The sequence below is a fragment of the Gracilibacillus sp. D59 genome (genome assembly GCF_052246695.1).
In the GTDB taxonomy this organism is placed as follows: domain Bacteria; phylum Bacillota; class Bacilli; order Bacillales; family Amphibacillaceae; genus Gracilibacillus.
The window spans coordinates 346,027-700,578 of sequence record NZ_JBQQCK010000002.1 but is presented as its reverse complement, the minus strand read 5'-3'; the positions used below and the strand labels follow the sequence as shown (position 1 = coordinate 700,578).

The 354,552-nt window shown below is 37.3% G+C and carries 286 protein-coding genes, 3 pseudogenes, 6 riboswitches and 2 other annotated features (1 of these 297 only partly in view); of the genes and pseudogenes, 88 read left to right on the top strand and 201 right to left on the bottom strand.

The window, feature by feature from the left end; all coding sequences use genetic code 11:
- Positions 1-231: 231 nt before the first annotated feature.
- Together ACTWP4_RS06340 and ACTWP4_RS06335 are read right to left on the bottom strand one after the other, a co-directional pair.
- A complete protein-coding gene (locus ACTWP4_RS06340) occupies positions 232-726 on the bottom strand; it encodes a YwgA family protein (RefSeq protein WP_443127915.1) in 495 nt (164 codons plus the stop codon).
- A gap of 19 nt (positions 727-745) precedes the next feature.
- Positions 746-2,050 (bottom strand): HD domain-containing protein, encoded by a 1,305-nt coding sequence (locus tag ACTWP4_RS06335; RefSeq protein ID WP_443127914.1) that lies wholly within the window; start codon positions 2,048-2,050, stop codon positions 746-748.
- A 76-nt stretch (positions 2,051-2,126) separates the two neighbouring features.
- On the opposite strand from ACTWP4_RS06335, the gene ACTWP4_RS06330 reads away from it, so the two are divergent.
- Positions 2,127-2,948 (top strand): lipoate--protein ligase family protein, encoded by an 822-nt coding sequence (locus ACTWP4_RS06330; RefSeq protein ID WP_443127913.1) that lies wholly within the window; start codon positions 2,127-2,129, stop codon positions 2,946-2,948.
- Here ACTWP4_RS06330 and menC read toward each other — a convergent pair.
- From menC to pta, 3 genes are all read right to left on the bottom strand, one after another.
- A complete protein-coding gene (menC, locus tag ACTWP4_RS06325) occupies positions 2,941-4,029 on the bottom strand; it encodes an o-succinylbenzoate synthase (RefSeq protein WP_443127912.1) in 1,089 nt (362 codons plus the stop codon). The two genes, ACTWP4_RS06330 and menC, sit on opposite strands and share 8 nt — an antisense overlap.
- A gap of 114 nt (positions 4,030-4,143) precedes the next feature.
- Complete coding sequence (locus ACTWP4_RS06320; RefSeq protein ID WP_443127911.1) at positions 4,144-5,112, bottom strand: nuclease-related domain-containing protein; 969 nt, start codon at positions 5,110-5,112, stop codon at positions 4,144-4,146.
- Positions 5,113-5,160: 48 nt separating this feature from the next.
- A complete protein-coding gene (pta, locus tag ACTWP4_RS06315; protein WP_443127910.1) occupies positions 5,161-6,141 on the bottom strand; it encodes a phosphate acetyltransferase in 981 nt (326 codons plus the stop codon).
- Between the two features lie 208 nt (positions 6,142-6,349).
- On the opposite strand from pta, the gene hemQ reads away from it, so the two are divergent.
- The 3 genes from hemQ (at position 6,350) to ACTWP4_RS06300 (ending at position 8,049) form a co-directional block, all read left to right on the top strand.
- Positions 6,350-7,096, top strand: coding sequence for a hydrogen peroxide-dependent heme synthase (gene hemQ / locus ACTWP4_RS06310; RefSeq protein WP_443127909.1), 747 nt, complete (start codon positions 6,350-6,352; stop codon positions 7,094-7,096).
- Between the two features lie 123 nt (positions 7,097-7,219).
- A complete protein-coding gene (gene gerQ, locus ACTWP4_RS06305) occupies positions 7,220-7,744 on the top strand; it encodes a spore coat protein GerQ (RefSeq protein WP_443127908.1) in 525 nt (174 codons plus the stop codon).
- Positions 7,745-7,800: 56 nt separating this feature from the next.
- Positions 7,801-8,049 carry a hypothetical protein gene (locus ACTWP4_RS06300; protein WP_443127907.1) on the top strand — a complete coding sequence of 83 codons (249 nt, stop codon included), beginning with the start codon at positions 7,801-7,803 and terminating at the stop codon, positions 8,047-8,049.
- A 63-nt stretch (positions 8,050-8,112) separates the two neighbouring features.
- Here the strand turns inward: ACTWP4_RS06300 and ACTWP4_RS06295 are convergent, their stop codons facing one another.
- The 3 genes from ACTWP4_RS06295 to ACTWP4_RS06285 are packed head-to-tail and all read right to left on the bottom strand — an operon-like array spanning position 8,113 to position 10,140.
- Positions 8,113-8,481 carry a DUF423 domain-containing protein gene (locus tag ACTWP4_RS06295; protein WP_443127906.1) on the bottom strand — a complete coding sequence of 123 codons (369 nt, stop codon included), beginning with the start codon at positions 8,479-8,481 and terminating at the stop codon, positions 8,113-8,115.
- A gap of 18 nt (positions 8,482-8,499) precedes the next feature.
- Complete coding sequence (locus tag ACTWP4_RS06290; RefSeq protein WP_443127905.1) at positions 8,500-8,778, bottom strand: YwdI family protein; 279 nt, start codon at positions 8,776-8,778, stop codon at positions 8,500-8,502.
- Between the two features lie 24 nt (positions 8,779-8,802).
- Positions 8,803-10,140: a sodium-dependent transporter gene (locus ACTWP4_RS06285; protein ID WP_443127904.1), complete on the bottom strand. Its 1,338-nt coding sequence runs from the start codon at positions 10,138-10,140 to the stop codon at positions 8,803-8,805.
- A 114-nt stretch (positions 10,141-10,254) separates the two neighbouring features.
- Between ACTWP4_RS06285 and ACTWP4_RS06280 the strand changes: the two genes are divergently transcribed.
- Positions 10,255-11,109: a fructosamine kinase family protein gene (locus ACTWP4_RS06280; protein WP_443127903.1), complete on the top strand. Its 855-nt coding sequence runs from the start codon at positions 10,255-10,257 to the stop codon at positions 11,107-11,109.
- A gap of 383 nt (positions 11,110-11,492) precedes the next feature.
- Here the strand turns inward: ACTWP4_RS06280 and ACTWP4_RS06275 are convergent, their stop codons facing one another.
- Both ACTWP4_RS06275 and ACTWP4_RS06270 read right to left on the bottom strand, forming a co-directional pair.
- A complete protein-coding gene (locus ACTWP4_RS06275) occupies positions 11,493-12,536 on the bottom strand; it encodes an acyltransferase family protein (protein WP_443127902.1) in 1,044 nt (347 codons plus the stop codon).
- Between the two features lie 125 nt (positions 12,537-12,661).
- Positions 12,662-13,894, bottom strand: coding sequence for an aminopeptidase (locus tag ACTWP4_RS06270; protein ID WP_443127901.1), 1,233 nt, complete (start codon positions 13,892-13,894; stop codon positions 12,662-12,664).
- Positions 13,895-14,013: 119 nt separating this feature from the next.
- On the opposite strand from ACTWP4_RS06270, the gene ACTWP4_RS06265 reads away from it, so the two are divergent.
- On the top strand, positions 14,014-17,067 hold the full coding sequence (locus tag ACTWP4_RS06265) for an efflux RND transporter permease subunit (protein WP_443127939.1): 3,054 nt from the start codon (positions 14,014-14,016) through the stop codon (positions 17,065-17,067).
- A gap of 57 nt (positions 17,068-17,124) precedes the next feature.
- Here ACTWP4_RS06265 and ACTWP4_RS06260 read toward each other — a convergent pair whose 3' ends face one another.
- The 4 genes from ACTWP4_RS06260 to ACTWP4_RS06245 form a co-directional block, all read right to left on the bottom strand.
- Positions 17,125-18,519 carry an L-cystine transporter gene (locus tag ACTWP4_RS06260; protein ID WP_443127900.1) on the bottom strand — a complete coding sequence of 465 codons (1,395 nt, stop codon included), beginning with the start codon at positions 18,517-18,519 and terminating at the stop codon, positions 17,125-17,127.
- A gap of 701 nt (positions 18,520-19,220) precedes the next feature.
- Entirely contained in the window at positions 19,221-19,670 is a 450-nt protein-coding gene (locus ACTWP4_RS06255) for an OsmC family protein (protein ID WP_443127899.1), read from the bottom strand.
- Positions 19,671-19,730: 60 nt separating this feature from the next.
- The gene (locus tag ACTWP4_RS06250) at positions 19,731-20,504 is read right to left on the bottom strand and encodes a TerC family protein (RefSeq protein ID WP_443127898.1); all 774 of its coding nucleotides are present in this window, start codon (positions 20,502-20,504) and stop codon (positions 19,731-19,733) included.
- 283 nt (positions 20,505-20,787) lie between these two features.
- The gene (locus tag ACTWP4_RS06245; RefSeq protein ID WP_443127897.1) at positions 20,788-22,506 is read right to left on the bottom strand and encodes a phospho-sugar mutase; all 1,719 of its coding nucleotides are present in this window, start codon (positions 22,504-22,506) and stop codon (positions 20,788-20,790) included.
- A 234-nt stretch (positions 22,507-22,740) separates the two neighbouring features.
- On the opposite strand from ACTWP4_RS06245, the gene ACTWP4_RS06240 reads away from it, so the two are divergent.
- Positions 22,741-23,823: an AI-2E family transporter gene (locus ACTWP4_RS06240; protein WP_443127896.1), complete on the top strand. Its 1,083-nt coding sequence runs from the start codon at positions 22,741-22,743 to the stop codon at positions 23,821-23,823.
- 112 nt (positions 23,824-23,935) lie between these two features.
- Here the strand turns inward: ACTWP4_RS06240 and ACTWP4_RS06235 are convergent, their stop codons facing one another.
- The 4 genes from ACTWP4_RS06235 to ACTWP4_RS06220 form a co-directional block, all read right to left on the bottom strand.
- Positions 23,936-24,454: a GNAT family N-acetyltransferase gene (locus ACTWP4_RS06235; RefSeq protein WP_443127895.1), complete on the bottom strand. Its 519-nt coding sequence runs from the start codon at positions 24,452-24,454 to the stop codon at positions 23,936-23,938.
- A 267-nt stretch (positions 24,455-24,721) separates the two neighbouring features.
- The gene (gene dctP, locus ACTWP4_RS06230; RefSeq protein ID WP_443127894.1) at positions 24,722-25,846 is read right to left on the bottom strand and encodes a TRAP transporter substrate-binding protein DctP; all 1,125 of its coding nucleotides are present in this window, start codon (positions 25,844-25,846) and stop codon (positions 24,722-24,724) included.
- Positions 25,847-25,911: 65 nt separating this feature from the next.
- Positions 25,912-27,183, bottom strand: coding sequence for a TRAP transporter large permease (locus ACTWP4_RS06225; protein WP_443127893.1), 1,272 nt, complete (start codon positions 27,181-27,183; stop codon positions 25,912-25,914).
- A 28-nt stretch (positions 27,184-27,211) separates the two neighbouring features.
- On the bottom strand, positions 27,212-27,781 hold the full coding sequence (locus ACTWP4_RS06220; protein ID WP_443127892.1) for a TRAP transporter small permease: 570 nt from the start codon (positions 27,779-27,781) through the stop codon (positions 27,212-27,214).
- Positions 27,782-28,091: 310 nt separating this feature from the next.
- Here ACTWP4_RS06220 and ACTWP4_RS06215 point away from each other — a divergent pair, with 310 nt between their 5' ends.
- Positions 28,092-28,274 carry an SE1832 family protein gene (locus ACTWP4_RS06215; RefSeq protein WP_443127891.1) on the top strand — a complete coding sequence of 61 codons (183 nt, stop codon included), beginning with the start codon at positions 28,092-28,094 and terminating at the stop codon, positions 28,272-28,274.
- A 3-nt stretch (positions 28,275-28,277) separates the two neighbouring features.
- On the opposite strand, the gene ACTWP4_RS06210 is transcribed toward ACTWP4_RS06215, so the two are convergent.
- Positions 28,278-30,134 carry a cation:proton antiporter gene (locus ACTWP4_RS06210; protein ID WP_443127890.1) on the bottom strand — a complete coding sequence of 619 codons (1,857 nt, stop codon included), beginning with the start codon at positions 30,132-30,134 and terminating at the stop codon, positions 28,278-28,280.
- Between the two features lie 276 nt (positions 30,135-30,410).
- On the opposite strand from ACTWP4_RS06210, the gene recQ reads away from it, so the two are divergent.
- A complete protein-coding gene (recQ, locus tag ACTWP4_RS06205) occupies positions 30,411-32,183 on the top strand; it encodes a DNA helicase RecQ (RefSeq protein WP_443127889.1) in 1,773 nt (590 codons plus the stop codon).
- 91 nt (positions 32,184-32,274) lie between these two features.
- Here the strand turns inward: recQ and ACTWP4_RS06200 are convergent, their stop codons facing one another.
- The 4 genes from ACTWP4_RS06200 to ACTWP4_RS06185 form a co-directional block, all read right to left on the bottom strand.
- Entirely contained in the window at positions 32,275-33,513 is a 1,239-nt protein-coding gene (locus ACTWP4_RS06200; RefSeq protein ID WP_443127888.1) for an aminopeptidase, read from the bottom strand.
- Positions 33,513-35,396, bottom strand: a complete 1,884-nt coding sequence (locus ACTWP4_RS06195; protein ID WP_443127887.1) for an ABC-F family ATP-binding cassette domain-containing protein — start codon at positions 35,394-35,396, stop codon at positions 33,513-33,515. Before ACTWP4_RS06195 ends, ACTWP4_RS06200 begins: the two co-directional genes overlap by 1 nt.
- Positions 35,397-35,776: 380 nt before the next feature.
- Positions 35,777-37,219 (bottom strand): cardiolipin synthase, encoded by a 1,443-nt coding sequence (gene cls, locus ACTWP4_RS06190; RefSeq protein WP_443127886.1) that lies wholly within the window; start codon positions 37,217-37,219, stop codon positions 35,777-35,779.
- A gap of 79 nt (positions 37,220-37,298) precedes the next feature.
- Positions 37,299-37,754 (bottom strand): Hsp20/alpha crystallin family protein, encoded by a 456-nt coding sequence (locus tag ACTWP4_RS06185; RefSeq protein WP_443127885.1) that lies wholly within the window; start codon positions 37,752-37,754, stop codon positions 37,299-37,301.
- 211 nt (positions 37,755-37,965) lie between these two features.
- Positions 37,966-38,077, top strand: a riboswitch (SAM riboswitch).
- A 76-nt stretch (positions 38,078-38,153) separates the two neighbouring features.
- Here ACTWP4_RS06185 and ACTWP4_RS06180 point away from each other — a divergent pair.
- The 3 genes from ACTWP4_RS06180 (at position 38,154) to ACTWP4_RS06170 (ending at position 42,151) form a co-directional block, all read left to right on the top strand.
- Positions 38,154-39,824, top strand: coding sequence for an aminotransferase class V-fold PLP-dependent enzyme (locus ACTWP4_RS06180; RefSeq protein ID WP_443127884.1), 1,671 nt, complete (start codon positions 38,154-38,156; stop codon positions 39,822-39,824).
- Positions 39,825-40,651: 827 nt separating this feature from the next.
- A complete protein-coding gene (locus ACTWP4_RS06175) occupies positions 40,652-41,533 on the top strand; it encodes an SGNH/GDSL hydrolase family protein (RefSeq protein ID WP_443127883.1) in 882 nt (293 codons plus the stop codon).
- A gap of 12 nt (positions 41,534-41,545) precedes the next feature.
- Positions 41,546-42,151: a YpmS family protein gene (locus ACTWP4_RS06170; protein WP_443127882.1), complete on the top strand. Its 606-nt coding sequence runs from the start codon at positions 41,546-41,548 to the stop codon at positions 42,149-42,151.
- A 32-nt stretch (positions 42,152-42,183) separates the two neighbouring features.
- On the opposite strand, the gene ACTWP4_RS06165 is transcribed toward ACTWP4_RS06170, so the two are convergent.
- The 8 genes from ACTWP4_RS06165 to ACTWP4_RS06130 form a co-directional block, all read right to left on the bottom strand.
- A complete protein-coding gene (locus ACTWP4_RS06165; RefSeq protein WP_443127881.1) occupies positions 42,184-42,825 on the bottom strand; it encodes a response regulator in 642 nt (213 codons plus the stop codon).
- Positions 42,826-43,860: a sensor histidine kinase gene (locus ACTWP4_RS06160; RefSeq protein WP_443127880.1), complete on the bottom strand. Its 1,035-nt coding sequence runs from the start codon at positions 43,858-43,860 to the stop codon at positions 42,826-42,828.
- A complete protein-coding gene (gene liaF / locus ACTWP4_RS06155; RefSeq protein ID WP_443127879.1) occupies positions 43,857-44,576 on the bottom strand; it encodes a cell wall-active antibiotics response protein LiaF in 720 nt (239 codons plus the stop codon). Before liaF ends, ACTWP4_RS06160 begins: the two co-directional genes overlap by 4 nt.
- Positions 44,577-44,727: 151 nt before the next feature.
- Positions 44,728-45,357 carry a PspA/IM30 family protein gene (locus ACTWP4_RS06150; protein ID WP_443127878.1) on the bottom strand — a complete coding sequence of 210 codons (630 nt, stop codon included), beginning with the start codon at positions 45,355-45,357 and terminating at the stop codon, positions 44,728-44,730.
- A 24-nt stretch (positions 45,358-45,381) separates the two neighbouring features.
- Positions 45,382-45,690, bottom strand: a complete 309-nt coding sequence (locus ACTWP4_RS06145) for a lmo0954 family membrane protein (RefSeq protein ID WP_443127877.1) — start codon at positions 45,688-45,690, stop codon at positions 45,382-45,384.
- Between the two features lie 594 nt (positions 45,691-46,284).
- Positions 46,285-46,878 carry a DUF3889 domain-containing protein gene (locus tag ACTWP4_RS06140; RefSeq protein WP_443127876.1) on the bottom strand — a complete coding sequence of 198 codons (594 nt, stop codon included), beginning with the start codon at positions 46,876-46,878 and terminating at the stop codon, positions 46,285-46,287.
- Between the two features lie 168 nt (positions 46,879-47,046).
- Positions 47,047-47,616 (bottom strand): hypothetical protein, encoded by a 570-nt coding sequence (locus tag ACTWP4_RS06135; RefSeq protein WP_443127875.1) that lies wholly within the window; start codon positions 47,614-47,616, stop codon positions 47,047-47,049.
- A 280-nt stretch (positions 47,617-47,896) separates the two neighbouring features.
- Positions 47,897-50,062 (bottom strand): DNA topoisomerase III, encoded by a 2,166-nt coding sequence (locus ACTWP4_RS06130; protein ID WP_443127874.1) that lies wholly within the window; start codon positions 50,060-50,062, stop codon positions 47,897-47,899.
- 458 nt (positions 50,063-50,520) lie between these two features.
- On the opposite strand from ACTWP4_RS06130, the gene ACTWP4_RS06125 reads away from it, so the two are divergent.
- A complete protein-coding gene (locus ACTWP4_RS06125; RefSeq protein WP_443127873.1) occupies positions 50,521-50,721 on the top strand; it encodes a helix-turn-helix domain-containing protein in 201 nt (66 codons plus the stop codon).
- A 338-nt stretch (positions 50,722-51,059) separates the two neighbouring features.
- On the opposite strand, the gene ACTWP4_RS06120 is transcribed toward ACTWP4_RS06125, so the two are convergent.
- Positions 51,060-51,281: a DUF7660 family protein gene (locus ACTWP4_RS06120; protein WP_443127872.1), complete on the bottom strand. Its 222-nt coding sequence runs from the start codon at positions 51,279-51,281 to the stop codon at positions 51,060-51,062.
- 27 nt (positions 51,282-51,308) lie between these two features.
- Positions 51,309-53,027, bottom strand: coding sequence for an RHS repeat-associated core domain-containing protein (locus tag ACTWP4_RS06115; RefSeq protein WP_443127871.1), 1,719 nt, complete (start codon positions 53,025-53,027; stop codon positions 51,309-51,311).
- Between the two features lie 176 nt (positions 53,028-53,203).
- Between ACTWP4_RS06115 and ACTWP4_RS06110 the strand changes: the two genes are divergently transcribed.
- The gene (locus ACTWP4_RS06110) at positions 53,204-53,404 is read left to right on the top strand and encodes a helix-turn-helix domain-containing protein (RefSeq protein WP_443127870.1); all 201 of its coding nucleotides are present in this window, start codon (positions 53,204-53,206) and stop codon (positions 53,402-53,404) included.
- A gap of 307 nt (positions 53,405-53,711) precedes the next feature.
- Here the strand turns inward: ACTWP4_RS06110 and comJ are convergent, their stop codons facing one another.
- From comJ to ACTWP4_RS06085, 5 genes are all read right to left on the bottom strand, one after another.
- Entirely contained in the window at positions 53,712-54,182 is a 471-nt protein-coding gene (comJ, locus tag ACTWP4_RS06105; protein ID WP_443127869.1) for a competence protein ComJ, read from the bottom strand.
- A 15-nt stretch (positions 54,183-54,197) separates the two neighbouring features.
- Complete coding sequence (locus ACTWP4_RS06100) at positions 54,198-62,612, bottom strand: RHS repeat-associated core domain-containing protein (RefSeq protein WP_443127868.1); 8,415 nt, start codon at positions 62,610-62,612, stop codon at positions 54,198-54,200.
- 121 nt (positions 62,613-62,733) lie between these two features.
- Positions 62,734-62,823: riboswitch (cyclic di-GMP riboswitch) on the bottom strand.
- Between the two features lie 601 nt (positions 62,824-63,424).
- A complete protein-coding gene (locus tag ACTWP4_RS06095) occupies positions 63,425-64,576 on the bottom strand; it encodes a Ger(x)C family spore germination protein (RefSeq protein WP_443127867.1) in 1,152 nt (383 codons plus the stop codon).
- The gene (locus tag ACTWP4_RS06090) at positions 64,573-66,117 is read right to left on the bottom strand and encodes a spore germination protein (protein ID WP_443127866.1); all 1,545 of its coding nucleotides are present in this window, start codon (positions 66,115-66,117) and stop codon (positions 64,573-64,575) included. The genes ACTWP4_RS06095 and ACTWP4_RS06090 overlap by 4 nt, the downstream gene beginning before the upstream one ends.
- Before the next feature lie 6 nt (positions 66,118-66,123).
- Complete coding sequence (locus ACTWP4_RS06085) at positions 66,124-67,209, bottom strand: GerAB/ArcD/ProY family transporter (protein ID WP_443127865.1); 1,086 nt, start codon at positions 67,207-67,209, stop codon at positions 66,124-66,126.
- Between the two features lie 202 nt (positions 67,210-67,411).
- On the opposite strand from ACTWP4_RS06085, the gene ACTWP4_RS06080 reads away from it, so the two are divergent.
- Both ACTWP4_RS06080 and ACTWP4_RS06075 read left to right on the top strand, forming a co-directional pair.
- Positions 67,412-68,515, top strand: a complete 1,104-nt coding sequence (locus ACTWP4_RS06080) for a YibE/F family protein (RefSeq protein ID WP_443127938.1) — start codon at positions 67,412-67,414, stop codon at positions 68,513-68,515.
- Positions 68,512-69,282: a YibE/F family protein gene (locus tag ACTWP4_RS06075; RefSeq protein WP_443127864.1), complete on the top strand. Its 771-nt coding sequence runs from the start codon at positions 68,512-68,514 to the stop codon at positions 69,280-69,282. Before ACTWP4_RS06080 ends, ACTWP4_RS06075 begins: the two co-directional genes overlap by 4 nt.
- Before the next feature lie 124 nt (positions 69,283-69,406).
- Here ACTWP4_RS06075 and ACTWP4_RS06070 read toward each other — a convergent pair whose 3' ends face one another.
- The gene (locus tag ACTWP4_RS06070; RefSeq protein WP_443127863.1) at positions 69,407-69,928 is read right to left on the bottom strand and encodes a hypothetical protein; all 522 of its coding nucleotides are present in this window, start codon (positions 69,926-69,928) and stop codon (positions 69,407-69,409) included.
- Positions 69,929-70,071: 143 nt separating this feature from the next.
- A complete protein-coding gene (locus ACTWP4_RS06065) occupies positions 70,072-70,590 on the bottom strand; it encodes a redoxin domain-containing protein (RefSeq protein ID WP_443127862.1) in 519 nt (172 codons plus the stop codon).
- A 178-nt stretch (positions 70,591-70,768) separates the two neighbouring features.
- On the opposite strand from ACTWP4_RS06065, the gene ACTWP4_RS06060 reads away from it, so the two are divergent.
- A complete protein-coding gene (locus tag ACTWP4_RS06060) occupies positions 70,769-71,434 on the top strand; it encodes a YczE/YyaS/YitT family protein (protein ID WP_443127861.1) in 666 nt (221 codons plus the stop codon).
- A gap of 173 nt (positions 71,435-71,607) precedes the next feature.
- On the opposite strand, the gene ACTWP4_RS06055 is transcribed toward ACTWP4_RS06060, so the two are convergent.
- The 3 genes from ACTWP4_RS06055 to ACTWP4_RS06045 all read right to left on the bottom strand — a co-directional run bounded on the left by ACTWP4_RS06055 (position 71,608) and on the right by ACTWP4_RS06045 (position 76,230).
- Positions 71,608-73,845 (bottom strand): alpha-galactosidase, encoded by a 2,238-nt coding sequence (locus ACTWP4_RS06055; protein WP_443127860.1) that lies wholly within the window; start codon positions 73,843-73,845, stop codon positions 71,608-71,610.
- An 87-nt stretch (positions 73,846-73,932) separates the two neighbouring features.
- A complete protein-coding gene (locus tag ACTWP4_RS06050) occupies positions 73,933-75,231 on the bottom strand; it encodes an alpha-glucosidase/alpha-galactosidase (RefSeq protein ID WP_443127859.1) in 1,299 nt (432 codons plus the stop codon).
- A gap of 114 nt (positions 75,232-75,345) precedes the next feature.
- Positions 75,346-76,230 carry an AraC family transcriptional regulator gene (locus ACTWP4_RS06045; protein ID WP_443127858.1) on the bottom strand — a complete coding sequence of 295 codons (885 nt, stop codon included), beginning with the start codon at positions 76,228-76,230 and terminating at the stop codon, positions 75,346-75,348.
- Between the two features lie 121 nt (positions 76,231-76,351).
- Here ACTWP4_RS06045 and ACTWP4_RS06040 point away from each other — a divergent pair, with 121 nt between their 5' ends.
- The gene (locus ACTWP4_RS06040; protein ID WP_443127857.1) at positions 76,352-77,971 is read left to right on the top strand and encodes an ABC-F family ATP-binding cassette domain-containing protein; all 1,620 of its coding nucleotides are present in this window, start codon (positions 76,352-76,354) and stop codon (positions 77,969-77,971) included.
- 627 nt (positions 77,972-78,598) lie between these two features.
- Positions 78,599-79,204, top strand: coding sequence for a YesL family protein (locus tag ACTWP4_RS06035; RefSeq protein ID WP_443127856.1), 606 nt, complete (start codon positions 78,599-78,601; stop codon positions 79,202-79,204).
- Between the two features lie 41 nt (positions 79,205-79,245).
- On the opposite strand, the gene ACTWP4_RS06030 is transcribed toward ACTWP4_RS06035, so the two are convergent.
- From ACTWP4_RS06030 to ACTWP4_RS06020, 3 genes are all read right to left on the bottom strand, one after another.
- A complete protein-coding gene (locus tag ACTWP4_RS06030; RefSeq protein WP_443127855.1) occupies positions 79,246-80,160 on the bottom strand; it encodes a carbohydrate ABC transporter permease in 915 nt (304 codons plus the stop codon).
- A 34-nt stretch (positions 80,161-80,194) separates the two neighbouring features.
- Positions 80,195-81,145, bottom strand: a complete 951-nt coding sequence (locus ACTWP4_RS06025) for an ABC transporter permease (protein ID WP_443127854.1) — start codon at positions 81,143-81,145, stop codon at positions 80,195-80,197.
- A 64-nt stretch (positions 81,146-81,209) separates the two neighbouring features.
- On the bottom strand, positions 81,210-82,823 hold the full coding sequence (locus tag ACTWP4_RS06020; RefSeq protein WP_443127853.1) for an extracellular solute-binding protein: 1,614 nt from the start codon (positions 82,821-82,823) through the stop codon (positions 81,210-81,212).
- A 1,387-nt stretch (positions 82,824-84,210) separates the two neighbouring features.
- Between ACTWP4_RS06020 and ACTWP4_RS06015 the strand changes: the two genes are divergently transcribed.
- From ACTWP4_RS06015 to ACTWP4_RS06005, 3 genes are all read left to right on the top strand, one after another.
- On the top strand, positions 84,211-84,504 hold the full coding sequence (locus ACTWP4_RS06015; protein ID WP_443127852.1) for a hypothetical protein: 294 nt from the start codon (positions 84,211-84,213) through the stop codon (positions 84,502-84,504).
- A 109-nt stretch (positions 84,505-84,613) separates the two neighbouring features.
- Positions 84,614-84,946: a hypothetical protein gene (locus ACTWP4_RS06010; RefSeq protein ID WP_443127851.1), complete on the top strand. Its 333-nt coding sequence runs from the start codon at positions 84,614-84,616 to the stop codon at positions 84,944-84,946.
- Between the two features lie 54 nt (positions 84,947-85,000).
- Positions 85,001-86,410, top strand: a complete 1,410-nt coding sequence (locus ACTWP4_RS06005; RefSeq protein ID WP_443127850.1) for a hypothetical protein — start codon at positions 85,001-85,003, stop codon at positions 86,408-86,410.
- Between the two features lie 33 nt (positions 86,411-86,443).
- Here the strand turns inward: ACTWP4_RS06005 and ACTWP4_RS06000 are convergent, their stop codons facing one another.
- From ACTWP4_RS06000 to ACTWP4_RS05940, 13 genes are all read right to left on the bottom strand, one after another.
- The gene (locus tag ACTWP4_RS06000) at positions 86,444-86,659 is read right to left on the bottom strand and encodes a hypothetical protein (protein WP_443127849.1); all 216 of its coding nucleotides are present in this window, start codon (positions 86,657-86,659) and stop codon (positions 86,444-86,446) included.
- A 96-nt stretch (positions 86,660-86,755) separates the two neighbouring features.
- The gene (gene trpA, locus ACTWP4_RS05995) at positions 86,756-87,544 is read right to left on the bottom strand and encodes a tryptophan synthase subunit alpha (protein WP_443127848.1); all 789 of its coding nucleotides are present in this window, start codon (positions 87,542-87,544) and stop codon (positions 86,756-86,758) included.
- On the bottom strand, positions 87,537-88,742 hold the full coding sequence (gene trpB, locus ACTWP4_RS05990; protein ID WP_443127847.1) for a tryptophan synthase subunit beta: 1,206 nt from the start codon (positions 88,740-88,742) through the stop codon (positions 87,537-87,539). Before trpB ends, trpA begins: the two co-directional genes overlap by 8 nt.
- 1 nt (position 88,743) lies before the next feature.
- Positions 88,744-89,355, bottom strand: coding sequence for a phosphoribosylanthranilate isomerase (locus tag ACTWP4_RS05985; RefSeq protein ID WP_443127846.1), 612 nt, complete (start codon positions 89,353-89,355; stop codon positions 88,744-88,746).
- A gap of 2 nt (positions 89,356-89,357) precedes the next feature.
- Positions 89,358-90,137: an indole-3-glycerol phosphate synthase TrpC gene (trpC, locus tag ACTWP4_RS05980; protein ID WP_443127845.1), complete on the bottom strand. Its 780-nt coding sequence runs from the start codon at positions 90,135-90,137 to the stop codon at positions 89,358-89,360.
- A 1-nt stretch (position 90,138) separates the two neighbouring features.
- The gene (trpD, locus tag ACTWP4_RS05975) at positions 90,139-91,164 is read right to left on the bottom strand and encodes an anthranilate phosphoribosyltransferase (RefSeq protein ID WP_443127844.1); all 1,026 of its coding nucleotides are present in this window, start codon (positions 91,162-91,164) and stop codon (positions 90,139-90,141) included.
- Positions 91,161-91,748: an anthranilate synthase component II gene (locus ACTWP4_RS05970; protein WP_443127843.1), complete on the bottom strand. Its 588-nt coding sequence runs from the start codon at positions 91,746-91,748 to the stop codon at positions 91,161-91,163. The genes trpD and ACTWP4_RS05970 overlap by 4 nt, the downstream gene beginning before the upstream one ends.
- Entirely contained in the window at positions 91,745-93,124 is a 1,380-nt protein-coding gene (trpE, locus tag ACTWP4_RS05965; protein ID WP_443127842.1) for an anthranilate synthase component I, read from the bottom strand. Before trpE ends, ACTWP4_RS05970 begins: the two co-directional genes overlap by 4 nt.
- Positions 93,125-93,200: 76 nt before the next feature.
- Positions 93,201-93,424 (bottom strand) — a binding site (T-box leader).
- A 194-nt stretch (positions 93,425-93,618) separates the two neighbouring features.
- Positions 93,619-93,865, bottom strand: a binding site (T-box leader).
- 85 nt (positions 93,866-93,950) lie between these two features.
- Entirely contained in the window at positions 93,951-94,499 is a 549-nt protein-coding gene (locus ACTWP4_RS05960; protein WP_443127841.1) for a 3-dehydroquinate synthase II, read from the bottom strand.
- A gap of 278 nt (positions 94,500-94,777) precedes the next feature.
- Positions 94,778-96,070, bottom strand: a complete 1,293-nt coding sequence (locus ACTWP4_RS05955; protein WP_443127840.1) for a Gfo/Idh/MocA family protein — start codon at positions 96,068-96,070, stop codon at positions 94,778-94,780.
- 694 nt (positions 96,071-96,764) lie between these two features.
- Complete coding sequence (locus tag ACTWP4_RS05950; RefSeq protein ID WP_443127839.1) at positions 96,765-97,559, bottom strand: LysM peptidoglycan-binding domain-containing protein; 795 nt, start codon at positions 97,557-97,559, stop codon at positions 96,765-96,767.
- A 203-nt stretch (positions 97,560-97,762) separates the two neighbouring features.
- Entirely contained in the window at positions 97,763-99,307 is a 1,545-nt protein-coding gene (locus tag ACTWP4_RS05945; RefSeq protein ID WP_443127838.1) for a bifunctional metallophosphatase/5'-nucleotidase, read from the bottom strand.
- A gap of 657 nt (positions 99,308-99,964) precedes the next feature.
- Positions 99,965-100,531, bottom strand: a complete 567-nt coding sequence (locus ACTWP4_RS05940) for a nitroreductase family protein (protein WP_443127837.1) — start codon at positions 100,529-100,531, stop codon at positions 99,965-99,967.
- A gap of 172 nt (positions 100,532-100,703) precedes the next feature.
- Positions 100,704-100,809: riboswitch (SAM riboswitch) on the top strand.
- Positions 100,810-100,882: 73 nt separating this feature from the next.
- On the opposite strand from ACTWP4_RS05940, the gene ACTWP4_RS05935 reads away from it, so the two are divergent.
- Positions 100,883-102,721: a bifunctional homocysteine S-methyltransferase/methylenetetrahydrofolate reductase gene (locus ACTWP4_RS05935; protein ID WP_443127836.1), complete on the top strand. Its 1,839-nt coding sequence runs from the start codon at positions 100,883-100,885 to the stop codon at positions 102,719-102,721.
- 23 nt (positions 102,722-102,744) lie between these two features.
- Complete coding sequence (gene metE / locus ACTWP4_RS05930) at positions 102,745-105,018, top strand: 5-methyltetrahydropteroyltriglutamate--homocysteine S-methyltransferase (protein ID WP_443127835.1); 2,274 nt, start codon at positions 102,745-102,747, stop codon at positions 105,016-105,018.
- A gap of 69 nt (positions 105,019-105,087) precedes the next feature.
- Here metE and ACTWP4_RS05925 read toward each other — a convergent pair whose 3' ends face one another.
- Positions 105,088-109,878: a 5'-nucleotidase C-terminal domain-containing protein gene (locus ACTWP4_RS05925; RefSeq protein ID WP_443127834.1), complete on the bottom strand. Its 4,791-nt coding sequence runs from the start codon at positions 109,876-109,878 to the stop codon at positions 105,088-105,090.
- A 219-nt stretch (positions 109,879-110,097) separates the two neighbouring features.
- On the opposite strand from ACTWP4_RS05925, the gene ACTWP4_RS05920 reads away from it, so the two are divergent.
- The 7 genes and pseudogenes from ACTWP4_RS05920 to ACTWP4_RS05890 form a co-directional block, all read left to right on the top strand.
- A complete protein-coding gene (locus ACTWP4_RS05920) occupies positions 110,098-111,270 on the top strand; it encodes a galactokinase (RefSeq protein WP_443127833.1) in 1,173 nt (390 codons plus the stop codon).
- A gap of 321 nt (positions 111,271-111,591) precedes the next feature.
- Complete coding sequence (galE, locus tag ACTWP4_RS05915; protein WP_443127832.1) at positions 111,592-112,584, top strand: UDP-glucose 4-epimerase GalE; 993 nt, start codon at positions 111,592-111,594, stop codon at positions 112,582-112,584.
- A 2-nt stretch (positions 112,585-112,586) separates the two neighbouring features.
- A complete protein-coding gene (gene galT / locus ACTWP4_RS05910; RefSeq protein WP_443127831.1) occupies positions 112,587-114,080 on the top strand; it encodes a UDP-glucose--hexose-1-phosphate uridylyltransferase in 1,494 nt (497 codons plus the stop codon).
- A 17-nt stretch (positions 114,081-114,097) separates the two neighbouring features.
- Positions 114,098-115,144: an aldose epimerase family protein gene (locus ACTWP4_RS05905; RefSeq protein ID WP_443127830.1), complete on the top strand. Its 1,047-nt coding sequence runs from the start codon at positions 114,098-114,100 to the stop codon at positions 115,142-115,144.
- A gap of 178 nt (positions 115,145-115,322) precedes the next feature.
- Positions 115,323-116,765: pseudogene (locus ACTWP4_RS05900) on the top strand (vitamin B12-dependent ribonucleotide reductase); the annotation flags it as partial.
- Positions 116,766-116,972: 207 nt separating this feature from the next.
- Positions 116,973-117,905 carry a restriction endonuclease gene (locus tag ACTWP4_RS05895; protein WP_443127829.1) on the top strand — a complete coding sequence of 311 codons (933 nt, stop codon included), beginning with the start codon at positions 116,973-116,975 and terminating at the stop codon, positions 117,903-117,905.
- Positions 117,906-117,966: 61 nt separating this feature from the next.
- Positions 117,967-119,085, top strand: a pseudogene (locus ACTWP4_RS05890) (ribonucleoside-diphosphate reductase); the annotation flags it as partial.
- Between the two features lie 137 nt (positions 119,086-119,222).
- Here the strand turns inward: ACTWP4_RS05890 and ACTWP4_RS05885 are convergent.
- From ACTWP4_RS05885 to ACTWP4_RS05865, 5 genes are all read right to left on the bottom strand, one after another.
- Positions 119,223-122,345 carry a glycoside hydrolase family 2 TIM barrel-domain containing protein gene (locus tag ACTWP4_RS05885; RefSeq protein ID WP_443127828.1) on the bottom strand — a complete coding sequence of 1,041 codons (3,123 nt, stop codon included), beginning with the start codon at positions 122,343-122,345 and terminating at the stop codon, positions 119,223-119,225.
- Between the two features lie 20 nt (positions 122,346-122,365).
- Complete coding sequence (locus ACTWP4_RS05880; protein ID WP_443127827.1) at positions 122,366-122,989, bottom strand: bifunctional 4-hydroxy-2-oxoglutarate aldolase/2-dehydro-3-deoxy-phosphogluconate aldolase; 624 nt, start codon at positions 122,987-122,989, stop codon at positions 122,366-122,368.
- A 21-nt stretch (positions 122,990-123,010) separates the two neighbouring features.
- Positions 123,011-123,964: a sugar kinase gene (locus tag ACTWP4_RS05875; protein WP_443127826.1), complete on the bottom strand. Its 954-nt coding sequence runs from the start codon at positions 123,962-123,964 to the stop codon at positions 123,011-123,013.
- Positions 123,965-123,975: 11 nt separating this feature from the next.
- The gene (gene dgoD / locus ACTWP4_RS05870; RefSeq protein WP_443127825.1) at positions 123,976-125,124 is read right to left on the bottom strand and encodes a galactonate dehydratase; all 1,149 of its coding nucleotides are present in this window, start codon (positions 125,122-125,124) and stop codon (positions 123,976-123,978) included.
- Between the two features lie 113 nt (positions 125,125-125,237).
- Entirely contained in the window at positions 125,238-126,011 is a 774-nt protein-coding gene (locus tag ACTWP4_RS05865; RefSeq protein ID WP_443127824.1) for an IclR family transcriptional regulator, read from the bottom strand.
- Positions 126,012-126,232: 221 nt separating this feature from the next.
- Here ACTWP4_RS05865 and ACTWP4_RS05860 point away from each other — a divergent pair, with 221 nt between their 5' ends.
- The 3 genes from ACTWP4_RS05860 to ACTWP4_RS05850 all read left to right on the top strand — a co-directional run bounded on the left by ACTWP4_RS05860 (position 126,233) and on the right by ACTWP4_RS05850 (position 132,756).
- Positions 126,233-127,720 carry a methyl-accepting chemotaxis protein gene (locus tag ACTWP4_RS05860; RefSeq protein WP_443127823.1) on the top strand — a complete coding sequence of 496 codons (1,488 nt, stop codon included), beginning with the start codon at positions 126,233-126,235 and terminating at the stop codon, positions 127,718-127,720.
- A gap of 1,277 nt (positions 127,721-128,997) precedes the next feature.
- The gene (locus tag ACTWP4_RS05855; protein ID WP_443127822.1) at positions 128,998-129,849 is read left to right on the top strand and encodes an AraC family transcriptional regulator; all 852 of its coding nucleotides are present in this window, start codon (positions 128,998-129,000) and stop codon (positions 129,847-129,849) included.
- A 774-nt stretch (positions 129,850-130,623) separates the two neighbouring features.
- The gene (locus ACTWP4_RS05850; protein ID WP_443127821.1) at positions 130,624-132,756 is read left to right on the top strand and encodes a glycosyl hydrolase 53 family protein; all 2,133 of its coding nucleotides are present in this window, start codon (positions 130,624-130,626) and stop codon (positions 132,754-132,756) included.
- A 163-nt stretch (positions 132,757-132,919) separates the two neighbouring features.
- On the opposite strand, the gene ACTWP4_RS05845 is transcribed toward ACTWP4_RS05850, so the two are convergent.
- The 5 genes from ACTWP4_RS05845 to ACTWP4_RS05825 form a co-directional block, all read right to left on the bottom strand.
- Entirely contained in the window at positions 132,920-134,971 is a 2,052-nt protein-coding gene (locus ACTWP4_RS05845) for a beta-galactosidase (RefSeq protein WP_443127820.1), read from the bottom strand.
- Between the two features lie 4 nt (positions 134,972-134,975).
- Positions 134,976-136,055 (bottom strand): glycoside hydrolase family 53 protein, encoded by a 1,080-nt coding sequence (locus ACTWP4_RS05840; protein ID WP_443127819.1) that lies wholly within the window; start codon positions 136,053-136,055, stop codon positions 134,976-134,978.
- A gap of 25 nt (positions 136,056-136,080) precedes the next feature.
- Positions 136,081-136,923: a sugar ABC transporter permease gene (locus ACTWP4_RS05835; protein WP_443127818.1), complete on the bottom strand. Its 843-nt coding sequence runs from the start codon at positions 136,921-136,923 to the stop codon at positions 136,081-136,083.
- Complete coding sequence (locus ACTWP4_RS05830) at positions 136,923-138,245, bottom strand: ABC transporter permease subunit (RefSeq protein ID WP_443127817.1); 1,323 nt, start codon at positions 138,243-138,245, stop codon at positions 136,923-136,925. Before ACTWP4_RS05830 ends, ACTWP4_RS05835 begins: the two co-directional genes overlap by 1 nt.
- Before the next feature lie 113 nt (positions 138,246-138,358).
- Complete coding sequence (locus ACTWP4_RS05825) at positions 138,359-139,642, bottom strand: sugar ABC transporter substrate-binding protein (RefSeq protein WP_443127816.1); 1,284 nt, start codon at positions 139,640-139,642, stop codon at positions 138,359-138,361.
- Positions 139,643-140,051: 409 nt separating this feature from the next.
- Between ACTWP4_RS05825 and ACTWP4_RS05820 the strand changes: the two are divergent.
- Positions 140,052-140,312 (top strand): annotated as a pseudogene (locus ACTWP4_RS05820) (transposase); the annotation flags it as partial.
- Positions 140,313-140,441: 129 nt separating this feature from the next.
- On the opposite strand, the gene ACTWP4_RS05815 reads toward ACTWP4_RS05820, so the two are convergent.
- Positions 140,442-140,942 (bottom strand): PTS sugar transporter subunit IIA, encoded by a 501-nt coding sequence (locus ACTWP4_RS05815; RefSeq protein ID WP_443127815.1) that lies wholly within the window; start codon positions 140,940-140,942, stop codon positions 140,442-140,444.
- 108 nt (positions 140,943-141,050) lie between these two features.
- Between ACTWP4_RS05815 and ACTWP4_RS05810 the strand changes: the two genes are divergently transcribed.
- Positions 141,051-142,601: a PTS transporter subunit EIIC gene (locus tag ACTWP4_RS05810; RefSeq protein WP_443127814.1), complete on the top strand. Its 1,551-nt coding sequence runs from the start codon at positions 141,051-141,053 to the stop codon at positions 142,599-142,601.
- Positions 142,602-142,603: 2 nt separating this feature from the next.
- On the top strand, positions 142,604-143,296 hold the full coding sequence (locus ACTWP4_RS05805) for an N-acetylmannosamine-6-phosphate 2-epimerase (RefSeq protein WP_443127813.1): 693 nt from the start codon (positions 142,604-142,606) through the stop codon (positions 143,294-143,296).
- A gap of 29 nt (positions 143,297-143,325) precedes the next feature.
- Here ACTWP4_RS05805 and ACTWP4_RS05800 read toward each other — a convergent pair whose 3' ends face one another.
- The 7 genes from ACTWP4_RS05800 to ACTWP4_RS05770 all read right to left on the bottom strand — a co-directional run bounded on the left by ACTWP4_RS05800 (position 143,326) and on the right by ACTWP4_RS05770 (position 151,340).
- Positions 143,326-144,132, bottom strand: coding sequence for a MurR/RpiR family transcriptional regulator (locus ACTWP4_RS05800; protein WP_443127812.1), 807 nt, complete (start codon positions 144,130-144,132; stop codon positions 143,326-143,328).
- Between the two features lie 109 nt (positions 144,133-144,241).
- Positions 144,242-145,324 (bottom strand): DNA alkylation repair protein, encoded by a 1,083-nt coding sequence (locus tag ACTWP4_RS05795; RefSeq protein WP_443127811.1) that lies wholly within the window; start codon positions 145,322-145,324, stop codon positions 144,242-144,244.
- Positions 145,325-145,447: 123 nt separating this feature from the next.
- The gene (locus ACTWP4_RS05790; RefSeq protein WP_443127810.1) at positions 145,448-146,287 is read right to left on the bottom strand and encodes an AraC family transcriptional regulator; all 840 of its coding nucleotides are present in this window, start codon (positions 146,285-146,287) and stop codon (positions 145,448-145,450) included.
- Between the two features lie 130 nt (positions 146,288-146,417).
- On the bottom strand, positions 146,418-147,608 hold the full coding sequence (locus ACTWP4_RS05785) for an ROK family transcriptional regulator (RefSeq protein ID WP_443127809.1): 1,191 nt from the start codon (positions 147,606-147,608) through the stop codon (positions 146,418-146,420).
- A 44-nt stretch (positions 147,609-147,652) separates the two neighbouring features.
- Positions 147,653-149,221 carry an FMN-binding glutamate synthase family protein gene (locus ACTWP4_RS05780; protein WP_443127808.1) on the bottom strand — a complete coding sequence of 523 codons (1,569 nt, stop codon included), beginning with the start codon at positions 149,219-149,221 and terminating at the stop codon, positions 147,653-147,655.
- Positions 149,222-149,484: 263 nt separating this feature from the next.
- Positions 149,485-150,468, bottom strand: coding sequence for an aldo/keto reductase (locus tag ACTWP4_RS05775; protein WP_443127807.1), 984 nt, complete (start codon positions 150,466-150,468; stop codon positions 149,485-149,487).
- A gap of 23 nt (positions 150,469-150,491) precedes the next feature.
- A complete protein-coding gene (locus tag ACTWP4_RS05770) occupies positions 150,492-151,340 on the bottom strand; it encodes an NAD-dependent epimerase/dehydratase family protein (RefSeq protein ID WP_443127806.1) in 849 nt (282 codons plus the stop codon).
- Between the two features lie 230 nt (positions 151,341-151,570).
- On the opposite strand from ACTWP4_RS05770, the gene ACTWP4_RS05765 reads away from it, so the two are divergent.
- From ACTWP4_RS05765 to ACTWP4_RS05745, 5 genes are all read left to right on the top strand, one after another.
- Positions 151,571-153,100 carry a response regulator transcription factor gene (locus ACTWP4_RS05765; protein WP_443127805.1) on the top strand — a complete coding sequence of 510 codons (1,530 nt, stop codon included), beginning with the start codon at positions 151,571-151,573 and terminating at the stop codon, positions 153,098-153,100.
- A 10-nt stretch (positions 153,101-153,110) separates the two neighbouring features.
- The gene (locus ACTWP4_RS05760) at positions 153,111-154,874 is read left to right on the top strand and encodes a sensor histidine kinase (RefSeq protein ID WP_443127804.1); all 1,764 of its coding nucleotides are present in this window, start codon (positions 153,111-153,113) and stop codon (positions 154,872-154,874) included.
- Between the two features lie 198 nt (positions 154,875-155,072).
- Complete coding sequence (locus ACTWP4_RS05755; RefSeq protein WP_443127803.1) at positions 155,073-156,374, top strand: ABC transporter substrate-binding protein; 1,302 nt, start codon at positions 155,073-155,075, stop codon at positions 156,372-156,374.
- A 179-nt stretch (positions 156,375-156,553) separates the two neighbouring features.
- A complete protein-coding gene (locus tag ACTWP4_RS05750; protein WP_443127802.1) occupies positions 156,554-157,462 on the top strand; it encodes a carbohydrate ABC transporter permease in 909 nt (302 codons plus the stop codon).
- A complete protein-coding gene (locus tag ACTWP4_RS05745) occupies positions 157,459-158,286 on the top strand; it encodes a carbohydrate ABC transporter permease (RefSeq protein ID WP_443127801.1) in 828 nt (275 codons plus the stop codon). The genes ACTWP4_RS05750 and ACTWP4_RS05745 overlap by 4 nt, the downstream gene beginning before the upstream one ends.
- Before the next feature lie 83 nt (positions 158,287-158,369).
- Here the strand turns inward: ACTWP4_RS05745 and ade are convergent, their stop codons facing one another.
- Entirely contained in the window at positions 158,370-160,130 is a 1,761-nt protein-coding gene (ade, locus tag ACTWP4_RS05740) for an adenine deaminase (protein ID WP_443127800.1), read from the bottom strand.
- A gap of 38 nt (positions 160,131-160,168) precedes the next feature.
- Positions 160,169-160,270, bottom strand: a riboswitch (purine riboswitch).
- Between the two features lie 89 nt (positions 160,271-160,359).
- On the opposite strand from ade, the gene ACTWP4_RS05735 reads away from it, so the two are divergent.
- Positions 160,360-160,983 carry a YesL family protein gene (locus ACTWP4_RS05735; RefSeq protein ID WP_443127799.1) on the top strand — a complete coding sequence of 208 codons (624 nt, stop codon included), beginning with the start codon at positions 160,360-160,362 and terminating at the stop codon, positions 160,981-160,983.
- Between the two features lie 616 nt (positions 160,984-161,599).
- Here the strand turns inward: ACTWP4_RS05735 and ACTWP4_RS05730 are convergent.
- The 12 genes from ACTWP4_RS05730 to ACTWP4_RS05675 form a co-directional block, all read right to left on the bottom strand.
- Positions 161,600-162,028, bottom strand: coding sequence for a CBS domain-containing protein (locus tag ACTWP4_RS05730; protein ID WP_443127798.1), 429 nt, complete (start codon positions 162,026-162,028; stop codon positions 161,600-161,602).
- An 813-nt stretch (positions 162,029-162,841) separates the two neighbouring features.
- Positions 162,842-163,708, bottom strand: coding sequence for a carbohydrate ABC transporter permease (locus tag ACTWP4_RS05725; protein ID WP_443127797.1), 867 nt, complete (start codon positions 163,706-163,708; stop codon positions 162,842-162,844).
- Between the two features lie 18 nt (positions 163,709-163,726).
- Positions 163,727-164,605, bottom strand: a complete 879-nt coding sequence (locus tag ACTWP4_RS05720) for a carbohydrate ABC transporter permease (protein WP_443127796.1) — start codon at positions 164,603-164,605, stop codon at positions 163,727-163,729.
- 127 nt (positions 164,606-164,732) lie between these two features.
- Positions 164,733-166,067, bottom strand: coding sequence for an extracellular solute-binding protein (locus ACTWP4_RS05715; protein WP_443127795.1), 1,335 nt, complete (start codon positions 166,065-166,067; stop codon positions 164,733-164,735).
- A 105-nt stretch (positions 166,068-166,172) separates the two neighbouring features.
- Complete coding sequence (locus tag ACTWP4_RS05710; protein WP_443127794.1) at positions 166,173-166,952, bottom strand: response regulator transcription factor; 780 nt, start codon at positions 166,950-166,952, stop codon at positions 166,173-166,175.
- Positions 166,953-166,965: 13 nt separating this feature from the next.
- Positions 166,966-168,696, bottom strand: a complete 1,731-nt coding sequence (locus tag ACTWP4_RS05705; RefSeq protein WP_443127793.1) for a cache domain-containing sensor histidine kinase — start codon at positions 168,694-168,696, stop codon at positions 166,966-166,968.
- Positions 168,697-169,083: 387 nt separating this feature from the next.
- Positions 169,084-170,634 (bottom strand): arylsulfatase, encoded by a 1,551-nt coding sequence (locus ACTWP4_RS05700; protein WP_443127792.1) that lies wholly within the window; start codon positions 170,632-170,634, stop codon positions 169,084-169,086.
- A 283-nt stretch (positions 170,635-170,917) separates the two neighbouring features.
- Positions 170,918-171,844 carry an ArsR/SmtB family transcription factor gene (locus tag ACTWP4_RS05695; protein WP_443127791.1) on the bottom strand — a complete coding sequence of 309 codons (927 nt, stop codon included), beginning with the start codon at positions 171,842-171,844 and terminating at the stop codon, positions 170,918-170,920.
- Positions 171,845-172,079: 235 nt separating this feature from the next.
- Positions 172,080-172,850 (bottom strand): DeoR/GlpR family DNA-binding transcription regulator, encoded by a 771-nt coding sequence (locus ACTWP4_RS05690; RefSeq protein WP_443127790.1) that lies wholly within the window; start codon positions 172,848-172,850, stop codon positions 172,080-172,082.
- A gap of 76 nt (positions 172,851-172,926) precedes the next feature.
- Positions 172,927-173,241, bottom strand: coding sequence for an L-rhamnose mutarotase (locus ACTWP4_RS05685; RefSeq protein ID WP_443127789.1), 315 nt, complete (start codon positions 173,239-173,241; stop codon positions 172,927-172,929).
- Between the two features lie 109 nt (positions 173,242-173,350).
- The gene (locus ACTWP4_RS05680) at positions 173,351-174,214 is read right to left on the bottom strand and encodes an HAD family hydrolase (RefSeq protein WP_443127788.1); all 864 of its coding nucleotides are present in this window, start codon (positions 174,212-174,214) and stop codon (positions 173,351-173,353) included.
- A 92-nt stretch (positions 174,215-174,306) separates the two neighbouring features.
- Positions 174,307-175,284 carry a ring-cleaving dioxygenase gene (locus ACTWP4_RS05675; protein ID WP_443127787.1) on the bottom strand — a complete coding sequence of 326 codons (978 nt, stop codon included), beginning with the start codon at positions 175,282-175,284 and terminating at the stop codon, positions 174,307-174,309.
- A gap of 122 nt (positions 175,285-175,406) precedes the next feature.
- Positions 175,407-175,522: riboswitch (TPP riboswitch) on the top strand.
- Between the two features lie 89 nt (positions 175,523-175,611).
- On the opposite strand from ACTWP4_RS05675, the gene thiW reads away from it, so the two are divergent.
- Entirely contained in the window at positions 175,612-176,112 is a 501-nt protein-coding gene (gene thiW / locus ACTWP4_RS05670) for an energy coupling factor transporter S component ThiW (RefSeq protein WP_443127786.1), read from the top strand.
- 240 nt (positions 176,113-176,352) lie between these two features.
- On the opposite strand, the gene ACTWP4_RS05665 is transcribed toward thiW, so the two are convergent.
- The 5 genes from ACTWP4_RS05665 to ACTWP4_RS05645 all read right to left on the bottom strand — a co-directional run bounded on the left by ACTWP4_RS05665 (position 176,353) and on the right by ACTWP4_RS05645 (position 183,950).
- Positions 176,353-176,592, bottom strand: a complete 240-nt coding sequence (locus tag ACTWP4_RS05665) for an indolepyruvate ferredoxin oxidoreductase subunit alpha (protein ID WP_443127785.1) — start codon at positions 176,590-176,592, stop codon at positions 176,353-176,355.
- 183 nt (positions 176,593-176,775) lie between these two features.
- Entirely contained in the window at positions 176,776-177,615 is an 840-nt protein-coding gene (locus ACTWP4_RS05660) for an aldo/keto reductase (RefSeq protein ID WP_443127784.1), read from the bottom strand.
- 232 nt (positions 177,616-177,847) lie between these two features.
- Entirely contained in the window at positions 177,848-180,217 is a 2,370-nt protein-coding gene (helD, locus tag ACTWP4_RS05655; RefSeq protein WP_443127783.1) for an RNA polymerase recycling motor HelD, read from the bottom strand.
- Positions 180,218-180,424: 207 nt separating this feature from the next.
- Complete coding sequence (locus ACTWP4_RS05650; RefSeq protein ID WP_443127782.1) at positions 180,425-182,236, bottom strand: ABC transporter ATP-binding protein; 1,812 nt, start codon at positions 182,234-182,236, stop codon at positions 180,425-180,427.
- Positions 182,229-183,950, bottom strand: a complete 1,722-nt coding sequence (locus ACTWP4_RS05645) for an ABC transporter ATP-binding protein (protein ID WP_443127781.1) — start codon at positions 183,948-183,950, stop codon at positions 182,229-182,231. Before ACTWP4_RS05645 ends, ACTWP4_RS05650 begins: the two co-directional genes overlap by 8 nt.
- A gap of 286 nt (positions 183,951-184,236) precedes the next feature.
- Here ACTWP4_RS05645 and phnD point away from each other — a divergent pair, with 286 nt between their 5' ends.
- The 4 genes from phnD (at position 184,237) to phnE (ACTWP4_RS05625) (ending at position 187,663) form a co-directional block, all read left to right on the top strand.
- Positions 184,237-185,226 (top strand): phosphate/phosphite/phosphonate ABC transporter substrate-binding protein, encoded by a 990-nt coding sequence (gene phnD, locus ACTWP4_RS05640; protein ID WP_443127780.1) that lies wholly within the window; start codon positions 184,237-184,239, stop codon positions 185,224-185,226.
- A gap of 64 nt (positions 185,227-185,290) precedes the next feature.
- Positions 185,291-186,067 carry a phosphonate ABC transporter ATP-binding protein gene (gene phnC / locus ACTWP4_RS05635; RefSeq protein WP_443127779.1) on the top strand — a complete coding sequence of 259 codons (777 nt, stop codon included), beginning with the start codon at positions 185,291-185,293 and terminating at the stop codon, positions 186,065-186,067.
- Positions 186,060-186,860, top strand: coding sequence for a phosphonate ABC transporter, permease protein PhnE (phnE, locus tag ACTWP4_RS05630; protein WP_443127778.1), 801 nt, complete (start codon positions 186,060-186,062; stop codon positions 186,858-186,860). The genes phnC and phnE (ACTWP4_RS05630) overlap by 8 nt, the downstream gene beginning before the upstream one ends.
- Positions 186,860-187,663, top strand: coding sequence for a phosphonate ABC transporter, permease protein PhnE (gene phnE / locus ACTWP4_RS05625; protein ID WP_443127777.1), 804 nt, complete (start codon positions 186,860-186,862; stop codon positions 187,661-187,663). The genes phnE (ACTWP4_RS05630) and phnE (ACTWP4_RS05625) overlap by 1 nt, the downstream gene beginning before the upstream one ends.
- A gap of 72 nt (positions 187,664-187,735) precedes the next feature.
- Here the strand turns inward: phnE (ACTWP4_RS05625) and ACTWP4_RS05620 are convergent, their stop codons facing one another.
- Entirely contained in the window at positions 187,736-188,638 is a 903-nt protein-coding gene (locus ACTWP4_RS05620; protein WP_443127776.1) for a DUF1002 domain-containing protein, read from the bottom strand.
- An 807-nt stretch (positions 188,639-189,445) separates the two neighbouring features.
- Complete coding sequence (locus tag ACTWP4_RS05615) at positions 189,446-189,823, bottom strand: RidA family protein (protein ID WP_443127775.1); 378 nt, start codon at positions 189,821-189,823, stop codon at positions 189,446-189,448.
- A 103-nt stretch (positions 189,824-189,926) separates the two neighbouring features.
- Between ACTWP4_RS05615 and ACTWP4_RS05610 the strand changes: the two genes are divergently transcribed.
- Entirely contained in the window at positions 189,927-190,328 is a 402-nt protein-coding gene (locus ACTWP4_RS05610; RefSeq protein WP_443127774.1) for a secondary thiamine-phosphate synthase enzyme YjbQ, read from the top strand.
- A 113-nt stretch (positions 190,329-190,441) separates the two neighbouring features.
- Positions 190,442-191,800 carry a magnesium transporter gene (gene mgtE / locus ACTWP4_RS05605; RefSeq protein WP_443127773.1) on the top strand — a complete coding sequence of 453 codons (1,359 nt, stop codon included), beginning with the start codon at positions 190,442-190,444 and terminating at the stop codon, positions 191,798-191,800.
- 91 nt (positions 191,801-191,891) lie between these two features.
- Here the strand turns inward: mgtE and uxaC are convergent, their stop codons facing one another.
- Both uxaC and ACTWP4_RS05595 read right to left on the bottom strand, forming a co-directional pair.
- Positions 191,892-193,292 (bottom strand): glucuronate isomerase, encoded by a 1,401-nt coding sequence (gene uxaC / locus ACTWP4_RS05600; RefSeq protein WP_443127772.1) that lies wholly within the window; start codon positions 193,290-193,292, stop codon positions 191,892-191,894.
- Between the two features lie 547 nt (positions 193,293-193,839).
- Complete coding sequence (locus ACTWP4_RS05595; RefSeq protein ID WP_443127771.1) at positions 193,840-195,330, bottom strand: tagaturonate epimerase family protein; 1,491 nt, start codon at positions 195,328-195,330, stop codon at positions 193,840-193,842.
- A gap of 141 nt (positions 195,331-195,471) precedes the next feature.
- Between ACTWP4_RS05595 and ACTWP4_RS05590 the strand changes: the two genes are divergently transcribed.
- Positions 195,472-196,461 (top strand): LacI family DNA-binding transcriptional regulator, encoded by a 990-nt coding sequence (locus tag ACTWP4_RS05590; protein ID WP_443127770.1) that lies wholly within the window; start codon positions 195,472-195,474, stop codon positions 196,459-196,461.
- 286 nt (positions 196,462-196,747) lie between these two features.
- Here ACTWP4_RS05590 and ACTWP4_RS05585 read toward each other — a convergent pair whose 3' ends face one another.
- From ACTWP4_RS05585 to ACTWP4_RS05510, 16 genes are all read right to left on the bottom strand, one after another.
- On the bottom strand, positions 196,748-197,392 hold the full coding sequence (locus tag ACTWP4_RS05585; protein WP_443127769.1) for an FMN-dependent NADH-azoreductase: 645 nt from the start codon (positions 197,390-197,392) through the stop codon (positions 196,748-196,750).
- Positions 197,393-197,599: 207 nt separating this feature from the next.
- Complete coding sequence (gene larC / locus ACTWP4_RS05580; protein WP_443127768.1) at positions 197,600-198,064, bottom strand: nickel insertion protein; 465 nt, start codon at positions 198,062-198,064, stop codon at positions 197,600-197,602.
- A gap of 438 nt (positions 198,065-198,502) precedes the next feature.
- Complete coding sequence (locus ACTWP4_RS05575; protein ID WP_443127767.1) at positions 198,503-199,252, bottom strand: amino acid ABC transporter ATP-binding protein; 750 nt, start codon at positions 199,250-199,252, stop codon at positions 198,503-198,505.
- A gap of 12 nt (positions 199,253-199,264) precedes the next feature.
- Positions 199,265-199,969: an amino acid ABC transporter permease gene (locus tag ACTWP4_RS05570; protein WP_443127937.1), complete on the bottom strand. Its 705-nt coding sequence runs from the start codon at positions 199,967-199,969 to the stop codon at positions 199,265-199,267.
- The gene (locus ACTWP4_RS05565) at positions 199,953-200,819 is read right to left on the bottom strand and encodes an amino acid ABC transporter substrate-binding protein (RefSeq protein WP_443127766.1); all 867 of its coding nucleotides are present in this window, start codon (positions 200,817-200,819) and stop codon (positions 199,953-199,955) included. The genes ACTWP4_RS05570 and ACTWP4_RS05565 overlap by 17 nt, the downstream gene beginning before the upstream one ends.
- A 237-nt stretch (positions 200,820-201,056) precedes the next feature.
- Positions 201,057-201,839: a 2-dehydro-3-deoxy-D-gluconate 5-dehydrogenase KduD gene (gene kduD / locus ACTWP4_RS05560; RefSeq protein ID WP_443127765.1), complete on the bottom strand. Its 783-nt coding sequence runs from the start codon at positions 201,837-201,839 to the stop codon at positions 201,057-201,059.
- A gap of 12 nt (positions 201,840-201,851) precedes the next feature.
- Complete coding sequence (gene kduI / locus ACTWP4_RS05555) at positions 201,852-202,682, bottom strand: 5-dehydro-4-deoxy-D-glucuronate isomerase (RefSeq protein WP_443127764.1); 831 nt, start codon at positions 202,680-202,682, stop codon at positions 201,852-201,854.
- 80 nt (positions 202,683-202,762) lie between these two features.
- Positions 202,763-203,443: a rhamnogalacturonan acetylesterase gene (locus tag ACTWP4_RS05550; RefSeq protein WP_443127763.1), complete on the bottom strand. Its 681-nt coding sequence runs from the start codon at positions 203,441-203,443 to the stop codon at positions 202,763-202,765.
- Between the two features lie 37 nt (positions 203,444-203,480).
- Entirely contained in the window at positions 203,481-205,049 is a 1,569-nt protein-coding gene (locus ACTWP4_RS05545) for a glycoside hydrolase family 43 protein (RefSeq protein WP_443127762.1), read from the bottom strand.
- Positions 205,049-206,533 carry a glycoside hydrolase family 28 protein gene (locus tag ACTWP4_RS05540; protein ID WP_443127761.1) on the bottom strand — a complete coding sequence of 495 codons (1,485 nt, stop codon included), beginning with the start codon at positions 206,531-206,533 and terminating at the stop codon, positions 205,049-205,051. The genes ACTWP4_RS05545 and ACTWP4_RS05540 overlap by 1 nt, the downstream gene beginning before the upstream one ends.
- 11 nt (positions 206,534-206,544) lie before the next feature.
- Complete coding sequence (locus ACTWP4_RS05535) at positions 206,545-206,856, bottom strand: cupin domain-containing protein (RefSeq protein ID WP_443127760.1); 312 nt, start codon at positions 206,854-206,856, stop codon at positions 206,545-206,547.
- The gene (locus tag ACTWP4_RS05530) at positions 206,856-208,055 is read right to left on the bottom strand and encodes an MFS transporter (protein WP_443127759.1); all 1,200 of its coding nucleotides are present in this window, start codon (positions 208,053-208,055) and stop codon (positions 206,856-206,858) included. The genes ACTWP4_RS05535 and ACTWP4_RS05530 overlap by 1 nt, the downstream gene beginning before the upstream one ends.
- A gap of 23 nt (positions 208,056-208,078) precedes the next feature.
- On the bottom strand, positions 208,079-209,203 hold the full coding sequence (locus tag ACTWP4_RS05525) for a hypothetical protein (RefSeq protein ID WP_443127758.1): 1,125 nt from the start codon (positions 209,201-209,203) through the stop codon (positions 208,079-208,081).
- Between the two features lie 24 nt (positions 209,204-209,227).
- Entirely contained in the window at positions 209,228-210,106 is an 879-nt protein-coding gene (locus ACTWP4_RS05520) for a carbohydrate ABC transporter permease (protein ID WP_443127757.1), read from the bottom strand.
- A 26-nt stretch (positions 210,107-210,132) separates the two neighbouring features.
- Positions 210,133-211,044: an ABC transporter permease gene (locus tag ACTWP4_RS05515; RefSeq protein WP_443127936.1), complete on the bottom strand. Its 912-nt coding sequence runs from the start codon at positions 211,042-211,044 to the stop codon at positions 210,133-210,135.
- 298 nt (positions 211,045-211,342) lie between these two features.
- Positions 211,343-212,881 (bottom strand): extracellular solute-binding protein, encoded by a 1,539-nt coding sequence (locus ACTWP4_RS05510; RefSeq protein WP_443127756.1) that lies wholly within the window; start codon positions 212,879-212,881, stop codon positions 211,343-211,345.
- A 368-nt stretch (positions 212,882-213,249) separates the two neighbouring features.
- Between ACTWP4_RS05510 and ACTWP4_RS05505 the strand changes: the two genes are divergently transcribed.
- Together ACTWP4_RS05505 and ACTWP4_RS05500 are read left to right on the top strand one after the other, a co-directional pair.
- Entirely contained in the window at positions 213,250-213,909 is a 660-nt protein-coding gene (locus tag ACTWP4_RS05505; protein ID WP_443127755.1) for a YesL family protein, read from the top strand.
- Between the two features lie 44 nt (positions 213,910-213,953).
- Positions 213,954-216,257, top strand: a complete 2,304-nt coding sequence (locus ACTWP4_RS05500) for an AraC family transcriptional regulator (protein WP_443127754.1) — start codon at positions 213,954-213,956, stop codon at positions 216,255-216,257.
- Positions 216,258-216,698: 441 nt separating this feature from the next.
- On the opposite strand, the gene larC (ACTWP4_RS05495) is transcribed toward ACTWP4_RS05500, so the two are convergent.
- The 31 genes from larC (ACTWP4_RS05495) to ACTWP4_RS05345 all read right to left on the bottom strand — a co-directional run bounded on the left by larC (ACTWP4_RS05495) (position 216,699) and on the right by ACTWP4_RS05345 (position 254,758).
- Positions 216,699-217,469 (bottom strand): nickel pincer cofactor biosynthesis protein LarC, encoded by a 771-nt coding sequence (gene larC, locus ACTWP4_RS05495; RefSeq protein WP_443127753.1) that lies wholly within the window; start codon positions 217,467-217,469, stop codon positions 216,699-216,701.
- 698 nt (positions 217,470-218,167) lie between these two features.
- Entirely contained in the window at positions 218,168-219,502 is a 1,335-nt protein-coding gene (locus tag ACTWP4_RS05490; protein ID WP_443127752.1) for an ABC transporter substrate-binding protein, read from the bottom strand.
- Between the two features lie 269 nt (positions 219,503-219,771).
- Positions 219,772-220,392 (bottom strand): YesL family protein, encoded by a 621-nt coding sequence (locus ACTWP4_RS05485; RefSeq protein WP_443127751.1) that lies wholly within the window; start codon positions 220,390-220,392, stop codon positions 219,772-219,774.
- A gap of 19 nt (positions 220,393-220,411) precedes the next feature.
- Positions 220,412-221,254 carry a carbohydrate ABC transporter permease gene (locus tag ACTWP4_RS05480; protein WP_443127750.1) on the bottom strand — a complete coding sequence of 281 codons (843 nt, stop codon included), beginning with the start codon at positions 221,252-221,254 and terminating at the stop codon, positions 220,412-220,414.
- The gene (locus ACTWP4_RS05475) at positions 221,254-222,135 is read right to left on the bottom strand and encodes a carbohydrate ABC transporter permease (RefSeq protein ID WP_443127935.1); all 882 of its coding nucleotides are present in this window, start codon (positions 222,133-222,135) and stop codon (positions 221,254-221,256) included. The genes ACTWP4_RS05480 and ACTWP4_RS05475 overlap by 1 nt, the downstream gene beginning before the upstream one ends.
- A gap of 397 nt (positions 222,136-222,532) precedes the next feature.
- Positions 222,533-222,889, bottom strand: coding sequence for a hypothetical protein (locus tag ACTWP4_RS05470; protein WP_443127749.1), 357 nt, complete (start codon positions 222,887-222,889; stop codon positions 222,533-222,535).
- Between the two features lie 539 nt (positions 222,890-223,428).
- Entirely contained in the window at positions 223,429-224,907 is a 1,479-nt protein-coding gene (locus tag ACTWP4_RS05465; RefSeq protein ID WP_443127748.1) for an alpha-N-arabinofuranosidase, read from the bottom strand.
- Positions 224,908-224,919: 12 nt separating this feature from the next.
- Positions 224,920-226,248 carry a glycoside hydrolase family 27 protein gene (locus ACTWP4_RS05460; RefSeq protein ID WP_443127747.1) on the bottom strand — a complete coding sequence of 443 codons (1,329 nt, stop codon included), beginning with the start codon at positions 226,246-226,248 and terminating at the stop codon, positions 224,920-224,922.
- 81 nt (positions 226,249-226,329) lie between these two features.
- Positions 226,330-227,853 (bottom strand): arabinosylfuranosidase ArfA, encoded by a 1,524-nt coding sequence (gene arfA / locus ACTWP4_RS05455; RefSeq protein ID WP_443127746.1) that lies wholly within the window; start codon positions 227,851-227,853, stop codon positions 226,330-226,332.
- 329 nt (positions 227,854-228,182) lie between these two features.
- Positions 228,183-229,307 carry a substrate-binding domain-containing protein gene (locus ACTWP4_RS05450; protein ID WP_443127745.1) on the bottom strand — a complete coding sequence of 375 codons (1,125 nt, stop codon included), beginning with the start codon at positions 229,305-229,307 and terminating at the stop codon, positions 228,183-228,185.
- 272 nt (positions 229,308-229,579) lie between these two features.
- Positions 229,580-230,695, bottom strand: coding sequence for a GntR family transcriptional regulator (locus tag ACTWP4_RS05445; protein ID WP_443127744.1), 1,116 nt, complete (start codon positions 230,693-230,695; stop codon positions 229,580-229,582).
- Positions 230,696-231,003: 308 nt separating this feature from the next.
- Complete coding sequence (araA, locus tag ACTWP4_RS05440) at positions 231,004-232,488, bottom strand: L-arabinose isomerase (protein ID WP_443127743.1); 1,485 nt, start codon at positions 232,486-232,488, stop codon at positions 231,004-231,006.
- 126 nt (positions 232,489-232,614) lie between these two features.
- Positions 232,615-233,310, bottom strand: coding sequence for an L-ribulose-5-phosphate 4-epimerase (gene araD / locus ACTWP4_RS05435; protein ID WP_443127742.1), 696 nt, complete (start codon positions 233,308-233,310; stop codon positions 232,615-232,617).
- Between the two features lie 544 nt (positions 233,311-233,854).
- Entirely contained in the window at positions 233,855-234,601 is a 747-nt protein-coding gene (locus tag ACTWP4_RS05430) for a hypothetical protein (protein WP_443127741.1), read from the bottom strand.
- Between the two features lie 317 nt (positions 234,602-234,918).
- Positions 234,919-235,818: a formyltetrahydrofolate deformylase gene (gene purU, locus ACTWP4_RS05425; RefSeq protein WP_443127740.1), complete on the bottom strand. Its 900-nt coding sequence runs from the start codon at positions 235,816-235,818 to the stop codon at positions 234,919-234,921.
- A gap of 67 nt (positions 235,819-235,885) precedes the next feature.
- Positions 235,886-237,058 (bottom strand): acetylornithine transaminase, encoded by a 1,173-nt coding sequence (locus ACTWP4_RS05420; RefSeq protein WP_443127739.1) that lies wholly within the window; start codon positions 237,056-237,058, stop codon positions 235,886-235,888.
- Positions 237,051-237,854, bottom strand: coding sequence for an acetylglutamate kinase (argB, locus tag ACTWP4_RS05415; RefSeq protein WP_443127738.1), 804 nt, complete (start codon positions 237,852-237,854; stop codon positions 237,051-237,053). Before argB ends, ACTWP4_RS05420 begins: the two co-directional genes overlap by 8 nt.
- Before the next feature lie 12 nt (positions 237,855-237,866).
- Positions 237,867-239,090: a bifunctional ornithine acetyltransferase/N-acetylglutamate synthase gene (gene argJ / locus ACTWP4_RS05410; RefSeq protein ID WP_443127737.1), complete on the bottom strand. Its 1,224-nt coding sequence runs from the start codon at positions 239,088-239,090 to the stop codon at positions 237,867-237,869.
- A 16-nt stretch (positions 239,091-239,106) separates the two neighbouring features.
- Complete coding sequence (gene argC / locus ACTWP4_RS05405; protein ID WP_443127736.1) at positions 239,107-240,144, bottom strand: N-acetyl-gamma-glutamyl-phosphate reductase; 1,038 nt, start codon at positions 240,142-240,144, stop codon at positions 239,107-239,109.
- 297 nt (positions 240,145-240,441) lie between these two features.
- Positions 240,442-242,037: a xylulokinase gene (locus ACTWP4_RS05400; protein ID WP_443127735.1), complete on the bottom strand. Its 1,596-nt coding sequence runs from the start codon at positions 242,035-242,037 to the stop codon at positions 240,442-240,444.
- Between the two features lie 388 nt (positions 242,038-242,425).
- Positions 242,426-243,343 carry a fumarylacetoacetate hydrolase family protein gene (locus ACTWP4_RS05395; RefSeq protein ID WP_443127734.1) on the bottom strand — a complete coding sequence of 306 codons (918 nt, stop codon included), beginning with the start codon at positions 243,341-243,343 and terminating at the stop codon, positions 242,426-242,428.
- 652 nt (positions 243,344-243,995) lie between these two features.
- The gene (locus ACTWP4_RS05390) at positions 243,996-244,718 is read right to left on the bottom strand and encodes an amino acid ABC transporter ATP-binding protein (protein WP_443127733.1); all 723 of its coding nucleotides are present in this window, start codon (positions 244,716-244,718) and stop codon (positions 243,996-243,998) included.
- A complete protein-coding gene (locus ACTWP4_RS05385; protein WP_443127732.1) occupies positions 244,715-245,371 on the bottom strand; it encodes an amino acid ABC transporter permease in 657 nt (218 codons plus the stop codon). The genes ACTWP4_RS05390 and ACTWP4_RS05385 overlap by 4 nt, the downstream gene beginning before the upstream one ends.
- A 153-nt stretch (positions 245,372-245,524) precedes the next feature.
- Positions 245,525-246,337 (bottom strand): basic amino acid ABC transporter substrate-binding protein, encoded by an 813-nt coding sequence (locus ACTWP4_RS05380; protein ID WP_443127731.1) that lies wholly within the window; start codon positions 246,335-246,337, stop codon positions 245,525-245,527.
- Positions 246,338-246,483: 146 nt separating this feature from the next.
- Positions 246,484-247,389 (bottom strand): AEC family transporter, encoded by a 906-nt coding sequence (locus tag ACTWP4_RS05375; RefSeq protein WP_443127730.1) that lies wholly within the window; start codon positions 247,387-247,389, stop codon positions 246,484-246,486.
- Between the two features lie 21 nt (positions 247,390-247,410).
- Positions 247,411-248,562, bottom strand: a complete 1,152-nt coding sequence (locus tag ACTWP4_RS05370) for an MFS transporter (RefSeq protein ID WP_443127729.1) — start codon at positions 248,560-248,562, stop codon at positions 247,411-247,413.
- 559 nt (positions 248,563-249,121) lie between these two features.
- Positions 249,122-250,279: an IS256 family transposase gene (locus ACTWP4_RS05365; protein ID WP_443127728.1), complete on the bottom strand. Its 1,158-nt coding sequence runs from the start codon at positions 250,277-250,279 to the stop codon at positions 249,122-249,124.
- A gap of 383 nt (positions 250,280-250,662) precedes the next feature.
- Positions 250,663-251,427 (bottom strand): CAP domain-containing protein, encoded by a 765-nt coding sequence (locus ACTWP4_RS05360; protein ID WP_443127727.1) that lies wholly within the window; start codon positions 251,425-251,427, stop codon positions 250,663-250,665.
- Between the two features lie 64 nt (positions 251,428-251,491).
- The gene (locus tag ACTWP4_RS05355; protein ID WP_443127726.1) at positions 251,492-252,475 is read right to left on the bottom strand and encodes a Gfo/Idh/MocA family protein; all 984 of its coding nucleotides are present in this window, start codon (positions 252,473-252,475) and stop codon (positions 251,492-251,494) included.
- A gap of 124 nt (positions 252,476-252,599) precedes the next feature.
- Positions 252,600-253,934, bottom strand: coding sequence for an MATE family efflux transporter (locus ACTWP4_RS05350; protein ID WP_443127725.1), 1,335 nt, complete (start codon positions 253,932-253,934; stop codon positions 252,600-252,602).
- An 11-nt stretch (positions 253,935-253,945) separates the two neighbouring features.
- Positions 253,946-254,758: a glycosyltransferase family 2 protein gene (locus tag ACTWP4_RS05345; RefSeq protein ID WP_443127724.1), complete on the bottom strand. Its 813-nt coding sequence runs from the start codon at positions 254,756-254,758 to the stop codon at positions 253,946-253,948.
- Positions 254,759-255,078: 320 nt separating this feature from the next.
- On the opposite strand from ACTWP4_RS05345, the gene fbpA reads away from it, so the two are divergent.
- Positions 255,079-255,303 (top strand): Fur-regulated basic protein FbpA, encoded by a 225-nt coding sequence (fbpA, locus tag ACTWP4_RS05340; RefSeq protein WP_443127723.1) that lies wholly within the window; start codon positions 255,079-255,081, stop codon positions 255,301-255,303.
- 52 nt (positions 255,304-255,355) lie between these two features.
- Here the strand turns inward: fbpA and ACTWP4_RS05335 are convergent, their stop codons facing one another.
- Entirely contained in the window at positions 255,356-255,682 is a 327-nt protein-coding gene (locus ACTWP4_RS05335) for a MerR family transcriptional regulator (RefSeq protein ID WP_443127722.1), read from the bottom strand.
- Positions 255,683-255,860: 178 nt separating this feature from the next.
- On the opposite strand from ACTWP4_RS05335, the gene ACTWP4_RS05330 reads away from it, so the two are divergent.
- Positions 255,861-256,148 (top strand): HesB/YadR/YfhF family protein, encoded by a 288-nt coding sequence (locus ACTWP4_RS05330; RefSeq protein WP_443127721.1) that lies wholly within the window; start codon positions 255,861-255,863, stop codon positions 256,146-256,148.
- 349 nt (positions 256,149-256,497) lie between these two features.
- Here the strand turns inward: ACTWP4_RS05330 and ACTWP4_RS05325 are convergent, their stop codons facing one another.
- The 3 genes from ACTWP4_RS05325 to ACTWP4_RS05315 form a co-directional block, all read right to left on the bottom strand.
- The gene (locus tag ACTWP4_RS05325; RefSeq protein ID WP_443127720.1) at positions 256,498-257,658 is read right to left on the bottom strand and encodes a family 43 glycosylhydrolase; all 1,161 of its coding nucleotides are present in this window, start codon (positions 257,656-257,658) and stop codon (positions 256,498-256,500) included.
- A 134-nt stretch (positions 257,659-257,792) separates the two neighbouring features.
- Positions 257,793-258,962: an aminotransferase gene (locus ACTWP4_RS05320; RefSeq protein ID WP_443127719.1), complete on the bottom strand. Its 1,170-nt coding sequence runs from the start codon at positions 258,960-258,962 to the stop codon at positions 257,793-257,795.
- Positions 258,959-259,456: an Lrp/AsnC family transcriptional regulator gene (locus ACTWP4_RS05315; RefSeq protein WP_443127718.1), complete on the bottom strand. Its 498-nt coding sequence runs from the start codon at positions 259,454-259,456 to the stop codon at positions 258,959-258,961. The genes ACTWP4_RS05320 and ACTWP4_RS05315 overlap by 4 nt, the downstream gene beginning before the upstream one ends.
- A gap of 142 nt (positions 259,457-259,598) precedes the next feature.
- Here ACTWP4_RS05315 and ACTWP4_RS05310 point away from each other — a divergent pair, with 142 nt between their 5' ends.
- From ACTWP4_RS05310 to ACTWP4_RS05300, 3 genes are all read left to right on the top strand, one after another.
- Positions 259,599-260,312, top strand: a complete 714-nt coding sequence (locus ACTWP4_RS05310) for a class I SAM-dependent methyltransferase (protein ID WP_443127717.1) — start codon at positions 259,599-259,601, stop codon at positions 260,310-260,312.
- Positions 260,293-261,126, top strand: a complete 834-nt coding sequence (locus ACTWP4_RS05305) for a DUF2268 domain-containing protein (protein WP_443127716.1) — start codon at positions 260,293-260,295, stop codon at positions 261,124-261,126. The genes ACTWP4_RS05310 and ACTWP4_RS05305 overlap by 20 nt, the downstream gene beginning before the upstream one ends.
- A 102-nt stretch (positions 261,127-261,228) precedes the next feature.
- The gene (locus ACTWP4_RS05300) at positions 261,229-261,477 is read left to right on the top strand and encodes a hypothetical protein (RefSeq protein ID WP_443127715.1); all 249 of its coding nucleotides are present in this window, start codon (positions 261,229-261,231) and stop codon (positions 261,475-261,477) included.
- A 161-nt stretch (positions 261,478-261,638) separates the two neighbouring features.
- Here the strand turns inward: ACTWP4_RS05300 and treR are convergent, their stop codons facing one another.
- The 4 genes from treR to ACTWP4_RS05280 all read right to left on the bottom strand — a co-directional run bounded on the left by treR (position 261,639) and on the right by ACTWP4_RS05280 (position 266,368).
- Positions 261,639-262,352: a trehalose operon repressor gene (gene treR / locus ACTWP4_RS05295; protein ID WP_443127714.1), complete on the bottom strand. Its 714-nt coding sequence runs from the start codon at positions 262,350-262,352 to the stop codon at positions 261,639-261,641.
- 16 nt (positions 262,353-262,368) lie between these two features.
- The gene (treC, locus tag ACTWP4_RS05290; protein ID WP_443127713.1) at positions 262,369-264,051 is read right to left on the bottom strand and encodes an alpha,alpha-phosphotrehalase; all 1,683 of its coding nucleotides are present in this window, start codon (positions 264,049-264,051) and stop codon (positions 262,369-262,371) included.
- A 333-nt stretch (positions 264,052-264,384) separates the two neighbouring features.
- Positions 264,385-265,827 carry a PTS system trehalose-specific EIIBC component gene (gene treP / locus ACTWP4_RS05285; RefSeq protein ID WP_443127712.1) on the bottom strand — a complete coding sequence of 481 codons (1,443 nt, stop codon included), beginning with the start codon at positions 265,825-265,827 and terminating at the stop codon, positions 264,385-264,387.
- 193 nt (positions 265,828-266,020) lie between these two features.
- Positions 266,021-266,368 (bottom strand): hypothetical protein, encoded by a 348-nt coding sequence (locus ACTWP4_RS05280; RefSeq protein WP_443127711.1) that lies wholly within the window; start codon positions 266,366-266,368, stop codon positions 266,021-266,023.
- A gap of 141 nt (positions 266,369-266,509) precedes the next feature.
- Between ACTWP4_RS05280 and ACTWP4_RS05275 the strand changes: the two genes are divergently transcribed.
- The 11 genes from ACTWP4_RS05275 (at position 266,510) to cysC (ending at position 280,785) form a co-directional block, all read left to right on the top strand.
- Positions 266,510-267,790, top strand: coding sequence for an MFS transporter (locus ACTWP4_RS05275; RefSeq protein WP_443127934.1), 1,281 nt, complete (start codon positions 266,510-266,512; stop codon positions 267,788-267,790).
- A gap of 157 nt (positions 267,791-267,947) precedes the next feature.
- Complete coding sequence (gene gdhA / locus ACTWP4_RS05270; RefSeq protein WP_443127710.1) at positions 267,948-269,309, top strand: NADP-specific glutamate dehydrogenase; 1,362 nt, start codon at positions 267,948-267,950, stop codon at positions 269,307-269,309.
- 429 nt (positions 269,310-269,738) lie between these two features.
- Complete coding sequence (locus tag ACTWP4_RS05265) at positions 269,739-270,935, top strand: lysophospholipid acyltransferase family protein (protein ID WP_443127709.1); 1,197 nt, start codon at positions 269,739-269,741, stop codon at positions 270,933-270,935.
- Positions 270,932-272,290 (top strand): S-layer homology domain-containing protein, encoded by a 1,359-nt coding sequence (locus ACTWP4_RS05260; RefSeq protein WP_443127708.1) that lies wholly within the window; start codon positions 270,932-270,934, stop codon positions 272,288-272,290. Before ACTWP4_RS05265 ends, ACTWP4_RS05260 begins: the two co-directional genes overlap by 4 nt.
- A gap of 220 nt (positions 272,291-272,510) precedes the next feature.
- Entirely contained in the window at positions 272,511-273,125 is a 615-nt protein-coding gene (locus ACTWP4_RS05255; RefSeq protein ID WP_443127707.1) for a PH domain-containing protein, read from the top strand.
- Between the two features lie 317 nt (positions 273,126-273,442).
- Positions 273,443-274,387 (top strand): aldo/keto reductase family protein, encoded by a 945-nt coding sequence (locus tag ACTWP4_RS05250; RefSeq protein WP_443127706.1) that lies wholly within the window; start codon positions 273,443-273,445, stop codon positions 274,385-274,387.
- Between the two features lie 119 nt (positions 274,388-274,506).
- Positions 274,507-274,620, top strand: a riboswitch (SAM riboswitch).
- Positions 274,621-274,691: 71 nt separating this feature from the next.
- Complete coding sequence (locus tag ACTWP4_RS05245) at positions 274,692-275,420, top strand: phosphoadenylyl-sulfate reductase (RefSeq protein WP_443127705.1); 729 nt, start codon at positions 274,692-274,694, stop codon at positions 275,418-275,420.
- A gap of 60 nt (positions 275,421-275,480) precedes the next feature.
- Complete coding sequence (locus tag ACTWP4_RS05240; protein ID WP_443127704.1) at positions 275,481-277,274, top strand: assimilatory sulfite reductase (NADPH) flavoprotein subunit; 1,794 nt, start codon at positions 275,481-275,483, stop codon at positions 277,272-277,274.
- Between the two features lie 12 nt (positions 277,275-277,286).
- Positions 277,287-278,999, top strand: a complete 1,713-nt coding sequence (gene cysI / locus ACTWP4_RS05235; protein ID WP_443127703.1) for an assimilatory sulfite reductase (NADPH) hemoprotein subunit — start codon at positions 277,287-277,289, stop codon at positions 278,997-278,999.
- On the top strand, positions 278,999-280,186 hold the full coding sequence (gene sat, locus ACTWP4_RS05230; RefSeq protein ID WP_443127702.1) for a sulfate adenylyltransferase: 1,188 nt from the start codon (positions 278,999-279,001) through the stop codon (positions 280,184-280,186). The genes cysI and sat overlap by 1 nt, the downstream gene beginning before the upstream one ends.
- On the top strand, positions 280,183-280,785 hold the full coding sequence (gene cysC, locus ACTWP4_RS05225) for an adenylyl-sulfate kinase (RefSeq protein ID WP_443127701.1): 603 nt from the start codon (positions 280,183-280,185) through the stop codon (positions 280,783-280,785). The genes sat and cysC overlap by 4 nt, the downstream gene beginning before the upstream one ends.
- A 130-nt stretch (positions 280,786-280,915) precedes the next feature.
- Here the strand turns inward: cysC and ACTWP4_RS05220 are convergent, their stop codons facing one another.
- From ACTWP4_RS05220 to ACTWP4_RS05080, 29 genes are all read right to left on the bottom strand, one after another.
- Positions 280,916-281,611 carry a copper homeostasis protein CutC gene (locus ACTWP4_RS05220; RefSeq protein WP_443127700.1) on the bottom strand — a complete coding sequence of 232 codons (696 nt, stop codon included), beginning with the start codon at positions 281,609-281,611 and terminating at the stop codon, positions 280,916-280,918.
- A 1-nt stretch (position 281,612) separates the two neighbouring features.
- The gene (locus tag ACTWP4_RS05215) at positions 281,613-282,983 is read right to left on the bottom strand and encodes a leucyl aminopeptidase family protein (RefSeq protein ID WP_443127699.1); all 1,371 of its coding nucleotides are present in this window, start codon (positions 282,981-282,983) and stop codon (positions 281,613-281,615) included.
- 2 nt (positions 282,984-282,985) lie between these two features.
- Entirely contained in the window at positions 282,986-284,980 is a 1,995-nt protein-coding gene (locus ACTWP4_RS05210) for an alpha-amylase family protein (RefSeq protein WP_443127698.1), read from the bottom strand.
- Between the two features lie 37 nt (positions 284,981-285,017).
- Positions 285,018-286,010 (bottom strand): asparaginase, encoded by a 993-nt coding sequence (locus tag ACTWP4_RS05205; RefSeq protein WP_443127697.1) that lies wholly within the window; start codon positions 286,008-286,010, stop codon positions 285,018-285,020.
- A 286-nt stretch (positions 286,011-286,296) separates the two neighbouring features.
- Entirely contained in the window at positions 286,297-288,840 is a 2,544-nt protein-coding gene (locus tag ACTWP4_RS05200; protein ID WP_443127696.1) for a beta-mannosidase, read from the bottom strand.
- Between the two features lie 20 nt (positions 288,841-288,860).
- Positions 288,861-289,925: a Gfo/Idh/MocA family protein gene (locus ACTWP4_RS05195; protein WP_443127695.1), complete on the bottom strand. Its 1,065-nt coding sequence runs from the start codon at positions 289,923-289,925 to the stop codon at positions 288,861-288,863.
- Between the two features lie 12 nt (positions 289,926-289,937).
- A complete protein-coding gene (locus ACTWP4_RS05190) occupies positions 289,938-290,804 on the bottom strand; it encodes a sugar phosphate isomerase/epimerase family protein (RefSeq protein WP_443127694.1) in 867 nt (288 codons plus the stop codon).
- Positions 290,805-290,819: 15 nt separating this feature from the next.
- On the bottom strand, positions 290,820-291,806 hold the full coding sequence (locus tag ACTWP4_RS05185) for a Gfo/Idh/MocA family protein (protein ID WP_443127693.1): 987 nt from the start codon (positions 291,804-291,806) through the stop codon (positions 290,820-290,822).
- A 1-nt stretch (position 291,807) separates the two neighbouring features.
- Complete coding sequence (locus ACTWP4_RS05180) at positions 291,808-292,692, bottom strand: hypothetical protein (RefSeq protein WP_443127692.1); 885 nt, start codon at positions 292,690-292,692, stop codon at positions 291,808-291,810.
- Positions 292,693-292,698: 6 nt separating this feature from the next.
- Positions 292,699-295,845: an alpha-mannosidase gene (locus ACTWP4_RS05175; RefSeq protein WP_443127691.1), complete on the bottom strand. Its 3,147-nt coding sequence runs from the start codon at positions 295,843-295,845 to the stop codon at positions 292,699-292,701.
- Positions 295,846-295,857: 12 nt separating this feature from the next.
- Positions 295,858-298,083, bottom strand: a complete 2,226-nt coding sequence (locus ACTWP4_RS05170; RefSeq protein WP_443127933.1) for a glycoside hydrolase family 3 N-terminal domain-containing protein — start codon at positions 298,081-298,083, stop codon at positions 295,858-295,860.
- A 73-nt stretch (positions 298,084-298,156) separates the two neighbouring features.
- A complete protein-coding gene (locus tag ACTWP4_RS05165; protein ID WP_443127690.1) occupies positions 298,157-299,518 on the bottom strand; it encodes an alpha-L-fucosidase in 1,362 nt (453 codons plus the stop codon).
- 32 nt (positions 299,519-299,550) lie between these two features.
- Positions 299,551-300,873 carry a glycoside hydrolase family 125 protein gene (locus ACTWP4_RS05160; protein WP_443127689.1) on the bottom strand — a complete coding sequence of 441 codons (1,323 nt, stop codon included), beginning with the start codon at positions 300,871-300,873 and terminating at the stop codon, positions 299,551-299,553.
- Between the two features lie 6 nt (positions 300,874-300,879).
- Entirely contained in the window at positions 300,880-303,621 is a 2,742-nt protein-coding gene (locus ACTWP4_RS05155) for an alpha-mannosidase (RefSeq protein ID WP_443127688.1), read from the bottom strand.
- A 15-nt stretch (positions 303,622-303,636) separates the two neighbouring features.
- Positions 303,637-303,921, bottom strand: coding sequence for a glycosyl hydrolase-related protein (locus ACTWP4_RS05150; protein WP_443127687.1), 285 nt, complete (start codon positions 303,919-303,921; stop codon positions 303,637-303,639).
- Positions 303,922-304,152: 231 nt separating this feature from the next.
- On the bottom strand, positions 304,153-305,769 hold the full coding sequence (locus ACTWP4_RS05145; RefSeq protein WP_443127686.1) for an extracellular solute-binding protein: 1,617 nt from the start codon (positions 305,767-305,769) through the stop codon (positions 304,153-304,155).
- A 248-nt stretch (positions 305,770-306,017) separates the two neighbouring features.
- Complete coding sequence (locus tag ACTWP4_RS05140; RefSeq protein ID WP_443127685.1) at positions 306,018-306,923, bottom strand: carbohydrate ABC transporter permease; 906 nt, start codon at positions 306,921-306,923, stop codon at positions 306,018-306,020.
- A 16-nt stretch (positions 306,924-306,939) separates the two neighbouring features.
- The gene (locus tag ACTWP4_RS05135; RefSeq protein ID WP_443127684.1) at positions 306,940-307,899 is read right to left on the bottom strand and encodes an ABC transporter permease; all 960 of its coding nucleotides are present in this window, start codon (positions 307,897-307,899) and stop codon (positions 306,940-306,942) included.
- Positions 307,900-308,411: 512 nt separating this feature from the next.
- Positions 308,412-309,416 carry a Gfo/Idh/MocA family protein gene (locus ACTWP4_RS05130; RefSeq protein WP_443127683.1) on the bottom strand — a complete coding sequence of 335 codons (1,005 nt, stop codon included), beginning with the start codon at positions 309,414-309,416 and terminating at the stop codon, positions 308,412-308,414.
- Positions 309,417-309,459: 43 nt separating this feature from the next.
- Positions 309,460-311,712, bottom strand: a complete 2,253-nt coding sequence (locus tag ACTWP4_RS05125) for a helix-turn-helix domain-containing protein (RefSeq protein WP_443127682.1) — start codon at positions 311,710-311,712, stop codon at positions 309,460-309,462.
- Between the two features lie 40 nt (positions 311,713-311,752).
- Entirely contained in the window at positions 311,753-312,400 is a 648-nt protein-coding gene (locus tag ACTWP4_RS05120; RefSeq protein ID WP_443127681.1) for a YesL family protein, read from the bottom strand.
- 190 nt (positions 312,401-312,590) lie between these two features.
- Positions 312,591-313,733, bottom strand: a complete 1,143-nt coding sequence (locus ACTWP4_RS05115) for a DUF2264 domain-containing protein (protein WP_443127680.1) — start codon at positions 313,731-313,733, stop codon at positions 312,591-312,593.
- A gap of 3 nt (positions 313,734-313,736) precedes the next feature.
- Positions 313,737-314,366: a YesL family protein gene (locus ACTWP4_RS05110; protein ID WP_443127679.1), complete on the bottom strand. Its 630-nt coding sequence runs from the start codon at positions 314,364-314,366 to the stop codon at positions 313,737-313,739.
- Positions 314,367-314,468: 102 nt separating this feature from the next.
- Positions 314,469-315,863 (bottom strand): extracellular solute-binding protein, encoded by a 1,395-nt coding sequence (locus ACTWP4_RS05105; RefSeq protein WP_443127678.1) that lies wholly within the window; start codon positions 315,861-315,863, stop codon positions 314,469-314,471.
- A gap of 57 nt (positions 315,864-315,920) precedes the next feature.
- Positions 315,921-316,763, bottom strand: coding sequence for a carbohydrate ABC transporter permease (locus ACTWP4_RS05100; protein ID WP_443127677.1), 843 nt, complete (start codon positions 316,761-316,763; stop codon positions 315,921-315,923).
- Positions 316,764-316,786: 23 nt separating this feature from the next.
- Positions 316,787-317,722, bottom strand: a complete 936-nt coding sequence (locus ACTWP4_RS05095; protein WP_443127676.1) for a carbohydrate ABC transporter permease — start codon at positions 317,720-317,722, stop codon at positions 316,787-316,789.
- A gap of 179 nt (positions 317,723-317,901) precedes the next feature.
- Positions 317,902-318,813, bottom strand: a complete 912-nt coding sequence (locus ACTWP4_RS05090) for an AraC family transcriptional regulator (protein ID WP_443127675.1) — start codon at positions 318,811-318,813, stop codon at positions 317,902-317,904.
- The gene (locus ACTWP4_RS05085) at positions 318,806-319,582 is read right to left on the bottom strand and encodes a sugar phosphate isomerase/epimerase family protein (RefSeq protein ID WP_443127674.1); all 777 of its coding nucleotides are present in this window, start codon (positions 319,580-319,582) and stop codon (positions 318,806-318,808) included. Before ACTWP4_RS05085 ends, ACTWP4_RS05090 begins: the two co-directional genes overlap by 8 nt.
- A gap of 35 nt (positions 319,583-319,617) precedes the next feature.
- Positions 319,618-320,460 (bottom strand): sugar phosphate isomerase/epimerase family protein, encoded by an 843-nt coding sequence (locus tag ACTWP4_RS05080; RefSeq protein WP_443127673.1) that lies wholly within the window; start codon positions 320,458-320,460, stop codon positions 319,618-319,620.
- A 328-nt stretch (positions 320,461-320,788) separates the two neighbouring features.
- On the opposite strand from ACTWP4_RS05080, the gene ACTWP4_RS05075 reads away from it, so the two are divergent.
- Positions 320,789-321,547, top strand: a complete 759-nt coding sequence (locus tag ACTWP4_RS05075; protein ID WP_443127672.1) for an NAD-dependent epimerase/dehydratase family protein — start codon at positions 320,789-320,791, stop codon at positions 321,545-321,547.
- A gap of 22 nt (positions 321,548-321,569) precedes the next feature.
- Here the strand turns inward: ACTWP4_RS05075 and ACTWP4_RS05070 are convergent, their stop codons facing one another.
- The 3 genes from ACTWP4_RS05070 to ACTWP4_RS05060 are packed head-to-tail and all read right to left on the bottom strand — an operon-like array spanning position 321,570 to position 322,644.
- On the bottom strand, positions 321,570-321,908 hold the full coding sequence (locus ACTWP4_RS05070) for a hypothetical protein (RefSeq protein ID WP_443127932.1): 339 nt from the start codon (positions 321,906-321,908) through the stop codon (positions 321,570-321,572).
- Between the two features lie 6 nt (positions 321,909-321,914).
- On the bottom strand, positions 321,915-322,142 hold the full coding sequence (locus ACTWP4_RS05065; protein ID WP_443127671.1) for a hypothetical protein: 228 nt from the start codon (positions 322,140-322,142) through the stop codon (positions 321,915-321,917).
- A 28-nt stretch (positions 322,143-322,170) separates the two neighbouring features.
- Positions 322,171-322,644, bottom strand: a complete 474-nt coding sequence (locus ACTWP4_RS05060; protein WP_443127670.1) for a hypothetical protein — start codon at positions 322,642-322,644, stop codon at positions 322,171-322,173.
- Between the two features lie 484 nt (positions 322,645-323,128).
- Between ACTWP4_RS05060 and ACTWP4_RS05055 the strand changes: the two genes are divergently transcribed.
- The 4 genes from ACTWP4_RS05055 to ACTWP4_RS05040 all read left to right on the top strand — a co-directional run bounded on the left by ACTWP4_RS05055 (position 323,129) and on the right by ACTWP4_RS05040 (position 324,338).
- On the top strand, positions 323,129-323,455 hold the full coding sequence (locus tag ACTWP4_RS05055; RefSeq protein WP_443127669.1) for an ArsR/SmtB family transcription factor: 327 nt from the start codon (positions 323,129-323,131) through the stop codon (positions 323,453-323,455).
- 88 nt (positions 323,456-323,543) lie between these two features.
- Positions 323,544-324,059: an SRPBCC domain-containing protein gene (locus ACTWP4_RS05050; protein WP_443127668.1), complete on the top strand. Its 516-nt coding sequence runs from the start codon at positions 323,544-323,546 to the stop codon at positions 324,057-324,059.
- Positions 324,060-324,111: 52 nt separating this feature from the next.
- Positions 324,112-324,240 (top strand): hypothetical protein, encoded by a 129-nt coding sequence (locus ACTWP4_RS05045; RefSeq protein ID WP_443127667.1) that lies wholly within the window; start codon positions 324,112-324,114, stop codon positions 324,238-324,240.
- A complete protein-coding gene (locus ACTWP4_RS05040) occupies positions 324,180-324,338 on the top strand; it encodes a VOC family protein (protein WP_443127931.1) in 159 nt (52 codons plus the stop codon). The genes ACTWP4_RS05045 and ACTWP4_RS05040 overlap by 61 nt, the downstream gene beginning before the upstream one ends.
- 101 nt (positions 324,339-324,439) lie before the next feature.
- On the opposite strand, the gene ACTWP4_RS05035 is transcribed toward ACTWP4_RS05040, so the two are convergent.
- From ACTWP4_RS05035 to ACTWP4_RS05015, 5 genes are read right to left on the bottom strand one after another with little or no spacing between them, the layout of a single operon-like run.
- Positions 324,440-326,227: an L-fucose isomerase gene (locus ACTWP4_RS05035; RefSeq protein WP_443127666.1), complete on the bottom strand. Its 1,788-nt coding sequence runs from the start codon at positions 326,225-326,227 to the stop codon at positions 324,440-324,442.
- A 15-nt stretch (positions 326,228-326,242) separates the two neighbouring features.
- Positions 326,243-327,724, bottom strand: coding sequence for a rhamnulokinase (locus tag ACTWP4_RS05030; protein WP_443127665.1), 1,482 nt, complete (start codon positions 327,722-327,724; stop codon positions 326,243-326,245).
- A 26-nt stretch (positions 327,725-327,750) separates the two neighbouring features.
- On the bottom strand, positions 327,751-328,404 hold the full coding sequence (locus ACTWP4_RS05025; protein WP_443127664.1) for a class II aldolase/adducin family protein: 654 nt from the start codon (positions 328,402-328,404) through the stop codon (positions 327,751-327,753).
- A 24-nt stretch (positions 328,405-328,428) separates the two neighbouring features.
- Positions 328,429-328,860 (bottom strand): RbsD/FucU family protein, encoded by a 432-nt coding sequence (locus ACTWP4_RS05020; RefSeq protein ID WP_443127663.1) that lies wholly within the window; start codon positions 328,858-328,860, stop codon positions 328,429-328,431.
- 15 nt (positions 328,861-328,875) lie between these two features.
- Entirely contained in the window at positions 328,876-329,907 is a 1,032-nt protein-coding gene (locus ACTWP4_RS05015; protein ID WP_443127662.1) for a LacI family DNA-binding transcriptional regulator, read from the bottom strand.
- Positions 329,908-330,546: 639 nt separating this feature from the next.
- Here ACTWP4_RS05015 and ACTWP4_RS05010 point away from each other — a divergent pair.
- From ACTWP4_RS05010 to ACTWP4_RS04990, 5 genes are all read left to right on the top strand, one after another.
- Positions 330,547-332,046 (top strand): sugar ABC transporter ATP-binding protein, encoded by a 1,500-nt coding sequence (locus ACTWP4_RS05010; protein WP_443127661.1) that lies wholly within the window; start codon positions 330,547-330,549, stop codon positions 332,044-332,046.
- Between the two features lie 14 nt (positions 332,047-332,060).
- Entirely contained in the window at positions 332,061-333,053 is a 993-nt protein-coding gene (locus ACTWP4_RS05005; RefSeq protein ID WP_443127660.1) for an ABC transporter permease, read from the top strand.
- Positions 333,054-333,217: 164 nt separating this feature from the next.
- Positions 333,218-334,255, top strand: a complete 1,038-nt coding sequence (locus ACTWP4_RS05000) for a substrate-binding domain-containing protein (RefSeq protein WP_443127659.1) — start codon at positions 333,218-333,220, stop codon at positions 334,253-334,255.
- Positions 334,256-334,413: 158 nt separating this feature from the next.
- The gene (locus ACTWP4_RS04995; RefSeq protein WP_443127658.1) at positions 334,414-334,932 is read left to right on the top strand and encodes an RNA polymerase sigma factor; all 519 of its coding nucleotides are present in this window, start codon (positions 334,414-334,416) and stop codon (positions 334,930-334,932) included.
- A 2-nt stretch (positions 334,933-334,934) separates the two neighbouring features.
- A complete protein-coding gene (locus tag ACTWP4_RS04990) occupies positions 334,935-336,065 on the top strand; it encodes a DUF4179 domain-containing protein (RefSeq protein ID WP_443127657.1) in 1,131 nt (376 codons plus the stop codon).
- 143 nt (positions 336,066-336,208) lie between these two features.
- Here the strand turns inward: ACTWP4_RS04990 and ACTWP4_RS04985 are convergent, their stop codons facing one another.
- Genes ACTWP4_RS04985 through ACTWP4_RS04975 form a run of 3 tightly spaced genes read right to left on the bottom strand, consistent with a single transcriptional unit; the run spans position 336,209 to position 339,802 of the window.
- Complete coding sequence (locus ACTWP4_RS04985) at positions 336,209-338,086, bottom strand: PTS fructose transporter subunit IIABC (RefSeq protein ID WP_443127656.1); 1,878 nt, start codon at positions 338,084-338,086, stop codon at positions 336,209-336,211.
- A 46-nt stretch (positions 338,087-338,132) separates the two neighbouring features.
- Entirely contained in the window at positions 338,133-339,050 is a 918-nt protein-coding gene (gene pfkB, locus ACTWP4_RS04980; RefSeq protein ID WP_443127655.1) for a 1-phosphofructokinase, read from the bottom strand.
- Positions 339,047-339,802, bottom strand: coding sequence for a DeoR/GlpR family DNA-binding transcription regulator (locus tag ACTWP4_RS04975; RefSeq protein WP_443127654.1), 756 nt, complete (start codon positions 339,800-339,802; stop codon positions 339,047-339,049). The genes pfkB and ACTWP4_RS04975 overlap by 4 nt, the downstream gene beginning before the upstream one ends.
- 212 nt (positions 339,803-340,014) lie before the next feature.
- On the opposite strand from ACTWP4_RS04975, the gene ACTWP4_RS04970 reads away from it, so the two are divergent.
- Complete coding sequence (locus tag ACTWP4_RS04970; RefSeq protein ID WP_443127653.1) at positions 340,015-341,367, top strand: hypothetical protein; 1,353 nt, start codon at positions 340,015-340,017, stop codon at positions 341,365-341,367.
- A 60-nt stretch (positions 341,368-341,427) separates the two neighbouring features.
- On the opposite strand, the gene ACTWP4_RS04965 is transcribed toward ACTWP4_RS04970, so the two are convergent.
- On the bottom strand, positions 341,428-342,786 hold the full coding sequence (locus tag ACTWP4_RS04965) for an ABC transporter substrate-binding protein (RefSeq protein WP_443127652.1): 1,359 nt from the start codon (positions 342,784-342,786) through the stop codon (positions 341,428-341,430).
- A 95-nt stretch (positions 342,787-342,881) separates the two neighbouring features.
- A complete protein-coding gene (locus ACTWP4_RS04960; protein ID WP_443127651.1) occupies positions 342,882-344,042 on the bottom strand; it encodes a mandelate racemase/muconate lactonizing enzyme family protein in 1,161 nt (386 codons plus the stop codon).
- A gap of 132 nt (positions 344,043-344,174) precedes the next feature.
- Between ACTWP4_RS04960 and ACTWP4_RS04955 the strand changes: the two genes are divergently transcribed.
- From ACTWP4_RS04955 to ACTWP4_RS04935, 5 genes are all read left to right on the top strand, one after another.
- Complete coding sequence (locus ACTWP4_RS04955; protein ID WP_443127650.1) at positions 344,175-344,849, top strand: FadR/GntR family transcriptional regulator; 675 nt, start codon at positions 344,175-344,177, stop codon at positions 344,847-344,849.
- A 15-nt stretch (positions 344,850-344,864) separates the two neighbouring features.
- Entirely contained in the window at positions 344,865-345,764 is a 900-nt protein-coding gene (locus ACTWP4_RS04950; protein ID WP_443127649.1) for a hypothetical protein, read from the top strand.
- A 262-nt stretch (positions 345,765-346,026) separates the two neighbouring features.
- The gene (gene gucD / locus ACTWP4_RS04945) at positions 346,027-347,475 is read left to right on the top strand and encodes an alpha-ketoglutaric semialdehyde dehydrogenase GucD (RefSeq protein WP_443127648.1); all 1,449 of its coding nucleotides are present in this window, start codon (positions 346,027-346,029) and stop codon (positions 347,473-347,475) included.
- Between the two features lie 455 nt (positions 347,476-347,930).
- Entirely contained in the window at positions 347,931-348,287 is a 357-nt protein-coding gene (locus ACTWP4_RS04940) for a hypothetical protein (RefSeq protein ID WP_443127647.1), read from the top strand.
- A 57-nt stretch (positions 348,288-348,344) separates the two neighbouring features.
- Positions 348,345-348,908, top strand: coding sequence for a D-glycero-alpha-D-manno-heptose-1,7-bisphosphate 7-phosphatase (locus ACTWP4_RS04935; RefSeq protein WP_443127646.1), 564 nt, complete (start codon positions 348,345-348,347; stop codon positions 348,906-348,908).
- A 150-nt stretch (positions 348,909-349,058) separates the two neighbouring features.
- Here ACTWP4_RS04935 and ACTWP4_RS04930 read toward each other — a convergent pair whose 3' ends face one another.
- Positions 349,059-350,060 carry an ABC transporter substrate-binding protein gene (locus ACTWP4_RS04930; protein ID WP_443127645.1) on the bottom strand — a complete coding sequence of 334 codons (1,002 nt, stop codon included), beginning with the start codon at positions 350,058-350,060 and terminating at the stop codon, positions 349,059-349,061.
- A gap of 181 nt (positions 350,061-350,241) precedes the next feature.
- Here ACTWP4_RS04930 and ACTWP4_RS04925 point away from each other — a divergent pair, with 181 nt between their 5' ends.
- From ACTWP4_RS04925 to ACTWP4_RS04915, 3 genes are read left to right on the top strand one after another with little or no spacing between them, the layout of a single operon-like run.
- A complete protein-coding gene (locus ACTWP4_RS04925; protein ID WP_443127644.1) occupies positions 350,242-351,276 on the top strand; it encodes a FecCD family ABC transporter permease in 1,035 nt (344 codons plus the stop codon).
- Positions 351,276-352,271, top strand: coding sequence for a FecCD family ABC transporter permease (locus ACTWP4_RS04920; protein ID WP_443127643.1), 996 nt, complete (start codon positions 351,276-351,278; stop codon positions 352,269-352,271). The genes ACTWP4_RS04925 and ACTWP4_RS04920 overlap by 1 nt, the downstream gene beginning before the upstream one ends.
- A 55-nt stretch (positions 352,272-352,326) precedes the next feature.
- Positions 352,327-352,800, top strand: a complete 474-nt coding sequence (locus ACTWP4_RS04915; RefSeq protein ID WP_443127642.1) for a DinB family protein — start codon at positions 352,327-352,329, stop codon at positions 352,798-352,800.
- A gap of 72 nt (positions 352,801-352,872) precedes the next feature.
- Here ACTWP4_RS04915 and queF read toward each other — a convergent pair whose 3' ends face one another.
- The 3 genes from queF to ACTWP4_RS04900 form a co-directional block, all read right to left on the bottom strand.
- Positions 352,873-353,280 (bottom strand): preQ(1) synthase, encoded by a 408-nt coding sequence (gene queF / locus ACTWP4_RS04910; RefSeq protein WP_443127641.1) that lies wholly within the window; start codon positions 353,278-353,280, stop codon positions 352,873-352,875.
- Positions 353,281-353,424: 144 nt separating this feature from the next.
- Positions 353,425-354,288: an SDR family oxidoreductase gene (locus ACTWP4_RS04905; protein WP_443127930.1), complete on the bottom strand. Its 864-nt coding sequence runs from the start codon at positions 354,286-354,288 to the stop codon at positions 353,425-353,427.
- Positions 354,281-354,552, bottom strand: partial view of a hypothetical protein gene (locus tag ACTWP4_RS04900; protein ID WP_443127640.1) — the 3' end only. It continues 292 nt past the right edge of the window; 272 of the gene's 564 nt are visible here — the last part of the coding sequence; the start codon falls outside the window, past its right edge; the stop codon is at positions 354,281-354,283. Before ACTWP4_RS04900 ends, ACTWP4_RS04905 begins: the two co-directional genes overlap by 8 nt.

Here is a 354,552-nt window from a genome sequence, read left to right as displayed (position 1 = left end):
GCTATTGGACTTCAGATTCTTTTGCACCCTTATCCACATACGTTGCCTCTTATATGATTTCTGTTCGTCAGACCAGAGGTTTGCCTTGAGCTTCCTTCCGATTCCACGTCACCGTGGACACCGTTGCTTTTGGCTATGTGCTTACCGCTACTAGGTCGCACTCAGGACTTTCACCCGTTAGAGTTCGCCCATGCCGGGCGAACAAAAAAAATAACCCATCGTCGTAATGGGTTATTTTTGCAATCGATCGATAAATCCCCAGGCTTCCTGGATATCTTCTGATGTGTAATTTGATTTTTTCTTTACTTCTTGCACCTTTTGTTCGATCTCTGGCCTTGGTAAATGATCGAAATACAACATGGTTGCAACGAGCTCCAAAAAGCGTGAGCTCTGCTCTTTCATTTCCTGTACAAATGACTCCATTAACGGCAGTTCTGTTTTAGAATGCTTGAGGAAATCTTCCCCCTGATCTGTCACCTGATAACGATATTGATAATAATTGCTCTTCTTCTCTTTTACTTCTGAGACAAAACCGAGATTGGTAATTTCCTCGATTCTCAAACTTAACTCTTCAGAATACGGCCCGTAAAAATAGAACGTATACTTTTCTTCAAAAGGTAGTCCAAGTTTTTTCATGATGTAAATGATTTTTTGCAACTTTTTGCGCCCGACAATTCCTTCCGATGCTGCGATCACTTTAACAAGCTTTGCATGATTATCTAGCAATGAAAACACCCCAGTTTCTTTAACTTTCTTGTTTGTTCAGTATTTTTTTTATTTTTTCCTTCTCCGGTCTATCCTCTGGCAACTTTTCAATTAAATCTTTTGGATAATATAACTTATGATCGGTCCGTTTCTTACCTGAGATTGCCTCTACAATGTCAGACTGACGAGATAATTCACGTAATTCCTTATTCGGCATTAATAAATGAATCGGTAATCTCTCTTCTTCTTCTCCTGGCCGGTAAAAATCATACGGCAAGTCGGAAGAGGAATCAACTACTAAATAGTAATCCGGATCAAGGTCAATATCGCGAAACAATTGATACAACTCCATCCATTCATTCATTTGCAAGTTCGGATTAAATTCTACATATTTAAACAAGCGACGATTCATAAAACGATAAGCCAAATCACTTAAAATCGCATCATCTTCCTCTGCCCACATTTGGAAATAATACAAGACTACTGCTTCATCTAACTTAATGTAATCCTCCAGCGACACTTGTTCCTCAAAGAAGGAAACAAACGGAGTCGGTTTTACCTTAAACGTATAGCCCCCGTCATATAATTCTTTAACACGGTGCAGAATTTTCGTCAAAATTACTTCGGCACTGCGGGTCACCGGGTGGAAATAGACTTGCCAATACATTTGGTAACGACTCATAATATAATCTTCTACTGCATGCATACCTGATTCCTTAATGACGACTTGGTCTTCTACCGGTCGCATTACACGCAAAATCCGCTCCATATCAAAGTGGCCATAGCTTACCCCAGTAAAATAGGCATCACGCTGCAAGTAATCCATCCTATCCGCATCGATCTGACTCGAAATCAGACTGACTACTAATTTATCGTGATACGTCTTATTAATAACATCGGCAACTTTTTGTGGAAATTCAACACTGACATTTGATAATACTTGATTGACTTCGGTATTTCCTAAAATAATTGATCGGGTGAAATCCTCGTGGTCTAATTTAAACACTTTTTCGAACGAATGCGAAAATGGTCCATGCCCTAAATCATGAAGTAACGCCGCGCACAAACATAGCAATCTTTCTTCACGATTCCAATTGGGCCTGTCCTCAAAATTAATGAGTATTCGGCGGACGATTTCATAAACTCCTAATGAATGGTTAAAACGACTATGTTCTGCTCCGTGAAAGGTTAGAAAAGATGTGCCTAATTGCTTGATTCTTCTCAGTCTCTGGAATTCTTTGGTTCCGATCAAATCCCATATCACCCGATCCCTGACATGTACGTAACGATGGACTGGATCCTTAAATACTTTCTCCTCATGTAACTGATCATCTTTATAAGCCATGGCAAATACCTTCCTCTTTTTTCTTAGTATTAGTATAATATAGTTTTAGGTGAACGAAAAGGTTTGGAGGATAATAATGAAAGATTGGAAGCAATTTTTTAATGATAAAAAAATAAGAGTGATTGATCATAGTGATCCAGAGACACTCGGGACAGCAATGGCATCATTCGCGGTCGATGATACGCTGTGTGAATCGATAGGACGAAGCAGTGACGAGGCTGCGTGTCGATTCTGGGTCCATGACAACACGGTTGTTCTAGGCATTATCGATAGTCGCTTGCCAGCCGTGGACGAAGCAGTCGTTTTTTTACAAGAAAAAGGGTTTGATGTTGTCGTTCGGAATTCTGGTGGTCTGGCGGTGGTGCTCGATCGTGATGTCTTAAATTTTTCGTTTGTGGTGCCGGATTTGCCGGAGATGGGGATTCATTCTGGGTATGAGCTGATGACGGCGTTTGTAAAGGATATGTACGCAGATCTTACGGATGGGATTGAGGCGTTTGAAGTGGTTGGTTCGTATTGTCCTGGTGAATATGATTTGAGTATTGGTGGCAAGAAGTTTGCTGGTATTTCACAGCGCCGGGTGAAAAAAGGGATTGCGGTGCAGATTTATATTTGTGTGCGTGACAGTGGTGCGGCTCGTGCTGAGTTAGTTCGTGATTTCTATCGTGCGGGGCATTCAATTGATGATGAGCGGTTTGAATATCCGGTTGTGGAGCCTGATACGATGAGGTCATTGGCAGAGTTGATTGGCGTAGAGTTAACGGTGGAGGATAGTATAAATCGTGTATTGCGTTTGTTAGGTGATGTGGAATATGCGGACTTAGCAGGTAATGAGTTAGCAGTATTTGAAAAAAGGATGACGCAAATGATTGAGAGGAATCAAAAAGCGCTTAAGTAAGCACCTTTTGATTCGTTTTCTTGAGATTGAGATCGTAGCCGATGCCTGTTTTTTCGGGTAGCGTGATATAACCATTGTTGACTTCTACTTCAGGCATGATTATATCTTCGTACCAATAGCGATTGGATGCGCCTGGATCTGCTGGGAAGGTAAAGTTTGGTAGTGTTGCTAATGCCAATGATTGCGCACGACCTACTCCTGCTTCTAGCATGCCGCCACACCAAACGGGAATATCGTGATTTTGGCAATAGTCATGGATTTTAATTGCGTTGGTGAACCCGCCGACTTTTGCTAATTTAATACTGATTATTTTACAGCTTTTTAGTGCAACCGCGGTTCTGACATCTGCTAAGGTATGAATGCTTTCATCCAAGCAGATCGGTGTTTCGACCTGTTGCTGTAATTTGGCGTGATCTATGAAATCATCTGAGGCCAGCGGTTGTTCGATCATCATGAGGTTGTATTGATCCATTTTTTTAAGATGTTCGATGTCTTGGAGCGTATAGGCAGAATTGGCATCGACCATCATTGGCGTAGTTGGAAATTGTGCGCGCACCTTTTCTAAAATGTTTAGATCGTTTTCCCGTTTGATTTTTAGTTTGATTCGTTGATAGCCTTGATCAAGTGCTTGTTTGATTTTTTCGATGAGCTGCTCATCAGTCGATTGTAATCCGATCGCGGCTCCTACTGGAATTTGACTGGTTGTACCTCCGATTGCTTTATAAAGCGGTTGTTGCGTTCGCTTCGCATAAAGATCCCACACTGCTCCTTCGATAGCTGTTTTTGCCATATGATTTCTGCTGATTTTGTTGAGCGCGAGTTCGCTCGGATGATTGATCTGTTGGGCTTTGACGAGCGGCCAGAGATGATTTTCGATCATATGTTGCACCGTATCTGTTGTTTCCTCTGTGTACCACGGTGCATCAAATGCTACTGATTCCCCATAGCCTGTGAATCCATCCTTATCATGAAGTTCGGTGATAAGTATGTCCTTTTCTGTAATCGTTGTGCTACTATTCGCAAACGGATACTTTAAGGGCATTTTCAACCGGTGCATGACTATTTTTTCAAATGTGATCATTTTCCGTGGCTCCTTTATTTGAATTGGATTTTATTGGACACTTTCTTGTATTTATTGGACACTTTTCATGGTTTATTGGACACTTTTGAGCATTTACTGGACACTTTTTGATGTTTATTGGACACTTTTAATAAAAGGGATTAATTCTGGATGTTTATAAATAGCATTTTTATTTGCTCCTTCTTTAATGAAACCTGCACGAACTATGAGCTTCCGAGCGGCATCAGGAGATTTCATACACAAAAATTGAGATGCTAACTGTTTCGTCACTCTATTATTCGATAATAATGCGATTTGATATAACAACTTATGATGTGCATCGGTACATCTCGTTCCACAAAAAGCACATTGCCATCGCATTCGCTCTCTTTTCATTGGCCGCTTGTTACAAAAGGGGCATGGTAATCCTTTGTGTAAATCATCCCACAAAATGGCGTGTTTTTCTAGTATCGAAACCCCACGCTCACGATGATTATCCAGTAAAAATTGTTCGATTTTTTGATTAGCTTCTTCGGAAATGGTGGGAGGGTGCTTGTTTGCTAAATCTTCTAAAATGGATGGCACTCTTTGTGATGTTAGTACGCGTTGATATTCAGGGTAATCATGTAAGCGGAGGATGGCGTTAGGATTGACAAAGACAGCGAAGCGATAAGTAGGTAATTGGGCGATGTTATGGGCGGTGAAAAAGGATCGTAAATTAGCATATTGGCGATCGACTTGCAAAATCGGATCGTCAAAGCCCTCCTTGATGTTGTTTATTATACGTGTTAACTGATGGGATTTCGGGTCAAAATATATCTCACCTGTGTGACTTTTCACTTCAAAAATAACACGGATTCCTAATCCGAGAACAAGCCAATCGAGTTGGAAAGAGCTGTGGTGTTCGAGTCGTAACCTTTTGATACATGTAAGTGATGGCACCTGTGCTTGATCGAGGTAGTACGCGAGGTAGTCTTCTCCTGCTTGTCCAGCTTCTTGCCGCCGGAAATGATTGAAAATGTTGGGGTACTCGTGATGTTGTTCTGGGAGGAGTTCTAGGAGTGCCCGATATTGTTGCGATAAAATGGGTGTGTCGGGGATCATATCTATTCTCCTTTCTCCTCCTAATATAGCAAAAAGCACAGTAGAAATCTACTGTGCATCTAAGGCTTGTGCTGCGGTGATTAATGCTAATTTATAAGCATCTTCACTGCTGCATCCACGTGATAGGTCATTTACCGGCTGGTTGAGTCCTTGAAGAATTGGACCAACTGCATCAAAGCCACCTAAGCGTTGCGCAATCTTGTAGCCAATGTTACCTGCCTCAAGGCCAGGGAATACAAAGACATTGGCGTCCCCTTTTAAGACAGAACCTGGTGCTTTTTTCTCTGCTACGGATGGAACGAAGGCAGCATCAAATTGGAACTCTCCATCTAATGTTAGGTCTGGCGCTTTATCTCTGGCGATATTTACTGCTTCGGCAACTTTCTCTGTCTCTTCTGATTTTGCTGAGCCTTTTGTTGAGAAGCTAAGCATGGCAACTCGAGGGTCAATATCAAAAAGTTTTGCGGTTTCGGCACTGCCAACTGCGATCTCCGCTAAATCTTGGCTGTCTGGAGAAATGTTGATGGCACAGTCTGCAAACACATATTTCTCATCATCACGCACCATAATAAAGACGCCGGAGGTTTTCTTGATACCTTCTTTTGTCTTAATTATTTGTAATGCCGGACGTACTGTGTCTGCTGTCGAATGTGCAGCCCCACTTACTAAACCGTCTGCTTTGCCCATGTAAACAAGCATCGTACCAAAGTAATTCTCATTCAATAACATTTTGCGTGCGTCTTCTTCCGATGCTTTGCCTTTACGACGATCGACAAATGAGGCAACAATCTCTTCAAAAGCCGGGTAGGTGCTTGGATCTAGCACTTCTACCCCAGCAATATCTACGCTTAATTCATTAGCCTTCTGTTCCACTTTTACTTGAGATCCAACTAATACAGGTTCTACTAATCCATCTTTTTTTAATTGACTTGCCGCTGTTAAAATCCGTTCATCTAATCCTTCAGGAAACACGATTTTTCTAGTATTTCCTTGTAATCTACTTTTTATATCCGCAAATAAATCGCTCATTATTTTAACCCTCCAACTTATTATCTGTATTATATGATACGCCTTTTTGTGTCATAATGAAAGTGTGAACTTATATGAATGCGTTTCATTCTAAAATTGTTCATTTTTTTGGAAAATATTAGTGTTTATCAGTAGCGTTTCAATAAGTATTTTTCCCCAAATATGTTATATTAAAACGAAGGAATGATTTCTAAAGGAGTGAACCAAGATGCCAGAAGCAGTAGAAACAATGGATGGTTGGTATTGTCTACATGATTTACGTAAAATAGATTGGACTAAATGGAAAAAGGCAACAGAAGAAGAACGCAGACAAGCAATAGATGAATTACAGACAATGCTACGTGAATGGGAAGATGTCTCTGAAGCACGAGATGGCAGTCATGCTTTTTACTCATTAATGGGACAAAAGGCAGATATTATTTTAATGATCCTCCGCCCAACAATGCAGGAGTTAGAAGAAATCGAATTGCGTTTTAATAAATCAAAATTTGCTGAATTCACAACACCTAGCTATTCTTATGTATCGGTTGTGGAACTATCCAAATATATGTCGAAGCCAGAGGACAATCCAGAAGAAAATCCTGGAGTTCGCGCACGCTTGAAGCCGAAGTTGCCGCAATGGGACCACATTTGCTTCTATCCAATGGACAAGCGTCGTGAAGGTAATGATAACTGGTATATGCTTCCGATGGATGAACGTCGTCAATTAATGTATGAGCATAGTTTGACCGGTAGAAAATATGCTGGTGAGATCAAACAAATCATTACCGGTTCTATGGGCTTTGATGACTGGGAGTGGAGTGTTACATTGTTCGCAAAAGACGTGTTGCAAATTAAAAAAATCGTCTATGAAATGCGCTTCGATGTTGTCAGTGCTCGTTATGGCGAGTTCGGACCATTCTATGTTGGTAACATATTAAAAACAGATGAGATTCCAGCTTATTTAGCTGTCTAAAACACATGGGATTATCCCGTGTGTTTTTTTATGCATGTTTACTAAACAAAACGCATATAGATGGCTAATAGGAATGCGGAAAAAGCACGAGCAAATTTCCGATTATAGAAAGGAGTCTTATCGATGAGTCAAAATAAGAATCAGAGCCAACAGCAGCCTGTGAATATGCAACCATATACTCCACAAGGCTACTACGGTATGCAAAGTGGCTATGGAGGATATCAATATCCTGGATATGTACAAATGCCCCGCATGGATCAACTGGGGCAAATGGGACAATTGGGGCAGATGGCACAGTCAGGAGGACAAATCGGGGCAAATGGCCAGCAACAACAACCCCCCGTTTCAGATACACCTGGAATGCTTCCGGTAGAAGAATCGTACATCGAAAATATTTTACGATTAAACAAAGGAAAAAAAGCCACTGTATACATGACATTCGAAAACAATGAGCGCTGGAATGCGAAGGTATTTAAAGGAATTATTGAAGCAGCAGGTCGCGATCACATTATTTTAAGTGATCCGGAGACAGGTAAACGTTACGTACTACTGATGGTTTACTTAGATTATATTACGTTTGATGAAGAAATTGCTTATGATTATCCATATAATCAAGGGGCAGGCATGTCAAACTATTCGCCACGATAATCAACTTAGACACAAGTAAATGCTTGTGTCTTAAGTTTTTCATGGAGGTATATAAATTGAACACAAAAGCTACAATCGATGAAATAACGGTCGCATGTTTTAGCATCACACTAGTATTCACTATTCTGGCATGGCACAACGGATCGATTTTTTTAGGAATGCTTGCATTAATTAGTTTAAGTGTCAATCTATTTATCGAAGCATGGAAAGAGTGGAAAAAGGGGCATCCTGTTTTCTTTTCACAATTTTTATTTCGAGGCATCGGCATCATTGCCATTATCACGATCACTTTTTTCTACATGTAAATGCCTTTTAAAACCATTGCTTGGCGAGATAAAAAAATGACCCTGTTAAAGGGCCATGATCTATTATATATACTTCATTACAGCGTAACCTAACAACACCCAGCCGATTAAAAACGCTAGACCACCGATTGGTGTAATCATCGCAAATGTTTTGATCTGTGTTGTCGAATAGATGTAAAGACTTCCCGAGAATAAAATAATTCCTGCGAAGAAAAACCAGCCAGCTGATACAATACTTCCCGCAGTAATTTTTTGCATTAATAAACCTGTTGCAAGTAAGGCGACAGTATGGAACATTTGATATTGTACCGCTTTTTCCCATGTGGCAAGCATTTTCTCGGATAATTTCCCCTCTAAGCCGTGTGCACCGAAAGCTCCCAATGCAACGGCAAGAAAACCATTCAGAATACCTAGTAATAAAAAGATTTTCATCTGTTTCTCCACTCCCTATTAAAAGTCAAGTAGTGAATCCCCATTAGCACCATCAGCTTCTACCTTTTTCTCCTGTTTCACTGGAGATTTTGGCACTGGCTGCCCAACCATTTTTCGCCATTCCAATTCATCAATTGAACTGGTAGATGGTGCCGGTGCACTGCTATCCTGGTCTAATAATAAATCTGTTAAAGATTGAACAGCTTTCGCATGCTCTCTTACTTTGCTTTCATTTTGCATGGCTTGTTCACATTCCGCTATAATTTTTCGCAAAATTTGCTGATTAGTTATCGCCATTATCGCTCATCCCCTCTCACGCTATTATACAATTCCTAGCGAATTTAAGAAAATGATAACGATTATAATCGGGGCGATATACTTTACTACTATATACCATAATTGACCGATCGGATTTCGGCTTAAATCAGATGCCTCCAGTGCTTCTTGCTTCGTAAAATACCATCCCACGAATAATGCCATCGTTAATCCACCAATTGGCAAGAAAACATTAGACGAAAGAAAGTCCATTGAATCTAAAATATTTCGATTACCTATTAAAGTTATATTACTCCATTTCCCCATTCCTAAGGAAACCGTAACACCAGATGCAAAAATGACGATACCGACGAGAAATGATGCTAATTTTCTCGACATGTTTGCTGCACGCATTAGGTAAGCAACCGGTACTTCCAGCAATGAAATCGAAGAAGAAATCGCGGCTAAGCTTAATGCTGTAAAGAAAATCAATCCAATGATACCACCAAAGTCCATTTGATAAAAGATTTCCGGTAATGTAATGAAAACAAGTGGTGGTCCAGAGCTTGGATCAATGCCAAAGGCGAAAACAGCCGGAAAAATCACAATACCAGAAATAATCGCAAACAAGGTATCCATCACACCAATTCCCACTGTCGCGCTTGGCAGCTTGTGTTGCCTCGTTAAATAACTTCCGTACGTCATCATCGTACCAACACCTAAGCTGAGCGAGAAGAAAGCTTGTCCTAAGGCCGCAATGTATACAGAAGGATCTTCTAATATCGACCAATCTGGTTGAAAGAGGAAGGCAAGACCATCAGCAGCGCCTGGCAACGTTACACTGTAAATCGCCAATGCAATCATCATTAATGCTAAAATCGGCATTAATATTTTATTGGCAAGCTCGATCCCTTTTTTCACACCTACTAACACAATCAACATGGTAATTCCCATAAAAATAGCATGCCAAAATAATGGTGCATAATCTTGTGAAATAAATGCCTCAAAGGAGCCGCCATAGCCTATCTCCGGCATTTCTGTCATCGCTCCTGTCACATATCCCCACCAGTAATACAGTGCCCAGCCAGCGACAACACTATAAAAGCTTAGGATTAGAAAGGCACTCGCAACACCTAAATAACCGACCATATACCATGGTTGTTTCGGTGCCAGTTTTTTATAAGACCCAACAATATCACTTTGGGCTTTTCTCCCGATGCTCACTTCTACTAATAATAATGGAATACCAATAACTAACACACTCAAAATATATAAAATTAAAAATGCGCCTCCACCATTTTCACCAGCGACATAGGAAAATCGCCATATATTTCCCAATCCAACAGCAGAGCCCATTGCTGCTAACATGAATCCAAATCTTGATGCCCAGTTTTCTCGTTGCATATATTTTTCACCTCTACTATATATAAATAAATTCTTTCCTATTGTACACGATAGAACCTCGCTTTTCTACCTTGATTTTATGATGATATACTAGATTTACAAGGAGGAAATATTATGCACACAAAGTTACGATTAATTGGGGATGACTCACCTATTCAGCTTGTTGAACCGATAGCTGGTGGTGATATTAATCAGGCTTATTATGTCCAAACAGCAAAAAAGAATTATTTTATCAAAACCAACCAATCCGTTCCTTCCGAATTCTTTAAAATAGAAGCGGATGGATTGGAACGAATTCGTGCTACCAATACGATCGCAGTACCACAAGTGTATCATTATGACATCGCTAACGGGAATGAGGAAATTGCACTGATTATGGAATGGGTGGACGGTAGCAAAAAGGCATCCACTGGTCGTATTTTAGGAGAGAATTTAGCTGCCTTACATCTAGCTGATGCTGGTTCTTCTTATGGGTTAGATCAAACCACTTTTGTCGGTGAATTGACCCAGGAAAATGTATGGTATGACAATTGGGTGGACTATTATCGAGAGAAGCGCCTTCGCCCACAAATGGAGCTTGCGATTAAGAAAGGAAGAATGAACGGTAAGAGACGCGAACGAACGGAATCTTTATTAGCCCATCTCGATCAATACATACCGAAAGTTCCTCGTGTGTCATTATTACATGGTGATTTATGGGGAGGTAATTGGCTGGCCGGAGAAAATGGTGAACCTTATTTGATTGATCCTTCTGTCGTTTACGGTGATCATTTATTTGAGATTGCGTTTACCGAGCTATTTGGTGGTTTTCCTGCTGATTTTTATCAGAGTTATCAGGCGGCATATCCATTGGAGGATTATTATCAGGATGTAAAGCCAATTTATCAGTTATTTTATTTGCTGGTCCATTTGAATATTTTTGGTGAGGGATACGGCGGAAGCGTCGACCGAATCATTACTCGCTATTGAAAAACAGCACCATCTCTGCTTATCTGAATCTTAATAGATAAAACTGCAGAAGTAATGAAAATTTCCAGACTCGATGTCAGAGTGGTCATTTTGAAAGGAATAATAGGCATACACCCGCTCCGGCTTGCCCACTATAGAGCAAACTCGCAGAGCGCCCGCCTAGAAACGTAGCGACTGGAGCTAATCAACTGAGATAAAGGAATCACTGAGAAAAGCGAGTCAATGATGACTTGCCCCCAAGGGTATAAGGGCGACTAATCCTCTGGTTTCACCAAATAGCAAGTCTTCTTTATCGTAGGGCGATTCGTGAAGTCACCTAGTTTTTGGTCGCTTGCGTAGACATCCGCGAAGATTTTCTTGTCTTATAAAAAAGAAAAGCCATCTTATGATGACTTTTCTTGGTATTGGTATACTTTATCTGGTGATTGCCGTTTGTTTTTCCGTTCTTTCCACCATTGGTTAATGTAGTCTGTTTTCCCTTCGACGATTGGTTGGGTGAAGGTTATGACCCACTTAGATGCTAAGAACCATACAATAGCGGCTGCAATGACTGCAAGACCTAATGTATCAAGGTTATGATCGACTGCCAGCAAGTTTGCTTGACGACCATATTGGATAATAACACCATGTAGTAAATAGACATACATCGTATTTTTACCTAGTGATGTAAAGGAATAGTGTTTATTCGGGATTAAAAGTAACACCGAAAACACCATTAACGTTGCAACAATATATAACATGGCCCGAATCAGACCACCGTTAGCCGTTGCCTCCAGCATCTGGTAAGAATGTGAACCAAATAACCATTGTGCCGGAATCGTTGGTGTCACATAACTCACGACAAACACCGCAATCAAAATCCCTATTGCTACTGCCTTTTTATTGACTGTCTGCCATTTGAATAATTGTTGCTTTGATAGCCAATAACCGATTAAGAAAAACGGAAAAAAGACAAGTGTTCTCGACAAGCTAAATGAAGGTCCGATAAATGGTAAATAGCCAATCAAAACACCTATTGCAAAGGCTAGTGGTATTCCATAAACAGGTTTCAGCTTTTTAAATCCAATCAATAATATGTGCCAGCTGAATAGGCTTAATAAGAACCATAATCCCCACTGCGGATCATACAGTGTTATATCCCAACTAGTTTTACCTATCCCTAAAAAATAGATAGAATAAAAGAGCTGGAATAAAAAGTACGGGAGTAAGATTCGTTTGGCTAATTTCAATAGGTATCCTTTATCACTTGCTCCCTTTGCAAAAAAACCACTTACTAAAATAAACACCGGCATGTGAAAGATATACATCCATTGATATAATACATCGACTATTTCAATATGATTTTTTAATGGCTGTATTAAGTGGCCGAATACGACGAAAAAAATAAACAGGAGCTTGGCATTGTCAAAATAAGCTTCACGTTGCATATTTTCATTCTCCCTTTAGATACTTTTATTCCATAATACCCTTTATAAGAAAGAACAAAAAGTAAATCTGGAGATTGTTATGAAGTTGTAAAGCTCACGTTAAGTTTCGTTAAATTTTTGAAATTTTAAAAGGAAATTGCCCATGTACCATTACGGAAAATCGCTTCTTTTTTCCCATCTTTGGTAATACCATCTATATCGATATCCGCCGAACCGATCATAAAGTCTTCATGAACTATACTGTCATTTACACCGTTTTGATCCATTTCTTTCTCGTTCATATCAGATCCGCCTTGAATATTAGTCGGATATGCTTTTCCTAAGGCAATGTGACAAGATGCATTTTCATCAAACAGTGTATTAAAGAAAATAATTCCTGCTTGGGAAACTGGAGATTCATGCGGTACTAAGGCAACTTCACCTAAACGTGATGCACCGTCCTTGTCTGCCTCTAGCAGTTGTTTAAGCGCCTCTTCCCCTTTTTTACATGTGTAATCGACTACTTTACCGTCCTTAAACGTCAATGTGAAGTTCTCAATTAACTGCCCTTGAAAGCTCAGTGGTTTTGTACTTGTAACATGACCATTGACTCCATATTTATGTGGCATCGAAAACACTTCTTCTGTCGGCATATTCGGGTTAAACGTAACGCCATCTGTTGCTTTCGCTGCTCCTCCATGCCAAATATGCCCTTCTGGTAATTCAATCGTTAAATCAGTTCCTGCTGCTTGGAAATGGAGTTTTGCATAATTTTTTTCGTTTAAGTATTCACGAGCGTTTCGTAATAATTGATTATGCTTCTCCCATGCTTCGATCGGATCATCTTGATCAGCACGTGCAATCCGGAAGATTTCCTGCCAGAGATTTTCTTTCGCTTCTTCTGCATCTAAGTCTGGATATATTTTTTGAGCCCATTCTGTCGTTGGATAGCCAACAATGGACCAACGAGCTCGATCGTTCATCATGTAGTCACGATATTCTTTTAGAGCAGTAGAACTTGCTTTTGTTACTGCAGCCATTCTCTTTCCATCAATACCTTGCAAGAGATCAGGGTTTTCACCATAGATATTTAATACAGCATAGCCTTCTTTTACCATACTCACCATGGCATCCTTACGCCATTGCGGGAAGGTTTCCAAAACTTCCATTGGGGCATGCTTCATTTTTAAATAAGTTAATTCATCATCTTTCCATTCAACATGGACATTTTTTGCTCCGATCTCATATGCTTGTTTAACAACGATTCGGACAAATTCAATCGCTTCAATCGGGGCCTGGACCAATAATCCTTGACCTTCTTGTAAATTGACACCTGTATGTAATGCTAATTTTGCATATTTTCTTAATAATTCCTCCATGTTTCATCCTCCTCAAAAATATGTCCTAACTAATATGCTACCTGAACGTTTTAAAAATGCAAATGCAAACCTTTATTGTTTTCATATTTTTGATTGTATACAATAATAATTATAGTGAGGTGAAGCGATTGGAAACATTAATAAAATATCGAAAAATAGTTTGGATTTTCGTTTTATTATTTATCATTACAGGCGTTTTTACATATTTACAAATACCAAAGCGTGATATACCAGAAATCGAACAAAATATCGCATCTATTTCAACTGTTTACCCTGGCGCAAATCCGGAAACAGTCGAACAGGTTATTACAAATCCTATTGAAGAAGAACTACTTGATGTAGATGGTATTAATCAAGTGACATCTGCTTCTACAAATGGGTTTTCCACCTTAACGGTTACATTAGATGATAGCGCAAACATTGATTCCGTCTATTCTACGATACGACAAGCCGTACAGAATGCTCAAAAAAACTTTCCAGATGCGGCCATGTCGCCGGATGTAACAACAGATATTGCCACCTCAAGTGTTGCTACCTATCATTTACTGAGTGAAAATCGTGACCATTTATTTTCTGCTCGTCAACAAATAGAGGATTGGAAATCTACCTTAAGCGAAATAAGCGGCGTTGCTTCTGTTTCCGTTAAAGGATTACCAGAACAGAAAGTTGTTATTTCATTGGATCAAACATTGTTATCCGAGAATCAGGTTCAACCTAATCAAGTAATGGACGCTATTCAAAATGAGTTAAGCCCAAGTGCATTGGGCACCGAGCAAAATGAAGATCAGAATATATTATTAAATATAGACACTATAAATGACATATCGCAACTAGAGGACATTTACATAACAGAAGAGACACAATTAACTGATCTTGCTACCATTTCGGTAGAAAACGAAAAAGTAGAAGATTTAATTACACATCATGAACAGCCCGCATTATCGGTAACGATTTTTGCAGAAAGTGCTGTTAATATTACAAGTCTACAAGCACAAATTGATAAAGAAATTACAAAATTAAAAGAAGATTTACCTACAAATATATCTGTAGAACGATTTTACTCACAGAGCACTGTCATTGATGAGGTGTATACGAGTTTATTAATCTCATTTGCGATATCTTTACTTGCTGTCATTGTCATTATGGTTCTAGGTCTACCATTATCTTCAGCTTTTTTAGTAGCACTCGCTATTCCGATCTCGATAATTATCGGCTTCATTCCTTTACCATATACAGGAGTGGACTTAAACCAAATTTCGATCATCGGTATTATAGTTGCGATAGGCATATTAGTCGATGATGCGATCGTTGTAAATGATAATATTATGCGGCGTTATCAATTAGGAGAAACACCACTGGAAGGCGCAAAAAAAGGGGTTAAAGAAGTCGGCCTGTCGATTGTGACATCTACGTTATTAATCGTATTCAGCTTCTTCCCTCTGACCTTTTTATCCGGTAGTAATGGAGAATTTATTCGAGCTTTACCGATCGCCTTAATGGGGACAATTATTGCATCTACAATAATAGCCCTGACAGTTATTCCAACCATTCAATATACTAGACAATTAAAGGTTTACCGCACCAAAAAAAGACATGCTGGAATATTAACGAACTTTTTCCGTTGGTTAGAAGATCAATATGCCGAAAACGTTTTACCAACAACAATCAAAAAACCGTGGCTTACTGTAATCAGCGGGATGATCGCTTGTGTTTTATTATTATTATTAGTTATAAAAGTACCGTTTGAATTCTTCCCTACTGCAGACCGTCAAGAAGTAACGCTATCCTTAACGCTAGAAGAAGGTACACCTCTAGAAAAAACAGATAAAACATTGGCAGAGATTGAAAACTATATACATGATAATGCTGAACATATCACGGAAACGGTTCGCTACACGGGAGGTGGGCTACCTAACATCTTCAATTCTAGTTTGACTAGATCTGGTGAAAATACTGGTCAAATCGTTGTTCGTGTTGATCGCAACCAAACATCTGCTAGTGATTTTATTGAAAATTATCAAGGAGAATTACGTGAGAAGTTTCCTGATGGCGAGATTTTCTTAGAAACAATTGTATCGGGTCCACCACCATCTCCAACCATTCAGTTGAAAATACAAGGGACTGATTTGGATATATTACTAGAAAAATCAACTGCATTAAAAGATAAATTAAACGCACTCGAATCTGTTGAAATTGCAACAGTGAATGCAGGAACAAGCCAATCAGTAAAGACATATGAGATTGATCGTGATTTTTTGGCTGAAAATAGGATTCCGATTAATCAAGTAAAACATACACTTCAATTTGCAAATACTGGTATACCACTGACGAAAATTAACGCAGAAGATAACAGATTAAATATGAAATTAGTGTTGGATGAAGGAGTAGAAAATACGTTAGACTTAAGCGCCCTGAATGCCGTCGTTCCTACAGAAGAAGGAGTGCCGAAGATATATTCCTATGATGAGTTTATTTCTACTCACAAAGAAAAACAAATGGCTGCGATCACGCATGAAAACGGTGAGAGAACCATTACGATTGCTGCGTATGATTCTGGTCAAGGTGATTTTGCTGCCGAAACTTCAGAAGTAATTGAAGCAATGCGTACAGAACTTGGCGAATTAGGTGACAATTATGTTTTGAAACGGGATGGAGAAGAAAGTGCTGAGTCAGCATTCTTTGTTGAGGTCGCTAAGCTGTTTGTGATTGTGTTATTTCTTATTTATATAACACTTGCGGTTCAGTTTAATTCGTTAATGACACCTGTTCTAATTACAAGTACTGTGTTATTAGCCGTGACAGGTGCGATTGTTGGCTTATTTGTTAGTGGTCAACCTCTTAGCTTTTTAGCAGTACTCGGAATTGTTTCCTTATCTGGTATAGTCGTGCGAAACTCGATATTAATTATTGAATTTATCGAACAAAATAAAGAACGCTATAACGGTAATACAATTGACGCCATCATTGCAGCAGGTCATGCAAGGTTACGACCGGTTATTTTAACAACTTTGACATCCATTGCTGCGTTAACACCGATCATTTTTATGGGTGATGTATTGTTTAAACCATTAGCAGTATCAATTGTGTCTGGGATTATTTTTTCAACAGTACTAACATTATTATTACTCCCTGCCTTTTATTTAACAATGGAACGACTGCGGATCAAAAAATAACAGATTTAAACCTCAAAAAACCCCTTTTGTATCGTTACAAAAGGGGTTTTACATATGTTATACCGCAAGGTCTTTATTAATTGCTTCTTTATCATTATATTTTTTGATATTTAGTTTTTTCATTATTTTAGAGGTTAATGTTCCAGATAAAATGGAGTCATTAACGTTTAATGCTGTACGTCCCATATCGATTAGTGGTTCTACTGTGATAAGTAAACCTGCTAATGCAACTGGCAGATTCATAGATGATAGCACGATTAATGCAGCAAATGTTGCACCACCACCAACACCAGCAACACCGAAGGAACTAATACCAATGATTAAAATTAATGGTATTAAGAAACCTGGTGATAATGGATCGATCCCTTGTGTCGGAGCGATCATTACCGCTAACATCGCTGGATAAATCCCTGCACAACCGTTTTGCCCAATGGTTGCACCAAATGATGCTGCCATATTGGCTGTACCGCTATGCACACCTAGACTTTCTTTTTGTACCTGAATCGTTAATGGAATAGTACCTGCACTCGACCTTGAAGTAAACGCAAAGCTTAGTACTGGTAATACTTTACGTGTATAGGTTAGTGGATTTAATCCAAAGAAAGCTAGAATAATCATGTGAATAATAAACATGGTAATCAACGCGACATAAGATGCACCTACAAATTTACCAAGTTCAATAATACCTGCTACATTTGTCTGTGCTACAGTGTTTGCCATTAAACCTAAAATACCAAATGGTGCTAGACGTAATATGATGGTTACGATTCGCATGACGATCGTGTAAAGCGTATTAACGATATCCACAAATTTTTCTGCCTGTTCCGGTTGTTTTCTTCTTACTCCCAATACGGCAATTCCGACTAAAATGGAGAAAATAACAACAGCAATAACAGATGTTGCACGCTCTCCTGTCATATCTAAGAAAATATTAGACGGAATAAATTCTAGTATTTTTTGTGGTGTGGTCATACCTTCTAAGGAGCCTAATCTCTCTTCAAGCGCTAAACCACGCTCTTCTTCTGCTTGCCCCATTTCGATTTGGTCAGCACTTAAGTTAAAGATTGAGGAACTTGTTACCCCAACTACTGCTGCTACCATAGCGGTAGATACAAGAATCCCAATAATCCATGCTGACATTTTTCCAAGTTCAGATGATTTTTCTAAATTAATGATTGATTGAATGATAGAAACCATTACTAAAGGAATAACAATCATCATTAACAGACGGACATATCCTCGCCCAACAATGTTATACCAATCTGTTGTCGCACTTACGACTTCTGAATCTGCGGAATAGACAATTTGTAAAAAGGCACCTAACAGAATACCCAAGCCTAAACCTGCGAAAACTCGTTTACTGAACGATACATATTTTTGCTGCATACCAATTAAGATACCAATAAATAATAGCATAATCGCAATATTGATAATAATGAAAACAGTATCCATCTTTTCTTCCTCCTTTTTGATTAATCCGATATAAATACTTTGAAATATTACATCTTATTACTTCTTATGTCAAATATATGATTTCAGTGTCATAAATATTTTCATTTACCGATATTAATTAGCTCACACCCCAGATCAAACCCCGCTCATTATAATGTATAGTAGATTAATGAATATTTAAAATTGCTTCCTTCTATCTTAGTTTTTGATGAGTGCAAGCATACGCTACGGCAAGATACCTCGCTTTCAACGGGCACGGCCTCAGTCTCCTCAGAAAACAAAGGGCGTTTTCTTGCGGGGTCTTCGGACACGTGCTGGTCCCGTAGGAGTCTCCGTATCTTGCCTCCGCTCTGCGTAGTGTGCTGATTTTTGAAAGAGGTAATACACGGGAATTAGTTTCCGAGTACTCCCACTTTAAAAAGATAGAATAATGTTATTAGTGGAGGCAGAATACGGAGACTCCTATGGGAACAGCACGAGCTGAAGATCCACTTGGTAAAGCGGTCTTCTTTATCAAGTTAGCTGAAGCCGTGCCCATGGAAAGCGCAGTATTCTGCCGGAGCGGTGCCATGGCACTCCCTTCAAGAAAGACTGGGAGAAAGCAAGTCCATGAAAAGTTATTGCGCAGTTTATGGGTTATGCGCATGAATTATATAAATTTTGCTCTTACTAAAAAAACTTGTACCCGCTTGGGGTACAAGTTATTTAGCGACCGATATATCTTCTTCTAACACTAGTTCGACGTTTCCTTTAATTGCACGAGAGATCATACAGGATGACTCTGCTTGTTTTACGATATCTTCCAGCCGTTGTAAATGTTGTGCGGTTGCTTCTTTTTTTAATATTACAACAGGGCGGTGCGTAATTCGTTTATAGGTAAAGATGCCATTCGTGACATCCACGTCTCCTAAAGAGCTTAATTCTATGTGTTCAAGAGGTAGATTCACTCGTTCAATCATAGCTGCCATCGTAATTAAATAACAGGTAGCAGCAGCACCTAACAACATCTCGTCTGGATTTGTACCAATCCCTGGACCATCCATTTCTGGAGGGATCGAAATTTGAGTGTTTAAATTGCCTGCTTGAATATGTCCTACCTCATTTCTACCACCAGGCCATGAAGCATTTAACGTAAATTGATGTAATGCCATTTTATTCATCCTCCCTTTCCCCATTATAGTCATGGTTGTTCAGATGATAAAATGATCTGTTTACGCTTCAGCTTCTTTTTTGTTAGAAAGAAACCAGCCAGCTACTGCAATTGCCACAAGCACAAGATAGAACGTTAATTTCCAGGCTAACGAGTGTGCAAAATCATGAGGCAGTAAGTGCACATCCTCATGGGCTAATACACTTACTACCAATTTAATACCAACCCATCCGACAATAATAAATGCTGCCACTTCTAATCCTGGACGTTCTTTCAGTAATTTAACAAATACATTTGCCGCAAATCGCATAATGATTAGTCCGATCATCCCGCCTGCAAGTACTACAAGGAATTGACCTGTATCAAGACTTCCGATCGTACCTAGACCTGTTGCAGGTAAGGCAACAGCTAATGCAACAGCTGCTAAAATAGAATCTACTGCAAATGCTAAGTCTGCGAATTCGACTTTTAATACAGTCATCCAGAAGCCAGTGCCTCCTTTTTCCTGCATCTCTTCTGCCTGCTCTTCTGCTCCTGTTTCTCCTCTATTCTTCTTACTAAATGTGTCATATAAGTGCTTGATCGAGATAAACAATAAATAAGCTGCCCCTATTGCCTGTACTTGCCATACATCAACAAGGAACGAGATAACAAATAATGAACCAAATCTTAATACAAAAGCACCAGCTAACCCGTAAAAGAGTGCTTTTTTACGTTGGTCATCCGGCAAATGCTTTACCATAATGGCTAGAACAAGCGCATTATCCGCAGCTAAAATCCCTTCCAGACCAATTAAAACTAATAAAACCCAACCGTACTCTAACAGTAATTCCAACCTACTCCATCTCCTTTAGTAAATATATATAATCTCCATCAGCTGATAAAGATCACATAAAAAAACGAGACCTTTACCACTGATGGTAAAGGTCTCGCTAACAACGTCGAGTTGCCAATAATGCCGGAGATTACTCTCGAAATGACGACATTTATTGTAACAGCTACTCCCCTTTATGTATGATCTTACTATAAGTCTTTTTTTGCTTTCTGTCAAACTTTACATATCAAAAAGAACCTATACCATCGGAGTGATAGCATTAGGTTCTTCTAATTTCACTTCATTATGCGTGAATAATCTTATTTATTCTTTCCTCTACTTCTGCTTGGATGTTTTGTAAAAGGGATTTACTTTGGTGTGCATCACCTGATTTAACACCAAAATAGCTTTTAATTTTTGGTTCTGTACCAGACGGACGGAAACATACCCAAGCATCATTTTCTAATAAAAATTTCATGACGTTTTCTTTTGGTAAAGTTATGTCCTCTTGTATTGCTTCTACTGGTAACTGCCGCTTGCTGCTCTGATAATCTTCGACAGCAATCACTTTTAATCCACCTAATTGTGCAAAGGGATTTTTACGGATATCTTCCATAATCGCTGCAATTTGTTCTGCACCGTCTTTCCCTTTTAGTGTTAATGATTTCATTCCTTCTAAGTAATAGCCATGACGTGCGTATAATGTATCTAATGCTTCTAACAATGTCTTACCTTTCGCCTTCCAATAGTTTGCCATTTCACTTGCTGCTACTGCTGCTTGTACCGCATCTTTATCACGGACAAAATCCCCGATTAAATAGCCATAACTTTCTTCATAACCAAAAAGGAATTGTCTTTCATCAGATTCAAATTGTTTGATTTTTTCCCCGATAAATTTGAACCCAGTTAACGTATCAATCGTATCGACACCATAATAAGAAGCGATCGCTCGTCCCATTTCCGTTGTCACAATCGTTTTAATTACTTGACCTTCTCTAAGATCCTTTTCATTTAAATGCGATAACGTGTAGTCTAGTAACAGGGATCCAAGCTGATTACCTGTTAACACCTGATAAGATCCGTTGCCATCTTTAACAGCAACACCTAAACGGTCTGCATCCGGGTCTGTACCAATTAATATATCTGCATCGATTTCTTTTCCTTGTTCGATTGCCATTTGAAATGCCTGATGCTCTTCAGGATTTGGCGACTTTACTGTTGAGAATTCTGGGTCCGGTTTTGCTTGTTCTTTCACCACATGTACATTCTCATAGCCAATTTGAGCTAACCCTTTTAAAACGAGATCGTGTGCTGTCCCGTGCAAAGGTGTAAAGACAATATTCACGGTATTTTCTTCTGCCTGCTTTTGAATGGTTTTCAGCTCTTGAAGGTAGGCATTGTCCACTGCTTCTCCAACCCACTCTAAAAGGCCTGCACTTTCGACTTCTTCCTTACTTTTTACGGTAACATTTAACTCATCTTCTACTTTATTTACCTCTTCAATAATTGCTGCAGCTTCTTTCAGCGGTACTTGCCCACCATCTTCATTATAGACTTTAAAGCCATTATATTCTGGAGGGTTATGACTAGCCGTAATCATGATACCGGAAGCCGTTTGTAAATGTCGAACCGCAAATGATAGCAATGGTGTTGGGCGCAGTGATTCAAACACATACGCTTTAATATCATGTGCACCTAAAACCTTTGCCGCCTCCACAGCAAATTCTTGTGACATATAACGAGAGTCATAAGCTATGACGACCCCTCTGTTACGAGCATTATCTATATTTTGAGTTATGTAATTTGCCAATCCTTCCACTGCTTTACGAACAGTATAGATGTTCATTCGGTTGGTTCCAGGCCCTAACATTCCGCGCATTCCACCTGTACCAAAGGTCAAATTTTTATAAAAGGAATCTTCTAACTCCTTCTCATTTTTCGATAGTTCATTTAATTGTTGTAGTAAACCTTCATCAAGCGCATTAAACGATGTCCATTTTTTTAATGTATCTTGCCATGACATGCGATTTCCCCCTTAATCCAACATTCTATAATCCTATATTAGCATAGTCTTTCTGTCGTTTCTATTGTTATCCCACGCTACTTATAAGGAGGATACTAAATAACAATTACAGGGAAGTCCGTAAATAGAATAGAAGGAAGCAGATTTACTTTCAACTTACCCCCAAATACCATTTTTTCCATTTTATATGATAGAATAGAATTGACGAATAAGATAGAAAAGGTTGTGGCATTTTTGTTTGAAAAAAAGAGCATACGAACACTCGTTACATGTATACTAATTTTCACTTTAATCTATCTCATCTCTTTAACAAAGTTTATATTTGAACCTGTTGGTGCTTATCTAACTGCAATTGCGGTTCCTATTATTGGAGCTGGGATTATTTTTTATATTACAAATCCCATTGTTAACTGGTTAGAAAATAGGAAAGTACCTCGAATTGCGGGTACGTTTATCGTATTCCTCATCATCTTGTTATTGATTACTATCATTATTAACTTCATCGCTCCTGTTGTACAAAGACAATTTACAAACTTTGTAGATAGTATTCCGAAAATGGTTAATAATGCTGAGAAATTATTTGAGATGTGGCAGGAGAATCAAAACATTATTCCACCACAATTTGAAAATACGATTCAAAATGTAACAGATAACTTCAGTCAATATGCGGAAAAAATTACATCTAGCATTATTGGGGTAATCGGACAAATTTTTAGCTTTGTTTTCGCCTTTTTCTTAATTCCGTTTTTCCTTTTCTTTATGTTAAAAGACGGATACAAATTTGTGCCTTTTGTATCAAAATTTCTAAGCCATAGCAAGGGAAGAAGCTTCAGAACATTAACAGCAAACATTAATCATACGTTATCTTCGTTTATTCAAGGGCAATTTATCGTCAGTGTTTGTGTCGGGGTTATGCTTTATATCGGCTATTTAATCATTGACCTTGACTATTCCTTGTCCTTGGCATTGTTTGGGTTATTAATGAATTTCATCCCGTTCTTAGGTCCATTTTTGTCAGCAATTCCTGCTATTATAGTTGGCTTCTTTCAAGAGCCAATGTTGGCAGTTTGGGCAACTATTGTTATGATAATAGCGCAGCAGATTGAAAGTAACCTTATCTCTCCGAACGTGATGGGAAGAGCATTATCTATCCATCCATTAACAGTGATTACCTTAATTTTAGCAGCTGGGGGTATTGCAGGATTTATAGGGTTATTGTTCATCATTCCTGCTTATGCAGTTGTTAAAACGATTATTGCGCATTTCTATCATGAGTGGAAGAAAAAACAACCTGAAGAGGATCCGGAATTGTTTTAAAATGTAGGATAAAATAATAGTATAAGATACCATGGCTTTTCGCCACTTATGTTGGCGAAAGCCTTAGTTACCTTATAAAAAAGAACATAAGACAATTTCAATGCTTTTACTACTACTGTAAATGCTTGACCATGATATAGTTATTTTGTTCTTCATCCCCTATATAGATTGAGTACGAACCTCTCTTTTCAAATCCCATCTTTTCATGAAAATCAATTGCATTCTTGTTTTTACGCCAAATTCCTAACCAAATATCACTTTTGCCTCTCTCTCTTGCAATATCAATACCTGTTTGCAATAATAATTTCCCTAGTCCTCTCTCATGAAAGGTATTCTTTACGTAAATACGTTCAATTTCTAAAGCGTTATCACCAATTTGGTAAGTTTGGGCGTCTCCTTCATTTACTTTTAAATAACCTGTAAGTGCATTGTCTACATATTGGAATAAAAATGTTGAGGATGGATTAGTTAATTCTTTCCTAAGTTGTTCTGGATTGAAGGCTTGTTCTAAATATTCATTAATATTTTCGGGTGTGTTTAAATGACTGTAAGTTTCATTATACGTTTCTGTACCAATGTCCTGTAACAATTGTAAATCTTCAAGTGTACATTCCCTAATACTTGTCTTCACTTAATCCTCTCCCTTACAGTTTTTCAAACTAAACTTTGCATATGAAGCAAAATTTAGTTGCAGATAGTTCAAGTATATTGTGTAATTCTTAATCAGTCAATGAAAGCGAATTCAAATATTAGACATTTTTAGTTAAATAATGGCTTAGTTAGTTCATACAATGGTAAAATATACTTGATTTAAACCTTACATGAAAGGAATCGGAGATATATAAAGTCAAAAAAAAAGCCTTAGCATTTCGCTAAGGCTTTTCCTAGATGAATTGAATTATTCACCTTCTACTGCTGCAATTTCTTCTTTAAGTTTATCATAGATTGCAGGATCGATTCCTTCTACCTCATCACGGTAGTATTGGTGTACTGGTTCTGCAGCCTTTCTAAACTCAGCAATTTGATCTTCAGTTAGTTCAATAATCTCAGTTGGATGTTCTGTATCAGCTTTAATCGCTTCTAAACCTGCTTCATTTTGAGCCTTTTGTTCTTTAAATACCCAATCTTGCATTTCTGCTATTGTCTCATCTACTACTTTTTTTACATTTTCATCAAGACCGTTATACCACTCAGTATTAGCTGTAGTCATTGCTACATAGTTATTATGGTGAGAAATTGTTACAGTGTCTTGTACTTCGTGGAAACTTGCTGACTCAATAAAGAAAAGTGGATTTTCCTGAGCGTCAACTGTTTCACGATCTAATGCTGTGTATAACTCACCCCAGCTTAAAGATTGCACTGTTGCACCATATGCGTCATATGTTTCACGCATTAAAGGTGATTCTTGTACACGCATATTAAGCCCTTCCCAATCTGATGGAGATTCGATACCAACATTACTAGTCCATGCCATTTCACCTTCAGTCCAGAATGCAAGTGGTGAAATGCTATGCTCTTCATATTTTGCTCGTAAATCTTTGTTTAATGCTTCACTAGTTGTTAAAATTTCCTGAACTTTTTCTTGGTCAGATGGGAAGAAATAATGAAGTGAGAAAATTTGACCATCTGGTACTTGACCACCTGTGAAACCAGGTGACATAACTGCTAGCTGAACGCCACCTTGTTGTAATAATTGTGCTTGGTCAACTTCACTACCAAGTGCACCATATTCTAATGGCTCTACTGTGATAGCTCCACCAGTTTTTTCACTAATACGCTTAGCAAACTCTGCTGCATATTCGTATTGAACTTCGCCTTTAAGTTCTTCTGTTACGAATTGCCACTTAGCCTCTTCAAACTCTCCTTCTGCACTTTCGCTTCCTTCACCTTCAGAACCTGTATCTTCACCCGTGTTGCCTTCATCCGTTCCTTCTTCACTGTTTCCACCACATGCCACTAGCAAAAAGCTAAGTGTTAAAATGGAAAGCAGCATAATGAAATACTTTTTGTTTAAAATGACCATTACCCCCTAGAAAATTTGTATTATTTTATATCAAGTGGCTAAATATTTTAGCGCACTTTAATAACTTAAATTAATATCAATGATATTTGCGGGAAAATAATTAATAAAACTCCTATGATCAATAACATGATAATAAACGGTGGTGTACTCCTAATTACTTCCAGGTATGGTTTCTTAAACACCGCACTGGCCGTAAAGATATCGACCCCAAATGGCGGTGTTGCTGAACCTAGTGCCGCCTGGAACGTTATAATGATTCCTAGATGAATTAAATCCACACCTGCTGCTTCTGCTGCTGGAGCAAAGATCGGTGTCAAAATTAGAATAACTACAATAGGATCTACGAACATACATCCAACAAAGAAAAAGATACTGACAATAACTAACACATATACTGCACTTGGATCTGTTCCTAACACTGTTTCAGTTATTTGTTGTGGTATACGGGCATAACCCAATACCCATGTGAATAATTGTCCACCAGCTACTAATATAAATACAGCAGATGTAACTAAACCAGTCGAAAGAGCAATACCTGGTAGCTTTTTCCATGGGATAGTTTTAAAAATTAACACTTCTAAAATAATGGCATATAATACCGAAATACCAGACGCTTCAACGGGTGTAAAGTAACCTAAATAAATACCACCGATGATTATCACTGGGAAGCCTAATGGTAATAAAGATTTTCTGAAGAATTTAAATCTATCTGGCCAGGATACTCTTTCTGCTAATGGAATATTTTTAACCTTTGCATAGATTACACTATAAATAGCAAACGCTAAAAATACTATAACCCCTGGAATGATACCGGCAATAAACAGATCCCCGACAGATACACCGGAGCCGGCTGCTAGTGCATAGATAATCATACCGATACTCGGAGGGACAAGTAATGCAACATCACTGGAGTTGATAATCAGTGCTATTGCATTTGAATCTTTATATCCAATTTTCAATAATCTTTCTCGCATAGGACGACCGATCGCAACCACCGTCGCCTGTGTTGAACCGGAAATCGCCCCGAACATCGTACATGCCGCTGCTGTTGTAACAGCGTATCCACCGCGAATATGCCCAACAAAAGCTCCAATAAAATCTAGCAATCGTTGTGACGTTTTTCCGGATGTCATAATATCTGCTGCAAATATAAATAACGGAACACATAATAACACCGGTGATTCAATACCTGTCAAAAGCTGTTTCATTAATAAATCCATACTTAAGTTTGGGTTAAAAACTAACATAACAACGACTGGTGCTAAAATCAACGGTATCATCATTGGAAAATTTAACAGCAATAATATAATCATTATCGATAATAATGTCGTTAACATAGGCTTTTCCTCTCTACTCTTTTATCGTTTATACAGATATGTCTTCCAACTTTACATCTTTTTTCTCTTGATCATTGTAATCTACTGCATCGATACCTAAATAAACTTTATCTTTTGCTTTAGCTGTAAAGTTAACGTATGTATTACGTAAGAATTGGATTCCTGCTGTTAAGAAACCGATTGGAATAAATACGGCCATAAGATACCTAGGGACTTCTAACGAGGTTGTAATCGCTCCCGTACTATATTCAAACATTACTAAATTGTAAGAATAATACGCCATTAAGAACATTACGATTGCAGTAATAAAGTTAATAATTATCATCATTACTTTACGTACTTTAAATGGTGCAAAGTCATAGAATGCGGACATACTGATATGGCGTCCTTTTCTAGCTGCATAAGCTATACCCATGAATGTTGCAATAACTATAGCAAATTTACTAACTTCATAAGCAAAGTAAAATGCCCCTGAGTTAAAGACTTCACGTGCTATAACATTGCCAACTATCATGATGGAAATTAATATAATGGCAAAGCTAAGGATAAATTCCTCCAACTTCATCACAATTTTGTCTATCCAGTGAAATACTTTCAACGTTTTCCTTCCTCCTCTATATAAAGGCCACCGAATTTATACTACATTTAATGGTACAAAATTGTGGCAGTATTCACAAATTTACTATACCCCGATTGAGATCAATTAAACCACAAATTTTTGTGTATCAAAAAAATGTTCGCCATTCATGGATATATAATGTCATTTGCTCTTAAATGATGCATTATCCTCGAAAAATGGTACAACGCTTTCATTTTATTGGAAATTATTGCCTGTTTTTGCGTGTTACTTGCCTATTCCGTCTAACTGATTTAGGCTTAACAAAGAAGTTTTGATTGGAGTGGAGAGTATGAACAAAAAAGAAATAGAAGCTGAAATAGAAGATTTGAAAGCTGATTATTCAAGATTGTCTGCTGACCTTGAGAAGTTAGTATATGTCGGTGCGAACACGGAATATAATGAAAAGGAATTAGAGCGTTTGGCTGCCAAAATTGCCTCTCTTCGTCAACAGTTGCAACAGAAAAAGAGCTAGCAACTACTCGTTGCTAGCTTTACCATTTCGTTTTCCCTCTATTTTTTCTTGGATTTTATTAAACTCTTTACTTGGCGGTGTCAAGCTGACAATTGTATCACCCGCTGTTGCTGTTGTATCTAGGTCTTCTATAAAGAATTCAATTTGTTTTGATTGCTTTAACACGAATAACAGTACTGTTTCCTTATCGCGATCCTTCATATAGTCTTCATACAAATAGCGCTCTGTTAACGAAGTTTTTCGTAAAACATATCCACTCTTTAGTTTGTATTTCAACTCTTCAATTCCTTCAGTCGGTGTAAACACTTCACTTCCTCCAATCGTGTGATCAAGATCAACTAAATGATCCCCGCTATGACTTTGATTGGGTAAGCGGAACACATTCTTTCGACCAAACTCAGGCAAGAAAGTAGAGCATACTAATACATTATAGGAGTCATATTCGCTAGCAGTTAACAAATAGTCATATGGCGTAAAATCCATCATATATTCTGTCTGCTCAGATAAAATTTCACAGTGGTTATGCTTTATCCCTGCTTTTCTGGCTCCATAGAGGCGATCCCATGATGAATCAACAACAATTGCCGGAATATCTAATTCCTGCATAACCTTTGCAAGAGCATTAGTAAAACGGTTGGATCCAACAATCAGCACACCAGGATTTCCTTCTGAAGACAGGTTTAATTTTTTCGCTAACCAGCCAATCGAAAAACCATGAACAACAACCGTAGAGAATACTAAAGCAAAAGTTAATGATGTGACAAGAGAGGCACCTTCAAAGCCTTCATCTGCCAGGATTGTTGCAAAATAACTGGCAACTGTTAAGGCAACAATACCTCTTGGTGCGATCCAGCCAACCAACGTTTTCTCTTGAAACGACAGCCCCGAGTTAATAGTCGATAAGAAAATAGACAATGGACGAACGACAAATAACATTAATAATACATAACCAATAATTTCAGGTTGAAAAACATCCATTAATGTATCCATTGTAAGTGACGCAGTTAATAGGATAAAAACGGTTGAAACTAAAAGAATTGAAATATTTTCTTTAAAATGACGCATATCTTTGATGGACGAAATACCGAGATTTGCTAACGTCATCCCCATTGCTGTTACCGCTAATAAACCTGTTTCATGTTTCACTTCATCCGCTATGATAAAACAGGCAGTAACCGCTGCAAAAACGGCAGGGGATTTTAAAAACTCTGGAATATGCCCTGATTCAAACATCCAACCGGTCATTTTACCAAACACAACGCCAAGCACCACGGCAAATAATGATGCTAATAAGAAATACAATAAAGCTGTTGCATCTCTTCCATCCGCTAATAAGAATAATATGAATTCAAACGCAAAAACAGCTATTAAGGCACCAAATGGGTCGACTATAATCCCTTCCCATTTCAAGATCTTAGCTGGTGTTGGCTTTAATTTGGATTGCCTTAATAAGGGTAAAATAACCGTTGGGCCTGTTACAATGAAAATACCACCAATGACAAATGCAACAGCCCAGGATAATCCTGCAACATAATGTGCGGTTAATGAACCAAGGATCCATGCAAGAAAGGCTCCCCATGTAACAATACGAAAGACCGGTTTCCCTAACCCTTTTACTTCTTTAAAGTTCAGATTTAAACTTCCTTCAAAAAGAATGATTGCTACAGCTATCGAAATAAAAGGATGATACAAATCACCAAAAGCTTTCTCCGGGTTCATCAGTCCTAATATGGGCCCTGCCAGCAACCCTGCAATGGACATAACAACGATTGCTGGTAATTGAAATTTCCAAGCAATCCATTGCGATCCAACACCAAGCACTGCAATAAGCATAAGTATTAATAATAACGAGTCCATCATCATCCCCCCGTACGTTTCATCTTTTTATCTATTTGTCTTTCATTCATTTCATCACAAGCTAGCATTATTTTAAAGGTTAATAGATGGGATGTAAATATTTTTATTTAAAACTTCCTTCTTTACACGATAAAGTGAAACTTCCATTAGTGCGGGTTTTACGATTCGTATCGTAATAAACGCAGTAAATGTGACGGTGATTAAGCCAAGTTTTGCTAATATGTATCATGGTGAAAAAATGTTATGCTAACAATGAGTTTATTAAAAGGATGATCATTTATGAGTACATTGGATTTATTAAAAAAATATTTTGGTTATGATAACTTTCGACCTGGGCAAGAAAAAATTGTAGGCCAAATTCTCAATCAGAACAACACATTAGCAATCATGCCCACTGGTGGAGGGAAATCGATCTGTTATCAAATCCCGGGTCTTGCGCAAGATGGGATAACAATCGTGATCTCTCCACTTATCTCCTTAATGAAAGATCAGGTAGATGCGCTTCAATCTCTAGGTGTTGCTGCTACCTACATAAACAGTTCCCTAACAACAGAAGAGCAATTTAACAGATTAGCTGATATTCGGAACGGGGTATACAGGTTTGTCTATGTTGCACCGGAACGTTTTGATTCCAATACTTTTTTTGATGCGATTAATTCAATAAATATTGCTTTGATTGCTTTTGATGAGGCCCACTGCATTTCTCAATGGGGACACGATTTCCGTCCCAGTTATCGGACCGTTGTTCAAGCCGTCAATCAATTACGGAATCGCCCCGTTCTGATCGGGTTAACAGCAACGGCAACTGCTGAGGTAATACGTGATTTACAACAACTACTCAATGTTAAGGACGATGCTGTTGTTAACACCGGTTTTGCCCGTAACAATCTAACCTTCCAAGTTGTGAAAGGACATGATCGTCAAAATTATATAACAGATTATTTACGAGCCCATCCTGATGACACCGGTATTATTTATGCTATTACAAGAAAACAGGTTGATCAATTATATTTTTTGTTACAGGAAAAAGGATTCTCCGTCAGAAAATACCATGCAGGGATGTCAGAAGATGCCCGAAAAGAGGCACAGAACGATTTTATTTATGATAATGCGCGCGTGATGGTAGCTACCAATGCATTTGGCATGGGAATTGATAAGTCCAATGTTCGTTACGTTCTCCACTATGCCTTACCGAAGAACTTGGAGAGCTATTACCAAGAGGCTGGTCGCGCTGGACGAGATGGTGAACCAAGTCAATGTGTGATTCTTTTTTCTGGTCAGGATATTACCTTACAAAAATATTTAATTGATCAGTCAGAAATGATGGATGAGGAGAAAAAGAAAGGCGAATACGATAAATTACAGGCGATGATCAATTATTGCCATACAGACCAATGTCTACAGCAATATATCCTTCGTTATTTTAACGATACAATTTCTTCTACTGATGCTTGCGGTAACTGTTCTAATTGTGACAGTGAATTGGAGAAAGTTGACCGCACCAAAGAAGCTCAAATGGTACTCTCCTGTGTCAAACGGGTAGGTGAGCGATTCGGAGCCAGTTTAGTAGCGAAAGTTTTAAAGGGGTCAAATGACAAAAAAGTAAAACAATTCCGCTTTGACCGCTTATCTACATATGGACTAATGAAAGATATGACTGAAAAAGAGCTCGTTTCCTTTATTCAATTTTTAGTCGCGGAGGACTTTTTATTATCTGAAGGTGGACGCTTTCCTGTCCTGCGCCTAAGCAAGCGGGCGGTATCTGTTTTAACAGGAGAAGAAAAAGTATATGTGCAAGCAGCCAAAGTAGAAACAAAAGAAGTTGTCGAATATGACATGGAAATGTTTGAACAATTAAGGAAATTGCGTAAATCATTAGCAGATGAGCAAGGTGTTCCGCCTTATGTTATTTTTTCTGATAAAAGCTTGCGTGAGATGTCGGTTGCCAAGCCGAAGTCCAAATATGAGATGTTGCAGATTCATGGTGTTGGCGAGCGCAAGTTCGAACAATACGGCGAAGTTTTCATGGACTGTTTTTTGGAAGAAGCTTAGATTAAGAATAAGTTTTCTGGACACTTTTAACACTTTTCTGGACACTTGCAGTAAAAAGAACTCCCGTTGCCTAACGGGAGTTCTTCATTTTTTATTCAAAATCGATTGCCCATGCTCCTTGGCGGAATACCGGTTCTTTTTCTCCGTCCTCGGTTTCGCCGTCGATATCTAAGTCTGCTGAACCGATCATAAAGTCGACATGAGTCAGGCTGTCATTGACACCATGCTTGTCCAACTCTTCTTCATTCATGTCAGATCCACCTTCAAGATTGGTCGGGTACGCTTTCCCTAATGCGATATGACAGGACGCATTTTCATCAAATAAAGTGTTATAGAAAATTAAGCCTGATTGTGAAATTGGGGATGCGTGTGGAACTAATGCTAACTCTCCCAGTCTTGTCGCCCCTTCATCTGTATCAAGTAAATGTTTTAACGTGTCATACCCTTGTTCTGCTTCAAAATCGACTACTTTTCCGTCTTTAAACGTTATACTAAAACCATCAATCATATTACCGCCATACACAAGTGGCTTCGTTGCAGTTACTTTTCCATCTACTTTATATTTGTGAGGCAATGTAAATACTTCTTCTGTCGGCATATTCGGATTAAAGTTGTTACCATTAGGTAATTTCGCAGAACCACCTTTCCAAATGTGCCCTTCAGGTAATTCGAAGCGGATATCTGTTCCTTCCGATTTAAAAAGTAAAGCTTTATAAGATTTATCATTTAAGTATTCACGTGCTTGCTTTAAAGTATTGTTGTGCTCTTCCCAAGCAGCCACGGGATCTTCTTGATCAACACGGACAATTTTAAATATTTCTTCCCATAAGCTCTCGATTGCATCTGCTTTGGATTTATCTGGGAAGATTTTTTGTGCCCAGTCACCTGTTGGAATCGAAATGATTGACCATGGTATCCGGTCATTCATTGTATATTGACGAAATTCCTTCATCGCTTCCCCACTTGCTTTGTTAGCTTTTGCAACTTTACCCGGATCAATATCTTTTAGTAAATCCGGATTAGTGGAGCGGATTGATAGTAACGCAGCGCCATCCTTAGCAAAATCTAAATGCTTAGCTATTTGCCATTCCGGTATATCTGTCAATACGTCCTCAGATGCATAGTTGAATTTTAAATAAGTCAGTTCATCGTCAGTCCAATTCACATGGACATTTTTGGCACCCATTTCATATGCTTTACGGACTACAATTCTCGCAAAATCTGCTCCTTCTATTGAGGAATTGACCACTAATGCTTGTCCTTCTTGTAAGTTAACACCTGTCTTTAATGCAAGTTCTGCATATTTTTCTTGTAGTTGTTTGTCAGCCATTATGACTCCTCCTTCAGCTCTTCCATTAATAGAGATAGTTCTTCCCATCGTTCCATTTTTTCCTCTAGCAAGGTTTCGACTTCATTTTGCTTATTATAAAGTGGTTGAATTTTACCTATATCACTGCCTGCTTCGGCAATTTCTGTTGCAATTTGCTCAAGCTCTGCTTCTAGCTCTGTAATTTCATCTTCAATCGTATCCCATTCTTTTTGCTCATGATAGGATAGTTTTTTCTTTTTGCGTTTCGGTTTTTGCTTCGGTGTTGCCTTAATTTGATTCGCTTCTGATTCTCTTTGCTGTTCGCGGAATTCGGAATAATTTCCGTAAAAAAAGGTTAAGGTTTCACTTCCGGTAAAGGCAATAATCTGTTCGACAGTTTTGTCCAGAAAGTAGCGATCATGAGATACCGTAATGACAACTCCCGGAAATTGATCTAAATAATCTTCAAGTACTGCGAGAGTTTCGGTATCAAGATCGTTAGTTGGCTCGTCCAGAAATAATACATTCGGCTCTCGCATTAGTACGGTTAACAAATATAGCCTTCTCCGTTCGCCACCCGATAACTTTCTGACGTATGTCCACTGTTGTGATCTTGGAAATAAAAATCGTTCCAGCATTTGTTCAGCTGTAATTACACTACCATCTATTGTGTGGACCACCTCTGCTACATCACGGACAAGGTCAATTACTTTGATCGCATCATCAAGTGGTGGATGATCTTGTGTGTAATACCCTACTTTCACGGTTTCACCGACATCGATAGTACCTGCATCTGGTTCGACGCGACCAGCTAAAATATTAAGTAATGTTGTTTTCCCACTTCCATTGGCGCCTACAATACCAAGTCTGTCACCAGGCTTGATTAGAAAGTCAAAATCCTTAAATAAGGTGATACCATCATATGCTTTACTTAAGTCTTTTATTTCCATGACTTTTTTACCGAGGCGAGTGGAACCAACTTGAAACTCTAGATCCTGTTTAGTCGTATCAAAAGTTTTCTCCTTCATTTGCTCGACACGATCGATACGTGCTTTTTGTTTTGTTGTTCTTGCTTTTACTCCTGCTTTAAGCCAGGCAATTTCTTTTTTGAGAATATTTTTATGCTTTTGTTCTGCCTGGAGTTCCTGTTCTTCTCTTAATGCTTGTTGTTCTAAAAAGGTTTGATAATTGCCTTCATATGTATATAAGTTGCCCTTATCCAACTCAAAAATACGGTTGGTAATACGATTGAGAAAATAGCGATCGTGGGTAACGAGCAAAATTGCACCTTGATAAGTTGGCAAGTATTCTTCGAGCCATTCGATTGTATCGTTATCAAGATGGTTGGTTGGCTCATCGAGTATAAGTAAATCTGCCGGCTGGATTAATGCTTTAGCAATTGCTACGCGTTTGCGCTGTCCGCCAGAAAGATTCTCTGTTTTTTTGTCAAACGATGGAACACCCAATTTCGTTAAGATTGTTTTGGCTAAGGTCATGGCATCCCATGCTTCTAGCTGATCCATTTTTTCTTGCATTTTTAATAATTGATTTTGCATTGCTTCGTTCTCAGGATCTTGTTCCAAAGCTAATACAGCTGATTCGTATTGTCTTAAGGTGACCATCACCTTTGCATCACCATAATATATCTGGTTCAACACCGTGTCCCCATCTGTTAGCTGTGGGTCCTGATCTAAGTATTCTATCCGGTAATCATTCGGATGATCAATGGTGCCAGCTTCTGCTTGGTCGATCCCTGCTAATACTTTTAATAAGGTGGATTTTCCCGTACCGTTGACACCAATTAAACCGATACGATCGGTGTCTGTAATCGATAACGAAATCCCGTCAAACAATACTTTTTCACCATATGTTTTGACAAGATCCTCTACTTTAATCATGCGCATTGTATCTATCCTTTCTAGTGCCCCTCAACTTTCAGCTAAGTCGTAGAAGATAACAACTACGAAGTAATGAAAATTTATCTAGGTGCTAACATTTATTGACCGGACATTTAGTGCGTTATTTGAATGAAAATCACCTGTTTTTCCATGTTAGCGGACATTGAATCCCTTATTTGGTTCATTTCAGTCTCCATTAGCACTATTTCCGATGAATAGCGGAATAGATGTCCGCGACCACCCTAAAAATGGCACTTTTGTCACAAATAGCGGAACAAATGTCCGCGCTCAGCCCAGATTTACTTGGAAGCCCACGTTACTTCGCAGTTTATATTTTTTTACTATTTTTTTCTTTAAAAGGCTGTCTCCCTAGTTCAACTGAATTACTACAAAATCGGTGAAATCAATCTTGAAATTGACTCTTTGAAACGAATCCATACTGAACGTTGTTGGTATAACGAATATGTAAGTGTTGTTACATGTTCCATATCTTTTTCGAATTCATCAACCAGCATTTCTGCCAATGTTTCATTATATAAAAAGGCATTTATTTCAAAGTTCAAGCGAAAACTGCGGACATCAATATTTGCTGTTCCTATTGACGCTATTTTACTATCTACTACTATCATTTTAGCATGTAGGAAACCTTTTTGATAAATATAAACGGTTGCCCCCGCTTTTAACATTTCACCGATATACGAATAAGTTGCCCAATAGACAAAAGGATGGTCTGGCTTATTCGGAATCATAATACGGACATCTACTCCTGATAGACAGGCAATCTTCAATGCATCTAACAGACTTTCATCCGGAATAAAATAAGGTGTTTGAATAAAGATATAATCTTTTGCTGACATGATCATTTTAATGTAGCCATTTTTTATCTGTTCCCATTCAGAATCCGGACCGCTTGAAACAATTTGCATACCGATATTCCCAGCGGGAACAGGTGTATAATAACGCTCATCATATTCAATATCATGGCGGGACGCCTGGTTCCAATCCAGGATAAATCGAGTTTGCAAATGTTCTACAGCACTACCCGAGATGCGCAGATGGGTATCACGCCAATAACCGAATCGCTTGTCTTCCCCCAGATATTCATCTCCAATATTAAAACCACCGATATAGCCGATTTCCCCATCAATAATCACAAGCTTGCGGTGGTTACGGTGGTTAATTTTAAAATTGACCTTCGGAATTAACGGTGGGAAAAATCCTTCGACTTCTGCCCCGGCATGACGCATTTTTCGAACCATCTTCCTGCTTAACGTCCGGGATCCTAAATCGTCATATAAAAAACGAACTTCAACCCCTTCTTTTGCCTTTTTAATCAAAGCGTCCGCTAAACGTGTACCGAGGTGATCAGACCTTACTATATAATACAATAGGTGAATATGATCTGTAGCATTTTCGATATCTTCTAACAAAGAGTTGAATTTTCGATTTCCATCCGTAAATACGTTGACATCATTATCCTGTGAAAAGATCGCATCATTATTTCGTAAATGCAAATAGAATAGATCCTTATATTGATACATCCTAGGATCTTTGACAAAGAAGTCGCCATTTTCAATATCACGCAATTGATGCTGTACTGCCGTTTTGACACCTAATTTGCTTTTAGTATCCCAAGTGAAAATTGTTTTGTTACTTAGTTTTCTACCAAAGATAAGATATAAAATAAATCCAAAAATCGGAATGAATGTCAATACCATAATCCATGCCCATGTAGAAGTGGGATTTTTACGCTCTAAAAAGATAATGGTTAAAGATAAAAGAATATTAAAAATTAAGATAAAACTTATGATAAGTTGCGTAAATTCCATACGAACCCCTCCCTTCTGACTACCTCTATACTCTTAATATAGCATAATTATGACTAAGCTAATAGCAATCGCTATCAGCTTAGTCGATCGTGATTGAGTCATTATCTTGTTCGGTTTTAGGACCTCTAATTTCTAACACACCATTTTGGAAGCTTGCTTTTGCTGTTCGTTTATCAACAGCATATGGCAATGTTATCGTTCGCTGATTACGATGCTGCCTTCTTTCCTTATGATAGTAATGATACGAATCATCATACTGTTCGGTTTCCTCCTGGTGATTGACCATTACTGTAATTTGATTCCCTACTATTCGCAGTTGTATTTGTTCTTTTTTAATACCTGGTAAATCAACACGGACGATCCAGTCCTTCTCTGTTTCTGCAACATCAGCAGGGATTTGTTTTGGTACTTTTGCTTGTTCAAAAAAGCTATCAATCGTTTCCATGACATTTCGTGTTGGTTTTTCATAAAGAAAGGCATCTAATTTTTTCACCAAATCCTCTCCCCATTCTGGCATTCCGCCTTTTTGTGGCATTTGAATCACTCCTTTCAATGACTTCCATCAACAAGGAATTTCTTTATCCTGTATCTACAGTGGTAGAAACGGGATTAAAATCCTCCAATTCATTTTATGCATTTAGGCTATAAATGATCCTGAAGTTAATTTTTATTAATATTCTGATTTTTTATTGACGGTTTCCAGAATATAACTTATAATAAGGACTATTCAATTGAATATGTAATAACTCTTATTTAGAGAGGCAGAGGGAATAGGCCCTATGAAGCCCGGCAACCATCAGTTTGAACATCAAATTGAAATGGTGCTAAATCCTACAGGTTTTACCTGAAAGATAAGAGGAGGACAGCTAATATTTTCAACCTCTTCTTACTTTCGTAAAGAAGAGGTTTTTCTAATTTTTAAGGAGGGTACATAATGACAAATTCGTTCCAATTTCCAGGTAGTGAAACAAATCTATTACACGGTGGACAACAAGTAGACCCTGCAACAAATGCTCGTGCCGTTCCGATCTATCAAACAACTTCTTACGTATTTAATGATACCGAGCACGCACAAAACTTATTTGCTTTAGCAGAAATGGGTAATATTTATTCTCGTATTATGAATCCAACTGTTGACGCATTTGAACAACGCATTGCCTTATTAGAAGATGGAGTAGTTGCTGTCGGTACTGCATCTGGTGCATCTGCTATCACATTAGCTATTTTAAACCTCGCCAATGCCGGTGATGAAATTATTGCCGACAGTAACTTATATGGTGGTACTTTCAATTTATTTAATAAAACATTGCCGAAATATGGTATTGATGTGAAATTTGTAGATGGAACAGATCCAGAAAATTTCAGAGCTGCCATTACCCCAAAAACGAAAGCGGTTTTTGGTGAAGTGATTACAAATCCTAGTCTAAATGTGTTTGATATTGAAGCTGTTGCTGATATCGCTCACGAACAAGGTGTACCATTAATTATTGATAATACCTTCGCAACTCCATATGTATGTAAACCGATTAGCTGGGGTGCTGACATCGTTGTGCACTCCGCAACGAAATGGATTGGTGGTCATGGTACCTCGATTGGGGGAATTGTCGTAGATAGTGGTAGATTTAATTGGAATAGCGAACGATTCCCTGGATTTACTGAGCCAGATGAGACTTATCATGGTATACGATTTGGAATTGATATTGGACCACCTGCATTCGCTATTAAATTACGTGTGCAACTACTACGTGATATCGGTCCATCATTAAGTCCGCAAAATGCATTTTATTTCTTACAAGGACTAGAGACGTTGCATTTACGCATTGAACGTCATGGTGAAAACACAAAAGCCGTTGCTAATTACCTAGAAAACCATCCACAAGTAGAATGGGTTTCTTATCCAGGACTTGAACATCATCCTTCTCACCAATTAGCAAAAAAATATTTGTGTAACCATTTTGGCTTTATTATCGTCTTTGGTATAAAGGGTGGAAAAGAATCTGGTCGTCAGGTGATAGATAATGTTCATTTATGGTCCCATGTGGCTAATGTGGGAGATGCAAAATCATTAATTATTCACCCTGCATCTACTACACACCAGCAGTTGAATGAAGAAGAATTAAAAGCTTCCGGTGTTAAAGAGGAATTGATTCGTTTGTCTGTCGGGATCGAAACTGCAGATGATATTATTGCAGACCTTGATCAAGCGATCGCGAAAGCAACTAACAGTGAACCAACTGTCAAACCCGATAGTGAAAAAGCAATTGCATGGGCACTTTCGTCTCCTCTTGCTCGTGAAAATGGAGAAATTCGTCCAAAAACAATTGCAGTAGCAGGTGATATCGAAGGTTCAGAAGCACTAAGTAAACTGAAAAAATTAGGTTATCAAATAACTCCAGCAGCTGCTGCAGAAGGTGAGATTGATATTTTATTCGTCACTGACAGTAAGGAAGCAGCAAATGCTTATACTGATAAAGCAAAAATTGTCTGGTTTGCCAAAGAGCAAACAGACCCTACAACTAAAGAAAAGGCGGAAGCAAATGGACAAATTGTTGTGGAACATAAATGTCCGTTCCAGGAAGCAGATCGCTTACGCCGTGGAGAATAACATTTCTCCCTGACTATCGTTATTTATCTCCCCAAGATAAATATATATACATAAGACCGCAGACCTTGTTATTGGTTTGCGGTCTTATTACTGTGTTTACAGCACATTTTCCTATTTACCATAATTTCTTTGTTGTGATACAATACATATCATTATACAAAACAAGCATTTTCATCCATAGAATTGCATAACCTTTAACACATGTTAATAAGAAAAAAATAAGGATAACCCACCCGGTCCTTATACGCACTAGATACAAACTGCGAAGTAATGAATATTTAAAATTGCTTCCTTCTATCTTAGTTTTTGATGAGTGCAAGCATACGCTACGGCAAGATACCTCGCTTTCCACGGGCACGGCCTCAGTCTCCTCAGAAACAAAGGGCGTTTTCTTGCGGGGTCTTCGGACACGTGCTGGTCCCGTAGGAGTCTCCGTATCTTGCCTCCGCTCTGCGTAGTGTGCTGATTTTTGAAAGAGGTAATACACGGGAATTAGTTTCCGAGTACTCCCACTTTAAAAAGATAGAATTATGTTATTAGTGGAGGCAGAATACGGAGACTCCTATGGGAACAGCACGAGCTGAAGATCCACTTGGTAAAGCGGTCTTCTTTACCAAGTTAGCTGAAGCCGTGCCCATGGAAAGCGCAGTATTCTGCCGGAGCGTTGCCATGGCACTCCCTTCAAGAAAGATTGGGAGAAAGCAAGTCCATGAAAAGTTATTGCGCAGTTTATGTTTTATGTGTTGTACCTTAAATATTCTATTGTGTTATCAAATTCAAAAGACGGGTATAATCAAGTAAGAGACTTTTTATTGTAGGTGTTGGTGATGAGCAAAAAGGTGTTCATTTTTATTATAGTATTTGTCCTCGTTGCTGGAATCGCTATTTTTCTATTGTTTTTCCAATCAGATAATAAAGAAAAAACAACTGATTCTACCTCTCAACCTAGCGAAGAAGTAACTGAAGAGACAGAAGAAGAAACAAATGAAGAAAACGAACAAGAATCCATTACACAAAGCGTGCGAAACGCTGTAAAGGAAGCACTCAACTTTTTTCAAAAGGATACACACATTGTCGCAATTGGTGATTCCTTAACCCAGGGAGTTGGCGATGAAACAGGCAATGGCGGCTATATTGGGATTTTAGATAAACGGTTGGACGAAAAAAACATAAACGTGACATTTGATAACTTTGGTAAACGTGGAAATCGCACAGATCACTTATTAAAGAGGTTAAAGAAAAATCCTGAGATTAATGAATCCTTAAAAAAAGCAGATCTGGTACTCATTACAATTGGCGCAAATGATATTATGCAAATTATGAAGGATAATTTTATGAATCTGAGAGAAGAACCTTTTATCGAAGGACGTGGGCCTTACGGTGAGCGGTTATCACAAATAATGGATCACATTATTGGTGTTCAACCAGAAGCAGAGATTTATCTGTTAGGCTTTTTCAACCCTTTTGAGAAGTATTTTGGTGATATTGAGGCATTAAATCAGATTTTGACTCGTTGGAATAATGAAAGCTTACAAGTTACGAATCAGTATGAACAGGTTCATTATATTCCGATGCAGGACATCTATCAGTATGAAACAGAGAAGGTCTTTTCTGATGATAATTTTCACCCAAATCACAAGGGGTACCAATTAATGGCAGAACGTGTTATTACTTATTTAGAGAATGGTTTACAAGAAGTTCAAAATTAAAGGATGACAATAATGGAAGAGAAAAAAATAACGAATTGGAAAAAACTATTTGTTACATTAGCTACAATTAATATTCTTCTTATTGTCGGGATTGTACTATTCCTATTTTGGCCAGTACCCGGTGCAGAACCACCAGAAAAGGTATTTCTTGAGGATAAATCGGGGGCGGAATTTACGATCCGCTCAAGTAAAGATAACTTGAATGAGCTAGTCAATGCTTATATTGAAAAATTACCGAAACTAGGTAATATTCAATATTCACTCCGGTTAGATGATGAAGTCCACTTGATGGGGACTGTTGAAGCTTTTTCAACAGAAGTACCGGTGAACATATCATTTGAGCCGATCGTACAAGAAAATGGTGATATCATTCTTCAGTCAACCGGGATGTCCTTAGGATTACTACGACTACCACAGGATCGTATTTTGCAATATGTTAGCAGTCGTGTGGAAACGCCTGAATGGATTACAATCAATCCAAAAGAAGAACATATTTATATCGCCTTAACTCAAATGGAATTAAAAAGTAATTTCCATATTAGAGCACAGCAAATTGATTTACTAAATGATAATATTTCTTTCCGTATTAAAGTGCCAAATGACACTTTAGGGTTATAAATGGCTGGGCTAGGCATACAAGTCTGGCCATTTTATTGTTCATTTTCGATTAATCCGTTTTGGTAAGCATAGACAGCAGCTTGGGTGCGGTCTTGCACTTCGAGCTTGCTTAAAATATTGCTGACATGGACTTTCGTGGTTTTTAATGCAATAAAAAGTTCATCTGCAATTTCCTGGTTGGTTTTTCCTTGAGCAATTAATAATAGGATTTCCATCTCCCGATTTGTTAAACTGTCATGTAAGTTCTTCGAATTTCGTCCACTGAATTTTGCCATCATTTTAGCTGTCACTTCTTTTTCCAGAACTGATTCACCTGCATAGGTGTCGCGAATTGCTTTGGCAATCACATATGCCTTCGAAGTTTTTAATAAATAGCTTGTTGCGCCAGCTTCTAATGCAGGGTAGACTTTATCATCGTCAATAAAACTAGTAACAATTAAAATCTTCGCTTCTGGCCATTTATTGATGATCTGGCGTGTTGCTTCGATACCATCCATCCCATCCATGACTAAGTCCATTAAAATTACATCTGGTTTATGTTCCAGAGCTAGTTCCACTGCTTTTTGTCCATTATCCGCTTCTGCAATAACATCGATATCTTCCTGCGTTGTCAAATAAGCACTCACACCGATTCGCACCATCTCATGGTCATCAACAAATAAGACTCGTATCATTTATTTCTCACCTTCTTCACTGATTAAAGGAACGCGCACTTCTACTTTTGTTCCTTCATTTGATAGACTTACCATGTTGAGGCGAGCACCCACTTCAGCCGCCCGTTCATACATATTAGTAAGCCCATAGGAACTGTCTTTTTTCTCTTGCACATTAAATCCGATACCATCGTCGACAATTCTTAGAATTAAAAAATCATCCCGTTCCATTAATAACACATCGATTGCAGAAGCTTTAGCATGTCTTAACGCATTGGAGATCGCTTCTTGTAAGATTCGGAACAGCTGATCTTCAATTCCCTTATTCACTTTAATTTCTTCTAAACGCCAGGATATATCCATGGGTACTTTGGCGTGAAGCTCTTCGAGTAATTGCTCCATTCCTTCATTTAATGATTTATCGTTTAATAAGACCGGGCGTAAATGTAACAGCAATGCACGCATTTCCAATTGTGCCTGTTGAATCATTGCTTCGATTTGGTACAGTTGTTTGGTTGTTGTTTCTTTTTGCTCTTTATTTGATGCAATCACAGCAGAAACAAGCATAGAAGCGGCAAAAAGCTCCTGACTGACAGAGTCATGTAACTCTCTTGCTAAACGATTACGCTCTTCTGAAATAACCTGATTAATCGTCTCTTCCTGCGCACTTGCTCTTTCATCGATTAATTTCTGGGTCCGCTTCGTTTGATCCTGAATGTATTGCTGTACTTCTTTTAATCGGCTAAGCACATGATTCATTTCTTCATAAGATACAGGATCCGAAAAAGATTGATTTTTAAGTAGTCTAGTTAAACTGTTTTCTAAAAACTGAATACGACGCTGCCAGATCACGGCTATAATAATACCAATTATCGAACCAAACAGAATCGTAACAGTCGGTAACATCACGACAAATGGAATCTCTAAAACTTTCGTCTTCCAAAGTAATTGCCAATTTTCGATTGGAAACGCCAAATAGTAAAACACACTCAAAATGATGAGAAGGAACAATGCAAACATAGACGCGGTTGCGATCATTCTAGTATATAATTTCATCCTCTTCTCACCTCAAGCTTTCCGGCAATCATTTGAGAAAAGATTTTTACCCTTTGAGATGAGCCGTGATATCCTTTTGTCTGCAGTTGGACATGTCGGTTGAAAGCATTTTTCTCCTCATGATCAAACGCTTCGATATCTCCAAATACAACAGTATGATCAATTGTAACCTCAACATCATATGGTACGATAATAACAATTTTTCCGGCAAAATGGCGAATAACCATGACTGACTCTTCTTTTGGCAGCATTGTATCGTTCAAATCGACTACTACATCACCGACAGCTGATTGAATATTCAAGTCCTGCCAAGAGAAGCCATTTTGAGTTGTATGATATTTGCCAAACCATTTATTTTGAATGACACGGTCCTCATACAATGTTTCTTCTGTCATATCAATGTAATTAGACTGTGGCTGTTTCTCCTTTTGCTTCTGTTGGTACCAATGCCAAATGAAATAAAGAATAATAACAAAAATAAAGAATCGAATCACAAATGTATTGATGACAGCAATAAAAACAATGAATGCACCACCCCAGAAAAGCGTTTTACCCGTAGTACTTTGAAAAGAACGTTTCCCGAAGTAGATCCCTACTGCCCCTAATGCAATAAGAAAAAGGAGGCCAGCATCCATAAAAATAAATTCTATGAGCAAAAATACACAACCGATTATCAGTAGAATTTTCAATAGATCATTGTTTGTTTTTTTTGACATGTCAACAGGCCTCCTTTTTGTGAATTTTTATACCGTTTAGAAATACTTGGCTTCTTGCCACGTTGATTGTCAACTATGCTGAAATTTTACCCTTTTCAAACATGTAATAAAAGGTGCAGGGTTTTCTGCACCTTTATAGGATAGCATGTTTTTAGTTAGTTGTTGTAGCCTTTTTTTCTAATTCTTGAAAGCGTGCGTCTAATGTATGCAAGCGGTAATCTGTTTGGACGCGTTGTTCAATTCTTTCAATATAGCTTTCAAGTTCCGCAAATTTAGAAGCGCTTTTGGAAACTAATTCTGTTTCCAGCACTTTGTTCATACCTTGTTTCGTACGGGCAATGTTTTCTCTGCTTCGTAATTCCAAACGTTTCACATAAAGATCTTTTAATTTTTGTTTCATTTGAACATATTTTGTCTCAAGCATTTCAAGATCTTTGATTGACTTATCGGACATTTCATTTAAATGAGAAACGCGTGCCTCGAATTGTTCTAATTCTGTTTTAGCTTCAGTAGCTAATTCTGTTTCTTGCATCTCTTCTGCTAATTGGACTTGACGTTTACGTTTTTCGACCATCATTTTTGCATGGTTTAATTCTTTGGCAATATCTTGTTTTATTTCATATTGTTTCTCAACCAATCGCTTGATTTTCTTTACTTCCTGCTCACACTCACGAATGTACTGATTAACGTGTGCGATTGGATTTTTCTCCTCTTTTCGATCCATTGCCTCGTGTAAATCTGCCATCACCGAATCTTTAATACGTGTAAATAAATTTGACATGTTATATTTCCTCCTTAGTTTTATTTAAAGCTTGTCCCACTCTAAGTAATCCCGACGTTCTTTTTCTTCCTGATATTTTTTATAGCTGTAATACAATACGACTAAAGCTACCACACCAATTAGTGCCGGTATGTTCGAAAGTGACATTGAAACACCAATTAAGATCACAATCCCCCAACCGACTTTCTTCCCAGTAGTATCCGCTAAAATGAATTTCTTCACACCGTAATAAGCAACTACCACACTGATTAATAGCATAATCATCGGGCCTAGGTTTGCTAGTAATATGATTGAGGCGATCACTGCTAAACTGATAAGTAAGAATGTTTTCAACTGCGTTCCCTCCTTCCATGTCTTAATGATAGCTTGTCCTATCGATTTGAGTAATGGGCTGCGGATATATTTTAGACTAAGACTAGAGGCTTATTTTGTGTAGGACTAGGTGGTAGTTATATGTATCACCTTAAGAAAAACTGAGCAAAGCCCGTCCACCCTTAACTATAAGCTAAGTACTAAGTAGGTCTGTGGCGATTGCTATTAATAGCCATTATGAAATATGTCGACCGTTTGACCACCACTACCCTTTCCGTGGGGTTTGCCCTTCAGCTAACTTTTTCGTGCAAAAATCGCTCAAAAAGTGGATCTTCAGGGCAAACAAGCCCCACAGGAGTTGAAGTGGGCGCCTTCGCTTAATGCATGTGCTACAACATTTGTCAGACCTTGCAACTTGATTTATTATCCCTCGTGAAAGTGCATAAATAAACTTATATGGTTAAAATACCAATATGTTTTTCTGATACTCTTTGTAGAAAAAGGTATAATTATTTTAGTTTATTTTACAAATCTTTGTTCTTCCTTTTTGGATTTGTCGTTTATCTTAGTTTATTCACGTTTGCCTTACTAAAAAAGGAAGGTGTGGCTTGAGTGTTAAAGTTCTTTGATATCAAATGAAATAACGCGTTCTGTTGTTGGATTATATACTACTGTTCCTCTAACCTTTATCCGTTCCTGAGTGTTTTGTAAGGAATATTCGTATACTTCTCTAACTCGATTTTGTGCCGGTTGTGTTTTTTCCACAAAATTATAATCTGTCACATTATAGTTCGGATAAGCAGTCTGTGTTACTTCTAATAAATACTTGCCCCATTTAACTTGCTCCAATTCCGGAGATGGTTGGAATTGAATAGAAAGCAAACCTACAGATGGGTTTGCACCTAATGCTTCAAATGCTCTGCGGTGCAAATTCAACCTTGTCGCCGGTGAATTGGGTACTGTATCAACAACCGTAACAATAACTTCTCTAGCATTTTGCGGATTTCTCACCTTAATGGTTTGGCCACACTGATATCGAGAATTGGTGCTAACAGCTACTGTCATGTATTGATTATAAGACCATGGAATATTACATTGTGTTACATTCCCGCCTTCTGTCCAGGTCGCCTGCCCACTGATAAGATTTTGACGGATATCGTCTCCATACATTTGATAATACGGATAGCCGTAATGGTAATATGGGTACATCTTCATTTCCTCCTAATTGTTTACTCAAAGTATTCTATGAATAGATAGGCAAATGTTGTGACAATTGGAATAGAGATAGTAAAAATATCTATTGAAAAGCTTTTCAATCCATAAAAAAAGAGCCTTGTTAAAGACTCTTGGAAAAAACAGGTATAAAAATAATTGCTGTTAGCTGTAAATCCTCTTCCATAATGGTACTTTCACTTCATAACCACCATGCTGTTGTAGGTAGATAGGTAAATCACCGTGATAAATTAACTCTAACATATTCCACTCTTTTAAATCCTGTGGTTTCACCAGACATGCCGGTTTCTCATCGACATAAATCCCTGCCTCCTTTAAAACAGTAACGACAAATTCCGAACAAAAATAAGCGTGCTCCCGTTGCCATTCCAAATTAAAAAGGACACCGAATAAACCTAACAGATTATAGCGATATTGATCTGTTTCAGCTTCCATTTTTTCGATCCGCTGCTTCAATACATAATATGTATCATCAGTTATCGTTAATTGATAGATTGCACATTGAGAATGGCTAAACAAAGGAGTGCGCAAATTTTCTCTAACAAATCCGCCAATCCAAGGATTATATGGATGCTTTCTCCCGAAACTGTAGACTTCTGTTAAAGATGTATCAAAAGCAATCGAAGCATGATTTAATGTTGACTTTGTACACAGATTAATCATACGTGACAAAAGCGTCCCTGTATCTGTGAAAAGAAGATAAACTTTTTTCATCTACACCCCCTCCTTCCATCTCTTTATGATAGTTTGTCTTATTGATTCGGATAATGGGCTGTGGATATATTTTGAAGTAAGACTTGAGGCGTATTTTCGATTGAAATCATTCATTTACTTTGGTTTTTTAAGTGGAAAAAAATACAATTTAAATGTAATTTTACTATAGTATATTTTTTATCATTGTGCAAGTGCGACTTGTCCGGAAAGTGTGTAAGTTATTTTGATTCTACATACAATGAAACGATAAAAAGTGGCGGGAATTATCCGCCACTTTACTTTATTTTTTCTTCAATCTAGCAAGTGCGTCTGCTAATGCAGTGTTGGTAAAGTCATCGTCCTGTTTTTTCAAGTATTTATTTACATCCCGTTTGTTTGCTTTGTTTTTTCCTTGTTTTTCTTTTCTTTTTTGGAATGAGGATAGTTTTTCACGATAACCACATACACAGGAAAAGGTTTGTCCTTCTCCCTGTCCACGTAAATCCATTCGTTTATGACATTTTGGACAGCGTGCATTTGTCTTCTTGGCAATCGGCTTCCGCTCTCCGCAGTCACGATCCTGACAGACAAGCATTCGTCCTTTTTTTCCATTTACTTCTAACATTAGCTTGCCGCACTTTGGACATTTTGTTCCTGTCATATTATCGTGTTTATACTTCGCATCGGTTGATTTCACCTGTTGCACGACTTCTTTTGTATAGTCTTTAATTTCATTAATAAAAGCTTCTTTCTTCAATTGGCCATTAGCGATTTGGTTCAGTTTTTTCTCCCATTCAGCCGTTAACAATGGCGAACGCAAATCAGCTGGTACAAGATCCAGTAACTGTTTACCTTTTGACGTCAGATATAAATACTTACCTTTTTTCTCGATGTAAAAGGTGTTAAATAACTTCTCGATAATATCCGCTCTTGTAGCAACAGTTCCTAAGCCACCAGTTGCTTGTAAGGTTTTTGTTGCGTGTTTTTCGTTTTGCTCCAGAAACTTCGCCGGGTTTTCCATTGCTTGTAATAAAGTACCTTCTGTTAAACGTTCTGGTGGTTTTGTTTCGCCTTCAACCAGCTTTAATGTCGGCTTGTCCCAGACATGTTTTTCTTTGATATTACTGATTTTTTGTTCGTCATCATCTTCATCATCATTGTTATAAACAGCTTTAAAGCCTTGATCAATCACATTTTTTCCGGTAGCCGTGAATGTTTCTCCTGCTATTTCTGCAGTTAACTGGATGTGTTCGTATTGAAATGGGGGTAGTAACACTGCTAAGAAACGCTTGATTACAAGATCATATATTTTTTGTTCCTGATCCGATAGCTTCGATAAATAAACCGGCTCTTCAGTCGGAATAATCGCATGGTGATCGGAAACTTTGGCATTGTCGACAAATGATTTATGTGCTTTGATCTGTTGTTTCTTAATTTTGTTTGCCGCCTTTGCGTAAGGACCTACTCCACAGCTTGCAACTCTTTCCTTTAATGTCGGTACAATATCTGTGGAAATATATTTTGAATCGGTACGTGGATAGGTTAATACCTTATGTTGTTCATAAAGCTTCTGCATAAGCGATAATGTTTGTTTCCCTGAGAAACCAAAGATACGGTTCGCATCCCGCTGTAGATCGGTTAAATCGTACAAAGTGGGAGCATAGTTCTTTTTATTCTTCTTGTCGATATTAGTGACGGTTAAAGCTTTATTTTGCAACCTGGATTGCAGTTCTTTTGCTTTTGATTGATCAAAAGAGCGTGTTTCTCCTTTTGAATTTCGCCATGTTAAGGTAATACCATCTTTTGTACGTGCTTTGATTTGATAGTATTTTTTCGGCTTGAATTGTTTAATTTCTTTTTCCCTTGCAGCAATCATCGCCAGTGTTGGTGTCTGGACACGACCACTGGATAACTGTGCGTTAAATTTAGTTGTTAATGCTCTTGTCGCATTTAAACCAACATACCAGTCTGCTTCCGATCGTGCGACTGCTGATTGGTATAAGTTTTCATACTGCTTTCCTGGCTTTAAATTTTGAAAGCCTTGTTTTATGGCTTGATCCGTTACAGAAGATATCCACAATCTTTTCACAGGCTTGTTCACTCGTACTTTTTCCAAAATCCAGCGAGCAACTAGTTCGCCTTCTCTTCCTGCATCTGTTGCGATCACTATCTCACTAACGTCTTTACGTATCACTTGGCTTTTAACTGCTTGAAATTGTTTGCCTGTTTTTTTGATTACGACTAATTTCAGTCGATCTGGCAGCATTGGCAATTCATCTAGCTTCCACGTTTTATATTTATTATCATAAGCTTCTGGATCAGCTAACGTTACTAAATGACCGAGTGCCCATGTTACAATATGTTTTGAACCTTCTAAATAGCCATTTCCTTTTTTGTTACACTGCAATACTCTTGCTATGTCACGGCCAACAGAAGGCTTTTCTGCTATTACTACTGTTTTACTCATTGATTCCAATCCTTCCTAATGCTTCATTCCTTCTACTTTAACATAATAATTCAAAATCGACACTCGTGTTTTCTTCCTACCGGATTGATGAATTAAAAAATCACAAAATAGATTTGTGGTACTCATGTTTTTTTAAATACACCCAAAAGGTGATCCACTATTCATTAGTGAAATACTTTGCTTCATAATATCATGGCCTTTCCCTCACTACATACCATTGTATCACTATTGCTGTTATAACCATGGTTTCTAGGTAGTTCTCTTGGCACGATTCCAAAGTATAACCTTGGAATCGATAACACCTTCAAGCGTTACATAAATTAGGATTAACGTAACGCTTAGCCGCTATATTAAATATAAGTTCATTTTATGCGGCTTTAGCGATACAATCAACCCCTTTACCGATACAAATTTATTGTGTATCGTAAAAGTAACATGAAAAGAGGAAGGGAATTACCATGCCAATTTCAATCAAACTAAAGGAAATCCTTAAGGAACGTGACCTATCACAGCGTGAATCAGCACGAATGACAGGGCTTCGCCCCAACACGATAAGCCATCTTTGTTCAGACAATGTGGACAGAGTTTATCTTTCGACACTAGAAACAGTATGCAAAGTGTTAGACATCGACATTCAGGAGTTAATCAAGGTGGAGTAGCCTCTTGCTCTAGTAATCGTTCTATGTACGGAAAAGTTGCGGAAAAATTTCAAAGGCAGTGAGAAAGCGAAGGTAAGGTTTTGGTGAATAAAAATGGTGTTAACTGATGATATTATGGTTATTTGCTTAACAGAATAAAGTGTAAATAGGGCATACATTTTAAAGGTATTGTACGTACTATATAATTCGTAAAAACATAATATGGGGCTTACAGGAGTTACTCATATTCTCTGAATAAAAAATGAACTATGCGTCACTGTGTAGCCCCACCAACAAAAAGAAACCTTGAAAGGCATTAAGCCAATCAAGGTTTTCTCTAAAAAACTATCTACAATTATTTATTCATAGTATTTTGGTGCTAATATAATCTTACTCATAACCGCCCATAAATTCCCTTCGAGGTTAGAGTCATTTGTATCTTCTACCCAAGCCTTCATACTTTCAAAATAAGAAGTTAGGTCTTGATTTTCCCAATCCTGACAATTTTCCTCAAAGTCATTTGTTAGTTTCTTTAAAAATACTATAAAATCTTCTTTTGATTTAATCTCGTCTACTTTCACAATAACACCTCTTTTTTTACCTTAGTCTTATACTCGTGCCATTATTTTAGTTGTCATTTTCCATCCAATTTGTTTTTGGACTAAGTCATTTGGTGCCCAAACTTGTGGTGGGTCAATACCTGCTTGTTTAAATGCATAAAGTCTTCGATTATCTAAAGAATACATGTTTCCGTCAGTATGTTGAAAGACCCTTATTGCAGGTATATCATTCTTATTTACACTACCATTCTTTAATCCTGTAGCTAAATCGTCAACTGTTCCACCATCTTTGAAAGATTTTTTTATACTATCTTGAGTATATCTAATATCTTTCTGACTAAATGTAGGATTTACCTTACCCTTACCAAAGAACTGCAAATCTACCCTTAAATTTTTGGTTGGTTTAGTATATCTAAAAGTATCTTTATTCCCAACTTTAATGCTCATATTTTTTGGAAGCGTAGACGTTGATGATTTCATTAAGCTCGATGTTAAGCCCGTACCCATTCCTATTGTGACAACATTTAAACTACTTAACCAATGTTCCTCAGATAATGGTTTTTCAGGAAAAATAGCTTGATCAACCGTTTCTACTAGGCCCATGGATGCCCAATTCATAAAGTCATATGGGGAGTCCATCATTTTCTTTGCTCTATCATTCAAACCAGTGTAGAAACCACCACTAACTCCCGACGTAATGTAATTGGTGAAATCATATACAGAATTTGACTTATTTCTATTCCTCTCTACCAATCCATCATAAACGGATTTCCCAATATTTCCAAAACTGTTGAACGATTTTTGGGTATATTGACCGATCTTATTCCAGTTCCCATAGCCAGATGATAAATAAGTTGTTCCTTCAAGAATATCTCTTGTATGCATGGGCCCTGTATTACCAATCTCATTAACATATTGTTGACTGACATGCGAAGTAGTTATAGAGTTAAACACTGCGCTTCGCACGCCTAGCAACGTACCACTTTCTGCTAGTATTTTCTCAAAGTTGGTCTCCATCATTTCTTCGGCGGTGATGACCGTTTCATTAGGACTGCGGGAAGTTCGATGATACTCATGATCTTCAAACGTACCACTTTGCTCCAAATAATCACCGCCTATCCCACCAAACCACCATCTATCCCAGATATGTTCTGCCCTATAATACCACGTTTCTTCTTTTACTTCATCCCACGTAATAATCTTTGCTTTATTGGTTGTCCTTTCTTTGTAATTTTCAGGCCGTGTATCTATAGCATAATCTTGATAGCGATATTCCCAACCTGCAACACGGTGTACGCCAGCTACTCTTTCTTCTATAAAGCTTTGTCTATCTAGTACTTCTTGCGGAATCTCCCCATAATGTTGTATCGGTTCTGCCGTTCTTCCCGTTGGATCCCAATACTTCATCGGATTGTTCATCACGTACGCATAACGGTTTTGAGATAACGGTTGATCGATTGTACCTTGATACGTATCCTCTTGGAGGAAGCGACCAACGGATGCATCATAGAAGCGTGCTTGCATATCGATGAGACCAGCATCTTGGTCGAATTGATGACCGGTATAACTACTCACATTATATGGAGCGGTGATTCCTGCATTGATACCACCGAAAGCATCATAACGATAACGCTCAATGACGTCTCCATGTCGATCTGTTAATTCACTTACCGTAGACATCCCATCATATTGGTGATACATCATTCCGCCTGTGGTTTTCATACTCGGATCATGACCCGGGATACTTCTACCATGATAGCCAAACATTTTTTGGGAGACGATCCTATAAACAAAGTCACACAAATAGGGATTAACGTAACGCTTAGCCGCTATATTATATATAAATTCATTGTATGCGGCTTTAGCGATACAATCAACCCCTTTACCGATACAAATTTATTGTGTATCGTAAAAGTAACATGCAAAAGGGGAAGGGAAATACCATGCCAATTTCAATCAAACTCAAGGAAATCCTTAAAGAACGTGACCTTTCACAACGTGAATTGGCACGAAAGACAGGGCTTCGCCCTAATACAATCAGCCATCTTTGTTCAGACAATGTGGACAGGGTTTATCTATCGACATTAGAAACAGTATGCAAAGTATTAGACATCAACATTCAGGAGTTAATCGAGGTGGAGTAGCCTCTTGTTATAGTCATCGTTCTATGTACGTAAAAGTTGCGAAAAAATTTAAAAGGCAGGGAGAAAGCGAAGGTATGGCTTTGAAGAATAGAAATGGTGGTAACTGATGATATTGTGATTATTTTCAGAAGGTACATTACATTAAATAGGGCATAAAATTTACAGTTGTGGTACGTACTATTTAATTCGTAAAAACATAATATGGGGATTACGAGCATTATGTCTATTCTCTGAATCACAAGCGTTTTATACGGCACTCCATACCCTAAAAATGGACGACTAACATAGCATTAGCCGTCCAATAAATTTATATAGCTGGATTTGCTTCCATTAATAAATTATCAGGTAAATTTAATAATTCATCGTCTGCTTTTAAAACTCTTGCGGTGGGATTTCCACTTTCTATAAATGAAAATGTATAGTGCTCTGTGCTATTTAACCTTCTGGCTGTAAACAATATTTCATAATTTCCTTCAGGTATATCAATTGCAACTGTTTCCATTACTGAACCAATCTCTATACCACCCTTGACAACTTTAAAAGGAACAACAATCGCTCTTATTATATCATCATCAATTTCTATTTTCTTTAACAGCTTGACAGTAATCTTACATTCACCATCACTAGATAGTGTACCAAAGGAAACTGAACCTTCTCTCCACGAAAAACCTTGATTTACATGAGTGTCATTCCAATCATTAAAAGGGTTATCAAGTCCATATTGAAACAATGCAATTTGTGAATAAAATATTTCAAACTCAAAAGAAAACTCACTCATTATATAATCCCTCCATTATTTCAGTCTTACTGTCGTTCCATCTGGATAATTTCTTAACTTATTCCCCAAATAAGCACCTGCACCTCTGTTATCAGATGGACTAACAGGTCTTACACTTACACCCATACCACCCTCTTTAAACATTGCTGGTGGGTATTCATCTAAATCCTTACCTGGAACTTTATCAAGACCACCTAAGCTATCTTTTCTTCGCAATTTTGCACCTGAACGGTCAATGGTTAGTGTGTCTGGATGACCTGCTTTTTGTGCGTCTTGGATATGCTTACTTGTTTCAGGATATCTATTACTAGGTATAGTAACTTCAACATCAGGATTTCTATTACCCTTGGTATTTAAATTAACTCCAATATTATCCCCTGCTACTGGTCCTTGACGATTTATAGGTCGTACAGAAGAAGTATTGTTGGATACATTCCTTGTTGCCTTGCTGAGATCGGCTACTTTCGATCCATACTTTATCCCGTTACCAACGTATCCTATGCCAGGAACGGCCGATAATGCGGATAATCCCGCATTTTTATAATCCCCTTCTACCGCATAATACAAGGCATTCGCAGAGTCCGCAATGATACCGATTCCCGGAACCATTCCTGCTACATCGAGTGAACCATGGATGATGTCACTCACTTGGGCTTTTTGGACCTTTTCCTTCACCCATGACGTCATTTTACCAAAGAAAGAGGAAGAGGAGTCATTGGTATCCCTCGACGGTTTTGATGGTTGTGAAACCGTTGGGATTACTTGATGACCATAGCCCTTTCGTATTGATCCAACTACATCCTGTGTTTGCATTGCCCCTGGCTTGGTCACTTCTTGCCTAAAGCTATTATGAGAAGTAGTGGTCTCCGTAAACATCATACTTCGAGCGCCTGGCAACGTACCACTTTCTGCTAGAATTTTCTCAAAGTTGGACTCCATCATTTCTTCGGCAGTAATAATCGTTTGATTTCCTTTTCGACTTTCCTTATAGTACTCGTGATATTCCGCGTACTCTTCAGGGTTATTCCACTCAATACGCTCACCATTCGGAGCATCTGTCCAAATATGTTTTGCCTTATAATACCATGTTTCGGACCTCACTTCATCCCATGTAATTATCTTTTCTTTATTTGTCGTATCTTCAAAATAATTTTCTGTCCATGAGTCCGTTACATGGTTCTGATAACGATACTCCCAACCTTCGTCATGACGATGAAATATTCTTTCCTCCACAAACGATGCCTCATGATTCAACACTTCCTGTGGAATATCCCCTTCATCATGCCTAATGATTTTTGGCGTTCTTCCCGTTGGATCCCAATACTTCATCGGATTGTTCATCACGTACGCATAACGGTTTTGAGATAACGGCTGATCGATTGTGCCTTGATACGTATCCTCTTGGAGGAAGCGACCAACGGATGCATCATAGAAGCGTGCTTGCATATCGATGAGACCGGCATCTTGGTCGAATTGATGTCCGGTATAACTACTCACATTATAGGGAGCGGTGATTCCTGCATGGATACCACCGAAAGCATCATAACGATAACGCTCAATGATGTCTCCATGTCGATCGGTTAATTCACTTACCGTAGACATCCCATCATATTGGTGATACATCATTCCGCCTGTGGTTTTCATACTCGGGTCATGACCCGGGATGCTTCTACCATGATAGCCAAACATTTTTTGGGATACGATCCTGTCATTTGGTCCTACATAATATTCTCCATAAGGGGAGCCTGTTTGACTATACTCTTTATGGATGCCTGTTGTCATTCCTTGATACAAGTAATGACTATCCACAATTTCCATCTTTTGTCTTCCGTTACCTTGTTTATATAACCCCCATGCATTGCCTTGCCCTGGATGCTCATCCCATTTTGGACCTTTGCCCTTGCCTGGATGTTTATTAGAATTATTTCCTTTTCCTTGTCCCGGGTACCGCTTCTTCTCTAGTCCAATACCTTTTCCTGGATGTTGGTTGCCTAATGGGTCATCTAATGATCGCCACATACCACTTTCTCTAGTTACTTTTCGATCTAAGGCATCATAACCATAGGTAACATAACTTTCATCCCCAAATAAGACAGACCTTAAACGATTAGTCGCGTCATACGTATACGTTGTTTCGTCCTCTTCTTTAACTTCTTTAATCAAGTTCCCATTTTTGCCGTACTCATATCGGGTGTCTCCCGCTTGTAAAAGCTGGTTGTTTTCATTATACGAGTAGGAAATTTTGTTACCATCCACTGTTTCCGTTAGACGGTTTCCAACAGCATCATAGGTATAGCTTATTTTCTTTGCTGGATCCATTAAATATTTTGGTTCGTTAAATCCATTGTCGGAAGTCTCGACTTCTTTTTCTGCAGCTTTCAAGTTAAAAGAATTAAACCAACTGATAATTCCATTCCATAAGTCTTTGATTCCGTTCCAAATACCTTTAAAGAAGTTAGCTACGGCTTGACCCATTTTTTGGAAGAAACCTGATTCCTCTTCTATGTTATCATCTTTTTCTGTTTCACTCTGACTTCCATCAGAACCATCATTTCTTGTTACATCATTAACCTCTTCATTTGCATCATTTATTTTTTCAGTTGATGGGTTAGCATCTAATTCGTCGGTAGCGTCACCCGTATCTGGAACAACGTCAGTAGTATCAAAAGCACTCGATGTTACTACTGGTGATTTCTCTTCTTCTGTTGTGTCTTCATTTAACTTAGGTGTATCTTCTTCTACTGTGTCTTCATTTAATTTCTTGGTATCCTCTTCTGTATGGTCCTCTTCCTCATTTAGGTGATGTTTTCGGTTCTCTGGAAAATTTGGCTCTTCCTTTACCTCTTCTATCTTATCAACAGGATATTGCACTTCTGTCAATCGATTAAGCGCATCATACGTATAGTTTGTGATGGCTCCATCCTCTTCGGTTTGCTTTACTCGATTACCAGCATCATCGTAAGCATATGTAAAGGATGAAATAACACCATTTTCTCCTTGATTCTTGATTGTTTCTAGATGACCATCAGATGTATAGGATTGTGAAATCGAGTTTCCATTAGCTAGTTGTTGTTCTTTTACACGACCTAATCCATCATATTGAAAAGTACTAGTATTTTCATCGGGATCCATCATTTCCGAGATAAGGTTCCGTTTATTATACTGATAAGAAATGGTTCGATCCTCACTATTAGTCATTTCAATTATATTGCCTACTGCATCGTAAGAAAAAGATAAGCCTTTATCGATAGTATCATTTCGTTGGACAGTTAGACGATCTAGGGCATCGTATTCGAAAGTATCCTTAGAATCAGGGGATTCCATCGATACAAGCCGGCCTGCTTTGTCGTAGCTATATGACTGTTTAAGTCCGTCGATATTTTTTTCACTAACTTGTCCACGCTTCGTATAAGCATACTCGATTGTTTGCACATTACGATTCGTTTCTTCCGTAAGCTGGCCAGCCTTATCATATTGATAGTTGTGAACATTACCTAATCCGTTCACCTCTTGTGTAACACGATTGTTCAAGTCATAGCCCCACTGCCTCGTATTACCATTTGCATCAGTTGCTTTCGTTATATTTCCAGTAGGGTCATATTGATATGCGGTCCGACCTTCTAACGGGTCGGTTACACTGACTAACTGATTCAATGCATCGTATTCATATTTTGTCGAATGACCTAATGGATTGGTTTGAGATACCACGTTTCCTTCCGCATCATAGGCATAGCTCCATTCTGAACCACTCGGCATCTCCTCTTCTATCAAACGAGATAGTGCATCATATTCGTAATTGGTTGTATAGCCTAACGAATTGGTCTCCTTTATAATATTCCCGGAAGCATCATAATCCCATGATGTTTTATATTCATCAGCATCTACATATTGCACCAGTTGATCGATTGCATCATATTTATATTGTTCCTGACGACCGAGGGCATCTGTTTCCTGTATAAGGTTCCCATTCGGATCATACTTATAGGAGGTCTCCTCATCCATTGGATCTGTGATATTAGTAAGCCACCCTTTATCATTATATTGATAATGCCATGTTCGCCCATCCTCCGTAGATTGTTCCGTCATCCTTCCTAAAGCATCATATTCATATACAGTTTCAAACCCAATTGGATCAATTTCCTTCACTAATTGCCCTTGAGAATTATATCGATAAGCTTGACTATTACCATTAGGATTTAGAACTTTTGTGATGCGGTTTAGTGCATCATATTCATACTTCCATTCTCCACCCTCTGCATCTTTCTCTAATACTCGATTACCAAGTGCGTCATACGCATAATGTATCTCTGCACCTCTTGCATCTGTCACCTTAGTCAGACGATAATTGTCATCATATTCATAAACAGTCTCTTGTCCAAGTGGGTTGACTTCCTTGGTAACATTACCTACTACATCATATGCGTAGCTTGTCTTTTGATTATTTCGATTAATCACAGCTGTCATATTGTCCATGGCATCGTACTCATACTGATATGCATTACCAAGAGGATCTGTCTCCGAAATCGTACGTCCTAACGCATCGTATTCGTACGATGTTGTTCGGCCATCTGCATCTGTGACTTGTTTTTCTTGGTTTAACAAGTCATATTGAATGGATGTTTGATCACCTAGACTATTGGTGATAGTAGCAACTCCGTTCTTATCATCAAAACTATAGGTCGTAGTTTGACCACGGAAATTGGTTTCACTTGTTAAACGTTTCAATGGATCATAAGTAAACGATTCTTTATTTCCCAAGACATCGGTATGTTGTACCACATTACCTAATGCATCATACGCAAAAGATTCCTTTTGACCACGGGCATCCGTAATCTTAATGATTCGACTTAATTCATCATACGCATATGTGGTCGTAGCTCCTTCTGCGTTTGTTACTTCTACAGGTTGTCCTAAGGAATCATATTGATAATCTATTTGATTCCCTAATGGATCTGTTATAGATTCCACTTCACCTGAGTCAGTATAAACATACTTTGTTTCATTGCCTTTTGGATCTGTTTCTTTTACTACTTGATCTAACGGATTATACTCCCATTGATAGGCAAATCCCATCGCATCTGTTTGTGATATTTTTCTTCCTACTTGATCGTATTGATAGGTAGTTGTATTTCCATTCGGATCTGTCTGCTCTGTCATTCGTCCGAGTGCATCATATGCTAAGGTCCATACTTTGTCTGAAGGATCTATCACCTTGCTTATGTTACCACTTGGTGTATATTGATACTTTGTTGTTTGGCCTAGTGCATCCACTACTTTCACTAGACGACCTGCTGCATCATATTCACTTGAAGTTGTATTCCCTTTAGCATCTGTCACAGAGAGTTGTCTGCCTAATGCATCATATTTATAGGAAGTAATAGCACCTCTGTGATTCTCGATTTCCTTTAATTGACCAAATTGGTCATAACGATAGGATTCAATTAAACCAAGCGCATTCTTAATAGTTTTCACCCTACCAAGTGCATCATAGGTATAGGAAGTGGCATTTCCTTCTTCATCAATTTCTTTCGTCATTAAATCATGCTCATTATATCTCCATTCGTATGTATCGCCTAAAGGGTTCTCCTTTTCTACTAATCTACCAAGTTGGTCGTACGAAAACGAAGTGACGTGTCCTTTAGGATTCGTAATCGATATTAACTGGTTATCTTTATTGTATTGATAAATAGTTTTTTTAGAGTCAGGTCGTACATACGTCACTTGATTATTTTCTTGATTATACTGCCATTGATGCGTACGATTTCCTTTATCGACCATTTTCGTTAAGCGATTAAAGTCATCATAGATAAAAGCGACTGTTCGATCACTTGGATCTGTTTGTTCCTTTATCCGATTTTTTTGATCATAGGAATAAGAGGTAATTCCTCCTAAAGGGTTTTTTTCTTCGATTAACCGACCTGCATTGTCATAGGTGTAGCTTGTCACACCTCCACTCGGATCAACCGATTCTATCATTCTTCCTTGCCCATCATAGGTGAAGGAAGTGGTTTCCCCAACACCATTTGTCGTACTTTTCAGCCAACCAGCTTTATCATACGTGTATTTCTCTACTGCTCCGTCTGGCAATTTCTTTTCTACAAGATTCTGATTGGCATCATATGTATAAGACGTTACCGTTCCCTTTGGATGATGGGTTTCTTTCAATAACCCGACGGTATTATACACATACTCTGTTTTATTACCAGTAGGATCGATCCATTCCTTCTGACGACCTGCTGCATCGTATTGCCAATAGTTTGTGCGACCAAAAGGATCGATAGACTTTATGCGATTACCTAACACATCATACGTATAGGACATTGTACGGTCATACTGATCAGTTATTTCTTGAATATTTCCTCGTTTATCATAGGTATATTCAAAGCTTTTCTTACTACTTCCACTTTTCATTTCAACTGTTTTCACTCCAAATGGACCATACGTGTACACGATGGTTTCCGTTGGAGCTTCTACTTGAACCACTCTACCAAGCTTGTCCCTCGTTAGAATAGTAGTTTCCTCTTGAGGGTTAGTAACGGTTTCGACATAACCTAACTTATTATACGTGTAAGCAGTTGTGCCATTTGGGCCTTCTATCCTTTCTAGCTGTCCTTTCGGATTATAAAAGTAAGTAGTAGTTCGGCCAACAGGGTCTGTAATAGTCTCCACCTGTCCAATTGCATTATAAGTAAAACTTGTCTTTACACCCTTTCCCGCATCCTCCGTTAATGCGTTCCCTTGTGCATCATACGTAAAGGCTATACTAGTCCCGTTAGGGCGTTTCTCCAAGATGACACGTCCGAGATCATCGTAAGAATAGCTTGTTTTATGTTGGGAGGGATCAATCACTTCTTCCACTAATCCTTGATCGTTATATACCAACTTGGTTACATGATCATCCTCATCAATTATTTTCGTCATCAAACCTTTGTTATCATATTCAAAGGTCATCGAAATGCCTGTTGCATCTATTCGTTTAACGAGATTTCCTTGAGTATCATATTCAAAGGTTGTTTCTCCCCCGAGAGGATCTGTTATTTTCGTAGGCTGTTTCCATTTTTCATGATATTCATAAACAGTTTTTCCTCCACCTAAATTTACTTGCTCTGTTTGATTACCTTTTTCATCATATGCATAGCTAATTGTTCCTCGTTCTGATTGAATTTTTTCCAAATTTCCATCTGCATCATAGGTGTAATTGGTAACAGCGCCTAGCGGATTTTGCATGCTAGTTATGTTACCATCTTGATGTTCGTAAACCCAGGCGCCGTCACTGATGTCTGTGACCGTTGTTTTTCCATTGGCATAAGAAATATTGAAATAAGTTTCACCAAATAGTTCTACACTAGTTACTTGGTTTTCTGCATTGTATGAAAATTCAAATGTTTTTTTCCCTTCTGTTACTGTAACAATGCGATCTGATGAATCATATCCATATTGAATGATACGGCCATCAGCTTGTTTCACTTTCTCTAACCGACCCTGAGTATCATATGTATAATCAACGGTGCGGCCAAATGGATCTTTTATTTGAACAATGACTTGATTATTCCAGTCAATCGTGATAGTACGACCAGTAGTATCTGTAACAGTCGATACTCTTCCTTGGTTATCATACTCATAATGGAACTTGTTTCCATAACGATCTTGATATTGAATCATCTTTCCTGCTTTAGCGTCTTGTTCATCACGCCATGCAGCATAATAACCATAGTAGGTCAATTTCGTACCATTAGCATGTGTTACCACATATTCATGCTGATTCACCCGTTCTATTGACACATCTTTTTCTGACTTTTCATAGTAGCCTTTATCTAACTCATAATTAATCATGGGATCATCGTCATAGCTTGTCACATAGGCATCCTCATTTTCCATAACGAAATCGTATGTATGGACACTGCCATCTAGCCTACTTTCACCCAGGTCATAACCTGCATACATTTCTAGTTTTGAGTCCATATTAATCTGCCAGCCTTGACCTAGTTCACCTGTACTGTCATCATCTGCTAAGTAGGTTCGTTCAATCACATAATCCATACCGATCCCTGGTAAAGATAGATCGGTACTATCCAACTTTACAAACCCAGACATAACATCAACTGGATTTTCAATTGGGTAAGATCGTTCATTCGTGGTAGTGGTAGCTTCTCTTTGTTGTGGTGCAGTTGATGGTGCCATGTTTCCTTCTAGCGCAGCAGGCAATGGGGGGTGAATATTCCCTGTCGGACTTGGTATTGACATAGGGCCTTGCTCTGTGCGAGGCATAAAGTCCATGATTGAATTTGGATTCATCAAATCAGCAAGCTCATCGACATTAGATGTTGCCTGACTTTGCATGCTGTTCGGATAAATCGGTAGACTTGTAAAAATAATAAGAAATACTAATAATAAGACCAAAACTTTCTTCAGCATTTGGAAAAATTCCATACAAAACATAAGCTCCTTTTTCTCTAATTTATCTAGGAGGTTTTTCTTGTTGCAGTATACTTTTTAAACATATAAAAAGCATTCTAAGCTTATAACAACTTAGAATGCTTTCATACTTCTTCATAGCAGCCCAGCCGTCATAACATTTCACCAATGCTTTAGACCTGTGGTTTTGCGCCCTTACCTTTCGATAAGTTTGCCTAGAGGTACAAGTGATTTAATACCTACATCTATTTACTTATAACAACATGACTACAATCATACGCACCATATACATATAAGTCAATATACACATGGACAATTATATATTATAAGGTTCAAAAGTCTTTAATTATAACCGTTTATTTCCATTTGAAGGTGTGATAAACTTTTAGTTATGAGAGGGAGAAGAAGGTGTTGGAATAGACGAATAGTCTTGAAATGATTTTTTGGAAGTTTTGAGTTGGGAAAATAACCCATACCAGCATCCATGTACTATGTAAGTAACCACACCAACATTGACATGGAGGTACTGTTATGAGCAATAACAGTACCTTCTATAGTTCTAACGAAATCATTTCTCAAACTAAACCTCATGTTCCGTCGGTAAGAAAACTTGGACAAGATCAGTTATTATTTGAATTGGACTAAATGTTTCAATCGGAAAAAGGTGAAGGTGATTAACGATGAACAAAATATATGCTGTTGTCAACAAAGAGAAATATAGTACCATCTCTCTTTTATTTTTTCTTTTCCATAACCGTTTGGCATCGATAATTATAAGCAAGATAAATATAATTGATAGTACAGTAATCCACATATATAGTATCCCTTCATTCAATCTCAATTTGAGTTGGTTCAATAATTAATCCTGATCTTCGTATATTTGATGTCACTTGAATATCAAATTTAACTTTTGCTAGTATCTCATTTTGTTGATCTTTGACTTCTTTCCAAACATTAGGATAGGATCTTCGCAACTTTTGTCCAATTCCATAAATATCCGAACCCATTTCTTTTGCTAGTTCAAATTCATTTTCAATCTGCGAGGTAACTACTTCACCTATTTTCTTTTCAACCTGTTCCATCTTGTCCTTAGCCAAGAGATCTACTGGACACGTCTGATCAGAGAGATTTCCTTCTAAGAATATATTAACTTTATAAGTTAATTCCTCATTTTTTAAAATAAGCTCGTCTTCACTTTCGAAGTCAGTTGTCTGAAAAGCAAATAATTCTTCCTCATATCCAGGACAAGCCCCTTCTAAAATGAAATAATCATATGTGTTTTTTAAGAGCTCTGTACCAGCTATTTCTGGGCCATCAATATAGCCCACTACTTTATCATCTTTAAAAACTGCTACCTCTTTCACCTCGTATGCTTCTACTTCTCCTCTTATTACCTTAGGATGAATCACATCTACAGATGAATCAATTCCAGGTGTAGCGAGTGCAGTAGTAAAATCTCGTAGTTTTACTTTCCGTGCAATAATTTGTCGTTGTTCAGCAGAATCTAAAAGGTCACTCATTGCTTTAGATGGAATACTTCCAAGTTCTATTTTTTGGTTGAGTAAATCTTGTGCACTTCCTCGTGTTACCACTAAATAAGAACCAGCACGACTATCTCTATCCCGTTCAAACCACGTTATAATCGGGGCAACACCATCTCTAGCTAATTCCTCACCAAAAATGATAATCTGGAGGTGTGACCAGTATAATCGACGTGGGGACAGTCTATTCATATTTTTGATTGCACTTATTACCGTTTCACCTTGAGCCGTTACACTCCATGTTGGTAATTCTGACCCCTTATCTTCTGTTTGTGGTTTAATCACCTGAGCTGTTATTTCATACACGTCTTCATTTTCACTAACTTTATCAATTCCCACACCTATCACAACGGCAACTTCATTCAATTCTTTTTTATCCCAGCAACCACTTAAAAGTATAATACAAGTAAATAGCAAAACGAGTCTTATTATTTTCACTTTTTTTGTCTCCTATTTAAATGGTTATTATCCGCATCTGACATCCTATCTTGATTTTCACCTGCAACCTCATTCGGTCTTTCTCTCATTGCCCACCATGGCATTCTTATAAATAAGTCTCCCCAATTGTCTTTGTGAAAAGGAACAATAGGAGTTAAGTATGGTACACCAAAGGAGCGAAGTGTAGTTAAGTGGATATATATAAGAATTAACCCAAAAATTAAACCAAAAGCTCCTAGAACAGCAGACAATGCTATGAGAGCAAATCTTAACAATCTTGCTGATATTGCTAAGTTATAGGATGGTGTTGTAAAAGAACTTATTGCAGTTAGTGAAACTGTAATAACGGTTGCTTGTCCAACCAGTCCAGCTTCTACTGCCGCCTGTCCTAATACTAATCCCCCAACGATAGATACTGCTGCACCAATAGTTTTAGGCAGCCGTAGCCCCGCTTCTCTTAATATTTCAAACGTTATCTCCATAAAAAGAACCTCAACGGCTATAGCAAACGGTACCCCTTCCCGTTGTCCAGTCAAGGCAATCAGTAATGGGGTAGGAATCATTTCCTGGTGATAAGTGAGAAGTGCAACATAAAAACCTGGTAATACAATGGATAGGAAAAACGCAAATCCTCTTAGCATTTTAAGGAAACTTGCAAAATCATATCTTTGATAATAATCTTCATTTGAGGTCATAAATAATCCAATCGTAGCTGGTACCAATAAAGTACCAGGTGTACCCTCGGACAAAATAGCAATTCTTCCTTCTAATAATCCGGCAGCAATGCGATCTGGCCTTTCTGAATTAAAAATAGTTGGAAATGGTGTATAACCATTTGGATCTTCAATAATTTCTTCTAAATATAGAGAATCTAAAATTCCATCTATTTCAATTTTCTCCAACCTTTGTTTTACTTCTTCAAACATTTCTGGTTTCACGACATCCTCAATACCTAGTATTGCAACTGGTGTTTGAGATAACTCACCGATCTTTATCTCGTGAACCTTTAATTTATGGGTGTGAAGTCGTCTACGTACTAAGCCAATGTTGGTTTTTAACGATTCATTGAAGGATTCTCGTGGTCCGCGGACAACCGTTTCCACATTAGATTCAGAAACTTGACGTCTTTCCCCTCCAGCGGTATCAAGTGCAATCCCCTTTGTTTGCTTGTCTATTAAAACAAGTGAATACCCTTGTAACAAGTATGTAATGGATTCTTTTATGGAAGAAGTTACTTCTTTTTTAATCGTAGAGAAATTAATCTCCTTTATATTTTTTGCTTCATTTTGCTCTTGGTTATAGTTATCGTTTAATTCACCGATAACATATTCTTCAATAGATTCCCTTGCGACTAGGCTGTCTAAATACAACACAGCAATAGAACTATCCTCATCACTGCCAATATAACGAATAGTTAAGTCAGAAGTATTGCCAAATAGATCTTTGACTACTCTGATATCTTCGTATAGATTGCCTGTAAATTGATAATCTTCCTTTTTATTCTTTTGTTTCTTTGTTAATCTTGATTTTCTACTAAACATGATGATTCAACCTCTTTTTAACTGCTTAAATTGACTTATTATTAATAAGAGTAGGGGAATAAATAACGCTATAAACGTTGCGAAATATGGATAAATATACATTAGGAATCGATATATCCCAATTAAGTCGTCACTAGTAATCAAAGAAAAAATGGCTAATATTGTAGCTGTAGGGATAGTTAAAAGTGTATAATCATCTATATGAAATAATTGAGCTAACCCTACCACAATGGCATATAAAAACAGTGAAATTTTTGAGAATGAACCTAGCGACCATAGTACTACACCAAGAATATCCAATCTTTGTAGTGCTCCAATCTCGATATCACGTAAGGTTTGGAAAGTTGGAAAATAAAGCCCCATTGCACGTTCTTCTCCAAAAACGGTCACTACACCTGAAACAGGTCCAAGAAACATCACAATTAAAATCAGCATTGTCAGCATGCTAAATCTCTTTAATTTTTTCTTGTTGGAAACATATGGAAATACCATAGCAAGAACAATAAATGAACTATAAAGTGAAATGATATTAAATGTCCCCATCATGACTGGACTGAATCCATCTTCCAGTATAGGAAGTAAATTTTGATAGTCTTTATCTTTATGAGTTAAAATCGATGCCATAATACCAATTGGTATCATTAATACAAGAAAGGTTTGATTTGTCCTTGCCAAAATTTCTAAGCGATTTCGGATCGTATATACGGCAAGAATTAACATGGCTACCATATAAATCATCAGGGGAGTACGTGGAGTAATCGCAGAATTGTAAAATTCGCTAAAACCCCTTAGTGATAAACTAGCCTCATGGAAAAAATAAAAAAGAAATACTATCGCTATTATTTTTCCAATCCATTTACCAAGAATAACCTGAGAGTACTCTATTAATGTTTGTTCAGGATAGCGTTGTGCTAGCAATGCTATAACAAAACCAATAAGAACTGCAGGAATGATAGCAAGCAAAACAGATAACCAACTGTCTCTACCAGCATGATTAATAATGACGGGAATAATTAATAAATGACCTGTAACAGTAATACTAGCAATAGCCAGCATTAAAGCTTGGATTGATGAAATCCTTACCCTTTCCATATATCCCCACCTCCATTACACATACAATTACTATCCATTATTGTCTATTGGTTACACATTTATACAATTATAATGAAGGTGCTCATATAATAGCGGTTTACATTTCACTTCCCCTTCAAGCATTATCTTTTCACTAAATCATGTTATTATAAGAGAATCGCATATTTATCTTGTGTTGGAGTGATATTACTTGAAAAAATGGATGCAAAAACAAACAAAAAAACAGCTTTTTATATACTTTTTGATAGCGGCAAGCTTTTTCGGATCAATTATTTTTGTCAATTTTAATCATGAATTCTATGACCAACCAATTGCCAAAGTGACAGAGGCTACCGTGACAGACAGAACAGAAACGGTTGATCAACATCAAAACCAAGATATTGTGGTTACCCAGCAAATTATGGCAACAGTACAAAATGGTACATACAAAGGGGAAACTATCAATATCACGAACGAATATTCCGGCTCACATGCCTATGACCATTCCTTTCAGCCTGGTGACGAAGTATTCGTAACAATCGATGATTCTACGCTTACAGGAACCATTGAAAATGTAAAACGTGATAAGTATCTCATCTTAGTGGCATGGCTTTTCATCATTATTTTGCTGGCGGTAGGGAAAAAACAAGGCCTATTATCTGTTATCAGTTTAGCTGTGAATGCTGTGATTTTATCATTCGCACTAGATATATATCTGCAAAACTCTGACATCAGTCTACTGATCATTTGTGGCATTAGCATCGTGCTTTTTACGGTAATATCGTTATTGATGGTCAATGGCTTGAATGAAAAGACATATACAGCGATTATTGCTACCTTACTAGGTACACTAAGTTCTTTGTTGATTGCCTATCTAGCTTTATTTGTGACAGGTGAACAGGGATTACGCTATGAAGAAATGTCGTTTCTCAGTCGAAATCCACAAACTGTCTTTATGGCAGGTCTGTTGATCGGATCGTTAGGGGCGGTGATGGATGTCGCAATCACAATGTCATCTTCTATTTTTGAACTTTATGAAAAAAATAATCAGATAAATTTGAAGAAGCTCAAAGCATCTGGCATAGATATCGGAAAAGATATAATGGGGACGATGACCAATATATTATTTTTTGCCTATGTAAGTGGTTCGATTCCGATGCTACTTTTATACTTTAAAAACGCATCACCACTCGGATTCACATTATCAATGAATCTTTCTATTGAGTTGGCTCGTGCTTTAGCTGGGGGCATTGGCATTGTGCTGACTATTCCCATTGCTATCTATACTTCGATTTTCTTTATTCAGAGAAAGAGGGCTAGAACATGAATGCATTAGTATTACTATCGATCATATTATTTGTGCTGATGGCTATTGTTGGTGGAAAAAAAGGGGTAAAATCATTTATTGCATTATTTCTAAATTTTGGCGTGCTTATCATCACTGTTCTAGTAATGAACGATCCAAACGCCAATCCAATTTGGCTAACACTACTGGCATGTGCTTTCATTAGTGCAATTAGTCTCTTTTTTATTAATGATGTTAACAGTAAAACGAAGATGGCCTTCTTTTCTACCATTATAACGCTTGTGATTCTATTCTTTTTCATCATAATCATTACGGAAAAGTCGATGATTCAAGGGTTTGGGGCAGAAGAGTCGGAAGAATTGATGACCTTCTCCTTACATATCGGAATTGATTTTATAAAAGTTGCCGCATCCGTTATTATAATGAGTACGATCGGAGCAATTGTCGATACAGCTATTTCGATTACCTCACCAATGCGGGAAATCCATCACCATAACCCGACGATTACCAGAAAAGATTTATTTTTGGCAGGGATACGTATCGGCAGAGATATATTAGGTACAAGTACAAACACCCTATTCTTTGCTTTTTTCGGAGGGTACATGGGGCTCTTGATATGGTTTAAAGACTTGTCTTATTCCTTCGGTGAAATTATTAATGCCAAGGTATTTAGTGACGAAATGATTACCATCTTCACAGCCGGTATGGGCGTTGCTCTCGTTATTCCGATTGCTTCCGGAATAACTGCCCATTATCTTGTCATAATGAGTAAAAGAAATAAGAGCTAACTCGAAATATTTGCGGTATTTTAACCTTTTTAAAGTATTTCGTCCTACTTTTTCATGGGTGAATACCGATTTTTATGGCATTCGCTTCTCTTTTTCTGGGGTGAATGTAGATTATATTCGTTTTTTAGGCATTCGCTTCTCTTTTTCTAGGGCGAATACCGATTATTTTCTTTTTTAAGGCATTCGCTTCTCTTTTTCTGGGGCGAATGTCGATTATATCCTTTTTTATGGCATTCGCTTCTCTTTTTCTAGGGCGAATACCGATTATTTTCTTTTTTAAGGCATTCGCTCCTCTTTTTCTGGGATGAATGCCGATTATATCCTTTTTTATGGCATTCACTCCTCTTTTTCTGGGGTGAATGCCGATTATATCCTTTTTTATGGCATTCGCTTCTCTTTTTCTGGGGCGAATGCCGATTATATTCTTTTTTATGGCATTCACTCCTCTTTTTCTGGGGTGAATGCCGATTATATTCTTTTTTATGGCATTCGCTTCTCTTTTTCTAGGGCGAATACCGATTATATTCTTTTTTATGGCATTCACTCCTCTTTTTCTGGGGTGAATGCCGATTATATCCTTTTTTATGGCATTCGCTTCTCTTTTTCTAGGGTGAATGCCGATTATATTCTTTTTTATGGCATTCACTCCTCTTTTTCTGGGATGAATGCCGATTATATTCTTTTTTAAGGCATTCGCTTCTCTTTTTCTAGGGCGAATACCGATTATATTCTTTTTTAGGTGTTCATTCTACTTCTTTTCATCGATCCCTTATGCTTCCGTGCTAATAGCTAACTTAATTTTTTATATTCCAACATCATCTGGTCATAATTAAGCGGACCAAACACAAAAAACTGTATGACGCCATTGGAATCAATCATATAGGTAGTTGGGATAGGACGAATTTGATAACGATCGCCCACGATGTTTTTCTGATCCAATGGTATGGTAAATGTTAAACCATGCTCTTTTACAAACTGACCGATATCCTCAAAATTAGATTCTGTCTTAGTCATATTAATCGCTAAAATGTTCATGCCTGTATCCTGATAAAACCTTTGCATATCAGGCATTTCTGCTCGGCACGGCGGACACCATGTTGCCCAAAAATTAAGCATTACTGGCTCTCCGCGATAATCCGATAATTTCACTGTTTCACCATTCAATGTTTCCAATTCAAAATCCGGAGCGATGTTTCCAATTTCCAGTCCAATATTCTCTGCTTCTGTGACCCTGTTATCTGTGACAACGTCAATAACAGCCCAAGTCATCATAACCAGTAAAACAGCACTAATGATCCACTTTGTCATCGCAAACCAACCTCCATTACGATATTAGGGCAAGGATTTTGATACTCGGAAAGCACCCACTTATTTATACTTACTACTATTATATGCCCCTATTAATGATATACTATAAAAATGAAATCTTACTTATAGTGAAACTGTACTTCTATTTATAGATATATAAGAAAAAAGGGGACAAATTATGAAAAAAATCACGTGGAGAAAATTTAATATGGTGCTTATTGGTAACCTGCTTATCGGGATTGCCGTCGCACTGTTAAGAATTAGTGTTTTGGGGACAGATCCTTATTCCACATTAAATCTTGGAATAAGTGGTTTCCTGGGGATATCTTTTGGTATTTATCAGTTGATATTTAATCCTCTTTTACTTGGGGTTGTTTTTCTTTATTATAGAAGTTTAATTGGAATTGGGACTATAGTGAACATGGTAGGAATTGGATTTATATCTGATTTTATAGTTTTTGGCTATAGCTTCGTCTTTGATGATATGTCAACCCTAGTCATTCGTATTGCCACGATGGCAATCGCAGTTGTTTTTGCAAGTTTGGGCGTTGCTCTTTATATTACGCCGAATTTAGGGATGTCACCATATGATGCATTAGCATTCGTAGTTGAAAAGGTTTCGAATTACAAAATTCCGTTTCCAATTGCGAGAATTATGACGGATATTTTATGTGTGGCAATTGGTTTTTCATTTGGAGCGATAGTTGGTATAGCTACAGTTATTTTCGCATTTTGCACCGGGCCATTTATCCAATTTTTCCGCAAACGGGTAGCTGAACCAATGCTCGCTCATGAGAATCCACCAGTTGTTACACCTGAACCAGCACATAAGGGAACAATCTGAAGACAAATATTTATTCCGTTATATCTGGCGAAAACGATGACATTGGTAATGTTTTTCTATAGTTATTTATGGACATGATGAATCAAAGAAAATACGCTAGGATATGAAGTGACCCCAACTGTCAATTGGGGTGCAGTTAACATATCCTAGCGTAAAACTACATGTTCAACTATTTACTTAAAAGCATCAATCTTGTTTATTACAAACAGACGGGAGTGGAAATCACCGGATACGTCATGTTCATGTTGTTCACGGAATCGTTCGTGATCTAATGGTATACCAATCTCCATTAATTCATCCCCATAATATTCACCTTGATATCCTTCGATTTCATAGCTTGCCTCTGGGTCTAATCCCTTCAATAACAAGCGCTTGAAGCCTGGATTTGGACGGGATAATACATGATAGTCCGCTACCACCGCTTTGGATTTATCTGTTGACACTGAAATCCATGATGTGCGATTACCGTCTTTTTCAAACGGACTATGGATACGGTGAAATGTCCCGAATTGGAATACTTCCCGATGTTTCTTAAAAAATGCAATTTGTTCTTTCATTTCTTGCTTTTCTTCTTCAGGCATTCTTGTCACATCCAACTCGTAACCAAACGCACCAAAGTATGCTACTTCTGCTCGAGTCTTAAGGCTTGTATAACGCCCGACCTGATGGTTAGGCACTGCAGATACGTGCGCCCCCATTGAACTTATCGGATATACAAAAGATGTACCATATTGAATTTTGAGACGCTCTACTGCATCTGTATCATCACTTGTCCACGTTTGTGGTGCATAATATAACATACCTGGGTCAAAGCGGCAGCCCCCGCTTGCACAAGATTCAAATAAAATATCAGGAAATTCAGATGTTAAACGTTCATATAAATCATAAACCCCCAATATATAACGGTGTGTTACTTCACGCTGGCGATTGTCAGGTAATGTTGCTGAACCAATCTCCGTTAAATAACGGTTCATATCCCACTTCACATAGGAAATAGGTGCATCCCGTAATATTTCAGCCATCATCTCATAAAGTGCGTCTACTACTTCTTTACTCGAGAAGTCAAGCACGTACTGATTACGTCCATGTGATTGATTTCGGTTTGGCACATGAATGATCCAGTCTGGATGCTCTTCAAATAGTTTACTAACCTTTGACACCATTTCAGGTTCAAACCACAGACCGAAATCCATTCCTAAATCGGTAACTTTTTCAGCTAATCCGGTTATACCATTCGGTAGTTTATCATAGTTAACGAACCAATCTCCTAATGACGTCGTATCATCATTACGTTTGCCAAACCAACCATCATCTAATACAAACAGTTCGACACCTAACTCTTTTGATTGTTTTGCCATGTCTAGAATTTTTTCTTCATCAAAATCAAAATACGTTCCTTCCCAGTTATTGGTTAGAATTGGGCGTACTTGATCACGCCATTTGCCTCTTGCTAAACGTTTTTGATAAAGATCATGGAAGTTCTGACTCATTCCATTCAAACCATCATTAGAATATGTCATCGCTACTTCCGGAGTTTGGAAGCTTTCGCCTTCTTCCAGCAGCCAATCAAAATCAAATGGATTTATTCCTAGACTGACACGTGATACATCTAAATAATCAACTTCTACTTGAGCAAGAAAGTTACCACTGTACACTAAGCTGAAACCATAAGCATCTCCTTGAAATTCATTCGCATCTGGTCTCTTCAGCGCCAAAAACGGATTGTGCTGGCTACTACTAATACCACGTGTACTCGAGATATTTTGAATACCTTCCTCCAGTTTCCGAGTCTTAAGATGTCGTTCTCTGCTCCATGCACCTGATAATTGCATCATTTCATAATCGGAATCAAAGAAATCAATATTTGCACTCATCGCTCTTATTAAGTTGAGTCGCTGCTTTCCATGATTGTTAAACTTGGCACTGCGCACTATCGCATCTTGCTCTTCAAAAACAGAGTAAAGTAATATCAATTCTGCATCAAGTTCTTGATCATATAAGGTTATTTCTACTGTTTCTACCGGGTCACCATCTTCCGCATATGTGGCAGGTAGGCCATCTAACTTTGGCTTACCTTTGTAGATCTTGTGCGCTTTGTATTGAAAATCGGTAATTCTGCTGCCATTCTCTTGTAGTACTTGGAATGCCGGTTCACGAAAATCAGTTGTTCCGTAAGAAGGGTATTCCTGTTTTGTTTGTTCTAATGAAAAAGTCATATCCCCATCTTTTAAATAGGTAATATTGGAACGAAATCCTGTTTCAAGATAATGTTGAAAGGAATCTTTATGTTTTACTTTTTTACCGTAATATAAATGTCCTAGCTGTTCATTTTCTAAAACCGTAAAAATATAGCTAGAATGATTAGTTTGTAGATGAAATTCTCTTGTTTGTTCATTATACGTAATTGCCATACTGATACTCCTTATCGTTTATCAAGGTGCTAATCGTCTGTCAGCTCCCTCTTCAAGCTTCGGACGCTAACACCCTGATAGGTTTTGCTATTGATATTGTGGCAGCCAATCACCGTGTTCGTCGATTAAATCGTCACATAATGCGATAATATCATCGATTGATAATTCTGCTGCAGTGTGAGGATCGAGCAGTGCTGCCTGATAAATTTTCTCTTTTTTCTTCGTTAGTGCCGCTTCGATGGTTAACAGCTGTGTATTAATATTGGTTCTGTTCAATGCTGCCAATTGTTCTGGCAAATCACCAACATAGGTAGGGGTTACTCCATTTGCATCCACCAAGCAAGGGACTTCAACAACAGCATTTTCTGGTAAGTTGCTAATAAGTCCTCCCGTATTCAGCACGTTACCACCAATTTTAAAAGGCTGATTAGTTTCCATCGCTTCTATGATGTATGATCCATATTCATGTGTACGCTCATGTTGTAAGTTTTGATCACTTACAAGATCATTACGCATTTTCTTCCATCCTTCGATTTGGTTAACACAACGACGTGGATATTCATCTAATGGAATATTATATTTGTCGATTAATTCCGGATATCTGCTCTTAATAAAGTATGGATGGTATTCCGCATTATGCTCAGAAGACTCAGTGACATAGTATCCGAACTTATCCATTAATTCAAAACGAACCATATCATCATGCTTTTCGCGTTGCTTTTCTTTGGCACGTTTTTTAATTTCCGGATAAAGATCTTCCCCATTTTGCGTAATTTCCAGTAGCCACGCCATATGATTGATTCCAGCAATTTTCCATTGAATATTGTCTTTTGGCATGTCAAGGGAATCTAATAAATGACTAGCACAAACCTGAACACTGTGGCATAGGCCAACCGTTTTGATTCCCTCTTTTAACATCACATTGGTTAATACCGCCATTGGATTGGTGTAATTTAAAAACCATGCATCAGGACAAACTTCTTTCATGTCACGGGCAAATTCCTGCATGACAGGTATTGTTCTTAAATTACGGAAAATCCCGCCTATTCCTAGTGTATCCGCAATTGTTTGTCGTAAGCCGTATTTTTTCGGCACTTCAAAATCAGTAATCGTACACGGGTCATAGCCCCCAACCTGGATAGCATTAATTACATATTTCGCATCTCTTAATGCTTCTTTACGATCATGGTAAGCCTTTACTGTTACTTCGGAGTTCAAACTTTCTTTTAAATTATTCAACATCATTTCTGAATCATTCAAACGCTCATGATCAATATCAAACAAAGCAAATTCGAAACCTTGCAAGGCATCGACTGTCATACAATCCCCTAGTACATTTTTCGCAAAAACCGTACTTCCCGCACCCAAAAACGTAATTTTAGACATCTTTTTTCCTCCTTATATTTCGTATTAAATTGCTATTACTTAATACCATCATAAGGAGATTTAAAACCGTTTACAATCGTAAATATTTTTGAAAAGGGTAAAATATTGCGGTTGTTAATCAATAAATAGCCGGTCAACTGGCATGACAAATTTATTTTTGCGATAAGCACTTGGCGTCTCATTCAGTAAGTGTTTAAACACTTTACTAAAATAATTACTAGATGTATAGCCTACTTCTTTCGCAATCTCTTCTATTGACTTCTCACTATTCTGTAAAAGGTCTAATGCATGCTGGATACGTACTTTTGTTAAGTACTGGATCGGTGTTTCATTGACAGAAGTAGAAAAAAGCCTAGTAAAATGATATTTGGATAATCCAGATATGGCTACGATATCATTTAAGGATATATCCTCTGCATAATTTTTTTCAATAAAGGATACAGCCTTAGCAATCGCAACAGGCAATTGCTCTTCCTGCCGTTGTTCATATTCAAGATATTGCAGGCATTCCATCAAAAAAGAATATGCATAGCCAGAAGCCTCATAACCATGGCTGATACCAGTAGTTTCTAATTTATCCAGCATTCGTAATATGTGTTTAATTGGGGTCGCATGGATAGGAAGCCGAAGAATGTGTCCATATTTTTCAGTTATATGACGAAAATGATGTAACGCTTCATTTCCATAAACCGTAAAATACAAAAAGTCCCAACGAACCGATTCTTCTGGTAGGTAGTAACAATGATCACTAGGGATTTCGACGAAAAAAGCATCCCCTTTTGTTAAAGGATAAGTCTTTCCTCCGATTCGAATTGCTCCCTTACCGTCTAATGTATATTGAAATACAATACGTCCTTCTTCACCTCTTTTTAACCCATCCCATATATATGTATGTTCTGTACGTGATTCCCGGCCAATAGCATGGAGGCCAGCAACACGATCCTGATAATCTCCTTTAAAACGAAAACCGTATGATTGGTGTTTAGAATATGGGTGCATGAGATCTCCTCCTTACTTCTATCATACCGAAATTCTTCAGAATGTCATTCCTTGATTGACTTCCTATCCCAAATCGCTTAAGCTTGCTTTATGATATGAGATAATGGAGGAATTTTGGAGTATGCTACAAGCAACTAATGTAAGTTTACGTTTTGGTGATAAGAAGTTATTTGAAGACGTTAATATTAAGTTTACAGCCGGAAATTGCTATGGTTTGATCGGTGCCAATGGTGCTGGTAAATCTACTTTTCTTAAAATATTGTCAGGTGAAATCGAACCTCAGACTGGTCACGTTTCACTTGGGAAAGATGAGCGACTTGCTGTGTTAAAACAGGATCACTTCGCCTATGAAGAGTACGAAGTGTTAAAGACTGTTATCATGGGACACACTCGTTTATATGACGTGATGCAGGAGAAAGACGCTATTTATGCAAAAGGGGAATTCACGGAAGAAGACGGCATGCGTGCTGCCGAATTAGAAGGTGAATTTGCCGAGATGAATGGTTGGGAAGCCGAATCAGATGCAGCTATTCTTTTAAAAGGCCTTGGTATTGGTGAAGATCTCCACACGAAAAAAATGGCTGATTTATCAGGTTCTGAAAAGGTAAAAGTATTACTTGCTCAAGCATTATTCGGGAACCCGGATATTTTATTATTAGATGAGCCGACGAACCACTTGGATATTCAAGCGATTCAATGGTTGGAAGAATTCTTAATTAACTTTGAAAATACAGTTATTGTAGTCTCCCACGACCGTCACTTTTTAAATAAAGTATGTACACATATCGCTGATGTCGACTATGGAAAAATCGAAATGTACGTGGGGAATTATGATTTCTGGTATGAATCAAGTCAATTAGCATTGCAAATGGCAAAGGATCAAAATAAGAAAAAAGAAGAGAAAATGAAGGAATTACAAAACTTTATCGCTCGCTTTAGTGCCAATGCATCGAAATCAAAACAAGCGACTTCTCGTAAAAAAATGCTGGATAACATTACACTAGATGATATTAAACCATCTTCTCGTCGTTATCCGTATGTAGCCTTCCAGCCTGGCCGTGATATTGGAAATGATTTATTACGTGTCGAAGGTATTTCGAAAACAATTGATGGTGTAAAGGTATTAGATAATGTAAGTTTTACATTAAAACCTTATGATAAAGCTGCCTTTATCGGACCAAATGAAAATGCTAAAACCGTGTTGTTTGATATCTTGATGGGTGAGATGGAACCTGATGAAGGAAGCTATACATGGGGTGTTACCACATCACAATCGTACTTCCCGAAAGATAACTCAGAATATTTCGATGGAAATAACATGTCCTTAGTAGAGTGGCTCCGTCAATATTCACCAGAGGATCAAACCGAGACGTTCTTACGCGGATTCCTTGGTCGTATGTTATTCTCTGGTGAGGAAGCATTGAAAAAAGCGAATGTCTTATCTGGTGGTGAGAAAGTGCGTTGTATGTTATCGAAAATGATGCTATCGAATGCCAATGTCCTCGTATTGGATGAACCTACAAACCACTTAGACTTGGAGTCCATTACTGCGTTGAACAACGGCTTAATTAAGTTTAAAGGTTCGATTCTGTTTACGTCTCATGACCATCAGTTCATTAATAGTATTGCCAATCGCCTTATCGAAATTACACCAAAAGGTATTGTCGATAAAGAGATCAGTTATGATGAATATGTGGCAGATCAGAAGTTACAAAAGGAAATCAGTGCGATGTACGCATAATATTAGAGGCTATCTCTTCTAAAGAGGTAGCCTTTTTGACAGGTTAAGAAAGTATATGATCTACTCAACCTTAAAGTAGGAGTTTTACGGAAGATTAGCACCGTGATAATACATATACTGCGAGGTTATACGTTTTAGATTTGCTTTCTTCCATTCTGATTTACGTTGAGTGCTAGGAAACGCTCCGGCAGAATACTGCGCTTTCCGTGGGCTCGGCTTCAGCTCTCGCGGTCCCACAGGAGTCTCCGTATTCTGCCTCCGCTATTTTTAGTGTTCTGATTATTGATAGAACAGAACTTATGGAACTGTATTCATTGGTTTTACTGTCTAATTTTCAGAATGCCATTCTAAGCTGCGGAACAATGTGACACTACTTTGGGACTATGGTTATGTCCGGTTTTCTTATTGCTAAAGTTTGGTTGTTTATTGCCAAATCCAGCTCAGTTATTTCCATTTTCTGTTGGAGTGCTCTTCTTGCAAGTCAAAAATGGACTATTAATACTTCAGGGGATATATTTTATACTATTTTTAGAATTCATATCTTTTCTTTTATATTCTTTATATTAAATTTACCTATGCTATTTTATTGTGTATGCTTAATAGATAAAGAATTTCGGAGGTTCCTATATGAATAAAGGTATTTCAACTTATATAACAATCGGTGAGTGGATTTTTAAAATTCTATTATTAAATTTGTACTGGTTTATCTTTTCTGTACTAGGCTTATTTATAGTTGGGATTTTTCCAGCTACTGCAGCCCTATTCGCCACGATAAGACAAGATATTAAAGCAGAAGATGATATTAAACTTTTTAGGGAATTCATCCATTATTATAAACAAGAATTTGTTAAATCTAATATTCTTGGGTATATTCTAACGATTGCCACTGCTATTTTGCTGTTTAACATTCAAATCCTAGGAGGGTTAGACAGCTCGCTATTAAACTCAACGTTAATGGTGATGACATATATCTTGTTAGCTCTTATTGCGCTTGTTTCAGTATTCATTTTCCCAATCTATGTGCACTATCATTTTTCTATACTCGGTTATATTAAATATTCTGCTATTTTAGTTATTGGCAGGCCTCTGCACACCATTGCCATGCTAGTGCTAATTGCGGCAACCTGTTACCTCTATTATATGATACCAGGTTTTATACCTGCTTTAGGCGTTAGTTTACTAGCATATATTATTATGCGTACGGCTTATTCTTTCTTTGCAACACCCGAATAAAAAGAACAGAACTGATCAGAAATCAGCTCTGTTCTTTTTATTTATCCTTTTACAGATCCAATTAATACACCCTTCTCAAAATACTTCTGAATAAATGGATACAAGATTAACACTGGTAGCGAGGATACAATAATGACACCATATTTAACCTGGTCGGCATAACGCTGTGCATAACCTCCACCAGTTCCGCCACTTCCCGCCCCTTCAGCAAATACTTGATTGGATAGCAGGATATCTCTTAATACGATCTGCAAGGGTTGCAAATCATAATTTCGGATATAAATTAACCCTGTAAAGAAGTCATTCCAATGCCATACTAGATAGTAAAGCCCGATTACTGCAGTAACAGCTTTGGACAAGGGTAAAACAATCGTAGAGAAAAACTTAAAATGTGAACAACCATCCATTGTTGCTGCTTCAAACATTTCATGTGGGATGTTGTTTTCAAAAAATGTTCTCGTAATAATTAAATTAAATACATTAATCGTAAGTGGATTAAAAATAAACACCCATGGCGTATCTATTAAGCTTAAATCTTTCATTAGCATATATGTAGGTATTAACCCACCATTAAAAAACATCGTAAAAATAAAGAAAAACATCAAGAACCTTCTGGCCTTAAACTCTTGACGAGACAACACATATGCTGCCGGTAACGTTAATAGTAAATTAACAAATGTCCCAAACAGAGCATAAAACAATGTATTACGGTATCCGATCCAAACTCTTGAATCTGTGAATATTTGTTCATATCCAAATAGGCTAAAACCTTTCGGAGCAAAAAGGACTTTTCCGGTTGAAACATACGTTGGATCACTAATCGATGCGATGACAATAAAATATATAGGATATGCCACAATAAAAAACATTAACAAGCATGTTGCCACAATCGCAACATCGAATAGTAAATCTGTTGGCTTTTTATTTCTAATTCTATTCATTGTGATAGAAGGCATTACTCTTCCTCCTTCAGATTAAATTGGGATACACTTACCATAGACTGATGCGAGCCACTTTCTTCGCAATGGTATTAACAATTACTAACATCATAAAATTAATGAATGTATTGAATAAACCAATTGCAGCGGCATAACTAAATTGATTAGATACAATACCCGTTTTATAAACATACGTTTCAATCACTTCTGATATTGGTAAGTTGAGAGAGTTCTGCATTAGGAATATTTTCTCAAAACCGGTACTGATAACCGTTCCCATATTAAGTATTAATAAAATGATGATGGTCGGAATAATAGCTGGTATTTCGACATTTCTAATAATTTGCCATTTATTCGCACCATCAATTTTTGCTGCATCATATAGCTGTGGATCAACCGCGGCTAATGCGGCTAAATAAATAATACTGTTCCAACCAACATGTTGCCATACATCCGATAAGACATATATCGGAACAAATGCATTTACAGATGCTAATAGATTTCCTTCCAAACCTAGCTTTGCTAATAGTAAACCGAGAACACCAGTGTTCGGTGATAACATCACATTTAACAAACCAACTAAAACCACGATGGAAATAAAGTGAGGCAAATAAACTGTCGTTTGTAATATTCGTTTACCCCTTTTCCATCTAATTTGGTTTACTAATAGAGCAAGGGCGATTGGTGCCGGGAAACCAACAACAATCGTCGTTATACTAATTAGTAACGTGTTACGAATCAGATCCCAGAAAAGGTGACTATTAATAAATTGTTCAAAATATTTAAGTCCTACCCATTCTCCACCTGTCAAACCAGCAGTGAAATCATATTCCCGAAATGCTAATTGGATTCCATACATTGGGATATAGTTAAATATAATCACACAGATGATTGCAGGTAGAATCATAAGCCATAATTGATAATCTCTGCGTAACGTATTAAACACTGTTGCTTTCTTCACCTTAGGCAAAGCCTCTGTACTAGTTCCTTGGGTCAAGGCCATGATATGACTCTCCTTCTTTTTAGAGAGATATTAGCTTTTAGCCAATATCTCTCCTTCTAGTTTTCTACTTTAATTGTTCCTTGTAATCATCATAGTAACCTTGGATAATTTCAATATTTGATGGTAAACCAATCTGTTCTACTTGTTTCACATAACTATCCCATTCTTCTTCAATACCACCTGAAGTAACCCACTCACCAAACTTGGAAATGGCTAGATTCATAAAGTCCGTATTCACAAGTGTCATTTGATTGTGATCTTCCTCTGAATATTTCAGCATCATCCCAGGAAAAACATCATTTTCATGATCTAATGATTCGAACACCTTTTTAAATGGTGCTTGCTGTTCATCTACTGATTGCATATCGACAGGTAATTCCACTTCTAATTCGTCTGAAATAAACATTGGACCATTGTCTGCCCAAGTAGAAGTCCATTTCCAAGTACCTGGATCCATTTCTTCATCCTGAGGCGGTAAAATTTTGTATGAATTATCACCCATTTTTTCAATGTTAGGACCCATTGAACCGAATAATACTTGTAAACTTACCTCAGGGTCATACAATTCGTTTATAAATTTCATTGCAGCTTCTTTATTACTTGTTTGCGAAGACATTTGAATAAAGTTCACACCATAATTTAGCTGGTTGTAGTCATATGACCAAGAAACTTCCCCGTCATAATCTGCAGATGCCTTCATTGGGGCAAATGTCACGTATTGATCTGAAACTTCTAGTCCAAATCGGTCTGTCCTTTCCCAACCAAATGTATAGCCGACTTTTGCATTTCCCCCCTCACCACGCGCTACTGCCTGATATTGAGAATAATCTTGTGTGAAAGCTTCTTCACTAATCAAACCATTTTCATGTAATTTATGGAGAAACGCTACAAATTGTTTATATCTTTCATCGATAAAGAAATTCTTTACTTTACCATCTTCTAGGAAGTAACCTTGGCCGCCACCACCAGTTACCGTCATGCCCATGCTGCCAAGTAACACCGTTGGTTGGAAGTAACCAAAACCACCTTCACCAACTGGCGCAAAATCCATTGGTATCTCATCATTCGGATCGCCATTTCCATTTGCGTCTTCTTCTTTAAAAGCCTTTAATACAGTAAATAGTTCATCCCAATTTGTCGGAGTTTCCAACCCTAAATTATCTAACCATTGTTTATTAATAAATTGCATGGTTGCTGTTTCTGGCCAGAATCGTTGATATTTTGATAAACCATAAATGGCACCATCAGCCTGGGTTGAAAGAATTTTTGTTTTAGGTTGCTGTTCAAACATCTTCTGTATATTAGGACCATGTTCTTCTATTAAGGGTTTAAGGTTTTCAAATAAACCAGGGAACTGTGCAAAGTCAGCGTCAGTAATAGCATTGGGGCCGACAATTATGTCAGGAATATCTCCACCAGCTAACATGGCACCTTTCTTTTGATCCCAGTCCGCTGTTACCTCTTCCCATTTGATCTCCACACCCGCTCTTTCTTCTGCTTTTGCTAACCATTCCATATCTTTAAGTTCTTTGGTTAATGGGTGCTTCGTAATAAGCCCTGTTAAAACAACCTTTCCATCTTCGGTTTTTTCTGGCTCATTACTTGTTTCATCATCACTACAAGCCGCTAATACGAACATCAAACAAATTGTGATAAGTAATATTAGTTTTTTCTTCACACTTAATTCCCCCTAATTAATTTTATTCATCATTACAGTTTTGAAGTGTTATGCAAATCGTATAGATCAAACTTCAAAAAATCGTTTCCTCCTTCATTTAATAAATTAATTATTGTTATCGCTTACATATTCATTTTAAAATATAAACAAGTTGCGTTAGCATCTTGTTCGTACATGTTTCGATCTATTGCAATAGAACTTATTTACAGTATGCCACCATAAGCTGATTGTGTGAATTCACTTTTTTGCGAATACATATCCTTTTTTTAGATTTCAGTTAGATACACATTTATCCACATACACAACATTGTTAATAAAACTGTGGTTAAAGGGTTTCTAGTAAATATGCACTATTTTTTCTCTGATTATTTTAATATGTGCATATTTATGATAGCTATCTGTTAAATTTGTGCTTACAAATTATTTATTCAGTGGACAACCAAGTTAACCGGAAAGCTTAATAAAATGAGCTGCATAGTTTCATCTGATAAAGTAAGACTTCCATCAGTGGGGGTTTTTGACTCCCACTGATCATTAGCGAAACTTATCAGGGTGTTAGCGTCTGTTATCCCTAAACTTATCCTTGTATTACTTGAAGCTTGAAGTGGGGGGTTAGCACCGTGATAAATACACTCTATTCCACTAAAAAAGGCCGCTTGAGGTATCAACCTCAGGCGACTTTATCTTGACGGGATGAGTGTTCTGTTCCTTGGAAATAAATTCTCCTCATTGGAAAAGTACTTCTGTTCCTTGGATAAGTTTATATCCAAGGAATAACAGCTAGAAATGCCGTCACCATATCAACCAATTTTCGGATGAAATCAATAATGATACCCCTGCAATTTTTTTAGCAAAAGAATGCACATGCAGTTGCAGCTGATAAAAAGTCCAGGAACGATGATCTGGTGTTTCTATAGCGCGATATCATCCTCTGGCTTTGAACTTATTAAGGGAAGCGCGAAAATTGTTTTAAAGTCTGATTTGCGTTTTTCTTTGAATGCGTCTCGTGTTTCGTCCTTCTTTCGCTTCATCTGTTGTATGCTATAATAATGTGGCATCTCCGCCCATTCGTTTAAACCTGCAAGGTCACACAAAAAATGAACTAAGCGAAGGTCAAGCGATGGTTCTTTCTTATAAGAACGAATTATGTGAAGAGGAAAACTCTATCTTTTTTAGAGCTGAATTTATTTTTGGATGCATATCCACAGGAGGAAAAGTTCCTGTTGCTTTTATTGTCGCAGAAGCTGATTTACGGATAGCATTGCAGGATGAAACGAACGCGTATCAGTTACTCACACATTTCCCTTTGAAATAGTCATTTGTTCAAGCAATACTAATAACATCTTCATATAGTACTAGTAATTAAAGATGAAAGGGGGAAATTGTTATGAGTAACGGAGACACAAACATTTTAAGTCCTGAAGCTCTTTCTAAGGCTCTTTCTATCTTGCTTCAAGAGCAAAAACTTGAACAAGAAAGTGAACAAGAAGTGGAAGTAGAATCAGAACAAGAGTCTGAGCAAGAAGCGGAAGTAAAAGGACAATTCCATGTTTATAATGGAAACTCTTATGTTACGAAAAGTGGAAATAGTAAAAACCATAACCGCGCAGATTCAACAGTAGTTGTTATTATCATCATTATTATTCTTTTCTTTGATGGTGGTAAACTACCAAAATCCTAAGAATTTGTGAGTGAACAAGGGTGCTAATTTAGGCACCCTTTTTTTGTGATTAGCCCTTACATACCACCTTTTTCTTGCATACACCTATTATAGAAATGGAGGGATATTGATGGAACACGAGAACGAATTGAGAGCGTTAATTAAAGAAGAATTAGACCATTATATGCAGAATCATTTTAGTGAACTTGTGAAACACTTTACAACAGAACTAATTAATGAAAATGGAAATTCCAGTGTAAAGCAAAGTGGAAATGGTTTTGTATATGTAGACAATACCGGAATTGCCTATGCCTTAACCTTGTTTTTTTATCACTTTATGTCCGAGAACAGCCAACAGCATATTAATCTAGATCAAATTCTAGCACGACTTGATAAGCATATTGACGATAATCGTAAAATGTTTGAGGATACGATTCAATCATTGAAGGATAGCGACGAATGATCTTGCAAATGCGCTCCCCAACCATCTAATCCTAATGAAAAGGGGGGGTAATGTATGAAGCAAATTCTAGAACTTGTTCAAAATCAAGAGCAACCTGTTGTCATTCAGCTTTTCTTTGAAGATGGGTTATCAATGAGGCTTCATAACGTTAGAATGTGTTCTAATCATATGCTAGTAGGAACGAATCAATTTCAAGGAAAGTCTTTTATCTGTATCAAACATATTAAGGGATATTGTCTATTATATAAAAATATTGAAAAAGCTAGATTGAAAACAAAAAATGATAATAAACAATCTACTAACAAGTATAAACATTTTAGAAATAGAGCACAGATAGACAACACTGGAAATAAACCATCTAATGCAGAATCTGTTACAAAAGAGGCAGTAGACAAGGCAGATAAGTCGTCTTCCATACCAAACACGTTTCATCTCGATTCAAATCAGAACTACCAGCTGTCTAATGCAGATTCTACTTTAAAAGAGGATACTACTCCTCCTAATGAGTTGGAATCTTCCCATTCCTCTGATAAAATTGCCGATAATAAGCAATCGACTAACAAGCATAATCGTTTTAGAAATAGAGGACAGATAGACAACACTGGAAATAAACCATCTAATGCAGAATCTGTTACAAAAGAGGCAGTAGACAAGGCAGATAAGTCGTCTATCATACCAAACACGTTTCATCTCGATTCAAATCAGAACTACCAACCGTCTAATGCAGATTCTACTTTAAAAGAGGATACTACTCCTCCTAATGAGTTGGAATCTTCCCATTCCTCTGATAAAATTGCCGATAATAAGCAATCGACTAACAAGCATAATCGTTTTAGAAATAGAGGACAGATAGACAACACTGGAAATAAACCATCTAATGCAGAATCTGTTACAAAAGAGGCAGTAGACAAGGCAGATAAGTCGTCTATCATACCAAACACGTTTCATCTCGATTCAAATCAGAACTACCAACCGTCTAATGCAGATTCTACTTTAAAAGAGGATACTACTCCTCCTAATGAGTTGGAATCTTCCCATTCCTCTGATAAAATTGCCGATAATAAGCAATCGACTAACAAGCATAAACGTTTTAGAAATAGAGGACAGATAGACAACACTGGAAATAAACCATCTAATGCAGAATCTGTTACAAAAGAGGCAGTAGACAAGGCAGATAAGTCGTCTTCCATACCAAACACGTTTCATCTCGATTCAAATCAGAACTACCAGCTGTCTAATGCAGATTCTACTTTAAAAGAGGATGCTACTCCTCTTAATGAGTTGGAGTCTTTACACTCCTCTGATAAAATTTCCAATAATAAGCAAAGTAAATTATCTGAACGAAATCAAGCTATACCAAACAAGAAAGAAGCTGTATCATCTCCTAACACCAAGGTATCTAGCATAAATGGTAACTCATTGATTAAAGAAAGTGGCACATTTACAAATAAGGATGGACTATAAGGGCATGATGTAAAAAGTTATGTTCAAAATGTTTTAAAAAATGGAAGAGAATCGGCAAAAAGATGGGGACGTTGACTTATTAATAGTAAACCTCCCCATCTTTGTTATCGAAATAACTCGATACTCTTCTTCTGTATTATATTTATTTTGATACCAATCTATAAAATCAGTATGATTCACCCACATCCGAAGCATACCTTCTGCTAATGTGTATGTTGACATATCCCATGAGCGGAACAAGATATCCATGGAACAGCACTTAGCATCCCTTGCTTTATTTCTTTAAAATACTCTCACCGTGATTCCATTATCTCTTTCAAAGGTAAATGAGCACTATACTTTACCTTATTTCTGCTTTGAAATTTGTGCGGATACAATTAATTCACGGATTGCGTCTCGGTCATTTTTATATAACGAATCAACAATTTTACTACCAACAACCACCCCATCACAATGCTCTGTTAATGAGCGCACATGCTCTGGACTGGATACACCGAAGCCTGCGAGGACTGGCGCATTACTTTTTGCTCGAAGTGCTTCTAAGTGGGTCCCTAGATTTTCTTGGAAAGAAGCACGTACTCCTGTAGTTCCGGTTACAGTCACAGCATAGAGGAAACCTTCTGTACGTTTTCCGATTTCAGCTAAACGTTCATCCGTGCTTGTTAATGCAGCTAAACGAATTAACGCAATTTCTTTTTCCTGTAAAGCAGGGGCAATGATCTCCTCTTCTTCCAAAGGTAAATCCGGAATAATTAATCCGTCTACTCCGACTTCCTTACAAGACTTAGCAAAATTATTCACGCCATAAGTATGAATCGGATTAATGTACGTCATCAACACGATCGGAATATTCCGTTCTTCTTTGCTGTCTTTTAGTTTTTCCAGTACGGAGCTAAGTGATACACCGTTTGCTAATGCACGAAGTCCCGCCTCTTGAATGGTTGGACCATCTGCCACCGGGTCAGAAAAGGCAATCCCCAATTCTACAACAGTTGCCCCTGCTTCTTCTAAAAAGGCTAACTGTTCATCTAATTTGTCTAGGCCGCCATCACCAGCCATAATATAAGGTACAAAGGCTTTATCACCACGTTCTAATACTGCATTGAATGCCTGATCTATTTTTGCCTTACCCATTTACTTCACCACCTAATGCATCTCTCACTGTTTCGACATCTTTATCTCCACGCCCAGATAAACAAATCACCATAACTTCATCTTCGTTCATTTCCTTGGCAAGTTTCATTGCATATGCAATCGCATGAGAACTTTCCAATGCTGGAATAATCCCTTCTGTTCTCGATAATTCCTGTAATCCATCCAGCGCTTCTTCGTCTGTAATATCAACATAGTTGACACGACCAATATCTCTTAAATGACTATGCTCAGGTCCTACACCTGGATAATCGAGACCTGCAGAAATCGAATGCGCTTCTTGAATTTGTCCGTTTTCGTCTTGTAATAAGTAAGTCATCGTACCGTGTAGGACACCTTTTTTACCATAACTTAATGTAACAGCGTGTTGATCGGTATCGACACCTTTTCCACCAGCTTCAACACCATAAAGCTTCACTTCTTCATCCTCTACAAACGGATAGAACATCCCCATCGAGTTACTGCCACCACCAATACAAGCAACGACTGCGTCCGGCAAGCGGTCTTCCTTTTCTTTCACTTGTTTTTTCGTTTCAGTACCAATCATGCTCTGAAAGTCACGAACGATTTGCGGGAATGGATGCGGTCCTACTACTGAACCGATAATATAATGGGTATCTTCAACATGACTTACCCAGTAGCGTAAAGCTTCGTTTACGGCATCCTTTAATGTACCACTGCCTTGATCGACACTTTCGACACGAGCACCTAACAGTTCCATACGAAAGACGTTAAGCTTCTGACGTCGAACGTCCTCTTTCCCCATAAAAATCACACACTCTAAACCAAGCAATGCACATACTGTAGCAGTTGCCACCCCATGTTGACCTGCACCAGTTTCAGCAACCACTTTTTTCTTCCCCATTCTTAATGTTAAAAGCGCTTGACCAAGTGCATTATTAATTTTGTGAGCACCAGTATGATTTAAGTCTTCTCGCTTTAAGTAAATTTTCGGACCGCCTAATTTTTTCGAGAAACGCTCTGCATAATAAAGCGGTGTTTCCCTTCCAACGTATTCTTTTAAATAATAATCAAATTCGTCTAAAAATGCTTCATCATTAATAGCTTCATTATATGCTTTTTCCAATTCTAAAACGGCTGGCATTAACGTTTCCGGTACAAAACGGCCACCGTATTCTCCATAATGACCTGTTTCATTTGGCTCATGGTATGTTGCCATTTTAATCACCTTTCTTTGCAGCATCTATAAATGCTTTTATTTTATCTAAATCTTTCTCCCCATCTGTCTCGACACCACTGGAGACATCGACACCTGCGGGGGCTACTTCTGTGATCGCTTCTTCAATATTATCTGCTTTAAGGCCGCCAGCAAGCAAAATCTTTTTGTTCAAAAAGTTATATTCTTTTGCTACCTGCCAGTCGAACGTTTCTCCCGATCCACCACGGTATTTACCGGCAGGGCTGTCTAATAAATAGTACGCACAGTCATAGGGTCCGATTTTGTCTAGATCACTCGCCTGACGCACTTCAAATGCTTTAATAACTGGGATACCAATTTCCTGGCAAAAAGAAGGTGACTCATCGCCATGTAATTGTACATAATCCAAGCCGACATCGTGAGCAATTTCCTTAATTATCTTGATGTCCTCATTGACGAAAACACCGACTTTCTTCACATGGGATGGAACAAATTGAGCCATATTTGCTGCTTGTTCTTTTGTCACTCTTCGTTTACTTTTAGCAAATACAAATCCAATGAAATCTGCACCTGCTTCTACAGCCGTTTCTATTGCCTCTTTATTTTGTAACCCACAAATTTTTACTTGAACCATGTTTATTCTCCTAACGGCACTCTTAAACTATCAAATGTCTCTTTTAAATCAACCGAGCGCATCATTGTTTCACCAACTAAAATCCCTCTGGCGCCAACCTTCTGTACCCGTTCCACATCTGCTTGTTCCTTCATTCCACTTTCGCTGATTAAGAGTGTTTTCGTTGTGTCTATTTTTTCTGCGAGTCTCTCGGTTGTGGCAAGGTCGACTTCAAATGTTTTCAGATCACGGTTATTAACTCCGATAATCGTTGCACCGATTCGTTCGGCAACTGCTAATTCCTCTTCATTGTGTACCTCAAATAAAATTTCCAAGCCTTTTTGATCTGCATATTGATATAGTTCGGCTAGTCTTTGTTCAGGAAGGGCTGCTGCAATTAATAAAATTAAATTCGCACCGGCATCATACGCGCGATCAATTTGAATTTCATCAATAATAAAGTCCTTGTTTAATACCGGAATATCCACCACTTCTCTGACTTCTTGCATATCTTCAATCGTTCCTTGAAAAAAAGGTGTATCAGTTAAAACCGAGATTGCACCTGCTCCACACGTTTCATAGATGCGTCCTTGTGTGGCAGGTTCAACCCCATCATTAATTAACCCTTTTGACGGGGAAGCACGTTTCATCTCTGCAATAATACTCATTTTTTCTGCGTTCATAAAGGTATCGTACAATGAAATATTCACACGTTTTCCTTGTATAGTTCCCGGCTGATAGTTGTCTTTTAATTGCGCTACTTCCTTTTCTTTTTCTGCTAAAATCTTATCTAAAATCGTCATGTTACACCTCTTGTTTCATGTTATTGCTTATCGTAATAAGATTCTCCAATTTAGCTAAGGCAGCACCTGAATCAATGGACTCTCGTGCTAATTCTACCCCTTTTTGCACCGTATCTGCTTTGCCATTAGCGAATATGCCTAACCCTGCGTTTAATAATACTGTGTCACGATGTGGTCCTTTATTTCCTTCTAATACACTTCGTAAAATCTCTGCATTTTCTTTAGAATCGCCGCCTCTGATTAAATCATTTTCTACAATTGGCAAGTTCACTTCTTCTGGTTTAAGGGTGAATTTCATAATTTCACCTCGGTCTAATAATACCAAATGATTCTCTCCCGCTAAAGATGCTTCATCCATATAGCCAGCACCATTCACAATCAATGCTCGTTTACGGCCTAATTTATGCAATACACCTGCCATAGTTTCTAGTGAGTCACGGCGATATGTCCCCATCAATTGAGAAGTTAGTTTCACAGGATTCGTTAATGGTCCAATTACATTAAATATGGTCGGCACACCTAATTCTTTTCTCACTTTCATTGCTCGCTTCATTGCTGGATGTACATTCGGTGCAAATAAGAAGGCAATACCATTTTGTTTTAAAATGTCATATGTTTCCGGTCGAGTGAATTCTAAAGGAACACCGAGATGCTCTAATACATCCGCACTTCCTGTTTTACTCGAAATACTGCGATTACCATGTTTTGCTACGGTAATACCTGCACCTGCAATGACAAATGCAGAAGTTGTACTAATATTAAAACTTTGTGAACCATCGCCTCCTGTGCCACAGTTATCCATCGCACCTGCAAGTTCATCTGGTAATGCAAGTGGAGAAATTTCTAACATTACGTTGACTAGCCCTGTAATCTCATCCACTGTCTCTCCTTTTGTCTTCAGCGCTGATAAAAAGGCACCAATAGCAACATCACTCGTTTCTTCTGAAAAAATATACCTTGCAGCTTCCTCCATTTCTATTAATGTTAAATTTTCTTTTTCCATCACTTTTTTTAAAAATGTTTTCATATTTTTTGCCCCTTCCTAATCGACTCAAAAAAATTGTTTAGTAATTGCTTTCCTTTTCCAGTTCCAATTGATTCTGGGTGAAATTGTAGTCCGTAGACAGGTAAATAAGTATGCTTCACCGCCATGATTTCCTGATCATCCATTGCCGTTGCGGTTACTAACAACTGATCGGGAATCGTATCTTTATCAATCACCAATGAGTGGTAACGCATCACTTCCAACGGTTGTTCTAAATAATTAAAGATTTCATCGTTTTGATGACGAATCATCGAGGTTTTTCCATGTTTGATCTTTCCTGCATGTGTAACTGTTGCGCCATATGCGGCACCAATTGCCTGATGCCCAAGACATATACCCAAAATTGGAAACTCATTCGATAGAGCCTTGACAACATCAATGCAAATTCCTGCTTCTTCTGGAGTACCAGGCCCAGGTGACAGAATAATCGCTTCTGGCTTTAACTGTCTTATTTCTTCTATTGTGATTTTGTCATTGCGGACGATTTTGACTTCTTTGCCTAGCTCTGACATATATTGAAACAAGTTATAGGTAAATGAATCATAGTTATCAATTAATAGAATCATTTTTTACTAACCTCCAATAGCGATTTTGCTTTATTTAACGTTTCCTGATATTCCGATTGGGGGTCAGAGTCATAGACAACACCCGCTCCTGCTTGCACATATGCCTGCCTTCCTTTAATTACCATTGTTCGAATCGCTAATGCTAAATCAAGATCACCATTCATATTGATGTAACCGACAGCCCCTGCATATACACCACGCTTTTTGTCTTCGAGATCATTAATGATTTGCATGGCCCGGATTTTCGGCGCCCCTGAAACGGTTCCGGCGGGCAGTGTCGATATCAATGCATCTAATCCTGTGTACTCCTGCCTTAATTCACCATGTACTTCTGAAACAATGTGCATAACATGTTGATAACGTTCAATCGTCATATATTTCGGTATTGTGATCGAACCAATTTCACATACACGCCCCAGATCATTCCGACTTAGGTCCACTAACATTTTGTGTTCTGCTAATTCCTTTTCATCTGCTAATAACTCCGATGCTAATTGCTGATCTTCTGTTTCTGTTTTTCCTCTTGGCCTTGTGCCCGCAATCGGATTTGTCACCACGTTTCGTCCGGTTGTTTTAATTAAGCTTTCTGGTGACGCCCCAAGCACAATATAATCATCAAAATCGATAAAATACATATATGGTGACGGGTTAGCTACTCTCAACCTTCGATAAAAGGTGAATGGATCAGCATCAAAGCTTGCTTTCATTCGTTGTGATAAGACCACTTGAAAAATGTCGCCGTCAACAATGTGTTGTTTTGCCGTTTCGACCATATTCAGGAAGGTTTCCTTATCAATCGATGGTTCGAAACTGACATGTAACTCCTCATCTGACATTGTTTCTTCGGGTGTCCAGATTTGATCTTGCAGTTGATGTAAGTTTTCTTCTAATTGATCATCATCTCTTGTACCGTCTAAGTTGATCGTCATCATCGTAATTTTTTGTTTCATATGGTCAAAAACAATGACATCCTGATAAAACATCATGTGGACATCTGGCATGTCTATTTCATCTTCTAAAAGTTCGCCAATATATTCGTATTGTCTTATAGCATCATAGCCGATATAACCGATTGCTCCACCGTAAAATGCGTAAGGTAATGGTAGTTCTTCGTTCGGAATCTGTGCTTTGACTACTTCTAATGGCTTTTGCTGAACGACTTCATTTGTTCCGTCAGTATGGTTGATGACCATTGTTTCGTCTGTTGTTCCGATAATTTCTTTGTATGGATTTAGTCCAATGAAGGAGAACCGTCCTTTTTCGCCATGACTGACAGAACTCTCTAATAAGAATTTCTTCTTGCCTTTAATTCTGTTAAATACAGAGATAGGTGTAATAGTGTCTCCGTTTAGTGCCGTGCTTTTATAGTTAACCATCTTATTTCGACTCCTTTTTATAAAGTTTCATTTTCCGAATATAAAAAACCGCCCATATACAAACTTTTTTAGTCTGTATAAGGACGGTTGGTTTACCGCGGTGCCACCTTTTGTTGAAGGGCTATTAATGAATAGCCTTCCGCTCGTTATCCGTTAACGGGGATGAGCCGTTGCCTTGTACTATCATTTCCAAGGCACTCTCGAAGGTCCATTCCAATTTCCATGTATACCGGATTTTCAGCGGCTCCGGCTCTCTGTCATACAGGGGGATATTATACTCTTCCTTCTCATCGAGTTAATGTATTGATCGATATTTACACTTGAATTATTTTCTGGACACTTTTACGTATTTTCTGGACACTTTTTTTAATTTACTGGACACTTCTAGGCATTTTCTGGACACTTTAGCTCGGTTACTGGACACTTTTCATGATTTTCTGGACACTTTCTAGAATTGGCTTTTTTCCAGCAAATCAAAAAGGGTTTCCACATCCGAAAAGGACGAGGAAACCCGTGGTACCACCTTTGTTAGCTGTATCTACAGCTCACTTAACACGTCAATGGTTTAATCCATGAACGCTACCCTTTTGCAACGAGTGGGTATCTCGCCAAAGCCTACTAGACAATCGTTCGGTTTGGAGCTCGGAAGTCCATTCACTTATCTTGCACACTGATTCTCACCAACCATCAGCTCTCTTGAGTGCTTAAGTATAAGTTACTTCTCTTCGTCAATGCTATCACGTTATTAAATGTTGTTACTATCATAGTACGCTCTCTATATTTTGTCAATAGCAATCAATTAAATATTCGGAAAATTTACACAACATTAATACTCAAATATTTCTTCCTCAATTTTCTCACCAAGATGACGACCTGGTTGATCGACCTTTACTAAGATCCGCTCACCTTCTTGAAGGAAGATTGCTTGTTTTTCCTGATGTTCAGGAGTTAATAGGTGAACACTATCTGCTTCTTGTAGTGTCGCAGAAATTTCAGCATCACCAACTTTAGTTACTATACGCATGAGAGGTCGCTTTTCTATTTTCACCCTGCCTATCGCAAGTTTTCGAGTTTCATCTTTTTCATTGTAAACCGTGATAATATCACCCGGTTTCAATTCTGCTAAATAAGCCGTCGTCTCATCTTCTTTAACAACATAGTGATGAATCGCCCCACTATTTATTCGAAAAGGTCTAGCAGGGTATGTATCGGTAGTGCGATTTTCTGCTAAAACAAAAAAGTAACCATGACCTGTATTCCCCAATAGTATTCCCTCTGTAGGTGAAAGATGGTCAACTAAATCTAAACAGACTCGTGATCCTTCCCCTATACTTTCGATACGGACAATCTCAGCCTCTTGCAGAATATTTACCACTTATTAGCCCCCATTCATAAATTTGTGCGATTTTCCACAGAAATTATATAGTTATTATAACGATTATCATATACAATATATGTTGGATTTACAAATTAGGAGGGGTAACCTATGAGAAAATTGTTGGTAGTGTTATTTCTTCTATTAATCACGGGCTTCAGTGTGATTGGTTTTTCCAATAGCAATCATTCCGTAAATGATGAAGTAATTGAAATGGAGCAAGATGAATAGAAGAAATGTAAAGGGCTGTTGATTCGAAATCAACAGCCCTCTGTCTATTATTTTCTTTTTAGATCTACAAGCTCATCAACTTTTACCGCTTGCCCTGTTGCTAAGGATTTATTTCCGGCAATACCAGTTAAAATCGAAATGGCACCATCAATATGAGAAGCTGCACGATTGAATTCATCCTCTTTCGGCACCCCAAATAAGTCATTTAATAATTCAGGGTCACCACCACCATGGCCACCTTCTTTTTCTTCTACTTCTACTTCATATGGTTCACCAAACATCGGTAACACTCGAATTAATTTCCCACTAAGCTTTCCTTCATCACTCTTTTTGCCACCAGAATTAATATATGATTGCTCACGTACCTGCACTTCAATACGACCTTCTGTACCATTAAAGGCAATTTGGAACCCTTCCCATGGTAAATATGCATTTAGAGAATACGTTAAAATTGCTTTGTTTTTATACGTTACATTTACACCTAATGTATCTTCAATATTGATGCCATCCCCAAACACACTTTGATCACGATGATATCCGTCTTCTTTTTCTGCCTCTAAGTACATGGATTTTAAATGTTCATTGGACTCTAAATCAATGGCAAATGGATCCTCTTCGGCGTATTCACTTCCATGTGCACGCTCATAAAATTTCGTCACACCACGTTCTTCAGCATTTTCTTTCCCATAAAAGCGAAGACCACCTGTTGCATAGACAACATCTGGTTCTGTGTTTAGCCAGAAGTTAACTAGATCAAAGTGGTGAGTAGATTTATGAACTAGTAAACCACCGCTGTTACGCTTATCGCGATGCCAACGACGGAAATAATCTGCTCCATGTTGTGTATCCAGTGCCCATTCAAAGTGAACAGAATTAACTTGGCCAATGACACCATCGCGAATTAACTCACGGATTTTCGTATTGTGTGGTGCATAACGATAATTGAATGTTACGCGAACATTTTGACCTGTTCGTTCAATTGTGTCAATAATGGCTTGTGTTTTTTCTGCATCAACTGTCATCGGTTTTTCTGTAATGACATCACATCCTAATTCCATCGCACGGATAATGTAACGATGATGTGTTCTGTCCATTGATGTTACAATGACAATGTCTGGTTTTTCTGCTTCAACCATCTCATCAAATCGATCTGCTGTATACGTATTAATTTCAGAGACTCCATATTTGTCTTTTAATAGTTTGTTAGCATAGTTTAATCGTGTTTGATTCGAATCACAAAAAGCTACTAATTCACATGTTTCCTGAAAGTCTCGCACTATTGCACCATAAAAAAATTCTGCACGGCCGCCTGTTCCAACTAAAACATATTTTTTCTTCACTTTGAACACTCCCAATGTTATTTTTGAAATCGTTTGCAAATTATAATAACAACGTTGTTAAAAATTATAAGATATTTACCCTAAAATAGCAACTCTTAATCTGTGATTTTTTTTAATTGTTTTTGATTTTATTTGTTTTTATGCCTTATCAGTCTCACTTTTTTAACAAATTCAGATTAGATAACTAATTTGAATTAATGAAAATTTGTTTTGGTAGAGCTTCCTCCCATTCTGATTGATGAGAAGTGTTTGGACACGCTTCGGCAGAATACTGCGCTAGTAGTGATTCTTTCTTATTGGAAGATTGGAACTAATGGATTATATTCTATGGATTTCCTCTTACTTATCCAGAAAACTACTCTAAGCTGCGGAAAAATGCGACACTCTTGTGGGAAAGGAACAGTCTGAAGACCCCGTGTAAATGCACCTGCGTCTTCTAGTAACCCTTCGTAGTAGGATTCCTCGGTGCAAGGGAGCTAGGAAGTTTATTCAAGAAGTTCCCTGTCTGAAGCGTTCCACACGGAAAGGGAGTGTTTTTCCGCAGCGATGGACTTGCACTCATCTCCAAAAGGATGGGAGGAAGGAACATAATAGTTGCTGCGTAGTTAATATTTTTTATACACATCTCTAGGCTTTTCTAATAGCGAAAAAAAAACTCCCTCGCTAAAAAACGAGAGAGTCTCTGATTACTTTACTAGTCTAATATAGTGACGTCTACTGAACGGACGCCCCAGTCGTAGGCTTCGTCTTTGGTTGGAACATGAATGTCAATCTTGTTCCCTTTGATTGCTCCACCTGTATCAGCTGCAATTGCCTCCCCATATCCTTCCACGTGTACTCTAGTACCAAGTGGGATAACGCTAGGATCGACAGCAATTACTTTCATATTTGGATTTTCCAATAAGTTAATCCCTGTAGCGGTAATACCTGAACAACCGTCACATTTAGCAGTATATGCAGTAGCTGTCACTGAAATGGTTTCACCACTTTGTTCAGAAGATTCTTTACTTGATGTATTGGACTGCTTTTCAACTTCAGGTTCAGAAGCTTCCGGCGTTTCCTCTGTATTGCTTACTTCCTGTGTTTCTTCCGCTTTATTTACTTCCTGTGCTTTTTCTTCCTTATTTGCTTCAGACTGTTCTTTATTTACCTTAATAGTTAATTTTTCCCCAATAATAATTAAATCTGTTTCGAGGTTATTCCATTCTTTTAAATCGCTAACTGTCACATCATGTTCCAAAGCAATTTCGCTTAATGTATCTCCTCTTTTTACTTTGTATTCTCTATCTATCTCTAACATTTGTTTTGGAAAAATCAAGTCTGAATCTAGCTTATTAATCTCCTTTAATTCTGCAACTGTTGTATTATGTTCTTGTGCAATTTTCCACAAACTATCTCCTTCTTCTACTTCATATTCTGCTGCCGAAATTGGTAGCACGAAAAAGCAGCTAGTTGCAACAAAACCTACTGACACTAAAAACTTTCGCATCAAAGTTGCCTCCTTTCAATGTTGACAAGCACAACTATAACACACCGCATTACCCGCTGTGGTTACAGCGAATTTAAGAGTCTGTAACAAAATTTACGATGTTACAAAGGCTTGTCACATTTGTCATTATGGGGCAACAATGATCGATTTTATACGTCCAATCGTAATATTTTCTATCTTTATACCATTTTTTTAATCTATCATTATTTGATTATATTAAAATAACTCTTATTATCTGGAATCAATTCATCGCTTTTTAGAAGGTCATCTGCAATCAATTCTGTCATATCTATAGGTATATCTTTCACCACTTCTTTATTCTTAAACATATGATAGTCTCCACCGCCGCTAGCACGATAATTATTCATCACTACTTGAAATTCCTGGTCTAAGTCAAGTGGCTGACCTTGATAATCTAGTGTAGTCACTCGTTCACCGATTGGGTTCGATAGTTTCACCTCATAATATATCCCTTGCCACATATCATAATTATATGGTTGAGGTTTTGGTTGTAAGTATGATGGATTGATAATTATTTCATTGTTTTCCATTTTAAAATAACTGGCGGACTTTTCTAATGCTTTTTTGATATCATGACCTGTAAGCTTCAGTACTTTTAATGTATTGGGATAAATATAATTAGCTACAATATCCCTCATCGTTACTTGCTTCGGAAAACCTGGTGACTGATCGTGAAACAATGCCGTACAGGAAATATCTACTTCCGCTATATGCATTTGCAATTGATTGATATAATTAATAAAAGGGTGGCCATATAACCGTACTTTGTTTGGATCACTGATTTCCATATCACCCTTCACGGTTGTAATGGTTTGATCTAAAAACGCTTGGACAGCTTTTTCGTCTTTTACGATGTCCTTTTCCACTTGCTGATCTACTTCTGTCTGCTCATCTACATAGTGCAAGGTAGAAGTCACCGATTGTATCGTTTGGTCAATTGTTAAAGTGATTTCTGCGATCGCCTGTCCATTATTACCAGGCTGAACAACTGTTACACCATTAATCTTCTCTGTTAAAAAACGATGCTGATGACCTGTAATTAATATATCTATACCCTCTACTTCCTTGCAGATCTGATAACCTTGGTTTTCTCCTGTTAAATCTTCAGTTCGTTCACCTGTTTGGGGATCACGTTCTAATCCACCGTGGTAACTGACAACCATCACATCTGGTTCCTCTGTTTCACGAATCGTTGTTACCCATTTCTTTGCTGACTGACATGCATCCTCAAAAATAAGACTTTCTATATGATTAGGGTCCTCCCAATTCGGTATGTAGTGAGTCGTTAATCCTAAAATAGCGAACCGTACACCTGCTATTTTTTTAATTATATATGGTTTGCCTAAAAATGGCTGGTTCGTTTTTTTATCGATAATATTAGCAGATAACCAAGGAAAATCAGATACTGCTACTGCCTTTTGTAAATAATCCAATCCGTAATTAAATTCATGATTACCTATTACAGCAAGATCATAGTTTAAGTGATTAGCAATTCTAATCATTGGACTAGGTTGATCTGGTCGTTTTTTAGCAAAAAAATATGTAAATGGGCTTCCTTGAATAAAGTCTCCGTTATCTATTAAAATCGATTCATTTTTCTTCCTAATCTTTTTCAAAATGGAAGCAACTTTTGCTAACCCCATCTGTTGTTCTTGATTATTGCGATAATTCGTTGGCATAATATAACCGTGTATATCACTTGTAACACCAATGGAAACTGTCTTCATTGTAACTCCCCCTCTAATTCTTATTATCTAACATTATAACGATATATAATAGAATCAGGAAAAACTTTACATTAACTTAACTAAGACTTAACACCCTCTTTTCATTTATTTGATATAGTTAAAGTGTTCCAAATTGAGCAATGCTGCAAAGATTGCTTTCTCACAAAATGATAGCCCCTTTTTCTTTTGGCCGATGATAAATTCATCGGCTTTTCTTTTTACAGTTAATAGATATATTGATATAAAGAGAGACTTCCATCAGTAGGGTTACGGACGATTAGCACCGTGATATAACATCCTGACATGCTCTGTTCATTTAATTCAAAATAGATACAAACTGCGAAGTAATGAAAGTTTATCTAGGTGCTGACATTTATTGAGCGGACATTTAGTGCGTTATTTGAATGAAAATCACTTGCTTTTTCATGTTAGTGGACATTGAATCCCTTATTTGGTTCATTTCGGCTTGAATTAGCACTATTTTCGATGAATAGCGGAATAGATGTCCGCGACCACCCTAAAAACGGTACTTTTGTCACAAATAGCGGAACAAATGTCCTCACACTTGGGAGTCCACGTTACTGCGCAGCTTATGGTTTCTCTGCAATTTTGCCTAGTAGAAAAAAACGCATCGGAATCCAATGCATCCGATGCGTCTTACTCTATAACGGTGATTCTTTCTTTAGCTGATTTTCTTGGAACAGGGGATTGTGATTTGGCTGGATAGCCTACCTGTATTTGCCCCACTACTCTTTCATCTTTTTCTAATCCGATCAATTCTGCTGTTTCTTCACAGAAAGCGAGTTTCCCTGTTTTCCAAAAAACACTTAATCCTTTCTCCCACGCTAATAAACTAAAGTTCTGAATTAAGCAACTGGAAGAAGCATAGTCCTCTTCTCTTAATTTTTCTTGAGGATGTAGACTATTAATGACAAAAAAGATAAATGGAACATTCATGATTTTATGATAAGCATTATCGCTAACTATTTTTAATTCTTCATCCGAATTACTGTTAGTTTTTGACACTGCTACTTGACGGTTTATTTCTGCCAGTTTTTCTTTTGCTTCACCTTCTATAAACACAAAACGCCAAGGTTCTGTCAATTTATGATTAGGCACCCATATAGCAGTTTCAAGTAATTCTTCGATTAAATTCCTTGAAACCTTTTTATCCTGATAAGCAGATATCGAGCGACGTTCTTTAATCAGTTGTTGTAAGTTCATGAAGACGTCCTCCTTGTTATTGATAATCATTTTCAACTAAAATTTATCATATCATATTTATAAGAAGAGTCAAGATATCCAAACTAATTCATACCATAATTTGCAAAATGTACTTGAAATTAACTTTCACTTAATGTAAAATACTAGCAAATGTTACTAACTGAATAGCTTTTTCTTATCCAGAGAGGTGGAGGGACTGGCCTGACGATACCTCAGCAACCGTCTATAACTGACAAGGTGCTAATTCCAGCAAGCATAATGTGCTTGAAAGATGAGAGTCTTTTTCTAATTAATCTCCGTCTTTCTATAGCCGGAGATTTTTTATGTTTAACAGAAAAGAGGTGAAACTTAATGTCTAATTTAATCACTAATTTACAAAACAGGTTAATGGTCGCTGATGGGGCAATGGGAACTTTACTATATTCCCATGGTGTAGATCGATGTTTCGAATCTTATAACACTACTCATCCCGATGAAATCCTTCATGTTCATCAAACCTATCTTGATGCCGGAGCAGAAGTTATTCAGACCAACACTTATGGAGCAAATTATATCAAATTGTCTCGTTTTGGTTTAGAAGATCAAGTACATCAATTGAATACCAAAGCGGTTCAGCTCGCGAAGACTGCTGCTAAAGACCGAGCATTTGTGTTGGGAACAATCGGAGGAATCAGAGGGGTTCAAAAATTAATAACTTCTAAAAAAGAGATTATCCGCAGCTTTAAAGAACAACTATTCTCACTATTACTAGAAGGTGTGGATGGCATTTTACTGGAAACATACTATGATTTTGAAGAAATAAAACAAGTGTTAGAGATTGCTAGACAAGAAACAGATCTACCAATCATTGCGAATGTATCGATGCATGAACCTGGTGTGATGGAAAATGGGATCCAGCTTGCAGTAGCCCTCCAAACATTAGAAGACATAGGCGCAGATGTTGTAGGAGTGAATTGTCATTTAGGACCTCATTATATGATCAAAGCACTTGAATCTGTTCCACTTCTTGAAAAAGCAGTTTTAGCAGCATATCCAAATGCAAGTCTTCCTGCTTACCAAAATGGCAAATTGGTCTACAACCAGTACAGCCACTACTTTGAACGATGTGCGAAGGATTTCCGTGATCAAGGGGTTCACTTAATAGGTGGATGTTGTGGTACAACACCTGAACACATTCGGGCACTCAAGGATGGTATTACTGGCTTGGAACCTATTAAGGAAAAGGAAATCAAACCCATTACCGTTACCAAAAGCAAAAATGACCAACAGCCTCCACTACGAACAACACTTGCAGATAAAGCTCGAAAACGACATACCGTTATTGTGGAGTTAGACGCACCAAAACATCTTGACACAGACTCTTTTATCGATGGAGTATTTGCTTTAGAGAAGGCAGGAGTTGATGCAATTACATTGGCTGATAATTCCTTAGCAACTCCTCGCATTAGTAATCTAGCCATGGCTGTAAAAATGCAACAAGCGGGTTGTCATACAACACCACTTATCCATTTGACATGTCGCGACCGAAATTTAATCGGGCTTCAGTCTCATTTGATGGGATTGCACACACTAGGTTTTCGTGAAATTCTTGCTATAACTGGTGATCCGACTCGAATTGGCGGTTTTCCAGGTGCATCATCTGTTTTTGATGTAACATCTTTTGAATTAACAAAACTAATTAAACAATCTAACCAAGGGCTTTCTTTTGCTGGCAGTTCATTAAAAACGAACACGCAATTTCAAGTTGCCGCCGCATTTAATCCTAATGTTGCTAATCTCGAAAAAGCAGTGAAAAGAATGGAACGAAAAATAAAGCATGGTGCGGACTACTTTTTGACACAGCCAATATTCAATCATGAGCAAATTATCGAATTACATCGACATACCAAACATATTGATAAACCAATCTTCATTGGAATCATGCCACTCACTTCCCATCGGAATGCGGAATTTCTTCATCATGAGGTGCCAGGCATGAAACTGTCTGATGAAGTACGTACAAGAATGCAGCGCCATGATAACCGCCAGGACAGTTTACAAGAAGGAATACAAATCGCCAAGGAATTAATTGACACTGCTATGAACTATTTTCATGGCATTTATATAATCACCCCGTTTATGCATTATCCATTAACGGTGGAACTCACAAATTATGTTCATCAACAAGCTAAGTTAGTAACAAAAATATAAAAATTAAAGGAGTTTTTTACGCAATGACAACGATTCTTAGTACCAATTTAGGTTACCCTCGTATTGGAGAAAAAAGAGAATGGAAGAAAGCAATTGAAGCATTTTGGCAAGGAGATATTACCGAAAAATCACTTAAAGAACAAACAAAGAAATTACGCTTAAACAATTTGCAGAAACAAAAGGAACAAGGAATTGATCTTATTCCTGTAGGGGACTTTTCATTTTATGATCATATATTAGATACGGCCGTTTCATTCAATATTATACCAGAACGATTTAATCATCATAATCCAGAAGACTTGTCTAGCTATTTTGCGATTGCTCGTGGTGAAACGAATGCTGTAGCCGCTGAAATGACAAAATGGTTCAATACGAATTATCACTATATAGTTCCGGAACTAAATGGAACCACACCGACTTTAATTGAGAACCGAGCATTACATTATTATAAAGAAGCCAAAGAAGAATTAGGCATTGATGGTAAGCCGGTCATTGTTGGACCAGTCACATTTGTGAAGCTTGCAAAAGGCTATCAAGAAAGTGAATTGGAAAGCTGGGTTAACCGATTATTACCTTTGTATGAACAAATCCTTAGTGAGTTAGCAGCGGAAGGAGCTAGCTGGGTGCAGATAGATGAGCCTATACTAGGCACCAACCTTTCCGAAAAGGAACTTCAGCTGGTAGAGCAAGTCTACCAGACGATTGACAACAATGTATCAGGTATTCAAATCATTTTGCAAACATATTTTGAAACAGTTCAACATTATGAGCGTATTACAGCTCTACCGGTAAAAGGAATTGGCTTAGACTTTGTACATGGTGATCATTTAGCATTAATCGAAAAGTTTGGCTTTCCATCTGATAAAGTTTTAGGCGCTGGTATTATCAATGGACGTAATGTGTGGCGTGCCGACTTAGATGAAAAATATCAACTTTTACAAAATATCCAGCAAGAAGCAGATGTAGAAACGTTGCTTGTACAACCTTCCTGTTCTTTATTGCATGTACCTGTGACGAAACACCTGGAGGAAAAACTTGATCCTGTTGTAAAAGGCGGCTTAAGTTTTGCTAATGAGAAATTAGATGAGTTACAAAGCTTAACCATCGCTTTACGAGAAGGGAAACAGTCTGTTGAAGATGCCTTTAAAGCCAGTCAACAAGCTATTTCAAACTTAAATCAATCCGAATACCGCAGACAATCACCTGAAGTTGCACGAAAGGATGCGAAACGCGAGATCCCTTTTGTTGAAAGAAAAAAACGTCAACAAGCAACATTGAAACTGCCTTTATTACCTACGACAACAATAGGAAGTCTACCACAAACACATGAAGTAAAAAGAACGAGAACTAAATGGCGTAAAGGGGATATTTCCAACCAAGAGTATAATCAATTTATTGAGGAAGAAACGAGAAGATGGATTCAAATCCAAGAAGATCTAGATTTAGATGTACTCGTGCACGGAGAATTCGAACGAACAGATATGGTTGAGTATTTTGGTGAAAAACTAAAAGGCTTTGCTGTAACCGAATATGGTTGGGTGCAATCATATGGGTCGCGTTGTGTTAAACCACCTTTATTAGTTGGAAATGTCGAGTGGGAAAAAGCCATTACCGTTAAAGAAATTGCTTATGCTCAGTCTTTAACCGAAAAACCTGTCAAAGGAATGTTAACTGGTCCTGTTACGATCTTAAACTGGTCATTTGTTCATGAGGGATTACCTCGTTTCACAGTACAAGATCAAATTGCCTTAGCTCTGGAAAAAGAAGTGTTAGCACTAGAAGAAGCTGGAGTTAATATCATACAAGTTGATGAGCCAGCATTACGTGAAGGATTACCACTGGATCGTTTAAAATGGCCTGCCTATTTTGATGCAGCCGTAAATGCTTTTCAGCTAGCAACGTCAACAGTAAAACCTGAAACACAAATCCATACTCATATGTGCTACTCTGAATTCGGGGAAATTTATGAAGCTATCGATGGATTAGACGCTGATGTAATTTCCATTGAAACTTCACGGAGTCATGGTGAAATGGTCGAAACTTTTGAAAAAAATGACTATAAGAAGGATATTGGACTTGGCGTCTATGACATTCATAGTCCACGTGTACCAACTCTTCAAGAGCTTGAAGCAAACATTAAACGCGCTCTGGAAACCATTGACGTCGAACAATTCTGGATCAACCCAGACTGTGGACTTAAAACAAGAAACGAAGCTGAAACTGTTGCTGCTCTGGAAAAAATGGTAGAAGCAGCTAAGAAAGCAAGGGCTCAGTATACTACCATCAAACAACATTAAAATTTGTCTGTTACTTAATTAAAAAAATGGCTACATTCATTATACCCTTGAATGTAGCCATTCTCGTTATTAGATTAATTTTCTTTTACGAATTAGCAATAATAACCCGAGTACTATTACAACAACTCCTGCTAACAAGTAGTTAAACATAGACGTAGCGGTCTCTGGTAACTCATTATTTTCTGTTGATGTGTTCCCTGATTTCTCTTGATCTTCTGATCCATTAGAGCTATCATCGTTCTCTTCTGAATCGCCACCATTGTCACCAGTTTCACCACGATCACCATCATTGTTATTTGGATCTGTTTCAGGATTTTCGTCCTCATTAGATGGATCTTCAGGAATATTATCATCTCCACTAGCTTCCATTACAGTAAAGGTGGAGAAGTGAGTAGTTGTCGCTATTACAACACCGTTTTGATACTCACCACCAATTTCTATCCATTTCCCTGTTTCTTCATCTAGGTAGAATACTTTCAAAAGATCTAGATTTTCAACATTTTCACCATGGAGGTTAAAGGCTAATCGAACACCATCTGTTTCAGAAAAGTCATGTTTTACATTGTCACCTTCCATTAGTTTGAAATCATAGACAGCACTTTTCGCACCTTCTACATCTGCAAGCTTTCCGATGACAATCGTAACATCCTCTTCACCACTAAATATTGCTGCTGGAAAATCTAGTGTTACATCATTCTTTTGTACAGATAAAACTGCATTTTTATTTTTCAATTTAGCTAATTGTGACTTTGTTACTGTAATTTCTAATGGTTTGCTCTCATCAATATTTTCTACTTCTGTAAAGTCGACTGTTGCCTTACCATTTGCAGCTACATGATCAAAAATGACATCTTTTACTTTCGCCTTATTGCCAACAACTTCTGGCAATGTAACTTTCGGTATAGAAGAGATACGACCTTCAGAACCATATGCTAATGGATTATCTTCCGTTGTTTCTAAAGAAATAATGTACCTCTTAAGTGCCTTTACATCAACAGGCCCTTCTTCTCGCTCAGAATCTATTGTTGCAAATACACCTCTAGATGCTAAATAGCTATTAGTTGTTATTGTATAGGTTTCTTTCTTTTTCACTTTCTTGCCATTTGGAAGGGTTATTGATATAACTTTATTTGCTGCTTTATTGTAACGATATTGGAACCCAGACACACTATAATCTGAACCGTTATCAGAAAGCTGTGCGTTTAAAATCTCTTCTAATTCTGCGCCTGTCACTTCCATTTTCACTAATGTATTGCCATGGGTTAATATATTTTCTAATGAAGTTGTAGTGATCGGACCTTCTAATAGCGAAGAACCAATCCCTCCACCATTTGTCACAGCAAAATCACTGTCCATTTCAAACCTCATACTATCCGTAATTAAGTTACCTAAACCATGATCGATGCCATTTGTATAATTACCGACTAAATCTTGTCCATTGTAACCAATCGTTTCACCTTCATCGTCCATGTCTGGAATTTCGTCTGTTTGGGCAATACGTCCTTCTGGTCCAATTACTAGTGGATTGTCTTCAGAGGTATTTAAATGCTTGATATAGTTTACCGCAGCATCAACATCGACAGGTCCCATTACTGGATTCTTACCTAGATTTTTAATTGGGCCATCCTGTGTACCAATATAATTGTTCGTTGCCAATACATACGTTTCTTCTGGATCAATCGGAAATCCATCAGGTAAAGTAATATCTACTACTTGTTGATATTCATAATTGTAGGTGTAGTGTAAACCAGACACACTATAATCTGAGCCGTAACTTGATAAGTTGTCATTTAAAATAGGGATTAAGTCTTCCCCTTTAATTTCCACCGACATTACACTATTAGCAAACGGTAAAATATTAAATACTTCTCCCCATGTAATTGGACCAGCATTTAAAATATCTCGAATACCTCCACCATTGTGCATTGCAAAGTCAGCATTCATCACCCATTTCATACCATCTGCAATTAAATTTCCTAAACCATGATCACCATCATTCGTATATTGTCCTGCCAACTCTTGAGCGTTATAACCGATTTCTTCATTTACAATCGATTTGATTTCTTCTCCATATTTATGAAGTATACTTTCTACAGCTGGTTCTGGCTGATAATCATCTTGCTTTACAAACACAACTTCTGATTCTGCATCAACAATATCTTTTGTTTCACGGTCAATTTGCACATCAACATCAGCAAAGGCTTTTCCATATTCTGATGCCTGAATAATTAGCTTATCATCAACGACCGCATCCACTACTTGATGATTATGTGCTGCAAAGATAATATCTACTGCATCATTAACATTCTTAGCTAAATCTGCTGCCGCTCCTGTAGCAGATGATCCGGATTGTGTTGCCGGTATATGTGCAAGAACAACAATGGCTTCGACACCTTGTTCCTGTAATTCGTCAACAGCATCATTAACCGCTGTTGTTTCATCGATAAATGCTACATTTTCTAGAGAAGACGGCATAACCATGTTCATTGTTTCTTGTGTATTTACACCGATAAAACCTATTTCTACACCGTCAACTTCTTGAATGGCATATGGTGGTAAATAGGTTTCACCTGTATCTTCTTGAATACAGTTAGCACAAAGCACGTCAAAATTCATTCCTTCGTAACCTTCTGTACCTAGTCCTTCTGGATGATCGCCACCATTAACCATACGTTTCAATTCATCTAATCCTTCATCAAATTCATGATTCCCGACTATTCCTACATCAAAGCCCATTTCATTCATTATTTCAACTGTTGGCTCGTCCTGTAGTAATCCGGAAATAGGTGAACTACCACCAATCATATCACCAGCATGTACGAGTAATGTGTTTTCATTTTCTTGTTCACGTTCTTTAATCGCTTGCGCTGTATAATCCATACGACCATAAACAGCTTCTTCACCATCTACATTCAACGTATATTCTTGATCAATCTTGCCGTGTAAGTCATTCATGCTTAATAGCTGTACTTCAAGCAGATTATCAGATGGTTCTTCCGTCTCTGTTGCTGCTGTATAACCTTGCACTTCCGCTTCTTCCGCACTTGCAAAGAAAATACGTTTTTCTACTGGAACTTCTTCAAATGCCGTTGGTTCTACATATTTTTTCGTATCTGAATCCCCTACATAACGGTGAAAATCGCCACCTTCTGTAATGGCACGATATTCAAAAGGTAATTGAGTTAGCGGATTCTCAGGATTCCAAATACCTAACTCATTATCAATCGCTTCTTTGACAGTATCTTGATACGTTTGATATGTTTCCTCATCACCGATAGGCCAGATAAAGTAGGTACTCGCAAAGCCTTCTTTGACCATTTGCAAATTGGTATTGATACCATCTTTGTTAATGACCTCTGCTAGTAATCTACCATATTGATCAGTTGCTTCTTCACCAATTTCCAATGTTACTTCTGAACCTTCTGGTAACAATTCTTTCAAGCGACTTGTAGCATATTGACCATGTTCCTTTTGATTTGCTTCATCTACACCATTTGCTCCCGCCACACTTGTTTCGGGTGTATCGATGTTTAGAAAACGTACTCGATCAGATCCTAGTACAGGTGTTTCTAACCTAATAGTATCACCATCTGATACGTAACGAACTGTTGAGGTGTATTCTTCACTTACATTCGGTGCTTCTGGCTGCTCTTCTGCTAATTTAATGTCACTAGCTTTTCTTGGTAAAATTTGATAGCTTTCGTATTGACTTACTATTGCTGTAATGTCATACCATTTTCCTTCTTCTAAATTTGAAACATCTAACGTACCTTCCATTACTCTTAATGTTGTGCTATTAAATTCACTATCTATTAATGATATATTGTAGCCGCCACCAGACGGACTAGACGGTATACTTTGTATATATCCCGAAACAGATACCAGTTGTCCTTCTAATGGTTCAGCCGTTTCCGCATTATTCAAATCAGCTATTGTTGTATCTGCTGGAAATGGTACTTCCTCACCATTTGCTAAAACTTCAATATCACTAGATTTACTAGGAATAATTTCTGTTAAACCTTTATAGGTATCTATTTCACCTGTTACTTTTATCCGATCTCCTTCCTTCCATACAGGAAAGTCTGATCCATCAAAAGAAAACAGATTGATACCAGCTGTTTGATCTTGGACGTAAGTGGATAATTGACTTCCACTTGGATTTGCCAAATTAGCAGATGTTACAGTACCCTCTATTGTAACCACATTTCCATCTGCCTGTTGGCGTGCATCTGCGATATTAATAGTTTCTGCTGTTTCCTCTGAATCTTCTTCTGTTCCGTCATTATTTTTATGATTACCGATAAAAGCAAAATTATCTTTTCCTTTATCTAACCATTGTGATGGATCATATGTAGTCGATGGGACAGCGGTCTCAGGATTTCTCACTAATGTTTTATCGGATCCAAAAGAGTCTCTAACGCCAATCTCACCTAACTGATCAATGACCTCGCCATCTTTTAATAAAGCAAAAGCATCATCACCATTAAAATTAACCACACCAGAAGTTTCATCGGTAACCTCTAATATAGCTGAGTTAGCAGAACTGTTAGCAATAACAAAGACATCACCATCTGCTAATGATCCTTCCAGTTCCAAGCTCGACGAAATTTCCACTGAGCCATTGGAGTATAATGCTAAAGTGTAATTGGACAAGTCTACTTCAGATCCTGTCCCATTATAAATCTCAATCGCCTTATTATAGCTACTTCCTTCGATATACTCTGAAATAAATAATTCGTCTGCATTTGTTTCCTCTGCATTCAACTCCATTAATGGTAAAAATGCATTAGACAATTGCATAAAAATAAGCAAACAAACTAAAAATATGCTTGTGAGCTTCACCTTGGAATACTCCTTCATTCGTTCTCCTCCTTTAAATGATATTGCTTACCTCCTTCATTCTATCAATTGAAAATATGAAAAATTTAAACCCTCGGTAAAGTGTTTGTTAACTTTTGTAAATACGCGCATAAATTATTTACACTTTTATTCTTGTATCTCATGTCAAAATCACGTACAATATAGTTAGTAAATTAATTTAATTAAGTCGACAAAATATTTCAAAGGGTGATAAATAAAATGGATTTAAAAAATTCAGTTACAAAATTCCAAGATACTTTCCAGACAAATGAACAGCCCCGAGCATTCTTTGCACCAGGCAGAATTAACCTGATAGGCGAACACACAGATTATAATGGTGGGCATGTCTTCCCTGCCGCTATTTCCTTTGGAACATATGCATTGGCAGTACCGCGACAAGATAAAACGGTACGTCTCTATTCAGATAATTTCCCTGATAAAGGAATAATCGAAGTGTCACTTGATGACCTTTCCTACAAAAAAGAAGACGATTGGACGAATTTTCCTAAAGGGATGATTCTATACTTCCAAGAAGAAGGATTTAACATTGATACAGGATTTGACGTGCTATTTTATGGGAATATTCCAAACGGTGCAGGTCTTTCCTCTTCCGCTTCAATTGAACTTGTAACCGGTGTTTTATTAGAAAATCTCTACCGTCTGGATATCGACCGTATTCGGATGGTCCAAATCGGACAAAAAGTTGAAAACGATTATATTGGTGTCAACAGTGGTATTATGGATCAATTTGCGATCGGTATGGGCAAAGAAGATAACGCCATGCTATTAGACTGTGATACATTAAATTATGAATATGCACCGATTAAATTGGAGAATCATGATATCATTATTATTAATACAAACAAAAGACGTGAACTGGCAGATTCCAAGTATAATGAACGTCGTAGTCAGTGTGAAACGGCACTGGCAGACTTACAAAAAGAGTTGACTATTAACAGTCTTGGTGAATTAACACCGGAACAATTCGAGGAAAACCGTTCATTAATCAGCGATGAAACGAACCAAAAACGTGCCAAACATGCCGTATACGAAAATGCCAGAACTATCGATGCATTGAAAAAATTAAAAGCTGGTGAGCTAAAAAGATTTGGTGAGTTAGTGAATCAATCCCATATTTCATTACGGGATGACTATGAAGTAACAGGCATTGAGCTTGATACTATTGCCGAAACAGCCTGGCAACAAAAAGGTGTTCTTGGTGCCCGTATGACAGGTGCCGGATTTGGAGGATGTGCGATAGCAATCGTAGAAAAATCTGAAGTAGAACATGTTAAAGTAGCGATTGACAAAGCCTACCAAGAAAAAGTTGGTTATGCACCAACCTTTTATGTAGCAGCCATTGGAGACGGCGCCAAAGAAATTTCACTTTAGGCATAAACTGACGCTCTTACTGGTTCGTAGTTGATACATACTGCGAACTATTGAGCGGACATTTAGTACGTTATTGGAATGAAAATCACCTGTTTTTCCATGTTAGCGGACATTGAATCCCTTATTTGGTTCATTTCAGTCTCCATTAGCACTATTTTAGATGAATAGCGGAATAGATGTCCGCGACCACCCTAAAAACGGCACTTTTGTCACAAATAGCGGAACAAATGTCCGCGCTCAGCCCAGATTTACTTGGATGCCCTCGTTGCTTCGCAGTTTATGAATGGTTACTATTTTTTAAATTAGAAAGGATGATAATAAATGCGTATTTTAGTTTTAGGTGGAGCTGGTTATATTGGGTCACATGCCGTGTATCAATTAATCGATCAGGGATATGAAGTAGTAGTAATTGATAATTTATTAACAGGTCACGAGGAAGCGGTTCACCCGGACGCCACTTTTTATAATGGTGACATTCGTGATATCGAATTCTTGCGTGAGGTATTTACACACGAAAAAATCGATGGGGTACTCCACTTTTCAGCGAACTCTTTAGTCGGAGAATCCATGGAGGACCCACTTAAATATTTTGATAACAATGTTTACGGTACCCAAGTTTTACTGCAGGCAATGACAGAATTTGATATTAAACATATTGTCTTCTCTTCTACAGCAGCAACATATGGTGAGCCTGAGCAAGTACCAATTACCGAAACAATGGCAACGAACCCTACCAGTACGTATGGCGAAACAAAATTAACGATGGAAAAAATGATGAAGTGGACAGAAGCAGCTCATGATATCCGTTTTGTATCCCTTCGTTACTTTAATGTTGCCGGTGCTCGAAGTACAGGAGAAATTGGTGAAGACCACCGTCCAGAAACACACTTGATCCCGATCGTATTGCAAGTAGCTTTAGGTCAAAGAGAGCACATTTCCATTTTCGGTGAGGACTACGATACACCAGACGGCACATGTATTCGTGATTATATTCATGTTGAAGATTTAATAGATGCTCATATACTTGCATTGAAATATTTAAAAGAAGGCGGAGAAAGCAATGTCTTTAATCTTGGAAGCAGTCAAGGCTTCTCTGTAAAAGAGATCATTGACGCCGCACGAAAAGTAACCAATCATCCGATACCTGCAGAAGTTGCGCCAAGAAGAGCAGGTGATCCTAGTACGTTAATTGCAGCATCAGATAAAGCAAAACGTATTCTTGGCTGGAACCCAACAAGAACAGATATTGATCGCATCATAACCGATGCTTGGAACTGGCATCAAGCGAATCCTACAGGCTACAAGGAGGACTAATCATGGCCAACATCTCAAGCTTAGTGAACACAATCGTCAACAATGCCATTGAAAAAGATTTGATCCAGACTAGTGACCGAATTTATACACGCAACCAAGTGTTAGGCCTTCTCAATGAAGCAAGCTATCAGGAAGATGCAGAACTGCTTGACCTATCTATACCGGATATTTTGGAAGAATTAGCGGACCATGCCGTAAGTAAAGGATTAATTGAAGGCTTACTAGATGAAAAAGAACAATTAACAGCTAAAATAATGGATGTTTTTATGTCAAAGCCTTCTGAAGTGAACCACACCTTTCAACTAAAATATCAGGAGTCAGCAGAGCAAGCGACGGACTATTTCTATCAATTGAGTAAAGACAGCAATTATATTCAAACGAAAAGAATTGCAAATAACATCCAATTCAAAACAGCATCTAATTATGGAGATTTAGATATTACGATCAACCTATCCAAGCCGGAAAAGGACCCAGAACAAATTAAGCGTGAAAAAGAAATGAAACAGGATATCGCGTACCCGAAATGCTTATTATGTGCGGAAAATGAGGGATATGTTGGACGTATTGGTCACCCAGCCCGTTCTAATCATCGGATCATTGAGATTCCATTAGAAGGAGAAGACTGGTTTTTACAGTACTCCCCATATGTTTATTACAATGAACACAGTATTCTGTTCGCAAAAGAACACCGTCCCATGAAAATTAACCGAGATTCATTTAACCGTCTTACTGCATTCGTTGAAAAGTTCCCGCATTATTTCATTGGTTCTAATGCAGACTTACCGATTGTTGGCGGAAGTATTTTATCGCATGATCACTATCAGGGCGGTCATTACACGTTTGCCATGACAAATGCTGAAGAAGAATTCAAATTTACACTGAATGCTTTTTCTGATGTGGAGGCTGTTGTGGTTAAATGGCCTTTATCGGTCATCCGCCTCCGTCATGCTGATCGTGACAAACTTGTTGATGCTTCCGATTACATTTTACAAAAATGGCGTAAGTACAGTGACCCTGACGCGGATATTCTTGCATATACAGATGACACGCCACATAATACCATCACGCCCATTGCACGTAGACGTGGCGAATTATTCGAACTCGACCTTGTATTACGTAACAATCGTACGACAGAAGAACATCCGATGGGTCTTTTCCATCCACATGAGGATGTACACCATATAAAGAAAGAGAACATTGGACTTATTGAAGTAATGGGACTTGCAGTACTCCCTCCCCGCCTAAAAGATGAACTGGAAACAATAAAAAAACATCTTCTTGGTGAAAAGGTAACGGTTGCAGAATATCATCAAGATTGGGTACAATCTATGGAAGATAAACATGCTAATATAACACCAGACAACGTAAACAAAATTGTAGAAGATGCATTAGGACAAAAATTCGCTCGCGTCCTGGAAGATGCTGGTGTCTATAAAACAGACCAGTCAGGAAGAGATGCGTTCAAACGATTTTTGTCACACTTAAATGAAGGATAAGTAGGAGGAAACGGGTTATGGAAGTAAAAACAGATGTAGTCAAAGTGCAAGACCAGCAATGGAAAGAGTTTACTTTACTCAATGATAATGGAATGGCTGTTTCCATTCTTAATTTTGGTGGTATTATTACAAAAATTCTGGCGCCAGATCGTGATGGGAAACTAGAAAATGTCGTGATTGGTTTTGAAAACTATGAAGATTACCTTGAAAACCCTGGATACTTCGGGGCCCTGATCGGCCGTGTGGCTGGGCGAATCGAAAAGGCACAGTTCGAAATCGATGGCAAGTCCTATACATTACCTCAAAATGAAGGAAAGCATCATTTACATGGTGGAGAACCAGGCTTTCATAAATCGATTTGGAAGGTAGCTCCTTTTGAAAACAATGATGAAGTAGGATTAACCCTGACACTGCAAAGTGAAGATGGTGAGAATGGTTATCCTGGAAACGTCCGTATGACCGTGACATACACTTTGAATAATGATAATGCTTTTACTATTACCTATGAAGGTGTATCCGATCAGAAAACTGTTTTAACAAGTACCAACCATTCTTATTTTAACCTTAGCGGTAATTTACAGTCAGACATAACAGATCATGAGATTACGTTAGACAGCAGTAAATTCGTTGAGTTGGATGATGAATTAATTCCAACTGGAAATATACTAGATGCAGATGATACGGTTTATGACTTCCGTAATGGCCGTTTAATGAAGGATGGTATTACATCCGACTTTAAGCAGAATCTTGTGGCCAATCATGGCTATGACCATTATTTTATCTTTGACCATTCCAAACAGGAAAGTGCTGTTGTTCGAGAGAAAGAAAGTGGTCGACAGCTAACGGTGATTACCGATCAGCCTGGTGTTGTCATGTATACGTCTAATAATCTGCCGGAAGGTTTATCGTTACGTGAACGTGAATCGGTAAGATATTTAGGACTTTGTCTTGAAACACAAGGTTCACCTGCATCGATTCACCATGAAGGCTTTCCATCTATCTGGTTAGATAAAGATGAAAAATATTTTGCCAAAACTACTTTTATTTTTGATATAATAGAATAAGGAAAAAGACACTCTTTTGCCTGAGAGAGTGTCTTTTTTACGGTTTCCGCAATATATAGTATAACACTTCATTCGCAAGCACTATATATTGATGAAATGTGTTAATTCTGATAAGCTATAATAGATTTAATTTACTATTAATTGTTTTATATAAATAGATAAAGGAGGCTACTATCGAATGCAACCAACGAAAGAGCGGTCATTGGCAATCAATGTGGAGCAGCTCAATGAGGACATTAGAGAATTCCCGCAAGTTCACCCGATTACAGCTGATATGAAGACAACACATAAGGGTGTGTCTCGACTTGTTATGCTAGACCGATATGCATTTAAAGACACAGAAAAAAAGACATTAAAAAAAGGTGACTTTGTCGTCTTAACGATTAAGGAAGATCCGAAATTCCCTGCTAGAGGTACTGGTTTTATATTAGAAATTAATGAATCAAACCGCAAAGCCCGTATTCAAGTGGATAAAGATTATGTTCATGTATTAGAAAAAGATGAAGAGCGTGAAACTGGTGTAATTGAACGTTCTTTAAGCATTATCGATAAACCGTTAGAAGTGTATTACGAACAAATTGCTAAACGTAATGCAACGGGTCTTGCGGAAGTAGAAACAACCAAAGAAAAACAAGATGAATCATTTGAACAGTTCTATCAGGAACTGTCGAGCTTAAACTTTGTTCCAGCAGGACGTGTCCTGTACGGAGCAGGATCTCACACAGATGTAACGTATTTCAATTGCTATGTAATGCCTTTTGTAAGAGATTCCCGTGAAGGTATCAGTGATCATCGTAAGCAGGTAATGGAAATCATGTCACGCGGTGGCGGTGTTGGTACCAATGGATCCACACTTCGCCCTCGTAATGCGTTAGCGAGAGGTGTGAATGGTAAATCATCTGGCTCTGTCTCTTGGCTAGATGATATCGCCAAATTAACACACCTTGTTGAGCAAGGCGGATCAAGACGTGGTGCTCAAATGATTATGTTAAACGATTGGCACCCTGATGTGATTGAGTTTATCATCTCAAAGATGCAAAACCCAAGAATATTACGTTATTTGATTGAAAATACCGAAGACGAAACTATTCAGCAATTAGCAAGTGATAAACTGAATTTCACACCACTTTCTGCAGATGAAGTACAACTATACCAAGGTGTGGTCAATTATAAAAGCATGCCAGGTCAAGGCGGATTCACTGATGCCAATATCGAAAAAGCAGAAGCAGAATTACGCGATGGCGGTTCTTATTCTGTTCACAATCCTGACTTTTTAACAGGTGCGAACATTTCTGTTTGTATTACTGATGAATTTATGGAAGCTGTTGAAAATGATCTTGAATACGAATTACGCTTCCCTGATGTTGAAAATTACGATGCTGAGGAAATGGAATACTACAACAAGCATTGGCATGAAGTTGGAGACGTTAGAGAATGGGAGAAACTAGGTTTTGGTGTAAAAGTTTATAAGCGCATTAAAGCAAAAGAATTATGGGACTTGATTAACGTCTGTGCCACTTATTCAGCTGAACCAGGTATTTTCTTTATTGATAATGCCAATAAGAAAACAAACGCAACCGCTTATGGACAAAAAGTAGTAGCGACAAACCCATGTGGTAAAGTAGCATAGTTTGCCTCATGTAAAACACTGCGGAACGAAGCGGGGAGGCTGTGACGCTAATCCGAACCGAAGGCTAATGTAAAAAGTTAGTCAGGGGCAACGCATACTCGGTGATCCTACTTTAGTAGACTATAATCCGGGCAAGAGGCCGCAGCATTGCACACAACTTACCTATATATTTAAATGAAGTTATATAGAGGTGTAAAAATGAATAGAGGATATGCAGGGTTTTATAAAGGATATTATTTAAGAAGCTCCTATGAATATGCATATGCCAGATACCTTGACTATCAAAAGATAAGCTGGAAATACGAAGTTAGATCCTTTGATATAGGGTACAAAATTTATAAACCAGATTTCTTCTTATACGATCAAAATGGTTTGCTTATAGAAATTGTAGAAATAAAATCCCGAAATAAAGAAGCAAAAGAAAACGCAAGAAAAACTTTACAGTACATTGAAGATAAATATTTTATTAAATGGAATCTGATTTCTTATGAAGAACTGCTTAATTTATATAAAAGTTTACCTTTTTCCTTAACATCTGTTATTACAGAATGGATAAAATCTGACAACACCACTATAAATAAGGCTATGTTTGGTAAATTAAATGGACACTATAACATAAGGCATAATACGAAAACCAAAAAAATAATTGGTGAGCATACTAAAAAATTATGGGCTTCTAATACCCCATCTAGAAAAAGGATGCTAGAAGGTCTAAAGAAAAGTGGTATGAAAAAGGGCTATATAAAAACACCGAGAGAAACAAGGTCATGTAAAAAATGCGGAGAGTCATTTGAAATAACAATCACCTCTAATAAACTATTTTGCAGTCAAAAGTGTGCTGGTAAAGTTGCTATAAAACTTGCAACCCAATCTTATGTTGAAAAAAGAACCATTATTCACCAAAAGATTCGAGATCTTATTATAGAATGGACACTTGAGAACAAAAAAATAGTTGAAGCAACACCATTTAATAAAATCAATACATCCCTATCTCCACTTTTAAAGGAGATATATGAGCGTTTTGATGTAAAAGACTTTCGGGTAATATCTAAGGCAGTTTTTGGTGAAGATCGTGGAAGAAAAGAATTATTAAAATTCATGAAAAAAGTGTGCAATGAAAAGGTATGCTGAACTTACACGAAAGCGAAGTGTAAGAACTAAAGGATAAAAAGCCTTTAGGATAACAATATTGGAACAACCCCTCGCTCCGTTTTCTGTCTGCAATTTAGCAGCCGTTAACTTAGCGAATGTAGCAGACAAAGAGAAGAAAGCACCAGACTTTGATAAACTAAAACAAACGGTCGAAATCGGTGTACGCATGCAAGATAACGTGATTGATTCAACACCTTACTTCTTGGAAGAAAATCGTGTACAAGCTCTAGGTGAGCGTCGTGTCGGTTTAGGTGTAATGGGTCTTCATGATTTATTGATTTATTGTGAATCAGAGTACGGTTCCAAAGAAGGCAATGAATTAGTTGATAAAATATTCGAAACGATTGCGACAACCGCTTATCGCACATCCATCAAATTAGCAAAAGAAAAAGGTAGTTTCCCTTTCTTAGTTGGTGAAACAGAAGAAGAAACACAAAGCTTACGTGAAAACTTTATTTCTACTGGTTATATGCAAGGTATGCCAGAAGATATTCGTGAAGGTGTTTTAAAGTATGGTATTCGCAACTCACACTTATTAACCGTTGCGCCAACAGGTTCAACTGGTACGATGGTGGGTGTCTCTACCGGACTTGAGCCTTACTTCTCTTTCACCTACTATCGAAGTGGAAGATTAGGTAAATTTATCGAAGTAAAAGCAGACATTGTACAGGAATATTTAGATAATAATCCAGAACAAGATCCAGATCATTTACCTAAGTGGTTTGTAACTGCGATGAGTTTACCACCAGAAGCACACGCAGATACGCAATGTGTGATTCAGCGTTGGGTAGACAGTTCTATTTCCAAGACTGTCAATGCACCAAAAGGATATAAAGTCGAACAAGTGGAGCAAGTTTATCGTCGTTTATACCGTGGAGGTGCAAAAGGTGGTACGGTTTATGTAGACGGAAGCCGTGATTCACAAGTCTTAACATTAAAAGCAGAAGAAAATAACTTCTCAGAACAAACCGAACTATTTGAGGATGAAGAAAAGAAAGTTGTTATCGTTGATACAGTAAACGAATTAGACAAAACAGACATGTCAGTCGGCTCAGAAGTTGGCGACACATGCCCTGTCTGCCGTAAAGGTAGTGTCGAAGATATTGGTGGCTGTAATACGTGTACAAACTGTGGTGCACAACTTAAATGTGGATTGTAAAATTGAAATAAATGAACCCGCTTCGAGATCATTAAATCCAGAAGCGGGTTTTTTTGTGTAAGTGTCCAGATTATCATAAAAAGTGTCCAGTAAATTGCGAAATGTGTCCAGTAATCCTCTGAAAGTGTCCAGAAAAATTATATTCTCTTAGGTAGTGTAGTTTTGGCTACATGTATCGGATCATCATTAGATGAAAAAGGAACTAGACGAACACTAAATTCAAAATCCTCTGCACGTAATTCATACTTCTCTAAAACATCTGGTCCACAGCTTGCGGAACCTAAGCCATGCTGTTTATAGTCAAGATTCAGGTTAAAGCTATCCTGTTTGATCAGCTCATGTGTATGTCTTGCCTGATCGATATTTTCCATATCATAACGATGGACACTAAAGTCAAAGGTTGGCTTCCCTGTCACCAAAAGTCCAGTTCCAGATTCACGATATAGAGACATCCATTTTACTTGATGGCGATTCCCATTCTCTTGTGGGACAGCATAATTCGTAAATAGCTGATCGACTGTGCCTTGCCAAACTCCGAAGCGATTAGCCTCTTTACTATCGACATAAGCTTCACCAGGTCCTCTGCCATCCCATTTCACATGATCAAGCGCATCTGGTACTTTCATTTGTAAGCCAATTCTTGGAAGAGTATCTGGAGTATCTCCATCAAATTGACCAGTAACTGTAACCTGAACATCTCCACTGGCATAGACATCATAAGTATAGGTTGTTAAGATCGCCCACGCTAATTTAGGTGGTGCAATTCTTACTTTGGCTATTATCTGTACTTGTTTTTTATCATCTGCAACTTGATAGCTAAAATCGTCAAGTCGGTGCTGCAACCAATGTAACCCATATTTTTGCCAATTCGTTTTATTGCTGACCGGCTTCCATTGATTTGTTTCGTAAATATCATTATCTATTAGCGCGCGCCAGAAATTTAATTTTGGTGTGCTTTCGATTACTTGTTCACCTAGAAAGCTCCATTCTTCGATAAGACCAGTAATCTTGCTGAAAGAAACGTCGAATTCATTTCCTTGAACATGTAATTGATTACGTCCGTCCTCTATAACTAGTCTACCTGATTGCAGTCGCTCTACTGCTGGTTGTACTGCTTTTACAGGAATCTCAAATTGGGACCAGGCGATTTCATAACCGACTCTTGACCATGCCATATCCTTTGCTAATACTACCTTTGCATGAAGCAAATAATCGGTATTTGCAAGTACATTTTCTGGTTCAGAAAAATCGATACGTATTTCCTTCGTTTCTTCAGGCTTTATCCCGGAAAGATCTGCCGTTCCACTTTCTACAATGCCACCATCCGCTTCAACCGTCCATACTAATTGCAGATGATCTAAACCAATAAAATCATAACGATTGGTTACGCTAACTGTTTTAGCCTCCCAATTAACAGACCCTATCTTCACTGGTTCTAATATTTTTTTATACTCAATCAATGCCGGAGATGGTGTATGATCAGACATGACTAATCCGTCCATCACAAAGTTGGAGTCATTCGGCTCGTCTCCAAAATCTCCACCATAAGCAAAATATTCTTCTCCCTCTTCGGTTGTTTTACGAATGCCGTGGTCCATCCATTCCCATACAAAGCCACCCTGGAGTCTTGGATAACGGTAAAATGTTTCCCAGTATTCTTTTAGTGCACCAGGACTGTTCCCCATCGCATGGGCATACTCACAAAGAATATGCGGTGTTTGCAGAAAATCCTTTTTACCTAATCGATCTAAAATATCGATATCTGTATACATGGTTGTAAAGACGTCAGATGATACTGGGTCTTTCTCCGGATCCATATTGCTGCCATTCATAATGGTACGACATTCACCTTCGTAATGAACAAGACGTGACGGATCGCGCTCTTTTGTCCATTGATACATGGCATCATGATTTTGACCGTATCCTGATTCATTTCCTAACGACCACATAATAATCGATGGATGGTTTTTATCGCGCTCCACCATTCGAATCATTCGATCAAGGTAGGCTTCCTGCCATTCTGGGTCATCACTAATCAAATGAGGCTGACCAATATATTCGAAACCATGACATTCTAAATCGGCTTCATCAATGACATACAATCCATACTCATCACACAATGCGTAAAAACGCGGATCATTTGGATAATGAGCTGTTCTCACGGCATTGATATTATGTCGTTTCATCATTTTGACATCCTCGACCATCCAGTCAAACGGTACTGCTTTTCCGTAATCAGGATGATGATCATGGCGGTTAACCCCTTTTAGTTTGATCGCTTTACCATTAACTAGTAACAAACCATCTTTTAATTCTATCGAGCGAAAGCCGACTTTTACCGGAATAACCTCGATGATTTGATCATCCTTTTTTAGTGTTATCAATAATTGATAGAGAGCTGGATTTTCTGCACTCCATTTCAATGGAGCTTCTACTTCGATTGTTTGTACACTTTTCTGTTGATCGATAGTTGCTTCTGCCTGCTCCGTCAATGACCGATCTGGATCAAATAACTGGTATTCTATTTCGTAGTTTTCAGTTGGCAATTCATTTAAGACTGTTTTGATGTTTAACGTCGCATGACGGTAGTCTTTATCCAACTCTGTTTCAACAAAAAAGTCTTGTACATGAAAGGATGGACGAGCTAGTAAATAAACATCGCGAAAAATACCACTTAACCACCACATATCCTGATCTTCAATGTAGCTGGCATCTGACCATTGGTATACTTTTACAGCAATAGCATTCTCTCCGGCTTGCACGTAATCGGTCACATTAAACTCTGCAGGAATGCGGCTACCTTGGCTATATCCTACTTCCTTACCATTAATAAAAAGGTGAAAAGCACTGTCAACTCCTTCAAAGCGGAGAAAAATATGTTGTTTTTCCCAAGTTGGATCTATATAAAAATTACGACGATAAATACCTGTCGGATTTTCCGCCGGGATTCTCGGTGGATCAATCGGGAACGGATATTGTTTGTTTGTATAATGTGGGATTCCATAACCGTTCATTTGCCAATTAGACGGTACAAACAACTCCTCCCAATCACTGGCATCCCTTTCGCAAACATCTTCAGGTACTTGTTGAGGTGCTTCAAAATAGGCAAATTTCCATGTGCCATTTAACAATTGAAATCGTTCGGAATGGCTTCTTTGATTGGTCCATGCTGATTCTTGATTTGCAAAAGGAATATAGTATGACCTGGCGTTTTCTCGATTTCGTTGTAATACGGACAGGGTCTCCCAGTCTTTTGTCATCTTGTTCACTCCATTCTCATCTAAACTTTTGCCACAAATTGTTCTGCTCTTTGTTTTAACGCTTCTAAATCCTCTTTAGAATATGTCTGCTGTTTCTTAACTAAGGAACTGCCTAATCCTGCTGCCACGGCTCCTACCTGAAAATAATCGGATATATTATCAAGGTTTACTCCACCTGTTGGCATTAATGGAATATGTGGCAAAGGTCCTTTGATATCCTTGATATAGGTCGGCCCTAATATAGTGGCAGGAAAGACTTTGATGAGGTCACCGCCATTTTCATAAGCTGTTAAAATCTCTGTCGGAGTCATCGCTCCCGGAATGCTGACAACGCCATATCTTTTAGTCAGCTTTATCGTGTCCACATCCACTGTTGGTGAAAAAATAAATTGCGAACCAGCCATAATTGCCGCCCGAGCTGTTTCCGCATCCAATACGGTGCCAGCACCAACTATCAGCTCTCCGTCAAACTCTTTCCTTACCTGCTCTATTGCTCCTAATACATTAGGTGTATCCACAGTAATCTCTAACGTTCGTACTCCACCTTGATGCAACGCATTCGCCACATCGATAATTTGCTCTGATGGTACGCCACGAATAATCGCTACTAGTTTATGCTGGTAAATCTTTTGCAAAATCTCCATAGAGTTTGAGCTCCTTTCTTATTACCTTGTGACATCTTCTTTAGTGTCTTGTACAAACCGTTCAATTTCATCAATTTCTGGTAATCCTTCTACATCACCATTTACCATAGTAACCATAGCACCAATTGCATTAGCTCTTGCTATCGCTTTCTCCAGTGGAAGCTTCTCCAATAAGCCTGAGATCACCCCAGCAGCAAAACCATCCCCCGCACCAATTGGATCGACTACTCGGTCAATTGGATAGCTTGGTACAAAGCCATGCTCGTCTTTTGTATAGTAGGATGCCCCTTTACTACCTTCTTTCAGTATGACGACTTCCGCACCATTTCCGATAAAAAGACTTGCATAACGCTCAAGGTCATGCTCACCAAACAAATACTTCGCCTCACTTAATCCGGGCAAAACGATATCTGCTTTTGCAGCAATTTCTAATAAAACTTGTTTGGCTTTTTCTTTAGATTCCCATAACTTTTCACGAATATTTGGATCAAAAATAATCTTCACCTTATGCTTTTTGGCATATTCGATCGCTTGATAGACTGCTTGGTAACAACTTTCGCTTAAAGCAGGTGTAATACCAGTTAGATGAAGATATTTAGCGCCTGCAATATAGTCTTCCTTTATATCCTCTGGTCCTAACTTACTGGCGGCAGAACCTGCTCGGTAATAATAAACACGGACATCTTGTTCACTTCGTAGTTCTTTAAAATAAAGCCCTGTCTGTGCTTGCGAATCTGTTTTTACCTGTGAAACATCTACACCTTCGCCACGAACAAAAGACCGCATCGCTTTCCCTAATTCGTCATCACCAACTCGACTGATCCATCCAGCCTGATAACCGAGTCTTGTAATACCAATTGCTACATTAGTTTCTGCACCAGCAAACTTCCTGGAAAAATGGGAAGCATATCTCATCTTTCCCGTTGTGTCAGGTGTAAGTAATGCCATTGTTTCCCCAATTGTTACGACATCCATCAGATTCCTCCTTACCATTCTGCAACGGTTCCATCCTTGTGGCGCCATACAGGATTTCTCCATCTGTGTCCTTCTTTTGCCATTTCTTTCACTTTCTCTTCATTGATTTCAATACCTAAACCTGCTCCTTGAGGAATTTTGACATGGCCATCCTTGTATTCAAATACCGATTTATCTGTAATATAATCTAATAAGTCATTCCCTTTATTATAGTGAATCCCTAAGCTTTGCTCTTGAATAAAAGCGTTATGAGCGGTTGCATCCATTTGTAAACAAGCAGCTAAAGCAATCGGACCTAACGGACAATGTGGAGCAACAGCGACATCATACGCTTCTGCCATTGAAGCAATCTTTTTCACTTCAGTAATCCCGCCTGCATGGGATAAGTCCGGTTGAATAATATCGGCATAGCCAGATTCGAATAACGGTTTGAAATCCCAACGAGAATACATACGCTCTCCAGTAGCAATCGGAATACTTGTATGTTTCGTTATTTCTGCTAATGCTTCATTGTTCTCAGGTAAAACAGGTTCTTCGATAAACATCGGGCGGAATGGTTCCAGTTCTTTTGCCAGTATTTTAGCCATTGGTTTGTGAACCCTTCCATGAAAGTCGATACCTATTCCGATATAATCTCCAACTGCCTCACGTACAGATGCAATTCGTTCGACAACGTTATCAATTTTTTCGTAGCTATCTACATATTGCAGTTCTTCTGTTCCATTCATTTTCACTGCAGTAAAACCTGCCTCCACTACTTTTTTAGCAGCTTCTCCTACATCACTCGGTCGGTCACCGCCAATCCAGGAATACACCCGAATCGAGTCGCGGCATGCCCCTCCTAATAATTGATAGACAGGAGTATCGAAGTACTTCCCTTTTATATCCCATAGCGCTTGATCAAGACCGGCAATCGCACTCATTAGGATCGGCCCCCCACGATAAAAACCGGCACGATACATCACATTCCAATGGTCTTCGATTTTCAGAGGGTCCTTCCCGATTAAAAAGTCAGCCAATTCATGAACTGCTGCTTCAACAGTTGCGGCTTTCCCTTCTACAACAGGTTCCCCCCAGCCTGTAATACCTTCATCCGTCTCTACTTTTACAAAACACCATCTCGGCGCTACAACAAATGTTTCGATATTGGTTACTTTCATCCTTCAACACACCTTTCAATTTTTTTTTGATATAAAGCGAGACTATGATCAGGGTGTTAGCGTCTGTTACCCCTAAACTTTCCTTGTGTTACTTGAAACTCGAAGTTGAGGTCTTACAGACGGTTAACACCATGATAGCCTAATTTTGCAGATATATGTTTACTTTGATCTAAAATAGCTTGTGCTAAATCACCTTTAGCTCTTTCAATTGTCACTCGATCAGCAGGTCCTGCAATACTAATAGCAGCAATCACATTTCCATCATGATCATAAATCGGGGCCGCGATACAGCGAATCCCTGTTTCATGCTCCTGTTCATCAATGGCATATCCTCTTTCTTTGATTCTCATTAATTCCTTTTCTAGCTCGACTTTATCTGTGATCGTGGTTTCTGTAAATTCAGGCAGTCCTTTTTCTGTAATCAAATTATCTAATTGATCTACGGTGAAGCCAGAGAGTAAGGCTTTTCCTACTCCGGTGCAATGCATTAATGCTCTTCTTCCTATTTGCGAATACATTCGTAATGTTTGGTCACTTTCGACTTTATCGATGTAAACGACTTCATTTTTGTCATGAATACATAAGTGAACTACCTCCCCAGACTGCTTCGCTAATGTGTGCAACGCATCCTTTGCCATCGTTCTAATATCCATGTTATTTAATAGCGAACTTGCTAATACAAGACACTGGATTCCAAGAAGATAATAACCACTTTGACTGTCCTGCTGAACATAGCCTCTAGCCGTTAATGTACGTAAAAGTCGATGAGTCGTACTTTTTGCCAAATTAATTTCCTTGGACAATGCTGTAATACTCAGTCCATTAGGATGTTCGGCTAATATTTCTAAAATGGAAAAAGTACGTTCTACAGACTGTACTGAAGCCATAAAACCTCTCCCCTTCCTCTATTCCACAATACGGAATAACTTTTTGTATTGCGGAACAATTATAGTTTAGCGGTTATTTTAATTTCCGTCAATTGTTACACTCGTTCGGTAACAACTTATTGTTTTTTATGAAACTAAATACCTATATACCTACGTCGAATTTTGTAGTATTATATTACTATTCATGATACTTATAAACTATTAAAGGGAGTTGACATCTTATGTTTTTTAAGAAAAGTAAAGAATACGATTCTACATTAACCCTTGCAGAACGAGATATGGTCAAAAGAAATGCTGCCGTATTAATTGCTTTAACTGTTTCCACATTATTAACTTCCCTGGCATTAACAGCTAATCAAAACATTGGTACCATTATCTTCGTTACTGTTCAGGCTCTAGTGTGGGGACTATTCTTTGTTCTTCATTTTAAAAAGGCTTTCATTGTACATATTCCATACCTCGCTGTGATAGGTTCTGCACTAGCAACTGCAATTGGAACTATAGTACAACCAGCTGCTACCAACATTATTGCTGCGTTATATATTATCATCCTAGCTTTAATTTACATGAGCTATAAGCTATCCATATTCACGCTTGTGTATAGTCTATTATTAATCCTATATATATTATTGTTTCAAAGAGAATTAATCACTATAGCTCCCGAATCTGAAATCGTTTATATTTGCTTTTATATGATGATAGCTATTATTGTTTTCTTTTTCCTTCGAATTTCCGATTACATGAAAAAACAAACAGAAGAATCAAGAGTCAAAACAGAGGAACTTTTAGCTGAACAAGAAGAACAAAAGGCTTCATTGCTTAAGCTAATGAACACGATTAGTGAGAAGACTGAATTCATCACTAAAAATAGTGACCAAAATAATATAGCCTTTCAGGAAATGGGATTAGCATTCCAAGAAATTTCAACAGGCTCTAATACCCAGAGTGAGTCAGCACAGGATATTAATGAATTAATTGTTAATATGAGAAAGCAGTTGGAAGAAATGACAGAGACGACAACAAGCTTAACGGACGAATCGATTAATACAAAGCAGCTATCCCAAAGCGGTCAACAACAAATTAATTCTCTTACACAAACGGTCGGTGAATTTAGAGAAGAAATTGATGCAATGTCACAGGAAATCAGTCAGTTAATCAATAATCTAAATGAAACGAATCAATTTAGTAATACGATCAAAGAAATCGCCAATCAGACTAACCTGCTTTCCCTTAATGCTAGTATTGAGGCGGCTCGCGCAGGTGAACATGGAAAAGGATTTGCAGTTGTAGCTAATGAAGTCCGTAATTTAGCTGAGATGACTACGGAATCAGCGGAGAAAATTTCTGAACAATTGGACACTTTTACGAAACAATCGGACCAAACACGTAGTCGAATGATGCAAGTTTCTGAACGGATGGCAGAAAGCTATGAGCAAACTAAGGAAACAAATCACTCATTTTCTCAAATTAGTTCAGCCATTAGCAATTTAAATCAATTATCCATTCATAACAATCAATATATGGAGAACATTAACAACTCTGTCAAAGGAATTAGTGACTCTATTAGTGAATTAGCTGCAGTAAGCGAGCAATCCAACGCATCCATAGAGGAAGTGACAGCAACCTTAGATAATTGTTTAACTAGTAACACCGATATCCTTGAAAATTTAAAGCAATTAGAAGCGACATTAAATGAAAATTTCAAGTAGAATAAGCAGTAACTAATCCATCTTGAAATCCATTAGAAATATGCTTTCTAACAATCAGCTAATGATGAGGAGTAGACATTACTATTAGAAAAAAGCGTAGAGTGCCGCTTAGAAGCATATCGACTTCAGAATCAACTGAGATAAAGGAATCACGGTGAGCAAGTGACGCGATGATGACTTTCACTCAAGGGCGATTCGTGAAGTCGCCTAGTTTCTGGGAGCGTTCGAAGCTAGGCACCTACGCAAGCTTTATACTTTCTTGTAGAGTAGAAAACAGAAATGAGATACTATTTTTCTGTCTTCGGGTTTCAGGGGGTTTCACCTTGCTAGGCCAGACTGTAAGGTAGGATCCTCCTCCTATTTCCCCTCATCAAACCGTACGTGAAGTTTTCCCTCATACGGCTCTCCGACGTTCTTCTCCCTTTGGCTTTACGAGTTATATAGATAATTTCACAAGCTTGTAATGAACTTTTCTCGCTGTTTCTTGTATATATGAATGTTATACCGTCTATTCTTATTTTTATTACCAAAGATGTTCAAGTGTTGTAATAGATACCAGCCGAAACGGTTTAACCACCTTTTCCAAAACAAACAGTCTTAAAAATCTGCCTCAAATATGGGCTCGATCACAATTTTCATTGCCATTTATGCGATCTTGTTTTTCACTGTGGGGATGCCTAACGGTCGTTTCTTTTTCTTCATCTTTCGGTATATAGCCTTCAAAAATTGCTTCTCTCGATAATAACTGATACCTTCCAAGGTTTACTTGTCCATTCCACTACTTCCTCTATTTCTTTTCACTCGTTGCCACGCTTTCCACAAGGTACCTAGACGATAGTTCTTATCATATAACGCATGAAACCGCCGTGTCTTACTTCCCTTGACATCAAGTATAATGTTCGTTGAAGTTGTAAATCTTTTACCTGGTTGATGTAGTTAGCTGCTTTCGCATTCACTCACTCTTACTTACCCCTTTAAAACATATGAATGAAGTAGGGTATTATTTTTAAGGTATGATGAAAGAAGTTGTAACAAACTGGAGATAATTCCAACCAAGAGTTTACGTTATGTTTAAGTGACATAGAAGAACCATCATCCGGAAGAATTCAAAAAAACAGAATCTGATGATTATGTGATATACTGAAAAGTAAGCGGATTCATTTTTAATCATATTAACAGAAGATCAATATTGTTTTAACAACCGTGCCTTATTTTTTGAAGAGAAACGGATGGAATGAATGTTAGAATTTTCAATTTACTAAAAGAGTTGGTGGAAAATGTATAACAGAAAAGTTAGATATGAGTACATAACCACGGAAGAATCTTTCCCTTTATTCGTGGAGAGTCTCGGCTATAACCCATATGAACAGGATTTTAATAGACCTGAGGGGTATCCATACTATCATTGGCTGCAAACAGTTGAGGGCAATGGGCGATTTTCGTTTCAAGGTCAAGAATATATCTTATCTAAAGGCAAGGGAGTATTATTAAAGCCATATACACCTCACGTGTATTATTCATTAGGAAAAAAGTGGTCTACAATTTATATTACATTCGGAGGAAAATCGGCAGCATCTATTTTGGACGCTTTAAATATGAATTATTCTAGTATATATACAGAATTAGGAGATTTACAAGTAGAAATAATGATGCAAGATATGCTACAGAAAATGAAGTTGGATTCAGAGTTTTCAAAGATAGATTTATCAATCTACCTGTATAACTTTTTACTAAAATTGAAAAAGTATGGAAAGATTAATAGCCAACCATCCTTATCCTATCTTTATGATAAAGTACGGAAAATTGTGGAGTGGCTTGAAGTTCATTATGCTGAGGATATTACCTTAGATGAAATGGCAAGCAAATTAAGTGTAAGCTCCCAATATTTAAACAAGTTATTTCAAAAGACGTTTCATGTAAGTCCCTATACATTTTTAATCCAATTGAGAATTAGAAAGGCAAAGGAAATATTGCTACAAAACCCTGAAGTACCAGTAAAAAATATTGCTATCCTTGTTGGGTTTAATAATCTTAGTTACTTTATTTCAACCTTTAAAAAGAGAGAAGGTATCACCCCTAAGAAATATAGAGATATGTACGGAAAAGAAAACAAGATGACCGTGAAATAAGTGGAAGTTTACTGAAGAATAAAACAATAAATGTGTGGACCGTACGACCAATTAGAAGACTAACTTTTGTGAATGGAAAGTTGGTCTTTTTGTTATTTTTGCAAAAGGTTCATTAGTACAACAGCAATTGAGTATTTAAGTAAGTTTCATATATTTATATTTTGTGTAGAACATCGTTGTACACCATAATGAAAAAATAATATAGATTAAAAACAACTTCTTTCTAAGTTTTGTACTTAAAATCTAAGATACTTTTTTAAAATCTAACCATTCTTCTCTACAACATAAGAAAAGCATAGAGCGCCCTTTTAGTAACGTAGCGACTTCAGAATCAACTGAGATAAAGGAATCACTGAGAAAAGCGAGCAGTTGATGACCTTCGCCCATGGGCCTAACTGCGATTAAGCCTCTGTTTTCACCTGTCGGCAAGCCTTCTTTATCGTAGGATGATTCATGGAAACACCTAATTTCTAGGTGCTCGGAGCTAGACAAATGCGCAAATTTTCTTATCTCACAAAAAAACCACACTACATCTACCATCTTTTTTCATAACTAACTGTTTTACTACGAAGAACTAGCAAAAAAAATAATTGATATTACTGCTAGGTAAAGAAATCTAGCTTTAATATACCTTAAACAAAGGGGAATATCCAAAACGGAAAGGAGGTAGTAAGAACAAATTCTTATGAAAGGGTATGCATATAGGATAGCAGATGTTCTCATTCTTGTAGTATAGCTTGTTTGATTCCTTGATAAAATAGGAGGTAACATTTTATGAAAAAACACTCGTTTGTAAAGAAGACAACGATACTCTCCATGGTAGTATTGCTAGTTGGGGCAATTTTTTTTAGTATGCCAACAGCTGCTTATTATGGAAATGCAGATATTTCACCTGCGTATACAAACTTACCAACGAAGAGTTGGGTATCTGCTGAAGCGGGAACAGGAGAAGCTAGTTTCGCTGTTGATCAGGAGGAAGCTACTTATTGGGATGCTGGCTCTGTGTCCGAAGACAGTTGGATACAGATCGACCTGGGTGGAACTTATCCTGGGATGAAAAAAGTAGAGGTTGTTTTTCCAACACTAGCTGGCGAATACAACTATACGCTTGAAGGATCTAGTGATGGAGAGCAATGGTTTACACTTTCCGATCATTCTGAAGAGCCAATAACTGGAGGAGAAGATGTTCTTATTCAGAATACTCCAGAAGTTAGGTATTTGAAAGTAACACTATTAAACGTTTCAGATGGTGCCATTGCAGGGATTTCAGAGATTCGCGCCAACAATTATCTACTAAAGGACAATCTTGCGGTTGGAGCAGATTTATCTTGGGATACAGCTTTTTTAAATAATACGTATACTACAGATAGTAATACAGATGTACCATCATCTGATGGTCGCATGATCGGAACAATGCAGGAAACAGGTATGACATCTGCTAGATTCCGAGTTTGGAATGAACCAAGATCCGAAAACACAGGGGAACCAGTGACACAAGTTGACGGAAGTATGAACCCAGAGGATACACTAAACAAGTCTTTATACGCAGATGAACTTGGTATGAACGTAGGACTTGACTTTCACTATTCGGACAGCTGGGCAGACCCAGGAAAACAGATAAAGCCAAAGGCCTGGAAGGACTTGCCGTTTGATGAGCTTGTGGAAGCAGTGTATGATTTCACCTATGAAGTGACAGCAGATCATGTGTCTGCAGGAGTAACTCCGTATTATATCCAGATTGGAAATGAAATAATTAATGGAACACTTTGGGGTGCGGAAAAGGTTCCAACAGGAAATGAACCAAGGTATGCAAGAGAAGATCCATCCTATACTGCCCAACCAGGTGGGGAACTGTTATGGGAGTATTGGGAATCAGAGGATCCAGAAGAACAAGCTGCCTATGATGCAGCATGGGATCGATTTACCGCAATCGTGGATGCTGGCCTACGTGCTACTCAAGATGCGTCACCTGAATCAAAAACTAAAATCCATGTAATCGTTGATAGAAATCGATTAGCGAAAACACAGGAGTTTTGGCGCCAGCTAACGACAAGACTGAAGGATGATTATCAGAATAATTTTGATGTCATGTCCATTTCTTATTATCCTGAATGGCATGGTACGATGGAAGATTTAAGTAATAACTTACATGCATTTGCAACAGAGTTTCCTGCGTATGAATTAGCAGTGTCAGAAACATCTCATAGAGCTTCTGGCGGTCCTTCTGATTCTGGATATCCTAACACAATACAAGGGCAAGCAGACTTTATGATCGATGTGATGCGGACTGCCAATGATACGATTAATAATGCCGCGTCCACTATATTAGTATGGGAACCAGCGATTTGGCAATCTATGTTTACTTCAAGAGGCGATGGGTGGTACGAAGCAAATGATTCTACACGAGTATTCCATGCAGCATTCAGTGATTTTATAGCGAAAACGAATGAATATCTCGTAACCCCACTATACGAGGTACCAGCATTGCCGGACACTATCGATGTATTAGATATTGAAAATGACACAATCGTGCGTACAGAAGTGACATGGGATGTTATAGAAGAAGAAGATTATTCCACTCTTGGATCATTCACTGTTCAAGGTACAACAGAACACGGTGATGTTACTGCACATGTAGCTGTAGTGATGACGGTGGATGTATTAAAGCATCTAACAGAAGAAAAGATGGAATCAGGTGACCTAACTGGCCCAGTAGTACCCCAATTAGTAAATGCATTAAATCAAGTGACACATCACTTGGAAAAAGGCTCAAAGGAAGATGCTAGTAAGTTTTTAGAAAACTATTTATCTCATCTAAACCGTAAGGCAAATGAAAGAAATATTTCTCATGAGGCAAAGGTAATTCTTACGGAACATGCGGAGTTGATGGTAGAAAACCTAAAATAACAGTACGTAATATTTGTTATCAAAGTCGTCTCTACTATTGGCGTAGTATGTTGGTCTCCATAAAACAACAATACCACAGCAAATACTGTGGTAGAGCCAAATTTTATACTTTCTCACATTTTCAAAAAAGGCATTCCTAATAGAGGAATGCCTTTAATCACGTTTATTTTTTCAACACTTTAACATCGAATCCTGGCAACGAAACGATACCTGATACTTCGTTGTCTGTTATTAAATCTTGATAAGTCTGACCGTTTAAGTTAATGTCTTTTGTCTCATTTGAAAAGTTCATTAAAAACAAGAATTCATTTGTGCCGTCTGTACGGACCTGAGCACTGACGTCCTTTGGTAGTAAGCCACCAGTCGCTCGTTTCAATGATAGTTGATCTGCTAACTTTTCAAAAAAGGCTTGATGGAATGCCTGATCATTTCTAGAAGCAATATAATAAGCTTTACCCTCACCATATTGATTAACCGTTAACGCGGGTCTACCCGCATAAAAGTCACTGCCGTATTGTGCTAAAACCTGTGCACCTTCTAAATGGATCAGATCACACAATTCTTTTGCTTCAAATTCACCACGCAGGTCTAGTTCGTTATTGCCTACTACTTTTACACGATTTGTTTCGCCATCATAGAGACCATCGATTTCTTCTGACCAGATACCTAATGTCTTACGCAATGGTCCCGGGAAACCACCAAGGAAACAAAGGTCATTGTCATCAACAATCCCTGACCAGTACGTCGTGACGAATGTTCCCCCATTTTGAACAAACTTCTCAATATTTTCACCAACTCCAGATCTTACCATATAAAGCATTGGTGCAACCACTAATTTATATTTGGATAGATCTTTCTCAGAATCAATGACATCAACGGCAATACCTTGCTCCCAAAATGCCTGGTAGTGCTCTGTAACTGTACGCTCATAATGAACACCGATATTACGCGGACCTTGGGAATCTTTTACTGCCCAACGATTTTCGGTATCAAATATAATCGCCACTTCTGCGTCAACCGTTGTGCCTACTACCTCGTCTAATTTAGCTAAACCTTCGCCAAGCTCTGTGACCTCTTGGAAGACACGTGTATGCTCATGCCCTGCATGGTCGACAACAGCACCGTGAAATTTCTCACTGGATCCACGACTTTTACGCCATTGGAAATATTGTACAGAATCAGAGCCATGTGCTACCGCTTGTAGAGATGATAATACATGCATTCCCGGCTTTTTCAACTTACTAATCGGCTGCCAGTTCGTTAAACTTGGTGTACTTTCCATTAGTAAAAATGGCTTGCCATCTTTTAAAGAACGGAACCAGTCATGATTCATTGCGGTGTAAGCAGCAAGATAGGACTCATCTTGCTGATCATGCCATGTCGGATAAGAATCCCATGAGATCACATCAATGTCATCAGCAAATTTTGCATAATTTAATCCTTCAAATGTTTCCATAAAGTTTGCTGTTGCCGGCATTTCAGGTTTAACTGCCTTTAAGGGTTTCACTTCATGGCGATAAAAGTCTAATGTTTGATCAGTGACAAAACGTTTCCAATCAAGGTTTTGACCATGAACCATTTTTTCTCCGTGTGGTGCAGGAGATTCCACTTGAGACCAACTCGAATACGTATGACTCCAGAACGTTGTCCACCATGCATCATTTAATGCATCTAATGTTTGATATTTCTTCTTTAACCACTCACGGAATGCATCTTGGCAGTAATCACAATGACATTCACCACCATATTCGTTGGATACATGCCAGCCAATAACTGCTGGATGGTCGGCATATCGTTCCGCTAATTTGCTATTCATAATCTCTACTTTTTCACGATATACAGGTGATGTAAAACAGTGATTGTGACGCATCCCGTGAAGATTACGCACACGGTTAGCTCCTACTCGTAATACTTCCGGATATTTTTCAGACATCCATGCCGGTCTAGCGCCACTTGGTGTTGCCAGAAAAGCATAAATTCCGTTTTCATGAAAAGTATCAAGCAACTTATCCATCCATCCAAACGTAAATGTTCCTTCCTCTGGCTCTAGCTTTGCCCAAGAAAAGATGCCCACTGACATGACATTACAATTAGCTAGCTTCATTAAACGAATATCTTCTGCTAAAACTTCCGGATACTTCTCCCACTGCTCTGGGTTATAATCCGCCCCATGCAACATTTTTGGTATTTTTTCACTTACTGGTTTGAATTTCATGAGATCACCTATCTTCCTTTGTGTTAGTACTTTCTTGAAATGCTTCCAATCCTATTAATTTGTTTCCTTTGTAATCAAATAATGTTAAATGGGACCAGTTATTTTCATGCCCTACAGACCATTCTTGCTTGGAAGGGATCCAACAAGGTTCCCAATAATAAATACCTTTCCCTAAATTATGTGGAGTTTCTTTAACTGTTTTGCATAGCTTTTCTAAATATGCCTTTTGACCTTCAGTAGTTGCCGGATAGCCTGGTACCAAATGCTCTCTAAAATCAGGAGCGTCATCAACTGCTGGAATTTCATCTGGCACAGTCCAGGGATACGCAACTTCTACCACGATAATTTCTTTTCGGTAGCGATTCGCCATATCTTTTAGATTAGCTTCAAAATCTTGATATGGTCCATGCCACCAAGGATAATAGGAAAGACCAATGACATCATACTCTAATTTAAACTTTTCCATTTGATCATAAAACTTACGGGAACCTTCATTATCCCCACCTCGATCAATATGAATCATCGTCTTCATTTGACCTTCCTCATCTGCATCCATTACACCTCGTAGACCTGCTTGCACCAGTCGGGTAATTCTTTCCCAATCCTCCGTTTTTTCTCCATTTATTTCTTTATATATTTTTCCTTCTTCCCAAAGCATGCCATTGGTAATTTCATTTCCTATCTGCACCATATCTGGAAGTGCATCTTCTTCCATAAAAGTTTCTATTACTTCCTTTGTATAACTATATACTATCTCTACAAGCTCATCAAAGCGTAAAGACTTCCAAGCTTCTGGTTTTGATTGCTTCCCTGGATCCGCCCAATAATCGGAATAGTGAAAGTCTAGTAAAAAATCCATATTATACTGTTTAATTCTTTTTGCCATTTTTATTGTTCTTTCTATATCGCAATATCCCCCAGTAGGTGTGTGCCAAAGTCGTAGACGCACCGCATTGACACCTGATCGATGCAACAAATCAATTACATCAACTGGTTTACCATTGTCAAAGTACAGGCCGCCTTCTGTTTCTACTTCATCTACAAACGACAAGTCGACACCTTTAATAAATTCTTTCTGTGTCATAAAATTAAAACCCCCAAATTAAATTTTATCCTTTTGTACCTCCGGCAGTAAGTCCCGAAATCAGGAATCGTTGTAAGAACAAATATATAATCGCTACTGGAATAGCTATTAAAATAGCACCAGCTGCAAACCGTGTGAAATTATTTGAGAACTGATCATTGATAAAATTAAATAACCCTAATGCGATCGTATAATTTTCAGGACTACTCAAAATAATGGAAGGCAATATAAAATCAAATAACGGTGTCATAAAATTAAATAATGCAACTACAGCTAAAATTGGCTTTGCTAACGGCATAATAATTCTAATAAATACCGTAAAATGACCTGCCCCATCTATTCTTGCTGCTTCATCTAGTCCTCTTGGTATCGTATCCAAATAACCTTTGACCAACCATGCGTTAAAAGGTATTTGCCCACCAACATAGATCAAAATCAATCCTGTCAAAGTGTCTAACAAACCAATTAGATGTAAAAAGATATATAATGCAACCATCGCCATCATTACTGGGAACATTTGCAGTATTAAGAAGGTATAAAGGCCTGATTTTCGACCAACAAATTGATACCTTGAAAAGGAGTAGGCTACAAAAGAGGTCATAATAACTGAAAACAATGCAGCACAACCGGACACAATCATACTATTTTTATACCATAATAAATAATCACTTTTCGGATCAGTAAATAGCCATTTATAATGTTCCAACGACCAATTCTCCGGGATAATTGTTGCTGAATACAAACTATTACCAGGGTTTAATGACATACCAAACGCCCAAATAATCGGATATATAATAATAACGGCCATAAATGCAAAGATCCCATAAATTCCTAACAATTCTAAATTTGACTTCAATTTTGGACTCATTATATATTACCCTCCTCTTTAAATGAGCTAGTACGTCTAAATTGAAAAATAGCAAAAATTGAAACCATTAAACCAATAATTAACGAAATAGCAGCGGCCATGCTGTAATCATTAGTTTCAAAGGTTAGCTTGTAAACCCAAGAAATTAAAATATCAGTTCCACCAGCATTTTGACCTTGTACTGCCGGGCCACCTTCATTAAATAGATATATAATATTAAAGTTATTAAAATTTGTTGTATATTGAATGATTAATAATGGTGCTGTGGCAAACAACACATGTGGCAATGTAATGTTGCGAAATTTTTGCCAACGAGTGGCACCATCAACTTCTGCTGCTTCATACCATTCAGACGAAATACTTTGTAGAACCCCTGAAAACAAAGCAAAAACGAATGGATAACCGAGCCATGTTTGAATTAAAATCAGTACTACTTTGGTATAGAAAGGATCTGTTAACCATGGTAAACCTTCTCCACCAAATAGAGGAATAATAATATCTCTATTAATTGCTCCAAATTCATTATTAAACATCGCTGCAAAGATTAAAATCGATACAAATCCTGGCACAGCCCAAGGCAGGATTAGGATCGTACGAATTGTCTTTTTAAATTTGACACGTTTATCATTTACCAATACGGCTAAAATCAACCCGACAACAATCTGAAATGACGTTGCTACTATCGTCCAAATAATTGTCCAAGAAAACACACTCGTAAAGGTATTTTGCCAAATGTCTACTGTTGCCAGATCCTTGAAGTTCTGAAAGCCAATCCACTCTACTAAGTTTTTGGGTGGTGAATTGTATAAGTCATAATTGGTGAAGGCTAAGGCAATCGCAAACAACAACGGAAAAACAACCGTAAAGATTAACAATATAAACCCAGGCAATGTCATAATGTATGGAAATGCCTTGTCATAAGTATTTTTAAATGATTGTTTAAAATTGGGCGGGGTCCATCCATTATTAATTTGCATAGCCTGTTTTCTTGCATCTATCACATTAAACACATAAAAAGTTATTACAAGGGTTAATAAAAGTAGTGCGACAATTCCATATACCAATAAATAAATGGAATGATCAACACCAGGAATTGTACCTAATGTGATAATTCCCCACAAACCTAACCAAAGGAAATCAAAAGTCGCTATGATAAAGGCAATTTCCAATATGATAAAAGAAATTCCCTTCATATAGCGCTTGTTATAAATTTGACCTAAACCTGCTAATATAATAGACAGCACCATTGCCACTGTCGGGTTCAATTTTTTTTGACTCTTTGGAAGATGCACACTTGAACTTGATTCCTCTTTTTTGGCCATCTATTCCACCTCTTTCTTCATTTCACTCATACTATTAATCAAGTAATTTTATCGTAAAGTTAGTATAAAAATGGAGAGTGGAAAAGAAAATCTCTTTTTCCACTCTACCTGCTTTATTCAGACGTTCCCATTGTCGCAATTTTATTTTTAATGGATTGCACTGTGTCTTTTACTGCTCCTTCGACTTCTGATCCATTATTAATTAATTCTATTGCAACATCCATATCCCATACTGGTGCCATTTCTGGAATATTTGGCATTAATGTACCATGTGGCACCTGTTCCGTATAACCAGCATAAATCGGATCATTTACAGCATCTAAAATTTCTGGTCTAGGAGGTAACTCACCTGTTACATCATAGTAAAGCTGAGAATTTTCATCATTTGTCATAAATTTAGCAAGATCCTTCGCCCAAGTAGGGTGTTCACTATAGTAAGATACCAACCAAGATTTGACACCTACAAAGGAAGGTGCAATTTCTCCATTCATTTTTGGAAGTGGTGTAGTGGCTAAGTCATCTCCAAGTGCTTCTTTATAAATCGGCATATTCCATGGTCCACTAACTACCATTCCAACCTTACCTTCTTTAAATAGACCATCAAGTACGTCTACTGTTAATGTTTTCGGAAGTACGCCTGCATCAATAAATTCTTTATATTTCTTTAAACCTTCAATAGAACCTTCATTATCCAACCCGATATCAGTTGGATCATAAACACCATTTTCTTCACCAAAGACATAACCACCATATGCATTCATAAAGGAATATAAGTAATAAAATTCAGGTGATACTAAAAATCCGTACTGATCTTTACTAGAATCTGTTAATTCTTTTGACATTGCAAGAACATCGTCAATTGTTTCCGGCGCTGTATCTACTAAACTTTTATTGTAATAAGTAAAGTAAGTCTCAATTGCTACAGGAGCTCCATAAATGTCACCCTCATATGTGAATGCATCCATTGCTACGTCCGTAAATGCTGATTTTTCTTCTTCTGCGTAGTCAATTGGAAGTGCTAACCCTTGTGCAACGATATCCCCCAAACTATCCTGAGGCTGGAAAAATAAATCCGGTCCATCACCTGTCGGTCCAGCTAAAGCCAATTCTTTTACTTGATCTGGTAGAGCTACTCGTTGATAGCTAATTTCAATACCAGTTTTTTCAGTATATTTATCAAACATTTGTACTGCAATATCTTCAGCTATATCTTCATCATTTATCCATACAACTAGTTCTTCAGGCTTCTCTGCCTCTTCTGATCCTTCTGTATTTTCTGTTCCTTTATCATTACCGGTAGCTTCTTCAGCACCTTCACGCTCAGGTGCACATGCGGCAAGTAATAGAACAAATGCTACCATCAATAATAAACCCCATAAAGTTTTCTTTTTAAACAACTTCATGACCTCCTTAGTAAATTAATTTAATTATCTTTACAAGATTTATTATAAAGCGATTTCATTTGGATTTATATATCAAATTATTCTAGATTACTTTCAAATAATGAAACATTGGTTTTAAAAAGTAGAAGTTAGCTGTTGATTATTCACCTATTATTTGCACGGGTTGTTATCATGGTTGTAATTTTGAAATCTACCATGTGCGAAACTGACGCTCCGACCGATTGCTACGCTTTCCGTGGGCTCGGCTTTAGCTAACTTTGTGAAGAAAGACACTTCAAAAAGTGGATCTGCAGCTCTCGCTGTCGAAGCTGCTGAAAAAGTGCCGATAAATCTGAATGAACACACCACAAGGCTTGTATTTGTTTTATAATAAAAATATCAAAAATAAAAGCGGTGAATTTGTATATTAGAACGTCAACCTTCTTTTCCATTAAGTGCACACGAAGAGCTTTATGATAAGTTGATTCCTAAAGATAACTTTCTTCGTCAAATAAAAGAGTTAGTGGATTTTACCTTTGTTGAAGAAGAATTAAAAGACAAATACTGTTTAGATAATGGGAGAAATGCGGAGCCACCTGTGCGGATGTGTAAATACCTGTTACTAAAACAAATCTATGATTTATCGGATGCCGACCTGGTAGAGCGTGCCATGTATGATTTGTCTTTATGTGTATATTCGTATTCAACATCCTCATATTCAGGTAAATATCAAGAGCTGGCATTATACCTTTAGCAGGTTCATTCAATTATGAGAAGAGCATTTCTTCCCAAAAGAAATGCTTTTCTTTGCATACTATTTGTTTACAATGATAAGTTCCTCCACACCAGCTGTAACTTGTTTAACTCCATCTTTAGTCTTAATGTCACTCATATCAGCTGAGTTGGTAATGATCATCGGTGTGATCGTGCTTGATGCTTTCTCATGAATGATGGTTTGGTCAAATCCGATAAGTTTATCACCTATCATTACTTTGTCGCCTTCCTGCACGTACGAAGTAAATCCTTCTCCTTTTAAGCCTACTGTTTCCAAGCCAATATGAATAAGAATTTCCACGCCATTATCAGCCTGTATACCGATTGCATGTTTAGTAGGAAAAAGCTGCATCACCGTACCTTCGACTGGTGCTACAACCAAATCATTCTCCGGCCAAATTGCTATCCCATCTCCCATCATTTTTTCAGAGAAAACAGGATCTGGTACCTCTTCGAGAGGGACTACTTTACCACTCACTGGTGCACACAGAGATACGCTCGTGTGTTTTTCTTCTTTCTTTCCGAATAATTTCTGTAACATATGATCACTCCTATTTTAAGGGAATTTCAATTATACCCTTGATGAAAATAGTTTACGGTAATATAATATAATTGTAAATAGTTATCATAACAAAAAAGAGGTGCTATTATGAATAAAAAGAAAAACAATGTGTTTTTTGAGAAAGCCCAGCGTTTCGGTAAATCTTTTATGTTACCGATTGCAGTTCTCCCTGCTGCTGGTTTGCTATTGGGAATTGGTGGGGCTTTCAGTAATGCTGCCACCATTGAAGCTTATCCGTTCTTAGACGTAGCATTTTTGCAGGCAATCTTTACGATCATGAGTACTGCTGGTAATATTATCTTCGCCAATTTACCAGTTATATTCGCAGTTGGTATCGCCATAGGTCTTGCGCGATCGGATAAAGGGACAGCGGGACTCGCTGCTATGTTAGGTTTCTTAGTGATGCATGCCACCATTAATGCGATGTTAGTGATTACAGGTAAATTGGCTGAAGAGAATATCGCTGAAGTTGGTCAAGGGATGGTATTAGGTATTCAATCCTTGGAAACCGGTGTGTTCGGTGGTGTTGTATTAGGGTTGCTTGCCTATTATCTTCATAACCGTTATAACAAAATTGAGTTACCAAGATTCTTGGGATTCTTTGGCGGATCACGTTTTATCCCGATTGCCACATCCTTCGCTTCCATCTTTTTAGGAATCATTTTATTTTATGCGTGGCCGGTTGTACAATCAGGTATTTTCTCATTAGGTGGTTTAGTCGAAGCAACTGGATATATTGGCACCTTAATTTATGGTTTTGTCCTTCGCTTATTAGGACCATTCGGACTTCACCATATTTTCTATCTGCCATTTTGGACAACAAGCCTTGGTGGATCCATGATCGTCGATGGGTCTTTAGTAGAAGGTACACAGCGAATTTTCTTTGCACAATTGGGGAGTACAGAACCTGTTAATCAATTCTTTATTGGAACAGCCAGATTTATGTCTGGTCGCCATATTACGATGATGTTTGGTTTACTAGGTGCAGCCTTGGCCATATACCATACGGCTAAACCTCAGCATAAAAAGAAAGTACTTGGTTTAATGCTTTCAGCAGGTCTCACCTCATTCTTAACTGGTATTACTGAGCCGCTGGAATTTTCGTTCTTATTTGTCGCACCGATACTATACGTCATTCACTCTTTTTTTGATGGTCTTGCCTTTATGTTCGCTCATATCTTTGAGATTACCATTGGTCAAACATTCTCAGGTGGGTTTATTGATTTCGTATTGTTTGGTGTGCTTCAAGGTGTGGAAAAAACAAACTGGATTTGGGTACCTATTATCGGTATTCCTTGGTTCTTTCTATACTACTTTACGTTCAAATATTTAATTAGAAAATTCAACTTTAAAACACCAGGACGTGAAGAAGAAATGGAAAGCTACTCCTTCACAAAAACTGAAAGAGCCAGTGCAATCATTACTGGTTTAGGTGGAGAATCTAATATTAAAGATGTAGATAACTGCGCAACACGCTTACGAGTTACTGTAAATCAAGCAGACCTTGTAAACAAAGACGACTTGAAGAAAACAGGTGCCCATGGTGTTGTAGCAAGCGGAAATGGTGTTCAAGTTATTTATGGACCAGAAGTAACTGGAATAAAAAATGAAGTCGAAGAGGCATTAGGAGAAGATTAAAAATGGAACTATTTAAACAACTAGAAAAAAAACTCGTTATATCTTGTCAGGCGTTAGAGCATGAACCACTGCATTCCCCTTTTATAATGGGGAGAATGGCGATAGCTGCTCAGGAAGCAGGAGCCTCAGGAATTCGAGCAAACTCTGTGGCTGATATAAAAGAAATTAAACAGCAAGTAGATCTTCCAATTATCGGATTAATTAAACAAGATTACGATGACAGTGAAGTTTTTATCACACCTACCATAAAAGAAGTAAAAGCTTTAATGGATGTAGAACCTGACATCATTGCCATGGACGGAACAGATCGTAAACGTCCGAATGATGAAAAGTTAGCTGATATCGTGAACTATGTGAAAGAAAACAAGCCGCATATTGCTCTAATGGCCGATGTTTCCACTATCGAAGAAGCAATCTATGCAGAACAATTAGGGTTTGACTGTGTGTCTACTACTCTGATTGGCTATACAAAAGAAACAGAAGGATATAACCTTGCTGATAACGATTTTGCAGTGCTAAAAGAAATAAAGAAAGCAGTTTCGATTCCTCTCATTGCGGAAGGAAGAGTGGATACACCCGAAAAAGCAGCAAGAGTGCTGGAAGTCGGAGCGGACTTCGCAGTGGTAGGTAGTGCCATCACACGACCACAACTTATTGGCAAAAAATTTGTAGATGAAATTAATAAGCGCCTGTAAGTAATAGAACTGGAGGCAATCCTCCAGTTCTATATTTTTTTATACTCGTCTAAAGCTTGCAGTGTCTGCTGATAAGTTTTCATAGAATGTTGATGTTCCGACAGAAGCATACTTAGAATATCCAGCGTGTAAAGAATGGATAGTTGGCTATTGAGAAACCCTCGCGCATGATAAGATTTGACGCTTGAAGTGTATAACATTAGATCTGAGCTTTTCGTTAATGAGGATTCTGAATAATCCGTGATGGAAATAATTTTTGCCTCGTTACGGCTGGCCAATTCCATTGCATCTACAACTTCCTTCGTCTGTCCAGAACTAGAAATGGCAATGACAACATCGTCTTCATTCAAAATCGAAGAAGCAATGATCATCGAATGGGAATCTAGATGTGTATTAATATTTAAACCCATTCTACTTAGTCGAAATTTCAGTTCTTCAGCCGATAGACCCGAGCTTCCCAAGCCATAAACATGGATTCTTTTTGCTTCAAGAATCCATTCACATGCCATCTGATAATCCTCAATGTTCGTTAAAGAATTGGTAGAATTAATGACGGAATTATAAATTTGATGTACTTCATGAATGGCATCATGTACTTCATCTTTTTCTTTGACGGCATCCCTTAATAGAATTTTAAATTCAACAAAACTAGTCACTCCAATTTTCTTACAAAATCGAGTTATTGCTGCGACAGACACATCAATTTGACTGGCTAGCTCTTTTATATGTATATTAAGTAAATGCTCATTATGACGAACCACATAATCCGCAATCTTCTTCTCTGTTTCAGTCAATGTCTGATGTTTAAGCTGAATCTCATTCAAAATGGTATGCATAGAAGAAAGCCTCCAAACTACTAAATCTCACTATATTATAAGCCTTTTACCAGCTTATGTCATTATAAGATTCCATCTGCTATCCACGTTTATACTATATACTATTAGCTCATGTTTGCAATACAAACTCTGTACTAGCTTTTTCTTCTCCATTTACTATAATCGTTAAAGCGTGTACTCCACTATAGTGTTTTCTTGTTGTTAGATCTTTCCATGTATGCTTCCTTACGATGCTTACGGATTCATCAGAATAATGTTTATCAGAGAGTTTAAATATTTTCCTGCTTTGTTTTCCATTTGCTTTTACAAAATCAATTGCATATTCAATTCTTAATTGGATAGGTCGAGTTGATTCATTTTGTATCTGAAAACTAAATTCCATCGTATCACCAAGGGAAAATTGCTCTTGTGACAATACTAAATCTCCGACTGTAATATCTTTAGCTGAAACGTACCCGAAAAGGCGAAGTGCTTCGACATCTCCTTTTTTTAATAAGCTACGACTTCCATGTTTCAAAATCCAGTCTGTGATGGGATTGTTACCACTCCATTTATGTATGATTTGCTTCACTAATGCCGGATGGTCTTTGGAGATATCATTTAAATTATTGGCAACACTTTTTTGTACATATTTAGAAGGGTCTTGTTTCAATTCATCTAATATTGGAATAATCTCACTCGGATCATTTCGGAACCTTGTCAAAGGTGCTGCCCATGGAAGCTTCGGTCGACATCCTTCACTTGCCAACCTCCGAACATGCTCATCTTCATGCATAGACCAATCTAACATCTGCTCCATCATTTTGGATGGATTTTTAATAATAAAAGGTCTTACTGCAAATTCGGAACTAGAATACTTGGTGAACTCCTCAAGAGCAGTCATCGAAGTATCCCAATGATCAATCCCATACCTTTCGACGAAATCAGGGAAAAATAAATACTCAAATCCACGACACTGAGGTGCCATTTCCATTAATATTTGTATTGTTTTTTCATAGGATGGTGGAAAAGTCTCACGAATGGCCATTGAAACGTGGTGAATTCTTTGCTTTAACTCAAAATGTTGCCAGTTTTCATCGAAAATAATTTCCATAAATCTTGTTTGATCAAATTGTGGATAATGTGAGCTCACTATACCAGTAAATCTTTCAAAAAACTCTGAGCTATACATCTCTTTTAAAGGTTCGGACATGATTACAGCTTTCCTTTCGTTATTTTATAGTAATTCCTGTTCTTTATATGTACCTTCATCTCTTTACAACAATCGAATGTATGTTCTTATTATACCATAGAAATAAAAATAAAGCCCGCACCATTATTGATGCAGGTTTCGATAAGTGGAAGGTGTGATACCTTCCCTTTTTTTAAATGTTGTAACAAAGTGACTTACACCATTAAATCCAACTAGTTTGGCAATCTCTTTCAAAGATAAATCTGGTGTTGTTATTAGGATGCGTTTTGCTTCCCGGATACGTAATTGTACAAGAAAGGAATACGGGCTTATACCAAATGTATCATGGAACATCGTATTTAAATGTTGAGAACTTACCTGTGCCTTCTCAGACATCTCCAATAAACCGATGTCTTGTGAATAGACTTGCTCCAACCATTCAACGATACCTCTTATTTTTTCAAAAGATTGTAAGACAGACAGTTTATTATTCATTTGCCCATATTTTTTCAAACGCATTAAAAATTGATAGAGATCTGCTGAAATTTCATGGGCTAGATGATGTGGATCCTGAAATTCTTCCAGCTTGCCTATGATTTTTTCCATATGTCTGTTAAAGGAAATATTATCATTCTCTTCATAGAAAGCAGAATAGTTCATATCCAACGCATTTAAGATCGGGTCTATCGCTGCTCCTGTAAAAGTAATATAATATGTTTCCCAATGTACGTTTGCATCGTGATCAGAGTAATATTTGTGGGGGGTATAAGGCGTTAACAAAATACCTTTACCTGGTGGTAGTGAGAAGGATTGATTTGCTAATTCAATGATTCCTTCTCCCTTCACCGTTTGTAACCAATGATAATAAGGATATCCTTCCGATCGATTAAAATCCAACTCATATGGATTATAACCAATACTTTCAATATATAAGGGTAGTGGGTTTTCAGAAACGGAAAAAGTAAATCGTTTTTTCTCAGCCACTTTATCACAACTTTCTTCAAGTATAGTTCTATCTTAAAGTGAAACTTCCATCCCCAACTGACAGTTAGCGAAACTGATTATAATTTGAAATTCTAAAATCTCAAGAAGCGAGTTCTCTTATATATAATGGCTATTCTAATATCGGCTCGAACAATTCACTCAAAATCAATGCTACTGCCCCAAGTGAGGAGCCATATTCCCCTAATTTAGATAGATAAACTGGTGTTGCCTGAGCTCTTTCTGAGATCGTTCTTGTTTTGATCGTACTAACAATTGGATCGAGAATAAAGGTGTCAGCTTTCGAAACTCCGCCACCAATAATAATCGTACTAGGATTACAGACATGAATTAAATTAGTTAGTGCAATTCCTAAATAAGTTCCCGCTTCCATTAATACATTTTGGGCTAATCGGTCTCCTGCCATTGCCGCTTGATGTACTGCTTCAGCTGTTATCGTTTCTTGATACTCAGATAAGCTGGTAGCATAACCTTGTTCTATTAATTCTACAGCTTTCTCTGCAATAGCTGGCCCTGAAGCGACAGTCTGTAAGCATCCTTCATTCCCACACGAACACTTCTTACCATGTAAGTCAACTGTCATATGACCAATTTCGCCAGCAATGCCATGTTCTCCACTATACAATTTGCCATCAATCACGAGACCAGCACCGATACCTTGTCCCACATTAACTGCAATCATACTCTTATTCGACATTTGATTATCAAACCAGGCTTCTCCCAAGGCTAAAGATTTCGCATCATTTTCTACTTTTACATTCATATCAAATCTAGCTTCTAAATGATCTTTAATAGGTATATTCCGTAGGTTCAAGTTAGGTGCAAATATCGAAATACCTTGCTCAGAATCTACTACACCATGCATGGCTACACCAATTCCGATAAATTGTAAGGATGAATGCTTTGTTATTAATTGTTCTACCCCAGTTGTTAGCATGTTTAAAAAGCTGTCTTTTTGTAGCTCTTGTATTATCTCTTGCGCATTTTCATCAATGACTTCGCCTGAAAGATCTGAAATAACAAAACGAATATCACTTGGACCTACGTCAATACCGATTATATGAAAACCTTTCGTATTGAGCACTAACATCGTTGGTTTTCTTCCACCCTGTGATACACCGAGCTGACTTTCTTGAATTAATCCTTGTTCTAACAGTTCTTTCACAATAGTTCCAACAGTTGGTGGAGTTAATTGTGTTTCTTTAGCAATTTGCGCACGCGAAATAGAACCAGCTGTGCGGATTTTATTTAAAATTATTGATTTATTAATTGATTTCATCCATTGAAAGCTTCCTCGTTGCATCTTTTTCCCCAACTTTCTTAATATACTTTAATAAGTATATCACATTATTCTTTTGTCATTAAGTGATTCTCGTATACCACATCATATAGATCTTTATATGCAACATGCTTCTCTTTTAATTGTGTCGGGGATTCTAAACCTGCAGCTGCAGCTATATTATTGAGCCCTTCTCTAATTGATATCACATAATTGGTCACACGATAGGATTTTTCTTCAATATCTAATCCTCTCTGCAGTTTCGGATCTGTAGTTGCAACACCTACTGGGCAATGATTAGTATGACAAACTTGTGCCATAATACACCCGGTGGTAATCATAAATGCTCGGGCTACCTGTACTAAGTCTGCTCCCAGCGCCAAAGCAAAAGCGATTCGGTCTGGTGTGAACAATTTACCAGATGCAATAATTCTTACTTGATCACGAATACCAGCCTGAACCAATGCTTGATGCAAGATCGGAATTGCAGATTTAATCGGAAGCCCCACACTATCCGTTAACTCTTGATAAGTAGCACCAGTGCCACCTTCTCCACCATCTACTGAAATAAAATCCGGTTTCTTGCCCGTCTCTTTGATTGCTGCCGCTAACTGCTGCACATCACTTTCTTGCCCGACAACTATTTTAATGCCGACAGGTTTTTCTGCTATATCACGGATCTGTTCGACAAAATCGAGTAAACCGTAAACATCCGAAAATTGATGGAATCGATTGGGACTATCATTTGACTGAAACGGGATAATCCCTCGATTTTCTGCAATTTCTTCTGTTACCTTTTCTGCTTCTAGGTGACCGCCACGTGTCTTCGCTCCCTGAGCCAGTTTAAGTTCAAAGGCTTTCACCTGATCAATGGCTGCCTTTTTTTTCAATGCTTCCCAGGACATTTCACCATCTGGCGTACGAACACCATATAAACCAGGGCCAATTTGCATGACAAGATCAACATTCCCTTTAAAATGATAAGAAGATAAACCACCTTCACCAGTATTCATCCATGTACCACCAGCACGGCCCAATCCAATTGAGAGTGCTGTTATCGCTCTTTCACCAAGTGCGCCAAAGCTCATTCCAGCCATACCTATTAATCCCTTTACATGAAAAGGATTTTTCGTATCAGGTCCAATTACTATTTCATGCTCTGAGCCCAGTAACTGAGGAGATACCATCTCTTCTTCACGGTGTTCTTTTCTGAAAAAAAGATTTTCCTTATCAATGTGATATACCTTTGTATCTACCTTTGGCTCATGATCAATAGATAATTCCTCTGCTAATCTTGGAAACATTGTATTCTTAATATAATAACCCGGTTGGTCAAAGTCTCGTTTAGAACCAAACCCTTCTAATCTCTTTTTATACTTAGCTGGCATAACAATATTCAGATAGTCTTTCCTTGAAAATGGCTTTCCTGTATCATCGTCCGTGAACAGGTACTGTCTTAATTCCGGCCCGATACTTTCTAGAAAATAACGTACCCTGCCTATCAAAGGATAATTACGTAAGACTGCGTGTCTCTTTTGGTTTCGATCTTTTAGAAACCATAGAATCATAAGTCCCCCAGGAATAAATAAAATTACCAATACTATCGTCAATAAAATAACTGAAGCAATTTCCGCCATATTTCCCCTCCATCCTAAAATTTCTCATAAGAATATGTATGATAAAGTATAGAAAACTACTTTTGTTTATCTATTTCATAATCAATAAAGTGAGACTTCCATCAGTATTCTACAAATCTTTGCTTTTCCTTGATAGATTTGTCGATTATCTTTGTCTTTTTACAAGCTGAAGACTATCAAGATGTATAATTTGTGCATGATGATTTAGTTTTCCGTGCGCAAAAAAAAGGTATGGAAAAATTTCTTTTCCATACCTCATTGTATTAATAGGCTCCACGAATATGATCGTGTACTTCATTTTTATAAAAGGTTTTTAGCTTGTCTAACTCTTGTTCTGCGAACTCAGGGACATCGACTGCTGCCAGGTTATCTTCCACTTGTTTTACCGTTTTAAAGCCCGGAATCACAGAGGATATAGCTTCATGGCTTAAGATCCATTTTAATGCGGCACGTGTCATGTTACCTCTACCTTCTGCAATCCATTCTAATTGTTTACTTAACTCTACCCCTTTATCAAAAGGTAAACCAGCAAAGGTCTCCCCTACATTAAATGCTTCACCATTTTGATTAAACTTACGATGATCATCATCTTCAAATTGGTGAGCAGTGGAGAATTTACCTGTTAACAATCCGCTAGCCAATGGTACTCTTGCTAAAATACCAACATTCTTCTCTTGGGCAACTGGGAATAATTCTGTGATTGGCTTTTGACGGAAAATGTTAAAAATCACTTGTAAAGCTGCTACATTTGGATTTTCCATTGCAAGTAATCCTTCTTCCACTGTCTCAACACTTACACCATAGTGACGAATTTTCCCTTGTTGCTGTAGTTTGTCTAACACTTCAAATACTGCTCCATCACGAATGATTTCAATTGGCGGACAATGAATTTGAATTAAATCTAATTGTTCACGTTGTAACCTTCTTAAACTGTTTTCTACATAATTGGTTACCGATTCTTCTGAATATGTCTTAGGATCATGAATATCCCCGGCACGACAAAATTTTGTTGCAATGTGAATTTTATCTTCTTTTCCTTTTGTTGCTTTCGCAAGTAATTCCTCACTATGGCCATCACCATAAACATCTGCAGTATCAAAGAAGTTTACTCCTGCATCCATTGCACGGGCCAGTCCGTTTAATGCCTCTTGGTCATTTGTCTGACCCCATGCTCCACCTATTGCCCATGTACCAAAGCTTAACTCACTAATTTTCATATCTGTTTTTCCAAATTGACGATATTGCATTATATCTCTCCTCTAATTATCTTTTATTTTTTTACATAGTCACGCCAGTTGTGAACAGGCTGCCAACCTAATACTTCTTTCGCCTTTTTATTACTTAGTAATGTTTCATAACCCTCAATTGGCTCGCGAAAGTCTGCTACATTCGGAAAACATGTTGTCATCAATTCTTTACTTTTAACATCCATACTAGTATTGTCAGCTGCAAGGTTTAAGGCTACTGTTCCCAGCCCATCTTTTTCAACCGCCAACCGATAAGCTGCACCAGCATCACGCGCATCAATATAACTCCATAATATCGGCTTTCGTAGTTCCGGTTTATGTATAAATTCAGGAAAGTTTTCATACATATGTGGTGCAATGACATTACCAACCCGCATAGATACGACTTGCATACCTGTCCGCTGATGAATCATTTCAGCTGTTTTTTCATTCACTATTTTGGACAGACCGTAACTATCCTCCGGCATTTGTGGATGTTCCTCATCGATTGGTACATATAAAGGCTGTAAGTCTTGCTTAGTGAACACAAGTCCATAGGATGATTCACTAGAGGTAATTACTGCTTTTTTTATGCCTAATGTGCCTGCCGCTTCTAAGATATTATAAGTAGACATCACATTATTTTGAAATGTTACTTCGTTCGGATGTGAATAAGCAACCGGTATCGCTGCTAAGTGAACGACAGCATCTGCACCTTCAAGAACACCATACACTTCACCAAGATTGGTTAAGTCAGCAATAATGGTTCTGCATTTAGGATCAGTTGGGTGTTTTTGATCCACATTCACTACCTCATAATCATGATCCAAAAATTCCTGAATAACAGATGGCCCTAATAAACCACTTCCACCTGTAATAACAACTTTTGCCATATCGATGCATCTTCCCCTTCTATGTTTACGTTTTCACATATCATTATACGTATTTTTACTAGAGAACTAAAAGAATCCGCTCAGAAAATAGGAATGAGGAGTAGGTAATACCACCTCTCATAACATTGATTATCGAACAATACCCTTTTGTCTGATATGATAGAAAATATAATAGTTAATCAAAATGGGTAAAATATATTCAAATCCTTACAAGGAGGACTCTGGCATTAATGAACGAATTTTATAAAGTTCTGATTGTCGATGATGAACTACTAATAAGACAAGGAATTATAAATTATATTGAATGGGAAAGTGAAGGATACAAAATTGTTGGTGAAGCCTCAAATGGTGAGGAGGCACTCCAATCACTGGAATTATACCGTCCTCACATCATGATTACAGATATCGTAATGCCAGGCATGGATGGTATTGAGTTAGTAAAGCAAGTAAAAGAAAACTACCCTGACACAGAAGTCATAGTACTAAGCAGCTTTGAAAATTTTGATTACGTAAAGCAAACGTTTCAGAATGGAGTTGCAGATTATATTCTTAAACCAAAACTAAATACAGAAGAATTGCTCCAAACGTTAAATCGTGTAACACAAAAACAAAAAAAGGCAGCAAATGTACACGATGATCCATCCTCGATGGGAGATATATGCAAAAAAATAATAGAAGGCTATCAATCGATACGAGAAATGGAATTTGCGATCAACCAATTCACACATGATACGTTTGTTTTAGTAGAGGTGTTTTGGAATAAAAGGGAAAGTATTCAATTATCAAAAACTACAATAAAAGATCAACTGCAGCAACATCTATCAGATATAAAATTGTATGACATTCCATTAAAGGAATATAGTATGCTGTTTTTAACTAATTTTGAATCCCATGAGCTGCCAAAACTAAAAGACGCTGTCCATACTTGTGAAACGAAAGCTGGTTCACCTAACATAAAATGGATTGTCAGTACACCTTTTCAATCTATCAAAGAACTTAAACATATGTATGAAACAGACCACTTAACCATGCAGCAATACCATTTTTATTTACCTGATCGCACTTCCCTTTTTTATGATAATTTACCTGAAGAAACAGAAAAAAAGGCAGATTTTGATTTGAATCACCTGATTTATTTGTTTAAACGAAAGCAATTCCAAGAAGCTTTTATTTACTTAAATGAACATATAGGATTTCTTTCTAATCAATATGAAACAGATGCTTTTGAATTTAAATCCTGGTTGGAAAACATTATATTTAATATCATTGTCCTACTTGGTAATATGAATTATGATATCCAAGAACTTGAGGCAGAGAAGTACTATTATTTCTCAGAAATCAATGAAGCCTTTCAGGTAAGAGAAGCGATTTCAATATTCGATACATTTTTAGCTAAGGTAGAAAAAAAAGTACTGCCTGCTAATGCAGAGACTATTTCTAACATCCAGCTGCTACTTGATTATATTGAGGAGCACTTTGACAGTCATTTAACATTAAGTACGCTAGCCGATCATTTTCATTTTAACCCTTCTTATTTATCCAGCTATTTCAGCAAACATCATCAAGAAGGTTTTAGTGAATATTTGAATTATGTTCGCATCAAAAATGCTCGAAACATGTTAAAGGAAACAGATATGTCTATCTCTGCAATTAGTGAAGCTGTAGGGTATTCTGATCCAAGTTACTTTACGAAAGTATTTAAAAGAATGACGGGTAAATCGCCAAGCACATACCGCAAAGAAAACAAACAGACGAATTGAGGCTGTTCTAATGAAGAAGTTAATCCGCATTATGCAGGCAAATAATCTATTTATAAAAATTTTCCTGGTGATGGTAGTCAGCATCATTGCCGTATCGATATCCATTACCTATAGCAGTATTCGGATGTCGAGCAACTTATTTATGGATACTTTCAGCATTACCAATTCCAAAATTATGAATCAAATTACCGAGAGTTTTAATTTATTTACTGATTCGATTGTGTCAGCTTCACTGGAGGTTGAAACGAATGGTACGATAAAACAGGTACTTCTGGAAGAACATGAAAGCGCGATTGATCAATCAATTTTTTATTATCATATGGCCAAAGAGATGGATCGGATTTATGCGGAAGTAGACCCTAATGATACCAATATGATCATCATGAGCAACGATCAAGATATCTTTAATATGAATTATGTAAAATGGCCAGTTGACGGTGAAAAATTAGCGAACCATGAAATGATAGAACGTGTAAAAGAAAGTCCGAATGACATTGTGTATCAATTCGAAGATTCAGAAGTTACCAATGGTGTTCCAATGATCATTGCTTCTAAAGCCTTAAAATTAAAATCGGACTATATATATGGATACTTATTCTTCTCATTGACAGAGAGAGATCTGAAGAAATTCTATGAAAGTTATACAGGTGCCGGAAATAACGTATTGTTAGTAACACCTAGAGGTCAAATTATCTCTAGCAACCAAGAAAAAATGGTCGGGAAGACTTCTCCGGAATTGTTAAGTTACGCAAAAAGCTTTGAAGATGAAAATTTAGAATACCGAAATGCGGATATATTTGGTCAAAATTACATCCTCCTGTCCGAGTATATCCCCAGCCTCGACATCTATCTTGTTAATTTAATTGATCGAGAAATAATCGCAGAGAATGTCATTGATACCCGCGAAATAGTGTTGATTAGTATTGCGATTGTCAGCTTAGCAGTTCTTGTTGCCTTTCTCATATTACGAAAGATGACCGTTTCCATTAGTAAACTTGTTCACCAAATTTCAGATATGGCAAGATATCAATTTAATAAACCATTAAAGGAAACTGGCGGATATGAAACAAGAAAAATAGCAAAAGCCTTCAATTATATGTTGAATGAACTGCAAGATTATGTACAAATTTTAATGAATACACAAGATAAGCAAAGAAAAGCGGAATTAGAAACATTGCAGCATCAAATCAATCCGCATTTTATCTATAATACGTTAGCTTCGATTAAGTTTATGATTCGACAAGAGAAAAAAGAGAAAGCATCTGACACGATTGATTCTTTTATTTCACTGATTCAAAACGCTTTAAGTAATATTGAAGAAACGATAACCGTAGAACAGGAATTAGAGAACCTCAAAAATTATGTACAAATTAATCAAGCAAGATATGGTGATCGAATTCGCGTGAACTATTTAATTTCACCTGACTGTTTGCACCTTTATTTACCTAAGCTTGTGATCCAACCTTTTATTGAGAATGCCTTTTTCCATGCTTTTACAAAGAAAAAGACTGGTTTTATCCAAATATTAATGGCACAAAAGGATAATTCCCTCATCTGCGAAATTATTGATAATGGCGATGGCATGATACCCGAACGGTTAGATAACAAAACAATCAAAGCAAAAGAAAAGAGACAGCTGTTCAGTGGTATCGGAGTTAAGAACGTTCATGAAAGAATTCAATTATTATACGGAAAAAACTACGGTGTGGAAATAGACAGTGAACCATCAAAAGGAACAAAGGTAAAGATAAAGCTACCTGTTAACGAATCATAACATCCAAATATTAGCATCTAAAAAAAATACAAAATCTAAAAAAAATTATAATAATTTTTAGGCGAATTGCTCATTCTAAAAATAGTTTCATTTTTTACTAAAGATCCTCCAAGAGGTCTTTAGTCTTTTTTGTTACAATAACATTACAGTGCTGAAAGCGATTTCAGAACTAACATAACTTTTAGGGGGTTTTATATAATGAGAGAAAAATTATCAAAAAAATTCTGGCTGTTAATGGTAGCGCTGATAACAGCTATGGTATTAGCAGCTTGTGGTGGTGGTGACGAAGAAGGAAGCGACGGTGAGTCATCTGAAGGAGATGATGCAGGTATTACAGCATGGGCTTGGGATCCAAACTTTAATATTGCAGCATTAGAACTTGCTAAAGAGCATTATGACAAAGAGGGTTTCAATATGGAAATCATTGAAAATGCCCAAGATGATATTGTACAGAAACTTAATACTGGCTTAAGTTCAGGAACTATGAATGGTATGCCAAACATTGTATTAATTGAAGATCAACGTGCACAAAGCTTTTTGCAATCTTATCCAGATGCTTTCTATCCAATAGGTGACTATTTTAATAAAGAAGATTTTGCAGCATACAAATTAGCACCAACAAGCTATGATGGAAAACAATACGGACTTCCATTCGATACTGGTGTAACAGGTTTCTTCTATCGTACAGATTACCTTGAAGAAGCAGGCTATACGCATGATGATTTAGTAGATATTACTTGGAGTAAATATGTTGAAATTGCAAAAGATGTAAAAGAAAAAACAGGTCACGCAATGCTTTCTCTTGACCCTAACGATTTAGGTATTTTACGTGTCATGATGCAAACAACAGGTACATGGTACACAACGGAAGATGGTACTATTCAACTTGAAGGTAACGAACCATTAAAGAAAGCTTTAAAAAACTATAAAGAATTAATGGAAAATGACCTTGTGAAATTAAGCTCTGACTGGAGTCAGTATTTAGCAGCATTTAACAGTGGTGATGTAGCATCCGTTCCTGCTGGTAACTGGATTGCTCCTAGTGTGGAAGCAGAAGAATCTCAAGCTGGCTTATGGAGAGTAGCTCCTACACCTCGTTTAGACATGGAAGGTGCAGTAAATGCATCAAACCAAGGTGGTAGTTCCTTCTATGTATTGAATATTGATGGTAAAGAAAAAGCAGCTGAATTCTTAGGCGAAACTTTTGGTTCTAATGTTGAGTTTTACCAAGACTTAGTTAAAGAAGTTGGAGCTCTTGGTACTTTCATTCCAGCATCTGAAGGAGATGCATACCAATTTGAAAATGAATTCTTTAATAATCAGCAAGTAGTACATGATTTCTCTCAATGGATGGAGGAAATTCCACAAGTTGATTACGGTATGAACACGTATGGAATTGAAGATATCTTATCAGCAGAACTTCAACAATACTTGGATGGTAAAAGTTTAGAAGACGTACTATCTGATGCACAAGCACAAGCTGAAAACCAGTTTAAATAAGAAAAAGCGCAGAGCATCTAATTTCTTGGTACTCGAGCTAGACATACTTTCTTTAAAAAATCAGTAAAATAAAGCCCTTGGGAAGAAGCTCATTCATGAGTGAATCCTTGTCCCAGGGCTTTATTTCCCTTAAGAAAGAGTTAGAATAGTAAATCTCATTAATGAGGAGGGGGATAATCATGAGTCAAACTTCTAATCCAACACATCAAACAACCTTTGCACAGCGGTTTAGAAAGAATTATATTGGATGGCTTTTTATCATTTTATCCGTATTGGGAATTTCTCTTTTCTATTTTTACCCAATGGTGCAAGCCTTTTTATTATCTTTACAATCAGGTATGGGGGCAAACCTTGACTATGTTGGACTTGACAATTATGTAAGATTATTTAATGATCCGACTTTTATTACTGCTTTAACGAATACGGTACTATATTTGTTGGTACAAGTACCAGTAATGATAGTATTAGCATTACTATTTTCCGTGTTATTAAATGATCCTACATTGAAATTTAAAGGTTTTTTCCGTACTGCAATCTTTTTACCTGCTGTTACTTCCCTTGTAGCATATGCCGTTATTTTTAAATATTTATTTGCTAATGATGGATTGGTTAATGACTTTTTGCTAAATATGAATCTAATTTCTGAACCACTCAATTGGCTTTCAGATCCGTTCTTAGCTAAATTAACCATTATTATAGCCATCACGTGGAGATGGACCGGCTACAATATGATTTTTTATTTATCTGCATTGCAGAATGTTGATAAATCGTTGTACGAAGCAGCAAAAATTGATGGGGCATCTGCAGTACAACAGTTTTTCTTTATTACGATACCTTTATTAAAACCAATCATTTTATTTACTTCCATTGTATCAACCATTGGTACTTTGCAATTGTTTGACGAAGTAATGAATATTACAAGTGGTGGACCTGGTAACTCCACAATGACGATTTCGATGTACATTTATAATTTATCGTTTGAGTATACACCAGACTTTGGATATGCAGCTACAGTATCTTATGTAATTCTGATCTTAGTTGTCATCCTATCCTTTATTCAATTTAAAGTGGCAGGTGATCGAGATTGAAAAAGCTAAAACGAGTTTTTACTTACCTATTTTTAAGTGTAGCGGCTCTAGTGTCTATTTTTCCATTCTTATGGATGTTAATAAGTATGACAAACAAATCAGTTGATGTAACACGTGGAAAATTAATCCCTGGTACTCACTTTATCGAGAACTTAAACAACTTGCTAGAACAAACCCAAATTGGTGTAGCGTTATGGAATTCCTTTGTAATAGCAGTTGTCACAACTGTTTTAACACTATTAATCGGTTCTTTAGCTGGTTATGGTTTCGAAATTTATCGATCAAAAGGTAAAGATATGATATTTAATATTTTGATCTTGTCGATGATGATTCCATTTGCTGCGATTATGATTCCATTGTATCGCTTATTTGGACAGATTTCTGCTGACGCTCCATGGATCGGTTTGGATACGTTAGCAGCAGCGTTTTTACCAACCATTATTACAGCCTTTTTCATTTTCTTCTTTAGACAGAATACAAAAATGTTTGCAAGAGAACTAGTAGAGGCAGGAAGAATTGATGGTTTAAGTGAATGGGGCATCTTTTTCCGAATTTACATGCCTACCATGAAAACAACGTATGCTGCGGCAGCCATTATAGCCTTTATGAACAGCTGGAATAACTATCTTTGGCCATTAGTTGTACTTCAATCACCGGAAAAGCAAACCATACCGTTGTTGATTTCCAACCTAGGTGCAGGATACACGCCTGACTATGGAGTGATTATGACAGCTATCGTCATCGCAACACTCCCAACGGCACTTGTGTTCTTCTTAATGCAGAGACACTTTGTGGCTGGTATGATGGGGTCTGTGAAAGGATAAAGCATAACGTCAATAGAAATATGCAGCCAAAGTTTTTTGGCTGCATATTTATTTAAGCTACAACTATTAAGATTCTCAGTTACTTATCCTTTCACTACATCCATTAATTCAAACTTCGTTACGTCTACAAGTCCTCGGTTAGAGATTCTTATTTCCGGGATAACTGGTAATGCGATAAGTGAAAAGGTCATGAATGGAGCATGGATCGTACAGCCTAACTGTTGCCATGCTTTTTCTAGTGCTCTAACTTGTTCAACCACTATTTCTATTGGTTGATCAGACATTAAGCCTGCAATTGGCATTGGAACATGCGCCAGTACTTCTCCATCTTCTACCACAATCATACCACCATCGGATTCGGCAAGTTTATTAGCTGCAAAAGCCATATCTTCTTGATTGACACCCATTACCAATAAATTGTGACTGTCATGTGCTACTGTTGACGCAACAGCACCTGACTTCAAACTAAAATCTTGGGCAAATCCTAATGAAATTTGACCAGTACCTTTATGACGCTCAACACAGGCAATTTGTACAATATCCTGTTCTAAATCTGTATGGATCAGGTTATTCGTTACAGGCAATGTCGCAGTCATTTTTGCTGTTCTTGCACTATTTTCTATGATCCTAATACCGTTAATTTTCACTTTTTCTTTTTGCTCTGTAAAGATATTAAAATCATCAGGTTGTAATGCTCGTTTTAATTTTACCGTGTCTTTGGCATGATTAGGATATTCATACGCTGGTATTTCTTTCACTAGCTCTTGATCGGAAACTATCAATTTACCATTCGTTATCACCGTGGATGCCTCAACATTTGTTAAATCCTCTAATAAAATGATATCAGCTATTTTACCTGGTGTAACGCTCCCAAACTGCTTATCGATTTGAAAATATCGAGCGACATTGATCGTAGCCATTTGAATCGCTACAACAGGATCAACACCTTCTTCGATTGCACGGCGCACAACGTGATTTAGCTGCCCTTTTTCTACTAACGTTTGCGGATAAATATCATCGGTAACTAGCGAGATATTTGAAGAATCGATTCCCTCTTCCGTAATGATTTTAATTACCTCTTTAACATCTTGCCAGGCCGTACCTTCACGAATCATAATATGCATTCCTAAACGTGCTTTTTCTAATGCTTGTTCCTTAGCAATCGTTTCATGGCAGGAATCAACACCAGATGCAATATATGCTTGAAGCATACCGTTGGATCCGTCCGGGAAGTGTCCGGTCACAATCTTATTCGCTTCTATTGTTGCTTCTATTTCATTGATCATCTTAGGGTCATTATAGACAACACCTGGAAAGTTCATTACTTCACCTAAACCGACAACACCTTCCCATTTTAGGCCTTCTTCAATATCGTTCTCGTTGAGGTCAGCACCAGCATCTTCGAGGTCTTTGGTTGCGGGAACACAGGAAGGAAAAGTAGTAAATACTTTTAATGGTAGGCTTCGCCCTTCTTCATGCATCAGTCTTACACCTTCTGTACCGAGCACATTGGCAATTTCATGCGGGTCCATAAATATCGCAGTGGTCCCTTTCTTCAAGGCTGCTTTAGCAAATTCCGTAACAGACAGCATCGTACTTTCAACATGCATATGTCCATCCATGAATCCGGGTGCCACGTACTTTCCTGTAGCATCCACTACTTTTGTGTCAGGACCAACTAAATGATCAGCCTTCCCTATCGTCGCAATACGCTCTCCTTTTATTGCAATATCTACATTTGCTTGTAATTCTCTAGTCATCACATTAACTAATGTACCATTTTGTATCACTAAGTCTGCATTTGCTTCTCCTAGCGATACTTTTCTCAGTAATTCTCTTGTCATTCATCCATGCTCCTCTCTATTTTATGAAATATGCTATATGGAGGAGTTACCCCACACATAGTTTAGCGATTTACGGTTGCTAAGTAGAAACGCTTATGCCCTATTCTTAAGCTTATACATGTTTTAACCATCTTACGTTTGAAACCGTTTCATAGTCAATGTTTTTCTTTTTTGAACAGTGTAGCAGTGTGGTAAAATGTAAGTATACTATGATGCTAGGAGAGAAAGTATGCGAAACTCATTATTTGCAGCAACAGAATGGATCACCAGATTCGCTTATATCAATATTTTATGGATGGTTTTTACACTAGTAGGTCTCGTAATTTTTGGTTTTTTTCCTGCAACTGTTGCGATGTTTACCTTGATTAGAAAATGGATTATGGGTAATACGGAAGACCCTGTGTTTGCAACATTTTGGAATACATATAAAAAGGAATTTTTAAGAAGTAACTTATTTGGATTGGTTTTTTATCTGCTTAGTCTTTTATTTTATATTAATCTTCAATTCATAGACATCAACCAGGGTGGCTTTTATGACATTATAAAAATTCCATTATATATTTTTATGTTAGCGATTTCGTTAACTTTAATTTATGTCATACCTACTTATGTTCACTTTGAACTGCGATTTATCGATGTTTGGAAAAATGCGTTTCTGGTCATGCTGATCCATCCATTTCACAATATATCTATGGTGCTTGGATCGGCAGCTGTCCTATATGTAATGTGGTTATTTCCTGGTTCTTTATTCTTCTTTGGTGGCAGTTTAACGGGATACATCATAATGGGTACCTGCTACCATGCCTTTAAAAAAGTAGCAGCAAAAAAAGAACAAATAGCAAACAACAATTGAGCTTTTGGAAGGTCAATTGTTGTGTAGATAAACATAAAAAACGAAATTGTGCTTTTTAGATTTGCTTTCTTCCATTGTTTTATTGATGAGTGCTTGATCGTCGCTGCGGGAAAATACTCCCTTTCCGGGGGGCACGGCTTCTGCTAACTTGGTAAAGAAAAGCACTTTACCAAGTGGATCTTCAGCTCGCGCTGATCCCCCAGGAGTGTCGCATTTTCCCGCAGCTTAGAATAGTATTCTGTTAAAGTGTCAGGAAATACAAAGAATACATATCCATGGGTTCTGTACTTGCAATAATTAAAACACTAAAAATAACGGAGGCAGAATACGAAGACTCCTATGGGAACAGCACGAGTCTGAAAACCCCGTGATGCACCTGCGTCTCCTAGTAACGCTTCGTAGTAGGCTTCCTCGGTGCAAGGGAACAAGAAGTTCATTCAAGTAGTTCCCTGGGGCTGAGACCGTACCCATGGAAAGCGCAGTATTCTGCCCGGAGCGTTTCCTAACACTCATTTCTAATCAGAATGGGAGGAAGCTATATAACGACAAATTTTCATTACTTCGCAGTATTTTAGTACGTATAAAGGCCGGGCGATTATGCCCGGCCTTTATTAAATTACTGTAATTCTGAATGTTCGGAAATGTTCTCGAGCGCTTGTCCTGCTGCATCATCTGACATTTCATCTAATGATAAATCTCCTAGCGAGATGATACCTGTTAATTGTCCGTTCGTTACGACTGGGAGACGACGAATTTGATGCTCTGCCATTGTAGTGCTTGCCTCTTGAAGGCTAACATCTGGAGATACATAATATAGGTGCTCACTCATTACTTCTTGCACTTTCGCCGAACCATCTTTGTTATCAGCATAGCCTCTAATAACTAAGTCACGGTCTGTGACCATTCCTAGTAACTCTTTATTTTCACTGCATACTGGAATAGCACCCACATTTCTTTGTTTCATTAGTTCTGCTGCTTGTGTTAATGAATCATCCGGTTTACAAAATGATACATTCTGCTCCATAATGTCTCTAACTGTTTTCATCCGAAAACCTCCTTATATAAGTCATCAAAGAGTAGTATGACCAACTTTTAAAAAAAATTGCAAAAAAAGCTGGAACAAATCAACTTTTTCCACTCCAAAGACGAATAATGTAAAAAATTAAAATTATATAAGCAGGATTCTATGTAGTAACTGATGATGTGTAACTATTGGTCAAAGTGGTAAGTTTGAAATGGTTTGAACTGCTAAACATCCGCTCCAACTGCCCACTTTCCTTTCCGTGGGGTTTTATCTTCAGCTAACTTTTCCAAGCAAAGACCGCTCGGAAAAGTGGATCTTCAGAGAAAACATTCCCACAGGAGTGAAAGCGGGCGCCTCCGCTAAAAAAAGTTCTACAACGTTTATCACAGTTAACTTTTTGAACTTTCGAAAAGATAATTATATAGTGAGACTATGATCAGTAGTGGTCTTACAGATGGTTATCACCGTGATAAAACATGAAATAAGAATGGAAATTCCACTTACATCCATTGTAGAACTTAATTAGCGCAGGCGCCTACTTCGACTCCTGGGGGATCAGCGTGATCTGAAGATCCACTTTTGTAAAGTGAATTTCTTTACAAAAGTTAGCTGAAGACACGCCCCTCGGAAAGCGAAGTGGGCTAGCCGTAGCGGTTGTTAAGCATTTGATACATGTCAAAATTACCACTGTTCCTATTACACAATTGAAAAAACCGAACGATAACAATTTCTAAGTGTAGAATTTGCAAAATCGTTCGGTTTATAATTTTATCAAATCACTTTTGTCCCAGCCTATTCTGTCATTTATCTATAGTGACACGTGAGCACATCTTATTACCCTTTAACAGAACCTGCAGCAATACCTTCCACAATACGATTACTCAATATTAAGAAGGCAATCAAAATTGGAATAATACTAATCATTAACGTTGCACCAATTGCACCCCAGTCAGTCAAGTATTGACCGATGAAGTTTTGGATACCAACTGTTAATGTTTTAAATTTATCGGAACTAATAAATGTGTTCACAAAAATAAACTCGTTCCAGTTGTAAATCATATTAATGATAGCTGTTGTTGCCAACACTGGTGATGTCATCGGTAATGTAATCTGGAAAAAGATACGGTGGACCGAACAGCCATCCATTACCGCCGCTTCTTCAATTTCGCGAGGTAATGTGTAATAGAAACCTAATAAGATCATAATCGTTAACGGTAAGTTAAATGCCGTATAAGACAAAATGATCGATAGCGGATGATCAATCAAGTTTAATTTTAAGAAAAACGAGAAAAGCGGTATGATAGCAGAGTGGATTGGAACCATCAAACCTACCATAAAAAGTCCTAATACTAATTTATTCAATTTCCAGTTCATTCTTGTGATTGCAAAAGTTACAAAACTTGCTAACAGGATTGTCAGTAAAACCGATGCAACAGTTATCCACACACTGTTGAAAAAGTACATATCGATATTACCGTCTGTCCACACTCTCACATAGTTTTCCCATTTTGGATCTTGTGGTAATGCAAACGGAGACATACCGAAAACTTCCGAATTACTTTTCAGTGAAAACATAAATAACCAAATCAATGGATATATTTGAAAAACAGCAACAATAATTAAAGCGATGTAAAGTACGACCATACCAATTCTGGTCAACATGTTATTATCATTGCCAGCTGCGTTTTGAGTTTGAGCCATCTGCTTTCCTTCCCTCCGTTAATATTGAATTTCATCTTCAGATGCTGTTAATTTACGAGTAATCCATGTAACAATAAGCGTGATTAATAGTAAGAAAAAGGCAACAGCACTACCATAACCAAATTCAAAAGTATCAAACGCTTTTTTGTACATGTAAGATGCGATAACTTCACTGGCACCGTTTGGACCCCCGCCAGTCATTACATAGATGAGATCAAAGTATTTCAATGACCCAACAATTGCTAAAACGACCGTTACTTTAATGACACCTGAAATAAGTGGCACCTTAATTTTATAAGCAATTTGCACAGGGGTCGCTCCATCAATCTTTGCTGCCTCAACTAGTGATTCCGGAATTCCTTTAAGAGCGGCATAATAAATAATGATATAAAAACCTGCATATTGCCAAAGTATAGCTACAAAAATTGCATATAAAACTAAATTGGTGTCTGCTAGCCATGCTGGTGGATTTTCAACTCCCACCATTGATAAAAAACTGTTTAACATTCCGTTATTCGGGTCATAGATTTTTATCCATAATTGTGCTATGGCAACGGAAGATAAAAGCATAGGAATTAAATAAATTTTTCTTAACAAATCAGACCCTTTGATTTTTCCTGCCAAAATCAATGAAACGGCTAAATATCCGACTAAACTTAATGTTGAGAATAATGCTAATAAAAATGAATGTTTTGCACTTTGCCAAAACTGAGCATCTTGAATTAATTGCGTATAGTTTTCTAAACCGACAAAAGTCATTGCACCGATACCGTCCCATTCCATCAAACCGTAGTAACCAGTTATCAGAATTGGTCCATAGATTAATGCCACAATTAACAGGAACGCCGGCAAAACATATAATGCAATGACTGCTTTGTTGGACATTACTTTGTTCATGGTTATTGCTCCTTTATGTCATAGGATAATAGTTAGTTTTAATACTAAGGTCTATCAGTAAACCTTCATTAGAGTTAGAAAAAGGACATATTTCAACTGTAAAATATGCCCTTTTCCAATTTGTTGTTTATTCTTCTTCCTCGGCTAATGCCTCTTCCTGTTTCTTAGCAAACTCCTCTGGCGTTATCGCCTTACCGAATAATGCTTGAATACTATTTAAATGTACTTCTGCTACACTAGCGCTCATTTGAACGTCAGCATAAAGTGTTAAGTTAGATGCTTCGTTTAAGTCGTTTAAGATATCAATATACATTTGTGGTAAATCAATACCTTCTGTATTTACTTTTGTTGCAGGTATTACACCAGCGTCTGTAACAGAACGTTCACCCCATTTTTCTACAAAGAAGGTAACAAATTCTTTAGCTTCTTCTTTTACATCCGAATTTTCTGCTACGAATAGACCAACACCAGGACCACCTACATAACTATTGATGTCTCCTTTTCCATCTTCAACAGTTGGAAACTTCGTATATTTAACTGCATCTCTGAATTCTTTTGGATTGTCTTCGTTAGTTGTCCATTCTGGTAAGTCCCAAGTCGCCATTAGATACATTGCTGCTTGTTCGTTAATGAAGTAACCTTTCGCTTCGTCGTTACCTAAACCATTGAAACCATTGATAAAGGCTCCCATATCAACAAGCTCTTGAACTTCTTCGGCAGCTTTAATTAAAGCTGGGTCTTCAAAGCTTCCGGTTCTGTTAATTGCATTGTTTAATACTTCAGGTCCACCGATACGATCAGCTAAATACATATACCACATTGAACCTGTCCAACGGTCTTTATTACCTAATGCAATCGGCGTTACACCAGCATCAGATAATTTTTTGATTGCAGTTTTTAATTCCTCAAGTGTGCTTGGTACTTCTACACCATGCTCTTCAAAAATTGCTGAATTGTAATAAAGTGGTGTAATGTTTAACTCTAATGGTAAGCCATAAGTTTTACCATCAACTGCATAAGCCTCTGCTGTACCAGAAACAAACTTGTCTTTAAGTGGTCCTTCTAAGATATCGTCAAGCGGAGCAAACATATTACCGCTTACATATGGATCTAAGAAACCTGCTGCCCAAGTCATACCTACGTCTGGCAATTCATTAGATGTAGATAACACCTTTAATTTTTCCTTATATTGTTCATTACCCAAAATTTCAACGTCTACTTTTACATCTGGATGGTCCGCCTCAAATTCGTCTATAATGCTATTAACAATTTCGTGGTGTTGCTTTGAACTTCCTTCAGGCCATAAGTGCATAAACTCAATTGTTTTTTTACTTGAATCGCTTTCATTTCCGCCAGAAGCTGAATCTTCTCCCGAACCTTCGTCATTCCCGCCGCAAGCTGCAAGCGCAAACATTAAAACTAAAGCAAATGGAAATAATAATTTAAGCTTTGCATTTCTCATTTGTTAAACCCCCTAATTAAATTGTAATTTTTAGTACAGTTATAAGTGTAGCACCGCGGGGATTCATCCGTAAGGTAACAGCGATTAGATAAAATACCACTTATTTTAGGAATCGTTTTCATTCTGCTTCCTGAATCCATTTGGGGTTGTATTTTCATATTGTTTAAAAAGTTTAATAAAATATTTTGAAGTCTGGTAGCCACTTTTCTCAGCTATTTCGGCAATTGTCAAATCTGTGGATAAGAGTAACTTCTTAGCTTCCTGTATTCTCTTTCTTGTAACATATTCACTAAATGTAACCTGCAATTCTTCCTTAAATAATGCACTCAAATAGCTAGCATTCAAATGAACTTGGATAGCAACCTCTTTCAATGTTAATTCCTCATCATAATGTTGATCGATATAATCCATTGCTTCTTTCACCGCTCGGTTATACTTGCTTAACTGCTGCATTTCCAATAATTTATCATCCACTATTTTATTAAACATACCTGTTTTTTCTCTTTGTTTTTCGAGTTCGATTGCCTTATCAATTGCTTCCATTAATTTTTCTTTGGCAATAGGTTTTAGCAAGTAATTTACAACACCTAACTCCAGGGCTTCATGGGCGTACTCAAACTCTGAATAAGCCGAAATAACAATAACAACAGGATCTTTCGCTTTTTCTTTCAGCTTTTTTAGTAACTCTAAACCAGTAACTTCAGGCATTCTTATATCTGTAATTAGGACATGAATCTTTTCATGACTGATACGTTCGATCGCCTCCGCTGCATTTGCTGCAGTAATTACTTCATATTGATCTGGAGAAGTCCGCTCAATTGTTTTTTTGATCCCCTGGCGACTTCTCGGTTCATCATCGACAACAAGAATAACCTTTTTATCCATATTACCAACCTCCTTATACTGGAATTTCAAAGCTAACTTTGGTTCCTTTACCTACTTCACTTAAAATAATAATGTCGCGAATCTGTTCTGTTTCATAAAACAGTCGTAAACGTTGTTGTACATTTTGCAATGCCAAACCTTGCTGTTTCTGGTGTCTGATACCACCTTCCATATGTTGCTTTACCTCTGCTATTTTTTCTTTGCTCATACCTGGGCCATTATCACTTACCGTAATGCGAATCCGTTGATTTTCTGCTACCTTTTCTATACGGACGGTAATATTACATTTACCCGTGACATTACCCGCACCGTGTAAAATTGCATTTTCTACTAAAGGCTGTATCATCAACTTCGGTATTTTGACATGTAACCAATCAAAGTCAACATCTTTTTCCCAGTTCAAACGATCTCCAAATCGCATGTGCATAATCTTCATATAGCGTTCAACATGGTCTAATTCTTCCTTAACAGTTACCCACTCATCTTCATTTTCCTTTGTAATCGTATAGCGAAATAACTCTGACATCGCCAGAACAACATTCGATAAATCTTCTTCTTCCTTTTCATCCAATGACCAATACAATGCGTCTAATGTGTTAAAAAGAAAATGTGGATGTATTTGGGCTTGTAAGGCTTTTAATTCTGTTCTGTTTTTAATAATTTCTTTTTCGTAGACCATCTGGACTAAATAATTAGTCTCTTCTGCCAGCTGATTATATGTTTGATTTAATTCATTTATTTCATTGGTAGAGTTCATCTCAGGGTTATGGGCTAGCACTCCCTCACCAGCTTGCCTCATTGTCTTTGTCAACCTTGTAATAGGTCTTGTAATAAAGGTCGACAAAAAGAATGAAAAGATAAAAAAGATCAATAATCCGATTAATCCAGCGATGAGAATACCCGCTTGAACGGTTGAAATACCCGCTGTTAATTGATTAACCGGTGTTAAAATATGCATCGTCCAGCCAGTTAAATCGGATGTATCCTTCACCAGCATGTATTCCTGATCATCAATAGTAATCGTCTCATCATCAGTTCTAAGGATTTGGTCTAAAGCGTTTCCATGATAATTCGTAACAATAGGATTATTTCGTTTATCTACTAGAATTGAATAATCTTTGGATTGATTTTCTTGTTGATTCGAGTTTAATTGAAAGTAGTTTCGATTAATTCTTGCTACGATATATCCACCAAAGTTAAAATCAGCATCCATTAAATTAATTTTCCTGCCTACTAAAAAATAGTTATGATCTAATGGATCTTCCCCCATCCATATTAGCCTGCCACCAGCTTCATTTGCCTGGACAATCCAATGGGGATCAAGGCGGTCAAGTAATAATGTAGAATCAATGGGGATTATACGTTGAAAATCTTTGTTATAGATTTCGACCGAATATATACCATCTGCATTTGCTTGAATTAAATTCGTAGTACTCATTAACGATTGCCTGTCATTAAATGAAGTAATTTCCCCTTCAGATTCTTGTAACAGCACATCCTGCAGTTCTTCATTGGTTAATACTTGTTTCGTTACCATATTCAATTGTTCAAACAATGAATCATACCTGCCAGATGACTCTATTGCTGTCTGACGTATTTGCTCTTCAGCATTATTTTGCAACAAATTCTCAACTAAAATATACGTAATCGCACTCACAATAAATAACACAATGAACATCACAAATAAATAAACTACCAACAACTGATTACGTAGTGTATTCCATCTTTTAAAATATTTGAGCATCTTGCTCACTCCAAACACTATTAACTTTGTTTATCCAGTATCCTAAGTCGTAATACTATTATACTATGGAAGTCAACATTACAAAACAATCATTTATTACCAAAATTGTATCCACTACTTTTACAAAAGATTTATTTTCAATTCACTTCATTCGGTTTATACATTTTTGGCCATAAAAAAACACTAAATAAACACATGCCTATTTAGTGTTTGTTTCATCGATTAAATTTTTCTATTCATACTCGCTATTTTCTTTGATTCCTATCCTCTAATATAACTAATCATACCGCTTTTTGCAAAGTAATCTTGTAGTTTGAGGCGTACATCACTTTCACTCTTCAACCGTTCTTTAACAATTACAAAATTGATGATCTTTAAGAACCTAATTTATTTCACTTTGCGCTCCGGACGAGGAAATACATCTGTTCTTTTCGCCCATTCTTTCCATTCTAATTTTAATTCTTCTACCATATATGGATATTGATCAGCTAGATTTACCATTTCACTTCTATCATTCTCCAAATTATATAGTTCCCAGTCTCTTTCTTTAATCTTCGACAACTTCCACTTACCTCGACGAATGCCGCAATGTTGCTCGTGTTCAAAACAAAGGCTTCTTTCTTGAGGAGATTCATCTAATAATGCAGGCATTAGGCTTTCCCCCTCCATTGGGAGAATTTTGTGACCATTATACTCCTCTGGATAATCTGCCCCTGTAATATCTACAAACGTTGCCATAAAATCTATAAAATGCCCTGGTCTGTGATCAATTTCTCCTTTACGTTCTATTTCCCCTGGCCAATGGGCAATTAATGGCGTACAAATTCCCCCTTCATGGCCATAATGCTTATATAAACGAAGGGGAGTACTACAGGCATTCGCCCAACCAGAACCATAGCTATGGTAACTATCAGGACCACCCATTTTCTTTAAATCTTCTTTCCGATGCAATATATTTGTTGTTGTTATCCAATTATCAAATCCCCACGGATCCCATTCAGCGCATGCTCCATTGTCAGAGCAGAACAAAATCAAAGTGTTCTCTAATTCCTGCTTTTCTTCTAAGTCACTTATTACTCTTCCAATATTTTGATCCATTCTATCAACCATCGCAGCATAAATAGCCATTCTCTTCGCTAAATCCTTTTTCCGATCCGGATCAATTGATTCCCATGCAGGATTAACACCTTGGATGTCTCTATCGCGATTCCAATATTCTGCTCGAGGTGTTAACGGTGTATCTTGCGTTATAATCCCCAATCCTTTCATTCGCTCCAAACGTTCCTCACGGATTTTATCCCACCCTTTTTCATAAAATCTTTCATATTTTGCAATGTCTTCTTGTGGTGCTTGTAAAGGAAAATGCGGGGCATTATATGACAAATACAGAAAGTACGGATTATCATCACATCTAGATTCTTCGATAAAATCTAAAGCATGATCAGTGATGGCATCTGTCGCGTAAAACTGTCCTTCTTCATACGCCCGCTCAGGCCGATCTTCAGGCAAGCGCACATAATCTTTTTGATCCCAAAAGCTTGTGAAACCACCCAAAAGTCCATAAAAGTCATCGAAGCCTTTTTTAATCGGTCCTTGCCTACCAACATGCCATTTTCCAGACAAATAGGTATGGTACCCTTCTTCCTTTAATACCTCAGCAAGGGTGACACACTGATCTTTTAAAAACCCACGATATCCAGGTGTTTCCAGTTCCTCGTTCATTTCGCCAACGCCTGCTTGATGCGGATAAAGACCTGTTAACAGTGATGCTCGACTAGGACAACAACGCGCAGAATTATAAAATTGCGTAAATCGCAGACCGCTTGAAGCAAGCCGATCTATATTCGGTGTATCTATCTCGCTTCCAAAGCAACCTAAGTCTGAATACCCTAGATCATCTGCAAGTATTAAAATCATATTTGGCTTCTGTTCTTTCATCACAAACCCCTCCATTTTTTGATTACTTCATTCACTGTTTGGATTTGTCTAAGGAGGTCTTCAGCGTTTTTCCTGAAGCAATCCATTATCTTGTAGCATATTTCGTCGTTTGGTATTACTTTTCATTATTGGTGAAAATTTAATTACATAATTTATGTATTAATACGTAAAATGCATTTATTTTATACCAGAATACGTTTACAAAACGTAAAAGTCAATCGTGCAATTCATCCTTTTTGCATTTTATAGCAAATAAAACCCCTCCATTGACTGGAGGGGAATATTATTTAAATTTTATATTCATTTTTATATCTTGTTGGAAATCACCGAATTCTTTACCGAAGATGTTCATACCGCCTTTATGAACCGCATCCTCTTTTAAACCTATTTTAAACGTTAAATAATCATTTTTCAGTACATTTATATCATTTAATGTAACATTAGAAAGCTGAAAATCATCTATCATCGTATTTTCATTTGATATTTTCCAAACCTTTAACGTACCATATTGAGTACTTGTTGTTTCTGCCCAGTATTTTGGATTTAATTTACCTGGACGATCTCCATAATCTCCTGGGCTGGTCCATGTCCCTATATCAACGTCATTTACCCAAACAGTGATGTCAGATGGCCAATTGTGATCATGGTTAGGAGCTTCTGAACAAATTTCTAATGAGAACTGAATTTCTTTTATAGTGGCATCAGGATCAATAACAATCGGAAATTTATACTCTAGAAATCCTTTCCGCGTCCAAATAAGTTGTGCTTGTATTCGTTCAGGACTATAAAAATAAACCGGCTCATCTTCAGGTATTAATAATTTCTCCTGATTTGCCATGCCACATGTAGGCGCAACTTGAAAGTCAACATATTGTCCAATAGGCATCTCTAGTTCATAATTTTTCAAATCAGTGTTCGAAGATTTATGTGGACTATTCAAAAGAATATGAATGTCATCAAAATTTCTTGTGCACACCTTCATTGCACCTCTACTCGCAGGTCTCAGCTCTGTAAGAATTAGATTAGCTTCTTCTAAAACACGAACATGTGAGGCGGTAGTGGAAACAGGAATTTGCAATGCATCTGATAGTTGATGCACATTCATATTTCCTTTATTTAGCAAATTAATCATTTTCAAGCGTACCTTTGATGATAACGCATGGGTTACCTTGCTTAGTTTTTCAGGATCGTTAATGGATAGTTCAAACAACTTTCATCCCTCCAGTGAGCTTTTATATTAAAATTATGGTTGTTAGTTTAAATATAAACGAAAAATCAGTTTTTATCTAGTTTTTTAAATTAATTAATCAGATTTATCCAATTTTAATAAATTATATGGAGGAAATGAGCACGTCACGTGTTATTTCTGTATATTTAGCGTCTAGCAGTTACCTTAGATTCAATCCTTAAGCCTAACAGAAAAAAGCACTCCGCTAAGCATAAAATTAACGAAGTGCCTTTATAACCTCTAAGCCAATTTCCTGCAGGCTGTCTACATCCTGATCTGAAACGTTACTGTCCGTAATTATCCGTTCTACCTGTGCTAACGGTGCAACATGAGCAAACGCTTGAAAATCAAACTTATGATGATCAGCCAAAATATAGGTGGTATCAGCTATTGCGATCATTTTTTGCTTCACGCGGGCTTGTTGTTCATTTGATTCACTAATTCCTCTTTCAAAGTGAATTCCTTTACAGGACAGAAATGCTTTATTTACATGATATAAATCAAGTGAACGTTCCGCTAAAGGACCTACATAGGAAAGGGATCTTGCAAGCAAGGTACCACCAGTTGAAATCACCGTAATTTGATTCTTTTTACTTAATTCTAGCACGACATTTACAGAATTCGTCAAAACGGTAACAGGTATATTTGGCAAGTTCTTTGCAACATACCAGGCTGTTGTACTAGCATCTAATAAGATTTTATCCGTTTCAACAATATGTTTAACAACTTCCCGGGCAATTTCTTTTTTTTCGTCTACATACATTACTTCTCGTTCTTGGAAAGGTATTTCCGGTCCATCCTGAGAGGAAGCTATACTGACAGCGCCTCCATGACTTCTGGCTAATTTTTTTTCCTTTTCTAGTTTTTCTAAGTCTCGACGAATGGTTTCATCAGTCACTGAAAAAAGGTTCGCGAGCTCAGAAACTCTAATACTTTTCTTCTCATTAACGACTTCTACAATTCGCTGATGTCTCTCTGCAACTAACATTTGATTCTCCTACCTTCTCATTCTACAAAACTGTCTACTATTGACTATAGGGAAGTCTACTCTAAATTTCAACAGTTTAGTCAAGATGAAAGACTTCTTGATCTATTAAATACATTTTCGGGTCACCTTTTTCATCCATTGCTAGAATATCGCTCATAAATTCCTGCCATTTTCGGTTAGCTGGATTGCTTTCCAATTCTTTCATTGCACGATGATAATCATCCACTTCCATATATGCATAAAGTTTGGTGCCATCCATGAAAATACTATAGTTGCTAATGCCTACTTCTTTTAGTGCTGCCAATAATTCCGGGTGTACTGCCTGATGTCTTTTCTTATATTCTTCTTGCGACCCTTCCTTACATTCCATAATAAACATATAACGTGCCATCCAATTTCCTCCTCATCATTGTAAACGTATTCATTTTATTGTTTTGTTTTTACTTTTGTTTGTTTCCATTGTATCACAGAACAAAACAAATATGAACAAAAACACAAGCTTATGATCGCTTGTGCTGAAAGTAGTTCTCTAAATAGTAATAAACACCTTGATTGTCATTCGTAAACTCTGTGATTTCCTTTACTAATGATTTAATTTGATCCGTAGCATTGAACATACCCACAGGGTAACCTACATATTTCATCATCGGAATGTCGTTATTACTATCCCCGATTGCCATAGTGTCTGCTGGATTAATCTGATAATGTTTCAGCAACACTTCAATTCCAGTTGCTTTATTAACTCCTTCTACCATCACTTCCACGTTATGATGAGAAGATGAAGAGGTGGTAAAATCAGTTTCTTTTTTCATATTTTCCAGTTCTTCGATCCATGCTTGCATTTTGCCATGATCGTTAGAGAAGCAGAACATTTTCGCATACTTTTGGTTCGGTAACGTTTCTTTCCAACAAATTTCATGTTGAATCGCTGCTTGTCGTTCCAGCCATTCATTGATTCCTACTTCATCTGGCTTCTCACCACTGATCATGGACTCCATATAACTTCGATCCTCTGTTAGCGAGAGTCGCTCCCCATCATTAGGGTGAACTTCATAATAAATTTGATGTGCCCTTGCAGATTGTATCACTTTATCCACAAGATCTGTGGATAAAGTGTGTTCTAATACCTTTTCGCCTTCAACATATGTAATCATACCATTTGCTGTAACAAATCCATCTAATTCTAAATTATCTGGTGCCGAATCAAATATTTCGTTATAAGAACGGCCTGTTACGATAAACACTCGAATTCCTTTTTTTCTTATATCCTGAATGATATCGAGCGTATTTTCAGTTAATTGATTATGGTTATTCAGCAATGTGCCATCCATATCTAAGCAAATTGCTTTTGGTGAAAATGTCATTGTTGCAATCCCCCTTGTAAACTAGCCGTTACCTAGTATAGCATAAGAAATATAAGCTCACCATCGACTTATATCGATGAGTGAGCTTAGAATCATTTGTCATGCTTCCCTGTTTCTAGAGGATTGAGATTGGCTTCGATTTTATTTCGTTTATTTTCTAGAAAGGGAGGAAGAGCGATCGTTTCTCCTAGTTGTTCGATATTTTCGTCTGTGTCAAACCCTGGCCCATCCGTTGCTAGTTCAAATAAAATGCCATTAGGTTCTCGAAAGTATAGCGATTGAAAATAGTACCGATCGACAAGTCCTGAGTTAGGTAGTCTTTCTTTGGTAATTCTCTCACGCCATTTTTCAAGCTCTTGATAATCTGCTACTCGAAAAGCAACATGGTGGACACTACCTCTTCCAGGACGCTCTTTTTGCAATTCTGGGCGAACTTCGATATGCACCTCTGCACCTGTACCACCTTCGGCCATTTCAAAAACTTGCATATCGTTTTCTCCTGCTGGGTTAAGGTAAGAACCAGCATAACGAAAGCCAAGAACTTCTGTTAAAATCCTTTCTGTTGGTGCTAATTCCGGAACTGTTAGTCGAACTGGTCCTAAACCGGTTATACCGTATTGCGTTGGAACCGGGCTTTTCTCCCATGGAACCCCGGCTTCCACACCCTTGTTATTTTCATCCGATACTAAAACAAGACGTTGTCCTTCATGATCTTGAAAAGGCAATACTTTTCGGCCAAATTTTTCTCCAATTCCGTCATGGACAACATCATATTCATCAAAGCGCTTTTCCCAATAGATTAACGCCTCATCACTCGCAACACGTAAAGAGGTATAAGAAATACTGTTATTTCCAGAATATGTATGCCCTGCATTTGTTATTTCAAAAAAGGTTAAATCTGTTCCAGGTCGTCCGATTTCATCTGCATAAAATAAATGATACATACTCGGATCATCTTGATTCACAGATTTTTTAACTAACCGCATTCCTAAAATATTCGTATAAAATTGATAATTATCTTTAGCATTTGCTGTAATTGCTGATACGTGATGTATTCCTTTAAGTTCCATGAGTTGCCTCCTTGAAGATATTGTTCATTCTATTATAACCCCTTTGTTATCTTGATTTCAAAGTAATAACATCTTGACAAACGGAGGGTTTTTGTTACAATTTTTTATAATTACATAAGTGTTATCACTACTAGGGGTGCCTTTTTAGTATGGGCTGAGAAAAAAGCACGTTGAAGCTTTTTAACCCTGAGAACCTGATCTGGTTTGTACCAGCGGAGGGAAGTAGCTAAACTATTTGCATGGTATAGCCAGGTTCTTATTCGGAATCTGGCTTTTTATTTTTTAGGATAGTGATGCACTTTCTATTTTACAAAGGAGGAAGTTTGCATGAATCGTACTTTATTATTAACAACGATGGCCGTTTTTATTGCGATTGGTACATTAGGTTCACAATTTCTATGGTTCCCGACCGGTATAGCCAAAGCATATCCAGTGCAACACGCAGTTAATGTGATGGCAGCTGTTACTCTGGGGCCTGTTCCTGCTGTTATCATTGCTTTTACTATTGGACTTTTACGTAATTTATTAGGCATAGGAACATTGCTTGCATTTCCAGGTGGCATGATAGGGGCGTTACTTGCAGGTTATATGTATCGATGGACGAAAAAAACGACTTTGGCTGGAGTCGGGGAAATTATTGGCACCGGTGTGCTAGGTGCTTTACTATCCGTTCCTTTTGCCAAAATTGTTATGGGAACTTCTGTAGGTGCTTTAGCATTTTTACCAGGTTTTCTAGTTAGTAGTGTAACAGGAGCTATCATTGGGCTCTTGATTTTATCCAAAGTGAAACATACTTCTTTGATGCAACAACCAGTTTCCAGTAAATAAAGCCATCTGCGGGACTTTTTAAGGAATTAGCACCGTAATAAACACCAAATCATAGCATTCCTTCGCTAGATTTGGTGTTTATCTTGGTTTATGTGACAAATCTTTGCTTATTCTTGTTACTTTTGTCGTTTATCTCTGTTTATTCTACAAATCTTTGCTTGCTCTTGTTACTTTTGTCGTTTTATCTAGATTCAAGACTTTTCTATAAAAGCGACCATATAGGAGATGGTCGCTTTCGTTTTAATCCTTTGCAAAAAAGGCTTCTGCTTTTTCTAAATATACTTCTTGTTCTGGAGTAAGATCATACTCCTCTTCAATTGCATCTACTGGGCAAACTGATTTACATGCTCCACAATCGATACAAATATCTGGATCTATATAAAATTGATCTGGCCCTTCGACAATACAGTCTACTGGACACACTGTTGTGCATTCGCCAGATTTTTCTGTTTCACATGGTTCTGTTATTACAAATGCCATCTTGCATCCTCCTAGATGTTTAACAATCTATTATTTAAGATAAAGCATGTTCGACTAGAATTGCAAGTGTTTTAAAGAAATTTATAACATTGGAGAGGAAGAAATTGTGGCCTCTTCTTACTAAATAAAATTAAGAACCCGATTCATTTCGAAACGGGTTCTTGTTAATCTTAGCTATTGCTATTATCGTTTATTAAATGTGTCTGGATCTGGACCAACACGTTCATCTTTATTCATATCGTGAATTAACTTCATTTCCTCTTCGGATAATTCAAAGTCAAAAATATCTGCATTATCATGAATACGATGCTGTTTCACTGATTTAGGAATGGTCACAACCTCTTGTTGTAAATCCCAACGTAAAATAACTTGTGCTGTCGATTTACCATGATGTTTTGCAATATCGGTTAATGTTGGATCATCCAAAATTTTCCCTTGTTTCAGTGGAGACCATGCTTCTAGCTGAATATTATGATTTTTGCAGAACTCATGCAAACTTCGTTGTTGTAGATGAGGGTGATATTCAACTTGGTTTACCATTGGTACAACTTGTGAATTATTGATTAAATCTTCTAAGTGATGCTCTTTAAAATTACTTACACCAATTGCACGGATTTTCCCGTCGTTATATAACTTCTCCATTGCCTTCCATGACTCTTTATATTTGTTTAGTTCTGGAACAGGCCAATGAATTAAATACAAATCTAAATATTCTAGACCCAATTTATTCAAGCTTGTTTCTAATGCTTGGATCGTTTCCTCGTAGCCCTGATCTCCATTCCAAAGCTTAGAGGTAATGAATAATTCTTCACGAGGAATACCAGAATCTTTGATTGCTTTCCCTACACCTTCTTCATTACCATAAACGGCTGCTGTATCTATGCTTTTGTAGCCGTGTTCCAGTGCCCACTTAACGGAATTGTAAACTTCTTCTCCTTCTTCCACCAAGAATACACCTAGACCAAACCATGGCATTTTCACACCATTATGTAGCGTAGTAGTTGATTGCAAACTATTAACCATCTCAAATTCCTCCTTTGTTCATTGTCTATACTATCTTGCCACAATCCACCATAAATGAAAAATATTGTGCTCATAAAAAAGTGGCCACTAAGAAACGTAGCGACTTCAGAATCAACTGAGAATGATGACTTATCGTAGTTCGATTCGTGAAGTCGCCTAGTTTCTGAGCACTCGGAACAAGACAAGTCCGTCATATACTCTTACCTCGTGAAATATGCTTAGTGCTCCCGTTTCACCCTGTACCTTTGTCCCAGATTTGATGGACTTTGTAATGACGATATTGTTGTTTCGGTATAGTTTTAATAAAATGAGTTGGTTTACCGATTGTAAATAGTGCTAGTTGGTGCATCGCCCTTGTACATGCTGTATAGAATAAGTTTCGTTCCAATTCATCTTGGAAATTTTCATTGGATGCATCTGCTATGATAACCGCATCGAATTCAATTCCTTTGGCAAGATATGCCGGAATCACTACAATACCTTTTTCAAAAATGTGTGCTTCCTGTGTCATTAAGTCAATGTCGATACGATTTTTTAATCTCTTATATATGTCTTCACACTCTTGCATCGTTTTTCCGATTAATGCAATCGTTTCATGACCTTCTTCTTCGTATTCATTTATTTGATCCAATATTTTTTCAATCAAAATATTCTGTTGCTCCACTTCCATCACAATTGGGGTCTCCCCATCACGCTCGAATGGCTCAATTAAATCACCATTTGGCATAAATGATTTAGTGAATTCTACGATCGGAGCTGTCGAACGATAGCTTCGCGTTAACACGATTCTTTCATGCTTTTCCTGCCACTTCTCTGATAACAAAGTCTCTTCTCTTAAAGCATGGGCATAAATCGCTTGATTAATATCACCTAACAATGTCATACGGCTTACCGGAAACATCCGTTTCATCAATGCAAACTGAAAAGGTGTATAATCCTGCGCTTCATCAATAAACAAGTGTTGAATCGAACGTTGGGCATCAAATCCCAACAAACTCTTTTCAAAGTAAATATATGCTGGCGCATCTTCCCATGATAAATATCTCTTTTTTAAGTAACCAATTGTTAGATGACATATTTCCTGCCACTGATTTGGAAGTGTAGCTTTTTTATCCAAGACCCATCCTTTGCCTGTAAATAACTGGCGAAATGTTTTAAGTGGATCAACAAAAGCTAATTTCTTTACTTTCTTTCGTAATGGTCGAAGTCGCAAAGCAACTACTCGTTTACGTAACAGTTCCTCTTCACGGTCATAGTCATCAAATGTATCCTCAGAAAATTGGTTCTCTTCTTGCAATGTTTGGTGAACATCGACATAATCAGCCTTTTCTAATAGTTCACTTTCTTCTAATACCCAATCTTTTTCTCTCTCCACCTTCTCTAGCCTTTTCAGCTGATACAGTATCCAATTGGCCACCTTTTCTAAACGATCTGGAATAGCTAAAGAACTTTCTGTCTGATAAAAGTATTTTTCAACCATTTGTTTTGGAATAATGATTTGCCCTCTAAAAGTAATATTGCGAAAAACGAGACCTTTATAAGCAAGTTGCTCTAAAAAGTGATCGATTAATTCTTTATATTCTAAGCTAGCCTTGTAATGCATTGCTTCTACTCTTGCTTGGTAATTTTCTGCTTGCTTTTGTAAATAATACTCCATTTGTTCGAAAGGTGTTTCCAATTGAAAACTATCATCTAACTGTCGATGTAAATATTGATAAAATGTCATCTGCTGCATATTATCTTCACCAAGCTCTGGAAGAACCGTTGCCACATAACTGTTAAATAACGGATTAGGAGAAAAAAGGACGATTTGCTCGGACGTTAAAGTTTCGCGATATCGATACAATAAATAAGCTACACGCTGCAATGCTGCAGAAGTTTTACCACTACCAGCAACACCTTGAACAATCAGTACTCTTGCTTTTTCATTACGAATAATTTGATTCTGTTCTTTTTGAATGGTTGATACAATGCTCTTCATTTTCGTACTTGCCTGATTACCTAGTACAGACTGAAGTAAATGATCCCCGATTGTTAATCCTGTGTCGAACATTCCCTGTAATTCACCATTACGAATCATATATTGTCGTTTTAACGTTATTTCCCCGGAAATATTTTCTTGAACAGTGTCATAATTTGCCGGACCTGGTGGGTAATCATAGTACATGCTCGAAATAGGTGCTCTCCAGTCATACACTAGGAAATTTTCTTCCTCTTCATCCATCACAGAGGCCAAACCAATATAAATCGGCAGTTCAGTGGACTGTCCATCTTCTTTAAAGTCAATTCGACCAAAATAAGGTTTATCCTTTAGACGGTGCAGGATGTCTAAACGTTCACTTACTTGCCCATGGCTTCGTTCCCGTTCCGATAGAAACTCTGCTTGCTGTTTAATACTTGCTTCTGTTTCAATTTTATCGTCCATTTCTTCTATATTTACCGTGACGTCTTCCCAAAAATCACGTCTGATATCAATGACATCTTCTTTTAAACCTTTTATTTTTGATTGCAGTGATGTGATTTTCTTTCCTATTTCACCCACTACCTCAGTTACCCTTTGTTTTTCCTGTTGCCATTCTTGATCTTCTCGCTTGTCTGCCACTGATTCCACCTCCGTGACGTTGATTTTGTCATCTCTTTTATAACAGTGCTAATCGTCCGTAAGACCCCCACTTCAAGCTTTAAGCATTACAAAGAAGCTAAGCGGGGGAGTACGGACCGCTATTACCCTGATAAGAGTTTCGCTATCCATCAGTGGGGTACCCCGCTGATGGAAGTCTTACTATATTATATTCCAACTAAACTTGTATCAATCATGAACAGTTTGTGTTGTGACTAGATTAGCATAAAAACCCTTTTCTTTCATTAATGATGAATGGGTGCCTTTTTCAATAATTTTCCCTTCCTTTAGAACAAGTATCATATCAGCCTTTTCAATCGTATTCAAGCGATGTGCAATTACAAAACTAGTCTTCCCTTCCATTAATGTTTCTAATGCATCCGTTATTTTTAACTCTGTTATTGTATCGATACTGCTTGTCGCCTCATCCAATATTAAAATGGACGGGTTTGCTAACATTGCCCTTGCAATCACAATCAACTGCCGTTGTCCCTGGCTTATACCTTGTCCATTGCCTTCAAGCACCGTATCATATTGTTTGGGCAATTGTTCAATAAAAGCATGGGCATTCGCCAGTTTCGCTGCTTCTTCCACTTCCTGATCGGTAGCATGGAGTTTTCCGTAACGAATATTTTCTCTAACTGTCGTATCAAACAAATAAGCATCCTGTAATACAATACCTAAATGGCTTCGAATACTTTTGTTCGTTAGATTCTTCATCGATTGACCATCCAGCAAAATCTCTCCTTCTTGTTCTTCGAAAAATCGGGCTAACAAGGAAATAATCGTTGTTTTACCTGCTCCTGTAGGGCCTACTAATGCTACAGTTTGGCCTGGTTTTGCATGAAAAGAGATATCTTGTAAGACGTGCTCACCGCTATTATAGGAAAATGAAACATGACGAAAAGTCACATCTCCTTTTACATGGTGAATATCTTGTTTTTCTTGATTCGTTTCTTCTTCGTCTTGATCCATTACTTCAAACGCTCGTTCAGCACCTGCAACTGCGGATAGAATCGTATTAAACTGATTAGCTAAGTCATTCAACGGCCGAGTGAATTGGCGTGCATATGTCGTGAAAGTTACAATAATCCCAATCGTAATAGTGGTTGCATTAGTAGCTAGTGCAATCCAGCCACCAACACCAACGATAATCGCAAAACCGAAGTTGTTTAAGCCATTCATTAACTTTGGAATAAATCCGGAATATACTTGAGCCCAGTACCCTGCCTTTCTTAATTGTTCATTTTGCCTGCGGTACTGATCAATCACACGGTGTTCCTGGTGAAATAGTTTTACCATCGAATGACCTGATAACGTTTCTTCTAAAAAACCTGTCATTTCACCGAGTTCACGCTGTTGCTCCTTAAAATAATAACCTGTTCTTTTCGTAATCCATTTCATGCCAAAGTACATTAACGGCACGATAGTTACTGTCATTAGTGTTAAAAGTGGACTAAGCCAAACCATCACGACTAACGTTCCTACTAATGTCAATATACTTGTCGTCACCTGAATAACAGCTGTATTCAACGTTCTGCTAACATTTTCAATATCATTTGTCAGCCGACTCATTAAATTCCCACTTTGGGACTTTTGAAATTGCATCACTGGCAAACGTAATACATGTTCAAATAAGTCTTTTCTCATTGCAAAAACCGTTTTTTGCGAAACATCAATCATCCAATAATTTTGTAGTGCGAGCGTTACAGAGTGTAAAGCAAAAACAATTACTAACAATATCAATATCATTTCAAAAGAGAAAACACTTACTGCACCTGTCATCACATCTACTGCAACTCCTATAAAATATGGACCGAGCAAGGATAAAACAGCACTTAAAAACACCATAACTAAAACGAGCCAAAACATAGTCTTGTCCATTTTCATATAACTCCAAATACGTGTTAGGGTTGTACGAATATTTTTCACTTTTGGTTTTTTGATAGGCTGAGGGTTATGTCTTGATGAAGGCTGAACTTCTGCTTTTTTGTTACTCATCAAGCATCACCCCTTCCTTTTGCTGCGTATGCCACATTGTTTGATATAGAGCATTCGTTTGCAGTAATTGCTGATGTGTTCCTAATCCTGCTATACTCCCTTTTTCCAACAAAATGATTTGGTCAGCATCTTTTACTGAGCTTATTTTTTGTGAAACGATAAAAGTAGTACATTGCCTCTCCCTAATCGCTGCTAATACACTTGATTCTGTTGTAGCATCTAATGCACTGGTACTATCATCAAGTAATAATACATGTGGGTTGTCTGCCAATGCCCTGGCTATCGATAACCGCTGCTTTTGACCACCTGATAGATTTACACCCCTTTGACCAACTCGGGTTTGATAGTTGTCTGGCAACGTCATAATAAAATCATGTAGTTGCGCTTCTTTCGCTACCTTTTCTGCTTGTTTCTGTGTGAGATGCTCATTCCCCCATGTGATATTATCAACAATTGTACCAGAGAATAAAAAACCTTCTTGAGGGACCAATGTCACATCATGCCTTACCTTATTCCCTAATTGTTCCATTGGTTTACCGTCTACATAAATGGTACCTGCCGATGGATGATAAAGGTATGGAATAAGATGGAGTAATGTTGTTTTGCCTGACCCGGTTTCTCCTAAAATTCCTATCTTCTCCCCTGCCTTCGCATGAAAATTAATATCACTTAATACTTCCTGCCTTGTATTAGGATAAGTGAAAGCAACATGAGCAAATTGAATATCACCTTCAATCATTACTCTTTGCTGTTGTTTAACAACCTCATCATTTTTCTTCTGCTTTAGAATATCGTCAATTCGATTCGCGGAAGCTCGCCCTCTTGACAGGTTCATAAGTAAAAAGGAAAACACACCAAATGACGCAAGCATTCTTGTTGCATAGTTAATGACACCTACTACTTCACCAGCCTGGGCTGATCCTGTTTCAAGCTGAATAAAACCAAACCATAATAATCCAATCATTGCTATATTCATGATTAACATGACAATAGGCATGACTATTTCCATTACCCATAATGCTTGTCTATTTTTATCTTTAAGGCTTGTATTCACTTTTGAAAAACGATTATTTTCAAATGCCATACGATGAAAAGCTTTCACTAGTTTTATTGCCAGCAAATTTTCAAGAATAACGTTATTGATGTGATCAACCCGCTCCTGCACATGACGAAATAATCGCATTCCTTTAAGCATTAGCCAAAACATGACCACAAATAAAACAGGAATCGTAGCTAATAAAATAAAAGCCAAAGGTATGTTTAATGTAAATGACATCACAATCCCAAAGATGATAAACAATGGAGCCCGCAACATTATTCGCATAAACGCAAATAATAGGTTTTGAATTTGAATCACATCATTCGTCATTCTTGTCAATAAAGTAGATGTGGCAAATTGCTGGATTTTCATCGCAGAAAACATTTGAATATTACGAAACATATCATTCCGTATATCATAACCTACACCTTGGCTGACTTCTGCCGCAAAAAAAGAACTCGTTATACCTGCAACAAATGCTAATAAAGTGATCACCAAAAGAATGGCTCCATAAAAATAAATCGTTGACATATCCTCTGCGATAATTCCATCATCTATAATTTTTGCCATAATGATCGGCTGTACCAGTTCCACCATTAACTCTACAATCATTAGTAATAGTGCGATGATCATTGCTTTTCTGTATGTATCTGCATATTTTAAAATAAGTTTCATCGTTTTCCTCCGTTATCTCTCTATTATTACATTATAACGAATTTAAAGCGCTTACTCCATTCTTCTGGATTGATAAAGTGTAAATTTTGTAAATCTAGCGATAAAATTGTTAGGTTTTGGTAAATCATATAGATTTTTTACAGGTTTCGATAGATAATGACGTTGCAAGAAAACTATGGATTTTATTAATTTATTGTCAGCTTTTTTACTACACTAATAGATTATATTGTTGAATCCATAGATAATATTCTTGTAAAACTACAAGTTTTAAGGGGGATATACAGACATGAAGAAAATAGTTTTATTGTTAATCGCTTTGTTAACTTTCTTTGTTATCACAGCTTGTGGTACAAGTGATGATTCAAACGGAAGCAGCAATGAAGAGAGCGAAAACACAGAAGAGAATACTAATGAAGATACAAATGCAGAAGAGAATCAAGCAGAAGCTAGTGAAGACGGAGACGTTCCTGAAGAACTTATTATGGGATTCGTTCCATCTCAGGATTCTGACACTATTGCAGATACCGTTGCTCCTCTAGCTGACAAGCTTTCAGAAGAATTAGGAATTCCTGTCGAAGGAAAAGTTATGACGAACTACACGGCATTAGTAGAAGCAATGGGGACAAATGAAGTTCAAATCGGATTTATTCCTGCTTTTGCTTATGTATTAGCGAACGAAAAACATGGTGTGGAAGTTCTCTTAAAATCTGAACGCTATGGCAGCGGAACATATAAAGCACAATATATTGTCAGCGCTGACTCTGAGTACGAAAAATTAGCTGATCTAGAAGGTGCCGTTTGGGCATATGGGGATCCATCATCTACAAGTGGTTACTTATTCCCGGCAGCACAAATTATGGATGAATTTGGTGTAAAGGATCCACAAACAGAATTCTTCTCTGAAGCATATCAAACAGGTGGACACGATAACTCCGCGATAGAAGTGTATCTAGGAAATGCAGATGTAGCAACTACATTTGATGATGTTCGTACTGAATTAGAAGAAGAATATCCAGATATTATGGAAAAAACAAGAATTCTTGGCTATACTGACGAAATTCCAAACGATACAATTTCTGTAACGAAAGAATTAAGCGACGAATTAGTTCAAAATATAAAAGATTCTTTCTTATCATTTAATGAAGATAAAGAAATGATTCAAATTATGAATGATGTGTACAGCTGGGATGCAATCATAGAAGCAAAAGACAGCGAATATGACGTTGTACGCAGCACTTACGAAAAATTTGGTGACGATATAAATTTAGATGAATAAGAAAAGTTAAACAGGAGAGAGCATGCTCTCTCCTGTTTCCATATGAATTGAAAGGGGCTAGACCATGATTGAGTTCAAAGATGTCTCACTTGTATATCCAAATGGGACAGAAGGATTAAAAAACATAGATCTAAAAATTAACGAGGGAGAATTTGTCGTTATCGTCGGTCTTTCCGGGGCAGGTAAGTCTACTTTTATCCGCAGTATTAACCGACTCGTAACCCCTACGAGCGGCTCTTTATTAGTAGAAGATGAAGATATATTAAAAGCTAATGGCAAAGACTTACGAAAGCTCCGTACTAAAATCGGAATGATTTTCCAAAGCTACAACCTAGTAAAGCGGTCTACTGTTATCAAAAATGTGATATCAGGCCGACTAGGTTATACAGGCACTTTAAAAAGTATTTTGAACATTTTTTCTAAAGAAGATAAATTATTAGCTTATGAAAATTTGAAACGTGTAAACATTGAGGAAAAGTTATACAACCGTGCAGATGAACTAAGTGGTGGACAACAACAACGTGTTAGTATTGCTCGTGTGCTGACACAAAAACCGAATTTGATTTTAGCGGACGAGCCGGTAGCAAGTCTTGACCCCCCTACATCACATCAGGTAATGAAGTATTTAAAACAGATTAACCGTGAAGATAAAATCACAACGATTGTTAACCTTCACTTTATTGATATGGCAATGGAATATGCCGATCGAATTATCGGTATGCGTGCTGGTGAAGTGGTTTTTGATGGACCAGCAAGTGATGTGACTGAACAAACCTTTGAAGAAATCTATGGTCGCTCAATACGTGATGAAGACCGTCGAGGAGGGGTGAAGGATGAGTAAAGAATCTTCCTTCGTTCCAAAAGGTTTATATCCTTTTAAGACCAAATTGATTATTACTATCTCTTTCATTATTGTCCTCGGCTTTTATTTACTTAGCTCGATTAAAACCGAATCATTTATTCTTCACTTTTTTGTGAAGTTGCCAAATGTCTTCGGGTTAGTTGGAGACTTTTTTCCGCCTGATTGGGGCTATGTCAATCAAATATGGCCGAAACTGTTTGAAACGATACATATAGCTATTATTGCAACCACAATAGCAGTTATTATCAGTATTCCTTTTTCATTATTAACTGCAAGTAATGTGATAACCAATACGTGGGTTTACCAAGCAATGCGTTTTATCTTAAATATCATCCGTACAATTCCCGATATTATTTTAGCGGTAGTATTTGTAAGTTTATTTGGTATTGGTGCTTTTTCTGGGATTATTGCATTGATTATTTTTGCAATCGGGATTTTAGTGAAACTGATGAGTGAAGTAATTGAGACAATTGACATGAATCCAACAGAGGCAATTCGTGCATCGGGCGGGAACGGGATCCAGACAATTAGTTTTGCAATTGTGCCTCAAGTACTACCACAATTCATTTCATTCAGTTTGTATGTATTTGAAATAAACATTCGTGCCTCATTGGTATTGGGATTAGTTGGCGCCGGTGGTATCGGGCAATTACTAAACACACAAATCAACTTCATGAACTACGCTGCTGTTAGCACGATTATTATTATTGTATTTGCCGTTGTGGTTGTGATTGATATCATTAGCGGGAAGTTAAGGGAGGGACTTGTATAATGTCAGAACAATTGACCCTTCCAGAAAAACCAACAAGTAAACTTACATTATATAAACGAATATTCATTTTTACCATTATTGCATTGATTTATATTTGGACATTTACAAGCATTGAAATACGTTGGGATAAAATTTTCGATCAACGTACATTAGATAACATTGATCGGATTATACCGAAGTTCTTCCATCCAGCTGTTGAAGAAACAGGCAATATAATGGAGATGATGTTCGAGACGTTATTTATCGCCTATACCGGTTCATTGGCAGCAGCTATCCTTGCCGTGCCACTAGCGTTCTTGTGTGCTTCCAACATGGTTCACAACAAATTTCTTAATAATGTCGGCATGTGGATCTTAGGTGCAGTACGAGCTTTTCCCGAGATTGTTCTTGCGATTATATTTGTGGCAGCTGTTGGACCGAATCCTTTTGCCGGTGTATTGGCAATTGCAATTGGTTCGACAGGAATGCTAGGGAAATTATATTCTGAGGTTATTGAATCGATTGATATGCATGTTATTGAAGCTTTAGAAGCCAGTGGCGCTAATAAATTTCAAATTCTATTTTATGGGATCTTTCCACAAGTTTTACCTGAATTTCTATCCTATGCGATTTATCGATTCGAGATTGATGTTCGTGCTTCTTCCGTACTGGGAATCGTTGGGGCAGGTGGGATTGGTACATTGATTACCTTTGCTTATATGAATCGAAATTGGGAAGAAGTTGGGATGATTTTGTTAGTAATTATTATTACCGTTACCATCATTGACCAGATATCAGGTTTTATCCGTAAGCGATTAGTTTAAGACGTTTCAAAAAGGATCTAAATCATACGTAGAAAGCCGTCATAGCACTTAACTATGACGGCTTTGTTTTATTTATTTAAATAAACCTCTGATCGAGTCGAGAATGTTTTGGAAGAAGGTTTTGACTTCTTGCCAGAACCCTTCAGAGTCTGCAGTTATGTCATCTAGTGTGCCTCTTATATCACTGACGATCGTTTCCAATTGGTCGGTAACTTGACCAAAGTCAATGTTGAGGTTACGCATTTTATCAAAAAGGTTAGTGAGCATTTCCCGGTCTTCTGGGCTTAATTCAATATTCAATTGTTCTAATTGCTCACTTACAATACGTTCAACATCTTCTTTTGTTGCCGGATTTTGTTCTGAGATAGCTCGTTTTATTTCACTTAAGAGTTCACTTACTTTTTCTTGGTCAATGCCAGCCTCTTTTGCCAAATCTGTTGCTACATCTAATTCTTCATTTGCTACTTCCATTCGATCCTTGTCTAACGATTCTCCATCAACATTAAAAGCTTTGTAAATTCCTGTAAGAGCAGAATGTCCACTTACCTTTTTCGGTGATGCTACTTCAATAAGTGCATTTTCTACACCAGCTGTTAACAAGGCATTAGCGTACATTTGATTGGTAACTTCAGTTATGTTTTCCGGATTGACAACATTGACAACGACTCCATACCCTTCATCTTTACGTGTGATTTTTGCTGAAGAGTACATATTGGAACTTGGATCTCCCCCAATAAAATTAACAAGATCTTCAGCCGTGACAACGTATTCTTCTACTTGTTCAGGGTCTGTTGCGTTTAATAAACTTCTTACTTTATCTTTATCTGAATCTGATAGTGCCTCACCGAGCACTACTTTCGGTTTACCATTCTTCTCATCAATGACATCTTGATTACCTGTACTTGCCAGGGCAAAAGGTGCGACAGCTAGTCCAATTAAGGTCACTACAATAAGCATCCATGTTATTTTTTTCATAGATTAACTCCTTTTCACCATAATACTTACTCTGATCACGATTCTAACACCTTGATAAGTTTCGCTATCAATTAGTAGGTAAAAACCAACTAATTGAAGGCTCACTTTATATTATGATAGATTTTCGTAATTATGGGAAGAAATTTCAACTATTTTATATACTTTTTCCTAAACTGAAAGCGGTTAAACCTATAAGAAAAACCGGGAGAGCCCGCCCGGTCCTTTTAGAAGAGATAGATTAGTTGTTGACACATATGGGGACAATACGCAATAAATGTATAACAATGAATCAAAGTAGTCATTTTGAAAGAAATAATAGGCTTTACAACCGCTCCGGCTTGCCCACCTCGCTTTCCAGGGGGCGCGTCTTCAGCTAACTTTGCAAAGAAGAACACTTTGCAAAGTGGATCTTCAGATCGCGCTGATCCCCCAGGAGTCGAAGTGGACGCCTGCGCTACATAAAATACCTACATTGGATCCCGAGTGGTAGCAGTTCTACTCTTATTTGTTGCTATATATGGCACCATCCGTTTGGAACGTTCAAAAATGATAACGGTCATTACCATTGTAGAGCAAACCATACAGCGGAGGCCGCCCGCTTCCACTCCTACGGGACGGTTTTCTTCGAAGCTAACTTTTTCAAGCGATCTTTGCTTGGAAAAGTTAGCTTCGGAGAAAACCCCGTGGAAAGGGAAGTGGGCAGCCGAAGCGATTTCCTTGCACACTATAACTTTCATAATAAACAACATGACTAGCCTTAAAACCAAAAAACTTCCAGCCTATTAATTTGACCGGAAGTTTCTTTGTTTATTTTTTTGCAATGACATCCATTTCCACGCCAACACCTTTAGGTAACTTGCTTACCTCTACTGTAGCCCTTGCCGGATATGGTTCTTGTAAAAATTGTGCATATGCCTCATTAATTGTAGCGAAATCATCCATATTCGTAATATAAATGGTGAATTTCACCACATTGGCAAAGGTCAAGCCTGCCTCTGTTAAAATTGCATCTAAGTTATTCATCACTCGTTCTGTCTGCGTGGCAATACCCCCCTCTACAACTTCCATTGTTTCCGGATTTAGTGGTATCTGCCCGGAAACAAAGACTAAATCGCCTGCATCAATAGCTTGTGAATATGGTCCAATTGCTTGTGGTGCTTTATCTGTATGTATTGCTTTAACCATTTTTACTGCATCCTTTCCATATTTGTATTTACAGAAAATTTTAACATATAATTGTTTTCTAGTAGAATATTTATAACACACTTTTTAAAAAAGGATGATGATAATGGAAAAGACGTTTTCTCTAAAAACTAATCACCATGATCAGATGATTGATATTACGTCAGAGGTGGCACAATTTCTTCGAGACCAAAATGTGTCAGATGGTATCGTGATAGTTTCATCACTGCATACTACCGCGGGAATCACAGTGAACGAAAATGCTGACCCAGATGTAAAAACAGACTTTTTGCGCAGATTACGTGAAGTATATCCATGGGAACACCCAGAAGATTTACATATGGAAGGAAATACAGCTGCTCATTTAAAAGTGAGTACTGTTGGTCATAATCAAACAATGGCCATTGCCAATGGACGTCTCGTTTTAGGTACATGGCAAGGTATTTATTTCTGTGAATTTGATGGACCACGTCATCGAAAATTCCATGTAAAAGTAATCGAAGGATAGGCTGCTCGATATAGAGCAGCCTATCCTCGTATGATTAGCACTTGCTCAGTCTAGATGTTTTTTTACATATCTGCTATTCTTAGTGGAATCCTATGTGAAAGGGAGGGGTAAAGATGTCGTTAAACATGACAGAAAATGAAATCTCATTAGCAATCATTCAAGCATTAAAAGACAGAAAAAAAGAAGTATTTCAAGAATTTATCGACGAACTCCAGCCATATGATATGGCACAACAATATCATAGCCTTCCGGTAAAACATCGAAATAAGTTTCTTCTCTATTTGTCCATCGAACAATTGACTGACCTTTTACAGGACCTAGATAAAGAAGAGCAGTTAGAAGTTATCTATAAATTGGGAATTGAGAAATCCTCCAAAGTATTAGATCTAATGCAAAATGATGATTTAGCCTCTTTACTTACCGATTTAGAACCGGAAAAAATAGAAGAGTTATTAGCGGAAATGCACGAAGAAGAATCTAAAATTGTAAAAGGCCTCATGAATTATCCGCTTGAAACAGCAGGTAGAATCATGAACAATCGCTATGTTTGGATTCCTCAGCATTACACTATCCGTGAAGCTGTTGATAAATTAAAACATTTTGCGGACCTTGCTGAATATCTTAACTACTTATATGTGATCGATAAAGATAAAAAACTAGTCGGTGTTGTATCGTATAAAGACCTACTTCTAGCCGATTTACACGATAAAATAGAAGAGGTAATGTATCGAAGAGTAGTAAAGGCAGATGTACATACAGATCAGGAGGAAGTTGCCAAGTTGATTAGTCGCTATGATTTTGTATCCTTACCTATCGTTGAAAAAGATAATACATTAGTAGGAGTGATCACGGTTGATGATGTCATCGATATTGTGATGCAGGAAGCAAATGAAGATATTGAAAAATTATCTGCATCCGGTAAAGCGATTGGCTTCAACACGAAACCTTTTGTCGCTGCTTACAAGAGACTTCCTTGGTTAATTCTTTTACTTTTCATCGGACTTATATCAGGAAGTATTATTAGTAGCTTTGAAGAAACTTTAGAAACCGTTGTCGCCTTAACTTTCTTTATGCCACTTATTGCTGGCATGACAGGTAATACCGGTACACAATCATTAGCAGTGGTAGTTCGTGGTCTAGTTTCAGAGGATTTGAACTTCAAACAAGTACTTAAATTAATTCTCCGGGAATTATGGGTTGGGATAATTATTGGGGTAACCTGTGGACTTATGATTGCAGTCATTGCTTATTTTTGGAGAGGGAATATGACTCTCGGATTAGTTGTTGGCAGCTCATTACTGATGACCCTAATTATCGGAACATTAGCTGGTACTATCATCCCCTTAATCTTGTACAAACTAAAAATTGATCCTGCTGTTGCTTCTGGTCCGCTCATTACCACGATTAACGATATTTTTTCTTTATTAATTTATTTTGGTATCGCGAGTGCGTTTATTACAAGATTAATGTGATGCTTGGATATTAACGATTATCCAAGCAACAGGTACCAAACTATAAGGATGATTATCAAGCGCTCAGATTCATAAATCTGAGCGCTGCTTATTAAAAGTCAAAATACTCTTTTGCATTGTAATAGGAAATATTTTGTACAATCTCTGCCAACGTTTCTTGATCATTTGGATATTCACCGTTTTCGACCCATGCACCGATTAAATTACACATAATGCGGCGGAAGTATTCATGGCGTGTATAGGATAAAAAGCTGCGTGAATCGGTAAGCATTCCAGTAAAACGACTAAATACACCGATATCCGCCAGTGTTTCCATTTGATTGATCATACCTAGCTTTGTATCATTAAACCACCAGGCTGTACCGAATTGCATTTTTCCTGGTACGCCCCCACCTTGGAAGCTGCCAATAATCGTTGCGATGGTCACATTGTCTCTTGGATTTAATGAATAAAGAATCGTTTTCGGCAAAGCATCTGCTTTATCCAATGAATCAAGCAGTTTTACCAATGGTTGTGCTAGTAAACTGTCATTCATAGAATCGAATCCTGTATCAGGGCCAAGCTCGTTAAACATGCGAGTGTTATTGTTTCGGTGAGCGTTAATATGATATTGCATCGCCCAGCCTTTTTTATGATATTGTTTACCTAAAAAGGTAAGCGTAAATGACTTATATTTTTTCTCTTCTTCTACAGATACTTGCTCACCTTTTAATGCTTTGGCGAAAATGGCACTAACTTCATTCTCTGTTGCTTGCTCATACATCATGACATCTAATGCATGATCAGAAACTCTACCACCAATTTCATGGAAGAAGTCAATTCGTTTTTGTAATGCTTGCAGGAAAGCATCATAAGAATCTATTGCTACACCAGAAACATCAGCTAGTTTTTGTACCCAGTCAGTAAAGCCGTCACGGTTAATTTCAAGCCCTTTATCTGGTCGGTAGCTTGGTAATACTTTTACATTGAAATTAGTGTCTGCTTTAATTTTCTCATGATATTCCAAAGAGTCAGTTGGATCATCTGTGGTGCAAATCACTTCTACTCCAGACTTCACGATAAAATCACGAACATTCCATTCTCCACTGTTTAAAAGCTTATTAACCTTTTCCCAAATAGCAGGTGCGGTATTTTCATTGAGTGGCTCTTCTACGCCGAAATAGCGTTTTAATTCTAAATGTGTCCAGTGATAAAGTGGATTACCGATCAGTTGTGGTACTGTCTTCGCCCATGCTAAAAACTTATCGTAATCACTTGCGTCGCCTGTTACATATTTTTCTTCAATCCCATTTGCTCTCATGGCGCGCCATTTATAATGGTCACCATATAACCATACTTTCGTAATGTTTTCAAATTGGGTATTCTCATAAATTTCTTGTGGACTTAAATGGCAATGGTAATCAATGATCGGTAAGTCTTTTGCGTACTTGTGATACAATGTTTCAGCAGTTTTGTTTGTTAACACAAAATTTTCATCCATAAACGACTTCATCATATCCCCACTTTCCTAAAATTTAAAGATAACGTAGTTTTACATAAACTACGAAGTTATACTTTTTAGATTTGCCTTTTTCCATTTATGATTTATGTTGAGTGCTAGGAAACGCTCCGGCAGAATACTGCGCTTTCCGTGGGCTCGGCTTCAGCTAACTTTGCAAAGCAGATCACTTTGCAAAGTGGATCTTCAGCTCTCGCTGTCCCACAGGAGTCTCCGTATTCTGCCTACGCTAATAACATTTTTCTATCTTTTTAAAGTGAAAATACTCGGAAAACAATTCCCTTGTATTCCTTTTTTAAAAAATCAGAAAACTACGCAAAGCGGAGGCAAGATACGTAGACTCCAACGGGAACAGCACGTGTCCGAAGACCCCGCAGGAAAGCGAATTTTGCTTTCCGAGGAGGCTAAGGCCGTGCCCGTGGAAAGCGAAGTATCTTGCCGTAGCGTATGTAAGCACTTAGCAAAAATTTGAATGGAAGGAACAATTTCAAATTTTTATTACTTCGCAGTTTGTATCTTATGTTCCTAAGTAATCCGATAATTATAATCCGAGCAAGTCTAGGTGGCGTCCGATGTGTTTTACTAATGCGTTTCGGTAGGCATCTTCATTGTTCATTAATGTTGTGAAAAATTCTGTTCTAAACAAATCAGCACCGGATTCACTTTTAGCCGTGAGGAGGATTCCATATGTAACATGGAATAATTGACGGGATGCGTCATGATCCATATATGATGGTAGATCCTTATCTGCAGTTTCAGCTAACGGAGCCACACTGTCTAAATCTGGTGTTACATGATAGTACTTCAACGTCTCCTCAAAATGCTCTTCCGCATAGACATGCATACGACGGTAAAGATCCGGATTCACTTGTGCTATAACACGAATTGCTTCCAGCCAGTTGGTACCTGCCGTTTTGATATGCAATAATCCTTCCGTGTATTTACCAATGATCGGGAATACACTGAATTTATCACTACCAGAGTGAATACTTAATTTGTAGCTAAAGTACTTAGCAATTTCGGCATGCTCATGTAACTCTTTTTCAAATTGCGTAAGATCTCCAATATAATCAATACCCTTTTGGAACTCACCACAAAATCTAGGAGCTAAACTTTGTACGGTAACACCTCTTCTGCGGAGTTCTTCTGCAACGAAAAAGTGAGCCTCTGGTGCCGTAACTGTTTCGGTTTCATCAATTGAAATTTCGAAATCAATTGCCTTTTCCGCTTTAGAAAGATACTCATTATAAACATGCTCCATAAAATCAATGGCTTCACCATAAACAAGGACATTTTTGTGAAGGCTTGCTTCATCAAATGATATTTCCAGTCCCTGTACATTAAATGTTTTGTTTAAATAATGGCTGTCAAAGTATTCTTTACGATCTACAGGTAAATCTGCATATTCCTTCTGCACATCCTCTACTGCCAGACCTTCAATGTCATTGCGAATTTGCTCGGAACAATCCAGTGTGATAAATGAGAAACCTAAATCCAAAGCATATTCAATATCTTTTTCCAGTTTAATATGGTCTGCATCCGCTCCGTATCCATCTTTATAACCTTCCTGGAATACCGCAAAAGTTGCTGCATCCAAAATATCAGTCATTGTACGGTTTAACAGGGTTAATTCACGAATACTTTGCTGAGCTAGGATTGGCTTAACTTTTCTCCCTTTGACTGTTTCGATATGTCCAGGCGATGCTATACCTAAACGGTCACCAAGTCCCATTGTCGCAATTTCTGTACCAAATGCTTGTGGTTTCGTATAGTCAAAGAATTGATTCAATGCTTTACTATTGTCATGTGTTAACGGGCACACCTTCCCATTTGCTACTGTGTCCCCTTGTAAAGCATCAAATAATGGTCCTTCACCTGCAGCTACCAGGTATTTGGTTGTACCTGACTTCACCATAACAACAGAGGCATTATCTTTCTTTTCAAGAGATTTCTCATAGACTTGTATTGATTCCGACGACTCTGGTAATTTTCCTGCCTGTAATGCTTCCACTACTGATTGAAATTGTTCCATCCATCCCCACTCCTTTTTTGTTAACGGTTTCATTCATTCAACAAATTTTAATAACAACGTTGTTATTTTTATGATATACTATTTAAAAATAGAACACAACTATAAAATATACAATTTTTCAGAAAGTTAAAGGTGATTATCATGAGTGTAACCATTAAAGATATTGCTAAAGAAGCTAATGTCAGTTATTCCACTGTCTCCAAAGCATTAAATAACAGCCCACTGGTAAAAGAAGTGACGAAACAAAAAATTCTGCGTGTCGCAAAAGAAATGGGATATGAACCGAATTTAGCTGCCAAACAATTAGTTCGGAAAAAGACTGATGTTGTCGGCCTAATTTGGCCTACAATTGAAAGAATTGTACTTGCAACCCTTGTAACCAATATTAGTAAAGCATTTGAATCTACTCGATATTCGATGATTTTATCCGTTGACTCAGCTGAAACAGCTATAGAAACTTTCAAAAAATTCCAAGTGGATGGTATGATCGTTTTTGCCGAATCAGAGAACATGATTCCTGAAGAAAATATTCCTCTAGTAGCATACGGGGTCTCGGGAAAAAGCGAGGTAACATATCCAATCATAGATGCAAATCATGAACAGGCAATGGATCAAGCAGTAGAATATTTATATAATTTAGGTCACCAAAATATTGCTTATGTAGGATTAATGAATACAGATGATGCTTTACAAAATGAGAAGGTAGAAGGATACAAAAAAGCGATGAGGAAAATTGGCCTTACAGATCAGAGTATTGCCACAAATGGCTTAGATTGGTTTGATGGCTATTTGGCAGTCGATAATGTTTTACATATAGAGCAAAGGCCCACAGCTATCATAGGTGGTAGTTATGATATTAGTAGTGGTATTTTACGTGCATTACAAGAGAAAGGGATTAGTGTACCTGAAGACTTATCCTTAATCAGCTATGATAATATTCCTCAAATGGAAACTACAGAAATACCAATGACCTGTATTGGGGTACCAGTAGACGAGCTTGCAGAAGAAATCGTGCATGCCATTATTGAGCGGGTTGAATCAGAAGAAATAAATGTTGTTAAGAAATTAAATCCAACCTTAACAGAACGACAAAGTGCTGGTCCAGTTTCAGAAGATGTAACTTCTAATTAGTTAATATAATAACGCAAAACTACTCGCGTAAAAACAAGAGCGACTATGCCTTCACAAAACGGGTAGATCATGACACGTCATCCCTTTGTCCTGAGAAATATAGGAATCACGGTGAATAAACAATGCGATGATGACCTTCATCTAAAGGTATGAGTGTGAATATTCAAAAAACCCTATCTTTTAGGGTTTTTTAGTAATGCAGCTATTACATAATGGCAATTTTTTTGATTTCCTAAGCTAAAAAATATGCTGAGTGTTCAACACACTCAGCCCTTTATTCATCACATTACACTTTGAGAGTTAACTCTGCTAAACGTCTTGCAGAAACTTTTACTTCTTCCATACCTGTAGCAATAATCTCATCAGTTTTATCAGGCATAGCATTATGGCCTTCTATGATCACTTCATCTATAATGTCCATACCAAATATACCACCGATTACGTTACGCATATAGTTCACAGCCATTTCCATTGGAGCTGCTTCAGGTGTGGAGTATATTCCTCCACGAGCATTTAGGAAAATAGCTTTTTTGTCTGTTAATAATGGAACCAAGTTACCTTCCGTACTATATTTAAATGAGAAGCCTGCTGCATATATATAATCGATAAAAGTTTGTAATTTAGCGGGAATTGTCAAATTCCATAATGGGAATGCAAATACCACTACGTCTGCAGCTGAAACGGCATCCATTGCTTTTTGCTTTGCAGCAAGAAGGCGTGATTCAACATCGGTTAATTCCTCATCATTTTGCATTTTGCCAAAAGCATTGAACAAGTCTTGACCGAAGAAAGGTGTATCTTCTGCATATACATCATAAGTGGTTATATTTAAGTCTTTACCTTCTAATTCAGTCATAAACGTTTCATACATTTTACTGGAAATTGCTTCTTCAGAAGGACGATTATTGGCCTTTACTATTAATACATTCATGTAAAAAACTCTCCTTTGGTGCTATTTTAATAGATTAATATTGTGTGGATTGGATAACAGATGATTCCTTTTGCTCATCAGTGAGCATTTATTATCACTCTGCATCTATCCACGTTAATTATAATGGATAATATTAATTAACGGTAGTACGCACTTTAAAGTAACATAGTATCAAAAAGGATACTACTAGACTCTGATAGCTGGAATCTAGTTTAATTTCTGCCACACCGATTGATATACATTTTTAAGTGGGATGTTGTGCAGCTCTGCTATCTTTTTACAATCCTCATATTCAGGGGAGGCTTTGACTACTTTCCCTTTCTGCAAACCCTCTTTTACGGTGACAGGCCCCCATTCCGTTTCTACGGTTGTTATATTTCGCTCCATCCGATAAACGGTCAATGGATAATAGCGAATTCCCAGGGTGGTCGTTTCAGATAAAAGAATATCCTTCATTTCTGTCAACTGGGCTTCACTACATAAAAGTTGTAATTGAACAGCAGGGCGATTCTTCTTCATATAAATCGGCGTGTAATACACATCATTCGCCCCCGCATCGAACAACTTATCCATCACATAGCCAAGCCATTCCCCAGGTGTATCATCCAAATTCACTTCTATTTTTATCATATTCTCATCAGTATGTTCCTGATCTGGCGGGTGTTTGCTCATTAATCTCACCTCATGCCTTTATACAAAAGTATTTTTCACATGCTTAGTTGCCTCTAACCACCATAATTAACAAAAACTGCGAAGTATTTTGACTTGGGTTTGCTTTCTTCCAATCTTACCCTAAAGAGTACTGGTATACCGCTTCGGCAGAATACTCCGCTTTCCGTGGGCACGGCTTCAGCTAACTTGGTAAAGAAAATCACTTTACCAAGTGGATCTTCAGCTCGCGCTGTTCCCACAGGAGTCTCCGTATCCTGCCTACGCTAAAATAAATGTTCAAACATTTGAAAGCGGAAATTCTTATAATTAATTCCAGTGGGTTAATTCTTTCAACAATCGGCCTTAGCCTCCTCGGACACGTGCTGTTCCTGTACTAGTTTCATCATTCAAAATAATATATAATAAGCAACATTCGTATTACACTATTAATATCCTGCTTTACACCTCTGGTAAAATGCGCTTTAGGAATTGCTTTGTTCTTGGCTCTTTTGGTTGTTCTAATACGTCTTTTGGAGCACCTTGTTCCACAATATAACCACCATCCATAAAGATGACATGGTCGGACACATGCTTAGCAAAAGACACCTCATGGGTTACGACTACCATTGTCCAGCCTTCGTTAGCTAAATCTTTAATAACTCCGAGAACCTCACCGATCAGCTCAGGATCAAGTGCAGAGGTTGGCTCATCAAACAACATCAACTCCGGTTCGATTGCAAGCGCGCGGGCAATACCAACTCGTTGCTGCTGGCCACCAGATAATTGATGAGGATATAAATCCATCTTATCTTGCAAGCCTACTTTTTCTAATAGTCGTTTAGCTTCATCTTCTGCTGTTTGTTTATTCTTTTTCTGTACGATGACAGGACCTTCTGTAACATTTTCTAATGCAGTCTTGTGTGGGAAAAGGTTATACGATTGAAAAACCATACCCGATTTTCTTCTTAATTGGAGCATCTCTTTTTTGCTTAGCTTCTGGTTAAAATCTAATGAAAAACCATCTTGAAATTGATAGTGACCTTGATCTGGAATTTCTAAACCATTTAAACAACGAAGTAAGGTTGTTTTACCAGAGCCGGAAGGTCCCATAATCGTCACAACTTTTCCTTTTTCCACAGGTAAGTCAATATCCTTGAGAACCGTTAATTCTCCAAAACTTTTTTGAAGTCCTTTAATTGATAAAAGCACGTTATCCCCCCTCTACTTTGCTATATAACGTTCCAGCCTGCGTTCAATGATTTCCTGTACAATCGATAATAAAAAGCAAATAACCCAATATAAAACCGCAGCTTCTACATATAAGAGCATAAATTGATAGGTTGTTGCTGCAATCTCTTGTGCTTTACGAAATAACTCCGTTACTAAAATAAGCGAGGCTAGTGACGTATCCTTTATTAAACTAATAAATGTATTCGAGAGAGGTGGAATAGATACTCTTGTTGCTTGTGGTAAGATAATTCTTCGCAATGTTGTTCCATATGTCATCCCAACTGTATAGCCTGCTTCCCATTGTCCTTTTGGAATCGAAGAAATCGACGCACGAATCACTTCTGATGCATATGCCCCGACATTTAATGAAAAAGCTATGACTGCACTTGGTAATGGATCGATGGTTAATCCGATCGTTGGTAAGCCGTAGAACACAATAAACAATTGAACTAATAGTGGTGTACCTCTAATTGCCGAAACATAAAATACAGCGGGTGCACGCACAATTCTAAGTGATGATAAACGCATAATAGCTGTAATTAGTGCAATAATTATACCAAGTAAAAAAGAAACAAGTGTAAGGGGAATCGTATATTTGATTGCCCCTTCCACCATTGGCCAGAGTGCGCGAAGAATTAAATCCCAATTTCCTGACTCATTTGTGACAGTATAAAGGATATTATTGGCTAGAAACATCTTCACCAAACCATTCTTTAGATATCTCCGCTAGTGTACCATCTTCTTTCATTGCTGCTAATGCTTCGTTAAATGCTTTCACCAGTTCTTCATTTCCTTTTCGGAATGCAAAGGCAGACTTAGAAACATCGTCCTGCTCTGCTGCAATTTTGATAGAATCGTCTCCAGTTTCATTAATGTATTCCAACACTGCTAATTTGTCGTTTACCGTTAAGTCTACGCGTCCTAGTTTAATATTCTCAATGGCTTGCGCAAGACCTTCCACACCAATAATTTCCGCTCCATTTTCTTCCGCAATAGAGCCGAAATTACTTGTTAAGGACTGTGCTGATTTTTTACCTTTTATATCTTCAAACGACGTAACATTTTCATTATCAGCAGGGACAACCACTACTGCACCCGAATACGTATATGGTTCTGAGAAGTCATAAGATTTTAATCGCTCTTCATTAATCCCAACTTGGTTAGCAATCACATCGAAACGTTCTGCATTTAAACCAGCAAACATAGAATCCCATTGCGTTTCTTTAAATTCTACTTCCAATCCTAAACGAGAAGCTACTTCACGCATCACTTCTACATCATATCCTGTTAATTTATCTTCTTCATTATGGAACGTAAATGGTGCATATGTTCCTTCAGTACCTACTGTAATTACTCCATCTTCCTGAATTTGTTTATATAAATTGGTTGCTGTTTCAGCTTGCTCTGTGTCTTCTTGAGTTTCCTCATTTGTAGTATCCTGTTCATTTTCACTTCCTGTATTTTGATCTTCTTGATCAGCAGTTCCGCATGCCGCAAGTAAAACAAGTAAACCAATGATCAGAATAGATAGTTGTATTTTTTTCATGTTGATAACCCCCAGTAATTTTGTCGGTTTTAACTTTTCCTTGCTGATTATACAATACGACTTACATAAAGTAAAACAAAAGAGAAGACACTAATCAATATCATTAGTGTCCTCTCATTATTTACAAAATATGCTTAGGCTTGCTGATATTTTTGCAGTAAATCTGAATATTGTTATCAATATATCGTTCTTTTATGTTTGTAGAAAGCACCCATTTCTACTGTCTCTTTGTCCGATTCATCTTGCTAACCAGCCACCGTCTACTGCTAGGATATGACCGTTCATGTAGTCTGAAGCTTTGCTGGCTAGGTAAACTACTGTTCCCATTAGATCGCTCGGGTCTGCCCAATAGCCTGCTGGGATTCTGGATAGGATTTCTGCGTTTCGTTTTTCGTCTGAGCGGATTGGTGCGGTGTTTTTCGTTGCAAAATAACCTGGTGCAATAGCGTTTACTTGTACTCCATGTTCAGCTAATTCATTGGCAAAGGATTTCGTCAAACCAGCTACAGCATGCTTACTAGCCGTGTATGGCGGAATAAATTTACCACCTTGAAAGGAAAGCATTGATGCAATATTAATAATCTTGCCTGAACCTTTCTCAGCCATGACTTTGGCTGCTGCCTGACTTAAGAAGTAGACCGCATCGAGATTTAACGACATTACATCATCCCAATCCCTATCCTTAAATTCGAGTAACGGATTCCGTCTAATTGTACCTGCATTATTCACCAATATATCTACTGTGCCAAATGCATCAACACAAGCTGGGATAACCCTTTGTAATTGATCACGATCCGCCAGGTCAGCTTGGAAAAATTCTGCTTTTGCTTCCATATTGGTTAAGAATTCCTTCGTTTCGTCCCAGTTGGTACCGTGTGTAACTACAAATACAGTAGCACCAGCCTTAGCCAAAGCAACTGTATAAGCCTGACCCAGACCAGTATTACCACCTGTTATAATGGCTACTTTACCTTTCAACGAAAAATAATCTAGTGAAAAATCTTGTAAATCCTCCCCCATGAAGTATCCTCCTTAACGTAATTCATCCATGCTAATGTGGTCCATATCGTCATATGTGATGTTCTCGCCACACATCCCCCAAATAAAGGTATAGTTACTTGTAGCCGTTCCACAGTGGATTGACCAACTTGGAGAAATAACTGCTTGCTCATTTTTTAGGACAAGATGTCTTGTTTCACTTGATTCACCCATAAAATGGAATGCTCGAGTGTTTTCTTCCATATCAAAATATAGATAGACTTCACTACGGCGATCATGCGTATGCGCTGGCATTGTGTTCCATACACTGCCAGGTTGAAGCATTGTTAAACCCATTTGTAATTGACAGCTTTCACATACATTTGGGTGAATGTATTGATGAATTTTTCTTTCATTCAGAGTACCTGACTCGCCTAGTTCTAACGGCTTAATGTCTTTAATATCAATTTTTACTGTTGGATAAGTATGATGTGCTGGTGATGATAAGGTATAAAATTTGGCTGGGTTAGCCGGATCATTGGAACCGAACCAAACTTCCTCTGTACCACGGCTTACATATAACCCATCATGACGTTTCATATCATACCGTTCACCATCTAATACTACGTAGCCGTCATTGCCGATATTAATGATCCCTAGCTCACGACGTTCTAAGAAATAATTTACACCTAACTGTTTATCAAGCTTAATGGTCAATTCCTTTGATGCAGGTGTTACACCTCCAAAAATCATCCGATCCACATGTGTATATGTTAAGTGAACTTTCCCTGGTTCAAATAACTTCTCGACTAAAAACTTCTCGCGTAACTCATCGGTATTATATCTTTTAATTTCTTCCGGGTGATTAGCATAACGTATGTCCATTTTGCTATCTCTCCTTGTAAAGTTTCTCAAATTTCTTAATTCTGTTGTACCCAAGTTCTCGAAAACATCATCGGTTCAACTCATCCTATTTTGGCTAGAGATGCTAATGGATGTTCTATCCGTATTAACTCTTTCACAAATAATAAGCAATGCTGGTGTGCTCCTCTTTCATGTAAATGAGTATTATCTACTTCTCCATCCGGATATGCTTCGTACTCACCTGGTGTCAATCTCATAAACCAATTTTTTGATTTCTCATCACCTAGCTCAAGTAATGCCTCTCTAGTAAGGGTAAGCATATCGATACATACTACGCCTTCTTCTGCCGAGAGCTCTCTGACAGCTTGTGGATAATCACCATGAGTTTCCTGTAAGTTTCCATTTTCATCAAAATGTCTTCGTGCTATCGATGTTAATAATATTGGTGTGACACCGAAAGCTCGCGATCGTTGAATAAAAAATCGCAAATTGTCTTGATAACTTGTAAAAGGCTTCGTCGCTCGCTCTTCATCTGGTTTTTGATCATTATGGCCAAACTGAATTAGAACATAGTCTCCTTCTTGAAACTCCTTTTCGATTGCGTCCCATCGTCCTTCTGAAATAAAAGACTTGGTACTGCGACCCGATGCTGCATGATTACGAACGATGAGGTCATTAGAGAAATATTGTCCGAGTGTTTGTCCCCACCCCATTTGTGGATATTTAGACGCTTCGAATGTAGCCATAGTAGAGTCACCAGCTAAAAATAAATGTGTTGGCATTCACTTTCCCCTTTTCCCATATCAAGTTGCATACTGCTCACTCCTCTAGTCCATGATATTCAAACCAATCAAAGTCAGCATAATTAGTTGATTCTTCTCCATTTCCGGAAGCATACATACCGATATATGCTCCAACAAAACCATCAGCAACGTCTGTACTCAAAATTCTCCCATCAATATTTTCAGCCAATACTTGCCAATCAAACGGCTGGGTTGTATAGGAAAAGCTATAGTCTTGGCCATGAGCTTCTACTTTTAAATAAACTTTACCTTTATCAATTTGGTCTTTAGAAATAACTTCATCCTTGCCCGCTTCTCTTCTTACCAAACGCACAAATGTCTCCATTCCTTCTAACAACACTTCTACACGGAATTGAAAATCCTGATTTTGCAGAAGTACCATGCCTGCTGTTTCATTTTCAGCTTTCGGTGCAAACTCCAGAACCGTTTGAGCGAAGAAGTTTATATGTTGCTGCCTTCTGCCAACAAAGGCGGGATTTTCTTCCTCCATGATGGTTTCTTGCTTTGCTTTTAACCGTAAATAACCAGGACGTTCAGTTAAGGACCAGAAATCCCCTCGTGGCGTCCGTAAAAAGTTCCAAATATCGTCTAGTTGCTCTGATTCAAATGAATCGGCATGTGGTAATGCAGGCCATTTATGCTCTGGTAAGTTTGGGAATTCCATCTCTGATTCGATAATTCCTTTTCCAGGATTAGCGATCGGCCAGCCATCTTCCCATATAAATGGCACAAGAAATGTTTCGCGCCCAAGATTTCGATAATAGCCACCATAAGGACGGGACGCTAGGGCCACCATCCACCAATCACCATTCTGTGTTTCCACAATGTCAGCATGGCCAACGTTTACAATTGGATGATCTTTCCCTAAATGTCGGTGTGTTAAAATTGGATTTGTTTCTGTCATTTCGTATGGTCCTGTTACTTCTTTACTTCTGGCAATCGTAACGGCATGGGTATGACCTGTTCCACCTTCTGCTATGATTAAATAATACCAACCATCGATTTTATACAAATGTGGCGCCTCTTGTGCATGGGCGTTTTTTAGCGCACCATCCCATAAGCTATACTTTGGTCCAACTAATTGTTTCTTCTCTAAATCTAATTCTTGTAACCAAATTTCATTATGCTTTTTATACTGTCGCCCAGATGGTGGCTGTCGGTTACCGGTGTAATAAACTTTACCATCATCATCAAATAATAAGGATGGATCAATTCCTGGTGCATCTTCTAACCAATTTGGATCAGACCACAGCCCTGCTGGATCGGTTGCCGTTACATAAAAATTACGTCTTGCTCCAGTTTTGCTAACTACAAAAGTTGTTATCATATAGAAAACGCCATCATGATAACGAATTGTTGGGGCATAGATACCTCTAGAATTTGGTGTTTGATCTAAGTTAAGCTGCTCAGGACGATCTAGCACATGACCGATTTGCTTCCAATTGACAAGGTCTTTACTATGAAAAATCGGAACACCTGGAAAGTATTCGAAACTTGAAGTGACAAGGTAATAATCTTCCCCTACACGACAGACAGAAGGGTCCGGATAGAACCCAGGGATAATTGGATTTTTAAATGTTTTCACTATATTTCACCTGCTTTTTGTAGATTACTTTCATGTCCAGTTAAATGCAATTCTTCTGTATCTTCATATATAAGAACCGGTTCTTGTTCATTTTGATTGGTTGAGGTTAACTCATCGATTTTGATTCGCTTCGCATTATGTAATTGAAGCGCTGCTCCTTTTCGCTGCTTTACTTCCACATGGTGGAAACGTAGATCCTCGACATATTTTGCAAAAATACCTTCACCTGCCATGTTGATAACCTCACGAACCATATCCGGCTCGCCGCCAGGGACCGTTTCATCTAAGGTCATCTCCAATGTGACATGTTCTATAGTTACCTTCCTCACCGGCATTTCTGGTAACCCATAAATAAAACCTGCTGCAGCACGACAGTTTCTCGCCGTAATATGACTGATGTTAATATGTTCGACTATAGGTGTTTTTTCTGTCACAGCTACTGGAGCGGCATCTAGTAATTCGGGGTTACTTTTGCTTACTCCATGACGGTAAAACGAATTAATCGCTATTGGACAAAGAACGTTATCCATCATAATGTTTTGTACTAAAATATTACGGATATAACTTCCTCGCTCACGGTTCGTTTTAATTCGGATTCCACGGTCTGTACCATCGAAAATACAATTGGTTACGGTAACATTTTCAATCCCACCGGAATTTTCACTACCAAATACGACACCGCCATGACCGTGATGCATCGTACAATTAGTCACTGTTACATTTTTGGTAGGCACACCGTAATGACGACCATCTTGATTAATTCCTGATTTAAGTACGACACAATCATCTCCTACATCAAAATGACAAGCAGATATTCTGACATTCTGGCAAGAATCAATATCCAATCCATCGCCATTCGGTGTATCTGAAGGGTTTTGGAATGTCACATTTTGAATCGAAACGTTGTCACAGAAGACAAGATGTGTATTCCAGAATGGCGAGTTTTTCACGGTAACTCCTGAGATCGTGACATGCTCCGCTTCGAAAAATTGGATGACTGGCGGTCGTAAAAATTGTGATGACCATTCTACTAAATTAGTATCTGCCGGTTCCGTGAAATCTTTATTTGCTTCCGCAATTTCCTCCGTTTTAGGAGATTGGAAGTTCTCCCCTTTTCTTAGCTGAGCATTGACCTTCCACCATGCCTGCCCGTTTCCATCAATGACACCATCGCCTTTTATAGCTACATTCGTAACATTTTCTCCGAAGATAAGCGGCATAAAGCCATAACAAACATATCCCGACCACCTGGTTTTCACTACCGGATAGCGCTCAAAATCATCTGTAAAAGAAAGGACTGTACCAGCATCAAGATATAATGTCATGTTACTTTTTAAGGCAAAAGGCCCTGTTTGATAGGTTCCGGATGGAATATATACGGTACCCCCACCCGCTTTTTCACAATCATCAATTGCTTGCTGAATCGCTGCTGTACTGTCAGTATCATCTTGAACGTGATAATCTTTGATATTGAATAGACTCATTTCATCCACCTCTAATCTAGTAAATCTTCTCTTAACGGTGTGAATACATCTAATAGTTTACTTTTAGTTATTGCTTTTACACCGTGTACAGCGTTGGACGGAATCCGAAGAGAGTTTCCTTTTTCGACAATGATTTCTTTTCCGTCTACATGAAAGGCAAGCTTACCTTCTAAACAATAGGTTAATTGTTCATGTGGATGACTGTGGGATGATCCTTCCGCTCCCTCTTCAAACGACACTTCCATCATCATCAGTTGATCTCCCGGTTCATGAATTTTTCGTATAACGCCTGGTTCTGCCTGTTCCCAACTGTTTACAGCCATTATGATTCCTCCTTTAATTTTGTTATCATTGGCAAAATGAACTGAATTGCCATTGCTAGCATAATCACATAAGCTACTGTGTTTGTATCAATTTCATTGGAAAATACCATAAATATAATTATTCCTAATCCACGACCAATATTAATAATCGTTTCTCTGAGGACAACTGACTCAACGCGGAATTCAGAGCCCAGTGGAATCCGATCCATCCATTGAAAGTAATAAGCGGCATATGCATTCGCTTGTAGAGGTTTAAACATATTTTGCGTTATCATAAACAAGATGACGCTCCACATTGCAATCTCCCAGGTTAAAAAGGAGCCTGCAACAAAGAAACCAATTGCAGCGATCCATAAATATTTTTTGGTTTGTTCAATATTGGCAAAACGAGAAATGATATAGCTTGCCAGTATGGAAACTGCCAAAAAAACAGCATTCAAGTAACCGACAACACTCTCCTCTTCGAAAATGCTATAGATTAGGATTGGAGGAATATACATCAAAATCCCCTGAGGAAAACCGATAATAAACCACCCGACTAAAGCATGACGGAATGCTTTTTTTCTTTTAATAATCTGTCCTAAGTATTTCATATAATAATTACGATGACGGATCGATTCTTTCTTGATACGAAAGCTACCGATCGTTGCTGTTAGAAACATTAGAAAGGCGATGGAGAAAACGATCAGATAACCGGATAACCCTGCAAATAAACCGATAATAAACCCGGCAAGAGCAGGTGCAATGAGGTTAGCAGACCCCATCACTATTTGATTCCAGCCTAAATAGCGGTGCCTATTTTGATCAGAAGAGACTTCATGAACAATAGTGAAATACGCTACCCAATAAAGTCCTTGTGCGATTCCTCTCAATAGCGCAAATAAATAAAAGTAATGTACAATTTCTTCCTGCACTATAACAATGAGCAAATAAAAAATGGCAGTCATCAATATCCCATAACGATATATTGTTGTCCTGCCTTTTTTCTTTGACATTTTTCCAATTAAAAAGGTTGTGGCTGCTTGCGAAAGGATGGCAACCAGGTTATAAATACCGTTCACCCATAAACTGTTAGTCAACCGCCATAAGTATAAGTTCACAAAGATAATCGATAATGATCCACCAAATTGAAAAATTGCGTGATTGATTAATATATTTACAGCATGTGATGATAACCGCTTGTCATTGTCTAGACTCAAGCTTTACACTTCTTTCTTTTCGCTTATTTTGCCTTTGAAATGGGGAGTTCACCCTGTCCACCGTCCCAAAAGTTGGTCGAAATTGATTTCGGATGTTTTTTCCAAAGGTAATAGAGTTGTTTTCGGATTAGTGTTGCTTGTGTAGTTGCGTTCATATCACCTTCTTTTAAGCCTAGTCCTAGTTCTACAGCTTGCGGCATGTTGGGGTAATATTCTCCCTGTTTCACTTGGGCGACATTTGGTGCTTTTGGTGAATGAGCTAATTCTCTTGAGAAAGCGCCATCTTTTTGTTTTAGCCTCTTCATGTTGTTAATAGTTATTTCTGATATTTCTTGAAGTTCCGACTCTGGAATATCCGGCTCCATATAACTCAACAGATCAATTGGATTACGTATATAGCACATATCTATCGCTTCCTCTGTCCGCAAGCAATGAAGGATCGTTCTATAAATACGATCTTGATTTGGCATTGGGATTTGATATCTCCGGTAAAAGGTATGCAGTTTAAATGCACCTGAAATTTGAACATACAGGGATCCTTCTCCCCATAAACCTGTATCAGGATTTTGCTTTTCTGCTAAATACTCAGCGAATGCATCCACATAGCTCCATAGAGTTGTTTCATCCATTTGTGAAAAATATACTGTGGAAGATGCAAGCAAGTCACATCCTCTCCAGCTGTTTCGCAAATCAATACTATCCCATTTTTCTCGGTATAAAGATAACGACTTCGTATAATTAGGAGCGACCTGATTTTTTACTGGCAATGAATATAGTGGTGATGCACCTAATCTCTTGAGACTATTCAGTGAATAATGGAGTGCTCGATGGACCATCACTTCATCCTTTTTCATATGAGGGTCATGATCATAAAAATAACCGGTCCGAGCATCCTGTCTCATTTGATAAAAAGCAATCATTTTTTCTTTCATCGTTTGCGGCATATCATCTAAAAGCTGGTGCCTAAGCAAAATATTAATTGCTTGAGAGGTGGACTCGATGTCCGGTGTAAAACGGTCATCGAGCACAGAACTTCTTGCGTAATAAAATCCGCCTGTAAGTGGATCAAATTGTTCTAATAACCAGGAAAATACTCCATCAAACAAACCATCCAACCTGTTACTTTCTGTCTCATGCCAAATCGTCATGAACATTACCCCTCTTGAATAAAATTAACCTTTCACAGACCCTAGCAGCGCCCCTTTTGCAAAGTACTTTTGTAAAAATGGGTACACTAAAAGAACCGGAACAGTTGCAACAACGATGGTTGCCATTTTCACTGTTACTTCTGGTGGTGGAACATCTGTGTACGCTTCGGCATCATAGTTCATTCCACTCGCCAATACTACGATTTGCCGTAACAATACTTGTACCGGCCATTTATCTGCATCTGCAAGATAAAGGATGGCATGCATATAAGTATTCCAGTAAGTCACCGCATAGAATAAGGAAATCGTCGCAATTGCTGGCAGTGAAATCGGAATGACGATTCGAAACAGAATACTAAAGTCATTTGCACCATCAATTTTTGCTGACTCTTCTAAACCGGTTGGTAAATTCATAAAGAAACTACGTAAAATAATCATGTTAAATGCATTGATGGTAACCGGAATAACAAGTGCCCATAAGGAATTTAGCAAGCCTGTTTGCTGCACTACTAGGAATGTCGGAATCATCCCACCATTAAATAAAAGAGTGAACACTATTAAGAAGTTAATCACCCGGCGTCCAACAAGGTCTCTTCGCGATAGACCATACGCTGTTAAAGTGGAGAAGAACATACTCCATAATGTTCCCCCAACTGTCACAATGATTGAGACACCTAAAGCTCTGAAAATCGTATTAGTAGAAAAAATATATTCATATGCTTTTAATGAAAAATCAGTTGGAAACAGTAAAAATTTTGTATTTGCAACTTCAGCGCTTGTTGCAAAGGAACTCCCCACCACATGAATAAATGGGAGTATGGTAATTAATGCTAATAGCGCTAGCAAGAAATAATTAAAGAAATCGAAAACTCTACTTCCTCCAGATATTCGTTTTTGTGCCATTATTTCACCTCACCTATTGTTGTCTATTAATAGATACCCTCTTCATTGAATCGTTTAGCTAACCAGTTGGCAAATACTACCATAGCAAGTCCTACAGCCCCTTTAAAGAAACCAACTGCGGTACTGTAACTAAATTGTCCTTGTTGCAAACCAGCCACATATACATACGTATCAAAGATTTCAGCGACATTTCGGTTAGATGAGTTAAGTAATAAATAAACATGTTCAAAACCTAACTCTAAAACATCACCAATTTTCAAAATTAAAAGTACAATAATAACGTTACGGATTGCCGGTATTGTGATATGCCACATTTGCCGGAAGCGGTTAGCACCGTCCATTCTTGCAGCTTCATACAACTGTGGATCCACCGCTGTGATTGCTGCTAAGAAGATAATGGTTCCCCATCCAGCTTCCCGCCATATAACCTGCAAAATATACATTGGCCTAAACCATTCTTCATTTAACAGGAAGTTAATTTTCTCAAAGCCCAAGCTTTCTATTATAGCGTTTACAATTCCACCATCAAGTGTCAACATCACATAACTGATGGAGACGATAACCACCCATGACATAAAGTGTGGTATATAGATTAGCGTCTGCACACCTCGTTTAAAAAAGCTATTTCGAACTTCATTAAGCAATAGCGAGATAATGATCGGAATTGGAAAGTAAATAAATATTTGTAGGCCAAACAGTACCAGTGTATTTTTGAAGATCATCCAGAATTCAGGACTCAGGAATAACCGGTTGAAGTGTTCCATTCCTACCCATTCACTACCGCTAATTCCCAAGTATGGTTTATAATCCTGAAATGAAATGATTAATCCATACATCGGTAAATACTTATAAATAATGAAGTAAATTATACCCGGCAGAATCATCAGATAAATCAATTTATTTCGTTTGACTTTCCGCCATGTTTCTGAGCGTTTCATTTTCTTTACTTGTTTCGCTTCTTCTTTTGCAGTTAAAGTCGTTGTTCCCATAAGCAGAATCCTTTCTTTTAAAATTCGGTTTTAAATTATCGCCTTAACAAAATCCTACGTCATAGGTTATATAACGTAAATAATCATTATCTTACGAGTTGCTTTCAATGGTGTTATATAGGTTTTTCCTTTCATTCTTCATGATATAAGCAACTAACATAACATAATGATCATCTCCCGTTCTTACCACCCTGCAGATATGGATTGGGCTCTTAAAAGGAGTATTTTAAGAGCCCATTTACTATTATCATTCAGATGCGTTAAATTCCTCGATAATGGCATCTCCACCTTGAGATTTCCATTTTTCTACTGCTTTATCAAAACCAGCTTCATCAATTTGGCCTAAGATATATTGATAGGTTGCATCGGTAATGGTTTCTTGAAGTATTGCACCTTCATTTACATATGTTTCAGAGTAAAGTGGTACAGTTGGATCTTCAATTAGATATTTCTCATTATCTTTAAACAATTCTTCAGATTTTGCCTTCACCTCATAATCGAAATATCCTTCATAGCGACCGTTTGTTTCCGGTTCACCGATTTCAATCGCTTGATAAGGTTTTACTTCGCGATCAAACAATGCTTGATCGTCTGTTGGTTTAGCACTACCTTCAACAACTTCATAATGTTCTCCTTCAATACCCCAATAAGCATAATTTATTACTTCTGGTGTCATTAATTGATCAAAGAACCCTAAGATTTTCTTTAAATCTTCCTCTGTTTCAACAGAACTTTTCGGGAACATCATTAAACTACCGTAACCAGGGATTGCCCATACACCAAACTCACCGTTTGGACCTTTAATTTGATTATGCACATCAAATTCCGCATCTGGATTAATGGCTACTGCATCATTATGAAGGCTGCCTACATCACCCATAGAACCTACATACATACCTGCTGTTCCATTTTTAAAGAATTCTTGTTGATCTGTTTTACTAGTTACAGGGAAATCTTGATTAATGTATCCGTTTTCGTGCATTTCTCTAAAGAAATCCATTGTTTGTTTATATTCATCAAACATAAACTCAGGTAATAGCTGGCCATCTTTCTCACCCCAATTATTTGGAGTACCGAACCAAGATGATACGGTTTTGAAGGCACCATAGATTAAATCACTACGGTCTGTGAGACCAAATGTATCATCTTTACCATTTCCATCAGGATCATCTTCTGTAAACGCTCTTGCCATTTCCATAAATTCCTCTGTTGTTTTCGGTGCTTCTAACCCAAGATTGTCAGCCCAATCTTTACGATAGATTAAACCTTGTCTTGATAACGGACGACCTTGATATAATGTGTATAAATTGCCATTTACTTTCGTATTATCAAGTACATTTTGTTTTAATTTAGACAAATTCTCAAATTCATCCAAATATTGACTTAATTCCCAGAACTGTTCATCTTCCATTGCATCACGGAACTGAATAAACGTTGCCTGGTTCTTCAAGAACACTGCCTCAGGTAAAGAATTTGTGGCAAATGCTGTGTTTAATCGATCTTCATAGTTGTTATCTGGTACCCATTGAATTTCAATGTCTGTGTTAGTTGCTTCCTCAATTTTCTTTAATATTTTTTCATTAGGTACTTCTGGTGTGTGTAAGTTTGCCATAATCGTGAATGAATAAGGCTCTTCTGATCCTGAGTCTTCTCCTTCCTCTGCAGAAGAGTCACCTTCATCTCCCGTATCTTCTCCACCTTCAGTGGTACTATCACTACTACATGCAGCTAATACTACAAATAATAGTAACAACATGATTCCCATAAGTTTCTTCCAATTACTCAAATTAACCACCCTCCAGAATACATTTTTTTGTACAACAACTTTTTGGCGTGTACAACTTTAATGGTAAGGAACAGAAAAAGCTTTGTATATAATCACTTTTTCACAGCTATTGAAAACGCTTACGACAAAAAGAATGAAATTTATCTTTTTAATTAAAATGATCATTATTTAGTATAGCGAAAAATAATATTAAAAAATGATTATTTTATTAGGTTTATTTCTCTAAATCTCTTAATTGACGTGGGTTCATCCCTCCTTATAAGATGATCATCATGTGAAAGCGCTTCATATTTACTATTTACGGAAATTCAATAAAGCGGTATCCTAATTAATAGGATAACATTTATATATAGAATTAGGTGGTTTTTATGATGGAACTTACAGGGATGTGGGCCGGTTTTTATCGCATTAGTGTATGGATTACCCGGTTTGTTTGGTTAAATATGCTCTGGATAGCTTTTACTTTATTAGGCTTGATTTTCTTCGGTATTATGCCAGCAACGATCGCTATGTTCGCTGTCGCTCGCAAGTGGGTTTTAAAGGAATATGATATACCTATTTTTAAAACCTTCTTCAAAGAGTATAAGTATACTTTCCTACGCGCTAACCTATTCGGCTTAGTTATTTTTATTATTGGTTATTTTTTATCAGTCTTTTTGAAATATACAGGACTAATGAATAACTCGAATATATACCCAGTCCTCTTAGGTATTTTTATTTTAGCAGCAGTTCTTTACATTATGCTGGTTTTGTATATAGCTCCAGTTTATGTTCATTATCAGCTTCGTTTTTGGCAATATATTCGATATGCGGTCTCGATTGGGGCGGTTAACTTACACTATTCTATTTGTGCTATTACCGTTTTAGCGGGGATTTATTTTGCTTCTCTAAAATTTCCTGGTATTACACTTTTTTTTAGCTTTAGCGTTAGCGCTTATACAACGATGTTTATTGTTAATATCGGTTTTACTCAATTGCTAAAAAAACAACGAGAACAACTTGATAAAACTCAGATAACCGCTTCCTAACGCTATACCACTGTTAAAAATATAACGATTAAGGAAGTATGCCTATGAAAAAACTATCTACTCAACATTATTTTAAACTGATTGCATTCTTAGTCATCTTAAGTACGGTTCCTGTTGTTATTACCGGTGGCTTATCTTATTGGCAATCGTCTAAAGCTATTGTGGATTATTCCAATGACGAAAAAAAGCAAAATATTTATCAAATACAAACTAACGTGGAACAAGTTTTAAAATATATTGATTTATCTACAACATATTTTGTGCGTTCTGCTCAAACACAGGAATTTTTAAACGAAACTATGAATGGTAGTGCATTTAGCGATTTTCACAAGTTAAGAAAAGATTTAAATCATTTACAAACCATTGAAACGGGAATTGAAGATGTTATATTGGTAAGTTTAGATAAGAGGTGGCTCATAAATAACGATGGTTTAGTACACCTAGATAATAAAGCATATGAACAAATAAACACAAACTATTTAAGTTTACCCGACAAATCTGTTTGGATTAAGGAAGAAGCAGATCAAATAAATTTACCAAATGCGACGAAGAAAAGCTGTTCCCATTATATTAATTTAGTGAAAAAATTGCCGATCTTGTCATCTCAACCTAGTGGTCTTATATCCGTTCTAGTCCCTACTTGTGAATTAAATGAAATCATGGCACAAAGTAATGATAGTGAATCATTTATTATTTTAGATGAAAATAATCAGACGATTGCCCACAGTAATGCGGAATACACAGGTGAAGATGGATATATCCCAAATAAATTATTTAGTATGATTGACCATAATGAATTAGAAGGCCAATTCGAGTATCAAATTAATGGAACAGATTTTAAAATTTCTTATCAAACTTCAAAATATAATGACTGGACTTATCTTTCTTTAGTTAAATTAAGTGACCTGCATATGAAATCGAGTTCTATCGGCTGGTTAACGGTATTAATTGTTTCGATATTATTAATTATTTCTTTATGTATTGCCTTCATCGGTAGCAAAGTGCTATATAAACCTGTCAAAAAATTAAAAAGTGTTATAGATTTATCAAGTGAAGGTAAGAATGAACCAGACAATACCACTAACGAATTCGATTTAATCGAGACACATATCGAAAAATTATTAAATCAGAATCATTTGTTAGAAAAACGTGTTCAGAGTCAGGTTACGCAATTAAAACAACTTTTCATGATCCGGTTATTACAAGGAAAAGTAACGAGTAGCGAACTTCCGCTAAAAGTGAAATCCTTTAATTACAACCAAAATTGGACAGGATTAACGGTCTTTTCATTAAAATTAGATGAAATAGATCAGGAGAAATTCAATAAAAATGACCAGGATTTGATTCTTTTTGCCATTAACAATTTAATTGAGGATCTTATACCAAATAAGGATCGATTTACTCCAGTAGTCATTAATGACTCGCAATCCACTATTATTATCACGGAGTGCGAGAATGAATCTGATTATACACATATTATTAATCAGAAGGTGAAACTAATCCAAAACAAAGTAATGGAGTTATTTCATCTGTCTGTGAGTATCGGTATTAGCAACCGCTACACCGAATTAGAAGATTCAAATATAGCTTTTAAAGAAAGTAAAGAAGCATTAAAATATCGTCTAAAAATGGGCGAAGCATCCATCATTTTCTATGAAAATCTTAATAGACGCTACTCTAGTGTAGCACCATATCCGACAGCCATTAAGAATAAAATTTTTGATGCTATTAAATTGAGTGATCAAGAACATGCCTTATCAGAACTTGCTAAGTTTTTTGATTATGTCGACAGGAATGATATTCACCATCAACAGTTAGAAATTATCTTATCTAGATTCTTATATGAATTGTATGAGTTAAAGGAACTACTTGGGGCAAGTGTGGAAGGTTTCCAATCTACAGATATGATTACGTATTATCAAAACCTAAACTCCATAGAAGCAATCCATGAATGGGTAAGTGATCAAATTGTCGTCCCTCTTATCGAGAGTATTGATGCAAAAGATGATTCGAAAAATAAAAAAATCTCTGATAAGATGATTAGAATTATTCATGAGAATTACAATAAAGATATTTCACTAGATCTTATTGCTGCCGAGTTACACTATAATCCAAACTATTTAAGTAGTATTTTTCAAAAGGAAACAGGATACTCTTTTAGTGAATATTTACTTCGTTATCGTCTCAACAAAGCGAAGGAATGGCTAACAACTACTAATATGTCAGTAAAAGAGATTGCAGAAAGGCTACAATATAATAATTCTCAAAACTTTATCCGTTCATTTAGAAAGATGGAGGAAATTACGCCAGGTAAATACCGAGCGCAATATAAAAGTAAAGAAGCATAAGAAAAGAATAGACGAAATAATCAAGTATCATGCATATAAAGAAGAGCGAAACGGATAATCCGTATTCGCTCTCTTAACTTACTACGTGAATACCTCTAAAAAGTAGATAATCGGGATTCGACCCTTCACTTTCTGCGTGAATGCCTTAAAAATGCAGATAATAAGGATTCGACCCTTCACTTTCTGCGTGAATGCCTTAAAAATGCAGATAATAAGGATTCGACCCTCCACTTTCTGCGTGAATGCCTTAAAAAAGTAGATAATAAGGATTCGCTCGCTCAAATGCAAAATGAGTCTCTTAAAAGATGAATTTTGTTACACTTCGACAACCTGTACTTCATTGGAAGATCTAGGCATAGAGATGTCTTTTTTCTTTCATCCCTTATGAAAAAAATCGAGATTTCTCTTTGTTATGGACAGGCAATATTCACTCTGGAGTTTTTACAAAATATCCCCAATTATTACTCTTAAAACATTAGGGTGGTCTTCAAATGTTTTCGTACCTGCTCCGTACCCTATTTTATCCACTTTCATGTTTGGCATAGTGGAAAAATCATTAGCTAAAGTCTTAATAATAGATGCTCCTGTGGGGGTTGTTAATTCCCCATTTATTTTACTTTCTTTTAATGGCACACCTTTTAAGACTTCTAATGTTGCTGGTGCAGGCACGGGATAAACTCCATGGTCAATATGTATGTGTCCTGATCCAACTGGTATAGAAGAAGATACTATCCGATCGACCTGTAATTCATCTATTAGTATAGCAGTACCAACAATATCAATAATCGAATCTATTGCACCTACTTCATGAAAATGCACACTTTCAAGGTTCATGCCGTGTATTTTTGCCTCCGCTTCACCTATGACACGGAACATTTCTAAAGACATTTTTTTCACAGCATCGTTAAGTTCGCTTTCCTCAATAAGTTTGACAATATCCTTATATTGTCGGTGATGATGAGAATGGCCGTGATGATGATCATGGTGATGGTGATGGTGATGATGGTGGTCATCATAGTTCACATCAAACTTATTACTATTAATCCCGTTCTTTAGTATTTTGTCTAGCTTTAATTGATACTCTTTATCTAATTCTAATGCTTTTAGCTGATTCTCAAACCACTCTAATGAGATACCTGTATCCAATAATGCTGCAATCGTCATATCTCCGCTTATCCCAGAAAAACAGTCGAAATACAAAATTTTAGCCATGCTATTATCCTCCATTTTTTTGTCTCTTAATGCCATTTTATCTTAATGTATCATTCACAAGCAATTAGAAACACAGCACTTATTTCACACTAGATACAAACTGCGAAGTTGTATAGGGTTACTTTCTCTCTTTTTAATCGATAATAAGTGCTTGATCGTCGCTGCGGAAAAATGTTTAAGTAAAGTGATAGGAAAGCCAAAATTAAAAGTTCCAGGAGTTCTATTCTCCTAATAATTAAAACACTAAAATGAGCGGAGGCAGAATACGAAGACTCCTGTGGGACAACGAAAGTTGAAGATCCACTTTGTGGAGGGCTTTTCTTCACAAAGTTAGCTGAAGCCGAGCCCACGGTATAGGATACACTGCGAAAGCTTGCTTGAGCAGATGTTGACTTATGCCCTTTGGGTAAAAGCGCAGTATTCTGCCGGAGCGGTGCCATGACACTCCCTGCAAGAAAGATTGGGAGAAAGCAAACCTCTGATAAGGTTATTGCGTAGTTTATGTATTTAGTAAACAATTTTAATCTTTCTTTCCTTTAAAAGCTTAAGTGCACCCGTTTAGAGACATAGCGATGGGACTGTGAATCAATTGAGAAGGAATCACAGTGAGTTTTTGAAGGCGATGATACAATTCGTATATGCTTTTTGTTTGTAAAGAAAAAGGACTATTCTTTTTGAATAGTCCTTTGACATTTAAATTATTCTACAATTTGTGATTTCACTTTCTCTTGTGCTGCATCTAATGCTTCTTGTGGTGTTTTAGAACCATCACGTAATACATTATTAAGTGTATTCGTGTTCAGCTCTGTTACAACATCTGGTGTTAATGGTGTTACATTTGTAGCAGCAATTTCGTCTTGAATTTCAGTTAACGTATCAAAGATATCATCACCAAAATATTGGAAATATTTATTATCTTCTAATACTCTCTCATCATCCCATACACTGTGACGAATTGGATCAAATCCTAGGATAGTCCATAATTTAACGTTACCTTCTTCAGAAAGTTTAGCATATGCCAAGAATTCTTTAGCTAATTCTGGGTGCTCAGACTGATTTGTTACGACTGTACCTGTACCACCCATACCAGCAGAACGGTTTCCACCTTCTTCAAATGCTGGCATTGGACGAACTACCATTTTTCCTTTTAAGTCTGGCATACTATCCGTAAAACGTCCCATGTACCAAATCGGCATACTGATTGCAGCTGCACCGCCATCATTCATATAAGAATAGAATTCTTCAGCGTGTGGTTGTGCACCTGGTGCAACTTCCGCAATTCCTGCATCTTGCATATCTAATAATAATTGTAACGCATCAACATTCTCTTGACGATTTATGGTAGGATTACCATTTTCATCGATAAAATCTGATTTTTGTTGAGATACCATCTGGAAATATGGTAAATAATCTCCCGGGAATGTGTTGAACATCATTGCATCCGTGTTAGCAACAACTTTTTCACCTGCAGCCATAAAGTCATCCCAAGTAGCGATAGATTCGATATCTACACCTGCTGCATCCATTATTTCAGTATTATAATACATTACAGATGCACCTACGTGTGTTGGCATTCCATAATACTTTCCATCCTTAGAGTAAATCTCAAAACGCGACTTAACAAATTCGTCAATAATTGGATCAACGTGTTCATTCATTGGTAATATTTGTGGTTCACCTTCTAAAAAGTTAGGAAAACGACCTATTTCAATATCAGCGATATCTGGTGCACCGCTTCCTGATTGTAATGCTAGTAATAAGTTATTATGCATTTGATCATATGGATAAGTTTCTACTGTTAATTTAATTGCCTTATCAGGATTTTCTTCGTTCCAATTCTTTGCAGCATCTTCATAAAAATCAACGTGTTGAGCTGCGAATACCCATAATGTTAATTCTGTAGCACCTTCTATATCGTCACCAACTGTTCTTACATCTTCTGCTTCACTTGACGAGTCATCTCCACCGCCACAAGCTACAAGGAACATAGCAACAATTCCAAATAAAATGGCTAACAAACTTTTTCTTTTCATTTTTTTACCCCCTAAATATTTAGATTGAAAACCTAATCAGTAACCGCTTTCAACTAAGTGAAAGAAATAAACGAAGTTATCTTTTTACACCTGTTCGTACAAGATAGAGAAACAGAAGTATTAACTTCGCTTATATTTACTCTTGCATTAACTATAAGATATCATTACTATTAAAATTTGTCAATAAGTTTCTTAAGTTGCTGATCAAAAGTATTTAATTAACATAAATGTTTAATTGATATTTGTGTTATTAGTACGTACATTCTTTATTAAGCTTCATTCTTATCTATATTTTCAAACACCCTCATTGAAAAGAATGCTACTGCTAGACTGATTAAACTTATTGTGCAGAACAACAACATACTCGGTACCTCTAAAGACATATAAAGAATTATAAATATAACTAGACCAATAAGAATTGTAGTTGGCATTTTTGTTATTCCTATAATGAAGGCATTTTTGAAATATTGTTTTACACTTGATTGATAATGACTTAATAATGGAAAGATCCAAATTACTATAATACTGTACAAGAAAATAACAAAGTAAAATGCAAAAACAACAATTATTGGTACTTGGTCACCTAACTGTAATAGAGCTTGATAATTCAAGAACAGTACAGTAGCAATAGCAGTTAATATGAATCCTATGATATTCGATTTTATAAACTCTGTTTTGTACGATTGTTTAAAAGCTTTATAAACGGGTATATCTTCTTGTTTCTGCACCCATTTTCTTGCCACACTTATAGTCGCTGTAGTAGCTGGGAAAATACCAGCTACTACAAGACCTATTAAAGTGAATAAAATCCATAAGAAATTGAGCCATGCTACCTGTAGGATTATTCTTAAAAGTCGATCCAATGAACCTACAAATTGTTGTCCAAACATCTTTGTCACATCCTAAATATTATCCTTTTACTCCCCCAGTTGTTAGACCAGCAACAAAGTAACGTTGGAAGAAAATAAACAAGATAATGATTGGTACGATTGTCATTACCGACCCGGCAATTAACACATCATAGTTATTTCCATACGGCGTTAATAGTGTTGCCAAACCAATTGGTAAAGTAAACATATCATTTGAACGTAATACGATTAACGGCCATAAAAAGTTATTCCAGCTTCCAAGACCTTGCAAGATTGCCATTGCACCAAGTGATGGACCCATTAATGGTAGCATTATTTTAAAGAAAATCCCATACTCAGTGGAACCGTCAATACGTGCTGCGTCCATTAATTGTACTGGTAATCCTAATGCATATTGTCTAAAGAAAAATACTGCAATTGGTGCTACTACCATTGGTAAAATTACACCAAGATATGAATCTACTAATTGAACTTTAATCATCATCTGGAATAATGGTAACATTAAGATTTCAAAAGGCACCATCAAGATGAATACAACAAATGTAAAGAATAAATTTCGCCCTTTAAAGTCATATACTGCTAAGGCATAACCTACCATTGAGGAGAAGAACAAGGATAGCACAATGGTAACAGCAGAAATAATTAAACTGTTCGTATACCATGTCCAATAGTCTCCTGCTTGTGTAAAGATATAATCATAGTTATCAAAATTTAGTATGCTCCAATCAAATGCTAAACTAATACCTGTACGCATCAATTCTGATGAAGGTCTTAAAGATGAAATTAATAGCATTATAACTGGGAATAAAGCAATCAAACATACAATAGCCATGCCAATAGTAGCGACCCATGTTAACGTCTTTTGTTTTTGTTCGCTTTTCATTATTCATCACCTCGCTTGAATGCACCTGTTAGAACTAATTGAATAAAACTAATAACGAAGATTATGAGCATTAGGATAACACCAATGGCTGCACCGAATCCCATGTCATTTTGTTGAATACCTTGTTGATAAATATAACCTACAACTGTTAAACCAATATTCCCAGGTGAACCAGCTTCCCAGAATACGAAACTCTCTTCAAACATTCGGAAACCGTTTATAATTGAAATAGTTACTACAAAAATTGTAACCGGTTTTAAGAAAGGTAATGTTACATACCAAAATTTTTGGAATATAGAAGCGCCATCAATGTCTGCTGCTTCATATAATTCATCTGGCACATTTTGCAGTGCAGCTAAGAAGTAAAGGATATTAACCCCTAACCAACGCCACACACACAACATAACCATTAAGAACATCCCTGACCATGCATGAAATCGCCAATCAACTGAGCCCATTCCTAGCCAGTTTAAAATTTGGTTTGCCGCAGCTGTATCCGTTTCCCCAAACATCAAACGGAAAATCATACCGGCTACGATTGTTGAAGCTAATGTCGGCATAAATAAAGAAGCACGAAATAAAGTTTTTAACTTTACAACTTTCGAATCTAATAAAACTGCAAAAATAATTGGTAATATGGTTAATATTACAACCGTTAAGACTACGTATATCGACGTGTTTGTTAACGCTTTATAAAAAGTCGGATTAAAAACCCTTTCATAATTCTGCCATCCAATAAATTCAACTTGGCCTGGTAGTACACTTTGGAAACTCATGATAATACCACGAATTGCTGGATAAACAGTTAGTATTAAAAAAGAAATAATAAATGGTGATACAAAGATATAAGGTACAACCTTTTTGGAATTTAAAAATTTCATCAATGGGCTTGGACCTTTATTTGTATCAACCGTTTTAACTGTCTGATTTGTTGCCACTGTAACCCCTCCTCAAATGAATACGCTTTCAATAATTACAGACTTCCTATTCACTACTGTTGCACTAGTCGTTTCAGTAACATATCTAAATTGATCATTACTAAAACGTACGTATAAGTGGTGTTGGTTCTATTATATATAACTGTATAAGTTTTTTCAATCTTTTTCTTAAAAAAAAAACTAATTTTATAAACAAATATATTCAACTTAGAATTAATTGGTAAATTATTTTATCAATTCTATTTACTAATCAATTATTTAATATCTTTTATTAAATAGAAATCAACTCCATTATCCAAACGATAACCTATATAAAAGATTGATTGTTCGGATTTTCCTGCTAAACTGGTAGGCGATCGTCTGCATAATCAAGATAACTTGTCTTATATTTGTTTAATAACCAGTGGCCTGTACAACAATCGCGTAAATTATGTGCCTCATTTAAACTATTATTTACAACAGTGGGATCAAGCTGCAGTTCTTCGAAACTAACTGGTCCACCAACTTTTGCTAAATAAGTTTTAAGCGCTACTATATCAAGTATTGCTTGAATTAACCTTTGCATCTTTGACCAATGGCGCTTTAATCGTGAACAATATGGTTCATCTCCTACTGCTGAAATATCCAACTGATCAGCAAGCATCTTATACAAGTTTGTAGTTATTGTAGTCGTTGCTCCTACTTTTGCCCCATGCAAGTATTGTTTTTATTATTTTGACATAGTCATTTCCCAATAATGAGAAAAGGGATGTTCACCACCAGAGACAACTCAACTACTGTTTGTTCCTATGCGACCACTTGTTGATCCTCTGTTTGCCTTAGTAATATTTCATTTGCTTCTACTTTGCTTTTGATTAACTTATTTGTTAATCTCTATCCAATAACCTATGATGTGCTTTGACCAGATACAACTAGGGCTTCAGCATGTTTTTTTGCTTTTAGATACTCTGGAATTTGCTTTACTACTTGTCTAGCGATAAATACTTCAGGTATTTCAATTTCTTCAGCATCCCATACTATTTTTTTAGCAATGCCAATTCTTTATAAATATCCACACTATTCACCTCTTATTGGTTAAAGTTGTTCACCATTATTACATATATATAAAGGTCATTTTTACGCGTATTATTTCATTACTTATATAAGCACGCAGAGTGTGAGTTGCCTAAACCCCTGTATATGCTTTAAATAAGGAAAAGTCGATAAGGATGGCCTTACCGACTTTCATTCGTTTTCTTATTTAATCGTAATACTTAAAACGGACTTCGAAGGTAATGTCAAGGCTAATTCACTACCATTTGTCTGAAAATCATTAAAAGCTTCTGGTTTGACATTGTCTGGGTTATCTAACGTATTATGAGCATCCATTTCATCCGCAGTAATAATACGGCCCGAAACATCAGTTAAATCTATACCTCGCAAATCAAGCTCTAAATCTGCTGTTTCCGCTTTATCTAAGTTACATAACGTAATCGTAACTGAGCCGTCTGCTGCTTTTGATGCAGAAGCTGATACCTGTGGAATTTCTTTATCCCCTACTTTAATGGAACCACTTTCGATGTTTAAATCTAAGCGCTCCGCATCCTGGTGTACTTTATACATTTCAAATACGTGATACGTAGGTGTTAATATCATTTTTTCCTTATCCGTTAAAATCATAGACTGAATAACGTTAATCGTCTGTGCAATGTTCGCCATTTGAACACGATCGTTATGCTCATTAAAGATATTAAGTGAAACGCCTGCCACCAATGCATCACGAATCGTATTTTGCTGATATAAAAATCCTGGGTTTGTACCTGGTTCTACATCATACCATGCACCCCACTCATCAATAATCATGGCAATTCGTTTTTCCGGATCATACTTATCCATGATCGTACCATGCTTTTCAATTAATTCTTCAATGTGTAACGTTTTTTGCATAGTAATATCCCATACATCTTCCGAAAATCCTGTTGCTGGCCCTTTATTCCAGAATCCACCTGGGTGAACATAATAGTGTAAACTTAAGCCGTCCATCAGATGTGCAGCTTCTCTCATTAATACTTCTGTCCAGTTATAGTCGTCTACATTGGCACCACCAGCAATACGGAAAATCTTATTATCGCCATAATTTCTTACGTATGTTTGGAAGCGACGATATAAATCAGCATAGTATTGCGGACGCATATTTCCACCGCATCCCCAGTTTTCGTTACCTACACCAAAATATTTTAATTTCCAAGCTTCTTCTCTGCCGTGTTCCTTACGCCAATTAGCCATTGGAGATTCACCGTCAAAGGTCATATACTCAACCCATTCAGACATCTCCTGTACTGTTCCACTACCTACATTTCCGTTGATATACGGCTCTGTATCTAACATATCACAAAGCATGTAGAATTCATGCGTACCGAAATGGTTGTTTTCAATAACACCACCCCAGTGTGTATTGACCATACGTTTACGGTTTTCTCTTGGACCTACACCATCTTTCCAATGGTATTCATCAGCAAAACAGCCTCCTGGCCAACGAAGCACCGGAATATTGATATTACGTAATGCTTCTACAACATCATTTCGAATTCCATTAGTGTTCGGTATATCAGAGTCTTCGCCAACCCAAAAACCTTCATAAATACAACGTCCTAAATGCTCTGCAAAATGTCCATATATATTTTTGTTAATCGTACCTTTTCCGACATCTGCATTGACAATTACTTTTTTCGTCATACTTTCACCTCATTATAAATTTAATCGTGTTCCTTTATGACAACTTTCAATAGTAACATCTGTTATCTTTAATAATTTGGATGAGTGTGGGTTTAATTCGTAAGCTAATGACTCCGTTATCATCCCTAAGTCTTGTTGTTCCCATAAATCACGAATTCCCGCTTGATTATTGGTTATACCTAAATCATCTATAACTACTTCTATTTTTTGTTTTTGGTCAGCGATATTGAATAATGCTACATACAAAGTCTGATCATCACCAAATGAACTCCAGACAACACGATCATTATCCCGATAAACTTGACGAGCACCATAGCTATTTTTGTGTACTTCTAAGACTTCATGATTGGTCAATAATGAAAGTGTCCATTCATCAATATCTCTTAGTTCTCCTCCAAACATAAGCGGTGAACGGAAAATGGACCATAAAGTCATCATAGTTATTTGTTCATCTTTCGTAAATCTTGTATAGCGATCTGACGCTCCTCCATCTACAGAACGTATTCCAATATGTCCTAAAGGAAGCATATCAGCATCAGGCCAGAAACCTGGGCCAATATTTTTACTCCACTTATAGCATCGATCGAACATATCATAAAGTAAATCCCAGATATCCCAAAAGTCATCTGTCATTCTCCACATGTTGGCATTCTCTTCCAAAAAACTGGCGTGTTCAAGTGGCGCTGGACCAGGTGATAGACTTAGAACCATTGGTCTGTCGCAGTTATCGATTGCTTTTCGGATCATTTTTATTTCATCTTCGTGAATTCCATATAACTTGGAATCCGCAATATCATCTACTTTGACGAAATCGACACCCCATTCAGCATACAATTGAAAGAGAGAGTCATAGTATTCCTGTGCTCCTTCTTTTGTATGATCGATGCCATACATATCTGTATTCCAAGGACAAATAGAATTAGGTTTTGCAATATCTCTCGCCCGTTTCTCAGTACCTAGAATCTTCGTATTCTGATGTACTGCTTGTCTAGGTATACCTCGCATAATGTGTATACCAAATTTCAGGCCTAACTGATGAACGTAATCTGCTAATGGTTTAAATCCTTGGTTCTTTTTTGCTGATGGAAAACGATTTTCAGCAGGGATTAATCGGGAATACTCATCCATTTCTAGAGGCACAAACGGGCGATACGCAGATGAAACTGCTCCAGATTCTGACCATTGAATATCCACTACAATATATTCCCATCCATATTGTTTAAGATGTTCAGCCATATAATCTGCATTGCCCTTTACTTCCTCTTCTCTTACTGTTGCACCATAGCAATCCCAACTATTCCAGCCCATTGGTGGTGTAACAGCATATTGATGGTGTATCATTTAAAACCACTGCCTTTCCTAGGACAATAAGGAAATAGATAGGGAGGAGGTATACAAAATACACTCCTCCATCTATTTCATTTAATTACGGGTTGCTTTTTTTAAACGGATCATATTCCATGAGAATTTAGGGAAAATACCTACTAGCTTTCCATCATCTAAATAAGATTCTCCATTAGCATGTGGTTTTACATTCTCTTGACCAACAAGGTTTACAGCTTTCGCATCTTCATTTTCAAGAACAATATGTTCAACCACTTCATACCCTTCAAATGAACGAACATCGATATCAACTTCTAATGGTTTTTCTAAGTGACGGTTCGTAGCAAATACAACTAATTCTTCTTTTTCTTCATTGTATACAACTGATGGATCCAGATATGGAACATCTGTAAAATCTTTACTATCATATTTAGGTGAGCTTACTACTGGATTAAGTGCTACACCACGTCCATATACAGACGTATAGAAATATGGATAGAAAATCGTCTGCTTCCATGCAGCTCCACCATTTTCTGTCATTATTGGCGCGATAACGTTTACAAGTTGAGCCATACAAGCAACTTTCACACGATCAGAGTGACGTAACATCGTGTTTAACATACTACCTACTAAAAGAGCATCTTCAAATGTATAAACATCCTCCAATTGTGGTGGCGCTACTGTCCATGGATCAATTTCCTTATCCTGCTCATTTGAGTGGAACCATACATTCCATTCATCAAAGCTTAGGTACATATTCTTCTTGCTACGTTTTTTCGCTTTAATATAATCACATGTAGAAATTACGGTTTGAATAAAGTTTTCCATATCCAATGATTTCGCTAAAAAGTTAGCAGTGTCACCACTACGATTACCATAATATTGGTGTAATGAGATATAATCTGCTACCTCATAGGTATGCTCTAATGTTTCTGCTTCCCAGCTAGGGAATGTTGGCATATTGGAATTAGAGCTACCACAGCTAACTAATTCTATTTCTGGGTCTACAAGTCTCATTGCTTTAGCTGTTTCATATGCTAGACGGCCATATTCATGGGCAGTTTTTTGTCCAACCTGCCATGGCCCGTCCATTTCATTACCAAGACACCAAGTTTTAATATTGTGTGGATTTTCGTACCCGTGTGATTTACGTAAATCACTCCAATATGTTCCTCCGGGGTGATTACAATATTCTAATAGATTTCTGGCCGCATCGATTCCTCTAGTACCTAGGTTAACTGCCATCATAACATCTGTATTAGCTGCTTTTGCCCAGTCAACAAATTCGTTTGTACCAACTTGGTTTGTTTCTGTTACTCTCCATGCTAGCTCAAGACGTTTCGGACGGTCTTCTTTTGGACCTACACCATCTTCCCAGTTATATGCTGAAACCATGTTGCCACCAGGATATCTGACAATTGGTACTTGTAATTCCTTTACTAAATCAATAACATCTTGCCTGAAACCTTTGTCATTTGCTGTAGGATGATCTGGCTCATAGATTCCACCGTACACCGCTCTTCCTAAGTGCTCGATAAATGATCCGTAAACTCTAGGGTCTATCTCCGAGATCTGAAACTCTTTGTCTACTACCATCTTTGCCTTTACTGTTTCATTTGCCATTTCTTTCATCCTTTCTTTAAAAAATAATATGAGTTACAACACCACTAATAAATTAATACGCTTACATAAAAGTAAGTTAAACGTACATGATCAAACACGAATCATAAATTTGTACGTATAATAAGATTATGGCATAAATGATTTTTTGTCAAGATTCTAACAAGCAGAAAAATGATATCAATTATGTTGTTTTTTTCCTATTATATTCACATCAATTCTTTTTAATTGCACCAGAACATCGAGAGCCCTTATTTGGTTGTCTTCCCATTTCGTTCAGGCTGCCACTCTCCAAAAAAAAGACCAGTTATGATAATTAACCAGTCCTCCTATTACTTACTATGTTGCCCAATTTTTAGTTCTGCAGTTGACTGTCTAACAATTAACTCTGGTTCATATAAGTGGGATAATTTCTCATTGCTGTGTACTCCCTCATTATTCTTACTCATTTGTATAATTGCCTTTGCTGCATCTAAACCTAATTGACTTTTAGGATGTTTAACAGATGTCAATTTCACTTCAGATATTTCAACTAACATGGAATCATCATAACCAATTAATGATAACTGTTCTGGTATTTTAATACCTAACTTCCTAACCTCATCCATTAAATACAAAACTAATTGATCATTATAACAGACGATTGCAGTAGGTTTATTTTCTTTCATTGCTAATAAATTTTTTAATTCTGCTAAAGGTTTAGTAAGCTCATTTTCTGTGGTATAAGTAACAATATTCTTCGGGTTTAATGGTATATTCAATTCTCTGTGCGCCTTAATATAACCTTTTAATCGTTTTTTCCCTTGGGCATCATCAGTCTTATACATACATGCAATCTCTTCGTGGCCCAATTCCAGCAAATGTTTTGTTTGTATATATCCACCCTTCACGTCATCTACCATAAAATATACTGGCTCTAGCTCTTCATAAAACGCATTGATCATTACAAAGGGAATTTTTGCTCGCTCCAGATTTAAATAATAACTTAGATTAGGATTAGCTGAAGCACTATGTGTTGGTTCAATAATGATTCCATCATAATTGCCTGACAACAACTGACTTATTATCTTTTTTTCTTGTTCATATCTATTATTTGTATTAAAAATGCTAACGTGATAGCCTTGTTCACTCAAATAAGCTTCTGCTCCCCGAATAATAGAAGGAAAGATATACTCGGAAATATACGTAGTAACAATCGCGATATTTTTATTTTGTTGAACAATAGAATGATCCCTTACTTTATCAGATCGATCCGCACAGAAAGTACCTGCTCCTTGTGACCTGTATAACCATCCCTCATTAACCAATTCCCCTAATGCCAATCTTACAGTATGCCTGCTTACATCAAATTGTCGCATCAGTTCACTTTCTGAACTTATTTTTTCATGCTTTTGTATCAAGCCTTCTAATATCTTTGATTTAATCGATTGTTTTATCTTTTTATATTTAGCCTCCATATTTTTGATCCCCCTACTCCCTGCACAAAACAACGACTTAAGCAAATGCTTGTTAAGAGCTAAATCACATTTATATTTGTGTATTATTTGAAAGCGATTACATCTATAAGTTGATTATTCTATGCTTCTAAATTATACGTACTACCAGTATAGCAGATCAATCAGTTATTACAATACTTGTATGATGTATTTTTTTTACATTTACTTTTGTACATATAATTCAATCAAGATAGAACAATAAATTTAGAGATCCGTGAATCAGAATCTTTTTTTCAACCTTTTAATGGCCCGGTCGAGTGACGAATGATCAATTCCGGATCAAAACGAATAAGGTCTTTTTCCGTGTTCTGTTGTTTCTTAGCCCCTCTATTTTTTTTCACCATATCCAATATTACTTTTGCTGCTAATTCTCCCATCTCGCTTTTCGGATGAGTAACAGTAGTAAGTTTAACTTCTGTTAGTTCTGCCATAAATGAATCATCATATCCTACAATCGAAATATCTTCCGGTACTTTTAATTGTGCTTCTCTTAAGACATCTAGTAATTTGATAGCTAATTCATCGTTATAACATACAATTGCTGTTGGCCGTTTAGCCTCTGGTTCACTTAGTACCTGTTTTAACATATCAATTGGCTTTGATGACTTTTCCTCTGTATTATAAGTAACGATATTATTAGGCATTATTTCAATGTTATGTTTACGATGTGCTTTCAGATAACCTTTCATCCGTTTGGTCCCCTGAATATCATCATTTTTAAAAAAGCCTATTATATTTCGGTGACCGAGTTCAATCACGTGTTCTGTTTGAATCAGACCACCTTTTTCATCATCTACTACAATATGAAAAGGTTCTAATTCATCATAATAAGCATTAATCATCAAATAGGGAATGTGCTGGCGTTCTAAATTTAAATAATAATTAATATTTGGATTGCTTATTGCACTTCGGGTCGGTTCAATAATGACACCATCGAATTGTTGCATTAGGATTTTTTCTAAAAACTTACGCTCCATATCATGATCATTATTCGTACTGAAAAGACTTACTTGATAACCTTCTTTACTTAAATAGGATTCAGCACCTCTAATAATAGATGGGAAAATATAATCAGATAAATACGTTGTGATAAGAGCTATATTTTTTTGATCAACAAATGATTGGGATGTATCTTTTGTACGATCGGCACAAAATGTTCCTGCTCCCTGTTCACGGTACAACCACCCTTGATTAACGAGATCACCAATCGCTAATCTCACGGTATGTCTACTCACACCAAATTCCTTCATTAATTCACTTTCGGAACTAATTTTTTGATGTGGTCTAAATGTGCCGTCTAATATTTGGGATTTTATTGCTTTTTTTACTATACTGTATTTTGTCTGCATTGCTCGCACCTCATTTTTATCCTTGTCTATTATAAGGATAAAGGTTTAACTATCACTGTCAAGATCTTTTGTAAAATGAAAGGAATAACATGCTACTTATCGGCGTATTCTTTTAGACCTATTTTTAAATAAAACAGCGCTATTTTCAAAAATAACAATCTATTTAGCCAAGATATTTCGCAGTTAATATGATAGTGATTTAACGTAAGTAACAACTTTTAGGGATAAAAGTATACACGCGTTTCACTTCTGCTTGAAACGCGTGTACTTATTATCATACCATCCTGTATGAAAGCCTTAATAATAACTTAACGATAAACTGCTTCATTCCATTTTAATTCATTACGGAATTGACGAAGCTTCGTGTCTTCATCAATGACTACACATTCGATTTTTGCCATATTAGCAAAATCGTATAACTGTTCTGTAGTTACATCAAAAGAGAATACCGTATGGTGTGCCCCACCTGCATAAATCCATGCTTCCGTCGCTTCGCTTAGAGACGGTTCTGGCTTCCATAATACTTTTGCTACAGGTAAATTTGGAGTTTCAATTTTAGGTTGTTCAGCTTTTACTTCGTTAATCACAAGACGATAACGGCCACCCATTTCTACTAGGGATGCATTAACTGCATCACCACCACGTCCATCAAATACTAGACGAGCTGGATCTTCTTTACCACCAATACCTAATGGGTTAACCACAATTTTAGGTTTTGTCGCAGAAACAGTTGGGCAAATCTCCAACATATGAGAACCAAGGATCATTTCGTTACCTGGTTCGAGGTGGTACGTATAATCCTCCATAAAGGACGTCCCTTTATTATCAGAAATAATTTTCATGAATCGAAGCAAGGCAGCTGTTCGCCAGTCACCTTCCCCAGCAAAACCATAGCCTTCCGCCATTAAACGTTGTGCTGCAAGGCCTGGTAACTGTTTCATACCATGTAAATCTTCAAAGTTTGTTGTGAATGCTGTATAATTTCCTTTTTTCAGAAATGATTTTAAACCTAACTCGATTTTTCCTTGATATAAGATCGAATCACGGATTGGACCTGGTTCACTAGCCTCTGCAGGCAATTCGTATAGCTCTTGGTATTCTTTGTATAAAGCATCTAACTCTTCATCTGTCACTTGATCCATTTCTTCTACAAGATCACCAATACCATAATAGTCAACGGTCCAGCCAAATTTAATTTGTGCTTCTACTTTATCACCGTCTGTTACGGCAACATTACGCATATTGTCACCAAAACGAGCAACTCGAATATTATCGCTTTCTGCAACAGCTGCTGCAGTTTTCATCCAATCTGAAATTTTAGATGTAACGTCTTTACTTTCCCAGTGGCCTACCACTACTTTACGAGATACATCCATTCTAGTACCGATAAAACCATATTCTCTATCACCGTGTGCTGCTTGATTTAAATTCATGAAGTCCATGTCAATGCTTTCCCACGGAATATCACGGTTAAACTGTGTATGCAAGTGCAATAACGGTTTTTGTAATGCTTTAAGACCGGCAATCCAGATTTTTGCTGGAGAGAATGTATGCATCCAAGTAATCACACCAGCACAATTTTCGTCTGCATTTGCCTTTTGCATTAAGCGGTGAATATCTGGTGATGTTGTTAACACCTCTTTAAATTCCACTTCAAAAGGCAAGTTACCTTTTTTATTTAATCCAGCTACTACTTCTTTTGAGTTATTTGCTACCTCATTTAGTGTTTCTTCTCCATATAAATGTTGACTACCTGTTACAAACCAAAATGTATAAGGACGTACTTTTAACATGTGATTTCCTCCTCTTATTCTTTTCTTTAATAGTTGTTAAACAATTCAATATGTCCTAAGAGTTTGGATGCAATGACACAACTTGATTTCCTGCATACCATTTAAACTCTTGTTATATTCTCCTAATTACTTTTTATCCTGACCATAATACGCATTGGCTCCATGTTTTCGTAAATAGTGTTTATCTAACAAAAATTGGTCCATATCTTGTGCATTCGGGTTAATTTGATACGTATGAAGTGCCATCTTCGCAACTTCTTCCATGACTACTGCATTATGAAGTGCCTCATGTGGGTCTTTTCCCCAATTAAATGGTGCATGACTGTGTACCAACACACTAGGGATTTGCAATGGATCGATATCCTGAAATGTTTCCACAATCACATTACCTGTTTCCCATTCATAATCACCCGTCACTTCTTCTTTTGTCATACGACGAGTACATGGGATGGTGCCATAAAAATAATCCGCTTGTGTTGTACCGAGTGCCGGGATCCCTTTACCAGCTTGAGCCCAACTTGTCGCCCACGGAGAATGGGTATGAACGATACCACCAATCCCTGGGAACTTTTGATATAACAAGCGATGTGTCGGTGTATCTGAAGATGGCTTCAAATCACCTTCGACAATATTGCCATCTAAATCTAATACAACTAGATCTTCAGCCTTTAACTCTTCATAAGGTACACCACTAGGCTTAATTACCATTAAACCAGACTCTTCATCGAAACCGCTTACATTGCCCCAAGTAAATGTTACTAAACCATACTTGGGTAGATCGAGGTTTGCTTCCAATACTTGCTGTTTTAATTCTTCAAGCATTCTTACATCCACCCTTTTCTTCATATTTCATCCTTGTACGTATGTGTAAAAGTAATTACTTTTATCATAATACAATTCGTACGTACATTCAATATATAAATATTATTTTTATAAAATTTTATACAAAGTACTTGAAATAACGTAAAAATCACATGTTGATTTAGCTTCTCAAGTTCAAGTGACGATTAACTACCAAAGAGTTGATACTTTAATGATTTCCCCATTGGTCTTGCTTTAGGATTACATTTCTATCCCTTTTCAAATCGGTCTTGCAGTTGCTTGGGCAAACTTATCAGGGTGTTAGCGTCTGTTATCCCTAAACTTATCTTTGTATTACTTGAAGTGGGGGTCTTACAGACGGTTAGCACCGTGATAAAACTGGCATAATACTGCTTGTCCCAATTATGTTAGTCTTTTCACCAATGGAACATGAAGAACGGTAAGATGCTGTTTCTGTTAGCGACTTGTGTCGAACTAACATATTATTTTTTAGTTTAATATGTTAGTTCGATGACAGATATAAATCAACTAGTTGTACAGAAACTTAGGTATCAATCAAAAATTTCACATCCTGATGCTGGTAGACTAGCTCAAAATCCTGGTTTTCTAACAACTGATGGTACAAATCTTCCGGCGAGAACCATAAATGGTCATTCTCAAAAGTATATTTTGCTCCGAAGTGATAACAAATCCATACTAATTTCGAACAATATATATTCTCCCATGGATCATCTAATTTTTGTGAAAGGTTAAAAGAAAAGGTTGGCTTATGAACACCTTTTTCCAAATTACTATTGTATTCCTGATAATAATTCATCGCATATTGGGCTGCTTTCTCCCCTAGTCCTGACTGTATCGGACGAAACTGAGCATGTATTGGATGTTTATCAAGAAACTGTCTAATTGGCTCACGAACAATCGCCGGCTCTAGACCCGGCGATTCAATTAATTCGTTCTCATTAATTACAAGTGCGGAATGACCCATGTATCCGGTTAATTCTGCCTTCACGTTATCGCTAGCCACTAAAATATCGCCAGCTTGATAGTCACGTTCTCTTGTTGCATAATAAGATTTCAACGGATAATGTTCTCTTCCTAATTTGTTCTCATGCAAGTATTCTATCGTTAGTATCGTATTTGGCTTCTGATTATGCAATGGAATTAAAACACCATCATCATCTAGACCGCTAGCCACCAATACATCATTTTCATACGCTTTAAACCGTACACCATTCAAACGAGGCCTCACAAATACCAAACCATTCCGAATCCACACATCAAAAAAACCCATTACAAACCACCTCACCATAACATATGACAAAAACTGGGTTAGGGGGACAGGGGAAATAGCCCATTTTTATGTTTGGTTCTATCAATTTACGGGATTTCTTATCAACTCGAGGGGGATCTATCAACTTCGCGCATTTCTCTATCAACTTTGAGGGGTTCTCTATCAACTTCATGCATCTCTCTATCAACTTTGAGGGGCGCTCTATCAACTTCATGCATTTCTCTATCAACTTTGAGGGGCGCTCTATCAACTTCACGCATCTCTCTATCAACTACAAAAAAGCACCCTTACCGATTTGATAAGAGTGCTTTCGTCATTTAAAATACAATTGTCTTATTTCCGTTGACAATAATACGGTCTTCCAGGTGCCATTTTATTGCTCTTGCTAACACACTTCGTTCAACGGATTGACCGATTTTTTTCATTGCTTCCACATTATCACGATGATCGACTCGGCTGATATCCTGTTCGATAATCGGCCCTTCATCGAGATCGTTCGTAACGTAATGTGAAGTGGCACCGATTAATTTAACCCCACGGTTATACGCTCGTTCATAGGGCTTCGCACCAATAAATGCTGGTAAAAAGGAGTGGTGGATATTAATGATCTTATTTTTAAATGTTTCCACAAAATCAGGTGTCAATATTTGCATATAACGTGCTAAGACAATTACGTCTATCTCATATTCTTTTAATAATCGAATTTGTTTTTCCTCTACTTGTTTACGGATATCTTTATTAGCAGGAATGTAATAATACGGAATACCCAGTGGTTCGACAAATTCCCGTGATGTTTCATGATTACTGATCACTAGGCTGATATCTGTCATTAGATCGCCACTTTGCCACTCCCATAATAATTCTAACAAACAGTGAGGCTCTTTAGATACAAAGATCGCCATTTTCTTTACTTGGTCCACATATTTAAATGTTGCTTCCATATTAAAGTCTTCTTTAACATTTTGAAAATCAGCTTCTAATTTTTCAACTTGATCTTTTAAATTTTCTATCTCAAATTCAATGCGCATAAAAAACTCGCCGCCATGTGGGTCAGTAGAGTATTGATTGGATTCGATGATATTGGCATCGTGCTCATATAAAAACTGAGACACTGCCGCCACAATACCTGGCTGGTCGGCACAATTAATTAATAAACGTGCACGGTTTTTATTTATTTTCTTAAATGCTTCTATCTTTTCTGCTATATAACTTTTCATCTTGATCCCTCTTTACTATAATCGTTCTTTACTACTTTACCACGTTACAGATGTTGGTCAAGAGTTCTTATGAAAATATTTTATCCAGAATCTTAACAAGCTGTTCTGCTTCTGCCTTGCTTGCCGTTAATGGTGGCAGCACACGAACGATCTGTGGACCAGCAACAACAATTAATAATTGATGTTGCTCTCTTGCTTTATTAACGTAATCTATTGCTTTGCCATCGACTTCAAGGCCTATTAACAAACCTTTACCTCTGACAGACTTCACTTCCTTCTTATCTTCCACTAATTGTTGTAATGTATTCCATAAATAATCCGCTATTTGATTAGCATGATCTAATATATCTGTTTGGGTAAGATGATTAATTGTTGCAAGTCCTGCTGTGGTTACGATTGGATTACCTCCAAATGTACTTCCATGTGTACCAGGAGAGAAAACTTTAGCGACATGCTCTTTAGCAATGATGGCACCAATCGGGAATCCCGATCCCAGACCTTTTGCAATACTGATCACATCTGGTTCAATACCGTAATGCTGATAGGCAAAAAGTTTTCCTGTTCGCCCCACACCTGTCTGAATTTCATCAATCATAAGTAAAATATTATATTCTTTACAAATCGCCGCCAGCTTACTCACCCACACAGGATCAGCCGGTATGACCCCGCCTTCACCTTGAACAAGTTCTAATAATACGGCAGCAGGTTTCTGTTTAACTAACTCATCAAGTGATTCACTCTCATTAAAAGGTAAATATGCAAAACCTGGTGTTAAAGGGGTAAACCCATCTTGGATTTTCTTTTGCCCTGTAGCAGATAATGTAGCCATCGTCCGGCCATGGAATGAATTGTTAAAGGTGATGATTAATGGATTATCCTGCTGCAAAACATCATGACCATATTTTTTGGCAATTTTTATTGCTGCCTCATTCGCTTCGGCCCCACTGTTACAGAAAAATACCTGATCACCACAACTATTCTCCGTTAATGCTTGTGCCAATTTTTCCTGGGTCGGAATATAATAGAGGTTAGAACAATGCCACAACTTCGACAATTGTTCTTGTACTGCTCTCTCCACCACATCTGGTACATGCCCTAAGTTACAAGTCGCAATACCAGAAGAAAAATCTAAATACTTTGTCCCTTGATCATCCCATACATAACTTCCTTTCCCTTCTACTAAGGTAATTGGAAAACGTCCATATGTATTCATAATAGGGCTTAAGGTTTGTTTATACATTCGGCACCTCCTGATCTAAAGCTATTCTCGTTCCAATTTGTTTCCCTTGCATAAACTCTGCTAAGCCGTGTTTAGCAGTACCATCAACAATAGAAACTTCCCGCACATTTTTTCGTAGAGCGGATAAAGCAGATTTAACTTTTGGAATCATCCCACCAAAAATCACTTCTTGTTGGATTAATTGTTCAATTTTCTCTTCGTTCAGTTGGTGGAATACTTGTTTCTCACCATCTACTTCATGATAGATTCCAGGAATATCACTAATAAAACATAACTTCGCTTCTAATGCTTGTGCAACAGCTGATGCTGCCATATCTGCATTTATATTATAGCGTTGTCCTGTTTGATCCTTACCAATAGGCGAAACCACAGGGATTAGACCTTGCCCCACAAAGCTTTCTAACAAACCGGTATTTACTTGGGTCACTTCTCCAACAAAACCGAGAGTAGTATCATCCTTTACCGGCTTGGCTTCTAACAAGTTTCCGTCTATCCCACTTACACCAATTGCCTTTCCGTCTGCTTCTGCTATTTTACGGACAATTCCTTTATTCATGGAACCACTAAGTGCCATTTCGACCACGTCTAATACTTCATTAGTAGTCACACGCAAACCATTAACAAAAGTAGTTTTTACTCCAGTTTGCTCTAGTAATTGTGAAATTAATGGTCCACCACCATGGACAATAATTGGTTGCCATTCACCTTGTTGCTGAATGGTCACAATATCTTGATAAAAAGAAGGAGGCAGTTGTTCAAACACACTACCACCACACTTAATCACTACATAATTCACTTTAGTCCCTCCTTACGTACGATAAGAAGCGTTTATTCTGACATATTCATAGGATAGGTCACAGCCCCATGCAGTTGCCTTTCCGTTCGCATCGCCTAACTTTGCAAGAATAGTTATTTCATCTCCCAATAAATATTCTTTTGCCGCTTCTTCATCAAATGAATGGGGCACACCGTTTTCTACTACTAAAATATCACCTAAATAAATGCTCACTTTATCCGGATCTAAAGACTCACCACTGTAACCGATTGCGGTAATAATACGCCCCCAGTTAGCATCTGCACCATGAATCGCTGTTTTAACGAGATTAGACGAGATAATCGATTTAGCAATTGCAGTAGCAGATTTATCAGTAAAAGCTCCTTCTACCTGCACTTCAACTAATCGAGTAGCGCCTTCTCCATCACGTGCAATCTCTTTCGCTAAGTATTCACAAACAAATTTTAAAGCTTGGTAAAACTTTTGCCATTCTTTATGTTCCGGTGTTAATGCTTCATTTTCTGCTTTTCCATTTGCTAACACTAAAACCATGTCATTTGTACTTGTATCCCCATCAACTGTAATCATATTGAACGATTGATTTGTAATTGCTTTTAATGTATCAGATAAATGAGAAGAAGAAATATTTGCGTCAGTGGTGACAAAACCTAGCATCGTCGCCATGTTCGGATGAATCATACCTGAACCTTTGGCAGCACCACCGATTGTTACCGTCTGACCATCTATTTCTAATGCTATCGCAATTCCTTTTTCCTTTGTATCTGTTGTTAAAATCGCTGTCTCAAATTTGTCAGCACCAACATGGTTATTTTCAGGGATTTGACTTATTCCTTTTTGCAATTTATCCATTGGTAATAATTCACCAATCAATCCCGTTGATGCGACTGCCGCTAGATGTTCTTCTACACCCACTGTTTCGGCAAATTGTTTACGCATATCATAAGCATCCTGTAGTCCTTGTTCACCTGTACAAGCATTTGCAATTGCTGAGTTTACAATAATGGCTTGTAATTGGTTTTCCTTTGCGATACTTTCCTGTGTAACTTTAAGTGGGGCTGCTTGAAAGACATTCATCGTATACACCCCTGCCGCTTGTGCTGGCACTTCCGAATATACCCAGCCTAAATCTATTTGCTTTTTACGTAGTCCACAATGTAAACCTCCTGCATGAAAGCCTTTCGCAGAGGCAATATTTCCATCTTTAATTAATTTAAAATGTTCTTGCTGATCTCCCATGTCTGCATTTCACTCCTTAAGGATAAATAGGTAACTGATCTAGGCCTGTTTTCTCTTCCCAGCCGTACATTATATTCATATTTTGAATTGCTTGACCAGATGCACCTTTTACTAAATTATCAATGACAGATACTATGATAAGCTTTCCTGTCCTTTCATCTGCATATAATCCGATGTCACAATAATTACTGCCATAGACCTCTTTCGTTGAAGGGAGCTCCCCTTCTTTACGAACACGTACAAAAGGATGATCTTGATAGTAAGTTTGATAGATATCAATCAGTTGTTTCGTAGAATAGTTGTCTTTCATATCTACATATATGGTACTCATGATCCCCCTCGTCATTGGCACAATGTGTGGAGTAAAGATCACTTGAATATCTTCATTTGCTCGATCTGTTAACATTTGCTCAATTTCAGGAATATGCTTATGGACGCCAATTTTATAAGCTTTAAAGTTTTCATTCATTTCTGAAAAATGGAAATTTAATGCTAAGCTTCGTCCTGCTCCGGATACCCCTGTTTTTGCATCAATGATGACCGTTGATCGATCAACTAAATTTTTTTCAATGGCTGGAATTAAACCCAAAGTCGTTGCAGTTGGATAACAACCTGGATTTGCTAGAATACTAGCTTCCTTGATTTCTTCTTTATTAATCTCGGATAATCCATATACTGCTTTGTTAATATATTCCTGCGATGCAATTTCCTCTCCATAATACGATTGGTATTTATCACCATCTCGCAAACGGAAATCTCCGGATAAATCAATACATCGCACTCCTTTATCAACTAATGCTGGAATGACGTTTTTACTAACATTAGATGGTGTTGCAAAAAAGACTAGCTCTACCTCATCTGCAAGTATATCCACATCCAATTCTCCCATTGTGATCTCAACAATATCCACAACATGTGGATAAACTTCCGCTAATTCTGTTCCACTATTTGAATGTGATATAATCTTTTTCACTTGAACATGTGGATGGTTATGCAAAAATCGTAATAATTCTACCGCTCCATAACCCGTTCCACCTATAATTGCTACATCCACAATATTTTCCTCCTAAGATCCGTGTCTGATTAATTTATAATTATACTGCATTTTGTATTTTCATGCAATAATGTTTATAAAAAAATCAGAAAATTGTTTCTTCTACCTATTCCTAATAAATTGTATAAATTACATTGATGTTAACATTCATTCATCATCATGTATAATCATCTCACCTAAAAATATGCATCTGCATGTATAAATATCCAAATATGCATGGAATATGATAAAAAGTGTTCCAGCTTTTATGAATCAAAAAAAGATAGGAGAAGTTATCCTCCCCTATCTTAATATACTTTATCTAAGATTATCTACCGCTGCTCTTTCAATCGCAAGTCCGTTCTTATAACGTTCCATAAACTTCTCAAAACCTTCTACATCTTTAGAATCTGGTGACACAGTCTTAACGGCTTCCCCTGCAAATACTTTCCCATTTAAATAATCTTCTAATGTTTCATTTTCTTCTTTATTAATCATATAAGATCCAAGCAATGCAATTCCCCATGCTCCACCCTCTCCTGCCGTTTCCATAACAGAAACAGGAACATTAAAGGCAGCTGCTAAGATGCTCTGAGCGACACCTTCTGTTTTAAAAATTCCACCATGACCTAAAACTTCATCCAGCTTAACTCCCTCTTCTTTGGTTAGAATATCCATCCCAATTTTCATAGCCCCAAATGAAGTATACAAATGGGTACGCATGAAATTAGCAAGGTTGAAATTACTTTCAGAAGAGCGGGTAAACAATGGACGACCTTCTTCAAAATGGGTCATATGTTCACCGGAGAGATAGCCGTATGATAATAGTCCTCCTCCATCAGCATCTCCTTGTAGTGCCTTTTCGAATAATGTTTCAAACAACTTATTCTTATCGACTTCGAAACCAATAGCTTGGGTAAATTCTTCGAATAATCCAACCCATGCATTTAAGTCTGATGTACAGTTATTAGAGTGCGCCATTGCTACAAGGTTACCTGAAGGTGTTGTCACTAGATCAATCTCTGGATGAACTTTTGATAAATCTTTTTCCATTACAACCATTGCAAATGCAGAAGTCCCGGCAGAAACGTTACCTGTGCGTTTTGCGACACTGTTTGTTGCGACCATTCCTGTTCCTGCATCCCCTTCTGGTGGACAAAGCGGAATACCTGCCTCCAACTCACCTGTAACATCTAGTAATTTCACGCCTTCTTCCGTAAGAGTGCCTGCATTCTCACCTGCTACTAAAACCTCTGGTAAAATATCCTCTAATTTCCACGGTAGATTTTGTGGTTCAATCAATTTATTGAACTGATCGATCATTTTTTTATTATAGCTTTTTGTATCGAGATCGATTGGGAATACACCAGATGCTTCCCCAACTCCAAGAACCTTCTTACCTGTCAGTTTCCAATGAACATAGCCGGCAAGTGTTGTTTGAAATTGGATATTAGAAATATGGTCTTCCTGATTTAAAATAGCTTGATACAAATGCGCAATACTCCATCTTTGTGGAATATTATAATTAAAGTGTTTGGTCAGTTCTGTTGAAGCCTGCTCGGTAATATTATTTCGCCAAGTACGGAACGGGACAAGAAGCTGTTCATCTTTATCAAATACCATATAACCATGCATCATCGCACTAAAGCCAATGGCACCTATTTTTTTCAAGGTGATGCCGTACTGTTGTTTCACGTCATCCGCCATTTTCTGATAGCTGTCTTGCAGTCCTTTCCATACTTCATCAATACTATAAGTCCAAATATTGTCTACGTAACTGTTTTCCCAGTCATGACTACCAGATGCAATTGCTGTGTTATCTTCTCCGACGAGAACTGCTTTAATCCGGGTTGATCCGAGTTCAATACCAAGCACTGTTTTACCGTTTTGAATAGTATTTTTCACTTCATTCATATCTTTTTCCTCCAATATTATAAAATTTGTTTATCACGGTGCTAATCGTCTGTAAAACCCCACTGATGGAAGTCTCACTTTATGTATAATTATATTAGCGCTTTCATTGTAATTCGTGTTATGAAAATCTAGCCTTCACTTCATTCATATTGTTTATTGTTCTTTTTGTAAAAGGTCTTCACTTATCTGCACAAATAATACACATCTATTGTTTCTCTAATCATCATACCATCTAGTCCATGTTAGCGTCAATTTAAATTCGTCCGTACGTGTTTTGTTTCAAAGTAAATAAGGTTAAAGTAAGGGTTCCAACCGTGGGAGCTATCGGAAAATTAGTATCGTTGTAAACTACACCCGCAGATTGGTCATCTGCGGGTGTAATGTATCGCTATTTCGCAATTACTTTGTTTTCTAGTGTGCCAATATTATCAATCTCCAGAGTGACGATATCACCGGATTGAAGTAGTTTAGGTGGATCCATCGCAAAACCAACTCCATCAGGTGTTCCTGTTAAAATAATATCTCCTGGATCTAAAGTGATTAAATTGGAAATAAAACTAATTAAATACGGAATATCAAATATTAAATGTTCTGTATTAGAAGATTGACGTAATTCTCCATTAACATAGGATTTGATTGCCAGATTGCTTGGATCGGATAATTCAGAAGCAGTTACCATCCAAGGACCGATTGGAGTAGTATGATCTAATGACTTACCTTGCAACCATTGCGGTGTGCGCTTTTGTAGGTCGCGTGCTGAAATGTCATTACCAATGGTGTAACCTGCTACATATTTTAAAGCTTCTTCTCTTGCTACTTTTGATGCTTTTTCTCCAATGACAACGGCTAGTTCCACTTCATAATCTAGTTTATTCGTAGCTTCTGACTTATAAATTTCATCTTCAGGCCCGATAAGTGCATTGTTAAATTTAGAGAATAATACTGGATATTCCGGTAATTCACCACCCATTTCCTTCACATGGTCTGCATAATTAGTTCCGATACAAATAATTTTGGATGGAGTAGGACTTGGTGTATTAAGTACAACATCATCGCGTTCAAAAACATGAGATGTAGAATGTTGCTTTATTTGTTCCCAGAGAGCTTCTGCATGCTTAATATGTATGTTTGCCTGTTGGTAAAAAGTATTTGGGTCAGCTGGAATGACGTAACTGTCTGCAACTATTTTACTTTGCTCAAGCAACTCTTGTTGTGCACCATGTAGATCAATAATCTTATTATCTTCAATTACTCCGATTCGACTTTGTGCATAAGGATGTTTCAACTGGTAATTAACAAGTTTCATTTCATAACCCTCCTCCGATTTAAGATCATTTTACCATAGAATATGCTTAGAGTTGGAAAAAACAATCGTTCAGTTTGTCAGCTTTATCGAACTACAGTATTCTACCCCATCTCATTTGCAGTAGATACAAACTGCGAAATAGTGAAAATCAAATTTCTCTGCTCCATTCAATCCATAGGAAGTGCTGAAATACCGCTCCGGCAGAATACTTCGCTTTCCGTGGGCACGGCTTCAGCTAACTTGGTAAAGAAAATCACTTTACCAAGTGGATCTTCAGCTCGCACTGTTCCCACTGGAGTCTACGTATTCTGCCTGCGCTAGTAGTAATTCTTTTATTTTTGGAGGAATAGAACTAATGGAGTATATTCTATGGATTCCCTCATACTTATCCAGGAAACTACTCTAAGCTGCGGAAAAATGCGACACTCCTGTGGGAGAGGAACAGTCTGAAGACCCCGCAGTGAGCGTTCTTTGCTCGCGAGGAGGCTGAAGCGTTCCCCACGGAAAGGGAGTGTTTTTCCGCAGCGTTGGACTTGCACTCATCTCCTAAACGATGGGAGGAAGGAACATAAAAGTTGCTGCGTAGTTTATGGTTTTAGTACATTTAAAACAAAAACCCATTTCATTAACTAACGAAATGGGTTTACTACTATTATAATACTTTACTTAAGAATGCTTTTGTTCGTTCATGTTGCGGGTTTTCGAATAGTTGTTTTGGTTCTTTTTCTTCTACGACGTAACCCTCATCCATAAAAATCACCCGGTCTCCTACTTCCTTAGCAAAGCCCATTTCATGGGTAACGACAACCATCGTCATCCCTTCTTCGGCTAGCTGTTTCATAACGCCTAGCACTTCCCCAACCATCTCTGGGTCTAATGCAGAAGTCGGCTCATCAAATAACATCACTTTCGGCTCCATACCTAAAGCTCTCGCAATGGCAACACGTTGCTTTTGACCGCCTGAAAGTGATTCTGGATACACGTCTGCTTTATCTAATAGACCTACTTTTTGAAGGAGATCTTTCGCCTTTTTCTCAGCATCTTTCTTGTTCCACTTTTTCACTGTGACAATCGGTAAAGTGATATTTTCCAAAACGCTTTTATGTGGAAAAAGGTTAAATTGCTGAAATACCATACCAACCTCTGCCCTTAGTTTATTGATATCTACTTTTTTATCGGTTAACTCCACACCATCAATTGATACTGTTCCATCTGTTACTGATTCAATTAAGTTAAGACAGCGCAGAAACGTTGATTTACCTGAACCAGAAGGCCCGATAACAACGACAACTTCTTGTTGATCGATATCTACACTAATGTCCTTCAGCACTTCTAAATCACCAAAGGATTTTTTTAAATGTTTGACAGAAATCATTTTACATCTAACCTTCTTTCTAGATAATTTAATAAGTACGTTAAGCTAAGTGTTAACACTAAATAAAGTAAAGCAACCATTAAGTATGGCTCCCATACTCTTAAATATTGTCCAGAGGCTGCTCTTCCCCAATATAATATTTCTTGTGCTGCGATCATTGCACCTAGTGACGAATCTTTCAGTAATACGATAAATTCGTTGCCCAATGGCGGAATCGAACGTTTAAATGCTTGTGGCAGGAGAACGTGACGCATCACTTGAAATTTGTTCATCCCCAATGAATGTGCCGCTTCCGCCTGACCTTTGTCAATTGACTGTAACCCTGCACGGAATATTTCTGCAACATATGCCGAAGAGTTAAGTGACAATGTCACCATAACAGAAATTACAGGTGTTGTTGATCCAAGTATAGCTGGTAAAACAGCATAATGAAATAAAAATAATTGCACAAGTAATGGTGTACCTCTTAAAAAGTTAATATACCAAATAAATGGCAGACGAACTATCAGGATAGGGGACATTTTCCCTAATGCAATAAAAAAACCGAGTATACAACCCATCAGGACACCGACTACTGACATAAGGACCGTTAAACCCATACCTTTCATAAAAAATGGGAAGTACTCGACGATAATTTCAAATCTAAAGTCCATATTATTGACTCCTTTCCTACTTATACTTTGCTTTCAGTTTTCCTTTTTTATTCCTCGCGGAAACGTAATTCGCTTTTATTACCCAGGCAATAACTTTTTTCTTCCTACACAAACGAAAAGCGTAACGGGTCGCTACGCTTTTTGATTAGTGTTTTATTGGTTTAGCGCTTCTATGTCTGGTTCTACTCCAAACCATTCTTGATAGATTTTTGCATATGTTCCATTATCGATTACAGTTTGAAGAGCTTTATTAATGTCTTCCTGAATTTCGCTTCCTTTCGGGAACATAATTCCGTAGAATTCTGACTCAAACGTATCAGGATCCTCAATCATTTCAATGTTAGCTTCTGGATTATTGGCAACATATTCATCCGCTACAACATTATCTGTAACTACTGCATCAACATCTCCAGATTGAAGTGACATTAATGCTAATGTATTGGAATCATATTTTGAAATATTTTCATGATTTTTTCCTAAAATCTTTTCCACTGCTTCTGCACCAGTTGTACCTGCTTGAACGCCTACTTTTAAATTTTTAATATCTTTTCCGCTAGTAATACCTTCTCCCTCACGGAAAATTACCTTATGCGTGGATTCAAAATATGGTGAAGAAAAATCATATGTTTGTTTACGGTCTTCATTCATTGTTATTCCTGCAATAGCAAGATCAGCATCGCCTTCCTCTACAGAAAGTAACATAGCATCCCAGCCTACATTCTTTAATTTATAGTCATAACCTGCTTCTTCCATTACAGCAGCTAATAAATCAATATCAAATCCAACTACTTCCCCTTTATCTAAGTAGGTAAAGGGCATAAATCCTGCCTCTGTTACAACAGAAAGAGTTGGTTTATCATCTGAACCATTCGTCCCTTCCGCTTGATCTGAGCCGTCATCTGTACCACATGCTACAAGAATTGCTAACAAAAAAATAGCAAATCCTTTTAACATCCATTTATTCATAAATATTCACTCCATTTTGTATTTATACAATTTTATAACGATTATCATATAGTATTCAGTCGGTAAATTCAATACTTTTGTCAGAAATTCTAAATTTAAAATTATTCAGAATTTTTTAATAATTATACTAAGATAATGACATATTTTTATAATAGAATCATTAAGAGTAATGGCAATGTAAGGATACTTAGTAATGTAGTTATTAACGTCACGCTTGAAACAAATCCTGGTCTAGAACCAAATTGTAATGCATACATTGTTGTATTTGCAGCAGTTGGCATGGCTGCAGTTAGTATCAGAATATCTTTCACCATTTCATCCACTGGTAATGGCAGAGTTAGAAAGTAAGCAATAATCGGAGCCAGTACCAATCGAAAAACAACTGCTAAACTGACACGTCCGAACTCCAAGTCACTAAGTCTAATTTTCGCCAGTTGCATACCAAGTACGATCATTATTATCGGAATTGTCGCATCGGATACCATATCAATTGCCGTCATCATTTGCTCATTAATATTAAAACCAATTAGATTAAAGATAATTCCTAAAAGGGCACCATACACAATAGGTACTTTGACAACATCTTTTAATGGAGAAATTTTGACTCTGCGACCAGAAGCACCACCTTTTGCCGCAAAATAAATGCCAATTGTACACATAATTAAAGTCTGTAATACCATTAAAATAATCGCATAGTGGAATCCTTCTTCCCCAAACACTAATAACACAAGTGGTGCACCGTAATTCCCATTATTCATAAACACGGAAGCCAGGATAAAGCCACTTTGAACTGGCTGGTCCCATTTTCGAAAATAGCCGGCAACATAGCAAAAAAGCAAACTGATCATACATAAAATGATTAAAAAAGCACCTAAATATACATAATCCATATTTAATTCATTTTGATAAAACGTGCGAAACGCTAAGAATGGCGACATTAAGTATAATGTCACCGTTGAAATCGGCTTAATATCTACACGCAAAAATTTTATTCCGATATATCCAATCGCAAATATACTGAATATCGGGATAAGTACTCCTATAAATTCCATGATTTATCACCTGATTTTGAATTAAGATTTCCCAAAAGGTAACCAATGATATACAAGCATCATCATGCTTCCTACTGTTGTTAAAATCCCCATAAATAAATATAAGTAAGATCCGCCAAGGTTGTCCATTATTACCCCACCCACGAGTGAGCCAATAATTCCGGACAAGCCAAAGAAAGTCGATGCAAACACTAAATGCCCTGTTGATTGTAACATTTTTGGTATTAGTCTTGTTACATACTCAAAGGCAGTTAAGTAAAAAACACCAAATGTTAAACCATGCAAAAATTGTAATGCAACAATTAACATCGGATCATCGAAAGTTGCATAGAAATACCAACGGATAGAATAGAGTAGGCCTGCTCCGATAATAAAAATAAGTGGGTGGAACTTACGAAACCATAATCCCGCAGTCGCAAAAACAATTGCCTCACTTGCAACTCCTGCAAACCAAGCAAAACCTATCATATCTTCTGATCCCCCAAGAGAAGCAATGTAAATACCAATAAAACTATCATTGGCACGGTGGGAAATCGTAATAAACACGATTATGAAAAGAAATATTAGATAAGGTTTCGTTTTTATTAATGACCCAATATCTTTAAATTGAATAGGTGGCGTTTCCACTTTTACATCCACTAACCGAGTACTTACTATAAATGCTGCACCCGCTAACAGTAAGTACGGCCACACCATAAATTGAATACCAGCACGTGACAAAATTTCCCCTACCGCCAACGAAGAAGCGGCAAATCCTATCGAACCCCAAGTTCGAATCGTACCAAAAGATATCCCTAACTGATCCGCTCTTCTTTGTGATAAACTATCTCCCAATGCACCAATTGGAGCTGCGAAGAAAAAGAATGTTGCTCCGAATGTTAATAATAACGGTAACGTCCCCATTTGTAAAAAGAATGCGCTACTGATAATAAGTCCTATCAAACATAGTATCAAAATTTTCTGTACGGTTTGATACTTGTCACTCATATAACCCCAAAATGGTTGCGAAAAAATTGCAACAAATGGTCCTATCGCCATTACCCAACCAATTTCCGTTCCGCTTAAGCCTTTAAACTGAAGGTATAATGGTAAGAAACTAACTATTATTGTATTTGCTCCATGGAAACAAAATAAGAGCATCTTTAAAGGTATTGTTGATTCTCCTCGTGCCAAAAATATGGCTCCCTTCCCTAGATGTACTAATAGCCTTCTATTATAGATTGAAATACAATTAAATGAAAGGAGTTTGAATTCGTTTTCTCAGGGGATGAGAAATCGGGCATTGCACGACCGGTTATATTCTTACTAGATACATACTGCAAACTGTATGCAGAATAGGGAGACTCCAGCGGGAACTCACGCAAGCTGAAGTAGTGCCAGCACTCGCTTTTGAAAGAATGGAAGAAAGTAAATTCACAAAAAAGGAAATTCAAAATAAATAGTAATAGAATTGTTTATCCTTATTGGTTTTGTTGATTAAACTGGTTTATTCAACAAATCTTTGTTCTTCCTTATTGGATTTGTCGATTATCTTGGTTTATTCAACAAATCTTTGCTCTTCCTTTTTGGATTTGTCGATTATCTTGGTTTATTCTGTCAAGTCCGTATTTATGTGTAAATTCATGATACAAGTATTAACCATTATTTCATTTTAAAGGTTTTTATATTTTAAAGAAGGGGGGAAGGGGATCCCCTTCCCCCCTTCTTTAAATTGCGCATTTTCTCCAGGCTATTAGAGCTTTGTTTTTGTTTGTAATTGTTCATGATAATCCATCAGAATAGCTCCAGTTAAACGATAAGCAGATTGGTGATTAGGGAATACCTGGATGACGCTCTCTCTTCTGCGAACTTCACGATTAATTCTTTCTATATGATTCGTGGTCCGGATGTATTGATGATATTCTTCTGGTTCGTTCATATATTGAATGGCATCTTCAAAGCCTTCGTCCAAAGTTTGGATGACTTTTTGGTATTTTGTATAGCCTTTATATTTTTTCATAAATACTTGATAGAGTTCTCGAGCATCTTCCCTTTTTGCCATGCGAAAGATCTGTTTTAGTTCTTTTTTGGCCTCATCACTATCACGCTTTGGTAACTTATCCATCAGGTTTCTTAAAAAGTGAACGGTACAACGCTGCCAGCTTGTGCCTACAAACACTTCTTGAACAGCTTTTTTTAATCCAGAATGGGCATCAGAAATGACGAGTCGCGGAGAATTCAATCCCCTATCTAATAAGGATTGTAGGAACTTCTTCCAACTCTCATAACTTTCCTGATGATCCACGGAAAAGCCGAGAATTTCCCTTTTCTTTTCTTTATTGATAGCACTAGCAATATAAATCGCTTTTGATACCACCCGATCATTTTCCCGTACTTTTGTGTATAGGGCATCTACGAATATATAGGGATAATGCATCACATTTAATGGACGTTCTGCCCATTGTCGCACAACAGGGTCTATTTTTACTGTTAAAGAGGAAACAAATGATTTCGAGACAGTTTCTCCGCATAACTCTTGGACCACGTTCTTCACTTTTCTTGTCGACACACCGTTAATAAACATTTCTAGCATACTCAACACAAAGGCTTGGTCACTTCGTTTATACTTTTCAAACAAAGAGGTAGAGAATTCACCACTTCGTGTACGTGGTACGAGTAACTTGAGTCTACCTATGCTTACTAGTAATTCTCTCTCGTAATAACCATTTCGATAGTCGTTTCGGTTGTCGGAACGTTCATATTTACCTACTTCTATAAAATCATCTCGTTCTTTTTCCATATACTCATTAAGAATAATGACTAATACAGATTTCATAAGGGCATTAAGGTCAGAGCTCATTACAGCGTCTTTTAATTCGTCCATATTTAGGTTAAAATGTAGTTGAGTCATTCATTATTCCTCCTTGACTTTTTGTTTTTGTGGTTAAAAACATTGTATCATGAGGAATACATGAATGACTTTTCCTTTTTACACAATTATATGGCCTTAATCGTTTATTCAACAAATCTTTGCTCTCCCTTATTGGATTTGTCGTTTATCTTGGTTTATTCAACAAATCTTTGCTCTTCCTTATCGGATTTGTCGATTATCTTGGTTTATTCAACAAATTTTTGCTCACTCTTGATGCATTTATCGTTCACCTCCAATTTTACGTGATGAAGCTAAGTCGCATAGTTTCTGGACGCTTGCGTAGAAGACATCCGCGTTGATTTTATGCTTTCTTGTCTTACAAAAAAGGATTAGCCTCGATCAAAGGCTAATCCCTATATAATTTATTTCTTTATAAAAAGTTGGGTCCAATAGTTTCCGTTAGAGTCATATCCGACACCGATATGAGTAACCTCCGGGTCTAACAAGTTCTTACGGTGTCCTTCACTATCTAGCCAAGCTTGTACGACTTCTTCTGCTGTCTTTTGACCAGCGGCAATATTTTCTGAAGCTTTCGTATAGTCAATGCCAAACTGTTTTAACATATCAAACGGAGAACCATATGTTGGTGAAGTATGGGAAAAATAATTTTTTTCTGACATATCTTCTGATTTCTTCTGAGCTACATTTCCTAATTCATGGTCAAACTTTAAAGCATTAGCACCATTTTCTCTGCGTGCCTTGTTGGTTAACTCGACCACTTTTTGTCTCATTCCATCTAACGAATTTCTGTCAAATGATTGCGGCTCTTCTTTTTGATCTACATAATTCTCATTTTGCTGCTTAGTTTGCTGATTCTCTTCAGTTGTCTGCTTTTTTTGTGGTGTCGTTTGTTGTTCCTGATGGTTTGCTCCATAATTTTGATCTGACTGACGGAACCACTTTCCCGGGTTAGCATCTTCAAAAATATTTTGCTCTCTCCCTGGATCAACCGGAACTTCGTTGTTGTCTCCTCTATTTAGTTGTTGATTGTCGCCATTATTTTGACCGCCAAAACTTACATTCTCAGGTTCAATATTTTGATCTTCCGGTTCTAATGAAGACTCGTTACAGCCTACCATAAAACCAATCATTAAAATCATGAATAAATAAACCATATGTTTGTACATATTAATCACCTCAAGGATTTTTTTTTTGCCACTGTAGGTTTACTATGTACTTAACATATTTATCTTATGCGTCTAATTCACTGAGATTTACAACTCTTTTTTCACGAATCGACTTTTGTGCAGCTAATGCGATTTTAAAGGAATGCCAACCATCCTCATAACTGGAAAGGATTTTAGAACGATCCCCTGTTTTTACAGCATGGAGAAATGCCTCATTTTCCTTCTTATAAGGATTTTGCCTTGCGATATATTTTTCTGACTTTGCTGGAGTTTTACTCTCGATATGGCCCATTTGCCAGTCAAGAATCCCCTGATCGGTATAAGCTTTAATGCCCACTTCACCTGTCCCACCAGGTAAAACGGAAGTATTGGATATTTGAACTAACAAGCCGTTTTCCAATGTTAGCGTGAATAATCCTACATCTGCTACAGTTATGGAAGCGTCTTTTTTAGCTGTTACCACATTACTCTCTTGTGCATAAACAGATTTAACCTCACCGAATAAAAAGCGAATTAAATCAACTAGGTGTGTAGTTTGTTCATTAAATTGTCCACCTGATTGCTCTTGGTTTTTCCACCAGTAAACACCAGGCATGGAGCCCATCCATTTTGCCATAACAGCCCCGATATCAGCTTCTTCCAGCATTTCCTGAAACCTCTTCACTGTATCAGCATAACGGAAATGGTAACCGACCGCTGTAAGGTGATTTTTTTCGATTACTTTTTGCCTTACTTGACGTACTTTATTTTCATCGACTCCTAATGGTTTTTCTACTAAAAAGGGGATGTCATGTTCCATCAAGATTTCTTCATAATTTTCATGTGCCATTGGAGGGACACAAATATATACGGCGTCTAATTGTTCATGAGCAAGCATTGTTTCTAAATTCTGATAACCTGTCGTTTCATAATACTTTTCAGCAAAATGCTCAGCTTTTTCCTGACTTGATCCAACAAAACCTACCACTTTGACATTTTCAATCTCCTGTAAGATCTCAACATGATGCTTCGTAAAACCACCAGTACCAATAAAGCCAACTCGGATCATCCACATTCACTCCTTCTAAAAAAATAATTAGCGTGTGTTATCTATCACCCACACACAGTAATTGTCCACCAAAGATAAAACGGTTACATTTTACAGGTATCCTCCCTTTTCGGGGGAACTATCACTAGGAAAAGATACGTTTGTCTCGCCATTTTCCGAAGCGATAATATAAAAACGCAATAACACTACTTAACATAAAGCTTACACCAATTCCGTATCCAATTCCATCTTCCCCCATTATTTCGGAAAATAAATAGGCTAACGGATAACGAAGCGCCCAAAATGATAGCAAGTTTAAAACTAATACTTGGTACATCGCTCCTGAAGCTCTGACAATCCCGTTCAGGACGAAATTAATCCCCAAAAATGGGTAAAAGAAGGCGATAATCATTAAATATTTAGCACCAAACTGAACCGCTGCTTCTTCCTGGATAAATAAACTTATGCCAAACTCTGCAAATAATACAATTAATCCGGCAAACAGCAGCATAATTACGGTATTGTAAACAACACCGTATGTAGCGATCTGCTTTACTCGGTTCCACTTTCCTACACCAATGTTTTGACCAGCCATACTATTAACCGTTGCTCCTAATGCATGTGCCGGCAATAAGAACAGACTATCTAAACGTTGGGCAGCACTATAACCTGCAACAGCAGCTTCCCCATGCGCTGTAACAACACTCATTATAGCTGCTGCACCTGCAGAAATTACCGCCATTTGCAAACCGGATGGAATGCCGAGATTTAAAATCAACTTTACTTCTGACCATAATGGTAATGTCGGCCATTTCAACGGTATGATTTTCTTTCTGATTACAAAAATAACACCATAAATGAAAGAAAAACCTTGTGATAATATCGTCGCGATCGCTGCTCCTTGTACACCAAGGTCGAGAACAGAAATAAATAATGGGTCAAGCCCAATATTTAGCACGACGGCGATCGCTACGAATAACAGTGGTGTTTTACTGTCTCCTACAGCACGTAATGCCGTACTAATAAAGTTATAGCCTACTAAAAAAAGTATTCCTATCGCATTAATGCGTAAGTAGGTCATCGCTTCCGGCATCATGGCTTCTGGTGTTCCTAGCAATAACAATATTGGCCTAGCAAGTATAAAGCCCAATATACCCATGACAATCGCTAAAATTGATAACGTCACGACAAAGGCATTCACATACGTTTTTACGCCTTCTTCATTTCCCTTCCCTTTTTGTTGGGATAGAACAGTTAATGTTGTATTATTAATACCGATAATAAAGGATAGTACAGTAAAAATAACTGTACCTGAAATATTTACTGCACCTAAAGCATTTGCTCCAATCAGATTCCCTACCCACAAGCTGTCAATAAACTGATACGAGACCTGCAAAAGTTGGGCCAACATAATGGGAGAAGAAAAATAAAACAAATCCATCCATATATTCCCACTGGTAAAATCACGGTGTCTACTCAAGAAAAATCCTCCTACATTCCAAGTCTTGATTCAGGCATTGTCACACCATCCCAAATCCGATCACTTGGGGCCTTCCTTTTCTTCACATCGGGTTCTTCTAATAATAAATAAAAGTTTTTGGTAGGCAAGTTTCCTAATTGATGTTTCACACTAAGCCGATCCAAATAATAACGCATGTTATCTAATTTCTTTGATTGATTATCTCCTGTCTCTGAAAACTCGTACAAAACACTTGCGATTGGTACTCTTTTAACTCGGTGTTTTTCTACTACCCGTAAAAAGAAGTCCCAATCCCAATAGTTACGAACACTTTCATCGAAAAGACCAATTTCCTTATGTAGCGATTTACGATAAACACTTCCGGACGGTACATAAGTGGAAAACCTTCTCATCGCATCGACGTCATAATGATAAGCAAATAATTGATAATTAATTGGAATTCTTTTTTCACTTGTCTCCTGATAATTAACAATCTCCACATCAGAATAAACGAGATCAGCATCCACAATATGCTTAACCATCATTTCTAAATGTGTAGGTAATGGAAGATCATCATCATCCATTAACATAATCAACTCCCCAGCTGCTTTCTCAATCCCTTTATTTCTTGCATATACGTGATAACGATTTTCCGGTAAATCGAGGATGGTTATATCTAATTCAGGATATAAAGCTGATATATCATTGATTTTTTCCCCTGCGTCATTAATAATGATGACTTCAAATTCTTGATATGTTTGCTCGACAAGAGCAGCTAACAGCTCTGCCAGTGCTATTCGGCGATTATAGGTTGTAATGATAATTGACACGTTTGGCTTAGACATTTGTAAACTCCTTCATAAAATTCATTAAAAGTATGTAAACTTTGTTGACATTAGCCATGACAAAGTTAAAATTGTGGCATATAGTAAAGACATACTCTACTTCAACATTCTATCACCTTTACTATTCAAATTAATTATATATCAATTTATAATTTCAGCGAAACCATTCCATTCACATTTTACATTTCAAACCTTTTACAATTCTGACACAATTCGAATAAAATGACATGATCCTTTTTCGTATAACATATAACAAAATTGGCAATACTTTTCTTAAATTGCAAATGTTTATGACTTAAATAAAATAGGAGGCTGGTTAAATGGCTTTTTTACGGGAAGCAGTTGAAAAACAGAAAGTGTACCTGATTCAACAGTTGATGGCCAAGGGTATTGTGGATAAAAATGATCAAGAGCTCTACGACAAACCTATTAGCGAAATTGTCAATGACTATGAAAAATTTTGTCGGGAATTTGAAAAACAAAACGCCTTAAAATTCACTCGTTATAATCCTGTAAAAAAAGAAGAGAAGCCAGATTTCCATTAGGCTTCTCTTTCTTTTATACAAAACGAGTACTTGGTAATAAGCCAAGCCTTGTTTATCTTTCTTTTTGGATACCAAATCGTGCGTTGATTTCCCCGCGCAGTAGTTGCTTGCGCATTCTTTTTTCCTTCTTCTTCTCTTCCCTGATCATATCTTGTCTGATTTCATAAGTTTGAACGCCTTCTTCCCGCTTATTCGCAATATCAATTAACAATTCCACATCTGCAAAAGAATATTTTCGATTTCCTTTCGGGGAACGTTCAGGATATACTAGTTTTCTCTCTTCATAATAACGAATTTGACGTTCTGATAAACCCGTTAATTCACTTACGACACCAATGGTTATAACTTTTCGCTCTTTATAGGAAGGACTTTCTGCCATGCAATACACCACCTATTAACGTTTACCGTTGTAACCTGACCTTATTAAAAGTATACAATGATTACCTGGTGTTGCACAAAGTTTTGTTAGATAATCTGACAGTAATTATCTTACAATTGCTACTACTAGCTTCCCCATCACATTTTCGTTAGTATAGAAGTGAGGAGGATGAACAGCAATGGACATGTCGATTACAAAACCAGCAGCAAAATGGTTTATAAAAGAATTAGATTTAGCAGAAGGAGACGCCATCCGCTTCCTTGCCAGATATGGCGGATTCGGTGGTGTTCATAAAGGTTTTTCCCTGGCGTTGGAGAAAGCGGAACCCAACAACCCTGGAGCAGAAGTAACGGAAGAAGGCATTCGTTTCTTTGTCGAAGAATCCGATATCTGGTACTTCGATCAAAAAAACTTCCATATCAAATACTCAAGAAAATACGACGAAATCGAATATATCATTGAATAAACCGGGACATTTCACTGCACTCTAATTAGTACGGAGAGCAGGGGAAATGTCCCATTTCTATGACTTATCTTTGTTCGTGTTGTTAAATTTCACAATCCTTGTTAAATAAAGACAGTTCTTTTGATTTTTGCGACTTTCTTGTCCGAGAGAGGCGCAGTTTTTCGTATCTTAGCACACGCCCGTTTGCATGCTTCCGAAGACCTAGAGTAATGAGGCAAAAGCGCTCCCCACAGAAATACCTTACCAGAGCGAATCCAAGGAAACTGGAGAAAATCTCGCTATAAAGGTTACGTTTTTCCTGCATAACAACAAAAACCGAGTGCTAACCTTTCAACACTCGGTCTTCTTATTATTTCAACGTAATCTTCGCTTTTGCTTTATGGTTAGAAAAATCTAATTGATAACCTGGTTCTCCGAAGTATGGGAAACCGTCTTTTGTCCAAAACAGACGCTGAATTCGCGCATGTCGATTGTGATCGTATAATGGATTCTCTGTATTAAACCCTTTATATGGGCGAGCGTGGTAGACAAGAAGCTCATAACCATCTTCATCAACACTGAAACTATTATGTCCCGGACCATACTCGCTCGTGTTATCACTAGAAACAAGCACCGGATCCTTCTCTTTCGCCCAAGAGTTTGGATCTAATAAATCACTATTTACATCAGCATGTAATAGTCCCATTGCATAGTTCTCATCTGTCGCACTCGCTGAAAAACCTATGAAAATCTTCTTCTCATTCTTAATCATAGCTGGACCTTCATTGACATCAAAACCAATTACTTCCCAATCGTATTCTGGAGTAGATAAAAGAACTTGTTTCTTTATCGTCCATGGATTCTCCATTTCAGCAATATAAAGATTTGAAATTGTATCATTATTCACCTTTTGCGCCCACACCAGATAACGTTTACCTTGATGTTCAAATGTTGTCGCATCTAAAGAGAAACTTTGAAATTCTGTATTAATCTGGCCTTTCTCTACCCATTCACCTTCTAATGGGTTTGCTGCATCACATTCAAGGACATACGGACGAATTGCCCAAACATCGTCTTTGTCCCCAGCTGCAACATGAACATACCATTTCCCATCAATAAAATGGATCTCTGGTGCCCAAATATGCTCAGACATTATACCTGATTCATGCTTCCACCAGATCACTTTCTCCTCTGCTTGTGGTAATTCATCTATAGTTTTCGCTCTTCTTAAGACAACACGGTCATACAACGGGTAAGAACCGGTGAAATAATAGTAACCATCTGTATGCTTATATAAATATGGATCTGCTCGCTGTTCAATAAAAGGTTTAGGATAATCTTTATGTTCTATCTTGCCTTTAACCTCAATACATCCTTTATCTAAAAGTTCATTTTTATCAATAGCATCCCAGTTTACATTAAACTCTGCGGTAATGTTATCATTCAGATCTACATGCACTCGTTCCGGCAATCGAATGTCTTCGCCCTTAGCAACATCTATTTCCACATCGTGTATACGCTTAACATCCATCTTTGACATCCTTTCCATCTTCATTAATTTCTATTATAAACGAGTCAACTTGTACTTACAACTAAATAGTTAATTTTAAAGCTACTAAAACAATCGAACAAATAAAAACCAACAGTATATTACGCTGTTGGTTTTTATATTTCACTATTATGTTTAACAAACCGATCCATTCTTTTCATAGCTTCATCTAATTGTTTAATGGAAGTAGCGTAAGAACAGCGGATATATCCCTCTCCACTTTCACCAAAAACATGACCTGGTACTACGGCAACTCTTTCTTCTTCTAATAATTTTTGTGCAAATTCCTCAGAGCTATAACCGGTTTCTTTGATAGATGGAAATACATAAAAGGCACCTCCGGGCAAATGGCATGATAATCCCATATCATTTAATGCTTTCACAACAAAATTACGACGTTGGCGATAGCTAGTTTTCATTTCTCTGACACTTTCATTTCCGTGGCGCAACGCTTCCAACGCGCCATGTTGTGCCATAGTAGGCGCACACATCATCGTATATTGATGAATTTTTGTCATAGCTTGCATAATAGCCACAGGGCCTGCAGCATAACCGAGTCGCCAGCCTGTCATCGCAAAAGATTTTGAAAATCCAGAAATCACAATCGTATGTTCTTTCATACCATCAACAGATGCGATACTAGATGCAGCTTCATCATAAGCCAGTTCTGCGTAAATTTCATCAGACAGAACAAGTAAATCATGTTTTCGTACAACTTGCGCTATTCCGTCTAATTCTTCCTTACTTAACACTGCTCCAGTCGGATTATTCGGGCTGCACAAAACAATCGCCTTTGTTCTGGACGTTATCGCTGCTTCGATTTGTTCTGGGGTAACTTTAAACTCATTATCTGCGGTAGCACTTACTGAGATAGGAACACCACCTGCCAGCGAAATAGCTGGACTATACGAAACAAAGCACGGCTCAACAACAATCACTTCATCACCAGAATCAACAATCGCTCGTAAAGCTAAATCAATCGCCTGACTGGCACCTACTGTTACTAAAATTTGATCTTCTGGATTATAGGAAATAGAAAATGTATCCGTCAGATATTTACTGATCTCTTCTCTTAATTCGATTAATCCTGCATTAGCTGTATATGCAGTATACCCTTGCTCCAAAGAATGATAACTCGCTTCTATTACATTCCATGGTGTTACAAAATCCGGTTCACCAACCCCAAGTGAGATAACATTATCCATTTGAGAAGCAAGATCAAAAAACTTGCGAATACCAGATGGCTGTAATTCTTTTACATGATTTGCTAAGTATGAATTACTCATGGCGTCACCATAATGCGTTTGTCTTCATCGTCACCTTCATCAAAAATGATACCATCATGCTTGTATTTCTTCAGAATGAAATGAGTCGTAGTAGAAAGCACGGTATCTAACGTAGACAACTTATCCGATACAAAACGACTAACTTCCATCATTGTTTTTCCTTCTACAGACACACTTAAATCATAAGCACCTGACATCAAATAAACAGCCTTCACTTCCGGAAAACGATAGATTCTGGAAGCGATTTTATCGAAACCAACACCTCTCACTGGTGTTACCTTAACATCTATTAAAGCTGCTACTCCCTCATACTCATAGACATTAGACCAATCTACAAGTGTGGAATAACCAAGAATAGTGTGTTCCTCTTCTAAGTTTTTTATCATTTCGTCCACTTCAACAGGAGGTACATCTAACATTTTACTAATAGTTTCATTATCCATTCGGCCATTTTTTTCTAATAATTTCAATAATTCAATCTCTTTTTGTTCCAATCCATTCACCTTCTTTAGATGTTGTGTATACACTATATACAACTTGTTATTTATTCTTACTAATATTTAATCATACTACAATTAATCCCAAATATAAACCATATATATGGAAAACTTCGGAACCACGGAAGGAATGATACACATGGCTAGTTATCATGAACTCATAACACAACTAGGTATTGGCTATACACATCCCGGAGGAACAACAGCAACAGAAAGATGGGTAAAACAAATACCGAAAAATTTGAAGCATGTATTAGAAGTAGGCTGTGGAACAGGCGAAACTCTCCAAAAATTAAGAGATCAAACAGATGCATTTTTGTATGGTATCGACAGTTCTCCCGACATGGTAGCAAATGCTAAGTCCAAAACAAAACACCTGCACCACCTAGAAATCATGCAACAAAGAATAGATGATCTTTTATTTAGACATCATTTTTTCGACCTGATCATATCCGAATCCGTATTAGCTTTTACTTCTATCAATCACAGCCTCCCGAAACTTACAAACTTACTTAAATCGAATGGACAAATCATCCTATTAGAAATGGCAAAACCCCATACATTACCTCATATTAAAGAAGAAAAAGTGAAAACATTTTATCAATCACCGCAATTATTATCAAAAGAAGACTGGTTGAAACTGTTATTAGACAATGGATATGAAACCGTCTATGTAGAAAGAGTCGAGAAAGAGAGACAAACCCCAGTCACACTACCTCAACATCTGTCCATTGATATGCTGCAAACATTAAAAGTACATTACCAGTTAAACGCTGAATGTGCTAATGATCTTCATACTTACTTATTTATAGCTAAAAAGCGAGGAGATAACCATGACCATACATGCTACTGATAAGTGGCTTAAGAGATTTATTGATAAAAAAAATGACAAAGACCGCGATGAGCAACATCTTTTACATCAATCCATCATCTTTGAACCATTAGCCGATTATTTTGAAGATATCCCAACTGAAGCAATTCAAGAACACTTATTACGCCATGGTATATTTTCATCGAATATAAATAAAAAAGACGCACAACAATGGTTACAACAAAACTATTTATCTAAGGTGAACAGCATTTATAAAAAATGTAAAAACGCGTGGAATGGACCAAAACCTGATATATTTATTTTTCCTTCTAATGAAGAAATCAAGGAACTGAGAGAATGGTATAACAGTAACGCAGGTTTAAGTTACCCTGACAAGCTGTTCTTATTCTTACAAAAGAATGCTAAAAACAGAGAAATCGTTGCTTTATTCCTTCATGAATACAGCCATATTTGCAGGCTTAATCATTTCCCAAAGAAAGAAATGGAGTACACCTTATTAGACGCAATTATTTTAGAAGGCATCGCTGAATGGATCGTACGAAAAAAAGTGGGAGCCGCTCATGGAAATAAAAGAGTAGAAAAGGTAACAGATGAAGTATTAAAGGATTTATGGAAAACATGGATTGCACCATTGCAACAATTGAATAGAGATCATCCTAAACACGATATGATTATGTACGGACTACATGGTGTGCCTAAAAATATCGGTTATATTATCGGTTACAACATTGTTCAACGTTATATGACAAAACAAAATATCTCGATAACCACATTATTGTACGCTCCGAATCAGCAAATTTTGCAAGAAGTTGATTTGCTAACCGAAAATAATTAGTGTAAATGCCGACGAACAGGTGACCACAATATTATCTCTTTCTTGCATACTCTATTAGTAGTTACGCAATGAACTGCTTGATGTGGAGAGAGGGGGTTCATGATGTCACATTATGATTTTTGCTGTCAAAACGTAGGTCGTCCCGTAAAGATTGTTACACACGACGGGGCAGTCCATAGAGGTATTATTAGGCGAGTCAATCCTTCTAAGGTTTTTATAGACCCACTTGATGCCCAACGAGGAATTGGTGGATACGGCTATGGTTTTTGGGGATATGGCAGGGGACTAGGTATTGGTATTGCACTCGGTGCTATCGCAACGATCGCATTTCTACCATTTTTCTTTTGGTAATGATTTTTCCATTGCTGCTGCAATTGCTTTACAAAGGGTAAAACAAGTGTCTTATAAGAATACAACTGACATGAGAAATCCAAGGCTTTCAGGAATCTATCCGAAAAGCCTTGGATTTCTATACTTGTGGTACCCAAAACAAAACTGAAAAGACAAAACTCTTAATGGTTTCGTCTTGCAAAGTCAACAAATCGAAACTTATCTGGACGGTGCCTTGATTCCGTATATTGAAAGAGGCTAGCATCATCTAAATATACATAATTTTTGATGACTACAATATTATGAAATCCTTCTAAATCTAATAAATCCCGATCCTCTTCTGTTGGCTCTTCCACAACAATTTCTTTCTTGGCAAAACTAATTACCAGACCTAATTCATCCTCTAGATAAGCATATATCGATTTTTTCGCAATATCTACTGACATATAGGGAACATATTTTTCCACCAGATAATCTTTATCTAATATAATACTTTGCCCAGAGAATTCTCGGGAACGAATCACTTCCCACACCTGATTCTTGCCCTTTAATTTTAATTGATCTTTGAGATAATGGGTAGGTTTAATAAGCTGACACCGATGTACCGAAGTTACCGGCTTTTCCCCCATTTTATCTGCTAACTCTTTAAAACTGACAAGCCCCGAAACAGGGAAATCAAATTTACTGCGATCAATTACCATCGAACCTTTTCCTCTAATTTTTTGTATATAGCCATTTTGTGCTAACAGGTTCAAGGCTTTTCTTATTGTTTCTCTGGACGTTTCGTATTTATCTGTCAGTTCGTTCTCAGAAGGCAAAAATTGATTGGCTTTAAATTTTCCCTTTTCAATTTGTTGAACCATTTCCTGATAAATCACTAAATATTTATTTCGCATTCCAATTTATCCCCATCTATAACTTAATATAGTAAACAAATGATTCATAAGGACGCATTGTGACATTGTCCAATTGAGTTGGTGGTTGCGAGTAATTAGAAAGAATAACCTCTCCACTTTCAAATTGCTCTTTCACTTTTTCCGGTAATTCTAACGTCACTTCTTCAGCATAAAAATTGTTTACTACTAGCATACTTTCATGATCATTTTCTCGTAAATAGGCAAAAATAGCAAGATCATCTGGTAAAATTAGTCGATAACTTCCATCTGTAATTACCTGATACTCTTTTCTCATTTGAATTAATGTTTGATAATGATAAAAAATAGATGATTTATCAGCAATAGCTTGTTCAGCATTAATCGTCGTGAAATTATCAGGTAGGTCTATCCATGGTTTCCCTTCTGTAAATCCCGCATTTTCCCTAGAACTCCATTGAACTGGTGTCCGGGAATTATCACGCGATTTCTCTTTCAGGATCGCCATGATGTCTACTTCCGACATACCTTCCTCTTTTTTTATGTTATACATATTAATCGATTCTACATCACGGTATTGTTCAATACTATCAAATCCAGGGTTTGTCATACCAAACTCTTCACCTTGATAAATATAAGGTGTCCCTTGCATCAGATGAATCGTTGTTGCTAACATTTTCGCAGATTCATTGTGATAATGTTGATCATCACCGAATCGCGACACAATTCTTGGCTGATCATGATTACACCAGAACAATGCATTCCAACCTCCACCTTGTTGCATTCCTACTTGCCATTTGGAGAGGATTTGCTTTAACTCTAAAAAATCAAATGGTGCTTTTGTCCATTTTTCACCATTGGGATAATCGACTTTTAAATGATGAAAATTGAAAGTCATATCTAACTCTTGACTCTTAGGATTGGAATATTGAATACAATCATCCATCGTTGTGGAAGACATTTCCCCCACAGTCATCGTTTCACGATTCTTAAAAACCTGTTGATTCATTTCATGTATAAATTCATGCACTCTTGGGCCGTCTGTATAAAATTTTCTCCCATCTCCTGGAGGCACACTGCCATCATCATCAGGAAAACGTTGATCCTTTGAAATTAGATTGATAACATCTAAACGAAAACCGTCTACCCCTTTATCTAGCCAATGATTCATCATTTGATAAACATCGTCTCGTACTGCTTCATTCTCCCAATTCAGGTCTGCTTGTGTGACGTCAAATAGATGCAAATAGTATTGGCCGGTTTCTTCATCAAATGCCCAGGCAGAACCACCGAATTTCGATTGCCAATTAGTTGGAGGGGTATCTTCCTCGCCTTCTTTCCAAATATAATAATTCCGATATGGATTATCTTTTGAACGACTTGCTTCTTTAAACCATTGATGCTCTGTAGAAGTATGGTTGACTACAATATCCATGATAATTTTCATTTCACGATGGTGAGCTTCATCTAATAATTTTTCAAAGTCTTCCATTGAGCCGTATTCAGGATGAATGGAATAGTAGTCAGATATATCGTATCCATTGTCTTTTTGTGGAGATGCGTAAATAGGGGTCAACCAAATAACATCAACACCTAATTTTTTTAGATAATCCAGTTTTTCAATAATGCCTTGGATATCCCCAACACCATTTCCTGTCGTATCATTAAAACTTCTTGGATATATCTGATAGACAACAGATTTTTGCCACCAATTCTCTTCCATCTATTACACCCTCCTGTTGATCTGTGATGAAATTTTTATTGTATCAGCTTCTGATTTTCGAATATGCATAAAGAGCGCCAAATCCTAATTCGAGTTGCGCGGACATTTAGTGCGTTATTTGAATGATAATCACCTGTTTTTCCATGTTTGCGGACATCGAATCCCTTAATTGGTTCATTTCGGCTTCAATTAGCACTATTTTCGATGAATAGCGGAATAGATGTCCGCGACCACCCTAAAAACGGCACTTTTGTCATAAATAGAGGAACAAATGTCCGTTCTCAGTCCAGATTACTTATTTCACACTAAAAAGAGGAGTTTCCTCCTCTTTTATTATGAGCTTGTTTTTCCTAGGCGATCGTATGCATCTTTACCCATTTTGGTTTTTGACAAAATAACGGTTAGGATAAATGGCACTACAATCGCTATCAGCATAGCTACGGTGAACATGAGCATATCTGGCACTTGAATAGATAAGATTCCCGGTATTCCACCTACACCAATCGAGTTTGCCATAACACCAGAACCAACTGATACTACTGCTGCAATCGCTGAACCTGTCATACCCGCAATGAATGGGAAAAGATAACGCAAATTAATACCAAATAATGCTGGTTCGGTTACACCTAAATAACAAGAAATCGCTGCTGGAACGGATACTTGTTGTTCTTTCTTATCTCTACGGTTTAAGTAAATCATTGCAACTACCGCAGAACCTTGAGCAATGTTAGATAAGGCAATCATTGGCCAGAGGTTTGTTCCATCAAATTCACTCATCAGTTGCAAGTCGATTGCATTCGTCATATGATGTAAACCAGTGATGACTAAAGGCGCATATGCAAAACCAAATATGGCAGCAAATAGCCAGCCAAATGCAGAAGTTAAACCGCTGTACACAATATTTGAAATCCAAGAACCAATTTCCCATCCAATTGGACCTAATACGACATGCGCTACTAAAACTGCCGGAATTAAGGCAAAGAAAGGTACAAAGATCATAGACACTACTTGCGGAATTACTTTACGCAACCAAATCTCTAAATATGCCAATACAAAACCAGCCAAAATCGCCGGAATAACTTGTGCTTGATAACCAATCATATCAATTTGCGCAAAACCGAAGTCCCATACCGGAATATCTTCAGCACCCGCCACTCCATATGCATTTAGTAATTGTGGTGAAACTAACGTAATACCTAATACAATACCAAGTACTTGTGTTGTACCCATTTTTCTCGAAATGGACCATGTTATGGCGACCGGTAAGAAGTGGAATATCGCTTCACCAATTAACCATAAGAAGTCATATAAACCAGTCCAAAACTGTGAAGATTCTGCCAACGTCTGTGTACCGTTGTTAACCATTTGAATATCCCCGATAACATTACGAAAACCTAAAATAAGACCACCAACAACTAATGCAGGGATAATCGGTGTAAAAATATCAGCTAAATGTGCTACCAAACGCTGGATAATATTCATGTTTTTCTTAGCTGCTTCTTTTGCATCTTCTTTGGAAGTATCTCCTACTCCCGCTATTTTGGTAAACTCATTATAAAAAGAAGCCACTTCATTTCCAACAATAACTTGAAACTGACCAGCCTGTGTAAAAGTCCCTTTGACTACATCTATATCTTCAATTGCATCTACATCCGCTTTGTCTAGATCATTTAAAACGAATCGCATTCTCGTAGCACAATGTGTGACAACCGAGATATTTTCACTGCCACCTACTTTATCCAACAATTCTTTTGCAGGATCTGTAAACTTACTCAATGCACTTCCTCCTCGATGATTTATATTATTGTATATACAAGTGATTACGTTTTCATGATAACTTGTATATACAAGTTTGTCAACGAAAATTTATCTTTTTTTAATAAACGCATAGGTATTGAGTACTTGTCCCACTCTAGAAGTTGCAAACTAAACAGAAGCAAAGGCTATACAACCTTTGCTTCTGTTTAACTTATCCTTCAAATGAATTTTTATCCACATACCCGTCATTTTCCATAATAATTTTTAGTGCTTCTGGGTAATCATCTTCTGCTACCTCACATTCAATCGTATGTTCTCTAGGTGTGTCATCCACTTCTTCACCGCTATTTGTCGTTGCAATTGCAGGTAAAATGCCCCCACCAGCACCCATACCTGTAGAATAATTACCTGTAAAAGTTATTGGGGCTAATATTAATGTTCGATCTGCTTCTGGTAAATGGTCAACTCGAATATCATTCGTTTTCAGCTTATTTAGGTCCGCTCTTACAGTTTCTGCATCATCTTCTGTCTTAAAAAACGCTTGAACACTTTTATACATCATCATCATCCTTTCCATTTAATATAATGCTAGTGTTAATGTACCCGTTTCCAGCAATATTAAACTTCTGTAAATTTTAATCAGTACATAAGTGTCTTTCTTTGTAGGTTCTAGTAAAATAAAAGGAAAAGGATGGGTGAAATTATGAAAAAGTTTACGAAGCAAGAAAATAGTTGGATGTTTTACGATTGGGGAAGTTCGGCTTTTACGGTTATTATCACCACCGCTATTTTTCCTATTTATTATAAAGCACAAGCCACAACTGCAGGTGTTTCAGGAGCAAATTCTACTGCATATCTTGGTTACACCATTGCTATTTTCACCTTTATTTTGGCAATGCTTGGGCCGATCTTGGGAACACTAGCGGACTACGAAGGACTAAAAAAGAAATTCTTTTTTAGTTTTATGGGAATGGGTATTTTTTCAACATTCGCTCTTATCTTTGTACCGGAAGGTCAATGGTTACTCTTACTGATCTTCTTTACTTTAGCATCGCTCGGCTCTACCGGGGCTAATGTTTTTTATGACGGTTTCCTTGTGGATGTCACGAATGACAAACGAATGAATCAAGTATCTGCCCGGGGATTTGGGCTTGGCTATATTGGTAGTGCAATTCCTTTTGTAATAAGTATTGCTATCATATTATTAGCGCAACAGGGCATTCTACCTATTAGCAGCACAACAGCAAGTAAAGTTGCTTTCCTGATCACTTGTATATGGTGGGGAGTATTTGCTGTACCTATGATTAAAAATGTGAAGCAAGTCCATTTCATCGAGCGCGATCCTAAACCAGTTCGCCAAAGTTTCAAAAGGTTGTTCCAAACCCTCAAACATGTGAAAGAATATAAACACTTAACTCTTTTCTTAATCGCTTATTTTTTCTATATAGACGGTGTCGGTACGATTATTTCGATGTCTACGGCTTATGGAACAGATGTCGGTCTTAGTTCCACTATATTGTTGGTGGTTTTATTTGTCACACAAGTAGTAGCCGCCCCATTTTCCATTATCTATGGTAAATTAGCGAATCGCTTCTCTGCTAAAAGCATGTTATATATAGGGATTTTCATTTATATGATTGTTTGTATATATGGATATTATCTAGAAACAGCGTTTGATTTCTGGGTTATCGCCATGCTTGTCGCTTCTTCACAGGGTGGAATTCAGGCGTTGAGCCGTTCCTACTTCGCCAAACTGATTCCCAAAAAGAACGCCAACGAATTTTTTGGTTTCTATAATATTTTTGGTAAGTTTGCTTCGATAACCGGTCCACTTCTTTTAGGTGTAACTGCTCAAATTACCGGCCGCTCAAACGCAGGTATTCTAAGTCTGATTGTATTATTTGTTATCGGTATGATTATGCTTTATTTTGTTCCTTCCGACAAAAAATTGACGACGCCGACACAACCTATCTCAAAATGATATCAATTGCATCTCGCCTGAGCATTGTTTAGACCAAATTGATATAATACACTTTACATTAACGAGTTATTTTCAAAATAATTAGATAAATAAAAATTGGTGTCACGCTTATGCTTAAATATATAATAATAAAAAAGAAGGAGAGAACAAATAAGATATGACAAATGCAAATCAAGTAGCTCAAAATTACGTTAATGACGTGTTCGAAACTGTCAAAAAGCGTAATCCAAACGAAAATGAATTTCATCAAGCAGTTAAGGAAATATTTGATTCCTTAGTTCCTGTATTCGAAAAACAACCCGTATACATGGAACACAATATTCTAGAAAGAATCGTTGAACCTGAAAGAATTATCTCATTCCGTGTGCCATGGGTAGACGATGAAGGTAAAGTACAAGTTAATCGTGGTTTCCGTGTACAATTCAATAGTGCAATCGGACCTTACAAAGGTGGTCTTCGTTTCCACCCATCTGTAAACGCTAGTATTATTAAATTCTTAGGGTTTGAACAAATTTTCAAGAACTCTTTAACTGGCCAACCAATTGGTGGCGGTAAAGGTGGATCTGACTTTGATCCAAAAGGTAAATCTGATGGCGAAATTATGCGTTTCTGTCAAAGCTTTATGAGTGAACTTTCTAAACACATCGGACCAGACACTGACGTACCTGCTGGTGATATCGGTGTAGGTGCACGTGAAGTTGGTTACCTATTCGGTCAATACAAAAAAATGCGTGGCGGCTACCAAGCAGGTGTTCTTACTGGTAAAGGTATTAACTTTGGTGGAAGTTTAGCACGTACGGAAGCAACTGGATATGGTACAGTATATTTCGTTAACGAAATGTTAAAAGGTAAAGGTGACAGTTTCAATGGTAAAACAGTAGTTGTTTCTGGTTCTGGTAATGTTTCTACATATGCTATTGAAAAAGCAACAGAATTAGGTGCTAAAGTAGTGGCATGTAGTGATTCCAGCGGTTATATATATGACAAAAACGGCATTAATCTTGAAACTGTAAAACGTCTAAAAGAAGTAGAAAGAAAGCGTATTAAAGAATATGTCAACGAACATCCAGAAGCAGAGTATACTGCTGGTTTTGAAGGCATTTGGAATATCCCTTGTGACATCGCTCTTCCTTGTGCAACACAAAACGAATTAAATGAAGATGCTGCGAAAACACTTCTATCCAATGGTGTAAAAGCGGTTGGTGAAGGTGCGAACATGCCTTCAACACTAGAAGCGATTGACGTATTCATTGAAAACAATGTATTATTCGGCCCTGCCAAAGCAGCAAATGCTGGTGGTGTAGCCGTATCTGCATTAGAAATGGCACAAAATAGTGCACGCCTTTCTTGGAAATTTGAAGAAGTGGATGAAAAACTGCAAGAGATTATGGCAAACATTTATAAAAACAGTGTTGAAGCTGCAGAGGAATACGGTCAGCCTGGTAACCTAGTTGTTGGTGCAAACATTGCCGGTTTCATCAAAGTTGCCGATGCTATGGTAGCGCAAGGTGTTATTTAATCATTCTTAAATGATTAGGTACGTTTTCCTCATCATAAAGCACAAGAAGTATACCCTTCGGAACGAGGGTATACTTTTTTTCTGTACAGCTAATTACAAATAATTAGCTATAAATGCTAGAATGACTTTAAAAATATTATTTATCGATTGTTTTAAATGATAATTATACTAATATACTATTTGTAGGAGCGAAATCCATTCCCCGAAATACTCCTCCCCCCATTCTTATATTCACTTTAAGTACCTAATATAGTAATATAATAATAGTGTGATATTACTCGAAATCGAGATAAAGTGAGACTATGATCAGGGAGTTAGCGTCTGTTATCCCTAAACTTACCCTTGTATTACTTGAAGCATCAAGAGAAGGTCTTACAGACGGTTAGCACCGTGATAAATGAAAGATACAGAGCAAAGAGAGGGAGTAAAATGAGCATAGAGAAAAAACCTAGTAGATGGGTGCAAAGTCTTTTATTATCAGCTATTCGACTCCATTTAAATAGAATTACTACGTTCAAAGTTACCCAGAATGATACGAAAGATTTACAGCCTCCCTATTTAATCGTCAGCAATCATGTCAACAATTGGGATCCACTATATATTAATCTATTTGTCGATGAACCAATCTCTTTTATCGCTGGTGAACCATTGTTTCGTAACCCTTTATTAAAAAAAATATTGGAATATACCGGCGCCATCCGCAAAACAAAATTCAAAAGTGATACAAGTACCATTCGCAATGTAATGAAAGCTAAAAAGCACAATCGAGTCATTGGCTTGTTTCCTGAAGGGAACCGCAACTGGGACGGGGTAACAGAACCGATTATTTATTCAACCGCTAAACTAGTGAAGCTTTTAAAAATTCCTGTTGTAGCAGTACAAATAAAAGGTGGCCACTTAACACATCCGAGATGGGGTGACGGTGACAGAAAAGGCACAATCGAAATTAGCTTACAAAAAATCTGGGATGGCGAGGATGTAACAGACTTATCCGTTTCAGCTATCCATCACCAGCTAAGCGAATCCTTACATCACGATGAAATGAACTGGCAAATGGACAAAGGTTATAGCTATCGCGGCAAAAATATTGCTCACTATTTAGAAAGGTTGCTATTCACCTGCCCTTCATGCCACAAAATCAGCCATATGCGTTCTGATCATGATACATTTCGATGTGACAACTGTGACTACCAAGTCCAATTTACCGAACAAGGATTTTTTCATTCCGATGATACCCTTTATTTTGATACACCTTACAAATGGAAACAGTGGCAACAACATCACCTTAATCAACTAGTTGCAACAGCAGACAACCTTCCTGAAATCGAGGATCAGATCGAGCTCTATCAGTCCCGTGGGCAACAGCCTTTCGAAAAAGTTATGAAAGGTACAATCCTATTAAAGCGGGAGCAAATCAGTATTAACGCTCGTAATGGTCGCAACCAATCGTTTCCTTTTGAACAGATGGAAGGAATCAACATTCATTTTCACCATAAGCTCGACTTCTTTATTGAAGACACGTTATATCGAGTGATTTTCACAAACCCAAGAGCATCTGCTTATATGTGGCTTCAATTGATTCAAAGATTAAAAGCAAGCACTGTTGTAAAGGAGCAATTATCATGACAGATACTTGGATTTTTGTAATGGAATTTATTTATATCTCCATTATTTTAGCTGCAGCTACTGTACTTAAAACACGAATTCCGTTTTTAAATAAGATCATTATTCCCACTTCCATGATTGCAGGTTTTCTCGGATTACTAGTTGGCACTGAATTTTTAGCTATCATACCTTTTAATCAAGATATGCTAGGTAATCTTGTCTATCACTTTATGGCGGTAGGATTTATCGCTCTTTCTCTCAAAGAACGGAACATGGAAAATAGTCCCGCCATTATGAATGCAGGAATGTTGATTGTCTCTGGTTATGTCATTCAAGGTATTGTTGGTTTCGGTCTATTTTTATTTTTAGTCCAGACTTTTTATCCAGACTTTTTCCCAGGGATTGGCCTTTTACTACCTCTTGGTTTTGGTCAAGGTCCCGGACAGGCATATTCAATTGGAACCCAATGGGAAGAACTAGGTGTAATGGGTGGCGGTAATCTTGGACTGACCATTGCCGGCATTGGCTTTATTTGGGCTACTGTAATTGGCATTATTATCATGAATCTATTAGCCAAAAGATTTTCCTTTCAATCTAAGGATAAGCCAATGAAAGAAAATACTAAATTGGTAGAAGAAATCGAGCCTGATGAAATTCCATTAGGAGATGCCATTGACAAACTAACGTTCCAAATTGCTTTAATAGGTACGATTTATTTTATAACATATCTTACCATCTATGGCGTAAACGACCTACTTCAACCAATTGGTGCATTTGGTGAAACATTAGGTCAGCTACTGATTGGTTTTCATTTTATTATCGGTAGCTTGTATGCCGTCCTTTTCCGGATTATTTTAAATAAACTAAAAGATAAAGGCATTAAACTCGAACACACACCGAATAATTATTTGTTACAGCGAATTGCCGGATTCTCATTTGATTATATGATCGCAGCTGCTATTACAGCAATTTCGATATATGCTTTACAAGATTACTTAATTCCAGTATTAATTATCACAACTGTTGGCGGACTAGTGACGATTCTGTTCTTTATATGGATTATTCCAAAAGTGTTCCCTGCTGATGCTTTACCAAACATCTTAGGCTTTTACGGGATGCAAACAGGAACCATTTCAACTGGAATGGCATTGGTCAAAGCGGTAGACCCAAAATTCAAATCCAACACAACAGATAATCTTGTAATGGGTAGTGGTACTGCTTTATTATTTGGCTTTCCTTTATTGTTAATCTTAAATATTCCAGTTGTTGGTTATGTGCAAGATCAACCAGTCATGTATCTTTATACGATGTTAGCTCTAGTCCTTTACTTTGCTGCATTATTATTCGGATTGTTATGGCGTGTCAGAAAAAGGTAACGTAGATCATTTATAGGCGCAAATTTTGATGATTTTATCAAAAAGGTTCATATTTCGTAGCTTATAATGTAGGATGGAAGGTAAAGTGAGACTTCCATGAATTTTCCATGTATTGATATAGAGTATTGTAGAAGATTGTTTACCTTGATAAAGTGATCAGTGGGGGTCTTACTGACGTGACGGTTAGCACCGTGATAAACAAATTAGGAGGTAATTTCCCATGTTTAAAAAATTAGCAAGTGATGCGTTAGGTTTAAGTGACATTGGAAAAATCATTGCTCCGGAGGACTTTGATAAGACAGAATCGGATGAATATGTTCTACATGAAGAAGGAGAGCGAATCCACTTTTTGATCAAATCAAAATCAGATGAATACTGCTTTACCAATCGTGCCTTAATACATCTTGATGGAGAAAAAGCATCTAGTAGTAAACGAAATATTTTTCGGTATGATTATTACCTATACCCTATTAAAAATGTATCGGTTGAAACAGCTGGTACGATCGACTTAGATTTGGAAATTAAATTTTCACTTGGAGGCCAGCCTATTTCTGTTGATATCGATAAAAAAGAAGGCGAAGCTATTGCAGATCTGTATAAATCCTTAGTAACCATTTCACATATCCAAGATGAGAACGAAAGAATGAAAGAATTCGCAAAAGATAGTCTGCAAGCCTCTCAATCTCTGTTTACCGATAATAGGTTCCATGAAGGCAATCTATCAACAGAATTCGAACAAGCAACTAAATTTGCCTTCGATTGGTTTAATTCCACCTATAATAACAACACAAGAAAAGACTTCAGCGAAATTTTTGACAAATATATTCAAAACTAGATCATACGTTTTAAATCGTATGGAAAGGTGCTTCTCCTTGGATATTAATATCCAAGGAAGAGGCGTTCTTATCCTAGGAACAGCAGTATTTCCAAGGAAGGCGGGTTCACACTTCCCAGGAGCATAATATTTGCCCTCTCAACAAAAACTACAACTGTTAATAATCCCCACTGTTTAGCACTTTCTAATGATAGTTTTACCGCCTAAAAGTATGTCGTGTACTCCAAATCGTGCCCCTTCTAAAAACAGATCATTCGCTTCTTTTCTATCATTCTTTTATAATAGTGTAAACGCTTAATAATAGGAGGTTGTATACAGTGCAATATCGTCAATTAGGAAAAACCGGTCTGAAAGTAAGCGAAATTAGTTTAGGTAGCTGGCTTACATATGGTGGCTATGTCGAGGAACGAAATGCCGAAGCTTCTATTGATAAAGCTTATGACCTCGGGATTAACTTTTTTGATACAGCAAATGTCTATATGCGTGGAGAAGCAGAAAAAATTGTAGGTAAAGCATTGAGAAAGTACCCACGCAGCTCCTATGTTCTTGCTACAAAGGTATTCGGAAAAATGGGTGATGGCCCTAATGATCAAGGTCTTTCCCGCAAACATATTATGGAGCAGTGCGATGCCAGTTTGCAGCGGTTAGGACTCGATTACGTCGATATTTATTATTGCCACCGTTACCATCCGGATACACCATTAGAGGAAACGTTGCGTGCATTGGATGACCTTGTACGTCAAGGAAAAGTGTTATACATCGGTGTCAGTGAATGGACAGCCGAGCAAATGACAGAAGCCGTTCACCTTGCTGACAAAAAGTTGTTAGATCGCATTGTTGTCAACCAGCCAAATTACAGTATGCTTCAACGCTATATCGAGAAAGAAGTCATCCCTGTCAGCGAGAAGCACGGCATTGGACAGGTTGTCTTCTCCCCTCTTGCCCAAGGTGTACTTACAGGAAAATATAAAAAAGGAGAAGCCATTCCTGAAGATAGTCGTGCTGCTCAAAAAAACTTGGACTTATCACGTGTGTTGACAGAGGAAAACTTAGAACGTGTCGACGCATTAAAAGGGATTGCTGCTAACGAAAACTTGTCATTAGCGCAATTAGCAATCGCCTGGATCTTACGTCAAGACAATGTATCTAGTGCCCTTATTGGTGCAAGTAAACCCGAACAAATTGAAGAAAATGCTAAAGCCTCTGGCGTCACTCTCTCTAAAGAAACCATTGCGAAAGTGGAAGATATATTACAACAGTAATAATGCCCATACCGAGTAACAAACCTAGTTACTTGGTATTATTTTTTACATTTTTTACAAAAAACCATTGACTTTTCCATTCTATATGTATACTATGGTAGTAACCGAACATAATGGAATTCTTATCCAGAGAGGTGGAGGGGCAGGCCCTGTGAATCCTCGGCAACAGGTTAGTTAGAGTAACACTGTGCCAAATCCTGCGGGACAGCATAAGCTGTACCGAAAGATAAGAAGGAATGATAACACATTGCTTACCTTCTTATCAAACTGATAGGAAGGTTTTTTAATGAGGAGGAAGCAACAAATGCTGACTTATGAAAATTTTTATGACAGCCCGTTGAACAAGGAGACTCCTGACCAACAAGACCCAACTAAAGGAGCTTTGAAAATCCTAGAATGGGCTTATCAAACGTATGGTAAATCTTTAGTCTATGCTTGTAGTTTCGGAGCAGAAAGTATGGTTTTAATTGACCTGATTGCATCTGTCCAACCAGATGCGAGATTAGTATTTTTAGACACTGGCTTGCACTTTCAAGAAACATATGACCTAATTGATGAAGTCAAGGAACGTTATCCTTCATTAGATATCGTCATGCAGCAGCCTTCCCTCACTGTTGATGAACAACGAGAACAATATGGATCAGCATTATGGAGCAGAGATCCTGATCAATGCTGTTATATTAGAAAAGTAAAACCATTAGAAGATGCACTCAGTGGAGCAACGGCCTGGATTTCGGGATTAAGAAGAGCACAATCTCCAACAAGAGCCAACACCAACTTTATTAACAAGGATGACCGTTTCCAATCGATTAAAATTTGTCCATTAATTTATTGGTCATGGGATGATGTTTGGGAATATATTGAGCAACAGCAATTACCTTATAACAAGCTGCATGATCAAAACTATCCCAGCATTGGTTGTATTCCGTGTACGACGAAAGCTTCAGATGCTAATGACGAACGTTCAGGAAGATGGGCAAACTTTCAAAAAACGGAATGCGGATTACACGCTACCCCACAATCAACAAAGTAATCATTTTTTTATTGTCAAACACAAGTAAATCTATCGGAATAATTAAAAGAGGTGAATACGTTGACATTACAAGTGGTAAACAGTCCGTTTGATGAAAAGCAGACGGAAATATTAAATCAAATTTTACCAACATTGACAGATGCACAAAAAAATTGGCTTGCTGGTTATTTAGCCGCTTCCCAATCATCGCAAAACATTACAACAACTGAACCAGCAGCACCAGAAAAATTAGCAACCCGAACCGTAACTATTTTATACGGATCCGAGACAGGAAATAGTCAGGAACTGGCGGAACAACTTTCCAAGCAACTAAAGGATTTACAGAGAGACGTAACCATTTCAAGCATGGATGATTTCAAGCCTAAAAAACTAAAAGAAGTAGAGGATTTACTTATTATCACAGCGACCCATGGTGAAGGTGATCCACCTGACAATGCCATTCAATTTCATGAATTCTTACACAGTCGAAAAGCACCAAAACTTGAAAATGTTAACTTTTCCGTTTTGTCACTTGGTGATGAGTCCTATGAACACTTCTGTCAAACCGGTAAGGATTTTGATAAACGTTTGGAAGAATTGGGTGCTACCAGAATACACCCTCGTATTGACTGTGACGTTGATTATGAAGAGCTTGCTGAAGAATGGATAACAGAGGTACTTGCCATTTTGAAAAAAGATGCTGGAAATACTGCGAATACATCAGTCACCAGTCCAACTCCTGCAGAACAGCCAATTTATTCTAAGAGCAATCCTTATACCGCAGAAGTATTAGATAATATTATTCTGAGCGGCAAAGGATCTAATAAAGAAACAAGGCATATTGAAATCTCATTGGAGGGATCTAATCTCAGTTATGAACCTGGAGATTGTTTAGCTATTTATCCGAAAAATGATCCTGCCTTAGTCCAAGCGATTATCGAAGAACTTAAATGGAATCCAGAACAAACGATACCAATTAATAAACAAGGTGAAATTCGATCTGTCCAGGAAGCGTTAACTTCCATATTCGAAATCACGCGGCTAACAAAAGGCTTACTGGAAAAGGCAACCACTTATTTCGATAATAAAAAACTCCATGAATTAGTAACTGATGCTGACAAAGTAAAAGCATATATCGATGGTCGAGACCTATTAGATTTGATTATCGACTATCCGCCAAAACAACTGGATCCAACATCAATTATGCACGTATTAAGAAAAATACCGGCCAGACAATACTCGATTTCCAGCAGCTATCAAGCAAATCCTGATGAGGTTCATTTAACGCTGGCAACTGTAAGATATCATACACATGGTCGTGATCGAAGTGGCGTATGCACAGGAGAAATTGCTGATAGAATTAAACCAGGTGATCAGATCAATGCCTATGTACACAAAAATCCGAACTTCAAATTTCCATTTGATGAAGAAACACCAGTCATCATGATTGGACCCGGAACTGGTGTAGCTCCGTTTAGAGGCTATATCGAAGAACGCGAAGAACTTGAATTAAAAGGAAAAACATGGCTCTTCTTTGGTGACCAGCATTTCCGCACTGACTTTTTGTATCAAGTTGATTGGCAAAATTGGTTAAAGCAAGGATACTTAGCCAAAATGGATGTTGCTTTCTCTAGAGATAGTGAACAAAAGGTGTATGTGCAGCATCGCATGCAAGAAAGAGCTAAAGAACTATTCGAATGGATCGAAGCTGGTGCACACCTTTATGTTTGTGGTGATGAAAAACGGATGGCAAAGGATGTTCACGAAGCTTTAATCACGATCATTAGTCAAGAAGGCAAACTTAGCAAAGAGGCCGCAATAGAGTATATCAATAAATTAAAACAGGAAAAGAGATATCAACGTGATGTGTATTAAGGGGGAACAAAAATGGTAAACGATCCAAATAAACTAGACCCGATGGAAAAGCTAAAAGAGGAAAGCCGTTTTTTACGAGGAACGATTCAGGAAGGGCTACAAGACCCGATTACCGCATCGATATCAGATGATGATACAAAACTGCTGAAATTCCATGGAAGTTATCAGCAGGATGACCGTGACATCCGCGATGAACGAAGAAGACAAAAGCTAGAGCCTGCCTATCAATTTATGCTTCGCGTCGCCATTCCTGGAGGTGTCGCAACACCAAAACAATGGCTTGCTGTGGATGACCTGGCACAAAAATATGGTGATCAGACGATTAAATTAACTACACGCCAAGCTTTTCAACTACATGGAATATTAAAATGGAACTTGAAAGATACGATTAAAACAATCAATGAAGCATTAATGACAACGATAGCTGCATGTGGAGATGTCAATCGTAACGTCATGTGTAATCCTAACCCATATCAATCTGACATTCATCAAGAAATTCAAGATTGGGCCAAAAAAATTAGTGATCACCTTTCACCCAAAACAGGTGCCTATCATGAAATATGGTTAGATCAGGAGAAAATTATTGATTCTAAAGAGGAAGAAGAGCCGATTTATGGCAAAACGTATTTACCAAGAAAATTTAAAATTGGAATTGCGGCACCACCTTCTAATGATGTAGATGTTTTTTCTCAAGATCTCGGATTCATTGCGATTGTGCAAGACAATCAAGTCAAAGGCTTTAATGTCGTAGTTGGCGGTGGTATGGGCTCGACACATGGTAATACGAATACCTATCCACAACTTGGAAAAATTATTGGCTATTGTGATAAACAAGATGTGATAGATGTTGCCGAAAAGATCGTGACGATTCAACGAGATTATGGCAATCGATCTGATCGCAAGAATGCTAGATTTAAATATACGATCGATCGCCATGGCCTTGACTGGTTGAAACAAGAGCTTACTGATCGTCTCAGTTGGGAACTTGAGGAAGCGAAGGACTATCATTTTGATCATAATGGTGACAGATATGGCTGGATCAAAGGAAGCAACAGATGGCATCTAACCCTTTTTGTTGAAAATGGTAGAGTAAAAGATGCTGATGAATATAAGTTGATGACAGCTCTTCGGGAGATTGCCAATATTCATACTGGTGATTTCCGCTTAACTCCCAACCAGAATCTAGTCATCGCTAATGTTACAGCACAGAAAAAGAAAAAAATTAACGAAATCCTCGACATGTATGGGATTACAGAAGGGAAACAATATTCCGGTTTACGTCGAAATTCAATTGCTTGTGTAGCAATGCCTACTTGTGGTTTAGCAATGGCCGAATCTGAACGTTATTTACCTTCACTTATCGATAAAATTGAAGGTCTCTTAGCAGCGGAAGGTATAAAGGACGAAGAGATAGTGATCCGGATGTCAGGATGTCCAAACGGTTGTTCACGTCCAGCTTTAGCTGAGATCGCCTTTATTGGAAAAGCTCCTGGGAAATACAATCTATATCTTGGTGGAAGTTTTATTGGTGACCGATTAAATCAGCTTTACCGAGAAAATATTGGAGAAGAAGAGATTCTAGCAACCTTGAAAGAAATTTTTAATGACTATGCGAACAATCGTTTAGATAAAGAACATTTTGGAGATTTTGTCGTCCGTAAAGGTTATGTAGATGAAGTGTATGACGGGCAAAATTTCCATCGTGACACGAAAGGAGTTTTATAATGGTAGCGACAACAGAACAAATAAAAGAAACGATCGAAGCTCATGGAGGCACTTTAATCAATCGTGAAATACATGGTGCAGAACGAGAAAAATTATTAAAAGAGGCGGAAGCTTTTAAAACATTAACAATCAATGCATGGACTATTTCAGACCTGGAGCTGATTGGCATCGGTGGATTTAGCCCTCTCACCGGTTTCCTCGGTGAAAAAGACTATCTAGAAGTAGTCGAAAATTTACATCTGGCAGATGGTACGGTTTGGAGTATTCCTATTACATTAGCCGTTACAGAAGCGGAAGCAGACAACTTAGATATTGGTGAAAAGATCGCACTCTACGGCGAAGATGGTATTCTTTATGGGACACTAGATTTAGAGGAAAAGTACAGCTATGACAAAGAGAAAGAAGCACAATTTGTTTATGGTACAACGGAAGATGCCCATCCTGGAGTCAAAAAGCTGTATGAAAAGGGAAATGTCTATTTAGCTGGACCTATTAACTTATTAAACCGTCCAACACACGATCAATTTAAAGACTTCCATCTGGATCCTTCAGAAACGAGACAGCTTTTTCAAGATTTAGGCTGGAAAACGGTAGTTGGTTTTCAAACAAGAAACCCTGTCCATCGTGCTCATGAGTATATTCAAAAATCCGCACTAGAATCTGTTGACGGTCTTTTACTGAATCCTTTAGTAGGTGAAACGAAATCCGATGATATCCCAGCAGATATTCGGATGGAAAGCTATCAGGTCATTTTAAAACATTATTATCCGAAAGATCGAACACGTCTTGTTATTTATCCTGCAGCAATGCGTTATGCAGGTCCACGTGAAGCCATTTTACACGCTATCGTCCGTAAGAATTATGGCTGTACTCATTTCATAGTCGGTCGTGATCATGCAGGTGTCGGTGATTATTATGGTACGTATGAAGCGCAGGAATTAATTTCACAATATGAAGCAGAGCTTGGCATTCAAATATTTAAATTCGAGCATGCTTTCTTTTGTCAAAAATGCGAGAACATGGCCACACAAAAGACATGTCCGCATGATAAATCAGAACATGTCCATTTAAGTGGAACAAAAGTAAGAGAAAAGCTTCGCAATGGTGAAGCATTACCACGGCAATTTTCAAGACCAGAAGTAGCTGAAGTTTTAATTAAAGGATTACAAAGGGGTTCAAACGCATGACACAAACCAATAACAACATCGTATGGCATGATTCTGTTGTAACAAAACAGGATCGAATCAAACAAAATGACCATCAAAGTCCGGTATTATGGTTCACCGGGCTTTCAGGCTCAGGTAAATCTACGATTACAGTAGAACTAGAAAAAGCACTGTTTGAAAGAGGGATTCGTTGCTATCGATTAGATGGTGATAATATCCGTCACGGACTAAATAATAATTTAGGATTTAGCCCAGAGGACCGCAAAGAAAATATTAGAAGGATTGGAGAGGTATCAAAACTATTAAATGATGCTGGTCTAATCACGCTCACTGCTTTTATTTCGCCATATCGTGAAGACCGTGATAATGTCAGAAACCTTTTAAACGAAGGGGATTTTATTGAAGTATATGTGAAATGCAGCTTGAAAAGCTGTGAAGCTCGCGATCCAAAAGGACTTTACCAAAAGGCACGAGCAGGTGAGATTAAAGGATTTACCGGTATTGATGCACCATATGAAGAGCCAGAAAATCCAGAGTTAGTGATTGATACGGAAAATAGCACAGTGGAAGAAGTAGTAGCAGAAATTTTGGATTTCTTAAAAGATCAACAATATATTTAAGTCGCTTCCATTTTATAATCCGGACAGTGACCCGACTGTTTCTTCAAATTCAAAATAAAACAAACTGCGAATTTTTGGCACTATGTGGACTTTGTGCTCAGTTTGATAAAAAGGACAGTTAAGCTTTATCTCAACTGTCCTTTTTGGTTGTTTTGATTTTATTAATGCTGTCTTGGTCAAATGACTCCTGATACGATCCGTTCAACCGGACACCTCTCCCGAAGTGATATTCTTCTGCTTTAATATACGGGTGTAAGGATGTGAAATTTTCTGCGTTTAAGCCTGAACCAGGTATAATAACAGGTCCATTGGTTTTTCTTGATTGTTCAACAAGCATTTTGAGTTCATCTTTTCCCGCCACACCATCTTCTTTCCCACCTGATGTTAAGATCCGTTCAATGTTACCAGAATAACGCACCAAACTTTGATAAGCTTCCATTACATCACGCGAATTATCAAAAGCACGGTGAAATGTAAAACGAGCATGTGGAAAGGTTGCAATTATTTCATCCAGTAACTGCTCATCTACGGTACCATCTTTATTTAATGCACCGAAAACAAAATTACTGGAACCAATTGCTAGCATCTTTTTTATCATTTGCTTTATCACTTCAACATCCTGTTCAGAATAACAAAAGCTTTTAGAATGTGGGCGAATCATGACTTGAACTGGAAGCGAAACGTGTTCAAGTATTTCTTTTACGATGCGAACATTCGGTGTCAGTCCACCTTGTTCTATTGAAGATACTAACTCAAGGCGATCCACACCAGCTTTTTCTGCTTCTAATGCATCCCATACGTTTTGTACAATTGCCTCCATTAACATTCTATTCAACTTCTTTCTTTACGAGTTCTGTTAATAACCGGACACCAAAACCGCTAGCACCTTCTACATAATAACCGCTAATTTCGAATGGTTTCACTGTATTAGCCATGTCAATATGATACCACTTAACATCTTTTTCAATAAAGGAATGAAGAAATGAAGCTGCAGTTATTGCTCCACCAAATGGTGTACTAGTAACATTTTTGATATCAGCAGTTTCGCTTTTTAAGAGACCTTTATATTCTTTTACCATAGGCATTGGCCATATATGATCTCCAGTCTCCTGACTAATCCGCTCATATTCCGTAAGGCTTTCTAGCTTATTACTAAACAACCCAGCCACCTTTAACCCTAAGGCATGACCTATTGAGCCAGTCAATGTTGCTATATCAGCAATCCAATCTGCTCCTTGATTTTGAGCATACAACAATCCATCAGCTAAAATCAATCGTCCTTCAGCATCCGTATTACCAACTTCTACCGTCATACCATTTTGATAGGTAATAATATCTGATGGTAAATAAGATGTTCTACTAGGTATATTTTCAACTAATGGGATAATAGCGGTCAAATGAACTGGTAATTCCATACTTTCTATTAATTTCATGGCTCCTGCAACAGCTGCAGATCCACCCATGTCCATCTTCATATCAACAATATCATTCGCTTGTTTCAAATTGATTCCACCTGCATCAAACGTTACTCCTTTTCCAACTAACGCCATCTTATTTTTTCCTTGATTATGATAAGTTAGAAGTGCCACTCTCGGGGTATCATTACTACCTTTTCCAACATGATAAGTTGCATGAAAACCATGATCGCATATATCTTCTTCGTGAAGAATTGTTACATCAATCATAGTATCTTGGAAAATATTAATTAATTTTTGTCCGTATGTAGCAGGAGTTAAGTTACTTGCCGGTTCATTACATAAATCCCTTGCAATACAAACTGCTTCTGTCACCTTTGAAGCCTCTTCTTCTAGCTCTCTGTAATCTTCCTCATAAAATAAATCGATATCTAAGCTCTGTGAATCTGATTTATAGTGCTCAAATCGATAACCTGCTAAATACCACCCTTCAAAAAAGGCCTTAATCGTATCTTCCGCTGGCAAAGAACTGATATAATTAGAAAGTGATTCTAACGAGACCTCTAATTTATTGATTCGATATTCTTCTACTTTTTTTCTTAGATTTCCGGCCATTACTTTTATCGATTCATGTGAATGCACTTCATCGTTAAGGCTTACTAAAAATACTGCTTGGCTGCCCTCATATACAAAATGAATCGAAGCAAAATGCTCAATACTTTGTAGAAACGGATACGATGCAATATCTTTCTCTCCACAAATGAAATTTACGTTAGCTTGCATGATCAAACCTCATTTCTATATTTGATAACGCACATCTCATGACCATCTAATTTATCTACATGAAATTGAATATAGCTTCCTTCTTGTGTGAATGAGATTTCTTTACCTGAAAATATACCTGTTACGGTAGCTGCTTTTTTATTATCTACCCACACATTAAGAGTGATATTATACAAAGGGATCCGCTCCTCAATTGTATAAAGGTCAACTGATTTTTTCTCTGTTATATAATGCAACAAATGAATAGCATCAATGTTTTTATGGTGATTTCGTTGAATAGTTGCTAATAAGCTGGTCGGACCATTATGGGTAATCAATTTTTCATCTAATAAAATTTCTATTGCATCTTTCAGCATTTGTTTACACCACATTGGTGCTTTTTGCCGATAAAGATGAAAGATCGGATGAGAAAAATAAATGACATTTTCTAACTTGGTGACAGCTGGGTGTCCTACTTCTTTTGAAGATGGAGCATGTTGATGTGAGCAGAATGTTTTGCCTTCACGGTTAAAATAAGGTTTGACCGTATCCATTAATATATCTGCTCGTGTCGCCTCGATGAATGAACTAGTACTATACATAACATATTCTTCCTTATTTAACTGCTTACCAATCTGCTCATTTGGTAAAACAAATTCTCGATCATAAGGGGAATCTCCAAACCATTTCACTCCTAATATCGCAATTTCTTCTTGCTTTTGTTTTGTCAATGAACGGTATGAAGCGATAATTTTACCACCATTTTTTTGATACTGCTTTAACTTTTCCTCTAATTCCTCCCTATACTTGATTTGGTCTGGCAAAATAATTAAACGATAATCATCGAAATTCATCTTGCTATCGATAATATCAAATTGATAAGTTAATTCTTGTAGCATTCTTACGGTTCCTATCACAGAAGGAGTTATACCCGGAGTACCAGTTTCTTCAGGTGTGAGTACTGCGATTTCTGATAAGTTCACTGCTCCTTTACAATATGGTTCCATCTTCGCCACTTTTTCAAAAACTGATCCAATTAATTTGTAGGAACCAGTTGATAATTGCCCATTTGGGTGCAATTGATCTCCAATTGATATCCCTGCACCTGAAGCAAACATTTGCAAACATTCAAATTCTAATGCTGCTTGATTTTTAAAGGAGTGAAAATCTCCCCAATAGGTATGGAATTTACCTGTCATCCCAATAATATCTTTCCTTAAATTACGTGCATACCGGACAGTTGACGGAAAGTGATCATACCCCCATCCACCGCTTGGAAGAGACTCTATCTCTAAATGGGTATAGTCATCTAAACTAGCTTTTATTTTCGGACCAATATGTGAACTGTTATAAAAAACACCTGCCTCAGGTATTCGTTGATGTACAAAACTAGTAATCTCATGCCTAAATTCATGAAGCATGGTAGATGCGTACTTCATCCGCTCAGCTTTTTGTTTAACATTATAACCTCTAGACTTCATTTGCTTGATACAACGGTCACAATGACAATCTACTTCAAATAAGATATCGAAAAAAAATCCATCTATATTTGTTTTACCAACAACTTGTATTATATCTGCCAGGTGTTCTTTAAAAAATTGCCGATAGCCACTGTTCAAACAAATTGAATAGTAAAAATGTGGTTCCGGTACTTCCTGCGTATTCATATAATTTCCTTCACCATCAATACACAGCCATTCTGGATGTGCTCTTGCAATATATCCATCCCATTGTACGGTTGTATAGATAGGCACTTTAATACCTTGTTCATGACATGCTTCTATTTGATCTAATAACAAGTTTTTATTTTGTAATTGAGGATGGATTAAATCAGGTCTACTTTCTGATGGATAATACAACCAACCATGATGACACCGAGCGAAACATGTAATAGAATCAACATATGATTCCTTTAATGTTTTTGCAAATTCCTGTTTATCAAATTGATTAGCGACTTCTGGAATAAATTCGCTTGTATGAAAATCTAAATGAACTTGCCTGTAACTTAGGTTACTCACACTCTTACCCTCCAAACGAGATGCCGTAATAATTCATTCACACGTGTACCTCCGTATGACCTGCTATTTTCCCACTGTCATTGGTTATCTTTGAATCTTTTAAAGCATATAAACGATCAATCGTTTCTTTATTATGATATGGCAGCTTCTCCAATATTTTTGCTACAAGTAGCGGCCAAAGATGTTCTGTCCCACTTAATACTTTTATGGCAATACTGATTTTTTCTTTCTTTAAAGCTAGACAATAAACACCTTGAGCACCACCTTTTGCGATAATATTGGGATCCTCTAAAAGAACAGAACAAATAAATTGATGGGATGCAACAATGTTTGGAAAACTATTCATTATTTGGGTTATTTGATCAACAGCCTCACACAATGACTTATTACTAATCATAGAAGTATCTGCAAATTTCAAATAAGAGATTGCCATGTTGCGGAGCGGAATGGCATGTACAGGTGCCCCACATCCATCTAAACCTGTTATGATTTTATCTCTTGGAGTTTCTGATAATAGAGATACATAATCCAAAATTTCCTGCTGAATGGGATGAGACATTTCATGGTAATCATCCATGCTAAGTCCTTTTTCCTTCGTATAAGATAAAAATCCTAAATGTTTGCCTGCACAGTTATGCAGTAATTTTCTTCTTGGTTTATGAGATGCAATATATTTTTCTTTTGGTGCTACGTTTAATGGATAACTTTGATTACACACTAGTCGTTTTTCTTCTATACCCAACTTGCCAGCTAAACTTAATAATGCTTTTTCGTGATAATCTTCTCCCCTTTGTGATGCAGTGAAAAGAGCTGCTTCCTCTCCTGTCAGCTGATATTTATTTATTACATTACTAGAGAATACAGGTATGGCTTGGAGTGGTTTCATAGCTGAACGATAATAGAAAGGTTGGGTTATATCACCTTTCTCAAAAACTATTTTCTTGTTTTTATCTATTACACAAACAACACCTTGATGGATATTTTCTACGTTCCCATTTCTAAACTCTTTTGCAATAACAGGAAAATCCATATTTGTATCCCTTCTTTACCTTTTAAGTCACTATAGCGGAGAAGCTGGGACAAATGTGAGTATTTTAGTCAAAGATAGATCCTAAAAGATGATTCCATTATTAACGAAGTAGTTCGGATTTAACTTTCCGGGCATCTTGATAAATGCTTCACTCACTCTGATAAATTTTATTAGTTCGCAGTTGTTATCTACTTTGAAAAAGTAAAATGCTGTATTTCCTACTCTGGATCATTCGTCTTGATCATGGAAATTTTAAATTTTGCCCCAGCTTCTTTCCTATGCTATGCTACTGCACGATATAATCATACATGGATGAAACGTTGACATTTGTAATCTCTTGCGTCTTGGTAAATTGCATATTTCCGCGTAATGAATCCGTAAATGCAATAAATTTTTTGATCCCTGGAATCAAGGAGAAGTTATTATCTTCGAAAAAGCCGTCTTTATCTACTTCCAGCCAGACATTCATTGCAAATGATTGACTTTCTAATTCAATACCGCCATCAACATACGCAAGTTGAATCTGAGGATCTTGCAATACAAGTTCTTTCGGTTTTACCATTACATGCTCCACACTATCAATCACGTTTTCATTTACCGTTAATTGGGCAAATAATACAACATTGTTACTCTTCTCTTCTGCGATTCCTAACGATTGGATATCTGTTTCATAGATTATCATGGAAGTATTTTGTCTCACAAAGACAGCTTTTGTTTCTTGATAGATTGGTTGACCGTTTAAATCATAAATATGTAGCGACAGTTGTGCTTCTTGATCCTGTAATTGATCTGATACCACATAAACTGATAGGCTATCGTCCTTTTGATCTGCTATTATTGCAGTTGTTTTAAAGCGATTTTTGATAACATACTGTAACGCTTTCCATCTGCCGTAATAGTCCATACTCGACCATGAAGCAACTGGCCAACAATCATTCAATTGCCAATATAACGTTCCCATACAATACGGCATATTTAACCGATGTGCTTCTACTGCTACTTTGATCGCATCTGCTTGCAAAATATGACTAAGATGCAGAAAAGACGAAAAATCCTTCGGTTCTTTATAGTACATTTCCATATAATTCTTAATCAGGCGATTTCCTGCACCATTTTTCTGATGATGTAACATAACATCTGATTCTAGTGCTAATTCCTCTTCTTTTGCATAGGTTAGGACTGTCTTTTTCTCTGGGAAAGACTGAAACCCATATTCACTCATAAAACGTCCAACTTTTTCTTTATAGGCTTCAATCGGTTTTAACCCATGCCAAACATCCCAATAGTGAATATCACCTTTTTCCACCGTATCAAACGTTGCATGCTGATTCTTATCATGCGATATCTCCCTCATGGGAGAGCTTGGCCAATAATCCGTATTCGGGTCATATTTTTCCACAATAGATGGCAATAGATGATGAAAAACTTCATCGTACGCCTTCCAGATTTTTTTACGTTGTGGTGCATTATATCGTTGCTTCCAGCCCCAGCCAGCTTCTTCTTCATACTGGGACCAGGCAGCATCCATTTCATTATTCCCACACCAAAGTGCTATACATGCGTAATTTCGTAACCGTTTCACATTATCGATTGCTTCTTTTTTTACGCTATTCAGAAAAGCAGAATCGCCCGGATACATACTACATGCAAACATAAAGTCTTGCCAAACTAGTATCCCGTACTCATCGCATAATTCATAAAACATATCATATTCATAAATTCCACCGCCCCATACACGAAGCATATTCATATTGGAAGCTGCTGCTGTGGCGATTTCATGCTCATATTCGGCTCTTGTTGTCCTCGTTTGAAAACTATCATTCGGAATATGATTTGCCCCTTTTACAAATACAGGGACACCATTTAATTCAAAATAGAAACTTTGACCACGTTGATCATCTTCTCTTACAAAACGAATGGATCGAAGACCTGTTTTTACAACGCTTGTATGCTTCATGCTTTCATTTAACTTTAAATCTGCTTGAATACGATATAAATATGGTTTACCTAAACCATTGCTCCACCATAATTGAGGATTTTCAATCACTATCGGAATCTCTATTACTTGGGAACCTTTTGCTAATTTACAAACCTTTCTTATATCCAAACCATGTTGGTCAGAAATAGCTATTTCTATTTCCATTTGATTTGTTGCTTCTATTTCTATGACCGCATTAATTTCTGCTTTTTCGGATGATACAGCTTGTTGTTGAATATGAAAATCCGTTAGCCTAGCATCAGACCATGCTTCCAGATAAACATCCTTCCAAATACCGCTTGTTACAAAGCGCGGTCCCCAGTCCCAACCATAATGATAGGGAGCCTTTCGAGCAAACACACTTAATTTTTTCTGACCAACTCCCCCATCTTCAGAATGATCATTATCGGCCGGGAGGTTATATCCCAATTGATCAGGCTTATCTATATCATGATTTATTGGTGAGTGGAAATATACGAGTAATTGATTCTCGCCAACCTTCAAGTATGATTTAACATCTACTTTCCAGCTTCTAAACATATTGTCTGCCTGTAGTACCTTCTCGCCGTTTACATATACATCTGCATATGTATCTAAACCTTCAAATACAAGCTCTACTCTTTCTTCTTGTAAACATTCTTTTGAAATTAAAATAGTAGTTTTATATTCCCAATCCTGCTTATCAACCCATTGCAAATTCAACTCATTTTTTCCTACAAAAGGATCTGGTATTATGTCATGTTTTAACAAATCGGTATGCACACAACTAGGAACTGTAGCTGATCTCCATTCATTTGCTCCTGCTGTCTTGAAATACCAATTTTGTATTGAGGTCTTTCTAACGTTATTCATTTGCATGCCTCCGTCTATTATCAATCAAAATGTACCTCTGTCTTTTCCTCACTTGATTTATATACACCCGTTAGGATCTTCATCATTTCTACACCATCTTCTACCGGCGCTATCGTTTCTTCTTCCCCTTTAACACAGTTAATAAAATGGTCGATTTCATTTTGAAAACCTTGTGCAAAATCAAATGTTAGATGATCGATTTGTGGAGTGCTGTTTAACATAATATTATTCTTCTCTGTAAAAATTTCTAATTGAGGCTCTATCTCTGCCCCGCCTTTATCACCATGTAAACTAACGTGTATTTCTTCTTTTTTGGCATGTAGTGAAAAGCTAACATCTACCATTAGAGAAGCACCATTTTCAAATCGAATAATCGCATTTGCTAAATCTTCCACGCTATTCTGTTTAGCATCGTAATCTGCTGCTTTATAAAAAGATTTATATACTATATTCGAACGATTGCCTAATTTATGATACGTGTTGCCACTTACTGATTTCACTTTCGGCTTGCCCATTAAATACCAGCAAAGGTCGATAACATGGACGCCAATATCAATTAACGGTCCGCCTCCAGACCGTTCCTTATCCGCAAACCAACCACCAGGATTTCCTAAAACTCGTAAACATGTAGCTTTGGAGAAATAGATATCGCCTAATTCACCATTATCAATAAAGCGCTTTAATACTTGTGTATTGGTACCAAACCGTCTAACATACCCTATTTGCAAAAACTGATCGGGATTATTTCGAACCGCTTCTTCTATCGCTAAAGCTTCTTCCACCGATTTACACAATGGCTTTTCAGTTAATATATCTTTCCCAGCATTTAAAGCAGCAATAGCGATTTCAGCATGTGTATTGTTCCACGTACAAATACTTACCGCATCTATTTCATTATTACTTAACATCTCTTGATAATCGGTATAATAATACGTTACACCTAATTCTTCAGCCGTTTGTTTCGCACGAGATTCATTCATATCACATACAGCAAACAACTCGGCATCTTGATTTTTTAAGTACCCTTGAATATGCATGTCAGAAATCGAACCTAAACCAACAATACCAACTCTTACTTTACTCATCGTTCAACCTCCTTATATTTGGTTCCAAATATTTCGAACATTTTTTAACGATATATCACTAGCTTTCTTACACTCTTCCATTCCTTCAAATTCAATCGATACATATCCATCATAGCCACTATCTTTAATTATTTTCAAAATACTCTTTAATTCAATATCTCCATGCCCTGTAATAGCGCCACGTAAATATTCTCCACCTGCTGAGGAAAACCAGCCTTCTCCAGGGTTATGCCATGATTGGGGACGGATATAGAAATCTTTTACATGCACCATCGTAGCATTGTCAATGCATTTCTTGACAGCTACTATTGGATTCTCATCTACACAAAGGAAGTTTCCCGTATCTAATGTGTGACCAAAATTAGAACGATTGACTCGAGAAACAATTAGGTTGATACGATCACTTGCTTGAATATAAAAACCGTGATTTTCGATACTTGTCACAATGTCGTATTGTTTAGCATAATCAGCAATTTCCTGGCACGCCTCAATAATTTTAGGCAGGTCGTTATCAAACTGTTCCATGCTAGCTTCTACTGGCGGCTTAAATGAAATATCATGTCTCATTCTTCGCACACCCAATTGATTGGCGATATCAACTTCCTGTTTTACTCGTTCCATTTCCGATTGAAACGCTTTCTCATCACCACTTAAAAAGTCCGCTCCAATTGCATAATTTGAAATGTCTACCCCTACTTCCTCAGCCTTACTTACTATGTCTGCAACTAATTGTGAATTATCTGTTAATGTATAACCGATCGGAACTATTTCAATATGCTCCCCACCTTGATCTTTTGTCCATTGAATTACATCTAATATCGACATTTCACCTTTAGCGATCGCATTTGCTAAACTGTATGAGCTCATCCCTAATTTCATTGTTAAGAGCCTCCTCTAGTTATGGATTAATGTTATCGGCCTTTTTTCTTGATTGGATTGATATGCTGCTTTTACAACTTCTAATGTTCTTAAACCATCTTCTCCTGTAATAAAGGGAGGTCGCGAATCCGTTACACATTGCAAAAAATCTTTGATTAACCCTTCATCCATATCATCAGACCAAACAAGATGTTCCAACTTATTATCACGATCATTAAACAGTAATGTATGCTCTTTAAATGCATCTACATGAAATGTTCCTTGATCACCAAAGAATTCTAGTGTTACATCTCCCCATATCGGAAAAGTTTTAGGACGTGACCAACTTGGATCAATCGTAACCACAATACCTGATGCAAATTCCAAGATAACCTGGCCACAATCTTCCACCACGATATCGTAAAATCTTGTATCAAATTCTGCATACACGCTTTTTACTTCATCCTTTAATATCCAGCGAAGTGTATCCACAATATGAACAATATGATCGGTGGCACAACCTCCGCCCGATAGTTTTGGATCTACAAACCATCCACCTGGCATTTGTCCATGATTCGTAGTATTGACCGCTAAAATGTTGCCGATTTCGCTTTGATTTACTAACTTTTGTATTTCTTGAATCGCAGGCGCAAAACGAACAGGAAAAGCTATTTGTAAGATGACATTATTTTGATTACATGCCTCTATCATCTCCATTGCATCATTTATTTCTGTTGCAATTGGTTTTTCGCATAATATATGCTTTTTGTAATGTGCAGCTTTCACAACGTGTTCTTTGTGATTTGCATTTTCTGAACAAACAATAACAGCATCTAAATCAGTCTTTAGCATTTCATCTAAGTCAGTATATAATGATGTGTTAAAGGTGTTTGCTATATCAGTTCCTCTTTGTTTATCGTTATCCCAGATACTCACAAGGGAGGCATTTTTACATTTCTTTAAAGCATTCGCATAACTAAATCCATGCATATGGGCAAAACTAATGATTCCGACCTTTAACATCTTACGCCCCTCCTTTTATAACAGGTATAGATCGATTTAACGATGCTTCAATAGCTTCCCTAAAATCAATAGCTCTCGTAACCTCTGTTATATTATTGAACGAATGGCGGTCTTTGGTTAAAACTTCATATACATCTTCCAATTGACGCTGAATCAACGGTGTTCCAATTGGATGAATCTCCCGTTTGCTCTTATCCGTTTTTACAACACTTATCGGATTTGTTTCATTACTTTTGTAGGTTAGCATTCCATCAGAACCAGCAAGTTCGATATTTAATTCCTCTTTGCCAAATCCTCGAGCTAATTCCAGTTGAGTGAAGCTACTGTCCTCATGTCTGATATGAATGGTCATATAACGATTATCTATTTGTTTTGCAAAAATAGTATTAAAATCTCCCAATGTATGATAGATCCAACCAATTAAATGGACTTCCTGTTCGAGGAATCTGCCATTAGAAGGTACTGTTTCAGATTTTATAGATATTCGATGGACACCACTATTACCTAATTGTTGTTTCGTAAACTTTAGGTTTACATTCACCAACTCCGGTGAATGTAGCATAGGATTGATTATACGAACCATCATCTGCTCTTCTTTCATAAAATTTAATAATTGTTTTGTTTCGTTTATACTTGATGCAATGGGCGATATCAAGGTAATAGGGGTGTTCCTCCCTAACCTTTTTAAGATAACAGGCTTTAATTCTGTCGATACACATACATCAACCAATTCTGACTGCTCCTGGGATGAACTAAATGAAGGTAATGAATCTAGGTTATCTTCATTTATCACTACCGATTGTTCCACTCGCACTTCAGGAATAGATTCCCAACATAATAAATGTTTATTTAATTCAGATTCATTACCAATCAAAGTAACTTTCATTACACTTCACCCTTTCTCTGCCATAATATGATATGTGCTAATTTCATAAGGCTTTAATTTTGTTTTATAGCTATCCGTACTTATTGCGGAATGATCGATCGATTTTTCAAGAAGATTGGTTTCTTGGAACATGGCTTTTTCCGGTAGACTCACTGTTGCAGATACCTCACTCCCTTCTGCCTCATATAATCGAATAATCATTCCCTTTTCGTTTTCAGCTAATTTTATAGTATCCAGTATAGCGCTTTCACTATCTATACTAATAAATGACAGAGCATTTTCCAACTCTCCTTTAGATATCTCTGTTACAGATATAAAGTCTCTTGTATTTAACTCATGACCTTTTTTGACGGTTTCAGCTGCTCTCCAATTACCTTGATGAGGATATAAAGAATATACAAACTGATGTCTGTGAATGTCTGCGCTTTGATCAGGCCACTTCGGCGACCTCAATAAAGATAGCCTGATATTTTGACCTTTGATATCATATCCATATTTACTGTCATTTAGTAGGCTGACACCATAGTTACCTTCTGATAAATCTGCCCATCGTTGGCCACAAACTTCAAATTGTGCCTGCTCCCATGTCGTATTATTGTGTGTCGGGCGATCGATCGTTCCAAATGGTATTTCATAAGTAGCATGTGATGAATAAACATTAACTGGAAATGCTACTTTTAACAATTTATTCGTTTCGTTCCAGTCCACTTCTGTATCGAAATCAATCAACTTAGAATAATGGTGGAAAATAATCTTTTGCGTAATAGTAGATTCATTGAACTTCCATTTAAAGTGTAATTCATCTGTTAAGTTACTTGTGTAATGAACATTTGCCTCAAGCAACTTCATATTATCTATCTTTTGAGAAGCAAAGTTTGGATCTATATCCCATGCATCCCAGTCTGTAGGTAGATCATCAAATAATTGTAGTTCATTAGCCACAGCCCCGTCTTGAACAATCTCTTTATCACACTGTTTATCATATAATCGTCTGATGAAACCTTGTTCCGTAAATTCCACTATATAGTTAACCGTTTCCCACTTACCATTCAATGATTTGGACGATGCCAACTTATTTCCATCCTTTTCTTGTAACCAAACTGTCTTATATCCGAATTGTGGTACATTGGGAATTAGTGCATGTAATTCAATGGTTGAATTATCAACCTTTACATGTTCTACCGGATACGGATTCCCTTCTTCATCCACCATTATTTTAGATAATAACCCTTGATCACCTCTCAATGTAATAAGACGATCTCTATCCCATCCCAAACTATTGAATATAATTACTGGTTCGCCAGGTCCTCCTGTATTAATCCTGCGTATGATTTGCTCAATCGCATCCACTTGCAAGGATTGGCCTTCAGACAGCACCTCTTTATATTGCTGGTCTGATAACATATAAACAGGTTCAATGGATGTTCCAGGAACAATATCATGAAACTGATTCAATAAAATTAATTTCCACAGTTCTCTTATTCTTTGAGCAGGATAATTATCTCCTGTTAATAGATATGCAAAGGAATGCCATATTTCCAAGTTTCTAAATAGAGCTTCAACTTGCCGGTTATATTTCTTTGTTTTGGCATGCGTTGTATAAGTCCCTCGGTGCAGTTCCAAATATAAATCGCCATACCATTTTGGCAATGTTGGTTTTTGCTGACTAATGCGTTCAAAGAAGTCATGTACCTTACTAAACTTCACATTAGGCAAACCCGGTAATGATTCTGAGCGTTTAACTGTTTCGATCATTTCTCTTGTAACACCACCTCCACCATCACCATATCCATACACCAACATTCTTTCGTTATAATCATTCTTTTGATTAAAATCATCCCATGTTGCTTTAATATCCTTTGGATTCGTTTGTTGCCCCAAAACAGTATGTAAGTAAGATAAAATGGTTGTACCATCAATACCTTCCCAATGAAATAAATCATAAGGAAAACGATTGGTATCATTCCAATTTAACTTGGTCGTCATAAAATATTCCGTATCAGCCTTCTTCAGAATCTGGGGTAAAGATGCACAATAACCAAATGTGTCTGGTAACCATTCCACTTTTGGTTCTGCTCCAAATTCTTCTTTAAAATACTGCTTGCCATATAACAGCTGCCTTACCAATGATTCACCCGATGGAATATTCAAATCTGGTTCTACCCACATGCCACCGATAATCTCAAAACGTCCTGCTTTTATTTGTTGTTTGACTCGCTCATATATTTTAGGATAATAATTTTTTAGATATTGAAATAATTGCGGTTGGCTTTGCGCATACTCAAATTCCTCATACTCATCCAGTAAGGTGCAGGCGGTTGAAAAAGTCCTTGATGCTTTACGAATCGTTTCTTTCAAAGGCCATAACCAGGCAACATCTATATGTGATTGACCAATAGCTCGAATGGTTCCTTCGCGATATCCCGCCATCTCTTTTAATAGTGATTGAATACTCTGTTCTTGTTCGAGCAATTTCTTTTGATTCGTCAAATCATTCTCCTGAGGTATTTTCCATTCATTTGCCAGATCTTCTAATGCCTTATAAAGGATTGGTTTACGAGTATCAGAATCAGCCAAAAGAGATAATGTGTTACAGGCGGTTTCTAATGTATAGACAAAGCTTTGTAATGCTCTATTAACTAATACCAGTGCACTGTTTTCTAAAAAGATAAGAGGTGGTGTAGTTTCCGCGCTTGCTACTTGGTTAAAGCCTCGCAAAGAATCTTCCGGAATACCAACAGGGTTAAATAGTTCCATTTCTATATTTAATATACGTCTATTCTGTGAATGATTTGCCAAAAAGCAAAAGGAGCGGTTGCGGTCAAAACCTTGCATAGGCTCTTCGTTGATACTCATTAATGCTTCATAATGAGATGGAATGCCTCCTGGCCCACCAGCTTTCAATATGATTCCGATATCCCTTGAGGTCCAATCATTCGGAATTTCTATACTATTGCTTAAAAAAGCTGTTACTCCGGACTCTATTAACGGTTCCCCGATTTTTACTGTCTCAGATGAATTTCTTTTCTTTAAAGAATGGTAATTTTCCGGTTCTTCATACTTAAATCTATTCATTTCCCAATTATCGATGGTTTTTGTTGCAAGATATTGGTTGTTTCTTAGCAATCGAATTAAACGGTGAATTCTTTGCATGATTATCCCTCACTATTCTTGATAAATCACTAACTTTTTTTCATCCAATTGATCGGATGATTCGCCTACCATTAACATTACAGTGCCAGGCTCAACTACCTGTTTCATCTCTATATTCCAAATCGATAATTCTTCAACACCTAATTGTAATTTCACGTTTTTTGATTCTCCAACAGGAATCCAAACTTTTTGAAATGCTTTTAATTCTTTTGTTCTTTGGGTAACAGATGCTTCTAGGTCTTTAATGTATAATTGCACAACCGCTAAACCATCATATTCCCCTGTATTGACGACATCGACTGACACATTGATGTATTCACCATTTGTTAACGCATGGATACTGATTGTTTCATGTTCTTTTGTTGAAAATTTGCACTGAAACGAACTATACGACAAACCATAGCCAAAACTGTACATAGCATGACCTACTTCATCATAGTAATCTTGTTTTGCTCCGCTATTTTTGGCATTATAATATACCGGTAATTGATCTGCCGAATACGGAATAGATACCGGTAATTTCCCACTTGGATTCACATCACCGAATAGGACTTCGGCTATCGCTTGACCGCCTAGTTGACCGGGATACCAACCTATTAATATCGCATCTAAATAGGCTTCAATATCTTTCAAACTATAGGGCCTTCCTTGGATGAATACCCCGATCATGGGAGTATTTAAGGCTGCTAACTCTTGCACTAAATTTTTCTGGACACCGCCTAAATTCAATTTTGCTACATCGATATTTTCACCACAATCCATTTCAGCTTGATCGTAGTCTAGTACTGCTCCGTTATCCTCAAATTCCATACCAAACTCTCTTGCACTCGACCCGCCCAATGCTAAAACAATCATATCCGCTTTACTCGCAATCGTTTTTGCACGATCAAAATCTGACATATCTGTTGATCGAATTCCACATCCTTTGGTATAAAGAATTTCACAATCTTCCTCAACGATTTTATTTATACCTTGTTTAATGGTAACAACTGCTTCTCTTCTTTGTGGTGCTGTATAATCTCCTAATAAGTTATAAACGCTGTCTGCATTCGGGCCAATAACAGCTACTGTTTTGTTTCTTTTACTTAAAGGCAGTAGATTATGTTCGTTTTTTAACAGTGTAATAGATTGTCTAGCCATTTCCAGATTTAATGTTCGACCTTTCGATCTATTTACTGAAACACTTCTTGGTTTGTCGTCAACTTCTGAAAATAGCCCTAACAAAAACTTTCCATACAATACACGTTTAACCGCTTTATCTACTATCGATTCTTTTATTTTTCCATTCCTTACAGCTGCTTCAATATGTGTATAAACATCATCCCATAAGCTTAAATCGACACCTGCGTTTAAAGCATAGGCTGCAGCCAACTCTTTATCACCAGTGAGTAAAAGTAACCGATCCAACGCTGTTCCATCTGCCATAACAATCCCGTTAAAGCCCCATTCTTCACGAAGTATATCTGTTAATAATTTTCGATTAGTATGGCACGGGATTCCATCAATCTCATTATAGGCCGCCATACACGCTAAAGCCCCAGATCTGACTCCTGCCTTCATAGGCGGTAAATAAATTTCTCTTAATTCTCTTTCACCAATTAATGCAGGGCCAGCATTATGTCCACCAACTGCAGCTCCTTGTGCGGCAAAGTGTTTTAAAACAGCTATTACATTAGGGGACTCTTTATTATCTCCTTGCATGCCTTTAACGACAGCTTCTGTCATACAGGCAGCTAAATAAGGATCCTCACTGAAACATTCCTCTGTTCTTCCCCACCTGGGATCTCGCGCAATATCCAATGTAGAAACTAATCCTAAATGCACACCCCTTTCCATTAATTCTGATGCTATATACTTCGAGACCTTTTTTTGTAAATCCGAATTCCATGTGGCACCAGATCCTAAATGAGTAGGAAAAACAGTACTATCTAATGCTTGATGTCCATGGGGACATTCTTCTGAAAAAAGGACCGGAGTCCCAAGTCTAGTATGTTCCCTTAGGTACTCCTGAATCATGTTTGTAACATGTAATGCATCTTCTAAAGGGATGCCATTCTCGAAATTTATACTAGACCATGGATCAGCTCTAAATAAACCGTATAATGCCCCAATCCCTTGAAACTTTTGAACATGTTGTTTGAAGTTTTCTGTTAATTCATATTGATCTCCATTTTTTCGATATACTTGCCAACCATATAATTTTTGATTCAATTGCCCTACTTTTTCCTGTAATGTCATTTGCTTTAACAAATCCTCGACTTGTTTCTCAATCAATGTTCAACCTCCTCTCTTTCAAATTTCTATCAATTCGTTACGAAAACTTGAATACATCTGCAATTGGTATGTTTCCTTTTTCGATAGAAGGAATTTTGATCGTTAATCCATCATTACCTTGATAGAATTCCAGTGAATCACAAACATGGAGCATGTCAATACGTTCTACTTTGTTGAAATAAGGAATAACTATTTCTTTATCTTGATAGGAAAAATCATTATGTTGATATAATCGGAAGCAATATACATTATCACCCTTGATAGTAAAGGCGTAATTGTCTATATAATAGGGGGCAACCATTCTTGTTCCATAGATGGATTCCCCATATAATCCCATCCACTCACCTATACCTTCCATTAATTCACTCGCTTTTCTCGGGAGCCGGCCATCTGGTTGAGGAGGAACATTTAATGCCAAATTGCCACCCTTAGCTACTATTTCAATAAGTGTATGAATGATTTCTCTTAAAGATTTATATTCATCTTCATATTTAAAGGAAAAGGAAGTCCCGATTGTTATGCAACTTTCCCAAGGTACATCAATTGGTTGATCCGGAATTGTTTGCTCTGGAGTAATATAGTTCTCGTATAATCCTCCTACTGTTCTATCTGCCGTTAGTAACCACGGCTGATGTTGTCGGGCTTTTTCGACGACCTCACCAAGTCTGATATCTTGATTCCGCTTTCCTACCCAGCCTGCATCCAGCCAGAGGATATCTATTCTTCCGTATTTCGTCATCAATTCCATGATTTGATTGTGGGTGAATGATATAAACTTTTCCCACATCCAAGGATATTCTTCCGGATCATAAGATGGCCCTCTCCACATATGATTTTTTCTTTCCATTCCTGGTGCCCAATAATATGGTGTATGCCAATCTGCTTTAGAAAAATAAGCGGCTATTGCGATTCCTTTCTCACGAAAAGCACGAAATACATTTCGGCAAATATCCGCATATTTATGCGTGTGAAAAGGACAGTCTTTTCCTGTAATACTGTAATCTGTTTCCTTGGTATCCCACATCGAGAAGCCATCATGATGTTTGGTCGTAAAAATCAAATATTTAAATCCTGCTTTATGAGCTAAATCAGCCCATTTATCTGGTTGAAATCTAATGGGATAAAAGGTTTTATTTAAATTAAAATATTGCCTTTTAAACTCTTCCATATCTTCTTCCCAATCGATATCATCACGAGACCAATCACCATCTTCATCACTTAAAGCCCATGATTCTACTAATCCTAATTGAGAATATGGTCCCCAGTGCATCATCAATGCCAGCTTTTGATCTTTAAACCACTCTAACCTTTCTAACAAGATGGTATCGTTTGGTTTAATCCAATTCTTTTCCGGACTAAAATTGTGAACACCATTTGCTACATCATGTTCATTTGTCAACTATTCAACCTCCTTAACTCTATTGAAATTTTTTAATATATCCTCTTTTTCTTATAGGCGTGCAATGGACTCCCTTTTACGACAAGGCCTATTTCACTTAACAAAAATTCACTAAACATGGAATTAGCCCAAGAAAACCAAGGTCGTGTGAATTGTTCTGGATCATCTACATGAAAGCCCTCATGCATTAAATTTTGATCAGCATCTGTTTCTTTAAATAATTGGATCAAGCGATCTCTTTCCTCTTCTTCTATTGAGGTTAAGCCTTGGATGGCTAATGCAATATGCCAAATATACTGATCTGGTGTATGAGGACTGCCGATACCACTTGCTACTTTACCTTTAAAATAATATGGATTTTCCTCACTCAAGATAAACTTTCTTGTATTTTGGTAAATTTCATCATCGAACGACCGGTATCCTATATAGGGAATGGATAACAAACTTGGAACATTCGCATCATCCATTAACACATAGTTTCCTAAACCATCTGTTTCATAAGCATAGATAGGCCCAAATTCAGGGTGTTCCACCATACCAAATTGTTGAATGCCGTGCTCGATTTCTAATGCTAATTTGTTTGCTTTGTTGGCTAATGACTCATTTTCTAAGATGTAAAGGGCTATTTCGGCTAATTGTTGTAAAGATACAACGGCAAACATATTAGAAGGAATTAAATAACCATATTTACAAGTATCATCACTGGGACGAAATCCACTCCACGTCATTCCTGTGTATCCTAATGGTGCCCCATATCCATCGTGAGACAGGGTATCTTGCGGCGGGCAGTTATCTCGTACAAAATGATAATCTGATTGATCTGCATGATGCTGTTCTGTCGTCCAAACGTCTACTATTTTCTCCATAGCTGCTGTAAACTGCTGATTAAAATGATTGGTAATACCAGTTGCCTTCCAGTACAAATAAGCAAGTTGGATAGGATAGCAAAGTGAATCAATTTCATATTTCCGTTCCCATATCCAATCCGTCATCTTCGTTTGATCTTCATGATAGCGATTACCATTAGGACGCTCATTAAATGCATTGGCATAAGGGTCATGGTTGATAAAGAACATCTGCTTCTCAATCACACCTTGGATCATTTTTGCTATCTTTGGATCTTGTTCTGCTAATAATAAGTAAGGACGAACCTGCGTTGCAGAATCTCTCAACCACATTGCCGGTATATCGCCAGTAATAACAAAAGTAGTGCCATCTGATTGAGGACGTATCGTTGTTTGATACGTATTAACAAAACATTCCTCAAACATTGCTTGCAGTTTTTGATCTGATTGATAATAGTTTTGCACTTTTTTAATTAAACCTTGGATAGAAGGTGTTAACTGTTGTGTCATATCTATTCACTTCTTTCTCTTTACATTTAAACCAATCGTTATTATTTCAAAGGGGGCTACTGGTAATGTAATAGATTCATTGGATTCCACTAATGTTTCACCTTGTTCTTCTAGTATGTTACTGAGATAATACCGCTCCACCATATTGTTATTACCAATATGGACTGTTCCATCGTGACTCATCATGTTAAAAAAACGCATTTGAAGATCATTCGTTAAGGAAGAAACTTTAAGGGATGTTAAAACTGTCTCCTTTGAAGTATCTGCCGATATATATTGATAACTAGCTGGAATGGAACCAACCTGATTTCGTAACTGAATCCGAGACCACGGAATCCTGTATTGATAGGCTTGTTGATACACTTCAGCAGGCTCCTCTTCATTGACATGCGGGAAAATTTTAAAAGCAGCATATTGATCACCTAAACATTGTGCTTCTGGAGTCGGGAAATACCCCCAGTCTCCTAATTCTCCTACTGCTCGAACTAACGTAATCGCAATAGTATTTCTATCATCTCTTAGCACTTCATATTCATTTAATCCCTTATTAGCAATCGTAATACCTTTTTCTCCGTCATCCATACTGACAAATGCCTGCTGATGCTGAGAATGATCAGGATTGGTCCATTGATCTGATGGCTGGTTATTTCTTTTAGCTACTTCAAATATAGAATCAGCGTAATGTACTTTACTTTCAATGTCAGTTGGAAACAGAGCACGCAAACGATGATCCTTCGCTACATTACAATAAGAAACTTGAACATCGATTCCCTTACCATTTCGCTCTAAACTAACATGCGTTTTGATGGTAAAGGGAATCGATCTTTTACTTCGCTTTGCTTTACGACCAGAAAACCATACAAGCTCTTGTTGTTCCTTCTCTAAAGAAGCTTCGGCACTTTCTGGGATTTCTAATTCATGAATGATTTCATAAGTAGCTCGAATAGAGGTATCCTCCACCAGCTTGATAGATGCTTGTAGTTCCTCTGTCGTAACAGGTAGATCTTCATGCGCTTGTTTATACATATACTCATTACCGATATCTCCAGAATCTTCATAAACTAATAGATTCTCAAAAACTCGATCAGTTGCTTTATTACGTATATGGAGTGAACCATTCGAGTTAATTTTGATATACATATAATCATTTTCGAGTACATTTTTTGCAGTAGCAATTCGATTTGTTATGTTGCTTTCCTTCTCTCCGACCACTAAAGCAAAGGCTTGATGACTTAACGATGCTACATCTTGTGCTTCTAACGATACTTTTACTCTTCTTGCTAAATAAGGTTGTCGAAATTGATTTTTGGGCAAATCATAATCAAATACAACCCCTAAATCTTCTATCTGGTAATCAAGCATATTACCGCTCGCATCTATTAACACTCTATTATCTATTGGATAATCTGCTAGTTGTTTACGATGCACACCATCAGCAAAATATTCCCGTTTCAAATCTAACTCCACTGTTACTACACCCGTGCGCCTTTGTCCTGTTGTATTAAAAATGGCAAATGGGACCGGTTCTTCACCATACTTCTTAAATGACATAGTATCTATATGCTTTGAAAGTTTTTCTAATACATCTACCTTCATGCTTTCTGCCATATGTCTACTCTTTTCAAATCTTGTCACCATTTCTCTATGCACTTCATCTACACTACAACCACAAATACTATCATGAGGATGATTCTTCATAAGTGTCTTCCAAGCATATTCCAATACTTCATAGTCATACTTATCACCCATTACATAAGCAAAAGCGGCTAATGGTTCTACTTCACTTTCTAATAAAGTTTGCACTTCTTGATTCATTTGTTTTAAGTAAACCCTGGAGGAGGCTGTATTGACTAGTGTCCCCCATCCATCCGTGTGTTGACTTCGTAATTCTCCTTCAACCGTTTTTAAATGATTTTCACTTTGTTGAGAATCCAGCTGTTCCATATATTCATTAAAATTAGAATGGATAAATTCTACATCCGGATACAGCTCATTTGCCAATTCAATAGCCTGAGACAAATCTGTTTGTATCGGCTGATGATCACACCCATTTAACATTAATAAATGGTTAGATGACGCATATTTCTCCATCGCTTCTAAATGACCATCCCAATATTTTTGGGCCGCTTTTCTTTCAGAAGGAATTTCATTTCCGTTACAATACCAATTAGCAAAAAGGATCCCGACCACTTCCGTACCATTAGGAGACTTCCATTTCATCTCTGAATACGGGGACTCATATATATCTGCTTCACTTACTAAATTATTAAAGCCAGTTGGTTTTACTCCTCGACCAAATGCAGCATGCTTTATCCCAGCCTGAGCCAATATTTGTGGTGCTTGCCCAATATTTCCGAATGAATCAGGAAAATATCCAATCCTAGATATATTCCCCCACTTTTTTGCATCCCTCATACCATATTGTAAATTGCGAATATTAGATTCACTGCTTGTAAGAAATTCATCCTGTAATATATACCAAGGTCCAACATAAATACGCTTTTGCTCTATTAATTGTTTAAGCTTTTCTTTTCGTTCCGGACGTACTTCCAAATAATCATCTAAAATAATCATCTGACCATCCAAGTGGAAACTTTTAAAATTCGGATCATTATCTAATGTATCTATTAATTGATCCATAAATTCTACTAATAAGAAATGATGTTTCTCATATGGTAAATACCACTCACGATCCCAATGTGTATGGGAAATAATATGAACGGTTTTCTTATTCTCCGTTTGACTCACAACAATACCTCCAAACTAACGATCAAATTCGATTAAAAAGGTTTTAATTTCATATGGTCGAATATAAAACTTCACTTCGTTTTGGTAATACTTCTCGCCAATAGGATTTTCCATTAAATCACACTCTTGCCATGATCGTATGTTGCTATCGCTATGGAGCAAGATGTGATCTCTTTGTCCTTGATATTCATGTAATCGTAGAATGATAGCATGTTGGTCTTCTGCTGGAATGTTTATTTCCTTCGTAAGCCAAACATAAAGGTCTCTTCCATTCCAATAATCTCCTATCTTTACCTGCATACTACTAGACAGTTCTTGAGGAGGATAAGCCCCTATATTTGTATCTACATCTTCTTGGTACTTCCAGCTTTGAAGTCCACGAACATCTCGATACCGGTATTATTCTAATTCATTTATTCTTGCATTTAATTTATCAATTGTTAAAAACATATTATGCTCACCTCTAGTTTGCGTTGGATATGTAATGAGGCTCGTCATTAGAAACAACGAGCCCTTTATTTTTACTAATTATTAATTTCCTGCCCAACGATCATAGGCATCTTGATGGATTTGAATATATTTTTCAATGTTCATATTTTCAATTGTTTTAATGTATTCATCCCATTTAGAAAGTGGTTCTACGCCAGTAATGAATTTAGCTTCCATTTGTTCAACATATGATTCCAAGTCCACTTCAATTGTATTGATCGTATCTTGCTCTTCATCTGTTAAATACACTAAAGGAAATGGCGTTTCTGCATATGGATCGATTTTTTCTTGTGTTTCTTTTTCGATAAATAAATCAAACTCTGACCTTGGCGCATTCTCAACTAAATCTACTAGCATAGGTGTTGTAATACCATATGCTGGTGTTAAGGTGCCACGGTAGTCCTCACTACTTTCAAACTCTTCCGGAACCTCTAAAAATTCCCGTTGTCCATCTTCTCCTTCTTCCCATAAGTAACCTTCTGGACCTTGATCAAAAAAGTCCCTCCCTTCTCGTGAGTATAAATAATCAATCCATCTCATAGAAGCCTCAGGATGTTCGTTATTCTTCGTAATAGCAAAGGCACCTCTACTAATACCTGGGCTACCTGGTAATACAATTTCAGGAGAAACATTACTTGTTAAAGGATGGAACATTGGATTATTCATTGCCTCTTCCTCCGTCTCACCTGTTGTAAAGAAGGAGAACCAATCCGGGAATAATCCTAACCGATTTTCTTGACCTTTTGCTTTCTTTTGTTCATCAGCCTGTGAAAATGTTTCAGGATCTAATAACTCTTCCTCATATAATTTATTCATATAGGTTAAGTATTCTTTATAGTTTTCTGTCATAGGTGCATAACGTGCTTCGCCATCAACTGCTTCCATTCCCCATTCTTTAATTCCGAAGGCAGCCAAAAACCATCTTCTTGTACTATTCATTTGAACATCTGTTAATGGAATTTCATCAGCTTTACCATTTCCATTCGGATCCTCCGTTTTAAAGCGAACTAATAATTCATATAATTCTTCCGTAGTTTTAGGTAATTCCTTAACACCTAATTCATCCAACCATGTTCCGTTATACCACATTGGTCCTGCAGGCCAAGCAGCTGTAGGATGTTGGTTAATAGCAGGAAGAGCATATATATGGCCATCTGTTGTTGTAATAGACCTTTTAATTTCAGGATTTTCTTCCATTAATGCTTTAAAATTCGGTGCGTATTCATCAATTAGATCCTCTAAAGGTTGTAAAATACCTTGCTGTCCATAATCTACTTCCATACCCGGTGTTAGATTTCCTGTAGCTCCGAAAATAATATCAGCGATATCACCACTTGCAAATGCTAAGTTCAATTTTGTCTGAAAATCGCTTAATGGAGGTGTATCATACTCAAAGTAAATATTTGTTTTTTCCGAATATTGTTGTAATGTTGGCATATCCTCCCATTCCGCCAACCCTGTACCTGGTGCCATCAGGGACAATGTTATTTTTTCATCTACTATCGGATAACCCTCTTTATTTACTTCTGCATCTGAGGTCGATGTTTCCTCATTTTCCTGATTATTCCTGTTATCACTAGCAGTTTCATCATCACTACACCCTGCAATTAATGCACAACATATAATACCTATTAATAAATACCATAATTTTTTGCTCATTCGTTTACCCCTCTCTTATTTTATAAATTGATCCCCACGGATAGTTGATCGAATTACTTAATAGGAACCACCCCCTTCATACAAAGTGAGACTTCCATCAGTGGGAGTTTTTGACCCCCATTGTGGTTAATGAAACTTATCAGAGTGTTAGCTCACCTGATCCCCCACTCAGCTTCTTTGATTTACTCGAACCTTGAAGGGGGTTTTCGGACGATAAGCACCGAGATAAACTTTGATCAGATAATTTTTTATCCTTTAAGTGATCCAATCATAACTCCTTTAACAAAATACTTTTGTAAGAATGGATACACAATGATGACTGGCAGTGATGAAACAATCATTACCCCATATTTGATGATGGCTGCCAATTGTTGATTACTATGAATTAATTGCGCTGTATCTCCTGTCATTGTGGTGTTATTAGAAGACATATCCTGTAAAACTAATATTTCCCTTAATACCAACTGAAGCGGAAATAAATCACGATCCGAAATATAAATCAATGCATTAAAGTAACTATTCCAATGACCAACTCCATAGAAAAGAGCCATTACAGCAATGATGGGTGCCGATAAAGGTAATATAATTTTAAAAAACAATTTAAAATTGGATGCTCCATCAATTTTTGCAGCTTCTTCTAATCCTTTTGGTATTGTAGATTGAAAAAACACCCTCGCAATAACAATATTCCATACTGCTGCCGCATTAGGTAACACCATTGCCCAAATTGTATCAATTAACCCTAGATCCCTTACTACTAAATAAGTTGGAATTAACCCACCTGAAAAAAACATGGTTAATACAAATATAGCAGTAAAAAATCCTCTTCCATAAAAATCCTTTCTTGATAAAGCATAAGCAGCTGGAATGGTAACCAACAGATTAATTAATGTACCTAATCCTGTATACACAATCGTCATTAAATACCCTCGCCAAATCGAATCATTTCCAAAAATCAATCTATACCCCTCAAAAGTAATATCTTTCGGAAGTAACCACATTTTCCCTGAATTCACATAAGTGGGATTACTGATAGATGCGCTTATAATATAAATTAATGGGTAAAGCACAACTATCAGTGCAACTGTTAAACAGAGATAAACAAAAAACTTAAACAACTTATCAGATCTCGTTTCATACAAAGTGGAATCCATTTTCTACACACCTCCCTTACCATAAGCTAGTTTCACTTGTTTTTCGGGCAATCTGGTTTACAGCAATTAATAAGATTGCATTAATGACAGCATTAAACAGACCAACCGCTGCTGCAAAACTATATTGTGCATCTAATAAACCAGCTTGATAAACAAAAGTTGCTATTACGTTGGATGATTCTAAATTTAAAGGGTTTTGTAATAGTAATATTTTTTCAAAACCTACTGCCATAATGTTACCTAAATTCATAATTAATAGAATAATCATGGTTGGTACTAGAGTGGGAATATTAATGTACATAATTCTTTGAAATCTTGATGCCCCGTCCACTATAGCCGCTTCATGTTGTTGGGGGTCTACTCCTGATAATGCAGCAAGATAAATAATCGTACCCCAACCAGTACTTTGCCATACACCAGAAAGGACATATACGGTTTTAAACCATTTAGGATCGCTCATAAAACTAATAGGTTCGAAACCTAGAAATTGTATGAAGTGGTTGATAATACCTGTTGCAGGAGATAAAAAGGCAATAATCATACCTGCAATAACTACAACTGAAATAAAATGAGGTGCATAAGTAACGGTTTGAACTGTCCTTTTATATAAGCCATCTTTTGCTTCATTTAACAATAAAGCCAAAATAATCGGTAAAGGAAAACCAACAATTAATTCATAAACGCTAATTCCTAAAGTATTTTTCAAAAGATCCCAAAAGTAATAAGAGTTAAAAAATCTTTCAAAATGTTTTAAGCCTACCCATTCACTTCCTAAAAACCCTAATGATGGAACATAATCTTTAAATGCAATTTGGATTCCATACATCGGTACATAATGAAAGATAATAAAGTACAACAATGCAGGTAATATAAAAAGATACAATTGCCAATTTTGTAGAATTTTTCTCAGTTTCGTCTTTTTTAGTTTCGTGATATTTGTTTCATCTTTATTAGTTATTGTTGTTCCTAAACTCATGTAGCACTTTCCTCCTTTTTGTTGTGTTTTCTTTATGTAACTGCTTTCATCATAAACTAATTAAGAAAGCGCTAACAATATGTAGTTTTCATTTTTTATTGTCATTATTCGGACAACATAAAAAAAATTCCCTTATTAATAAAGGTTTTCTTCCTTATCGATATGTAAAATTCATTCGATATGTAAAACTTGACAATTGTTGAAGTCAGTAGCTGGATATTTAGCGCAGAGCGCCGTTTAAAAACGTAGCGACTGGGTCGATGATGACTTTCACCTAAAGGTATAAGTGTGACTTATCATCTATTGGCATGTCTTCTTTATCGTAGTCCGCTTCGAAATTCACCTAGTTTCTGGGCACTCGGAGCTAGACATATACGCAAACTTTATACTTTCTTACCTTCTATAAAAAACTAAGGCTTTCGCCAATTTCTTATAGCGAAAGCCTTAGTTTGCTTATACAATAATCAATAGAATTTTAGATATTTTTGATGTAAGGTTATCACATCGTATTTTTATATAATATCAATCCATTTAACCCTTTTCCCCGTTTCATTGGAAAGCGATGCAGCTTGATTAATAGCAGTTAAATGGAGAATATCCTCTTTTGTAATTGTCGGTTCCATATGATGTTTTATCGATTGAACCCATTGCTCCATTGGCATTAGTAAGGGACTTGGCAGTTCATCAACTGTCACCCACGTATTATCTGTATTTGTTTTGAGTTTGACTTCTTCATCTTCTATCAAAAGTGTTCCTTCTGTCCCATATAGTTCAAGTTGAAACGGACTTCCACTTGAGAGAAAGCTTGTTTCCACAACACCTAATACACCTGACTCATATTCAATGGTTACCACTGCGTTATCATCTACATCATACGGATCTCGAATAGATTGGAGAATAGCTGATATTTCTTTTGCTGCTCCACCAGCTAAGCGATTTGTTAAATAGATTGGGTGTGCACCTAAATCGATTAATGCACCACCGCCACTTTGCTCTTTATTGAAAAAATAATCTGGTAACCATCCGATAACACTGTTGTCTGAAGGAACTGCCCCATTATGTGCAAACCGACAACGAATAAGTGTCAATCTCCCAAGCAAACCTCTATCTAACACATTTTGAGCATACAAATAATAACTATCTGTTAAACGTGGTAAGGAAACCATTAAATTGATACCATTATTCTCCACCACACGTATTATTTCTTGGCAATCTTGAAAAGTAAAAGCTAAGACTTTTTCTGTGAAAATATGCTTCTTATATTGTGCTGCTTTCATGATGACCATTTTATGTAAATTGGTCGGTGTATTAACAATTACCCCATCTAGTCTATCGTCTGATAGTACATTATCTAATTCTGCCTCAAAAGGAACTCTCAGTTCTTTAGCCCATTGTTTCCCCCGATCAATATCTTCGTCCCAAACCATCGTAATATTTAAACCGTCTATGCTTCTAGCTTGATTTGCATAATCATCAGCGTGCACATGCCATCTACTCAACAATGCTACATTTAACAAAACTTACATTCCTCCTTATAAGGTGTTTATAAATACATTTTCCTCAATTATCATTAACTGTTTCTGCGTAAACCTGTCGATATTTTCCTGGCGTCATTCCGATTTCGTTCTTAAATTTACGAGTGAAATTCGCCACATCTTTGTAACCTACATCCAACACAATTGCCTTGATAGGTTTATCCGTTTCTAATAACTGATTTTTTACTTCTTCCATTCGCAAATACTGCACATATTGTTTAAATGTATAACCGGTTTGTTCTTTAATAAATCTACTAACATATGAAGCAGATAACCGAAATTCAATGGCTATTTTCTCCAATGATAAATCATAAAGATCAAAATGCTTATGCAAATATTCAATAATATCGAGTTTCAGTTGTTCATTATGACTCTTCTTATTCTCATTGACTTCCCTACACGCATGTGAAATTAAGTCATTTAGTTGCTCAAATAATTGCTCTATAGTCTGGAAATCAAAAATTTGTTCACATTTTTGTTTAGATGGGGTAACACCGATTTCTGTAATAGTTTTCATAACTGTATTGATAATATCGAAACATATTGCCTTTAAAAAGGACAAAGATAGTTCATTCTGTTGTAAATTATCAAAAGCGGATAACAAGGCTTCCTTAGCAACTTGACTATCTCCCTGCTTAATACTTTGAACGATTCTCAACAGATCTTCTTTAGGATACCCAACATCGAATTCCTTTTCCTCTTCTATGTTTTCAAAATAAATACAACTTCCTTGACTATAGAAATATTTATGCTCTAAAGCTGCTAACGCCTCAATATAAGATCTGTTGATCATAGTAGTCTTTTCGTAAACTGTCCCTATCCCTATCATCGGCTTAATCCCAATTATTTCCTTTATATCACGCTTTAATTGCTTTACAAACTCATTACGTTTTGATTGAGCACTTACTCGATCGCCATTAATTTTAACTACTAAAGCAATTGCATCCATATATAATAAATCGATACCGTATGCTGTAACATCTTCTAATGTGATATCAGTAAATAATTCATAGATAGTTTCACGTTCCGTAATCTTTTCCTTAGATAATTGTTGCTTTTCCAATGAAATAATCATCGAACAATAATAATCACCATGAATATCAAGGTATAACGTTTTATTATAACTGTTAATTTCCTCTTCTGTATGAAAGTCACCTTTAATAATATTCGTTAAAAATTGATCCTTTGCAAAAGTTTGATGTTTAAATATCGTTTCACTGAGCATTTCATGGTCTTCAAACACAGAGGTAACGGTTCTCTTAATAGTATCCAATTCGTTCATACCTTTTAATTCTAATTTCCTGTTATTACTTACTGAATCGAATAAAGATCTGATAGGTTGATATTGTTTTTTGGCAAGAACAATCGCTAAAATAATACCAACAATAAACAGACTAAGACACAATGCAATCATTATCATTATTGTATTAGATAAGCGTTCAAAGAATTGATCTGTTTCCATCATAATAATAAATTTCCACCCTGTTATATCGGACTCTACGATAGCAAGTGAATATTCATTTCCATTTAATTCAACAGTATTTACCTCTCCATAGCTACTATTTTCCATATTAATGGAACTACTGTCTATGTTTTTATCTTTTATAGTCGAGGCAATAACTTGATTATGTTCAGATATTATATAAGCATTTCCTTTAAAATCGCTCATCGTATTTGCTATTAATTCATTGATTGTTCGATCTTTAATAAGATAAACAACTGTACCATAACTATTGTTGTTGTCTAATGTTATAGGAAAAAAATATGTAATATAATGTTTATTTTTCTCTTGGATCGATAATTGGTCAACCACAGTATTAATTGGAATATTTGTTTGCAAGGTTTGTTCTAAATAGGTATTATCCCAATTGTAAAATTGGTATTTTTTAATTAAGGAAGGGACAGTATAGGAACCTTCCGAAGAATAAATAAGGTCATTCCCATGGTAATATATAAGAATTTCTTCAATGATTGAACTGTTTGCCTTGTATTTCTTCAATTCATCAATAGCTTCTGATCCATAATATTCATGCTTCAGCATATATGGTGTTAACCTGGGATCATACGCTATACGATTAGCAATTGTTTCTAATTCACTTACCCTTTCATTTGTAAGTGTTGCAACTTGCTCTAATTTACTTAAATTTGATTGTTCTATTTCTTCCTTTAGATTAGAAACAGAGTTCAAATAAATAATGGAACTCATTACAATGAAAGGGACCAAAAATACAAATAAATAAGAAACAATATATTTTATTAATAATTTAGATTTGATCATGGTATAGCCCTCCAAGAAACACAAAATAATGAATCTATTACTATAACAGACTTGTGCTTTCTTTATGTATCCGCTCTCTTTTTTCTTCTACCAAAACACAAGCGCGATAGGAAAACCATACAATTGGATATAGTGTTAAGGATGATCCCATAAACACTATAAAAATAGGAAATAAATTGTATAAATAATACATTGGTAATAATGTAATCACCATCGCCATAGACTCGATGGGTCGAGCTAAACCTATCAATAATGACTGTTTCAAGTAGTGAAAAGACTTCAGGTCATATCGAATGAAACTCGTATGAAAATGAAATAAACTAATCGTAAACAACACAATTAATATGATAAGAAAACTATGGAAATAAAAGGACTGAATAAATTGCTTAGAGATATGGTAATCTGTATAAAGGAATAATCCTATAGTTCCCCATATCAAGCCAAAACCATTTGCCTTTAAAAAATTCTTCCTGTAAAAATACCAATATTGTCTCATTATTGGTATATCAAAACCTTCTACAAACCATTTATGTATTATATAAACAGTTGCCAACGTTGCTGGGAATAACCCGAAAATACCTAAACCTAGAAAAGTACAAACAAGCCATAGTATATGAAGAAACATAATTTTAGCTAACAAATTACCAAAACTATAAAGAATCTTGAAAAAACCATTTAAATAAGGCACTTTGATACCCCCATCAATTTATTTGTATAAATTTATAATACAGAAAAATACCCCAAAAAGAAAGCCCTTACATTTTATTGTGTTTTTGATCTAAAGGCACCTAGCGTACTTTTCTTCTTATCGCCTATAAAACAAAAATAAGCACGGAAGCTAAACCTCCATGCTATATTGTATTTAATGTATATAACATTTAATCTAAAGATTGATATGTAGAGAAATTTTGTGAAGTCCAGGCTCTTTTGCTGGTCCAATCTTTAGCGTCTTCTTGCCAAAATGGATCACTTTCTTTTAATCCCAGAGGCAGGAATATAAAAGCGCATAGATATAGACTTCCGGTCGATATATATCCTTCCCCGATTTCTGGTTGATGACCTGTAAATCCTATTTTTAACCAACCATATTCATCAAAAACCGCACCGGATGAAAAAGTCCTCTTAATAACAGCCGTCAATGCTGCTCTAACTTGACCTGCAGTTAATTCTGAGGGCAGATCTTGTCGCAGTACCTGATTGGCTAAATGATGAAAAGCACCAAACCGATATGCCAAGGATCGACCAATCGGTGGAAATGTGCCTTCAGGAGAAATCATCCGCTCTTGAATTCGTGCGTATTGAACAGCTCTTTCGCAAATTTTTTCGTATTTATCTGACCAATCACTATATGCTGGTCCCACCGCTTCTACAATATCTAATAACATAGGATGTATCACATAACTATTATAATAGTCAGCATGAAATGATATACCGTCACTATACAAACCATCGCCAACATACCATTGTTCAAACTGATTAAGCGCATAATCAATACGCATTGGATCCCAGTCTTCTTCCCCTACCTTGTATAAAGCTGTTTCAATGATAGCGGAAAATAATAACCAATTAGAGAAATAAGGTTTCCGGCTTCTAGTAGCTTTCCATGCCTTGATCACATTCTGCTTAGTATCATCTCCCAATTCATCCCATAAAGTACGGGGAGCTCTTAATATCGCTTGTGCCAAGAAGGCTGTATCTACAATAGGCTGATCACCTACTGAAAAATTCATATAATCATTTGATTCAGGATTTGTAGCATGATCAATGCACGTTCTTACTCTTTGGGCATATTCTTTTCTGAGCCTTTCCTCCGCTTCATTTTCAGCATTCGATTCTAACCATGGAGCCATTCCATTTATTAATCGAGCAAAAGCTTCTAAATGAGAACATGCTTCCCGCTTACTACCCACTTGTTGTTCAATTGGCATTCTAACCACTAATTGCTCTTTTTCCAGCGCTAAAATTAGGGGATCAGCAATTTCTAGCATTGTTTTTAACCAATAAGATCGATCAATAGTCACTTATTATTCATCCTTTATGTAAAGAGAAGTTTTATTTGCTATTTTTTTCATAGATTGATAAGAGAACCACATCGTTATAAAGGTCAATCCACTTCCTGTAAATACAAATATAATACCAGGGAAATAATAACCGATAAAGAAAAATGCACAGATATTAACCAGAATTAACATCGTATTAAAAGGGGAAACAAGTGCAATAACAAATGCGAAAGTTATATAATCAATAAATTTAGCATTATAATGCACAAATGTCGGGAAAATATAAATGGCAATGATACAGACTAAAAACGCCAAACCAAACAACAAAAACAAGAGTAACAATCGAAACCAATGATCTATTGAATAAACTAGCATAATATTCACATATAGTAAAATAACTAAAAAACTTAAAAAATAGCCAATCAAATTCGCTTTCATAAAATTATTCTTATATTCTAACCAAAATTGCTTGAATAACGAAAAATCCCGATTACCACGAATCCATTTCCTTTCGATAGCCAGCGCAGCCGTCAAAGACGGAAAAACACCCAAAAATAATAAACCTACAATGCTAAAGAACAACCAGAGTATATTCAGATAAGCAAGCCGAGAAATCCATATGGTTGCCTTGTATAAAATCCCTTCATTATACATATTGTGATCATTCCTTTTTAATCTTGCTTTTTTGAGAATGCTACGAAGTAAAGAAGCGATGAAAAAAGGAGGAATAACCTCCTTTTTTCATCTGGCATACTTTTAATTTCTATTTTTCAACCATTGTTCACTCTCTTTTTGTGCTTTTTCCACTGCTTCCGCTGCTGACCTTTCACCTGTTAAAGCTGCTTCTACTTCAGAGGTTAATATAAAACGCGGCTGTGATGAAGCCCATGGATATCTAGGTGTCCAAGGTGTACTCATTGCTTCCAAAGTTGGAGCCATTAGATTTTCCACCTCAGCATAACTATCCCACGTTTCTGCCGCTTGGATCGCTGGCATCCCATTCGCCTCTTCGAAAACATACTTTTGAACGGTTTCACTTGTTGCAAACTTCATCCATTCCCAAGCTAAGTCTTTATTTTCGCTATCCTTAGCCATGGTAATTGGACTACCTGCAAACATACCACCTACACCTTCATCATTTTTAAACTCTTGAGCAATTCCAATGCGGTCGCCAAGACCTTGTGCATATGCTGGCATAATCGTATCACCAGGACCTTGATTAAGCATAATAGCAATATCGTTATTTTGTGTTAACCATTTTTCGTTACCCTGGTTACTTACTAACCCGTCAGGTGCAAATCCTTGCATGTCTAATAACCATTCCAAGCCTTTTTTCATTTCGGGACTATCAAAATTAAATTCAATTTCATCCCAAGCAAACCCTGTTCCCCAGCTACCATTTTGACCTTCCGCAAGATTAATTAAAGTGAAAGCAGAAGACCAATCACCACGGAACCATATTCCATAGTTTTGTTCGCCTGTAACCGGATTTTTACCGGTCATCTGTTTTGCCTTTTCTGCTACCTCTTCCATGGTAGGGTATTCTGAAAGGTATTCAACACCCCACTCATCAAATAATTGCTTGTCATAGGCAATAAAACGAGCATCACCTAAGAAAGGTAAGCCGTAAATTCCCAGCTCATCACTATCAGGACCTAGTGCTTTCCATCCATTCACTTGATTTTCAATAAAAATATCCAAGTTGTAATCTGGATCATTTTCAATATATGGTTCTAGTGGTTCTAATACACCTTGAGCGGCAAAATCCGCAATACCAGGCATTTGATAAACATCCGCTTCACCTGAAGTAATCATTGCTTGTGTCTTTTCTGTATACCCTTCCCAAGGCATGATGATGAATTCAACCGTCGCTCCTGGATGCTGCTTTTCAAACTCGTCCTTAATTCCTTGAAGACCTTTAGTAGTTTCTCCTGTAATTGGATCAGTCGAATCCTCCATATTAAAATCTCCAATTAACTGAACTTTTAATGTTTGACCTTCCCATTCACCTTCTGCCGCACCCTCATTAGTACCTTCGTTAGTTTCTGATCCATCTTTTCCTGTAGTATCATCTGAGCTGCAACCTACTGTAAAAACTGCTACCACTAAGGCAAACAACAGCATTAACCAAAAACTTTTAACTTGTGTCATGTTTCTTACCCCCTAATAGATTTGAAGTTTACTTGCTAAAAACAGAATAACTAACCATCATTCTCCCTTCACTCCACTTAGTGCAATACTTTGTATAATGTACCTTTGCAAGAAAAGATACAGTACTACTATTGGCAATATACTAACAGTGGCTAAAGCCATCGTTAATCCTCCTAAACTTGTTCCATTTTCTAAAGAAAAGCTTGCGAGATATAACGGAACAGTATGAAGATCCTGATTATTTAATACAACCAATGGCCACATGAAATCATTCCAGCTCCAAATAAACGAAAGAATAACCATTGTTGCTGCAATTGGACCTGCAAGTGGTAAATAAACGGTAAAGAATATTCTAAACTCCCCGGCACCATCAATTTGTGCTGCTTCACGAAGAGTTGTCGGTAGCTGATCAAAAAATTGCTTACAAAGAAAGATAAGCATTCCATTAATCACAGTTGGTAAAATTAATGGCCAAAAGGTATTTAACAAGTTAAAACTATTAAATAATGTATATAACGGAATTAACCTCGGTTCCATTGGAATCATTAACGTACACAATACCAACATAAAAAGTATTCTTTTATATTTGAAGTTACCTTTGGAAAAAGCATATCCCGCGAGTAATGATGCAGATACTTGCAAAAAAACGGAACTAGTTGTTACAATGCCGGAGTTAATGTAAGATTTAATCAGTCTTCCATTTTCAAAGACAATTCCATAGTTAAAACCCGATATTGTTTCTGGTATTAACCGAGGTGGGAAAGGCATGGTGATATTAGCTGTTCGGTCAAAACCAACACTTACCATCCAAATAAATGGCATCATCAACAATGTCCCGCAAATTAACAAGATGATAAACTTTACTATATTCGATACTTTTTCACTAGTTTTCTGATCCATATTCTGACCTCCTTCTTTTCAGCCTATAGTTGCATTTTCGAAACTTTCAAATTAATGAAAGTAAATATTAAAATAATCACAAACATAATGTAGGTTGCTGCTGAGGCTATTCCAAATTCAAATCCTGTAAAACCTCTTTCATATATGAAGGCACCCATTGTTTGAATCGATCTGGCTGGACTACCGTTAGGGCCGCCTAATACATAAACCTCATTAAACCGCTGTAAGCCACCAATCCAACCAGTAATAAGTAGAAATGCGAAAGTTCCAGACATGTTAGGAATCGTAATAAATAACCATTGTTGAAGTCCGCTGGCACCATCTATTTTTGCTGCTTCATACATTTCAGGAGAAATCGCCTGTAAATTTGCCAAACAAATAATGATAACAAAACCTATCCAATGCCAAACCGCTAGTAAAATTACTCCCCACTTAGAGGTAGACGGATCAGAAAACCATGTGGAAGTAGGTAAGCCAATTGCATCCAACGCATAGTTTGCTACCCCCATTTCAGGATGCAAGACAAATTGGAAGATCATAGCTGCTGCGACGATTGATGTTACATTTGGTAGAAAATAAACTACTTTAAAGAAATTTTGACCACGTCTGATAGAATTAATTAAAGAAGCAAAAATAAACCCCAGTGGAATAGTTATAAAAATTTGAAAGAACCCAATAAAAAATGTGTTCCATACTGTATTCCAAAAGGTTTTAGATGTTAGTACCAATTGAAAATTGCTTAATCCGATAAATGTTTCAATCGTTCCGTTTGATCTGAAAAAACTTAAACGAAATGATTCCACAATTGGATATACCATAAATAATAAAATACCAATAAAACTTGGTAACAAAAATACATACCATGTTAACGCTGCTTTTCTTTTCTTACTATTGATTGTTTCTACACTGTCATTGATGGTTATCGTATTGTCATTGAGTTGTACCTTACCTTTAGCCATCCCTTCCCCTCCTTGTGAAAGAATCCATTACGTTGTTACCGTTTTCATTCATTGATTAGTGACTGTATCACCAATTCCATCAGTGAGCCTTTCTTCCCCCTTACTGATAGTTAGCGAGAGTTATCCCCTCCCACTCAAAACAGGGATTGCTCACCGCAATAAATCTGTTCTGCCATGGCTTAATGAAAATGATTAATTAACGTGTTACTCAAATTATCTTTTTCATCTCGATGGCGATATTCAGATGGTGTAATTTGATAATGCTTGCGAAATTTCCTACTAAAATGAGAAGCACTTTCAAATCCAGTTTCTAATGCAATATCCAAAATCGACTTCTCCGGATGCATTTCCAGTAAGTATTTTGATCGTAATAATCGGCGTTGCATCATATACTGCATGACTGTTATACCTGTAACATCTTTAAAAATCCGAGACATATAATATTTGCTAATATGCAATTGTTCTGAAATTTCGTCTAATGTTAAATTTTGATGATAATGATAGTCGATCCATGTAATAACTTTATTGACATGCTTCATCTTGTTCGTATTCCCTAGGGGCATGCTTGTCAATTTAGATTTACTTAATTCATAGATGATAAACAATAGTTCAATCAATAATGTCGTAGTTTCCCCTTTCAGCATCCGCTTTTCAACCGATTGTTTCGCAGAATTTTTCAGGTTTAACTGTTTTATATATAATTTTTGTAACAAAGACTGTATCTCTTCAAACTTCCGCAGCTCAATATCACGCAATAATATATTGCCAAGTTGATCAAAAGGAGTTAATATTTCCGGAACATTCAATTGATTAATAATCGATCTCATCCATTCAGGCGAAAATTCAATAACAGTTCTTTCATACGGTTGCCCTTCTGTAGGAGTTGGCCCATGTAAAGCTGATCCGTTCATCACAATAATATCGTTCTCATGTAACTGTATAACATGGTCATTAATCAGATATTTACAATCCCCCTTATGAAACATATAAATTTCAAAATAATCATGCGAGTGAACAAAAAAATCACTTTTACGAAAATTAACATCTATATTTCGGTAATAGAAATATAGATTTTCTATTGATTTATTCATCGTTGTCACTCCTAAAATAATTGTTTAAAAATTTATAACTTCTAACTGCTTCGTCTTCAAAGTCCCTCCATTCACACTCGACCGAAATCCGATGAAAATAGTTTATTTCTTTCAAATAATTCACAAAAGTTTCATATGGATATGTTCCTGTTCCAGGTGCTAGTCGATCTGTATCTGCTACATGAATATGACTGAGTAATGAACCCGTATCAGTAATATGACTCAAAGGTTCTCGTTCTTCATCCATATGGTAGAAATCAGCTAATACCTGTATCGATGGATGATCCACTTTTTCAGCTAACTCCACCGCCTCAGGAACACTATTGATGAGATTACTTTCTTTTTTATTTAAAGGCTCGATTACAATCGTTACACGATGTTTTTCTGCATGCTTTGCTGCCATCTCCAAAAATCGTATGACCTGTTTTTCTGCTTCTGTTTTGGAGAAATGTTCAGGATAGGACCTTGCACCACCACTTCCAAAAACAATCGTATCTGCACCAATCTCTCTCACTCGTGGAATTGCTTTTGATAAGTAAGTTTCGATTGCAGTTTCATCTACATCGTTCCCTGTAACTTTTAAATGACCTGGTAAAAAGACATTACACACTTCTATTGGCAAATGACTAGCTTGATACTTTTCGCGGATTTTTTCATAATCCATATCATTTTCTGGAACAAGAGATACTACCGTACATTCTAGGAAATCAAAACCTGCTGCAGCCACCACATCAACATTTTCGATACTGGTACAACACCCTATTTTCATGCTCTCCTCCTATATTGTTCTAGAATTTATTCCTTTTATAACCTACTCTTTATCCAATCGATATTATATTTTAAGATTTCTTTTGTTTCTTTTTTTGCACTAAAATCTTCTAAACCAATATATCCTTCATAGTTAACCGATTTTAAATCCTCTATCACCTGTACCCAATCGACAATACCTTCATCTACCAGTTCCCAAGCAACTTTCCACTGATGGTCATCCTTTGATGAATCCTTTACCCATTTGGCATTTTTTACATGAACATGTGCTAAATATGGTCCAAGCAGTTCCATACCCATCCGATAATTTTCATACCCTTCATGAACCATATTGCCGGGATCATACAGGACACCTATCGCATTCGGATCCAAGCCTTCTACTAGCCGATAAGCTGCACTGGCACTTGCAGCAATTGTTTGATGGTGTGTCTCTATAAGACCTTGCACACCATACTTTGAACATAGTGTTTCACACTCCTTCAGATAACGCTTACAATTTTCAAAAAGTGTATCAAAATGCTCGGATCGATTATATTTTGGTACACCAAGCCGAATAAAACTCGCCCCAAATGTTTTCGCAACTTTTAATACTTGTTCTGTTTCCGCTAAATCGCCAGTCGTCAAATAAGGAGTAACACTTACTACTTCAATATCATGTCCATCGCTTTTTGCCTTTAATTGTTTTATTTCCTCATCAGAAATAGCAGGAGTAAGGGTACACTTATTATTCCCCCAAAAACTAATGGGTTCCTTAGTTGAATCTGCTGGAATCTCCTTATAGCGCCACTCTACACCATCAAATCCTAGTTGTTTTAACTCAACAACTAACTCTTCTGGTTCCATATCCGGTGTCATTACAGAAAAAACAGATAACTTCATCATAAATCACCCTTAATATATATTTTTTAAGATGCTATTTGCTAAATTTGTATATTAATCATAACACTTCCATTTCCATCCTTCTGTAATCTGATTGATTGCTTTTTGTCTGAAATTGCTTTTTTTAAGCTCAATCAAACAAGCTATTTCTTTTCTATTGTTGATACCCATAGGGATATAGAGGGTTTTTATTTTTTATTGAAACTAAATATAGAACAATTTCAAACAAGTCAAATTTCAACCAATCAAAATAATCTATTTGTTTATGTATCTTCACCGGAAATAGAGCTAGACTATTTATAAGAAAAGATCGAAAATTGGAAGGGACATGATTGGATTGAAGAAAGTAACAATCATTGGAGGAGCTGGAACAGTTGGTGACATTCTGTTTGAAGGATTACATCATAGCTATGATGTTCTAGTGTTGGATAAAAATATAGAAGGTCGTACAAAAACTCATCAGTATGTCGATGCTACGAATTTAGAGGAGCTCGCCTCTGCAATTCCTAAAGAAACAGATGTTATCATAAACTTGTTAAGAATGGATACATCTCAGGCAATTGAGCGAGCAGAAGTGTTTGATCAAATGACAGATGTTTTCTTCAAAGCGACTTATTATATTATGTTAATTGCCAAGGAATACCGTATACCTAAGGTCATCTTTGCCAGTAGTAATCATGTTACAGATTATTATGAGGAAAATGGTTACTCCAAATTACAACGTGAAATCACAACGAATGATTATCCATATCCTAAGGGATTATATGGTGTGTTGAAAATTGCATCGGAACAAGCTGGCTTTATCTTTTCCCTGAATTCCGATTTATCTATTATTAATATCAGGATTGGCTCTGTTCCAGGCAATAAGGAAATAGAGGCTTTAAAACATAATGATCGTTTACTACGAACCTTGCTATCAAGAGAAGATCTTGTTGAGCTTTTTTCGGCTGCAATCGAAGCTAACGTGAAATTTGGTACATATTATGGGGTATCCAACAATACTAACAAACCGTGGGATATTTCCAATGCCATAGAAGATCTGAAGTACTCTCCTATAAAAAATACAGATGAAATAGCTAAAGAATAATATTGTTATCCTTTTAACTGTTTTACCTCTTCCCCTTCTGTGATGCGTTTTTACTCTTGTTTTTTTCGAGTATATAATACATGAGAAATCGAAAAATTATGTGGAGAAGAATATAAATAGGAAATGAGTAAATCGACTTCCAATAAAATGTTTTATAAATTTCCATTTTGGTTAAAATAGGTTCTGTTATAAATGCAGCCAATATAGCAATGCCAACATTAGCAAGGATAAAATGCTTCCATTTAGGGAAATAGTAATAAGCAATCATATAAGCTACGGGAACAAAAGAAAAATTATACGGATTCAACCCTCTGTTTAATTGTGTTAGTTGGTATGAATAAGCCCATGCTCCTGAATTAATTCCTATTTAATCTAATTGACTGGTTAATAAACCTAATGAAAGACCGTAAGATAAAACCTCGGCTTTCTTGTCCTTTGGAATCACCTTGTACCAAATTATCCACGGAATAATAAATACTAAAAGTAAAAGCCACCACTGCCATGTAAATAAATCATGTTCTATCCAATATTGTTTCCTATAATCAGCTAACTTGTACTGTAAATCTAAGATTTCTTCAAAAGATGGATAACTCATAGTCGTCCTCTATATCGGCTCTGGCAACTTATTGTTCCTTCGACTCCTGTTTTATAATTTTATCTTGCCATCTTTGATAAATATAAATGATAACAGCTAACACAATCATGATGATAAATATGCCAAACTGCCCCATACTTTTAAGTTCATAGATCCCTAAGAATATTAATAATCGGAGAGCAACAAAAGCATGAAAGGCATCTATGGCTACATTAGAAAGGAGATAAATCAAAAAAGACTTACTAAAAGTAAAATGAAAAATCCATATAGTACCCACTAAAAATACACCATATGTTAAAGGGAAACTGGTGATATATCCCCATGGCACAATGTTCTCGTGCACAATCCACCACTCAAAAACGTAACCCATTTCAAAAACTATAGTCACTAAAAGAGAAGCAAATATAGCAACAGGCATAAACCGCTTTAACGAATGTTTGTTAATAAAAAACAACGATATCCACGGTATAATAATCATCAGCCATAGAATAATTTCAGCCATTAATACACCTCCTTTTTCATCATAGCTTTTGAAATTCTGGTGAATTTATACCTATACCATTGCTTTAATAAGAAAAGCGCAGAGCGCCCGTTTAGAAACGTAGCGAATTCAGAATCAACTGAGATAAAGGAATCACGGTGAGGTTACGAACCGATGATGACTTTCGCCCAAGGGCATAAGGGCGACTATGCCTCTGGGTATCACCAATCGGCAAGTCTTCTTTATCGTAGGGCGATTCGTGAAGTCGCCTAGTTTTTGGGCGATCGGAGCTAGACATCCGCGCAAATTTTATACTTTCTTGTCTTGTAAGAAAAACCGGGAGATCCCAAAAAAAATTAAAATATTACTTGACAGGAATATTCCTGATATGGAATAATCAAATTAACAACTAGATGATACATTAATTGAAGAATTCGGAGGTGGTATTCTTAATGCAACGATTTACAGATTTATAAAAAATACGTATGTTAGGAGAGAATTCATCATGAACGTACAAACATTTAGTGCGCTGGCAGAACCTAACCGGCTAGCTATCATCGATCTTCTCCTTGACGCTTCTCTTCCGGTAGGAGAGATTGCTGAGAAGCTAGACCTAAACCAGCCCCAAACTTCAAAGCACCTTCGCGTGTTGAGCGAAGCTGGTCTTGTCGAAGTGCAGCCGATAGCTAATCGTCGAATATATAAACTAAGACCAGAACCACTTCAAGAGTTAGATGAGTGGCTAGACTCCTACCGGCGAACCTGGGAAAATCGGATGGATCGGTTGGACGATTATCTCAATGTATTACAAGGGAAAAAACCACTGAATTGATGATTACTAAAGATAATCACTTGCTGTACAGGAAAAAATAGTAAACGGAAAACGGAGAAAATTTATTCAACTGGATGGAGGAATTAGAATGATTACAAACGAAATAAAATCTAGAGTAGAGAGCGATCATGTGTTAGTACTGGAGCGTATGTTCGATGCACCGCGCAATCTAGTCTTCGAAATGTTTAAAGAAGCTGAGCACCTCAAGCATTGGTGGGGACCTAACGGCTGGGAACTGCCAGTTTGCCACATTGATTTCCGACCAGGTGGTACGTGGCATTTCTGTATGAAATGTATGGACCAAAATCAAGGAGAATACTACGGTATGGAGTCCTGGGGAAAAGTTGTTTACAAGGATATAATCGAGCCAGAGATGATTACTTACACTGATTACTTCTCAGATGCAGATGGAAATATCAACGAAACAATGCCTTCATCTGAGATCACTTTGGAATTCATCGATATGGATGGCATGACGAAGCTAGTTAACCGAGCTGAATATGTATCTGCCGAAGCACTCAATTCGGTTATGGATATGGGTATGTTAGAAGGCATTACCGAAACTTGGAACCGTTTGGAAAAGCGTCTGAACAATGTCAAATAATGATATATTAACTCTGCAAAGTATCATTCATAATTAAGAGGAGGTCATATCAATGACCAACCAAAAATTAGTCCCCCATTTGTGGTTTAATCAGGAAGCAAAGGAAGCTATCAAGAAGAAATTGATTACTACTGGGAAAAGCTTTCCTCCGATCCAAAGGCAGAACAATGTGGTTGGTTGAAGGATAAGTACGGTGTCTCTTGGCAAGTTTGGCCAAAGACCATAGGGGAAATGATGGCCAACGCGACAACCGAACAAATGGAACATTTCTTCAAATAAAAAAATTAATAGAAGCTTATCAAGGTTAATAAAGTCATAATAAGTTTTTCTAACCATCAGCGGGGATAGATTCCCCCACTGATGGTTGTTTCACTTTATTATTATCTATATAACGGTCCATATGTTTGACACGCCCGATAATCCGCTCCCTCAATGTCATTTGTACCAAACATATTCCACGCACTAGGTCTAAATATTTTTTCTTCCGCAACATTATGCATATTAACTGGAATGCGCAGCATCGAAGCTAGCGTAATTAAATCAGCACCAATATGACCGTAACTCATCGAACAATGGTTAGCTCCCCAGTTATTCATCACAGTATAAACATCACGGAATGCACCTTTTCCAGTTAAATTTGGAACAAACCAGGTTGTCGGCCATGTTGGATCTGTACGATTGTTTAATACTTCATGAACGTTATCAGGTAAATCGACGGTATAGCCTTCTGCAATTTGTAATACAGGACCAAGTCCTTTCACAAGGTTAACACGCGCAATGGTGACTGGCATATTACCTTTGGATTTGAAATTACTAGAGAAGCCCCCACCTCTGAAATACTCTGTATTAGCAGGTCGCCATTGTGTTGCTTGCAAACTTTTGTTTACTTCTTCCTCGGTAATCTCCCAGAATCGTTTCATTACTGGCTTCCCATCAATTTCCTGCTCTCCAGTACCATCTAACGCAGCAGATCCTGAGTTTAACAAATGTATAATGCCTTTACTTGCTTTTCCTTCAAGCTGATGATTCGTCACTCTTTTAACTGCATCAGGGCTCCAATATGTTCTGACATCAGCAAAAACTTGAGCTGCATTCGTTAATAAGTGACCAAATAACATCGTAGCCGCATTCAATGTATCATTTTCTGTCGCTACAATATAAGGGGCTCGTATCCCATTCCAATCAAACGAGGAATTAAGAACCGCCTCCATGAAATCTCCATTTGGAAAATGATCTGTCCATTGACGTTGACCTTGAAATCCTGATGCAATCGCATTTCGCCCCATCGCTTCCTCTTTATAGCCTAAGTCTGCTAACTTCGGATTACCTTCCATCAAGTCCCTTGTAATAATAGTCATTTTAATATTCATTTTCAAATCTTCTTCTTTTTGTTCTGCTGTCCGTTGATTTTCTTCAGCGTTTGTGTCAGAACCAAATAAACAGTTTTGTTTTACCCATGCATATGCTTTTTCAAATTCTGCTTTATCATAAATCTCTTCATTGATTCTACGGGTTATTTCTGACATATCAACATATTCATTGCGCATACCTAAATAATTCTGGAAAAAGTCCTCATCTACCATGCTGCCTGCAATTCCCATAGAAACAGATCCGATCGATAAGTAAGATTTATCCTTCAACATAGCTACAGCAATACCCGACTTGGCAAAACGGAGAATCTTTTCCTGCACATCCATTGGAATCGTGTTGTCATCAATATCCTGTACATCTCTTCCATAGATACCAAAGGCAGGAATCCCCTTTTGATTATGCGCTGCTAAAACAGCCGCTAAATAAACAGCTCCTGGACGCTCTGTACCGTTAAATCCCCATATCGCATTTGGCCTGTTTGGATCCATATCCATCGTTTCAGATCCATAACACCAACAAGGTGTAACGGTAATTGTCACGCCAACATTTTCTTTATCAAATTTTGCCTTTGTTTGCGCTGCTTCTGCCACTCCACCAATACAAGTATCTGCGATAACTGTTTCCACCGGTTCGCCATTGTTATAGTGCAGGTTTTCGGATAACAATTGTGCTACATACTTTGCCATGTTCATCGTTTTTTCTTCTAATGATTCGCGCACACCTTTTCTGCGGCCATCTATTGTTGGGCGAATTCCTATTTTGGGCATATCCCCGATTAATCTTTGCTTAGCTGTCATGTGTACTCCTCCTTGTTAATTTAATGTAGCATCAACATACTTTACAAAGCGTTCATAAGCTTTTTGCCAGTTCGATATATCAGAAGGTTGATAATGTTGGACCGAAAATGAATGTTGGACTATTTCTCTTGCTTGCTGGATATCACGGATTTCTCCTAATGCAATCCATTGGCCAATCGCATTGCCAATGGAACTAGCCTCAATTGGACCAGCGACAACCTCACAATTTGTAGCATTTGCTGTTAACTGGCATAATTTTTTGTTACGAATTGCTCCGCCTCCCATATGAATACGCTTTAATTTCTTCCCTGTCAATTTCTCCAATCTATTAATGACCCAATGGTATTTCATTGCTAAGCTTTCCAAGATACATCTGATTATTTCGCCTTGAGATTTTGGGATCGGTTGTGATGTTTCCCGACAAAATGTTTGAATTTCTACTAGCATATTTTCCGGATTGAAGAATCTGGGGTCATCAGGGTTAATAAAGGAACGCAAAGGGGCTGCTTCTTCACAAAGGTGGTTCTCTTTTTCAAAATCTGTGTGAATTCCTTCTCTTTCCCATATCACGCGGCATTGCTGCAATAGCCACATACCCATATTATTTTTCTGTAATCGATACTTCCCTTCCATCGTCCCTTCATTAGTAAAACCCCACTCCCTCGCCTTATCATCTGTCACCGGCTCATCAACCTGGACACCGATTAACACCCATGTTCCACAACTCATAAACACTGACTGATCATCTTCTATAGGAAGTGCAGCTAGTGCACTTGCCGTATCATGGCCAGCAACATGGATTACTTTGATTGGATCGATTTGTAATTCTTTATTTATCGATGGCAATGTATCACCAGCAATCGTAAGTGGCTTTTTTATAGGCGCTAATAATTCACTGGATATACCTAATTTATCTAAAATAGTTGTTTCCCATGCTGCTTTACCAGCTCTTAACATTTGTGTTGTGGAACTTATAGTGAATTCATTGGACTTAATACCACAAAAAAAATAAGCTAATAAATTCGGTGTTAACAGTAACATGCCCGCTCTTTCTAATAATTCCGGATTATTTTGCTTTAATGTATATAATTGAAAGATTGTATTAATAGGCGCGGTTTCCACACCAGTTAATCTAAATAACTCTTCTGATGTAATATGTTGTAATACTTCTTCCATTCCTTTTGCATTCTGCGGGTTTCGATAACTATATGGGTTTGCTAATAATTCTCCATTTTTAGAAAGTAAGCCAAAATCAACTCCCCAAGTATCAATCCCCATGCTTTCCACTTTTGCATGGCCTTTTTGAATGCTTACTTGGATGGCTTTTTTCATTTCTGAGAAAATATTTAATATATCCCAGTAATAGTTCTCTGTTACGTGGACAGGATGGTTAGGAAATCGATATATTTCTTCTACATACATTTTTTCACCATCGAAACTATTTAGCATTAAGCGACCATTGGAGGCACCTATATCAAAGGCCCAAACTTTCTTCATACTACTCCTCCCTTCGTACCAAAAAACTATTCCTGAGCATCCTTTAATAATTTTGCACGATATTTTTCACTTGATAGATTACGCAAATCTTGACACTCTTCTTCTGTTAACAGCCTAGGATTTCCGACCATACTGGAAATGGTATATACTTTTGCTGCCTCTTCTGTAAGTTGCATGAAGAAATAGGCTTCTTTCATCGACTTACCCACTGTTAACACCCCATGATTTCGCATAATCACAACATCAGTTTCTTCTATTACTTCTGCAACAGCATCTGCTAAGACATGTGTAGTAGGAATCATGTAATCTAAATACTTCACATTTTTGATCATTGCCGGGAAATCAGGGAACATGCTTGGTATATCTTTTTCAGCAGAAGAAACGCCTACAGAATAACTTGGATGAGCATGTAATACCGAATCAATGTCTGGTCTTCTTCTAAAGCATTCCAGATGCATTAACACCTCTGAGGACGGTTTTAAATGGCTTAATACCTCACCAGTTTCAATATGCACTTTCACCCATTGTTCTTCTTCTATTTCTTGCAGATCAAAACCACTCGGAGAAATATACATATATTCTCCATCCCGCATACTTAAATTGCCACCTGCACCTACCACTAACCCTGAATGAACTAATTTTTCCGCATATTCTTTTAATTGTTCTCTAACTTTTGTCATTGGGTAACCTCCTTAATGACATGATTAAGTAATGACACCTTTTTTTAATATAATATTGGCATACAATGCTCTCTCCGTAGTTGCTATAATGGCATATGCTTTCTTAGATCTTTCATAAAAAGCAAATCGCTCGTCATGACCGATCTGACTTTCAGCCACTTGCTTGTTGCTTAAAATATCTTTGTATGTTTGCCAAATCTCTGGTGTTGGCTCTTTCTGTTCATCCACTACTTGCATTAACGTGACCGGTTTATCAACGAAAGTATCCAGTGGGTACAATTCCAAAATAGCCTCTAATAAATCTGGGACATTATGTCCATCACAACGAATTAAACGATTAGCGTAATTTGCAGCTGGAAAATTACCATCACCTATAACGATCTCATCACCATGACCCATCTCGTGAAGCGTTTTCAATAAATCCGGTGACAAGATGTTGGGTATTCCTTTTAACATGTATACCTCTCCTGTCTATTCATTTTTTCCGATTCTCCTGGTAGATTTTCTTATATGGATATCGGGTGGCAATATAATCTTTCGTTCTTGATCTACATTCTTTTCTTCCACTCTTTCAATCAGAAATTGAATACCAATTCTACCCAAATCGGCTGCTGGTTGTGCTACAACCGTGAAAAATGGATCAAAATATACAACCGGCTCCAGCTCATCAAAACACGCTACCGAAATATCTTTTGGCACTTGTAACCCTAGTTCTTTCAATGCTTTCATCACACTAATTGCAATAAAGTTGTTCGCAGCGAAAATCGCTGTTGGCCGCTTTTTTTCATTCAATTGCATAAGCTGCTTTACAATACCTTTCGTATTTCCAGCTTGAACACTTTTAAAATCAATTTCTGAAATATAATTTTCGTGTACAGGTAAGTCATTCAATTTGAGTGTTTCCAAATACCCTCTGTGTCGTTCTCGTGCTGTCGAAACATTTGACGGACCATTGATAAGAGCAATGTTACGATGCCCATATTCAATCAAATGTTCTACAAGCTTTCGACTACCTTCATAACTATCCCCTAAGACATAGTCTCCTACGAATCCTTCAATTGTTCTGTCAATTAAAACTACAGGAATATTATGTTGTCTTAGCCGCTTAATTTGATCTAATGTTTTATCACTTGTAGGAGCGATTAAAACGCCATCAACCCTTGCTGAGAGCATCATATCAATGTAATTGATTTCTTTTTCGCTGTCTTCATCTGTATTACTCATTAAAACACGGTATCCCATTTCTACAGCTGCATCTTCTGCACCTCTTGCAATTTTAGAGAAAAAAGGGTTAGATATATCTGTTAAAATTAAACCCAATGTTTTCGTTTGATTGGATGTTAAGCTTCTTGCTGCAGAATTAGGAACGTAACCTAATTCTTTGATTGCTTTTTCAACCTTTTCCCTTGTCGCCACACGTATATTACCAGAATTATTAATGACTCTGGAAACGGTCATGGGTGAAACATTTGCTTTTTTTGCAATATCATAGATAGTTACCATAATTGTCTACCTCTTTTTTAATAACATTTTTTATAATGATACCGGTATCATTAATTTATTGCAAGATATTTTTTTTATGAATGTTTTGTTTCTATTTCTTATATGATGACAAACCCATTGAATTTACAACATTATTCTACAACATCATTAATTATCCCTTCGTTAGCATTTTTAAATTAATTATTGACACACCCTTGCCTGTATGATAATTTTATGTTACCGGTATCTGAAAACGTTATCATAGATTGAACACCATACATCATCATCAAGTTGAACTTAGTTCGGTATTCAAATAAATAATATGAAAGCAACTCTTTTTACACTGCCAATTTTCACACTCATTTCCTCAGAAAGACACTATATTGACCCTACTTATACTTCTCTAATTCTTCCAGTCATTGACCTAATAGAAGTTGTGAAACAAATAATTCCAAGATGCATTTCATTCCTATTGTTAAAAGACATATCATTTTTTCACATAACAATGAATAAGCATATTCTTAACTAACCTTCATATGTTATCGGTATCACCCCAACTAATATTCGCAAGGGAAATGGAAACTAGTTTTCTGCCGCTGATAAAGCGATAGATATGCTGTTTCCTGATTAAGTAAACTAAAGGGGGAAAGGAGCAAAAACATGTCCCAAAAAATACTGGAGATGAAAAGCATTAATAAGTCATTCCCCGGTGTAAGAGCACTGTCTGATGTGCAATTGGACTTATATCACGGTGAGGTTTTAGCATTAGTTGGCGAAAATGGTGCAGGTAAATCAACACTAATGAAAATTCTAACCGGCATCTACCAAAAAGACAAAGGCAACATTCTTTATGACGGAAAAGAGATTACACCTTCTAATACAAAAGAGGCCCAGGAACTCGGTATCAACATTATTCATCAAGAATTAAATCTTATGCCAGATTTAACGGTTGCTGAAAATATATTTATTGGTCGCGAGCCGAGAGATAAGTTACATTTTTTTCTGAAAAATAAAGAATTAAATCAAAAAGCGGACGAATTGTTTCAAAGGTTAAACATTAACTTAAATCCTAGAACAAAGATTTCTGAATTAACTGTAGCAAAACAACAAATGGTGGAAATTGCTAAGGCATTATCGTTTAACGCCAAAATACTTATTATGGACGAACCTACTGCTGCTTTAACAGATAAAGAAATCGACACATTATTTGATATTATTGGTTGGTTAAAAAATCAAGGTGTTGCCATCATTTATATTTCACATCGAATGGAAGAATTAAAACGCATCTCTGATCGAATCACTGTGATGAGAGATGGACAATACATTGCTACACTTCCTACCGAAACAACAGAGATCCGCAAAGTCGTTTCATTAATGGTTGGCAGAGAGGTGAAAATTGAACAGAAAGCATCTGATCCAACTACATTTACTGATACTATCCTTGAAGTAAACAACTTAAATAACAATTATATAAAAAATGTATCATTCCATCTTAAAAAAGGTGAGATATTGGGATTCGCTGGGTTAGTTGGTGCCGGGAGAACAGAAGTAGCCAGAGCAATATTTGGAGCGGATCCCTTTTCAGGTGACATTAAAGTAAATGGAAAATCTGTCACAATCAAACAGCCAGTTGATGCCGTTAAACACGGAATAGGTTATTTATCCGAAGATCGGAAGCGCTTTGGTTTAATGCTAGAAATGACTGTAAAAGAAAACATCGTTATTCCGTCCTTGGCTAATTATTCGACAGCCACTTTTGTTAAACCAACAAACATGAAAACTGATGCTGAAGATTATTCTAGCAGACTAAAAGTGAAAACACCTAGTGTTAATCAACAAGTAAAACTACTATCTGGTGGTAATCAGCAAAAGATCGTCATTGCGAAATGGTTACTAAAGGATTGTGATATTTTAATCTTTGATGAACCTACTAGAGGTATTGATGTTGGTGCAAAACAAGAGATTTACGATTTGTTGGAAATGTTAGCTAGTGAAGGTAAATCGATTATTATGATCTCTTCGGAATTAACAGAGATTTTAAGACTCAGCGATCGTATTATGGTAATGAATGAAGGTCGCATAACTGGAGAATTATTAAATCGAGATGCAAATCAAGAAAAGGTTATGGAACTTGCTACAAAGCATAATAAAAGTGTTTAAAGGAGTGAGGAGAGATGGCAACATTAACTAGTAATCCATCTACAAGTAATCACAAGAAAAGACTTGTAAGCTCTGGAGCACTACAACAAATTTTGGCATTTGCCAGTCTCATTATATTAGTTATTTTTTTCTCGATAGCTTCAGAGAATTTTTTACAATGGTCGAACATTGAAGGAATACTATTATCCACCACCGTCATTGGTATCCTTGCATTAGGGACTACCTTTGTAATCATTACGGGTGGAATCGACTTATCAATTGGTACAGGGATGACGTTAACTTCTGTTATGACCGGTGTATTTATCGTGTTCCTTGGTTTACCAGTCATAATAGGTATTATCGGTGGTGTTATTACAGGTGCATTCATAGGTTTTATCTCTGGTTTCTCGGTATCTATTTTGAGAATCCCGCCATTCATTGCAACTCTAGCAATGATGATGATTGCAGAAGGATTATCTCTCGTCATTTCAGGTGCATCACCAATTTATTTTAGTGATGTCGAAGGGTTTAATAGCATTGCCTTAGGTTCTACATTTCCTGGAGGCATCCCGAATGCGGTGCTCATTTTCTTTTTAATGGTTTTAATTGGCTGGATTTTATTATCCAAAACAATTGTAGGACGATACACTTTTTCAATTGGGAGTAATGAAGAAGCAACCAGACTATCTGGGATTAACGTAAGAAAATGGAAAATGATTATTTACACGATTGCTGGATGTTTTACAGGTGTAGCAGGTGTGATTATGGCATCACGATTAAATTCCGCACAGCCTGCATTAGGTATGGGGTATGAATTGGAAGCGATTGCAGCAGTTGTTATTGGAGGTACTTCTTTAAGTGGCGGTAAAGGTTCGCTTATCGGCACAATGATTGGGGCACTAATTATGAGCGTTCTTACAAATGGTCTGCGGATAATGTCCATCCCCCAAGAATGGCAAACAGTTGTTATCGGTTTTGTTATATTACTAGCAGTTTACTTTGATATGTTACGCAAGAAGGATAGTTAATTACTATTCTCTTGGATTTAACTCAGTCATTTGAGTTATTGATAAAGTGAGACTTATCAGGGGCTCTGTCCATGATCCCCCATTAGCTTCTTTGATTTTGTTGAAGTGGAGGTTTACGGACTATTAGCACCGTGATAAATAAATTTTTTAAAGGGGAGTTAACAATGAAGAAGAAATTATTTGGATTTTTAATTGTACTTGTCTCTATTTTATTTGTATTATCAGCCTGTGGCGGTGAATCCGAAGAAGCAACTGAAGATAATGCTGAAAATGGTAATACAGAAGAATCTAGTACGGAAGAGACAGCTTCAAGCGACAAAGAATCTGGTGATAAGCCTTATATAGCTATCATTTCAAAAGGTTTCCAACATCAGTTCTGGCAAGCTGTCCAAAGAGGTGCAGAAAAAGCAGCAGAAGAATTTGATGTAGAAATTACGTTTGAAGGCCCTGAAAATGAATCACAAGTAGATAAACAAATTGAGATGTTACAAGCAGCGCTAGATAAAAATCCTGATGCAATCGGTTTTGCTGCCTTAGATTCACAAGCATCAACACCATTACTTGAGAAAGCGAATGAAGCCAATATTCCTGTTATCGCATTTGACTCCGGTGTTGATAGTGATATTCCTGTTACAACGGCATCAACAGATAACTATGCCGCCGCTTCATTAGCTGCCGAAAAAATGGCAGAATTAATTGGTGAACAAGGGAAAGTTGCATTAGTAGTACATGATCAGGTATCTGTAACCGGTGTTCAGCGTCGTGATGGTTTTGTCGAAACAATAGAAGAAAATTATCCGGACATTGAAATTGTAGATATACAATACGGCGGTGGTGACCATTTAGAATCTACCAACCTTGCAAAAACAATGATGCAAGCACATCCTGATATTGCCGGAATCTATGGATCCAATGAAGGATCAGCAATCGGTGTCGTGAACGCTGTTAGAGAATTAGGTAAAGAAGGAGAAGTAACGGTAGTTGGTTTTGACTCTGGTAAACAACAAATTGATGCAATCAAAGAAGGTGTAATGGCAGGTGCGATCACACAAAATCCGGAGGGAATTGGATATGAAACAGTTAAAGCTGCCGTAGACACATTAAACGGCGAAGAAGTACCAGAAATGATAGATACTGGATTCTACTGGTATGATGCAAATAATTTAGAAGATGAAGAGATTCAAGCTGCGATTTATGAATAAAAAGAAGGCTACCTTAGCAAGGTGGCCTTTTTTTTACCCACATCTTGTTCACTTTTTATACAATAGATTTACCCCTAATTTAAAGATCATATTAAATAATTCATAAAAACACCAATAAAAAATCGGTTGATAACGTCTTATATATAAGGAGGTGTATTATGAGCCGGGTCAATATTTCCGATTTACAAACATCAGAATTAAGGGATAATTTATTATCTTTTAAAAATATATATGAGGAAAATAAAAAGCATGTATTCGCCATTTCATTGTCTATCTTGAAAGACACGGAGTTAGCTGAAGATGTAATGCAAGAGGCATTTATAAAATTGTTTCAATATATGAAGGAGAATGAAATTTCTAATGTAAAAGCATGGCTCTTAAGCGTTGCTAGAAATACTGCATTGGATCTATACCGTAAAAGAAAGCAAGAAATTATAGGCATTCGTGAAAGTCACTTTGAAAAAGCATACTTTGAGAACCCTATCGAAAGGCTAGTTCTCAAAAAATACCTGGAAATATTAAATTTGAACGAGAGGCAAATTGTCTTTTTGAAAGATATTTCAGGAATGAAGCATAGGGAAATTGCCAACATGCTAGAAATGCCACTAGGAACCGTTCTTTGGAAATACAGAAAAGCATTGAAAAAATTAAAAAAGGATCTGGAGGAGGTAAAGTAAATATGAAGAGAAAAGAAATTCGCAAATATTTGAATAGCTCGATTGAAAAGCAAACCCCTAATACTTGGGATAAGATTGAAGCAGAATTACATAAGAGCGAAAAAAACAATCAATTTATTCAAAAAGTTCTACAATCACATGAAAATATTAGAAAGAGAAGATATAAGAAGCTATCTTTTACCGCAGCAACAGTATTATTCGCTTTTATATTGATAACATTTACACCTGTTATAGCATCTCTCCAGGGATTATATGACAAACTATTCACTAGTGAACACATTGATGACCCAGGGATAAGAATTGCTCTTGAACAAGGCTTAGGTCAATCGATTAACGAAACATTCTATGATAAAAAAAATGATATCACTGTTCAATTTCAAAGTATAATGGCTGATGATAAAGAAACTAAATTATTACTGACTTATCAAAGTGATGAAACAAATCTGGAAAACTATTATTTAGATATCTTTGAAGGGGACACTACTATCCAGTTAGTTGACGAAAATGGTCAAAAAAAGCAATTGGACAATGTTGGATGGGGCAGCAGATATTATGACTCTGCCAATAATAAGGTAGTAGAAGCGTTATCTTTCTCATCGATCAAAGACCATCTAGGGGAAGAAATAGGTGTAGTAATTAATAATATTACGATATATGATGATCAAGTAACGAGTAGTACCCAAGCAAGCTGGCGTTTAGATTTCACATTGGCAAAAGCAGCTATTTCAGACAGAACCGTAATGGAGGTTGGGGAACAATTCACCTTTGAGAATGAAACCTATACCATTGAACGCGTGGAATTTTCACCATTGGAAACAAGGGTTGTAGTTTCTGGTTCAGATATTCATTATTATACAGATGAGAACGGGGAAACATATGAAGTGTTCAGTAAACTCGAGCACCAATTCCTAAATGCACGAGTAATTGATAAAGAAGATGGTTATATGGTTGATTACGATAAATCCGGTGTTTTCCTAACTGCAAATGGAAAGAAAGTTGAACCAAACTTTAGTAAAGGGGAAATAAAGCTTGCCAATGGAACGGAATACGTCATGGTGTTTGCACCAGTAAAAGAACAAGAGAATCTTATACTAAAGGTTGGAGAAAAGACTAAGATAGCGTTAGAAGAATAAATTATTAAGGTGCTGCTTGCAGTTCATCAATGTTATTAGTGGCCTTCTAATATCAATTTCACTGCTTTCCTTTTATCAATAGGTGTATTTAAAAGGAAAAAAGCTATTCCGCCCGTAAGCGAAATAGCTTTTGACACCTTTTATTATTTTTCATCCAATGGTTTCTTCCAAAAACCAATCATTAACGCTGAAATGATAGCACCAATAAGAATTGCAATAATATACATCAGCCAGCTTCCTTCAACCGTCGGAATAACAAATATTCCACCATGCGGTGCCGGTAAGCCAACACCGAATAATAATGATAATCCACCAGCTACTGCTGAACCAACAACAATAGAAGGAATTACTCGACCCGGATCAGCTGCTGCGAACGGAATCGCACCTTCTGTAATAAAGAAAGATCCTAATGCATAGTTTGTCTTACCTGCATCACGCTCTTCTCTCGTAAATTTATTACGGAAGAATGTTGTCGAAAGCGCTAATGCTAACGGAGGAACCATTCCACCTGCCATTACTGCTGCATGTGGTCCTAAGTTTCCCGCTTCGATCATGGCAATACCAAACGTAAAGGCTGTTTTGTTAATAGGACCGCCCATGTCGACAGCCATCATGCCACCTAGAATAAGACCTAACAATAACGCATTAGTACCAGTCAAACCACCTAACCACGATTCAAGACCTGTCATAACCGTAGCGATTGGCTCGACAATAATATACATAACAAGTCCAGTAACAAATATATTAATAACTGGGTAAAATAGAATTGTTTTAATACCATCAAATGATTTCGGTAAATTTGCTAAAAGCTTTTTAACACCTAAAGCTACATAACCACCTAAGAAACCTGCGATTAAACCACCCAGAAAACCTGCATTTCCAGACGAGGCCATAAAGCCTCCAATCATAGCCGGGGCAAAACCTGGTCTGTCTGCGATACTCATCCCAATAAAACCAGCTAATACGGCAACCATTAAGCCGAATCCGTAATCTCCACCAATAGTTTTCAGAGCTGCTGCGAATGCATTATATTGCTCGTGATCAGGTTCTGCTGAGTGAATACCGAAGAAGAAGGAAATGGCAATCAGGACACCGCCCCCAACAACAAATGGCAACATATTGGATACACCATTCATTAAGTGTTTATAAAATCCTGTTCGTCCTCCGCTTGAACTGGAGCCTTCACCGCTTCCATCACTTTCAAAAATCGGCGCATCTCCACTCAATGCCGTATCAATTAATTCATCTGGCTTGCGAATCCCGTCCGTTACCCCTCGGCGCAGTACTGGCTTACCTGCAAAACGATCCATTTCTACTTTTGTATCTGCTGCAACAATTATGGCTTTGGCATTTTTGATTTCTTCATCTGTCAGGCGATTTTTCACCCCATCAGAACCATTGGTTTCTACTTTAATAGAAACTCCTAATTCTTTCGCTTTGTCCTTTAAAGCATCTGCTGCCATATAGGTGTGAGCGATACCTGTCGGACATCCTGTTACAGCTAAAACCTCTGGTCCTGATGTTTGATTATTTGTTTCTTCTTCTTCTGCTGCTTGTCCCAGTTTTTCCTGTTCTTTTGCATCAATAATACACAAGATATCTGCTTCGGCATCCGCTTCCATTAATTGGTTACGGAAGTCTTCATCCATCAGCAATGTAGATAATCTGGATAGTGTTTGCAAATGGTCATTATTAGCACCTTCACTTGCAGCAATCATGAAAAGTAAATGTGCTGGTTGACCATCTAACGAATCATAATCTATTCCTTTTTTCGATCTTGCAAAAGCAATGGCAGGAGTAGAAACAGCACTTGTTTTCGCATGTGGAATGGCTACATTCTCCCCTACACCTGTACTACTTTGATGTTCTCGATCCCAAATCGCTTGGACAAACTGCTTTTTATTATTAAGATAATCACCTTCTGATAATTTCATAGCCATCTCATCTATGACTTCTTCTTTGGACTGTGCATTTGCATCTAAGATGATAATGTCACGCTTCAATAGCTCTGTTATTTTCATAGCCCCTCTTCCTTTCTTTTTATAGGCTCAGTCAGTCTGAGTCCATTTATATATGTGTTACGTTAACTTGTGGAAGCAATGCCTCTACTTCATCTTTCGTACATAATGTTTTAGAAAATGCGGTAGCACTTCCTGCCGCAACAGCATATTTAGCTGCTTCTTCAGCATTCTCCGATCTCTGCCAATTGTATATAAATCCAGCCACTGCAGAATCCCCTGCACCTACGGAGTGCACTGCAGTTCCTGTTGGTGCGCTTAATTTGATCACACCACCTGTACCGACATAAATTGCTCCTGCTTTTGCCATCGAAATTAAAACATGATCGATCTTTTGCTCTTGATGTAGTCTTTTAGCTAACCGAACTACATCCTGGTCATTCTTCACTGCTGTATCAAACAATTCTGCCAATTCATGGTGATTCGGCTTAATAAAAGTAGGACTCGCCTTAATAGCTTCTATTAAAGGTGCTCCACTAGTGTCTAAGATCGCCATAACAACTTTTTGTTTTAGCATGGCAACGATTTCCTTGTATACGTTTGTTGATAAGGAACTTGGTAAACTTCCCGCTAAGACAACAATGTCACCTTGTTTTAACTGTTCAATTTTTGAGAGAAATGCTTGATACTCTTCTTCCTTTATTGTTGGAGAAACTCCGTTCACTTCTGTTTCTTCTGTATCTCTTTTTAGTTTTACATTTATTCTCGTATCTTGTTTTAAGGAAACAAAATCATGCTCTATCTTCTTTTCCGACAAATAATCGGTAATAAATTTTCCAGTAAATCCACCAACAAAACCTAATGCTGTTGATGAAACTCCAAAGCGATCCAGTACACGGGATACATTAATCCCTTTACCTCCCGCTTCCTTATAGTCTGACTGACTCCTGTTAACCTTCCCAGGATGAAAAGTTTCGAGATTAACTACATAATCAATTGCCGGATTTAATGTAACGGTATAAATCATAACGGTACCACCTCCAAAGTTGTCTGCTTGCTAATTGCTTCTTGTTGTTCGTTTGATAAACCGTTTGTCGTAATGATATGAACATTGGCTAAATCAGCGACATTCGCAAATGAAACTTCGCCAAACTTAGATGGGTCTGCTAATACATACCTTGCTTGTGATTGTGCCAGTGCTATTTGTTTCACACTTGCTTCTTCTGGATCCGGAGTGGTTAACCCTTGTTCTAGATGTATACCATTGATCCCTATAAAGCATTTATCAAAACGATATTCTTTAATCGATTCAACTGCTTTGGTACCAATGAGTGCAGCAGTACCTGTTTTTGCCTTTCCAGAAACACAATAGGTTTCAACTCCATATTCAATAAGTAATTGCACATGAGGGATTCCATTGGTGACAACCATGACCGATTTATCTTTTAAAAATGGAATTAATTCCATTGTTGAAGAACCAGCATCCAGATAGATTGAATCACCTTCTTCAATAAAAGATGCGGCTTTTTGCGCTATTCTACTTTTTTCCTGTTGATTGATCGTCGACTTTTCAAGTAATGTCGGTTCTTCTCGTTTCTTTTTTAACAGCGATGCACCACCATGAACACGTTTAACAAATTGTTGCTTTTCTAACTCTGTTAAATCTCTGCGAATGGTCGATTCTGAAGCGTTTGTGACCTCACACATTTCTTTCACTGTTACGACATCTTTTTCTTTTAATAATGATAAAATGATTTCTTGTCGTTCAATCGTCAACATGGATTCCATTCTCCTCATTTGCATATTAATCGCTTACATCGATTTTACAATCAAAAACGTTCATTGTCAATCACTAATAATCAAAATCAACCAATAACGGTCAATCCAGCTCTTGCACATTATGTTATGATAAAGTGAGACTATGATCAGTGGGGTCTTACAGACGGTTAGCACCGTGATAAATACAGTACATAAGAAAGAAGGTTCACTTCATGAAGAATCTTTACATCTTCTTTGCTTTTATTTTTCTTTTACATATTATTTCGGTATTTTATCCAACCACATTTCTATCATACGTATTAGGAGCTCTTTCCATAGCCATGCTCGCTATCAGTTTTGCAAGAGCTTCTCGATTGTTTCAAATTTTAGGTTTCGGCTTTTCCATAGTAGGAATATTGTTGTTTTTTTCCACTGATCTAATGGTATGGGAAGTTGTCCCATTACTCGGAAGAAATTTATCTTTATTAACCTTGTTAGCCGTATTACCTTGGATGAATAGCGCTGTTGCAGCGGGACGCTTTGATAGATTAATGCAGCATTTGTTAAGAGGAAATGTTCGGAATTTGGGACAGTTGTATCAACGAAGTACAACAGCAATGATGTCATTGACAGCTTTTTTGAATGTCTCTTCTGCAACCATTGCACAAGATGTGCTGATGGATAATTTAAAACCGATTCAGAAGCAAATTGCCAATAAATTTATTATGATGGCAACCTTGAGAGGTTATTCCCTAGCATTACCATGGAGTCCATTAGAAGTGTTGCTTGCAATGGGGATTTTTATTACAGGAGTCAATTATGCGGAATTATTACCTTGGATGATCTTTATAACCATACTCATGTATGGACTGGATAGTCTGTGGGGTCGGTTTTATTTTAAAAAATACCCTTACCCAGACCTAATACAGTCAACCGCTAATAAACAAAACAATCAAAATCGATCAAAAATCATTCAATTATCGGTAGCATTATGCTCATTTCTTTTATTAGTGATTGTTTTAGGAAATTTATTTGACATGGAATTCATTTTGACTGTGACATTGTTAGTATTTCCTTTCGCCTGTTTATGGGCGCTTGCAATAGGTAGATGGAAAAGTTTTTGGAAGATCGGCTGGAACCGATGGAAGAACAGCATGAATAATATGGACAATTTTATCGTGTTATTTGTAACGTTAGCTCTATTTACTAACACACTAAATGAATCTCCAGCTCTTTTGATGTTACAAGATCCGATTTTATTTGTTTCTGATTATCCGATCTTAATTTTAATTATGATTCAATTACTTTTTGTAGTATTGAGTATGTTCGGTGTTCACCCTGTTGCAACAATGGGGATTTTAAGCGGTATTAGTCCGATGTTGATGGATATTTTAAGTCCGTTGAGTCTTGCGGTCAGTTTAATCATTGGTGGTGTCTCCACTGTTCCAATCGGTACATATGGACTCGTTGTCACTATTACATCAATGAGCCTGAAACAAAGCCCGTACTATATTACCTATTATAATCTTATCTACTCCTTCGTGTTCGGATCAATCGGTATCATACTTGCATATCTATTAATATAAGAGAGGCACGGGAAAAATCCCCTGCCCCTCCATTTCTATATATTCTCCATCTATTTCTAGCTACTCTCCCACAGTTTGTGCAGCTTGGTCAAGAGCTTCCTGTGCTGTTTGTGATTGCTGACGCAATACGCTGTTTAAGGTGTTTGTGGTTAGTTCTTGTTGCATATCCGGGTTCTTTTCTGTAATATTTATCGATTCAATCTCATCACGTACCTCTAGTAACGTATCAAAGATATCATCACCAAAGAATTTATAGAATTTGTTATCTTTTCGTATTTCTTCACTTTCCCATACTGTCCACATCGGAGGGTCAAACCCTAATATTTCCCAAATTGCAATATTTCCTTCCTCTGATAGTTTTGCATAAGCTAAAAAGTCCTGTGCTAATTGTGCGTGTTCTGTCTGGTTCGTGACAACTGTACCTGTTCCGCCTGCACCTGCTGATCTGTCACCATCCTCTGTCCATTTTGGCATTGGGCGGATAACCATTTTCCCTTCCAAGTCAGGCATATAATCGGTAAAGCGACCCATATACCACATCGGCATAATTAACGACGCTTGACCACCATCATTCATAAATCCATAGAATTCTTCCACATGATATTCCCCACCTGGAGTAATTTCAGCAATTTCTTGTTCATAAATCATGTCATGCATAAGTTGCAACGTCTTTACATTTGTCTCATTGTTTATAATAACATTGCCATCTTCATCAAAATAATCAGAGCCTTGTTGACGAATTAGAGGCCAGAATGACCAAATATCTCCAGTCTCAAAAGTAGTCATTACCGAATCCGTATTTTCCACCACTTTTTTCCCAGCTTCCATGTAATCATCCCAAGTTTTAATCGAATCGATATCAACGCCTGCTTTATCCATAATCTCTTTATTATAATAGGCAACTGTAGCTCCTACGTGGAATGGAATACCATAATAATTTCCATCTTTAGCGTAAATATCAAAACGGGATTCAATAAATTGGTCTAACACAGGCTCTACATAATCATTCATCGGCAATAATTGGGGTTCACCTTGCATGAAATTAGGGAACCTATTTAATTCAATATCTACTATATCCGGGGCACCTGTACCAGATTGTAAAGCTAATAACAAGTTATTGTGCATGTTGTCATATGGATATGCTTCTGCTTTTAATGAAATAGCTCGATCCGGGAACTCTTCATTCCAACGTTCTACTGCATCTCGAAAGAAGTCTAAGTGCAGTTCCTGAAATGTCCAAAAAGTTAATTCTGTAGCATTCTCCGCATCGCCTCCCATAACTTCTGAAGCTTCTGCATCAGAATTTGTTTCTGTCTCTCCTCCATCACTTCCACCATCTGCCGCATCATCACTACTACAAGCCACTACAAAAGCAAACATAATACCTAAGGATACTAACAACAAGAATTTTTTCACCATTACATTCCACCCCTTTTATGATTGCGCTTACATTTATATAGAAAAGCACAACATTCCTTGTAAAAAAGAATGCCATGCATTACTATCCTAATATGTTACATAAAATTTTTAACTGGCTCTCTTTTTTCCCATCCATCCCTAAATAAAGGCAAAAAGTTTTCTCTTCGGTAAGGATGCTTTTTAATTTCATCTAGATTTAAGTCTGTTCCCCAACCCGGACGATCACTTAATTCAATATAACCATCTTTGATTTCTAATGTATTTGTAAGCACATTTTTCGTCCAAGGCTCGTTAAAGTCATCAAAAATTTCATGAATAAAGAAATTCGGTGTTGCCGTATTTAAATGTGCACAAACGATCGAGCATAAAGGCCCTTGGGCACTGTGTGGAGCAATTACTCCATTGAAAGCGTTTACCATTCCAGCCACTTGTTTTGCAGCCGTCAGTCCCATAAACTGTGGCTCTAATTGAATGATATGAACCTGATTATGTGATAACAATTCAGCAAATTGTTCTTTACAATAATAATCTTCGCCACAAGCAATTGGAACTGGACTTCGTTTAGCAACTTCTATCATAGAAGATACACTCTGCGGTGGAACCGGTGCCTCAAACCAGGTTGGTTGATATGGTGCCATTTCTTCTGCAAAACGTAATGCCGTATGCACACTAAATCGATTGTGCCCCTCAACTAAAACATCGATATCCTTACCAACTGCTTCTCTTACCGCTGCTATTAATTCAATAGCTAAAGAGAAATCTTGACGATCTACAGCCTTCCAGGCAGAACCAAACGGATCAAATTTAAGTGCCGTATAGCCTTTCTCCACAACCTTTTTAGCCATTTGATAAAAGTTTTCCGGTGTTCTTTCACCACTTGTGTACCAACCATTCGCATAAACCCGCAGTTGATCATGACATTTTCCGCCTAATAATTTATATACAGGCTGACCTAATGCTTTCCCCATTATATCCCAGCAAGCAAACTCGATGCCGGATAAGGCAGCTCCTTGAATCTGACCACCATCTGAAAACACATCTCGGAACATACTGAGTGAGTGTTTTTCTACATCAAATGGATCTTTTCCCATCACATATGGTTTTAATTCATGGATAGCAGCTTCCACAGTTTTACCGAATGCATTTAAGGTTGCTTCGCCAATCCCATGTATGCCTTCATCCGTTTCGACCTGTACAAACACCCAATTTTTCCATCCATTACCTGCTATATACGTTTTTACATCTGTAATTTGCACGAGTGCCTCACTCCTCCTTAATTCATCTGATGAATTTTATTTTCTATTGAAATCATATGATAAATATTATAAAATGTAAATAGAAATTTTATAATTTTCTGAAAAAATAAATATCAAAGGACGACTATCAAGATGAAAAAGAAAAAATTAATCTATGAAATCGTATATGAAGAAATTAAGAAAAATATCCGAGACGGGAAATGGCAGGCAGGTGAAAAAATTCCAACAGTGCAAGCATTATCTCAGCAATTAAATGTTAGTATCTCTTCTGTTAGAGAAGCGATAAAAATCTTGAGTCAGCAAAGAATTTTACGAGTGGAACAAGGTCGGGGGACATTTGTAGAAACACAATTAAGTGATAATCCGAATCAAACATTTGATTTTTTAGAGAATTCATCCATAGAACAACTGACAGAAGCACGGCTTGTCATAGAACCCGAATTGGCAGCAATAGTTGCAGAACGTGGCAGTGAAGAGGAAGTAAAAAGCATCTTGCAATGTGCCAGAGTAATGCAAAAAAAGATGCTGGCCGGTGAAGATTTTCTAGAAGAAGATATAGAATTTCATTATTTAATTGCACAAGCAACAAAAAATGACGTGCTCTTGAAAATGATGACGCTCATTAGCGATTTATTATATGATAGTCGTCGGCATTCCATGAAGATCAAATCACAAAATGAAAAAGCAGCAAACTATCATATTCTTATCGCCCAAGCCATTAAAGAAAGAAACCCATTGCAAGCGAGAAACTTGATGAATTCCCATATATTAGACTTGTTGGATGATCTTAAAAAAAGACCTCGTTAAATAGGAGTGGAGCTAATGATGAAAAAATCACAAAAACTACTACAAAAGTTAAGGTTTCCTGTAAAAGACGCACATGAAGTGCCAAGTTCGTCACAAACCTTTGATGATGGAGGTAATTTCCGTATTGAAATTCCTTCAGTTGAAGGAGCGGCAACGATGAAGGCAGTAATAGAAGAAGCGAAAGAGCAAGACATCCATGTTAACCGTGTTTCACAAGGCAGTGGCATCATGTTACTAAGTGATCAGGAAATAAAAGAAATGGTGGCGATGGGACGGGAACAAAACATAGAAGTCTGTCTGTTTGTCGGACCTAGAATGGCTTTTGATACTGGTGCTAGCGGGCATATTAGTCCGACACTCGGCTGGCGTCATGCCGGCATTGATCAGATAAGCTATGCTTTAGAAGATATTTTTCGCGCCATTGACCTTGGCATTAACAGTATTTTAGTAGCTGATGAAGGCTTACTACACCTAATTGGCGAAGCAAAAAAAACCGGAGATATACCAGAGGACTTTATTGTAAAAGTATCCGCTTTAATGAGTCCAGCCAATCCTGTATCAGGTAAACTGTTTCAAGATTTAGGAGGGACTACTTTAAATATACCTGGTGACCTTTCACTAGCCCAAATTGCTGCCTTTCGCCAAACGGTTGATGCTACACTTGATATGTATGTGGAGTCTCCGGATAATCTGGGGGGATTTATTCGTTATTATGAAATACCTGAAATTGTAAGAGTTGCATCACCAATCATGTTAAAGTTCGGCTTACGGAATGCAGCAAACATTTATCCATCTGGGCAACACTTAGAAAGCGTATCCATTGCACAAGCAAGAGAAAAGGTAAAAAGAGCAGCAATAGGACTCGGACACTTACAATCTACGAATCTTAAACAATCAAAAACAATTACTTATTAATAAGAAAAGCGCAGTGCGCCCGTTTAGAAACGTAGCGACTAGAGCGAATCAACTGAGATAAAGGAATCACGGTGAGCTTGCGAACCGATGATGACTTATCGTAGGTTGATTCGTGAAGTCGCCTAGTTTCTGGGCGCTGGGAGCTAGACAAATACGCAAATTTTATACTTACTTATTAATAAGAAAAGCGCAGTGCGCCCCAAGCTGGTCGGCATGATCAAAATTCATACGTATCTTCCACATTAGAAAGGAGTTCTTCTTTATGACACATTACTTAAATTATATCAACGGTGAATGGCAAGAGAGTGCTAGTAATCGTAAATATCAGAGCATTAACCCTGCAAATACTAGTGAAATTGTCGGTGAAGTGGAGAATTCTGTAGCTGCAGAAGTAGATAAAGCAGCAAGCTATTCTCAACAAGCTTACTTATCATGGAAAAAATTAGCTGGTGCAGAACGGGGCCAGTATTTATACAAAACAGCAGACATTCTCGAAAGTAGATTAGAAGATATTGCGGAAACGATGACTAGAGAAATGGGGAAAACATTACCTGAAGCCAAAGGGGAAACCGCACGTGGTGTCGCTCTATTACGCTACTATGCGGGAGAAGGAATGCGAGAAGAAGGGGATGTAATACCATCTACTGATGCAGCGGCTTTAATGCTTACAAAACGAGTTCCACTTGGTGTTGTAGGTGTGATCACTCCATGGAATTTCCCTGTAGCAATTCCCATTTGGAAAATGGCACCTGCCTTAATCTATGGCAATACGGTTGTGTTTAAACCTGCTTTAGAAGCATCTGTCACTGCTGCAAAAGTAATCGAATGCTTTGATGAAGCAGGATTACCAAGTGGCGTTATCAATATGGTCAATGGGGAAGGTGCTGAAATCGGCCAACGCATCGTTGACAATCCGCAAATAAATGGTATTACCTTTACCGGTTCTGATAAGACAGGAAAAATAGTCGGACAAGGAGCATTAAATAGAGGTGCTAAGTACCAGCTTGAAATGGGTGGAAAAAATCCTGTTATTGTAACGAAAGATGCTGATATCGATCTCGCCGTGGAAGCGACGATAAGTGGCGGATTACGTTCTACCGGCCAAAAGTGTACAGCGACAAGTCGTGTCATTATCGATGAATCAATATATTCTACATTTAAAGAAAAGCTACTTGAAAAAGTTGCAAAAATAACGGTAGGAAACGGATTACATCCAGAAACATGGATGGGTCCAAGTGTTAGTGATAAACAACTTAACACAGTTCTGGACTATATCGAAATTGGTAAGAATGAAGGTGCAACATTAATTCACGGTGGTAATCGTTTAACAGATAATGAACTGGATCAAGGCTATTTTGTTGAACCAACCATTTTTGAAAATGTAACAACAGACATGAGGATTGCTCAGGAGGAAATTTTCGGACCGGTTCTTGCTTTAATGAAAGTGAAAGATTTAGGGGAAGCTTTAACTATTGCAAATGACGTCGAATTTGGCTTAAGTGCTTCGATCTTTACAACCAACATTCAGAATATGCTAGACTTTATCGATGACATGGAAGCAGGATTGGTTCGCATCAATGCAGAGAGTGCTGGTGTAGAACTACAAGCCCCATTTGGCGGTATGAAAAAATCAAGCTCCCATTCGAGAGAACAAGGACAGGCAGCTAAAGAATTTTATACTAATACTAAAACAGTCTTTATTAAAGGGTAGAGTGGAGCTGGATGAAATAGACGTTGAATTTCAGCTAAGCCAGTCCTTTTCGTAAAACTAGCAAACTAACCACAGCTATTGGCTTTAACCCGGACATTTATTCCGTTATATCTTATGAAAACAATGATATTAGTATGTTCATGGACATCTATTCCGTTATTTAGCAAAAAACAGGTGGATTTCATATGAATTCAGGAAAATAACGAACTAGATGTCCACTTACACTTTGAAAATAGCTATATTCATAAAAATAACGGAACAGATGTCCGATTAATACCTAGGTATGGCGATCAGCAAAATGATCGTCTTTTTTTATGACTTAAAATAAAATTACACTTTGGAATATTATGGTAAAATGATGAAAGAAGAGCTTGTGCAATCGAGCACGTAGAAGGAGTGGTATTATTATAAAGAAAATTGGATTTTATAGTGTAGTTCTCATTGGGATGACGGTGTTGCTTTATTTAATGACTTCTACCATTGAGGAAGCAAACTTGGCAATAGAGAGAGCGACAAACCCACAAATCCCACTATTGAAAATGAGTTTATGGGCGTTTTTGTTTGGCATTTTAACAGATTGGAACGCGTTAAAAAATATATTTCTTAAAGGTAACTTCAGAGTTAATTGGCTTGTAGTTCCCTCTGTCTTGTTGGCAATCATAAGCTTTATTCCTAGGATGTATTGGGTCAAGTGGTTTAGTATCGACATTCCGTTTTTTATAGAAATGTTTTTATTAGCGGAAACTCAAATTCTTCTTACAGCATTATCAGGAATTTTGTTAGTTCGGTCTTTTAACGGCAACCAAAATTGAAATAACCGGTACAAGAATACTAAACAATATTTCCGAATGAAGGGGGGAATACTAAAAATGATAGGAGTCTTTTTAGACCGTGATGGGACAATTGGTGGGGATGGTGGAGGCGTACATCCATTTGAATTCACCCTGTACGATTATTCTGGAAAAGCAATTAATCTTCTTAATGATAGTGGTATAAAGGTTTTTCTTTTTACTAATCAAAGTAGGATAAGCAAGGGGAGTTTTACTGAGCAGATCTTCCTTGAAGGTTGCAAAAAGATGGAGAAAGAATTAAAAAATCAGAATGCGTATTTAGATAGAATTTATTATTGTCCACATAGACCTGAGGATAATTGTAATTGCCGTAAACCTCAAACTACCCTCTTGGAGATGGCTAAAAAAGAAAATAATTTAGATTTAAAGAAGTGTTACATTATTGGCGATAGATTGAGTGATATGGAATCAGCAGAAAATGTTGGTGCAACGAAAGTATTAGTTAAAACCGGAAGAGGTTTAAGGTCATTGGAGGAGTTACCCAACAAAACTTCAGAAAATTTAACGATTGACTATGTTGCTAACAACGTCCTACATGCTGTCGAGTGGATACTAACTGACAGAGTACAAAGGGAGAGATAACTTCAAACCCTTACCTATCTGGATTAACAAGATAATAAAAAAACTGCACCCCAAATTGTTAGAATGTATCCAACAATTGGGGTGCAGTTCATATCTAAGCATTTTGTACTGTTATTCATATCGCTAAAATCTACTGTGATCATTAAGGTGTTATTTAACTAGACTCTCCAATGCATCATCAATCATTTGACTGTTGGCAATTGGGCCTGTATATAACCAGCTTGAGTCCTGACCATATTCATAAATATTGCCTTTTTTTACAGCAGGAATGTTTTGCCAGATAGGATCTTCAAGCACACTTGATCCATTATTACTATTCACTAAGAATATATGATCCGCGTTTAATTCTGCTAGTTTCTCTAAAGAGATTTCTGACCAGTTCGCAGTTGTCGTTTCGGAAATCTCAGATACGACACTTGGAGCTGTCAATCCTAGATCATTATATAATAAATCTCCACTGGACAAGTTCTCACTTACAATGTAAAAAGTATCTGCAAATAACCATAGCGCTGCAACAGACTCGTCACCAATAGCACTTTGAATTTGTTCTTTTGCATCCTTTGCTTTCGCTTCATATTCTGTTAATACTTCTTCTGCCTTTTCTTCCATACCAAAGACTTCAGAAATAATTTTCAGTTCTTCTCGCCAGTCATTGTTCTGTTTTGTTCCCACAACAAAAGTTGGCGCAATTTTATTATATTGATCATATTTATTGTCTTCTACCATGGAGGCAGAATCCATTAATAATAAATCTGGTTCAAATGACGTAACTGCTTCATATGGCAATTCACTTGGAATAGTTGGAATACCTTCTAAATCGTCCTGTAAATATTCCTGAATATCCTCACCTTCGCGAACAGACCATTGGGCAACTGGTGTAATTCCTAATGAAACTAAATAATCTTCCAGATAAGATGCAATCACTCGTTTAGGATTTGCTGGGATTGTCACCTCATGACCCATCGCATCTGTTACAGTTCTAGTCTCTTCACCTTCTGCACCATTATCGTCAGCAGTTTGACCTTCTTTTGCTTCGTTCTCTTCAGCAGAAGGTTCTGCAGAATCTGTATCTTCACCATTACCACACGCCGCTAACACAAATAAAAAAGCAGCAGATAAACATAATAACCAATTTTTTCTATACGCTTTCACTTTTATAGCTTCCCCCTTATATTATGTAACACCATTCGCTCTTATAAATGATAACAATTTTCATTTTCAATTACAAGAAATATTTTTTGGGAAAAATCAAATCAACTATCTACCATTCTCTATCTTTTTCCCGTATACTAGAATGATAATAGTTCTCAATTTGTTAAGGAGTATATAATTAATGTCTTTATCCAGAGGAAATAAACCAAGTTCTACTCAATCAAGACCACTGGTTGCTTCTTTTATCATTATCGGTGGTTTTCTTATATTTCTACTTTCATTAGTAATTTCCATTTTATACGGTGCGGCAGAAGTCGATTTACCGACGATTTGGCAAAGTCTCACCCAATTTGATCCAAATAAAACAGCACACCAAATCATCCGTAATTTACGGCTTCCCCGCGGATTAGCTGCTGCCTTGATTGGAGTAGCTCTCGCAGTTTCCGGTGCGATTATGCAAGGGATGACCAGAAATGCTTTAGCATCACCTTCCATTATGGGAGTAACGGCTGGAGCAAGCTTTATGATAGCAGTGGCAATCGCAATAACACCTCAAGTTTCATCTGTTGCCATGATGATATGGGCATTTGCTGGTGCCGGGTTAGGTGCTGGTATTGTTTTTGGTGTAGGATCTATTTCGAAAAGTGGACTTACTCCTGTGAAATTAGCATTAGCCGGTACTGCTGTAACATCTATGTTAAGCGCGCTTTCTTCAGGTATTGCAATTCATTTTAATATTGCAAAGGATATGAGCTTCTGGTATGCAGGCGGAGTGGCCAGTGTCCAATGGATACACGTACAGCTACTGGCACCTATTGTTATCATAGGTCTAGTCATCGCCCTTTTACTAGCAAAATCTATAACCGTTTTAAACTTAGGAGAAGATGTTGCAAAGGGACTTGGACAACAAACAGTCCTGCTTAAAATCATGGGAATGACGGTTGTACTCTTGTTGACAGGAGCAGCTGTTGCTGTTGCTGGAACAATTGGCTTTATCGGTTTGGTCATCCCCCACATCACACGTTTTCTCGTTGGGGTTAATTATCAATGGATCATTCCTGCTGCAGCTGTCTTAGGTGCTATATTGCTAGTTCTGGCTGATACAGCATCACGTATGGTGAATCCGCCATTTGAAACACCAGTAGGTACGATGACTGCATTAGTAGGGGTCCCTTTCTTCCTCTATCTTGCCAGACGTGAAGGGAGAGGATTGTAATGTTATCACCAAAAAGAAAAACCGTGCTGTTGTTCTCCGGTCTGCTTCTCGCGATTATAGTGACACTGTTAATATCGCTTAACATGGGGACAATGCCGATTGCTCCCATAGACGTATGGAAAACAATGATTGGACAAGGGACGGACCAGAATCAGCTTGTCTTATTTGACTTCCGTCTACCACGGATGGTAATAGCACTTTTAATTGGGGCAGGTATGGCAATATCAGGCGCTATATTACAAGGGGTAACCCATAATGAATTAGCCGATCCTGGTATTTTAGGAATAAATAGCGGGGCAGGCTTTGCTGTTGTTTTATTTATGTATTTAACACAAGGAAGTACAACATCCCATGTATTTGTTCTTCCGTTAGCTGCACTTGCAGGAGCAACGGTAGCCGCTATATTAATCTACCTGATTTCTTGGAAAAATGGTATATCTCCGATTCGATTAATATTAGTAGGTATTGGTATTAACGCTGCTTTTTCGGCTTTAATTATTGTCTACCAATTGAAAATGGATCCAGATAATTTTACCCAAGCAACCATTTGGTTATCCGGTAATATTGCAGGAACAGATTGGACTTATACATTAGCGTTACTGCCGTGGGTACTTATTCTGCTGCCGATTACATTTTATAAAGCAGGAACATTGGATGCCTTACATCTTGGCGATGAAACTGCACAAGGTCTTGGAACACATGTTGAAAGGGAAAGAATGTTTTTACTTTTTATTGCAGTAGCACTTGCTGGTGCGAGTGTAGCTGTTGGGGGCGCAATTGCTTTTCTCGGTTTGGTGATCCCTCACCTAGCACGAAAATTAGTTGGAGCACGTCATAAGCATATGCTTGTAATCTCTGCTTTATTAGGGGCGCTATTATTACTTGTAGCTGATACAATAGGTCGAAATATTCTTGCACCATCTGAAATACCTGTAGGTTTAATTGTTTCACTAATAGGGGGATGTTATTTCATCTATCTCTTAATGAAAACTTAGCAATTATTTGTTATGTTAGTAATAGTACTTAAAATGGAACAGGAGTTGATGATCGATGTATCGCAAAGTAGATGATTTTATTACAGATTGGAAAAATGGTGCACAAGGAACCATTCAAGTACTTGAATCATTAACAGATGAAAAGCTTGATCAAGCTATTGTAGAAGGGCACAGCACACTCGGTTGGCTTGGCTGGCATTTAGCTACTGCTCCTGCCTTTTTCGCTGGTGTTGTTGGATTAAACGTCAAAGCATCTGGTAACCCAAGTCAAGTTCCTGCTCAAGCAGAAACTATTGTCCAAGCATACAAAAAAATAGTAGATGATGTGCAAAAGGAAGCAGAACTGTTAACCGATGATCAGTTAGCTGAAGAAATCGACAGCTTTGGCAATACAACAACCCGTGGCGCTATGCTGCGTACGTTAATTGACCATCAAACACACCATCGTGGGCAAATGACGGTACTCCTTCGCCAAGCAGGATTAAAGGTTCCAGGTGTAATGGGTCCGACCAAAGAGGAAAGTAATTAAGGAAAACTGGGCAAAAGCGCCCAGCCCTTATAACAAGCACTTAAAGTTTAATTTAAGTGCTTGTTTTTTATTTTACTCACTATATTCTCTATGTGCTTCCGTTGTTAACTCAATTCCACCTCGTGCTGTTTGATAAACAGTCACCTTTACAGAGGCAGGTTCGATCGCCCACACGATATCATCTGCTATTTGAGCTGCTAATGATTCACAAAAAGCACCATGATCACGGAATGACCATAAATAAAATTTCATTGATTTTGACTCAATGCACTTATGGCGTGGTGTATAGGAAATCTCCACTTTGCCGAAATCTGGCTGACCAGTTTTCGGACATACTGCGGTAAATTCTAGTGCACGAAACGTTATATTTTGCACATTTGGCGCATCAAATGCTTCTTGTTTTAACACTTCTTTACCTTCTTCTACACTACTTGGTCTTGGCATTGGCCCTGACCTTGGTAGATAATAATTCTCTGACATTTTTATTCCTCCCAGTTTTGATAAAGCAGGATGGTTGCGAACTGCTTCTATTAGTCTAAAAAAGCATTATAGCAGAACTTATTGGAATTGCCAATCTGAGTTACTGATAGAGATTATAAAGTAAGCCTTCCAACAGTGGGGGTTTTACGGACGATCAGCACCTTGATTAAAATGCTCTTCCAATGTATGCCGTCCATATTTTGGCGCAGTCATATCATCAAGTCCCATAAACGTTAGAAAAAATTCGATAGGTCCATAGGTTTTACTACTAGTAAATGTCTTGGCAAGTTTTAAAAGAGTTAGTCGGATCCAATCTGGAATGTACGTTATTTTAGGTTTTTTATTCAATGCAGAAAATGCTAGATGTGCAATTTCATTGAGAGTTAATACTTCCGGACCACCAACCTTTATTTCTGACACCGACCTGTCAACGGCTGCCACACATACTTCTGCTAAATCCTCACCATGTATGGGATTTATTTTGGTTTGGCCATCTCCAAATAAATATACTCTTCCTTTTTTAGCCATCTGGTAAAAATCTGTCATATCTGAAAGAAAACCGTTGGGCCGAATAATCGTATAATCTAACCCAGACTGACTTAACTCATCCACAAATCTTTCTTTAGCAGCACAAATTTTCACATTCCTCATTTTGTCTCCCTTTAAAACCGATACATAAATAAATTTTTTCACACTGCTTCGTTTAGCTTCCTCTAATATATTTATATTCGCTTGGTAGTCAACATCCATGTATGTAAGCCCATCTTTTTGTCGTGTTATACCAACCGTTGAAATTACTACATCAATACCTTCACTACAGTTTGCTATCGTTGAAGGTTTTGTCACTTCTCCCTCTATCAGTTCATAATGGTTTTCAACTTGCGGGAGCTTCTTCGGATTTCGAACAACGACTTTAACCGAATAATTCTGATTCACTAATTCCTTTAAAAGAAAATTCCCTAGATATCCTGTAGCACCTACCAACAGTACCGACGGCTTTTTATTCATCACTTTTGCCACTCCTTTGGACAGGATAATGATTGACGGAATAGGATAAAATCAATTTAGTAAAAAAAGTAATACCGAACCACATAAGATAAATAGGTACTTGAATCACATACATATACGTGATGATTCCAATCACCCACAAGATGCCTGACCATAATTTTTTATCATCCTCTTTTATAAATTCTACAATTAATATAGATGCCAATACTGGATATAACCAAGTATAGAGAAAAACAGAGACACTCAGATCAAACGATAGAAAAA

Coding starts and splice junctions, on each gene's coding strand:
- ACTWP4_RS05445 (WP_443127744.1), bottom strand. CDS start 230,695: ATGCAGACAAAATACAGTATAGTAAAAAAAGCAATAAAATCCCAAATA.
- ACTWP4_RS05750 (WP_443127802.1), top strand. CDS start 156,554: ATGAGTCAAACTTCTAATCCAACACATCAAACAACCTTTGCACAGCGG.
- ACTWP4_RS06280 (WP_443127903.1), top strand. CDS start 10,255: ATGCACACAAAGTTACGATTAATTGGGGATGACTCACCTATTCAGCTT.
- ACTWP4_RS05005 (WP_443127660.1), top strand. CDS start 332,061: ATGGCAACATTAACTAGTAATCCATCTACAAGTAATCACAAGAAAAGA.
- ACTWP4_RS06255 (WP_443127899.1), bottom strand. CDS start 19,670: ATGGCATTACATCAATTTACGTTAAATGCTTCATGGCCTGGTGGTAGA.
- ACTWP4_RS05615 (WP_443127775.1), bottom strand. CDS start 189,823: ATGGTTAAAGCAATACATACAGATAAAGCACCACAAGCAATTGGACCA.
- ACTWP4_RS05830 (WP_443127817.1), bottom strand. CDS start 138,245: ATGGCCAAAAAAGAGGAATCAAGTTCAAGTGTGCATCTTCCAAAGAGT.
- ACTWP4_RS06135 (WP_443127875.1), bottom strand. CDS start 47,616: ATGAAAAAAGTTTATCTTCTTTTCACAGATACAGGGACGCTTTTGTCA.
- ACTWP4_RS05595 (WP_443127771.1), bottom strand. CDS start 195,330: ATGGAACAATTTCAATCAGTAGTGGAAGCATTACAGGCAGGAAAATTA.
- ACTWP4_RS05700 (WP_443127792.1), bottom strand. CDS start 170,634: ATGAAAGAACAGAAGCCAAATATGATTTTAATACTTGCAGATGATCTA.
- ACTWP4_RS05375 (WP_443127730.1), bottom strand. CDS start 247,389: ATGGAATTTATAGGAGTACTTATCCCGATATTCAGTATATTTGCGATT.
- ACTWP4_RS05345 (WP_443127724.1), bottom strand. CDS start 254,758: ATGTCTAAGCCAAACGTGTCAATTATCATTACAACCTATAATCGCCGA.
- ACTWP4_RS05015 (WP_443127662.1), bottom strand. CDS start 329,907: ATGGTAACTATCTATGATATTGCAAAAAAAGCAAATGTTTCACCCATG.
- trpE (WP_443127842.1), bottom strand. CDS start 93,124: ATGGTTAACTATAAAAGCACGGCACTAAACGGAGACACTATTACACCT.
- ACTWP4_RS05850 (WP_443127821.1), top strand. CDS start 130,624: ATGAAAAAACACTCGTTTGTAAAGAAGACAACGATACTCTCCATGGTA.
- araA (WP_443127743.1), bottom strand. CDS start 232,488: ATGTTAAAAGTACGTCCTTATACATTTTGGTTTGTAACAGGTAGTCAA.
- ACTWP4_RS05945 (WP_443127838.1), bottom strand. CDS start 99,307: ATGAAGACAGTTTCCATTGGTGTTACAAGTGATATACACGGTTATATT.
- larC (WP_443127753.1), bottom strand. CDS start 217,469: ATGGCTAAAATTTTGTATTTCGACTGTTTTTCTGGGATAAGCGGAGAT.
- ACTWP4_RS05380 (WP_443127731.1), bottom strand. CDS start 246,337: ATGAATAAATGGATGTTAAAAGGATTTGCTATTTTTTTGTTAGCAATT.
- ACTWP4_RS05775 (WP_443127807.1), bottom strand. CDS start 150,468: ATGCAATATCGTCAATTTGGAAAAACAGATATGAAAATTAGTGAGTTA.
- ACTWP4_RS05035 (WP_443127666.1), bottom strand. CDS start 326,227: ATGACAGCTAAGCAAAGATTAATCGGGGATATGCCCAAAATAGGAATT.
- ACTWP4_RS05420 (WP_443127739.1), bottom strand. CDS start 237,058: ATGTATAAACAAACCTTAAGCCCTATTATGAATACATATGGACGTTTT.
- ade (WP_443127800.1), bottom strand. CDS start 160,130: ATGACAAGAGAATTACTGAGAAAAGTATCGCTAGGAGAAGCAAATGCA.
- ACTWP4_RS05920 (WP_443127833.1), top strand. CDS start 110,098: ATGGATTTAAAAAATTCAGTTACAAAATTCCAAGATACTTTCCAGACA.
- fbpA (WP_443127723.1), top strand. CDS start 255,079: ATGGCTTTTTTACGGGAAGCAGTTGAAAAACAGAAAGTGTACCTGATT.
- ACTWP4_RS06115 (WP_443127871.1), bottom strand. CDS start 53,027: ATGTTTGGCTATCATGGTAGAAGTATCCCGGGTCATGATCCGAGTATG.
- cysI (WP_443127703.1), top strand. CDS start 277,287: ATGGTAAACGATCCAAATAAACTAGACCCGATGGAAAAGCTAAAAGAG.
- ACTWP4_RS05880 (WP_443127827.1), bottom strand. CDS start 122,989: ATGGAGATTTTGCAAAAGATTTACCAGCATAAACTAGTAGCGATTATT.
- ACTWP4_RS05985 (WP_443127846.1), bottom strand. CDS start 89,355: ATGGTTCAAGTAAAAATTTGTGGGTTACAAAATAAAGAGGCAATAGAA.
- ACTWP4_RS05550 (WP_443127763.1), bottom strand. CDS start 203,443: ATGCCAACACATTTATTTTTAGCTGGTGACTCTACTATGGCTACATTC.
- ACTWP4_RS04950 (WP_443127649.1), top strand. CDS start 344,865: ATGATGAAAAAATCACAAAAACTACTACAAAAGTTAAGGTTTCCTGTA.
- ACTWP4_RS05760 (WP_443127804.1), top strand. CDS start 153,111: ATGAAGAAGTTAATCCGCATTATGCAGGCAAATAATCTATTTATAAAA.
- ACTWP4_RS05010 (WP_443127661.1), top strand. CDS start 330,547: ATGTCCCAAAAAATACTGGAGATGAAAAGCATTAATAAGTCATTCCCC.
- ACTWP4_RS06065 (WP_443127862.1), bottom strand. CDS start 70,590: ATGACAAAGTGGATCATTAGTGCTGTTTTACTGGTTATGATGACTTGG.
- ACTWP4_RS05730 (WP_443127798.1), bottom strand. CDS start 162,028: ATGAAAACAGTTAGAGACATTATGGAGCAGAATGTATCATTTTGTAAA.
- ACTWP4_RS06110 (WP_443127870.1), top strand. CDS start 53,204: ATGCCAATTTCAATCAAACTCAAGGAAATCCTTAAAGAACGTGACCTT.
- ACTWP4_RS05390 (WP_443127733.1), bottom strand. CDS start 244,718: ATGATTTCTGTCAAACATTTAAAAAAATCCTTTGGTGATTTAGAAGTG.
- pta (WP_443127910.1), bottom strand. CDS start 6,141: ATGAGCGATTTATTTGCGGATATAAAAAGTAGATTACAAGGAAATACT.
- ACTWP4_RS04915 (WP_443127642.1), top strand. CDS start 352,327: ATGTATCGCAAAGTAGATGATTTTATTACAGATTGGAAAAATGGTGCA.
- ACTWP4_RS05855 (WP_443127822.1), top strand. CDS start 128,998: ATGTATAACAGAAAAGTTAGATATGAGTACATAACCACGGAAGAATCT.
- ACTWP4_RS04905 (WP_443127930.1), bottom strand. CDS start 354,288: ATGAATAAAAAGCCGTCGGTACTGTTGGTAGGTGCTACAGGATATCTA.
- ACTWP4_RS05320 (WP_443127719.1), bottom strand. CDS start 258,962: ATGAGTAATTCATACTTAGCAAATCATGTAAAAGAATTACAGCCATCT.
- ACTWP4_RS05365 (WP_443127728.1), bottom strand. CDS start 250,279: ATGACTCAACTACATTTTAACCTAAATATGGACGAATTAAAAGACGCT.
- ACTWP4_RS05045 (WP_443127667.1), top strand. CDS start 324,112: ATGACCAACCAAAAATTAGTCCCCCATTTGTGGTTTAATCAGGAAGCA.
- trpD (WP_443127844.1), bottom strand. CDS start 91,164: ATGAAAACATTTTTAAAAAAAGTGATGGAAAAAGAAAATTTAACATTA.
- ACTWP4_RS06000 (WP_443127849.1), bottom strand. CDS start 86,659: ATGGATATCTTGTTCCGCTCATGGGATATGTCAACATACACATTAGCA.
- ACTWP4_RS06085 (WP_443127865.1), bottom strand. CDS start 67,209: ATGGAAAGGGTAAGGATTTCATCAATCCAAGCTTTAATGCTGGCTATT.
- queF (WP_443127641.1), bottom strand. CDS start 353,280: ATGTCAGAGAATTATTATCTACCAAGGTCAGGGCCAATGCCAAGACCA.
- ACTWP4_RS06225 (WP_443127893.1), bottom strand. CDS start 27,183: ATGTTAACGACATTATTATCGATAATGATTATATTATTGCTGTTAAAT.
- larC (WP_443127768.1), bottom strand. CDS start 198,064: ATGAGCAAACACCCGCCAGATCAGGAACATACTGATGAGAATATGATA.
- ACTWP4_RS04975 (WP_443127654.1), bottom strand. CDS start 339,802: ATGTTGACGATTGAACGACAAGAAATCATTTTATCATTATTAAAAGAA.
- treC (WP_443127713.1), bottom strand. CDS start 264,051: ATGGAAGAGAATTGGTGGCAAAAATCTGTTGTCTATCAGATATATCCA.
- ACTWP4_RS06320 (WP_443127911.1), bottom strand. CDS start 5,112: ATGATCCCCGACACACCCATTTTATCGCAACAATATCGGGCACTCCTA.
- ACTWP4_RS05175 (WP_443127691.1), bottom strand. CDS start 295,845: ATGCAAAGAATTCACCGTTTAATTCGATTGCTAAGAAACAACCAATAT.
- trpC (WP_443127845.1), bottom strand. CDS start 90,137: ATGACGATTTTAGATAAGATTTTAGCAGAAAAAGAAAAGGAAGTAGCG.
- ACTWP4_RS05705 (WP_443127793.1), bottom strand. CDS start 168,696: ATGCTCAAATATTTTAAAAGATGGAATACACTACGTAATCAGTTGTTG.
- ACTWP4_RS05335 (WP_443127722.1), bottom strand. CDS start 255,682: ATGGCAGAAAGTCCTTCCTATAAAGAGCGAAAAGTTATAACCATTGGT.
- thiW (WP_443127786.1), top strand. CDS start 175,612: ATGAATCGTACTTTATTATTAACAACGATGGCCGTTTTTATTGCGATT.
- ACTWP4_RS05360 (WP_443127727.1), bottom strand. CDS start 251,427: ATGTACAAACATATGGTTTATTTATTCATGATTTTAATGATTGGTTTT.
- ACTWP4_RS06200 (WP_443127888.1), bottom strand. CDS start 33,513: ATGGCTGACAAACAACTACAAGAAAAATATGCAGAACTTGCATTAAAG.
- ACTWP4_RS05220 (WP_443127700.1), bottom strand. CDS start 281,611: ATGTTAATGGAGGCAATTGTACAAAACGTATGGGATGCATTAGAAGCA.
- ACTWP4_RS05160 (WP_443127689.1), bottom strand. CDS start 300,873: ATGACACAACAGTTAACACCTTCTATCCAAGGTTTAATTAAAAAAGTG.
- ACTWP4_RS05030 (WP_443127665.1), bottom strand. CDS start 327,724: ATGAAGAAAGTTTGGGCCTTTGATATAGGTGCCTCCAATGGTCGCTTA.
- recQ (WP_443127889.1), top strand. CDS start 30,411: ATGAGTACATTGGATTTATTAAAAAAATATTTTGGTTATGATAACTTT.
- sat (WP_443127702.1), top strand. CDS start 278,999: ATGGTAGCGACAACAGAACAAATAAAAGAAACGATCGAAGCTCATGGA.
- ACTWP4_RS05205 (WP_443127697.1), bottom strand. CDS start 286,010: ATGGATTTTCCTGTTATTGCAAAAGAGTTTAGAAATGGGAACGTAGAA.
- ACTWP4_RS05765 (WP_443127805.1), top strand. CDS start 151,571: ATGAACGAATTTTATAAAGTTCTGATTGTCGATGATGAACTACTAATA.
- ACTWP4_RS05095 (WP_443127676.1), bottom strand. CDS start 317,722: ATGGCTAAAGGTAAGGTACAACTCAATGACAATACGATAACCATCAAT.
- treR (WP_443127714.1), bottom strand. CDS start 262,352: ATGCGAAATAAATATTTAGTGATTTATCAGGAAATGGTTCAACAAATT.
- ACTWP4_RS05690 (WP_443127790.1), bottom strand. CDS start 172,850: ATGTTAGTTGCAGAGAGACATCAGCGAATTGTAGAAGTCGTTAATGAG.
- ACTWP4_RS05935 (WP_443127836.1), top strand. CDS start 100,883: ATGTCTAATTTAATCACTAATTTACAAAACAGGTTAATGGTCGCTGAT.
- ACTWP4_RS05485 (WP_443127751.1), bottom strand. CDS start 220,392: ATGTTTGGACAACAATTTGTAGGTTCATTGGATCGACTTTTAAGAATA.
- ACTWP4_RS06015 (WP_443127852.1), top strand. CDS start 84,211: ATGAGTAACGGAGACACAAACATTTTAAGTCCTGAAGCTCTTTCTAAG.
- ACTWP4_RS05785 (WP_443127809.1), bottom strand. CDS start 147,608: ATGCAACGAGGAAGCTTTCAATGGATGAAATCAATTAATAAATCAATA.
- phnE (WP_443127778.1), top strand. CDS start 186,060: ATGAGTAAAGAATCTTCCTTCGTTCCAAAAGGTTTATATCCTTTTAAG.
- ACTWP4_RS05720 (WP_443127796.1), bottom strand. CDS start 164,605: ATGAACAAAGTAATGTCCAACAAAGCAGTCATTGCATTATATGTTTTG.
- kduI (WP_443127764.1), bottom strand. CDS start 202,682: ATGGACATACGTTATGCTAATCACCCGGAAGAAATTAAAAGATATAAT.
- ACTWP4_RS06295 (WP_443127906.1), bottom strand. CDS start 8,481: ATGAAAATCTTTTTATTACTAGGTATTCTGAATGGTTTTCTTGCCGTT.
- liaF (WP_443127879.1), bottom strand. CDS start 44,576: ATGTCAAAAAAAACAAACAATGATCTATTGAAAATTCTACTGATAATC.
- ACTWP4_RS05515 (WP_443127936.1), bottom strand. CDS start 211,044: ATGAAACGCTCAGAAACATGGCGGAAAGTCAAACGAAATAAATTGATT.
- ACTWP4_RS05535 (WP_443127760.1), bottom strand. CDS start 206,856: ATGGCTGTAAACAGTTGGGAACAGGCAGAACCAGGCGTTATACGAAAA.
- ACTWP4_RS06130 (WP_443127874.1), bottom strand. CDS start 50,062: ATGAGTAAAACAGTAGTAATAGCAGAAAAGCCTTCTGTTGGCCGTGAC.
- ACTWP4_RS05450 (WP_443127745.1), bottom strand. CDS start 229,307: ATGGAGGCTAAATATAAAAAGATAAAACAATCGATTAAATCAAAGATA.
- ACTWP4_RS05080 (WP_443127673.1), bottom strand. CDS start 320,460: ATGAAGTTATCTGTTTTTTCTGTAATGACACCGGATATGGAACCAGAA.
- dctP (WP_443127894.1), bottom strand. CDS start 25,846: ATGGTCATTTTAAACAAAAAGTATTTCATTATGCTGCTTTCCATTTTA.
- ACTWP4_RS06005 (WP_443127850.1), top strand. CDS start 85,001: ATGAAGCAAATTCTAGAACTTGTTCAAAATCAAGAGCAACCTGTTGTC.
- gerQ (WP_443127908.1), top strand. CDS start 7,220: ATGAGTCAAAATAAGAATCAGAGCCAACAGCAGCCTGTGAATATGCAA.
- argJ (WP_443127737.1), bottom strand. CDS start 239,090: ATGGGAGATCAGCAAGAACATTTTAAATTAATTAAAGATGGAAATATT.
- comJ (WP_443127869.1), bottom strand. CDS start 54,182: ATGAGTGAGTTTTCTTTTGAGTTTGAAATATTTTATTCACAAATTGCA.
- ACTWP4_RS05145 (WP_443127686.1), bottom strand. CDS start 305,769: ATGAGCAAAAAATTATGGTATTTATTAATAGGTATTATATGTTGTGCA.
- ACTWP4_RS05940 (WP_443127837.1), bottom strand. CDS start 100,531: ATGAACTTACAACAACTGATTAAAGAACGTCGCTCGATATCTGCTTAT.
- ACTWP4_RS06335 (WP_443127914.1), bottom strand. CDS start 2,050: ATGGCTTATAAAGATGATCAGTTACATGAGGAGAAAGTATTTAAGGAT.
- menC (WP_443127912.1), bottom strand. CDS start 4,029: ATGATCACATTTGAAAAAATAGTCATGCACCGGTTGAAAATGCCCTTA.
- ACTWP4_RS06080 (WP_443127938.1), top strand. CDS start 67,412: ATGCAAAAACAAACAAAAAAACAGCTTTTTATATACTTTTTGATAGCG.
- gdhA (WP_443127710.1), top strand. CDS start 267,948: ATGACAAATGCAAATCAAGTAGCTCAAAATTACGTTAATGACGTGTTC.
- ACTWP4_RS06045 (WP_443127858.1), bottom strand. CDS start 76,230: ATGCACCCATATTCTAAACACCAATCATACGGTTTTCGTTTTAAAGGA.
- ACTWP4_RS05565 (WP_443127766.1), bottom strand. CDS start 200,819: ATGAAAAAAATACAACTATCTATTCTGATCATTGGTTTACTTGTTTTA.
- cls (WP_443127886.1), bottom strand. CDS start 37,219: ATGGAATTTACGCAACTTATCATAAGTTTTATCTTAATTTTTAATATT.
- ACTWP4_RS04995 (WP_443127658.1), top strand. CDS start 334,414: ATGAGCCGGGTCAATATTTCCGATTTACAAACATCAGAATTAAGGGAT.
- ACTWP4_RS05050 (WP_443127668.1), top strand. CDS start 323,544: ATGATTACAAACGAAATAAAATCTAGAGTAGAGAGCGATCATGTGTTA.
- galE (WP_443127832.1), top strand. CDS start 111,592: ATGCGTATTTTAGTTTTAGGTGGAGCTGGTTATATTGGGTCACATGCC.
- ACTWP4_RS05810 (WP_443127814.1), top strand. CDS start 141,051: ATGAATAAAAAGAAAAACAATGTGTTTTTTGAGAAAGCCCAGCGTTTC.
- ACTWP4_RS05310 (WP_443127717.1), top strand. CDS start 259,599: ATGGCTAGTTATCATGAACTCATAACACAACTAGGTATTGGCTATACA.
- ACTWP4_RS06140 (WP_443127876.1), bottom strand. CDS start 46,878: ATGTACCCATATTACCATTACGGCTATCCGTATTATCAAATGTATGGA.
- ACTWP4_RS05680 (WP_443127788.1), bottom strand. CDS start 174,214: ATGACATTTTCACCAAAAGCAATTTGCTTAGATATGGATGGCACATTG.
- ACTWP4_RS05300 (WP_443127715.1), top strand. CDS start 261,229: ATGTCACATTATGATTTTTGCTGTCAAAACGTAGGTCGTCCCGTAAAG.
- ACTWP4_RS05570 (WP_443127937.1), bottom strand. CDS start 199,969: ATGTTTCTAGCCAATAATATCCTTTATACTGTCACAAATGAGTCAGGA.
- gucD (WP_443127648.1), top strand. CDS start 346,027: ATGACACATTACTTAAATTATATCAACGGTGAATGGCAAGAGAGTGCT.
- ACTWP4_RS05865 (WP_443127824.1), bottom strand. CDS start 126,011: ATGGCTTCAGTACAGTCTGTAGAACGTACTTTTTCCATTTTAGAAATA.
- araD (WP_443127742.1), bottom strand. CDS start 233,310: ATGCTTGAAGAATTAAAACAGCAAGTATTGGAAGCAAACCTCGATCTA.
- ACTWP4_RS04955 (WP_443127650.1), top strand. CDS start 344,175: ATGAAAAAGAAAAAATTAATCTATGAAATCGTATATGAAGAAATTAAG.
- ACTWP4_RS04925 (WP_443127644.1), top strand. CDS start 350,242: ATGTCTTTATCCAGAGGAAATAAACCAAGTTCTACTCAATCAAGACCA.
- ACTWP4_RS05190 (WP_443127694.1), bottom strand. CDS start 290,804: ATGAAATTAGGGATGAGCTCATACAGTTTAGCAAATGCGATCGCTAAA.
- ACTWP4_RS05815 (WP_443127815.1), bottom strand. CDS start 140,942: ATGTTACAGAAATTATTCGGAAAGAAAGAAGAAAAACACACGAGCGTA.
- ACTWP4_RS05490 (WP_443127752.1), bottom strand. CDS start 219,502: ATGAAAAGAAAAAGTTTGTTAGCCATTTTATTTGGAATTGTTGCTATG.
- ACTWP4_RS06040 (WP_443127857.1), top strand. CDS start 76,352: ATGCTACAAGCAACTAATGTAAGTTTACGTTTTGGTGATAAGAAGTTA.
- ACTWP4_RS05065 (WP_443127671.1), bottom strand. CDS start 322,142: ATGAGTTATCCATCTTTTGAAGAAATCTTAGATTTACAGTACAAGTTA.
- arfA (WP_443127746.1), bottom strand. CDS start 227,853: ATGGCAAATGAAACAGTAAAGGCAAAGATGGTAGTAGACAAAGAGTTT.
- ACTWP4_RS06270 (WP_443127901.1), bottom strand. CDS start 13,894: ATGGAGGAATTATTAAGAAAATATGCAAAATTAGCATTACATACAGGT.
- ACTWP4_RS05025 (WP_443127664.1), bottom strand. CDS start 328,404: ATGACAAAAGTTAGAGAACAATTAAAAGAATATGCGGAAAAATTAGTT.
- ACTWP4_RS05840 (WP_443127819.1), bottom strand. CDS start 136,055: ATGACACAGAAAGAATTTATTAAAGGTGTCGACTTGTCGTTTGTAGAT.
- ACTWP4_RS05925 (WP_443127834.1), bottom strand. CDS start 109,878: ATGAAGGAGTATTCCAAGGTGAAGCTCACAAGCATATTTTTAGTTTGT.
- ACTWP4_RS05395 (WP_443127734.1), bottom strand. CDS start 243,343: ATGAAACTTGTTAATTACCAGTTGAAACATCCTTATGCACAAAGTCGA.
- ACTWP4_RS05430 (WP_443127741.1), bottom strand. CDS start 234,601: ATGGGTTTTTTTGATGTGTGGATTCGGAATGGTTTGGTATTTGTGAGG.
- ACTWP4_RS05715 (WP_443127795.1), bottom strand. CDS start 166,067: ATGAGAAATGCAAAGCTTAAATTATTATTTCCATTTGCTTTAGTTTTA.
- ACTWP4_RS05845 (WP_443127820.1), bottom strand. CDS start 134,971: ATGAAATTCAAACCAGTAAGTGAAAAAATACCAAAAATGTTGCATGGG.
- ACTWP4_RS05610 (WP_443127774.1), top strand. CDS start 189,927: ATGGAAAAGACGTTTTCTCTAAAAACTAATCACCATGATCAGATGATT.
- ACTWP4_RS05525 (WP_443127758.1), bottom strand. CDS start 209,203: ATGACGATTTGGCATGAGACAGAAAGTAACAGGTTGGATGGTTTGTTT.
- ACTWP4_RS06275 (WP_443127902.1), bottom strand. CDS start 12,536: ATGCAACGTGAAGCTTATTTTGACAATGCCAAGCTCCTGTTTATTTTT.
- ACTWP4_RS05305 (WP_443127716.1), top strand. CDS start 260,293: ATGACCATACATGCTACTGATAAGTGGCTTAAGAGATTTATTGATAAA.
- ACTWP4_RS04920 (WP_443127643.1), top strand. CDS start 351,276: ATGTTATCACCAAAAAGAAAAACCGTGCTGTTGTTCTCCGGTCTGCTT.
- ACTWP4_RS05860 (WP_443127823.1), top strand. CDS start 126,233: ATGTTTTTTAAGAAAAGTAAAGAATACGATTCTACATTAACCCTTGCA.
- ACTWP4_RS06215 (WP_443127891.1), top strand. CDS start 28,092: ATGAACAAAAAAGAAATAGAAGCTGAAATAGAAGATTTGAAAGCTGAT.
- ACTWP4_RS06245 (WP_443127897.1), bottom strand. CDS start 22,506: ATGTCATGGCAAGATACATTAAAAAAATGGACATCGTTTAATGCGCTT.
- metE (WP_443127835.1), top strand. CDS start 102,745: ATGACAACGATTCTTAGTACCAATTTAGGTTACCCTCGTATTGGAGAA.
- ACTWP4_RS05620 (WP_443127776.1), bottom strand. CDS start 188,638: ATGAAAAAAATAACATGGATGCTTATTGTAGTGACCTTAATTGGACTA.
- ACTWP4_RS05060 (WP_443127670.1), bottom strand. CDS start 322,644: ATGGCTGAAATTATTCTATGGCTGATGATTATTATACCGTGGATATCG.
- ACTWP4_RS06210 (WP_443127890.1), bottom strand. CDS start 30,134: ATGATGGACTCGTTATTATTAATACTTATGCTTATTGCAGTGCTTGGT.
- purU (WP_443127740.1), bottom strand. CDS start 235,818: ATGAAAAGTTATATAGCAGAAAAGATAGAAGCATTTAAGAAAATAAAT.
- ACTWP4_RS06025 (WP_443127854.1), bottom strand. CDS start 81,145: ATGGCCTTGACCCAAGGAACTAGTACAGAGGCTTTGCCTAAGGTGAAG.
- ACTWP4_RS06050 (WP_443127859.1), bottom strand. CDS start 75,231: ATGTCTAAAATTACGTTTTTGGGTGCGGGAAGTACGGTTTTTGCGAAA.
- ACTWP4_RS05325 (WP_443127720.1), bottom strand. CDS start 257,658: ATGGATGTTAAGCGTATACACGATGTGGAAATAGATGTTGCTAAGGGC.
- ACTWP4_RS06185 (WP_443127885.1), bottom strand. CDS start 37,754: ATGCCACAAAAAGGCGGAATGCCAGAATGGGGAGAGGATTTGGTGAAA.
- ACTWP4_RS05970 (WP_443127843.1), bottom strand. CDS start 91,748: ATGATTCTATTAATTGATAACTATGATTCATTTACCTATAACTTGTTT.
- ACTWP4_RS05540 (WP_443127761.1), bottom strand. CDS start 206,533: ATGAGTCTATTCAATATCAAAGATTATCACGTTCAAGATGATACTGAC.
- mgtE (WP_443127773.1), top strand. CDS start 190,442: ATGTCGTTAAACATGACAGAAAATGAAATCTCATTAGCAATCATTCAA.
- kduD (WP_443127765.1), bottom strand. CDS start 201,839: ATGGGGGAGGATTTACAAGATTTTTCACTAGATTATTTTTCGTTGAAA.
- ACTWP4_RS06010 (WP_443127851.1), top strand. CDS start 84,614: ATGGAACACGAGAACGAATTGAGAGCGTTAATTAAAGAAGAATTAGAC.
- ACTWP4_RS05905 (WP_443127830.1), top strand. CDS start 114,098: ATGGAAGTAAAAACAGATGTAGTCAAAGTGCAAGACCAGCAATGGAAA.
- ACTWP4_RS06035 (WP_443127856.1), top strand. CDS start 78,599: ATGAATAAAGGTATTTCAACTTATATAACAATCGGTGAGTGGATTTTT.
- ACTWP4_RS05770 (WP_443127806.1), bottom strand. CDS start 151,340: ATGGCAAAAGTTGTTATTACAGGTGGAAGTGGTTTATTAGGGCCATCT.
- ACTWP4_RS04970 (WP_443127653.1), top strand. CDS start 340,015: ATGAAGAATCTTTACATCTTCTTTGCTTTTATTTTTCTTTTACATATT.
- ACTWP4_RS05260 (WP_443127708.1), top strand. CDS start 270,932: ATGACAGATACTTGGATTTTTGTAATGGAATTTATTTATATCTCCATT.
- ACTWP4_RS06195 (WP_443127887.1), bottom strand. CDS start 35,396: ATGCGCATGATTAAAGTAGAGGATCTTGTCAAAACATATGGTGAAAAA.
- ACTWP4_RS06125 (WP_443127873.1), top strand. CDS start 50,521: ATGCCAATTTCAATCAAACTAAAGGAAATCCTTAAGGAACGTGACCTA.
- ACTWP4_RS06260 (WP_443127900.1), bottom strand. CDS start 18,519: ATGGATACTGTTTTCATTATTATCAATATTGCGATTATGCTATTATTT.
- ACTWP4_RS05950 (WP_443127839.1), bottom strand. CDS start 97,559: ATGCGAAAGTTTTTAGTGTCAGTAGGTTTTGTTGCAACTAGCTGCTTT.
- ACTWP4_RS06090 (WP_443127866.1), bottom strand. CDS start 66,117: ATGTTTAGTAGAAAATCAAGATTAACAAAGAAACAAAAGAATAAAAAG.
- ACTWP4_RS06075 (WP_443127864.1), top strand. CDS start 68,512: ATGAATGCATTAGTATTACTATCGATCATATTATTTGTGCTGATGGCT.
- ACTWP4_RS05725 (WP_443127797.1), bottom strand. CDS start 163,708: ATGGCTCAAACTCAAAACGCAGCTGGCAATGATAATAACATGTTGACC.
- ACTWP4_RS05475 (WP_443127935.1), bottom strand. CDS start 222,135: ATGAAATTTTTAAATTCCAAAAAGGTTGTACCTTATATCTTTGTATCA.
- ACTWP4_RS05590 (WP_443127770.1), top strand. CDS start 195,472: ATGAGTGTAACCATTAAAGATATTGCTAAAGAAGCTAATGTCAGTTAT.
- ACTWP4_RS05585 (WP_443127769.1), bottom strand. CDS start 197,392: ATGAATGTATTAATAGTAAAGGCCAATAATCGTCCTTCTGAAGAAGCA.
- ACTWP4_RS05665 (WP_443127785.1), bottom strand. CDS start 176,592: ATGGCATTTGTAATAACAGAACCATGTGAAACAGAAAAATCTGGCGAA.
- ACTWP4_RS05215 (WP_443127699.1), bottom strand. CDS start 282,983: ATGCAAGCTAACGTAAATTTCATTTGTGGAGAGAAAGATATTGCATCG.
- ACTWP4_RS05460 (WP_443127747.1), bottom strand. CDS start 226,248: ATGATACACCATCAATATGCTGTTACACCACCAATGGGCTGGAATAGT.
- ACTWP4_RS06030 (WP_443127855.1), bottom strand. CDS start 80,160: ATGCCTTCTATCACAATGAATAGAATTAGAAATAAAAAGCCAACAGAT.
- ACTWP4_RS05645 (WP_443127781.1), bottom strand. CDS start 183,950: ATGAAACTTATTTTAAAATATGCAGATACATACAGAAAAGCAATGATC.
- ACTWP4_RS05800 (WP_443127812.1), bottom strand. CDS start 144,132: ATGCATACCATTTTGAATGAGATTCAGCTTAAACATCAGACATTGACT.
- ACTWP4_RS05280 (WP_443127711.1), bottom strand. CDS start 266,368: ATGTATAAAAGTGTTCAAGCGTTTTTTAAGACAGAAGATGATGCAGAA.
- ACTWP4_RS05085 (WP_443127674.1), bottom strand. CDS start 319,582: ATGAAAATAGGGTGTTGTACCAGTATCGAAAATGTTGATGTGGTGGCT.
- ACTWP4_RS04935 (WP_443127646.1), top strand. CDS start 348,345: ATGATAGGAGTCTTTTTAGACCGTGATGGGACAATTGGTGGGGATGGT.
- ACTWP4_RS05400 (WP_443127735.1), bottom strand. CDS start 242,037: ATGAATGAAGTGAAAAATACTATTCAAAACGGTAAAACAGTGCTTGGT.
- ACTWP4_RS04965 (WP_443127652.1), bottom strand. CDS start 342,786: ATGGTGAAAAAATTCTTGTTGTTAGTATCCTTAGGTATTATGTTTGCT.
- ACTWP4_RS05885 (WP_443127828.1), bottom strand. CDS start 122,345: ATGACAAAAGACTGGGAGACCCTGTCCGTATTACAACGAAATCGAGAA.
- uxaC (WP_443127772.1), bottom strand. CDS start 193,292: ATGAAGTCGTTTATGGATGAAAATTTTGTGTTAACAAACAAAACTGCT.
- hemQ (WP_443127909.1), top strand. CDS start 6,350: ATGCCAGAAGCAGTAGAAACAATGGATGGTTGGTATTGTCTACATGAT.
- trpB (WP_443127847.1), bottom strand. CDS start 88,742: ATGGCAACATACCATGAGCCAAATGAAACAGGTCATTATGGAGAATAC.
- ACTWP4_RS05685 (WP_443127789.1), bottom strand. CDS start 173,241: ATGGCACGTTATATGTTTATTATGGAATGTAAGGAAGGGTCGCAAGAA.
- ACTWP4_RS06060 (WP_443127861.1), top strand. CDS start 70,769: ATGAAAAAAATCACGTGGAGAAAATTTAATATGGTGCTTATTGGTAAC.
- ACTWP4_RS06055 (WP_443127860.1), bottom strand. CDS start 73,845: ATGGCAATTACGTATAATGAACAAACAAGAGAATTTCATCTACAAACT.
- ACTWP4_RS06175 (WP_443127883.1), top strand. CDS start 40,652: ATGAGCAAAAAGGTGTTCATTTTTATTATAGTATTTGTCCTCGTTGCT.
- ACTWP4_RS06285 (WP_443127904.1), bottom strand. CDS start 10,140: ATGCAACGAGAAAACTGGGCATCAAGATTTGGATTCATGTTAGCAGCA.
- ACTWP4_RS05480 (WP_443127750.1), bottom strand. CDS start 221,254: ATGAAAAGCGAACAAAAACAAAAGACGTTAACATGGGTCGCTACTATT.
- ACTWP4_RS05055 (WP_443127669.1), top strand. CDS start 323,129: ATGAACGTACAAACATTTAGTGCGCTGGCAGAACCTAACCGGCTAGCT.
- ACTWP4_RS05000 (WP_443127659.1), top strand. CDS start 333,218: ATGAAGAAGAAATTATTTGGATTTTTAATTGTACTTGTCTCTATTTTA.
- phnE (WP_443127777.1), top strand. CDS start 186,860: ATGTCAGAACAATTGACCCTTCCAGAAAAACCAACAAGTAAACTTACA.
- ACTWP4_RS04985 (WP_443127656.1), bottom strand. CDS start 338,086: ATGAAAATAACAGAGCTATTGAAGCGTGACATTATCATCTTAGATGCA.
- ACTWP4_RS05780 (WP_443127808.1), bottom strand. CDS start 149,221: ATGGCGGAAATTGCTTCAGTTATTTTATTGACGATAGTATTGGTAATT.
- pfkB (WP_443127655.1), bottom strand. CDS start 339,050: ATGATTTATACCGTTACATTAAATCCGGCAATTGATTATGTAGTTAAT.
- dgoD (WP_443127825.1), bottom strand. CDS start 125,124: ATGAAAGTAACCAATATCGAAACATTTGTTGTAGCGCCGAGATGGTGT.
- ACTWP4_RS06170 (WP_443127882.1), top strand. CDS start 41,546: ATGGAAGAGAAAAAAATAACGAATTGGAAAAAACTATTTGTTACATTA.
- ACTWP4_RS05075 (WP_443127672.1), top strand. CDS start 320,789: ATGATTGGATTGAAGAAAGTAACAATCATTGGAGGAGCTGGAACAGTT.
- ACTWP4_RS05385 (WP_443127732.1), bottom strand. CDS start 245,371: ATGGACTTTAGATTTGAAATTATCGTCGAGTACTTCCCATTTTTTATG.
- ACTWP4_RS05170 (WP_443127933.1), bottom strand. CDS start 298,083: ATGACATTACAGGAAAAAGTAGGGCAATTGAATCAAAAATTATATGGT.
- ACTWP4_RS06160 (WP_443127880.1), bottom strand. CDS start 43,860: ATGAAATTATATACTAGAATGATCGCAACCGCGTCTATGTTTGCATTG.
- ACTWP4_RS05195 (WP_443127695.1), bottom strand. CDS start 289,925: ATGAGTAAAGTAAGAGTTGGTATTGTTGGTTTAGGTTCGATTTCTGAC.
- ACTWP4_RS05180 (WP_443127692.1), bottom strand. CDS start 292,692: ATGAAAGTTACTTTGATTGGTAATGAATCTGAATTAAATAAACATTTA.
- ACTWP4_RS05875 (WP_443127826.1), bottom strand. CDS start 123,964: ATGGATGTCGTAACAATTGGGGAAACAATGGCATTACTTACACCTGAC.
- ACTWP4_RS06290 (WP_443127905.1), bottom strand. CDS start 8,778: ATGGCGATAACTAATCAGCAAATTTTGCGAAAAATTATAGCGGAATGT.
- ACTWP4_RS05105 (WP_443127678.1), bottom strand. CDS start 315,863: ATGACACAAGTTAAAAGTTTTTGGTTAATGCTGTTGTTTGCCTTAGTG.
- ACTWP4_RS05150 (WP_443127687.1), bottom strand. CDS start 303,921: ATGCAGGTAAAGATAGGAGATTATTGGAATGGAAGAGACCTTTATGTT.
- ACTWP4_RS05020 (WP_443127663.1), bottom strand. CDS start 328,860: ATGTTAAAAGGAATACCCAACATCTTGTCACCGGATTTATTGAAAACG.
- ACTWP4_RS05505 (WP_443127755.1), top strand. CDS start 213,250: ATGATGGAACTTACAGGGATGTGGGCCGGTTTTTATCGCATTAGTGTA.
- ACTWP4_RS06330 (WP_443127913.1), top strand. CDS start 2,127: ATGAAAGATTGGAAGCAATTTTTTAATGATAAAAAAATAAGAGTGATT.
- ACTWP4_RS05265 (WP_443127709.1), top strand. CDS start 269,739: ATGAGCATAGAGAAAAAACCTAGTAGATGGGTGCAAAGTCTTTTATTA.
- ACTWP4_RS05330 (WP_443127721.1), top strand. CDS start 255,861: ATGGACATGTCGATTACAAAACCAGCAGCAAAATGGTTTATAAAAGAA.
- ACTWP4_RS05500 (WP_443127754.1), top strand. CDS start 213,954: ATGAAAAAACTATCTACTCAACATTATTTTAAACTGATTGCATTCTTA.
- ACTWP4_RS06150 (WP_443127878.1), bottom strand. CDS start 45,357: ATGTCAAATTTATTTACACGTATTAAAGATTCGGTGATGGCAGATTTA.
- ACTWP4_RS06100 (WP_443127868.1), bottom strand. CDS start 62,612: ATGGAATTTTTCCAAATGCTGAAGAAAGTTTTGGTCTTATTATTAGTA.
- ACTWP4_RS05520 (WP_443127757.1), bottom strand. CDS start 210,106: ATGGCACAAAAACGAATATCTGGAGGAAGTAGAGTTTTCGATTTCTTT.
- phnC (WP_443127779.1), top strand. CDS start 185,291: ATGATTGAGTTCAAAGATGTCTCACTTGTATATCCAAATGGGACAGAA.
- ACTWP4_RS05660 (WP_443127784.1), bottom strand. CDS start 177,615: ATGGTTAATAGTTTGCAATCAACTACTACGCTACATAATGGTGTGAAA.
- ACTWP4_RS05185 (WP_443127693.1), bottom strand. CDS start 291,806: ATGTTAAAGGTCGGAATCATTAGTTTTGCCCATATGCATGGATTTAGT.
- ACTWP4_RS05755 (WP_443127803.1), top strand. CDS start 155,073: ATGAGAGAAAAATTATCAAAAAAATTCTGGCTGTTAATGGTAGCGCTG.
- ACTWP4_RS05140 (WP_443127685.1), bottom strand. CDS start 306,923: ATGGATTCCACTTTGTATGAAACGAGATCTGATAAGTTGTTTAAGTTT.
- cysC (WP_443127701.1), top strand. CDS start 280,183: ATGACACAAACCAATAACAACATCGTATGGCATGATTCTGTTGTAACA.
- ACTWP4_RS05675 (WP_443127787.1), bottom strand. CDS start 175,284: ATGGAACTTAAAGGAATACATCACGTATCAGCAATTACAGCAAATGCT.
- trpA (WP_443127848.1), bottom strand. CDS start 87,544: ATGGGTAAGGCAAAAATAGATCAGGCATTCAATGCAGTATTAGAACGT.
- galT (WP_443127831.1), top strand. CDS start 112,587: ATGGCCAACATCTCAAGCTTAGTGAACACAATCGTCAACAATGCCATT.
- ACTWP4_RS05245 (WP_443127705.1), top strand. CDS start 274,692: ATGCTGACTTATGAAAATTTTTATGACAGCCCGTTGAACAAGGAGACT.
- ACTWP4_RS06165 (WP_443127881.1), bottom strand. CDS start 42,825: ATGATACGAGTCTTATTTGTTGATGACCATGAGATGGTGCGAATCGGT.
- phnD (WP_443127780.1), top strand. CDS start 184,237: ATGAAGAAAATAGTTTTATTGTTAATCGCTTTGTTAACTTTCTTTGTT.
- ACTWP4_RS05100 (WP_443127677.1), bottom strand. CDS start 316,763: ATGGATCAGAAAACTAGTGAAAAAGTATCGAATATAGTAAAGTTTATC.
- ACTWP4_RS05835 (WP_443127818.1), bottom strand. CDS start 136,923: ATGAGTCCAAAATTGAAGTCAAATTTAGAATTGTTAGGAATTTATGGG.
- ACTWP4_RS05135 (WP_443127684.1), bottom strand. CDS start 307,899: ATGAGTTTAGGAACAACAATAACTAATAAAGATGAAACAAATATCACG.
- ACTWP4_RS05465 (WP_443127748.1), bottom strand. CDS start 224,907: ATGACGAAAAAAGTAATTGTCAATGCAGATGTCGGAAAAGGTACGATT.
- ACTWP4_RS05895 (WP_443127829.1), top strand. CDS start 116,973: ATGAATAGAGGATATGCAGGGTTTTATAAAGGATATTATTTAAGAAGC.
- ACTWP4_RS05650 (WP_443127782.1), bottom strand. CDS start 182,236: ATGAGTAACAAAAAAGCAGAAGTTCAGCCTTCATCAAGACATAACCCT.
- ACTWP4_RS05355 (WP_443127726.1), bottom strand. CDS start 252,475: ATGATCCGAGTTGGCTTTATTGGTACTGGTGGTTTTACGAAGCATCAT.
- ACTWP4_RS05125 (WP_443127682.1), bottom strand. CDS start 311,712: ATGATCAAATCTAAATTATTAATAAAATATATTGTTTCTTATTTATTT.
- ACTWP4_RS05735 (WP_443127799.1), top strand. CDS start 160,360: ATGCGAAACTCATTATTTGCAGCAACAGAATGGATCACCAGATTCGCT.
- ACTWP4_RS05255 (WP_443127707.1), top strand. CDS start 272,511: ATGTTTAAAAAATTAGCAAGTGATGCGTTAGGTTTAAGTGACATTGGA.
- ACTWP4_RS06180 (WP_443127884.1), top strand. CDS start 38,154: ATGACAAATTCGTTCCAATTTCCAGGTAGTGAAACAAATCTATTACAC.
- ACTWP4_RS05200 (WP_443127696.1), bottom strand. CDS start 288,840: ATGAATAACGTTAGAAAGACCTCAATACAAAATTGGTATTTCAAGACA.
- ACTWP4_RS05710 (WP_443127794.1), bottom strand. CDS start 166,952: ATGGATAAAAAGGTTATTCTTGTTGTCGATGATGAACCGAGAAGTCGC.
- ACTWP4_RS05090 (WP_443127675.1), bottom strand. CDS start 318,813: ATGAATAAATCAATAGAAAATCTATATTTCTATTACCGAAATATAGAT.
- ACTWP4_RS05805 (WP_443127813.1), top strand. CDS start 142,604: ATGGAACTATTTAAACAACTAGAAAAAAAACTCGTTATATCTTGTCAG.
- ACTWP4_RS05110 (WP_443127679.1), bottom strand. CDS start 314,366: ATGTATAATGAAGGGATTTTATACAAGGCAACCATATGGATTTCTCGG.
- ACTWP4_RS05795 (WP_443127811.1), bottom strand. CDS start 145,324: ATGTCCGAACCTTTAAAAGAGATGTATAGCTCAGAGTTTTTTGAAAGA.
- ACTWP4_RS04990 (WP_443127657.1), top strand. CDS start 334,935: ATGAAGAGAAAAGAAATTCGCAAATATTTGAATAGCTCGATTGAAAAG.